The following is a 444,020-nucleotide window of genomic DNA, read 5'->3' as shown; positions in this document are numbered from 1 at the left end:
CGACAGCGAAATGGTGATCTGGTTTTCCAGCGGCCGCGGCCTGACCGACTTCATCAAGCCACTCTTCCGCTTCGCCTGGCCGGTGCTGATCCTGATCGCGGTGATGGCGCTGGTGGGCTGGCCGTGGGCCAACTCGCAGACCATCGGCATGCGCAAGCAGTACGAGCAGCGCAGCGACATCGAGCGGGTGGCGCCTGGTGAGTTCCGCGAATCCGCTGGCCGGGTGCGCGTGTTCTTCATCGACAAGGAGACGCCGGACAACTCCAAGGCTACCAACGTCTTCATCTGGTCGATCGAGCGCAACATGCAGATCACGACTTCGGCGCGCAGCGGCAGCATCGAGAACATCGGCGATTCGCGCTACCTGCTGCTCAACAGCGGCCAGCGGCTCGAGCAGCCCATGACCAACACCGGCCTGAAGATCAGCGAGTTCAAGACTTACGGCACCCGGGCAGGCGGCAACAGCGGCCTGGTCAACGACGCGACACCGCCGCGCGCGCGCAGCACGCTGTCCCTGCTGCCCGACACCAGCGCCCCCAGCCGCGGCGAACTGGCCTGGCGCATCGGCATGCTGCTGACGGCCATCAACTTCGTGCTGTTGGCACTGAATGTATCCAGCGCCAACCCGCGCGTCGGCCGAAGCGGCAACCTGCTTCTCGCGCTGTTCGCGTTCGTCGTGTACTACAACATGCTCAACCTGGGCCAAAGCTGGATCAGCTCGGGCAAATACAGCATGGGCAGTTTCATGCTGCTGTTGCATGGCGGCGTGCTGCTGATCAACCTGGCATGGCTCGGCGTTCGCCAGAACAACTGGGGCCGGCGATCAAAGCAAAGCCCGTCCGCCGCCGTGCTGCCCACACCCAAGATCGAACCCACGTGAAAACGATAAGACGCCTGATCTACGTGGAGGTGCTGAAGGCCGTTGCGTTCGTGACGCTCGGCTTCCTGAGCCTCTTTTTCTTCTTCGACTTCGTCGACGAACTGCAATCCATCGGCAAGCCGGACAGCCTCAACTACGGGCCCGCACAGGCGCTGGCCTACGTGATGCTGCTGGTGCCGAGCCACCTCTACGAACTGCTGCCGATCACGGTGCTGATCGGCTCCATCTTCGTGATGGCCCGGCTGGCGCAAAGCTCCGAATACACCATCCTGCGCACCAGCGGGCTGGGGCCCTGGCGCGCGCTGCGCACCCTGCTGCTGCTGGGCGTCGGCTTCGTCGTGCTGACCTTCGCCGTCGGCGACTATGTCGCCCCGGCCTCCGAGCGCACGGGGCAACTGCTCAAGGCCAAGTACCAGGGCATCTATTCGCTGGCGGGCAACACGGGCGCCTGGCTCAAGGAAAAACGGGGCAATGTCTCGTACGCGGTGAACGTGCTGTCCATCGACCGCAAAGGCGCGCTGAAGAGCCCGCGCATCTTCGAATTCGACGACAACGGCTACATCAGCACCCAGATCACCGCAGGCTCGGCCCGCATTGGCGACGGGCACTGGATGCTCACCGACGTGGAAGAGCAGAAGTACGACACGCGCGGCGCGGCCGACCAGGCCCGCATCGCCACGACCAAGACTCCGCAGCTGAACTGGGCCACCTCGCTGACCAGCGAAATGGTCTCGGTCGCGCTCCTGCGCCCCGACCGCATGAGCACGATCGACCTGTTCGACTACATCCGCCACCTCGACGCCAACGGCCAGACCGCGCAGCGCTACGAGATCGAGTTCTGGCGCAAGGTGTTCTACCCGCTCTCGTGCCTGGTGATGGTGGTGCTCGCCCTGCCCTTCGCCTACCTGCACTTCCGCCAGGCCGGTATCACCACCTACGTGTTCGGCGGCGTGATGATCGGCATCAGCTTCTTCCTGCTGAACAACGTGTTCGGCTATCTCGGCAACCTCAGCAACTGGTCGCCATGGCTCACGGCGGCGGCGCCGGGCATGATCTATTCGGTGATGTCGTTGACGGCCTTCAGCTGGCTGGTCTTGCGACGATGACCCAGGGCATTGTTTTGCTGGCGCACGGTTCGCGCGACGAGCGCTGGCGCGAGCCCATCGAGGCCGTGGCCGAACGCGTGTGCAAAAACGAGCCGAATGCCCGCGTGGCCTGCGCCTACATGGAGCTGGCAACGCCCGACCTGCCCACGGCGACGGCGGCGCTGATTGCCAGTGGCGCCACCGCTATCCGCGTGGTTCCGCTGTTCCTGGGCATGGGCAAGCACGCTCGCGAAGACCTGCCGCACCAACTCGAGGCACTGCGCCAGAAATGGCCCGCCATTGACTTTTCGCTCGCGCGCATCGTCGGCGAAGAGCCCGAACTGGTCGATCTCCTGGCCAGAATTGCGGTCAAATAGTGAACATCCGGCAATTTCGATAGATTCCGAAGGCATAATGAATTCCGCAATAAGACGGAATTTGATATGAATCTGCATCAGTTCAAGTTTGTTCAGGAAGCCGTGCGGCGCAACCTGAACCTCACCGAGGCGGCCAAGGCGCTCCACACCTCGCAACCCGGTGTCTCCAAGGCCATCATCGAGCTCGAGGAAGAACTGGGCGTTGAAATCTTCGCGCGTCATGGCAAGCGGCTCAAACGCGTTACCGAGCCGGGCCAGCACGTCATCGCCAGCATCGAACTCATCATGCGCGAGGTGGGCAATCTCAAGCGCATCGGCGAACAGTTCAGCGCGCAGGACAGCGGCACCCTCTCCATCGCCACCACCCATACGCAGGCGCGCTACGTGCTGCCCGTGCCCGTGGCGAACCTGCGCGAGGCCTATCCCAAGGTCAACGTGAGCCTGCACCAGGGCTCGCCCGATCAGGTGGCTCGCATGGTGATCGACGAGATCGCCGAGATCGGCATCGCCACCGAATCGCTCGACGGCTACGCCGAGCTGGTGACCCTGCCCTGCTACGAATGGCAGCACGTTCTGGTTCTGCCCAAGGACCATCCGCTGGCCGCCAAGGAGCGCATTTCGCTCGAAGACCTGGCGAGCGAGCCGATCATCACGTACCACCCCTCGTTCACCGGCCGCACGCGCATCGACCATGCGTTCGCACAGAAAAAGCTCACGCCGCGCATCGCGCTCGAAGCCATCGACTCCGACGTGATCAAGACCTACGTGCGCCTCGGGCTGGGCGTGGGCATCGTGGCCGAAATGGCCGTGCGCGACGAGTCGAACGCCGACCTCGTGGTGCGCCCGATGGGGCATGTGTTCGGCCAGAATATTGCGCGTGTCGCGTTCAAGCGCAGCGCCTATCTGCGCAACTTCGTCTTCAAGTTCGCCGAGCTGCTGTCCGACCGCCTCGACCGCAACCTGATCGCCAAGGCCCTGAGCGGCCACCAACAAGACTACGAGCTATGAGCACAGTTCAATCCCCACGCACGCCCGACATCGTCACCAAGCTGCCGGCCGTCGGCACCACCATCTTCACCGTGATGTCGGCGCTGGCCGCCGAGAAGAACGCGGTCAACCTGGGCCAGGGCTTTCCGGATTTCCACTGCGATCCGAAGCTGCTCGAAGACGTCACGGCCGCCATGGCCGCGGGCCACAACCAGTACCCGCCGATGCCCGGCATCCCGGCGCTGCGCGACGCCATCGCCGCCAAGATCTCGGCGATGTACGGCTACAGCTACAGCGCGGCCACGGAAATCACCGTCACCGCCGGCGCCACGCAAGCCATCATCACTGCCATCCTCGCCATCGTGCGCCCGGGCGACGAAGTGATCGTGCTGGAACCCTGCTACGACAGCTACGTGCCCAACATCGAGCTGGCCGGCGGCAGCGTGGTGCGCGTACCGCTCACGCCGGGCACCTTCCGCCCCGACTTCGACAAGATCGCCGCAGCGCTCACGCCGCGCACGCGCGCCATCATCATCAACACGCCGCACAACCCGAGCGCCACGGTCTGGACAGAAGCCGAGATGCGGCAGCTCGAAGAACTGCTCGCCCCCACCGACGTGTTCGTGATCAGCGATGAGGTCTACGAGCACATGGTGTTCGACAACGCCCGCCACGAAAGCGTGGCCCGCTTTCCGGGCCTGGCAGCGCGCAGCTTCATTGTCAGCAGCTTCGGCAAGACGTACCACGTCACCGGCTGGAAGGTCGGCTACGTGGCCGCGCCGGCCCCGCTGATGGCCGAATTCCGCAAGGTGCACCAGTTCAACGTGTTCACCGTGAACACACCGATGCAGCATGCGCTTGCGCAGTACATGGGCGAGCCGAAGCCGTACCTCGAACTGCCGGCCTTCTATCAGCGCAAGCGCGACTTGTTCGCGGCGGGCCTGGCCGAAAAAACCCGCTTCAAGCTGCTGCGCAGCGAAGGCAGCTACTTCCAGTGCGTCGACATCTCGGCGGTGAGCGACCTGTCCGAAGCCGAGTTCTGCCTGTGGCTCACGCGCGAGATCGGCGTGGCGGCGATCCCGCTGTCGGCTTTCTACGGCGACGGCTTCGACCAGCGCGTGGTGCGCTTCTGCTTCGCCAAGAAGGACGAGACGCTGCTCGCCGCGCTGGAGCGCCTCGCGCGGCTCTGACGCCTGCGGCAGCCGCACGTCGATGACGAAACAGCCCACCACCATCATCAGGCTCGTTTTCAGCGTGGTCGGCGCGCTGCTGTGCGGCATTGCCCTGCTGCTGTACCAGCATACGTCGGCCTTCATCGCGTCGGCCAGCCGCACGCAGGGCGAAGTCCTGCGGCTGCTCCACGTGGAAAGCTCGAAGAGCAACAGTTCGGGCACCTGGAAGCCGCTGGTGCGCTTCAAGGCGCCGGGCGGCGAGATCATCGAGTTCACGCCGTCGAGCAGCAGCAACCCGCCAGCCTACGACGTCGGCGAGAAAGTCGACGTCTTCTTCGATCCACGCAACCCGCAGGACGCCATGCTGAACGGCTTCTTCTCGCTGTGGGGCGGCGCCGTCATCACCGGTGGCATTGGCCTCGTTTTCCTGCTCGTCGTGGTGGCGATGCTGTTCCTGCCTGCGCAGGCGCCGGCAACGCGCCGACGGCCAGGGTAGGACGTTCACCGACCACCGAAGGGGCGGCTCTCCGGCGATCCGCGCGACATGTCAGGGGGAGCATGAAAGCTCGTCACAACAACCGCCCTGGAGAAAACATGTCGCTCTCGTTCATTCTGCTGATCGTCCTGATCCTGATATTGATCGGCGCGCTGCCGAGTTGGGGATACAGCCGGGCCTGGGGCTATGGTCCCAGCGGCGGTGTCGGCCTGGTCGTGCTGATCGTCGTGATCCTGGTTCTCATGGGACGCATATAGGCCCAGGCACGCCGCAAAGAAAAAGCCCGCTCAAGCGGGCTTTTTTTCGTCCACTGCGGCCAGCGGATCAGGCCTGCAACTGCGCCCAGGCCTTGTCGAGCCGCTTCACGCTCACCGGCTGCGGCGTGCGCAGCTCTTGTGCGAAGAAGCTCACGCGCAGTTCTTCGAGCAGCCAACGGAACTCGAGCATGCGGTCGTCCACCACGCCCTTGCGTTCGGCCACAAGGCGCCAGTAGCGCTGGTCCTGCGGCTTCAGCTCCGCGAGCTTGGCGGCGTCGCGCGCCGGGTCGGCGCGCAGCTTGTCGAGCCGCAGCACGATGGCCTTGAGGTAACGCGCGAAGTGCTGCAGCTGCGTCCACGGCGCATCGGCGATGAAGCGCTTGCCAACGAGGCGCTGCAGTTGCTGCGCGGCGTCCTGCACGGCGTCGGGCTGGATCTTCGTGTCCTTGATCTTGCGCGCGGCCGCCGCGTATTCAATGAGGATGGTCGACGCGAGCCGGGCCACCTCGTTGGCAATCAGCGTGAGGCGGCCACGGCCCTCCTCCAGCCGGCGCTTGAACGCGAACTCGTCGGTCGGCAGCGGCTCCTGCAGGAAGGCGCGGTCGATCGCGACATCGATGATCTGCGTGCGCAGCTCTTCGGAGGTGCCTAGCGGCATGTAGGCCACCGACATCTTCTGCAGGTCGGGAATGTTCTTCTCGAGGTACTTGAGCGCGTCTTTCAGTTGCAGCGCGAACAGGCGGCGCAGGCCGGCGCGGTGCTTGGCGGCTGCCACGGCGGGCTCGTCGAACACCTCGATGGTCACCGCGTCGCCTTCGTCGCGCAGCGCCGGAAAGCCGATCAGCGATTGCGAGCCGCGGCGCACTTCCATCAGCTCGGGCAGCTCGCCGAAGGTCCAGCCTGTGTAGCGCTGGCCGGCAGGCAATGCGGCGGGTGCGGGCTGGCTCGCGTCCTTCGCGGGCGCCCCGGACTTGCTTTCGGACACAGCCGCCGCATTCTTCTCCGGCGACGCCTTGACGTTGAGCCCAGCCAGCGCCTGGAAGGCACCACGCGCCTGCGCACCAAGCTCGGCCTTCAGCGCACCGAGGTTGCGCCCCATGCCCAATTGCCGGCCGTGCTCGTCGATCACGCGCAGGTTCATGAACAGGTGCGGCGGCAGCATGTCGAGCTTGAAGTCGGCGCGCTTGACGTCGATGCTGGTCATGTCGCGCACGCGCTTGAGCAGCACGTCGGTCAGCGAGCCGGTGCCGAACAACTCAGGCTCGGACAGTTCTGCCGCCAGCTTCGAGGCCGACTCGGGCAGCGGCACCAGCCGCGAGCGCGGACGCTGCGGCAGGCTCTTGAGCAGTGCCTGGATCTTGTCCTTGAGCATGCCCGTCACCAGCCACTCGCAGCGCTCCTCGCTCACCTGGTTGAGCACGAACAGCGGCACGCTGGCCGTGAGGCCGTCCTTCGCGTCGCCGGGCTCGTGCAGGTATGTCGCGGCGCAATCCACGCCGCCGAGCCGCAGCGTCGGCGGGAACGATTGCGTCGTGATGCCGGCCGCCTGGTGGCGCATCAGCTCGTCGCGCGTCAGGAACAGCAGGCGCGGCTGTTCCTTGGAGGCATGGCGGTACCAGTTCTCGAAAGTGATGCCGCTGGCCACGTCGACGGGCAGCTGTGCGTCGTAGAAGGCGAAGATCAGTTCGTCGTCGACCAGTACGTCCTGCCGGCGCGACTTGTGTTCCAGCCCCTCGACCTCGCGCACCAGCTTGCGGTTGGCCTGCAGGAACGGAAACTTGCTCTCCCACTGCCCGGCGACCAGCGCTTCGCGGATGAAGATCTCGCGCGCCGCGACCGGATCGACCTTGGTGAAGTCGACACGCCGTCCGCTGTAGACCACGAGGCCGTACAGCGTTGCCCGCTCCAGCGCAGACACCTGCGCGCCCTTCTTCTCCCAGTGCGGATCGAGCAACTGCTTCTTCAGCAGATGCTCCGCCACCTGTTCGAGCCACTGCGGCTCGATGTTGGCGATGCCGCGCCCGAAGAGCCGCGTGGTCTCGACCAGTTCGGCCGCGACGATCCATCGGCCCGGCTTCTTCTTCAGGTGCGCGCCGGGGTGCTTGTAGAACTTGATGCCCCGCGCGCCGAGGTAGGCCTCGTCGTCTTCGAGCTTCCAGCCGACGTTGCCCAGCAGGCCTGCGAGCATCGACAGGTGCAGCGGCTCGTAGCCGGCAGGCTCTGCGTTGAGGCGCCACTTGTGCTCGGTGACCACCGTGAGCAGCTGCGAATGGATATCTCGCCATTCGCGCACGCGACGGATGTTGATGAAGTTCTGCCGCAAAAGCTGTTCGTACTGCCGGTTGCTGAGCTTATGGGTGTCGCCATGGCCGCCGCGCGCGTCGGCGATCCATTTCCACAGGCGAAGGTAGCCGCTGAACTCGCTCTTCTCGTCGTCGAACTTCGAATGCGCCTGGTCGGCCTGCTGCTGGGCTTCCATCGGGCGGTCGCGCACGTCCTGCACGCTGAGGGCCGACGCGATGATGAGCACTTCTTCGAGCGCGCCGCGCGAGCGGGCTTCCAGGATCATGCGGCCCACGCGCGGGTCCAGCGGCAGCCTCGACAGCTCGGCGCCGGTGTGCGTGAGCTCGTTGGCATCGTCGACCGCGCCCAGCTCGTTGAGCAACTGGTAGCCGTCGGCAATCGCGCGCGGCGACGGTGCCTCCAGGAACGGGAAGCGCGCCACGTCGCCCAGGCGCAGCGACTTCATCCGCAGGATCACGCCGGCCAGCGACGAACGCAGGATTTCCGGATCGGTGAAGCGCGGGCGGCCTTCGAAATCTTTCTCGTCGTAGAGCCGGATGCAGATGCCGTTCGCCACGCGCCCGCACCGACCCGCGCGCTGGTTGGCCGCCGCCTGGCTGATCGGCTCGACCAGCAGCTGCTCGACCTTGCTGCGGAAGCTGTAGCGCTTGACGCGCGCCGTGCCGGTGTCGATCACGTAGCGGATGCCTGGCACCGTGAGCGAGGTTTCGGCCACGTTGGTGGCCAGCACGATGCGCCGTCCCGTGTGGCCGTCGAAGATGCGGTCCTGCTCGGGGCCCGAGAGCCGCGCGAACAGCGGCAGCACCTCGGCATTGCGCAGCAGCGGCTGGTGGCTCAGGTGGCGGCGCAGGTGGTCGGCCGCCTCGCGGATCTCGCGCTCGCCGGGCAGGAAGACGAGGATGTCGCCTGCGTTGTGCGGATCGCGCCAAAGTTCGTCGACGCCATCGGCAATGGCGTCGTTCAGATCATGCTCGCGCGATTCTTCGAAGGGCCGGTAGCGCTGCTCCACCGGGAAGGTGCGGCCCGACACCATGATGGTCGGCGCCGGCCCCTTGGCCGAGGCGAAATGCTGCGCGAAGCGGTCGGCATCGATGGTGGCCGAAGTGACGATCACCTTCAGGTCGGGCCGGCGCGGAAGAATCTCGCGCAGGTAGCCCAGCAGGAAGTCGATGTTCAGCGAGCGCTCGTGCGCCTCGTCGATGATGAGCGTGTCGTAGGCCTTCAGCAGCGGATCGGTCTGCGTCTCGGCCAGCAGGATGCCGTCGGTCATCAGCTTGACCGAAGCGTCCCGGCTCAGGCGGTCTTGAAAGCGCACCTTGAAGCCGACCACGTCGCCCAGCGGCGTCTTCAGCTCTTCGGCGATGCGCTTGGCCACCGAGCTCGCGGCGATGCGGCGCGGCTGCGTATGGCCGATGAGCCGGCCCTTGCCCGGCTCGGCGTTGAGCTTGCCGCGGCCCAGCGCGAGCGCGATCTTTGGCAGCTGCGTGGTCTTGCCCGAGCCCGTCTCGCCGCAAACGATCACGACCTGGTGCGCCGATATGGCGGCCATGATTTCGTCGCGCCTGCCCGAGACAGGGAGCGATTCGGGAAATTCGATGCGGAGAGGTGTCGTGGTCGTCAAGGGAAGGCAGTCGTCGGGCTGGCGCGGCGGGCAAACCATCGATTATCGGTGCGCACCGCGGCTGTTGCACGGCATCCACAGCGCGCTGCTTCGTTGCAACACGATCCGTAAATAGTCTTTACTCAACTGCAAACCGCTACTACGATCGCGTCCCATGTCCTATCGCCTTGCCCCCACCACCTTGCGCCGTCGCTGCGCAAGCCATGCGCCCGCCGCGCATGGGAGGGTCAAGTTGCCTCGCCCGGCCTGAAGCCCGCGCCCTCGCTCATGTCGGCACGCTTCGGACACTGAAGCGCCGCAACCGACACCCACAGCGTCTTGCCTGCCGACTCCTTCATTTCGAAGGAGCGGCCGCCTTTGTCGTACCTGCTCGATTCAAAAGAATCAAAAAAAGAAAAACACCATGTCCAAAGACATCCATTCCCGTCTGCACGCCGAGCTCGCAGAGCGCACGCGCCACCTGCAGACCGTTGCCGAAGCCCTGAAGACCGAGCTCTTCGGCATCGACGACATCATCGACCGCGTGATCGATTCGCTGCGCGCCTGGTATGTGCTGCCGCAGATCATCAGCCGCCCCGTCATCGTCTGCCTCTGGGGCCTCACCGGCACCGGCAAGACGCAGCTGGTGCGCAAGCTCGCGCAGCACCTGGGCTTCTACGACCGCTTCATCGAAGTGCAGATGGACGGTTTCAGCCACGGCTCGGGCTACCACAGCCGCGGCTCCATCTCGGCCATGCTGGCCGAATCGGGCATCGCCGAAGGCACGCCCGGCATCCTGGTGCTCGACGAGTTCCAGCGCTTTCGCACGGTCGACGGCAACGGCAACGACGCCAAGGTCGAGCGCTACCAGGACGTGTGGGCGCTGCTGTCCGACGGCCGCCTGCCGCCCGCGCTCTCGATGCTCGGAGAGATCGAGTCGTCGCTCGCGCATGCCGAGTTCGTGCAGGACCGCGACGGCACCGACAAGAAGAAGTTCGACAAGAAGCGCAAGCTGCACCTGTCGCCCTGGGAGGCGCGCGAAGTCAAGCGCTGCCTGAAGCTCTCCGAGACCCTGCTGCAGATCATGGCGTGGAAGCCCGCCGAGGTGCACGCGCGCCTGCGCGCCTTCCGCGACACGCAGCAGAGCTGGGAGACCGACTACAGCAAGCTGCTGGTGTTCGTCTCGGGCAACCTCGACGAGATGTACGCCGAGACGGCCCAGCGCGTCGAAGACTGCGACACCGACGCCGACATCTTCCACGCGCTGACGAAGAAACTCTCCGTCATCGACGTGAAGAAGGCGCTGGCCGAGCGCTTCCGCCCTGAGCAGATCGCCCGACTGGGCAACAACCACGTGATCTACCCCTCGTTCAACCGCGCGACCTACGTGCGCCTGATCCTGTCGATCTGCGACCGCTATGTGGGCGAGATCCAGGAAAGCTCCGGCGTGCGCTTCGTGCTCGACGCGAGCGTGTACGAGCAGATCTACGCCAACGCCGTGTTCCCGGCGCAGGGCACGCGCCCGCTGTTTTCGTCGATCCACGCGATCCTGAGCGCGACGCTGGTCAATGCCGCGCTGTGGGCGCTGGAGCAACGCGCCGACGGCAGCGAGCCGGTTTGGCTCACGCTGGACGCGGGCGCATCCTGCATCACGGCCAAGTACCGCAAGGCGCGCCGCCAGTTTCCGGTCGCGCTGGAGCTGAACCGCCTCAAGCAGCGTTCGAGCGAAGACTTCCGCGCCCTGCTCGCCGTGCACGAGGCAGGCCACGGCGTGGCCTACGGCCTGCTGTTCGCCCGCGCGCCGCAGGAGATCAAGATCAACGTGGCCTCGTTCGAGGGCGGCTACAACAGCTACGAGCAGCGCAAGGCCTGGTCGAAGGAGAACCTGCGCGACCGCATCTGCGTGAGCCTCGCGGGCCGCGCCGCCGAACAGCTGGTGTTCGGCGAGCAGGCCTGCACCTCCGGCGCCACGCAAGACTTCATGCAGGCGACTGCCTATGCCGCGCAGTACGTGCGCCACTTCGCCTTCGGCACGCGCCTGAGCCGCACCGACGTCGCGAACGACCCGGGCGACAACGTCAACACCGACATCGAGGTGACCAACCCCGAGATCGAGGCCCTGCTGGCGCAGGAGCACGCACGCGCACTGGCGCTGCTCGACGCGCATACGCCTGCGCTGATGGCGGTGGTCGACGCACTGCTGCGCGAGGGCTCCATCGCGCCGGCCGAACTGGCCGCGATGCTCGAGCTGCCGGACCCGGCGGCCGGCGCGGCTACGGACGCCTACGCGGGGCTGCTGGCGACCTTCCGCGCCCACAACGCCGGCCTGCCACTGCCGACGCCTCCCAAGAGTGCAGGAGCGGCCATTCCCGCCAGCGCAGCCCGCGTGCTGCGCGCGATCGCCTGAGTCAGGCAAATGACGCTTCATGAATGCACAATCACGCCCCATGTCCACCGTCTTCAATTTCACCTTCGTGCCCTGGTTCCGCTCGGTCGCGCCCTACATCCACACGCACCGCGGTAAGACTTTCGTGGTCGGCCTGGCGGGCGAGGCGATTGCGGCGGGCAAGCTGCAGAACATTGCGCAAGACCTGGCACTGATCCAGAGCATGGGCGTGAAGATCGTGCTGGTGCACGGCTTCCGGCCGCAGGTCAACGAACAGCTCGCGGCCAAGGGCCACGAGGCGCGCTATTCGCACGGCATCCGCATCACCGACGAAGTGGCGCTCGACTCCGCGCAGGAAGCCGCCGGCCAGTTGCGCTATGAAATCGAGGCCGCCTTCAGCCAGGGCCTGCCCAACACGCCGATGGCGGGCTCGACGGTTCGGGTGATCTCGGGCAACTTCATCACTGCGCGCCCTGTCGGCGTGGTCGACGGGGTGGACTTCAAGCATTCGGGCCTGGTGCGCAAGGTGGACGCGGCCGGCATCCGCCGCACGCTGGACTTCGGCGCGATGGTGCTGATGTCGCCCTTCGGCTTCTCGCCCACCGGCGAGGCCTTCAACCTGACGATGGAAGAGGTGGCCACCAGCGTCGCCATTTCCATCCAGGCCGACAAGCTGATCTTCCTCACGGAAATCCCCGGCATCCGTATCGACAGCGAACTGCCCGAGAGCGAAGACAACCCGATCGACACCGAGCTGCCGCTGGACGCCGCCGAAAAGCTGCTGGCCTCGCTGCCGCCGGCCCAGAAGCCGACCGACACGGGCTTCTACCTGCAACACTGCGTGAAGGCCTGCAAGGGCGGCGTGGAGCGCAACCACATCCTGCCCTTTGCGCTCGACGGCTCGCTGCTGCTGGAGGTGTACGTGCACGACGGCGTCGGCACCATGGTGATCGACGAGAAGCTCGAAAGCCTGCGCGAAGCCACGGTGGACGACATCGGAGGCATCCTGCAGCTCATCGAGCCCTTCGAGCGCGACGGCACGCTGGTCAAGCGCGACCGAAACGAGATCGAGCGCGACGTGGGCCACTACACGGTGATCGAGCACGACGGCGTGATCTTCGGCTGCGCGGCGCTCTATCCGTACCCCGAGGCGCGCACCGCCGAGATGGCCGCGCTTACGGTGTCGCCCCAATCGCAGTCGCAGGGCGACGGCGAGCGCATCCTCAAGCGCATCGAGCACCGCGCCAAGGCCATGGGCCTGGACAGCATCTTCGTGCTCACCACGCGCACCATGCACTGGTTCCTCAAGCGCGGCTTCCAGCAGGTCAACCCCGACTGGCTGCCCGAAGCGCGCAAGCGCAAGTACAACTGGGATCGCAAGAGCCAGGTGCTGGTCAAGAAGATCTGACCGCCCGCTGAAAACCCACGAAGGAGACTGCCCCGATGACGCTCGCCACCGCCCTTCTCTTCGCCATCGTGGCCTTCGCGGCCATCGCCACGCCCGGCCCCACGGTGCTGCTGGCGCTCAGCAACGGTTCGCGCCACGGCGTGCGCCGGGCGCTGCCGGGCATGCTCGGCGCGGTGCTGTCCGACTTCGTGCTGGTCGGCGCCGTGGCGCTCGGCCTGGGCGCGCTGCTGGCGGCGTCGGAGTTCTGGTTCTCGATGCTGAAGTGGGTCGGTGCGGTGTACCTGGCCTGGCTCGGGCTGCGCATGCTGCGCTCCAAGGGCGGTTTTCACCTGCCGGCGGCCGATGCCGCGCCTTCGGTCACGGCGGGCGAAAGCCGGCGCATCTTCTTCAAGTCTTTCCTGGTGGCGGTGACAAACCCCAAGGGCTACATCTTCTGCTCGGCCCTGCTGCCGCAGTTCATCGATCCCTCGGCCGCGCAGGCGCCGCAGTACATCGTCATTGCCCTGATCTTCGCGGGCCTGGACATGGCTGTGATGCTGGCCTATGCCTTCGTCGGCGCCCGCGCGATCCGGCTGCTGACGGTGTCGGCCACGCGCTGGATCGATCGCGCCTGCGGCGGCATGCTGCTGGCGCTGGCCGGCTCGCTGGCCTTCTACCGGCGCAGCGCGGCCTGACGCCTGCCAGCCGTCATGGCTGCCAGTAGCCGCTTCGGCAGGAGCGGTAACACCTGTCACCGATAATCCCGGGCATGAATCCCCTGCTTTCCCGGTTGCAACCCTATCCCTTCGAACGGCTGAAGCAACTGTTCGCGGGCGTCACGCCCAACCCCGAGTTCCCGGCCATCAGCCTGGGCATCGGCGAACCCAAGCACGCCACGCCGGGCTTCATCAAGGACGCCCTGAGCGCCAGCCTCGGCGCGCTGGCCGCCTACCCCGCCACCGCCGGCGACCTGGCGCTGCGCACCGCCTTCACCGACTGGCTGAAAACCCGCTACAGCCTCGCCCTCGACCCAGCCACGCAAGTGCTGCCCGTCAATGGTTCGCGCGAAGCCCTGTTCTCGCTGGCGCAGACCGTGGTCGACCCCACCGTTTCGCCGCAGCCGGTGGTGATGTCGCCCAATCCGTTCTATCAAATCTACGAGGGCGCGGCCCTGCTCTCGGGCGCCGAGCCGTACTACGCAGCCAGCGTGCCCGCGCGCAATTTCGCAGTCGACTGGGACAGCGTGCCCGAGGACGTCTGGGCCCGCACGCAGCTGGTGTTCGTCTGCTCGCCGGGCAACCCGACGGGCGCGGTGATGTCGCTGGACGAGTGGAAGAAGCTCTTTGCCCTGTCTGACCGCCACGGCTTCGTGATCGCCGCCGACGAGTGCTACAGCGAGATCTACTTCCGCGACGAGCCCCCGCTCAGCGGCCTCGAGGCCTCGGTGAAGCTCGGCCGGCCCGACTTCCGCAACCTGATCGCGCTGACCTCGCTGTCCAAGCGCAGCAACGTGCCCGGCCTGCGCAGCGGCTTCGTGGCGGGCGACGCGACCATCATCAAGAAGTTCTTGCTCTACCGCACCTACCACGGCAGCGCCATGAGCGGCACCGTGGCCGCGGCCAGCATCGCGGCCTGGGGCGACGAGTCGCATGTGGTCGACAACCGCGCCCAGTACCGCGCCAAGTTCGCGGCCGTCACGCCGCTGCTCGAACCCGTGCTCGACGTGCGGCTGCCCGACGCCAGTTTTTACCTCTGGGCCGGCGTGCCCGAAGTGTGGGCTGGCGACGACGAAGCCTTCGCCCGCGCGCTCTACGCTCAATACAATGTGACGGTTCTGCCGGGGAGCTATCTCGCGCGCGAGACCGCGCACAGCGCCAACCCGGGCCGCGGCCGCATCCGCATGGCACTGGTGGCCGAAACAGCCGAATGCGTGGAGGCCGCCGAGCGCATCGTCCGCTTCTGCAAGGACACCCGCCGCTGACCCGCTTTCCTGCCCCGATTTTTCACCCGAGACCTTCTCAATGACCCAGCAACTGCAACAAATCATCGACGCCGCGTGGGACGACCGCGCCAACATCTCGCCCACCGCCTCGTCGGCCGAAGTGCGCGACGCCGTCGAACACGTCATCACCGAGCTCAACAACGGCAAGCTGCGCGTGGCAACCCGCGAAGCCGTCGGCCAGTGGACCGTGCACCAGTGGATCAAGAAGGCCGTGCTGCTGTCGTTCCGCCTGAAGGACAACGAGCAGATGCAGGCCGGCTCGCTCGGCTTCTACGACAAGGTGCCCACCAAGTTCTCGCACCTGTCGGCCGGTGAGCTGAAGGAATCGGGCGTTCGCATCGTGCCGCCGGCCGTGGCCCGCCGCGGCAGCTTCATCGCCAAGGGCGCGATCCTGATGCCCTCGTACGTGAACATCGGCGCCTACGTGGGCGAAGGCACCATGGTCGACACCTGGGCCACCGTGGGTTCGTGCGCACAAATTGGCGCCAACGTGCACCTGTCGGGCGGCGTCGGCATCGGCGGCGTGCTCGAGCCGCTGCAGGCCGGCCCCACCATCATCGAAGACAACTGCTTCATCGGCGCGCGCTCGGAAGTGGTCGAAGGCGTGGTGGTCGAAGAAAACTCGGTGCTGTCGATGGGCGTGTTCATCGGCCAGAGCACCCCCATTTACGACCGCGCCACCGGCGAAACCCATTTCGGCCGCGTGCCCGCCGGCTCGGTCGTCGTGGCAGGCAGCCTGCCCAAGGACAACGGCCGCTACAGCATGTACGCAGCCATCATCGTGAAGAAGGTCGACGCCAAGACGCGTTCCACCACTTCGCTGAACGACCTGCTGCGCGACTGATCGGCTCCTTCAAGGCCGAACCCTTTTCCCCTTAGAGAAAACAACAGCACCCGAGGAGAGAGACCGATGAACATGATGGAGCGAATTCTTCGTTTGATGGCCGAGCGCAAGGCCTCCGACATCTACCTCTCGGCCCACTCCCCGGTGCTGATCCGAATCAACGGCATCTGCGTGCCCATCAACGCGCAGGTGCTGCCTGCGACCGCACCGCTTGCGCTGCTGTCCGAAGTGGTGCCCGCCGCCCGCATCCAGGAGCTGGAAAGCACGGGCGAACTCAACATGGCCGTCGCCCTCGAAGGCGCCGGCAACTACCGCGTGAGCGCCATGCGCCAGCGCGGCACCTACGCGGTGGTGGTGCGGCACATTGCCGCCGACATCCCGAGCTTTGCCGATCTGAACCTGCCCGACATCCTGAAGACGCTGATCATGGAAAAGCGCGGGCTGATCCTGATGGTCGGCGCCACCGGCGCGGGCAAGACTACCACGCTGGCCTCGATGCTCGACTACCGCAACGAGCACGCCAGCGGCCACATCCTCACGGTCGAGGAGCCGATCGAGTTCACCTACACCAACAAGAAGTCGGTGGTGAACCAACGCGACGTGGGCAGCGACACCACCTCGCTGCAGACGGCGCTGAAGAACGCGCTGCGCCAGGCGCCCGACGTGATCCAGATCGGCGAAATCCGCGACCGCGACACCATGACCGCCGCCATCGCCTACGCGCAGTCCGGCCACCTGTGCGTGGCCACGCTGCACGCCAACAACAGCTACCGCGCGCTGAACCGTATCCTGAGCTTCTTCCCGGTCGAGGTGCGGCCCACGCTGCTGGGCGACCTGGGCGGCGCGCTGCGCGCCATCGTGTCGCAGCGCCTGCTGCGCACGCCGGCCGGCGGCCGCGTGCCGGCGCTCGAAGTCATGCTCAACACCGCGCTGGTGGCCGAGCTGATCGAAAAGGGCGACTTCTCCGCGGTGAAAGAAGCGATGGAAAAGTCGATGGCCGAAGGCTCGCAGACCTTCGAGGAAGACATCGCCCGCCTCATCACCGAAGAGCGCGTCACACGCGAGGAAGGCCTGTCGCAAGCCGACTCGCCCACCAACCTGATGTGGCGCCTGCAGAACCGCGCCGCGCCCAAGCCACAGGTCGACGACCGCAACCTGACCGACCAGGTCGACGAACCCACCTTCACCGACATCACGCTCGACGTGAAGTTCTGAACCAAGCCTTTTCCCGATGTCCCGTACGCTCCAGCTCGCCGAACAACTCATCTCGCGCCCCTCCGTCACCCCCGACGATGCGGGCTGCCAACAGATCCTCGGCGAGCGGCTGGCGCAACTGGGCTTCACGCTGGAAACCATCGAAAGCGGCCCGGCCGACTTCCGCGTGACCAACCTGTGGGCGGTGCGCCGCCCCGCGAACGCGGTCGCGACCAAGACGCTTGTGTTCGCCGGCCACACCGACGTGGTGCCCACCGGCCCCGTCGAGCAATGGACCAGCCACCCCTTCACGCCCACGCACCGCGACGGCAAGCTGTACGGCCGCGGCGCCTGCGACATGAAGACCTCGGTCGCGGCCTTCGTGACTTCGATCGAGGAATTCCTTCAGGCCGTGCCCGAGCCGAAGCTCACGCTGGCGCTGCTGCTCACCAGCGATGAAGAAGGCCCCGGCGTCGACGGCACCGTCATCGTCTGCAATGCGCTGGCCGCCCGAGGCGAGGTCATCGACTACTGCATCGTCGGCGAACCCACTGCCGTGGAGCGCTGCGGCGACATGATCAAGAACGGCCGCCGCGGCACCATGAGCGGCAAGCTCACAGTGAAGGGCGTGCAGGGCCACATCGCCTATCCGCACCTGGCGAAGAACCCGGTCCATTCGGTGGCGCCCGCGCTGGCCGAACTGGTGGCCATCAACGCCGCCGGCGGCTGGGACACCGCAAGCAATCCCTATTTCCAGCCGACCAGCTGGCAGATCAGCAATTTCCATTCGGGCACGGGCGCGAGCAATGTGATTCCGGGCAGCGCGGTGATCGATTTCAACTTCCGCTTCTCGACCGAATCCACGCCCGAGTCGCTGCAGCAGCGCGTGCACGCCGTGCTCGACGCGCACAAGATCGACTACACGTTGGCCTGGACCATCGGAGGCCTGCCCTTCCTGACCACGCCGGGCGAACTGGTCACGGCCGTGCAGGGCGCCATCCGCGACGAGACCGGCATCGAGACCGAGCTGTCGACCAGCGGCGGCACCAGCGACGCTCGCTTCATCGCCAAGATCTGCAAGCAGGTGGTCGAGCTGGGCCCGGTGAACGCCAGCATCCACAAGATCGACGAGCACATCGACGTGGCCGAGATCGAGACGCTGAAGAACATCTACGTGCGTACGCTGAAGCGGCTCGACGCTGCGCTTGCTGCATGAGCACCGTCATCGAACTGATCGAGTCGGGCGCCAAGCGACTTGAAGAGGCCGGCGTGGCCTTCGGCCACGGTACTGCCAACGCCTTCGACGAAGCTGCCTGGCTCGTGCTGTGGCGCCTGAAGCTGCCGCTGGACGACATCGACAGCGTGGCCGACAGGCCCGTGTCGCCCACGGACGCCGGCAAGGTCGCCGCACTCATCGACGAGCGCATCGCCACGCGCAAGCCTGCCGCCTACCTCACCAAGGAAGCGTGGCTGCAGGGCGTGCCCTTCTATGTGGACGAGCGCGCCATCGTGCCGCGCAGCTTCATCGCCGAACTGATCGCCGACGGCAGCATCGACTACTGGCTGGGCGAACACACGCAGCGCGTGCTCGACCTGTGCACCGGCAACGGCAGCCTCGCGGTGCTCGCGGCGCTGACTTACCCGGACGTGACGGTGGACGCAGCCGACCTGTCGGTCGAGGCACTTGAAGTGGCCGCAATCAACGTCACCCGCCACCAGCTGGACGCCCGCGTCACGCTGATCGAATCGGACGGGCTGAAGAACCTGCCCGGCCCGTACGACCTCGTGCTGTGCAACCCGCCCTACGTGAACAGCGCCAGCATGGCCGCCCTGCCCGCCGAATACCGCGCCGAGCCTGAGCTTGCGCTAGCCGGCGGCGCCGACGGAATGGATTTCGTGCGCCAGCTGTTCGCCGACGCGCCCTCGCGCATGAGTGAACAGGCCGTGCTGGTGCTGGAAATCGGCAACGAGCGCGACTATTTCGAAGCCGCCTTCCCGCAGCTCGAAGTCGTCTGGCTCGAAACCTCGGCGGGCGAGGACCAGGTCTTGCTTGTCACGCGTGACGCCCTGGTGGCCGGCGCCGGCGTGCGTTAGCGGCGCCCGCCGCAAGCCCCCCTTCAGCCGCTTTCTCGCAGCCATTGGCCGCGAAACCCCATTCACCGGGCCATTCCCGCGCCTGCCGCGCCTTTCCCCTGCGCTTTTGCCCCCTTTCGCCAGGCCGCAAAGGACGGGCGGGATAATCGCCCCTACGGTTCCTCTTTCATGATCACTCTCAAAAACGTCATTCTTCGCCGCAGCGCCAAGGTTCTGCTCGACGGCGCCACCGTCACCCTCAACCCCGGCGAAAAGGTCGGCCTGGTGGGGCGCAACGGCGCCGGCAAGTCGACCCTGTTCGCCCTGCTCAACGGCACGCTGCACGAAGACGGCGGCGATTTCTCGGTGCCCAAGCACTGGCGCATGGCCCAGGTGGCGCAGAACATGCCCGAAACCGAAGAGTCGGCAACCGACTTCGTGGTGGGCGGCGACACCCGCCTGACCGAGCTGCGCGAGTCGCTGGCCGCCATCGAGGCCGCCTACACCGAGAACCCCGACGACGCCGACATCGGCATGGAGCTGGCCCACGCCTACACCGACCTGGCCGACGCCGGCGAGCACGACGCCGTGCCGCGCGCACAGGCGCTCATCCTGGGGCTGGGCTTCAAGTCGCACGAGCTCGACGAGCCCGTCAACAGCTTCTCCGGCGGCTGGCGCATGCGCCTGCAGCTGGCCCGCGCGCTGATGTGCCCGAGCGACCTGCTGCTGCTCGACGAACCCACCAACCACCTGGACCTGGACGCGCTCGTCTGGCTCGAAGCCTGGCTGCAGAAGTACCCGGGCACCATGATCGTCATCAGCCACGACCGCGAGTTTCTCGACGCCGTGACCGACGTCACCCTGCACATCGCCAACGCCCAGCTCACGCGCTACGGCGGCAACTACAGCAAGTTCGAGGACATGCGCGCGCTGCAGATGGAGCAGCAGCAGGTTGCCTTCAGCAAGCAGCAGGACAAGATCGCCCACCTGCAGAAGTTCATCGACCGCTTCAAGGCCAAGGCCAGCAAGGCCAAGCAGGCGCAAAGCCGGGTCAAGGCGCTGGAACGCATGGAGCGCGTGGCGCCGCTGCTGGCCGAGGCAGATTTCACGTTCGAGTTCAAGGAGCCGGGCAACATTCCCAACCCGATGCTGTCGATCAGCAACGCGAGCTTCGGCTACGAGATCGAGAACGAAGAGCCGAAAACCATCCTGCGCGGCGTCAGCCGCTCGGTGCTGGCGGGCCAGCGCATCGGCATCCTGGGCGCCAACGGCCAGGGCAAGTCGACGCTGGTGAAGACCATCGCGCGCGAAATGGGCGCGCTGGCCGGCCAGGTGACCGAGGGCAAGGGCCTGAACATCGGCTACTTCGCGCAGCAGGAACTCGACGTGCTGCGCCCGCAAGACACGCCGCTCGAACACATGGTGCGCATGGCGCGCGAGCTTGGCAGCAGCGTGAAGGAAGCCACCGGCGAGCAGGCGCTGCGCGGCTTCCTCGGCAGCTTCAACTTCAGCGGCGACATGGTCAAGCAAGCCGTGGGCACCATGAGCGGCGGCGAAAAAGCCCGCCTCGTGCTGGCAATGATGGTGTGGCAACGCCCCAACCTGCTGCTGCTCGACGAGCCCACCAACCACCTGGACCTCGCCACCCGCGAAGCCCTGGCCGTGGCGCTCAACGAGTTCGAGGGCACGCTGATGCTGGTGAGCCACGACCGTGCGCTGCTGCGCTCGGTGTGCGACGAGTTCTGGCTGGTCGGCCGCGGCGTGGTCGGTGACTTCGACGGCGACCTGGACGACTACCAGCGCTACCTGCTCGACGAAGCCAAGCGCCTGCGCGAAGAGGCCAAGGTGGCCGTGCGCGAGGCCGTCAGCGCGGCGGCTGCGGCCGCTGCTGCGCCGCCGGTGGCCGCGCCCGCCGCCCCGCAGCAGCGCAAGCAGGACGCGCAAGAGCGCCAGCAGCGCAGCGACCAGGCCAAGCCGATCAAGCGCGAAATCGCCCAGATCGACGAGCGCCTGGCTGCAGCCGGCACCGAGCGCACCGCGCTCGAGGCGCGCCTGGCGCAACCGCTGCCTTCCGCCGAGATCGCCGAAGCCGGCAAGCGGCTGAAGGCGCTCAACGATGAAATCGGCCGCCTCGAAGAGCGCTGGCTGGCCCTGTCGGACCAGCTGGAAGCGCTCGCGGCCTGAGCCTGGAAGCCGACAACAAGGGAGCCGCTGGATGCCGTCTGCAATCGAACTGGCCCGGGGTGACGAAAAACTCATCGCCGCCGTGCACCGCAGCCGCCGCCTCATCACCCGCAAGGCGCTGATGGCGGCCGCGGCCAGCGCCGTTCCCCTGCCCGGCATCGACTGGATGGCCGACGCCGCGCTGCTCTCGCGGCTGGTGCCGCAGATCAGCGCGGAATTCGGCCTTTCGGTTACTCAGGTCGAAAAGCTCGCGCCGCACCAGCGCGAGCGCATCCAGAAGGCCGCGACCACGGTCGGCGCCCTGCTGGTCGGGCGGCTCGTCACGCGCGACCTGCTGATCCGGCTTGCAAAGCACGCGGGCGTGCGCCTCACCGCCAAGCAGGCGACCAAGTACGTGCCCATTGCCGGGCAGATCGTGTCGGCCGCGCTCGGCTATGCGGCGCTGCGGGCGCTCGGCGAGCAGCACATCAAGGACTGCGTGCGCGTCAGCTCCACCCTCGCTCTCGCGCCGCCCGAACCGCACGCGAGCGCCTGAGCGCCTCGCGGTCGAACAGCACCTGCGCCGCCCACGCCGCGCAGACCAGCCCGAAGCAGCCGCCGCCAGCGATGGCCGGGCGCGCCGCGATCAGCCCGACAACCAGCCCCGCCAGGGACAGCAGCGCCAACAGCACGCACAGCGCGCGGTCGAGCCACAGGCCCAACGGCAATCGTCTGCGGCGCACAGCCTATTCATTCATTGATCGATGGCTGGCGAAAGCCCTGCGGCGCGGGCTTGAGCGCTTCTTCTTTCATCCGCTGCTCGTAGGCGGCCAGTAGCGCGAGGTAGTGGCGCGACATGACGTCGCCCACCCTCCCCAGGCCGATCTTGCTGACCGTTGGCTGCGGAATACCGGTTCTCTGTTCGATCTGCTTCTGCGTGAGCCCCATGGCCCTCAGCGCCAGCACCAACTCGCGTGGCTTCATGGCATTACTCCCTTTTTTTAATATTCTAGAGTTTGGGAAGAATATTCGTTTGGGCTTAAATCCCCAACCGATGGAGAGCATTGCCACACGCGCATTGGCTGCGCGCAAATTCGCCAAGATGACGCAGAAGCAGGCCGAAGCGGCTTCCGGCGTCAAACAGTCCAGCATTTCCAAGATCGAGCGGGGGGACGTCAGCCGGTCGATGAGCGTGCTCGCGCTGGCACGCGCCTACCGCGCCGACCCGCACTGGCTCGACACCGGCGACGGCCCCGCCCCCTGGGACGAAGACCAGATCCGCCAGGCCCGCGACAAGGCCAACGAGCCGCCGGGCCCGTACCGGGTGACGCACATAGCGCCGTTGATTCCGTCGTTCTCGCCCCGCACGCCCGGCACCGTGCCCCTTATTTCCTGGGCGGATGCCGCCAACTGGGACAGCCACGAAGTCTCGCAGCAGCCGCGTGCCGAGCGCTGGATTCCCTGCATCGCCCACCACAGCCTCCAGAGCTACGCCCTGCGCGTGCGCGGCGACAGCATGACGGCGTCCAGCGGCCACCTGAAGAGCTATCCCGCAGAGTCGATCGTGTTCGTCGATACGTCGCTGAGGAAGCCCGAGGACGGCGAACGCATCATCGCGAAGCTCGAGGACAGCGGCGAAGTCACGTTCAAGGTCTACAAGGAAGACGACGGCCGACGCTGGCTGCTGCCGCTGAATCCGAAGCACGAGCCAGTGCGCGAGGCCTTCACCGTGCTGGGCACCGTCGTCGGCAAATGGGAAGACGAAGACTGAGCGCAGACGGTCTAAAAATTAGCGGGGAATGAGCCTGGAACAAGATTCCAGCGAGGTCAGGTTGCGTGCAGGTTCACAGGCGATATTCATGTCTCTCCCTGTGGCCTGCATCCTCTGATCCTCCCTCCTCCAGCAGGTCACCTTCAAGCCCGCCTCGTGCGGGCTTTTTTTTGGGCTTGCTGCTCGCCCCTAGGCTGCGCGCTTCGCGTCGCGTTTGTGCATTTCGCGCCTTGTAATACCAACTTCGTCGCATCGTCCTCGCGGCGTGGGGTGGCGGCCACGACACTGCACGAAAGTCAGGTATCCCGGGCGTTCCGGGTGTACAACCGCTGCCCCATGCCAAATCAAGAAAACAATGCGTTGGAGGGTCCCCCCAGTTCTCCGCGCGCGGCTTCCGCGCGCCGGCGGATGGGGCGGCCTGCCCAGGGTGCCGTGCTCGGTGCCGTCCTGCTGCTGTTGAGCGCCTGTGCGGTCGGCCCCGACTTCAAGACGCCCGACCTGCCGTCCGCCGCCAGCGGCGCCGACTACACGCCCGCGCCTACGCCCGCGCGCACCGCACAGGCCAACGTGCCGGCCGGCCAGGCCCAGGAACTGCTGCCGGGACGTGACATTCCCGCGCAGTGGTGGGACGTGTTTCACTCGGAGCCGCTCGACCAGCTGATCCGCGCCTCGCTCGCGCAAAGCCCCACGCTGGCTTCTGCGCAGGCCGCATTGCGCCAGGCCGAAGCCACGTACGACGCCAAGTCGGGCAACCTGCTCTGGCCGCAGGTCACGGGACAGCTCGGCGTGCAGCGCGAGCGCGCATCCGAAGTCAGCACGCAGGTGCCGGGCGGCCAGTTGCTCACGCTGTACAACGCCTCGGTCAACGTCAGCTACAACCTCGACGTGTTCGGCGGCTCGCGCCGGCAGATCGAAGGCGAACGGGCCGCGGTGGAAGCGCAGCGCTACCAGGTCGAGGCGGTCTACCTCACGCTGACCTCGAACCTTGTCACCACCGCCATCCGCGAAGCCTCGCTGCGCGCGCAGCTGCAGGCCGTGCGCGAGGTGCTGCAGGCGCAGCGCGAGCAGCTGAACGTGATCGAAAAGCAGTTCGACACCGGCGCGATCGCGAAGTCGATCGTGCTGCAGCAGCGCACGCAGGTCGCACAGACCGAAGCCACGGTGCCGCCCATCGAGAAATCGCTCGCGCAGACGCGCCACCAGCTCGCGGTATTCGCGGGCCGGCTGCCGTCCGAAGCGGGCCTGCCCGAGTTCGACCTGGCTAGCCTCTCGCTGCCGCAGGCGTTGCCGCTTTCACTGCCCTCCGAACTCGCGCGCCAGCGCCCCGACGTGCGTGCCAGCGAGGCTCAACTGCACCAGGCCAGCGCGGCAGTCGGCGTGGCCACAGCCAACCTCTATCCGCAGATCCAGCTGAGCGCCAGCTACGGCAACAGCGCCTTGCGGGCGCGCGACCTGTTCACCGGCCCGACCACCCTGTGGAACATCGGCGCCGGGCTCACGCAGCCGATCTTCAACGGCGGCGCCCTTCGCGCGCAGCAGCGCGCGGCAGTCGCGGCCTACGACTCGGCGGCGGCGCAGTACCGCAACACAGTGCTCGGCGCCTTCCAGAACGTGGCCGATGCCTTGCGCGCACTGGAACTCGACGCCAACGCCCTGCAGACCCAGGCCACGGCCGAATCCCTTGCAAGGCAGTCGCTCGACCTGTCGACCGCGCAGTTCCGTGCCGGCGCGGTGAGCTACGTCACGCTGCTGACCGCGCAACAGGCCTGGCTGCAGACGCACACCGCGCTGGTGCAGGCGCAGGCCGCGCGCTATGCCGACACCGCCGCCCTCTTCCAGGCGCTCGGCGGCGGCTGGTGGAACCGTGGCGCGCTGGCCGATGCGGTGATCGCACCGGGGCAGCAACCTGCGGCGCAGGCCGCCGCACAGAACTGACCGAACACCTCCATCAAATAACACGAAGAAAAGCCTACCTATGACCCGGAGAATGATCATCATGATCGGCTGCGTGCTGCTGCTGGTCGCCGCGCTCGCGCTCGGCAAGTTCCTGCAGATCCGCGCGCTGATCGCGGCCGTGCCCAAGCCGGCGCCGCAGACGGTGTCGACGGCCCAGGTGCAGAAGCTGCAGTGGCAGACGCAGTTCACCGCGGTCGGCACGCTGAACCCGGTGCGCGGCGCCGACCTCAGCACCGAAGTGGCGGGCCTGGTGCGCACGGTGCACTTCAAGTCGGGCCAGGACGTGAAGGCCGGCGCGCTGCTGGTCGAGCTCAACGCCGACTCCGACATCGCCCTGCTGCATTCGGCCGAAGCCGCCGCCGCGCAGGCCGCCACCGTGCTCAAGCGCGACCAGGCGCAGCTGGCTGTGCAGGCCGTGAGCCAGGCGCAGATCGACGCCGACACCAACGACCTGAAAGCCAAGCGCGCACAGGTCGAGCAACAGGCGGCCGTGGTGGCGAAGAAGTCGATCCGCGCGCCCTTCTCGGGTCGCCTCGGCATCACCGCGCTGAACCCGGGCCAGTACGTGAACGCGGGCGACAAGCTCGTGACGCTGCAGACGCTGGACCCGATATACGCCGACTTCTCGCTGCCGCAGCAGCAGCTCGCGGGCCTCGCGGTAGGCCAGGTGGTAAACCTGACTGTCGACACCTTCCCGGGCCAGAGCTTCACCGGCAAGATCAACGCGATCAGCCCGAAGGTGGACTCCGCCACGCGCAACGTGCAGGTCGAGGCCACGGTGTCGAACCCCAAGCTGCTGCTGCTGCCCGGCATGTTCGCGAACGTGAAGATCGACATTGGCGGCGTGCAGGAACAGCTGACGCTGCCCTCCACCGCCGTCACCTACAACCCGTACGGCTCCACGGTGTACGTGGTGAAGGAAGCCGAGCCGCCAAAGGCTGGTTCTGCTGGTGCTGCCGGTGCTGCAGGTACGCCAGCCCCCGCGGCCAACCCGTCGGGCAAGCCGCAGCTCGTCGCCGAGCAGGTCTTCATCGAGACCGGCCCGACGCGCGGCGACCAGATCTCCATCGTCAAGGGGCTGAAAGCCGGCCAGGTGGTGGTGAGCAGCGGGCAGAACAAGCTGAAGAACGGCTCGCCCGTGACGGTGGACAACAGCGTGCAGCCCACCAACGATGCGGCGCCAACACCGCAGGAAAAGTGAGGCAGCCCGCATGAACTTCACCGACATCTTCATCCGCCGGCCCGTGCTGGCGATGGTGGTGAGCCTGCTGATCGTGGTGCTGGGGCTGCGCGCACTGGCCGGCCTGCCGGTCAACCAGTATCCGAAGACCGAGAACGGCGTGGTCACCATCAGCACCGCCTACTACGGCGCCGACGCGGCCACGGTCGCGGGCTTCATCACGCAGCCGCTCGAAGCCGCCGTGTCGCAGGCGCAGGGTATCGACTACCTGTCGTCGTCCAGCAGCCTGGGCGTGTCGACCATCACCGCCACGCTGCGGCTGAACTACGACTCGAACCGCGCGCTGACCGAGATCAACACGCAGGTGAACTCCGTGCGCAACCAGCTGCCGCCGCAGGCGCAGCAGCCGGTGCTCACGGTGGCCACGGGCCAGACCACCGATGCCATGTACATCGGCTTCTACAGCGACACGCTGCCCAACAACAACGTGACCGACTTCCTGGTGCGCGTGGTGCAGCCCAAGCTCAACGCCATTGCGGGCGTGCAGACTGCCGAAATCCTCGGTGCGCGCACCTTCGCGCTGCGGGCCTGGCTCGACGCGCAGAAGATGGCCGCCTACGGCGTGACCGCCACCGACGTGAGCACCGCGCTCGCCGCCAACAACTACCTGGCGGCCGTGGGCACCAGCAAGGGCCAGATGGTGAGCGTGCCGCTCACGGCCGGCACTTCGCTGCACAGCGTGGACGAGTTCAAGCAGCTCTCTGTGAAGAGCAGCAACGGCGCCATCGTGCGGCTGCAGGACGTGGCCAATGTCACGCTCGGCTCTGAGAACTACGACTTCAACGTGGCCTTCAACGGCGTGCGCTCGGTGTTCATCGGCATCAAGGTCGCGCCCGAGGCCAACATCCTCGAAGTGGCCAAGCAGGTTCGCACCGTGTTCCCCGACCTGCAGGCCCAGTTGCCCACGGGCCTGACCGGAAAGATCGTCTACGACTCGACCGACTTCATCAACACCTCCATCAGCGAAGTGATCAAGACGCTGGTCGAGGCGCTGATCATCGTGACGGTGGTGATCTACCTCTTCCTGGGCAGCTTCCGCGCAGTGGTGGTACCGGTGATTGCCATGCCGCTGTCGCTGATCGGCACTTTCTTCGTGATGCTGGTGCTTGGCTACTCCATCAACCTGCTCACGCTGCTGGCGCTGGTGCTGGCGATCGGGCTGGTGGTGGACGACGCGATCATCGTGGTGGAGAACGTCGACCGGCACATGCGGGAGGGCAAGTCGCCGATGCAGGCTTCGCTGCTCGCGGCACGTGAACTGGGCGGGCCCATTCTTGCCATGACGGTGGTGCTGGTTGCGGTGTACGTGCCCATCGGTTTCCAGGGCGGGCTGACCGGATCGCTGTTCACCGAATTCGCGTTCACGCTCGCGGGCTCGGTGGTGGTGTCGGGCGTGGTTGCGCTCACGCTGTCGCCGATGATGTGCTCGCGCTTCTTCAAGCCCGAGCAGGACACCGGCAAGTTCGCGACTTTCATCGAGCACACCTTCGAACGCGTGCACCGCCGCTACCAGCTGATATTGCGCGGCGTGCTGAAGACCTGGCCGGTGATGATCGTGATGGGCGCCATCCTCGTGGCGCTGCTGTTCGTGATGTTCAAGATGTCGAAGTCGGAGCTTGCGCCCGAGGAAGACCAGGGCATCGTGCTGTCGCAGGTGGTGGGCGCGCCCACGGCCACCATCAACCAGATGCAGACCTATGCGGACCAGATCTTCAAGGTTGCGCACGACACGCCCGAATACGCGCAGCTGTTCCAGCTGACCGGCGTGCCGAGCACCAACGCGGGCATTGCCGGCGTGCTGCTCAAGCCCTGGGACCAGCGCACGCGCAGTGCGCACGAGATCCAGGCCGATCTGCAGAACCGCTGGAACGGCATTGCGGGCGCGAAGGTCGTGGCCTTCCAGTTCCCGGCGCTGCCGGGTGCCTCGGGCCTGCCGGTGCAGTTCGTCATCAAGACGACCGAGCCCTTCGAGAACCTGAACACGCTCGCGCAGCAGATCATGGACAAGGCGCGCGCGGACGGAAAGTTCTACTACATCGATGCCGACCTGAAGATCGACCTGCCGCAGGCCACCGTGGTGGTCGACCGCGACAAGATCGCCACGCTGGGCATCACGCAGCAGGACGTGGGCAACGCGATGGGCGCGGCGCTGGGCGGCGGGTATGTCAACTACTTCTCGATCTCGGGCCGCTCGTACAAGGTGATCCCGCAGGTGCAGCAGGTCGACCGGCTCAACCCCTCTGACGTGCTCAACTTCTACATCAAGACCCCGAACGGCGTGGTGCCGGCAAGCACGGTCGCTAGCCTGAAGTACACGGTGCAGCCCGAGACGGTGAACCACTTCCAGCAGCTCAACTCCGTGACCATCCAGGGCGTGCCCAGCGGCACGCAGGGCGAAACGCTGGAGTACCTGCGCGGCGTGGTGCAGCAGCTGGCGCCCAGCGGCTACACGGTCGACTACTCGGGCCAGTCGCGCCAGTTCGTGCAGGAGTCGGGCAACTTCGCCATCACCTTCCTGTTCGCGCTGATCATCGTGTTCCTGGCGCTGGCGGCGCAGTTCGAGAGCTTCCGCGACCCGGTGGTGATCCTGGTGTCGGTGCCGCTGGCCCTCTTCGGCGCAATGATCTTCATCTTCTGGGGCTTTGCCTCGATGAACATCTACACGCAGGTGGGGCTGGTCACGCTGATGGGGCTGATCAGCAAGCACGGCATCCTGATCGTCGAAGTGGCGAACCGGCTGCAGAAACAGGGGCTGAGCAAGCTCGACGCCATCGTCGAGGCGGCCGGCACGCGGCTGCGCCCGATTCTGATGACGACGGCGGCAATGGTCTTCGGCGTGCTGCCTCTGGTCATTGCCTCGGGCGCTGGCGCGGCCGGGCGCAAGGCGATGGGCATCGTGATCTTCAGCGGGCTGTCGATCGGCACGCTGTTCACCTTGTTTGTCGTGCCTGCGATGTACCTGTTCATTGCGGCGCGGCATCAGAAGGAAGAAAGCGCGGAGAGCCCGCCGGAACAGCCGGCGTTGCCGGGGGCGGTGGCGCCGGAGGCCTGAGCCTTCGGGCCAGGTCGCACTGGTCGAGCCCGCTGCCGTGAAAGCAGCGGGCTTTTTCGTTTCAGAATTGCAGCAACGACTCTTGAAGGACTGAAGACGTGCCCCTCTTCCATCTCCCGGCAATGCGCGGCGGCCTGCTGGCCCTCGCGGCTGCGGCACTCTTCGGCATCAGCACGCCGTTGGTCCAGCGCGCGGGCGCGGGACTCGGCGCCTTCACCACCGCCGCCCTGCTCTACGCCGGCGCCGCGTTCATGGGCGCCTGGCTGCGCCAGCCGGTGGAACGCGAAGCAGCGCTGCGCCGCGCCGACCTGAAGCGGCTGTCGTTGATGGCACTGTTCGGCGCCGTCATCGGCCCCGTGGCGCTCGCCTGGGGCCTGCAGCACACCAGCGGCACCAGCGCCTCGCTCATGCTCGCGCTCGAAGCGCTGTTCACCGCAGTGCTGGCGCGCACGCTCTACCGCGAGGTGATGGACCGCCGGGTGTGGAGCGCGATGCTGTTGCTGCTCGCGGGCGGCATGGTGCTGGTGATCGACCGGGGCCTGAGCGGCGGCGTGCAGCTGCTGGGCCTGCTCGCGGTGCTTGCTGCCACGGCTGCCTGGGGCATCGACAACACCCTGTCGCGCGCGCTGGCCGAGCGCGATCCCGGCCAGGTGGTGCTCGGCAAGTCGCTGCTGGGCGCGGGCGCGACCGCCCTGCTCGCAATTGCGACCGGCGAACCGCTGCCTGGCTGGACCGCGGCCCTGGCTCTGCTCGCCATCGGTGCCAGCGGCTACGGGCTCAGCCTGCGGCTCTACCTGCTGGCGCAACGTGCCTTCGGCGCGGCGCGCACGGGCTCGGTGTTCGCCTTCGCGCCGTTCATCGGCGCAGTGGTCGCCATCGCGCTGGGGGACCGTGCCTTGAGCTGGGGCATGGCAACCGGCGGCTTGCTGATGCTTGCCGGCGTTGCCTTGCACCTGGCCGAATCCCACGGCCATGCGCACGACCACGAGCCGCTCGACCATGAGCACGCGCACCGGCACGACGACGGGCATCACGACCATATGCACGACCCGATGCCGGTAGGCGAGCACAGCCACCCGCACCACCACACGCCGCTGCACCACACGCATGCGCACGTGCCGGACGCGCACCACGCGCATCCGCACTGAAGAAGAACCCTCGGGCTCGATGAAGCGCATAGACCAGCCGGCCGCGCGCAGCTCCTCAGCGCAGCCCGGGCACCAGGGTCGCCAGCAGCCCGACGGCCGCGCAGGCGCCGAGCAGCGGCATCACGCCGACCTTGAAGCGAAAGAGCGCCACGGCCGCAGCCACCGCGATGAGCGCGGACAGCGCGTCGAAGCGCCCACCGAAACCCTGCGGCCACAGCACGTGGTACGCGAAGAACAGCGCGAGATTCAGGATCACGCCGACCACCGCGGCTGTAACAGCCGACAGCGGCGCGGTGAACCCGAGCCTGCCGTGCGTGGCCTCGATCAGCGGCCCGCCCGCGAGGATGAAAACGAACGACGGCAGGAAGGTGAAGAAAGTCACCACCGTGGCCGCCAACGCCCCGCCGACGAACAAGGCGCCCGGCCCCGCGATCTGCTGCAGCCAGCCGCCCACGAAGCCGACGAAGGCCACCACCATGATCAGCGGCCCGGGCGTGGTCTCGCCGAGCGCCAGGCCGTCGATCATCTGCGTGCCGTTGAGCCAGTGGTAATGCTCGACCGCCCCCTGGTACACATAAGGCAGCACGGCGTAGGCGCCGCCGAAGGTCAGCAGCGCAGCCTTGGTGAAGAACCAGCCCATCTGCGCCAGCGCGCTCTGCCAGCCCTGCGTGGCCACGAGCACGCCCATCGCCAGGGCCCACAGGCCGAGTCCCACTGCCAACACCTTGGCAAGGCGGCCGCGCGTGAAGCGGGCATGCGCGGGGGTCGGCGTGTCGTCATCGATCAGCGCCGGTCCGTAGCCCTGATTGGCGCCGCCATGGCCACCGCCCAGCGCGAACACGCCCGGCGCCCGGCGCGCCCCGAAATGGCCGATCAGCGCGGCCCCGATCACGATCGCTGGGAACGGTGTGTCGAAGGCGAAGATGGCCACGAAGGCCGCGCCCGCGATGCCCCACATCCACCAATTCTTCAGTGCCCGCGTGCCGATGCGATGGGCCGCGTGCAGCACCAGCGCAGTGACGGCCGGCTTGATGCCGTAGAAGATGCCTGCCACCGCGGGCACATTGCCGTAGGCCATGTAGATCCAGGACAGCGCGATCAGGATGAACAGCGACGGCAGCACGAACAGCGCGCCGGCGACGATGCCGCCCCAGGTGCGGTGCATCAGCCAGCCGATGTAAGTGGCCAGTTGCTGGGCCTCCGGTCCGGGCAGCAGCATGCAGTAGTTGAGCGCGTGCAGAAAGCGCTTCTCGCTGATCCAGCGCCGCCGCTCGACCAGCTCGGTATGCATGATCGCGATCTGCCCGGCAGGACCGCCGAAGCTGATGAAGCCGAGCTTGAGCCAGAAGCGGAATGCTTCGGCGAAGGATACGGGCTGGATTGGCGCGGAATGCGCGGGAGAGGAGTCAGGCAGTACGGTGTCCACGGATAGCTCCGTTATGAGTCGCCAGCGCTTGGACGGGACACCGTCTTACTTTGCAGACCGGGAGGCTGTTTCCCCGGGGCGGAAATCGTAGCAGACTCATCGGCGTGATGGTGGGGCGCGTATTGGGCGCGGTGCTCGGCAAGCGAGCGGAGATCATTGGCGGCCTGGTACTGATCGGGATCGGCATCTTGATCCTCTATGAGCACCTGAACGGTCTGGCTTGATCGCGCGCAGAAAAAATCCCCGCGCGCACAAGGCAGGCGGGGATTCTTGAAAGTTTGGTAGGACGTACTGGATTCGAACCAGTGACCAACGGATTAAAAGTCCGCTGCTCTACCAACTGAGCTAACGTCCCAAACCTTTTTTATTCTTGCTCTTGCCGACGTCGAATCCGGCAAAGCCAAAGATTATAGCGCGACGTTTGACGCGATTTTGTCGAGCACCCAACCTGCAGCACATTGACCGAAGGTTGCCGTCACGCTCACCACCGAGCCGTAGCCGTGACAGTTGAGCGAACCGTCGCCTTCGATTGCGCACGACGCATCCGGCGGCGCCACGCTTTCGCGGCTGAAGACGCAGGCAACGCCGATCTTGCGGCCTTCACGCGGGGCGCCATGCTCCTTGCGCAGGCGCTGACGCAACTGCGCAAGCAGCGGGTCGTGCGTGACGAGCGACAGGTCGTCGATGTCGACCTTGTGCGCCTGCCGCTTCCCGCCCGCCGCGCCCACCGTGATGAACGCCGTGCGCGACGATGCACGCGCCCATGCCGCCATGGCCACCTTGGCCTTCACCTGGTCGCAGGCATCGATGACGGCCGTTGCCGGCCCGTTCGCAGCCTGTGCCGTGTCGAGCAGCGAGAGCCAGTTGCCGGGCTCGACGAACTCGTCGATCGCCTGCACCTTGCACTCGGGGTTGATCTGCGCGATGCGGTCGCGCATGGCTTCGACCTTGGCCTGTCCCACGGTCGCGTCGAGCGCGTGGATCTGGCGGTTGATGTTCGACTCCGACACGTGGTCGAGGTCAATCATGGTCAGCCGCCCCACCCCGCTGCGCGCCAGCGCCTCGACCGCCCACGAGCCCACGCCGCCGATGCCAACGACCAGCACGTGCGCGTTGCGGATGTGCGCGGCACCAGCCACGCCATACAGCCGCTCGAGCCCGCCGAAGCGGCGCGCAAAGTCAGGCGCCGCAGTGTCGGTGACGACATCCGCGGCGGCAGGAGGAGTGGTGAACGCGGCAGCGATGATGGCGCTCAAGCGGAAAGCTCCGCCGGCATCAGCGCAGGCGCGAGAGGCGCTCGCGGCCGGCCTGTGCGGCTTCGGACTGCGGATAGGCCTTGGTCAGGTCTTCCAGCGTGCGGCGCGCGGCGCGCGTGTCCTTCAGCTCGATCTGGCAGTTCGCGATCGACAGCACGGCCTCGGGGGCCTTGGCATGGTCGGGCGCGAGCGAGAGCATGGAGCGGAAGTTCGCGATGGCCTCGTTGTAGTTGCGTGTGGCGTACTGCGCATTGCCGAGCCAGAACAGTGCCGAGGCGTTGTAGCCGCTTTGCGGGTAGCGCTTGACGAACTCGGCAAACGCGGTCTGCGCTTGCGCGAACTGGCCCGAGCGGAACACGCCGAGGGCGGCGTCGAAGTCGGCCTTTTCCTTGGGATCGGCGGTGAACTCGCGGCCGTCCACCGACACCTTCGAAGGCTCGCTCTGCTTGAGCTTGTCGTCGATGGTGGTCTGGCGCGACTGCATCTCGCTCACCGTGCGGGTGAGCTGCTCGTTCTGGCCGGTCATGCGCGCCAGGTCGCCACGCATCTGCTCGATCTGGTTCTGCAGGTCGAGCAGGCTGCGGCGAAGCTGGCCGTTCTCGTCGGTCAGCCGCTGGTCGGTCTGCTGGCGCATGGCCTCGACGCGCTGGCGCAAGTCGAGGATGGCGCGGCGAGCCTCGTCGTCCTCGAACAGTGCAGCCTGCGACCCCATCGAGACGCAGAGCAAGGCGGCAGCCAGCGCCGCGCCTCGCAGCATGGCGCGTGGCATCACCGGGTGTAGCGGATTTCGGCGCGGCGGTTCTGCGCCCACACTTCTTCACCCGAGCCCGTGACAGCAGGCTTTTCCTTGCCGAAGCTCACGGCTTCGATCTGGCTGTCGCTCACGCCCAGCAGGGTCAGCGCGCGGCGCACGGCTTCGGAACGCTTCTGGCCGAGTGCAAGGTTGTACTCGCGGCCGCCACGTTCGTCGGTGTGGCCTTCGATCGAGACGCGGCGTTGCGGGTTGGCCTTGAGGAACCTGGCGTGGCCGTCGATCAGCGACTGGAACTCGGGCTTGACCGTGTAGCTGTCGTAGTCGAAATACACGATGCGCTCGACGCCAATCGGACCTTGCGCGGTGCCCGCGGTCGGATCGATGGTGACAGGTGCCACGGTGCTGGCGCCTTGCTGGCCGCCGGCCGTGCCGGAACGGTCGGTCACCGGCGTTTCGTTGAGCTTGGTGCCCGACGAGCAACCGGCGATGAGAGCCACGATGGCCAGCGAATAAATCGTACGTTTCAACATATTTTCAAACTCCTCAAATAAACCTTGGTCATTGCTTTTGAAACGGACCCCAGTCCGGTTCCCTGATGTCTCCCGCCTGTCCCGCCAGTCGTGCCTTTATTTTTCCATCGAGCGTGGTCGTCATCAGGGCTTCGCGGCCCTGCAATTGCGTTGCATAGACGATCAGCTTGCTGTTCGGGGCAAAACTTGGACTTTCGTCCGCGGAGGTGTCGGTGATTGCGCTGACGTTGCCGGTTGCCAACTCCATCACATGGAGTTTGAAGGCACCGCCCACTCGGGAGATGTAGGCCAACCACCGGCCATCGCCGCTGACAGACGGAGAAATGTTGTAGGTGCCGCTGAAGGTCACCCGCGTCGGGTTGCCGCCGCCGGCGCTCATCTTGTAGATCTGGGGCGCACCGCCGCGGTCGCTCACGAAATAGATGGTGCCGCCGTCGGCCGAGTACACCGGCTCGGTGTCGATGCTGGAGCTTTGCGTCAGGCGGCGCGGTTCGCCGCCGCTGGCCGGAATGGAGAACAGCTGCGAGCCGCCATCGCGGCTGAGCGTGACGGCAAGCGAATTGCCGTCCGGCGCCCAGGCCGGCGCGCTATTGGAACCCTTGAAGTTGGCAAGCAGCCGGCGCTGGCCGGTGGCCACGTTGTGCACGTACACGACAGGCTTGCGCGACTCGAAGGACACATACGCCAACTGTTGCCCGTTGGACGACCAGCAGGGCGAGATGATGGGTTCGGGGCTGGCGAGCGCGGCCTGGGCGTTCTCGCCGTCGGCATCGGCCACCCACAGCGAGTAGCGGCTGCCGCCCTTGGTGACGTAGGCGATGCGGGTCGAGAAGATGCCCTTTTCGCCGGTCAGCTTCTCGTACACGTAGTCGGCAATGCGGTGCGAGGCAAGGCGCAGGTCACCCTGAGGAACGGTGTAGCTCAGGCCACCCAGGTCCTGCCCCTTCACCACGTCCCACAGGCGGAAGCGCACGTCGAAGCGGCCATCGGCCAGCCGGTTGACACTGCCCACCACGAGCGAATCGGCCGTGCGCTGGCGCCACAGCGACAGGTCGGGGCGCGAGGCCTCGTCCAGCGCCTGGCCCGAAGCGTCGACACCGCGGAACTGGCCACTGCGTTCCAGGTCGGCCTGGACGATGTCCGAGATCTTCTGGGGCGAGCCTTCCTGGCCCTTGAAAGGAACGAGCGCAATCGGCAGCTGCGTGAGCCCGACGCCCGACACCTCGACCCGGAACTGGGCCAGTGCAGGAAGCATGGGAGTGGCAGCGAGAGCCGCGATGAGCGTGCGGCGTGCAAATAACGATGAAGAAGGAGTTGGAATTAGAGTTGGCAACGGCTTGTTCATGCGGTTCGGAGAGGTTTCCGGGTAAAAAGTTCTCCCCGGCTGTAACGGGCCACATGTTACACACTGGCTTGAAGCCGCCGTCACAAAACGTTTATCCGGCGGCGCGGTCCTACAGAAGCACCTGCGGAAGGCCCTGAATGAGGGCCCCCGTAGAATCCGCCGCCATGCAAGCACCCCCCGGCGGCGAGAACGTACGCCCTCCCCTGATGCGCCGTATGGCGCGACTCATGACCTGGTTTGGCGGCTCCCGCCAATGGTGGGCCCTTGGACTGAGCGGAGCGATGCTGGCAGCAATCACCGAGCCGCTGATGGCCGCCCTGCTGAAGCCCCTGCTCGACCGGGGCTTCACGCGCGGCGAGATGCCCTTGTGGTTCGTGCCCGCCGCCGTGCTGCTGCTGTTTGCAGTGCGCGGCATCGCCCAGTTCATTTCCCAGTACGCGCTGTCGCGCATCGCCAACGAAGGCATGCAGAAGCTGCGGCGAGTGTTGTTCGAGCGGCTGCTCGGCGCCGAACTCGCGCTGTTCGCCCGGCAGTCGGCCAGCACCCTCTCGAACACGGTGGTCTACGAAGTGCAGACCGGCGCGATGCTGCTGGTGCAAGCGATCCTCGGACTCTCGCGCGACGGCTTCACGCTGATCGCGCTGCTGGGCTATCTGGTCTACCTGAACTGGAAGCTCACCCTCATCGTCGCCTTCCTGGTGCCCAGCATCTCCTGGATCATGAAGGTGTTCTCCAAGCGACTCTATCGCCTGACCCAGCAGGGCCAGCAGGCCACCGACGAGCTGGCCTACGTGGTCGAGGAAAACGTGCTCGCCCACCGCGTGGTGCGCCTGCACGGCGCGGAAGGCGCGCAGGGCCGCCGCTTCGAGCAACTGAGCCAGCGCCTGAACCGGCTGGCCGTGAAGTCGACCATCGCCCAAGCCGCCACCACGCCGCTCACGCAGATGATGGCGTCGCTCGCGCTGTCGATCGTGGTGATGATCGCGCTGTGGCAAAGCGGCAAGCAGGGCTTCACGGTAGGCGGCTTCGTCGCCTACATCACGGCCATGCTGATGCTGATCGCGCCGATCCGGCGCCTCGCCGAAGTGGCCGGCCCGATCACACGCGGCCTCGCCGCACTGGAGCGCGGACTGATACTGATCGACGACGTGGCCCCGGAGTCCCAAGGCACGTTCCAGGTCGAACACGCCGAAGGACGCATCGAACTGCGCAACGTGCAAGTCAGCTACCGCGGCGAAGACGAACAGCGCGCGCTCGACGGCGTGAGCCTGACCATCGAACCCGGCCAGGTGGTGGCCTTCGTCGGCCCTTCGGGCTCGGGCAAGACCACGCTGGTCAACCTGCTGCCGCGCTTCGTGCAGCCCAGCGGCGGGCAGGTGCTGCTCGACGGGCACGACACCAGCGAATGGCAATTGAAAAGCCTGCGCGCCCAGTTCGCCATGGTGAGCCAGGACGTGGTGATGCTCAACGAGACGCTGGCGGCCAACGTGGCGCTGGGCGGCGAGATCGACCGCGAGCGCGTGCTGCAGTGCATCGAGGCGGCCAACCTGAGTGCGCACGTCGAAAGCCTGCCCCAGGGCCTCGACACGGTACTCGGCCACAACGCCACGCAGCTTTCAGGCGGCCAGCGCCAGCGCCTCGCCATTGCCCGCGCGCTCTACAAGAATGCGCCCGTGCTGCTGCTCGACGAGGCTACCTCGGCGCTCGACACCGAATCCGAACGGCTGGTGCAGGACGCCCTGCAGCGGCTGATGCAGAACCGCACCACGCTGATCGTCGCCCACCGCCTGTCGACCATCCAGCATGCCGACCGGATCATCGTGATGGAGCAAGGCCGCATCGCCGAGCAAGGCAGCCACGAGCAACTCATGGCGCTGGACGGCCTCTACGCGCGGCTGCAGACACTGGCGGTGCGCAGCGCGCCGCCGGGGCAAGACCCGACGCTTTAGGCCTTAAAGCAGCACGATGTCGTACTGTCCCTGCCCGATCGCGGGCTCGGACTGCAGCGAAATCGGCTTGCCGATGAAGTCGCTCAGCCCCGCCAGGTGCTGGCTCTCCTCGTCGAGGAACAGCTCGATCACCTGCGGCGACGACACGATGCGGAACTCGCGCGGCGTGAACTGCCGCGCCTCGCGCAAAATCTCTCGCATCACATCGTAGGCCACGCTGCGCGCGGTCTTAACGATGCCCTGGCCGCCGCAGGCCGCGCAAGGCTCGCACAGCATGTGCGCCAGCGATTCGCGGGTGCGCTTGCGCGTCATCTCGACCAGCCCGAGCTGAGAGAAGCCGCCGGCCGTGGTCTTCACGCGGTCGCGCGCCAGTTGCTTGCGGAACTCCGCCAGCACCTGCTCGCGGTGGTCGTCGCGACCCATGTCGATGAAGTCGACGATGATGATCCCGCCCAGGTTGCGCAGCCGCAGCTGCCGCGCAATGGCCTGCGCCGCCTCGAGGTTGGTCTTGAAGATGGTGTCGTCGAAGTTGCGTGCACCGACGAAGCCGCCGGTGTTCACGTCCACCGTGGTCAACGCCTCGGTCTGGTCGACCACAAGGTAGCCGCCCGACTTGAGTTCGACGCGCCGGCCCAGCGCCTTCGCGATTTCCTCGTCGACCGAATACAAATCGAAGATCGGCCGCTCGCCCTTGTAGTGCTGCAGCTTGCCCGCCGCCTTGGGCATGAATTCGAGCCCGAACTTCAGCAGCACCTCGAACTGCTCTCGCGAGTCGATGCGGATGGTCTGCGTGTCTTCGCTGGTCATGTCGCGCAGCACGCGCTGCAGCAGGCTCAGGTCCTGGTGCAGCAACGACATCGGCGGCATGCGCATCGAGGCGTCACGGATGCGCGACCAGGTCTTGCGCAGATAGGCGATGTCTTCGGCCAGCTCGGGGTCGGTGGAGTCCTCGCCGTTGGTGCGCAGGATGAAGCCGCCGGTGTTGGCCGGCACCACGCCGCCACTGTCGGCCGCAGCAGCCGCCTCGATCAGCGCCAGCATGCGGTTGCGCAGCGACTCGCGCTGGTCCGACGGGATCTTCTGCGACACGCCTATGTGGTTGTCCTGCGGCAAGAACACCAGCAGCCGCCCGGCAATGCTGATCTGCGTGGACAGCCGCGCGCCCTTGGTGCCGATGGGGTCCTTGATGACCTGTACCAGCAGCGACTGGCCCTCGAACACCTGCTTCTCGATGGGCACCATCGGCCCGCCGTTGCGGTGGTCGCGCTCGGGCGCCGGCGCACTGGGCCGCGAGCCCGGAGTGAACGGCGCCACGATGTCGGCCACGTGCAGGAAAGCCGTGCGCTCCAGGCCGATGTCGATGAAGGCCGACTGCATGCCCGGCAGCACGCGCGACACCTTGCCGAGGTAGATGTTGCCGACCAAGCCTCGCTCCAGCGTTCGCTCGACGTGCAGCTCTTGCACCGCGCCGTGCTCGACCAGCGCCACACGGGTCTCCTGCGGAGACCAGTTGATCAGGATGTCTTGCATGGAATTCTCAAGTATTGAAACCGGCGTTTCGAAGCAGCCCTGCTGTCTCGAACATGGGGAGGCCCATGATGCCCGAATAGGACCCGCTGATGTGCTCGATGAACGCGGCCGCCGCGCCTTGAATGGCGTAGGCACCGGCCTTGCCCAGCGGCTCGCCGCTTTCCGCATAGCGGGCGATCTGGGCGTCTGTGATGTCGGCGAAGCGCACGCGCGACACGCTGAGCGCGGCGTGGCGTTGTGCGCCATGCTGCAGCGCAACGGCGGTCAGCACGCGGTGCGTGGCGCCTGAGAGCAATCGCAGCATGCGCGCCGCATCGGCCGCGTCTTCGGGCTTGCCGAGGATGGTGCGGCCGAGTGCGACCGTGGTGTCGGCGCAGAGCACCGGCGCGTCGGCAAGGTCTCGGCGTTGAAGCCGGGCCACGGCAGCATCGAGCTTCAGGGCCGTAACGCGCTGCACATACGTTGCAGGAGCCTCGTTGGGCAGCACGGCTTCGAGCGATTCGGCGTCTTCGTCGGCATCGGCCAGCAGCAGTTCGTGGCGCACGCCGAGTTGGCCGAGCAGTTGGGCGCGGCGTGGGCTCTGCGAAGCGAGGTAGATGAAGTCCGGCAAGGTTCAGTTCTCCTGAAGGGCCGGCTGCCCGCCGGCCACAGTACGGTTCCAGACCAGTCCGTGCGGCAGGCGCGCGGGTCCGAAAAGAAAGTGAAGGACTCGGCGACGAGCCGGTGACCGGGCGCGGGAGGACGCATGCAGCAGCAAGGGGCGCATCAGCAGGGCGTCGCCCCGTGCCGCCGTGCAGGCCGTCTCGCCGTGTTCGACGCGCAAGTCCTGCGCTTCGGCATCGCTCAGCCGTCCGGCGCGGTGGCTGCCCGATACGACGCGCAACGGCCCCGCATCCACGCCGCAATCATCCAGATGCACCCGCACGGCGAGCAGCGATCGCAACACGTCGACCGGCGGCTGCACATACGGCTCGCCCTCCTTGAGGACGGCAGGCATGCCGGCGCCCGAGGCGGGAATCGAGGTGTCCTGATGCAGCGCAACCAGCCAGTTCCTGTCGGCCGTCTTGTCGAAGAGCGTGCATTGCACGGCCACCGATGAAGCATCGAGCAGGCCCATGCCGACCAGCCGTGTTTTCAGCTGAACAGCAATCTCACTGCAGTGCGGCTGGGCCAAAAGGTTGCGGCTGCCTGCCGCCTGCCCCAGCCAATGGTCGAGCGACCGCGCGGTTGCGTCCAGCAGATCAAACGGCAACAGCGCCGGCAGCAGCGCATGGCCCTTCTCCTCGAGCAACGCGACCTGCCCGTCGGCGCTTGTCATTCGCGGTGGTAAGGATGACCCGCATTGACCGACCACGCCCGGTACAGCTGCTCGACCAGCAGCACCCGCGCCATCGCGTGCGGCAGCGTCAGGTCGGACAGGCGGATGCGTTCGTGGGCCGCGGCCTTGAAGGCCGGGTCGAGCCCGTCGGGCCCGCCGATGACCAGGGCGACGTCGTCGCCCTCGCCTTGCCAGGCCTGCAGGCGCGCGGCAAGCGCCTTGGTGGTCAGCGCCGTGCCGCGCTCGTCGAGCGCGACGACGCGCATGCCGCGCGCAATTGCGCCTTCGATGCGCTCGCGCTCCGCGGCGTACAGCGTTTCAAGCGACTTGGAGCCGCGCGGCTCGGTCTTGACTGCTCGCAGCTCGAGCTTGAGCTCGGGCGGGAAGCGCTTGGCGTAGTCGTCCCAGGCAGTCTGTGCCCAATCGGGCATGCGCTGCCCGACGGCGACCACCAGCAGCTTCATGCGCGGCGGGCTGGCGCCTTCCTGGCAGCCGTCGTCGTCTTCTTTGCAGCGGGCTTCTTGGCAGCGGGCTTGCCGACGACCTTGACCGGCACGCGCGCGGTGGTGGTCTTCCGGGCGGGCGCCTTCTTGGCAGCGGTTTTCTTGGCCGGGGTCTTCGCAGCCTTGGCTTCTTGTTCTGCCGCGCGGATCGCGGTCTTGGCAGCGCTGGAGCGGCGCAGCGTCGGCGTCTTGGTGGCCGGCTTCTTCTCTTCGGTGCCGACCTTCGATGCGGTGGCGACCGCGGGCTTCGCGCCGCCGAGCTTTGCACGCACCGGCTTGTCGCCCCAGATCTCTTCGAGGTGGTAGTACTGGCGGATGGCGGGCTGCATGATGTGCGCCACGGCCGCGCCGCAGTCCACGATGATCCACTCGCCGTTGTCCTCGCCCTCGATGCGCGGCTTGCCGAAACCGGCTTCGCGCACCGCGTCGCGCACGCTGGCGGCCAGCGCCTTCGTCTGGCGGTTGGAGGTGCCCGACGCCACGATCACGCGCTCGAAAAGCGGTGAAAGATGTTCTGTGTCGAATACCTGGATGTCCTGCGCCTTGACGTCTTCGAGACCATCGATGATGGCTCGCTGGAGTTTCTGGGTGTCTTTCTTGGCGGCGGCTTCAGTGGTCATCAGGCAGAGCGGTAGAGGTGGTGTTGGTCAATATAGCGTGCAACCGTGGGCGGAACCAGCGAGGAAATGTCCACGCCAAGCTCCGCGCGCCGCCGAATCTCGGTGGCGCTGTTGTTCATAGGTGGCAGTTCGAGCGCCTCGAAACGCGCGCCAGCCGGGAGGCCGGGAAGCATTTTCGGATCAAAACGAGCAGCGTTGCTCGTCGATAGTGCGCGATACGCTACAGAAACGATAGCAATGCCGAGTATATCCTGCCAGCCGTGCCAGGTCGGCAACGCGCTCGCCTGGTCGGCGCCCATGATCAGGACCAGCTGTGCGCCGGGCTGCTCGCGCTGCAGTTCGTGCAGGGTGTCGAGTGTGTAGGTGGGCCCGTCGCGCAGCACTTCGCGGCTGTCGATGACGACGGTGCCTTTCAGGTCAGCGAAGGCCAGCCGCGTCATCGCAAGGCGGTCTTCCTTCGGCGTGAGCGCCCTGCTCTTGTGCCATGCCTGCCCCGTGGGAATGACGTGCAGTTCGGCAAGATCGAGTTGCGCCAGCGCGGCTTCGGCTAGCGCGACATGGGCGTTGTGCGGCGGATCGAACGCGCCGCCGAAAACGCCGATGCGACGCACCGCAGTGCCGGAGCGGTTCACAACCAGTCGCGCCGCACGATGAAGTCGCTGTACAGCGCGGCTTCGGGGCTGCCCGGCTCGGGCTGCTGCTGGTAGGCCCAGCTGGCCAGCGGCGGCATCGACAGCAGGATCGATTCGGTACGCCCGCCCGACTGAAGGCCGAAGTGCGTGCCGCGGTCCCACACGAGGTTGAACTCGACGTAACGGCCGCGCCGATAGAGCTGGAAGCTGCGTTCGCGCTCCGAGTAAGGCGTGGCGCGGCGGCGCTCGACGATCGGCAGATACGCCGGCAAAAAGCCATCGCCCACCGAGCGAATCAGCGCGAAGCCGTTCTCGAAACCGCCCTCGGAAAAATCGTCGAAGAAGATGCCGCCGATGCCGCGCTGCTCGCCGCGATGCTTCAGGAAGAAATATTCGTCGCACCAGGTTTTGAAGCGCGGGTACTTGTCGTCGCCGAAAGGGGCGAGCGCGTCTCGGCACGTGGTGTGGAAATGCACCGCGTCTTCCTCGAAGCCGTAGCACGGCGTGAGGTCCATGCCGCCGCCGAACCAGCAGACCGGCTCGCCTCCTGCACCCTCTTTGGGCAGCGCAGCCAGCATGCGCACGTTCATGTGAACGATCGGCACGTAGGGGTTGCGCGGATGGAACACCAGCGACACGCCCATCGCTTCGAAAGGCGCGCCCGCCAACTCGGGCCGGTTCTGCGTGGCCGAGGGCGGCAGCTTCGGTCCGCGCACCTGCGAGAAGCCGCAGCCCGCGCGCTCGAACAGTTCACCGCCTTCAAGGATGCAGGTCAGCCCATGGCCCTGCAGCGGTTCGCCGGGCGCCTTCTGCCAGGCGTCTCGCACGCAGATGCCGCCGTCGGCCTTCTCGACCGCCGCGATGATCGACTGCTGCAGTCCGCGCAGGTACTCGCCGACCGCTGCCGGGTTGGTTTGCTGCATCAAGCGCCGTGGGTGTTGCGCGCGTGCACCGCGCGGAATCCGATGTCCTTGCGGTATTGAGCGCCGTCGAAGTTGACGCGCGCAGCAACCTCATAGGCCCGCTGCTGCGCCTGCTTCACGCTGTCGGCCAGCACGGTCACGCAGAGCACGCGCCCGCCGCTGGTCTTGAGCTCGCCGTTTTCCAGCGTCGTGCCGGCGTGGAACACCACGGCATCGGGCGCCTCGGCCGGAATGCCGGTGATGCGGTCGCCCTTGCGCGGCGACAGCGGGTAGCCGTGCGCGGCCATCACCACGCCCAGCGCCACGCGCCGGTCCCATTGCAGCTCGACCTGGTCGAGCGTGCCGTCGGTGGCGTGCCAGAACACCTCGAACAGGTCGGACTTCAGGCGCATCATGATCGGCTGCGTCTCGGGGTCGCCCATGCGGCAGTTGAATTCGAGCGTCTTGGGGTGGCCCGTGGCGTCGATCATCAGGCCGGCGTAGAGGAAGCCGGTGAACGGAATGCCGTCTTTCTCCATGCCGCGGATGGTCGGCAGGATGATCTCGCGCATGGCGCGCGCATGCACCTCGGCCGTGACCACCGGCGCGGGCGAATACGCCCCCATGCCACCGGTGTTGGGACCTTCGTCGTTGTCGAGCAGGCGCTTGTGGTCCTGGCTGGTGGCCAGTGCAGTGACGTTCTTGCCGTCGCACAGCACGATGAAGCTGGCTTCCTCGCCCTGCAGGAATTCTTCGATGACGACGCGCGCGCCGCCTTCGTTGTGCGACACGCCGAACTTGTTGTCGACCAGCATGAAGTCGACGGCCTCGTGCGCTTCCTCTGCGGTCATGGCAACCACCACGCCCTTGCCAGCCGCCAGGCCGTCGGCCTTGACGACGATGGGCGCGCCCTTGGCGTCGATGTACGCATGCGCCGCGGCGGCGTCGGTGAAAGCCTCGTACTCGGCGGTCGGGATCTTGTGGCGCTTCATGAAGGCCTTGGAGAAGGCCTTCGAGCTTTCGAGCTGGGCGGCCGCCTGCGTGGGGCCGAAGATGCGCAGGCCGTGCGCGCGGAACTCGTCCACCACGCCGGCAGCCAGCGGCGCCTCGGGGCCGACCACGGTCAGCGCGATCTTTTCTTTCATCGCCCATTCGCGCAGCGCGGCGGGCTCGGTGATGTCGACGCAGTCGTAGCGCTCGTCGGCTGCGGTGCCGCCGTTGCCCGGCGCCACGTACACACGGCTCACCCGGGCAGCCTGTGCCAGCCGCCATGCCAGAGCGTGTTCACGGCCCCCTCCCCCAATTACCAGTACCTTCATTCGCGGGCCTTCATTTCTCGCTGTGATTCAACAAACAACATTCATTCGGACAGCGAGGCGTTGTGATAAACGTCCTGCACGTCGTCCAGGTCCTCGAGCACATCGAGCAACTTCTGCATTCTTGCGGCGTCTTCGCCGGTCACGTCCACCGTGTTTTCGGCGCGCATGGTGACTTCGGCGGCGTCGGGCTTCAGGCCCGCGGCTTCGAGCGCGTTCTTCACGGCTTCGAAGTCGGCGACGGCGGTGATCACCTCGATGGCACCGTCGTCGTCGGTAACGACGTCTTCGGCGCCCGCCTCGAGCGCCACTTCCATCACCTTGTCTTCATTGGTGCCCGGCGCAAAGATGAACTGGCCGCAGTGCTTGAACTGGAAGGCCACCGAGCCCTCGGTGCCCATGTTGCCGCCGTGCTTGGAGAAGGCGTGGCGCACTTCGGCCACGGTGCGCACGCGGTTGTCGGTCATGGTGTCGACGATGATCGCCGCGCCACCGATGCCGTACCCTTCGTAACGAATTTCTTCGTAATTGACGCCTTCGAGGTTGCCCGTGGCCTTGTCGATGTTGCGCTTGATGGTGTCGATGGGCAGGTTCACCGCCTTGGCCTTTTCAACGGCCAGCCGCAGCCGGGGGTTGGAGCCCAGGTCGGCGCCACCGGCGCGGGCGGCCACTGTGATTTCGCGGATGGCGCGGGTCCAGAGCTTGCCCCGCTTCTCGTCCTGGCGGCCCTTCCGGTGCTGAATATTCGCCCACTTGCTATGTCCGGCCATGGCTTTCTATCTCGCTGTCCTGTGTTTTCTAAGCAGGCTCCGAGTTTACTGTCCGGCGCACACAACGCCCGCCCTGGGGCCCCGGAATTCGGGCCGGGGCTTTTGGTGATAATCGTTCGATGACGCCATCGCCTTCCGTCGGGCCCGGGAATCCCGACATCCTGCCGCCGCACGCCCCTTTGCCGCTGTACTACAAGACCGAGGCCGAGCATCAGGCGTTCCTGCTGCGCATCTTCGACAGCACGGCCGCGGACTACGACCGCATCGAGAGCGTGCTGGCCTTCGGCACCGGCCCCTCGTATCGCCGTGCTGCGCTGCGGGAAGCCGGCCTCTCGGCGGGCATGCAGGTGCTGGATGTGGGCATCGGCACCGGGCTCGTGGCCCGCGAGGCGCTGAAACTCATCGGCTCCACCGGCCAGCTCGTAGGCATCGACCCCAGCCCCGGCATGTTGGGCCAGGTCAAGCTGCCCGGCATCGAACTGGTGCGCGGCGTGGCCGAAGCCCTGCCCCGGCCCGATGCCAGCAGCGACTTCGTGAGCATGGGTTACGCCATGCGCCACATCAGCGACGTGGCGGCAGCCTTCAGCGAGTTCCATCGCGTGCTGCGCCCCGGCGGGCGGGTGGCGGTACTCGAAATCACCAAGCCCGAGGGCCGCTTCGCAACCGCGCTGCTCAAGGGCTACATGCGTGCCGTGGTGCCGCTGATCGCCCGCGTGGTCGGTCGCCAACGCAACACCTCGGAACTGTGGCGCTATTACTGGGACACGATCGAGGCCTGCATTCCGCCCAAGCGGGTGATGCAGGCGCTGGCCGACGCGGGTTTTCGCGACGTGCGCCGGCATGCGAGCCTCGGTGTCTTCTCTGCCTACACCGCCATCAAACCCGAACACACCGTCGAGGCCAGCTGATAGTGCGAGCTCAGGACGAAACCCCTTCTTCCCATCTGCGCGTCGAGCGCCTGTCGCTGCCGGCCAGCCTTGCGCTGGCTGTTGACGGCAAGGCGCCCTTCGCGGCGCTCGGCTACGGCACGCCGCACGGCGTGGCCTGGATGCCGACCGTCAACGCGCGCGTGCTGTCGGCAAACGGCGCCATGGCCGATGTGTGGCACGTGAGCCGTCCGCAACACGTCAAGTCGGGCACCACCGGCATCGCGCGCTGGCGCACCGACGGGCACTGGCTGCTCGGCGCCATCGACCTGGACGAAGCCACCGAAAAACAGGGCCTCGCCGAACTCGCGCACCGCGCCTACCGCGACCTCTTCAAGACGCTCGACCAGGCCGGCACGCCGCACCTGCAGCGCATCTGGAACTACCTGCCGCAGATCAACGCCGACGGCGGCGGGCTGGAGCGCTACCGCCAGTTCAATCTCGGCCGGCAGGAAGCGTTTCTCGAAGCCGGCCGCGCCGCCTTCGAGGGCGCGCCTGCGGCCTGTGCACTGGGCATCCACCAGGGCGCCCTGTCGATCCGCTTCCTGGCCGGCCAGCAGGCGCCGCTGCCGGTCGAGAACCCGCGTCAGGTTTCGGCCTACCGCTATCCCGAAACCTACGGCCCGCGCTCGCCGACCTTCTCGCGCGCCGCGCTGGCGGACATCGGCGACGGCAACATCGCCCTCTTCATCTCCGGCACTGCGAGCATCGTCGGCCACGAAACCGTGCACCACGGCGACGTGCTCGAGCAGACGCGCGAAACCCTGCGCAACTTGCAGGCGGTGATTGCCGCCGCCAACGAACGCGGCACCGCGAAGTTCTCGCTGGCCGAGCTCGATTGCGTGGTCTACGTGCGTCACCCGTCGGACACCGAAGCTGTACGCAGCATCATCGAAGGCACGCTCGGCGCCGACGCGCCGATGGCGCGCCACGCGGTGTACCTCGAAGCCGACATCTGCCGCAGCGACCTGCTGGTCGAGATCGAGGCCCACACGGTCGCAGCCGGCCTGCTACGGGCATGACCGGTCGTTGTCCGACCGCGCATTGCCCGATTGACTGATTCAATGACTCGCGTGCTGCGAATTCTCACGTCGATTCCGCTCGCGTTGATGCTCTACGCGCTGCTGCTGTTCCTGGGCCTGATCTCGCTGGTCTGGAACGTCGTCGCCATGCTGATCCACCCGATCATGCCGGCGGCGCCCGCGCGCGTGCTGGGACGCACGACCATCGCCTTCGCCTACCGCATGTTCTGGTGGCTGGCGTCGGTGACCGGCATGATGCGCATCGACGCCGCCTGCCTCGACCCGATGCGCAAGGAGCCCGGCGTGATCTTCGTGGCCAACCACCCGACCATGCTCGACGCGCTGCTGCTGGTGGCGCGGCTGCCCCGCAGTGCCTGCATCATGAAGGCCGACCTGATGGGCAACATCTTCCTGGGCGCGGGCGCCCGGCTGGCGCGCTACATCAGCAACAAGTCGGCCCGCACCATGGTGCGCCTTGCCGTGAACGACCTGCGCAACGGCGGGCAGCTGGTGATCTTTCCCGAGGGCACGCGCACGGTGACGCCGCCGCTCAATGCGTTCCGCCCCGGCACCACGCTGATCGCCAAGCTGGCGCAGGCGCCCATACAAACGGTGTTCATCGACACCGACTCGCCCTACCTCGCCAAGGGCTGGCCGCTATGGCGCGTGCCACCGCTTCCCATCGTCTTCACCCTGCGGATCGGCAAGCGCTTCTCGCCCACGCAGGACAGCGACGTGCTGCAGGCCGAGCTCGAACAATACTTCCGACAAAACCTGGAGCAGCGCGCCACCGACGCGTCCCCCGAATGCCAGACGCCTCGCGCACCCACCTTGTCCTGATCCCCAGCTACAACACCGGCGAGCGCCTGTTCTCGACCGTCACCGCGGCGCGCGCGCAGTGGAACCCGGTGTGGGTGGTGGTCGACGGCAGCGACGACGGCACGGGCGAGCGGCTGCAGCAGATGGCGGCCGGCGACCCGGGCCTGCGCGTGTGGGTGCTGCCGCAGAACCAGGGCAAGGGTTCGGCCGTGCTGCACGGCCTGCGCGCCGCGAAGGAAGCCGGTTTCACCCATGCGCTGACGATGGATTCCGACGGGCAGCATCCGGCGGACCTGATCCCCGAGTTCATGAAGGCCTCGCTGGCCCGCCCCGAGACGATGGTGCTCGGGCGACCGGTGTTCGACGCAAGCGCACCGCTGCTGCGCGTGCGCGGGCGGCGTGTGTCGAACGGGTGGACGCAGCTCGAAACGCTGTTCGCCGGCGTGGGCGATTCGCTCTACGGCTTTCGCGTGTATCCGGTGACGGACCTGATCGCCGTCATGGAGCGGCAGCCATGGATGCGGCGCTTCGACTTCGACACTGAGGCTGTCGTGCGGCTGGCATGGCGCGGCGTCAAGCCCGTGAACATCGATGCGCCGGTGAAGTACCTGACGGCGGAGGAAGGCGGGGTTTCGCACTTCCGCTATGGGCGCGACAACGTGCTGCTTACCTGGATGCACGCGCGGCTGATGGTCGAGTTCGTGTTGCGGCTGCCTGGGCTGGTGTTTCGCAAGCTGGCGAAGAAGGCGCCGTTTCAGGACTGACGACGCTTGCTCGCTGATTTGGGTAGACCCCACTCACCCTACAGCGCGATAGCTGCCCCGCCCAGCGCCTTGTACAAGGTCATCGTCGCATTGAGCTGGTTCAACCGGTTCTGGGCCAGCGACACCTCGGCCGTGCGGCGCCGGTCCTTGGCATCAAGTACCGGCTGCAACGCGGTCGCCCCAGCACGGTAGCGCACCTCCGACAACCGCTCCGCACGCTGCGCCTCGTGCAGGGCCAGCACCAGTTTTTCGCTCTCGTCGCGCAGTTGCGTGCGTGACGACAACGCGTTCTCGACCTCCGACAACGCCGTGTAGAGCGACTGCCGGAAACCCACCACCGCCTCTTCGTACTGCGTCTGCGACACGGCCACAGTCAGCCGCGCAGTGTTCCATTGCAAGAACGGCAACGCCAACCCTGCGCCAAGCGTGGCCACAGGGTTCTTCAGCAATTCGCCCAGCGCAGTGCTCGACGTGCCCAGCGACCCCGTCAGGCTCAGCGCCGGATAGAACCCGGTGCGCGTGGCGTCGACATTCGCCAGTGCACCGCGCAGCCGTTGCTCGGCCGCGCGCAGGTCCGGGCGGCGACCCAGCAGGCTCGCGGGTACGCCGGCATCGATGACCGGCAAGGCTATGTCTGGCAACCGCGCGGGCTCGACGGCCATCGACTCCGGCGGCTGGTCGAACAGAATCGCCAGCGCGTTGCGCGCCTCGACACGCTGCTGAAGCAATTGCGTATGCGCCGCCTCCTGCGTCGCGAGGTTCTGACCTGCCTGCGCCACGTCCAGCCCCGACACGGCGCCCGCCGCGTACTTCACCCGCACCAGTGCGAGGATGCGTCGGCCGTCTTCCATGCCCGCTTCGCTCAGCGCGATGCGCTGGTTCAGGTAGCCGGTCTGCCAATAGAGCCCCGCCGTAGTGCCGACGAGCGCCAGCGCAGTGGCCTGGCGGTCGGATTCGGTGGCCTTCAGCTCCCAGTCGGCGGCGCTGCGCTGCGCCGAGAGTCGGCCCCACAGGTCGAGCTCGTAGCTCAGCGTCACCAGCGAGCTCGATGCGGAACCGGCCACGCCGCCGCGCTTCAGGTCATAGCTGCGGCTGGTGCTGGCCTGCCCCACCACGCTGGGCGTGAGGTTCGTGTTCGCCAAACCAGCCTGCAATTGCGCACGCTGCACGCGAATGCCCGCCGCCGCCAGGTCGTTGTTGGTATGCAGCGCGCTGTCGATCAGCCGGTCGAGCTGCGGATCGTTGAACGCCGTCCACCAGTTGGCGGACAGCATCGCCGCCGCACTCCCCGCTCCCGGCGACTGCTGCCAGCCCTGCGGCACCTCCAGCGGCCGCTGCGCCCGCTGCTCAGGCTGGAACAGGGTGCACCCGCCGAGCACCAGCACGGCAACAGCCATCGCGGAAAGAACGCGTGCCCTACTCACGAGCCAGCGCCTCGATCGGGTCCAGCCGCGCCGCGTTGCGCGCCGGCAGATAGCCGAACAGCACGCCGATCAGCGACGCGCACAAGAACGCCGACACCACGGCGCCCATCGAAAAGATCATTTGCCATTGCTTGACGAAAAGCGAAAACAGAAAGCTGATGCCATACGACAGCGTCACGCCGATCAACCCGCCCACCAGGCACACCAGCACCGCCTCGGTCAGGAACTGTTGCAGCACGTCGCTCTGGCGCGCGCCCACCGCCATGCGAATACCGATCTCGCGGGTGCGCTCGGTCACGGACACCAGCATGATGTTCATCACACCGATGCCGCCCACCACCAGCGAGATCACGGCAATGAGCGACAGCAGCAGCGTGAGCGACTGGCTGGTGCGCTCGGCCGTCTTCACGATGCTGTCCATGTTGAAGGTGAAGAAATCCTTGCTGCCGTGGCGCAGCGTGAGCAGCTTGACCACGCTGTCTTCAGCGGCCTTGGTCGGCTGGTCGTCGCGGATGCGCACCGTGATGTTGTCGAAGTGCTGCTGCCCGAAGAGCCTGCTTGCGCCCGTGCTGTAGGGCAGCCAGATGTTGAGCGACTTGTTCTCGCCGAACATGCTCTTCTTTTCCTGCGATACGCCGATCACCGTGCACGGCAGGTTGCCCACCAGGATGATCTTGCCCACCGCCTCGGCGCCGTCAGGGAACAGCTTGCGCCGCGTGTTCTGGTCGATCACCACCACCTGCGACTGGTGGCGCACGTCGCTCGCCGTAAAGGCTGCGCCGCTGGCCATCTGGATGTCGCGCACACGAAAGAAACTGTCGCTCACGCCGTTCACCGTGCCGTTGATGTCGACGCTGCGGTAGCGCAGCCGCAGGCTGCGCGAGGTCGAGGGCGTCACGCTGTGCACATAGGGCTGCGCGGCGAGTGCGTCGAGGTCGGACGGTATCAGCGTGCGGATGCTCGAGGCCTTGTCGTCGCCGAAGTCGCGGCCCGGGTACACGTCGAGCGTGTTGGTGCCGATGGCACGGATGTCCGACAGCACGAAGCGCTTGGCACCCTCCCCGATGGCCACGATCGACACCACCGAGGTAATGCCGATGACGATGCCCAGCATGGTGAGCGCGGTGCGCATGCGGTGCGCCATCATCGAACGCCAGGCCATGCGGAAGGCTTCTGCAAAGCGGGCCCAGCTGGTGCTGAAGCGCGCAATGCCCAGCTTGGGCTTCGTCATCGCCTCGGGAATTGGCGCGTCGGGCTGCACGGCCTGCGCAGGCGCCACCACCGTGGGCACGTTGGGCCGGTCGCCCACGATCACGCCATCGGCAATCTCGATGATGCGTTCGGTGCAGCTCGCCACCTGCATGTCGTGCGTCACGATGATGATGGTGTGCCCTTGCGCATGCAGCTCGCGCAGGATGCCGATCACCTCCTGGCCGCTCCTGCTGTCGAGTGCACCGGTCGGCTCGTCGGCCAGGATCACCTGCCCGCCGTTCATCAACGCGCGCGCAATGCTCACCCGCTGCTGCTGGCCGCCGGAGAGCTGGCTTGGCCGGTGCTCGGTGCGGTCGCCAAGTCCGAGCCGCACCAGCAACTGGCGCGCACGCGTGTCGCGCGCCTCGCCGTCGGTGCCGGCATACACGGCGGGCACCTCGACGTTGCCGGTCGCCGTCAGGTGCGGCATCAGGTGGTAGCGCTGGAAGATGAAGCCGAAATGCTCGCGCCGCAACTGGGCCAGCGCATCGCTGTCGAGCGTGCCCACGTCCTGGCCCGAGACGATGTAGGTACCGGTGCTCGGCCGGTCGAGGCAACCGAGGATGTTCATCAGCGTCGACTTGCCCGAGCCCGAGGCGCCGACGATGGCCAGCATTTCGCCGTTGCCGATGTCGAGGTTGACGTCTTTCAGTACCTGCACTTCCTGTTCGCCCGAAGGAAAGCTGCGGCCGATGCCGCGCAGGGTCAGCAGCGGCTGCTTTTCCTGCGTCATGGGCGCTTGCCCCGTCCGCCGCCGCCGTCTCCGCTTTCGCCCCGCTCCAGAACAGCCGAGGCATCGCCCGTGATGACGTTGTCGCCCTCTTTCAAACCTTCGAGCACCTGGGCCTGGAAGTTGTTGGAGATGCCCACGCGCACCTGCCGTTTTTCCACGGTCTGGTCGGCCTTGAGCACGCGCACTTCCTGGCGGCCGTCCTTGTCGCGCGGACCCAATGCGGTCAGCGGCACTGTCAGCGCCTGCTTGGCCTCGCCCAGCAGGATGGCCACCTGCGCCGTCATGTCCACGCGCAGCGTGCGCTCGGGGTTGGGCACGTCGAACAGCGCGTTGAAGAACACGGCGTTGTTGATCTTCTCAGGCGAAGGCTGCACCGCGCGCAGCGTGCCGTGGTAGCGCTTGTCGGGGTCGCCGAGGATGGTGAAGTACACCGGCTGCCCTGGCTTCACACGCACCACGTCGGCTTCGGACACCTGCGCCTTCACGGTCATGGTCGACAGGTCGGCCAGTTTCATCAGCGTGGGCACCTGGAAGGCGGCGACCACGGTCTGGCCTTCGAGCGTGCTGATGGAAACCACGTCGCCGTCGATGGGCGCGATGATTCGCGTGTACGAGAGATTCGTCTGCGCCGAGGCCACGGCCAGCTTCTGCTGGCGGATCTGCGCTTCGAGCGACACCAGGTCGGCACGCAGCGCGCGCAGCTCGGCGTCGGCGCTTTCCATGTCCTGCTTGGCGGCGGCGTCCTGCGCGAGCATTTCCTGCTGCCGCGTCCAGGTGAGCTGGGCCTGCCTGATGCGCACTTCCTTCGCGAGCTTCTGCGCCTGCAGGTTGTCGAGCTTGGCCTGCTCCTGCGCGAAGGTGTTCTGCGAGATGACGGGGTCGATCTCGGCGAGCCAGTCGCCCTTCTTCACGGTCTGCCCCAGCACCACCTTCAGCGACTTGAGCTGGCCGCTGACCTGTGCACCCACCTCGACCTGCTTGAGCGCCTGCAGCACGCCTGTGGCGAGCACCGCGTTTTCGAGGTCGGTGCGTTGCACGGCGGCGGTGAGGTATTCGGCCTTCTTGCCCGGGCTGAGCCAGAAAGAGGCGACGACCGCCAGCACGACGAGAACGGCAATGCCGATGACTAGTTTGCGTGATCGCCTGGGTTGTGTAGTGGGCATGCGGGGGAAATCAGGAAGACGCTGCGCGGCGAGTCGACTGCGCGGAAGGGGCACGGAACCACGAGGTCCGGTGTCATCCTAGCCGCGTTTACTGAAGATTCTTTAAAGGCCCACGGGCGATCGACAAACCGATTCGCAGCGTTACGAGCGCGTGACTTTCGGCACTGGCACGACAGCTTTGGGCGTCCTACATTTTTTCGGATGCGTGGCGCGTTGCCACGCATAAACCGATAGTTCTAGGAAGGGAAAACGACCATGAAATTCCAACAGTCGAACACTCTGCGCCACGTGGCACTGGCCGGTGCGATCACCGCCGCGATGGCCTTCAGCTGCGCGGCCGGTGCCGCCAACACGAAGGCAGACACACCCGAGGCGCAGTCGCCGCTGACGTTCACCACGCCAGTGCGCAGCCCCGAAGCCAGCGCCCCGCTGGGCCTTGCGAGCATCAGCAGCGACGTCAAGCCGACGGCGGCTCAGCCGGTGAACATGGCGATGGTCAGCAGCTGCGCCGAACGCTGGTACTGGCGCAGCCTGCTCGAAGAAATGGGATGCGGCTTTTCGGGCCAAGGCTGGTTCAACTGACGCGAACCCGCCCTCTTGGGCACGCTGCCCGCGGTGGGGCGGCGTTGCCTCTTTCGCCACTCAGCGCGCGCGGCGCGAGCGCACGAGCAGCGTGATGAGCAGCAGCGAGAGAACCACGAACGCGATAAACGACCAGTTCGCCAGCGTCAGGCCGAACAGCGACCAGTCAATCTTCGAGCAGTCGCCGCCGCCGCGAAAGATCATCGGCAGCGCACGCTTCAGCGGAAAGGTTTCGATCATCCCGTAGAGGTCGCGCCCACAGGAAACGACTTCAGGCGGATACCACTGCAGCCAGCTCTGCGAGGCCGCCGTGTAGGCGCCGCCCACCGCGGCCACCAGCGCCAGCAATCCACCCACGACCCGGAGGCCCACGTTGCGGAACACGCCGGCCAGGCCGGTGAAGAGTGCCACCAGCACCAGCGCATACCGCTGCACGATGCACATGGGACAGGGTTCGAGCCCGACCACGTGCTGCAGGTAGAGCCCGAAGGCCAGCATGAGAACACAGGCCAGGCAGATCAGCCCGAACGCGCGGCGCGGCGCGCCGAAGTACCAATCGATCAAGGAGATACCCAATCTTCTTCTACGAACACCCTGGCCTTGCGCGGGTTGGCGACGACGGTGTCGCCTTCCTTCAAGCCCAAGTCACGGAACTGTTGCGCAGGGAGTTGCGCCTCGATGATGGTTCCGGAGCCCGGATTATCTGGATTCGATTCGGTGGGCTCAAGTTCCAGCCGCGCGATGGGTCCGACGACGATTGCCCGCGACAGCGTGGCAACGATGCCCGAAGCGCCGGCCACATAGCGTGTCACATCGATGTCATGCGGGCGCACATAAGCGCGCGCCTTGGCGTCGCGCGCGCCGCTGTGCTCGGGTGAATCGAGGCGCATGCCGTCGAGCTGCACCGCGCCGTTGTCAGCCCGGCCATGGAACAGGTTCACGTCGCCCAGGAAGCCGTAGACGAACGGGCTGGCCGGCTGGTCCCACACTTCCTGCGGCGAGCCGACCTGTTCGATCTGCCCCTTGTTGATGACCACCACGCGGTCGGCCACTTCGAGCGCTTCTTCCTGGTCGTGCGTGACGAAGATCGAGGTCACGTGCAGTTCGTCGTGCAGCCGGCGCAGCCAGCGGCGCAGTTCCTTGCGCACCTTGGCGTCGAGCGCACCGAAGGGCTCGTCGAGCAGCAGCACCTTGGGCTCCACCGCCAGTGCGCGAGCCAGCGCAATGCGCTGCCGCTGGCCGCCGGAAAGCTGCGAAGGATAGCGGTCGGCCAGCCAGTCGAGCTGCACCAGCTTGAGCAGGTCGGTCACCTTCTGCCTGATCTGCGCGTCGCTCGGGCGCTCCTTGCGCGGCTTCACGCGCAGGCCGAAGGCCACGTTCTCAAACACGGTCATGTGACGGAACAGTGCGTAGTGCTGAAACACGAAGCCCACCTGCCGCTCGCGCACGTGCACGTCGGTGGTGTCCTCGCCCGAGAACAAAATGCTGCCGGCGTCGGCCGTTTCCAGCCCCGCGATGATGCGCAGCAGCGTGGTCTTGCCGCAGCCCGAGGGGCCGAGCAGCGCGACCAGTTCGCCCGACTCCACGTCGAGGTTCACGTCGCGCAGCGCGCGGAAGTCGCCGAACTGCTTGCTGATGTTGCGGATTTCGATGCTCATGATCTTGTTCTTTCTCTCTCAGGCCGCCGCGGCTTCCGGGGGACGCTCGGGGGGCAGTTCGGCAATGGCCTTCATCTCGCGCTCGTGGCGCCATTCGATCACCGACTTGATCACCAGCGTGACCAGCGCCAGGATGGCCAGCAGCGAAGCCACGGCGAACGCGGCAACCGACTGGTATTCGTTGTAGAGCACTTCCACGTGCAGCGGCATGGTGTTGGTCTGGCCGCGGATATGGCCTGACACCACCGACACCGCGCCGAATTCGCCCATGGCGCGCGCGTTGCACAGGATCACGCCGTACAGCAGGCCCCACTTGATGTTGGGCAGTGTCACGCGCCAGAAGGTCTGCCAGCCGGTCGCGCCGAGCACGATGGCGGCCTGCTCCTCGTCGGTGCCCTGCGCCTGCATCAGCGGCACGAGTTCGCGCGCGATGAACGGGAAGGTCACGAACACGGTCGCCAGCACGATGCCGGGTACGGCGAAGATGATCTTGATGTCGTGCTCAGCCAGCCACGGACCGAGCCAGCCCTGCGCGCCGAACACCAGCACGTAGATCAGGCCCGCCACCACCGGCGACACCGCGAACGGCAGATCGACCAGCGTGGTGAGAAATGCCTTGCCGCGGAACTCGAACTTGGCAATGGCCCAGGCCGCCGCCACGCCGAACACGAGGTTCATCGGCACCGCGATGGCGGCCGTGATCAGCGTGAGGCGAATCGCGCTCCAGGCGTCGGGCTCCTTCAGCGCGTCGAGATACGCGCCCACGCCCTTGCGCAGCGCCTCCGTCGCAACAGCGGCCAGCGGCAATACGAGGAACAGGAACATGAACGCGAGCGCAATGCCGATCAGCGTCCAGCGCACCCAGGCGGATTCAGTAGTGCCGGCTTGCGCGCGGCGGATGACTTTGGAAGGTGCGCTCATGTCAGGCTCCTGCGCGGCGACGCTGCCAGGCTTGCAGGCCATTGATGACCAGCAGCAGCAGGAACGAAATGACCAGCATCACCAGTGCGACCGCCGTGGCGCCCGCATAGTCGTACTGCTCCAGCTTGCCGATGATGATGAGCGGCGTGATCTCCGAGATCATCGGCATGTTGCCAGCGATGAAGATCACCGAGCCGTACTCGCCGATGGCGCGTGCGAAGGCCATGGCAAAGCCGGTGAGCAGCGCAGGCGCAATCGACGGAAAGATCACCTTGGTGAAGGTCTGAAGCCGCGTCGCGCCGAGCGAGGTGGCTGCTTCTTCCAGCTCTTTCTCGGCGTCTTCGAGCACCGGCTGCACCGTGCGCACCACGAAGGGCAGCCCGATGAATATCAGCGCGATCACGATGCCCGCTGGCGTAAAGGCCAGCTTGATGCCGTGCGGTTCGAGCAGTTGCCCGACCCAGCCGTTGCCCGCGAGCAGCGCGGTCAGCGAAATGCCCGCCACCGCCGTCGGCAGCGCAAACGGCAGGTCGACCAGCGCATCGACGATGCGCTTGCCCGGAAACTTGTAGCGCACCAGCACCCAGGCCACCAGCAGGCCGAACACCGCGTTCACCACGGCCGCGATCAGCGAGGCGCCGAAGGTCAGCCGGTACGAAGCCATCACGCGCGGCGCAGTCACGGCCACCCAGAACTGGTCCCAAGTCAGCGTGAAGGTCCTGAAGACCAGCGCCGACAGCGGGATCAGCACGATCAGGCTGAGGTAAAGAATCGAGAAGCCGAGCGTGATGTGGAAACCCGGCAGCACGCGCTTGGCGCCCCCTGCCCGGTTGGCACGCGAAAAAGGCGCTCCCGCGGACGGGAGCGCCGAAGAAACAGCGCCGCTCATTTACTTGCCGCCGGGCGTGTAGAGCTTGTCGAACTGGCCGCCGTCGTTGAAGTGCACCTTCTGCGCTTCACCCAGGCTGCCGAACAGTTCTTGCACCGTGAAGAGCTGCAGCGGCTTGAAGGTCGAGGCGTACTTCTTGAGCACGGCCGGCGAACGCGGACGCAGCGCGTGCTTGGCCGCGATTTCCTGCGCTTCTTCGGAGTACAGCCAGTCGAGATACGCCTTGGCGAGCTCGCCCGTGCCCTTCTTGGCGACGGTGCGCTCGACCACGGCCACCGGGTTCTCGGCCACGATGCTGATCGAGGGGTACACCGAGTCGACCTTGCCGGTGCCGAATTCGCGGTCGATCGACACCACTTCCGATTCGAAGGTGATCAGCGCATCGCCGATGTTGCGTTGCAGGAAGGCGGTGGTCGCGTCGCGACCGCCGCGCGCCAGAACAGGCACGTTCTTGAACAGCTTGCCGACGAACTCGGCAGCCTGGGCGTCGGTGCCGCCCTTCTTCTTGATGTAGCCCCATGCGGCCAGGTACGCATAGCGCCCGTTGCCGCCGGTCTTGGGGTTGACGATCACGACCTGCACGCCCGGCTTGACCAGGTCGTCCCAGTCCTTGATGCCCTTGGGGTTGCCGTTGCGCACGAGAAATAGCATGGTCGACGTGGTCGGCGATGCGTTCTCGGGGAATTTCTTGTTCCAGTCCTTCGCGACCACGCCGGCATTGGCGAGGAAGTCGATGTCGGTGGAGGTGTTCATGGTCACCACGTCGGCATCGAGGCCGTCGGCCACCGCGCGGGCCTGCGCGCTGGAGCCGCCGTGCGACTGGTCGATCTTGACGTCCTTGCCTGTGGCCTTCTTGTAGTGCGCCACGAAGGCCGCGTTGTAGTCCTTGTAGAACTCGCGGGCCACGTCGTACGAGGCGTTCAGCAGCCCAGTGCCTTGGGCAAAGGCGCTGCTGCCGGCGAGTGCGGAGGACGCCAGCGCGAGCACGGCGACGAAGGTCTTTATTCTGGAAGTCATGTGGTTGCCAAGGTTTCTGAAAATTCACGGCCCGCCGGCCAGGCGGCGGGCTCGTCGGTCAAGGACTGGAGCAGGGCAAGGCCCAGCGGCCAATCCCCATGCCCCGAGTCGACGTTGATGTGGCCCGCATTCTGCATGCGCACGAACTCGCTGCCCCAGGCGCGCGAATATGCACCAGCCAGACGGATCGGGCAAAAGGGGTCGTTGCTGCTGGCCACCACGATGCTGCGGTACGGCAGCGCAGCGTAGGGCACAGGCGCGAAATCGGACAGCACGGCGCGGCGCTCAGGGTCGGCAGGCGCCACCAGCAGCGCGCCCTGGATGCGGGCCGCGGCATCGGGCGGCAGGTGCGCCGTGGCGATGCAGCCCAGGCTGTGCGCGGCGATCACCACCGGCCCGTCGCTCTCCAGCACCAGCTTCGCCAGCGTAGACACCCACGCCTCGCGCTTGGGCGAGGCCCAGTCGTCCTGCACCACCCGCGCCGCACCCGGAATGCGCTCTTCCCACAGGCTCTGCCAGTGGCCGGGCCCGGAGTCGCGCCACCCCGGCACGATGATCACTCGGGTCTGCATGACGACGCTTGCCCTGCCCGCTTACTTGTTGGGCTGCGGCGTGATGCGCAGGTAGGGGCGCACGGCCTTGAAGCCCTTGGGGAAACGCTCCGCCAGTTCGGCCGGATCCTGGATGGCCGGGATGATGACCACGTCGTCGCCGTCCTTCCAGTTCACGGGCGTGGCCACCTTGTGGCTGTCGGTGAGCTGCAGCGAGTCGATCACGCGCAGGATCTCGTCGAAGTTGCGGCCGGTGGACGCCGGGTAGGTGATGGTGGTGCGGATGACCTTCTTCGGGTCGATGATGAACACGCTGCGAACGGTGGCCGTGGCCGAGGCGTTCGGGTGGATCAGGTCGTACAGGTCGGCCACCTTGCGGTCGGCATCCGCAATGATGGGGAAGTTGACCGTGGTGTTCTGCGTGTCGTTGATGTCGCTGATCCATTCCTTGTGCTTGGTGGCCGGATCGACGCTCAACGCGATGGGCTTCACGCCGCGCTTGGCGAATTCGCCCGACAGCGCCGCGGTCTTGCCCAGTTCGGTGGTGCACACGGGCGTGAAATCGGCGGGATGCGAGAAGAACACGACCCACGAATCGCCGGCCCACTGATGGAAGTCGATGGTGCCTTCGCTGGAATCCTGGGTGAAATTGGGGGCTGTGTCGCCGAGTCGCAGAGTAGCCATGGACGCTCCTGGATGGATGGGAGCCTCGGATTGTGCGAACCCTTGCTTCAATGCCAAACGAATATCTGCTTGTTTGGATATGACGTTTTTCGCATAACGAGCCTAGAACATCCGCATATCTTCGCTCTGGAGATGCTCCATCAGGAAGTCGATGAGCTTCCGCACAGCCGGCACCAACGCCCGCCGTGCCGGAAACACCATGTGCGCAATCACCGGTGGCGGCCCCCAACCGGGTAGCAACCGCACCAATCGGCCGGCATCGATGTCGGCGCGGCACATGTAGTCAGGCAGCATGGTCGCGCCTATGCCGCCCAGCGTGCCGAACTGCAGCGTCGCGAGGTCGTCCGCCACGTAATGCGGGGTGTGGGAGTGCACGTAGCTCTCTCCCTTGGGGCCCTCCAGCCGCCAGTCGCTGCGCCCTTCCCCGTTGACCGACATGGCCGCCGTCGGCAGCTTGCCGAGGTCGGCCAGCGTTTCCACCGGCCCGTAGCGCGCCAGCAGCGCCGGGCTCGCCACCAGCACGCCGCGGCTGTGGCCGAAGGTCTTGGCTACCAGCACAGTGCTGTCCTCGATGACGAGCCGCACACGCAGCGCGATGTCGATGCCCTCCTCGATCAGGTCGACCGGCCGGTTGATCACCCGCATGTCGATGCGCACCGCCGGGTAGCGCGCCATGAACACCGGCATCAGCTGCGCCAGGCCGCTGTGCGCGATGGTGACGGGGCAGCTCAGCCGCACCAGCCCGCTGGGCTCGTTCTGCACCTGCGCCACCGCCTCGGCTGCCGCCTGCGCCGCGTCGCGCATGGCGGACGAATGCCGCAGGTAGATCTCGCCCGCCGGCGTGAGCGACAGGCGCCGGGTGCTGCGCTGCATCAGCTGCACGCCGAGCCGTTCTTCCAGGTCGGCGACGCGGCGCGAGAGGCGCGACTTGGGGATGCCGAGCGCCCGGCTGGCGGCTGCGAAGCCGCCGCGTTCGGCCACTTCGGCGAAGAAAACCATGTCGTTGAGGTCTTGCATGGTGGTGATTGTCCTGCAGGTAGAACGATCTAGGCAATTTTTGGGTACTTATCGATCACTAGATCCAAAAATAGAATTCTTCCATCCGCCGGCCACTTTGAGCGCCGACAGCCAACACAGAAAGTGATTGATTGAAATGAAGCTGCTCCACATTGACTCCAGCATCCTCGGCGCCCACTCGACCTCGCGCCTGCTCTCGGCCGAAGTCGTGACCGCATGGCGCGCCGCCCACCCCGACACCACCGTCGAATACCTCGATCTGGCCGTCGACACCCCCTCGCACTTCAGCGCCGACGCGCTGGGCATCAAGACCGGCTTGCAAGAACAGCCGACCGAAGCCCAGCAGCGTGAAAACGCCGTGTCCGAAAAGCTCGTGAGCCAGTTCCTGGCCTCGGACGTGGTCGTCATCGGCACGCCTTTCTACAACTTCTCGATCCCGACGCAACTCAAGGCCTGGATCGACCGCCTGGGACAAGTCGGCCGCACCTTCAAGTACACCGAGAAGGGCCCCGTGGGCCTGGCCGGCGGCAAGACCATCATCGTGGCCTTGTCCCGCGGCGGCATCTATTCGACCAGCGAAGGTGGCCAGGCCATGGAGCACCAGGAAAGCTACCTCAAGGCAGTCTTCGGCTTCTTCGGCATCACCGACGTGCGCGTCGTGCGCGCCGAAGGTGTGGCGATGGGCGACGAAGCCCGGAACAATGCCCTGGCAACGGCCCGCGCCGACATCCTGGTAGCGACGGCGGAAGCCGCGAACCAGCGCGACGCTGCTATCGCAGCCTGAGTTCTGCTCCGGCACCAGCAAAAAAGCCGCCCATCGGGCGGCTTTTTTTCGTCCGCGGACGCAGCGGATCGATCAGGCCGAGTGGCTCTTCACCCAGGCCACGTACTTGTCCATCCAGCCCTGCAGAAACTTCTTCGAGCCTTCGTTGCCGACGTGGCCCTTGTCGTCGAACAGGTCGTCCTTGGCCTGCAGGAACACTTCGGGCGCGCCCATCGTGGGCACGTCAAGGTAGGCCAGGATGTTGCGCAGGTGCTGCTGCGCCAGCGCGGTGCCGATGGCCCCCACCGAGATGCCGACCACGCCGGCCGGCTTGCCCGCCCAGGCGCTCTGGCCATAGGGGCGCGAGGCCTGGTCGATGGCGTTCTTCAGCACGCCGGGAATCGAGCGGTTGTATTCGGGCGTAACGAACAGCAGGCCGTCGGCCGCCGCGATCTCGGTCTTCAGGCGCTTCACCGGCGCGGACTGGTTGCCGTCGTCGTCCTGGTTGTACAGCGGCAGATCGTCGATGCGCAGGGTTTCGAAGGTGAAGTCCGAGGGCGCGAGGTGCGCCAGCGCGAGAGCCAGCTTGTGGTTGAACGAATCCTTGCGCAGGCTGCCGACAATGACAGCGATCCGGGTCTGGGCCATGGGTGAAACTCCTTGAGTGAGAGGGGTCGGAATGACGAACGCGATTATGCGAAGCGCCCAAGACCTTTTCGGGAAAAGTTCATGCAGAGCCGGACGAACGGCGGCAAGATAAACCGCATCCCCCAACCCCATCGAAGCGCAGGACGCTCCCGTGACCCAGTCTCAGTCTTCCTCTTCATCCCCTTCTTCCCATTACGACGTCATCGTCGTCGGCCTTGGCGCCCTCGGCGCCGCGACGCTCTACCAACTCTCGCAGCGCGGCGCACGCGTGCTGGGCATCGACCAGTTCGCGCCGCCGCACGACCAGGGCTCCTCGCACGGCGATTCGCGCATCACGCGGCTGGCCGTCGGCGAAGGCGACGAGTACGTGCCCTTCGTGCAGCGCTCGCATGCCATCTGGCGCGAACTCGAGGCCCGCACCGGCAAGCCGCTGATGACCACCACAGGCGGCCTGATCCTCGCGCCGCGCGATCGCGCGGCGGAGCACCACGGCAAATCCGATTTCGTGCGCCGCACCATCGCCTGCGCCGAGCGCTTCGGCATCGCGCACGAAGTGCTCGACGCAGCCGGCATCCGCGCTCGCTTTCCGCAGTTCCACCTGCAGGGCGACGAAATCGGCTATTACGAGCACGACGCCGGCTTCGTCCGCCCCGAAGACGCCATCGGCGCCCAGCTGGCCGTGGCCCGCGCCTCGGGCGCTCAAACACTCACCGGCGAGCGCGTGCAAGCCGTCGAGCCCATCGGCAACGGCGACACGGTGCGCGTGCGCACAGGCTCCGCAAGCTTCACGGCCGACCGCGTGGTCGTCGCGGCCGGCGCGTGGCTCCCCGCCTTCCTTGGCGCGCAGGCGCGAGCCGACTGGCAAGCCGACTTCTCCGTGCACCGGCAGGTGATGCACTGGTTCGACACCGGCAGCGCCACAGCCGACTTCGCACCCGGCCGCTTCCCCATCTTCATCTGGATGTTCGGCGACGGGCCGGAAGACTACATGTACGGCTTTCCGTCTTCCGACCCGTCGCAGCCCGCGCTCAAGGTGGCGACCGAGCAGTACGTGGCCGCCACCACGCCGGATACCGTCGACCGCACCGTGAGCGCGGAAGAAACCGCCGCCATGTATCGCGACCGCGTGGCCGGCCGCTTTCCGCAGATCGGCGGCCGTGCCCTCAAGGCGCGCGCCTGCATGTACACCGTGACGCCCGATCGCCGCTTCGTGATCGACGCGCTCGACGGCCTGCCCCGCGTGCTCATCGCCTCGGCCTGCTCGGGCCACGGCTTCAAGCACTCGGCCGGGCTTGGCGAAGCCATCGCCGACCACGTGCTGGACCGCCCGAGCGAGCTCGACCTGCGGCCCTTTGCCCGCCAACGCCTGCTGGAGAAAGCGCCAGCCTGAAGCAGGCCCGGGCGATCCCGGGCATCATGCCTTCGATCTTTTTTGTCTGTCTGTCTGACTCAGGAGCGAAGCGCGATGAGATTTCTGGTGGTGGGTGCCGGCGCACTCGGTGGTTACTTTGGCGGCCGTCTGCTGGAGGCGGGGCGCGACGTCACCTTCCTGCTGCGCCCGCGCCGCGCGGCGCAACTCGCGAAGACCGGGCTGGTGGTGCAGAGCCCCTTCGGCAACCTGCAGCTGCCTGCCCCGAAGCACGTGCTGGCCGACGGCATCGACGGCCCGTATGACGTGGTCGTGGTCGGCAGCAAGGCCTACGACCTCGATTCGACGATGGACTCGTTCGCGCCGGCAGTCGGCCCCGACACCGTGATCCTCCCGCTGCTCAACGGCATGAAGCACATCGACCGGCTGGCTGAACGCTTCGGCAGCGAGCGCGTGCTGGGCGGCCTTTGCATGATCTCCGCCACGCTCGACGACGACGGCCGCGTGCTGCATCTGAACGACATGCACGGCCTGAGCTATGGCGAACGCGCCGGCGGCCGCTCGGCGCGCGTCGATGCAATCGCAGCCCAGTTCGCGGGCGCGAAGTTCGACGCCACGGCCAGCGAAAACATCATGCAGGACATGTGGGAAAAGTGGGTCTTCATCGCCTCGGCGGCGGGCCTAACGAGCCTGATGCGCGCGTCCATCGGCGACATCGTGGCCGCTGGCGGACAGGACGTGGCGCTGTCGATCTTCGACGAATGCTGCGCCATCGCCACGCACAACGGCTTCGCGCCGCGGGCCGCAGCCGTGCAGCGCGGTCGCGCCATCATGACGACTGCCGGCTCGCCAATGACCGCATCGATGTACAAGGACATGGTGCGCGGCGCGGCGGTCGAGGCCGACCACATCGTCGGCGATCTGCTGGGCCGCGCGGCGCCGAGCAACCTGCCAGTGCCGTCGGTGCTGCGCACAGCGTACGTCCATCTCAAGGCCTACGAGGCACAACGCGCCCGTACGGCAGCCTGAGCGTCATGCGCGACGCGCTGGCGTTCCTGCACACGGCACAGGTGCATGTGCCGACCTTCGAGCAGCTGGTGGCCGAGATGGCGCCTGGCCTGCGTGTGCGACATCTCGTGCAAGCAGACCTGCTGGCCGACGCGCGTGTCGTGGGCACCGACGACACAGGCCTGATCGCCCGCGTTCACCGCGCCATGCACGAAGCCGCCTCCAGCGGCGCGAAAGTCGTGGCGTGCACCTGCTCGACCATCGGTGCCATCGCCGAACAAATGCCCACAGGCGATACCTTCAAGGCCCTGCGCATCGATCGCGCCATGGCAGACCGCGCGGTACGCACCGGGCCGCGCGTGCTGGTTGTGGCAGCGGTCGAAAGCACGCTCGCTCCGACGATGGAACTGGTGCGTTCCGCCGCGGCAAACGCAGGCATCGCGGTGCAGCCGAGCACGTTGCTGGTCGAAGAAGCGTGGCCCCATTTCGAAGCAGGCGACAACGCTCACTACATCGAAACCCTGGCCCGCTCGATCCGCGCTGCGGCAGGCGAAGCCGACGTCATCGTGCTGGCCCAGGCCTCGATGGCCCCCGCGGCCGCCCTGCTCGCGGACCTCGGCATCGACGTGCTCAGCAGCCCCGCGCTGGGTGCCCGACACGCCGTGGCGCTGGCGCTAGTCTGACTTGAGGATCGTCTCCCCCTTCAGCATCCCCATGTCCCGGATGTTGAAGCGGTGCCGCTTCCACCCCTCCCAGGTACGCCGCATGTGCGTGACCGAGATGAAGTAGTACAGAAACTTGAACATGCCGAGTGGCCCGCGCGTCGGCGTGCCGCGGTAGATGTCGCCGGCCAGCAGCGACATCAGCCCCTCCTTCACGCGGAACGGATTGCCCGGGTGCATGAACATGTCGCGGATGGTCGGGTTGGTCACGCGGTAGATGAACCACGAGTACTCGCGCGGGCCCTTGCGCATCATGGCCTCGAAGTCCTTGCGCGCGGCCGCCAGCTCGGTGGGCCGGTCGAGCGCCTTTGCCACCAGTTCGGCGCCGTCGAAGGCGCTGTGCATCGCGAGGTACACGCCCGACGAGAACATCGGGTCGATGAAGGTGAAGGCGTCGCCCAGCAACAGGTAGCGGTCGCCCGTGGCGTGCGTGCTGGAGTACGAGAAGTTGCCGGTGGCGTGCACCGCGTCGTCGACCAGCGTGGCGTTCTTCAGGCGTTCCACCAGCACCGGGCAGGTGGCGATGGTGTCGTAGAAGAACTCCTTCAGCGGCTTGTCGCGCGTCTTCAGGTAGTACGGCCAGCAGACCGCGCCCACGCTGGTGGTGCCGTCGGCCAGTGGAATGAACCAGAACCAGCCGTGCGGAAACCAGCAGATGCTGATGTTTCCTTCCTTCTTGCCTTCGAGCCGTTCGGCATTCGTGAAGTGGCCGAACAGCGCGGTGCTGTTGTGGTCGGGGTTCTTTTCCTTGCAACGGAATTTGTTGGCCAGCAGCGTGTCGCGGCCGGTGGCGTCGACCACGAAGCGGGCGCGCCAGCTGCGACGCGCGCCGTCGTCCATTTCGGCCTGCACCGTGGCGCCGTCGGCATCGAAGGCCACGTCGCGCACCTTGCAGCCTTCGATGGTCTGCGCGCCGCGCGTGGCCGCGTTGCGGAACAGCAGCTCGTCAAGTTCGGAGCGGCGCACCTGCCAGGCGGAGTCGAGCGACTTGTCCATGCCCTCGGCAAATTCCACATAGCTGCGGTGCTCGTGTTCGGGCGAGACGAACTCGATGCCGAACTTCGGCATGCCGATCTTGTCGACCTGGTCGCGCACGCCAAGCTTCTCGAACAATTCGACGTTCCCGGGCAACAGTGATTCGCCGATGTGAAAGCGCGGGTGATGTGCTTTTTCGAGCAGCACCACCTTGCGGCCCTGCTGGGCCAGCAGCGCGGCGATGGTCGAGCCGGCGGGGCCACCGCCCACAACCATCACGTCGCAGGATTCATCGGCCATCTGGGGGGCGGAGGAAGAAGCTTGGGGCAAGGACATGCGTGGACAAGCGACATTGTTAACAAAGGTCAAGCATAGCGCGCCAGCCGCTCGAAGAAAGATAGCAAAGTCGGCTAAGCGGCGTCCGCCGGGCAGCAGCACACTGCAGACCGACTCCCATCCTCATGCAGGACCGACTCGCCATGCCCATTCTTCGCTTCCTCTTCCTCGCCGTCTTCTGCCTTTCGGCAACGCTTGCCCAGGCCGCAGGCTTCAGCACCATCGACATACCTGCCGACCAGAAAGGCCCGGCGCTGCACGGCGCCGTGTGGACGCCCTGCGCCGCGCCAGCTGGCGAAATCAGGCTCGGCCGCTCCACCATCTCTGGCGTACGCGATTGCCCGATCGACGGCAGCCGGCTGCCGTTGATCGTGCTGTCGCATGGATATGGAGGCTCGTTCCTCGGCCACTACGACACGGCACAGGCGCTGGCCGACGCGGGCTTCGTGGTCGCCGCCATCAGCCATTCGGACGACAACTCCCAGATCCGGGGCGGCCCGGGCGACAAGATTTCGGCACTCGCAACGCGCACGACCGACATCGCACGACTGATCGACCACATGCTCCAGCAGTGGCCCGCGCATGACAGGCTTGCCGCCGGGCAGATCGGCTTCTATGGGTTTTCAAGGGGCGGCTATACGGGCCTTGTGCTCAGCGGTGCACGTCCGAACTTCGAGCGGCTCCCGCCGTTGCCGTCGTCCCCCTGCGCATTGACGCCGGAAGGCCCGGCGTGCGCGCTGATGCGGCAGAGATTCCAGGAACTGCTCGCCTCGCCGCTGACTCGTGACACCCGCATCAAGGCCGCCGTGATCGCCGACCCGCTCAGCATGGTCTTCGATGCCGACAGCCTGAAGAATGTGACGATACCGATCCAGCTCTGGGCTTCCGAGTACGGCGGCGATGGCGTCACGCCCGAGAACGTGGCCGCGGTTCGCCGCAACCTGCCTGCGCCGCCCGAATGGCATGTGGCAACCGGCGCCGCGCACTTCGCTTTCCTCGCGCCGTGCTCACCTGCCATGGCCAGCGCACTGCCCGAGATCTGCCGCGACGGGCCGGGCTTCGACCGCGTGGCGTTCCATGCCGGGCTCAACGCCGAGGTGCTTGCCTTCTTCAGGCAGCACCTGGCGTCAAAGCCCTAGCCCGCGCGCCGCTGCGACGACAGCCGCCGCACCACAGCCACCAGCCGATCAACCTCGTCGAAGGTGTTGTAGAACGCCAGCGAGGGCCGCACCGTCGTCTCGACACCGAAGCGCCGCAGGATCGGCTGCGCACAATGGTGCCCTGTGCGCACCGCAATGCCCTCGTCGTTCAGCGCATGCCCCACCTCCTCGGTGGTGTAGCCGTCGAGCACGAAGGACATCACGCTGGCCTTATCGGCCGCCGTGCCGATCAGCCGCACACCCGGAATCGCGCCGAGCTGCCGCATGCCGTACACCAGCAAGTCATGCTCGTAGCGCGCGATGTTCTCGATGCCGATCTTGTTGACGTAGTCGATGGCGGCGCCCAGCCCCACGGCGTCGGCGATGTTGCCGGTGCCGGCCTCGAACTTGTTCGGGATCGGCTGGAACACGGTCTTCTCGAAGGTCACGTCGGCAATCATGTTGCCGCCGCCCTGCCAGGGGGGCATGTCTTCGAGCACTTCGCGCTTGCCCCACACCACGCCGATGCCGGTGGGGCCGAACACCTTATGGCCGGAGAACACGAAGAAATCGGCGCCGATGTCCTGCACGTCCACCCGCATGTGCGAGACCGACTGCGCGCCGTCGACCAGCGCCTTCGCGCCCGCACGGTGCGCCAGCTCGACGATCTCCTTCACCGGCACCACGGTGCCCAGCGCGTTCGAGACCTGCGTGACTGCGACGATCTTCGTGCGGTCATTGAGCAGCTTGCGGTAGTCGTCCAGCAGCACCTGGCCCGAATCGTCCACCGGAATCACGCGCAGCTTCGCGCCCTTGGCGGCGGCGAGCTGCTGCCACGGCACGATGTTGGCGTGGTGCTCGAGGTTCGACACGATGATCTCGTCGCCCTCGCCCACGTGCTGTCCGCCCCAGCTCTTGGCCACGAGGTTGATGGCCTCGGTGGTGCCGCGCACGAAGATCACCTCTTCGACTTCCGGCGCGTTGATGAACTTGCGAACGCGTTCGCGCGCGCCTTCATAGGCGTCGGTCGCGCGCGCGGCCAGCTCGTGCGCCGCACGGTGGATGTTCGAGTTCTCGTGCTCGTAGAAGTACGCAATGCGGTCGATGACCGACTGCGGCTTGTGCGTGGTGGCCGCGTTGTCGAACCACACCAGCTGCCTGCCGTTCACCCGCTCCTGCAGGATCGGGAAGTCGCGCCGCACGGCGTTGACGTCGAACGGCGGGTGCTGGCCGCTGCCGGCCAGCGGCACGGCATCGGGGCCGCGCGGATCGGGCTTGGCCGGCGTGACGAAGCCGTTGGGCAGGCGCACCGCATCGACGAAGTAGAACTGCGCATCGCGGCCGGCCGGCGCCGATGGCGGGCTCGGTGGCGAGACGGGCGCGGCCGTTGGCGGCAACGCAAGACCCGCGAACGGATCGTGGATCGCAATGCCATCGGTCGCACCCGCCGACGGATGGCCGTAGCTGTTGCCCACGAAGTAGAACGGCGAGGCCGCGGCCTGCGGCGTCGCGGGCGCATTCACCTGTGGCACGCCTTGCACCGTGCCACCCGAGCGCGGCTCGAAAGCCGGCGCCACAGACAGCACCGTGTCCGGCACGCCATTGCCCGCCACCGCGTGCGGCAGCAAGGCCGGCGCGCGGTTCGCGAGCGAAGGCAGTTGCGTGGGCGATGCCGGCAGCACGTTGGCGCCGGGAATCTGCCCTTGCGGAATCGGCGTGCCCGGCACGCTCGGCCCGAAGCCGGCAGGGCTCGCCAGTGGCGAACCCGGCGGCGCAATGTTGGCGGGAAACTGCGCGCCCGGCACCAGCCCGCTCGCCACACCGGGCAGCGAACTTGGCGGCGTGCCCGGCAGTGCGGCGAACATGGCGCTCGCCATGCGCGCGAGGATGGCCGGATCGAACGGCGCCTCGCCCGGAATCGATGGAGTGCTGCTCACCGCGGCTTACTTGTAGGTGTCGGTGTAGTCGTGGTACTTGCCGATCTCGACGTCGTCGAGCACCGCCAGCGCATCGGTGGTCAACACCGCGAGCGAGCAGTACAGCGAGATCAGGTACGACGCGATCGCATGGTTGTTGATGCCCATGAAGCGCACCGACAGCCCCGGACCCTGCTCACCCGACAGACCTGGCTGGAACAGCCCCACCACGCCCTGGCGCTTGTCGCCCACGCGCAGCAGCAGGATCTTGCTCTTGCCGTCAGCCACCGGCACCTTGTTCGACGGAATCAGCGGAATGCCGCGCCAGGTGATGAACTGCGAGCCGAACAGGCTCACCGTCGGCGGCGGCGTGCCACGGCGCGTGGCTTCGCGGCCGAAGGCGGCAATGGCCAGCGGGTGCGTGAGGAAGAACGCGGGCTCCTTCCACACCTTGGTCAGCAACTCGTCCAGGTCGTCGGGCGTGGGTGCGCCGGTCAGCGGAAAGATGCGCTGCTCTTCCGTCACCTGGGCCAGCAGGCCGTAGTCAGGGTTGTTGATGAGCTCGCTCTCCTGGTTCTCCTTGATCGTCTCGATCGTCAGGCGCAGCTGCTCCTTGATCTGGTCGTGCGGGCTGCTGTAGAGGTCGGAGATGCGGGTGTGCACGTCGAGCACGGTGCTCACGGCATTGAGGTAGTGCTCGCGCGGGTTCTCTTCGTAGTCCACGAAGGTGCGCGGCAGCTGGTTTTCTTCTTCGCGCGAGGTGCAGGTGACCTTGATCGACTCGGGGTTCTTGACCTTGTTGACGCGGTAGATGCCCGCCTCCACCGGCACCCATTGCAGCAGGTGCGTCAGCCAGCGGGGGCTGATGGTCTCGAGCTGGGGGACTGTCTTGGTGGCATTGGCTAGCTGTCTTGCGGCGTTGTCGCCAAGGGCGGTCGTACCACCAACTGTTGCGCTCATGGATCAGGGCTCCGGGTGTTAAGGAAAAAGTGGCCGCCAGTGTCCGGCGGCCACGGGTTTTCCCTCAACAGGCTATAGCCGCCAAGTTGATCCTTCTTGCAAGGCGCGATTGCTCCAGTTGCTCGCAGCGCATGAGCAGGCCGACCATGTTGATGCCCAGCGCGGTCGCGAGTTTTTGCGCGGTGACGATCGATGGAATGACACGGCCGCGTTCGATCTCGCCTACGTAGGAGCGGTTCAGATCGGAGCGCTCTGCCAGCTCCTCCTGCGACCAGCCCTTGCCCTCGCGCAGCTGGCGAATGGTCACGCCGAAGTCTTCTACAAATGCTTTCATGCTGCCCCACCCGCTTTCGGTGCGTTCTGCAGGCTGGCCTGCGTGACGCTCGCGCCTGGCGGCACGTCGTCGGTAATCCAGACATTGCCGCCGATGACGGCGCCCTTGCCCAGCGTGACCCGTCCGAGGATGGTCGCGCCCGCGTAGATGACCACGTCGTCTTCCACCACCGGATGCCGCGGCAGGCCCTTCTGCAGGTTGCCTTCGGTGTCGGTCGGAAAGCGCTTGGCGCCGAGCGTGACGGCCTGGTAGAGCCGCACGCGCTTGCCGATGACGGCCGTCTCGCCGATCACGACGCCCGTGCCGTGGTCGATGAAGAAACCCGCGTCGATCTGCGCGCCCGGGTGGATGTCGATGCCCGTCTGCCCATGCGAGAGCTCGGCCACGATGCGCGCCAGCAGCGGCAGGCCGAGCTTGTAGAGCTCATGCGCCAAGCGGTGATGAATCATCGCGAGCACGCCGGGGTAGCACAGCAGCACCTCGTCGACGCTGCGCGCGGCGGGGTCGCCCTGGTAGGCAGCGAGCACGTCGCTGTCGAGCAGGCGGCGCAGGCCGGGCAGCGCGTTCGCGAACCGGCGCACGGCTTCGGTGGCCGTGTCGTCGATCTCGCTCGCGGGGCGCGGCTCATGGCGCGCGTTGAAGTTCAGTTCCAGCCGGGCCTGCACGAGCAGCGCCTGCAGGGCTGCGTCGAGCGTGTGGCCGACATAGAAGTCTTCGCTCTCGTGGCGCAGGTCCGGCGGGCCGAGCCGCATCGGAAAGAGCGCACCTTTCAGCGACTCGACGATCTGCGCGAGCGCGTCGCGCGACGGAAACTCGCGCGCACCGGGCTCGCGCGAGCGGCGCTGCGAATCACGCCACTCGTCGCGCACGCCATGCAGCGCACGCACGATGTCGCTTACCTCGAAATGGGCCATGTGTTTTTCTCCCGGGGAACGTCTTGTGTTGGGGATTTCAGTCCTGCACCCACGGCAGCTTGTGGAAACGCCAGCCGTCTGCACCGCCACGGTGCTGGTGCGCGTCGATCTCGCCCTCGAAACCTTCGAGCACGTTGAAGACATTCGTGAAACCGGCCTTGGCAGCCGCCTCGGCGGCCAGTGCGGAGCGCTTGCCGCTGCGGCACAGCAGCAGCACCACGGCGTCCTTGCCGCCGTCTTTCGCCAGCTTGGCCTCGAGTTCGCGCACGAAGCGCGGGTTGCGCGTGAGCGCCGTGCCCGTGGCCCAGGCCACGTGCAGGCTGTCGGGCACGTGCCCGACAAACTTGCGCTCTTCGCCCGAGCGCACGTCAACCAGCACGGCATGGCCCTTCTGCGCCAGTTCCCAGGCCACCGGTGGCGTCACGCCGCCGGCATAGGGCCAATTGCTTTCGGCGGCCTTGGCGCGCGCCTGTTCCAGTGCTTCGGGCAAGACGAGTTCTTCTTCAACTTCCACTGACATGCTGTGCGGCTCCTGTTGTGCGTTGGATACGCCTTGATGGCGATAACCACCACTGTAGGAGCCGCACGCCGAAGCTCAAACAACTGAAAAGTCGATTCCTAACAACCATCCGATCTATAGAAACAGGCTCAGGCAGCCGCTTCTGCAGCTTCGGCAGCGCGCACGGCCGGAGCCGTCCGGTCCACGCTCGTCGCGCCATCCACGCCATACGGCACGTCGCCCGCGATCGTCACCCGCCGCACCACTCGGTGCTGGTCGCCGTAGTCATTGATTGCATAGTGCTGCGTGGCGCGGTTGTCCCAGATCGCCACGTCGCCCTGCGTCCAGCGCCAGCGCACCGTGTTCTCCAGGCGGTGCACATGGCTCTGCAGCACGCTCAGCAGATGGCCCGAGTCGTGCGTCGAATGGCCGGCCAGCCTCTTCACGAAATGGCCCAGCACCAGGCTGCGCTCGCCGGTTTCGGGGTGCACGCGCACCACCGGGTGCTCGGCTTCGAGCAGGCGGCGCGTGAACACTTCTTTGTAGCGACGGGCGCCCTCGTCGTTCAGGTCGACCGGCAGGCGCGCGGCGGCGTAGTCGTAGTCGTTGCCGTGGATGGCGCGCAGGCGGTCGGCCAACGCCTTGAGGTCATCGGGCAGGCTCTCGTAGGCCGCCACCGTGTTGGCCCAGACGGTGTCGCCGCCATAGGCCGGGATCACCACCGCACGCAGGATCGACACCTGCGGATAGGCGACCTCGAAAGTCACGTCGGTGTGCCACGAATTGGCGCGACCGCCGTGGCGTGAGTCGAGCTCCAGCAGCCGCGTGCCGTCCTTCGAGGGCACGGTCGGGTGCGGCACCAGTTCGCCCCACAGGCGCCCGAAGGCTTCCTGCTGCGCATCGTCCAGGTGCTGCTGGCCGCGGAAGAACAGCACCTTGTGCTTGAGCAGCGCGGCCTTGATCGACTGGAAAACCTCCGGCTGCAATGCGCCGGAGAGCCGCACGCCGCGCACCTCCGCGCCGATGTGGCCGGCCTGCCGGACGATGTCGAGTTCGTTGTCCTGCGCAACGACCGGGGAAGAAAGAATGGCGCTCATCGAAGGTCCTCTTTGGTTGATGGAAGAAAGGAAAGGAACAAAGGCTCAATAGGCAAAGCGCAGGCCGGCAGGCAAACCACCCACCGGATACAGCGGCGCTTCGGTCGGTGGCGGCGTGCCCGCGAACTCGCGCAGCACCTCTTCCTTGACGTGGGTGAAGGCCAGGTCTACGCGATTGCGCGGATGTGCAAGCTCCACCGGCACGATGCGGCGGATGCGCCCGGGGCGCGGCTCCATCACCACCACCTTGTCGCCAAGGTACACGGCCTCCTCCACGTCGTGCGTGACGAGGATCATGGTGATGCCCTCGGCCTGCCAGATGCGGTGCAGCTCCTGCTGCAGATGCGCGCGCGTCATCGCGTCGAGCGCGCCGAAAGGCTCGTCGAGCAGCAATATCTCGGGCCGGTTCACCAGCGCCCGCGCAATCGCCACGCGCTGCGACATGCCACCCGACAGCTGATGCGGATAGGCACTCTCGAAGCCCTTGAGCCCGACCAGCTCGATGTGCGCCTGCACCTCCTTGCGCTTCTGCTGTGCACCGAGCCCGGCATTGAGCAGGCCCAGCGCGATGTTGTCCCGCACCGTGAGCCACGGGAACAGCCGGTGCTCCTGGAACACGATGCCGCGGTCGAGGCTGGTGCCGACGATGCGATTCCCGTCGATGAGTACCTCGCCGCGGTAGTCCGCTTCGAGGCCGACGATCAACCGCAGCAGCGTCGACTTGCCGCATCCGCTGGAGCCCACGATGCTGACGAACTCACCCGGCGTGATGGTCAGGCTGATGTCGTCGAGCACCTTCAGCGGTGCGCCCTCGACCTCGTATTGCTTGCTGAGCTGGCGTATTTCCAGCGTGGCGGCGTGTGCCATTGCGTTGTTCTTTCTTCTCTTGTTCAGAAGCCGGCCACGGAACGTCCGCGCCAGGCCAGCAGGCGGTTCTCGATGCGCGTAGCGATCCAGTTGAGCGTGAAGCCCACGAGCCCGACCACGATCACGCCGAAGATCACCAAGTCCATGCGGAAGTGGTCGCGCCCATCGATCATGGTGTTGCCTATGCCCTTGCCCGAGACCAGCAGGTACTCCGCCCCGAGCGTGGCAAGCCATGCGTAGATCAGCGCCAGGTGAATGCCCGCGAAGATCGACGGCGACGCGCTCGGCAGCACCACACGCGTGAACAACTGCCAGCGGTTGAAGCGCAGCACCCGCGCCACCTCGACCAGGTCGCCCGGCACGCTGCGAATGCCCTCGAAGGTGTTGAGCACCACCGGAAAGAAAGCCGCGAGCGACAGAAAGGCCACCTTGGCCGCGTCACCCAGCCCGAACCAGACAGACAGCAGCGGAATCCATGCGAACAGCGAGATCTGCTTGAGCGTGTGGAAGCCCGGCCCCACCAGGTTCTCGAACAACCGCGACAGGCCCAGCGCCGCGCCGAACAGCAGCCCCGCGCTCGCGCCGATGGCAAAACCCGCCAGGTCGCGCCACAGGCTGGCGGAGAGCCCTACCCATAGCTCCCCGCTCGTGGCCTGCTCCACCGCCTGTTGCCAGACGCTGTCGATAGACACCAGCAGCGGCGAACTCGACCAGCCGAAGCGGAAGGCTGCCCACCAGAGCGCCATCAGCAATGCAGGCAGCACCCAGCCGCGCAGGGGTTTCGGCACGCGGCGAAAGAGGTTCCCGGCACTCATCAGAACCCCGCCCGCCGCCAGCGCAGCAACCGCGTCTCGATCAGCGCGAGCATCTTGTCGAGCACGAAGCCGACCAGCCCCACCATCACTACCGCCGCCAGCACCACGTCGAGCTGGAACAGCTGCCGCCCGAACACAATCATGTAGCCCAGCCCTTCGCTCGACGCCAGCAACTCGACCACCACCAGCGCGAGCCAGGCGTGCGTGAAGCCGTAGCGCACGCCGTTCCAGATGGGTGCCGCCGCGGCCGGGAACACCACGCGCGACAGCAATTGCCAACGGCTGAACCGGAACACCCGCGCCACTTCGATGTAGCGCGTGGGCACGTTCTGGATGCCCTTGTAGGTGTTGAGCGCAATGGGCACCAGCGAGGCCTTGGCAATCAGGATGATCTTGAGCGCCTCGTCGATGCCCACCATCAGCATCAGCAACGGCAGCCAGCCGAGCACCGGCACCTGCGCGAAGGCCTTGAACAGCGGATAGACGTAGTCCTTGAAGGTCGGCGACAGCCCCATCGCAGTGCCGATCAGCAACCCGCCCACCAGCCCGACGCCGAAGCCCGCGAACACGCGCCAGAGGCTGATGCGCAGGTTGTCGAGCAGCTCGCCGCTGCGCAACGCATCGGCGAAAGTCGCTGCCACCGCTTCGGGCGACGGCAGCACCTGCGGCGCGATCCATTCGTTGCGCGCCGCGATGTGCCACAGCAGCAGCACGGCCAGCGGCACCGGCCAGGCGAGCAGCAGGCGTGTCGTGCCAGGCAGCCATCGGCGCCATGCCGCAAGGGGCGACGTTCGCCCGACGACCGGGAGCGACAGCTCCGGAGGCAGCACCGCACTCATGCGGCCGCCTTGAGATCACGCGCCAGCAGATGCCGGTTCGCGGGCCGCGCCAGCCCCAGGTTCTCGCGCAGCGTGCGGCCTTCGTACTCATGGCGGAACAGGCCGCGGCGCCGAAGCTCAGGCACCACCTGCGTCACGAAGTCATCCAGCCCGCCGGGCAAGGTCGGCGGCATGACGTTGAAGCCGTCGGCCGCCTCTTCTTCGAACCACTGCTGCAGCTGGTCGGCAATCTGCGAGGCCGTGCCGTGAATCGACCAGTGACCGCGCGCCGTGCCCACGCGCTGGTAGAGCTGGCGAATGCTCAGGCCCTCGGTGCGCGCCAGTTCGGTCACGAGCCGGAAGCGGCTCTTGGGCCCGTTCGGCTCTGGCAAGTTACCGGGCAGCGGGCCATCGACCGGATAGCCCGTGAGATCCACGCCACCGATCACCGTCGACAGCAGCGCCACGCCCACGTCGGGCGGAATCAGTGATTGCAGCTCCTCGAGCTTTTCCTTCGCATGCTGCTCGCTCTGCCCCACCACGGGGAACACGCCTGGCAAGATCTTGAGCCCCTCGGGGTCGCGGCCATGGTGCGCCAGCTGCGCCTTCAGGCCGCGATAGAAAGCCTGCGCGCCCGCCAGCGACTGCTGCGCGGTGAAGATCACCTCCGCCGTCGCTGCGGCCAGCGCCTGCCCCGCTTCCGAAGCGCCGGCCTGCACCACCACCGGGTGCCCCTGCGGCGGCCGCGCGACGTTGAGCGGGCCGCGCACGCGAAAGTGCTTTCCCTGGTGCGCCAGCACATGCAGCCGGTCGGGGTCGAAGTATTCGCCGGCCGCCTTGTCGTGCGTGAAGGCATCGTCGTCCCACGAATCCCACAGCCCTGTCACCACATCGACGAACTCCCGCGCGCGCTCGTAGCGCAGCGCGTGCTCGGGATGCCGGTCGAGGTTGAAGTTCAGCGCCTCGGCCTCGTTGGACGAGGTGACGACGTTCCAGCCCGAGCGTCCGCCGCTCAGGTGATCGAGCGAAGCAAACTTGCGCGCCACGTGATACGGCTCGTTGTAGGTGGTCGACACCGTGGCAATCAGGCCCAGCCGCTCGGTCACGGCCGCGAGCGCCGACAGCAACGTCAACGGCTCGAAGCCAGAGACCCGTGCGCTGCGATGCAGGGTGCGCGACGCCGAGGCATCTCGAATGCCCACGCTGTCGGCCAGGAACACCGCATCGAACTTCGCGCGCTCCGCCGTCTGCGCCAGTGCCTTGTAGTGCGCGAAACCGAGCCCGGCCTGCAGCGGCACATCGGGGTGGCGCCACGCCGCCACATGATGGCCGGTCGCCATCAGGAAGGCATTGAGCTTGATCTGCCGCTTGCTGCTGCTCATCGCGCCACCGCCACTTGCTTGCCGCTGACTTCGCCATTGGCCTCGTACACAGGCCAGTAGTTCTCCAGCTTCAGCTCGCGCAGCGCTGCATCGAGAAAGCTGCGATCGAACCAGTTGTCGATCTCTGCCTTGCCGCGCACCAACTTGAGCGCCAGTGCCTGTTCGGCCGAATCCTTGTAGCGCTGCACCAGGAACGGATCGAGCAGCGGCGACAGGCGCACGCGCAGCGGCTGGCCGATGAAGTCCTCGCGCCAGTATTTCTCGGCCACCTCGGCCTTGCCCCATTGCCTGAATACTTCGTCGCGCTGCGATTCGTCGGAGTAGCGCCGCGCCACCGTCACCAGCGACTTGACGATGCGCTGCGTGGCCTTGGGATAGCTCCGCGCGAAATCGTCCGAGGCCAGCAGCACGGTTTGCCGCGTGTACTTGAACGAATCCTCGGAAGCCGAATAGATCACCTTCGCCGCGCCCTTGTCGCGCAGCACGAACAGTTCGACATAGCCGAACGCGCCGTCGATGTCCCTGGTGGCCAGCGCGGCCTGTGCGCCCGGCAGGTCGAGGTTGATGAGGCGAACATCGCTTTCCTTCAGCCCGTGCGCGGCCAGCGCGCGCACGGCCGCGAGATGCAGGTTCGTGCCCTTGTAGAGCGCGATGCGCTTGCCGCGCAGGTCCTCGATGCGCTTGACCGGCGAATCCGGCGGCACCGCGAGGTAGAGGCCATTGCGCACGCCCGAGCCCGCGATGATCCGAGTCTTGACTCCGCCCGCGCGGTGCACGATGGAAGGCAGGTCACCCTGCCAGGCCAGGTCGAGCTGCTTGTTGACCAGCGCCTCGTTCACGGCCGGGCCCGCGCCCTTGAAGAACACCCATTCGATCTTCGTACCGTCAGCCTTGAACTCTTCCTCGAGCCCGCCGAAGGCATGCAGCAGCGCCGCAGACGACCCGCCGAAGCGCACCGGGTTGCCCACGCCGCCAGTGGCCACGCCGATGCGGATGGTGGCCGGCGTTTCGGTGTTGGCCGCCAGCAGGCGTGGTGCGGCGGCGATCAACGGCCACGCAGCAGCGTGACGAAGAAACGAACGTTTGAGCATGAGCGGCAACCTTGGCTTCGATGAATCCAGAAGATTCTGCGAGGCGGGTGCGCGAGGCGGAAGGAAGCTGTTCGCGCTTTCTAATGCGCCCCGCGACTAAGGGTGATTGCCGTTTGGAGATAGCCAAAAGATAACCCGCCGTAGCGGGTAATCAGCGGGAGAACGCCTTGGTTGGTATGTCAGGGCTTGTCGCGTTCAGCTCGCACCCACTTCAGCCGAAGCTCCGCTTCGCTGGCGGAGAGCTGCCCTTCCGCCACCAGCCTCTTGAGCCTTCGCTCATCCGCGCGGTTCAGTGCATCTTTCAGGAGAGCCATCTTGCGCTCCCGGCAAGGGCTGCATTCGTAGAAACTCGTGGAGCCCGCGACAACCTTCATCCTTGCGTCGAACTCCGCTGTTCCGATTCGCCCAGTGGGCTCGATGCCCATGGCAAGGACTCGTCCATTCTTGAACGTAACAAGCGCCTCCCCCTCGCATCCCGTAGCGTCCACTTTTTCTGGGTCATAGCCTTTCCACGAAACTCTCCGCATATGCCGCAAGGCATAGCGGACATCCTCCTCCGTCATAACGACGTCGTCGCAATACAGGAAGTCTTTGTTCTCCCAAGCAGCGTTTCGGCGTGAAGGCTCCGTGACCTCTATCTTTTGTACATAAGTGATGGGATATCGCCGGTCGGCGGACTGTGCTGGAAACGCTGCCGCCGCAACGAGCAACGCCCCCGCGGTGATGAGAATGCTGGTTCTGTTCATGATGTTGATCTGGATCAGCGTGCCGCAACGGGCTGTCCGTGAGAGATGCGAATTGCGGAGGCCTCAGGGCTTGTCGCGTTCGGCACGTACCCTCTTCAACCGAAGCTCCGCTTCACTGGCGGAGACCAGTCCTTCCGCCACCATCCTCTTGAGCCTTCGCTCATCCGCGCGGTTCAATGCATCTTTCAGGAGGGCCATCTTGCGCTCCCGGCAAGGGCTGCATTCGTAGAAACTCGTCGGACTCCCCGTGAGCTTCATCTTTGCGTCGTACTCAAGTGCAAGAGTTCGCCCATTGGGTTCAATACCCATGGCGAGGATTTTTCCGTTCTTGAACGTGACGAGGGCACTCCCTTCGCACCCTGTGGTATCGGTTCTTTCCGGGTCGTAGGCTCTCCATGAAACCCGACGCATGTGCCGCAAGGCATAGAGGACGTCCTCTTCTGTCAAAACGACGTCGTCGCAATTCAGAGAGTCCTTGTTCTCCCATGCCGTTCGGCCTGTGGGCTCCGTGACATCCACCTTCTGAACATAGCTGACGGGGTATCGCTTGTCGGACGCCTGTGCCGGAAATGCCGCAGCCACAACCAGCAATGCTGCCGAAGTCAGGAGAGTTGTGGCTTTACTCATGGCGTTGGTACCTGCAGATTCCAATTCGCGCCCTGGGCCTCCGTCGGGTTCTTGCGGCTGACCACAGGGTGACGAAATACTTCCTCGTGACCTATTTGGATCGATTCCTGAAGCACGCGGGCAAGCCACGAGAGCGACTGATTCTGCGCCGCAGTCGGTTCGTCATATATGCCGTGCCTGCCGCGCAATTTATCGAGAGTCAGTTTTTCTTCTTTTTCTACAGGTTTAAACCCCGTGGGCAACCTGGCCCTGCCGACAAGCTCGATCCCGATTGCCTCCATATTTCCTGGATAGCGCTCACCGGGTGGTTTCCGCATTTCGATCTGGTGCATTCCTTCTACCCCCACATTCGCAAAATCGCGTGGCTTGCATTTCATCGTCGCCAGACATCGCGCCCGCAACGGCCCCACATGATTCGTACGCTGATAAATCGCCGCCGTCTGGTAGATGGTCCCATCCTTGTCGATGAGAAAGTGCGCGCCATTCGCCTTAGGCTGCTTGTAGCTGTTCAATGAAGACGCCGAAGTATCGGCGTCGGTCTGGTGCACGACGATGCCGGTGATTGCTCCGACCCGTTTCCCTCGTTCAATCTGTGGGCTGCGAGCATGCCTGACTCGCGCGTGACTGATCATTCCGTGTTCGTCAATTTCAACGAGCATGAGGTTCCTCCCTGATGTGTTTGCTTGATTACCGACTCTTCGCGAGGTGTGTCCGCGCATCGATGAACAACACGGATCACGACCTCGCGGCGCATGCTATGGCGAGGTATTCAAAAGGGAGGAGGAGCTTTAAAAGATTCGATCGATTCCCGAAATTCAGCACAGTCGACGAATGGATGGCCTGTAAATCACTGCAAACACACGGCCCTAGAAACGAAAAAACCCGGCGCCATGACAGCGCCGGGTTGTCGCAGATGCCCGAGGGTCCGTCAGAGCTTCGCGATCGAAACCTCAGTCGACTTCACGAGCGCGACCACGTCGGAGCCCACCTTCAGTTGCAGCTCGTCGACCGAGCGCGTGGTGATGACGGAGGTGACGATGCCCCAGGCGGTCTCGACATCGACTTCGGAGACGACGTCACCGCGGATGATCTCGCGGACCTTGCCCTTGAACTGGTTGCGCACGTTGATGGCTTGGATGGACATGATGGTTTCTCTTTCAGGTTGAAGCAGGGATGGATGGATGAATGGGCCGGAGCGTCAGACGATCTCGGCCACGTCGTCGAACGCCAGCCGGGGGCCGCGCTCGAAGGTACCGGCGTGGTCGGCCACACCGAGGTTGACGAGGAAGTTGGCGCGGTAGCGCCCGTCGGGGAAGAAGGCCTTGTCGACCAGGTCGGCGTTGAAGCCCGACTGCGGCCCCGCGTCGAGCCCGAGCGAGCGCGCCGCCAGGATCAGGTAGGCGCCCTGCAGGCTGCTGTTGCGGAAGGCCGTGGCCTGTGCGGCTTCGGCGCTCTTCTCGAAGAAGGGCTTGGCGTCGTAGGCCGGGAACTGCGTGGGCAGGTGCTCGTAGAAGCGCGTGTCGTGCGCCACGATCACCGTGACGCCGGCCGCCAGCGTCTGCGCGGTGTTGCCCGCGGACACGGCTGGCTTGAGCTTCGCCTTGGCTTCTTCGCTGCGCACGAACACGTAACGCGCCGGCTGGGCGTTGTAGGCGGTCGGGCCCCACTTCAGCAGGTCGTAGAGCTTGTGGATCAGTTCGTCGGTCACGGGCACGGGCTTGAAGGCGTGCACGGTGCGGGCCTTGCGGAACAACTGGTCCAGCGCGGCTTCGGGAATGGATTGCAGTGTGGTCATTTCTTCAGAAGGTCTTTCAGTTCGATGCGGCGGCAAGAGCCTGGTCGAGGTCGGCGATCAGGTCGTCGATGTGTTCGATGCCGACCGACAGGCGCACGGTGTCTTCGGTCACGCCGGCCTTGGCCAGCTCCTCGGGTGACAGCTGCCGGTGCGTGGTTGAGGCGGGGTGCGTGGCCAGCGAGCGCACGTCGCCGATGTTCACGAGGCGCGTGAAGAGCTTCAGCGCATCGAGGAACTTCGCCCCACCCTCGCGACCCGCACCGATTCCGAAGGTCAGCACACCGCTGGAGCGGCCGCCGAAGTACTTCTTTGCCAGCGGGTAGTCGGGGTGGTCTTCGAGCGCCGCGTAGTTCACCCAGTTCACGGCCTTGCTCTGCTTCAGGTGCTGCGCCACCGCGAGTGCGTTGCTGCTGATGCGGTCCATGCGAAGTGCCAGCGTCTCGATACCCTGCAGGATCAGGAAGGCGTTGAACGGCGAGATGGCCGCACCGGTATTGCGCAGCGGCACCACGCGCGCGCGGCCGATGTAGGCGGCCGGGCCCAGCGCCTCGGTGTAGACCACGCCGTGGTAGCTCACGTCAGGCTCGTTCAGGCGCCTGAAGCGCTGCTTGTGCTCGGCCCACGGGAACTTGCCCGAATCGACGATGGCACCGCCGATGCTGGTGCCGTGGCCGCCCAGGTACTTGGTGAGCGAGTGCACCACGATGTCGGCGCCGTGTTCGATAGGTCGGCTCAGGTACGGCGAAGGCACTGTGTTGTCGACGATCAGCGGCACGCCGTGGCGATGCGCGATCTCGGCAATGGCCGCGATGTCGGTCACGTTGCCCGCCGGGTTGCCCAGCGATTCGACGAACACCGCCTTGGTCTTCTCGTCGAACAGCTTCTCGAAGCTTGTCGGATCGCGGTGGTCCGCGAAGCGCGTGGTGATACCGAACTGCGGCAGCGTGTGGGCGAACAGGTTGTAGGTGCCGCCATACAGCGCGGTGCTGCTGATGATGTTGTCGCCGGCCTCGGCGATGGTCTGGATCGCGTAGGTCACGGCCGCCTGGCCCGAGGCCAGGGCCAGCGCCGCAATGCCGCCTTCAAGCGCGGCCACGCGCTGCTCCAGCACATCCTGCGTGGGGTTGTTGATACGGGTGTAGATGTTGCCCGGCACCTTCAGGTCGAACAGATCCGCGCCGTGCTGCGCGCTGTCGAAGGCATAAGCCACCGTCTGGTAGATCGGCGGCGCAACCGCGCGGGTGGTCGGTTCGGGCGAGTAGCCGGCGTGCACCGACAGGGTTTCGAATTTCCAGTTCTGCGACATGCGACTGCCTTTCAAAAGGGGCGGATGGATGAAAGAAGCTCAGATCGCCCAGCGCAATGCATGCGCGGGGGTGCTGAGCCAGCTTGCGTCGGTGCTCTCTGGCGCGGTGTCTTCCGGCTTCTGCAGCACCCTGTCGAGGATTCGTTTTTCAATGGCCGCGAAGGCCGGGTCGCCCTGCGAGCGCGGGCGGGCCAGCGCGATGTTCTCGTCGAGCGCGATGCGGCCGTCTTCGATGAGGATCACGCGGTCGGCCAGCGCCACGGCCTCCTGCACGTCATGCGTCACCAGCAAAGCGGTGAAGCGGTGGCGCTGCCACAGGTTCTCGATGAGGCGGTGCATCTCGATGCGCGTCAGCGCATCCAGCGCCCCCAGCGGCTCGTCGAGCAGCAGCAGGCGCGGGTGATGCACCAGCGCGCGGGCCAGCGCCACGCGCTGGCGCTGGCCGCCCGACAGGCGCGCCGGCCATTCGTTCTCGCGGTCGGCCAGGCCGACTTGCGCCAGCACTTCCTTGCCGCGCGCCTTGGCATCGTTGGGCAGGCCCAGCGTCACGTTGTCGAGCACGCGGCGCCACGGCAGCAGGCGCGCCTCCTGGAACATGATGCGGGTGTCGTCGTGCAGGCCATGCACGGCCTTGCCGTCGGTGTAGAGGCCACCGGCGCTCGGCTCCTCCAGCCCCGCGATGAGCCGCAGCAGCGTGCTCTTGCCGCAGCCGCTGCGCCCGACGATGGCGATGAACTGGCCCGGCTCGATGGTCAGGCGCGTGTTGCGCAGCACTTCGCGCGCACCGTAGCGCTTGTGCAGGCCGCGCGCTTCGAGGCGCACGCCGCCGGCGATGGCCTGGGGTTGGATGTCTTTCAGGACGGCACTCATGGGCTTCAGGCTCCGGGTTTGAACAGCGCCACGTTCAGCGCATCGATTTTTCGGGGGAGCAGCTTTTCCGTGAAGAAGGCATCGGCGATGCGCTGCTGCTCGGTCAGGGCCTCGGCCACCACCGGACGCACGGCATAGCTGCGGCGGCTGTTGGCCTGCTCGATGGTTGCGGCGTCCAGGCCCCACACGGGCGACAGCAGCGCGGCCGCGTCCTTCGGGTTCTGCTTGACCCACTTGCCGGCCTTCTCGAGCTCGGCGTAGACCACGCGCAGCACGTCGGGCCGCGCCTTCGCGAACTTGGTGCTCGCAAGGTAGTAGCGCTGGTACGAGGCGATGCCCGCGCCGTCGGCCAGCACGCGTACCTTCGACTGGCGCTGCGCGGCAGCAAGGAACGGGTCCCACACCACCCATGCGTCGATGGCGCCCTTCTCGAAGGCGGCGCGGCCATCGGCGGGCGTGAGGTAGGCGGGCTCGATGTCCTTGAACGACAGGCCGGCCTTGTCGAGCGCGGCGATCAGCAGGTAGTGCGCGCCAGCGGCTTTCGCGAAGCCGATCTTCTTGCCCTTCAGATCGGCCACCGTCTTGATCGGCGAGTCTTCGCGCACCACGATGGCCTGTGCGGCCGGCGACGGTGCTTCCTGCGCAATGAAGGTCAGGTCTGCTCCGGCGGCCTGCGCGAACACCGGCACGGTGTCGGCCACGTCGGCGCTGATATCGAGGTTGTCGAGGTTCAGCGCCTCCAGCAGCGGCAGGCCGCTGGTGAACTCGTGCCAGCTCAGCGTGACGTTGAGCGGCGCGAGCTGCTTTTCGAGCGCGCCTTGTGCCTTGAGCACGGCGATCAGCGTCGACGACTTCTGGTAGCCGAGCCGCACGGTCGCGGGCCGCGCGGCCACGCCCTGTGCAAGCACCGCACCGGCGCCGAACGCGCCCAGCGTGGCGATGACGGTGCGACGGGAAACATGGAATTGCGTCATGCCCCTGCCCTCACTTCGCCTTCTTCTGGTAGCCAGGATGCCACCGCAGCCACCACTGCTCCAGCCCGCGCGCAAACAGGTCGGCCAGCTTGCCGAGCAGCGCGTACAGCAGGATGCCCACCAGCACGATGTCGGTCTGCAGGAACTCGCGGGCATTCATCGTGAGGTAGCCGATGCCGGCCTGCGCCGAGATGGTCTCCGCCACGATCAGGATCACCCACATCAGGCCCAGCGAGAAGCGCAGGCCCACGAGGATCGACGACAGCGCGCCCGGCAGGATCACCTCGCGGTACAGCTGCCAGCGCGACAGGCCGTAGGTGCGCCCCATCTCGATCAGTTGCGGATCGACGTTGCGGATGCCGTGGAAGGTGTTCAGGTAGATCGGGAAGAACACCGACACCGAAATCAAGAACAGCTTGGCCGATTCGTCGATGCCGAACCACAGGATCACCAGCGGAATCAGCGCCAGCGCCGGAATGTTGCGCACCATCTGGATGGTGGAGTCGAGCAGCGTCTCGGCGAACTTCACCGAGCCCGTGAGCAGGCCGAGCGCAAGCCCCGCCCCGCCGCCGATGGCCAGCCCCGCGAGCGCGCGGCCCGCGCTGACCTTCACGTGCGTCCACAGCTCGCCCGACACCGTGAGGTTCCACGCAGCCTTGACCACGTCGACCGGCGCCGGCAGCACGCGCGTGCTGAGCCAGCCCAGCGACGACGCGATCTGCCAGAAGACGATGAGCCCGACCGGCACGAGCCACGGCACCAGTCGCCCGGCGACGTTGGCAGCGAAGCTCCTGAATGCGTTGCCGGTGTTCTCGGTGGGTGCCACGGCCGGCAGCTCCTGAACTTGTTCGGTCATGACAGTCCTTCAGCTTTGGGAGACGAGGCGCGAAGGCGCATCGAGATTGGCGACGACCTCGCCGAACGGGCCGCTGAGCGAACCGCCTGCCAGGCGCGTCTGCGCCTTGCGCGAGAGCAGCGGGAACACCAGCTCGGCGAAGCGGTAGGCCTCTTCGAGATGCGGGTAGCCCGAGAGAATGAATTTGTCGAGCCCGAGCGCTGCGTATTCCTCGATGCGCGCAGCGACGGTCTTCGGGTCACCCACCAGCGCCGTGCCGGCACCGCCACGCACGAGGCCCACACCAGCCCAGAGGTTCGGCGCAATCTCAAGCTCGGCGCGCGAGCGCTTGGCGCCGCCAGCATGCAGCGCGGCCATGCGGCGCTGGCCTTCGGAATCCATGCGCGCAAAGGCTGCCTGCGCACGGATGACAGTCTCGTCGTCCACGCGGCTGATCAGTTCTTCGGCAGCCTTCCAGGCGGCGTCTTCGGTCTCGCGCACGATCACGTGCAGGCGAATGCCGAACTCGACCTTGCGGCCCTGCCGCTCGGCGCGGGCGCGCACGTCAGCGATCTTCTTCGCGACTTCCGCGGGCGGCTCGCCCCAGGTGAGGTACGCATCGACCTGCTCCGCGGCGAGGTCGTGCGCAGCAGCCGACGAGCCGCCGAACCACACGGGCGGATACGGCTTCTGCACCGACGGGTAAAGCAGCTTCGCACCCTTCACGCTCAGGTGCTTGCCTTCGAAGTCGAAAGCCTGCCCGTCGTGGCTGCGCGCGATGATCTCGCGCCAGATGCGGATGAACTCTGCCGACTGTTCGTAGCGCGACGCATGGTCGAGGTACACGCCGTCGCCTTCGAGCTCGGCCTGGTCACCGCCGGTCACGAGATTCACGAGCAGGCGCCCGCCGGAGAGCCGGTCGAAGGTCGCGGCCATGCGCGCGGCCAGGCTGGGCTGGTGCAGGCCGGGGCGCACCGCCACCAGGAACTTGAGCTTCTTCGTCGCACCGATCAGGCTCGACGCGATGACCCACGGGTCTTCACACGAGCGGCCCGTCGGAATGAGCACGCCTTCGTAGCCGAGGTTGTCGGCCGCGCCGGCAATCTGCTGCAGGTAAGCCAGGTCGATGGGGCGTGCGCCCTCGCTCGTGCCGAGGTAGCGGCTGTCGCCGTGCGTGGGGAGGAACCAGAAGATCTGCATCACGCAATCCCCGCGCCGGCGGCTTCGAGCAGGTTGATCTTTTTCGGGATCAGCTTCAGTGCGAAGAAGGTGTCGGCAATCTGCTGCTGCTCGGCCAGGATGGCCTTGGTGATGGGTGTAGTGCCGTAGTCCGCCCGGCCCACCGACAAATCGGCCACCGGCTTCGGCAGGCCCCAGAGCGTGGCCAGTTCGGCCGCGTAGTCGCCCTTGTTGGCTGCGCCCCAGACGTCGATCTTGTTGATCTCCTCGACCGCGATGGCCAGCACGTCGGCGTTCTTCGCCACGTAGTCGAGCGACGAGAAGTAGTAGCCACGGTTGCCGACCACGCCGGTGGCATCGGCCAGCACGCGCGCTTCGAGCGACTTTTCGGCTGCGGCGAGGAACGGGTCCCAGATGACCCAGGCGTCGACCGAGCCCTTCTCGAAGGCGGCGCGCGCATCGGCCGGCGGCAGGTAGACCAGGTTCAGGTCGGTGTACGGCAGCCCGTGCTTCTCGGCCAGCTTGACGATGAGGTAATGGACGTTCGAGCCCTTGTTGAGCGCGATCTTCTTGCCCTTCAGATCGGCCACGGTCTTGATGGCCGAACCCTTGGGCACGATCACCGCTTCCGCCCGCGGACGCGGCACCGTCGCGGCCACATAGGCCAGCGGCGCACCGGCTGCCTGCGCGAAGATGGGCGGCGCCTCGCCCACGTCGCCGAAGTCGATGGAGCCGACGTTCAGCGCCTCGAGCTGCACGGGGCCGGCGGTGAACTCGGTCCACTTCACGGTCACGCCGAGTGGTGCGAGTCGCTTCTCGAGCGTGCCGCGGCCCTTGAGGACGCTCAGCGGCCCCTTCTGGTTGCCGATGCGAAGCTGGCGTGCGGGCGCCTGTGCCAGCGCAGCAAAAGAAGGCAGCGCAATGGCGGCAGCAACGCCCTGGATCAGGCGACGTCGGGGTGCGGAAATCAATGTCATGGCAATGCTTGGGTATGGATGTGCCGCGCGGTCAGGCGGCGGCAATGAAACTCACGATCAGCGCAATGGCGCTGACGACGATGACGCTCACGGCAAGATCGCCCAGCGCGTGCCAGAGGGAGCGCGGCGAGGTGTCGAGCACGGAGTCTTCGGTGGCAACGGGGGTCATGCGTGGATTCCTTGGTCTGCAAAAACTTCAGGCAAAAGCTGTCCCGCACCGCGCGCAGGCGGCTTTCAAGAACGGGAATGAGGGATGAGGTCTGGGCAAGCACGGGCTCGCGACGAGCCCGTGCTTTCAGACGCTACATCGCACGCGAGAAAACGGCACCGGCTCGAAGCCGTGGGTTGCAGGCAGCTTCAGGCCTTCGGTGGCCAGCACCTCGACGGCCTCGTTGAGTCGCTCGGCCAGGTCGTTGTGCACCTGGTAGGCGTTCTCGGGCGTCAGCGCAATCTGCGATTCGCTGGCGTACACGCCCGGCAGGATGTGGCGCGCCGACAGCGACTGCAGCACGGGGCGCAATGCGTAGTCGAGCGCGAGCATGTGGTGCGGGCTGCCGCCGGTGGCCAGCGGCAGCACCGTCTTGCCCTTGAGCGCGTTCTGCGAGAGCAGGTCCAGAAAGACCTTGAGCAGGCCGCTGTAGGCCGCCTTGTAGACCGGCGTGGCCACCACGATCACGCGAGCCGCCGCCACCTGGGCAATGGCACGCTCGATGGCCGGGTTGTTCCACTCGGCCAGCAGCAGCGCCTGCGCCGGCAGCTCGCGGATGGCAAGCCGCTCGATCCGCGCATGGCGCTGGGCCAGCCGCTCGCCCACCGAGTCGAGCAAGGCGGTGGAGCGGGACGGGGCCGTGGGGCTGCCGGCAATCAGGAGAACGGACACGGGAGACTTTCTGTTTTCTTCGGAGATGTCGAGGCGAGCCGGGTCATGACGCTCGCGGAACGGGCGCCATGCGGGACCGGCTCGGTCGCGGGTCGAGTTACTTCTGCTTTGTCGTGTAGATCTGGTCGAAGGAGCCGCCGTCTGCGAAATGCTCCTTGTCGGCCTTCGCCCAGCCGCCGAAGGCCTGGTCGATGGTCACCAGCGTCAGCTTGGGGAACTGCTTGTCGTACTTGGCCTTTGCCTTGTCAGACGTCGGGCGGTAGAAGTTGCGGCCCGCGATGTCCTGGCCTTCATCCGAGTACAGGTACTTCAGGTATTCCTCGGCCACGGCGCGCGTGCCCTTCTTGTCGACGACCTTGTCGACCACAGCCACGCTGGGCTCGGCCAGGATGGAGATGGAGGGCACCACGATCTCGAACTTCTCGGGGCCGAACTCCTTCAGCGCCAGGAAGGCTTCGTTCTCCCAGGCCAGCAGCACGTCGCCCACGCCGCGTTGCACGAAGGTGATGGTCGAGCCGCGCGCGCCGGTGTCGAGCACGGGCACGTTCTTGAACAGGTTGCCGATGTATTCCTTGGCCTTGGCATCGCCGCCGTACTTGCGCTTGGCGAATTCCCACGCGGCCAGGTAGTTCCAGCGGGCGCCGCCCGAGGTCTTGGGGTTGGGGGTGATCACCTGCACGCCGGGCTTGATCAGGTCGTCCCAGTCCTTCAGGCCCTTGGGGTTGCCCTTCTTCACCAGGAACACGATGGTCGAGGTGTAGGGAGCGGAGTTGTGCGGCAGGCGCTTCTGCCAGTCGGCCTTGACGAGGCCACCGTGCGTGACGAGCGCATCGACGTCACCGCCCAGCGCCAGCGTGGCCACGTCGGCGTCGATGCCGTCGATGATCGAGCGGGCCTGCTTGCCCGAGCCGCCATGCGACTGCTTGACCGTCACGTCCTGGCCGGTCTTGGCCTTCCAGTACTTGGCGAAGGCCTGGTTGTAGTCCACGTACAGCTCGCGCGTCGGGTCATAGGACACGTTCAGCAGCGTCACGGGAGCCGCGCCACCTTGTGCAAACGTCGGCAACGCCGACAGGGCCATGGCACCGGCCACGCCGGCACCCAGGGAAAGCTTGATAAAGTCGCGGCGGAGGCTCATGGTGTCTTGCTCTGAAAAGGCATATCAATGAAGCTGCGTATTCTCAATACGACATATAGAAACTGGAACGACCAAGTTTTCAGTTCTAAATAGCCAAATCAACTAAGCAACCGCTTTCCCCACTTTTCCCGTTCAAAGGCAATCGAAATGGCACGCATGGTTCAGTGCATCAAGCTCGGCAAAGAGGCCGAAGGGCTCGACTTCCCGCCCTACCCAGGCGAGCTGGGCAAGCGCCTCTGGGAAAACGTCAGCAAGGAAGCCTGGGCCGCCTGGCTCAAGCAGCAGACCATGCTGGTCAATGAAAACCGGCTGAATCTGGCCGATCTGCGCGCCCGCCAGTACCTGGCGCGGCAGATGGAAAAGCACTTCTTCGGCGAAGGCGCCGACGTGGCCCAGGGCTACGTCCCCCCCTCGGCCTCCTAACGGTCGCCACCGCGATTGCCGCCTACCTCTTCTTCGGGGAACACCGCAGAACCGGCTTTGCCGGGCTGCAGGTGTTGCCCCCTCGAAGGGGGTTGGCGAAGCGACACGAAGTGCGCGAAGCCTGGGGGTGAGCCTGTTACATGGCGCGCCGACGGCGTCCCCCGCAGCGAGCGCTTCGACGACATCTATCACACCGAAACCGGAGCACTGGCGCAGTCGCGCCATGTGTTTCTGGGTGGCTGCGGGCTGCCCGAGGCCTGGATCGGACAGCCGCAATGGCTGATTCTCGAAACCGGTTTTGGCCTGGGCCTCAATTTCCTGACAACCTGGCAGGCCTGGCGCGCGGACGCCGGGCGGCCACGGATGCTGCACTTCGTCTCTATCGAGGCACACCCGGTTTCGGCTGACGATTTGCTGCGCGCGGCCGGGGCGTATCCCGAACTGGCCTCCCTCGCCCGCGAACTGGCCGCGCAGTGGCACGGGCTGCTGCCGGGCTTCCACCGGCTGGCCTTCGACGAAGGCCGCGTGCTGCTCACCCTCTGCATCGGCGACGTGCAGCCGATGCTGCGCGCCCAGCGCTTCGATGCCGACAGCATCTTTCTCGATGGCTTCAGCCCGCAGCAGAACCCTGCCATGTGGTCGGAAGACACGCTCAAGGCCGTGTCGCGCTTTGCGCGGCAAGGCACGCGCATCGCCACCTGGACGATCGCGCGGACGGTGCGCGACGCGCTCAAGCAGTTCGGGTTCTCGGTCGAAAGAGACCAGGGCCTGCCACCCAAGCGCGATTGCCTGCGCGGCGTGTTCGCGCCCGCCTGGACGGTGCGCCGCCGCGGCCCCGTACCCGAGCGCATCGACACGCCGGGCCGCTGCGCCGTCATCGGCGCCGGGCTTGCGGGCGCGGCCGTGGCAGCGAGCCTTGCGCGGCGCGGATGGCAGGTCACCGTGCTGGATGCCGCCGACTGGCCCGCCTCCGGTGCGTCGGGGCTGCCGGTGGGCATGCTCGCGCCACATGTGTCGCCCGATGATGCGCTGCTGTCGCGGCTCACGCGAGCCGGCATCCGCGCCACGTGGGCCGAACTGACACGATTGCTGGAAGAAGGCCGCGACTGGCGCGCCAGCGGCGTGCTGGAGCGCCGGCCCGATGGCGACACGCGCGTGCCGGCTTGCTGGAGCGATGGCGGCCCCAACGAATCGTGGCCCGCGAGCGCCGGGCAACTGGCGGCTCTTGGACTGCCGAGCGATGCGCCCGCCCTTTGGCACGCACGCGCCGCCTGGGTGCGGCCGCACCGGCTGATCGCCGCGTGGCTGCGGCAGCCGGGAGTCGAGTTTCGTGGTGGGTGCAAGGTGGAGCGCCTGGAGCGGCACGCGAGCGGCTGGCAACTGTTCGACCCGGCCGGCCAGTTGCTGATCGACGTCGACCGCGTGGTAATCGCCGCAGGCTTCGAATCAGACCGATTCGCCCCCAGGCTCCCTCTTCAGCCGGTGCGCGGCCAAGTCGCCTGGGGCCACATGGCCGACGGCCTCGAACTGCCCGCCACGCCCCTCAACGGCGACGGCCATCTGGTCGCTCACGTGCCCGACGCCGAGGGCACCCCGATCTGGCTGGCCGGCGCGACCTTCGACCGCGACAGCACGGACCTCGCCCCCACTGACGCGGACAGCGACGCCAACCGCGAGCGCCTTGCGCGGCTGCACCCTGCCGCGGCCTCCGCGCTGGCCCCTTCGTTCGCGCACGGCCAGGTCAATGCCTGGGTCGGCATCCGCTGCGCCTCGAGCGACCGGCGACCGCTGGTCGGCCCGCTCGACGCCGATGCTGGCGGCCTCTGGGCCTGCACCGCGCTGGGCTCGCGCGGCCTGAGCTTTGCCGCGCTGTGCGCAGAACTGCTGGCCGCGCAGTGGCACGCCGAGCCGCTGCCCCTGCCCGCCACGCTGGCCAAGGCACTCAGCACGCGGCGGCTCTGAATATCAGCCCGCGCCCGATGCCCGCCAGGCCATCAGCAGCGCCATGCAGATCACCAGCACGAAGAAGTACTTGCGCAGCGCCTGCTCCTCCAGCCGGGTCGCCAGCCGCGCCCCGGCCGCCGTGCCGATCCACAGCCCCAGCACGACAAAGCCCAGCAGCACCCAGGGCAGCCCGCTGGCGACGCTGGCGTAGACAAGCACTGCCGGCAACGCCAGCGGCAGCGCGTTGATCGCCAGGCTCACCGCTTGCGCCCGGTGCTGCGAGTAATGCAGCGCCACCGTCAGCAGCGCCGTGATGGCCAGCCCGCCGCCGATGCCCAGCAACCCCGACGATGCACCCGCGACCATGCCAACGACCACCAGCGCGACGACTGCTCCGCGTGGCTCATCGGCCTGCGCCGCATCGACGCCCGCAGTCTTCGCAGGCGACTTCAGCACGACCAGCGTCGCCAGCACCAGCAGATACCCCACGAACATCCACCGCAGCGCCGCATCGGCGACATGGCTCGCCCCACGCGCGCCCGCATAAGCCCCAGCCAGAAACCCGAGCGAGATCCAGACCACCGTGCGCCACGCGGCCCCATGCCCCGACACCCGGTAGCGCAGAAACCCCGCCAGGCTGGTCGGCACCAGCTGCGCTGCGAGCGAAATGGCCTGTGCATCATGCTGCCCCAGCCCGGGCATCAACGCCAGCGCGGGCACCAGCGCCCCGCCGGGGCTCACACCGAGCAGCCCGGCCATCGCACCCGAAAAGATGCCGATCGCCAGCCCGCCCAGCACTTGAACGAAGCCGAACGATTCGGGCATGGGCTAAGCGGCGCCCTGCCCCGAAGGCGCCAGCAGGTGATCGATACGGCTGTCCCCATAGGTGCGCAGCACCTCGGAGATCACCACCTTGTACCCGTCGAGCCAGTTCGCCTGCGCCGCCTTGGCCTGCTGGTGCACGGGGTGGCGGATCAACGCCTGCAGGCTGTCGAGCGAGTCCCAGTAGTAGACGTTCGACACTAGCCCGTTGCCCGTGTTCTCCCATGTTTCCTCGCCCAGGTAGCCGGGCAGCGACTTCGCGGCCGCGGCGACGGTCTGGTCGAGACGGTGGAACTCATCGTCGAACTGCTTCTTGGCGAAGATGAAGGTGGCGGAGTACATGACGGGCCGGAATCTCCTGGGTGAATGAACCCGAATGGACCCGGGCAGAGCCCGGACGGGCGCCGATTCTGCGGCATGTGCTCACGCCAATCCACCGTTTTGCCACGCGAACGCTGAGAATGCACCGCATGGCCATCCAGTACGACATCAAGCACACCACCGTCTATCGCTACAACAAGCCGGTCACCTTCGGCCTGCACCGCGTGATGTTCCGTCCGCGCGACAGCCACGACCTGCGCGTGCTGGCCACCGACCTGCAGGTGAGCCCGCAGGCCTTCACCCGGCTCATTCAAGACCCGCATTCCAACTCCGTGGCGCTGGTGCAGCCCATGGGCGAGGCGACAGAGCTGCGCATCGTGTGCTCTTTCACCATCGAGCACGTGCCGGCGCAGCAGGACCAACTGGCACTAGACCCCGCCGCCGAATTCTTGCCCTTCGCCTATTCGGTGCAGGAGCGCCTCGACCTCGAGCACTACCTGCGCCCGCACCACGACGACGACAACCAGGGCACGCTGATCCGCTGGGCCCACCAGTTCCTGCATACCGACAAGCCCAACAGCACGCGTGAGGTGCTCACGCGCATGAACGCGCACATCGGCCAGAGCCTCGAATACAAGGCGCGCGATGAAGAAGGCACGCAGTCGCCGCTCGTCACGCTGGCGCTCGGCAGCGGCAGCTGCCGCGACTACGCCCTGCTGATGATGGAAGCCGCGCGGCGCCTTGGCATTGCCACCCGCTTCGTCTCCGGCTATCTATACGACGCCGCGCTCGACAACGCCGCCCAGACCAAGGGCGAATCGATGACCGGCGCCGGCACCACGCACGCCTGGCTGCAGGCCTATCTGCCGGGCATCGGCTGGCTGGCCTTCGATCCGACCAACAACCTGATGGGCAGCGGCCAGTTGATCCGTGTCGGCGTCACGCGCGACCCGGCGCAGGCAGCGCCGATCTCGGGCAGTTGGTACGGCGACGCCGAGGCCTACGAGGGACTCGAAGCGACGGTGGTCGTCACCCGCCGCAAGGACTGAGCGCCAACCACCGCCTCTTGCGCGCTCCTACCTCGACCGCGCCGCCCGATACGCCTTGACCACCGGCACCGCCGTGACGGGGCTGTCGGCGAAGAGGCCGTCGATGCCGGCGTCGAGGAACGCCTTGATTTCCCCGGCGGTGTCGCCTTGCATGATCGGGTCGGCCTTCGGCGCTCTCTTGAGGCTGTCCGGCAGGAAGTTGTTCTCGGGGCGGATCGTCCAGACGTGGACCAGCAGCTTCTTGTCGTGCGCGTCCTTCACGAGCGTGGTCGGCGTGCCGAGCTTGCCGTCGACCACCGGGATCACGCGTGCCTTGGCCGTGCCGACGCCCTGCGCATAAGCTGCGATCTCGGCCAGGCCCTCGGGCTTCACAAGATCGGCATACGTGCGCTTGTCGCTCAGGGCCACGAGGTCGTAAGGCGCCCCCTGCCCGTCGATGAGCTGGACGATCTTCACCGTGCTCTTCAGGCGGATGTCCTTCAGGTTGCCGGTCTCGAAAGACTGCACGAACACCGGCGCATCAGCCTTGTTCAGGTCGTGCTTCTGCAGCGTGTCGAGCAGCTTCTTCTCGAGCGGCAGGCCGATCGAGCGGAAGTAGGTAGGGTGTTTGGTCTCGGGGTAGATGCCGATCACGCGGCCCTTGGCCACAGACTGGGCCTTGGCGAGCTGGATCACTTCGTCGAGCGTGGGCACCTGGAACTGGTCGTTGTACGACACGTTGGCCGGGCGCAGCTTCGGAATGCGCTCGCGGGCCTTCAGCTCCTTGAGTTCGGCCAGCGTGAAGTCCTCGGTGAACCAGCCTGTGATCGAGATGCCGTCGATGACTTTGGTGGCCTTGCGGCCGGCGAACTTCGGCACGTCGGCCACGTTGGTGGTGGCCTCGATCACGGTGCCGGCTGCGTCGACGATGGCAATGGCGTTCTCGTGGCGGGCGACCAGTTCGCCGTCCTTGGTGGGCACCAGGTCGGGTTCGATGAAGTCAGCTCCGTCGTCGATGGCCTGCTGGTACGAGGCCAGCGTGTGTTCAGGCCGCTGCGCCGAAGCGCCGCGATGACCGATGACGAGCACGGGTGCCGCCTCCACTGGCGCTGGAGCCGGGGCCGGCGCAGGAGGCGCCGCCGGCGGTGACGCCGGCGCATCGGGCAGCGCGGGCATGCCGCCGCCACTGCCACCACCGCATGCCGCCATGAACGCGCAGGCACAAGCCGCGAGGGCGGTCCTGGAAAAAGTTAACAACTGCATTGAAATTCCCCCTATTTGTTTCTATCGATGTAAATACGCCTGCCTTTGGCTGCCAAGCAGGTTGGCGGCAGGCGCGCCGGATCATCGAAGGGGGAGGTGTCGGTCGCGTGACATGCACCACGCGACAAAGGGCCATCGGCGCGCACCGGCGCCTGCCCGTGCCGGATCAGCCGCGCGCTGCCAGCTTCGCTTCGAGCTCGGCAATGCGTGCGCGGGCTTCGTCGCCCTCGGGAATCGGCCGGCCGCTGTCGCGCCACTGCACCGCGCTCTTGAAGCCTTCGGCCTCCGCCTGGCGCCTGAACCACATCCCCTCTGGGTTGTGCCGCGTGATGCCGTCGAACACGGTCGCGAACATCTGGCTCTGCTCCAAGCCCATCGAGTGCCAGACCTGGTTGACGACCAGCTTGTGCATCATCAGATGCGAACGCGGCACGCCCGCGATGCGCAGCGCGAGCTTCAGCGTGGCGTCGTCGAGCTGATCGGCGGGCACCGAGAAATTGGCGAGACCCCAATCGGCCGCCTGCGTGCCGGCAATGGTGTCGCCCGTGAACATGAGCTGCTTGGCGCGCATGGCACCGAGGCGATAGGTCCACATCGCGGTGGTCGGGCAGCCCCACACGCGCGTGGGCATGTAGCCGATGCGCGCATCGTCGGCCATGGTCAGCAGGTCGCAGCACAGCGCGATGTCGCTGCCGCCCGCCACCGCGTAGCCGTGCACCTTGGCGATGGTGGGCTTGCGGCTGCGCCACAGGGCCATGAAGTCGTCGGTGTTGCGCTTCATGGCGGCGTAGTCGAGCATCGGATCCCACGGCGTTTTCTCTTGCCGGCAGGGGTGGTCGCCCTCCCCCTCGCGACCATGGCCTTCGGCATAGTCGCCGAGGTCGTAGCCAGCACAGAAGGCGCGGCCTGCGCCTTCGACCACGATCACATGCACTTCGTCGTCGGCTTCGGCCCATTCGACCGCGCGTCGAATCTCCGAAGGCGTGGTCTCGCCGATGGCGTTGAGCTTGTCGGGCCGGTTGAGCACGAGGCGCGCGATGCGCGGGTGCTGCGGGTCCTTGTCGATCAGGACGGTTTCGAAGGCTGGCATCTGGCTTGTCTCCTTGCGTGAGGGTTGTGCTGCTCTTGCAGCATCGTCACCCACGCGCAGGCAAACCTGCAAGCCTTTCAGGCGCTTGCCGCACCACCCAACTGAAAGCGGAACACCGCGCCCTTGTCCGGCTGCTGCACCAGCCGTATGTCGCTGCCGTGCAGCTGAAGAATGCGCTTCACGATCACCAGGCCCAGCCCACCGCTGCTCGCGCTGTCGGTGCGCGATCCGCTCATGAACACGGGGCGCATGAACAGGGCCGGCTGCAGTTCGCCCGGAATGCCGGGGCCCGTGTCGCTCACCTGAACCGTCACGCCTGCGTTCTCGGCACGCAGCTGCACCACGATTTCGCCGCCCTCGGGCGTGTGGCGGATGGCGTTGTCGAGCAGATTGGTCAGCACGCGCTCGATCATGCCGAGGTCGGCCGACACCACCGGCAGGCCCGGCGCGATGTCGGGCTTGAGGCGTTGATGCCTCGCCTCGGCAGCCAGCTCGAACTTCTGGAACACGTCCTGCACGAGATCGGCGAGTGCGAAGTTTTCCTTCTCGGGCTTGACCACGCCATATTCGAGGCGTGCCAGTTCGAACACTTCCTGCGCGAGGCGGCCGACCTTGCGGCTCTGGCCCAGCGCGATTTCCAGATAGCGCCGGCGCTCTTCCTCGCTGAGCGAGCCGGCCTTGAGCAGCAGCGTTTCGAGATACCCGTGCAGCGAGGTGAGCGGCGTGCGCAGGTCGTGCGAGATGTTGGCGAACAGCTCGCGGCGCTGCTGGTCCTGCAGGGTCAGCTCGCGCCATTGCTCGGCGATGCGGCGCGTCATCTGCGTGAAGGCCTGGCCCAGCTGCGCGATTTCGTCGCTGCCGTGCGAGAGGCGCTCCAGCGTGGGAGCCTCGCTTTCGAGCGAAGCGATGCCTTCTGTCTCGAAGCGCTTGACGGCCGAGGTCAGCTCGCGCAGCGGCCGCGTGATGAGGCGGAAAGCCGCAAGGCCCGCGAGCAGCCCGAGCAGCGCCACCAACCCCATCGACCACAGCGTGGTGCGCAGCACGTTGTCGGTCGCCGCATTGGCGGCCAGCGCGTCGTGGTCTTCGCCCTGCAGCACCACGTAGACGTATCCCACGTCGCGCCCGTCCATGCGCAGCGGCGCGGCGCTGAACACCTTGGACGCGGCAAGACTTCGCGGATCGTCGCCGCCGATGGGCAGCGGCGCACCCGACAGCAGCTTGCGGATCGGCCCCAGCTCGACCTTGTCGCGCTTCAGGTGCCCGAGCGGTGCGGCCTGCGCCTTGATGCGGCCGTCCAGCCCCAGCAGATAGACCTCCACGCTCGGGTTGACGGCCATGAGCTTGTCGAAAAGATCCTTCACCGCCTCCTGGTTGAGTCCGCCAGGCTTCATGAGCTCGGAGTTCTCGGCGATGTGCGCCGCGAGCCCGAGCGACAAGCGCTGGATGACCTCCTGTTCGTGCATGCCGTTGGAGCGCATCTGCAGCCACGCCGAGGCCCCGCAGCACACCAGCAGCAGCACCGCGAACACGGCCGACAGCCGCCGCGACAGCGTGGCCCACGCCATCACGCAGAGTCCTCCCCGGTCGCGGTGGCCGACAGCTTGTAGCCTCGCCCCCACACCGTGAGGATGCGCCGCGGCTCCGCCGGATCGGCCTCGACCTTGGTGCGCAGCCGGTTGATGTGCGTGTTGACGGTGTGCTCGTAGCCGTCGTGCTGGTAGCCCCAGACCTGGTTGAGCAGGTCGAGCCGCGAGAACACCTTGCCGGGGTTGCGCGCGAAGAAGTAAAGCAGGTCGAACTCGCGCGGCGTGAGTTCGATGAGCTTGCCGTCCACGCGCACCTCGCGCGCCAGCGGCTCGATGTCGAGATTGCCGAGCGTGAGGCTGCCCGACTCCATGCGCGCATTGCGCGCCAGCGCATCGGTGCGCCGCAGCAGCGCCTTCACGCGCGCCACCAGTTCCAGTACCGAGAAGGGCTTGGCCAGGTAATCGTCGGCACCCAGCTCCAGCCCGAGGATGCGGTGCACCTCGCTCGAGCGGGCACTGATGATGATGATCGGCGTGTAGCGCGTCATGGCGCGGGCGCGGCGGCAGATTTCGAGGCCGTCGATGCCGGGCAGCATCAGGTCGAGCACCAGCGCGTCCCAGTTGCCGCGCTCCAGCTCGCGCAGGCCGGCGTGGCCGTCGGCGGCGTGCTCGACCGCATAGCCTTCGTCGCGCAAGTGCATGCGCAGGAGTTCGGCAATGTGGGCGTCGTCTTCGACGATCAGCACGCGCTTGGAGGTGTCCATGGGGCGCCATTGTCCTGCGATACGGCTTGCGGAGTTATCACGATTAATTGAACTTTGCGTGATGAATCGGCCATGGGGTGCGCCCAACAATCCGCCCCATGAACAGCACAGCCATCGCCCCACTCGCCGAGCCGGCCCCCGAGGTCGATCGTCGTCCCATCCATCCGCTGTGGATGCGCATCACGCACTGGCTCAACGCGCTGGCCGTGGTGATCCTGGTGACGAGCGGCTGGCGCATCTATGACGCGGCGCCGTTCTTCCCTTTCACCATCCCGACCGTCATCACGCTCGGCGGCTGGCTCGGCGGTGCGCTGCAGTGGCACTTTGCGGCCATGTGGCTGCTGGTGTTCAACGGCTTCGTGTACCTGGCCATGAACATCGCCAGCGGCCGGCTTGCCACCAAGTTCTTTCCGGTGACGCCGTCCGGCATCTGGCACGACGCGCTGGCCGCGCTGAAGGGCAAGCTCTCGCACGCCGACCCGCGCCACTACAACAGCGTGCAGAAGCTGGCCTACCTGTTCGTGATGCTCGACCTGATCGTGATCGTGCTGTCGGGCCTGGTGCTGTGGAAGTCGGTGCAGTTCGCCGTGCTTCGCGACCTGCTGGGCGGCTACGAGTTTGCGCGCCGCATCCACTTCTTTGCGATGGCGGCCATCGTCGCCTTCGTCGTCGTGCATCTGGTGATGGTGGCCCTGGTGCCCCGCACCCTCCTCACCATGATCCGCGGCCGTGCGCCAAAAGCCTGATGAAAATCTTCAAAGCCCCAACCCTGAGCGGCATTGACGGCGACGCCGTGCTGCATGAAGCCCGCACGCTGATTGCGAAGAAGCTCGACCAGCCTTCGCGTCGCGCCTTCCTGCAACGCTCGCTCACGCTCGGCGGCCTCTCGCTGCTCACGGGCTGCAGCATCAGCGACAACGCGCAGGTGGAAGCAGCGCTCACGAAGATCTCGCGCTTCAACGACAAGGTGCAGGGCCTGATCTTCAGCCCGACGCAGCTTGCCCCAACCTACACCGAAGCCGAGATCACGCGCCCCTTTCCGTTCAACGCCTACTACGGCGAAGACGAGGTGCGCGAAGTAGACGAAGCCAGCTACAAGCTCGAAGTGACCGGCATGGTCGCCGACAAGCATGCCTGGACGCTGGCCGAGTTGCGCGCCATGCCGCAGCACGACCAGATCACGCGCCACATCTGCGTGGAAGGCTGGAGCGCCATCGGCAAATGGGGCGGCGTGCGTTTTGCCGACTTCCTGCGCCACGTCGGCGCCGACCTGACGGCCAAGTATGTCGGCTTCAAGTGCGCGGACGACTACTACACCAGCATCGACATGCCCACCGCGCTGCATCCGCAGACGCTGCTGACGCTGACCTACGACGGCCAGCCGCTGCCGCCCAAGTACGGCTTTCCGATGAAGCTGCGCATGCCGACCAAGCTTGGCTACAAGAACCCGAAGCACATCAAGGCGATGTTCGTCACCAACACCTACACAGGTGGCTACTGGGAAGACCAGGGCTACAACTGGTTCGGAGGGAGCTGAGGGGCCGACACAGCCGCTCGACTGCCGAAGAAAGCGCAAGGCCCAGTTCACTGTAACCAGGCCGATCTTTGAAACGAAATCCAAACTCAACCCAGGAAGACTCCAATGAACAAGCTCACCGCAACCCTGCTCGCAACCTGCATGGCCTTCGCCGGCGCCTCGGCTTTCGCCGCGGACGAAATGGCGAAAGACGGCATGGCCAAGGACTCGATGTCCAAGGACGGCATGAAGAAAGACTCGATGGCGAAGGACTCCATGTCGAAAGACGCCATGAAGAAGGACTCGATGGCCAAAGACTCGATGTCCAAGGACGCCATGAAGAAGGACAGCATGAGCAAGGACGAGATGAAGAAGTAAGCAGAGCACCCCGCAACGCCATTGACGCCCGGCAGATTCGGCGTCAATGTCGCGCCAACCGGCTATCCAGCCACCGAAACTCGCCCTCAAGGAGCCCCCATGAAATCCCTCGCACTCACCGCCGGCACGCTGGCTGCCGCCGCGCTGGTCTGGCACGCAGTGCCTTCGTTCGCCGAAACCGCCCGCCGCGTGCCCGCGCCCACGACAGACCTCGTGGCACCGCCGGCCGCAAAGACCGAAACCGCCGTGTTCGCCGGCGGCTGCTTCTGGGGCGTTCAGGGCGTGTTCCAGCGCGTCAAGGGCGTGAGCAATGCCGTATCGGGCTACGCCGGCGGCGACGCCAAGACGGCGCGCTACGACGAAGTCGGCTCGGGCCGCACGGGCCATGCCGAATCGGTGCGCATCACCTACGACCCGCAGCAGGTCAGCTATGGCAAGCTGCTGCAGATCTACTTCTCGGTGGCGCACGACCCGACCGAACTCAACCGCCAGGGCCCGGACACCGGCACGCAATACCGCTCCACCGTGTTCGCCGAGAACGCCGAGCAGGCGCGCATCGCCACCGCCTACATCGCACAGCTGAACCAGGCCAAGACCTTCGGCAAGCAGTTGGCCACCACGGTCGAGATGTCCAAGCCCTTCTATGCGGCCGAGGACTATCACCAGGACTACCTGACACTGCACCCGAGCCAGCCCTACATCGCGATCAACGACATGCCGAAGATCGACGACCTGAAGAAGCTGTTCCCGGAGAGCTACAAGGCAACGCCTTCACTGGTGAAGGCGGCCAAGGCCGGCTGATCGCCAACCCGCAGGTCTACAGCAGCTTCAGCCGCCTGGCCTGCTCGGTCAGCTCCGCCCGGAAGGCCGGATGCGCGATGCCGATGAGTTCGCGCGCCCGCTGCTTGGCCGACTTGCCTCGCAACTGGGCCACTCCGTATTCGGTGACCACGTAGTTGATGTCGTTCTTGCTCGTGCTCACATGCGTGCCCGGCGACAGCGAGGGCACGATGCGCGAGATCGTGTCGCCCTTGGCTGTCGAGGGCAGCACGATGAAAGCCTTGCCGCCGCGCGAACGGTTGGCCGCGCGCACAAAGTCCGACTGCCCGCCCGTGCCCGAGTACGGCGCGTGGCCCAGGCTCTCAGAGCCGCACTGGCCCAGCAGGTCGATCTGCATCGTCGCGTTGATTGCGATGAGGTTGTCGTTGAGCCCTGCCAGCGCCGGGTCGTTGGTGAAGTTCACCGGGTGCATCTCCAGCGCCGGGTTGCGGTCCATGAAGCGGTAGAGCTTGCTCGACCCCAGCGCGAAGGTGGCGATCGACTTGCCCGGCAGGTAGTTCTTGCGCCGATTGGTCACGGCCCCGCTCTCCACCAGCGTGAGAATGCCGTCGCCGATCATCTCGGTGTGAATGCCCAGGTCGTGCTTGTGCGTTAGCTGCATCACCACCGCGTCGGGAATACCGCCGTAGCCGATCTGCAGCGTCGAGCCGTCGTCGATCAGGTCGGCCACGTATTTGCCGATGGCTTCCTGCACCACCCCGATCTTCGGCAGGCCGACTTCCATGACCGGCGCCTCGTTTTCCACGAGCGCGGCCACCTGCGAAATGTGCACATGGCAGGCGCCACAGGCAAAGGGCACGTTCGGGTTCACCTCGAGCACCACGGCACGCGCCCTGGCAACCGCGGCCATCGTGTAGTCGGCGCCCAGGCTCAGGGCAAAGTAGCCGTGCGCATCCATGGGCGAGGCCATGCTGAAGACCACGTCGGCCGGCATCTGCCCGCGCTCGATCTGCGCGGGAATCTCCGAGAAGTAGTTCGGCAGAAAGTCGATCCAGCCCTCCTGCCCGCCCGCGCGGGAGGCTCCACCGAAGAACAACGCGACGTGGCGCACGTGCTCGACTGTCTCGGGGTCGATGTAGGCGTACTTGCGCATCGCAAGAATCTGCGCGACCTTCACGTCGTGGAAATCGCGGCGATGCTCCGACAGCGCCGTGAGCAGCGTGGGCGGCTCGCCGACTCCCGTCGGCACGATGATCATGTCGCCGTTGCGCACCTGGCGCACGGCGTCGGCGGGAGATGCCAGCTTCTGGCGGTACAGGTCCTGAGGGGTCGTCATGCGTGGCTCTATGCCTCTTTGTAGTCGCCGCGACGCGCGGCCTGATTGGCCCGGGTGCGGAGCACCAGCGCTTGTTGGGCAACAGACACGTTGGCGGCATCGCCCTTCCATGCATCGAGCGCGGGCTGCTGCACCGCGCGGGAGAACGAGAAGGCCAGCGCCCACGGCATGCGCGACTTGAACCGGATGTTCATTTCGTTCAGCCGTGCGGAAGCCAGCTGCGCCGACTGGCCGCCCGAGAGAAACGCCACACCGGGCACTGCTGCAGGCACGGTGCGCAGCAGGCAGTTGACCGTGGCCTCCGCGACCGCCTCGACAGAATCCTGCACAGCGGCCTTCTGCCCCGGCAACACCATGTTCGGCTTCAGCAGCATGCCTTCGAGCAGCACGCCCTGCGAACGCAGTTCGGCGAAGGTCTTGTGCAGCACTTCTTCGGTAACTTCGGCGCAGCGCGCGAGCGAATGGCCACCGTCCATCAGCACCTCGGGTTCGGCGATGGGCACCAGGCCGGCTTCCTGGCACAGCGCGGCGTAGCGAGCCAACGCGTGGGCATTGACGCGAACGCAGGCGCGCGTCGGCAGGCCGTCGCCGATGGCGATCACGCCGCGCCACTTGGCAAAGCGCGCGCCCATGCCGGCGTATTCGGCAAGGCGCTCGCGCAGACCGTCCAGCCCTTCGGTGACGGTCTCGCCGGGATGTCCAGCCAGCGGCTTCGCACCCGTGTCGACCTTGATGCCGGGGATGATGCCCACGCCCTCAAGCGCCTTGGCAAAGGGCTGACCCGCGTTGGTCTTCTGGCGGATGGTCTCGTCGAACAGGATCGCGCCGCTGATGCTGTCGCCCAGCCCCGGCGCGGTGACGATCAGCTCACGCCAGTCGCGCCGCGCCGCCTCGGTCTGCGGAATGCCCAGCGTGGCGAAGCGCTTGTTGCAGGTGGCGTTGCTCTCGTCCATCGCGAGCAAGCCCTTGTCGCCTGCGACGAGTGCGCGGGCGGTATCGATCAGTGTCTGTGCGGTCATGGGTAGGTGCACCTCTCTGGCGAAGATCGTACGCCCTCCCCTTGGCCCCGCCTAGATCACGTTCTTCTCCAGCAGCGGCCTGTTCTCCAGAATGCGCGCGAAAGACACCGGCGAAAGATCGAGGCTGCGGTATTCCCCGAAGCGGATCAGCTCCGCCACTCCGCGCCCAGCCGCCGGGCACTGCTGCAGGCCGTGGCCCGAGAAGCCATTGGCGAAGTAGAGGTTGTCGCAGTCCGGGTGCAGGCCGAGGATGGCGTTGTGGTCGAACACGTTCATCTCGTAGTAGCCCGCCCATGCGCCTGTCATGCGGATGGCTTCGAAGGCCGGCACGCGCTCGGCCAGTGATGGCCAGATGAAGCTGTCGAAGGCTTCGTACTCGACCTCGAGCGGCGCATCGTCGTGGTCCTGGTCTTCGGGCGGCGCGAAGCCGCAGATGAACTGGCGGCCCTCGGGGCGCAGCCAGATGCCGGAGGTGTCTATCACCAGCGGGCATCCGGGCAGCGTGTCGGGGCACGAGAAGCTGAACACGCTGCGGCGGCGGCCGCGCACGGGCAGATCGATGCCGGCCCACTGCGCCACCTTCGCAGCCCATGCGCCCGCAGCGTTGACGACCACGTCTGCCTCCAACGTCTGGCCGCTGTCGAGCTGCACACCGGTCACGGTGCGCCCGTTGCGGCGCAAGCCCGTCACATGCGCCTGCACATAGCGCACACCCTGCGAGGTGGCCTTCTTGCGAAAGGCCTGCAGCAGGCTGTAACCGTCGTACCAGCCCTCGCCCGAGAGGCCCAGCGAGGCAAGCGCAACCCCTTCGGTCGAGATCCACGGAAAGCGCGCCTTCAGCTCATCGGGTGTCATCAGCGCAACGTCCACCGCGTGCGCCTTCTGCATCGCGTGGTTCTCGCGCAGCACATCGACACCGGCCGGCGAAGCGAGGTAGAGGTAGCCGGGCTCGACCAGGCCGATGTCGGGCACTTCGTCGCCCACGCGCAACGTCTCGCCGAGATTGCGGAAAAAGTCGATGCCGTACAGCGACATCTCGATGTTGATGGCGGTGGAGAACTGCTGGCGGATCGAGCTGGCCGACAGTGCCGACGACGCCTGCTTGTACGAGAAATCGCGCTCGACCACCGTGACCTCGAAGGGCTCCTCTTCGGGGCTGCGGGTCAGGAAGTAGGCGATGGCGGAGCCGATGGCCCCGCCGCCGATGATCACCACACGACGCATGAAATGCCCTTCTTCTTGCTGCTCGTCATCACTGCTGCTGTTGATTCACATACGCCAGCCGCGCCGCCGCCAGGTCCCACAGCGCGTGGCCTACGGTCTTGACGAGTACCAGGCGACCTTGTTGTACCGGCTGTGCGCTGCTGAAAGCCTGAACGGCGGACCAATCGACGCCCGCCCGGATCAGGTCGCCCGCCTCGCTGCGCGCCCCCTCCAGCGTATCCACAAACACGGCGCAGCGCCGCACCAGTTCGGGCGGCACCTCGGCCATGTCGGCGCGGTAGGCGCCGACGGCGATCACGGTGGCATCCGGCCGCACCCGCGACGGGACGACCGGGTCTTGCGAGTTGGTCGCGACGACGATCACGTCGGCTTCTTCCGCGGCGGCGGCTAGGTTAGCGATTGCGCTGGCATCGACGCCACGCGAGCGCATGTGCCGCGCCAGTGCTTCCGCATGGGCCTGCGTTCGCGCATGGATCTTCAGATGCCGCACGCCCCACACCTCGGCAAAGGCTTCGGCGTGCGCGCGAGCCTGCACACCCGCGCCAATCAGCAGCATGCGCTCGGCACCGCCACGCCCTGCCTTCATGGCGCCCGCCAGCGACAACGCCGCCGTGCGTCGCGCCGTGAGCACATTGCCATCCATCGCGAGCAGCCGCGTGCCGGTGGCGGCATCCATCAGCGTCACGTCGCCCTGCACCACCGGCAGGCCCTGTTCCGCATTGCTGGCGTGCACGGTCACCGTCTTCAGCGCGGCGAAGTGCTGGTCGGCCGCCGGCATCAGCAGCATGACACCGCCGGCCGCGAGCGGCACCGAGGTGCGTGGCGACGCATACGCCTCACCGAGACGTTCGCGCTCGAACATCTGCAGCAGCGCCTCGACCAGAGCGCCCCAGGGCAAGGCTGCGGCGGTTTCCTCGGCGTTCAGTGTCCGCATGCAGCCTCAGGAGCCGGCCACGCGCACGCGCTTGCCGTCCTTGTAGGTGAAGACGGTGAAATCCGGCTTCTGCAGGTTGCCCTTGGCATCGAAGCTGATGGTGCCGGTGACGCCGTCGAACTTCACCTTGCGCATTGCCGGCAGGTAAGCCTCGGGCTCGACCGAGTTGGCCGCGCGCATGCCGGCGGCCAGCGCCATCATGGCGTCGTAGAGGTACGGCGCGTAGGTCAGCACGTCGACGCCATAGCGGGCCTTGTAGCGCTGCTCGAAATCGGCGCCCTTCGATGTCTTTTCGAGTTCCTTGCCGCCGCGCGTGCAGTAGAGCAGCCCGTCGACCGCGCCGCTGCTGATCTTGGCGACCTCGTCGGTGCACAGTCCGTCGGTGCCGAGCAGCTTGGCCGTGATGCCGAGCTGCTTCATCTGCCGTGCGATGAGCCCGCCCTGCGCGTCCATGCCGCCGTAGAACACCACGTCAGGCTGCTTGCTCTTGATGGTGGTGAGGATGGCCATGAAGTCGGTGGCCTTGTCGCTGCCGTACTCCTGCGCCACCACGTTGCCGCCCAGCGCCTTCACGCCGCGCGTGAACACCTCGGCGGCGCCCTGGCCGTAGGCAGTGCGGTCGTCGATCACGGCGATGTTCTTCGCCTTCAGGTCTTTCACCGTGTAGTTGGCGATGGCCATGCCCACGTCGTCGTCGCTGGCCAGGATGCGGAAGACGTTGCTGTAGCCCTGCTTCGTGAAGGTCGGGTTGGTGGCGGTGGACACGTCGGGCAGGCCCGCGCGGCTGTAGACGGCCGAGGCCGGAATGGCTGCGCCCGAGTTGAAGTGGCCCAGCATGCCCTTCACGCCCATGTCGGCCAGCTTGTTGGCGACCACCATGGCCTGCTTGGGATCGGCCTGGTCGTCTTCGGACTGCAGCACGAACTTGATCTTCTTGCCGCCAATGACAAGGCCCTGCCTGTTCAGGTCTTCGACCGCGAGCCGCGCGCCGTTGTCGTTGTCCTTGCCCCAGTGGGCGGCGCCCCCGGTGAGCGGGCCGGCGTGGCCGATGGTGACGGTCTGCTCGGCCTGCGCGAACGCGGCGACGGGCAGGCCCAGAACGGAAACCAGTGCAATGCCCAGGGCAGTGCAACGGGTGCGCAAAACAATCATCGGAAGTCTCCTCGTATCGTTGGCATGGGGTCGGCACGCAGAATAGAGTCGTGGGCGCAAGCCGAACAAACGCTAAAAACGCACAACGTTGTGCACGCCGGGAAGGACACCGTCTCCCGGGCACGACCGGTGCTTTGGCTGAACGACTGAGACAACCGCTGGCAATCGATGAGAAAAGACATTCCCAACCTTGGCGCGCTGCAGGCCTTCGAGGCCTCGGCGCGGCTGGGCAGCTTCACCCGCGCGGCGACCGAGCTGGCGCTGACGCAAAGCGCCGTCGGCCGGCAGGTGGCCATGCTCGAACAGCGGCTCGGCGTGCCGCTGTTCTCGCGCGTGCGGCGCCGGCTCACGCTGACCGACGTGGGCCGCGAATACGCGGCGCGCATCAGGCGCCACCTCGACCAGATCCGCCGCGACACGCTGGAGATCAGCGCCGGCCACGAGATGGGCTTCGTGCTGGAACTGGCGGTCGTGCCCACCTTTGCCACGCAGTGGCTGATACCGCGGCTGCCGGAGTTCAGCCTGCTGCATCCGAACATCACGGTGAACCTGTCGGCGCGCTCGCAGCCCTTCTCTTTTCAGGAGAACGCGTACGACGCGGCCATCTACTTCGGCGACCAGTTCTGGCCGAACACGCGCGGCGGGCTGATCTTTGCCGAGGGCGAGATGGTGCCTATCTGCAGCCCCGCGTTCCGCGATGCGCACGGGCCATGGGACGAAGCCGGCTTCGAGCAATGCCGCCACGTGCACCTGAGCACACGCGCCCATGCGTGGCGCGATTGGTATGCGCAACAGGGCTGGGAGTACACGGTGCACGCATCGCGCGGGCCGCGCTATGAACTGTTCACCATGGTCGTCGCGGCCACTGCGGCAGGCATGGGCGTGGGCCTGGCGCCGCGCATCCTGATCGAACACGAGTTGCGCGCCGGCGAACTCGTGATTCCGGTGGACCGGCACCTCGACGTGCGCCAGGGCTACTACTTCGCGTACCCCGAAGGCCGGCCGGCCTCCGGGGCGCTGGAGCACTTCAAGCGGTGGGTGCTCGGGCTGACGCCCGCCTAGACAGGGTTGGGATTGCGTTCGAGAAAGCCCTGCTGATGCCAGTAGGGATAGGCCCGCGTCGTCGCGCTGGCCGCATCGAGCTCGGCAACCTGCGCGGGCGTGAGGTTCCAGCCCACCGCGCCGAGGTTCTGCCGCAGCTGTGCCTCGTCGCGCGCACCGACCACCACGCTCGACACTGTCGGTCGCTGCAGCAGCCAGTTCAACGCGACCTGCGGCACCGTCTTGCCGACTTCGGCGCCAACCTTTTCCAGCGCATCGACCACGCGGAACAGCAGTTCGTCGGACACCGGCGGGCCCATGTCGGCAGTGACGTGCAGGCGGCTATTGGCAGGCAGCGGCTGGCCACGGCGGATCTTGCCCGTGAGCCGGCCCCAGCCCAGCGGGCTCCACACCACCGCGCCCACGCCTTGATCTTGCGCCAGCGGCATCAGCTCCCATTCGTAGTCGCGGCCGACCAGCGAGTAGTAGGCCTGATTGGCGACGTAGCGCGCCAAGCCGCAGCGCTCTGAAACGGCCAGCGACTTCATCAGGTGCCAGCCCGAGAAATTCGACACACCGATGTAGCGCAGCTTGCCCGCGCGCACGAGGTCGTCGAGCGTGCCAAGCGTCTCTTCCACCGGCGTGCTCGCATCGAAGCCGTGCAGCTGGAACAGGTCGATGTAGTCGGTGCCCAGTCGCTTGAGCGCGCCATTGACGGCCTGCACGAGGTGATGGCGCGACGAGCCCACGTCGTTCGGCCCCTCGCCGCTGCGGAAGGTGGCCTTGGTCGAGATCAGCAGCCCGTCGCGCGGGCGGCCCTTGATCGCCTCGCCGAGCACCGACTCGGCTGCACCAGCCGAATAGATGTCGGCGCTGTCGAACATGTTGACGCCTGCCTCGAGGCAGATGTCGATGAGCTTGCGCGCCTCGGCCACGTCGGTGCTACCCCACGCGCTGAAGAACTCGCCCTTGCCGCCGAAGGTGCCGGTGCCAAAACTCAACACGGGGACCTTGAGGCCTGATTTGCCTAGATGACGGTATTCCAAAGTGGTACTCCTTGGTGTTTGCGGATTCGGGAAAAAGAAAACCGGCAAGCCGAACAGCCTGCCGCGCGGCCATTGTTGGACGGAGCGTTGAACCATGTGGGCGAGCGGGCTTTGTTGAAGCCGGCCACAAGTGGTTGACAAAGCCGCCACAAAACTCTCTTTATCGGTCAGTAGCATGCGCCGCGAGGTTGTGATCCATGTCGTGCACAGATGCGCGGACACGCCTCGCGAAGAGTCAGCAACCAATCAAAAAGCTTCAGGGAGAAACCACATGCTTGTCGAAGTCGACAAACACGGAATGATCAGTCACGCAAGGGTCAGGCATGCTCGCAGCCCGCAGATCGAACGTGGAAAAAGGACCGGGGCAATCACCGGCATCGTCGTGCATCAGACCGATGCCGATACGCTGGCATCCTCATTGAACAGCTACAAGAACCCCAAGGCGAACGGAGCGCACTTTCTCATCGACAAGGATGGGACGATCTATCAGACGGCGGCGATCTATCAGAGGACGAATCATGTGGGGCCGTTGAAGGCGAGGTGTCTGGCGACGGCAAGATGCGAACCACGCGATTTTGCGAAGGTGGGAGTAGAGGGAATGCACCAGATCGAAATGCGAAAACCACCGGGCGAACGTTATCCAGGGAACATGGAGGCAATCGGGATCGAGATCGTCGGAAGGGCCAGATTGCCTGCGGGATTTAGAGCTGCCGGAAAGGAAGCAGAGCTGACTCTTGATGAGTTGCGCGGCAGGCGTGGAATCTATGACGAGCCAACTGCAGCACAGAATCAGTCGCTCTCGTGGCTTGTCAGCGTGCTTCGGGAGTCGATCCGAATCGATAGCGAGGAAGTTTTTCGTCATCCTCTGGTCAGCCGCAAGAACCCGACAGAGGCCCAGGGGGCAAATTGGAAAATGCAGGTGCCAACGCCATGAAAAGAAACATCGCTCTCTTGATTCCAGTGGCATTTTTGATTGCGGCTGCGATGTTTCCGGCACAAGCGTCGGACAGGCGGTATCCCATCAGCCATGTACAGAAGGTTGAGATCACAGAACCTTCGGGCAGAACGGTATGGGAGAACAAGGATTTTCTCGATTGCGATGATGTCGTTTTGACGGAAGAGGACGTTCTTTTTGCCCTGCGGCATATGCGCCGGATTTCGCGTAGTGCCTACAACCCTGAAAAAACTGATACCACGGGCTGCGAAGGAGGTGCCAACGTCACGTTCAAGAACGGAAAAATCCTCATCATGGGTATCGAGCCCAACGGACGAACTCTTGCTCTCGAGTACGACGCAAGGATGAACCGCATGAGCAGTCCGACGAGCTTCTACGAATGCAGCCCTTGCCGGAACCGCAAGATGGCGCTGCTGAAAGATGCGCTGAATCGAGCAGATGAGCGACGGCTCAGGAAGCTCGAGGCGGAGGGAAAGATTCCTCCCGGCGAAGCCGAGCGCCGGCTGAAAGCCCTGCGCGTCAGCCGCTGACTGCCCTCACCCAACCCGCTTCGGCGGGTTTTCTTCGCCCGGCCCCTCGATGCACAGCCCTGCCGGCTCGATACCATCGCCCGATGCGAATCTCCCTCGAAAGCCCCACCCAGCCCGACGTCGTCCAGCTCATTGACGACCTCGACGCCTACCAGAAGCCTCTATATCCGCCCGAGTGCCACTACGGCATCGACATCGCGGCACTGTCTGCACCGAACGTGCTGTTCGCGGTCGCCCGCGACGGCGAAGGCACGGCCGTGGGCTGCGGCGCCATCGTGATGGAGCCCGGCTTCGGCGAACTAAAACGCATGTACGTGCGGCCGGAGAACCGCGGGCAAGGCGTCGCGGCGAAGGTGCTCGGCTTTCTCGAAGGCGAAGCGGCGACGCGCGGCTGCGCGGTCTTCAGGCTGGAGACGGGCGTGAGCCAGCCGGAGGCGCTGTCGTTCTATGCGCGTTCGGGTTATGAGCGGCGGGGGCCGTTCGGGGGCTATCCGGACGATCCGTTCAGCGTGTTCATGCAGAAGGGTGCGGACCGTCCCGAAAATCCCTAGCCGGCACGGCGATCCTGCCGGCTGCAAGCAGGAGCTTGACGATGAATGCCTCGCATCAACCGGACGACTGCACCCCACTCTTGGAAGCACTGGCAGTGCCACATCGGGCCGGTGCTGCCTACAAGGCCCTGCTGGAGCTCGGGCCACGCGCCCTGCCCTCGATTCGAGACGGGTTAAAGCACCGAAACGCGGACATACGCCTGCACTGCTGCCGATTTCTCGACCGCCACCTTCAGCCCGACACCCTCGCCAGCCTGATCGGGATTCCGCATGCTCAAGACGACACCAGCAGACGCATAGCCCGCGACGTGTGTAATGCGGAGTTTGTTGGGCAGTTCAAGCACGAGACGCGGCTTGCTAAACCAGCGCACAACAGGTGGCGCCTGCGAAAGACCAATCGCAAGTAGCGAGGAGAAAAACGCCCAGAAAGTCCAGTCTTGATAGAAGGGGGGCTCATGTTGCTCCAGAGGTTTCTTCCGACAGTTGTACACACGGCTTCAAGCAAAACGTGCAGCGCGCGCTATCTCCCTTGCTGCGCAATTTTGTTTCAAACACTGCGGCTAAACCACTACCGATTGATCACGTCGCCTCTAAAGGCATCCACCGCAGCGCTCTTCACCGAAGGGCGCCATATAGCCGACTGAGACCGAACACGGCTGTTGGCGTACTTGCACTCCGGGCTGGTCACGTCAACGGCCTCTGGAAATTGCTCATGGGTCGTCACTTATCGACCAGCTTCCGTCGGAAGCCAGCGGATTGACTCCCGACGAGCAAATCGCCCTAGGGAAATCCCTAGTTAACGGGCCACGAGGGCCTGCCCGCGCCGTTTCCAGAGGGAATAAGCCCTTGCAAAGGCACCTCCATGCCCCTTCACCCCTGGCCCGTTACTTGCGATCTCGATCAAAAATGACAGAAAATTTTCTTATCTGACTTATATTTGTAAACTGGTTTTCAAAAAACGCACACTTTCGGGCACGTTGCACCCTTCATGAGCATCCTCGTCGACACCCCAGGCACCACCGTGGCCCAGCGCATTGCGCAAGCGTTGCCGCGGCTGTCGCGCTCGCACCGGCAGGTGGCCGACTACGTGCTGGAGCACCCGCTGCAGGTTGCCACGCTGCCCATCGACGAGCTCGCCGCCGCGGTGGGGGTGTCGGTCGCCACGGCCAACCGTTTTGCGCGCGCGCTGGAGTTCGATGGCTACGCCACCTTCCGTGCGGAACTGGTGCGCGGCTTCGAGCCGCTGGTGGCGCCGGTGGAACGCATGCGAGGCAACCTGGAGCGCCCGAGCACCGTGTCCGAGGTGTTCGCCACCGCGCTCGACGAGAGCCGCCGCAACATCGAAGCCACGCGGCAGTCGCTGGACTACGCCGCCTGCGAAGCCGCGGTGGAGCGCATCGGCAAGGCGCGTTCGATCTACATCGGCGGCTTCGGCGCCAGCGCATGGCTCGCCGGCCTGCTGCAGCACGGGCTGGACGGCAGCTGCAACGACGTGCGCCTGCTCTCGGGCGTAAGCGGTGTCACCCATGCCGCGCGCACGCTGATGCACGCGGGGCCGAAGGACGTGTTCATCGGCCTGACTTTTCCGCGCTACCTGACGGACACCATTTCGCTCGCGCAGATCGCGCGCAGCCAGGGCTGCTCGGTGATCGCGCTGACCGACCGCCCCAGCTCGCCACTGGCCCCGCTGGCCGACGTGGCGCTCTATTGCCAGACCGAAACCAGCTATCGCCCGAATTGCGAGACCAGCGTGCTCGCGCTGATCGAGGCGCTGACCAGTGCAGTCGCCCTGCGCGCGCCCGACCCCGTGCAGTCGGCCGGCCGCATCCTGCAGGCAGTGCGGCCCTGGCTGCACGGTGCCAACGGCCTGCCGCGCATCAACGGCACAGGCAACGGTGCTGCCTCTCTGCCCCATACATCCGATGCCCCCGCCCCCAGCGGCGCCGGCAGCAAGAAGAAGAAAGCTTCCCGATGACCCAGACTCATGTGCCCGTGATCGCCATCCACGGCGGCGCCGGCACCATCAGCGCCGCCACGACCAGCGCCGAACAGGCGCAGGCCTACCACGACGCGCTGAAAAGCATCGTGGCCGCCGCTCAGGCAGCGCTGCTCAAGGGCGCATCCGCGCTCGACGCCGCCTGCCTCGCGGTCGAGATGCTCGAAGATTGCCCGCTCTTCAACGCGGGCCACGGCGCAGTGTTCACGCACGACGAAACCCATGAGCTCGACGCCGCCGTGATGGACGGCGCCACGCTCGCCGCCGGCGCCATTGCCGGCGTGTGCCATGTCCGCCGTCCGGTGCGCGCCGCGCGCGCCGTGCTCGAAGACGGCGCGCACGTGCTGCTGGCCGGCGCGGGCGCCGAGTCCTTTGCACGCGAACGCGGGCTGGAGATGGTCGAGCCCTCGTTCTTCTCCACCGAGGCGCGCCGCCAGCAGCTCTACCGCGTGCGCGACACCGGCCGCGTGGTGGTCGACCACGAAGGCGCGTCGATGGCGGCAGCAACGCCGCCGCTCGACGAAGACAAGAAGTTCGGCACCGTCGGTGCGGTCGCGCTCGACATGCACGGCCACCTGGCTGCCGCCACCTCCACTGGCGGCATGACCAACAAGCGCGTCGGCCGCGTCGGCGATTCGCCGCTGATCGGCGCCGGCACCTATGCCGACGACCGCACGGCCGCCGTGTCGTGCACCGGCAGCGGTGAGATGTTCATCCGCGTGGCGGCTGCGTACGACGTGTGCGCCCGCATGGCCTACAGCGGCGCCACGCTCGAAGCCGCCACGCACGCGGTGGTGCAGCAGTCGCTGCCGGCCATCGGCGGCACCGGTGGGCTGATCGCCGTCGACCGCCACGGCAATCTGAGCCTCGCCTTCAACACCGAAGGCATGTACCGCGGCCACGCGCGCGGCGACGAAGCGCCCCATACGGCCATCTTCGCCTGACAACGCATCGCCGCACGCCCCATTTTTCTTCGCACTCCCATGTCCACCCCTGCCCTCGCCCTGCCGGACGGCCGCGTTCTCGCCGTCGACGACCTCACCGTTCGCTTCTCGACTTCCGAGCGCACGGTCGATGCCGTGAAGAAGCTGTCCTTCCACGTCGACCATGGCGAAACGCTTGCAGTGGTGGGCGAATCGGGTTCGGGCAAGTCGGTGACCTCGCTCGCGCTGATGCGGCTCGTGGAGCACGGCGGTGGCCGCATCCTCGGCGGGAGCATGGCGTTCCGCCGCCGCAACGGCGAAGTGCTCGACCTCGCACAGGCACGCGACAGCGCAATGCGCAACATCCGCGGCGCGGACATCGCGATGATCTTCCAGGAGCCGATGACATCGCTGAACCCGGTGTTCACTGCCGGCGAGCAGATCTCCGAGGCCATCCGCATCCACCAGGGCAAAAGCGACTCGGCCGCGCGCGCCGAAGCGCTGCGCATGCTGGAGCTGGTGCGCATTCCTGAAGCGCGCAACGTGCTCGACCGCTTTCCGCATCAACTCTCGGGCGGCATGCGCCAGCGGGTGATGATCGCTATGGCGCTGTCGTGCAAGCCTCAGCTGCTGATTGCCGACGAGCCGACCACCGCGCTCGACGTGACCATCCAGGCGCAGATCCTCCAGCTCATCCGCGAGCTGCAGAAGGAGATGCACATGGGCGTGCTCTTCATCACGCACGACATGGGCGTGGTCGCCGAGATTGCCGACCGCGTGCTCGTGATGTACCGCGGCGACAAGGTGGAAGCAGGCAGCTCCGACACCGTGTTCGCGGCGCCGCAGCACCCCTACACCCGCGCACTGCTATCGGCCGTGCCCAAGCTGGGCGCCATGCAGGGCACCGACCTGCCGGCCAAGTTCGAGTTGCTGCGCACCGAGGCCAGCGCCGACGCCCAGCCCGTCGAAACGCCCACGCAGCAAGACACGGTGCGCCAGGACACCGGCCCCATTCTTCGCGTGCGCGACCTCGTCACGCGCTTCGACGTGCGCAGCGGCCTCTTCGGTCGCGTGAAGCGCCGCGTGCATGCGGTGGAAAAAATCAGCTTCGACCTGTACCCCGGCGAAACGCTGGCGCTGGTCGGCGAATCGGGCTGCGGCAAGTCGACTACCGGCCGCTCGCTGCTGCGCCTGGTCGAAAGCCAGAGCGGCGCCATCGAGTTCGGCGGCAAGAACATCCGCGAGCTGCCCACGCGCGAGCTGCAGGCGCTGCGCCGGAACATTCAGTTCATTTTTCAGGATCCGTTCGCCTCGCTCGATCCGCGCGTGACGGTGGGCTTCTCGATCATGGAACCGCTGCTCATCCACAACATCGCCAAGGGCGCCGAGGCGCAGCAGCGCGTTGACTGGCTGCTGCAGAAGGTCGGCCTGCCGCCCGAGGTGGCGCAGCGCTATCCGCACGAGTTCTCGGGCGGCCAGCGGCAGCGCATTGCCATTGCGCGTGCACTGGCGCTCAACCCGAAGGTTGTGGTGGCCGATGAATCGGTGTCGGCGCTCGACGTGTCCATTCAGGCGCAGATCGTCAACCTGATGCTCGATCTGCAACGTGAGCTGGGCGTGGCCTTCCTGTTCATCTCGCACGACATGGCGGTGGTCGAGCGCATCAGCCACCGCGTGGCGGTGATGTACCTGGGCCAGATCGTCGAGATCGGCCCGCGCCGCGCGGTATTCGAGGCACCGCAGCACGCCTACACCCGCAAGCTGATGGCAGCTGTGCCGGTGGCCGACCCGTCGCGCCGTCACAAGCCGCGCGCGCTGCTCGAAGGCGAGATTCCCAGCCCCATCCGCGCGGTGGGCGACGAGCCCGACGTGCCGCCGCTGGTGCAGGTTGCGCCCGGGCATTTCGTTGCACGGCACGCCATTGGCGGCGCTTTCTGATCCTTTCCGATCGATCAACCGATTTTTTCAACCCGCAGGCCCTCCTGCTTTTTTCCACGAACCGACTGGAGTTCTTCCATGACGCAATCTTCTTCCTCCCTGCGATGGGCATCCGCACTGCTGGGCTTGGCCGCGCTGGCCGCTTCGGGCACGGCACTGGCCGCGAAAGACGTGGTGCTCTCGATCGGCTACCAGCCGGAAACGCTGGACCCGTACAACACCAACACCACCATCACCACTGCAGTGACCAAGACCTTCTATGAAGGCCTGTTCCAGTTCGACAAGGACCTGAAGGTGCAGAACGTGCTCGCCGAGAGCTACGACGTGTCGAAGGACGGCCTGGTCTACACCATCAAGCTGCGCACCGGCGTGAAGTTCCACGACGGCACCGACTTCAACGCCGAGGCCGTGAAGTTCACGCTCGACCGCGTGCTGAACCAGGACAACAAGCTGCTGCGCTACAACCAGTTCAACCGCGTGGGCAAGGTCGAGGCGCTGAACCCGACGACCGTGCGCATCACGCTGAAGGAGCCCTTCGGTCCCTTCATCAACTCGCTGGCCCACGCCTCGGCCGCCATGATTTCGCCCACCGCGCTGAAGAAGTGGGGCAACAAGGACATCGCCTTCCACCCCGTGGGCACGGGCCCCTTCGAATTCGTCGAGTGGAAGCAGACCGAAGCCGTCAAGGCCAAGAAGTTCGACGGCTACTGGAAAAAGGGCTACCCGAAGATCGACACGGTCTCGTGGAAGCCTGTGCTCGAGAACAACACGCGCGCCGCGATGCTGCAGACCGGCGAAGCCGACTTCGCGTATCCCATTCCCTACGAGCAGGCCGACCTGCTGAAAAAGAGCGACAAGCTCGAAGTGGTGGCCACGCCGTCGATCATCACGCGCTTCCTGGCATTCAACATGCTGCAGAAGCCCTACGACAACGCCAAGGTGCGCGAAGCCATCGGCTACGCCATCAACAAGGAAGCGCTGGCCAAGGTCGCATTCGGCGGCTATGCCTTCCCCGCGCAGGGCATCGTGCCGCAGGGCGTGAAATACGCCGAGAAGATGGCTCCCATTCCCTACGACCTGAAGAAGGCCAAGGAACTGATGAAGGAAGCCGGCTACCCCGACGGCTTCGAGTCGGTGCTGTGGAGCGCCTACAACAACACGACCAGCCAGAAGACGATCCAGTTCGTGCAGCAGCAGCTCGCGCAGATCGGCATCAAGCTGCAGGTGCAGGCGCTCGAAGTGGGCCAGCGCACCGAGCAGGTGGATGCATGGCCCGATCCGAAGACGGCGAAGGTTCGCATGTACTACACGGGCTGGTCTTCGTCGACCGGTGAAGCCGACTGGGGCCTGCGCCCGCTGTTCGCCTCGGAAGCGTGGGCGCCCAAGCTGAACAACATGTCGTTCTACAAGAGCGAGGTGGTCGACAACGCGCTGGCCAAGGCGCTGGTGACGGTCGACGAAAAAGAACGGACCGCGCTCTACAAGACCGCGCAGGACGAGATCCGCAAGGACCTGCCGCGCGTGCCGATGGTCACGGAGCAGAACCTGTCGGCGCATGCCAAGCGCCTCTCCGGCGTGTTCGTGATGCCCGACGGCAACATCAACATCGACGCAATCTCCGTAGCGAACTAAGCCTCGCCCCCTCACCCGCCAGGGTGAGGGGTTGACCGCCTGCACCCCATGCTGAATTACTTTCTCAAACGACTGTTGGGCCTGATCCCCACGCTGCTCATCGTGGCGGTGCTGGTGTTCCTGTTCGTCCACATGCTGCCCGGCGACCCAGCGCGCCTTGCCGCCGGCCAGGAGGCCGACGAGCAGACCGTGGCCATGGTGCGCGCGGAGCTCGGGCTCGACAAGCCGCTGCCGCAGCAGTTCGTGAGCTTCTTCACCCACATGCTGCAAGGCGACTTCGGCACTTCCATTCGCACGCGGCGGCCGGTGTCGGTGGAAATCGGCGAGCGCTTCTTCCCGACGGTGATGCTGACCATCACCAGCATGGTGTGGGCGGTGATCTTCGGCATGGGCATCGGCATTGTTTCGGCCGTGTACCGCAACAAATGGCCCGACCGGCTGGGCATGACGCTCGCCGTGTCGGGCATCTCTTTTCCCGCATTTGCACTCGGCATGCTGCTGATGCAGATCTTCTCGGTCCAGCTCGGCTGGCTGCCCACGGTGGGGGCCAGCAGCTGGAAACACTACATCCTGCCCTCGATCACGCTGGGCGCGGCCGTGGCGGCCGTGATGGCGCGCTTTACGCGGGCCTCGTTCGTCGAGGTGATCCAGGAAGACTTCGTGCGCACCGCGCGCGCCAAGGGCGTGCGCGAATCCAGCGTGGTGTTCAAGCACACGCTGCGCAACGCGCTGATTCCGGTGGTGACGATGATGGGCCTGCAGTTCGGCTTCCTGCTGGGCGGCTCCATCCTCGTGGAGGCGGTGTTCAACTGGCCCGGCCTCGGCCGCCTGCTGGTCGACGCCGTGCAGATGCGCGACTACCCCGTCATCCAGACGCTGGTGCTGCTGTTCTCGCTCGAATTCATTCTGATCAACCTGGTGGTGGATGTGCTGTACGGCTACATCAACCCGACCATTCGCTACAAGTGAGCAAGCAGCCATGACGCAAGCTTCCGGCGTGCCTGCCGAAACCCTCATTCCAACGACACCTGTCGCGGCCGTCCAGATCGCTGGCAAGGTCCGCACGCCCTGGGGCGAATGCTGGCGCCGCTTCAAGAAGCAGCCGGTGGGCATCGTCGCCGCGCTCTTCGTGCTGCTGCTGGTGTTCGTCGCGGTGTTCGCGCCGTGGATCGTGCCCTTCGACGCGGAGAACTTCTTCGACTACGACATGCTGAACACCGGGCCTTCGGCCACGCACTGGTTCGGCGTCGATCCGCTGGGCCGCGACATCTTCAGCCGCATCCTGATGGGTGCGCGCATCTCGCTGATGGCGGGCTTTCTCTCGGTGCTGGTGGGCGGCTTCGTGGGCACGGCCTTCGGCCTGCTGGCGGGCTACTACGAAGGCTGGTGGGACCGCATCGTGATGCGCGTCTCGGACGTGCTGTTCGCCTTTCCCGGCATCCTGCTGGCGCTGGGCGTGGTGGCCATCCTGGGCAGCAGCATGACCAACGTGGTGGTGGCTGTGTCGGTGTTCAGCGTGCCGGCGTTCGCGCGGCTCGTGCGCGGCAACACGCTGGTGCTGAAGCAGCAGACCTACATCGAAGCGGAGCGCAGCATCGGCGCTTCAGACTGGACCATCATCGTGCGGCACATCCTGCCGGGCACCATTTCGTCGATCGTGGTGTATTTCTCGATGCGCGTGGGCACCTCGATCATCACGGCCGCCAGCCTGTCGTTCCTGGGCATGGGCGCACAGCCGCCCACGCCCGAATGGGGCGCAATGCTCAGCGAAGCCCGCGCCGACATGGTGACCTCGCCGCACGTGGCGCTGTTCCCCAGCCTGGCCATCTTCTTCACCGTGCTCGCCTTCAACCTGCTGGGCGATGCACTGCGCGACGCGCTCGATCCGAAGATCGACCGCCAGTAATTTCCGTTCTTCTTCATGTCTTCCAGCAAGCAGCAAGCCCCTCTCCCCTTCATCGGCAACCTGCTCCAGGGCGAACGCAACGCCATCACCGACGTCGCGGGCGTCACCGTGGGCCACCAGACGCTCAGCGATGGCCCCGTGCAGACGGGCGTGACGGTGATTCGCCCTCACGCCGGCGACCCGTTCCGCGACAAGGTGCCGGCCGCCGCAGTAGTGCTCAACGGCTTCGGCAAGAGCGTGGGGCTGGTGCAGGTGGCTGAGCTCGGCGTGCTCGAAACGCCGATTGCGCTGACCAACACGTTTTCGGTCGGCACCGTGGCCACGGCGCAGATCCGCCATTGCGTAGCCGACAACCCCGAGAGCGGACGCACGCTGCCCACGGTCAACCCGCTGGTGTTCGAGTGCAACGACGGTTTTCTCAACGACATCCAGCGCATGGCCGTGACCGAGGCCGACTACCTGCAGGCGCTGGCTGATGCCGGCGTCGACTTTGCGCAGGGCTCGGTCGGCGCGGGGCGCGGCATGTCGAGCTTCCAGCTCAAGGGCGGCATCGGTAGCGCATCACGGCGGGTGTCGGCGCGCGAAGGCGGCTGCCATACCGTAGGCGCGCTGGTGCTGGCGAACTACGGACGCCAGCCGCAACTGGTGCTGGCCGGGCATTCGGTGGGCGACCGGCTGGCGAAGCTGCAGGCCGCGCGCAGCCTGCCGGCGGTGGACGAGGCCGAGAAGGGTTCGATCATCATCATCGTCGCCACTGACGCACCACTCGACGCTCGCCAGTTGCGCCGCCTGGCGCTGCGCGCGGGCGCCGGACTGGCCCGCACGGGCTCGGTCTTCGGGCATGGCAGCGGCGACATCGTGCTGGCCTTTTCCACCGCCTACACCGTGCCCGACCGCGTCGAGCGGCCGATGCCGGCCGTGGCGATGCTGCACGACGGGCTGCTCGACGGGCTGTTCCAGGCCGCGGCAGACAGCACCGAGCAGGCGATCATCCATGCCCTGTGGCGCGCAACGCCCGTGACCGGTCGCGACGGCAACCACCGCGCCGCACTGGGCGACGTGCTGCCCGCCTCCGCCCTTCTTTCTACCCACGCCTGACTGCGAGCCGCTCCATGAAAGTCCTGATCTCCACAGACATCGAAGGCGTCGCCGGCGTCTATCACTCCGAGCAGGTGCGCCCGGGCAACCCCGAGTTCGAGCGCGCGCGCCTGCTGATGACGCAGGAAGCCAACGCAGCGATTGCCGGCGCCTTCGACGCAGGCGCCACCGAGGTGCTGGTGAACGACTCGCACGGCGGCTTTCGCAACATGCCGCCCGATGTGCTCGATGCGCGCGCCCGCGTCGTGCAGGGCAAGCCGCGCTACCTGAGCATGGTGGCGGGCGTGGAAGAAGGCGTGGACGCCGTCTGCATGGTCGGCTACCACTCGCGCGCGCAGGGGCGCGGCATCCTGGCGCACACGATCAACAGCTTTGCGTTTGCCGGCATCACGCTCGGCGGGCAGGAACTGGGCGAGGCCGGGCTCTATGGCGCGCTGGCCGGCGAATACGGCGCGCCCGTGGTGATGGGCAGCGGCGACGACGTGTTCATCGCCGAGAACCGCCCGCTCTTTCCGCACGCGACATTCGTCGAGACCAAGAAGGCGACGGGCTGCACCAGCGGCATTTCGCTGTCGCCCGAGCAGTCGCGCCGCGCGATTCGTGCGGGGGTGGAAGAAGCGCTGGCCGCGCGTTCGAACGCGAAACCGCTCGTTTTCAAGGGGCCGCAGACCGTGACGCTGCGCACCCAGTCAACCACGCTGGCCGACCTGTTCTGCCAGTGGCCGGCCTTCGAGCGCGTCGACGGCGTCACGCTGCGCTTCACCGCCGATACGGTGGAAGCGGCGGTGCGCATGCTGAACTGCTGTTCGGCAATGTCTTCGATGCTGCGCTGAGGCGCCAGCCCCTCTTCAGGCCTGCATGGCGAAGCGGATGGCCGCGCGGCCAGGAACCCGTTCGCCCATCCGGGCCTTGTCCGGTTCCTAGAATTCCCGGGTCCGGCAACTCTTTTCCGGCCATCTCGCCTTATCCGGAATAAGCATCAAACCGTCCCGCAACCCGCATGGATGCTGGCGAATAAGCTTATCCGCATAAAGCGCGAACCAAAAAATAGTTTGTTTCCATAAGGCCGGCTTTCAGAATCTCGGCTTCTTGCTGGGGCGCTGGACGCACCGCACTTCAAGACACACGCACGCACGATGTACCAATACACAGAATTCGATCGCCAGTTCGTCCACCAGCGGGCTGCCCAATTCCGCGACCAGCTGGAGCGCTGGCAAAAGGGCAAGCTCGCCGAAGACGAGTTCCGCCCCCTGCGGCTGCAAAACGGCTGGTACGTGCAGCGCTACGCGCCGATGCTGCGCGTGGCCGTGCCTTACGGCGAGCTCTCGAGCCGCCAGATCCGCGTGCTGGCCCGCATCGCCCGCGAATATGACGAGCCCGAAGCCGAGGTCTACAAGAAGGCCATCGAGACGCAGGGCCTGCTTGGCAGCCACAAGCTCCCGACCCACTACGCCCACTTCTCGACGCGCCAGAACGTCCAGTACAACTGGATTCCGCTCGCCAAGTCGGCCGACGTGATGGACCTGCTGGCTTCGGTCGACATGCACGGCATTCAGACCAGCGGCAATTGCATCCGCAACATCACGAGCGATGAGCGCGCCGGCATTGCCGTCGACGAAATCGCCGACCCGCGCCCCTTCGCGGAAATCATGCGCCAGTGGAGCACGCTGCACCCCGAGTTCGCGTTCTTGCCGCGCAAGTTCAAGATTGCCATTACCGGCGCCACTGAAGACCGTGCCGCCACCGGCTGGCACGACGTGGGCCTGCACGTGGTGAAGAACGAAGCGGGCGAAATCGGCTTTCGCGTGCAGGTGGGCGGCGGCATGGGCCGCACCCCCATCATCGGCACTGTGCTGCGCGAGTTCCTGCCGTGGCAGCAGATCATGAATTACCTCGAAGCGGTGATCCGGGTCTACAACCGCTATGGCCGCCGCGACAACATCTACAAGGCGCGCATCAAGATTCTGGTGAAGGCCGAAGGCCAGCGCTACATCGACGACGTCGACGCCGAGTACAAGCAGATCCTCGAGCATGACGGTGCGCCGCACACCATCACGCAGGAGGAGTACGACCGCGTGGCCGCCTCCTTCGTGCCGCCGACGCTGGCCACCCGCGTGCTGCAAAGCGCCGAGAAGACCGACGCCGAGCTGCGCGCCCACGCCGCCGACGACGTGCAGTTCGCCCGCTGGCTCGCCCGCAACGTGGCACCGCACAAGAACCCCGCGCTGCGCGCCGTCACGCTGTCGTTCAAGCGCCTGAAGCAGGCGCCCGGCGACGCATCGGCCGACCAGCTCGACACGCTCGCGCAACTGGCCGACCGCTTCTCGGCCGGCGAAGCCCGCGTGACGCACGACCAGAACGTGGTGCTGCCCTGGGTGCATGCCGAAGACCTGCACGCGCTGTGGCTCGCCGCCCGCGCCGCCGGCCTCGCCAGCGCCAACGTGCACCTGCTGACGGACATGATCGCCTGCCCCGGCGGCGACTTCTGCGCGCTGGCCAATGCGCGCTCCATTCCCATCGCCGAAGCCATCACCGAGCGTTATCAAGACCTCGACGAGCTCGACGACCTGGGCGAGATCGACCTGCACATCAGCGGCTGCATCAACTCGTGCGGCCACCACCACAGCGGCCACATCGGCATCCTGGGCGTCGACAAGGACGGCAAGGAGTGGTACCAGGTCACCCTCGGCGGCTCCGACGGCTCCGAGCTCAGCGGCACGCCGCAGGCCGGCAAGGCTGTCGGCCCCTCGTTCTCGGCGGCCGAAGTGCCGGGCGTGATCGAGGCCGTGCTCACCACCTACCGCGACACCCGCGAAAGCGGCGAGAACTTCATCGACACGCTGCGCCGCGTAGGCCCGGACCCGTTCAAGGCTGCTGCCAACGGTGCACGTTTCAAGGTGGAGGAAGCAGCATGAACAAGAAACTCAACATCCTCTCGGCAGAAGAACACATCGACGACGGCGATCCGAAGGTTCTGCAACTGGCCAACGACGCCGACCCGCTCGCCATCGAGGTGTGCCTGGCCGACATCGAGCGCATCGACCTGAACTTTCCGAAGTTCACCGACGGCCGCGCCTACAGCCAGGCCTTCCTGCTGCGCCGCCGCCTGGGCTTCCAGGGCGACATCCGCGCCACGGGCGACGTGCTGATCGACCAGCTGGTGCAGATGGAACGCACCGGCTTCTCCAGCGCCGTGCTCAAGGAAGGCGTTGACGCCTCCGACGCGCAGCGCCAGTTCGACCGCTTCGCCGCCTTCTACCAGGGTGACGCGGTGCAGACCGCGCCGCACTTCGCGGCCGGCAACTGAGAGCGAATGGGAACCTTCGACATGAGCATCGCCACGGACATCGACTTCGCACGCATCAACACCGAACTCGGCCGCAACGCCGAGGGCCTGGTGGACTGGGCGATCGGCCTGGGCCAGCCCGCGATCATCACCACCAACTTCCGCCCTTTCGAGGCGGTGATCCTGCACATGGTCACGCGCGCAAAGCGCGATGTTCCCGTGGTCTGGATGGACAACGGCTACAACACCGAGGCCACCTACCGCTTTGCCGACGAGGTGACCAAGCAGCTGGGCCTGGACCTGCACATCTACCTGCCGCGCCGCTCGCGTGCGCATCGCGAAGCGGTCGAGGGCCCGACCCCGGCGCTCGACGATCCGCGCCATGCCGCGTTCACGGAAGAAGTGAAGCTGGAGCCCTTTGCCCGCGCGCTGCGCGAGACGGCACCGAAGGTCTGGTTCACCGCACTTCGGGCCACCGACACGGCCGTGCGCGCGCAGATGGACCCGGTCAGCGTCAATCCGGACGGCCTGATCAAGGTCGCGCCGCTGCTGCACTGGTCGTCCAAGGAGTTGTACGAGTACTGCGAAGCGCATGGCCTGCCGAACAACTTCGACTACGTGGACCCGACCAAGGGCGAAGACAACCGCGAGTGCGGATTGCATCTCGCGCACTGAGAGCCAACGGCTCACCGATCCTCTGCATCCAGCACCCCATCCGATGAACGCCCGTACCGAAACCGAACTGCTGCTGTCACCAGCGCACCTCTCCAACACGCACCTCGATGCGCTGGAAGAAGAAACCATCTTCATCCTGCGCGAGGTCGCAGCCGCCTTCGAGCGCCCCACCCTGCTGTTCTCGGGCGGGAAAGATTCGCTGGTGCTGCTGAAGTGCGCGGAAAAGGCCTTCGGCGTGGGCCGCATTCCCTACCCGCTGCTGATGATCGACACCGGCCACAACTTCCCTGAAGTGACGGCCTATCGTGACCAGCGCGCGAAGGAACTGGGCGCCGAGCTGATCGTGCGCAGCGTCGAAGATTCGATGAAGCGCGGCACCGTGCGCCTGGCCCATCCGGGCGAGTCGCGCAACGCGCACCAGTCGGTGACGCTGCTCGAAGCAATCGAAGAATTCCGCTTCGACGCACTGATCGGCGGCGCCCGCCGCGACGAGGAAAAGGCCCGCGCCAAGGAACGCATCTTTTCGCACCGCGACAGCTTCGGCCAATGGCAGCCCAAGGACCAGCGCCCCGAGCTGTGGACGCTGTTCAACACCCGCCTTGCGCCGGGCGAGCACTTCCGCGTGTTCCCGATCTCGAACTGGACCGAACTCGACGTGTGGCAATACATCGAGCGCGAGCATGTCGGCCTGCCGTCGATCTACTACACGCACAAGCGCGAAGTGGTGGAGCGCCGCGGCCTGCTGGTGCCGGTGACCGAGCTCACCCCGCCGCGCGACGGCGAAACGGTACAGGTGCGCGACGTGCGCTTTCGCACCGTGGGCGACATCACGACCACCTGCCCGGTCGAGAGCCTCGCGGCCGACGCGGGCGACGTGGTGCTGGAGACGCTGTCGGTCGACGTCAGCGAGCGCGGCGCCACGCGCATGGACGACATGACGTCCGAAGCATCCATGGAAAAACGCAAGAAAGACGGTTACTTCTGATGAGCGCGACGACGACTGCTACCCCTGTGAACACCGACGTCCACGGCGACACCGGCACCGCGCTGCGCTTCATCACCTGCGGCTCGGTCGACGACGGCAAGAGCACGCTCATCGGCCGCCTGCTGGTCGACAGCAAGACCGTGCTGCAAGACCAGCTCGCCGGCGTGCAACGCGGCGGCGAAACCGACCTTGCCCTGCTGACCGACGGCCTCTCGGCCGAGCGCGAACAGGGCATCACGATCGACGTGGCCTACCGCTACTTCTCGACCGCCAAGCGCAAGTTCATCATCGGCGACGCGCCGGGCCACGAGCAGTACACGCGCAACATGGTCACGGCCGCTTCGGCCGCCGACGCCGCCGTTGTGCTGGTCGACGCGACCAAGCTGGCCTGGGCCGCCGAAGTGGAAGACGGCACCGTGGTCAAGCGCGAACTGCTCCCGCAGACGCGCCGCCACACGCTGCTGTGCCATCTGCTGCGCGTGCAGTCGATCGTGTTCGCGGTGAACAAGCTCGACGCCATCGACGACGCCGGACTGGCATTCGAACGCATCTCGACAGCGCTGCACGCCTTTGCAGAAGCGGCCGGCGTGCAGGTTGCGGGCATCGTTCCGATCTCGGCGCTCAAGGGCTGGAACGTGGCCACGCGCCATGCCGACTGGGTCGGCTACGAAGGCCCGAGCCTGCTCGAGCTGCTCGAGGAGCTGCCCGTCACGGCGCAGGACGAGGCCGTGCCCTTCGCATTCCCGGTGCAGTGGGTCGAGAAGTTCTCTTCTTCCGCCGACACCTCGCAGGGCCGCCGCGTGTTCTGGGGCCGCGTCGCCTCGGGTCATGTGGAACCCGGCCAGCGCGTGACCGTGCTGCCGAGCAATCAGACCGCCACGGTCGCGCAGGTGCTGAGCCACACGCGCCAGCCGAAGGCGGTGCATGCGGGCCACAGCGCCGGCATCGTGCTCGACCGCGAGGTCGATGTGTCGCGCGGCGACTGGCTGCTGGCGCCCGGCGCCTTCGAGCCGGTGCGCGAGATCACCGCCACCGTGGCCTGGCTCGACGACGAGCCGCTGGTCGCGGGCCGCGTGTACTGGGCGCTGCAGGGTCACCGCTGGGTCAAGGCCAAGGTGGCGCGCATCGTCGATCGCGTGAACATCACGACGCTCGAATCGGAGCCGGCAACGCAGCTGGAAGCCAATGCCATCGGCGACGTGGTGCTGGCATTGCAGCAGCCGCTGGCCGTGCTTCCCTTCACGCAATCGCGTGCTTTGGGCTCCCTGGTGCTGGTCGATACGGCCTCCCACAAGACCGCTGCTGCCGTGCTCGTGCAGCCCGCCGCCGCAAAGGCCTAAAATCTCGGGTTTCCCCCGATCTCACACTGACGTTAAAAGACAAATGACTCACGTCGTCTCCGAAGCCTGCATCCGTTGCAAATACACCGACTGCGTGGACGTTTGCCCCGTCGACTGCTTCCGCGAAGGTCCCAACATGTTGGTGATCGACCCGGACGAATGCATCGACTGCGCGGTCTGCATCCCCGAATGCCCGGTCAACGCGATCTACGCCGAGGAAGACCTGCCGGCCAACCAGATCGCCTTCATCAAGATCAACGCCGAGCTGGCCCTGGCCGACGGCTGGAAGAGCATCACCAAGCGCAAGCCCGCCCTGCCTGACGCCGAAGAGTGGAAAGACAAGACGGACAAGATCGGGGAGCTGGTGCGCTGAGCACCTTGGCTACCCCCATCGAAACCGACGCCCTGATCGTCGGTGCCGGCCCCGTGGGGCTGTTCCAGGCCTTCCAGCTGGGCCTGCTCGAAATCTCCTGTCATATCGTCGATGCACTGCCCGCCGCGGGCGGCCAGTGCGTGGCGCTGTATGGCGACAAGCCGATCTACGACATTCCCGGCACGCCGGTGACCAGCGGGCGCGGTCTGGCGCAGTCGCTGTTGCAGCAGGTGGCGCCGTTCAAGCCGCAGTTTCATTTCGGCGAGCAGGTTGCCACGCTGGAGCGCCAGGCTGACGACCGGTTGCTGCTGACGACTTCGGTCGGCACGGCCTTCCTGGCGAAGACGGTGTTCATCGCGGCCGGCGTCGGGGCCTTCGTGCCCAAGCGCATTGCCGTCGAAGGCATTGCGCAGTTCGAAGGCAGTTCGCTCTTCTATCACCCCGATTCGCTGGACCGCTTCGCCGGGCAGACAGTGGTGGTGAATGGCGGCGACGACATCGCGCTCGAAACCGCCATTGCGCTCACGGCCACAGCCAAGCAGGTCACGCTGGTGCACAGGCGCGACGGCTTCCAGGCTGACGAGGCCAACATCTCAGCTATGCGCGCCCTCGTGGCCGCGGGCAAGCTGGCCTTCAAGGTCGGCCAGCCCACTGCCTTCGACGGCAAGCGACTGCAGATCACCACGCCTGACGCAACGACTGTCGATCTGCCGCTCGACGCGCTGATCGCCTGTCTGGGCATCTCGCCGCGCCTCGGCCCCATCGCCGACTGGGGCCTGGAGTTGGAGCGCAAACAGGTGCCTGTCGACACCGAGAAATACGAAACCCGCGAGCGCGGTGTGTTCGCGGTGGGCGACATCAACACCTACCCGGGCAAGAAGAAGCTCATCGTCTGCGGCTTCCACGAGGCCACGCTGGCCGCCTGGGGCGCCACGGCCATCGTGTTCCCAGGCAAGGCCGTGCCGCTGCAGTACACGACCACCAGCACGCGTCTGCACGAGCTGCTGGGCGTTTCCGGCTCCCGTTAACGCGCGCCAGGCAGCAGCGCCCGGTATTCGCCGATGAAGCTGCCGATGGCGGCCACGTAGCGGTCGATATCCGCATCCGCCAATGGCAGCGACAGCACGACGAAGCCGCGCGGCGAGGTGTAGATGCCCTCGCTCAGCAGGTGGAAAAAAAGCAGCTGACGCAGGCGGCCATCGACTGGTGCCAGATCGGCAACGCTGCGCACCTCGCCGCCCATGAAATGCGCGTTCATCAGCGAGCCCAGCCCGGTGAACTGCATCGCAACGCCCTCTTTCACGCACAGCGCATTGAGCCTCGCCCGCATCGCCTCGCCCCGCTCTGCCAGTGCGCCGGCCGCCTCGGGCGTGAACAGCTTGGTGAGGCCTGCGTAACCGGCGGCCATCGTCAGCACGTTGTTGTTGAAGGTGCCCGAGTGGGCCAGCGACCCGGTGCGCGGGTCGAACAGCGCCATCACGTCGGCACGCCCCCCGAAAGCGCCGAAGGACATGCCGCCGCCGATGTACTTGCCCAGTGTGGTGAGGTCTGACCGAATACCCAGCTTGTTCGCCAGCCCGTGCGGCGCCAGGCGCGAGGTCATCACCTCGTCGAAAACCAGCAGCGCGCCGACGCGCGTGGCCGATTCGCGCAGCGCCTGCAGGAAGTCGAGGCTCCCCGGAATGCAGCCGCTCGCCCCCTGCATCGGCTCGACCAGAACGGCGGCGATCTCGGCGCCGTGCCTTTCGATCTGCTCGCGCGCCGTCTGCGCATCGTTGTAGGGCAGCACCAGGAAATCGAACGGCACCGTCGTCGGCAGCGGCTTTGCGCCGAAACCCAGCACGCCACCGTGGTAGCCGCCCGCAAACACCACGATCTTGCGGCGCCCCGTGAAGTGCAGCGCGGCAGTCAGCGCCATCAGGTTCGCCTCGGTGCCCGAGTTGGTGAAGCGCAACTGCTCGATCTGCGGAAAACGCTCGCAGATAAGCCTTGCCAGCCGGCCTTCGAGCAGGTTGTGGCCCGTGAGGTTGATGCCGCTTTGCATCGCCTCGGTGACGGCTTCACGGATCTCGGGTGCGGTGTGGCCGTAGACGCCGGCCGTGTACTCGGCGATGAAGTCGGCATAGCGGTGGCCGTCGGCATCCCACAGCGCGGCCCCCTCCCCCTTGGCGATGGTCAGCGGAAACGGCGCGTAGAACAGCACCGAACGGCTGTTGGCGCCGGGCATGTAGCGCGCCTGTTCCTCGAACTGATGGCGGCTGGCGGGGTTGCTCTCGGTGAAGCGCTGGTATGCGCCGGCAAGAGCCTGGTCGATGGCGGCATGGGTCATGGCGGATGTCCTTCGGGTGGTGGTGCGATCGTCGCTTGCAGAGCAGATTATTAGTCAGTGCTCAATTAATATTGTTTATACAGTCAACCCGGCTGCCGCACAATGGCCGCAACCATGACGAAGAAATCGCTTCCCAAGCCCCGTACGGCCGGCCGCCCCGCCGGCGGTGGCGGCCTGACGAAACAGCGCATCGCCGAAGTCGCACTGGCGCAGATCGACGAATTCGGCCTTGGTGCCTTCAGCATGCGCGAGGTCGCGGCGCGGCTCGACGTCTATCCGGCCACGGTGCACTGGCACGTGAGCACGCGCGAGGCACTGCTGGCCGAAGTGGCCGCCACCGTCATGGCCGAAGTCACGCCGCCGCCCGGCAAGCTCGACTGGCAGGCATGGATCGCCGAACTGTTCCGCCGCTGCCGCACCGCGGTGCGGCGCCACCCGAACGTGGCGCAGCTGCTGGGCGCGCAGCTGGTGTCGAACGGCAGCCTGCCGATCGAGCTGGTCGAGGGCGTGCTGGCGGCGCTGACCGAGGCTGGCTTCGAGGGCGAGCCGCTGCTGGAGGCCTACAACTGCGTGATCGCCGCAATGCTGGGCTTCCTGACGATGGAGTTCTCGCCCCTGCCCGTGGACAACACCCAGGCCTGGGCCGAGGAGCTGCGCGAGCGCGTGCACACGATTCGCCCACTCGACCACCCGGTGCTCACGCGCAACCTGGCGCAACTGGCCAACAAAGCCTTCATCCTGCGCTGGGACAACGGCACCACCGTGCCGCTCGACAGCAGCTTCGAGCGACACATCCAGATCACCATCGACGGGCTGGAGGCGTTCGCGCGCAGGGTCAGGGCTGCGTAGGCCCCAGCAGTTCGTAGAGCACCATGCGCGTCTGCCGGCCGCGCAACTCAGCCATCTCCTCGATGCGGCGCGTGGCGAGCCGCTCACCCAGCCCCTCGAAGGTCGTCTGCGAGATCAGCGTGCGCGTGCCCAGTTCCTTGTTGGCGCCCTCGATGCGGCTTGCCGCATTGATCGCGTCGCCGATGGCGGTGTAAGACAGCCGGTTGCTCGACCCGAGCACGCCCGCGATCACGTGGCCGGTGTGGATGCCTACGCGCGTGCGGAACTCGTGCAGGCCTTCGCCCCGCCATTTGCCGTTGAGCACGTCCATTTCGGCATGCAGTTCGAGCGCCGCGACGCAGGCCCGGTATTCCGCATCTTCCAGGTCGGACGGCGCGCCCCACAACACCATGATGCCGTCGCCCATGAACTTGTCGACCACGCCGCCATGCCGCGCAAAGATACCGGCCGCCAGGTTGAAGTACTCGGTCAGCTGCCTCACGAGTACGTCGGCTTCCATCGATTCGGAGATGGTGGTGAAGCCCTCCACGTCGGTGAACATCGCGGTGATGCGGCGCGGCGAGCCGCTGGGCGCGAGCGCGTGGCCCTCGGCGACGAGCTGGCGGATGATGTCCACCGGCACGAACTTGCGAAAGGCCTGCAGGCTGCGCGCCGATTCGTCCAGCGCCTGATTCAGATGCTGGATCTCCAGAACCCGGCTCGACTCGAGCGGCAGGTTGTCGAGTTCCAGTCGCCCGATGCGGCGCGCGACCAGCGCGAGGTTTTCGATCGGCTGGGTCACGAGCTTCGACAGCCGCAGCGAGATGAACAGCGCGATGCCGAGAAAACTCAGCGTCAGCAGCAGCGCCCAGAGCACCGAACGATGCAGGCCCCCGAGCAGCAGGTCTTCGGGCTCCCAGCTGACGAGTTGCCACCGGGTGTGCGGGATGTGCGAGGTCTGCACGAGGTATTTGCGCCCTTCATGCTCGATGGAAAAAGCCATGTCGTCGGCGCCACCCGCCTTGCCCGCGGCAAGCATGTGCGCATGCAAGGCGCCTAGCACACCGGTGTCTGGCGACTCCAGTTCGCGCACCGGGTCGGGGTGGTCGCTGCGCGCAATCACGTGATGGTCGGCGCTCAGCAAGGCGCTCTCGCCGGTCCCCAGCGCGCCGAAGATGCGCACGAGCTTCGACAGATGCCCCAGCGACACGTTGCCGTCGATCACGAGCCGGCGTGTGTGCCCCTCGTCGTCGACACGTGCGCTGGGCAATGAATGGCCGATTGCAAGCTCCTGTGAGTCGCTCATCAGGAAAGGCTGGGTCCACACGGGTCCATGCGCCTTCATGGCCTCCCGGTACCAGGTGCGCTTCTCGGGGTCGAAGTCGCTGCGATAGGCCGTGATGGCCGTCGTAGCAAAGCGCTGCTTCGCGTCGCCGCCCTCGGCGTCGGGCGAGCGCTTGTACTGCCAGGTTTCGGTGCTGAAGTCGGGGCCGCGCAACACCTGCCGGATGGCCGGGGTCGGGTAGCGCACAGCCATCAAGACGTGGCCGTCGTCGGTGGCCACGTTGATGCTGTCGAGCTCGGGGGTCTGCTCGAGCATGGTCCAGAGCATCTCGGCGGTCTGTTCGCCATCCTCGCCGGTGGCGTGCACGCTGGGAGAGTCGGCAATCGATCGGATGACTCCCTCGGTCTTGGCGAGGAAGGCGAGCACGTTGTCCTCGACCCGGTCATGGTTGATCTTGTGCGAGGCCGTGCCCACCCTGGACACCAGCTTCTCAGCGGCCCAGTAGCCGAATGCCACCAGCAGCAGCGACTGCAACAGCGCGACGGCGCAGATGATGGTGCCTACGTCGACCCTGAAGCGCCGTAGGCCGGTGCCAGCGAAATCCCTATCTGCCATGCAAGTCCTTCTTCATTTCTTGTTCCTGCTCGCTTATCGGCGCGCGCTCCCGTTTCTTTGATTGGCAGTTCTTCTTTGGACGCCGATTCTCTCGTGGCCTGTGCACGCTCTGCGGGTTTTCCCTGCCTCGCAAAGGCACGCATGCTGTTGCGGCTTCCCCGCAGGGGATAAACTCCGGCCCGCGCCGTGGGTTCCTCGCGGCGTACTTGCTAGGGGTGTTGGGCGGCTTGCCGTCCGGCTGAGAAAGTCCCTTTGAACCTGATTGAGGTAATCCTCGCGCAGGGAAGCTGGTCCGGTGGCCTCTCACGTTCTCTCGCGTGATGGCCGCGCCACTGGGGCCCCGCCCACCTGCCAAACCTTTTGCACTGGAGCAAATGGATGGCAAACGACAACAACGACGCGATCGTCTCGAACGAGGCGCTGACGCCGCTGCCCGCGTCCCAGCGCGTGTTCGGCTGGCACGACCATGCTTCGCTCTGGTTCAGCCTCGGCGTGGGCCTGCTGGTGATGCAGATCGGCGCCTACCTGGTGCCGGCCGTGGGCACGCGCGATGCGGTCATTGCCATCGTGCTCGGCTCCTGCGTCGGCGCCGGCCTGCTGGCCTGGACCGCGCGACTTGGCTGCGAGAGCGGCCTGGCGAGCGCCGGCCTGATGCACGCCACCTACGGCAGTGCCTTCGCGCGGCTGCCGGTGCTGCTCAACATCGTGCAGCTGGTGGGCTGGACCACCTTCGAGCTGGTCATCATGCGGGAAGGCACGCAGGCCATCGGCCAATCGGTGGTCGGCCCCTCGCTGGGCACCGCCTGGGGCGGCGTGCTGACCACGCTGCTGTGGGGCGCGGTGCTGCTGGCGCTGCTCGCGGGCTCGATGGTCAAGCTGGTGAGGCGCTTCGTGAGCCGCTTCGGCTTGCCGCTGGTGGTGCTGTCGCTGCTCTGGCTCACATGGCAATTCGCGACGCGGCTTCAGGCCAAGGGCCTGGACGCCTTTTGGGCGCGCCCGGGCGACGGCACGATGGGCATGTTCAGCGCGCTCGACCTCGTGATTGCGATGCCGGTGTCTTGGCTGCCGCTGGTGGCCGACTACGCGCGACATGGCAAACGTAATGCCGGAGGGCTGGGCAGCGCGTTCAGCGGCACCTGGATCGGCTATGCGCTGGCGAACATCTGGTGCTACGCATTGGGCGTGATGGTGGTGAGCGTGGCCGAGCCCGGCGTGAGCCTCGTCACCGCGCTGCTGCTGGCGCAAGGCGGACTGGTGGCGCTGGGCCTGATCCTGATCGACGAGCTCGACAACGCGTACGGCGATGTCTATTCGGGCTCGGTCTCCACGCACAGCCTGCTGCCGCGATGGAGCGTGAAGCGCTGGGGTCTGCTGCTGGCCGCGCTGTCCATCGCATTGGCGCTGGTGCTGCCGATGCACACGCTGGAGCCCTTCCTGCTGCTTCTGAGCTCGGTGTTCGTGCCGCTGTACGGCGTGATCATCGGGCGGCTGGGCAGCGGCCAGTCGGTATCACTGGCCGGTACGCGCCAGATCGACTTCGGCGCGGCGCTGATCTGGATCGCGGGCATCGCGGCGTATCACGCGCTGGCCAAGTGGGCGCCGCAGTTCGGCTCTGCCCTGCCGACGCTGGCGGCGACCTTCGTGCTGGCCTGGCTCAGCCGGCCGAAGCTGACAACGGCAGGCGGTGCGTCGGCACTGGCGCAAAGCCGTGGTTGAGGGGGCCATGACCCGCGCCGATCTTCACATCCGCACCGGCAGCCATCGCGCCGAGGATGTAGGTGCGCGCCCGTTCGACCGCCTCGGGCAGCGCCGCACCCAACGCAAGGTGCGCGGCAATGGCGGACGACAGCGTGCATCCCGTGCCGTGCAGGTTGCGGCTGGCAATGCGCCGGGAAGCCAGGCGCCTGCGCTCACCGCCGGATTGCAGCAGCACGTCGACCACCTCATCGCCCGGCAGATGGCCGCCCTTGAGCAGCACGGCCTTCGCGCCGAGCGCGAGCAACTCGCTTGCCGCGTCATCGAGCGCATCGACGCCATCGATGGCATGGCCGATCAGCAAGGCCGCCTCGTCGAGATTGGGCGTGACGACCACGGCGCGCGGGAACAGTTCGCGCACCAGCACTTGCACCGTCTCGGCGGCGATCAGGCGGTCGCCGCTGGTGGCGACCATCACGGGGTCGAGCACCACGTTCTTCAACTGGTAGCGGTCGATGGCCCAGGCCACCACCTCGACCACCTCGGGCGCATGCAGCATGCCGAGCTTGACGGCATCGACGCCGATGTCTTCCACCACGGCCTGGATCTGCGCCTTGAGGAAATCGGGCGGCACACCGTGGATGCCCGATACGCCGAGCGTGTTCTGCGCAGTGAGCGCGGTGATGGCCGTCATGCCGTAGCAGCCGAGGGCCGCGAAAGTCTTGAGATCGGCCTGGATGCCGGCGCCGCCGCCGCTGTCGGAGCCGGCGATGGAAAGCACGCGTGCGTAGCGCTGGGTGGGTCCTTGGGTCATGCCGAAAATTATCGGCGGTATCGGCAATGCGAAGGAGCACGGCTGTGAGCCTTCCTTTTCAATCGGCCGCCATCCTCGGCGCGGGCCTCATGGGCCGCCTGCTGGCGGTGACGCTCGCGCAGGCTGGCTGCAAGGTCGATCTGTTCGAAGCCGGCAGTCCCGATGCCGAAGGCGCTGCCGCGCGCGTGGCAGCGGCAATGCTTGCGCCGCTTGCCGAATCGGCCGTGGCGCCGGTGTCGGTCGTGCGCATGGGGCAGCACGCGCTCTCGCGCTGGCCCGAACTGCTGGCCCTGCTGGCGCAGCCCGTTTTTTTCCAGCGCGAAGGCACGCTGGTGCTCTGGCACCGGCAGGACAGCGCCGAAGCCGCGCGGCTTGCACGCGTGCTCGCCCGCACCGGCGCGCAGGTGCCCGAACTCGCGCCAATGCAGACGCTCGACGGCCCGGCCATCACAGCGCTGGAGCCTTCGCTGGGCCAGCGCTTCGCGCAGGGCCTGTTCCTGCCGGGCGAAGGCCAGCTCGACAACCGTGCGCTGCTGGCCTCACTGCTCGCGACGCTGCAGGCCAGCCCTCGTGTCACGCTGCACTGGCAATCACCACGCGCACCGTCTGATTTTTCACCCGGCACGACAGGCCAGCCCGACTGGGTGCTCGACTGCCGTGGCCTCGGCGCCAAGCCCCAGTGGAGCGCACTGCGCGGCGTGCGCGGCGAAGTAATCCGCGCGCATGCGCCCGAAGTGAGCCTGCAGCGCCCCACCCGCCTCGTGCACCCGCGCTACCCGCTCTACATCGCGCCCAAGCCCGGCAACCTGTTCGTGATCGGCGCGACCGAGATCGAGTCCGACGACATGTCGCCCGCCAGCGTGCGCTCAACGCTCGAACTGCTGAGCGCCGCCTATGCCGTGCACAGCGGCTTCGCCGAAGCGCGCGTCGTCGAGATCGCCACGCAGTGCCGCCCCACGCTGCCCGACAACCTGCCCGCCATCCGCCAGCCGCAGCCGCGCGTGCTGCAGATCAACGGCCTGTACCGCCACGGTTTCATGATCGCGCCCGCGCTGCTCGACGCCGCGATGGAGCTGCTCGCGCACGGCCACTCGGCCCTCGCAAGGAGCTTCGGCATGGAGACCTTCGACACATGAACATCCTGATCAACGACAAGCCTTTCGTGCTGCCCGACCACGCCACGCTCACCGATGCGCTGGCCGCACTGAACGCCACGCCGCCTTTCGCGGTGGCCGTGAACCGCGAGTTCGTGCCGCGTTCGGCGTATGCCGCGCGCGCACTGCAGTCCGACGACCGCATCGAAGTGATCCGCCCCGTGACGGGCGGTTGAATGATGGAGACAAAGAACATGACGACCACGAACGACCCACTGGTGCTCTACGGCGAAACCTTCCAGAGCCGCCTGCTGCTCGGCACTGCGCGCTACCCCTCGCCCGACTTGCTCGAAGCCGCCGTGAAGCGCGCAAGGCCAGCGATGTTGACCGCATCGCTGCGCCGCCAGACTGCCAGCCAGGGCTCGGGCAACAGCGACCTTGGCAACGGCTTCTGGGAGTTGCTGCGCAAGCTCGACGTGCCGGTGCTGCCCAACACCGCCGGCTGCCACAGCGTGCAGGAAGTGATCGCCACCGCGCAGATGGCGCGCGAGCTGTTCGACACGCCGTGGATCAAGCTCGAGCTGATCGGCGACGACTACACGCTGCAGCCCGACACGCTGAACCTCGTCGATGCGGCCTCGCAGCTGATCCGCGACGGCTTCAAGGTGCTGCCCTATTGCACCGAAGACCTGGTGCTGTGCCAGCGACTGGTCGATGTCGGCTGCCAGGCGGTGATGCCATGGGCCGCACCCATCGGCACCGGCCGCGGGCCGGTCAACCCCTATGCGCTGCAGGTGCTGCGCGATCGGCTGAAGGTGCCGATGCTGGTCGACGCGGGCCTGGGGCTGCCGTCGCATGCCTGCCAGGTGATGGAATGGGGCTACGACGGCGTGCTGCTCAACACAGCCGTTGCGCTGGCGCAAGACCCGGTCGCGATGGCGGGCGCTTTCGCCGACGCGGTGCAGGCCGGCCGCACCGCATATCGCGCCGGCGCCATGGCAGCGCAAGACGCCGCCCAGCCGAGCACGCCCGTACTCGGCACGCCCTTCTGGCATCACGCACCATGAGCACCGCAAGCGACGCCCGCGCCATCGCGCACGCCATCGTCGCGGCCCACGGGCTGCGCTTTGGTGCCATCACATCCGCGCCCATCAGTGCACCGAACTTCTCTTCGGACGATCCGGTCTACCGCGGCGCCAAGCAGGCCTGCACGGCCCTCGGCTTCATCGAGATCGATGCCGAATGCCTGGCCCATGCCTGGCACGCGAAGACACAACGCCTGAGCAGCTTCGACGCCATGCTGTGGCCCGACGCGCCCGAAGACTTCGGCATGCGGCCGTTTCCACCCACTGCGCGCGACGACGCATTTCCGCCCTGCCCCGAACGGCTCGGCCTGTACGCCGTGCTGCCCGACGCGCAATGGGTCGGCCGCATGGCGCGTGCAGGAGTACCGACGGTGCAGCTGCGCTTCAAGTCCGACGATGTCGCAGCCATCGAGCGCGAAGTGCAGGCGGCCGTTGAAGCGGTGCAAGGCACCGGTGCGCTGCTCTTCATCAACGACCACTGGCAGGTCGCCATCGCGGCCGGCGCCTACGGCATTCACCTCGGCCAGGAAGACCTCGACGCGCTCTCGCCCGACGAACTGGCGCAACTGCGTGCTTCGGGCCTGCGGCTGGGCGTCAGCACGCACGGCTATGCCGAGATGGTGCGCGCCGACAAGGTGAGCCCGAGCTACATCGCGATGGGCGCGGTGTACCCGACCACGCTCAAGAAGATGGCCACCGCGCCGCAGGGCGCGGCCCGGCTCGGCGCCTATGCACGCCTGCTGCGCGGCTATCCGCAGGTCGGCATCGGCGGCATCGATGCCGTGCGGCTGCCCGAGGTGCTGGCCACAGGCGTCGGCTCCGTCGCCGTGGTGCGCGCGCTGGTCGCGGCCGAAGACCCCGAGGCCACGGCCGCGCAATGGATGGCAGCCATGAGCGCCGCCACGGTCAGCAACTGAACAGAATGAAGCAACACACCCTCTCGCCTCTCTCGTGCGCCATCGCCGCCGCCCTTCTTGCCACGGCCTGGAGCGCCAACGCGCAACAGGCCGCGCTGCCTGAAGTCACCGTCAACGATGCGGCCGCGGCGCCGCAAGCCGACGTGAGCGGCTTCGGCGACGTGCCGCTGCGCGAGCTGCCGATCTCGGCCACGGTGATCGACAGCAAGCAGCTGCGCGACAGCGGCGCACGCCGGCTCGCCGACCTCACGCAGTTCGACGCCTCGGTCACAGACGCCTACAACTCCGCAGGCTACTGGGACTACCTCACGGTGCGCGGCTTCGTGCTCGACAACCGCTTCAACTACCGGCGCGAAGGCCTGCCGATCAGCGCCGAGACATCGATTCCGCTCGACAACAAGGAGCGCGTCGAAATCTTGCGCGGCACCAGCGGCATCCAGGCCGGCACCAGCGCGCCGGGCGGGCTGGTCAACTACGTCGTGAAGCGGCCCACCGAGCAGGACCTGCGCACGGTGCGCATCGAGACCACGAGCCGTGGCAGCGTGCTCGGCGCGCTCGACCTCGGCGGGCGCTTCGGTGAAGACCGCCAGTTCGGCTATCGGCTCAATGTGGCGAGCGAAAACCTCAAGCCGCTGACGCACAACCTCGACGGCAACCGCAACCTTTTCTCGCTCGCGGCCGACTGGCGCATCACGCGCGACTCGGTGCTGGAGTTCGAGATCGAGCGAAGCCGCAAGACGCAGCCGAGCCAGAATGGCTACAGCCTGCTGGGCAACGTGCTGCCGGCGCCGGTCGACCCGCGCATCAACCTCAACAACCAGCCGTGGTCGCAGCCCTCGGTATTCAAGGCGCTGACGGGCACCGTGCGCTTCAGCCAGGCGCTGAATGCCGACTGGCGCTGGAGCGCGCAGATCGGCCAGCAGCGGCTGAAGAGCGACGACCGGCTGGCCTACGCCTTCGGCTGCAGCGCCGAGGGCAACTACGACCGGTATTGCTCGGACGGCACCTTCGACGTCTACGACTTCCGCAGCGACAACGAGCGCCGCACGCAGACGGCGGGCAGCCTCAACCTCAAGGGCAATGTGATGACGGGCAGCGTGCGGCACGAGCTCGGCTTCGGGCTGCTGCAAAGCCGCGTGCGCAACCGCTTCGACAACCAGGCCTACAACTACGCGGGCACCGGCAACATCTGGGGCACAGCCGTGGTGCCGGCGAGCCCAGACGCCACCACGCCGCAGACCAACCGCGACGAGCGCTCGACCGAACTGTCGGTGCAGGACGCGATCCGCTGGAACGATCGCTTCACCACCTGGCTCGGCGTGCGCCACACGCGGCTCGACCGCAGCAGCATCGGCAACGACGCATCGAGCCCGACCGGGTACAAGCAGGACGTGACCACGCCGTGGATCGCGGCGAGCTACACCATCCAGCCAGGGCTGCTGGCCTATGCAAGCTGGGGCAAGGGTGTCGAGTCGCAGGTCGTGCCGAACAGGGTCTCGCAGTACAGCAACGCGGGACAGGCACTGCCCGCACTCACCTCGCGCCAATGGGAACTGGGCCTGAAGGGCGGCAGCGAGGCATTCAACTGGCAAGTGGCATGGTTCGACATCTCGCGGCCGATGACCAACATCGACCTGTGCGGCGCTTATTGCGAAGTGCGCAACGACGGGCGCGCGGTGCATCGCGGCCTGGAGGCCGGTGCGCAATGGAGCCAGGGGCCGTGGCGCATCGGCGGCAGCGTCGCGGTGATCGATGCCAAGCGGCGCGGCAGCACTGCGAATCCGGCTCTCAATGGGCAGTCGCCGACCAACGTGCCCAAGGAAGTGCTGCGTGCGCAGGCTGCGTACCGCGTCGCATCGGTGCCGGGGCTTGAAATCGCGGGGCAGCTTTCGTATGAGGGCCGGCGCAACGTGCTGCCCGATGGTTCGATCACGCTGCCTTCGTGGACGCGCGTCGATGCGGTGCTGCGCTACGACACCAAGCTGCGCGGCGTGAACACGAGCTGGACGCTGGCCGTCGACAACCTGTTCGACCGCCGCTACTGGAAGGAATCGCCCTACCAGTTCAGCCACGTGTATCTGTTCCCGGGTGCGCCGCGCACGCTGCGTCTGGGCCTGAGCGTTGCGCTTTGAACGCACTCTTGAGAAGCCGTAAAAAAGCACGCTATAATCTAAGGCTTGTTCCTCGATAGCTCAGTTGGTAGAGCGCCGGACTGTTAATCCGTAGGTCCCTGGTTCGAGCCCAGGTCGAGGAGCCACTAAAAAGCCGCAAGGCAACTGGATGCCCCGCTACTCAAAAGGTAGCGGGGCATTTTCAATTGCGCTGTAGCGAAGGTGTTGCAGGCAGTCATCGCACCGACGCAAAAAATGCAGCCAGCCAGCCAGGATCGACAAATCCATTGCATATAATTTAAGGCTTGTTCCTCGATAGCTCAGTCGGTAGAGCGCCGGACTGTTAATCCGTAGGTCCCTGGTTCGAGCCCAGGTCGAGGAGCCACTAGGCACAAGGAAGCCCGCTATCTTTTAGGTAGCGGGCTTTTTCTATGTAGGCGCCTGTGTAGGCGCGAAAGGCACGCACATGTTGTTCGATGAGAAGTTTGTTGCGGGGATCAGAAACTACCCGCTGCGTTCCGTCCTCTCTGTGTGCAAGGTCGTGCTTTCAGCGATCGACGATGAACGCATGGAGTGGAGCGAGGCAGAGTATGCGGCGTTGACCGAAGGGTACGCCCTGCTCGTCGAAGTGCAGCAGGCAGGATTGTTCGTTTTCGAGGCCTATTTGCCGGATCTGACCACAGACCGGCAACAGGACTGTTCGGCCATTGCCGGCTTCTTTCGCGAGGCTCTGAAGCAATGCGAATCCCTCGACCATCAGGCGCAAATCGAAGCGACGCGTTCCAGGTTTCGGCTTTCACTTGGCACGTCGTTTTCATACGAGTTCACCCAGGGCGACCTTGATCGGGTTCAGGAGCTACTGAACGAACTGCGTGTGCAAATTTCGACGGCGGCGTTTTTGAGCGAGGACCACAAGCACCGCCTGCTGGCGCGGCTCGAAAAAATGCAGGCCGAACTGCACAAAAAGGTGTCGAGTCTAGATCGCTTCTGGGGCTTGTTCGGCGACGCGGGTGCGGCGCTTGGCAAGTTCGGCACCGAAGCAAAGCCAATATTCGATCGCGCCAACGAAATCATGCGGATCGTCTGGCGCACTCAAGCGCGCGCTGAAGAATTGCCTAGCGACGCCAGTGCCCCAACGATCGGACACAAGCCGGCCGAGCCGCCTGTTCTCGGATCCCCTGAGATCGAAACCTAACACTCGTCAGGCACAGAGGCGGCACGTGCCATCGTCCCGCTAGGCTGTATCTCTCGCAGTCTCATAGGCCCCGGCAAATTCAACGACCTGTTGATCTGTCGCGGAGACCCATCGGTACCAAGGGCCCAACCCATCGGCGCCCCCCCGACGCGCACCCGGCCGATCATCTGCATACGCGATAACCATCGCTCCGCAGTTGTTTGCTCGAAGCCGGCGAGTGCAGCGAGTTCGCTCTCTGTGCTGCCCCCCCCGCTTCAGTTCATTCAACATCTGCACAGCGCACGCGGCGCTGACGGTTTGGGCGCGTGTTATGACTTGCTTCTTTATGTTGCTTCGGCTATTTATTGTGATTCAATAAATATGCGATTTCAAGCTATTTATTGTGACCCAACAAATAATTTATACTGCGCCGCATGGAACAAGAGAAACGCAGCCGAGGGCGCCCACCTGTAGAACCCGAGGACCGACTAGAGCAACGCTCGATTCGTCTCACTGCATCGCAATGGGCCAAGGTGGATGCCGGCGGCATCGCTTGGTTGCGCAGTCTCATTCAGAGGGCAAGATCGCCGGAGCCGAAGCCCGATGAAGACGAAGAGTAAGTCCTTCGGCCAATGAGCAGATAGGAGTCCACCAGCAAAAGGCGAGCGACAAAAAAAGCCCGCACAGAGGCGGGCTTTGTCCAACTTGTCAGAGTTGGCACCGACCGTGGCCGGGCAGTAGAGGCACCGTTCTAAAACAGGTGCATTTGTCCAGGCATCCCGCGGCAGTGCTCACACACGTTCTCAAGCCGGCCGAAGCGGAAGCGAACGTATGGGCGCACATACACACTGCGGGGATACGAGCAGGCTCGCATGGTGTCCCTCCTGTGTTGTACAGAACACCCGGCGACGTTGCACCCAACTCCAAGCAGCGCGTACACTGCGGCCGTCCCTGCAAAAGACGGGGTTTTGGCTGGTTCGCCACCGAGACCCTGACAAGGCCCCTAGCTCATACCTAGGGGCCTTTGTCGTTACTAGCATGCTCAGAGTTCACCGTCGTCCTCCTTCTCTGTTGTCGGCGATTTCTGCATGTCAGCCATTTGCGTTTTCCAGTGCTGCACGTAGGCGGTCAGCATGGTCTGAAAGAGCTCCCAGTCCGCCGCACTGAATTGGTTCGGGATGGAGATCGTCACCTTGCGGCCGATCGGAATAGGGATCTCGAAAACCTGTACATCCTTGAGCGGCGGCGAGCGGTCCACGGGCGCGACTGCCGGTGGAGTTGGCGCAGGTGGCGGAGCCGACTCCTTCTTAACCTTGCTGCTGCCGTTGCGCGCGGTCATGGAAGGAGCACGGATGTTCGGCGACACCTTGATGCCGGCCTGCTTTGCCGCGGCGAGGAAGAACATGATCGAACGGGTGAGCGTGCTACCGCTGATGCCCTGCGCTCGAAACAGTTCAACCACCTGCTGGCTGGTTGCCCGCTCGATGTCGAAGCGCTCAGTTTCGAAGAGGTATGGGTAGGAGCGGCGCAGCGTACTGGCCAGCAAGGGCAGACGCGTCTCGTCGTCTGCCAGCACGTACTGCTCATAGAGTGGGCTCGGCGTGCCCTTCTCGTCGATCATGCCGAGATATTTCATCGACGCGAGGAGCTCGCCGGCTGTGGAGCCGGCGAAATTCGACATCAGCGAGCGATCGACGACCGTGGTGATGTGGCCATCATCCCGCCGCGCTTCGAAAAACGTGTTGAACGACTTGAACGAAGCGTAGGCCGGAGTCAGCTTCGGCTTTTCAGGCATTTGGGTCATGTGCACGAACCTTCGCGCCAATTAGAACTTTGGCGCACGGATCGCAGTGTAACGACTTCAATCTGATTTGTGCGAAATCTGCAAGAAATTTCGTGAAGAACACGTTCGTCGGGACCGACTCCGTCTGGGACTCACGAAATCACGTGTTTCACGTGAAATCGTCCTTATTCGAATCTATTTTGAAAAAGTCTTCTGATATCAATAGCTTACAAGCGCTGTTGTTTCACGTGAAATTGGATGAATGTCGAAAATCAGCTGGATTCAGACATCACGTGGGAACTCTCTCGCGAGTTTGGACGATTTGGCGCACGTGTGGATAAGTGCAGAGATGAGTGGAAACGAATGGAAAGTAGTGAGCACATGTAGGCCCCCGCTTCCTGCGTCGAGTCAAGAACCGCGCATAACCCATAGCTACACGGCTTCGCGGTCAATCAGCGCAGTGCCGTCCGGGTCCCGGATGAACTCGCGCTTGTCGAGCCATTTGCCGTCGCGAATCTTCATGCGGATCGAGTTTTGCGTGCGGCCGGTTATGGCCGCGTATATGGCCACGGTCACGAAGCGGTCGGGCGCGAGGTATACCGGCGGCGGCGTGTTGGTTGCCGCCTCTCGTGCAAGGTATGCAGCAATCGTGCGCTTCAACAGTTCGTCCGGTGTCTCATTCATCATCGCCCTCGTGTGTTTGGGGCGCGATGCTAAGGTTTCGCGTGAAACCTCGGAGGTTTCACGCGAAACCGATCAGGACAAACCTCTCGAATTGGCGAGTTCCGAGAGAAACCCCGCTATCCCTGACGCATCGCTCTCGGACGCCATGTTGAATGTGCCGCGGCGCCCATTCCCGAGGTCGATGTTCACCGTGTGCGATGAGCCGCCTACCGCCGGGGCTGGCGTCTTCACTGGCGCGGCGACACTGCTGGCGGGTTTCTCCAGCCGCGCCACGGCGTTCTCGAATTGAGCTCGCGTGGCCTGCCAAGCGCGATCGTCGCGCGCGCCTTCCAGCGTCACGGCCCCCGGGTTCCAGCGCATCACATCAGCGTTCACCTGTGCGTTCTGCTTCAGCGACTGGATCACGGTCTTGAGCGCCCCCACGTCTCCCGCCTCTAGGGTGCCGGCCGTCAGCTTTTCGCGCAGTTGGGACATCAGCCGGTTGTCGACGGCGTTCTGGCCCGCCAGACGTTCCTCGCGCGTGTCCCCAAGGTTGGAATTCACCTCTTGATTAGGACCGATGATGCCTAGGCTGTCTTCATTGTGCTGATAACTGCCGTCTTCATTGCGGCCGCCCTGTTGATTGCCCTGCGGCTGTCCTTTCGGAGACGGCGCTGGCGCGCGCTGCGGTCGAAGCGGCGCGCCGTTCGGCGGCGACACACCTTGCGTCGCGATCTGCCGCGTGCGCAGCATCTCGCGTTGCGGGAATATCTCGGAGGTCTCCACGCCCTTGTTTGCCGCGATGGCGGCGGTCGCATACTTTTCGAACGCCTCGATCTTGTCGTCTAGGCTCGTGGTGACGCTGTCGCGGATGATCTTCCAGGATTCTTCGAACCAGCTAGCAGTCGCCTGCATCTCTTCCGAAGAGCGCAGGCCGAAGTCGTGCAGGGCTTCGCGCAGGCTGCCGACGCCGGGCAGCAGTCCGTCAATCTTCTCCCGTGCCTTCTCAAGCCCGGCGGCAACCTGGTCACCAGACAGGCGACCGGTTCTCCCGAGCTCTTCGTATCGTTCGATCACAGCCTTGAGCGCGCGCTCGGTGCTCGCTGCGGCCGTTGCCATGTCGAGCGATTGCGCAAGCGCCAAGCCGGTTTCCGGGCCCTTCGCGCCCAGTCGGTCGAGCGTGGCAATGAGAACGTCGACGTCATTTCTTCGCTTCACAAGGCAGACGCGAGGTGCGCAGTTGATCAAGCGCATTCGCCACGCTACCAACGCGCACGCACACCAGCAGACCCTTGCAGCGACGACTTTGCCCGCGTGTCGCCACCCAACGCGTAGAGGCGGCCGATCTCGCCGTAGACACTGGTGGCCTGCGAAAGCGACAGGGTGAAGCCACCCGCCAGTTCAGCACTGCGATAGGCGGTGGCGCTTGCGATGCGCGTGACGGCCGCCGCGTTGATGAACTGCGCGACGTCGGTGCCCGCGCTGGCGCTGTAGAGGTTCAGGCGTGCATAGGGCTGCAGCAGGCCGGCGGCCGTCGCAACTTCACCGCGCACGCGTACGCCAAGGCGGCCTAGCCAACCGCCACCGGTTTGCTGCGACACATTGGCACCGGAGAGAACTGCGTCGTCGAGCTTCAGCTTCTGATAGACGACCTGGGCCTGCGGCTCGATGCGCCAGCCCGGAGCGAGCCCGAAGGCCTGTCCGACCTCCAGCGACGCCAGCAGGCTGCGGCCCTTGCCCCAACTGGCCTGGTTGCCCGTCGCTTCAACGCCGTAGCGGTGGCTGCCGCCCTGCAGGACGGCGTCGGCATAGCGATCGTTCTCATCGTCCTTCCACGTGGCGTAGGCCGCCAGGTAGCGCGAGCGCAGGTCGTTGCTGCCCACAGTGCCCTGCACGCCACGCGCAAAGCCTTGCACGCCGACGCGGCCTTCGAGCTGGCCGACGTACACACCGGCGCGCCATGCCGAGCCCGTTGGCGCATACAGGTCCACACCGGTCTGGAAGCCGCGCAGGCGCCCGTCGCTTGAGGGCGCGACCGTGCCCTGCTGGCGCAGGTCGATGTCGGCGTACACCAGCCGGCCCCATGCGGCACGCTGGCCCTGCGGCGCACTTTCATTCGACGCGACACCATCGCCATCGCCCATGCGCCGGTGCAGGTTGCCCAGCATCCCCAGATCGGCCCGCCGAAGTTGCGACGGCAGCGCGGCGAACAGGGGAACCTCGGCGCGGTAGGTTGGCAAGGTCGCGGTGGCCGGGCCTGTCGGACTCGCGGTCGCCGGCGCGGTCGAGCGCAGGTACCAGTTCTCGCCGGCCCCTGAGGCGTCCGCGCTGTAGAGGCGGTACTCGTAGGCGCCGGCGTCCACATGGCCGCCAGCCAAGGAGAAGCCATTCTTCGTGGTCTGCGCCGTGGTCGTCGCTCCATTGATGGCGCTCACGAGCATGATGCCGTCGCCCGTCGTCAATGCGCCGAGGCCGCCTGCATTGCTCACTTGCAGCGTGGTGGTGCCACTCACGGTGCCTGCGTTGATGACGATGCGATCAGTCAGTGAGCCGGAGTCCCCGAGGGCAGTGCGCATGCCCACGATGCCGCCCTGCCCCACCCAGTTGCCGTTGACGGTGAGCGTCTGCGGCACGAAGCCTGAGCCCGCAGAGCCCGGCGGCTGGAAGTCGATTCGCCCCGCGAGCGTCACGCTGCTCAGCGACGAGCTGCCTGTCATCGTCCAGCGGCTCGTGGCATCGACGGTGAGGTCCACCGGATCGATGCTGCCCGCGAGGCTGGAACCGTTCAACAGGCGCATGTCGACGACGCTGGTGGTGTCCGTCACGACGTTGCCGCTCAGCGTGCTGCGATCGGCGGTGAAAGTGAGGCTGCTGCCGTTTAGTGCCTGCAGCAGGTTGCCGGAGCTGCTGGCGGTGGCGCTCGTGTTCTTCAATGTGAGCACCGCGCCAGTGGCTGCATCGACGCGCACGAGGTCGCCCGATGCGCTTGTGATTGCAAAGCCGTCGAAGCTTGCCGTCTGGCCCGAGCCCGAGAGAAAGCCCAGCGCACTGCCAGCGGCGGTGATGGAGCCGGTGCCGGTGGCGCTGATCGAAGGGCTGCTGGCGAGCATCGCGGCGCCGTAGCTGCTGGCGTCGGTGGTGGTGATCGCGAGCGAGCCCGTCGCGTTGATCGCGCCGCCGCCGGTGACCAGCAGGCCCGCGGCGTACGACTCCTGCGTGCCGCTTGGCGTGTTCGCCTGAGTGACGCCGGTGGCCTGGATCGTCACTGGGCCCGCCAGGTTCACCTGCGAGCCGGCATCGCGCACCGAGATGCCGATGCTGTTGATGCCGCTCGAATGGATCGTGGTGCTCGACGATGCGGCGGCCGTTGCCACGCCGCCCGTGACCGCACGGATGCCCGACCCGTTGAGGCCCGAGTTGTTCAGGCTTGCCGTGCCCGTGTAGGTGATGGTTCCGGCGCTGGTGATCTTGAGCGCCGAGGCCTGCTGGCCGCTCACGCTCAGGTTCAGGCTGCCGTTGAGTTGCGCAGTGCCGCCAAGATCGGTCGCGATCGCATCGGACCTCGAATCGCCTGCCGCGCTGATGACCATCGCACCGTTCGACACGAGGCTCGCCCCCGTAGTCATGCGAATGCCGGGAGAGTACGAAGCCCCGGCTCCCATGGTGATGCTGGTGTCGCCGTTCAGGATGACGCGGGTGTTCGCCAGCTCCGCGTAGATGCCGTAGTTGCTGGCCCCGTTGGACAGCGTGATCGACAACGGCCCGTTCACGGTGACGGTGCCCCCGCTCGCCGCGCGCAGGCCGCGAATGCCCGTGCTTGCGCCGGGGCGGTCCAGCGTCAGGCCACCGAGCAGGTTGATCTGCGAGCCGGTGCCAGTCGCGTACACGCCGTTGATGCCGCTCTGGGACATCGTCATGGTGATGAGGCCCGCGGCATTGACGATGCCGCCGCCCGATGCGCCCAGTGCTGATTGGCCTCCGGGCACGCCACTGCTGCCGTAGCTGCCGGCCGCGCTGCACACGGAGCCCGCCGTGGCCTGCAGTCTCACGCCCGAAGTGCTGGTGCAGGCCGCCGTCGCATTGCTGCCCAGCCACAGCAGCAATGCGACGGAAAGGCATGTGCGGGGAAGGACGCCAGGGGCGAAGAAGTGCGGGTGCTTCAAAGACGGCTCCAGATCCACGCCACGACTATGGCGTGACAGATTGCAACTCTAAATTAGAACCAATGTTTTCAATTGTGAACAAATCCGCGTTTGGAGCCTTTCTTCGGGTAGATCAGCAAGCCCTGGCATCTTTTTGAATATGCGCAAAGTCGGCTAAGTACCGGCCCCGCGAAGCGCGCAAACTCCCGCGCATGGAAAGCCGTCGAACCGAGCAGGACTACCGGGCCCGCGTGGCGCGCGCGGTCGCGGCCATCGTCGCGGACCCGATGGCCGATCACCGGCTCGAAGACCTCGCGCGGCTCGCGCACTTCTCGCCCTTTCACTTCCACCGCGTCTACGCAAGCGTGGCCGGCGAAACGGTGGCCGCCACGGTCCGCCGCGTGCGGCTGGCGCTCGCCACCCGCCTGCTGGAAGCCGGCACCCAGAGCGTCACGCAGGTCGCGCTGGCCGTGGGCTACGAAAGCCCGCAAGCCTTCACGCGCGCCTTCGGCCAGTTCACCGGACAGTCGCCGCGCGCATTCCAGCAGCAGATGTCGCGGGCGATCCTCGACGTCGATGCGCTGCCGCGTTCCGGTGAGAACAACGAAGGCGCTGCACCGGCCGTGCGGATCGTCGAGTGCCCGGCGCAGCGGCTGCACGCGCTGCGGCACCAGGGGTCATTCGCGACCATTCCCCATACCCATCGGCGGCTGCGCCTGCAGGCCGGTGGGCGAGTCATCTCGGACCGGTGGGGCGCCTCGTTCAACGAACCCGAAGACTCGGCCAGCTTCAGGTACTACGCCGCCGTCGCATCGCCCGACCCTTGGCCGGAAGACGCCGAGGTCCAGATGCTCGACATTCCCGGTGGCTGCTACGCCGTGCACCGCCTGGCCGGCCCGTACTCCCAGATCAACGCGGCCGTGCGCGCCCTCTATGTCCGGTGGCTGCCGGCCAGCGGCTACGAGCCGGACGACCGGCCCACGCTGGAGCACTACCTGAACTCGTCCCGCAAGGTCTCGCCGTCCGAACTGCGCACCGATCTGCTGATTCCCATCCGCCGCGCGAGCGCTTCGTGACCTTGTCGCAGGTGCTGGCTTTCCTCAGACAACACCTTGGACCACACCGCGCTTATCGGCAAGGCACGTGAGGCCATTGCTTGATGGTCTCGCAGCACGTCCCTACACTCGTCCGGATGGCCCCCTCGTCCGTGTACCGCAAACACCCTGCACGCGCAGCCCTGCCCCAGGCAGCGGCAGGCCGTCGCGCGGATGTTGTCGCCGCGGCGACTACGGCGGTCTTGCGACACACCTGCGCACTTTCCTGAGCCCGGCGGTCCGCTACCTTCCTTCTTGATGCGCGAACCATTGACCGCCGGGCACCCGCCGCGCGGCAGCGACTTCGCCCTTCTCCTGTACAGGGCAGGTCGCATTCAACTGGAGTGCTTCATGCTTGCAACCATTCACGGGGAGCGCACGCTCACCGAACTCGACTTCGTCCGTCTCGGCAAACTGCAGGACCAGCAGCTTCCGCCCGCGCTCACCGAGCTTCTCGACGCAGCGGACGTGCTGCCCTCGCGCGAGGTCCCTCCGGACATCGTGACGATGAATTCCCAGGTGGAGGTGGAAGACCCTGCCACGCACCAACGGCAGAAGATCACCCTCTGCTACCCCGGCGACGCGCAGCCGGGTGAGGGCTTCGTCTCGGTGCTGTCACCCGTAGGTATCGGCCTGCTGGGAGTGAGAACAGGCACGCTCGCACGCTGGCAGATGCCCAACGGCGCGGAAGGCGCGGCGCGCGTGGTCGCTGTGCTGTTCCAGCCCGAGGCCAACGGCGAATACACGCGTTGACGATGCCCGTGCCTCCAGGCCGGTCGATCAGTGCTTCATGACGACGCTGGTGCGGTCCTTTGCGCTGTCGATGGTCGCGCTCACAGCGCTCGTGTTGACGGCCAGGGCCACCAGGATGGAGCCGACGAAAGCCGGGTCGGCGGCTCCGGCGAAGTTCGAGGCCCCTGCGATGGCCAGGGCCTGCTGCACCTGCTGGCGGGTCAGTTCCGCTGCCGCTTCTCCAACGACGTTCTTCCTGGTTGCCATCTGAAAGCTCCTCGGAGTGAAGGCTCGACTGTAGCTGCCGGGTGGGCCACGCCCGCATGCCCATGACTTTCGGCACTGGTGCACCGGACACGCGGAATGTATGTTCGCGCGGTCGCCAGCGGCGCGTCGAATCGGGAGGTCGAACAGGCCATGGCAATTCCATCTTCGGTCTTGATCAAGCGACGTCCGCACCGGGCATCTCATTCTTTTCACCTGACAGATCGGACATGGCTTTTTCCAAACTCTCTCTCGCAAGTGCACTCGCGGGCCTGCTGGCCCTTTCAGGCTGCCAGACCATGGACATGCAAATGGGCAGCCAGTCGGCCAAGACCGTGGCCACCGGCAGCGCCGCAGGCAGCGCAACCTCCGGCGAAAGCAGCCAGCTCGAGCGCTGCGATTCGCCGCTCGGCACGGTCTCGCTGATCGAGAACGTCAATGCCGGCTGGTACACCATCCTCACCGGCGAATACAAGCTGCCTCCCACTGCCAACCTGCTGCGCCTGCTGGTGCAGCAATCGAACTGCTTCGTGGTGGTCGAGCGTGGTGCAGCCGGCATGAACGCCATGACGCGCGAGCGCGCGCTGATGCAGTCGGGCGAGATGCGCGGCGGCAGCAACTTCGGGCGCGGCCAGATGGTGGCGTCCGACTACGGCCTGTCGCCCGAGATCGTCTTCAGCAACAGCGACGCCGGCGGCCTGGGTGGCGCTCTTGGCGGCCTGGTGGGTGGCGGCCGCGGCCGCGCCATCGCCCAACTGGGCGCGAGCATGCAGACCAAGGAAGCCAGCGCGCTGCTGACCCTGATCGACAACCGCTCGGGCGTGCAGGTTGCAGCCGCCGAAGGCAGCGCCTCCAAGACCGACTTCGCGGGCTTTGCGGGCCTGGGCGGCCTTTCCGCCGCGGGCGGCATTGGCGGCTACACGCGCACGCCGCAGGGCAAGGTGATTGCCGCGGCCTTCATGGACGCGTTCAACCAGATGGTCCGCTCGCTGCGCAACTACAAGGCGCAGACGGTGCGCGGCCAGGGCCTCGGCGGTGGCGGCCGCCTGGGCGTGGACGGCGGTGCGGCGCCCTCGCAAACCTCGGCGCCGGGAGCAGCAAAGCAGCAGCGCCGCAGCAGCAAGCAGGCGCAGTAGCGCACATCGCCGGCCGGCCCGCCTCGTTCAGAGGTAGCGCGTTTCGGCCGGCGGCTCGAACCAGTTGTTGTTGCGCCCGTCCATGTACCGGACGGGTGCCGCCGACAGCTCTTGCGGCGTGACGTCGTCCAGGCAGCTCACGTTCACGCTGACATAGGCACCACCGATCTCGGGCACATTGCCACGCCCGAACGACCGGATGCCGCAGTGCCTGCAGAACAGGTGCTCGGTGCTGTGCGTGTTGAACTGGTACAGCGACAAGTCTTCTTCTCCCGACAGCAGCGTGAAGGCCTCCGGCTTCACGATCGCGCCCCATGCGCGGGCCTTGGTGCAGATCGAGCAATTGCATTTGCCCGTGCCCTCGGCGAGATCGATCAGGGCCTGGAAGCGAACCTTGCCGCAATGGCAGCTGCCGTTGTATGTCTTCTTCATGGGTCTGTGTCCCGGGGTTGAGATGAAAGCCAAGGCTACGACCCATTGCGGACAGATTCTGTCCTCGATCGCGGGCATCATGCGCACATGCTGTCTGCCTCTGCACGCCTGATCCGGCTTCTTTCGTTGTTCCAGGCACAACGCTCCTGGACGGGCGCCGAACTCGCCGCCCGGCTCGAAATCACCGAGCGCACCTTGCGCCGCGACGTGGACCGCCTGCGCAGCCTCGGCTACACGGTCGACTCCACCTCCGGCGTGGCAGGCGGCTACCGGCTGGGCGCGGGCACTGCCCTGCCCCCGCTGCTGCTGGAGGACGAAGAAGCCATCGCCGTCGCGCTCGGCCTGGGCAACCCGGTCGGCGCCGCGGGCGACATCGAGAACGCCTCGATGCGCGCGCTGGCCAAGCTCGAACAGTTGATGCCGCCGCGCCTGCGCCGCCGGCTCGACAGCGTGCGCGCGTCGGTGGTGCCGGTGCTGCGCGGCAAGTCGCCGGTGCGCCTGAAGGCCGTGTCCTTTCTTGCCGAGGCGTGCACCGACCGGCTCGAACTGCGCTTCGGCTACCGCGACCACCACGACGCCGTCACCGAACGCACGGTGGAGCCGCACCGCGTGGTGCAGACCGGGCAGCGCTGGTACCTGCTCGCCTGGGACACGACGCGGCAGGACTGGCGCACCTTCCGCCTCGACCGCATCGTCGAACCCGCGCCCACCGGCGCGCGATTCACGCCGCGCCGACTGCCCCACGGCGACGTCGCGGCCTACATGGAACACGCGCTGCAGGTGTCGCCCTATATGCACCATGCGCAGGTCGTGGTGCATGCATCTGCCAAGGCGCTCGAGCCGTACCTCGGCTGGGTCAGTGGCACGCCGCAGGCCATCGACGAAGGCTCTACGCGCATCGCCACCGGCGCCAATTCGCTCGACGCGCTGGCCGTCTGGCTTGGCTGCCTGCCGCATGACTTCGAGGTCGAGTCGCCGAAGGAACTGGTCGAGCACCTGGCGCTCGTGGCCGCCCGGCTCGGCAAGGCGGCACGCAAGCCACGGAAAGCGGTGGGCCGCCTCCCCCGTATATAGGATGGGCGGCACGTGGGCCGCCCTCTACTCTTTGCGCCATCCAGCAGCAACCCAGAGCCTTCTCCATGCGCCTCGCCCCCACGTCCTGCATGAGCGCATACAGCCTACCCGGGCCGGCGCGAGCATGACCGCAGAAACACAGGTTGCCCTCGTCGAAGACGACACCGGCATGCGCGAGCGCATCTCGCGCGTGGTCGATGCCGACCCGTCGCTGAGCCTGGCCTACAGCGCCTCCAACGCCGCCGACATCCTCGGCTGGCTGGTCGACAACCCCATCGACGTGCTGCTGGTCGACCTCGGCCTGCCCGACCGCCCCGGGCTGCAGGTGATCAGCCAGTGCCGCAATATGCAGCCGGCCTGCGCGGTGATGGTGCTGTCGATCTTCGGCGACGAGGCCAACATGGTCCAGGCCTTCGAAGCCGGCGCCAGCGGCTACCTGCTGAAGGACGGCACCGAGGCCGACCTCGCCACCCACATCCGCCACCTGCGCGCCGGCGGCTCGCCGATGTCGCCGGTGATCGCGCGCAAGCTGCTGCGGCGCTGGCAGGCTCATTCGGGCGGAGCCCCGCGGCAACAGCAACCGGCAGCCGCCAAGCCCGCCAGCACCGCGCCGAGCGCTTCGGCGATCGCTCCCGAACGCCTGTCGCCGCGCGAGTTCGAGGTGCTCGACCTGGTCTCTCGTGGTTTCACCTATGTCGAAGTCGGAACGCAGATGGGAGTCTCGGCGTCGACGGTCCAAACCCATATCCGCAATATCTACGGCAAGCTGGATGTGCACAACAAATCGGAAGCGGTGTTCGAGGCGCGCAACCTCGGTTGGCTTCCCTAGTGTGGCCGGCGGCATTCATCGCCAGCTCTTTGCGGCGCTGCTGTGCCTGTGGCTTGCGCTGGCGGGCGTCCACGCCCATGCCGCCGGGACGCCCGGCTCCACCATCGACATAAGCTCGGCCGAGGCCACGCTCGAACCTGATGGCCTGCCTGCACAGAGGCGCTGGGTGCAGCTGCCCTTTCGCTGGGACCACGAATTTCCCGGCCTCGGGGGCAAGGCGACCTACCGCATCGACCTGCCTGCCGCCGCAGTGCCGGGCGATGAACCCGCGGCCCTGCTGATGTCGGGCGCGGGCAACCAGGTGGCGATCTCGTTCAACGACGCGCTGGTGGCCAGTTTCGGCACGCTGGGCGTGCCGAAGCACGACGCGACCAAGAGCAACCTGCTGGTTCCGGTCCCGGCCGTGCTGCACCGGACGGGCCAGCCGCAGTCGCTGGTCGTGCGCACGACCATCCAGCGCCAGCGCGGCGCGGGGCTGGCCAGCGTCCAGTACGGCACCGAGGCCTCGCTCGCGGTGCTCTATCGCGACCGGCAAAGCTGGCGCAACACCTCGGCCATCGTGTATGCCGTCAGCCTGCTGCTGATGGGCGGCATTGCCGGCGGCCTGTGGCTGCGCCAGCGCGATGCGCTCTACGGCTGCTTCGCGCTGGCCGCGCTATCGGGCGTGGCGCGCAACCTCGACCGCGTGTGGCCCGACGTGCCGATTCCTTGGCCGCTGTGGGGCGCCGTGGTGGCGGTCTGCTATGCCTGCCACATCGGGCTGATCGCGCGCTTCGTGCTGCTGGTGCTCGAGCGCAATCCGCCGTGGCTGGTGCGCTCGATCCACGCCGCACTCGCGCTGTCGGTCACGCTGGCCTGCGCCTCTTTCGCCTTTGCGCGGCCTTCGCTGTGGACCGCCGGCCTGGTCGTCCTGCAGCTGACCAGCATCGTCTGCCTGCCCTACGTGGTGTACGGCGCGCTGGTGGATCGGCGGCGCATCGCGGGCGTGCTGATGGCGGCGGGCACGCTGGCCATCCTGGCCGGCGCGCACGATCTGCTGCTGGTGCGCATGGGTCTCTTCGGCGGCGCCTACTTCACGCTGACGGCGCACGCGATGTTCTTCTTCGTGATGATCCTGGCCGGCCTCGTGGTCGAGCGCTACAGCCGCACCGTGGCCGACTACCGCGCGCTCAACACCAACCTCGCGGCCCGCGTGGCGGAGCGCGAAGATCAGTTGCGCAGCGCCTTCGAAACCGTGCGCCAGCAGAATCAGGAACAGGCCGTGCTGCTGGAGCGCCAGCGCATCATGCGGGAGATCCACGACGGCGTGGGCTCGCAGCTCGTGGGCCTGCTCAACGTGGTGACGCAGGCCAAGCCGGACCGCGCCGTGATCGAGGAGCACGTGAAGCTCGCGCTCGACGAAATGCGCATGGCCGTCGATTCGCTGCAGCCCACGCACGACGACCTGCCGACCGTGCTGGCCACCCTGCGCTACCGCCTGCAGCCGCGGCTCGACGCAGCCGGCATCGAGCTGGTGTGGGACGTGGAAGTCATTCCGCCGCTGGAGCCCTTCGCCGCACGGGCGGCCCTGCAGTTGCAGCGCATCCTGCTCGAAGCCTTCACCAACGTGCTGAAGCACGCGACGGCCACGCGCATCGTGATGCATGCGAGCTGGCATGGCGACGAGACTCCGACGCTGGTGCGCATCGTGCTCACGGACAACGGACGCGGCCTGCCGACGGCGCCCCCCGGTGGTGGGCACAGGGGACACGGCATCGCGAACATGCATGCGCGAGCCCAGTCCATCGGCGCGCGGCTGCAGATCGAAACGGTGGACCCAGCAACCGGGGGAGCACGCATGCAGCTCGACTGGCCCTGCGCACGGGCCTGAGGGGCTTATTTCAGCGCAGCGCGAACGCCAGCGTCACCGCCCCCAGCGCCAGCAGGCCAAGGCCGGCGATGAAGACCATCTCGCCCCAGGCTTCGAGCCGCGCACCCGATCTGCGGGCGCGCATCGAGATGAAAGACAGCAGCGCGCTGGCCAGGAAGACCAGCGCGTCGACGGCCAGCAGGCGATCGATCAGCAGCCGCATGTCGTCGCGCGGCCCGAGGTGCCCGATCGACATCACGGTCATGCACACGCCGATCATGGTGGCCGACGTGGGCAGGATGTGCGCCGAGAGGCCGCCGGCCGGCGAGCGTTCGTGGATCACTTCCAGCTGAAGCTTGCCTGGCGGCTTCATCGGGCCGTCGTCCCTTCGATCAGCCGATGCGAACCGGCACGAAGATCTTGTCTTCGCCGCGCTGGATCAAGAGCGCCACCGACTTGTTGCTGGCCTTGGCCACCACCTCGCGCACCTGCTCCACGCTCTGTGCCGGCGTGCCGTTGATGGCCAGCAGCACGTCGCCCGCCTGCACCCCGGCCTGCGCCGAGGGACCGGCCGCGTCTTCGATCAGCAGCCCGTTCTCGACAGCGGCCTCGCGCTTTTCCTGCGGCTGCAGCGGACGCAGCGCCAGGCCCAGCTTGCCCTGCCCCACGTCGGCATCGGCCTTCGCGACCTTGGCGGGCTTCTCGCTCGCGTCGCCGAGCTTGGCCTGCAGCTCCTGGCGTTCGCCCTGGCGCCACACCTCGAGCGTGACCTTCTTGCCCGGGGCCTGCTGGCCGATCACCGCGGGCAGGTCGCCCGAGGACACGATGGCCTGGCCGTCGACCTTGCGGATCACGTCGCCCGCCTTCAGGCCCGCCTTGTCGCCGGGGCCGCCCTTCTCGATGTTCGAGACCAGCGCGCCTTCGGGCTTGTCGAGCTTGAACGAATCGGCAAAGGCCTGGTTCACTTCCTGCACCGCCACGCCGAGCCGGCCGTGCGTGGCCTTGCCGGTCGCGACGATCTGGTCCTTCACCTGGATCGCCACGTCGATCGGAATGGCGAACGACACGCCCTGGTAGCCGCCGCTGCGGCTGTAGATCTGCGAGTTGATGCCGACCACTTCGCCACGCGTGTTGAGCAGCGGCCCGCCGGAGTTGCCGGGGTTCACGGCCACGTCGGTCTGGATGAAGGGCACGTAGCTGTCGTCGGGCAGCGAGCGGCCCTTGGCGCTCACCACGCCGGCCGTCACGGTGTTCTCGAAGCCGAAGGGCGAGCCGATGGCCAGCACCCATTCGCCGACCTTCAGGTCCTTGGTGTTGCCGAGCGCGAGCACGGGCAGGTTCTTGGCGTCGATCTTGAGCACCGCAATGTCGGTCTTGGCGTCGGCGCCGAGCACCTTCGCGCGGAATTCGCGGCGGTCGGTCAGCTTGACGGTGACTTCCTTCGCGTCCTTCACGACGTGGGCATTGGTGATGATGATGCCGCTGGGGTCGACGATGAAGCCCGAGCCCTGCGCACGCACCGGCACTTCGCGCTGCTGCTGTTGCTGGCCGCGCGGATTGATCTGGCCCTGGAAGCGGCGGAAGAACTGGAACATCGGGTCATCGGGGTCGATGCCCTGGATCTCGGCGGCTGCCTCGTCGTCGGAGGCCTTCATGGTGCCGGTCACGCTGATGTTGACCACGGCCGGGCCGTCGCGCGAGGTGATGGTCGAGAAGTCGGGCAGCGTGACCATGGCCGCGGGCGCCACGGCGGTGGCATTGGTAGTCGGCGTGCCCACGGCACGGGCGCTGGTGTAGGCACCGGCACCAACGGCACCGATCACGCCCGCGCTCGCCAGTGCAATCACCAGGGCGCGGGGCGAAGTCAGACGGGAGTTCATTTGTCGGTTCCTTTCAGGGCGCTTGGGCGCCAAAACGATGAAAGGAATGTCGTCGGTCTGACTTAAGCGCCGCTTAAACGCCCCGGCCCGCGGGAAAGCGCACCAGCACGCGCAGGCCGCCGAGGCTGGGCGACTGGTCGAGCGCCACCGTCGCCCCGTGCAGGTCGGCAATCGACTTGACGATGGCCAAGCCCAGGCCGCTGCCGGGCGCCTGCGTTTCGCCCGAGCGATAGAAACGGTCGAGCACGCGCTCGCGTTCGTCGGGCGGCAGGCCCGGCCCGCTGTCGTCCACGGTGAGCTCGGCCGCGTCGCCCTGGCGGGTGATGCCGATGTCGACCCGGCCCTCGATGGGCGTGTACTTGATCGCGTTCTCGAGCAGGTTGCGCAGCAGCATTCGCAAGGCCTCTGACTGGCCGTTGACCACGGCCGCATCGGCATGGGCGATGCCGATGTCGATGCCACGCGCCTGCGCTGCCGCCACGGCATCGGACACCGCGAGCCGCGCAACCTCGGACAGATCGACCGGCTCGGGCTTGGCACCGGCCGCCATGCTGGCCTCGTGCCGGGCCAGCGCGAGCATCTGCTCGACGAGCCGCGTGGCACGGTCGATTCCCGCCACCAGACGGCTCACGGCGAGGTCTCGCGACGCATCGTCGGGCGCGCGCTGCAGGCCTTGCACCTGCAGTTTCAGCGCAGCCAGCGGTGAGCGCAGTTCGTGCGCGGCATCGGCGACGAAGTGCTTCTGCGCATCGAAGGCATGGCGCACGCGGTCGAACAGCAGGTTCAGCTCCTGCACCAGCGGACGTACTTCCTCGGGCAGGTTCTCTTCGCTCACCGGCGACAGGTCGTCTGCCTGACGCGACGCTACCTGCTTGCGCACGCGCGCCACGGGGGCGAGAGACCGGCTCACGACCCACCACACGACCAGCATCAGCAGCGGCGCCATCAGCGCCACCGGCGCAATGGTGCGCAAGGCCAGCGTGCCGGCCATGTGGCGCCGCGCCGCCATGTCCTGCGCCACCTGGATCACCAGCCCGCGCGTCTGCATCGAGAACACGCGGTAGGTGGTGCCGCGCGCGTGCACGTCGGCAAATCCCAGCACCGCTAGCTGCGGCAGCGCGGCCTCTTCGGCGGATTCGAAGATGCGCACGCCTTCGGCTGTCCACACCTGCACGACGAAATCGAAATTCTGTTCGCCGGTGCCGATGCCGCCTACCGCCGCACTCGGCGGTAGGCCTGCGCGCAACGAAAGCGCCATCTGCTGCATGTGGTAGTCGAAGATGTCGTCGGCCTCGGCGAGCACCGTGCGGTAGGCCACCAGCGCCTGCGCCCCCGCGGCGAGCACGATGGCCGCCAGCAGGAACCAAAGCAGCCGTGCACGCAGCGATCCGGTCAGCGCCCTCCTCATACCTTCGGCACCATGTAGCCGACGCCTCGCACGTTGCGGATCAATTCGGCGCCGAGCTTCTTGCGCAGGCCGTGCACATAGACCTCGACCGCGTTGCTGCTGATCTCGTCCTTCCAGCTGTAGAGCTTTTCCTCGAGCTGGGCACGCGACAGCACCATGCCGGGCCGCGCGAGCAGGGGCTCCAGCACGGCCCATTCACGCGCCGACAGCACCACCGGCTGGCCGGCCACGGTGACTTCGCGCGTGGCCGGGTTGATGCTCACGCCCATGTGCTCGTACACCGGCTCGGCGCGCCCGGCCGCGCGGCGCAACAGGGCGCGGATGCGGGCCAGCAGTTCGTCGAGGTCGTAGGGCTTGAGCACGTAGTCGTCGGCGCCTGCATCGAGGCCTTCGATGCGCTGCTGCACCGAGTCGCGCGCGGTGGCGATCAGCACCGGCATCCGCTGCTTGCGTGCGCGCAGGTTGCGCAGCACCTCGAGGCCGTCGCGCCGCGGCACGCCGAGGTCGAGCATCACGAGATCGTATTGCTGCGTGCGCAGGGCCGATTCGGCGGCTTCGCCGTCTTTTACCCAGTCCACCGCGTACTGTTCGGCGCGCAGCAGGTCGAGTACAGCCTCGCCGATCATCACGTCGTCTTCTAGAAGGAGGAGTCGCATGGTTGTGTCCGTTTCGGGGGTTCGAGGCGCGGGCCACGGCCAAAGTTCAGATCAGAGCAACGAGCGGACTTCGCGTGCGGCCTCGAAGAGCAGTGGCAGCATGTCCCGCTGCAGGGTCTCTTCCTGATAGCGCGTACCCGACAGCACCACATTGAGCGCGGCCACCGTGTGGCCCTGCATGTCGCGCAGCGGCACCGCCAGCGCCTGCACGCCGAGCTCGTGCTCCTCGCTGGCAAAACAATAGTCGTCCTTGCGCGCGCGGGCAATCAGCTGCCGCAGGCCGCGTGCCTGCGTCACTGTGTTGGGCGTGAGCCGCGCAAGGTGACGGCCCTTGAGCCATTGCGTGAACTGGGTCGGCGCCAGCGCCGCCAGCAGGACACGGCCGGTGGAGGTGGCATGCGCAGGTAGCCGTGCACCGAGGTGCAGGCCATAGGCCAGCACGCGCGTTGGCGTGCCGTAGCTGCCGCTGCGCGCGACGATGACCACCTCTTCCCCGTCGAGCACCACCGCCGAGAACGACTCGCCGGTCTGCGCAGCGAGCCGGTTCAGCGTGGGCTGCAACGCGCGCGGCAGGCGCGACGATGCGAGATAGCTGCCCGAGAAGCGCAGCACCTTCGGCGCCATCCAGAAATAGCTGCCGTCGGTTTCCAGATAGCCCAGGTGAGCCAGCGTCAGCAGATGCCGGCGGGCCGCTGCGCGCGTGAGGCCCGCACGCTCGGCGGCCAGCGTGGCGTTGAGGCGCTGGCGCTCGGTGTCGAAGCTTTCGAGCACCGCCATCCCCTTGGCGATGCCCTCGATGAAGTCGGCTTTGGCGATGGTCATGCGTCGGTGGTTCGTCGTCCGGTCGAAGTGTTGCGCGATCATCGCGCACGCGTTCGCATGATCGCACAGAGCCTCGCGAGCCACCGCCACAGACGCCCGCATGCGGCCTACGCTCCACGAAACCCTCTCGGAGACACGAACATGCGCACCCAGGTCGCGATCATCGGCGCCGGCCCCGCCGGCCTACTGCTCGGGCAGCTTCTGCACAAGGCTGGCATCGACAACGTCATCGTCGAACGCCAGAGCGGCGACTATGTGCTGGGCCGCATCCGCGCCGGCGTGCTGGAACAGGTCACGATGGACCTGCTGGCGCGTGCCGGCGTCGACGCCCGTGCCAAGGCCGAAGGGCTGCCGCACGAGGGCATCGAGCTGCTGTTCAAGGGGGCACGCCACCGCATCGACATGCACGGCCTCACGGGCGGCAAGCAGGTCACGGTGTACGGCCAGACCGAAGTGACGCGCGACCTGATGGAAGCGCGCACGGCCGAGGGGCTCACCACCATCTACAGCGCGGCGAATGTCAGCCTGCATGACTTCGATTCGGGCAAGCCGCGCGTGCGGTACGAGAAAGACGGCCAGACGCACGAGATCGAATGCGACTTCATCGCCGGCTGCGACGGCTACCACGGCGTGAGCCGCGCGAGCGTGCCGGCCGATGCGATCCACACCTACGAGAAGGTCTACCCCTTCGGCTGGCTCGGCGTGCTGGCCGACGTGCCGCCGGTGTCGCACGAGCTGATCTACGCCAATACCGAACGCGGCTTCGCGCTGTGCAGCATGCGCAGCGCCACGCGCAGCCGCTACTACGTGCAGGTGCCCACCGAAGAGCGCGTGGAGAACTGGAGCGACGAGGCCTTCTGGAACGAACTGCGCGCGCGCCTCGACCCCGAAGCGCGCGAACGGCTGGTGACGGGGGCCTCGCTCGAAAAGAGCATTGCACCGCTGCGCAGCTTCGTCGCCGAGCCGATGCGCTTCGGCTCGCTGTTCCTGGCTGGCGATGCGGCGCACATCGTGCCGCCGACGGGCGCCAAGGGGCTGAACCTGGCGACTGCCGACGTGGGCTATCTCTCGCGCGCTTTCGAGATCTTCTACAGCGAGAAATCAGCCTCGGCGCTGGACCGCTACTCCGACCTCTGCCTGCGCCGCGTCTGGAAGGCCGAGCGCTTCTCGTGGTGGTTCACCTCGCTGATGCACCAATTTCCGGAAACGGGCGCCTTCGGCCAGAAGATCCAGGAGGCCGAACTCGACTACCTGGTGCATTCGACCGCTGCCTCCACCGCGCTGGCGGAGAACTACGTCGGCCTGCCGCTGGAAGACTTCTAGGCGGCCGCCGAAACGGTACGCCCTTCGAGCGTGGCCTTCATGGCCGCACCGCCCTGCTCCATCATCGGCCCGATGTACGCCGCCATGGCGTCGGGCAGCACGTCGGTGATCCAGACGAAGCGCGAACGGCCCGCACCTTCCTCGAACACCTGCGCCGTTGCGTGGTGATGCGTGGCCTGTCCGCCGGTGACGGTGTAGGCCAACCGGCGATGAGCGTCGTCGATGCCTACCAGCACCTCGCGCGCGACAAGCCCGTTGGCGAAGGTGAGGATGCGGGCACCCTCGGCGTCGATCGTGCAGCCGGTGAGAAAGCCCGGCGCGAGCCGCGTATGCACCGCGCTGAAGTCGCGCAGCGCATCCCACACATGGGCTGCATCAGCTTCGACGATGAATTCCTTGTAGACCGTGGCCATGGCAAACCTCGCTTCAGGGGCAGACAGCTTCGACGTTGTTGCCGTCGGGATCGATGAGAAAGGCCGCGTAGTAGGTCGGGCTGTAGTCCGGCCGCGGGCCCGCGCCGCCGTTGTCGGTGCCGCCTGCTTTCAGGCCAGCCTTGTGAAAGGCGGCCACGGCCTCGTGGTTCGGCGCGCGGAAGGCGATGTGGGTGCCGGGCCCTTTCGCGCCCTTGGCCGCGTAGAGCCACAGTGCGGGCTCGTCAGCCGGGCCGATGCCCGCATAGCTGTCGTCATGCGGGCCCGGCACATGGCCGAGCGGCGCGAGCGCGGCCTCGTAGAAGCGGCGGCTCGCGGCGAGGTCTTTGACTTTCAGTTCGATGTGGTCGTACATGATGGCTTCCTGCTCGATGGATGGATCAGGCGGTCATCATGGAAGAGCGCGGCAATGCGGTCTTGGAAAATCTTGCGGTCGCCCTGTGCCGCCTTGCGGAAGCTGCCCGGCGATACACCAGCGGCGCGGTGAAAGGTGCGCACGAAATTGCTGAGGTCGGCAAAGCCCACGTCGAGCGCGACCTCGGTCACGGGCCGGCTGTCGTCGTCGGCCAGCAGGCGCGCGGCATGCCGGAGGCGCGAGCGCACGAGGTACTGGTGCGGCGTGACGCCCAGCACCTGCGAGAACAGCCGCAGGAAATGGAAGGAGCTCAGGCCAGCCTCGGCAGCCGCGCCGTCGAGGCCTATGTCGTGCTGCGAGTGGGCGTCGATCCACATCGCGGCATCGACCGCGCGGCGGCGATCACGTGCCACAGCGACGGGCGCGGTCTTGGGCTTGGTCTGATCGGACACGACTTCGACGAAACGGCTCGCGAACCACATGCCCAGTTCATCCAGGCCCACGTCGCTCTGGCCATCGGCCGCGGCCTGCGCGAGCTCGCCGATGACCACGAGCTCGGCCAAGGGTGGCAAGCCGCCGGTGCGCCAGGTCTTCCGGTCGCCGCCGATCAGGTCGACAAAACCCGGCGAAAGGTGAAAGGCCAGGCACTCGTCGCCGCACACGTGGTGATCGTGCGTGCAGACGTACTCATCGCCCGGGCAACCGACCAACACCGAACCGGCGACCAGCTCGTAGGCATGGCCGCGCGTGCGGTAGCCGAAGCTGCCCTTGCGCACATACGAGACCGAATAGCCCTCGTGCAGCTCGGTGAAGGGCTGCGCGTCGGGGCCCGCGTCGCAGCGGTAGCTGGAGACGCGGATCGGGTCGGTCTGCAGTTCGGTGGTGACGAGCATGGCCGGCGCCTTTCTGTCCCACGGAAACGATTGCTCAATCGACCGTTTGCATGGCCTGCCAGACGCGTGCAGGGCTCAGCGGCATGTGCAGGCGCGGAGCGCGCGTGGCCAGGCCGTTGCGCGCGAAGGCGTCGGCCACCGCATTCACGATGGCCGGTGTGGCGCCGATGGTGCCGAGCTCGCCCACGCCCTTCACGCCCAGCGGGTTGTTCTTGCATGGCGTCGATTCGTCCATCTCCATGTTGAACATGGTGTCGACGATGTCGGCGCGCGGGGCCGCGTAGTCCATCAGGCTGCCGGTGACGGGCTGGCCGGTTTCGTGGTCGTACACCACCTGCTCGTACAGCGCCTGCCCGATGCCCTGCACCGCACCGCCTTCGAGCTGGCCGCGCACGATCATCGGGTTGATGACGCGGCCCACGTCGTTGACCGAGCTGTAGGCCACCACGCTGATTTCGCCGGTGGGCGGATCGATCTCGATCTCGCAGATGTGGCAGCCGTTGGGCCAGGTCGGGCCGGCCACGGTGCTGGTGGAGTCGACGAAGATTTCGCGCTCGGGCTGCTTGGCGGCGAGCGCGAAGAGGTCGAGTTCGAGGTCAGTGCCAGCCACGTTGAAGACGCCGCGGCTGTACACGATGTCGTCGATGGAAGCTTCGAACTCCTGCGCGGCCAGTTCGCGCGCCTTGTCGATGGTGCGCTCGGCGCCGATGCGCACGGCCGAGCCGCCGGTGAACAGCGAGCGCGAGCCGGCGCTGCCGAAGCCGTCGCCGCGATCGGTGTCGCCAAGCACCACGCGCACCTTCTCGATGGGCACGCCGAAGGCATCGACGGCCAACTGGGCCAGCGAGGTGGCAATGCCCTGCCCCATGGCATTGACGGCGGAGAACACCTCGATCACGCCATCTGCCTGCACCGAGACCGTGACGCGCTCTTCGAACACGTTGCCGCCGGTCCATTCGAGGAACGTGGCAATGCCCAGGCCGCGGTGCTTGCCCTTGCTGGCCGACTCGGCCGCGCGGGTCTCGAAGCCCTGCCAGTCGGCGAGCGTCAGCGCCTGGTCCATCACCGACTCGAAGTTGCCGGTGTCGTAGGTCTGCGCCATCGGGTTCTTGTACGGCATCTGCTCGGGGCGGATGAAATTGCGGCGGCGCAGCACGATGCGGTCGATGCCGGTCTGGCGCGCGGCCTCGTCCATCAGCCGCTCGATGGTGAAGATGGCCTCAGGGCGGCCAGCGCCGCGGTAGGCGCCGGTGGGCGCGGTGTTGGTGAGCACCGCCTTGAAATGGAAGTCGATGGTCTGGATGTCGTAGACGCTGGTCTGCACCCAGGGGCCGATCAGCAGCTGGATCGCGACGCCGGTGCCGGTGGCGTACGCGCCCACGTTGGCAAGGGTCTTGATGCGCAGGGCCAGGATCTTGCCGCTGGCGTCGAGTGCCATTTCGGCACGCGCCTCGATGTCGCGGCCGTGTGCGCTCGAGAGAAATTCCTCGCTGCGGTCGGCCACCCACTTCACCGGCCGGCTGACTTGCAGCGCGGCGAAGGCGACGGCGATGTCTTCGGGATAAGCGCCGGTCTTCATGCCGAAGCCTCCGCCGACGTCGCCCACCACCACGCGCACCTTTTCCTTGGCAAGGCCGATGGCGGCGCAGACGGAATCGCGAACGCCGGAGGGCATCTGCGTGCTCATGCGGATCATGAGGCGGCCGGTTTCGCCGTCGCGCACCGCGAGCACGGAGCGCGGCTCGATCGTGAGGGCGACCACGCGCTGGTTGTTCACGTCGAGCGCAACCACATGGCTGGCCTTGGCGAAGGCGGCGATCGCGGCCTCGCTGCTGCCGTGGCGCATTTCGGCGGCGACGTTGCCGGAGGCTTCTTCACACAACTGCGGCGCGCCATCGGCGGTGGCGCTTGCGAGATCGACCACCATGGGCAGGTCTTCGTAGTCGACCACGATGGCTTCGGCCGCATCGCGGGCCTGCTGCACCGTGTCGGCCACCACGGCGGCCACTGCCTCGCCGACGAAGCGCGTGCGCTCATGCGCGATGGCGTAGCGCGGCGGGCTGGCGCTGTCGCTGCCGTCTGCGCGCTTGAAGCCCGCGGCGCCCGGCATGGGCTTGACGCCGGCCTGGGCCATTTCCGCGCCCGTGATCACGCGCAGCACGCCGGGCATGGCGGCGGCGGCACTGGTGTCGATCGAGACAATACGTGCGTGCGGGTAGGAGGATCGGAGGAAAACGAGATGCGCCTGATCGGGGAGCGTGACGTCGTCGGTGTAGCGGCCGGCGCCTGACAGCAGGCTTTCGTCTTCGAGGCGGCGCACCGCCTGGCCGCTGCCGAAGCGCGTGGGATTGGGTTCAGTGGTCAACGTACGTGGTCCTCTTGTGCTCATCCCCGGCGTATGTGCGGGCCTGCCTGATTTGCGTGGGTCTGCGAATGCAAGCTGCGCACTATAGGGTTTCCGGCGGGTTTTGTGGTGCCGTGGCGTGTGAGCCGAACCCTTGTGGCGGTGTCGGCTGTGTGCGATTTTCGCCCAACTGGAGTGGAATTTGCGAAGCCGTGTATACCTACGCCCATGCGACAACTGCCCTGGCTCGAACCTGGAGATGCCCTGCCCGATCCTGCATCGGCCTGGGGTATGGCCGACCCCGTACCCGGCCTGCTGGCGGCCGGTGGCGCACTCGATGTCGATACTTTGATGCAGGCTTATGGCAACTGCGTCTTTCCTTGGTTCAGCGAGGACCAGCCGATCCTCTGGTGGAGCCCGGACCCTCGCATGGTGCTGCAGGTGGCGCAGTTCAAGCTGCATCGCTCGCTTCGCAAGACCCTGACGCGCTTTGCACAGACGTCGGGTTGCGAGGTGCGCATCGACCACGATTTCGCGGCCGTCATCAAGGCTTGTTCGGGCTCTCCGCGCGTGGGCCAGTCAGGCACGTGGATCGTGCCGGACATGGTGCAGGCCTATACGAATTTGCACCGCGCCGGCCATGCCCACAGTGTCGAAACCTGGATCGACGGCGAACTCGCGGGCGGGCTTTACTGCGTTTCGCTGGGCCGCGCGGTGTTCGGCGAGTCGATGTTCACCCGCCGGCCGGACGCTTCGAAGATTGCGCTGGCCGCGCTGGTGTCACTGTGCCGGCATTCCGGCGTGCAGATGATCGACTGCCAGCAGAACACCGCCCACCTCGCAAGCCTCGGCGCCCACGAGATGGCGCGCAAACGCTTCGTCGCGCACGTGGCCAGGGCGCGACAACAAGAGGGCCCACGGTGGCGATTCGACCCCGTATACTGGTCCGAACTCCTTTCCGCGCGACCTCTTTCCCCGACGTGACGCACCTCAAGGACCTCCCGCTTCACACGCTGCAGTTCTACGCGACGGCGCCCTACCCCTGCAGCTATCTGCCGGACCGGCAGGCCCGCTCGCAAGTGGCCACGCCCAGCCACCTGATCCACAACGACGCTTATTCCGACCTGGTGCTCAGTGGGTTCCGGCGCAGCGGCATGTTCACCTACCGGCCCTATTGCGACGGCTGCCGCGCGTGCATCCCGCTGCGCGTGCTGGCCAACGACTTCCGTCCCACGCGAAGCCAGCGGCGTGCGGTGAAGCAGCATGCCGACCTGCAGGCGCGCGTGCTCAAGCTGTGCTTCATGCCCGAGCACTACCAGCTCTACCTGCGCTACCAGAACGGCCGCCACGCAGGCGGTGGCATGGACCACGACAGCATCGACCAGTACACGCAGTTCCTGCTGCAGAGCCGGGTCAACTCGCGGCTGGTGGAGTTCCGCGAAACGCTGCCCGACGGCAGTGCCGGTGCACTCAAGATGGTGTCGATCCTCGATGTACTGAACGACGGCATCTCGGCCGTCTACACCTTCTACGAACCCGAGACCAGCGCGGGCTACGGCACCTACAGCGTGCTGTGGCAGATCGAACAGGCCCGCAAGCTGGGCCTGCCGCACGTCTACCTCGGGTACTGGATCGAGCACAGCCCGAAGATGAACTACAAGGCGCGCTTCTCCCCGCACGAAGTGTTGGTAGACGGACATTGGCAGGCGCCGGGTAATTTCACAAGGTAAAATGGCGCCCGGTCATCACCGCAAAGCGCCATGAGAAAAAACCAATCCGACATTCCCGCCGTCCCCGTGATCCAGGTGATCGAGCGCATGTTCGCGCTGATCGATGTCCTGGCATCCCGCGAGGAGGCCATTTCGCTGAAGGAGATCAGCGAAAAAACCGGGCTCCATCCGTCGACCACGCACCGCATCCTGAACGACCTGGCGGTTGGTCGCTTTGTCGATCGGCCCGAAGCCGGCAGCTACCGGCTGGGCATGCGCCTGCTGGAACTGGGCAACCTGGTCAAGGGCCGGCTCAACGTGCGCGACGCTGCCCTGGGCCCGATGCGCGAGCTGCACAAGCTGACGCAGCAGCCCGTCAACCTGAGCATGCGCCAGGGCGACGAGATCGTGTACATCGAGCGCTCCTACAGCGAGCGCTCGGGCATGCAGGTGGTGCGCGCCATCGGCGGCCGCGCCGCCCTGCACCTCACCTCGACGGGCAAGCTCTTCCTGGCTGCGGACGATCCGCAGCGCGTGCGCAGCTACGCCACGCGCACAGGTCTGGCCGGCCATACGCGCAACAGCATCACCCAGTTGCCGGCACTGGAGCGCGAACTGTCGAAGGCGCGCCAGTACGGCATTGCCCGCGATAACGAAGAACTGGAGCTGGGCGTGCGCTGCATGGCCGCCGGCATCTACGACGACCAGGGCAAGCTGGTGGCGGGCCTGTCGATCTCCGCACCGGCCGACCGGCTGGACGAAGGCTGGCTACCCAAGCTGCAGGCCACGGCCAATGAAATCTCGGGGGCGCTGGGATTCAAGGACGGCACGGCTGCGACGCCGTCGCCTTCGGGCAGCACGCCGCCAGCAGGCGCCTGACCCGGGCCTATCCCCAAAAGCAAACAGGCCCTGTGAAGGGCCTGTTTTCGTTACAGCCTGCGGTTACCCGATCAGCCCGCGACCTGATACGCAGCATTGCGCGACGAAGCTGCCGGCGAACCGACGGAATGCGTAGCCTCAACCCAGCGGCGAACCCGCTCGGCATCTGCAATGCGGCTGAACTTGCCGGCCGAATCCAGGAACACCATGATCAGCTTGCGCCCGGCGACCTTCGCCTGCATCACAAGGCATTGGCCGGCCTCAGAGATGTAGCCCGTCTTCTGCACGCCGATTTCCCAATCGGGGCTCTTCACGAGGCGATTGGTGGTGTTGAACTGCAGCACGCGGTTGCCGACTTCGACCTGGTATTCCGGCGAGGTGGACAGCGAACGTACCGTGGCATCGGAATAGGCGGCATTGACCAGCAGCGCCAGATCTTGCGCGCTCGACTGGTTGCTGCTCGACAGGCCGGTGGGCTCGACGTAGCGCGTGTCCTTCATGCCGAGCATCTTGGCCTTGGCGTTCATGATGCTCACGAAGGTCGTCAGGCCACCCGGGTAGGTCCGGCCCAGCGCATGCGCGGCGCGGTTTTCGCTCGACATCAGCGCCAGGTGCAGCAGTTCGCCGCGCGACAGCGTGGTGCCGACCGTCAGGCGCGAGCTGCTGCGCTTTTCGGTGTCGACGTCGTCCTGCGTGATGGTGATGAGCTCGTCGTTCGGAAGATGGGCTTCGCTGATGAGCAGGCCGGTCATGAGCTTGGTGAGCGACGCGATCGGCAGCACGGCGTGGTCGTTCTTGCTGAACAGCACTTCGTGCGTGTCCTGGTCGATGACCAGCGCGACGCTCGACTTCAGGTCGAGTACGTCTTCGGTGCCATGCAGGCCAGCCATCTGGCCGAAGGATTGGCGCGGGGGCGCCTCGACGACGCGAACCACCGAGCGGCGCTGCACGGCCACCACGGTCTTGCCATTTCTCTTGTGGATGGTGGCTACGACATTGCGGCCACCGCGAACGACGTTCTCGGCGCGCTCACTCTTCTCGGCACGGCCGCCGCGCTTGGCGACGACAACGGGCACAGGACCGCGCGCGGTTTTGGACGAAGCGGCGTTGCGCTTTACCTCGACCGGCACCGGACCCTTCGCCTTCTTGGCGACTGTGGTCTTGGCGGCAGCGGGCTTTTCTTTCTTGGCTGCCTGGGCGCCAGGCAGCAAAAACGCCGTGGCGCACAGCGCGACGGCGATGAATTTGAACGCGGGTAGAAACCGCTGGCTGGAAACTCGGCGTAGACGGGCTTCGGGCATTAATAAATCTCCAGCGGCGACAAACGAGGACCGCAGTGTATCCAAATCAAAAAAAGCACGCAATATCAGTTACTTGCATCCTCTTCTTCAATCGAATACCAAGGATCGCCCGAAAACCTAACCTTGTGCCGCAACTCTCTCAGCTTGGCTCTGTAACTTATTGAGCGCACTCAAATAAGCCTTTGCCGAAGCAACCACGATGTCCGGGTCTGCACCCACACCGTTGACCACCCGCCCTGCGTTTTGTAACCGGACTGTAACTTCTCCTTGGCTTTCCGTCGAGCCGCTGATGGCATTTACAGAGTAAAGAACCATCTCGGCGCCGCTCTTGACATGCGACTCGATGGCCTTCAGGGAAGCATCAACCGGGCCATTCCCGTCGGATTCGCCGGTGACTTCCTTGCCCTGGACGGTGAACACGACCTTCGCCTGGGGGCGCTCGCCGGTTTCGCTGTGCTGGGAGAGAGAGACGAAAGCAAACTGCTCACCAACGTTCGACACCTCTTCCGCGCTGACGAGCGCGAGGATGTCCTCGTCGAAAATTTCGGACTTGCGGTCGGCCAACTCCTTGAAGCGCAGGAACGCGGCGTTGATGTCGCCTTCGCTGGCCATGGTCACGCCCAACTCCTGCAGGCGCTGCTTGAAGGCATTGCGGCCGCTGAGCTTGCCCAGCACGATCTTGTTGGCCGTCCAGCCCACATCCTCGGCACGCATGATCTCGTAGGTGTCGCGCGCCTTGAGCACGCCATCCTGGTGAATGCCCGAGGCGTGCGCGAAGGCATTGGCGCCCACCACCGCCTTGTTGGGCTGCACCACGAAGCCGGTGGTCTGGCTGACCATGCGGCTCGCGGCCACGATGTGCTGCGTGTCGATCCTGAGGTCGAGCCCGAAGTAGTCCTTGCGGGTCTTCACCGCCATGACGACTTCTTCGAGAGAGCAGTTGCCCGCGCGCTCGCCCAGGCCGTTGATGGTGCATTCGACCTGGCGCGCGCCGCCGATCTTCACGCCGGCCAGCGAGTTGGCCACGGCCATGCCGAGGTCGTTGTGGCAATGCACCGACCAGATCGCCTTGTCGCTGTTGGGAATGCGCTCGCGCAGCATCTTGATGAAGTTGCCGTAGAGCTCGGGAATGGCGTAGCCGACGGTGTCGGGCACGTTGATGGTGGTGGCACCCTCGTTGATCACTGTTTCGAGCACGCGGCACAGGAAGTCCGGGTCGCTGCGATAGCCGTCTTCGGGGCTGAACTCCACGTCGGCCATCTGGTTGCGCGCGAAGCGCACGGCCAGCTTGGCCTGTTCATGCACCTCGTCGGGCGACATGCGCAGCTTCTTTTCCATGTGAAGCGGCGACGTTGCGATGAAGGTGTGGATGCGCCCGCGGGCCGCGCCCTTCAGGGCTTCGGCCGCGCGCGCGATGTCGCGGTCGTTGGCACGCGAGAGGCCACACACCGTCGAGTCCTTGATGGCATTGGCAATCGCCTTCACGGCCTCGAAGTCGCCGTTCGAGCTGGCGGGAAAGCCAGCCTCGATGACGTCGACCTTCAGCCGCTCCAGCAGCTTGGCAATACGCAGTTTCTCGTCGCGCGTCATCGAGGCGCCGGGCGATTGCTCGCCGTCGCGCAGAGTGGTGTCGAAAATAATAAGTTGGTCGGTCATCGTGGGTCTCCGTTGTTCATCCCCCACGCGCACCCGACCAAGGTCGGCGCGGCAGCGTCAGGCGACTTCAACCGCTGATTGTGCTCCGTGCGCGCCCCGGGTCCGTGCACGCTGCACACCCGAAACAATCGCTTTCAGCGACGCCGTGATCACGTTCGCATCGATGCCCACGCCGAACAGCGTCTGGCTTTCGTCGACGCGCAGTTCCAGATAGGCCACCGCCTTGGCGTCGGCACCTGCGCCGATGGCGTGCTGGTGGTAGTCCATCACGCGCACCGTGTGGCCGGTGGCCTTGCTCAGGGCCTGCGTGAAGGCGTCGATGGGGCCATTGCCGCGGCCTTCGATGGCGTGGACTTCAGCATCCCACGGCAGATCGCCGCGCAGAACCACGGAAGCGTTGGCGCCCTCGCCCTCTTCCTCGATCACGCGATTCTGCAAAGACTGCGCGGTTTCGATGCCGTACTCGCGCACGAACAGCTGCCAGAGGTCAGCGGCCGTAAGCTCCTTGCCGGCGACGTCCATCACGCGCTGCACGGTCTGCATGAACTCCATCTGCAGGCGGCGCGGCATCTCGATGCCGTATTCGCTCTCGAGCAGATAAGCCATGCCGCCCTTGCCGGACTGGCTGTTCACGCGGATCACGGCTTCATAGCTGCGGCCCACGTCCTTCGGGTCGATGGGGAGGTAGGGCATGTCCCAGATGTCGCCTTCCTTGCGCGCGGCGAAGGCCTTCTTGATCGCATCCTGGTGCGAGCCCGAGAACGAGGTGTAGACGAGGTCACCTACATACGGATGGCGCGGATGTACCGGGATCTGGTTGCAATGCTCGACCGTGGCGCGGATCTCGTCGATGTTCGAAAAATCGAGCTCGGGCGAAACGCCCTGCGTGTAGAGGTTGAGCGCAACGTTCACAAGGTCGAGGTTGCCGGTGCGCTCGCCATTGCCGAACAGGCAGCCTTCGATGCGCTCGGCGCCGGCCATCAAGGCCAGTTCACCGGCGGCGGTGCCGGTGCCGCGGTCGTTGTGCGGGTGCACGCAAAGCACGATGGAGTCGCGGCGCGCGAGGTTACGGTGCATCCACTCGATCATGTCCGCAAAGATGTTCGGCGTGGAATGCTCGACCGTGGTCGGCAGGTTGACGATGCACTTGCGCTGAGGTGTCGGTGCCCAGACCTCGGTCACCGCATCGACCACGCGCTTCGAGAACACGACGTCGGTGCCCGAGAACATTTCAGGCGAGTACTGGAAGGTCCACTGCGTGTTCGGCTGCTTGGCAGCGAACTCGTTGAACATGCGCGCATGGCTGCTCGCGAGTTCGACGATCTGGTCTTCGTCCATGTTGAGCACCACGCGGCGCATCACCGGCGCGACGGCGTTGTAGAGGTGCACGATGGCGCGCGGAGCACCCTGCAGCGATTCAAAAGTGCGAGCAATGAGATGGTCGCGCGCCTGCGTCAGCACCTGGATCGTCACGTCGTCGGGAATGCGGTCTTCCTCGATGAGCTTGCGCACGAAGTCGAATTCGACCTGCGAAGCCGAGGGAAAGCCGACTTCGATTTCCTTGAAGCCGATGGCCACGAGGGTCTCGAACATGCGCATCTTGCGCGCGATGTCCATGGGCTCGACCAACGCCTGGTTGCCATCGCGCAGGTCGGTCGACAGCCAGATCGGCGCCTTGGTCAGCACGGCATCGGGCCAGGTGCGGTCCTTGAGGCCGATCGGGGCGAATGCGCGGTATTTGCTTTGAGGTTGCTTGAGCATGTCGATTTCTCTGAGATGGTTGGTGATCAACCAGCAACCCCAAAAACAAACGGCCCGTTGCTGGTGCGAACGGGCCGTGGTGAGGGATTTGCGCGTGCGCTACCGTCTCCGCCCGTGAGGGAGGGCTAGTAGGGCCAGCAGCGAAATCTTGGTCATGAGGGTTGCGAATGTAGCACAAGCCACCGGGTCAGTTGTGCAGACCCCGTTCGTCGGGTTCTTCCGTCGAGGTGCTGATCACACTGACCGGCTGACCCTTGGCCTTGCGCCACGCATAGACCACGTAGCCGCTCAGGCCGTAGATGACGAACAGGCTGAACAGCACAGTCGGCGGATGGATGTTGATGACGGCAATGCCCAGCGCGATCAGCACGATCACCGCGAAAGGCACGCTCTTCTTCATCTGGATGTCCTTGAAGCTGTAGAACGGCGCGTTGGTGACCATCGTGAGACCCGCGTACAGCGTGAAGCCGAAAGTGACCCAGGTGATCTGCGTCCACGAGAGATACAGCACCTCGCCGCCGCGCTTGCCCCACTCGTTCACAAGCCAGATGAAGCCCGCCACGAGCGCAGCGGCCGCGGGCGACGGCAGGCCCTGGAACCAGCGCTTGTCGACCACGCCGGTGTTGACGTTGAAGCGCGCGAGCCGCAGCGCCGCGCAGGCGCAGTACACGAAGGCCGCAATCCAGCCCCAACGGCCCAGGCCCTTGAGCGACCATTCGTAGGCGATGAGCGCGGGCGCCGCACCGAACGACACCATGTCGGACAGCGAATCCATCTGCTCGCCGAACGCGCTCTGTGTATTCGTCATTCGGGCCACGCGCCCATCCAGGCTGTCGAGCACCATCGCGGCGAACACACCGAGCGCCGCGAGGTCGAAGCGCGCATTCATGGCCATCACGACAGAATAGAACCCGCCGAACAGCGCCGCCAGCGTGAACAGGTTCGGCAGGATGTAGATGCCTTTGCGGCGTTTGCGCGGCTGCACATCGTCGGGGAGCGTGTCGTCATGCATTGAATTTGCCTCCGTCCCTCATGGGCACTGCGCGAGCAGCTATCCATTCGATAGCATCTTGATCTTTGAATCGCATGGCTCGCAGTGTAGTTCAGGGGCTGTGTCGCCCCCGTCAAACAAAAGGGCCACCGCAACGGGTGGCCCTTGGGAAACGGGTGCCGAAGCACCCTCGTGGTCCGCAGATCAGTTGCGGGTCTGGTCGACCAGCTTGTTCTTCTTGATCCAGGGCATCATCGCGCGCAGCTTTTCGCCGACGACTTCGATCTGGTGCTCGGAGTTCAGGCGGCGGCGGCTGATCAGCGTCGGAGCGCCGGCAGCGTTTTCCAGCACGAAGCTCTTGGCGTATTCGCCGGTCTGGATGTCCTTCAGCACTTGCTTCATGACCTTCTTGGTCTCTTCGGTCACGACGCGCGGGCCGGTGACGTACTCGCCGTATTCGGCGTTGTTCGAGATCGAGTAATTCATGTTGGCGATGCCGCCTTCATAGATCAGGTCGACGATCAGCTTCAGTTCGTGCAGGCATTCGAAGTACGCCATTTCGGGCGCGTAGCCGGCTTCCACCAGCGTTTCGAAACCAGCCTTGATCAGCTCGACCGTGCCGCCGCACAGAACCGCTTGTTCGCCGAACAGGTCGGTCTCGGTTTCTTCGCGGAAGTTGGTCTCGATGATGCCGGCCTTGCCGCCGCCGTTGGCGGTGGCGTAGCTCAGCGCGAGGTCACGCGCCTTGCCGGTCTTGTCCTGGTGCACGGCCACGAGGTGGGGCACGCCGCCACCTTGGGTGTACGTGCTGCGCACGGTGTGGCCAGGGGCCTTGGGAGCGACCATCCACACGTCGAGGTCGGCGCGGGGCTGGACGAAGCCGTAGTGCACGTTGAAGCCGTGCGCGAAGACCAGCGAAGCGCCTTCCTTGATGTTCGGCGCGACGTCGTTCTTGTAGACGTTGGCGATCTGCTCGTCGGGCAGCAGGATCATCACGACGTCGGCGGCCTTCACGGCGTCGGCGACTTCAGCGACCTTCAGGCCGGCCTTCTCGACCTTGGGCCACGAAGCACCACCCTTGCGCAGGCCGACCACGACCTTGACGCCGCTGTCGTTCAGGTTCTGCGCGTGCGCATGGCCTTGCGAGCCATAACCGATGATTGCCACCGTCTTGCCCTTGATGAGGCTCAGGTCCGCGTCTTTGTCGTAGTAAACCTTCATGTGTATCTCTCCTAAAAAATCTCGAGCATCCGTAGCGGGATGCATTTCACTCAGAGGCCGGAGGAATTCCGGTCCTTCATTTGCTGGTTGATGGACACGAGGCTGTCGTGGATGCGGAACAGCACGATGAGCAATTCACTGTAGATGCGAACGCCGATGGTGCCGAAGATCAGGACCGTGAAAGCCGGCAGGTACTGGCGCTGGTACAGCGCCGCCACCGCCAGGACGATCACACCCAGCAGGCCGAGAAAGTAGAGCCCCCGGACGATCGCCGGGGTCACCATCTTGTCGAAACCGAGCAGACCTCGCATCACTCTTGCCTCATGTGTGGATGAACGTATGAACTGAGGGCGCTTTCACCCTCCTACACGCGCAGGATGCGCTCGCCGCGCCCGATGCCGCTGGCACCGGTACGGACTGTCTCGAGGATAGCGCTACGTTCGATCGCTTCAAGAAAAGCGTCGTTCTTGCCGTGGTCGCCGGTGAGTTCAATGGTGTAGCTCTTGTCGGTCACGTCGATGATGCGGCCGCGGAAGATTTCTGCCATGCGCATCATTTCCTCGCGCTCCTTGCCGACCGCGCGCACCTTCACCATCATGAGTTCGCGTTCGGTGTAGGCGCCTTCGGTCAGGTCGACGACCTTCACCACTTCGATCAGGCGGTTCAGGTGCTTGGTGATCTGCTCGATCACGTCGTCGGAACCGGTGGTGACGATGGTCATGCGCGAGAGGCTTGCGTCCTCCGTGGGCGCCACCGTGAGCGATTCGATGTTGTAGCCGCGGGCCGAGAAAAGGCCCACCACGCGGGAAAGAGCACCCGGCTCGTTTTCCAGCAGCACTGCAATGATGTGTTTCATGTTTGCGTGACTCCTCTTTTCGCCGCCCTCCCCCGCGCACGGTAATGCGCGGGCTCGGCGAGCAATAGATTCGTCAGTAAAGAGTTGAGCGAATGTTCCGCGGATCAGAGATCTTCGGAACCCAACAGCATTTCGGTGATGCCCATGCCGGCCTTCACCATCGGGAACACGTTTTCGGTGGGGTCGGTGCGGAAGTCCATGAACACCGTGCGGTCCTTGAGCTTGCGTGCTTCGCGCAGCGCGGGCTCCACGTCTTGTGGACGCTCGATCAGCATGCCGACGTGGCCATAGGCCTCGGCGAGCTTCACGAAGTTGGGCAGTGCATCCATGTAGCTGTGGCTGTAGCGGCCGGAGTATTCGATCTCCTGCCACTGGCGCACCATGCCCAGGTAGCGGTTGTTGAGCGAGCAGATCTTGATCGGCGTGTTGTATTGCAGGCAGGTGGAGAGTTCCTGGATGCACATCTGCACCGAGCCTTCGCCGGTGATGGTGAACACTTCCGAATCGGGCTTCGCGAGCTTGATGCCCATGGCGTAGGGAATGCCCACGCCCATGGTGCCCAGGCCGCCCGAGTTGATCCAGCGGCGTGGCTCGTCGAAGCGGTAGTACTGGGCAGCCCACATCTGGTGCTGCCCCACGTCCGACGTGATATACGCGTCGGCGTCCTTGGTCATGTTCCAGAGGGTCTCGACCACGTACTGCGGCTTGATCACGTCCTTGTTGCCGCGGTCGTACTTCAGGCAGTCGCGCGAGCGCCAGGCCTCGATGGTCTTCCACCAGTCGGATAGAGCGCCGGCATCGGGCTTGGTGGTGCTCTCGCGGATCATCGAGATCAGCTCGGTGAGCACGTCCTTCACGTCGCCGACGATCGGGATGTCGACCTTCACGCGCTTGGAGATGCTCGACGGGTCGATGTCGATGTGGATGATCTTGCGTTCGTTCTGCGCGAAGTGCTTGGGATTGCCGATCACGCGGTCGTCGAAGCGCGCCCCCACGGCCAGCAGCACGTCGCAGTTCTGCATCGCGTTGTTGGCTTCGATGGTGCCGTGCATGCCCAGCATGCCCAGGAACTTGCGGTCGCTCGCCGGATAGGCGCCCAGGCCCATCAGCGTGTTGGTGACCGGGTAGCCGAGCATGTCGACCAGCGTGCGCAGTTCGTTGCAGGCGTTGCCCAGCAACACGCCGCCGCCGGTGTAGATGTACGGACGCTTGGCAGCCAACAGCAGCTGCAGCGCCTTGCGGATCTGGCCGCCGTGGCCCTTGCGCACCGGGTTGTACGAGCGCATCTCGACCTTGTCGGGATAGCCCGTGTAAGGGACTTTCTTGAACGAAACGTCCTTGGGCACGTCCACCACCACGGGGCCCGGACGGCCGCTGCGTGCGATGTGGAAGGCCTTCTTCATCGTCATGGCCAGATCCTTCGGATCCTTGACGAGGAAGTTGTGCTTGACGATGGGGCGGGTGATGCCGACCGTGTCGCATTCCTGGAAGGCGTCAAGGCCGATGGCAGCCGTTGGCACCTGGCCCGAGATGATCACCATCGGGATGGAGTCCATGTACGCCGTCGCGATGCCGGTGACCGCATTGGTCAGGCCGGGACCGGAAGTGACCAGCGCCACACCGACTTCGCCGGTGGCGCGCGCATAGCCGTCGGCCGCGTGAACGGCGGCCTGCTCGTGGCGCACCAGCACATGCTGGATGGTGTCCTGCTTGTAGAACGCGTCGTAGATGTAGAGAACCGCGCCGCCGGGGTAGCCCCAGACGTACTGGACGCCTTCGGCCTGCAGTGCCTTGACCAGCACTTCAGCGCCCATGAGTTCTTGCGTCGGGTTGCCGGCGCCTGAGGACGCGGCTGCTGCGGAAGCGATTTCCGCCTTGGAGATTTCCATGATCAACCTTTGTTTATTTCGGGAACGAAATACCTTGGGTGCCCCTTGCCAACCCTTGTGAGGTCGCGCCAGGACTTGAGGCCAAAGCCATGAGCGGACTGATGTTCCGCCGGACCGTGACCCGTTTGCCTTTTGACTTGCAGGGCGGATTATGACATTTCCGGGCGTTCAGATTCGCTTCAGCTGCCTTGTAAAGCTACAAAGGCATAATCCGCGGCGGTAAACATACGCGATCGCTAGACCCTCTTCCCCACGCGGCGTGCTCTGCGCGCCCCCTCTCGCTTGGCCACTGAACAAGAACTCTCCGACTTCCTGAAAAGCGTTGAACGACGCGCTTTCAAGCGCTCGGTCTACCACGTGCGGGATGAAGAAGCGGCCCTCGATATCGTGCAGGACAGCATGATGAAGCTGGCGCAGCACTACGGCGACAAGCCCGCGGCCGAACTGCCGATGCTGTTCCAGCGCATCCTGTCGAACTGCACGCTCGACTGGTTCCGCCGCCAGAAAACCCGGCGCGCCCTTTTCTCCAACCTCAGCGATTTCGACTCGGTCGACGACGACGGAGATTTCGACCTGCTGGAGAACTTCGTCTCGCCGACCGACTCTAGGGAATCGGAGAGCGCCGAAGACACGACCCGCCGCGCCCAGGTCTTCCACGAGATCGAGGAACAGATCGCAGCACTGCCGGGCCGTCAACGCGAGGCTTTCCTGATGCGTTACTGGGAGGAAATGGACGTCGCAGAGACGGCCGCTGCGATGGGCTGCTCCGAGGGCAGCGTCAAAACCCATTGCTCGCGAGCCGTTCACGCTCTGAGCAAGGCGCTCAAGGCCAAGGGAATATCGCTATGAACACTAAGGTTCCAACCTCAACATCCACCACCGCCGAAGACCAGTTCGGCCAGCGTCTGGTTGCCCGCCTTTCGGCCGGCAATCGAGAGCTGCCGCACGACATCGGCGAGCGGCTGCGCGTGGCGCGAGCGCAAGCTGTGGCCGCGCGCAAGCAGCCTCCGCAGTTGCGGACTGCGCCTGTGGTGGTGCAGTCGGGCCACACGCTCACACTGGGTGGAAGCTGGTGGACCCGCATCGGCTCCGTGGTGCCGTTGATTGCGCTCGTGGCCGGCCTGATCACCATCAGCGTGATGCAGGACGACGATCGCGCCAGCGAGCTGGCCGAAGTGGATTCCGCGCTGCTGACGGGCGACCTGCCGCCCGCTGCCTACACCGACCCCGGCTTTGCCCAATTCCTGAAGGCCGACAGCGCCTCCGACTGATTTTTCATCGACCGAATGCGACGCCGCTCCACCTCCAGCGCAAACACCCCCCGCCCGTTGCGCCCGCTCCCGGCGGGCGCAGTCGTTTGGGCAGGTGCGCTTGCAGTCGCAGCCTTCAGCCTGACGCTCGCCTGCGCCCAGCCGCCCTCCGAAGCAGCTGCCAAGGCTGCGGCGGGCCCGGCTTCGGCGAGCTCCGCGTCAGCCACCAGCCCCAAGGCCATCTCAACGACCAAGCCGCTCTGGAGCGAACTCACGGCCGAGCAGCAGCAAGCCCTGAAGCCGCTGAACGCTCACTGGAACGCGCTGAACGTCGGGCAAAAGAAAAAGTGGCTGGCGCTGTCGCGCAACTTCGCGAGCATGTCGGCGGACGAACAGACCACCCTTCACAGCCGCATGATCGAATGGACCGCCCTGAGCAATCAGCAGCGCGCCCAAGCCCGCTTGAACTTTGCCGAGGTCAAGCGCATTCCGCCTGACGAGCGCAAGGTCAAATGGGAGCAGTACCAGGCCTTGAGCGAGGAAGAAAAGCGCAAGCTCGCGGAACGCGCCCCACCCAAGCCACGCGGTGCCGCCATTCCCGTGCGGCCGGTTTCGTCCCAGAAGCTCGTGCCGGTGCCGGCCGTCACCCCCGGCGTACAGCACACGCCCAGGATTTTGCTGGCCCCGCCGCCCGCCCCCGCTGCCACGCCGGCCACGATCATGGTGGCATCGCCGCCGGAGCGCGTGCCTGCAGCGGCGACACCGGCGGTTTCCATCCTCCCCGCCGCGCCAGCCCCGTCCAGCATCGCTTCTCCACCGGTTCCGGCCGAAGCCCAGGTGCCCGCGCCGTCGTCGGCAGCCGAGCCATCCTCCCCCGCCCCCTGATCCCAAGGCTTCGATGGTTTCCAGCTCTCCCGAGGCTTCGGGCCCCGATCAGCCCGCCTCGCCGATCTCTCCTGCAGCCAGCGCTCCTGTTTCGATAGTGCCCGGCCTCTGGCGCCGCATGGCCTGCTGGCTCTACGAGGGCATGCTGCTGTTTGCGGTGGTGTTCGTTTCGGGCTGGCTCTTCAGCACGCTTGGTCAGATGCGCGACGCCATGGATTCGCGCCGCCATCTATTTCAGGCTTTTCTTTTCGTGGTGTTCGGCGTGTACTTCGTCTGGTTCTGGACCAAAGGCCAGACCCTCGCCATGAAAACCTGGAACATCCGCATCGTCGACGCGCACGGCCAGCCCATCAGCCAACGCCGCGCGCTGGCGCGCTACCTGCTGAGCTGGGTCTGGTTCCTGCCGCCGCTGGCCGCCATTGCGCCCTTCAAGCTGTCGGGCGGCGAATCGACCGTCCTGATCTTCGGCTGGGTCGCTGTCTGGGCCCTGCTGGCGCGTTTTCACCCCGAACGCCAGTTCTGGCACGACGCCTGGGCCGGTACACGGCTCATCACCTCCAAACCGATGAGTCGCCAATGAGTGCCTTGCCCAAGCTTCCCGATCCCGCCGTCAATCCGCAAAAAGCCCGCAAGGGCTTCGAACGCGTCTGGCACGCCACGCTGATCTCGCTACACGGCCTGCACGCCGGCTGGAGCGAGCCCGCCTTCCGCCAGGAAGCCATCATATCGATCGTGATGATTCCGGCCTCCTTCTGGCTCGGGCGCAGCTGGGTCGAGGTGGCGCTGCTCGCGGGCAGCGCCATCCTGGTGATGATCGTCGAGTTACTCAACACCGCGGTGGAAGCCGCCATCGACCGCATCGGCCCTGAGTGGCACGACCTCTCCAAGCGCGCCAAGGACATGGGTAGCGCCGCCGTGCTGCTGTCGCTCACGCTGTGCGGCGGCATCTGGGCGGCAGCGTTGTGGCAACGCTTCGTGTCATGAGAAGGCCCACGGGCTGCGGCATGATGGCAGGATGAATCCTGAATTTTCGATCTGTGTGTATTGCGGCTCGCGCCCCGGCGAGCGCCCCGAGTTTTCCCAGGCCGCGCAAGCCGTCGGCCAATGGATCGGCCAGCACGGCGGCCAGCTTGTCTACGGCGGAGGTCGCACCGGCCTGATGGGCACGGTGGCCGAGGCCACCCGCCTTGCCGGCGGCCGAGTGGTCGGCATCATCCCCAAGGCATTGGTCGACAAGGAACTGGCCAACCCGCTGTGCGACGAACTGCACGTGGTCGACACCATGCACGAACGCAAGGCCATGATGGGTGAGCGCGCCGATGCCTTCGTCGCCCTGGCGGGCGGCATCGGCACCTTCGAGGAACTGTTCGAGATCTGGACCTGGCGCCAACTCGGCTACCACGACAAGCCCACCGGCATCCTCAACACCGCCGGCTACTACGACGGCCTGCTTGGCTTCCTGGCGCACAGCGTGCGCGAGGGCTTCATGGGCGAATGGCAGATGAGCCTGATCCGCACCGGCACCGATGTGCCCGAGCTGCTCACGGCATTGCGCGCCGAAGTGCCGCTCCATCCACGCGAAGACAGGCTGTCGGAAAACCTCTGACGACCATGTCGAAAGCCCCGTCGCCGGGGCTTTCTTGCTTCAAACAGCGTTTTCGTTTTCCTCACCCGTACGGATACGCACGATGCGCTCCACGCCGGTGACAAAAATCTTCCCGTCGCCGATCTTCCCGGTGCGCGCGGAACTGACGATGGCTTCGATGCAGCGCTCCACATCGGCCTCGTTGACGACCACTTCGACCTTCATCTTGGGCAGGAAGTCGACCACGTATTCGGCGCCGCGGTAGAGCTCTGTGTGCCCCTTCTGGCGGCCGAAGCCCTTGACTTCGGTGACGGTCAGGCCGGTGACGCCCACTTCGGCCAAGGCCTCGCGCACGTCCTCGAGCTTGAAGGGTTTGACGATGGCGGTGATCTGCTTCATGGTTTTCGTGCTCCGGCGGTTTCGTTGAATTTGCTGGTGATAGGGTAACGCCAATCCTTGCCGAAGCTTCGATGGGTGACCCGGATGCCTACCGGCGCCTGGCGCCGCTTGTATTCGTTGATCCTGATGAGCCGCGCAACCCGCTCGACCACCGCACGGTCGTAACCCGCGGCAATGATCTCGTCGATGCCCTCGTCGTCCTGCATGTAGCGTGCCAGGATTCCGTCGAGGATGTCGTAGGGCGGGAGGCTGTCTTGATCGGTCTGATCGGGCCGAAGTTCGGCGCTGGGAGGCCGCGTGATGATCCGCTCGGGAATCGGCTCGGTGCCCGTGCCGTACGGATCGTGGGCATTTCGCCAGCGCGCCAGCGCGAACACGGTTGTCTTGAGCAGGTCCTTGATGACCGCGAAGCCGCCCGCCATGTCGCCGTACAGCGTGCAGTAGCCGGTGGCCATTTCGCTCTTGTTGCCCGTGGTGAGCACGATGGCGCCGAACTTGTTCGAAAGCCCCATCAGCAGCGTGCCGCGGATGCGGGCCTGAATGTTTTCCTCGGCCGTGTCCTCGGGCCGCCCCTTGAATTCTTCGGCCAGCGCGCCCTTGAAGGACTCGAAGGTGTGCTTGATGGAAATCTCGTCATAGCGCACGTCCAGGCGGGCGGCCATGTCGCGCGCATCGATCCAGCTGATGTCGGCGGTGTAAGGCGAAGGCATCATCACCGCACGGACCTTGTCCTTGCCCAGTGCATCGACCGCGATGGCAAGCACCAATGCGGAGTCGATACCGCCCGAAAGCCCCAGGATGGCGCCCGGAAAACCGTTCTTGCCGACGTAGTCGCGCACTCCGAGCACCAGGGCGTCCCAGAGTTGGGCCTCGGCGTCTCGCGGGGGCGCGATGGCTGCCGACTCCGCCACGAAGCCCACGCCGCCTTGAGGCGTGCGCTCCAGTTGGGCGAAAACCAGCTTCTCCTTGAAGCTTTCGGCCTGCATGGCAGCCACGCCATCGGCCTGCAACGCGAACGAAGCGCCGTCGAACACCACCTCGTCCTGCCCGCCGACCAGGTGCGCGTACACCAGCGGCAGCCCCACCGCGCGCGCCCGGTCGGCCATGCGCGCGACGCGCTCGCCTTCCTTGCCCACGTGGTACGGCGACGCATTGATCACCGCCAGCACCTCGGCACCACCTTCGCGTGCCAGTTCGGCCGGCTGGTCGAACCAGGCGTCCTCGCAGATCAGCAGGCCGACCGAGACACCGCCCGCCTCGAACACGCAGGTGCCCTGCCCCGGCGTGAAGTAGCGGCGCTCGTCGAACACCTGGTAGTTGGGCAGTTCGCGCTTGGCATACGTTTCGAGGATGCGGCCTTCCTTGATGACGCTTGCCGCGTTGTGACGCATCTGCACGGCCACCGAGCGGCTGCGCAGGCTGCCGCCGGTCGGATGCCCCACCACCACCACCATGTCTTTGAGATCGGCCAGAGCAGCGGCAATGCCTTTCACGGCATCATCACAGGCTTCGGTGAAGGCGGGACGGAGGAACAGGTCCTCCGCCGCATAGCCGGCAATCGAGAGTTCGGGCGTCAACAAGAGGCGCGCGCCCTGTGCATGGGCATCGCGCGCGGCGTCGACGATCTTTTTCGCGTTGCCGGCGAGGTCGCCCACCACAAAATTGAGTTGCGCGATGGCGAGCTTGAGCGTCATACAGAAGGAAGAAAAAGGCTTGAACGATTATGTCATTCGGGTTCTGTCGTCGCCGGCTGACGTGAGCCCGGACGCATGGAACGCGCTGCTGGCCGCCGAGGCCGAGCCATCGCCCTTCATGCGCCATGAATACCTCGCGGCGCTGAACGACAGCCGCAGCGCCACGCCGGAGAGCGGATGGATGCCGCAGTTCGTCACGCTGTGGCAAGGCGAGCAGTTGCAGGCCGCGTGCCCGTTCTACATCAAGGACCATTCCTACGGCGAGTACGTCTTCGACTGGGCCTGGGCCAATGCCTACGAGCAGCACGGGCTCGCGTACTACCCGAAGGCCGTGGTCGCGGTGCCCTTCACGCCCGTACCCGGCACGCGGCTGCTGGCGCGCGACGCTCAAAGCCGCACGTTGCTGGTGCAAGGACTCGTCGCGCTGTGCAAGCAGGAAGAGCTGTCGTCGCTGCACCTGCTGTTCGGCGCCGATGCCGACATCGCCGCCTGCACCGAAGCGGGCCTGATGCTGCGCAACACGGTGCAGTTCCACTGGACCAACGCCCAGTACCCCGACTTCGACGCCTTCCTCGCCAGCCTCTCGCACGACAAGCGCAAGAAGATCCGCCAGGAGCGCCGCAAGGTGGCCGACGCCGGCGTGAGCTTCCGCTGGTCGCGCGGCACCGACATCTCGAAGGCCGACTGGGACTTCTTCTACCGCTGCTACCAGCGCACCTACCGCGAGCACGGCAACCCGCCCTACCTCACGCGCGACTTCTTCCGGCGCATGGCCGACACGATGCCCGAAGCCTGGCTGCTGTTCGTCGCCGAGCGCAATGGCAAACCGATGGCCACCAGCCTGATCGCCCTTTCGACGCAGCGCGATGCACCGCTCGTTGCCTACGGCCGCTACTGGGGCGCGCTGGAGCGCGTCGACTGCCTGCACTTCGAGGCTTGCTACTACCAGCCGCTGGCCTGGTGCATCGAACACGGCGCCCAGCGCTTCGAGGGCGGCGCCCAGGGCGAGCACAAGATGGCGCGCGCGCTGATGCCAGTGAAAACCACCAGCGCCCACTGGCTGGCGCATCCGGCGTTTGCCGATGCGGTCGAGCGCTTCCTGGAGCGCGAGGGCGCGGGCATCGAGAACTACATGGACCACCTGGGCGAGCGCAGCCCGTTCAAGGCCGCTTGACCAGCCTTTCTTGCCATGCGGGGCTGCTATAAAAGCGCCCGATATCCACAACAACTCAGAGAGAACTCGATGCCATTCGTCGGACTGGGGCTGCACGTCCTCATCGCGCTGTTCTTCGCCGTGCACGCAATGCGCCACGGCAAGCAGATGTACTGGCTCCTCATTCTTTTCAGCTTCCCGCTGCTGGGAAGCATCGTGTACTTCGTGGTCGAGTACCTGCCCGCCTCGCGCATGCAGCGCACCGCCGGCAAGGTGGCCAGCGCGGCCATCGGTTTCATCGACCCCGAGCGCGAATACCGCGCGGCCACCGAGGCCTACGACCTCGCCCCCACGGCCCAGAACAAGCTGCGCCTTGCCAAGGCAGCGCTCGACAAGGGGCAGGCCGCCGATGCCGTCGGCCATTACCGCGACGCACTGAAGGGCCCGCTGGCCTCCGATCCCGAACTGCAGTTCGGCCTGGCCAGCGCCCTGTTGGCTGCGGGTGGAGCGACTGCCGGCCGCGAGGCATTGCAGGCGCTCCAGGCCCTGCGCGCCACGCGCGACGACTACCGCAAGGACGAAGTCGCCGTGCTCACCGCCCGCGCCCTCGCCGCCGACGGACGCCAGCCGGAAGCGCGCGAAGCCTTCGAGGCCGCGCTGAGCCAGTACAACACCGTCGAGGCCCGCGCCCGTTACATCGCATGGCTTGCCCAGCAAGGCGATGCCACCGGTGCACAGCGCCAGTGGGACGAACTCCAGCAGGCCGCTCGCCACTGGAACTCGCATGCGCGTTCGGTCAATCGCGAATGGATGCGGCTGGCCAGCGACGCGGTCCGCGCCTGAAGCGTCTCCTCTGTCCAAGGGCATAGTGCCCTTGACCATTCGGCACATCGACGGCGCGCGGCGCCTCTCCTAGCATCCGCATCGAGGAGAGAGAACCGCATGCCGCCCTTCACACGCCCTGCCCTCGTGGCACTCTGCTTCATGGCGGCCAGCCAGTTGGCCACGGCCGCCAGCTTCGACTGCGCCAAGGCCGGCAACGCCACCGAGAAAGCCATCTGCGCCGACCCCGGCCTGTCACGGCAGGACGAAGCCATGGCCGCCCTCTACAAGCGGCAAGTCGAAATGCCCGGCACGGGCCAGTGGGCGACGTTCCTGAAACGCGACCAGCGTGACTGGATAGCTGTGCGCAACCGCGAATGCCGCGGCAAGACCGAATGCCTCAAGCAGGACTACGAGCGGCGCATCACCTACCTGAGTCACCCGCTGCTGCATTGGATGGGACGCTATGTGGAAGGCCAATGCCCGAAGGACGGGCGCTTCCTCGACGTGACGCCCGAACTGGGCGGCACGCTGGACATCCAGATCTACGTTTGCCCCGACCCGCGCGGCAACATGCTGCTGCAGGGCAAGAATGTGCTCGACGGGCAGCGGCGCCTCGTGGTGCAGGAAGGCGGGCGTTGCACCCGCACACTCCAGTTCGACACCGACCGCGTCACCGTCTCGGACACGCCGGGCTGCGCGCCATCGCTGGCCGGCAGCTTCACGCGCGACCCGCGCCGCTCGCCCTTCGAGAACGAATAAATTACTTCTTGTAGCTGGCGATGCCGTCCAGGATTTCCTTCTTGGCCGCGTCGATGCCTTCCCAGCCCAGCACCTTGACCCACTTGCCTTCTTCCAGGTCCTTGTAGTGCTCGAAGAAGTGGCTGATGGCCTTCAGGCGCATCGGGTTCACGTCGTCGACCGACTTCCAGTGGCTGTAGATGGGCAGCACCTTGTCGGTGGGCACGGCCAGCACCTTGCCGTCGACGCCAGCTTCGTCTTCCATCATCAGGATGCCCAGGGGGCGGCACGGCACCACCACGCCCGGCAGCAGCGGATACGGAGCGATCACCAGCACGTCGACCGGGTCACCGTCGCCCGACAGGGTCTGCGGCACATAGCCGTAGTTGGCCGGGTAGTACATGGCCGTCGTCATGAAGCGGTCGACAAAAATCGCGCCCGATTCCTTGTCGACTTCGTACTTGATCGGGTCGGCGTTCATCGGGATTTCGATCACGACGTTGAAGGAATCGGGGACGTTCTTGCCGGGGGAAACTTTGTCGAAGGACATGACGTTTTTCGAGTAGTGGAAAAGTATGAGAGAGATGGGGACAAACCCGGAGTTTACTTTCCGTGTCACCGACCGGTCGCACGCGCACTCGTATTTGCCTGTAAATTGCAACCGTTGGCCAATCGGCTCCTCACCCTTGGTGCAGTGAGCTTCGAGGAAGCAACGCGGCGGAAAACATGGTCCCGTACGCGTTGCACGCAGGGCCCATGCTGTCCGTCTCCACAAGTCGCAACGAACGAATGGAGAAGCAAAGCATGATCGGCAACACCCCCCTGATACTGGCTATCGTCTGCGGCCTCGTAGCCGTGGCCTACGGTTTCTGGGCTCGAAGTTGGATTCTCGCGAAGGACGCAGGCAATGCCCGCATGCAGGAAATTGCAGCGGCCATCCAGGCCGGCGCCTCCGCCTACCTCGCCAAGCAGTACAGCACCATCGCCATCGTCGGCGTGGTGCTCGCCATCCTCATCGCCATCTTCCTGGACCTGACCACGGCAGTCGGCTTCATCGTGGGCGCGGTGCTCTCGGGCGCCTGCGGCTTCATCGGCATGAACGTGTCGGTGCGCGCCAACGTGCGCACGGCGCAGGCGGCCACGCAAGGCATCGGCCCGGCACTCGACGTCGCGTTCCGCGGCGGCGCCATCACCGGCATGCTGGTGGTGGGCCTGGGCCTGCTGGGCGTGTCGGCCTTCTACTGGGTCTTGATCGGCAGCAGCACGCCGGCGGCGGGCCACAGCCTCGCGGCCACCCTCAACCCGCTGATCGGCTTTGCCTTCGGCTCTTCGCTGATCTCGATCTTCGCGCGGCTGGGCGGCGGCATCTTCACCAAGGGCGCCGACGTCGGCGCCGACCTGGTGGGCAAGGTCGAGGCCGGCATCCCTGAAGACGACCCGCGCAATCCGGCCGTGATTGCCGACAACGTGGGCGACAACGTCGGCGACTGCGCCGGCATGGCGGCCGACCTGTTCGAAACCTACGCCGTGACGCTGATCGCCACCATGGTGCTGGGCGCGCTGATGGTTACCGCGGCGCCGACCAACGCGGTGCTGTACCCGCTCGCGCTGGGCGGCGTGTCGATCATCGCGTCGATCATCGGCTGCTTCTTCGTGAAGGCCTCGCCGGGCATGGTCAACGTGATGCCGGCGCTCTACAAGGGCCTGGCAGTGGCGGGCATCCTGTCGCTGATCGCGTTCTGGTTCGTCACCAGCTGGCTGATTCCCGACAACGCGATCGCCCCGAGCGGCAGCCAGCTCAAGCTGTTCGGCGCCTGCTTCGTCGGCCTGGCGCTGACGGCCGCGCTGGTATGGATCACCGAGTACTACACCGGCACGCAGTACAAGCCCGTGCAGCACATCGCGCAGGCCTCGACCACGGGCCACGGCACCAACATCATCGCGGGCCTGGGCGTGTCGATGCGCTCCACGGCGTGGCCGGTGATCTTCGTGTGCATCGCCATCCTGGCTTCGTACTCGCTGGCAGGCCTCTTCGGCATTGCGGTGGCTGCCACGTCGATGCTGAGCATGGCCGGCATCGTGGTGGCGCTGGACGCCTACGGCCCCATCACCGACAACGCCGGCGGCATCGCCGAGATGAGCGACCTGCCCGCCAGCGTGCGCGCCGTGACCGACCCGCTCGACGCGGTCGGCAACACCACCAAGGCCGTGACCAAGGGCTACGCCATCGGCTCTGCGGGCCTGGCCTCGCTGGTGCTCTTCGCCGACTACACGCACAAGCTGGAGAGCTTCGGGCTGAACATCAGCTTCAACCTGAGCGACCCGATGGTGATCGTCGGCCTCTTCATCGGCGGGTTGATTCCCTACCTGTTCGGCGCGATGGCCATGGAGGCCGTGGGCCGCGCGGCGGGCGCGGTGGTGGAAGAAGTGCGGCGCCAGTTCCGCGACATCCCCGGCATCATGGAAGGCACCGGCAAGCCCGAGTACGGCAAGGCCGTGAGCATGCTGACCGGCGCGGCCATCAAGGAAATGATGATCCCCTCGCTGCTGCCGGTGCTGGTGCCTATCGTCGTCGGCCTGGTGCTGGGGCCGAAGGCGCTGGGCGGGCTGCTGATGGGCACCATCGTCACGGGCCTGTTCGTCGCCATCAGCATGTGCACCGGCGGCGGCGCCTGGGACAACGCCAAGAAGTACATCGAGGACGGCCACTTCGGCGGCAAGGGCAGCGAGACGCACAAGGCAGCCGTCACCGGCGACACCGTGGGCGACCCCTACAAGGACACGGCCGGCCCGGCCGTGAACCCGCTGATCAAGATCATCAACATCGTGGCGCTGCTCATCGTGCCGCTGGTGGTGAAGTTCCATGCCGGCGATGCGGCGGCGGCCGTGCCGGCGAAGATCGAGATGCCGCCGGCCGCGACCGCGCCCGCTGCGATGGCTCCGTCGACGCCTGCCGCGGTGGTTGCTTCGGGCGCTGTGTCGGCCGCAGAAGCCGCAGCGGTGAAGGTCGAGAACGGCGTCGTGAAGTTCTACTTCGCGAGCGCCAGTTCCGAGGTAGCGCCCAACGCCAAGGAAGCCCTGGCCGACGTCATCAAGGCCGTGCAAACCGGTAGCACCGTGCTCGTGAGCGGCTACCACGATGCCAGCGGCGACCCGGCCAAGAATGCCGAGCTTGCCAAGCAGCGCGCGATGGCCGTGAGCGATGCGCTCAAGGCCGCTGGTGCGCCAGAAGACAAGATCGAGCTGGCCAAGCCCGAGCAATCGCAAGCCGACGGGCCGCCCGCCGAGGCGCGCCGCGTTGAAGTCAAAGTAAAGTCCTGAAATGCCCACGCCCGAACGACTCGAATCATTCATCGCCGCCGTCGAAGGCGGCGCGCATGCCAAGGCCATCGAGGACTACTACACCGAAGATGCCACCATGCGCGAGAACCAGGCCGAGCCGCGGCGCGGCCGCAGCACGCTGGTGGCGCAGGAAAGCGCCGTGCTCGACCGCACCGAGTCGGTGGTTTCCACCTGCGTGCGGCCGGTGCTGGTGAACGGCGACCACGTGGCGATCCACTGGATCTTCGAGTTCACGTTCAAGGGCGGCAGCAAGATGCGAATGGAAGAAATCGCTTGGCAGCGCTGGGAAGGCGAGCGCATCGCGGAAGAACAATTCTTCTACGACCCCGCCCAGAAAAAGCCGGGCTGACCGCTTCTGCACGCAAACCCCACCGCCATGGCGCTGCTGCAGACCTCCTAGCCCCATGCGATACCTTCACGCACTGTTCGCCGGTACCTGGGCCATCGCCCGGGCCGAGCTGGCGATCGTGCGGCGCTTTCCGCGCATCCTGCTGGCCGTGGTGGCGGTCGGCGTGGTGCCGGCGCTCTATGCGCTGATCTACCTCACGAGCGTGTGGGACCCGGCCGGGCACACGGCCGACCTGCCCGCCGCCATCGTCAACCAGGACCAGGGCGTGACCTACATGTCGCGCACCGTCAACGTCGGCGACGAACTCACGCACACCCTGCTCGACAAGCGCGCCTTCGGCTTCCGCGCGATGACCGACGCCGAAGCCGCGCGCGCCGAGGTTCGGCGCGGCACGCTGGCCTTTGCGCTGCTGATTCCGGCGGACTTCAGTGCCAACGCGGTACCGGGTGCGCAGCGCGGCGCCGGGCAACTGGTGGTCTACACCTCCGAAGGCAACAACTACAGCTCGGCCGGCCTGGCGCGGCGCTTCGCGGGCGAGCTGGGGCACCAGGTCAACGAGATGCTCAACGAGCAGCGCTGGGGGCTGGTGCTGAACGCGGCCTCCGGTTCGCAGCAGCGGCTCGACAAGCTCAAGCAGGCCCTGCTGGAGCTGCGCGACGGCAGCCAGACGCTGGCCAACGGCGCGGCCCAATACAGCGCCGCCGCGCAGCAGGTGAGCAGCGGGTTCAAGCAGGTGAACGGCGGCATCCGAACCATCGAATCGAAGCTGCCGGCGGACGCTGACCTGCGTGCACTGAAGGCCGGCTCGCAGCAACTCGCGGCAGGCCAGCGCGAACTCGGCAGCGGGCTCGCGCAGATCGGCGACGGACTCGGCCAGCTCGAAGCCGGTGCCGGCCAGCTCGGCGACGGCGCGCGCAAGATGCAGAAGGATTCCGCCGACATTCCCTTCGTAGGCGAGCGCATCGCCAAGGGCGCGGGCGAACTCGCGGCCGGCGCTGACAAGCTGCGCGGCGGCATCGATCAGGCGCAGGGGGCCATGGCCAAGGCACAAGACGGCAATCACAAGCTCGCGGCCGGCGCCACTGCGCTCGACGGCGGCGTGGGCAAGCTCACCGACGGCATGGGGGCGCTGTCCGGCGGCATCCGCACCATGGCCGGCAAGCTGCCGGCGGACAAGAAGCTCGACGAGTTCGTGCAGGGTGGCGCTCAGCTTGCGCAAGGCGCGCAGCGCCTGCTGACCGGCGTGCGCACCATCGAAGCCGCCCTGCCCGCCTCGATCACCCGCATCCAGGGCAGCGCGTCGGGGCTGGCCGATTCGGTCGAGCCCAAGGTCGAGGTGGTAGCACCGGTGGACAACAACGGCAGCGCCTTCGTGCCCAACATGGTGTCGGTGGCGCTGTGGATCGGCGCGGTGATGGCCGGCTACCTGTTCAACATCCGCATCGTGCTGGCGGACCACACCCACTACCCGAAGCTCGCCAAGACGCTCGGCAAAATCACCATGCCGGCGCTGATCGTGCTGCTGCAGGTGGCGCTGGTGCTGGCCACGCTGCTGGGCGTGCTGCAGGTGCAGGCGCCGCACGTGGCCGCCCTGGCGCTCACGATGGCGCTGGCCTCGCTGGTCTTCCTGGTGGTGCTGTTCGCGATCCTGCATGTGTTCGGCGACTTCGGCCGCATCCTTACGGTGCTGCTGCTCACGCTGCAGCTGTCGGCCGGTGGCGGGGTGCTGCCGGTGGAGCTTTCGGCCGGCTTCTTCCGCACGGTGCACAGCTGGCTGCCGTTCAGTTGGGTAGTGCAGGCCTTTCGCGCGGTGATGTTCGGTGCCTTCGACGACGGATGGGCGCATGCATGCTGGGTAGTGGTGCTGTCGGGCGCAGTGGCCGTCGGGCTGATGGCCCTGTTCGGCAAATGGAAGGAAGTGCTGCTGGCGGACTACCGGCCAACGGTGCAGATCTGAACAGCCCCTTGAAACGATGACACGCTGCCGCCAAGCCCTTTCTCCTTCTCTGTGCCTGCTGCCGGCACTGCTGGTGCTGGGCACCGCGGCCTTCGCGCAAGCCCAGGCCCGCAACGACGACACCCTGTCGCTGAGCTTCGAAGCGGCCCGCGCCCGCATGCTCGATCGCTCCGACAAGCTGGCCGCGGCCCGCGCGGCGGTCGAGTCGAAGGAACTGCAGGGCCAGGGCCTGAAGGGGCTCGGCGGCCCGACGATCAGCGTCTCGGGGCTGGCCTATGCCTACAACGCGAACCTGAATCTCGACCTCGATCCGCTCAACCAGAAATTCGGGCAGATCGGCTCGGCGCTGCCGTCGTCCATCCAGAGCGTGATCGCGCGCGTGCCGATTCCGCAGCTGCCCAACAGCTACACGCTCAACCGCCACGACACCGGCGCCAACACATCGATCTCGGCCGTGTGGCCGCTCTACGTCGGCGGCGCGACCGATGCTGTGCGCGGCTTCGTCTCGGCCCAGACGCGCGAAGCGCAGGCCGATGCCGAACAAGCCGGCCACGAGGTCGACACGCTGCTGGTGCAGCGCTACTTCGGCGCCCAGCTCGCGCAGCGCGCGGCCACGCTGCGTGCGCAGGCCGAGCGAACGATCGCACAGCATGATTCGGCGGCGCAGAAGATGCTCGCGGCCGGTGTGATCTCGCGCGTCGAGCGGCTGCAGGCCAGCGCCGCGTATGAGGAAGCACGGCGCAATGCGCGCAAGGCCGAGAACGACGCGGCGCTCGCCGCCGTAGCCCTGGCCCGCACGGTGCGTGCCGATGGCAGCGTGACGCCGCAGACGCCGCTCTTTCTCATCAGCACGCCGATCGAACCGCTCGGCTATTTCATCGACTCGGCGCTCACGCGGCACCCGGGCCTGGGCAAGGTCGCGGCCAAGAAGTCGCAGGCCGAGCAATTGCACGAAGGCGAAGAGGCGTTGCGCCGCCCGCAAGTCATTGCCTTCGGCACGCGCGAACTCAAGGGCGGCAACGCAGATTGGGTGGCCGGCCTCGGCGTGCGCTGGACGCTGTACGACTCGGTCGACCGCGACGCCCTGTCGGCTGCTTCACTCAAGCAGGTCGAGCAGGCCGAGCGCACCGACGCTCAGGCGCGCAGCGACATCTCGCTGCTGGTCGAACGCAACTGGCGCGCATTGGAGAACGCGCGCCGCCAATACCTCGAGATGAAGGCCTCGGTGGAGTTGGCGCAAGAGGTCGTGAAGCTGCGCACCTCGGGCTTGCGCGAAGGCACGAGCACCACGCTCGACCTGATCGACGCCGAGACCAACCAGGCCAAGGTGCTGACCGAACGCGCGCAAGCCGCCAACGACTACGTGCAGGCGCTTGCGCAACTGCTCGAAAGCGCGGGCCTTTCCGAAAGGTTTTCCGACTACATCGCGCGTGCCGACGTGAAGGTGAATTGATGATGAGTGCCAAGACCCGAAAACTGATCGCGATACTCGCCGCCCTGCTCGTGCTGGCGGTGCTCGTCTGGGGTTTCTGGCGCGCCTCGCAGCCCGCGCCCGAGGTGTTCCAGGGCCAGATGGAGGCGCGCGAGACCGATGTTGCCGGCAAGGTGACGGCGCGTATCGCCGAAGTGCCGGTGAAGGAAGGGGACCGCATACAGGCCGGCGCGGTGCTGGTGCGCATGGACAGCCCCGAAGTGCGCGCCAAGCTCGCGCAGGCCACTGCCGCCGAACAGGCCGCGCAGGCCGTCGCCGACAAGGCGCAGAACGGCGCCCGCCCGCAGGAGGTCGAGATGGCGCGCATGCAGTGGCAGCGCGCCGAAACCGCGGCCCAGCTGGCGCAGACCTCGTACCGCCGTGTCGACGGACTGGCGCGCGAGGGCCTGGTTGCCGACCAGAAACGCGACGAGGCCGAAGCCAACTGGAAGGCCTCGCGCGACGCCGCCATTGCCGCCAAGGCGCAGTACGACATGGCACGCATCGGCGCCCGCCCCGAGGACAAGACCGCCGCCAGCGCGCAAGCGCGTCAGGTCGCCGGCGTGGTAGCCGAGGCCGAAGCCGCCAAGGCCGAGACCGAGCTGCGCAGCCCCGTCGGGGGCGAGGTGGCCAAGGTGCTGGCCAAGGTCGGCGAGCTGTCGCCGCAGGGCGTGGCCGTGGTCACGGTGGTCGACCTGAGCGACCAGTGGGTGGTGCTCAACGTGCGCGAAGACCGGCTCGCCCGCTTCGCGCTCGGCAACGAATTCGATGCGCGCCTGCCCGCGCTGCCGGAAGACAGGCGCACGGCCCGCTTCAAGGTCTACTACAGCGCAGTGCTGCCCGACTTCGCGACGTGGCGCGCCACGCGCGGCGGCACCGGCTTCGACGTGCGCACCTTCGAGGTCCGCGCGCGGCCGCTCAAGCCCATCGACGGCGCTCGGCCCGGCATGAGCGTGCTGGTCGACTGAGTTAGCGATGAGCCTGCGCGGCTTTTCCGCAGCCAGCGCACGGCGCGAGTTCGCGCTGCTGCGCACGCGCCCCTGGGACCTGGCGATGGTCTCGTGGGTGCCGCTGCTCGCGGTGTTCCTGATCTGGTGGATCTTCTCGGCCGGCCTCCCCGAGCGGCTGCCGATCGGCGTGCTCGACCAGGACCACTCGTCGCTCTCGCGCCAGCTGGTGCGCTTTCTGGACGCCACGCCCGGCCTGCGCGTGGTGCAGCGGTACGGAGACGAAGGCGAGATGGCACGGGCCTTGACCAGCGGCGCGGTCGACGCAGCGGTGCAGTTGCCGCGCGACCTGAGCCGTGACGTCAAGCAGGGCCGCGTCGGGCAGGTCGTGCTGCTGCACAACGCGCAGCTCGGCACGCATTCGAGCCTGATCCAGCGCGACGTGCGCACTGCCGTGGCCACGGTTTCGGGCGGGGTCGAACTCACGGTGCGCAACAAGCGCGGCGAGTCGATGACGGCGGCGCACGTGAGCATGGAGCCGATCAAGGCGAGCATGGTGGCGCTGTTCAACACCTCGACCGACTACGAGCAGTTTCTCGGCGCAGCGCTGATTCCGGCGCTGCTGCACATCCTTGCGATGACGGCCGGCGCCTGGGCCGTGGGGCGCGAGCTGCGCGACCGCAGCATCGGCGAGTGGCTGGGTGCCGCGCCACGATGGCACGAGGCGCTGGCAGCGCTGGCGGGCAAGCTGGTGCTGCCGTTCGCGAGCCTTTCGGCGGTAGCCATCGCGGCGATGCTGTGGATCACCGCGGGTCGCGGGTGGCATCCGGTCGGTTCACTCGGGTGGACGCTGTTTGCGCTGGTTGTGTTCCTGGCGCTGTCGATCGCGCTCGGGGCTTTCGTGGCGGCACTCACGCGTTCACTGCGTACCGCGCTATCGGCCACCGGCTTCATCACTGCGCCGGCCTTCGCGTTCGGTGGCGTGGGCTTTCCGCTGGTCGCGATGCCCTTCTTAGCGCAGATATGGGCCGGCCTGCTGCCCTACACGCACTACATCCGCGTGCAGATGGAGCAGTTGCAGATGGGCGCGCCGGTGGTGTATTCGGTCGCCACGCCGCTGTGGATGGTGCTGGGCGCGGGCGTGCTGCTTGCCGCGTCCGCCGGTGCGCTAGTGCGCGCGGCCGGAGCGCCCGGCAGTTGGGGTGGACGGTGATGACTGACGAACAGCTCCACCTCGGCGCCGCATGGCGCGACACCGCGCTCGCCGTGCTGCGCGACAAGGGCGTGCTGCTGATCATGCTGCTCGCGCCCATCATCTACGGCTTCTTCTACCCGTGGCCCTATGGCACGCAGGCCGTGACGCGCGTGCCGGTGGCAGTGGTCGACCAGGACCACACAGCGCTGTCGCGGCAGATCGCGCGCTTCGCGCTGGCCAATCCGCGGCTCGACGTGCGCATGGTCACGGGAGATGTGCACGAGGCGCAGCAGGCGCTGTGGCGCGGCGACATCGAAGGCTATGCGCTGCTGCCGGCCGACCTCAAGCGCGACGTGCTGCGCGGCACCTCGGCCGTCGTCACCATCGAAGGAAACGGCGCCTATGCGCTGCTGAACAAAGCGGTGCTGTATGGCTTCTCGGAGGCCGTGGGTACGGTGTCGGCCGGGGTCGAGATCCGCAAGCTGCAGGCTGGCGGCCAGAGCGCGATTCAAGCCGCTCGCAGCCGCAGTCCGCTCAACACGCAGCTGGTCGCGCTGTTCAACCCGACCGAAGGCTATGGCAGCTACGTGGTGCCGGCGGTGGCACTGCTGATCCTGCAGCAGACGCTGCTGATGGGCGTGGCGATGCTGGCTGGCACCTGGGCCGAGGCGGGGCGGCTGCGGGCGTCGATGGGAGCCTGGCTGGGCCGGCTGGGGGCGCTCTCGGCGTTCGGCTTTCTGAGCGGGCTCTTTTATTTCGGCTGGGTGTTCTTCTTGCAGGACTACCCGCACGGTGGCAATCCGCTCGGCGCGCTGGTGTTGCTCGCGTTCTACGTGCCGGCGATCTGCACGGTGGGCTTGGTGCTCGGCTGCTGGTTCCGAGACCGCGAGCGGGCCTTGCAGGTGCTGCTGTTCACCGCCCTGCCGATGGCCTTTCTCTCGGGCTTCTCGTGGCCAGTGGAGGCCTTGCCGGGGCCGCTGCAGGCACTGCGCTGGCTCTTCCCGAGCACGGCGGGCATACAGGCCTCGCTGCGGCTCAACCAGATGGGCGCGCCGCTGCATGACGTGCTGCCCTACCTCGGCATGCTGCTGTCGCTGACTCTTGCGGGGCTGCTGGCGCTGTGGCTCGCGGCCACCCAGCGCACCGCCGGGTCGAAGCGCGTCTAGCGCTGGCTCTCGGCCGCCACGGCGCGCACCAGCCGCGTGGCGGGCGCCACCAGTTCGCGCAGGTCGCCCGCGCGGTCCTGCTCGATGGCCTGCAGCACCAGTTCGTTGATGCCGCCGACCACGGTCATTGCCATCTCGCTCGTCAGGTGTACGGCGGGGCCATCCGCGCTGTCGCTGCTGTTGATCGCCACCTGGATGAAGTTGGCGATCTCGTCGTTCACCCGGCGCCGCACCACCAGGCCCGGCATGCCGAGCCCCAGGATCTCGACGAAGAGCGTGCGCAGCAGCACCGGGTCTTGCGCGAGGTAATCGAAGTACGCGGTCATGGCCTGCTCGACCTGCGCATGCCAGGGCTGCACCGGGTCGAAGGCCTCGCTCACCGCCTGCAGCGCGAGCCGGCTGGCGGTTTCGTAGAGTGCGATCAGGCACTCGGTCTTGGTGCTGAAGTGTTCGTAGAAAGTGCGGCGCGACACGGCGGCCTCGCGCACGATGTCGGCAATGGTTGTCTCGGCGTAGCCCTTGGCTGCCACGGCGTGCGCCATGCCCTGCAGCAGACGCTTGTAGTGCTCGCTCCCTGGGCCCTCGGCGGACTTGGAAGGGGCTGCTTTTTCGATGGTTTCGCTCATGAACGGCACATTTTCCTACGTCTCGGTACTTGACAGTACCAATTCACAATTGCAACATGGCGGCATGCGGTACTGATTTGTACCAACCATCCATCCACGCAACCCGTGCTTTTTCCAAGGCTTGCTTCATGACCGATCTCGTTGTCCGCCGCCTTCTGATCGACCTGCAACCGCCCTTTGCCCGCAACTGGTGCGGCGGCGATGCATTCTCGACCGCTTTCTTCAACGCCCTGTCGATGAGTTTCCCTTTCGGCGAGCAGTTCTTCATCGACGCGGTGCGCGACGCCGTCGCCACGCTGCCGGCCGAGGTACAGGAAAAACACAAGGCCGACGTGCGCGGCTTCATCGGGCAGGAAGCCACGCACCGGCGCATTCATTCGCTCTTCAACAACCATCTGGAAAGCCAGGGCCTGGTCGACGGCTGGACGGCGCGCGCCAGCAAGCGCATGGCCCTGATGGAAGAAGCCGACCCACGCCACGCGCTGGCTGTGACGGCGGCCACCGAGCATTTCACGGCGATGTTCGCGGAGTGGCTGCTGGCGCACCCGCAGGTCCTCGACGGCGCCGAGCCCCGGCTGCGCACCATGTGGCTGTGGCACAGCGCGGAAGAGCTGGAGCACAAGAGCGTGGCCTTCGACGTCTACCAGGCCGCGGGTGGCTCCGACGAATGGCGCACGCGCTGGTTCCGCCGCGTGACGATGATGTTCCTGGGCGACCTGATGCACCAGACCATCGACAACCTGCGCCACGAAAAGCAGCTGTGGAAATGGTCGACCTGGAAGAGCGCCGCGCGCATCCTGCTGAGCCGCGACGGCCTGCTGCGCGGCAACCTGGCCGGCTGGCGCAGCTACCTGCGGGCAGACTTCCATCCGATGCAGCAGGACAGCAGCCTGTCGGAGCGCTGGCTGGCGGACAACCGTGCGCAGTACACACCGGTGGGCGCGGCGCCTGAGGCGGCCGCTGCCAGCTGACGGGCAAGAAACTCAGTAGAAATTGGCGCGGTGCGGCGCGCCGCTGCCGGCCTGCTGTTGCTGCTCAGGGCGCAGCGTCAGGTCGTGCAGGGTGTCGAAATCGGACGGAGCATCCGGCACGCGCATCACCACTTCGAGCTCGTGCATCGACGCAACCCAACGGCCGGCTGGCGATTCGGCCGGCTCGTCATTGGCAAACACGCCGTCGCGGATGTAGAAGGTCTCGCCCTCCGGGCGCTCGGCATGCAGCTCGATCAGGCGCGCGATCGAGAAGTTGTACGTCACGAGCTTCTCGCGCGTCTTGCGGTCCTTGCCACCGCAGTTGAACGAGCCTTCGGCGGCGATGACGATGCAGGAGCCGTCTACCCCGCCGTCCATCTCGATCTCGTTGCCCGAGCGCCAGATGGCGTTGGGCAGGCGCACGCGCACCTTGTCGATCACGAGGTCGCGCTGCTTGTTGAGGCTGCCCAGGGGAGGCACCAGCGAACGCAGTTGTCGCAGGCGCTCGGCGAAGTTGTCGTCCATCAGGAATTCGACGTGGTGCGTAGCGCTGCCGGACGAGCGCTTGACCACCTGCATGACCACGTGGCGCGACTTAGCCATGGCAGGGCCCCTTTGCAAGCGTTGAATTCCATGTCCCGCGAGGGGCGTCGACGGTGTGGCTGCAATTCATTGGAAATCGGCTACTAGTAGAACTTTAGATTACATGCAATTACATGCATCATTTGTGTCCAACTGTATAACGATTGCCGACAATGCGGAAGGCCATTCCGTGACTTATGCACGAGGAAATGTCTCCAAAATGCCTCCCCAATGTGCTAGCAGGCGCACTGCCAGCAGCTGGGGTCAATCCCCTATTCGAGGGATTCGTCGAGCGCCTTGCAGGAAGGCGCGCACACGGTCTGGGACTTGCCCAGCACCTGACGAGTACGCAGCTGCGAGCGCACGCGGTGCTTGCCGCACATGAAGCACGACATGGTCGCGCCGCTGAACGACGCCGAGGCGCGGAACGGCGAACCCGGCGTCTTGGACTTGTAACGCAGCCCATCCGCCACCACTGCCGTCTTCACTTCACCCTTCGCCATGCGTCTTGTCCTTGCTGTTCAGTTATGCACTGCGCATTGCGCGTGCAATGGCTTCCCGTGCGCTGATTTCAGCGGCCAGGGAAGCGTCCAACGCCGAGCGGCAAAGCCCGGCATGCTTGTAATTGAGGTTCTCGTAAACCTCGGCCGCGGCCGGATAGGCATCGAGCAGGCGGCCTAGTTCGGCGCCCTGCTCGACGTCCTCGAACTCATGCACGAGGTGCTCGACCACGGAGCGGTACTGCTCTGCGCCTACGGGCACAGGGCTGTGCTCAAGCTTTTCCAGCAGTTGCGCCAGCACGTGGGTCACTGCCAGATCGGTCTTGGGAGACGGATTATCGGTCGTGTTCATGGTTTCCATCTGGGGGCAGCATACGCCTATGCAAGTGGCTGCTCGTATAGGGATGTCTCCGGCTCCCCCGCCTTTTGCGCCGCCTGCATCCGCTGGAGCAGGCTGTGCAGCATCTCGGTCGAGAGCCCGTGGATCACCAGCCGGTGCCCCGCCCGCAGGGTCGACAGGGGCACCAGCGGATGCTTGTTGTTGACCAGGATCAGGTGTTCGGGCGCGTTCAGGAGCGTCGCCGTATAGATGCCGATGGTTTCGTCCAGCTGCAAGGAATTGGCCGCGCGCCAGAAATCGTTGTCCGTGAGCATCAGCTGGTAGAGCGGCGTGAACAGCTCGATGGCGCTCTGCAGGTCGAGAAAATTGAGCTTGCCCTGGGGCATGTCCTCCAGCCGCAGCCCTGGCTCCCTGATCATCGAAAAATCGACCTTCTCCGCCTTGCACAGCGCCACGCCCTTGTCGCGCAGCGCCTTGTTCAGCCGGATCACGAAGTTGAAGAGGTTCAGGTCGTGCTTCAGGAACATCTCGTCCTTCAGCGCGTCGATGTCGGCCGGCTCCAGCGGATTGGTGGCCACCGGAGCCGGCGAATTCCGCCCGATGAAGGCCAGCACCTGCGAGCCCAGGTGAAAGTGCCGCAGGATGAGCCAGTTGGCCTCCGGCGACACGAAGCGCTTCAGCCCCCAGGCCAGAAACCGGTGCAGCAGCATCGAATGCGACCAGTTGCGCGGCACGAACACCTTCACGATCTGGATCAGGATGATCGTCAGCCGCGCGATCGGCCGCAGGAACGGCAGCAGATACTGCCGCGAGCCCGAACTCGAATCGGCCAGCCACGCCGCCTTGACGTTGTCGGGCAGCGGCGTGCTCTGGTCGAGGTACAGCGCGAGCCAGGGGCTGGGGTCGCGCTCGTCGTGCGCCTGCGTCAGGAAATCAGGTGTTCGATCCATGGGGCATACGCTCCGTGATGTGCTGGAACTGCATCAGGTACAGCGCGGCCGTGTGGCGCGCGGTGTCTGTGATCTGGCGGGCGGCGCGCGCCTGCCCTTCCACGGCCATCACCATTTCGACCGCCGTGAGCCAGCGGCTCAGGTGGTGCTCGTCGTTGTGGCCGTGGTACTCGAGAAAACGGAAGGCATCGGGCGGCAGCTTCAGGCTGGCCTTCAGCAGCGGCAACAGCGCCGGCACGATGCGCTGGCCCGTGCCCTCGATGATGTAGATCGCGCCCAGCAGGCCGATCGGGTCGCGCGTGGCGGCCAGGCCGTGCAGATAGGCGTTGAGCGCCTCGCCGCCCGGGTTGCGGCGCAGGTCCTCGATGCGCTCGACCGTGCCGCCCGCCTTGCGGTAATCGCTGAAGAGGATGTTGAAGTCGTTCTGCTCCTCGCCCGCGTGCACGCCGATCAGCGAGGCCAGCACCTGGTACGGCTCGCTCAGCGAGGCCGCGCCTTCGCGCATCCACAGGCTGCCCTCGCGCACCTGCGGCACCCATTGCTCCATCCAGTTCAGGTAGTCGGGCACGGCAAAGCGACGCTCGCGGATCTGGCGGACCAGCGGCGTGCGCCAGACGCGCGAGCGGTAGTCGTGCCAGATGGCGGCCAGCTCGGTGAGCAAGGCGCCGAGTCCTTCGGGTGCGGCGGCCGGGTCATGCGGAGGCGCAATGACGAGGTCGTCGTCGGGCACCGCTGCCGCGCGGGGCGCAACCACCACGGGCGCCGCATCGGCTGCCTCCACTTCGAGCAGCATGTACGCCGCCATGAAGCGCCCCGATTCCGGCACGTAGCAGAAGATCTGCTCGCCGGGCTTCAACGCCTTGGTGTGCAGGAACTCAGCCAGCATCACGAGGATTGACGCCGCCCCGGTGTTGCCGCGCCATGCGAGGTTGCTCCACCAGCGCTCGCGCGGAATCGACAGGTCGGCCTTCGCCATCAGGTCCTCGACCACCGGGATGAATTTCTCCGACGAGTAATGGCACAGGAAGTGATCGACCCGCTTCGGATCGACCCAGCCGTCCCGCACCAGCCCCGCGTATTCGTGGATGCCGATGTCGAACAGATGCGGCAGCAGGCGTATGTCCTGCCGCAGCGACAAGGCGCCCGCCGCTTCGGCCTCGGCCCAGGAGCCGAAGTCGAGGTGGCCACGCGCGCGGTCTTCGGTCAGGCCCAGCTGCATGCAGACCGGGTAGTCGCCCGAGAACGCACGTTGATGCACCCACTTCAGCTTCAGGCGCAACCCAGGCGCGCCGGCCAGTGCGGGCGTGCCGTCGGACAGCAGCAAGGCGCCCGCGCCATCCGACAGCATCCAGCGTAGAAAGTGCGAGTCGAAGTCGGTTTCATAGCCGCGCGCCGCGAAGCGCGAGCGCTTGAAGAGGCGCGACGGCATCTCGCTCGCCACCGCCATCGCCGAGCGGTGCGCGCCCAGCTCGATGCCCTGCGCGGCAGTCTGGATCGCCGACACGCCTGCCGCGCAGATGCCGTGCACCGAATGCGTTTCCATCGGCTGCGCCGCCAGTTCGCCCTGGATCATGTTGGCGAATCCCGGCATCAGCGTGTCTCCGCCCGACGAGCCGCTGGCCAACAGCGACACGCGCGACAGCTCCGCACCGCCCCGCCGCAGGCAGTCGCGGATCGCGCCGGCCGCCAGCTGCGCGTTGGTGTGCTGCGTCACGCCTTCCGCATCGATGGCGTAGTGCCGCGTGAGGATGCCGTTCTCCGCCAGGATGCGCCGCTTGATGCGCTCCGACATGCGGTTCAGCGGCGCGATGTACGCGTCCATGCGGTCGTTGGGAATGGGCTCGCCCGGCATGAAGTAACCGGCGCTTTCGAGATAGACGCGTTGGAATGAGACAGGCATGGTTCAGGTGATGGATGAATCGGGAGGCATCAGCGAGCGGCTGCGAAAACGCGGCCACACGGTCCCCAGCACGAACACGCGCACCATGTACGGCACCAGCCCGCCCTCGTTGAGCACAGGATCCACCCGCGCGCGGTAACGCGTGCGATGCAGATGCGTGAGCTCGGACCAATGGGCATGCGGGTTCTCGTGGTGTGCGGTGTGCAGGCCGATGTTGAACAGCAAGGGGTTCACCAGCCCCTCGAAATTGCGGGCGTAGTTCAGCTGGCTACCCGAGGTATCGCCCGGCGCCTCCTTGCGCACGGGTTTTCGGCCGTCGGCGTGCGCGTGCTGCAGGTAGTTGGTCGCCAGCAGCCAGTGCAGGCCATGCAGCTGCGGCACGATCACAAACAGCAGAGCCTTGCGCCAATCGAGCGCCAGCAGCACCGTCCAGCTGACCAGCCACAGCACGTACTGCGCCATGCAGTAGCGCCATGCGCCGCGCCGATGCTTCCGCAGCCGCGCCAGCCACGCGAAGAACACCGGCATCAGCACCCACACGGCCTGGAACGGATGCAGCAGATAGCCCCGCAGATGATTGGTGTCGCCACCGAAGCGGTAAGTGCGCGCCACGTCCCTCGGCCCGTGCCGGTGGCGATGATGGTTGGCCACGTGCGCGGGCCAGAACACGAAGGTCGGGTGGCCCTGCAGCAGCGTGATCCAGAAATCCGTCAGCCGGTTCATGCGCCGCCCGCGCCACATGCGCAGGTGCACGTGGTTGTGATGGATCACGCCGACGCCGAGCGTCAGGAACAGCATCAGCCCATACAGCAGCGCGTTGAAGCCGTGGAGCCATTGCCACGCCGCCAGCGCAGGCAAGGCGGCGAGGTAGGCAAGGCTCTGCCAGTCGCGCCAGTGGCGCAGCCCCGGCAGGCGACGGCTCGCGTCAGGCCGCGGTCGCGCCATGCTTCTTTCGGAAAGCCTGCAGCACCGGCTCTGCCGCATCGGCCGCAATGCGCGTCCTGAAGAGCCGATCCATGAACGTGAACTGGAAACCGTAGTTGCCGTTGTGCACGGCATGGTGCAGATGGTGCCGGCGGCTTGCCGCGAACCAGTGGCTGTACGACACGCCCGTGAAGAAGTCGTAGTTCGAATGCCCGATGCAGTTGAAGAACAGGCTGAACACCGGCACCGCAGCCAGCGACCAGAAGCTGAAGTCGTGCACCACCATCGGCAGCAGGATCACGTTGCCGAGCATCAGCGCCTCGACGGGATGGAAGCTGTAGGTCGCCCAGGGCGTAGTCACGAACGAGCGGTGATGCGGCCCGTGAAAGCGCCGCAGCCAGCGCGTGTGCAGCAATCGGTGGTTGATCCAGAAATGCACGTCGTTCCAGAACGCGAGCCCGAGGATCTCGACCGCGATCTGCCGCCACCCCGCATCGCCGTCGAGCCGCGCCCAGCCAAGCTGAAGCAGCCCCCACGGAAACACCATGCCCAGCCCGAAGATCAGCACCGACACGCCCGACTGCCCCAGCTCGCGCCGCAGTTGCCCCGGCTGCAGCGGCCGCGGATCGAGTTCGCGCCCGATGCCCAGCGCCGGCAACACGCGCTTCGTCAGCAGCCACGTGATGCCGCCGAAGCCGAGATAGATACCGCCGAAAAAAAGCACGCCCCACAGCATGACCTGCGGGGCGGACAACGAAGTGAAGGTCTGCGCCATCCCCCGAGGCTACAACAGCATCTCGGGAACGATCGGCGCTATGAGCATGTTGTAGAAGCGCTGGAAGAAGCTCGACTCCGGCTCCGAGGTCAGGATCACTTCTTTCTCGCCGTCGTTCGTCAGCCATTGCAGCGTGCCGGTGTCCTTGGCCAGCCGCAGCCGGTAGGAGTTCTGCAGCTTGCTGATGTTGATGACGCGCATCATCTCGCGCGCCAGCTGCGGGCTGTCGACCACCAGCCCCATCTCGGTGTTCTGGCTGGCCGAGCGCGGGTCGAGGTTCATCGAGCCGATGAAGATGCGTGTCTTGTCGATGGCCGCGGTCTTGGCATGCAGCCGCCCGAGCGACTTGCCGAACATGCCGAAGCGCTCGCCTGCGCTGGTGCGCTGCGGGCTCAGCTCGTACAGGTCGGCCCCGCCTTGCAACAGCCGCTCGCGATAGCGCGCGTAACCGGTGTGCACCAGCGGCTCGTCGTTGGCAGCCAGCGAATTGGTCAGCAGCGTGAGCTTGACCTTGCGCCGGGTCAGGTCCTCGAAGGCCTCCATGCCGCGCTCGCCTGGCACCAGGTACGGCGAGGTCATGTCGACCTCGGTCTTGGCGTCGAGCAGCAGCGCCCAGACCTTCATCGTCACGCTGGTGGAGATGGCCTCGTCGGCTGTCATGGTCGCGGGCTTGGTGGGCGGGTCGGCGATGGCACGGGCCTCGCCCCACAGCAGGCCCATGCGGCCGCCGTCGAGCTCTTCGGCGATGGGGCCGTAGCCGAGGATGTCGGACGGCGGCAGCACGATCTTCGGCGGCGGCGCGGCCATGCCCACCCAGCTGTCGAAGTCGGTGCCGGTCGGCTTGCGGCCGCCCTCGCCCGTCACGATGTCGGCAATGGGCCAGACCTGTTCGCTGTTCCAGTAGGCGTCGAAGATCGATTCGAGCTGCGGCACCACCTTGCCGACCACCAGCGCGTCCATGTCGATGAAGTTCTGCGCCTCGCTCAGCACGAAATACTCGTCGGCGATGTTGCGCCCGCCCACCACCGCCATCACGCCGTCGGCAATGAAGAGCTTGTTGTGCATGCGGTGGTTGAGTCGCGGAATCTCCCACGGCGACGCCGCAAAGCGCGAGAGGAAACCGTTGCGCCCGCAGCAGAACGGGTTGAACAGGCGCACGTCGACATTGGGCGTCTCGGACAGCGCCAGCAGCAACTGCTGACTCTTCACTGTGTACAGGTCGTCCACCAGCACCCTCACCTTCACGCCCCGGCCCGCGGCCTCGCGCAGCGTGCGCAATAGCAGGCGGCCAACGGCATCGTTCTCGAGCTGGTAGTACTGCACCACCAGCGAGCGCTGGGCCCGCTGGGCCAGCTGGATGCGCGCATCGAGCGAGTACACGCCCAGGGGCATCAGCCGGAAGCCCGAGTGCTCGTCGGGCGGCGTGGAGGCGGCGACGATCTTCGCCAGCGTGGTCGATGGGTCGGCCGAGGCGGCGAACTCGGCGGGCCGCTCCCGCGCCGGCGGCAGCGAGCCGCAGGCGCCGAGTGCCGCTATCAGGACGCCCGCGAGCGCGATGCGCAGAAACGAGAGCCAGGTGTTCATGATGGTTCGCCCATTGCTTGGTGCTTCCCGCCGTTTTTCGGTTGTTGTGTTCAATACGCCGGCCAGCCCGCGCCGGTTTCAAAGGCCCATTCAGGGGATGCTCAAGCCTAGAATTCGCTCCACATCGCTCGGAGTTACATCATGGCTCGTTCGCACCTCCATCGCATCGCATGGATGACGATTTTTGCAGCCCTTGCCCACCCCGCCTGGGCCGCCCTGGACATCGGCGACCCCGTGCCCAAGTTCACCGCCAACGCCGCCCTGGGCGGCAAGACCTTCCGCTACTCGCTGGCCGACGCGCTCGCCAAGGGACCGGTGGTGTTGTACTTCTTTCCTGCGGCAGATTCCAACGACTGCTCGATCGAGGCCCACGCCTTCGCCGAAGCCGTCGACCAGTTCGCCGCGCTGGGCGCCACCGTGATCGGCGTCTCGGCGGACGACATAGGTACCCTGTCGAAGTTCTCGGTCAAGTCCTGCCAGAGCCGATTTCCGGTGGCGTCGGACGAGAACAAGACCGTGATCCAGGGTTTCGACGCGCTGATGCAGACACGGCCGGACTTCGCCAACCGCCTGTCGTACGTGATTTCGCCGGACGGCAAGGTCGCCTACTACTACCAGAACCTGAATCCGGACAAGCACGTGGAGCGCATGTTGAATGCCGTGAAGGCGCTGCCGAAGGCCACCGCCGCCAAGTAGACACGAGCAGAGGGACGCCGGGCCGCCCGGCCACGGATTGCGCGTGCTTCGCGCAAAATCCAGCCCCATGCAGCTCAACTACATCGCCAACGCGGACGTCCCGTCCTCCTCCGGCCGCACCCTGCCGGTCATCGATCCTTCCGACGGCCAGGCCTTCGACGAAATCCAGCGCAGCAATGCCGCCGACATCGACTCCGCCGTGCGCGCCGCGCGCGACTGCTTCGAGGGTGTGTGGCACAAGGTCAGCGCCGCCGACCGCAGCCGCCTGCTCTACAAGCTCTCGCAAAAGATCGCCGAGCACGTCGACGAACTGGCGCTCATCGAGCAGCGCGACTGCGGCAAGCCTGTCAAGCAGGCGCGTGCCGACGCGGTGGCGCTGGTGCGCTACTTCGAGTTCTATGCCGGCGCCTGCGACAAGCTGCACGGCGAGACCATCCCCTACCAGGACGGCTACAGCGTCTTCACCTGGCGCGAGCCGCACGGCGTTACCGGCCACATCATTCCGTGGAACTACCCGATGCAGATCTTCGGGCGCAGCGTGGGCGGCGCCCTGGCGGCGGGCAACGTGTGCGTGGTGAAGCCGGCCGAAGACGCCTGCCTCTCGTTGATCCGCGTGGCGCAGCTGGCGGCTGAAGTCGGCTTTCCGGCCGGCGCGCTCAACATCGTGACGGGCTACGGCCATGAAGTGGGCGACGCGCTCGCGCGGCACGAAGGCATCGACCACATCAGCTTCACCGGCAGCCCGAAGATCGGCACGCTGATCCAGCAGGTGGCAGCCGAGCGGCATTGCCCTGTCACGCTGGAGCTGGGCGGCAAGAGCCCGCAGATCATCTTTGCGGACGCCGACCTCGACGCGGCCATTCCCGTTGTCATCAACGCGATCGTGCAGAACGCCGGCCAGACCTGCTCGGCCGGCTCGCGGGTGCTGATCCAGCGCGGCATCTACGAGCCGCTGCTCGAGCGCCTGGGCCACGCCTTCGAAGCCCTGCGCGTCGGCCCCGCGGCCATGGACCTCGACGTGGGCCCGCTGATCCGCCAGACGCAGCAGCAGCGCGTGTGGGACTTCCTGAGCGACGCGCAGCATGCCGGCATCCCGATGGTGGCGCAGGGCATCGTGGTCGAGGAAGCGCCCGAGACCGGCTTCTACCAGGCGCCCACCCTGCTGCGCGACGTGCCGGTCGGGCATCGACTGGCGCAGGAAGAAGTGTTCGGCCCGGTGCTGGCCGCGATGTCCTTCACCGACGAAGACGAAGCGGTCGCGCTCGCCAATGCCACGCAGTTCGGCCTGGTGGCGGGCGTGTGGACCGCCGACGGTTCGCGCCAGTTCCGCATGGCCAAGCGCGTGCGCAGCGGCCAGGTGTTCATCAACAACTACGGCGCGGGCGGAGGCGTCGAGCTGCCCTTCGGCGGCGTGAAGTCCTCAGGCTACGGACGTGAGAAGGGCTTCGAGGCGCTGTACGGTTTCACCACGCTGAAAACCGTCGCCGTCAAGCACGGCTGACCGCGCGGGGCTGGTCAGGCCAGCGCGGTGTCCAGCAGCATCATCAGCACGAAGCCGATCATCAGCCCGCTCGTGGCAAAGGCTTCGTGCCCCTTGCGGTGCGACTCGGGAATGATCTCGTGGCTGATCACGAACAGCATCGCGCCTGCCGCAAAGCCAAGTCCCCAGGGCAGCAGCATCGCCGAATGGCCGACCACGGCCGCGCCCAGCACCGCACCCAGCGGCTCCACCAGCCCCGAGGCCATGCCGATCAGCACCGCGAACATGCGGCTGTAGCCGGCGGCCAGCAGCGCCACCGCGACCACCAGGCCCTCGGGCACGTCCTGGATTGCGATGCCGGTGGCCAGCGCGTCGGCGCGCAGCCCGTTGTTGGCCGCATAGCCCACGCCAATGGCCAGGCCTTCGGGCACGTTGTGCAGCGCGATCGCAAACACGAAGAGCCAGGTGCGGCGCAACTGCCTGGCGGCCTGGCCTTCGCGGCCCTTGATGAAGTGTTCGTGCGGCAGCACGCGGTCCATCAGCATCAGCACGATGCCGCCGAGCAGGATGGCGGAGCCGATCACCCCGCCCGCCGCCCAGTTGCCGCCGCCGAACACGCCCACATTCTTTGCGGCCTCCAGGCCCGGGATGATCAGCGAGAAGGCGCTGGCCGCCAGCATCACGCCGGCGCCGAAGCCGAACAGCGTGTCCTGCAGCCGCTCCGGGAGCTTCTGCGAGAACAGCACCGGCAGCGTGCCGAGCGCGGTCGCCAGCGCGGCGACCGAGCCGCCTAGCAAGGCATTCCATACCAGCGGGTCGCCGCGAACGAACTGCCAGAACTGCAACACGCCCACCAACACGCCGGCCGCGACGATGGCGAAGCCGACCCACTCGCGCATCGGGCGGGCCTGCCTGGGTTGCCGTCCTGCCATCGTGCCCTGCTGCGGCTCGTTCATGGGCCTGCTCCTCAGCCGCCGGTCGCGGCGGCGTGACGCCGGGCCACCTCGGCCCAGTTCACGACGTTGTAGAAGGCCGCGATGTATTCGGGACGGCGGTTCTGGTACTTGAGATAGTAGGCGTGCTCCCATACGTCGAGTCCGAGGATCGGCGTGTTGCCAGAGCCGATACCGCGCATCAGCGGGCTGTCCTGGTTGCCGCTGCTCTCCACGGCGAGCTTGCCGCCGGGGCCTGCCGACAGCCACGCCCAGCCACTGCCGAAGCGCGTGAGGGCGGCCTTGGTGAAGGCCTCCTTGAAGGCGTCGAAACCGCCCAGGCCGGTGTCGATGGCTTTCGCGAGCGCCCCAGTAGGCGTGCCGCCACCGCCCTGCCCGACTGGCGCCATCACGGTCCAGAACAGGCTGTGGTTGGCGTGCCCGCCGCCGTTGTTGCGCACCGGCGCGCGCAGCGCCTCGGGCAGCTGCTCGACGTTGGCGATCAGTTCTTCGACCGGCGTTCCCTCGTGCGGCGTGTCTTTCAGGGCCGCATTGAGGTTGTTCACATAGGTCTGGTGGTGCTTGCCGTGGTGGATTTCCATCGTCTGCGCGTCGATGTGCGGTTCGAGCGCATCGAAGGCATAGGGCAAGGCTGGCAGGGTGTACGGCACGGTCGAAAAAGCTCCTTGGTTGGAAGAGCCCTTTGCGTTGTCGACGTGTTGCGTACTCAGGCGCCTAAATGATAGGAATTCTCATTGTCCATGTCAAGACATCTGCGGCAGAGATGGCGCAAACCGGCCATTTCAGGAAGCTTTCGGCAACGATAGATACACTGCGCTGCGGCACGTTTCCTGGGAGATTTCCAACGATGAAGCTCAAGAGCATCCTTCCCTTCGCCCTGCTCGCCTGCGCCGGCCTCGCCGCCGCGCAGACCGCCACGCCGCCGGCCGGCGACTACATCTACGAACGGGGCAGCGGCTCGCTGCGCGTCAAGCCCGACGGGCACTTCGACATCACCACCATCGGCGCCAACGCACACACCTGCGCACTCGACGGCACCATCGTGCGCGGCAAGGCCAAGCTCGACGACTCGGCGTGTGTGGTGAACTTCGCGGTCAACGCCGACAAGGTGCAGGTCACGACCAACGGCGCGGATCAATGCCGCGACAACTGCGGCGCGCGCGCCGGCTTCGAGGGCACCTACACCCGCCCCATCCCCGCCTGCACCGACAAGGCCGTGGCCAACTCGCGCAAGACCTTCAAGCGCCAGTACGACGCGAAGGACTACGCTGCCGCGCAGACCACCCTCGCGCCCGTGCTCTCGGACTGCGACAAGACCCTCGACTGGATCACCAAGGCCTGGCTGCGCAACGACCTCGCGCTCACGCAGTTCAAGCTCAACGACCGCGCCGCCTGCCTCAAGACCCTGCAGCCGCTGGCCGAGGACGCCGACCGCACCGACGACGGCATCAAGGACAACTACCCGCCGGCCGACGCCGAGATCTTCCTGCCCGTGGTCCGCGCCACCCGCACGAACCTGAAGCTCTGCCGCGGATAGCCCGCAGCCGCCCACGAGAGGCGGCACAGGTTTTCCATTCACAACAAGACGGAGACAACACCATGAGATTCCTGAAGCGCGGCCTGCGCGCGGCCGTGCTCGGCCTGGCCCTTCCCCTGCTGGCGGCGGCGCAATCGCTGCCGACAGCCAGGCCCGAACAGGTCGGTCTCTCGACCGGGCGCCTGCAGATGCTCACCGACGTGCTCAAGGCCGACGTGGCCGCCGGCAAGATTCCGGGCGCGGTGCTGCTGGTGGCGCGCCAGGGCAAGGTCGCGTGGTTCGAGCCGGTCGGCAAGCTCGACCCTGTGGCCGGCACTCCAATGCCGCGCGACGGCATCTTCCGCATCTACTCGATGAGCAAGCCCATCACCACGGTGGCCGCGATGATGCTGGTGGAAGACGGCCGCCTGAAGCTCGACGACCCGATCTCGACGTACCTGCCCGAGTTCGCCACCATGACGGTGGGCGTCGAGAAGCCCGGCGCCGACGGCAAGCCGGTGCTCGACACCGTGCCCGCGCGTCGCCCGATCACCGTGCAGGACCTGATGCGCCACACATCGGGCCTGACCTACGGCTTCTTCGGCCCGGGCCTCGTGAAGCAGGCCTACAACGCCGCCGACCTGGGCGCCGGCGACCCGACGCTGGCCGAGTTCTCCCAGCGCCTTGCCAAGCTGCCGCTGGCCTACCAGCCCGGCACGACCTGGGAGTACAGCCAGTCGACCGACATCCTCGGCCGCGTGATCGAGGTGGTGTCGGGCCAGTCGCTCTACCAGTTCGAGAAAACCCGGCTGCTCGACCCGCTGGGCATGAAGGACACCAGCTACTACGTGCCAGAACCGGCGCGCCAGCCGCGCATTGCCGAGCCGCTGGCCAGCGACCGCAGCTTCGGCGTGGGCGCCGAGTTCAACGACCCGCGCGTCGTGCGCAAGTACGAATCGGGCGGCGGCGGACTGGTGTCGACAGCGAACGACTACGCGCGCTTCCTGCAGATGCTGCTCAACGGCGGCTCGCTCGACGGCAAGCGCTACCTCGGCCCGCGCACCATCGCGCTGATGACCGCCGACCATTCCAATGCGGGCGCCGGCATCGTGCCCGGCCCGCTCTACCTGCCGGGCCCGGGCTACGGCTTCGGCCTGGGCTTTGCCGTGCGCCGCAACGACGGCGAGGCGCCCTACCCGTCGGCCGGCGGTGAATACAACTGGGGCGGCGCGGGCGGCACCTACATGTGGGTCGACCCGAAGAACGAGATGTTCGTCGTGCTCATGCTGCAGTCGCCAAAGTACAGAACACATTACAGAACATTGACCCGGGACATGATTTATGCGGCGGTGATCAAGTAGCCTCCGATTCACAGGCCCTTGGGGCCTGGCGCAAAATCGGAGCCCCCTTCCACGAAGCCATGAAGAACAGCAGCAGCACCGTCATCCCGATCTCCGCGGTCGGCCGCGCACGCCCCGTCGTGGCTGTACCAGAGATTGCCGTGCCCGCCACGGGGTTGCTGCTCGACCGCCTGGGCCGGCCCATGACCGACCTGCGCATCAGCGTGACCGACCGCTGCAACTTCCGCTGCAGCTACTGCATGCCGAAGGATGTGTTCGACAAGGACTACAAGTACCTGCCGCACAGCGCGCTGCTGAGCTTCGAGGAAATGACGCGGCTGGCCCGCCTGTTCGCCGCCCACGGCGTGCGCAAGATCCGACTGACCGGCGGCGAGCCGCTGCTGCGCAAGAACATCGAAGGGCTCATCGAACAACTCGCCGAGATCCGCACACCCGCTGGCGAACCGCTGGCGCTGACGCTCACCACCAACGGCTCGCTGCTCGCGCGCAAGGCCGGCGCACTCAAGGCTGCCGGCCTGCAGCGCGTGACGGTGAGCCTCGACAGCCTCGACGACGCCGTCTTCCGCCACATGAACGACGTCGACTTTCCGGTGGCCGACGTGCTCGCCGGCATCGACGCGGCAATCGCCGCTGGCCTCGGCCCCATCAAGGTCAACATGGTGGTCAAGCGCGGCGCCAACGATCAAGAAATCTTGCCGATGGCCCGCTACTTCCGCACGCACCACGGCGGCAAGGTGGTGCTGCGCTTCATCGAGTACATGGACGTGGGCGCCACCAACGGCTGGCGCATGGACGAAGTGCTGCCCTCGGCCGACGTCATCGCGCGCATCCATGCCGAATTTCCGCTGGTGCCGCTCGAAGCCGCCACGCCCGGCGAAACCGCCCAGCGCTGGGCCTATGCCGACGGCACCGGCGAAATCGGCGTGATCAGCAGCGTCACCCAGGCCTTCTGCCACGACTGCAGCCGCGCGCGCCTGTCGACCGAAGGCAAGCTCTACCTCTGCCTCTTCGCAAGCGCCGGCCACGACCTGCGCCCACTGCTGCGCGGCACCGCCAGCGACGACGACATCTCCTCGACCATCGGCCACATCTGGCAGGGCCGCGCCGACCGCTATTCGGAGCTGCGCGCCCTGCACGGTCCGGACGACGACAGCGGCGATGCCGGCGACAAGGCCCCGCGCCGCGTCGAGATGAGCTACATCGGCGGATGACGCAGGCGGCCGCCATGCCCGCGCACGCCACCATCGCAACCGCCGACATCACGGGGCTGCTGCTGGCCGGCGGACGCGGCTCGCGCATGGGCGGTGTCGACAAGGGGCTGCAGCCTTTCAACGGCGAACCGCTGGCGCTGCATGCAATACGGCGGCTGGGGCTGCAGGTCGGCCGGCTGATGGTCAATGCCAATCGCAACCTCGCCGACTACGAAGCCTTCGGCGTGCCGGTGTGGCCCGACAGCCTCGCGGACTATGCGGGGCCGCTCGCGGGCTTTCTGACCGGGCTGGAGCACTGCACCACGCCCTGGCTGCTGACCGTGCCTTGCGACACCCCCCTGTTCCCGACCGACCTGGCCGCCCGGCTCGCCGAAGCGGTCGTTGCCGGCAATGCGGAGATCGCCATCGCCACCGCGCCCGAAGCCGCCGAGGGCGACGTGGTGCTGCGCCCTCAACCCGTCTTCTGCCTGCTGCGCGCCGACCTGCGCGGCAGCCTGCAGCGCTACACCGAAGCCGGCGGCCGCAAGGTCCACGCATGGACCGCGCAGCACCGCACGGTGCACGTGCCCTTCGACCGCCCCGGCGACGCGCCCGACGCCTTTTTCAACGCCAACACCCTGGCCGAACTGCACGCACTCGAAAACCGATGAGCCGCATCGCAGACATCGCTTCCACCCTCACGGGCTATGACGACGCCGCTGACCTGAGCGTCGAGGCCGTCCACGCCTTCCTTTCGCAACTGACGGCCACGGCCGTCGTCACGCAGCGCGAAAGCGTTTCGTTGCTCGACGCCCTCGGCCGCGTGCTGGCCGAAGACATCGTCTCGCCCATCAGCGTGCCGCCGCACGACAACTCCGCCATGGACGGCTACGCCTTCGACGGCTCGGTGCTGCCCAAGGACGCCCCCATCGACGCCTCCATCACGCTGCGCGTGGCGGGCACGGCACTGGCCGGCGCGGCCTGGCGCGGCGCGCTGGGCGCGGGAGATGCGGTGCGCATCATGACCGGCGCGATGATGCCGGCGGGCCTCGACACCGTCATTCCGCAGGAGTTCTGCAAAGTCGACGGCGACCGCGTGTGCTTCCCGGCCAAGGTGCTGCGCCGCGGCGACAACCGCCGCTTCGCGGGCGAAGACCTGATGAAGGGCCAGCCCGCGCTGCGCAAGGGCGAACGCCTCTCGCCCGCCGCACTCGGCATGGTCGCGAGCCTCGGCCTGCCGGGCGTGCCCGCGCTGCGGCGGCTGCGGGTGGCCTGTTTTTCGACCGGCGACGAGATCCTGAGCCTCGGCGACGCGCCGCGCGAAGGCGCCGTGTACGACAGCAACCGCTACACCGTGATCGGCCTGCTCACGCGGCTGGGCTGCGAGGTGATCGACCTCGGCCTGGTACGCGACGACCCGGCCACGCTCGCCGCCACGCTGCAGCGCGCCGCGCGCGAGGCCGATGCCATCGTCACCAGCGGCGGCGTCAGCGCGGGCGCGGCTGACCACACACGCGACGTGATGCAGCAGTTGGGCGACATGGCGTTCTGGCGCGTGGCCATGCGCCCGGGCCGTCCACTCGCTGTGGGGTTGATTCCGCGCGAGGCGTCACCGCAGCCGGCCGTGCTGTTCGGCCTGCCGGGCAATCCGGTGGCGGTGATGGTCACCTTCCTGGCCTTCGTGCGGCCGGCGCTGCTGCGCATGATGGGCTGCCATGAAGCAGCCGCCGCGCCGCCACCGCTGCTGCGCGCGCGCAGCACGAGCCCGATCCGCAAGAAGCCGGGCCGCACCGAATACCAGCGCGGCTTCGTGAAGAACGTGCGGGGCGCGTTGCCCGAAGTGTGCGTTGCGAGCCACCAGGGCTCCGGGGTGCTCAGCTCGATGGTCGAGGCCAACGGGCTCGTGGTGCTGCACCACGACCAGGGCAGCGTGGCAGCGGGCGACGAGGTGGACGTGATGATGTTCGACGGCGTGATCTAGCCGCCGGGAAAAGAAAGAGCGGCCAGCGGCCGCCCGACTCAGAGGCGCCCCAGCGCCTTGTCCACGCCCTTGTTGGCCAGCATGTCGGCGCGCTCGTTGCCCGGATCGCCCGAGTGGCCCTTGACCCAGCGCCATTCGATCTGGTGGCCGCCTTCACTCACCAGCTTGTCGAGCCGCTGCCAGAGCTCGACGTTCTTTACCGGCTGCTTGCTCGCAGTGAGCCAGCCCTTGGCCTTCCAGCCACGGATCCATTCGGTGATGCCCTTGCGCACGTACTGGCTGTCGAGATACAGCAGCACCTTGCAGGGCCGCTTGAGCGCGGCCAGGCCCTCGATGACGGCGGTCAACTCCATGCGGTTGTTGGTGGTGTTGAGTTCACCGCCGAACAGGTCCTTCTCGGTGGCGCCCGACTTGAGCCATGCGCCCCAGCCACCGGGGCCGGGATTGCCCTTGCACGCACCATCGGTGTAGATCACGACTTCGTTCAAACTGACTTTTCCTTCTCTTTCATTCGATCCTCTTCATTCGATTTCGATCATTTCAATTCTTGTTCGGCTCGCTGCGATGCACCTTGCCGGCAATGGGCACGGGCGCGGTGGCGCGGGCGCCTGAGCGCCGCCAGTCGGCGCTCAGCAGGCGCATGCCGCGCACCCGCTTCACCGCGACCAGAAAGTAGGCCGCACCGAAGATCGGCCACCAGCGCTCGCCGGCGGCGTCCATCCAGCGCGAGCGCTCCAGCCAGGCCTCGCTGCGCACCGCCGGCCGGTAGATGCCGAAGCGGCCCGACTCCACCTCGAAGCTCAGCAGGCGCAGCCAGTCACGCATGCGCCAGTAGCCGATGAACTCCCCGCCTTCGGGCAGGTAAAGATCGCCGATGCCCAGCCGGCGGTAGATGTGCGCGCGGCGCTGCCGCATGCCCCAGAGGCTGGCCGGGTTGAGCCCGCAGATCACCACGCGGCCTTCGGGCACCAGCACCCGCTCGACCTCGCGCAGGGTGGCGTGCGGGTCAGGGCTCAGTTCGAGCGCGTGCGGCATCACCACCAGGTCGAGGCTGTTGGCTGCAAAAGGCAGCGCCGCGAAGTCGGTCAGGAGCGTTGCCTTGCTGGCTCGGGCGGGGTCGTCCAGTGCCAGCCAGCGGTGCGGCATGCGGTTGGCGCGCAGCCCGTCGACCTCTGCCGCGCCCAGCTGCAGCGCGTGATAGCCGAACACATCGGCCACCGCCTGATCGAACTGGGCCTGCTCCCAAGCCAGAAGGTAGCGCCCCGGGGGGGTCGCGAACCAATCCTGCAAACCTATAATTTGACCGCTCATGACCCTTGTTCCGCTGCCCGCCTTCGCTGACAACTACATCTGGATGCTGCACGACGGGTCCCACGCCATCGTGGTGGATCCGGGCGATGCCCAACCGGTGTTCGACGCGCTGGCGCGCCACAAGCTGCAGCTGGCCGCGATTCTAGTCACGCACCACCACCCCGATCACACGGGGGGCGTGGCCGCGCTGCATACAGCCACCGGCGCCCCGGTCTGGGGGCCCGCACGCGAGCGCATTCCCGAGCCGTACACGCCGCTGGCGCAGGGCGACATCGCGGAAGTGCTCGGCCTGCGCTTCGAGGTCATCGACGTGCCGGGCCATACCGCCGGCCATATCGCCTACTTCCTCCCCGCCGCGCAAACCGCGCTCAACGACGCACCGCTGCTGTTCTGTGGCGACACGCTGTTCTCCGGTGGCTGCGGACGGCTGTTCGAGGGCACGCCTGCGCAAATGCTGGCCTCGCTCGATGCACTCGCCGCTTTGCCCGGCGACACGCGTATCTGCTGCGCTCACGAGTACACACTTTCTAACCTGCGTTTCGCCCAGGCGGTGGAACCGGCCAACGCCGAACTGAGTCACTACAACGCGCGCTGCGAAAGCCTGCGCGCGAAGGGGCAGCCCACGCTGCCGTCACAACTGGCGATCGAACGCCAGGTCAACCCCTTTCTTCGCAGCCGCGAAGCCACTGTCCTTAGAGCGGTGCGTGCCCACGCCGAGCTGGCTGCCGATGCAGCCGAAGCCGACGTGTTTGCCGCACTGCGCCAATGGAAAAACGACTTCCGATGAAATTTATCGCTGCCACCTGCCTTGCAGGTTCACTGGTGCTCGCGGGCTGCGCGGGCACGAACAACAACAGCTCTTCCCCCTCTTCTTCATCGTCACCCCAGGCCGGCGGCACCGGCTCCAAGGTCGCCGGCAGCGCGGCCCCCATCTACCCGCGCGACTCGCTCTCCCCCCTCCCCAGCGGCCAGGCCCATTCGCAGAGCGTGGTCACGCTCGCGCCGCCGGTCGACATGTGGGACCGCATCCGCCGCGGCTTCAAGATGCCCAACCTCGACAGCGACCTGGTGCGCGACCGCGAGCAGTGGTACGCCAGCCGGCCCGACTACATCCAGCGCATGACGGAGCGCTCGAACAAGTACATCTTCCACATCGTCGAGGAACTCGAGCGGCGCAACATGCCGACCGAACTCGCGCTGCTGCCCTACATCGAGAGCGCGTTCAACCCTCAGGCTATCTCCAGCGCGCGCGCCGCGGGCATGTGGCAGTTCATGCCGGCCACCGGTACCGATTTCGACCTGAAGCAGAACATCTTCCGTGACGACCGCCGCGACGTGGTGGCCTCCACCCGCGCCGCGCTCGACTACCTGCAGAAGCTCTACGGCATGTTCGGCGACTGGCAACTGGCCCTGGCCGCCTACAACTGGGGTGAAGGCAGCGTGAGCCGCGCCATCGCCAAGAACCAGCGCCTGGGCCTGCCCACCACCTACAGCGACCTCACCATGCCCGCCGAAACGCGCATGTACGTGCCCAAGCTGCAGGCCGTGAAGAACATCGTGGCGAACCCGCAGGCCTTCAACACCGAACTGCCGCTGATCGCCAACCACCCGTACTTCCAGACCGTCACGCTCACGCGCGACCTCGACGTGGAGCTCGCCGCCAAGCTGGCCGACGTGCGGCTCGACGACTTCCGCGCGCTCAACCCCGCAGCGCACAAGCCGGTGCTGATCGCCGCCGGCACGCCGCAGATCCTGCTGCCGTGGGACAACGCGGCCGTGTTCCAGCGCAACTTCGACGCCTATTCACAGGGCCAGTACGCGAGTTGGACGGCCTGGGTCGTGCCCAACACCATGACGGTGGCCGACGCAGCCCAGCGCTCGGGCATGAGCGAAGCCGACCTGCGCGCCATGAACAACGTGCCGCCGCGCATGCTCATCAAGGCCGGCTCGACGCTGATCGTGCCGCGCGGCGCCCGCGTGAAGGAAGACGTGGCGGCCGTGGTGGCCGACGGCGGCCACCTGAGCTTCCAGCCCGAGATCGTCACCCGCCGCACGACCGTCAAGGCCGGCCGCGCTGACAGCGTTGCCAGCATCGCGCGCCGCTACAACCTCAAGCCGGCCAACGTCGCCGAGTGGAACGACGTGAAGCCCAATCACGCGTTCAAGCGCGGCTATAGCGTGGTGGTGTATCTGCCGGTTCGCGCGACGGTTGCGACCCGCGCTGGCACCGGCATCCGGCCCGTGCAGACGTCGCATGTCACGGCCGCTCCCGCACGCCGTGGCGGTGCGTCCTCGAAGGCTGCCGCGCCGCGGGGCTCCAATGTGGCCAAGGTGCCTGCCAGCAGCAAGCAGCAGGTCGTGCGCGAGAAGCGCGGCGGCACGCCGGTGAAGAAGAAGCGCTAAGGCTGGTCGCGCTTCAGTGGGCCTTGGCGGCCCACGCCCTGCGGCGTACCACGGCCTCCAGCGCGGCCACGGCGATCATGATGACCGTGGTGAGCGTGCCCACCACCATCACCGTCATGTGCGACGCGAAGACCGCAAGCACCGCCAGCAGGCCCAGCCCATAGAGATGCGATTGCGGCAGGAAGCCGCGCACCACGCGCTTGAACAGCGCATTGCCGAACAGATAGAGCGCCGGTCCGCCGATCAGCGCACCGAGGTACTTGAGCTCGGCATGGTGCGAGCCCTCTCCGATCGTCAGCTCGTCCGCCACCGCGCAGACGATGATGCCCGCCACCAGAATGACGTGCGTGTAGTGGAACTTGGCGCCGACGCCGCCCGGGTCCGCGGCATGCTCGATGACATGGGTCGCTTCCTTGGCGCTGGTGTCGAAGTACATCCACCACATCGCCAGGCTGCCCGCGAAGCCCACGAGCAGCGCGAACAGATCGCTCCCATGCCATTCGGGGTGGTGCCCGAAGGCGATGCCGGTCGCCAGCACCGACTCGCCCAGCGCAACAATCACGAACAGCTGGCAGCGCTCGGCGAGATGGCCGCCGTCGATGGTCCAGTCGCTGGTCAGCGAACGGCCCAGGCCCGGAAAGCGCAAGCCGATCATCGGTGCGATGTACTCGCACAAAACGCCGCCGAACCAGAGCGCGAGGCGCGCCGGCCCATCGGCCAGGCCACCGGCAACCCAGAACACCCCGGCCACGCAGTTCCAGGCCAGCAGGCGGCGGAAGTTGGGCGTGAGCGGATCGTTGGGGCCGATGGCGATCAGCATGCAGAGCGTGCGCCCCGCCTGGATGCCCACAAAGCACAGCGCGAACGCCAGCCCGCGCTCCGCAAAGGCCCCGGGCAGCGCCGAGGCCATCACCATCGCCAACAGCATGATTGCGAACAGTACGCCGCGGATGCGCAGCGCGCTGGGGTTGAACCAGTTGGTGGTCCAGGCCGTGTACTGCCAACCCAGCCAGACGGCAAACCACATGACCAGCGTCTGCAGCGCCCCCAATAGCGTGAGGTGGTCCAGCAGGTAGTGGGAAAGCTGCGTGACTGAAAACGCGTAGACCAGGTCGAAGAACAGCTCTTCGTTCGAAACCTTGGCGGCCTGGTCGCGCGAGCGCAAGGTCGTGGCCCGCTTGTGGTCGTGGCTCATTGTTCGTTTACCCCCGTGGATCGTTGCGGCACTCCTCAGCGCCGCGCAGGATCATCGCATGAGGGCTCTAGAGCTTTTCGGTCTCGCCGGTCTTCGGCTGCCACTTCATCAGGCGCTTTTCGATGAGCCCTACGATCCCGTCGAGCGCCAGCGCAAAGGCCGTGAGCACCACAATGCCGGCGAACACCGTGTTGACATCGAAAGTGCCCTCAGCCTGCAGGATCAGATAGCCCACGCCCCGCGCCGAGCCCAGGTACTCGCCCACCACCGCACCAACAAAGGCCAGACCGACCGAAGTGTGCAGGCTGGAAAACACCCAGCTGGTCGCGCTCGGCAGGTACACCGTGCGCAGCAGCTGCCGCTGGTTGGCACCCAGCATCTTCGCGTTGGCCAGCACCACCGGGCTCACCTCGCGCACGCCCTGGTAGACGTTGAAGAACACGATGAAGAACACCAGCGTGACCGCCAGCGCCACCTTGCTCCAGATGCCCAGCCCGAACCACAGCGCGAAGATGGGCGCGAGGATCACGCGCGGCATCGAATTGGCGGCCTTGATGTAGGGGTCGAGGATCAGGCTCGCCGTGGGCGCGAGCGCCAGCCACAGCCCGCAGGCCAGGCCCAGCACTGTGCCGATGACGAAGGCCAGCACTGTCTCCAGCAGCGTGGTGCCCAGGTGCTGGTAGATGTCGGCGTTGCCCTTCAGCCCTTCGGGAAAGAGCGCATTAGCCGGCAGTTCGAACGGCAGGAACCAGCTCCAGATGCGGCCCGCCACCTGGATCGGCTCGCCGAGGAAGAAGGCGAACTGCTGGTTGCGCGAGGCGATGTGCCACGCCACCAGGATCACCACCAGCAGTGCCAGCTGCCAGAAGCGCGCGTTGCGTTCATTGAGTCCGAGGCGAGGCATCAGGCGGCCTTCCTCAGCTGCTGCGCATAGCCCTTGAGCACCTCGTCGCGCAGCACCTCCCAGATCTGGGTGTGCAGCTCGACGAAGCGCGGCTGCGTGCGCACCTCGGCCACGTCGCGCGGCCTTGCAAGGTCGATGGCGAACTCGCCGATGGGGTGCGTCGCAGGGCCGGCCGACAGCACCACCACGCGGTCGCTCATCGCAATGGCCTCGTCGAGGTCGTGCGTGATGAACAGCACCGCCTTCTTCTTCGCGCTCCAGAGGTCGAGCACCTCGTTCTCCATCAACTGGCGCGTCTGGACGTCGAGCGCACTGAAGGGTTCGTCCATGAGGATGATGTCGGGGTCGAGCACCAGCGTCTGCGCCAGCGCCACGCGCTTTCGCATGCCACCGGAAAGCTGGTGCGGATAGCGGTCGCCGAAGCCCGAGAGCCCCACGCGCGAGAGCCAGGCCTCGGCCTGCTCGCGCGCCTCGGCATCGGGCACACCGCGGTATTGCAGGCCCACCATCACGTTGTCGACGGCACTGCGCCAGGGCATCAGTGCCTCGGTCTGGAACATGTAGCCGGCGCGCGTGTTGATGCCCTCGAGCGTCTGGCCGAAGACCTTCACGGTGCCCGAAGAGGGCTCGAGCAGGCCCGCGCCCACGTTCAGCAGCGTCGACTTGCCGCAGCCTGTGGGTCCGACCACCGAGACGAACTCCCCTGCCCTGATGCGCAGCGTGGTGTCGGCCACCGCCGTGTAGCGCTGGCCCGGATCGTCCTTCGAATGGAAGGTGCAGCTGATGGAGAGAAGTTCGAGTGCGTAGTCGGACATGGCGTAAAAAACCCGGCCGAGGCCGGGTCGCGGGGACGTTCGGAATCAGGCTTTGAACCTGTCTTTCGCGCGCCTAGCAAAATCGTTGGTGTAGGTTTTCGCGAGGTCGATCTTGTCGGCCTTCACGGTGGTATCGAAGCTTGCGATCGCAGTGAGCGCCGTCTTGGGGCCGTCGACCGGCACGAGGCCGTCGGTGGCGATCGATTCGCGCACCTTGTCGAACGACGCGAGATACAGCGCGCGGTCGCCGAGCAGATAAGTCTCGGGCACCGTCTTGATGATGTCGCCGGGCCCCGCCGTCTGCAGCCACTTCAGGCCGTGCACGATGGCATTCGCCAGCGCCTGGCAGGTGTTGGGATTCTTCTGGATGAACTCGCTCGACGCATACAGGCAGGCGGCCGGCATCGTGCCGCCGAACACCTGCAGCGTGCCCTTGAGCGTGCGCGTGTCGCTGATGATCTTCACGTCACCCTTCTGCTCCAGCATCGTCATCACCGGGTCGGTGTTGCTGATGGCGTCGATCTGGCCCGAGCGCAGCGCGGTGAGCGCACCGGCCGCCACGCCCACGCCGATGAAGCTCACGTCACTGGCCTTGAGCCCGCCGCGCGAGAGCACGAGGTTGGCCACCATGTTGGTCGACGAGCCCGGCGCGGAGACGCCGATCTTCTTCCCCTTGAGATCCTGGATGCCGGTGTAGCCGGCCATGTTCTTGGTCGACACGCCCACCGCGATCTGCGGTGCACGGCCCTGCAGCACGAAGGCCTGGAAGAACTGGTTCTTGGCCTGCAGGTTGATGGTGTGTTCGTAGGCGCCCGAGCAGACATCGGCCGAGCCGCCGACCACCGCCTGCAGCGCACGTGCGCCGCCGGCGAAATCGGAAATCTCCACATCGAGCCCTTCGGCCTTGAAGTAGCCGAGCTGCTCCGAGATGGTGAGCGGCAGGTAGTAGAACGCCGCCTTGCCGCCGACCGCGATGGAGATCTTCGTCTTCTCCAGCTTCGCCTGCTGCGCAAAGACGCGCGGCAACGCGATGGTTGCAGCGGCGATGGCGGCAGTAGCTGAAATGAGAGTGCGGCGATGAAGCATGAAACGTTGCCCGTTGGCTCTGTGACTCGTAAGAACTGAATCGAGCTTAGGGGCCGCACCACACGGCTGCATCGGGGTGATCCCGTGCGGGTTTTCACGTAAGCACGAAGGCCTCTCCGAGAAGCCTTCGCCAAGGCATCATCGCGCCGGAAAAAGTATTGCGATATCGAGCGGAAACGCGAGTGCACAGACAACGCTGTGCGCGCTACCTGCGATCTACCAGGGCATGGGCGATGGTGCCGAGATCGACGTACTCGAGCTCGCTGCCTGCCGGCACGCCGCGTGCAAGGCGCGTCACGGTCAGGCCGTGCTGTTTCAGCGCTTCGCCGATCACGTGCGCGGTGGCCTCGCCCTCAGCGGTGAAGTTCGTGGCGAGGATGACCTCGCTCACCGTGCCGTCGCGCGCGCGGTCGAAGAGCTTCTGCAGGCCGATGTCCTTCGGCCCTATGCCGTCGAGCGGACTGAGCTTGCCCATCAGCACGAAGTAATAGCCGCGGAACGCACCGGTGCGTTCGAGCGCGGCCTGGTCGGCCGGCGTCTCGACCACGCAGAGCTTGCTCGCATCGCGCCGCGTGTCGAGGCAGACGTTGCAGACCGGCGCCTCGGTAAAGGTGTTGCAGCGCTCGCAATGCCGCACGTGGCCTGCGGCCTGCTGCAGTGCGCGTGCGAGCAGCTGTGCGCCCTCGCGGTCGTGCTGCAGCAGGTGGAATGCCATGCGCGAGGCCGACTTGACGCCGACACCGGGCAGGCGGCGCAGCGCATCGACCAAGGCGTCGAGCGAACTGGCGTCTGCCATTTATTGCGACCGCTCGCTCAGAACGGCAGCTTCATGCCGGGCGGGAGACCTGGCATGCCGGCCGTCAGCTTGCCCATCTTCTGCTCGCTGGTTTCCTCGGCCTTGCGCACGGCAGCGTTGAAGGCGGCAGCCACGAGGTCTTCGAGCATGTCCTTGTCGTCCGCCAGCAGGCTGGGGTCGATGGTGATGCGCTTGACGTCGTGCTTGCAAGTCATGACGACCTTGACGAGGCCGGCGCCGGATTCGCCTTCGACCTCGATGTGGGCCAGCTCTTCCTGGGCCTTCTTGAGGTTGTCCTGCATTGCCTGCGCCTGCTTCATGAGGCCGGCCAGTTGTCCTTTGTTGAACATCGTTGGTCCTGTGTCTGGTTGGAAAGTGGGTGAAGGATAAGAGAGACGGAAGCTCAGGCTGGTTTCAGCGTGCCAGGGACGATCTTCGCATCGAAGTCGCGCATCAGTGCCTGCACTTCAGGGTCGCTGAGGATGGCCTCTTCGGCCACGCGCTGTCGCTCGTCCGCGGCCTGTTTGTTGCGGCGCGCGGGGCTGTCGACCACGCTGCCGATCTCGATGGCGAGCTTGACGTCGTGGCCCAGGCTGCCCAGCGCAGCCGTCAGCTTTTCGCGGCTGGACGGCTGGTTGAGCGTTTCGCGCTCGATGCGCAGCAGCCACTGGTCAGTGTCGCGGCCCACCAGCTGCGACTGCAGCGCCAGTTCACGCGCCAAGGCGGCGATGGCCTCGGCCGCGATCAGTTGGGAGACCGTGGCGTACCAGAAATCGCCGTCTTCGCTGGTCGGAATGGGGGTGAAGGTGCTGCGCGGCTCGTCGGCGCGTGGCGTGTCGCGGGCACTGGGCGGAGGCTGCACGCGGATGGGCACGCCGACAACCCGGGCGGGTGCTTCGGCGGCAGCGCCGGGGCGGGGTTCGGCCTGCCGGGGTTCGTCGACCACGGCGAGGCGATGGCCGGCGGGAACCGAGGCAGCGTAGGCAGGCGCTGGCGCGGGTGCAGCAGGCGATTCGACCGGGGGGCGAACCACCGGCGCGGGGGCCGGAGCAGGTGGCACGGTGCGCGCCGGAGCTACCGGCGCCACGGCCGCAGCTTCATTCAGAGTTTTTTTTTCCGGGGAGGCCGTCGAAGCAGCCGCGCTGGAAGGTTTGAAGGCCAATAGCCGCAACAGCACCATGGTCAGGGCAGCGTACTCGTCGGGGGCCAGGCCCAGCTCGCCGCGGCCATGCAGGCACAGGCTGTACAGCAGTTGCGTCTCGTCGGCCGGCATCAGCGCGGCGAGGCGAGCGGTGTCGGCCGCGTCGGGGTCGGTGGCGGAATCGGCCGACTCCGCCCGAGAAGGCACGGCCTGCAGCACTGCCATGGCCTGCAGCACTGCTGTCATTTCCTCGAGCGTGGAGGCGGCGGACATGCCGTCTACGCGCAGCGCCTCCGATGTCTCGACCACCGTCCTGCCATCGCCCTGCGCCAGCGCCTCGATCAGGCGGAACACATGGCCGCGATCGACGCTGCCGAGCATCTGACGCACGCCGGCCTCGACCAGCTCGCCGTTGCCGAATGCGATGGCCTGGTCGGTGAGCGAGAGCGCGTCGCGCATCGAGCCGCGCGCCGCGCGCGCCAGCAGGCGCAGCGCCTGCGGCTCGGCCGGGACGTTCTCGGTCTGCAGCACGCTGGTGAGGTGCTCGAGCACCGTCTCGGGCGCCATCGGCCGCAGGTTGAACTGCAGGCAGCGCGACAGCACCGTGACCGGCACCTTCTGCGGATCGGTCGTGGCCAGCACGAACTTGAGGTACTCGGGCGGCTCCTCGAGCGTCTTCAGCATCGCGTTGAACGCGGTGTTCGTGAGCATGTGCACTTCGTCGATCATGAAGACCTTGAAGCGCCCCTGCACCGGCTTGTAGACGGCCTGTTCGAGCAGCGACTGCACCTCGTCCACGCCGCGGTTCGAGGCCGCGTCGAGCTCGGTGTAGTCCACGAAGCGGCCCGAGTCGATGTCGCGGCAGGCCTGGCACACGCCACACGGCGTGGCCGTGATGCCGCCCTGCCCGTCCGGCCCCTGGCAGTTGAGTGACTTCGCCAGAATCCGCGAGACCGTGGTCTTGCCGACACCCCGGGTGCCGGTGAAAAGATAGGCGTGATGCAGGCGCTGCGTGGTCAACGCGTTCTCGAGCGCCTGAACCACATGCCCCTGACCGACCATCTCACCGAAGGTTTTCGGACGGAACTTGCGAGCGAGCACGAGATAAGACATTGCGGGCATTCTAAAAGGCACGGCGCCGGCCCTCAGCCCTACCCCGCAATCAAAAAGGCCTGCCTTTTCGTGGGACACCGAGGAACCGGCTTCACCGGGGCCTCAGGTATCGCCCCCCGGCAGGGGGAAGGAGAAGCGACACGAAGTGCGCGCATCCTGGGGGTTACAATGCGTGCTGACGGGCCTCCCTGCATGGTGAAGTGGCCAACCGGGTCAGGTGGGGAACCAAGCAGCCCTAACTGCGTAGTCAGTGCCAGGGGTAAGGCTCGTCAACCTCTTCAGCGGCTTCGTTTCATTCCGTGCGAAATGAAACGAGGCTTGCAAAAACTCTCAGCAGCAGAAACTCCAACGGCGCGAGGCCCTCACAGGCCCAGCCGCTGGATCGCGCCGCGTGCTGCCGCAGCGCCACTGGCCATCGACGCCGTCAGCAGGTAGCCACCAGTCGGCGCTTCCCAATCGAGCATCTCCCCTGCCGCGAACACGCCGGGCAGTGCGTTCGCCATCAACTGCGCATCCAGCGCATCAAAGCGCACGCCGCCAGCCGTGCTGATCGCCTCGTCGATCGGGCGCGTTGCGACGAGCTTCAAAGGCACGGCCTTGATCGTCGCCGCCAGTTGCGCCGCATCCTGCATCGCTTCGCGGCTCAATGCTTCGTGCAACACGCCGGCCTTGATGCCTTCTAGCCCGAGCCGGCTCTTGAGGTGGCTGCTGAGCGAGCGAGCGCCGCGCGGATGCGTGACCGCGGCCAGGACCTGCTCGGCGCTGCGGTCGGGCAGCAGGTCCAGCAGCAGCGTCGCACTTCCTTTTGCAGCGATCTCGTCGCGCAGCAGCGCCGATGCCGCATAGATCAAGCTGCCTTCGATCCCCGTGGCCGTCGCAACGAACTCGCCCTTGCGTGCAAAGTGCCGTCCCTGGCTGTCAGTGAAGGAAATCGCGACCGACTTGAAGGGCTGCCCCGCGAAGCGGCTGGAGAAATGCTCGCTCCAGCCCGCACCGTCGAAGCCGGAGTTGGCGGGCAGCAGCGGCGCCACCTCCACGCCCTGCGCCTGCAGCCATGGTACCCACGCGCCGTCAGAGCCGAGGTGCGCCCAGCTTGCGCCGCCCAGTGCCAGCACCACGGCATCGGCCTTTGCAGTGACGTCGCCAGCGGGTGTCGAGAATCGCAATGCCGCCGCATCGAATGATCCGTCGCCCACCCAGCGATGCCGCATATGAAACTGCACACCCGCCGCACGCAGCCGATGCAGCCACGCACGCAGCAACGGCGCTGCCTTCATGTCGGTCGGAAACACACGCCCCGACGTGCCGACAAAGGTCTCGATTCCAAGGCCGTTCGCCCATTCGCGCACCTGCTGCGGCCCGAACTGCGCAAGCATCGGCTCCAGCTGCGCGCGGCGCTCGCCGAAGCGGCTCATGAACACATCGAAGGGCTCCGAATGCGTGAGATTCAGCCCGCCGCGGCCGGCCAGCAAAAACTTGCGGCCCACCGAAGGCATCGCGTCATAGACGTGCACTTGCGCACCGGAGGCGCTCAAGACTTCAGCCGCCATCAGGCCGGCAGGTCCGCCGCCGATGACGGCGACGGTAGGGGAAACAGTCATTCGAGATTTACCAGTTCGCCCTGCCCGGTGAGGAACGCGACGCGCACCGTGGCACCGGGATAGGCATGTTGCACTGCCGCGCGGTAGCGCTGCATCTGTGCGATCAGCGCGGCGTCCCGTTCGGGGCGCGCCGCGGATTTGTAGTCGAGGATCCACCAGGCGCCGCCGTCGCGCTCGCGCACCAGACGGTCGATGCGCAAGGTTTCGCCTTCATGCACCAGCGTGACTTCGTTGCCATGCCAGTCGACCCTGCGATCGTCCCACACCCACGCCCCTTCGCCCGCGCGGATGCGCTGGGCCAGCGCGGCGGCACCGCGTGCCTGCTGGGCATCGAGCATGAATTCGCGGGCTGCGGCGCGCACGTGGGCCGCTGGCAGAGGCTCGCCCGGCACCGCCCATTCGAGCAGCCGGTGCATGGCCTGGCCGAAAGCGGCGGCTCGTACATCGATCGTGGTGTTGGCAGCCTTCTTTGCAGACGGTTGTTCGGTAGGTGCAGGCGCTACCGGCATGTGCTTCATCGAGAAGCTGGCCGCGCCGGTCTCGGTTGGAAGCGCGACCAGCGGCTCGTCAGCCTCTGTGGGCTCGCACAGGGGCTCCAGGCGCGTCCACCAGCTGCCTTCGTTGGCACGCGCCGGACGCACCGACGACAGCACCAGCCGCTCGCGCGCCCGCGTGGTGGCTACATAAAGGCCATTGAGTTCTTCGCGGTGGCGCGCGCGTTGCTCTTCTTCGAGCAGCGTTGCGGCGCAGGCCGGCGGCGTCTTCTCGCTTGCGAGGAACACGAAGCGCGTCGGCGCGCTGTCGCTGCCCTTCCATTCGACCAGCACGCCCATGGTCTGGGCGCGCGGTGGCGGTGCGTCGCAATCGAGCATGAGGACGGTGTCGGCTTCCAGCCCCTTCGCGCCGTGCACGGTCAGCAATTGCACCGCATCGGGCGCAGCCACGGTCGGGGCGCGAACGCCGCCCGCACGCAGCGCGCGCACCAGTGCATACGGCGTGGCGAAACGCGCGCCATCGATGTCGAGCGACGCGGACAGCACGCCGCGCAGATTGGCCAGCGCGCTCTGGCGCATCGCCGCCGGAACCGCAGCGCCGAATTTCGCGAGCAAATCGCCGTCGTGAAAGATCGCGTCGAGCGCATCGTGGGGCGGCAGCGTCATCAGCCAGCGCTGCCATTTCTTGAGCTTCGGGCCCACTTCGATCAACGCTGGAGGCAAGCTCTCGTCCTTCTGGATCAACGCGAACCAGCTCACTGCACCGCGCTCGCGCTGGCGCAGCGCGAGTTGCACCAGCGCCTCGTCGTCGATGCCGAACACCGGCGACTTCAGCGCCCGCGCCAGCGAAAGATCGTGCGCGGGCGACACCAGCGCGTCGATCAGCGCAACCACGTCCTGCACTTCGGGCGCGTCGTGCAGGTCGTTTTTCTCGGGCTGCTGCACGGGGATGTGGCGCTGGCGCAGCGCGTCCTGCATGGCCGAGAGCCGGCTGCGCCTGCGCGCCAGCACCATGATCTGCCGCGGGGGCGTGCCGTCGGCGATGCGCTGCGCGACCCATTGCGCGGCCTGTTCGCATTCTTTCTGCAGCAGTTGCTCTTCGGGCAGCACGCGCGGCGTGACGAGACTGTCGCGCCAGTGGAGCATGCCGTCGTCGGCCGGCGCTGCTTCGGCCGTATCGCCGAGCGCATCACGGTCGATGGCCGGCAGCTTGAGCAGTTCGCCTTCGTCGCCGCGCTCGGTGGTGTGGGCGCGGTAGCCGTCGAACTCGGCGGCCTCCTGTGCGGCCAGCATCGCTGCGTTGACCAGCCCGACCACAGCTCGCGCATTGCGGTGGGTGTGGTCACAGTTCAGCAGCTCGCCGTCGAGCCCTTCGCGCACGAACTTCTTGGCGGCGATAAACACCTGCGGCTCGGCCCGACGGAAGCGGTAGATGCTCTGCTTCGGGTCGCCCACGATGAACACGCGCGGCGCGCGGCCCTGCGCGCCCGTGTACGCGCTGAGCCAGCCGTAGAGCGCCTGCCATTGCAGGGGGTTGGTGTCCTGGAACTCGTCGATCAGCAGGTGCGCGATGCGCGCATCGAGCCGCTCCTGCACCCATCCCGACAGGGCCGACTGGCCGAGCAGCAACTGCGCAGCCTGCTCGACGTCGTTCATGTCGACCCAGCCGTGGGCACGCTTCACATCGGCAAAGGCCGAGATCAGGATGCGTGTGAGCCGCGTCATGCGCTGCTGGTAGAGCCATGCGGCGTGCTGGGCCTGTGCGCCGCACAGCACCTGCAGCTCGGCCTCGGCCTCTTGCGCGGCAGGGAATTTCTGCAGATTCTTGTTGAGGCGGTCCTCGGTCGCCACGAAGAAGTTCTTGCGCAGGTGCGCGAGCGCGGCAGCCAGCGAATCGCCGGAGGGTTCGCCCGTGCCGAACACGTCGATGATGGCTTCGGCCGCCTTCTGCGGCGTCTTGTTGCTCTCGCGGCCGAGCGCGGCGGCGCGGTCGAGCCAGCGGCGGCGGACCTGCTCGCCGCGCAAGGCCTCGGTCGGGTCAGCCAGGCCCTCGAGCGATGGATAGAACACGCTGAAATGCAGCACGGCGTTCTCCGCATCGGCCAGAGAGAATTCGACACGCTTCGACAGCGCCTCGCTCAAAGCCTTGGCCGTCTGCGAGCGGCCGTGCGTGGCGACGACGGCGTAGTAGTCGGCCAGCGCGTTCTTGTCGGCGGTCACGGCCTCGAAGAACGGCCGCCACGTGTGCCCGCGCGCCTCGGCGTCGTCTTCGAGCAGTTCGTAGTTCGAGGGCAGGCCCAGTTCACGCAGCACCGCGAGCGGCGCATTGCGCAGCAGGCCCGCGAACCAAGCGTGGAAGGTGCGGAACTGCACCGGCCGGCCGCCTTCGAGCAGGCGTCGGTAGAGGCCCTTCAGACGCGGCACGGCCGCCAGCGCGGCTGCAGGCTTGACGCCGCGCATCACGAGCTGGCCGACCAGTTCTTCCGGCGTTCGCTCGGCGAAGTCTTCGAGCCACTGGTCGAGCCGCTCGCGCATTTCGCCGGCCGCCTTCTTCGTGAAGGTGATGGCCAGGATCTCGTGCGGCTCGCAGGCGGATTCGCCCTCTTCGAGCAGCGCACGCAGGATGCGCGACACCAGCATCCAGGTCTTGCCGGCGCCAGCACAGGCCTCGACGGCAACCGAGCGGCGCGGGTCGCATGCGACGGTGTAGAAGGCCTCGCGCGTGACGTGCCGGCCGTTGTGCTCGTAGGCTGCGCCGTTCATTTCGACGCCTCCCAGAAGTCCTTGCGGCAGAGGCCTCTTGCGGCGCAGTAATCGCAGACGGCGCCCTCCCCCAGTGGCGGTAGCGCTGCACCCTGCGCGATGCGCGTGAAGTCATGGATGATGCCGGCCACCAGTGCGTCCCTGGCTTCCACGACGGCAGGCTGCTCGACGGTCTGCGTGCCGGAGGATTTTTCGCCCACGTTGACGTAGGCCGCGCGCAAGGTGTCGTCGGCCACCAGCGCGGCGTAGAAGGCCAGCTGTGTGTCTTCGGTCGGGTCTTTCACGCGCTCCTTGCTGACGGCTGCCGACTCGGTCTTGTAGTCGATCACGAAGGCTTGGCCGTCGGGCATGCGGTCGATGCGGTCGAGCCGGCCGATCAACCGCAGGTTGCCCAGCGGCTGGTCTTTCCACGGCTCGGCTTCGGCGAAGACGGCTCCGGCCGCCTCGTGCCCGGTGAGCCAGCCGAGATAGCCGTCGCGCACCGCGGGCCATGCCGCAGCGAAAGGCAGGAACTCCGCCTCGGAGAGGCTGAGCTCGTGCATCGACCGCCGGGCCGCCTCTTCGATGAGGGCGGTGCGTTCCTGCGCATCCTGCGTCGGGGTTGCGGCCAGCGCCTCGTGGAAGTGGCCGAGCACGGCATGCAACCAGTTGCCGAAGTCGCGCTTGTCGATCTCGGCGTCGAGTTCGTCTGCGCTGCGCAGGCCCAGTTGCCGCAGCGCGAAAAAACGGTAGGGGCAGCGCCGCAGGTCTTCGTACACGCTGGTGGAGATGTTCTCCAGCGGCAGGAGCGCGCCCGAGGGGGTCGGATACTTTGTTGGCTGCACTGCCACCTCGCGCGGTGTGCGCGGGTCGGCCGAGGGCTGCAGCGCGTGGTCGAGCTGCAGCGCCTGTACGAGCGGGCTGGGCCGCACCGGCTCGCCGCTGGCATCAGATTGGCGCCAGATCAACTCGCACGACGGGTTGTGCAAGGCCGCAGCCCAGGCCGCACGCTGTGCAGCTTCGAGCGTTTCGCGCGACGGCAGGCCCAGTTCGAGGCGCTGCGCCGCGCTCCAGTTGCCGGGCGGCTCGGGCGATGCGGGCAGGCGACGGTCGTCGCAACCGGGAATGACCACCGCGCCGAACGCGCGGCCCAGCAGTTGGTATAGCGGCAGCACCACGACCTTCGGGGCCTGGTCGCCAGCGGGGGGCACGAAGCTCGCGTCTTCCAGCACGTCGCGGACCCAGGCGGTGAATTCGGCCAGCGTGTGACGGCCACCGGGGAATTCGTCGTCGTCGCCGTGCGCGCCGGCATCGAGCCACAGGGCGCCGATCACTTTGCCGCCGGCGAGGTCTTCGTCGAGCAACGCCCATTGGCCGCTGGCCTCCAGCAGTTCGCGCAGCGCGTGCAGCCATTCGGCCAAGGGGCGCGAGCGGGTCATGGGCGCTCGGCGTTCTTCGATGGCCTCGGTGAAGGACAGCAGCGTGGCGTCTTGTGGGTTCTCGCTGCGTGCCATGAATGCACACCACGCCGACCAGTCGCGCTGGCCTTCACGGCGCAGACGTGCTTCGAGCAGCTGTACGGTCGGTGCGTCACCGTCGGCGCCGCTCTTGAGCCATTCGAGCACCTGGTCGCTGGCGGCGTCGTGGGCGCAGGCGCGCAACGCGCTCATCAGCGTGGCGGCGGCGCGCGTGGTCGAAAGCTTCCAGCCGGTTTCGTCGTGCGTGACGACGCCTTGCGCGCTCAACTGGGCGCTGATACGGCGCGTGAGGGCACGGTCGGTCGCGACCAGGGCGACCGGTGCGCGGTCTTCGGCGAGGTGGCGCAGCACGCAGGCGGCGGCGAGTTCTGCCTCGTCTTCGGGGTCGAGGGCGATATGCGAGGCACAGGGTTGCGCCAGCACACCGGAGGGCACGAGCGAGAGATGAAGGGCATGGTCGCCCCACAGCTTGCAGAGAGATTGCGTGAGCGGATCGGTCTGGAAGCCCTCGAGCACGATCAGCGCATCGACCTGCGCGCGGGTGCTGTCGCGCTGGAGCACGTCGGTTGCGTAGCCCGAGGTCGAGGTCCACGCGACGGCGATGCGGATCAGCGCGCTTTCTATGCGGAACCACTCCGATTCGCTGCCCGCCTCGGCCACGCTCGCCGCGTGCTGCGCCCATTCGCCGCCCCGCTCCTCGGGCGTCACGGCAGCGGCGAGGGGCGCCAGTTGATACGCCAGCTCGACGACGCGGCCGGCCAAGGCGAAGCGCTCGGCGTTGAAACCGGCCTGCGACAGCAGCGCCTGGGCCGTGACAAGGTCGCGCGCCATGTCGTGCGCGATGTCGTAGCCGGTCGGCACGAAACCGCCCGCACTGCGGGCCCAGTTGTAGGTGGTTTCGAAGCGCGGCACGAAGCCGGGGCTGCCGCATCGCGCCCACATGGCGCGCGCCACGCCCATCAGCTGCGCATAGGGCACCAGCACCACGGTACGGGCGGCATGCAGCTGGCGCTCGGCGAGCGCGCGGACGATCCGCGCGACGACGCCGTCGGCGGGATCGCACCACAGGGCCTGGACAGGGTGGCCTTCGTTCATGTTCTATCGAGGGGTTGGAGAGCGCGTGGACGTGACACGCAAGGGCTTTGGCTATCGCCGCCATAGCGGCCCTGCAAGGCACGCCACCCCTTGGTTTCTGTCACAATGACCAGCACTTTAGCTGCACCGAAACTCTCTGCGCACAAGGATCCATCACATGGCCAGCGAACTCATCAAACACATCTCCGATTCCTCCTTCGAGGCCGACGTGCTCAAGTCCAGCCAGCCCGTGCTGGTCGACTACTGGGCCGAATGGTGCGGCCCCTGCAAGATGATCGCCCCCATCCTGGACGAAGTGTCGGCCACCTACGAGGGCAAGCTGCAGATCGCCAAGCTGAACGTGGACGAGAACCGCGACATCCCCGCCAAGTTCGGCATTCGCGGCATCCCCACGCTGATGCTGTTCAAGGACGGCCAGCTGGCCGCCACCAAGGTCGGCGCCATGAGCAAGGCGCAACTCACGGCCTTCATCGACCAGCAACTCGCTTAAGCGACATTTCAACCGGCCAGCGCGCAATGCGTTGGTCGGCGCGTTTTTCCTGTCATAATCTCCCACAGATCACCGGCCCTTTCATTCAGGCAACCGGTTCGAGTTCCCCGGTTGGTGAGGCAGTTCTCGCTTCACACCCAACCTCCCCCCGTTTTCCGTTCGATTACCCCGCGAGGGGTCATTCCATGCACTTAAACGAACTCAAGGCACTCCACGTGTCTGAAGTCCTCAAGCAGGCTGAAGCGCTTGAGATCGAAAACGTCGGCCGCATGCGCAAGCAGGAGTTGATGTTCGCGATCATCAAGAAGCGCGCAAAAGCCGGCGAGCAGGTCTTCGCCGACGGTGTGCTCGAAATACTGCCCGACGGCTTCGGCTTCCTGCGCAGCCCCGACACCAGCTTCACGGCCAGCACGGACGACATCTACATCTCGCCCAGCCAGGTGCGTCGCTTCAACCTGCACACCGGCGACATGATCGAAGGCGAAGTGCGCACGCCCAAGGACGGCGAGCGCTACTTCGCACTGACCAAGCTCGACAAGGTCAACGACGGTCCGCCGGAGCAGAACAAGCACAAGGTGATGTTCGAAAACCTGACGCCGCTGTTCCCCAAGGAACAGATGAAGCTTGAGCGCGACGGCGTCAAGGGCGAAGAGAACATCACGGGCCGCATCATCGACATCATCGCGCCCATCGGCAAAGGCCAGCGCGCCCTACTCGTGGCGCCGCCCAAGAGCGGCAAGACGGTGATGATGCAGCACATCGCCCACGCGATCAGTGCCAACTACCCCGACGTTCACATGATGGTGCTGCTCGTCGACGAGCGCCCTGAAGAAGTGACCGAAATGCAGCGCACGGTGAAGGGTGAAGTCATTGCTTCGACCTTCGACGAGCCCGCTGCGCGCCACGTGCACGTCGCCGAAATGGTGATCGAGCGCGCCAAGCGCCTGGTCGAACTCAAGAAGGACGTGGTGATCCTGCTCGACTCGATCACCCGCCTGGCCCGCGCCTACAACAACGTCGTGCCCTCGTCGGGCAAGGTGCTGACGGGCGGTGTCGATTCCAACGCCCTGCAGCGCCCCAAGCGCTTCCTGGGCGCCGCGCGGAACGTGGAAGAAGGCGGCTCGCTGACCATCATCGGCACCGCGCTGATCGATACCGGCAGCCGCATGGACGAAGTGATCTTCGAAGAGTTCAAGGGCACCGGCAACTCCGAAATCCACCTCGACCGCCGCCTGTACGAAAAGCGCGTGTTCCCCTCGATCCAGCTCAATCGCAGCGGCACCCGCCGCGAAGAACTGCTGCTGGCACCCGAGATCCTGCAGAAGACCCGCATCCTGCGTCAGCTCATGTACAACATGGACGAGATCGAGTCGATGGAGCTGATGCTCAAGAACATGAAGGCGACCAAGACCAATGTCGAGTTCTTCGACATGATGCGTCGCGGCGGCTGAGCACCACGCTCTCCCGCAAAAGCGCGTTGGCCCTACCGGGTCAACGCGCTTTTTTCATGGGCGCCCTGTATGCAGGGCGCGGCCTTCGAGGGCACTCTGGCGGCCGAGGTCGAGCAGCTCCATCAGTGCGACAGCCTGCTCGGGCGGCACGGGGTTCGAGCCACGGCCGAGGATGGCATCGCGCACTGCGACGTAGTAGTCGACATAGTTGCCGGCGCGGGTGGGAATGTTGCGCTTGCTGGATGCCCCATCACTGCCAATCAGCGTGAGCTCGCCATCGAGCGGATCTGCGCCCCACCCTTCGGCCGGCGGTCGCTGCCCGGCGCGCAGCGCATCTTCCTGCGTATCGACGCCGTACTTGACGTAGCTGCCGCGCGTGCCGTGGACGATATAGCGCGGTGCCGCATGCGCTGCCAACGTCGTCGAATGCAGCACCACGCGCAGCGGCGCGTGCGGCCCACTGTCGTACCGCAGCACGGCGTGAAAGTAGTCCTCGACCACGGCGCCATCGCGCAGGACCGCAGTGTCGAGTTGAACCGTGTCAGGCCGGCCGAACAGTTGCACCACCTGATCGACCAGATGAGCACCAAGGTCCACCCAAAGGCCCGAACCCGGCACGGCCTGCTCGCGCCAGCGCTCCTTTACCTCGGGCCGGAAGCGGTCGAAATGCGACTCCAGGTACACCGGGCGGCCCAGCTCACCGGACGCCAGAACATCCTTGAGGGTCAGGAAATCGGCATCGAAACGCCGGTTCTGGTAGACCGCCAGGACACGATTGTTGCGCTTAGACAACAATTCAAGCGCCCTCGCCTCGGCCACATCGAGCGTGAAAGGCTTGTCCACTACCACGTGCTTGCCGGCCTCCAGCGCCGCTCTGGCGACCGGATAGTGCTGGGCGTTGGGCGTGGCCACCACAACCAGGTCGATGTCGGAGCGGGCCACGAGCGTCGCTACGTCCGGCACCACGGCAACACCGGGCCAGTCGGCGTGCACCCTGTGCGGCTGCGAACTAGCCACAGCCGCCAATTCGAGCCCCGGAACGGCCGAAAGCACGGGCGCGTGGAAGGTCTGGCCGGCAAAACCATAGCCAACGAGGCCGACACGAAGAGGTGCAGAGGTCATGGGGGAGGCCCGGTTTGCTCGGAAATGGGGCAGTATGCGATAATCATGGGCTCCGCGAAAAGTGCGGCTGGGCAGCTTCGTCCGGCACGTGGCTCTCGCATCGACCGCGCATTGATTCCAACAGCGCAAAAGGAAAGACCATGGCAAAAGAAGGCATCCACCCGAATTACCGCGAAGTTCTGTTCGTCGACATGTCGAACGGCTTCAAGTTCGTGACCCGTTCGTGCGCGAACACCAAGGAAATGGGCAAGACCGACGACGGTCGCGAACTGCCGCTGTTCAAGCTCGACACCACGAGCGAATCGCACCCGTTCTACACCGGCACTCAGAAGTCGGTCGACAACATGGGCGGCCGCGTCGAGAAGTTCCGCAACCGCTTCGGCAAGACCACCGGCGCTGCTTCGAAGTAAGGCACGCGCTTTTGCGTCGAGGGCAGCCCGGTTTACCGCGCTGCCCTTTTTCTTTCTGAATCCTGCCTTTTTCCGCCACTTGAACCTGCCCACTCCCGCGATCGTTGCCCAGAGCGCCGTGCGCCGGCTGCCGCGCATCGCATTGCTTCTGCTGTGCGCGGCCTACCTGCTGCCGGGCCTGGTTGGCCGGGGTCCCTGGAAGAGCGCCGACATCACGGCCTTCGGCTACATGTCCGAACTGGCTCGCAGCACCGAAGGCATCGCACGCTGGTTCGATCCCATGCTGCTGGGCCTGCGCCCCGAAACCCCCGCCTTGATCCCGTACTGGATCGGCGCACTGGCCATCAAGATCGCCCCGTCGTGGCTGAACCCCGACCTGGCCGTGCGCGTTGCGTTCGCGTTCCTGCTCTGGGGCGCCTTCACCGCCACCTGGTACGCCGTGTACTACCTGGCCCGCACGGCGCGCGCCCAGCCCGTGGCTTTTGCCTTCGGCGGCGAGGCCCGGCCGACCGACTACGCACGCGCCATCGCCGACGGCGGCCTGCTGGCGCTGATCGCCTGCCTCGGCCTGGCCCAGCTCGGCCACGAGACCACCCCCGCACTGGCGCAGCTGTTCTTCGCCTCGCACCTGTTCTATGGCGTGGCCGCACTGCCCTACCGCCGCACCGGCCCGGTGATCGCGCTGACCGTGGGCACCATCGGCATTACGCTGAGCGGCGCGCCCACCGTCGGGCTCGCGCTGGCCATCGGCAGCGCGCTGTACATCGCGTACGAACGCCGGCTTGCCGCGCAGTCCGAACGCGAAAACGCCGACAACAACGAAGACAACGGCCCCGGCTACACACGAGGTGCCCTCCTCACGATGATCGGCATCACGGTGCTGGCGGCGGTGCTGGTGTTCAGCCTGAAGCTGCCGACATGGAAGATCACCGTGGTCGGTGGTTCGCTGCTCGGTGACGTGCGCAGCCAGGCCAAGCTGCTGCTGTGGTTCACCTGGCCGGTCTGGCCGCTCGCCATCTGGACGCTGTGGCGCTGGCGGCGCCAGCTCACGTCGCGCCACGTCGCGCTGCCCTTCTGGTTCGCGCTGGTGCCGCTGGCCGCCACCTGGACCACCGACTACTCCGACCGTTCGCTGCTGCTGGCTCTGCCTGCCTTCGCCACGCTAGCCGCATTCGCCCTGCCCACCTTCCGGCGCAGCGCCGCGGCGCTGATCGACTGGTTCAACGTACTGTTCTTCAGCGGCCTCGCCGTGCTGGGCTGGATCTACTGGATCGCCATGCAGACCGGCGTTCCACCCAAACCGGCCGCCAGCGTCACGCGACTGGTGCCCGGCTTCGTGCCCGAGCTCTCTCCCATTGCCGTGGCGCTCGCCGTGGCTGCAACCATCGCCTGGTGCTGGCTGGTGCGCTGGCGCACGGGGCGGCACCGCGCTGCGCTCTGGAAGACGCTGGTGCTGCCAGCCGGCGGCACGGCGCTGTGCTGGATGCTGCTGATGACGCTATGGCTGCCGCCCATCGACTACGCACGCAGCTTCGCGCCGCAAGTGCGCGCCGTGGCTGAACGCGTCGGCCAGCCGCGCTGCATCGCCGAGCTCGCGCTCAGCCGTCCGCACATTGCGGCGCTGCGCCACCACGGCAACTTCAACGTGCAGCCGCTGCTGCTTGGCACCGACTGCCCGTGGCTGCTCGCTAGCCCCGAAACCATCGAGCGCCTGCACACCATCATTCCCTTCGACCAGTGGCGCTTTGCCGGCACGCTGCGCCGCCCCAGCAGCGCGGCCGACGACCTCTTGCTTTACCAGAAGATCACGCCGCAGTGAGGAGCGAACGGGCTCTGATCGCGCGGCACGCGGGCACGGTGCTCGTGGGCCAGCTGGCCGTGATGGCTTTCGGCGTGACTGACACCATCATCGCGGGCCGCTACTCCGAGCACGCGCTGGCCGCCCTCTCGGTCGGCGCCGCCATCTTCGTCAGCGTATACGTCTCGCTGATGGGCGTGCTGCAAGCTCTGCTGCCGGTCTGGGCCGAACTACATGGCGGCGGCCGCGGCGGTGAAGTGGGCCGCTCGGTGCGGCAATCGCTATACCTCGCCGCGATTGCCGTTGTGGTCGGCATGACGATCCTGCTGCTGCCGGGCGCAGCCCTGCGATGGACCCAGGTGCCGCCGGAAATGCGCGGCGAAGTCGAAGCCTATCTCGCAGTGCTGGCCTTTGCGCTGGCGCCGGCTCTGCTCTTCCGCCTGTTCAGCACGCTCAACCAGAGCCTGGGCAGGCCTCAACTCGTGACCTGGCTGCAGCTCGGTTCGCTAGTCGTGAAGCTGCCCTTGTCGATCTGGTTCACTTTCGGCGGCGCGGGCCTGCCGGCCATGGGCCTCGTGGGCTGCGGCTGGGCCACGCTGTGCGTGAACTGGGCGATGCTCGGCTGCGCCATCTGGCTGCTGCGCAACCGTCCGTTCTACCGCGACTACGGGCTCTGGAAGCGCCTTGAGGCGCCCGACTGGCAGCAGATCCGCAAGTTCGCGCGGCTCGGCGTGCCAGGCGGCCTGGCGGTACTGGTCGAAGTGACCTCGTTCACGCTGATGGCCCTGTTCATCGCTCGCCTCGGCGCCACAGCCGCAGCGGCGCACCAGATCGCGTCGAACCTGCTGGCCGTGGCCTACATGACCCCACTGTCGCTGGCCATCGCGACCAGCGCGCGCGTGAGCTTCTGGCTCGGCGCCGGGGACGCAGCCAAGGCTCGCCACGCTTGCCGGCTGGGCTTCGAACTGACGGCGCTGTGCGCACTGTTCTATGCCACCGCCATGGCCGTGCTGCGCTACGAGCTCGCCAACGTGTATTCCGACAACCCGGCCGTGATCGCGATGGCGGGCGCGCTGTTGCTGGCCGTGGCCCTGTATCACTTCGCGGATGCGGTGCAGACCTTCTGCGTGTTCGTGCTGCGGTGCTACCGGGTCACGCTGGCGCCGCTGGTGATCTATTGCGCGATGCTGTGGGGACTGGGTTTGGGCGGGAGCTATCTGCTGGCGTACCACGGTCTGGGCCCCTGGGCGGCCATGCAGTCACCGCTGGCGTTCTGGATCATGAGCGCCGCCGCGCTGGCCCTGACGGCCCTGCTGTTCGGTGCACTGCTGCGCTGGACGATGCGCCAGCGCGCGAGATAAGCCGCGCCTACTTGGCCAGCACTCGCGCTTCCCGCACGCGCGCTGCCGGAAACAACAGAGCAAAGCGGGAGCCCTTGCCCACCGTGCTTTCGATACGCAGTTCGGCACCGTGCCGCTGGGCGATGTGCTTGACGATCGCCAGTCCCAGTCCCGTGCCGCCAGTCTCGCGCGAGCGGCTGCGATCGATGCGGTAGAAGCGCTCGGTCAGCCGCGGAATGTGCTCGGCGGCGATGCCGGGGCCGGTGTCCTTCACGGCGTATTCGCCGCGCCCGTCAGGCAGTGTCCGCCAGCTCACGGCCACCTCGCCGCCGCCGGGCGTGTAGCGGATGGCGTTGCTCAGCAGGTTCGACATCGCGCTCTGCAGCTCGGTTGGCGCGCCCGACAGTTCCGACTCCGCGTCGACCGTGAACGACAGTCGATGCCCCTGCGGCGTCAGACGCCCCGACAGCCCTCGCCCCTCGTCTTCGCACTGTGCGAGCAGCGCACGAGTGCGGATCCACTGGTTGCCCGAAGGTGCCGCGCTGCCCTCCAGCCGCGACAGCGTCAGCAGGTCGTTCACCAGCGTCTCCATGCGGTGCGATTGCTGCCCCATCAGCGACAGATAGCGCGTGCGCTCTTCCGCATCGAGCGGCAGGTTCTGCAGCGTCTCGACGAAGCCCGCCAGCACCGTAAGCGGCGTGCGGATTTCATGCGACACGTTGGCCACGAAATCGCGCCGCATCGCCTCGGCCTGCTCCAGCGCCGTGATGTCACGCGTCAGCAGCATGCGGCGATTGCCGGCATAGGGATGCACCTGCACCGACAACCGCACCGGATGACCGCGCTGATGCCCATGGCCGAGTCCGGAGGCGTCGATGACCACGTCGCGGCTGTAATTCCAGGACGCGAGGTAGGCAACGAAAGCCGGATCGCGCACGAGGTTGGCGAGGTGCTGTGCCAGATCGCGTTCGGCGTCGATACCGAACTGGCTGGCCGCCGTCTGGTTGCACCATTCGATGCGGCCCTGCTCGTCGAGCAACACCACGCCATTGGGCGACGCCTGGATGGCGGCCAGGAATTCCTGCAGCCGGTCTTCGGCCTGCCGGGTCTGCTGCTCGCGGTCGCGCAGCAGCTTGCGGATGCGCTCGGACAACTCACCCCACACGCCGGACCCGCGCGACGGCAGGCCGGCGGCATCGTTACGCAACACCCGCATCAGCCGCTCGGCGCGCCAGGCGTCAAGCCCCAGCCAGAGTACCGCACCCAGCCAGGCGCCCAGCCACCCGAACTTCCATCCAAAAATGACGATAGCGCCCGCTCCTATTAAGAGGGACGCTATTAAAAATGTAGCAATTCGGAAAGGCATGGCGGGCGATTATCCGCGCCCGCGGCCAAAGGGTGCCACGGCGGTCAAACCGTGACTTGGGCGGTCAGGCGGTAGCCCGCTCCGCGGACGGTTTCGACCATCGGCGCAGCCGCACCCAGCGATTCGCGCAGGCGCTTGACGTGCACGTCGACCGTGCGCTCTTCGATGTAGACGTGGTCGCCCCATACCTTGTCGAGCAGCTGAGCACGGCTGTGCACACGCTCGGCATGCTGCATCAGATAGGCCAGCAGCTTGAACTCGGTCGGCCCGACCTTCAGGGCACCGCCCTGCCAGGTCACGCGGTGCGTGGAGGTGTCGAGTGCGAGCTCGCCGATCTCGACGCGCTCCGTGACCACTTCCGGTGCCCGGCGGCGCAGCACCGCACGGATGCGGGCCAGCATTTCCTGGGTCGAGAACGGCTTGGTGATGTAGTCGTCGGCACCAGCATCAAGGCCGGCGACCTTGTCGGGTTCGTCGCCGCGCGCGGTCAGCATCAGGATCGGGATGGCCTTGGTGCGCGGGTCCTTGCGCCACTGGCGCGCGAGCTGCAGGCCACTTTGACCGGGCAGCATCCAGTCGAGCAGGATCAGATCCGGCAGGAAGGCGTCGATCTCACGCTGGGCCGCAGCACCATCTTCCGACCAGATCGGCTCGAAGCCGTTGTGGCGCAGGTTGACGGCGATCAGCTCGGCGATCGAGGACTCGTCTTCGACGATAAGGACACGGGGTTTCTTCATGCTTTCTTGGGAGTCTTGCCGCTGTTGTTACTGCAGCGCGGACTCGATTTCCTGCATCGAAGTGTGCCGCACATCGGCGCCCTTGACGATGTAGATGATGAATTCGGCGATGTTCTTGGCGTGGTCGCCAATGCGTTCGATGGCCTTTGCCAGGAACAGCAGGTCCAGGCTGGCGGAGATCGTGCGCGGGTCTTCCATCATGTAGGTGACCAGCTTGCGCACGAAACCATCGAACTCCTTGTCGATCAGGTCGTCGTCCTTGAGGATGGACAACGCTGCGGAGGTGTCGAGCCGCGCGAATGCGTCGAGCGCCTTGCGCAGCAGGCCCGAGGCCAGGTCCGCCGCGATACGCAGCTCGGTCGTCGGCAATTGCCGGGCCGAACCGCTCTCGATGATCGACTTGACCATGCGCGCAATCTTGTTGGCCTCGTCACCCACGCGCTCGAGGTTGGCGGTGGTCTTGCTGATGGCGATCAGCAGGCGCAGGTCGCGTGCCGTGGGCTGGCGGCGCGCAATGATCGAAGACAGCTCGCGGTCGATGTCGATTTCCATCGCGTTGACGCGCTGCTCGGTCTCCATCACGCGGTCGGCCGCTTCGACGTCGAACTGCAGCAGCGCGTACACGGCCTGGTGAATCTGCGACTCGACCATGCCGCCGAGCTCCATCACGCGCGACGAGACGCCGTTGAGTTCGCTGTCGAACTGGCTGGAAAGGTGTTTCTCGGTCATGTTGTCTCCTTTGACTTCAACCGAAGCGGCCGGTGATGTAGTCCTCGGTCTCCTTGCGCTGCGGCTTGAAGAACATCTGCTCGGTGGCGCCGAACTCGATCAGATCGCCGAGGTACATGTAGGCGGTGTAGTCGCTGCAGCGGGCGGCCTGCTGCATGTTATGCGTCACGATGACCACCGTGTACTCATTCTTGAGTTCGGCGATCAGTTCCTCGATCTTCGCGGTCGAGATCGGGTCGAGCGCCGAGCAGGGTTCGTCGAGCAGCAGCACTTCGGGCTTGATCGCGATGCCGCGCGCAATGCACAGGCGCTGCTGCTGGCCGCCGGAGAGGCCCGAGCCGCTTTGCTGCAGCTTGTCGCGCACTTCGGTCCACAGCGCGGCCTTCTTCAGGGCCCATTCAACGCGGTCGTCCATTTCACTGGCCGAGAGGTTCTCGAACAGCTTCACGCCAAAGGCGATGTTGTCGTAGATCGACATCGGGAACGGCGTGGGCTTCTGGAACACCATGCCGACCTTGGCGCGAATCAGTGCCACGTCTTGCTTCGAGGTGAGCAGGTTCTCGCCATCGAGGGCGATGGTGCCTTCGGCGCGCTGCTCCGGATAAAGCTCGAACATGCGGTTGAAGGTGCGCAGCAGGGTCGATTTGCCGCAGCCCGACGGGCCGATGAAGGCCGTGACCTTGTTCTCGGGAATCTCGAGGTTGATGCCCTTGAGCGCGTGGAACTTGCCGTAGTAGAAATTCAGGTCCTTGACCGAGATCTTCGAGCGCGACGGTTGTGCAACGGTATTTGGCATGTTGTCTTCTTCTGCTGGGTTCAGTGTTTGTTGCGCGTCAGGACCCGCGCCAGGATGTTGAGGGCGAGCACGGCGACAGTGATCAGGAACACGCCGGCCCATGCCAGCTGTTGCCAGTTCTCGTACGGGCTCATCGCGAACTTGAAGATCGTGACCGGCAGGCTGGCCATTGGCTGGCTCACGTCAGCGGTCCAGAACTGATTGTTCAGTGCGGTGAAGAGCAGTGGTGCGGTTTCGCCGGCGATGCGAGCCACGGCCAGCAGCACACCGGTGACCACGCCGGCGCGGGCAGCGCGCAGCGTGATGCTGAGGATGACCTTCCACTTCGGCGTGCCGAGCGCGTAGGCCGCTTCGCGCAGGCCAGGCGGCACCAGCTGCAGCATGTTCTCGGTGGTGCGGATCACGACCGGAATCACGATCAGCGCCAGTGCAATCGCACCGGCCAGACCCGAGAAGGTCTTGAAATAGGCCACCACCACGGCATACACGAACAGGCCGATCACGATCGACGGCGCCGACAACAGGATGTCGTTGACGAAGCGCGTGACCGAGGCGAGCCAGCCCTTGGGGTTGTATTCGGCCAGATAGATGCCGGCCATGATGCCGATGGGCGTACCCACGCAGGTGGCCAGCATCACCATCACGAACGAGCCGAAGATCGCATTCGCGATACCGCCCGCCTCGTTTGGCGGCGGCGTCATTTCGGTGAAGGTGGCGAGGGCGAGGCCGCCCACGCCCTGACGCAACGTTTCCCAAAGGATCCAGACCAGCCAGAACACGCCGAAGGCCATCGCGGCGAGCGACAGCGTGAGCGCGATCTTGTTGACGCGGTTGCGCGAGGCAAACTTGGCCTGGCGCGTTTCGGCCAATGCCTTGGCCGCGAGAAGATTCTGGGCGGTGCTCACGATTTGGTTCCTTCGCTCTTCTTCATCTTGGCCAGCAGCATCTTGGAGAGCGACAGCACGACGAAGGTGATGAAGAACAGCACGAGGCCGAGGTACATCAGCGCGGCCTGATGCAGGCCCGCGCCGGCTTCGGCGAATTCGTTGGCGAGTGCCGAGGTGATGCTGTTGGCAGCCTCGAACACGGAAAGGGAGTTGAGCTGGTTCATGTTGCCGATCACGAACGTGACCGCCATCGTTTCACCCAGCGCCCGGCCGAGGCCGAGCATGATGCCGCCGATCACGCCGGCCTTGGTGTAAGGCAGCACGACCTTGGAAACGACTTCCCAGGTGGTGGAGCCGAGGCCGTAGGCCGACTCTTTCAGCAGCGGCGGCGTCACTTCGAACACGTCGCGCATCACCGAAGCGATGAACGGAATGATCATGATCGCGAGGATGATGCCGGCCGACAGGATACCGATGCCCACGGGCGGGCCAGACACCAGCGCGCCGAGGTACGGCACGCCGCTGAGCAGCTTCTGCAGCGGCTGCTGCACCCAGGTGGAAAGGATCGGGCCGAACACCAGCAGGCCCCACATGCCGTAGACGATGGAAGGCACCGCCGCCAGCAGTTCAATGGCCGTGCCCAGCGGGCGCTTGAGCCAGTTGGGCGAGAGTTCCGTCAGGAAGAGCGCAATGCCGAAGCTCACCGGCACCGCGATCACCAGCGCGATGATCGAAGTGGCCAGCGTGCCGTAGATCATGACCAGGCCGCCGTACTCCTCCTTGACCGGATCCCACACGCTGCTCGTGAGAAAGCCGAGGCCGTACTTCGAAATGGCGGGCCAGGCGCCGACAACCAGCGACAACAGGATGCCGATGAGCATCGCGAGCGTCAGCAGCGCGGCGCCCTTGGCGGCCCAGCCGAACAGCCGGTCAGCCATCGGGCCGGAGCGCGGAGCCTTCACGGGCGGCGGGGGTGCAGTAGCACGACCGCGCTCGGCCGCGAGGTCGAGAGAGGTGGTGGCAGCGGGAAAGGTGGATGACACTGGTCGCTCCGGCAAAGACGAAAGCGGCGCGTCCTGGAGCGAAGAATTGCTCATGGGCGCGCCGTCCTGGACTGATAGGTAGATTTACTTGAACGCGACGGCCTTGCCCGACGCATCCTTCACATCACCCCATGCCTTGGCGATGGTGGCCTTCACGGCGTCAGGCATCGGCACGTAGTCGAGATCGTCGGCCGTCTTGTCGCCGCTCTTGTAGGCCCAGTCGAAGAACTTGAGCACGGTGGTCGCGTTGGCGGGCTTGTCCTGCACCTTGTGCATCAGGATGAACGTGGCGCCGGTGATGGGCCATGCGTCCTTGCCAGCCTGGTTGGTCAGCACCTGGTAGAAGCTCTTGCTCCATTCAGCACCAGCGGCGGCGGCCTTGAATGCCGAGTCGTCGGGCGACACGAAGGTGCCGGCGGCGTTCTGCAGCTGGGCGTACGTCATCTTGTTTTGCTTCACGTAGGCGTACTCGACGTAGCCGATCGAGTTGGGCAGGCGGTTCACGAAAGCGGCGACGCCTTCGTTGCCCTTGCCACCCGCGCCGGTGGGCCAGTTCACGGCCGTGCCTTCGCCGACCTTGGTCTTCCACTCGGCGTTGACCTTGCTCAGGTAGTTGGTGAACAGGAAGCTGGTGCCCGAACCGTCGGCGCGGCGAACCGGGGCGATGGCGGCGTCAGGCAGGGCCAGCGAACCGTTCAGTGCCTTGATGGCGGGGTCGTTCCACTTGGTGATCTTGCCGAGGTAGATGTCGCCCAGAACCTGACCGTTGAGCTTCAGCTCGCCGGGCTTGATGCCCTGAATGTTGACCACGGGAATCACGCCACCGATGACGGTGGGGAACTGCATCAGGCCCTTGGCCTGCAGTTCGTCGTCCTTCAGGGGGGCGTCCGACGCGCCGAAGTCGACGGTCTTGGCTTCGATCTGCTTGATGCCGGCGCCCGAGCCGACCGACTGGTAGTTGATCTTGACGCCGGTGGCCTTGTTGAAGTCAGAGGCCCACTTGGCGTACAGCGGTGCCGGGAAGCTGGCGCCAGCGCCGGTCACGTCTTGTGCGAAGGCGGGAATGGAGAACACCGCGGCCACCAGGCCGGCTGTTGCAAATTTGAACGTCGTTTTCATGAAGCTTCCTTTAGAAGTAAGAAGTAGTCCCTTTTTCGGGCTTGGACGGACTCTAGAAAGCTTGTGTGACATCGGTGTGACACCCCTCTGTCGAGGGAAAATGCCTTTATTCCCCCGGCGGTTCGTGTGACGCTGTCACATAACCGTCATGCACCGCGCCTAGCCTTCCAAACCTCGCCATTGCGCGATCCGAGAGGTGGCGCGCCCTGTCACGGCGCTACGATCAAACACAAAGACACCGCCTTCTTCTTCAGAACCACATGCAAAACGGCACCCGCCTCGCAGCAGTCGACCTGGGCTCGAACAGCTTCAGGCTCGAAATCGGACAGGTCGACCACGGCCAGATCCACCGCACCGAATATCTCAAGGAGACGGTTCGCCAGGGCAACGGCCTGGACAGCGCGCGCAACCTCACGGCCGAGGCAATGCAGCGAGGCTGGGACGCGCTCGCGCGTTTCGGCGAACGCCTGGCCGGCTTCAAGCGTTCGCAGGTTCGGGCCGTGGCCACGCAAACGCTGCGCGAAGCGCGCAACCGCGAAGAATTCCTGTTGCGCGCACGCACCATTCTGGGCTTCGGCATCGACGTGATCCCGGGCCGGGAGGAGGCCCGCCTCATATATCAGGGCGTGGCGCACATGCTGCCGCACACCGACGCCTCCGACAGCGAGCGCCGGCTGGTGGTCGACATCGGCGGGCGCTCAACCGAAATGATCATCGGCCACGCCCTCGAGGCCGACCGCATGGAGTCGTACCGGGTCGGCAGCGTCGCCTGGTCGATGAAACACTTCGGCGAAGGCCTGTTTACCGCCAGCGCCTTTCGCGCGGCCGAAGTGGCTGCCAAGGCCGTGCTCGACGACGCCCTCGCCACTTACACCCGCGACCAGTGGGACGTGGCCTACGGCGCGTCCGGCACCATCGGCGCCGTCGGCGACGTGCTGGCCGCGGCGGGTGGCAAACCCGGCCTCGTCACGCGCGAAGGCCTCGACTGGCTGCTCGACCGCCTGCTCAAGGCCGGCAGCGCCGACAAGCTGCGCATCGACGGCATGCGGGAAGACCGCAAGGCCGTCATCGGCGGCGGAGTGAGCGTGCTGCGCGCGGTGTTCGACCTGCTCGGCATCCAGGAAATGAAAGTCGCCCAGGGCGCCCTGCGCCACGGCGTGCTCTATGAATTGCTGGAACGCGACGAAAGCGTGGCCGACATGCGCACCGCCACGGTGGCGCGGCTGGCCAATCGCTTCACCGTCGACACGACCCAGGCCAAGCGAGTGGGCGAAACGGCCGCCGCACTGTTCGTGCAGCTCTCCCCCGCCGCGCGCGGCGGCAGTACATCAAGCCGGGCTGGCCGGGCCTTGCGCAAGCTGGGCTGGGCGGCGCAGTTGCACGAGATCGGCACGCTGATCTCACACAGCGACTATCACAAGCACGGCGCCTACATCCTCGACAACACCGACGCGCCCGGCTTTGCGGTGAACGAGATGCACGCGCTCGGCCAGTTGGTGCTGGGCCAGCGCGGCAAGCTGCGCAAGCTCGAAGCATCGCTGGACGATGAGACCTTCGTGATGCAGTTGCTGTCACTTCGGCTCGCGGTGATCCTGTGCCACGCGCGCCGCGACCCTGATCCGCAAGCGCTGCACCTCGCGGCGCTGGGCGTACGGGCCTTCACCATTGTTTGTGCCCCGGACTGGGCCGAGGCGTTTCCGCAATCGGCGCACCTCCTGCGCGAAGAAGTGCTGGCCTGGCAGAAGATCAGCAGTTGGCGCGTCGAGCTCAGCGGCTGCTGAGCCAGCCGCCCCATTAGTTAGTTAGAGCAGTTCCGGCGACTGCACCGTCACAACGACGGTCTGCACATCGCCGTCGCGCTCGCGCGTGCGAATCCACCACAGTGCTCCCTTGCGAACCGGGCAGCTGTCCTGCTTGAGGCCCAGCAGCAGGGAGATAGCCTGCCCCACCGATGGCTGGTGGCCGATCATCAGCACCACCGACTTGCCGTTGGGCCAACCGGCCGCGCCAAGCAGCGCCTCTGCCGTCGTGTCGGGCGCGAGCTCTGAGCGCAGCTTGTACTTGCGACCCAGCGCCAGCGCAGTCTGTTCGCAGCGCCGCGCGGGGCTGCAGATGATGCGCGTGCCGTCCGGCAACTGACGGTCCAGCCAAGTGGCCATCCGCTTGGCCTGCTTTTCGCCGCGCGCGGTGAGGGAGCGCTGCATGTCGTCGCAACCCTCGGTCCAGTCCTCGGCTTCGGCGTGACGCCAGAAGATCAAGTCCATGGTCATCGTCTTTCGATCTTCAGTTGCTGGATGCATCTCTGAGATGCCCTCTGGATGCGTAGCGGTTCATGAGCGCGGCCTGCGCACCGTGGGCCTCGACGACGGGCGATGCGCCTGCCTCGCCCGAATGCGTATCGTGATCGACGCGCGTGTAGATGCCGTCCGCGCCCAGATCCCAGGCGTCGCGCCCGTCGTGCAGGTAGGCCACCAGGCATTCGTCGATCAGCCGCTGGCGCAGTCCCGGGTCCGTTACAGGCCACGCCAGCTCGATGCGCCGCATCATGTTCCGGTTCATCCAGTCGGCGCTCGACAGGTACAGCGATTCATCCTCGCCATTGCGGAAATAGAAGACCCGCGAATGCTCCAGGAAGCGACCGATCACCGAGCGCACGCGGATGTTGTCGGTGAGCCCCGGCACCTGCGCGGGCAGCGTGCATGCGCCGCGCACGATCAGATCGATCTTCACGCCCTTCTGCCCCGCACGGACCAGCGAGGCGATGATCTCGTCGTCGGTCAGCGCGTTCATCTTGGCGACGATGCGCGTCGACTGGCCGGCCGCTGCGGCCAGGCCCAGCGCATCGATCTGCGCCACGATGTTCTTGTGCAGGTCGAACGGCGCCAGCCACATGCGGTTGAGCTTGGGCAAGCGGCTCTGGCTCGCCAGATGCACGAACACGGCTTCCATGTCGGCCGTCAGCATCGGATCGGCCGTGAGGTGGCTGATGTCGGTGTAGAGCCTGGCAGTGCGCGGGTTGTAGTTGCCCGTGGACAGATGGCCGTAGCGGCGCAATTGCTTGCCCTCGCGCCGCGTCACCAGCAGCATCTTGGCGTGGGTCTTCAGGCCGACCACGCCGTACACCACCTGCGCGCCGATCGATTCGAGCATTTCAGCCCAGTTGATGTTGGCCTCTTCGTCGAAGCGAGCCTTCAGCTCCACCACTACCGTGACTTCCTTGCCGCGGCGCACGGCTTCGCGCAGCAGATCCATCATTTCCGAATCGGCGCCCGTGCGGTAGATGGTCTGCTTGATCGCCAGCACCTGCGGGTCGAGCACCGCTTCGCGCAGGAAGGCCAGCACGCCCTCGAAGCTTTCGAAGGGCTGGTGAATCAGCACATCGCCGCGCTGCAGCCGCTCGAAGAACGACTGCCCGGGCGACAGCGCAACGGGGTAGGAAGCCGGATACGGCGGAAAGCGCAGTTGCGGCTCGTCGAGCAGGTCGGCCAGTTGCGTGAGCCGGGCCAGGTTGACCGGGCCATGCACGCGGTACAGCGCCTCGGGCGGCAGGTTGAACTGCGCCAGCAGGAAACTCGCGAGAGACTCGGCGCAGCTCGCCGACACTTCCAGCCGCACGGCCTGGCCATAGTGCCTGTGCTGCAGCCCCTGGCGCAACGCGGTGCGCAGGTTCTTGACGTCTTCCTCGTCCACGGCAAGGTCGGAATGCCGGGTAACGCGGAACTGCGAGAAATCGCCCACCTCGCGCCCCGGAAACATGCTCGCCAGATGCGCGCGCACCACGCTAGACAGTGCCACGAACAGCGTCTTGCCATCCGACACCTTGGCCGGCATCTTGATCAGACGTGGCAGAACTCGCGGCAGCTTGACGATCTGGATCGGGTTTTCGCGCCCGAAAGCATCCTTGCCACCCAGCCTCACGATGAAGTTGAGCGACTTGTTGGCCACCTGCGGGAACGGGTGCGCCGGGTCGAGGCCGACTGGAATCAGCAACGGGCGCACTTCGCGCTCGAAATACTCGCTGACCCACTTGCGCTGCGCCGGGTTGCGCTCGCCATGCGAAATGATGTGGATGCCGTGCGTCGCGAACGTCGGCATCAGCTCGTCGTTGTACAGCGCGTACTGGCGCGCCACGAGCTTGTGAGCCGCCTCGGCCAGCCGTTCGAACGACTCGACCGTGTAAGTGCCCTTGTGGTCCCCAGCGCTGCCCGCGATCAGGTGCGGTGCGGCGCGGACCTCGAAGAATTCATCGAGATTCGACGAAACAATGCACAGGTAGCGCAGCCGCTCGATCAGCGGCACCTCTTTGCGATGCGCCCAGTCGAGCACACGCTCGTTGAACGAAAGAATGCTGTGGTCGCGGTCCAGCAATGTGAACGTGGGTGCCGCAACGTCAAGCGACGGATCTGCGGAGGCGGGTGACATGGGCACTGATTCTGGAGCAAGCGGCACAGGAGAACACGTAGGCTGAAATATGACAGTGTCAACCCCTCTTGTGACAGTTCCATGACTATCCCGTGACGCCTCTGAGCCAGCCGCGTGCTGGCTGGCAGCGCCAAGCGTAGAAGCGGGCGGCCCGGTTTCGGGCCGGTCGGCCGCCGGCTTCATGCGCCCAGGAAGTGCTTGCGGTAGCGCGCCGGCAGATCGTCGATGCGCATCAGCATCGGCAGGTCGGCGGCGTTGAAATCCGGATCCCAGGCGGGTGCGCCGAGCACCTTCGCACCCAGGCGCAGGTAGCCCTTGATGAGCGCCGGCGGCTCCACGTCGAGCGTGCTGTCGAGCCGCTCGACCGGCAACGGCAGGCGGGGCTGCACCTGATACTGGATCGGTGCCATGTGCTTGGCCGACACCTGGCGCCAGATGCTGGCTGCGGCGTCGCCGTTCGTGACACCGTTGTGTGACATCGGAATGCTCGCGCAACCAATCATCGTGTCCAGTTTGTTGCGGTGCATGAAGCCAGCCAGCGCACCCCAGAGTGCGAGGATGACGCCGCCCTGGCGGTGGTCGGGATGCACGCAGCTGCGGCCCAGCTCGACCATGCGCTCGCGCAGGTCGCGCAGGCGGGTGAGGTCGAATTCAGTATCGCTGTAGGTGCTGCCGACGCGGCGGGCCTGGGCAGGCGTGAGTACGCGATAGGTGCCGATGACCTGCTGGGTCAGTTCGTCGCGCACGAGCAGGTGCTCGCAGAAGTCGTCGAACAGGTCGATGTCGTGGCCGGCCAGCGGTGACGAAACCCGGGCGCCCATTTCGCCGACGAACACGTCGTAGCGAAGGCGTTGGGCAGCGCGCACGTCATCAAGGTGGCGGGCCCAGCCCACGGTGATGCCTTGCTTGGACTCGACGGCCGGCGGCAGGATGACAGCGGGCGCCTGGGGCACCGATGTGCGGGCAGCAGCAACAGCGGTAGACACACCGGTTGCAGGAGCGGGCCACAAGGCCGCGCGCAGCCCGATCTGCGAAAGCGGAAACGTCGGGTTGGGCAGTTCTTTCATGGGGAACCCTTTCTGCCGAGGGAGTCTCCGCACCTGCGATGAAGCGGGCATGTCAGGAACATTGCAGGCACGTGACGTTGTTACAGCCCAAAGCCGCCTGTGAAACGCCTGCAAACCGCTTGGCGCCGCTTCGTCGTCTAATGCGGTGGATTCGCGAAATGGAGCTCCACCTATGGCCACCACCAACGCAACCGGCACCGACAGCAGCCGCCTTCACCAGACTTTCCCCGTCCTCAGTGACACTGAGATTGCGCGCATTGCACGCTTTGGCAGTGTTCAGCAATTCGCACGCGGCACCAGACTATTTACGGCAGGCGAAACCGGCCCCGGCATGTTCGTGCTGCTGAAAGGCGTTGTGGCCGTCACGCAACGCGACGGCCTTGGTCATGTAGTGCCGATCGTGCGGCAAGGGCCAGGTGAATTCCTGGCCGAAGTCGGCCAGCTGAGCGGCCGCCCTGCCCTGGTCGACGGCCATGCCGACGAAGACGTCGAAGCGCTGCTCGTATCGCCCGCGCAACTGCGTGCGCTGCTGGTGGCCGAAGCCGACTTGGGCGAGCGCATCACCCGCGCGCTGATCCTGCGGCGCGTGGCGCTGATCGAGTCCGGCGCCAGCGGCCCGGTGCTGATCGGCCAGCCCCAGTCACCCGACATGGCACGACTGGAAAACTTCCTTCGCCGCAACGGCTATCCATATCACCTGGTCGACGCCGCCGAAGACCCCGACGCGGCCGCGCTGCTCGCGCAGTACGGCGCCAGCAAACTGCTGGCCGTGTGCCCTGACGGTTCGGTGCTGGTCAACCCGGCCGACGAGGCGCTGGCGCGCTGCCTCGGCATGGTCGACACCGCCGAGCGCAACGAGTTGTTCGACGTGGCCGTTGTCGGCGCCGGGCCGGCCGGCCTGGCGACCGCTGTTTACGCGGCCTCGGAAGGCCTGCGCGTGATCGTGCTCGACTGCCGCGCCTTCGGCGGCCAGGCCGGCGCCAGCGCGCGCATCGAGAACTACCTGGGCTTTCCGACCGGCATCTCGGGACAGGCGCTGGCGGGGCGCGCTTTCGTGCAGGCGCAGAAGTTCGGCGTCGAGATGCTGATTCCGGCCAAGGTCGTGTCGCTCGACTGCTCGCGCGACAACCCGCTCGAAAGCCTTGCCATTGCACTGGCAGACGGCCGTACGATCCACGCGCGCACGGTGGTCATCGCCAGCGGCGCACGCTACCGCCGCCCCGATGTTCCTCGCCTCGCCGAATTCGAAGGCCGCGGCGTCTGGTACTGGGCCTCGGCCATCGAGGCAAAGATCTGCTCGCAGCAAGAAGTGGCGCTGGTCGGCGGCGGCAACTCGGCCGGCCAGGCCGCCGTGTTCCTGTCGCGCCACGCGGCCAAGGTCAACGTGCTGGTGCGCGGGCCGTCGCTGGCGGCCAGCATGTCGCGCTACCTCATCGACCGCATCGAGGCCACGCCGAACATCTCGCTGCAGCCGCACACCGAGCTCGTACGCCTGCATGGCGGCTCCGACGAAGGCCTCACTGGCGCGACATGGCGTTGTCACACCTCAGGCAACGAACATGACTGCGCGGCGCGCAACATCTTCCTGTTCGTCGGCGCAGAGCCTGAGACTTCGTGGCTCGACGGCTGCGGCGTGGCGGTTGACAAGCACGGCTTCGTGTTGACGGGCACCGCCGCCAGCAGCGGCTTTCCGGCGCGGCCGTCCACGGCGCTCGAATCGAGCGTATCGGGCGTGTTCGCCGTGGGCGACGTGCGCTCGGGCTCGGTCAAGCGTGTGGGCGGCGCCATCGGTGAGGGCGCGGCCGCGGTCGCGCTGATTCATCAGCACCTGTCGCAGGCCTCGGCCGTCGCCTGAAGCGCGCCCCTAATCAATCCATCGTCAAGACAAAGGAGCCCGACGTTGCCCATCAAACCCTGTGACCACGTGCCCGCCGAGATCGCGCAGCCTCATATCCAGCACGGCCAACGCGGCTGCGAAGACTGCCTGAAGACCGGCGACACCTGGGTCCACCTTCGCCTGTGCGTGCACTGCGGCCATGTGGGCTGCTGCGATTCGTCGAAGAACCGTCACGCAACAAGGCATTCGCACGCCGAAGGCCATCCCGTCATCCAGTCGCTCGAACCCGGCGAAGACTGGATGTGGTGCAACGCACACGAGAAGCAGGTCGGCTGAGATCCCGTCTGGCAGATTGCGAATGAATTCCCGCGCCTGCACGCGTTTGAACTCGCACGTATAAGCTGCCGGGCTCGCATCAAATCCACCGGAGTGCCAGACAACATGCCTGCATCGCCCATCGAGGTCTATTCGTGGCCCACGCCGAACGGCCACAAGATTCACATCATGCTGGAGGAGTGCGGCCTGCCCTACCACGCGCACCCCGTGAATATCGGCAAGGGCGACCAGTTCGCGCCCGACTTCCTGCAGATCAGCCCGAACAACAAGATCCCCGCCATCACCGACCCCGACGGTCCGGACGGCAAGCCGATCTCGCTCTTCGAATCAGGCGCCATCCTCGTCTACCTCGCGGGCAAGACCGGCAAATTTCTGCCTACCGGCGACCGTGAACGCTACGACGTGCTGCAGTGGCTCATGTTCCAGATGGGGGGCGTCGGCCCGATGCTCGGCCAGGCGCACCACTTCCGGCTGTACGCGCCCGAGAAGGTCGCCTATGCGATCGACCGCTACAGCAACGAGGCCAAGCGCCTCTACGGCGTGATCGACAAGCAGTTGTCGAAGAACAAGTTCATCGCGGGCAAGAGCTATTCGATTGCCGACATCGCCATCTTCCCGTGGCTGCGCAGTTGGGAAAACCAGGGCATCACCCTCACCGACTTCCCGCACCTGAAGGAATGGTTCGATGGCATCGCAGCGCGTCCAGCCGTGCAGCGCGGCGTGAAGGTGCTGGCTGACCTGCGCAAGCCGATCACCGGCGATAAAGAACGCGAGATTCTCTTCGGCAAGACGCAGTACGAGAAACGCTGACTGAGAAACTTCGGGGATCGGCCAATATCCGGGCTAGAATAGAAGGCTTGTCGGGGTGTAGCGCAGCCTGGTAGCGCATCTGGTTTGGGACCAGAGGGTCGAAGGTTCGAATCCTTTCGCCCCGACCAAAAAAACGTAATGCGGACAATCACTTAGGTGGTTGTCCGCATTTTCGTTTCTGGGGCCTTCTTCTAACCGTTTGCCATCTTTCTAACGGCAGCCACGACCTATTCCGTCGCAGGCTCGGCACTGAACCTCAACAGGTGGCGTTTCAGCGTCTCCACCTCGTCCGCCCAGGTCAACCAGCAGTCGAAGCCGCGGGGAGTTGAGGGAGGGAGCCAAAGCCTCAGAGTTCATGCGGGTTGTAGAACCATCTTTCCCAAAATGCCTACAAGAATGCCTACACTTTGAGCATGCATAGCGCCGTGAAGAAGCCACAAGCCTGTGTATGGCGATAGCGAGAACTCTAGTCGCTCACAGCGCCCAACTCACCTTTTGCGGTTGGAATTGGGATTAAGTTGACAGTGTCTGGCAGCGCTCGCGTGAGCTGACTCACCAGTCGGCCGAGGGGCCCAAACTTATCTGCCTTAGTGAGATACAGACTTTCATAGTCTAGGCCTGAGGCAATCTTGTGCGAATCTGCCGCGCGCTTCCGATAGCTCATCTCAACAGACTTCAGCACTTTATCTATCAACGAGGCAGGATGCTCCAGCTGCTCAACATCATATTCTTCGAGATCAAATCCAACAATTTTATTGACCGCAGGAATATCGAGCTTTTCGCTATATTTCAAAAAAAATTGTGGCACCGACAGAAACCACGCCTCAACCTCTTCAATTGCAACCGTTATTTCAACGACCAGGTCGTGGCTCTTGCTCTCACCTTCAGTCCACGCATCGATCTTGGCAGGATTAACCTTGGCCCTCGTACTACTACCCGTATATCTATCACGAAGCCCAAACACCAAATCAATTCCACGTTTTTTTATAGCAGCAAGATTATCGCGGATATAGGAATTCACAGACTCATCACCTTGCATATTCATAATCTGAATACGGTGCGTTGCGTCCTCTTCGGGCACACCCTTTTTAGCGATGCTCAAAATCTGACCCGCATGATATTTTTCAAGGAAAACGACATATTTTCCAAGCGCACACATTTCTTCAATAAATTTGAAAAGAAATATTTGCTCCGTTTGACCTTCCACCAAAAAAAGCGTGCGCTTCATTTCATTTATCGCTTGCTCGCCCGTGTCTAAGATATCCTTTTCTTGAAAAGAAATCGAAATTGCTAAATCCTAGCTCTTCGAACTCCTCAAATGCTTCCGGCGAGTTTCGCTCATTAAAGACAACGACCTTTCCACCATCTCTTTGTATAATTGACCAGTTTTCGAGAGGCACAGAATTCATAACGAAACGATCGTTCGTCGTCATGACTAACTGCAGAAATCCTTTTTGAGCTTCTTCGATGAAGATTTTTATTAGCTTGGTTGAGCGATCAAAATCAAGGCCCTCGCCAATATCGTCTATTATCAAGCAATCTCTTTTCTTCAACAGACGACTTACGTGCAAAAAGACTAGAGACGCCAACGCACGAATCATTCCTGACGACATCGCAAATTGAGGTATTTCGGTTTGCACGCCTTTTTCTCTGACAACTAAGGTTTGAGCCGCACCCTTAGGTGCAAAAGACGTCGGAATTGGCAGCGACACGCCTGCTAAGGGTTTCAGTGCGAAGCTCTCCAAATCGTAACCAAGCCGCCTCATATCTTGTAAAACGGATGAAGTGAAGGCGTGCGCAAAACGGTCTTTTCCGAGCTTCATGAGCACATGAAAATTTTCATGCGGCGGCACTGCCCCCATCATTTCAAAATTAATCTTACCCTCAAACGCGGTAAATTGAGACTGTTCTATAAGAGTAAATGAAAACAGTTTTACCGTTGCAGCCCAATCATGCAATGGTTCGAAAAAAGAGTGCTGCACAGCATCACGCCTAGCAGTTACCGCCAATAAAATTGCGGGAATCTGAACATCAATGGACGTCTTTTCTTTCTCAAAGCGCAGGCGACTTGTTCCATTTTCTTTTCGATCCAATTTAATTGCAGCATCGACAAGCAATCGCTCCGAAACAATTTTGTTCTTTACGATAGTAAATTCGTAGACGATTACGTCATCTAAAGACGGCGCACTAAACGTAGCCTTATAGCTACCCGTCGTGAGCTTTACAGGGCTCACCGAACCGTCAATCATTCGCGCTAGTCCGTGGATGACCCGAAGCAAGCGAGACTTGCCCGTGGCGTTTAGTCCAACTACAAGATTGATAGGCTGCAGTTCAAACTTATCCAACTGCCACGTTCGAGTCGTGTCCTCCTCAAACTCAGAGTAGGAAATGCTTAGTAGACGCGGGACGCTAGTAGCGTCGGATGTGTTGGCCATGGCTTAGTGTAGGCTCTCGCCCAGTCAATTCGATGGCACGGTTCGTCAACCTCCTCCAAGGCTGACGCCAGGCGCTCACGTTGACCGAAAAACTCTCCGCGCACTGGAGAGCCAACAACAACGCTTATCCGCAGAAGTTCGTGCTGAGCCCAGCACTGCGCGACCAGTATCTGCACTCCATGAGCCTCGTCACGAGCAACCATGGCAAGACGATCACCATGCCCAAGAAGCATATGGGCGTGCGCATCGAGATCGATGAGCATTCACCAGGCGTGATGGTGGCCGCCGATGGCACCGAGGTCGCGTTGCAGTAAAAGTGTGACGCCCTCCCCCGCTGGGGCCCCCGGGGCAACACAGGAACGTCATGGCCATCGCCAGCAGCCCGCTTCAGCGGGCTTTTTTTCGCCCAAAGCTTGCGCACCAGATCCGGCCGTCGCACTGCCGTCCATTTAGTCGCCCCAGAATTCCGGGGAGGGGTCGGGAAAAGCCTGATCTTCCTAACCGACCACCCCAAACACCCAGCAGAGCCTTTATCCATGCGGATTTCCGCACTTCTGACAAACCTGATTTTTCCCTAACCTAAACCTAACCAGATCAGGGTGCCGCGCTCTGACTTTTGAAAAACCAAAACTCCATACAAATCAACAACTTAGAAAAAAATCAGGGTTGTAGTTAGGTCAAATTAGGGTGAGGCCTAACCTGTCCGGCGCTAGGCGCCATGCGGGTTCGCGGCCGATTTCGCCACCCAGATTAGGAAATCAGGCTTTCCCCGAACCCATACTGGAATTGCCCCTCGGCGTTGCGCCCCCTCGACACCTGTCAATCGGCCCACGTTGCATCCTCAAAGCCCGTCATTTCCCGCCGCCGCCGAAGCAGCGGCGGCGGGCCGCCACGCGGCACGGCGCTTGGCCGCAAGCTGCTTCGACCGACCCGACGAAAGAGACCCATTTAGCGGGCAGGCGTGGCGGGGTCAAGACCGCGCGCCACGGGGGCAGGTCGCCTACGGGCCTCCGAGCCCCCTGAATGACACAAAGGGTGCAAGCCGGGCCTTGGCAGGCCCATGGTCGATCCAAATCGCGAAGGGGAAGGGGTCAAGGTGGGTGTGGAATCAATGCGGCACGGCGTAGCTCGCGTCGCCGCCTACATCCAGTGGGCATCGTGGCGTCGGCCATACTGCATCCCATGGTCGAGCTAATGCATCACTTCAAGACAACGGCCGAAGTCCATTTCGTCACCTTGTCGTGCGTGCAGACGCCTCCAAGTGGGAGCGAGAAGCAGTTGGTCTTCTCGGGCTTCGTTGCCGAACTTTCAGACGGGTGGTTCTACGTGACCGCAGGCCACGTTCTTCGACGCCTGGATGAAGCCTTGCGCTCCGGTTCGAACTTCACCACCTGGCGCCTAGGTGATCAAAGAGCTGCGCGGGGTCGATTCAATGACAAAGCCATCCCGTTCGAATTCACGCGCGACGAGTGGCTAGTCATCGAGAACGACGCTTCGGGTCTCGACTATGCGGTGATCTACCTGCATGGTCATATCCAACGCCTGCTCGAGGTTGGCGGAGTGTCCGCGTTGGGCCGATCAGCATGGGCCTACCCTGTGCCTTCACCTGACATTCAGTGGGCAGTCATGGGCGTTCCTTCGGAATCGGTCACCTTCGACGGCATCACAACGCTCAGCGCGAAGTTTGTGATCATTCGTCTCATGCCCGCACCGGCGCCGCCGGATGTCGACGCTCGCGCTGAAAATCAAATCTACGCGCGATTGATCGATGGCTCCGAAGAGATCATGGCAAACGCAGACGGCCTGAGCGGTGGGCCGGTCTTCCAAGTCAGAGAGGTCGATGGCGTCTGTAAATATGCGTTGATCGGCATACAGAGTTGCTGGTACCCACAGCAGCGAGTTGTAGCCTTCTGTCCGTGGATCACCTTCGCCGATGAGCTCGAGAAGGAAATCGAATTGGCTCGCCGAACTTTGCAAGACGGGTGCGGTGTAGGCACAGCTCTAGACGGGGAGCAGTGACTCCCCGCCGAAAAAACATCAGAAGTTCGTGATCAGAAGTTCACGCGACGGCGAGCGGCGGTCAGCCGAGCCGACTGAGTAGGTTATCGACAGCGGACGCTGCTTCAGTCCGGCGAAGGCTTGACGTATCTCGGGCAAGTCATTGACGCTGACCACCGCCCTCCCCTTCATTGACTTGATCAGCGCAGACAGACGGTCGTACTGCTCGAGCCCGAACGGCACGTCATAGCCAGTGGTCCCCCAGTACGGCGGATCGAGGTAGAACAAGGTGTGGCTACGGTCATAGCGTTCGACGCACGCGGCCCAGTCGAGCCGCTCGATGGTGACCTGGTGCAGCCGCAGGTGCACCGCACTTAGATCCTCTTCCATGCGCAACAGGTTCATCCGGCCGGGCGACGCGGTCGCGGTGCTGAACGTGCGGCCCTCGACCTTGCCTCCGAATGAATGCTTCTGCAGGTAGAAGAAGCGCGCCGCGCGCTGGATGTCGGTCAGCGTTGCCGGCGGCGTCTCCTTGAGCCAACCGAAGATCTCGCGGCTTGTGAGCGCCCAGGAGCGCCAGCAGAGCCTCGAACTCGACAACGTGGTGCCCATGCCCTTGCGAGGCACGAAATGACGGTGCTCGCCCTCGTAGAGGTAGGCGCCAAGCCCGCGGCCAAGGTGGTGTTCGTCTCACCGTCCTGCGTCGGGCACAGCAAGTTTCCCGTGCCCGCGCTGGTCACGCCTTTCCGCGCCTGTGTGCTGTGCACGCACTCTACGACGCGGGCCGGCCGCCTGCTGTGCGACAGCCCGGCCGTGCGGCTGGCCGGCCAGCCCGAAGCGCTGGACGTGGCGCGCGCCGCCACTGGCAGTTGCGGCCCGAATGCCCGGCATCTCGACATGCAAGCCTGGTACTGACCACGGCGAAGCGACATGGCCCACGCGATTGAACCCAACGACCAGCAGTTGCGCGAGGCATGCGCGCGTATGGCGCGGCGCTTCTGCTGGGCCGACAGCTTCGACGTGGTGATGCAGGACGCGCGCCGCAGCCGGCTCGTGCGCATCGCAGCCAAGCACCCGACCGCCGCCGGCTTCACGCCGGCATGCACACCCGCCAGCCGGCTCGCCGGCCGCAGTTGCCGCCCGCTGGCGGCCTCCCCCTCTTCGACCGCAAGCGCGCCGCCTCGGGCGAGCGCGACGACGACTGAGCCACTCCAACAGAACTTTCAACATGAAACGCGTCTACATTGAATCTCCCGGCCTCCTGGACAAGACCACCCAGCGCAGCATCACGGTGATCGCCTTCACCGGAGAAACCGGAGCAGGCAAGGACAGCGCCGCCGCTGTCCTGCACAACCACTGCCGCTTCGAGACCATCGCATTTGCCGATGCGCTGCGACGCGAAATCGCCGCAGCATGGCGCATCGACGAACGGATGCTGAACCACCGGCCGACGAAGGAATGGTCGATCCCCGCGCTTGCCGTGGGCATGTGCAGCGAGCCAGCCTTCATCAACTGGTGCTTTGATGCCGGCGAGAGTCGGCACGAGCCGCGAAGCCCACGCTGGGCAATGCAGCATTGGGCAGACTTTCAGCGGCGCTACCGTCCGACCTACTACGCCGACATCGTCACCCACTGGATCGGCCGGAAAGCCGCTGTAGGCTTTCGTCGGATTGCAATCACGGATTTGCGCGACCCGGTCGAGGAGGCCGCACTGCACGCGCTCGGCGTCCAACTCAGCAAGGTGCGCATTCACAGCCCGCGCGCTACAACGCTGTGTTCTGATACGGCGCATCACAGCAGCGAGCGGCATCGAATCGCCGCCGACTTCGACGTGCTGAACGACGGAAGCTTCGAGGCGCTGCGCGACGGCGTCATGTTGCTACCGCCTGTTCTACGTTTGGCTGCAACTGGAGAAAAGGGCCAGGCATGAGCTCTGCACCCTCCACGCGACATTTCCGCGATCGATCAGCACGGCACCACGCAGTCCCAACTGCTCAGCATGAAGGAGTCTTCTTGAGACTCATCCACGTCCACACGCCTACTCGTCCCCCAGCAGGCCGAACTTGGGGACTAGTCCTTGGCCTTCAGCGCTCGGAAGTTGATGGCGAGATTCGTAAGCACCGCAGCCGCAAATGCAGAGTCCGTGATCTTGTGTTTCACGATCAATTGTTGGGCCAATTGGATTTGAGTTTCGGTGAGGTCCTTCGTCGCCTGGTTCAGAGGGCCGGTAATGTTGGCAATCGGTGCGGTCATATCTTTTCCTTTGGAACGTGGTTGATCGGCACTTCGCTCGAGCATCGCTGCCGCGAAGTTGCACCGCCAAAGCGTAGCCAGCACAACCTCCTTCTCCAATTACGAGGCATTACGGGGCACAGGCTCGATCACCGAGAATGGAAGGTGCCATGAAGATGCAGCCGACCGCTGACACGAGGAGCGCAGTTCTGACAAAGACCGAACTCAGAGAACTCACCGGCTACAAGCGGGCCGCTGAGCAAATGACCGAACTGCTGCTACAAGGGTTCTACCGTGCGCGCCGGTCGCGGGTTGACGGCAGTGTCATCCTTGAGCGACCCCACTACGATGCGATCTGCGCCGGCGCGAGCAAGCCAGCCAACGAACCCAAACTTCGCCCGATCACGAGGAAGAGAGCATGAAACGCGACCTACCGCCGAGGGTGTACGAGAAGAGCGGCAGCTACTACCACGTCGCCGCGGATGGCGAGACGCGGAAGTGGACGAAGCTGTGCCGGGTCAAGGAAGGTCTGTCGGCCATGTACCTGGCGCTGGCCAAGATCGAGACCGACAAGTCACTCGACGACATGCTTCCGAAGCTGTGCGCGGCCTGGATGAAAGAGATCGGGAGCAAGCACACCGAGAAGACCCAGGCCGACGACAGGACGCACAACAAGGCGATCGCGGAGGCCTTCGCAGAGTTCCGAGCCCGCGACATCACACCGCCTGTCGTGATCGACTTCCTGGAGACCTGGGACGCACAGCCGCGCAGCTACAACGCCTACCGCGCTGCACTGCGCGAGCGCCTGCGGTTCGCCGAGGTAAAGGGGTTCCGACCGGCTGGCAGTAACCCGGTCGACCCGGTCAAAACGAAGAAGGTGAAGGCGCGCACGCGCTACATCACGGACAGCGAGCTGCGGCGCATCAAGGTGGCGGCTTGCTACGGCGACGACGGTCACCGCACGCGCTCGGGCCACACCATCTGCTGCCTGATCGACATGGCCTACCTGACAGGCCAGCGCATCAGCGACTTGTTGACCTTGGAGTGGTCGCAGATCCGGAAGGAAGGGATCCTCTTCGAACCAGCCAAGACCGAGGACTCGACGGCCGTGCGCATCCTGATCGAATGGACGCCGAAGCTGAAAGCGGTCATTGAGCGGCTGAAACACCCGCCGCCGGTGCCCGGGCAGAAGGGCAAGCTCGGCAAAGCCAAGCCGGTCAGCATGCGCTACGTGTTCTCCACGCTGAAAGGCAAGCCCTACACCTACGACGGTGCCTCGACGGCTTGGACGCGCGCGCGGGAGCGGGCCAAGGTCGAGAACGCCCACTTTCACGACCTGCGCGCGAAGGCGCTCACGGACATTGACGGTGTCAGCGACCGCGGAATCGGCCAGGCGCAGACGATGGGAGGCCACAGCACGCAGACCCAGACGGCCGACTACGTGCGCCACAAGCGGGCAAAAAAGACGAGCGCGACGCGCTGAAATCCTTCTAACGGCGTTTTTCGCTCAGAGGGAAAAGAGGTCTCGAAGGTCGATTCGTCCGTTGGACAAAATCGCGCTAAGTTGTTGATTTTTAAGAAAACTCGGTCTGTTTTGGGACCAGAGGGTCGAAGGTTCGAATCCTTTCGCCCCGACCATAAAAATGAAATGCACACAGTCACCAGCGGGCTGTGTGCATTTTTCGTTTTGGATCGTGGAGTGCAGCGAGCCAAGGTGTGGAACTCGGTAGAATCTGCCGCTGCTGCTTAAGAGAAAAAGCTCCTAAGTCATTGATTTTCTTGGCTTCTCTCCAGCCTGAAATCTGCCCGTAGCTCAGTTGGATAGAGCACCTGCCTTCTAAGCAGGTTGTCGGGGGTTCGATCCCCTCCGGGCAGGCCAGTTTCCAGTCCCAAACCTCTCCAAATCGTCCTGTGACTTGAGGCAACCCGCGACACGCAATGCGCGTTTTCGCTCCCTCTCTTCAACCCGCCTGTCCACCTGCTCTTGCTCTACAAGGGTTCGGTACGTTCCTCGAGGACGTACCCCTCGCCTCGCACCGTATGCAGCAACTTCGACTCGAACGGGGCGTCAAGCTTGCTGCGCAGGCGAAGGATGGCTACGTCGACCACGTTGGTCTTGGCATTGAATTCCATATCCCAGACGCGCCTGGCGAGCTGGGACCGTGAAAGTACCTTGCCCTGGTTGCGAAGCAACACCACCAGCAACGTGAACTCCATCCTGGTCAGTTCGAGTTCGGTCCCATCGCGGGAGAACTTTGCGCGCCGCTCGTCGAGCTCCAGATCGGCCAGGCGCAGCACTGGTTGCGGGCGTACACCGGTGCTGCGGGCCAGCGCCTTGACGCGGGCAAGCAGTTCGGAAAACTGGAACGGCTTGACCAGATAGTCGTTCGCTCCAAGCTCCAGGCCCGCTATGCGAGCGGCAACGCTGTCGCGTTCGGTCAGAACCAGGAGAGGTGCATCCGTCTTGCGCCGGATCGTTCGAACGGCATGGGCTCCGTCCTGGCCAGGTCGCATCGAGTTCAGGAGGATGAGCGCGTAGTCCTGTGCGATGGCCGGGTTCACGGTTGCGTTTTCGCTGTTCACGATGTCCACGGTGAAACCGTTTCTCTCCAGTCCTTCGTTGAAGGTCTTGCACTGGGTCGATTGATGGTCGATGAGCAAGACCCGCATGGGGTCCATGTCCTCGTCGAGCTCTGCGCTGCGTGCATGGCTGGTGCCGAGAAACGAGCCGCTCAGTGCGGTTTCAAAAGGAAGCGGGGAAACATACAGTCGCACAAGTTCTCCTGTTCCAGCGCCCAGGTGGAGCCGTTGCACTTTTATATGCATCGAGGAGTTATTGATCTAATTCATCATTTCTGCCGATGAGGCGGCGTTGCCTCTCTGCGTTCGCAAAGACGGTGTTCGAATGCCCGACCTGGGCTTACGTGGTCTGTGCGTAGATTTCCAGGCTCGCTTGCCCACCTCTGTTACCCAAGTACATCAGGGTGTTCGACGGCAGCGTCTCGTCCAGCAGCTTGCGCGCCGTCTCGACACCCGCCACCGGCAGCAGCTTCGCATCGAGCAGGCCCACCTGCACCAGCACGCTGGCCTGGTCCCAGTAGATATGCTCGTGATAGAGCTTGTCGCCGCGGAACTTGATGACCGCGAGCAGTGGCACTTCGACGCGCTTGCCCGTGGGCGCGACGCCCGGGAGCATCCACGGGATTTCGGTGGTGTGCGTGAAGCAGAACAGCATCTCGTCGACCACCTGCGTGGCGCCCACCGTGCGCGAGATCGGCACCAGCGAGGTGTCGGGCGGATTGCTGTTGACGAAGTGGTTCGTATAGAACGCGTGCAGCGCCTTGTAGCCCACGCCGCCGGTCATGGTCGGGATGTGGTTGACGTACGGCTCGGCCACCATGGTCGACATGGTGTCGTCGACGTTGCGGGTGGCGAACTCGTATTCGCAGTGCTTATCCCACAGCGCCGAGAGGTCGTAGTGCGGGCCGATGGCGTCCTTCAGCGTGGCGATGCTGCGCTCGTGCGCCATCAGCGCCGAGGGCTTGTGGAAGTGCTCGCCGCCGGCGCGTGCGAAGGCGTGGTCCATGCCTGGATACACGTACAGCGAAACGCCGGGCCGGCCCTGGAGCGTGGCGACGATGCGGTCGCGCGCCTCGGGCGGGCAGAACTTGTCGAGCTCGGCGATGTGCAGCGTGAGCGGGCGCTTGATCTTGTCGGCTTCGTCGAGTGCGGCGTCGATGCCCACGCCGTAGTAGCCGACGGCGACGTCCGCATCGGTGCGGCAGGCCGCCAGGTAGGCCAGCTTGCCGCCGAGGCAGAAGCCGAGTACGCCGACTTCCTTCGAAGGCACCTCGGCGCGGCCGCGCAGCGCATCGATGGCGGTCTGCATGTCTTCCATGCCCTTGGCCTCGTCGAAGCCGCCGTAGAGCGCGAAGGCGCGTTGCCAGTCGGCTTCGCTGTAGCCGAGCTCCACGTTCGGCTCCTGCCGCCAGAACAGGTCGGGCACGAGCACCACGTAGCCCTCCTCGGCGTAGTAGTCGGCCACCTCGCGCATCGTGTGGTTGATGCCGAAGATTTCCTGTGCGAGTACCAAGCCGGGGCCGCTGCCCGAGCTCGGCACGGCGAGGTAGCCGCTGAAACTGCCGCTGCCGTCGGTGGCCTGGATGCGGATGTGGTGCGTGGCGTCGGGCGATTTTTCCTGCATGTGAACTGCTCCGTTCAAGGGTTGGATGATGGTGCGGGCCATGCGCTCATTGCACGCATTCCGGATGTCGCGTGGTCACCTGGTAGTAGCCCGAATGAAAGACCAGCGGCTCGCCGTCGAAGCGGTCGTAGCGCTCGACTTCGCCGATGAAGATCAGGTGGTCGCCGCCGTCGTATTGCTTCACGTTGCGGCAGATGAACCGGGCGATGACGCCACTCAGCAACGGCACGCCGGCCGTGCCTTCGCAGCAGTCCACCCCGCCGAACTTGTCCGCCTGCGGCGTGGAGAACTGCCGCGACAGGTGGTGCTGGTGCGCCGCCAGTACATTGATCGCGAAGTGGCTGGCGCCGGTGAAGTCGGCCACGCTCGGCGCCTGCCGGGCCAGGCTCCACAACACCAGCGGCGGGTCCAGCGAGACCGAAGAGAACGAATTGGCGGTCATGCCCACGCGACGGCCGTCGAGGGCCCGGGTCGTGATGACGGTCACGCCGGTGGTGAACTGTCCGAGGGCCTTGCGGAAGTCGCGTCGGTCGAAGCGGTCGACAACCGCCTCGCGCGCCCGGGTTTCCAGAAAACGGTCTGCCTCGACGCCATCGAACCACCAGGGCGCGAAGATGCGCGGATCATCGAAGCCGTTGACGATGGTGCTCGCAACCGCGGGCATATGGGTGGCGCTTTGCAGCAGCTTCAGCAGGTGCGGCTTCGGCGGCGCGAGCAGGCTGTTCGTCCAGTCGGTGGCCCAGCGGGCATAGCCTTCCCAGTAACGGTCGAAGGTTTCCTGCATCCACGCGGCGTCGAACGGTGCGTCGCCGTGCTCGAGGATCCGCTTCAGGTAGATGTCGGCGCACTTGGCCGCGTTGTTGGCGCCCTGGCCGGTGATCGGATCGTTGAGCACCACAGCGTCGGCCAGCCCCAGCACCTTGCGCCCCGAAGGCAGCGTCGCCACTGGCTTGCGCACCGTCGGCGCGAAGCGGCCCGCGAGAATGCCGTTGTCGTCGGTCAACTCGATGTTCGTGCAGCGCTCGGCTTCCCACGGCAGGAAGGTGTCGAGAATCCACTTGCTGCGCGCGAGGTGTTCCTGCGGCGTATTCACGTCCGCCCAGCAGTCCATCGGGCCACCGGGCACGCCTTCGAACACCATGATCTCGCAGGGCCCCGTCGTGGTCAGCGCCGGGAACACGAAGTACTCGCCCACGCCGGGAATGAGGTTGAAGCACACGGCCGAGTGCGGCTCGCGCGGCTTCATCCCCTTCACATAAGTCAGCGCCAGTGCACGCTGAGGTCGATCGAATGGCGAGCGCTCCGTGTCGCGCTCGAACAATTGCGAGATCTCGCCCTTGCCGCTTGCAACGACCACAAGATCGTGCGTTGCGGCGCAAGCCTCCAACGCATCGAGCCCCACCTCCTGCAGCACGAGCCGGCCACCGCGCTTTTCGAACTCCGCCATCCAGGCGGGTATCTTGAGCCGCTGGTCGATCGACTGCGCAGGCCCGTCGAGCCTCGCGCTCCATTCGAGGGCCTTGCCGCCTTCCGGGTTGCGCACCGTCATTCCGATGCCTTCCACCGGTGGGCATTTGTCCGTCCACCAGTCCAGCGCCAGCTCGCGCTCGGTCTGCAGCGCGGTCTCGAACATGCACTGGCTGGACATCACCGGCCCTTCGAAAATCTCCCTCGCTGTGCGGTTCGAAAGAACCGTCACCTCGTGCCCCGCGCGCTGCAGGCCGAGCGCGAGCTGCAGGCCGGACTGTCCGGCGCCGACGATGGCCACACGTCGCTTCATGCGTTCGCTCCAGGCTACGCGATGTTCGCGCAGGTTTCGATGTAGCGATCCGCCTCCGCGGGGTCCGCGAACCACGGGAAGAAGGTGCGCGGATCGTCGAACCCGTTGGCAAAAGCACTGGCCAGCGGCGACATCGCGCCGGCGGTGCCGAGCAGCTTGAGCACATGGGGCGGCGGCGGTGCGAGCAGCATGTTGGTCCACTGCGTGACCCATTGCGCGTAGCCGAACCAGTAGCGGTCGAAGGTCTGCTGCATCCACGCGGCATCGGCCGCGCCATCTCCGCGCGCGAGGATGCTCTTGAGGTACGTGTCGGCGCACTTGGCCGCGTTGTTGGAACCTTGCCCCGTGATCGGGTCGTTGAGCACCACCACGTCGGCCAGACCCAGCACCTTGCGCCCCGAGGGCAATGTCGCGATCGGCTTACGGACCGTCGGCGCGAAGCGGCCCGCGAGGATGCCGTTGTCGTCGGTCAACTCGATGTTCGTGCAGCGTTCCGCTTCCCACGGCGTGAAAGTGTCGAGGATCCACTTGCTGCGCGCGAGGTGTTCCTGCGGCGTATTCACGTCCGCCCAGCAGTCCATCGGGCCACCGGGCACGCCTTCGAACACCATGATCTCGCAGGGCCCCGTCGTGGTCAGCGCCGGGAACACGAAGTACTCGCCCACGCCGGGAATGAGGTTGAAGCACACGGCCGAGTACGGCTCGCGCGGCTTCATCCCTTTCACGTAGGTCAGGGCCAATGCACGCTGCGGCTTGTCGAAGCTCGACTTGTGGGCGTCGCGCTCGAAGAGCTTCGAGATCTCGCCCTTGCCGCTGGCCACCAGCGTGAGGTCATGGCTTTGCGTACAGGCCTCGAGCTCGTCGATGCCCGCGTCCTTGAAGACGAGTTCGCCGCCCTTCTTCTGGAACACGTCCATCCAGGCCGGGATCTTCACGCGCTGGTCGACCGACTGGGCGCTCGAATTCAGCCGCGCGACCCAGTCGATGGCCTTGGCCCCCTTCTGCTCGGGATGCGGCACGGCCAGCCCGATGCCGTCCACCGTGGGACAGTCGTGCGCCCAGAAGTCCAGGCCCAGGTCGCGCTCGATCTGCAGCGAGGTGTGGAACATGCACTGGCTCGACATGACCTTGCCACGGCGGATGTCTTCGCCCGTGCGGTTGCTGAACATCGTGACCTCGTAGCCTGCCGCGAGCAGTCCGAGACCCAGTTGCAGGCCCGACTGGCCCGCGCCGACGATGGCGATTCGCTTCATTGCTTGCTCCTTGATACTCCGTTCGGAGCTAGTCCATCAACTTGGGAATGGCGGGCACGGCCTGCTCGGGGCCCATGGCGGCATAGCCGCCGTCCACCGCGTAGTCGGCGCCGGTCACGAAGCTCGCGTGGTCCGAGCAGAGGAACAGCACCACCTGCGCCACCTCGTCCGGGTCGCCGACACGCCCGAGCAGATGGAAAGGCGCGGCCACGCGGTCGGTCTTGGCGCGGTCACCGCCGCTGAGGCGGTCCATCACCGCCGACCATGTCCAGCCCGGCGACACGCTGTTCACGCGGATGCCATCCGGCGCAAGGTCCATCGCCATGTTGCGGGTGAGCTGCGCCATCGCGGCCTTGCTCACCGGATAGAGCCAGCGCCCCGTCTGCGCCACGCGCGACGAGATGCTCGTGAAATTGACCACTGCCCCGCCGCCGGCCGCCACCATGTGCGGGTGCACGGCCTGCAGCATCGCCACCGCGCTCGCAACATTCACGTTGAACGACGTGAGCCAGTCGGCGCGCGGCGACTTGAAGCCGTCGTCCACATACGAGCACGCAAGGTTCACGAGAAAGTGCACGCCGCCATGCTGCGCGGCCGCCTGCGCCACGCAGGCCTGCACTTGCGCGTCGTCGGTGATGTCGGTGCGCACGAAGCGCACGCCGGAGCCGAGTGAATCGGCCAGTGCCTGACCGTTGACGGCATCGATATCGGCGACAACGACCTTCACGCCGGCCGAGTGCAGCGCGCGCACCACGCCGGCGCCTATCAGTGTGGAGCCACCGGTGACGATGGCGCTCCTGCCTTCGAGTCCCTTGAACATGACGCTTGCTCTCCTCGGTTGATCGGGCAGGCCGGTTGGCCTGTGGAGCGAACGTTATGAGCAAGCAGGCGGTCGGCGAATCCCGCAAACGCAGGCCCTGTCCCTGGCGCGCAGGTTTTTTGTCGAGGGGTGATCCGAATTGTGGGTGGGGATGGTTTTTGCTAGGGTGACTGCGCCCCATGGAAACCGTCACGACCCCACCGCTGCCGCTGCAGCGCTACCGGCTTTTCGAGAGCCACGACATGGACGAGGCCCGTGAAAGCGTGGCCCGCGTGTTCTGTCCGCACGGCCTGGTCATGCTGCGACCCCGCACCGAACTCGACGCCTGCCACCACAGCGCGCGGCTGCATCGGGACGTGAGCCTCAATTACGTGCAGTACGGCCCCGGCGTGCAGATCGACCCCGGCTACCTGCAGGATTTCTTCCTGTTGCAGATCCCGTTGCGCGGCGGCGCCGAGATTCACTGCGGCGCGCAGCACGTGGAAGCGACGCCCCGTCTCGCATCGCTGCCCTCGCCCACCGAACCGCTGTCGATGCGCTGGGCCGACGACAGCCCGCACCTGATCGTCCGGCTGGCGCGCTCGGCGCTGCTCTCGCGGCTCGAGTCGCTGCTGCAGGCCCCCGTCAGGCAGGCCCTGGTGTTCGATCTGGGCGTGCCGCTGGACAACCCCGCACTGGCGCCGGTGGTGCATTTCATCGACTATCTGCGGCTCACGCTCGACGCCGGCAACACGCTGCAGGCCGGCGGCCCTTTGGCCGAGCATGCCGAGGCGTACCTGATGGCGAGCCTGCTGATGTCGGCAGGGCACAACCATTCGCGCGCCCTGGCCGGCGAAGCGCAGCGCAGCCTGCTGCCGCGCGTGGTCCGCAGGGCGCAGGAATACATGGCAGCCCATGCCGATGAACCGCTGTCGCTGGCCGACGTCTGCAGCGAAGTCGGCTGCAGTGCGCGCGCGCTGCAGCTGGCGTTTCGCCAGCACGCGGGCCAGGGGCCGATGGAGTTTCTGCGCGAGATCAGGCTCGACCGGGTGCGGGCCGAGTTGCTGGCATCGGCCGGCGTCGCCGCAGTCGGCGTGCGAGAGGTGGCGCAGAAGTACGGCTTTCTTCATTTGGGCCACTTCGCGGCGCAATACCGCGCCCGCTTCGGCGAGCGGCCGTCCGAGACTCGGGCATCGCGCGCCTTCTGATGCGCCTCCCCCCCCCTGTTCGATGCCCCCCCGCTTCGTCGAGGGTCTGAAACGCCGCATCGACGGTGCGCGATTCCACCAGTCTGGCCCGAGACCCCTCTCGATCTCAAATGTCCCATTGACAGAACATTGAAACTGCAAAAACATCAAAGGCATGTCGCAAATGCCTTTGCCCAAATATCACCAGATCTACTTGGTCCTGCGTGAACAGTTGCACGAAGGGCGTTTCGCGGAGGGCCTGCCCGGCGAGCTCGCGCTCATGGCGCAATTCGGTGTGGCGCGCGTCACGGTGCGCCGCGCACTCGAACAGCTGTCTTCCGAAGGCCTGATCGCGCGCAACCCCGGCCGCCGCACGCGTGCCCTGCCACCGCCGGTCAGCGTTGAGAGCCCCGGCACCAAAAGCATGGAACGCGCCAATCTGCGCGGCCTGCTCGAGAACCTGGTCACCATGGGCCTGCACACCTCGGTCAAGGTCATCGAGGTCGCGACCATCACCGCCTCCACCCAGGTGGCCGAGGCGCTGCAGCTGCAGCTCGGCGACCCGGTGCAGAAAGCCGTACGCGTGCGCTCCACCAAGGAGGGCCCGCTCTCGCACATCACCACCTACGTGCCCGACACGATCGCGCGCCGCTTCGGCCGCCGCGAGCTGTCGAAGAAGCCCATCCTCGTGCTGCTCGAGGAGTCGGGCGTCAAGGTGGGCCGCGCGCACCAGACCATCTCCGCGCGCCTGGCCGACAACGTTCTCGCACAGCACCTTGATGTCTCGGTCGGCTCGGCCCTGCTCGCAGTGCGCCGCCTGATCTACGACGAAGACGAGCGGCCCGTGCAATGGCTGCATGGCCTCTACCGCCCTGATCGCTACACCTACGAGATGCAGCTCTCCCGCGTGGGCAGCATCGACGCGAAGGTGTGGGTCAGCAAAGACGTGTCAGCCCAGTTCAACTGAAGAGAAAAGGAAAGCCCCACCATGCAGAACCGCCGCCGTTTCGTGTCGCAGTCCGCCGCCCTGGCGACTGCCGTTGCCTTCCCGCTCGTGGCAGGGGCGCAGCCCAGGACCGTAAAGGTCGGCGTGCTGCATCCGGTCACCGGGGCACTGGCCTATTCGGGCCAGCAATGCCGCCTCGGCGCGCTGATGGCCATCGAGGACATCAACGCCGCGGGCGGCATCAAGTCGCTCGGCGGCGCGAAGCTGGAGGCCCTGCTGGGCGATGCGCAATCGCAGCCGCAGGCCGGCTCGGCCGAGGTCGAGAAGATGAACGAGGCCGGCGTCTCGGCCATCGTCGGCGCCTATGCCTCGGCCATCTGCCTCGCAACCACGCAGGCCGCGGCCAAGTACAACCTGCCGCACGTGGTGGACGTGGGCGTGGCCGACCAGATCGTGGAGCGCGGCCTGAAGAACACCTTCCGCTTCGGCCCGGGCTACAAGAAGTCGACCGAGGTGGCCATGGCCAACCTGCTGGTGCTCAACAAGGCCGCGGGCAACCCGGCCAGGACCGTGATGATCATCCACGAAGAGTCGCTGTTCGGCGCCGGCACCGCACAGCTGCTCTCGCGCGAGCTGCCGGGCTACGGCTTCGAGGTGAAGGAGGTGGTGAAGCACGCCAACCCCACGCGCGACTTCAACAACATCGTGCTGCGCATGAAGTCGATCAACCCCGACATCGTGATCCCGGCCAACTACTACAACGAATACGCGCTGCTGGTGCGTACCATGCAGCAGCAGAAGGTGGTGCCCAAGGCGATCTTCTCGGTGCTGGGCGGCGCGGCATCGAGCTACAAGTTCGTGAAGGAATTTCCGGATGCGGCCAACGGCATCATCGACTGCAACCACTGGTTCAACCCGAAGGACAAGCGCGCGCAGGACCTGCGCAAGCGCGTCGAGGCCAAGGGCCAGTTCTTCAGCTACGAGGTCTTCATGACCTACACCGCGATGTGGCTGCTGGCCGATGCGCTGGAGCGCGCCAAGTCGACGGAGCGTGCCGCAATCGTCGACGCGCTCGAGAAGAGCACCTTCGGCAACCACTTCATGCCCTATGGCCCCACGAAGTTCGTCAACGGCCAGAACGAAGGCGCGCAGCCGCTCATGACGCAGGTGGTGAAGAACGACATCAAGGTCATCATTCCGCGCGACTATCGCGAGGTCGAGCCGGTGTTCCCGCTGCGCGCTGCCTGATCGGAAGGCGGGATGTTCGATTTCGGCATTCTTTTCCCGTCGGTCCTGAACGGGCTGACGACGGGCGCGGTGTACGCACTGATCGCGCTGGGGCTTACGCTGATCTACGGCGTCCTGCACATCATCAACTTCGCGCACGGCGCCAGCCTGATGCTGGCGCTGTACGCGGTGTACTTCCTCAAGGAGCGCCTGGGCGTCGACCCCTACCTTGCGTTGCCCATCGTGGTGCTCGGCATGTTCGCGCTCGGCTACGCGCTGCAGCGCGTGGTCATCAACCGCGCGGGTCACGGCAAGGACGAGAACATCCTGCTCGCCACGCTCGGCATCGCCATCGTCATGGAGAACCTCGCGCTGCTGTTCTTCAAGTCCGACACGCGCAACATCGACACCGCCTACTCGCTGAGCACCGTCGCCATCGGCCCCGCGATGATCGCCGTGCCCAAGCTCGTCGCCTTCGCGGGTGCGCTGGTCGTCTCGGGCATCCTGTTCTGGATCATGGGCCGCACCGACCTCGGCCGCGCGATCCGCGCCGTCGCCAAGGAGAAAGAGGGCGCCAAGCTCATGGGCATCGACGTCGACCATGTCTACGCGATGAGCTTCGGAATCGGCCTCGCGTGCCTCGGCGCGGCCGCGTGCTTCCTGCTGCCGGCCTACTACGTCAACCCACAGGTCGGCGGCGGCTTCGTGCTCGTGGCCTTCACCATCGTCGTGCTCGGCGGCATGGGCAGTTTCGTCGGGGCGCTGATCGGCGGCTTCCTCGTCGGCGTGGTCGAGTCGCTCGGCGGGCTGTACCTCGGGGAATCGCTCGGCCAGATCGGCATCTTCGCGATCTTCATCGGCGTGGTGCTCTTCAGGCCACAGGGCATGTTCGGAGCCAAGGCATGAGCGCGGGCCTGAAGCAGCTCGCGGGCATTGCGCTCTTTGCCGTGCTGGTCGGCTGCGTGCCGTTCGTCACCACCTCGGGCGTCACGCTCAACTTCGTGATGATGGCGCTCTACGCCACGCTCATCGCACAGGCCTGGAACATCCTCGGCGGCTTCGGCGGGCAGTTCTCGTTCGGGCATGCGCTGTTCTTCGGCACCGGTGCGTACATCCAGGCGATCGCGCAGCTGCAGGGCGGCATCAACGCCTGGGTCGCGCTGCCGCTCGCGGTGATCGGTGCCGCACTCGTCGGCCTCTTCATGGGCGCCCTCACCTTCCGCTACGGCCTCAAGGGCTCGTATTTCGCGCTCGTCACACTGGCCTTTGCCGAGGTGTTTCGCATCCTTGCACTGTCGGTCGACTTCACCGGTGGCGGCGTCGGGCTCATGGTGCCGCTGCGCGAGTCAGTGGCCAACCTGCAGTTCTCGACGCGCGCTGGCTATCTCTGGGTGGTGCTCGCGATGGTCGTCGCCGCGCTGCTCGTGACCTGGTGGCTGCGCAACGGCCGCTTCGGCGCCTACCTGCAGGCGGTGCGCGACAACGAGGATGCGGCGCGCGCCGTCGGCGTCAATCCGTTCCGCGTCAAGCTGGCGGCCATCGGTCTGTCGGCAGCCTTCATGGGCGCGGCCGGTGCGTTCTACGTGCAGGTGTTCCAGTACATCGATGCCGGGATTGCCTACGGCCCGGCCGTGTCGATCGAGGCGCTGGTCGCGGCCATCGTGGGCGGCATGGGCACGATGTGGGGGCCGGTGCTCGGCGCCGTCGTGCTGCACCTGCTGTCGGACTTCACGCGCAACCTCTTCGGCGAACTGCCCGGCATCAACATGGTGATCTACGGCACGGTGCTGGTGCTCATCGTCATCTTCGTGCCACGCGGCATCGCGGGCATCGGGCTGTCGGTGCGGCAGCTGTGGAAGGCGAAGGGAGGCCGCAATGACTGAAGCCCTGCTGGCCATCGATGGCCTCTCGCGCTCCTTCGGCGGCCTGAAGGCCGTGCAGAACGTGAGCCTCTCGGTGCGCGAGGGCAGCCTGAGCGCGCTGATCGGCCCGAACGGCGCGGGCAAGACCACGCTGTTCGCGCTGATGTCCGGCTTCCTCAAGCCCGACACCGGCACCGTGCGCTTCGCGGGGCAGGACATCACCGGCCGCGAGCCGCACCGCAACGCCGCGCTCGGCATGACCCGCACCTTCCAGATCGTGAAGCCCTTCGCCGCGCAGACCGTGCGCGAGAACATCGCCGTCGGCGCGCACCTGCATGTGCGCGGCCGCGCCGAGGCGCTGCAGAACGCCGAAGCTGTTGCGCTGCGCGTGGGCCTCGCGCCGCAGCTCGACAAGCCCGCCTCGGACCTCACCGTCGCCGGCCGCAAGCGCCTCGAACTGGCCCGCGCGCTCGCAACACGGCCGCGCCTGCTGCTGCTCGACGAAGTGCTCGCCGGTCTCAACCCGCAGGAGATCGCCGAGATGATGCCGGTGGTGCGCGGCATCGCCGACAGCGGCGTCACCGTGCTGATGATCGAGCACGTCATGCAGGCCGTGATGCACCTGGCCGAGCATGTGTGGGTGCTGGCGCAGGGCCGGTTGATCGCAGAGGGCACCCCGGCGCAGGTGACTTCCGACGACAAGGTCGTCGAAGCCTATCTGGGCCACGGCACCGCGGCGCGGCTGCGCAAGGCCGCATCGGGAGTTGCAGCATGAGCGCACTGCTCGATATTCAGGGACTGCGCGGCGGCTACGGTCGCGTCGAGGTGCTGCGCGGCGTCGACTTGCACGTGAACGCGGGCGAGATGGTCGCGCTGCTCGGCAGCAACGGCGCGGGCAAGTCCACGCTCAACAAGATGGTCTGCGGCCTCTGCCCGGCCTCGGGCGGCACGGTGCGTTTCGACGGCAAGGACCTGAGCGGCGCGCACTACCGCGACGTCGTCAAGGCCGGCCTGATCCAGGTGCCCGAAGGCCGCAAGGTGTTCCCCAACCTCAGCGTGCGCGAGAACCTGGAGCTCGGCTCCTTCACGCGGGCACGCGAGCGCCGTGCGGCTAACCTGGAGAAGTCGTTCCACATCTTCCCGCGGCTGCGCGAGCGCATGGACCAGCACGCCGGCACCATGAGCGGCGGCGAGCAGCAGATGCTGGCGATCGCGCGCGGCCTCATGGCCGAGCCGGTGCTGCTGATCCTCGACGAGCCCTCGCTCGGCCTTTCGCCGCTGCTGGTCGAAGAGATGTTCTCGCTGATCCGGGAACTGCGCGACGGCGGCCTCGCGGTGATGCTGGTCGAGCAGAACGTCGGCCAGTCGCTCGAAATCGCCGACCGCGCCTACGTGCTGGAAAACGGCAGCGTGCGCTTCTCGGGCCTGCCTGGCGAGTTGCTCGGCAGCGACGAACTGCGGCGCGCGTACCTGGGGCTCTGAGCCCTCAAAAAAAGCACCCCATCTCCCTGGAGACACAACACATGAAAAGACGCGACATCCTCCTCTCGTCGCTGGCCGCGGCATGGGCCGGCAGTGCCTTTGCACAGATCGGCAATGCGCCGGTGCGCATCCTCGTCGGCGCGCCCGCGGGCGGCTCGACCGACACGCTGGCACGCTCGCTCGCCGTCAGCATGGGCCCGGCACTCGGCCGCACGGTCATCGTCGAGAACCGGCCGGGCGCGGGCGGCAACATCGCCGCCGATGCGGTGGCCAAGGCTGCGCCCGACGGCAACACACTGCTGATGAGCTTCACCAGCCACGCGATCAACGCCACGCTCTACCCGACGCTGCCCTTCGACCCGGTGAAGGACTTCACCGCGCTCACCTGCGTGGCGACCTCGCCCTCGATCCTCGTCGCGCACCCGTCGGTGCCTGCGAAGGACGTGCGTGAGCTCATCGCGCTCGCCAAGGCAAAGCCGGGCCAGCTCAACTTCGCGATCGGCGCGGTGGGCTCGTCGCTGCACATGGCGGGCGAGGCTTTCAAGATGCAATCGGGCGTGAACATCGTGAACATCCCCTACAAGGGCACCGCGCCCGCCGTGCAGGACGTGCTCGCCGGCCAGGTGCAGCTGATGTTCGCGGCCGTGGGCAACGTCAAGGCGCACATCCAGGCCGGCAAGCTCAAGGCGCTGGGCGTGACCACGGCGAAACGGCTGCCGGCCTTTCCGAATGTTCCGGCGATTGCCGAGGCGCTGCCCGGCTACGAATCGAGCGCATGGTTCGGCCTCTTCGGCCCGGCCCGCATGCCTGCCGACCGCGTCAAGCAGATCGGCGACGCGGCGCGCCATGCACTGCAGCAGGCCGACATGCGCCAGCGCCTCGATACCGAGGGCGCGATTCCGGTCGGCAACTCGTCCGAACAGTTCTCGGCCTTCGTGCAGAGCGAGATCGTGCGCTGGGCCGAGGTCGTCAAGTTCTCGGGAGCCAAGCCGGAATGACATCGATGGCTCCAACCCGCGCGCCAGCCCTGACCCTGGCGCAGAAGCTCATCGCACGCGCGAGCGGACGCGAGCGGGTGTCCGTGGGCGAGATCGTGACCTGCGGCGTCGACATGGCGATGTTCCACGACTCCTCGGGCCCGCGGCGGCTGCAGCCGATGCTGGAAGAGCTCGGCGCGCAGATCTGGGACCGCTCGCGCGTGGTGCTCGTCATGGACCATTACGTGCCCGAGCGCGACGACGATTCGCGCCGCATCGTGCGCATCGCACGCGACTGGGCGCGCGACCAGAAGCTGCCGTACGTGTACGACAGCCAGGGCATCTGCCACGTGGTGGTGCCGCAGCACGGCCACATCCGACCCGGCATGCTGTGCGTGGGCGGCGACTCGCACTCGCCCACGGGCGGCGCTTTCGGCGCCTACATGTTCGGCATCGGCAGCACCGAGATGCTGGGCGTGATGGTCACCGGCGAGATCTGGCTGCGCGTGCCCGAGACCATCCGCATGTGGTGGGACGGCGCGCTGCCCGCGGGCGTGACCGCCAAGGACATGATGCTGCACATGATCGGCCGCTTCGGCATGAACGGCGGGCGCTACCAGGCGGTCGAGTTCGCCGGGCCTGCGGTCGCTGCGCTGTCGATGCAGGAGCGCATGACGCTCTCCAACATGAGCGCCGAACTCGGCGCGCAGGCCGGATTGATCGCGCCCGATGCGACCACGGCGCAATTCCTGGCCGAGGCCGGCGCGCCGCCGGTGGACATGGCGCCCTGGTTCACCGACGACGATGCCGCGCTCACGGACCACCGCTTCGATGCGTCCACGCTCGAACCGTACATCGCCGCACCGCACAGCCCGGCCAACGCCCACGGCGTGAGCCGGTACGCGGGCACGCGCGTCGACGTGGCCTACATCGGCGCCTGCACCGGCGCCAAGCTCGACGACCTGCGCGCCGCCGCGCAGGTGCTGCGCGGCCACAAGGTGGCGAGCGGTATCCGTCTCATCGTGGCGCCCGCCAGCCTGCGCGACCAGGAGCAGGCGCGCGAGGAAGGCGTGCTGCAGGTGCTGATGGATGCCGGCGGCGAACTTTTCCCGACGGCCTGCGGCGCTTGCTCGGGCTACGGCGACCCGATGGGCGACGACATCACCGTCATCTCGACCACGGCGCGCAACTTCAAGGGCCGCATGGGCTCGCCGACTGCACAGGTCTACCTGGGCTCGCCCTACACGGTGGCGGCGGCCGCATTGCGCGGCTGCGTGACCGATCCGCGCGAGGTGCTTGCATGAGCGCAACCAAAGCGATGCACCGCGTCTGGCGCCTGGGCGCCGACATCGACACCGACCTGCTCGCGCCGGGCCATGCCATGAAGCACGGCATCGACATCATCGCGAAGCACTGCCTCGAAGCCATCCGCCCCGACTTCGCCGCCGGCGTGCAGCGCGGCGACGTGCTGGTGGCCGGGCCCAACTTCGGCATCGGCTCCTCGCGCGAGCAGGCCGCCGCCGTGCTGGTGCACCTGGGTGTGACGGCAATCGTCGCGCCCTCGTACAGCGGCCTGTATTTCCGCAATGCCTTCAACGTGGGCCTGCTGCTGCTGACCTGCGCCGAGGCCGAGACCTTGAGCGAAGGCGAGCAGATCGCCCTCGACACCACGGTTCCCGAGATCGTCGCAACCGGCCGCGGGCGCCTGGCCTGCGAGCCGGTGCCCGGATTCCTCATGGACATGGTCCGCGCCGGCGGATTGATGAACCAGTTGCGCCAGCGCTCTGGCCGCCCCGCCTTCAAGAAAGCCCCCGATGCATGATCCTTCTTCCGCCACAACCCTCGACCCCGTCACGCTCGCCGTCCTGCGCGGCCGCCTCGAACAGGTGGCCGACGAGATGGACGCCACGCTCTACCGCAGCGCCTTCAATCCCATCATTGCCGAGGCGCACGACGCCTGCCACGGCCTGTACGACGCGGCGAGCGGCGACACGCTGGTGCAGGGCAAGTCGGGCCTGCCGGTGTTCGTCGGCGCCATGGCCTTCGCGGTGCGCGCCACCGCCAAGGCAGCCGAGCCGCGCGGCGGCATGAAGGACGGCGACATCTGGATCAGCAACGACGCCTACGACGGCGGCACGCACGCCAACGACTTCAAGCTGGTGAAGCCGTTCTTTCGCAACGGCAAGCTCTACTGCTACATGGCCTCGGCTGCGCACTGGCACGACGTGGGCGGCGCGGTGCCCGGCAACTACAACCCGGCCGCCACCGAGTGCTGGCAGGAGGCCGTGCAGATTCCGCCGGTGCGCATCGTGCAGGGCGGCGTGCTCGATGCGGACGTACTCGCGATCCTGCAGGCCAACACGCGCCTGCCCGACAGCCTCTGGGGCGACCTGAACGGACAGCTCGCCGCGCTGGAGCTCGGCGAGAAGCGGCTGAACGGTTTGCTCGACGAGTATGGCGACGACCTGGTGCTCAACGCGCTCGGCGAACTGCGCAGCCGCGCGCTGCGCCTGATGCGCTCGCACATCGCCTCGCTGCCCGATGGCCGCTACAGCTTCCAGGACGTGCTCGACAACGACGGTATCGTGAACGAGCCGCTGACCATCGCGCTCGACATGACGGTGGCCGGCGACCGGCTGCTGCTCGACTTCTCGCGCACCTCGCCGCAATGCGCGGGGCCTGTGAACATCTCGCGCGCCACGGCGGTGGCCGCCTGCTACGTCGCGCTCAAGCACCTGTTCCCCGATGTACCTGCCAATGCCGGCGTGCTCGATGCGGTGGACTTCAACATCCCCGACAAGCTCGTGATCAGCTGCGAGCGCCCGCGTCCGGTCGGCGGCTACACCGAAACCATCTTGCGCATGATCGACGTGATCTTCAGCGCGGCGGCGCAGGCCGACCCGACGCGCGCGGTGGCGCAGGCCTACGGCACGATCAATGCGCTGTCGATCGCGGGCCACCGCAGCGACAAGGGTCGCGAAGGCCAGCGCTGGGTGATGTTCAGCTTCTTCGGCGGCGGCCATGGCGGCCACTCGGGCGGCGATGGGCTCTCGCACGGCAATGCGCCAATCTCGACCGCGACGATTCCGCCGCTCGAAATTCTCGAAGCCGCCTACCCGGTGCGCTTCACCGAATGGTCGCTGCGCGCCGATTCGGGCGGCGATGGCCGGCATCGCGGCGGCCTCGGCGCCGTCTACGAAATCGAGCTGCTGGAAAAAGACGCCGAAGTGTTCGTCTTCGGCGAGCGCGGCACCTCACCGCCCAAGGGCATCGCGGGCGGCGGCGAAGGCGCGGTCAACAAGTTCAGCTACGAGAACGCGGGCGAGTGGCACACGCCGCCAATGGTGTCGAAGATGCGCGGCATCCAGCTCACGCGCGGCGAGCGCGTGCGGCTCGAAACGCCCGGCGGCGGCGGCTGGGGCAGCGCCGCCGAGCGGCCTGCGCAACAGCGCGAGGCCGACAGCGCGATGGGCTATGTGACAACCGGCAGCCCCACCGGCGGCAGCAAGAAGAAGGCGTCCGAATGACTTCCAATGGTAAATCCCTTGTCGTCGGCGTCGATGTCGGCGGCACCTTCACCGACCTCTTCGTGCTCGACGAAGCGAACGGCACGGCGCGCATCGTCAAGGTGCCCTCCACGCGCGGCGAAGAAGCGCGCGGCTTCATGAACGGCGTGGCGCGCGTGGCCGACTCGGCCGCGGCCATCGCCACCATCGTGCACGGCACCACGGTGGGCACCAACGCGCTGCTCGAACGCAAGGTGGCGCGCACCGGCATCATCACCACGCGCGGTTTTCGCGACGTGCTGGAGATGCGCCGCCGCGACCGGCCCGAGACCTGGGGCCTGCGCGGCAGCTTCACGCCGGTGGTGCCGCGCGACCTGCGCCGCGAAGTCGACGAGCGCGTGCTCGCCGACGGCACGCTGCACACCGCAGTCGATCTGGACCAGGTGCGCGCCGAAGCACACTCTCTGCTCGACGCCGGCTGCGAGGCCGTGTGCGTGTTCTTCATCAACACCTACGCGAACCCCGAGAACGAGCGCCTGGCCGTCGCGGCAGTGCGCGCGCTCTGGCCCAACCCGCACGTCACCTCGGCCAGCGAAGTGCTGCCCGAGATCCGCGAGTTCGAGCGCTGCTCGACCGCCACGCTCAATGCGGCGCTGCAGCCCGTGGTGGGCGGCTACCTCGCGCGGCTCGAATCCGACCTGCGTGGCCAGGGCTTTGCCGGCGAGCTGCTGGTGGTGCAGAGCAACGGCGGCGTGATGTCGCGGCAGACCGCGAGCGACCTGCCGGTGCGCACGGCGCTGTCGGGCCCGGCGGCCGGCGTGATCGCCTGCGCGGCCATTGCGCGCGCGGCGGGCTTTCCGAACGCGATCACCGGCGACATGGGCGGCACCTCGTTCGACGTGTCGCTGGTGGCGAACGGCGAAGCCGCATTGGCCGCGCAGACCGCGATCGAGTTTGGCATGGTGATCCGCTCGCCGATGATCCAGATCGAGACCATCGGCGCCGGCGGCGGTTCCATCGCCTCGGTGGATGCGAGCGGCATGCTGCAGGTCGGCCCCGAGTCGGCCGGCAGCGTGCCGGGGCCGGCCTGCTACGGGCGAGGCAACATGCGCCCGACGGTGACCGATGCGAACGTGCTGCTGGGCCGCATCGCCGCCGATCGCCCGCTGGGTGGAGGACTGCTCGCGGCGCTGGATGCGCAGAAGTCGCGCCAGGCGATCGAGGAGCACGTCGCCCGGCCACTCGGCCTGGACGTGCATGCGGCCGCGGAAGCCATCCTCACCGTGGCCAATGCGCGCATGGCGGGCGCGATCCGCCTCGTGTCCATCGAACGCGGCCACGACCCGCGTCGCTTCGCCTACATGCCTTTCGGCGGTGGCGGTGCGCTGCATGTGTGCGCGATGATGCGCGAGGTGGGCGTCGCGACCGGCATCGTGCCGCGCTATCCCGGCGTGACCTCGGCCCTCGGCTGCGTGATCGCCGACATGCGCCACGACGCGGTGCAGACCCTCAACAAGCCTTTGACCGAGCTCGATGTGGGTGACCTGCAGCGTCGCATCGACGAACTGGCCGCGAGCTGCCAGCAACGCCTGGATTCATCGGGCGTGCGCTTCGACGAGGTGCGCGAGGTCATCGCACTCGACATGCTCTACGCGGGCCAGACGCACACGCTGCCCGTGGTGCTCGCCGACGCGGGCAAGGCGCCGATCACGGCCGCATCGATCCGCGCCGCGTTCGAGGCCAGCTACACCGCCGCATTCGGCCGGGTGCTCGAAGGTATCCCGATCCGCGTGATGAACCTGCGCTATGCACGCATCGGCGTGCGACCGAAGTTCGACCTGAAGGTGCTGGCACCCGAAGGGCGAGGCAGCATCGTGCCGCTGGGCACGCAGCGCGTGTTCCACCACGGCCAGTGGCATGAGGCCGTGCGCTACGCGCGGCTCGAACTGCCAGTGGCTGCGCGCATCGAAGGCCCTGCAATCCTCGAACAGGCCGACACCACCGTGTGGCTCGAACCCGGATTCCACGCCGAGGTCGACGCGCACGGCAACCTTCTGGTGAGGCTGTCATGAGCACAGGCAAGACATCCGTTGCAGCGAAGACCGCGCTGGTCGTCATCGACCTGCAGAACGACTTTCTCGATGCCAACGGTGCCTATGCGCGCGGCGGCGACACCAATCCGCCGGCGCTGCTGCTGCCGGTGCGCGTGGCCGAGATGGCGCGCGCACTCAAGGCGGCGGGTGGCCTCGTGGCCGCAAGCCAGTTCACGCTGTGGCCGGACGCGGCCGGCGAGCCGATGGTGTCGCCGCACCTCAAGGCGATGCGCCCTTATCTGAAAAAGGGCGACTTCGCGCCCGGCAGCTGGGGCCAGGCGAACGTCGACGCGTTGACCGGGCTGGTCGACGTGACGGTGAGCAAGGTCGCGTACTCGGCCTTCTTCAACACACAGCTCGACTGGGTGCTGCGCCACGCCGGCATCGACACGGTGGCGGTCTGCGGCATCGTCACCAATGGCGGTGTCGCGAGCACCGTGCGCGATGCGCACATGCGCGACTACCGCACGCTGGTGCTGTCCGATGGGTGCGCGGCCTTCGGCGAAGAACGCCACCAGACCTCGCTGGCCGACATGCGCAACGTGGCCGAGCTGACGGACTGCTCGGCATTCATCGCATCGCTCGCATGACGACAAAGCCTCCGCGCCACATCCGTCGCGCCGCGCAGGTCGAGGCCGAAGTGCACGTGCCGGTGGCCATCGTCGGCGGCGGTGCCTGCGGGCTCACGACCGCACTGATGCTGAGCGATGCGGGTGTGGCCTCCGTGGTGCTGGAGCGCGACACGCTGCCGAGCGGATCGACCGCGCTGTCCTCCGGCTTCATCCCCGCGCCCGGCACTCGCGCGCAGCGAGCGCATGGCGTGCATGACGACAGCGCCGGGCGCTTCGCCGCCGACATCCAGGCCAAGGCCCATGGCCAGGCCGCGCCTGCACTGGTCGAGGCCTATGCGGCGTCCATCGGTCCGGCACTCGATGCGCTGCAGGAACGGCACGGCCTGCAGTGGATGCTGCTCGACGGCTTTCTCTATCCGGGTCACAGCGTACATCGCATGCATTCGCTGCCGCAGAAAACCGGTGCGTCGCTGATGGCGGCCTTGCAAGCGGCCGTCGAAGCGGCGGGCATTCCCGTGCTGACGCAAGCGTTGGTCGATACATTGGTACTCGATGCCGAGGACCGCGTGATCGGCGCCGACTACTTGCGCCCCGATGGCAGCCGCGAAACGCTGGCCTGCGATGCGCTGCTGCTCGCCTGCAATGGCTTCGGCGGCAACGCGGAAATGGTCCGCACGCTGCTGCCCGAGATGGCCGAAGCCACCTTCGGCGGTCACGCCGGCAACGACGGCAGCGCGATCCTGTGGGGCCAATCGCTGGGCGCACGTCTGCGCGACCTCGGAGGCTACCAGGGCCATGGCTCGTGGGTCACGCCGCAAGGGGCCCTGATGTCGTGGGCCGTGATGATGGAAGGCGGCGTACAGCTCAACTGCGAAGGCCGGCGCTTTCACGACGAGACGCTGGGCTACTCGGAGGCCGCGGTGCACGTGCTCGCACAACCGGGCGGCATTGCCTGGAACGTGTTCGACACGCCGCTGCTCGCACTGGCGCGGGGCTTCCCCGACTTCTGCGAGGCTGAAGCGGCGGGCGCGTTGCGCCGCTGCGAATCGGTGGCTGCGCTGGCGGATTGCATCGGCTGCGAGCCTTCCGCGTTGCAAGGCACGTTCGACGCCATGCGCGCCAGCACGCCACCGCCCGATGGCCGCGTGTTCGCGCGCGCGCTCGAAGCGCCGTACTTCGCAGTGAAGGTCACGGGCGCGCTGTTCCACACCCAGGGCGGCCTCGACACCGCGCCCGACATGCGCGTGCTGCGGCACGACGGCACGCCCTTCGCCAACCTGTTCGCCGCCGGTGGCGCGGCGGGCGGTGTTTCTGGCGATGAGGTGTGGGGTTATCTCTCCGGCAACGGCCTGCTGAGCGCGGTGGCCGGAGGCTACATCGCGGCGCGCACCGCCGCTGCATTGATCCATTCGACGAAAGCGTCTCCATGACGAACCCTTCCTTCAAGACCCGGCTCGCGCGCCACGACATCGTGCTTGCGCCCGGCGTGTACGACGCGCTCAGCGCCCTCGTGGCCGAGCGGGCCGGTTTCGAGGCGCTCTACCTCTCGGGCGCCTCCATCGCCTACACGCGCCTGGGCCGCTCCGACGTCGGCCTCACCACCTACACCGAGGTGGCCGATACCCTGGCCCGCATCACCGAGCGCGTGAGCCTGCCGGTGATCGTCGATGCCGACACCGGTTTCGGCAACGCGCTCAACACCCAGCGCACCGTGCGCGGCTTCGAGCGCGCGGGCGCGGCGATGGTGCAGATCGAAGACCAGACCTTTCCCAAGCGCTGCGGCCACCTCGACGGCAAGGCCGTGGTGCCCGAGCGCGAGATGGTCGGCAAGCTCAAAGCCGCGCTGGACGCGCGCACCTCGAGCGACACGCTGATCCTCGCGCGCACCGATGCGGTGGCGGTCGAAGGCCTGGAGGCCGCGCTCGACCGCGCCGAGGCCTACCTCGCCTGCGGCGTGGACGCGCTCTTCATCGAGGCGCTGCGCTCGCCCGAGCAAATGGACGCGGCCTGCCGGCGCTTCGGCGACCGGGTGCCGCTCCTGGCCAACATGGTCGAAGGCGGCAAGACGCCGATCCAGGACGCGGACGCGCTGCAGAAGCACGGCTTTCGCATCGCGATCTTTCCGGGCGGCACGGCGCGCGCGGTGGTGCACACGCTGCAGGGCTACTACGCGAGCCTGCACCAGCACCGCACCACGCAGCCGTGGCGCTCGCAGATGCTGGACTTCGATGAACTCAACGAAGTGGTCGGTACACCAGATTTGATACGCAACGGGCAGAAGTACGAATGAGCTAAGCCGCTGTCATGCATTTCTGAACGTAGCGCGCAATGGCTTCCACGCTACGAAACTCGTCTACGGAGCGTGCTGGCGTATCGGCGTACCGGCCGTTCCACATGCGCGCCAGTGCCCGCCCTGGACCAATCTCGATCACGCATGCCACTCGTCGCCCGGCGATGCTTTCCATGCATTCGTCCCACCGCACAGCGTGATCGATCTGCCTGGCCAACGCGTGCTTGAGTTGAGGCGGCTCGGCAACGCGGCCCGCCACATCGCTGAAGAGAGGAATTCCGGCAGCATGAAACGCCAGCGGCGCAATGTGCGCAGCAAAGCCCTGCGCCGCCGCAGCCATCCATCGCGTATGGGATGCCACCTGCACATTGAGAAGCAAAGCGTGCGCGCCCTGGCGTTGCGCCGCTTCGACTGCGAGCGGCAGCACGACTTGCAGGCCCCCGAGCACAACGCTGTCGATGCCGTTTCTTATGGCGACGGCCAGATCGAATTCCTCGCACAGCCGTCCAAGCAGCGATTCGGTCACCCCGCTGACACCCATCAGGCCTGTGGAATTCGATTCACCAGCACAGTCCATCAGCGCTGCGCGGCGATGCGCCAGCTCAAGGGCCGTGTTCGCATCGAAAACGCCAGCGGCCGAGAACGCCGCCAGTTCGCCAACACTGTAGCCAGCCGCCGCCGCTGGCGCTGGAAGACATGGGGCAAGCTGGGCCCACGCAGCCAACGCCAGGCCTGTCAGCAGAACCTGGGCATTCGCATTGCACCCTGCCCAGACGGGATCTTTTACGCATGCTCTCCAGTCGTCGATGCCGAGCAACTGCTGCATGGCGTGCACCGTTTCATCATTCGCGAGCCAGGGCAGCATGTCGGGGTGCTGCATGCCCTGGCCCGAAAAGACGATGGCGTAGCTCATTCCGCCACGCCGCAGATGCGCTGCATCCAGCACGCTGCGGCCAGGGTATCAGCAGCGCCACCAGGCGACAGACGGAGCGCGACGAAGTCACGGTGAACCGTGTGTGCGGCTTCCATGCCCCCCTGCCCTGCTGCACCGCCCTTCGCAAGAAAATCGCGCGCTGCCTGCTGTGCGTTGCGCAGGCCCTGAATTCCGCCGCGGTGCGCCAGGTTGCTGTCGTCCAGTACAGCCATGACGGCGAACAATGTATCGACACGCGCCTGCTCCGGGCTCAGACCGCGCCGCACTGAACGAAAAAGTGTCGGAACGGCTGTGTCGAACAACACCGGAAATCCAAGCGCGGCCTCTTGCGATGCGCTTCGCAATCCATGGCGGCGGGCCGCGATGCCGCCTGGCAAAGTGGAAATGCGGTGGCTGCGGGCCTGCAACGCATCGCCCCAATGCCGACGCAATGCAGCCCGCAATGTGGCTGGACGCGCCGGCTCGCCGTCGCGCCGCGCCGCGCCGGCGGCGGCACAGAGCAGGCCCAAGGTAAAGACGGCGCCACGGTGTGTGTTCACGCCACCCGTCGCCTCCAACATCCGCGCCTCAGCGGCAATTCCACAAGCTTCCAGTGCCTTGAAAGGCGCATGCGCCTGGCCCAACTCAGCGATCTGCACGAAGTAGTGCCGCAGCGCGATGAGGCTTCGCATGAAGGTGTGTGCGTCCATGTCGTCATGACTGCCGTTGTCGACGAAGGACACCAGTCCTGGCTTCGGTGCCAACGCCAGCTCGTCGTACAGCGCCAGCGTTGCCGCGCAGCCGATTGCATGCGATGAAGGCGAGGAAGAGAACGCTGTCGAGACGCGGGCGAGAGGTAGCACGGTGCTCATGCCGCAAGACCCATCTCTTGATTGTCTTCGGGCACGAAGGCGTTTGTCTCCAGCCGGGCGCCGCACACGTGCTTCACCAGCACGCTGCGCGAATGGCCGGCCCGCCAGGCGCTCCACTCGCGCCAATTGACCGCGCTGCCGTCGCGAAAGACAAGTTCGCCATCAAGCCGCAACCGCCCGGGTGCCTGGGCCTGCAGACAGGCAGCCACGAAGTCCGCGTGGCGTGCATCGTCGACTGCAATCCACAAGTCCAGATCGGATCCCGGATGCACGTACCGCAAGCCCGTGAGTTGTTGCCAACCATAGCTGCCGTAGGCGCGCACCTGCACGCGCTCCATTTCGAACGCTGTCGCCAACCTGTGCCAGGCCGCGCGCGCATCGCGCGGCAGCAAATGCAGCACCTCGTTTGCGCGCGGAAATTCACCGAAGCACAGGATGGCCGAACGCGGCACCTGCAAGCCGAGCCGGCGGCGTCCCCAGTGAGTTGGCGCGGGAAGGCCGAGCGAGACAGTCTCCTCCTGCGCAGTTGCAAGCTCGTGCTGGCGTGTCACCACGAGCGGAAGGCCTCGCTCTGCCCAGTGCGCGATGCACGCCTTGCCCTCGCTGTCCCATGGGCGGGCCAGCACTTGCGTCCAGCCCTGGGCGGACAGGTGAGCGAGCCGATGGCGGCGCAGCAGCTTCATGCCAACACCTCAGGCAGCATCGAGCACACGTTGCGCCACGTCGGCGGCGAGCTTGCGGCCGCCGCGCAAGGCGCCATCCTTGGCACGTCGGTCCTCGCCTGTCGCTTCGGACAACGCAGCACGCAACGCCACCTGCAGATTGCCCTCCCAGAGGGCGCGCACTCCGCCCATGGCCACGTAGTTGCCGACACCGGGGGCAAACACAGGATTCGATTCGGAAAGCTCAGTGAGCATGGCCTCCGGCAACTTGGTCACGCGTGCCATCGCAGGGATGCGCATGACACGGATTTCCGCCTCAGGCAGCGCATCGCAGGCATCGGCGATCAGTCCCGAGGTGATGAAGCCACCCGACAACGCCTGGTCGTACACCAGTCCAATCACTCGATGCCCATTCCGCCGCGCAAGGTCAATGCACATACCGAGGTGCGCCATGGCGCGATTGATACCGAGCAATTCGTCGCGTCGGCGCAGCTGCTGGCCCTGGGTATCGATAAGCAGCAGGATCGGTCGACCCGGATGCTGCGAGATCGTGTCAAGCACCACGCGGGCTTGCGCCAACGCGAGCCGAACGCCGATCGAAGCATGATTCGTTGTCCCGATGACCGTGAGCAACTCGCCCTCGAACAAGACCTCCCCCTGGAGAAAATCCCCGACCTCACGCATGCCGTGGAAAGGGCCGAAAAGTTGCGTGACCAACGTGTTCCATTTCATCTTTGTGCCTCCGTGACCACGCGCAAGGCATGCATGGCGGCCACGTCAATGTCGGGAATGCGCTGCGCATCGGCCACGCCCAGACGCTGCCAGAGCGCCATTGCGTCGTCCAGGTCATCGCTGGGTGGCGGCATATCGCGCAAGCGCGCGCTCAACAGCGCGTGTTCGGTCTCCAGCAATGCCGACGTGACCGGCTTCGCGGCCGAGAGCGCGCAGATGGCCGCCTCGCGGAAGGCCTGCACATCGTCTTCGACGAGCTCGTCGCAATCGCCTGTCAGCCAACGGTGTTTGCCGCCGGTGGTACGCCACACCAGGGCGCGGTCGCGCGAATCGAACTCCTCCACACCGTAGGAAGCCTCGATCACCTCGGGGCCGGACATGGCCAGCCGGCCGCTGTCGCTCATCACGATGTAGTCGGTGCAGCGCGCGACGATGCCCATGCCGCCGAAGCAGCCGTTCGCGCCGCCGATCAGCGTGATCACAGGGATGCCCGCCGCACGCACGTCGAGCACCGAACGCATCACCTCCGACACTGCAATCAGGCCGGCATTGGCTTCGTGCAGCCGCACTCCACCGGACTCGGCCAGCAGCAGCACGGCCGTTGGCCGATCGCGCAGTGCGCGCTGCAGCAGGCCCACGAGCTTGGCGCCATGCACCTCGCCAACGCCGCCGCCCATGAAGGCGCCCTCCTGCGCGGCAACGAAGACCGTGCGACCGGCCAATGTGGCGCGGCCGATCGCAACGCCATCGTCGAAAGCACAGGGCACACCCAGTTGGGCAAGGTGCGGGCTGGTCAGCCGCTCGGACGGCGGCAGCCACTCGTGGAAGCTGCCCGCATCCAGCAGAAGGGCCAGGCGCTCACGCGCCGTGCATTCGGCATAGCTGAGGCTCATGACGATGCTCCCGGCAGTTCGGCCACGGCCTGGCCGAGCCGCAGGCCCACCACTGCGGGGGTGGCGCCCATGTCATTGATCGAGATGCGGATGCCTCCGAGCGGATGCCGTTCGTGAAAGTCCGCCAGCACGGCCCGCCAGATGGGTTCGAAGCCGCGCGCCGAGGTCTCGATGCGCACGGTGCAGTCATCGCCGGCAGCGCTCTCGAGCATCACCTCGAGGTTGCCCGAGCCGACCACGCCGACCAGGACTGGCGCAAAGGTGTCCGCGATGCGCTGCCCGGGGAAGGAAAAGTCCAGGATTTCGAGTCCTGCTGGAATGCTCATGATGGTTGTTTCCTACCAGTTCCTGAATCGTTGGGGCGGCTGGTACAGCCCACCCGAGGCGCGCACGATGTCGCGCATGCTGCGTGCGGCCAGAAGGTTGCGCGTGGCGTCGCGCGGGTCGATGCCCAGATCCTCCGGCCGGCGAATCACGCCGCGGTCGCGCAGGTTCTCCACCGCGCGCTTGTCGCGCCCCAGCCCGACCGCCGTGTAGCCCGCTACGCCTCGGATCGCCTGCTCGCGCTCTGCATCGTTGCGGCACAACAGCAGGTTGGCGATGCCTTCCTCGGTAAGGATGTGACTCACGTCGTCGCCGTAGATCATGATCGGCGGCAGTTCCATGCCCGACTGTTCCGCCAACTGCCATGCGTCCAGCCGGTCGACGAAGGCGGGCTGCATGTGCTCGCGGAAGGTTTCGACCATCTGCACCACCAGCTTCTGGCCACGCGGCGTGCCGGCCGCGCCGCCGCGGCCCGCGCGCGCTTCCTGGCCCGCCTTGAGCCAGGCCGGGCTCGTGTGGCGGCGACCGCGCGCGTCGGCGCCCATGTTGGGCGCACCGCCGAAGCCCGCAATGCGTCCCAGCGTGGCGGTCGAGCTGTTGCCGTCGAGGTCGATCTGCAGCGTCGACCCGATGAAGAGGTCGCAGGCGTAGTGCCCTGCGGCCTGGCAGAACGCGCGGTTGCTGCGCAGCGACCCGTCCGGGCCGGTGAAGAACACGTCGGAGCGCGCGCGGATGTAGTCCTCCATGCCCAGCTCGGAGCCGAAGGAATGCACCGATTCGACCCAGCCTGCCTCGATCGCCGGAATCAGCGCGGGATGCGGGTTGAGCGCCCAGTGCTTGCAGATCTTGCCCTTGAGGCCGAGCGACTCGGCATAGGTCGGCAGCAGCAGCTCGATCGCTGCCGTGTCGAAGCCGATGCCGTGGTTCAGGCGCTGCACGCCGTATTCGGCGTAGATGCCCTTGATCGCCATCATGGCCATCAGCACCTGAATCTCGCTGATCTGCGCCGGGTCGCGCGTGAACAAAGGCTCGATGAAATTGGGGCGCGGCGCTTTCACCACGAAGCTCACCCAGTCCGCCGGTATGTCGATGCGCGGCAGCGTGGTGGTGCGGCCATCCACCAGCTCGTTGACCTGCGCGATCACGATGCCGCCGGAAAAAGCGGTGGCTTCGACAATGGCGGGAGTGTCCTCGGTGTTGGGGCCGGTGTAGAGGTTCCCCTCCGCGTCCGCGGCATGGGCCGCCACCAACGCCACGCGTGGCGTGAGGTCGACGAAGTAGCGCGCGAAAAGCTCCAGGTAGGTGTGGATCGCGCCGATCTCGATGCGCCCGGCCGACACCAGCTTGGCCAGGCGCGCGCCCTGCGGCCCCGAGAAGCTGAAGTCCAACCGGCTCGCCACGCCGTTTTCGAACAAGTCCAGGTGTTCGGGCAGCGCGAGCACCGACTGCACCATGTGCAGGCCGTGCACCCGCGCCGTGTCGACCTGCACCAGCGCTCGGGCCAGAAAGTCGGCCTGCTTCTGGTTGTTGCCTTCCAGGCAGACCCGGTCGCCCGGCTCCAGCACGGCCTCCAGCAGCGTGCCGATCGCTTCGGTGGCCACCAGCTTGTCCTGGCGCTGCGTGCCAAGCGCCTGCGCGGCGCGGGCCAACCGGCCCGCGCGGTTTTCGGTCCTGGTGTTCCAGTTCATGCGATCCATTCGTCCATTCCTCAACCCATCACCGCCTTGACGGCAAAAAACAGCACGGACGGGCCCAGAAGGCAACCCAGTCCGGTATGGAAAGTAGCGACCAGCGCACCGTAGGGCACCAGCTTGCGATCGGTGGCCGCGAGGCCGGCCGACACGCCGCTCACAGTGCCGGCAAGGCCGCCGAAGACCATCGCCGAGCGCGGCGTCTTCAGGCGCAGGAAGCGTGCGGCCATCGGGGTGCCGACCATCACGAGGATGGCCTTGACCAGGCCGGTCGCGATGCTCAGCGCCATCACGTCGGGGCTGGCACCGATGGCCGCCCCCGTGACGGGGCCCACGATGTAGGTGACGGCTCCGGCGCCGATCGTTGTCATGCTGACCGCGTCGGAGTAGCCGAAGCTCCAGGCGATCGCCGCGCCCACTACAAAAGGCAGCAGCGTCCCGAGCAACAGCGAGATCACTCCGATGAGCCCCGCCTGGCGAGCTTCGGTCACCTGCACTTCAAAGGCCGTGGCAACAATCGCGAAATCGCGCAGCATGGCCCCGCCCATCAGGCCGATGCCTCCAAACAGCGACATATCGGCCAGGCCTTTGTGGCCCCCGGTCCGGGTGCCGCCCCAATAGGCGAGGATGAGTCCGATCACGATGGCGATGGCCGATCCGTGCACGCGCCCGAAGGTCAGGCGGCGCGAGATCTGGCCGGAAAGCAGCACGATCAGCCCCACGACCATGAAGGCGCTGACCAGGCCGTTCTGCAAGGCCGCTTTTTCGAGGATTTCAAGCATGGCGCTCATTCCGCCTCGTTGAGAAGAGGGTTGTCGTTGCGCACCGGCTCGGCCTGCGAGCTGGCGACCGGATGCTCCATGCGATTGATCAGCGAGATCACCACCGCGCAGACGGCAACGGCCGCCAGCGCCGAAAGTAGTGCGACAGGTCCACCGCGCAACGCGGAAACCATGTCCTGCTGCGCCGCCATGGCGACCACCACCGGGATGTACATGGCGCCCCAGTACTCCACGCCCAGTTCGGTCAGCTTGGGCAGGATGCCCTTCCTGTGCATGTAGATGCGCGCCGTGATGAGCAGCAGCATCGCGATGCCCACGCCGCCGACGTTGGTCTTTACGCCCAGCGCCTGACCCAGCAGGTCGCCTAGAAAAATGCCCAGCAGATGGCACAAGGCCAGCAGCGCGGTGCCGTAGATGATCATGGGTTATGTCTCCGGAGTGACGGCGCGCGAGGGGCGCTGTTCCTGGAGACGTACGGTATCGGCTTGCCCGGCCGCAATCAATTAACGGCAGTCGACGACAGTTACTCTCAGCGAAACGATCGAGGGTGCCAATGCGATGGCGCGCTCAGGCCAGTTCGGCTCTGGCGCTCCTGCATACCGCGAGCAGCGCAAGCAGGTTCGGGTCGCGCTCGCGTGTACGCAGGAAGCTGACTCCCAAGGTCTGGCGCATCAGGTACTTGGGCGCCAGCGGAATCAGTTGGACCTTCTGCGAGAACAGGTCGCGCACGCGCCCTGGCAGCAGCGTGTAGCCAATGCCGCCGCTGACCAGGTTCATCAGCGAGAAGATGTCGCCGGTCTTCATCACCACGTTGGGAGTGAAGTTCGCCACGCGAAAGGCCTCCACGAATCCGTTGTAGGTAGCGAACCCCTCCTTGAGGCTGACGAATTTCTCGTCGGAACATTCGCTCAGATCGACGCAATCGAGCGTGGCGAAGCGCGATCCCATAGGGGCCGCGAAGTAGATGTCGTCTTCGAACAGCGGCTCCGAAACGATGTCGCCAGCCTCTTCCGGGACCGCCATCAGCGCCGCATCGACGGCGCCGTCGCGAATTTTCTGCAGCAGATCCGCGTTGGAGCCGAGTACGAGCTCGGTCTCAAGGCTGGGCTTGCGCACCTTCATGTGGACGAGGACCGCGGGCACAGTGCGGATGGTCAGCGAGTAGAGCGACCCGATACGGATGCGATCGGCCGAGTAGCCGGCGACCTCGCGCGTGGAGCGGATGCCCGCGGACATGGTGTGCAGCACCTCACGCGCCACTTCGGCCAGCGCATGCGCGGCTTCGGTGGGATGAAGGTTGCGACCCTCATGACGAAACAGTGCGCAGCGCACGCCGACTTCCAGAGAGTGCAAGGCACGGTGAACGCTCACCGTGCTGACCTCGAGCCGCTCGGCCGCGCGCGCGAGATTGCCGGTTTCCATGAACGCGATCAGCGTCTCAAGCTTGCGGAAAGTGATTTCTTCGTCGACACGGGCGTGCATGATGGTCTCGCAGATCAGTCCACATCCTAGCCCTTTGGTGCGCTCGGCCGGCCTGGCGCTCCAAGGACGCGGGCGTGCAGTGAACTTTCTGGCCCCCTCGGAGTACGCACCGGAGGCAAAGTTGATGGCATGGCCGCGCCGGGCGTTCGTTCGAAGGATCGGCATTCACGCTGGAGAGGTCGGGATGTTCATCAAACCGCTGCCTGCTTGCGCCATGCCGTCCGAACCAAAGTACAGGACGCATCGATGCACAGGGCCAGGTGACTGCCGACATTAATTTCTCGCACCTACATCGCATCGCGGCTAGCGGGCCGCATTTCGATCGGTAATCATCTTCGGGGTGATGAAGATCAGCAATTCGCTCTTCTTGACCTCGCGGGTGCGCGATCGGAACAGCACCCCGACATAAGGCAATTCGCCGAGTACCGGTATCCGTGACTCGTCGTTCGTTTCCGACAGTTCGAAGATCCCGCCGATCACGACAGTCCCTCCGTTTTCTACGAGCACTTCGGTCTGAACGTGCTTCGTGTTGATGGCATAGCCGGCGGTGGTCGACTGGCCGACGGAATCCTTGTTCACATCCAGCGTCAGGATGATGTTTCCTTCTGGCGTGATCTGCGGTGTGACCTCGAGCCTGAGATTCGCCTTCCTGAAGGAGACCGAGGTCGCACCGCTCGACGTGGCAGACTGGTAAGGAAGTTCCGTCCCCTGTTCGATCAGGGCCTTGGTTTGGTCGGCCGTGACGACCCGAGGGCTCGCCACGACCTTGCCCTTGCCGTCTTCTTCCAGCGCGGATATTTCCAGATTCAGGATCTTCGACATGCTGGAGTTGTAGAGCGAAACCGCGAAGGTCCCCGTGGAAGTGCCACTGGAACTGCTGGCCGGCAGGTTGACGAAGTTGCTGCTGGAGGTCGACGAGTACGACACGGTGCCGTCGCTGCTCGTCGTCGCCTGGGTGCCGATCGAACTGTTGCTGCCCTTGGACGATCCACCCAGCTTGACGCCCAGCGATTTGCTGAAAGTGTCCGATGCCTCGACGATGCGCGCCTCGATCAGTACCTGTCGCACCGGCACATCGAGCTTCTGGATCAGCTCGGCGACCTGCTGAAGCCGCGAGGGGATGTCCGAGACAAAGAGCTGGTTGGTGCGCGCCTCGGCGATCACACTGCCGCGCGGACTCAGGATGCGTGTGGGCGTACCTGAGCCGCCCCCCCCACCGCCACCGCCACCGCTACCCGTCAGGCCTTGCACGAGGGTCGCGGCCTTGGTGTAGTTCAGCTGAAACGACTGGGTACGAATCGGCTCCAGGCTCTGTATGGTGGCCTGCGCTTCGAATTCGAGCTTTTCCTTGGCATTGATTTCATCCTTGGGCGCGATCCAAAGCACGCCGCCGTTCTTGCGCACGCCCAGGTTCTTCGCCTGCAAGATGATGTCCAGGGCCTGGTCCCAGGGCACGTCCTTCAGCCGCAGCGTCAGTGCGCCGCTCACCGAGTCCGAGGTCACGATGTTGAAGTTCGTGAAGTCGGCGATCACCTGCAGCAGCGAGCGGATATCGATGTTCTGGAAGTTCAGCGAGAGCTTCTCGCCGCTGTAGCTCACGCCCTGCGTGAGCTTGGTCGGATCGACCTTGCGCGGGCGCACTTCCACGACGAACCGGTTCTCGCTCTGGTAGGCGCTGTGCTCCCAGTCGCCCTTGGGCTCGATGGTCATGCGCACGCGATCATCCGATTGCTGCACCGTCACCCACTGGACGGGGGTGCCGAAATCCGCCACGTCCATGCGGCGGCGCAAACCTTCGGGCAGCGTGGACTTGGTGAATTCGACGACCAGGTTCTTGCCTTGCTGCCGAATGTCGACGCCCACCTGGCTGTTGGCCAGATCGACGATCACGCGGCCGGCGCCGTCCGAGCCCAGGCGGAAGTCAACGTCGCGCAGCGGCAAGGTGTCCCTGCTGCGGTTCTCCGCAAAGGTGGAAGACATGGGCGCGTTGAGCGCCGCACCGGCGACAGGACCGAGTGACACGAGCAGCGAGTTGCCCTGAACCTGGGTCGTGTAGGTCGTTGCCTGTTTGAGATTCAGCACCAGGCGCGTGCGCTCGCCGGCCTGCGCCACGTTGACGGAGCGCAGATTGCCCTGGTTGATTTCGATGGGCGCGCGGCCAACGCCGTTCGTGACGCCGGGAAAGTCAAGGGCGATGCGTGCAGGCGACTGGATGGTGAAACCCGTCGGCGCCGTGGCAAGCGGCTGGGAAAAATCGATGCGGATGACCTCTGCACCGGATTGCACCGAAGACGTGACCGATTCGATCACGTTTTGCGCCTGGGCTGCTGCTGCGCCTCCCCACACGCAGAGCAGCAGACATGCGGTACGCAGCCATCGCGCGATGGCAGATTGTTGTTCGTTCACGTTGGGCCTTTTGTTACTGCAGCGATCGGGAAAAAATTGATCAGCGGACCTGCGCGGTCTTCATTCGGCCGCCTGCAGGGCCTGCTCGGGCGCAGCGCGTGTGGCGCTCCTGCGTGACACGAGGCCGCGCCCCCACTGCAAGAGGTCGTCGACGTAAGTGAAGATCACCGGCACGACCAGCAAGCTCAGCGCGGTGGACGTCAGCAGACCTCCAATCACGACGATCGCCATCGGCTGGCGAAAACTGGGCTCCGCACCCAGCCCCAGTGCGTTGGGCAGCATGCCGGCGCCCATTGCGATGGTCGTCATCACGATCGGGCGAGCGCGCTTGTGACAGGCATCGATCAGCGCGTCGAACCGGCCCATGCCTCGGTCGCGGCGCGCCACGATGGCGTACTCGACGAGCAGGATCGAATTCTTCGTGACGATGCCCATCAGCATCAGAACGCCGATGACCACCGACATCGAAAATGCCTGGTGCGTGAGCCATAGCGCGAACATGGCGCCGCCCATCGCCAGCGGCAAGGCACTGAGGATGGTGCCGGGTTGCAGGAAGTCATGGAACAGCAGCACCAGCACCGCATAGATGCAAAAGATCCCGATTGCCATCGCAACGCCGAAGCTCTGGAACAGTTCGGACATGCGCTGCAATTCGCCTTGTTCCACCTGGTGCACGCCAGCCGGCAAAGACTTCAGTGCGGGCAACGCCATGGCTTCGCGCTGCACCTCGCCGATCGCGCGTCCGTTCAACTCGACACTGAGCGTCACGTTGCGCGAGCGATCCAATCGGTCGATCTGCGACGGGCCGCTGCCCATCACGATCTCGGCCACCGAGCCCAGGTCCACGTTGCCGCTGCTGCCCTTGACTCGCAGCTGCGCGATGGCATCGAGGTTGCCGCGCACCGACGGATCCATGAGCACGCGGATCGCGATCTGGCGCTCCGGCAGGTTGAGTTTGGGCAGCGAGTTGGAATAGTCGCCGTAGGTGGCCAGGCGCACTGCGTCGGCCAGCGCTTCCGACGTGACACCCAACGCAGCGGCACGAGCGGTGTCGGGGTGCACCTGGATCTCCGGGCGCTGCAACGAAGCGCTGGAGGTCACGTTGCCAATGCCCTTGAGCGTGCGCAGCTGCGACTCTGCCTGCGCCGCCGCGCTGGCAAGGATCTGCGGATCGTCACTCGCCAGCGTGATGTCCAGCGACTCTCCGTTGGCGCCGGCCCCGACTGTGATGCGGGCGCCGGGAAGCGCTCGCAGCATCTCGCGCATCTTGGCCTCGACACCCGATTGCTTGAGTTTTCGCTCGCTACGCGGCACCAGGTCGACGGTGAGCGTGGCACTGGTCACGTCGGTCGAAGAGCTGACGCTCATGCCGCCACCGCTCGTGGCCGTGCCGACCGAGACAAATACGCCTTTCACCTCGGGCAGTGTGCGCAGCATCTGAGACGCACGTTGGCTGGTCGCCGCGGTGTCCTGCAAGGTGCTGCCCGGCGCCAGCTTGATCGTCAGGGTGCTCTGCGCCTTGTCCTGCGCCGGGATGAAGGCGGTCGGAATGAAGGGGATGATGAGCAGTGCCAGGCCAAAGAAGGCCGTGGCCGCCAGCACCGTGGCCTTGCGCCGTGACAGGCTCGCCCGGACCCAGCCGAGATAGCGGGTCATGGTCGGGCCGTCGGTCGATATCTCGTGATGTCCCGGCGTCTTCGGCTTGAGCAGATAGGCCGCCATCATCGGGGTCAAAAGCCGCGCCACCAGCAGCGAGGCCAGAACCGCCACCGAGGCGGTCACACCGAACTGCCGGAAGAACTTGCCGGGAATGCCGCCCATGAAAGCCGTGGGCAGGAAGACCGCGACAAGTGCGAAGGTGGTGGCGATCACGGCCAATCCGATCTCGTCGGCCGCCTCCATTGCCGCTTGATACGGCGTCTTTCCCATCAACAGATGGCGTTCGATGTTCTCGATCTCGACAATCGCGTCATCCACCAGGATGCCGACCACCAGCGACAGCGACAGCAGCGTGATGACGTTGAGCGAATAGCCCGCCAGCGCCATGAAGCCGAAGGCCGGAATGATGGACAGCGGCAGCGCGGTGGCCGAGATGAGCGTGGCGCGCCAGTCGCGCAGGAACCACCACACCACCAGGATCGCCAGGAATGCGCCTTCGTACAGCAGGTGCATCGAGCCTGTGTAGTTGTCCTCGATCGGCGTCACCGTGTTCGAGGCCTCGGTGATGCTCGCCTCGGGATGCGCCGTGGAGAAGCGCTCGATCGCGCTGCGCGTGGCCTCGGCCACGCCCACGTCCGAATAGCCGCGCGAACGCGTGACCTGGAAGCCGATCACCGGCCGGCCATCACGAAAGGCCATGGTCGTGCGGTCGGCATGGATGTCGCTGACCCGCGCGATCTGGTCCAGCCGCACGTAGAGTCCATTCGAGATCGGCACGGTGATCGCGGCAATCTCCTCGGCCGTGCCAGCGGTGACGATGGTGCGCGTGGACTGCTTCTGCCCGCCCACGGCCCCCTCACCGCCCGAGCTTTCTTTCTGCACCGCCTTGAGCTGCGTGGAAACGTCGGACGGCGTCACGCCCAGGCCCGCCATCAGCGTGGGATCGAGGTCCACGTGAACCTCCCGGTCGATGCCGCCAACGCGCTCGACCTTGGCGACGCCCTTAACGGCGAGCAGCGCCTTGGTCACCGTGTTGTCGACGAGCCAGGACAGATCCTGATCGTCGAGCTTGGTCGATTCGACGGTATAGGTCAGCAACGCCGAGCTCGCCGAGGTCTGCTTCGAGACCGTGGGCGAAGCCATGCTGGAAGGCAGATCGGCGCGCGCGCTGTCCACCGCGTTGCGGACCTCGCTCAGCGCTTCTTCGCTGTTCTTGTCGATCTCGAAGCTGACGCTGATGCTCACCGTGCCGTCGGTGATCTTGGTGGTGATGTGGTCCAGTCGCGTCAGGGAGGCCAGCTTGTCCTCGATCTTGCGCGCCACCTCGGTCTCCAGCTGCGAGGGCGCGGTGCCTTCGAGCGTGGCCGAGACCTGGATGGTCGGCAAATCCGTGTCGGGAAAATCCTGGATCTGCAGGCTCTTGAAGCCGATCAGACCCAAGGCCGTGAGGAGGATGAACAGCAGAACCGCGGGAACCGGATTGCGGATCGACCAGGAGGAAAAATTCACTGCGAGCCCCCCGCCTGCGCTTTGGCTGCGCCGGCTACCGTGACCTGTACGCCCTCCGACAGGAAAGCGCCTCCGCCGGCAACGACGCGCGCATCGCCGGCGAGCCCGGACAGCACCTCGATGCGGTCGCCCTGGCGACGTCCTGTGGCGACCGGATGGCTGCTGACCTTGTCACCGCTGCCGACTACGTACACATACGAGCGGCCGTCGCGCATCACGATCGCCGACTGCGGCAGCGTGAGCGCGGATTTGGCGTCGAGTTCCAGCGTGCCGTTGGCGAACATGCCCGAGCGCGACGCGCTGGCCGCGGGCAGGCTCGCGTAGACCGTGCCACGGCCGGTGGTGGTGCTCAGCGTCGGGCCCACCAGCCGGACCTTGCCCTCCACCTGCTCACCGCCGGGCAATGTGACCCGTGCAACCTGCCCCACGCGAACGAGAGCAACCTGCCGGGCATCGAGCTCCGGGCGCCATTCGACCTTGGCCTGCCGCACCAGGCGAAACAGCTCCGCGCCCGCACTGACCACATTGCCCAGCACCGCCGACTTCGAGGACACGATGCCGTCGTCGGCAGCGACGATGCGCGTCTGGATGAGCTTGAGCTTGCTGCTGTCGAGCTCGGCCTGGGCGGAAGCGAGCGAAGCGCGCGAGGTGGCCTCGGTGATCCGGTACTCCTCGATCTTCTGCGCCGACAGCGCGCCGCTGCTTTCGGCGATCTTCGCGCGCCGCGTGTTGGAGACCGCCTGGTCGAGCGAGGCGCGGGCCTGTGCGACAGCGGCTTCCTGCTTGCGCACCTCGGCTTTCACGGTCGCGTCCGCCAGCCGCGCAAGAAGCTGGCCGCGCTTGACGCTCGCGCCCACATCCACCAGCAGTTCAGCGATGCGCAGGCCACCGGTCTCGGGGCTGACGATGACCTCCTGCCAGGCCGTTACCGGTCCACTCGCCTGCAGTGTCTGCGGCCAATTCTGCGTCTGGGGCACGACCACCTCGACTGTCAGCACGCTGGGGGCCCGGGCGTCGGCATCGGGCACGCGGGCGTCCCCGGCCGAGCGGGCCAGCCAGGCGACGAGCCCCAGCCCGAGCGCCACGGCGAGTGCCGCGGTCCCGATAAAGAACTTTCGATTCACGGTAAACCTCATTGATTGTTTGTCTGCTGCGCCGCCACCGCCTGCGGCGGCAATGCGGGCGAATCGGGCTGCCAGCCGCCGCCCAATGCCTTGTAGAGAGCGATCCAGTACTGGACGCGGTTGCGCTGCAGCGCGATCTCGTCGATCTGGGCGGACAGCGCCGAGCGCCGCGCCTCTTCCAACGTGAGCAGGCTTGCGCCGCCGGCACGCCAGTTCACTTCCGTCGCTTCGAAGTAGCGGCGATATTCCTGCGCCGCCTGCCCGGCCTGGTCCGCGCGTCGGGCGGTACTGTCCAGGCGGACCAGCGCCTGCTCGATCTCCTTCACGGCGTCGCGCACACTTTGCCGGTAGTCGGCCAGCGCCGACCTGTAGCTCGCTTGCGCGCTGTCCACTGCCGCGCGGCGCTTGCCGGCGTCGAAGATCGGAATCGACAGCGACGGGCCCAGGGACCAAGTGGTGACCGACGAAGAGAGATTGGAGGCCGAGACCGTGATCGATCCGGTCAGTGAAAGGCTCGGGTACAGATCCGCCACCGCGGCGCCGATCTCGGCGCTCGAAGCCGCGAGTTCCCGCTCGCTCGCGGCCAGGTCGGGGCGTTGGCGCAGAGCCTGAGCGGGCACGCTCGGAACTGCCAGCGCGGCTGGCTGCGGCACCTGTGCGCCAGCGTGCGCCATCAGGGCTCGCAGCGCGGCCTCATCGAAGCCGGTGAGATTGACGAGCGACTTCACCAGCAGTTCGCATTCGGCACGCTGCGACAACAGCGTGGACGTGGTGCTCGCCAGGCTGGCTCGCGCGAGCGCCCCATCGGAAGGCGCAGTGAACCCGGCACGCACCGCAACGGCGGTGGCCTTTTCGGTCTCGGTCATCGAGGCCAGTTCACGCTCATAGGCCTGGGCCAGCAGGCCGCAGGCGCGGTATTGCACATAGGTGTCGGCCACCTCGGCCGCCAGCGAGACCCGTGCGTCGTGCCAATCGTCCACGCGCGCATCGATGCGCGCCTGCGCCGCCTGCGCATTGCGGCGCACCTTGCCGAACAGATCCAGTTCCCAGGAGGCATCGAGGTCGGCGCTGCGGCTGGTGGCAAGCACCGGCGCGCTGCCTTCGGTCGTCTGCTGCCTGGCGCGCGATAGCGAACCGCTGCCGCTCAGGCTGGGCAGACCGCCCGCTCGCGTCGTGGTCAGCGTTGCGCGCGCCTTCTCGATCTTCGTCCAGGCTTTGTCCAGACTCGGACTGTCGGCTTCCGCCTGCACGATCAGCCGGCCAAGGACCGGGTCGTCGAACTGGCGCCACCAGTCGACCATCGCACTGACACTGCCATCGTGCGGCACCACCGCCTGCCAGGTTGCGGCCACCGATGGCGTCGGCGGGTGATATTCCGGACCGGCCGCACAGCCGGCCAGCATGACGCCAAGAGCGAGCAGCGCCATCGCGCGCACCCGCCTTCCGGGGGAGAGAATTTGAGAGGCATGCATAGGGTTCTTCGTTCGAACCCATCGTAGGAAGAGCCTCTGTTGGATGCGGTTCGGGAGAGTTAAGCTGGGTAAAAGATGGCCGTGGTTCGCCATCGACGCAGCATCTGATGCCAAACTGTCGGCTCTCGCCCAGAACCAAGCCATGCACCGAGTCCTGCTGATCGACGACGACGTCGAACTCACCACCATGCTGTCCCAGTACCTGGGGTACGAGGGCTTCGATGTCCGCGCCGTGCACGATGGCGGCACCGGTGCTGGCGAGGCAGCCACCAACCTCTATTCCATCGTGGTGCTGGACATCATGATGCCGCGCCTGTCCGGCATCGAGGTGCTTCGGCGCATCCGGGAGCGCAGCGCAGTGCCTGTCCTCATGCTGACTGCCCGCGGAGACAATGTCGACAAGATCGTCGGGCTGAACATGGGCGCCGACGACTACGTGTCAAAGCCATGCACGCCGGCCGAGCTGGTTGCACGCATACGCGCAATTTTGCGACGCACGGAAACAAGGGCTGCAGCCGAGCCATCGTCCGCGCCGCGCGTACTCAAGGCGGGAGAACTTGTGTTGTGGCCCGGCAGCCGCCGGGCGACGTGGCACGGAGAGCCACTCGAACTCACGGGTACGGAATTCAGCCTGCTGGAGGTGCTTGCAAGCCATGTGGGCAAGCTCGTCAGCAAGCAGGACATTTCGCTGCAAGCCTTCGACCGTTCGCTCGTACGTTTTGACCGTCGTATCGATGTGCACATCAGTGCCATCAGGCAGAAGCTGGGGACCCGCCCGGACGGCCAATCCTGGATTCAGAGCGTGCGCGGCTTGGGCTACCAGTTGCTGGAGGGCTGATGCCACTCAGGCCAACAGTCGGAAGGCTGTTCTGGAAGCTCTTGCTTGCCTTGTCGCTGAGCATGATCTTGTCGATGGTCGGCACCGCCGCCTACCTGATGCTCACCAACCACCCCTTCCCTCCGCCGCAGCCGGACGGCATGCCGTCCCTTGGCTACACGCCGATCGTCCCGCTGCTTTCCGGGCTCATTGCCATACTGGTGATCGGCCTCGCACTCTCCTGGTACCTGTCTCGCCCGCTGCGCCATTTGCGTTGGGCGCTTCACCGTGTTGCTCAGGGCCATCTCGATACCCGCATATCGCCGCTGATGGGGCGCCGGCGCGACGAGATCGCCGATCTGGCGCGGGACGTCGACCGGATGGCCGAACAGTTGCAACTGGTCGTGGAATCGCGACGTGTTCTGCTGCACGACATCTCTCATGAACTGCGCTCCCCACTGACTCGAATTCAAGCCGCCATCGGTCTGTCACGACAAGATCCCGAGCTGACCGAGGCCATGCTTCTTCGCATCAAGAACGAAAGCGAGCGACTGGATGGCCTGATCGAGGAGTTGCTCACACTGCATCGCCTGGAGGCTGGTGCATCCGTCGCGCCACTTGAGCGGGTGGATCTGATCGAGCTGCTGGACGACATCACGGAAGACGCCGACTTCGAAGCCCGCGCCACGGGTCGCCGCGTGAGCACCGATGCTCACGGAAGTTTTGTCGTTGAAGTGCATGGCGAGTTGATCTATCGCGCTTTCGAGAACGTCATCCGCAACGCCGTCAAGTACAGCCCGCCATGCGGCATCGTGGAAGTCAATGTGCAGGTCGATTCGCAGACAGGTGCTCTCGTCATCGCGGTGGCTGATCGAGGCCCGGGCGTGTCGCCCTCGTTGCTGGAAAAGATTTTTGAGCCCTTCTTCCGTGCCGAAGAAGGCGAGCAGGTACACGGCGTGGGCCTCGGCCTGGCCATTGCTCGTCGCGCAATGCAGATGCACAACGGAAGCGTCACGGCATCGCCGCGCGAAGGCGGAGGCCTTTTGGTGAAGCTGATCTTGCCCTCTCCCCAAGGAGCGTCCGGCCCCTTCGAGTGAGGCAGGTGTCACGCGACTCTGCGGTGCCCGCATGGCCATGCGGCTTCGCCGGATGGATGGCACCTTTACATAACTTGCGTCGGCCAAACGGCGGCACGCGGCCCCGGCGGTCAGGTCAGGTTGCCCTGGCCGTCAGCCACTTGTCGGAAGTCAGGGGGACGCCAACGATGCGGATTTCACCAATGCTTCCCAAGAAGCCGGTCGACATGTTCCCGGCCCACTGACCGCAGCCGATGGCAATTTGCTGGGTGGGGCTCACGTATTGAATGCCCTGCATGTTCGTGTTGTTCCGCAGGACGGGCGCTCCTTCCACGTACATGGTGGTCGCATACGACGCGGAGGGGTCGTTCACGATGGCAATGTGCAGCCACTGGCCGGCCGACACGCCTCCGGACCAGCAGGTCAGATTGGTCGCCTGGTTCACCGGGACAATTTCCCACTGGAATTCCATCAGGTTTGAAAAGGCGAACATCAGTGCGCAATCGCCCTCGCCCGATCCGAAACCAGGCAGCTGCGATCGCGCGCCCAGGCGGTACAGGATGCCCATCCATCCATTCGTCGTCGCATCGAAACCCGGATCGATATTGACGAATGCCTCGATGGTGTAGCCCGAGGGGAAGGTTTCCACGTTCAGCGTCGAATTCTGGTCGGTGGTGAAGTAGGAAGACTTGGTCTTCGTGGCATTCAGGAAACGCAGGCTTCCGGGCGCGGCCGACAGCGGATGATGGCTTGTCGACCAGACCAGATCACCGGGCGAGCCCATCCACGTGTTCACCGAAATCGGGTTCTTTCCTCCAGCCGAACTGTCCTGGATTTGCTGCCCGGGCTGATAGGGAAAAAGATCCCCGTCGGCTGCCGACGCATTGAAGAAACGCCAGTGCGCCAGCGTGCTGCCGACCTTCGGGTAATCCTCGGTGCTCGTCGGAAGCCTTGCGGCCTTCTGTGGAGGCTGGCTGTAGTTTGTCAGGATGATTTTCCTGGCCGCGTCTGTCAGGCCGCTGTCCGATGAACCGTCCGGAACGGTGAAGTTCGGATTGAAGGAAGCAAACCTCTGGACAAAATCCAGGTCCAGCGCGAAGGACTGGTTCGAGTCGGACAGCCAGGCGGCGTCGAACTCGTTGAGCGTGGCGGCCGGCTTCAAGGGAACCCATGGAGAGAACGAGCTGGCAATGATCTTCTTGTTGGTGAGATCGAACTCGAACATCCGCATGAGACCGTTGCCGCCCATGTAGGCCATCTGGTAGTCCACCACCATCAGGTAGACATCGTTGCCACGGGAATTCTTCTTCGTGCTCGTGCAGGAGCCGTGGTAGTGGCCGCTGACCGCCATGAAGATCTGGTCGTTGTCCTTGATGAGCTTGTCCCACATGTAGTTCGAATAGGCGGTATCGGCTGCGGTCTTCCCGTCGCTGCCGATTCCGACCAACTGGTGATTCACCAGGATGACGGGGAGCGTCTTGTTCGCCCGGATGACCTGGTTGGCCCAGCCGATCGCATCGTCAGATGCTCGCCACGACATCGACAGCACAAGGAATTTGTTTCCTTCGGCTTCGAAGACGTGATATTCGTGGAACCCGGAAACGTGCCTTCCGCCGAATGTCGCCTGCCTCTTCGCGCGCTCCGCGGGGAACACCTGCAAGTAGGGCTCGAACAGGCCCACCCGATGACTGCCGCCGTCCTGGTAGCCGTCGTTGTTGGCGAAGCCGGTGACTCCGACGCCCCAGTCCGGGCCCCATTGCATATCGGAGTCGATGGCCCCTACGTCATGATTTCCCGCGCAGATTGAGTAAGGGCATTGGGCCGCCTCGAGCACCTGCATTGCCTGGCTTGCAAGCTCCCATTCCTTCGTGACCTGGCCATTGCCGATCTGGCCATTGCCAACGAGATCGGTCGAGGCGCTCCAGGGGGTCGATTTTTCCGATGTGTAGTACCAGGACTGGTCAACGATATCGCCAAGATGGATGGTGAATGGCATTTTCAGCAGCTTGGCGTTTTGCGCGATCCATTGCGTTTGGGTTTTGAATGGATTGTCGTATTTCGGATCTATTCCCGAATACAGTTTTTGATAGAGCCCGCCCATCTTTTCCGATGCATACCTGGGATAGAACTGGGTATCAGGAAGTACGGAAATGGTGAAGCTGGATATCTTTTGAGCGGGGGCGCCAGAACTGGCTGGGGGCGACGAATTGCCCGGCGACGCACCTGCCGATGTCCCGCTCCCTCCTGTTGCCGGAAAGGCCGTGGCGCCCACGCCATTGTTGCCGCCGCCGCACCCGGGCAGCGCGATTGCCATGCCGGTGACCGAGCCGGCCAACATGAGCTTCAGCAGTTCCCGGCGCCTGTTTTCCGGAACGGAAGCCAATTGATCGAGGCCGGCATTTTCTTCAGGAGAGTAATTTTCAGTCATGGCATAAAAGTCAGGAACGCATCGAAGCTCTTTCGCGGAATTGCGAACGACTTCGAAAAGCGGAACTTTATTTGCCAAATATGATGTTTTCGTGAATTAATTACCGCGCAAAACGCACGAATTCACAAGTCATTCACTCAATATTCCGGGAAATCGACTCAGGCAATTAACCCGCCAATTGGCGGCAGGAATTAATCCTGACCCAGGCCTGACTCGCTTACCGAACATTCATGGTCGATGCATCACTCAAACAGGTGCAGCTCCCGCAGGGTGCGGGGACCGGTCGCAATACTCGATCAGGAGTTCGGTGAGGACCCGTATCTTCCGTGCGGGATGCTGACCTGGCGGTCGGATGACATATGCACCTGCCGGGGGTGGTGGGTGACGTGTCATGACCGGCACGAGTGCCCCGGAGGCCACATGTTCATGGGTGAGCCAATCGGGCAGGTAAGCGATCCCGAGTCCTGCTGTAGCAGCGGCGACCAAAGCAGTGCCGTTGTCGGCCTTGAAGCGCCCCTGCGGACGAACCGTGATGATCTTGTCGCCATCCGTGAGCTGCCAGGCCTCGGTTCCCTGCATGAGGGCCTGATGGGCGACGAGTTCCTCCGGCGTCTCGGGCGACCCATGCGCCTTGACATAGTCCGGACTCGCGACGAGCTTCCCGTGGACCGGGCCGATGCGTCTTGCAATCAGGTTGGAGTCCTGAAGATAGCCAACCCGTATCGCACAGTCGTAACCCTCCGCGATGAGATCAACGAAGCGATCGCTGTAGCAGGTCTGGATGTGAAGCCTAGGGTGGCGTCGTGCCATTTCCGCGAGGATGGGCGCGAAGTGAGTCGGGCCCAGGGAAAACGGCACAGCGACACGCAAGCGGCCGCGAAGGTCACCGGCGGGCAGGATCGCTTCCCTGGCCACGTCGATCTCGGCGCAGACCCTGGCTGCATAGTCCCGGAACGTGGCCCCGGCTTCAGTGAGAGCAGCCCCGCGGGTGGATCGCGCAAGCAGCTGGACACCAAGTTCTTCTTCAAGCCGGACGAGACGACGACTGACGATCGACTTGGACACCCCAAGCCGCAGCGCAGCAGACGAAACGCCCCCGGCATCGGCAACTTCCACGAATGTCTGCAGCTCTTCGATATCCAATTTGGCGTTCCCCATTTCGCGACACAGCTCGCCGCGAAATGCTACTACCGCATCAAAAGGGGGAACAACAAAATCCTGCTTCGGGCAACGTCGCCGCCGGCGAATGTTTCCCGAAAACCAATCCCGCTCACAACGGCAACAAAGGATCCATCAATGACTTTTCGCAACGGCCTGGCTTCGCTTCTTCGTCCCGAGGACTCGGTACTCGTCCTTATCGACCACCAGCCCTACCAGCTCGCCAATCTGAACAGCCACGACCCGCAGGCCGTGGTGAACAACACGACCGCCCTGGCGAAGTCCGCCAAGGCCTTCGGCGTCCCTACCATCCTGACGAGCGTGATCGCGGCGCGAGGCGGTCTGCTCTTCCCGCACATCACTGACGTGTTCCCCGGCCAGGAGGTGATCGACCGGACCTTCATCAATACCTGGGAGGATCGGAAGGTCGTCGATGCGGTCAAGGCGACGGGCCGCAAGCAACTGATCATCGCCGGCCTGTGGACCGAGATCTGCGTCGCCATGCCGGCGATCCAGGCGCTGGGCGAGGGCTGGGATGTGACGGTGGTCACGGATGCGTCGGGCGGCACTTCGGTCGAGGCCCACGAGGTCGCGATCCAGCGCATGATCCGCGCGGGCGCAAACATGATGACCTGGTTGGCGGTGGCCTCGGAGTGGCAACGCGACTGGGCGCGCACCGAGCACGCCGCAGAGCTGACGGAAGTTCTCAAGCAGCACGCCGGTGGCAGCGGCATAGCCTATCTGTGGGAGCAGCAGCTGCTCAACACGCCGGTGCCGAGCACCGCGGGCTGATCTGGGCGGGGATGAAGAGGACTCCTGAGCGACGCGTCGCGAGAAGGCGGATTGCTTTTCGCAGCCTCGTCATCCCTCTTTCCATGCGCGGCATCTACGGAAGATTCTCCCGAAAGATCACCTGGCTGCGCGTGGTCTCCACGCCGCTCAGCGCCTCGCGCTTGTCGCGCAGGTTGGTGAAGATGCGCACGCAGCTCATCAGCGTGGTGTGCGGGCTTTGCGTGATCACCGCGTCCATGCTGCCGTCGATCAGCAGTGAGCGCGTATCGGGCGTGAGCCCATGGCCGATGAAGACCACCTTCTGCTCGCGCCCTGCCTCCTTCAGCGCGCGCGCCACGCCGTCCGACGCGCCACCGATGTTGTAGATGCCGCCCATGTCCGGGTACTGCTCCAGCAGCGCACGCGTCTGCCGGTAGTTCTTGCCCGCGTCGTCCTGCCCTTCGCGCAGGCCCACCACTTCGAGCCGCGGGAACATCTCGTCGATGACGTGCAGGAAGCCGGCCTCGCGCTCTTCGTGCGCCTTGTAGCTCAGGCTGCCCGCAATGAGCGCGACCTTCGCGGCCCGTGCACCGATGAATCGGCCGATGAGATAGCCCGCCGTGCGGCCCGCGGCCCGGTTGTCGAGCCCCACGAACGCGGCGCGCTCGGAGTTCGACAGGTCCGAGATCAGCGTCACCACCGGTAGCCCGCGTGCAGCGAGCGCGGCCACCGCCTCGCGCACCGCCGGATGCTCCAGCGCCATCATCGCAATGCCGTCGCAGCGCTGGCCGTGCCGGCGCAACGCGTCGGCCAGCTCGTGCGGATTGAAGCTCTCGATGAACACCGTACGGCACTGCACGTTGAACGGCGCCCAATGTTCCTGCGAGTAGCCCACCATATCGCCCAGCATGCGAATGAAGCGGTTGGTGCCGGCCGGCAGCAGGAACACCAGCCGCAGCGGCGGCGGCGTGAGCGCCGCATACAGCTCGGGGCCGGGCAGGTAGTCGAGTTCGCCCGCGGCCTTGAGCACGCGCTGCACCGTGGCGTCGCGCACGCCGGGGCGGCGGTTGAGCACGCGGTCGACCGTGGCGGTCGAGACCTGCGCCGCGCGGGCGATGTCGACCACGCGGGCACGCCGCACGTCGCGTGGCGAATCCGTGGACTCGGAAATGAGTGAAGGGTTTTCCCGCATACATCAAAAACCATCAGGCAGAAGTTTGACCCGAATCATGCATCCTTCTATCTTCACTGGGCCTTGAAGCCCATGGTGCATCAGATTGCATCAATCGCATAACGGAGACAGACATGACCTCGCTGACCCGCAGGAGTGCCCTGCGCACCCTTTCCGCCCTCCCCGCCGCCGGCATCGTGTCGGCGCTGCCGCGCATCGCACGCGCCGCCGAGTTCTCGTACAAGTACGGCAACAACCTGCCGCTGACGCATCCGCTGAACATCCGCGCACAGGAAGCGGCCGACCGCATCGCAAAAGAAACCAAGGGCCGCGTCGAGATCAAGATCTTCCCGAACAACCAGCTTGGCGGCGACACCGACATGCTTGCGCAGGTGCGCTCGGGCGGCATCGAGTTCTTCACGCCCTCGGCACTCGTCATCGCCACGCTGGTGCCGGTGGCTGCCATCAATGCAGTGGGCTTCGCGTTCAGCGACTACAGCCAGGTGTGGGCCGCCATGGACGGCAAGCTCGGCGCGCACGTGCGCGGCGCCATTGCCAAGTCACGCCTCTATGCCTTCGAGAAGATGTGGGACAACGGCTTTCGCCAGACCACCAGCAGCAAGGCCGCGGTGGCGAACGCCAAGGACATGGACGGCCTGAAGATCCGCGTGCCCGTGAGCCCCCTGTCGATCTCGATGTTCAAGGGCCTGGGCGCCGCACCGGCAAGCCTGCAGTTCAGCGAGGTGTATTCGGCGCTGCAGACGAAGATCGTCGACGCGCAGGAAAACCCGTTGCCCATCATCCAGGTGGCCAAGCTGTTCGAGGTACAGAAGTTCTGCTCGCTCACCAACCACATCTGGGACGGCTACTGGTTCGTTGCCAACGGCCGCGCCTGGGACGCCCTGCCCGACGACCTGAAGACCATCGTGGCGCGCGCAATCAACGACGCCGGCACGCAGCAGCGCGACGACATCAGGAAGCTCAACGAGTCGGTGGTCGGCGACCTGCAGGCCAAGGGCCTCACCATCAACCGGCCGGCTGCCGACAGCTTCCGCGCCAAGCTGCGAGAGTCGGGTTTCTACGGCGAATGGAAGGGCCGCTTCGGCCCGGAGGCCTGGGCGCTGCTCGAAGGCGCGGTCGGCAAGCTGGCCTGACGCTCCATGGTGCATGAATCGACTTTCGAGGCGGCCGCCTTTGCTGGCGCCGGCGCTTCGGCCAACCCGCTGAGCGGCATGGCGTCGCGCTGCGACCGCGTGCTCGGCGCAGCGGTCGAGGCCGTGGCCGCGCTGCTGGTGCTGGCCGAGATCTGCGTGCTGTTCGCGGGCGTGGTGTCGCGCTACGTGTTCCATGCGCCACTGGTGTGGTCGGACGAGCTCGCATCCATCCTCTTTCTGTGGCTGTCGATGCTCGGCGCCGTGGTGGCGCTGCGGCGCGGCGAGCACATGCGCATGACTGCGCTGGTGCAGAAAGTGCAGCCACAGACGCGCGCCATGCTCGACGCCTTCGCCATCGCCGCGTCGGTCACGTTCCTGGTGCTGATCATCTGGCCCTCGATCGACTACGCGCACGAAGAGTCGTTCATCGTCACGCCCGCACTCGAGATCAGCAACGCATGGCGCGCTGCGGCCATTCCGGCGGGCATCGGCATCATGCTGGTGATGGCGCTGCTGCGCCTGTTGCGCGTGTGCACCGGCCGGCAGATTGCGGTCGCACTCGTCGGCATGGCCGCGCTGGTGGGCGCCTTCTGGCTTGCCGCACCGGTGTTCGCGACGCTCGGCAAATTCAACCTGGTGATCTTCTTCGTGGTCATCGTGGCGGCCACGGTGCTCTCGGGCGTGCCCATTGCCTTCTCGTTCGCGCTGGCCACCTTCGGCTACCTGGCGCTCACCACGCGCACGCCGCTGCTGGTGATGGTCGGGCGGCTCGACGAAGGCATGTCGCACCTCATCCTGCTGGCAGTGCCGCTGTTCATCTTCCTGGGCGCGCTCATCGAGATGACCGGCATGGCGCGCGCCATGATCCAGTTCTTGGCCAGCCTGCTGGGCCACGTGCGTGGCGGCCTCTCCTACGTACTGATCGGCGCCATGTACCTGGTGTCGGGCATTTCGGGTTCGAAGATTGCCGACATGGCGGCCATCGCGCCCGTTCTCTTCCCCGAGATGACCAAGCGTGGCGCCAAGCCCGGCGACCTGGTGGCGCTGCTGGCGGCCACCGGCGCGCAGACCGAGACCATTCCGCCGTCGATCGTGCTGATCACCATCGGCTCGGTCACCGGCATCTCGATTGCGGCGCTGTTCACGGGCGGCCTGTTGCCGGCCGTGGTGCTGGGCGCCGCGCTGTGCGTGGTGGTCTGGTGGCGCTATCGCCGCGAAGACCTGAGCGCCGTGCAGCGCTACAGCAAACGAGAAATCGGCAAGCTGCTGCTGGTCGCGCTGCCCGCCGTGCTGTTGCCCTTCGTGATCCGCGCCGCCGTGGTCGAGGGTGTGGCCACGGCCACCGAAGTGTCGACCATCGGCATCGTCTACTCGGCCATCGTCGGCCTGGTTGTGTACCGCCAGTTCGACTGGAAGCGGCTCAAGCCGATGCTGATCGACACCGCCTCGCTGTCGGGCGCCATCATCTTCATCGTCGGCTGCGCCACGGCCATGGCCTGGGGCCTCACGCAGTCGGGCTTCTCGCAGGACCTGGCGCGACTCATGGGCACGCTGCCCGGCGGAGCCTACGGTTTCCTGGCCGTGTCGATCGTCGCCTTCATCGTGCTGGGCAGCGTGCTCGAGGGCATTCCGGCCATCGTGCTGTTCGGGCCGCTGCTGTTCCCCATCGCCAAGGCCGCTGGGGTGCACGAGGTGCACTACGCGATGGTCGTGATCTTCTCCATGGGCATCGGCCTGTTCGCGCCGCCCTTCGGCGTCGGCTACTACGGCGCCTGCGCCGTGAGCAAGGTCAATCCCGACGAAGGCATCAGGCACATCTGGGGCTACATCGGCGCAATGCTGGTCGGCCTGGTGATCGTGGCCGCGTTCCCGTGGTTCTCGACCGGCTTCCTCAAATTCTGATCACAACAACACACTCACATCACCGGAGCCAACCGCAATGAGTCGATTCCTCGGCGAGATCCGCCAGCTGGGCTATGTCGTGCACGACATCGAAGCCGCCATGGACTACTGGAGCACCAGGCTGGGCGTGGGCCCCTGGTTCTACAACCCGCGCGTGCCCATCAAGAACTACCGCTACAACGGCGAAGCGCACGAGCCGCACAATTCGGTGGCACTCGCCAACTCGGGCTATGTACAGGTCGAACTCATCCAGACGCGCAACGACGTGCCTTCGATGTACCGAGACTTCCTGCAGGCCGGCCGCACCGGGCTGCAGCACGTCGCCTACTGGACGGCCGACTACGACGCCGACCTCGCGCGCCTCACCAAGCAGGGCTTCAAGCCGGTGATGAGTGGCGAAGTGGGCGATCGCGGGCGCTTCATCTACTTCGACACCGAGTACCACCCGGGCACCGTCATCGAGCTGTCGGAAGTCGCGGGCCCGAAGGGCAGGATGTTCGACCTGATCCGCAGCGCGTCGGAAGGCTGGGACGGCAGCGAGCCGGTGCGGCCCTTTCCCGACCTGAGCAAGCTGTGAGCGTGATGGCGCCTGAACGCATCCGCGCTCGCTATCTCATCGAGACGCCGCTGGACCCGGCCGCCGTGGCCGAGGTGATGGCCGGAGAGCAATCGTGCGGCACCTTCACGCGTGTCGAAGGCGAGACCGATGCGCTGCGCGAACGCGCACGCGCCACGGTCGAGGCAATCACCGAACTGGCACCAGCTGCGACGCCATCGCTGCCCAATGCCCTGCTCGAACGCAAAGGCACGCGCGGCCCGTGGCGGCGTGCGCATGTCGACATCGCGTTTCCGGTAGCGAACATCGGCGCCAACCTGCCGACCCTGGCCGCAACGGTGTCGGGCAACCTGTATGACCTGGGCGAAGTGACGGGGCTGCGGCTGGAATCGCTGCAGGTGCCCGCGAGCTATCGCGCTCAGTTCGAGATGCCGCGCGCCGGCATCGCCGGCACACGGCGCGCGACCGGCGTGGCGAGCGGCGCGCTGGTCGGCACCATCATCAAGCCGAACGTCGGCCTTTCCGCCGCGCAGACCGCCGACCTCGTCGGCCGGCTCTGTGCGGCAGGCGTCGACTTCATCAAGGACGACGAGGTGTGCGCCGACCCCGCACACGCCCCGCTGGCCGAGCGCGTGCCCGCCGTGATGGCTGTCGTGCGCGCGCACCAGCAGCGCACCGGCAAGCACGTGATGGTGGCCTTCAACATCACCGACGAGACCGACGCGATGAAGCGGCATGCCGATCTCGTCGAACGCGAAGGCGGCTCGTGCGTCATGGCCAGTCTCAACTGGTGCGGGCACTCGGGTATCCAGACGCTGCGTCGGCACACCGGCCTTGCGCTGCACGGCCACCGCAATGGCTACGGTGCGCTATCGCGGCATCCGCTGCTGGGCATTTCGTTCCAGGCGTACCAGACGCTGTGGCGCCTGGCGGGTGTGGACCACATGCACGTTCACGGGCTGCAGGGCAAGTTCTCGCAGCCTGACAGCGAAGTGATCGAGTCGGCGCAGGACTGCTTCACACCGCTGACCGATGCGGCGGACGATCGCGTGATGCCGGCGTTTTCTTCGGGCCAATGGGCCGGTACCGTGCCTGCGACTTGGAAAGCCATCGGCAGCGACGACCTGCTCTTCATGGCCGGCGGCGGCATCCTCGCGCACCCCGGCGGCGCGGCGGCAGGCGTGACGAGCATCCGGCAAGCATGGTCGGCCGCGCGGGCGGGCGTGTCGCTGGCGGATGCCGCCAAGGATCAGCCCGAGCTGGCCCACGCCCTCGCCTTCTTCGGCAAGCCATGAGGCCCTGCCCGCCGATCGTCTACTACGGCGACGATTTCACCGGCGCAACCGACACCCTCGGCACCGCGGCGCGCGCGGGACTGCGTGCACTGCTGTTCCTGAAGACGCCCGATGCCGCGCGGCTGGAGCGCACGGGGCCGCTCGACGTGCTGGGCATCGCGGGCGCGGCGCGCGCCATGACGCCCGAGGAAATGCAGGCCGAACTCCGCCCCGTGGCCACGCTGTTCCGCTCGCTCGGCGCGCGCGTGCTGCACTACAAGACCTGTTCGACCTTCGACAGCGCCCCGCACATCGGTTCGATCGGCGCGGCAGTGCGCGTGCTGCGCGCGGCGGTGCAGCAGCCATGGACCGCCATCGTCGGCGGGCAGCCCAACCTGGGCCGCTACTGCCTCTTCGGCAACCTGTTCGCTGCGGCGGGGAGCGGCGGCGAGGTCTTTCGCATCGACCGGCATCCAACGATGAGCCGGCATCCCGTAACGCCGATGGACGAGGCGGATCTGCGGCTGCACCTGGCAAAGCAGGGGCTGGCAGATGTGCGCTCCATGCCGTTCACCGCCGCATCGCGCGGCAGCGATTCGCTCGACACCGCGTTGCGGCAGGCACTGCACTCGCCGCCGGCGGATGCAGTGCTGTTCGACGTGGCCGATACGACGCAGCTGCGGGCCATCGGCGAAGTGCTGTGGGCCAGGGCGCAAAGCGCCACACTGCTGGCTGCGGGGCCGAGCAGCGTGGTGGATGCGCTGGCAATGGCGATGCCCTCGTCGCACAAGGAAGGCGGCAGTGCCCCGACGGCGCGGACCGGCGTGCCTCCGGCGAAGGGGCCGGTGCTGGTGCTTGCGGGAAGCCTGTCGCCTGTCACGGCGCGGCAGGTGGCGGCGGCGAAATCGTTCGATACCGTGTGGCTCGATGCGTCAGGAATCGCGCAGCGGGACGCAGCCACGCTGGAACGTCATGCTCGAGACATCGCGAACGGGCTCGTCAGCGGCCGCAACGTGCTGGCCTGCACCCGTCCCCCCAAGCCGCTGCCGCTCGAAAGAGGCATCGATCCCCAAGCCTTGGCGCGCGCTGGCGGCGATCTGCTCGCCAGAGTGCTGGCAATGGTGCCATTGCAGCGCGTGGGCATTGCCGGGGGCGACACCTCGAGTCATGCAGTGCAGGCGCTCAATGCCTGGGGGCTTTCCTACGTGGCGGACATGGGCGCCGGCACCTCGTTGTGTCGCGTGCACAGCGACGACGACGCGCTCGACGGGTTGGAAATCATGCTCAAGGGTGGCCAGATGGGCTCGGACGACGTGTTCGAGCGTCTGGTGCGCGGCTCAGCCTAGGCCTGGCTCCCGGCGTCCAATAGGCTGTCGCTTTGCGCATCCTATAAATGCGGGATCCCGAAAAAGCTCTCTTCAGGTCAACTGCGCCTTCGGGAAGTTTGACGGAAGCGAAGCAATGCCTAGACCCCCCATTCACAACGCAACGATCACCTTGAAGCTGCCATCCGACATGGAAACCAACGCCGAGATCAGGGCCTTGCGCGCCGCCGGCATACCGGTCGACGCGCTCGGCAACGCGGAGCGGGGTTTTCTTTTCGTGCGCTTCAGCGACGGATGGAGAAACCACGCCAACATCTTCCGATGGTTCGCCGGTGACATCGGACAAGACCCTCGCAGCAGCGGCATCAAGCCGGGTCCCCGGCGGCGCAGAGCGGCATTCTCAAGCTGCATGCCCAATCATCGCTAGACGCCCACCCGCCGATTGCCGCGGGCGCGCCTCAGACGGCGCCGTGGGCTTCGACGTAGAGCGCATAGAGCGAATGGCTGCTCGCCATGTAGAGGCGATTGCGCTTCGGGCCTCCGAATTCGAGATTCGGGCAGCGCTCGGGCAGGCGGATGAAGCCGATGGGCTTACCCTGCGAATTGAAGATCTTCACGCCGTCCATCTCTTCCGACTTGCCTGTCGGCAGGTAAGCCTTCATGCCACCACCGATGTCGGTGGGTTCGGATGCAATCGCGCCCGAGTAACCCCAGCCGCACCAGAGATTGCCGTCGCGGTCAACGCGAAAGCCGTCGAGGGAACCCGGCCCGTCGGCGTCGATCAGCTTGGTCTTGTTCGAAACGCCTGTGCCGTCCGGTGATACGTCGTAGCTCCAGATGCTGCGGTTTGGCGTTCCCTTCCACTCGACGACATAGAGCTTCTTCTCGTCGGGCGAGAACGCCAGGCCGTTCGGATTGACGAGATCGGTGATCACCGCACTCAGCTTGCCGTCCTTCGCGATGCGGTACACGTTGGTCGTCGCCTGCTCCGGCACGGCCTTGAAACCTTCCCACTCGCCGTTGATGCCGAAGGTGGGGTCGGTGAACCAGACGGTGTCGTCCGACTTGACGACGACGTCATTCGGCGCGTTGAGGCGTCTGCCTTCGTAGTTGTCGGCCAGCACCGTCATGCGCCCGTCCTTCTCGGTGCGAACCACGCGCCGCGTCACCGAGTGCTCGCAGGTGATCAACCGCCCCTGCCGATCGCGCGTGTTGCCATTGGCATAGTTCACGTTGGTCTTGTGCACGGAGAACTTGCCGGTCTTCTCGTCGTACTTCATCAGCCGGTTGTTCGGAATGTCGCTCAGGAGCAGGTAGCCATGCTCGGGAAAGTAGACCGGGCCCTCGGCCCAACGCATGCCCGTGCCGAGTTGTTCCACCGTGCTGCTGTAGATCCGGTACTTGGCGAAGCTCGGATCGAGGATCATCACGGAGGGATCGGGGTAGCGCTGGTTGGGTTTGAAATCGAAGGCTTGCGCGCCGGCCAGACCGCTGAGCGCCGCGGCTCCTGCGCCCGCAGCCGCCCTGAGCAACTGGCGTCGTCGATGGTTGATTTCGTTCTGCATCGGAGGTCTCCTCATGTGGTTGCGAAAACTCAATCGGCCACCGCGCCCGACTTCTTCACCAGCTCGGCCCAGCGCGGAATTTCCTTGGCCATGAAGTCACGCAGTTCTTCCGGCGTGCTGCCCACGATCTCCATCGCCAGCTGGTCCGAGAGCTTGGCCTGCACGTCGGGCTGCCTGAGCGCCTTCACGATCTCTGCATTGAGGCGCTGCACGATCGGCCTGGGCGTGCCCTTGGGCGCGTACACCGCCTGCCACGACGACATCTCGAAGCCGGGAATGCCCGACTCGATCATGGTCGGCAGCTCGGGCACCAGCGCGATGCGCTTGCCGGTGGTCACGGCCAGCAGCTTGAGCTTGCCGCTCTTGACCAGTGGCAGCGCGGCCGTCACCTGGTCGAACATGAAGGGCACCTGCCCTGCGGCCACGTCGGTCAGGGCCGGCGGCGTGCCCTTGTACGGCACGTGGGTGAGCTTCACGCCGATGAGGTCGGCGAACATCTCGCCGGCCAGGTGGGTCGAGGTGCCGGCACCGGAAGAGGCAAAGGTGCGCTTGCTCTCGTCCTTCTTCAGCAGGGCCACCAGTTCGGCCACCGAGTTCACGCCGAGTTGGCTGTTGACGATCAGCACGTTGGGCAGGCGCGCGACCAGCGAGACGGGCTCGAAGTCCTTCATCGGGTCGTAGGTCAGCTTCTTGTACAGGCTGGCGTTGATCGCGTGCGTGCTGATGGTCCCGCCGAAGAGCGTGTAGCCGTCGGGTGCGGCCCTGGCCACGTAGGCGGCGCCGATGCCGCCGGCCTGGCCGGGCTTGTTGTCGACCACCACCGATTGCTTGAGGCTCTCGCCCAGCTTCTGGGCCAGCGTGCGGCCCACGATGTCGGTGGAGCCGCCGGGGGTGAACGGCACAACGTAGACGATGGGCTTGGCAGCCGGCCATTCGGGGGTCTGGGCCAGTGCGGCCACAGGGGCGAGCGCAGCCGAAAGCAGCGCCGCGGCGAGGCGGATGAAACGCATGTCTTGTCTCCTTTGTTTTCTTGTCGATGGGCTCAGCGGCCCTTGGCCTGGCGCCAGGTTGCGAAGTCAGTGCGGCTTTGCTCGTCAGTGGGCGGATAGAGGCCGAGGATGGAACGACCTTCGAGCACCTTTTCCTGCACGAAGTCTTCGAAGACGGTCATCTCGGTTGCTTCGGCCGCGACCTCGTCGGCCATGTGGGCCGGTATGACGATCACCCCTTCGGCATCGCCCACGATCACGTCGCCCGGAAACACCGGCGCATCGCCGCAGCCGATGGGCACGTTGATGTCGATGGCCTGGTGCAGCGTGAGGTTGGTCGGCGCGCTGGGGCGATGGTGATAGGCCGCAAAGCCGAGCTTCGCGATGTCGGGACTGTCGCGAAAGCCGCCGTCGGTCACCACGCCGGCCACGCCGCGCTTCATCAGCCGCGTGACCAGGATGCCGCCAGCCGAGGCGGCGCGCGCATCCTTGCGGCTGTCGATGACCAGCACGGCGCCTTCGGGGCACTGCTCCACCGCCTTGCGCTGCGGATGGTGACGGTCGAGGAAGACGCTGATCGGGTTCAGGTCTTCGCGCGCCGGCATGTAGCGCAGCGTGAAGGCCTCGCCCACCATGTTGGGCAGGCCCGCGTTGAGCGGCCGCACGTCCTGGATGAACTGGTTGCGCAGGCCGCGCTTGAACAAGGCCGTGCACAGGGTGGCGGTGCTCACCTTCATGAGCAGCTCGCGGGTGGCTGGATTCACGTGTTGTCTCCGTTCCTGAAATGAAATGGGAAATGAATTGGCGTTGAAAGGCGAATCAGAAGATGTCGGGCTCTGGCACAGGCTTGCCGAAGCTGGTCTCCAGGAAGTCGAAGTCGCAGCCTTCGTTGGCCTGCTTGATGTGGCGGCCGAACATCCATCCGTAGCCGCGCTCGTAGCGCGGCGGCAGCGGCGTCCACCGGGCCTTGCGCAGGGCGAGTTCCTCGTCACTGATGTCGAGGTGGATGCGCCGTGCGGGCACGTCCACGGTGATGCGGTCACCTGTCTGCACCAGTGCGAGCGGCCCGCCGATGGCCGCCTCGGGCGAACAGTGCAGCAGGCAGCCGCCGTAGCTGGTACCGCTCATGCGCGCATCGGACAGGCGCAGCATGTCTTTCACGCCCTGCTTCAGGAGCTTGGTCGGAATCGGCAACATGCCCCACTCCGGCATGCCGGCGCCGCGCGGGCCGGCGTTGCGCAGCACGAGGATGTCGTCGCCCGTCACGTCCAGGTCAGGGTCTTCCACCGCCTTCTTGAGCGCGGGGTAGTCGTCGAACACCAGCGCACGGCCGCTGTGCTGCAGCAGGTGCGGCGCGCAGGCGCTGGGCTTGATCACCACGCCGTCGGGGGCCAGGTTGCCGCGCAAGACGGCCAGCGCGCCTTCGGCATAGATGGGGTTGGCGAGCGGCCGGATGACGTCGTCGTCGTAGACCTCGGCGCCTTCGATGTTCTCGCCGAGCGTGCGGCCATTGACGGTGCGCGCGTCGGTCCGCAGGTGGCCGCGGATGCGCTCCAGCATCGCAGGCAGGCCGCCGGCATAGAAGAAGTCTTCCATCAGGTAGGTGTCGCCGCTGGGCCGGATGTTGGCGATGACGGGCACGCGGCGGCTGAAGGCATCGAAGTCGTCCAGGCTCACCGCATGGCCGGCGCGGCGTGACATCGCGATCAGGTGCACGACAGCATTGGTGCTGCAGCCCATGGCCATCGCGCAGGCGATGCCGTTCTCGAAGTTGGCGCGCGTGAGCATCTTCGCGGGCGTGAGGTCTTCCCACACCATCTCGACAATGCGGCGGCCGCAGTCGGCGCTCATGCGGATGTGGTTGGCGTCCGCTGCGGGAATGCTGGAGGCGCCCGGCAAGCTCAGGCCCACCGCTTCGGCAATGCCCATCATGGTGGCGGCCGTGCCCATGGTCATGCAGGTGCCGTGGCTGCGGGCGATGCCGGCCTCCATCTCTGCCCAGGCCTGCTCGCCCAGCCGGCCGGCGCGGCGCTCGTCCCAGTACTTGAAGGCATCGGAACCGGAGCCCAGCACCTTGCCCTTCCAGTTGCCGCGCAGCATGGGGCCGGCCGGCAGGTAGATGAAGGGAATGTCCATGCTGAGTGCGCCCATCACGAGGCCGGGCGTGGTCTTGTCGCAGCCTCCCATCAGCACCGCACCGTCTATCGGGTGGCTGCGCAGCAGCTCTTCCGTTTCCATCGCGAGGAAGTTGCGGTAGAGCATGGTGGTGGGCTTGACCATGCTTTCCGAAAGGGAAATGGCCGGAAGCTCGAGCGGGAATCCGCCCGCCTGCAGCACGCCGCGCTTGACGTCTTCCACGCGTTGCTTGAAGTGCGCGTGGCACTGGTTGGCGTCGCTCCAGGTGTTGACGATGGCGATGACCGGCTTGCCCATCCAGTCCGCATAGCTGTAGCCCATCTGCAGCACGCGCGAGCGGTGGCCGAAGGAGCGGAAGTCGTCGGGCGCGAACCAGCGGGCGCTGCGAAGGGATTCGTAGGGGCGTTTCATCAGGGTTGTCTCCAGGGCGCGCTGCACCATGAGTGCCGCCTCGCCGATCGCAATTCGGAAATTAAAACACTAATATATCAGTCGGGTCAATGACACAATCGGCAGCGATGAGCGCCCCTTCCAAGATCCGACTTGACCGTACCCGCCTGGCCGCGCCCCAGGTGCTGGAAAAACTGCGCGAGGCCATCCTCTCGCTGGAACTGGCGCCCGGTACCGTGCTGGTGCGGCAGGAGCTGGCCGACCGTTTTGGCGTGAGCCAGACACCGGTGCGCGAAGCGCTGCTGCGCCTGAGCGAAGAAGCACTGGTGGACGTGTTTCCGCAGCATGCGACGCTGGTCAGCCGCATCGACATCGCGGCGGCGCGCGAAGCGCATTTCCTGCGCCGCTCCATCGAGCTGGAACTGGTGCACCAGCTGGCACAGCAGGAGTCAGCCGGGCTGGTCGCGCAGCTGAAAGCCATCATCGCCCAGCAGGCAGCGCTGTCGGCGGGGCAGCGCTACGGCGACTTCGTCGACGCCGATCGCGCGTTCCATCGCCTGATGTACGAAGCCGGCAACGTCCTCGGCCTGTGGGATCTTGTGGGCCGCGTATCCGGGCACGTCGACCGGCTGCGTCGCCTGCACCTGCCTACCGCCGGCAAGACCGAGGCGATCCTGCGCGACCACCGCGCCATCGTGCGCGCCATCGAGGCACAAGACCCGGCCGCCGCCCAGGCCGCGCTTCGCAAGCATCTGTCAGGCACGCTCAGTGCGGTGAACGAGATCTGCCGGCAGTACCCCGACTACGTGCTCGCCTGAATCTTTGGATGCTCGACTTCAGCGAGCCCCTCCCCCGTTCAGAAATCGAACCGCAACGCGCTGGCTGCGACAACTGCGCCGCCCCCGTCTCCGCCAGTACTCACCAAGGTAGTTCGTCGCCAACACCTGCCCAATGTTCAGGACCGCCGCGATCTGGTCATCACCATGCGACATTGCCGGACCAGCCGATGGGACATCGTATGCTGTGGCATTCTTCGATTGCACACAGTTTGTAGACAAATCATATGAAACCCAAAGCCGCGATCAAGCCAACGCCGCATGCGAAGCCCGGAAAGACGGCTTCGCCCGGCAAGGTCTCGCGCGCTCGCAAGCCCGCGCAGGCACCCGTGAAGCGCGCGAAGACCGCTCCGGACGCTTCCGGCGAAGCCTCGACGAACCTGACCGACCGGGCCTACGCCGTCGTGCGGCGGCTCATTCTGCAGCGCGAGCTGACCGGCGGCGAGGTGCTGGTGGAGGGGCGCCTGGCCGAACGGCTCCAGATGTCGCGCACGCCTCTGCGCGAAGCCTTGCTTCGACTCGAGGGCGAAGGCTTGCTTGTGCGGGCCAACGCGCGCTCCTATGCGGTGCGACGCATCACGGCGTCGCACTACTTCCAGTGCCTGCAGGTGCGCGAACGGCTCGAGTCGCAGGCCGTGTCGCTCTCCATAGGGCATGTGCCCGCAGACCTGGTGCAGCGCCTGCGCGACGACATCCTGTCCCTGGATTCGAGCCAGCAGGGCTCGAGCCACTGGCACGCCGATGACGAGATCCACGGCATGTTCGCGCGTGCATCCGGCAACGCGATGCTGGCCGAGACCATCGCTCATCTGCGCGTGCTGTGCCGCCTCTTCGAGGTGGTCGACCCTTTCAATCGCATCGAGGACGACAGGGCCGAGCACCTGGCGATCCTGGACGCCTACATCGCAGGCAACGAGAAGGCAGCCGAACAGGCGGTCGTCGCCCACCTGCGCAACCTTGCGCGCTATACGCTCTCAAGGCTCAGCAACGGGCTGGTGACCGAACTCCCGCAGTAGGCCGGGCCGGCAGCGGCGCACGAGCCGATCAGTGCCGCAGTATCTTGCCGACGAACTCGCGGGTGCGTGCCTCGCGGGGTTCGTCGAAGATCTGCCGCGGCGCGCCGATCTCGACCACATGCCCGTCGGCCATGAAAACGACCTTGCTCGATACCTCGCGCACGAAGCCCATCTCGTGCGAGACGATGAACATCGTCATGCCCTCGGCCGCCAGGAGACGCACCGTGTCCAGCACTTCGTTGACGAGTTCGGGGTCGAGGGCGGCCGTGACTTCGTCGAGCAGCAGGATGCCCGGCTGCAGCGCCAGTGCCCGCGCGATTGCCACGCGCTGCTGCTGGCCGCCCGACAGCTGGTCGGGGTACGCCTTCAGCTTGGCGCCCATGCCCACCTTCTCGAGCAGCTGGATCGCATAGTCCTCGACCTGCTTGCGCGGCCTTCCCTTGACCTTGATCGGTGCGACGGTCACGTTGTCGAGCACCGTCATGTTCTGGAACAGGTTGTACTGCTGGAACACGATGGCCATCTGCGAACGCAGGCGGCGCAGCTGCTCGCGGTCGTTGTAGTCGAGCGCCTGGCCGTCGATGCGCACCTGGCCCTCGATCGGCGGCAGCAGGCCCATCAGCACGCGCAGCAAGGTGCTCTTGCCCGAGCCCGACGGGCCGATGAGGCTGACGATCTCGCCCTTGTCGACCGACAGGTTGATGCGCTCGAGTACGGTGTGTGAGCCGTAGTTGGCCTTCAGGTCAACGATTTCGAGTTGGGGCAAGCTTTTTCTCCAGGTGTTTTCCGAACCGGGCAAGCGGATAGGACAGCATGAAATAAAGGGCCAGCACCGTGCCGTAGACAAGCGTGGCCGAGAAGCCCTTGTTGTTCATCGTCTTGCCGGCAAAGGCCAGTTCGACGACACCGATCTGCGAGGCCAGCGCGGTGTCCTTGATGAACAGGACGAAGAAGCCGAAGACCGGCGGAAGAATGATCTTCCAGGCCTGCGGGACGATCACGAGGCGCAGCGTCTGCAGGTAGCTGAAGTTCATCGCCGCCGCAGCGTCCCACTGGTTGCGGTGCACCGATTCGAGCCCGCTTCGCACGATCTCGGCGATGAATGCGGTGGCGATCAAGCAGACGCTGATCAACGCCACGGTGAACATGGCGAGGTCGGCGTTGAGCCCCTGGAAGATGAAGAACACCAGCATCAGGGTAACGAGGAAGGGGATGCGCCTGAACAGCTCGACGAAGACCGTCGAAGCAACGCGCAGGGGCCGGCCTGCCGGCCGGGTGTCCAGCCTCACGGCCGCGAGCAGAAAGCCCAGCGAGAACCCGACGACGCAGCCGATGGCCGACAAGGCAAAGGTCACGCCCAGCGCCTTCGCGAAGAAGAGCAGGTTGTAGTAGCTGAAGAAACGAGGCAGCTCCTGGAGGATCTGGTCGAGCATCAGAACCACCTCATCTTGGCGCGGAAGAATCGCTTTCCGACGAAAGCGAGCGACAGCGTGGCGATCAGCGTGATCACGATGTAGAGCACCGCGGCAACCGAGAACACCTCGATCGAACGGAAGGTCTCGGAGTTGATGTTGTAGGCCCTTCCGGTGAGTTCCTCGACACCAAATACGGCCGCCATCGACGTGCCGAGGGTCATCAGGATGTACTGGTTGGACAGCGGCGGAAACAGCACGCGCACGATGTGCGGCAGGATCACGTAGCGGATGGTCTGGATGCGCGAGAAGCCCAGCGTCTCGGCGGCCTCCAGTTCAGGCAGGCGCACCGATTCGAAGCCCGCGCGCTGGATCTCTGTGAGGTAGGCACCGGCATTGAGCGTCATGCCGATCAGCACGGCCTGGTACGGCGACAGCAGGATGCCGGCATCGGGCAGCGCGAAGAAGATGAAGAAGATCTGAACCAGCTGCGGCGTATTGGTGAAGAACACCACGTAGGCGCCGACGATGCGACGCGCCCAGCGCGGGCCGTAGGCGCGCACCGAGGCACCGCCAAGGCCGAGCAGCATTCCGAGGGCAAACGCGAGGAACGCGATCTGCAGGCTCAGCCAGGCGCCGCCGATCAGATAGGGCAGGCGCTCCAGCACCGGTGTGTAGTCGAATTGCATGCCCTCCCCTCGCGGCCTTATTTATAGGTCGGTGCGGTGCGCGGATCGTGCAGCATCGGGCCGCCGAACCACTTCTTCCAGCGTTCGTCCACGTAGCCGCTCTTGTGCATTTCCTTGACGGCCGCGCTGAGTTTCTCGCGCAAGGCGTCATTGCCCTTCTGCACGCCGATGCCGCAGAAGTAGACCTCGATCGGTGCGTCCACGATGCGCCAGTCGACCTTGTGCTTGGCCGTGTGCTCGGTCATGAAGTCCATCACGTCAATCATTGCATCGGCCCGGCCCTGGGCAATGGCGCGCACCGCATCGGGGTAGTTGTCGAGCAGCAGCAGTTGCGCCTTGGGCAGCTTTTCCTGTACCAGCTTCACGGGCGTGGCGCCGCGCACCTCGACCAGTCTCACTGCCGGGTCGTTGAGCTCCATCCAGTCCTTGTAGGGTTTGGCCTTGGTGGTCAGCACGCCCAGCACCTCGGTGTGCAGCGGCACGGTGAAGTCGATCACCTTCTGGCGCTCGGCCGTGATCGTCATGGCGCCGAGCACCGCATCGATCTTGCCGCTGCTCACGAAGGGAATGCGGTCGGGCGAGCCGACCTGCACGATCTCGGTCTTGACGCCCAGCAGTTCGCCGAGCTTGCGCGCGATGTCCACATCGAAGCCGTCGATTTCATTCTTGTCATTGAAGATGCCCAGCGGAGGCAAGGTCGGATTGACGCCGATCACGAGCTTCTTGCTGGCCACGATTTCATCGAGCGTGCGTGCCGAGCCCGTGGCCGGCAGGCCCATCAGCGCCGAACCCAGCGCGAGCGATCCGGCAACCAGGAGGGTGCGGCGGATGGTGTTCCTTATCTGCTTCATCGAGAAAAACTCCTAGAGGGTGAAGGTTGAACCAGTCGCCGAAGCGGCCCGGATGTCGGGAAAAACGGATGCAAGACGAATGCCAGATCGCATTTTGTCTTCAAAAAATATAAGATATATATATTGAATGTATACAATAAACTTCGAGCGGTCCAGTCCAGGCTTCCAGTTCGCGTTTACCCGTTCATTCCGTCACTTCCTCTCATGACGAAAAGCTCAACTTCTGCGATGCCATCGCTGCGCGCCGACCAGGCGGTGCAGCGCGGACCTGCGGTGCGTTTCATGGCCGACGGCTGTACGGTCGACGCGTTCGAGGGCGAGAGCGTCGCGGCGGCGCTGTTTGCCGCAGGACAGCGCGAACTCCGGCGCAGTCCGCGCGACAACGCACCGCGCGGAATGTTCTGCCTCATGGGCTCCTGCCAGGAATGCCTCGTATGGGTCGGCGGGCGCAAGCTGCCGGCCTGCCAGGTGCCGGCGGCGGCGGGCCTGGAGATCGAATCGCTCGACTACCGGGAGCAGCGTCTTGGCTGAAGCGCCCCCTTCCCCCATCGATCTGCTGGTGATCGGCGCCGGACCGGCCGGCGCACGCGCCGCGCTACGCGCGCAGGCCTGCGGCCTCGACGTCCTGCTGGTCGATGAGAACTCCGACGCGGGAGGACAGGTGTGGCGTCCCCTGCCCCCGGGCTTCACGCGGGCGGCGGGCATTCGGCCCTCGGCCGAAGCCGTACAGGGCGACGCCCTGCGTGCCGAACTGAGCCGATCCGGCGTCCGATGCCTGTTCGGTCACAAGGTGTGGAACGTGGGCAGCAGCCTTCGCACCGACCTGATCGGCCCCAAGGGCGTGACAAGCTGGCAGCCGCGCGCATTGCTCGTGGCAACGGGCACAACCGAGCGGGTCGTTCCCTTCGCCGGCTGGACCCTGCCCGGCGTCATCGGGCTGGCCGCCGCCACGATCCTCCTCAAGTCGCAGAACATGCTGCCCGGGCGCCGCACGGTGGTGGCAGGCAGCGGCCCCCTGCTGCTGGCTGTGGCGAGCGGCATCCTCAAGGCCGGCGGCGAGGTCGCTGCCGTGCTGGACCTGTCCAGCCGGGCCGATTGGCTGCAGACCTTGCCTTCGCTGGCAGGCCGGCCCGATCTGCTGTGGCAAGGCGTGCAATGGAAGGCGCTCCTGCGCAACGCGCGTGTGCCACTGCTCTATCGCCACGGCATCGCGTCAGTCGAAGCGCTCGGCGACGGATTCCTCGTTCACGCGCGGCAGGTCGACATGACCGGTGCGCCCGTTGCGCATGCCGCGCCTGTGGCTTTCGAGGCGGACGCTGTTGCGGTAGGGCACGGCCTTGTGCCGGGCACCGACGTCACCAGGCTGCTGCGTGCGCGCCACCGCTACGAAGCGGCGCGTGGCGGCTGGATTGCCGAGACCGATGCGCAGGGCCGCACCTCCGTCTCCGGTCTGTACGTCGCGGGCGACGGGGCTGGCATTGCCGGTGCCGCCGCAGCCGGCGCCCACGGCGAGCTTGCTGCCGTGGCCTGCGCCCACGATCTGGGCCGATTGACGGCCGAGGCCCACTCGCGCGAACGCGATCGACTGCTCGCGCAATGGCACAAGCCCGCCCGCTTCGGGCGCGCGATGGCGGGTCTGATGGCACTGCGCGAAGGCGCCGTCGCGAGCATTGCGCCCGACACGGTGGTTTGCCGCTGCGAAGACGTGACCCGAGCCGAGATCGATGCCGCCGCGCGCGACGGCGCCCGCGACATGAACCAGCTCAAGGCCTGGACACGCTGCGGCATGGGCCCCTGCCAGGGCCGTACCTGCGGGGACATTGCGGGCGCCCTGCTCGCTGCTCACGCGGGCAGCCGCGAAGCCGTGGGGTGCTTCACGGGCCGGGCCCCGCTGCGTCCGGTCTCGCTCGCCGAGGTGGCCGGCAACTACACCTATGCCGACATCCCGATCCCGAAGGCGGCGCCGCTGTGAGCGGCAAGGTGCGCTCCTCGGCCGCATACGACGCGGTCGTGATCGGTGGCGGTGTCATGGGCTGCTCGACCGCGCTGCATCTCGCGCAAGGCGGCATGCGGGTCGCACTGGTCGATCGCGGGCCCCTGTGCCGCGAGGCATCCGGCGTCAACGCCGGCACGCTGACGCTGCACATGACACGCGCCGCGCTGGTGCCCTATGCGATGCGCGCCTGGCAAATGTGGATGGACGCCGAGAAATGGCTGGGCATGGGCGTGCTCGCAACCCATGTGCCGGGCCTCACGCTGGCCTTTACCGAGGCCGAGTGCGAACTGGTCGAACTGCGCGCCAAGGCGCGCCGCGAATACGGCGCGCCGATCGAAGTCATTTCGCCGGCGCGCGCGAGGGAGATCGAGCCCGGCGTGCACCCCGGCCTGCTGAAGGCGGGCTATTGCGACATCGATGGCTTCGCGAGCGCCTATCTCACGGGCCGCGCCTTCCGCCATGCGCTCACGGCTGCCGGCGTCGACGTGCTCGAGAACGCGCCCGTCGAGGGCGTCGACTCCGGGGACGCGGGCCACGTGATCCGCTTTGGCGGCGCGGCGAGCCGGCCGCCCTTGCAGGCGACGCGCGTGGTCCTCGCAGGCGGGGTGTGGATCGAGAACATGCTCGCCTGGCTCGGCGTGCAGATCCCGATCAAGGTGCTGATCAACCAGCTCATCATCACCGAGCGCATGCGACCGGTGATGCGCACCGTGCTCAGCGTCGCCAACGGGTTGTTGTCTCTCAAGCAGTTCGCCAACGGCACCGTGCTGATCGGCGGCGGCTGGCAGGGCGAAGGCGACCGCGAGCGCGGTGGCGTCGAGGCCCGTCCGCAGAATCTCGTGGGCAACATGCGCCTGGCGGCCTATGCCCTTCCCGCCCTGGCCGAGGCCCGCATCGCGCGCATCTGGCTCGGCCTTGAGGCCGAGACTGCCGACGCCATGCCGATCATCGGCGACGTGCCCGGCGTGCCGCGGGCCTACGTGGTCGGCAGCGCCCACTCGGGCTACACCAGCGGCCCGTTCATGGGCCGGATCATGGCCCAGCACATCCTCGGGCAGCAGCCCGAACTGCCTCTTTTCGATCCCGCCCGCCTGTTGGGCATGCCGATGCCCGGCACTTGATAACCCGCTCCATGATTCCCCAACAACCCGACGCTTTCCACGGCATCTATGCCGCCACCCTGTGCCCGCTGCTCGACGACGGCCGCATCGACGAAGCAACGCTGGCGCGCCATCTCGAGGCCAACGCCTTTGTGCCGGGCATGAAGGGCCTGCTGATCAACGGCCATGCCGGCGAGAACTTCTCGCTCTCGCGCGAGGAAAAGCGCCGGGTGACCGAGATCGCATTCGAGGTTTGCGGCGAACGATCGCTGCTGGTGTGCGGCATCAATGCCGAAGACAGCTTCGAGGCCCAGCGCCATGTCGACGACGCCAAGGCGGCCCGGGCCGATGCCGCGCTGGTCTTCCCGCCGTTCTCGTGGGCACTCTCGCAGGACTCGCGCATGGCGGTAACGCACCACCGGATTGCCAATGCCAACGCGCAGATGCCCCTGATGCTCTACCAGGCCGGCGTCAACGCAGGCACCCTCGCCTATCGTCCCGAGGTGCTGGCAGAGCTCGCCCAGATGCCGCATGTGGTCGGTATCAAGGAAGGAAGCTGGGAGGCGGCGGCCTATGAGGCCAACCGCCGCTTGGTGAAGCGGGTGGCGCCGCACGTCGCGATGATGGCCTCGGGTGACGAGCATCTGCTGACCTGTTTCGCGATCGGCAGCGAAGGCAGCCTGGTGAGCCTGGCCGCGGTCGTTCCCGAACTGGTGATCGACCTCGACCTTGCGATCAAGCGTGGTGACCTCGCGCAGGCCCGCAATCTCAACGACCGCATCTACCCGCTCGCCAAGGCGATCTACGGCACCGCGCCCGGCGGATATGCCACGGCGCGCCTGAAGACCTGCCTCAAGCTGCTGGGCCGCTTTCCGAGCGACGCCATGCGCCCCCCGATAGGACCGCTGCCGCGCGATGAAGTCGCGGCACTGGAACGTGCGCTGGCCGAGGCCGGCGTGCACGCCTGAACCGAGCCGACCAAGGAGAGCCCCGCCCATGACCCGCAAGATCATCCGCAACGGCCGCATCGTCACGGCCGTGGACGACTACACCGCCGACCTGCTGATCGACGATGGCTGCATCGTCGCCATTGGCCGCGCACTCGATGTCGGAGCCGACGTCGAGGTCATCGACGCCGCCGGCATGCTGGTGCTGCCCGGCGGGGTGGATTGCCACACCCACATGGACAACACCTTCGGCGACTCGACCACCTGCGACAGCTTCGAGTCGGGCACGCGTTCGGCCGCTTTCGGGGGCACCACGACGATCGTGGACTTCGCCTTCCAGCGCAAGGGCGTGAGCGTGCTCGAGGCCATCGAGCGGGCCCGGGTGAAGGGCGCCGACGGGGCCTGCATCGACTACGGCTTCCATGTCATCGTGACCGGCGTGGACGACCAGGCGCTGGCCGACATGCAGCACGCGATCCGGCATGAGGGGGTTTCGAGCTTCAAGATGTTCATGGCCTACCCGGGTTCGGTGATGGTCGACGACGCGGCCATCTTCCAGGCCATGCGCATGGTCGGGCAGCACGGCGGCATGATCGCCCTGCACGCCGAGAACGGGACCATCATCGAACTCCTCATCAAGGAGGCGCTCGCGCAGGGGCACACCGCACCCAAGTACCACGCGCTCACACGGCCGGCGATCATGGAAGGCGAAGCCACGCACCGCGGCATCAAGCTCGCCGAGCTCGCCGACGCACCCGTGTACTTCGTCCATCTCTCGGCCAGGGAGGCGCTCAAGCATGTGGTCGAGGCCCGGGACATGGGGGTGCCGGTGTTTGCCGAAACCTGTCCGCACTACCTGTTCTTCGACGACAGCGCCTACGACAGCGAAGACTTCGATCTGGCGCGCTACGTGATGAGTCCGCCGCTTCGCTCCAAGGAGTCGCAGCAGGCCTTGTGGACCGCACTGCGCACCGACGACCTGCAGCTGGTTTCGACCGACCATTGCCCCTTCTGCATGAAGGAAGGGCACCTGGGGCGCGTGAACCAGAAGCCGTACGGCCGCAATGATTTCTCGAAGATCCCCAACGGCGTACCCGGCGTGGAAACACGCATGGCGACGCTCTACGACGGCGGCGTGCGCGCCGGCCGCATCTCGCTCAACCGCTTCGTCGAGCTGGTGTCCACGGCGCCCTCGAAGCTGTTCGGACTGTTTCCGCAAAAGGGCACGATCGCCGTCGGCAGCGATGCCGACCTGGTGATCTTCGACCCCGATGCGCCGCACGTCATCTCGGCGAAGACACAGCACGGCAACTGCGATTTCACGCTGTTCGAAGGCCGGGGCGTGACTGGGCAGGTTAAGAAAGTGCTGTTGCGCGGCAAACTCATCGTCGACGGCGATCGATGGCTCGGCAAGACCGGCAGCGGCCGCTATGTGGCGCGTGGTGAATCGGGCGGCTGGTAGCTCCATGCCCACCTACGACTACGCCTGCCCACGCTGCGGACCATTCGTCGAACGGCGGCCGATGGCCCTGTTCGATCGGCCAGCGCCCTGCCCCGCATGCGGGTCGGAGTCCGGCCGCGTGCTGAGCGTGCCCGCTTCACTGGGTGGGCAGCGAAGCGGCGAAAAGTTGAGGCATGCTGCGGCGCAGAGCGACGGTTCGAGCTATCGGCGACTCCAGCAGAGTGGCGTTTGCGCCTGCTGTCCGCGAGCCGGTGCCTGAACCTCCAGGCGGGACCAGGCAGGCCGCGCCGATCGCAGCAAGGGTGTGCAGTGGAAAACGCTCAGGTCCGCGCGATGGCAATGCCGTCGGCCAGCAACGCCTCGCGGATTCGCCGGGCAAACACGACGGCGCCGGGCTGGTCGCCGTGAAGGCAAAGGGTGTCGGCGGTCACCGGCACGTCCACGCCGTTCACGGAGCGAACGACACCCTCGAGCACCATGCGCCGCACCTGTGCGATGGCCTGCTCGACGTCCTCGATCATGGCGCCCGGCTGCGAGCGCGGCGTCAACGTGCCGTCGTCCTGGTAGCTGCGGTCTGCGAAGACCTCGGAGCACACCGCCAGGCCCTTGTCGCGCGCGGCCTGGGCCATATTCCTGTTCGCCACGAAGAGCTGCAGCGTCGGATCGAAATCGAACACCGCCTGCGCCACCGCTTCGGCGAGCGCCGGCTGCCGCACGGTCATGTTGTAGAGAGCGCCATGGGTCTTCACGTGGTGCAGCGATGCGCCCTGGGACCGTGCAAAGCCCTGCAGCGCGCCGACCTGGTAGATCACCAGCGCATAGACCTCGGCCGGCGACATGTCCATCGCGCGTCGCCCGAAGCCCTGGCGGTCCGGCAGGCCGGGATGGGCGCCCAGCGCCACGCCGCTGGCAATGGCCGCACGCACGGTCTTCATCATGGTGTCGGGGTCGCTCGCATGAAAGCCGCAGGCGATGTTCGCGGAGGTCACGTGCGGGAGGATCTCGAGGTCTTGCCCCATGACCCAGGGGCCGAAGCTCTCGCCCATGTCGCAGTTGATGTCGATCGATGGCATGGCAGTGTTTCCTTGTACCTTGTGAGTGGGCGCGTGCGGCTCGATGCGGGCTCAGGCGAGCGCGTGCGCGGCCATCTCCCGCACCAGCGCCAGCCGGTCTTCGAGATCGAGCCATGCCTGCTCGGCCGCATGCTGGGCCACCGGAGTGAAGCGGATGGACGCGCCCGGAAGCGCCTGGGCCAGGCGCGGGAGGTCGGCGCTCGCGACATAGGCGATCTTGGGATAGCCGCCCGCGCTTTGACGGTCGGCCATCAGCACGATCGGCTGACCGTCGGGTGGCACTTGCACCGTGCCGAAACTCGTGGCCTCCGAAATCATCTCCAGCGGCTGCGTGAGCTGCAGGCCGGGGCCTTCGAGCCGGTAGCCCATGCGGTTGGAGCGCGACGAGATCGCGAAGGGCTGGCTGACAAAACGCTCTCTCGCCTCGGCAGAGAAGGCGTTCCACTGCGGCCCCGGTATGAAGCGAACGCCTTCGGGCGATCCGTCCGGCAGTTCGGTGCCGATGCGCGCTGCCGCCACGAACGGCAAGCCGCTCTGCACCAAGATGCGCTCGAGCGCCAGCGTGGGCGCATCCGGGTCCGACGCAGCGAGGGGCACCCGGTCGCTCTTGCGTAACGCCCGCCCCTCGTGACCACCGAAGTTTCCGGGCAGATACGTGCTGCGACTGCCGAGCACGGGCGTCGTCGCGAAGCCGCCGCGCACCGCCAGGTACATCCGGGCGCCGCTGCTGCGCTCGCCGAAAGCCAGCGTCACGCCGCGGCGCAACAGCACGGCACAACCCATGGGAACGGGCCGGTCCCCTGCGGTGATGCGGACCTGCGCGCCGCAGACGGCCAGCAGCGTGTCCCGGGTGAATTGAACGGCGGGGCCGGTCAGCGTGCATTCGAGCACGGCCGCATCGTCGGCATTGCCGACCAGCATGTTGGCAGTCCGGTGCGACCACTCGTCCATGGCACCGGTCACCGGAACGCCATGATGCTGATGGCCCAGGCGCCCCAGGTCCTGCACCACCGAGAACATGCCCGGCTGCAGAACCTGCATGTGCGCGAACGAGCTCCTGGTCATGACCTGGGCTCCTGCATCTGCGCGAATTGCGAAGGCGAGATCGGATGGAAGCGCACCCGGGCGCCGGGCTGCATCCGCGTTGGCGGGGTCTTCGTCACATCGAACATGCTCCACGGGGTACGGGCGATCACGTTCCAGCCGCCGGGCAGCGCCGTCTGGTAGATGGACGTGATGCCGTTGGCGATGGCGACCGACCCTGCCTCCACCAGCAGGCGCGGCGTCGCGCGGCGCGGGACCTTCAGCCGGGGATCGACCGGACCGAAGAACGGGTTGCCCGGAGAGAAGAAATAGACGTAGAGCGACATCGGCGCCGCGGAATGCAGACCGACGACTTCCTCGGCCGTCAGGCCGCAGCGCCGGGCCACATCCTCCAGGTCGGGGCCGTATTCGCCGCCATAGCAGGCGGGGATGTCGATCACCTGGTCGTTCACTGGCAGCGTGGGAATGTCACGGCCCAGCAGCCGCTCGATGCGCCGTGCCAACTGAAGGGACGCCGCCCCCTGGCGTCGCGCGAATGCGAGCGGTTGATAGTGCAAGGCCACGGTCGTGAATGCGGGCACCACATCGAACACGCCAGGCAGGTTTGCCGATGACAGATATGCAGCGACGTTCTGCACGGTGCGACTGGTCTCTGCACCGACCTGATCGCCCAGACGCACCAGGAGGCATCGATCGCCCACCGGTTCGATTTGCCAGCCCGTGAGACGGTGCGCTGAGCCGCTGGCCCGACCGGGAGGAATCGTCGGCATCGCATCTTGCATGTTGGTTGAAGGTATTTTCAAGTTTGGTATGCCAGTCAGCCGAGGTGCTGCACCCACTGGGTGCCGCAACGCCTGCAATACGCCTTGCACGCCTGTCGCGCGATGTCGGCGGTGCGCAGCACGATGGGCGTCGCATTGGACTGGTGCGAGAGCGCCACGCCGAGTGAGGGTGGCGCGGGCAACGGCAGCACCACGAGCTCGCCGCGTTCGATGTGTTCCCTGACCAGCAAGCCGGGGATGATGCCGACACCGACGCCTTCCCGCACCAGCGACACCAATGCCGCCAGCGACGGTGAACCGGAGATGCGCAGATCGCCCTGCGCCATGCCCTGGCGCGCCGCGAGCTGCTGCGCGAGATTGACCGCGGCGATGTGCGGTGTCGTACCGCGCACCTGCGTCAGCAACTGGTGCGAGAGTGTCTTGCGCAGTGCGTCGCGCTTGGGGATGAGCCCGCGCCTGGCGACCCAGTGGATCGGCAACGACATCAGGTCTTCCATGACCGAATAACTGCTGCCGACCTCGTTGCTCACCCGCAGGATGAAGTCCAGGGTGCCCCGCATCAACTGGTCGGCCAGATCCACGGTGAGGTCGACCGTGAGATCGACTTCGACCTGCGGCAGTTGGGTCCGCATCGCTTTCATGAAGTCGGGCAACCAGGTATGCACGGCCGTCTCGAGCACGCCGACGCGGATGCGGCCGCCGATCGCGCTGCCGCTTGCCGCAGCAGCCTGGATGGCGCGCGTTGCCTCCAGCACACCTTCGGCATGGCGCAGCAGGCGCGCGCCATCCGGCGTGATGCGCATGGTCTTGTGGTCGTAGTCGAACAGCGTGACGCCCAGTTCCTCCTCGAGACTGCGCACACGCATCGAGATGGTCCCGGGCGTGGCATTGAGGTGCTCCGCCACGCGGCGCACGCTGCAGATGCGGGCCAGCATCACGAAGGTCTCGATGAATTTGGTGTTCACTTGCTCCTGATCCAGTGCGCGAGCGCACTACGTTGCAGCCTCATTCCCCGGTGTGGGGCGTGCGCTGTTCAATTTCTCTGAACAGTGCCCGCGCAAATTCCTCGATGGACGCGGTGCACTGCGATTTCTACAGTAAGCAAATTCCTTGCTCACTTCCTTCGAGAACCCGATGAACTCCACGATCTGGATGAATCCTGACGATCTGCGCCGCGAGATTCGGGAAGGCCGCTTCAGGGGCCCGACCGCAGGCCACAGCCCCGGCTATACACAGGGCAACCTGGCGATCCTGCCGCGCGAATTCTCCGAAGAGTTCCTGCGCTTTTGCCGCCTCAATCCGAAGGCCTGCCCGGTGATCGGCGTCAGCGAGCCCGGCGACTGGCGCGTGCCCGAACTCGGCGAGGTAGACCTGCGCACCGATGCACCGGCCTACTGCGTGTTCCGCGACGGCGAGCCGGCCGGCGAAGCGCTCGACCTGCGCGAACTGTGGACCGACGACATGGTCGGCTTCGTCATCGGATGCTCGATGTCCTTCGAAGAAGCCTTGCTGGAGGCCGGACTGCCGATACGCCACATCGAGCAGGCCACCACGGTGCCGATGTACGACACCAGCATCGCCAACATCCCGAGCGGCCGCTTCGGCGGCACGATGGTCGTGAGCATGCGGCCGATGACGCCGCAGCAGGCCATCCGGGCGATCCAGATCACATCGCGTTTTCCTGGCGTGCACGGCGCGCCGGTGCATTTCGGCGACCCGGCGGCCATCGGCATCCGGGACATCGAGCAGCCCGACTACGGCGAGCGCTCCGAGATCCGGCCCGGCGAAGTGCCGGTGTTCTGGGCCTGCGGCGTGACACCGCAACGCGCAATTCGCACAGCGCGCCCGAAACTTGCAATCACCCACAAGCCTGGGCAGATGCTGGTCTCGGACGTCCGCAACAGCCACCTCGCGGTGTTCTGACTTTTCATCGCCTTCACGCTTCCTCCCCGATTCACCCCTGCAGTACCGGAGATTCATTCATGAAACGCAGACAAGCCCTCATTGGCATTGCCGGCACCGTGGCATTGAACGGCGCCTTCACCCAGGCCCTGGCCCAGAAAGGCGAGGTCGTCATCGGTGTGATCTACCCGTTGACGGGGTCCAGCGCGCAGGTCGGCGTGGACAGCAAGCACGCGATCGACACCGCACTTGAAATCATCAACACCGCCAGCACGCTCGACCTGCCGGGTGCCCGGAATGCCGGCCTTGCAGGCCTGGGGAACGCAAAGGTGCGGGTGGTCTACGCCGACCACCAGGGCGACCCGCAAAAGGGCCGCTCCGAGGCTGAACGCCTGATCACGCAGGAGAACGTCTGCACCATCGTGGGTGCATTCCACTCGGCCGTCTCCGCCACGGTGAGCGCCACTTGCGAACGCTACGAGGTGCCCTATCTCTGCGCCGACTCGTCTTCCCCGAGCCTGAGCCGGCGCGGCCTGAAGTACTTCTTTCGCACCTCCGCGCATGACGAGATGTTCAGCGAGGCCATGTTCGACTTCATGGACGCGATGAAGGGCAAGGGCAAGCCGATCGGCAGCGTCGGCATCTTCTACGAAGACACCATCTTCGGCACGGACTCGTCCGCCGTGCAGCGCAAGCTGGCCAACGAGCGGGGCTACAAGATCGCCTGCGACATCAAGTACCGCGCCAACTCGCCCTCGCTGAGCGCCGAGGCACAGCAGATCAAGACGGCCAACCCCGACGTCCTGCTGCCCTCCAGCTACACCAGCGATGCGATCCTGCTGACCAATGCGATGGCGTCGATCGGCTACAAGCCGAAGAACCTCGTGACGCAAGCGGCCGGCTATATCGAGAAGCCCACGCTCGAATCGGTGGGCGACAAGCTCCAGGGCATGATCTCGCGCGCCAGCTTCTCCGCTGACATGGGCGACAAGCGGCCGTCGGCCAAGGCCGTGAACGACATGTTCAAGGCGCGCGCCGGACGCGACCTCAACGACCAGACCTCGCGGGTGTTCACCGCGATGATGGTGCTGGCGGAGGCCATAGACCGCGCCAGATCGGTCGAGCCGAAGAAAATCCGCGAGGCACTGGTTGCCACCGACATTCCCGGCGAGAAAACCATCATGCCGTGGAAGCGCGTGAAGTTCGACGCCACGGGCCAGAACACATTTGCCAGCCCCGTGCTGATCCAGTTCAAGGCAGGCAAGTTCTCGACGGTGTTTCCGTTCGAAGTCGCAACCGCGACGCCGGTCTGGCCGATGAACCCATGACCGCCTCCGCCCTACCGCAGATCCTGGCCACCGGCTTGCTGATGGGGCTGATCTACGCCCTCATCGCCGCCGGCCTCTCGCTCATCTTCGGGCTGATGGACGTGGTGAACTTCGCCCATGGCGAGTTCCTCATGCTCGCCATGTACGCGACGTTCGGCTTCGCGGTGTTCGCACATCTCGATCCGGTGCTCTCGCTGCCGCTGGTGGCGGCCGTCATGTTCATTGTCGGCGCGAGCGTCTATGCGGGCGTGGTGCGGCATGCGATGCGCTCCAAGGTCAACACGGGCATGGTCCAGATCTTCTCCACCTTCGGCCTGGCGACGCTGATCCAGGGCGGTGCGCAGTTCTTCTTCACGCCGGACTTCCGCAATGTCGACCACACCTGGCTCAGCGCGAAGACGCTCGACCTCGGCGGCATCTTCCTGCCCTGGTCGCAGATCTTCGGTGGCCTCATCTCACTGGTCGCCTTCGGCGGCCTGTACCTGATGATGACGCGCACCGACTTCGGCCGGGCGCTGGAGGCCACGCGCGAGGACAAGGGCGCGGTCGCGCTGGTCGGCATCGACAGCAACCGCGTGTTCGCGCTCGGCTGGGGCCTGGGTGCGGCGCTGGTCGGCGTGGCAGGCGCGGTGCTCGCGACCTCTTATGCCATTCATCCCCAGGTGGGAGCCGGCTTTGCGACCATCGCCTACATCACCGTCGCGCTCGGCGGCTTCGGCAGCGTGTTCGGCGCGCTCGTCGCGGGCATCGTCGTCGGGCTGGTCGAAGCCCTCACTGCCAACATCCTGCCGCCGGCCATGAAATCGATGGGCATCTACGCGCTCTACCTGGTCGTCATCTTTCTTCGCCCGCAGGGGCTGTTCGGGAAGCTTTGATGTCCATCCCATCTTCCCCTGCGGCTGTGCCGTCTTCTTCGTCTTCGTCGTCTTCTTTGCTGGGCGGCGTCACCCGGCATCGGCGCCGCCAGCTCATCGAGGCGGTGGTGGTGTTCGCACTCATCGCCCTGCTGCCCCTGCTGGTGAAGAACGCCTACCTGCGCAACGTGATCGTGCTGACGCTGATGTACGCCGCCCTTGCGCAGAGCTGGAACATCCTCGGCGGCTACTGCGGCCAGATCTCGCTCGGCCACGCGCTGTACTTCGGCGTTGGTGCGTATGCGGTCAGCAAGCTCTATGTGAGCTACGGCGTGCTGCCTTGGTTCGGCATGCTCGCCGGTGGCGGGCTGGCGGTGTTGCTGGCCCTGGCGCTCGGCTACGGCACCTTCCGGCTGAAGGGCCACTACTTCTCGATCGCGACCCTGGTGATCGCCGAGATGGGCCTGCTGATCGTCCACAACTGGGACTGGCTCGGCGGCGCCACGGGCATCCAATGGCCCTTCGGCCCTGACAGCTGGGCCACGCTGCAGTTTGCGCGAGACAAGACGCCCTACATCTTCTTCGCGCTCGGGCTGCTCGTCGTGACCTGGCTGCTGACCTTCTTCATCGAAGGCTCGAAATGGGGCTACTGGTGGCGCGCCGTGAAGGACCACCCCGAAGCTGCCGAAAGCCTCGGCGTGACCGTGTTCCGGTCCAAGATGGCGGCCGCCGCGCTGTCGGCCTTCTTCACCGCGATTGGCGGCGGCTTCTATGCGGCGTTCGTGTCCTACGTCGATCCCGACAGCGTGATGCACTTCAGGTTCTCGCTGCTGATGGTGCTGCCCGTGGTACTCGGCGGCATCGGCACGCTGTGGGGGCCGATCCTCGGCGCTGCGATCCTCGTGCCGCTGTCGGAGTTCACGCGCAGCTACGTCGGCGGCTCCGGCGGCGGCCTCGACCTGATGCTGTACGGCGGCCTCGTCATGGCGGTTGCGCTGCTCAAGCCCGAAGGGCTGATCAAGCTGTTCGCAAAGAAGACCCGGATCCGGGAGGCTGCACGATGAGCATCGACATTCTGCTGGAGACGATCGACGTCACGCGCCGCTTCGGCGGCCTCGTCGCGAACCGTGACGTGAGCATCCGCGTGCACCGGGGCGAGATCCTCGGGCTGATCGGGCCCAACGGCGCGGGCAAGTCGACCCTGTTCAACCTGATCGCCGGCGCCTATCTGCCGACCTCGGGCAGCATCCGCTTCGACGGCCGCGACATCACCGAACTGCCGGCCACGCGCCGCTGCGCGCTCGGCATTGCGCGCACCTACCAGGTCCCGCGCTCCTTCGATTCCATGACGGTGCTGGAGAACGTGATGGTCGGCGGCTTCGTGCGCCACGCCTCGTCGAAGGCGGCTCGCCTGGCCGCACTGCAGGTGCTCGACTTCACCGGCCTCTCGCGCACGGCCGGCACCCTCACCGGCGAACTCACGCCACCCGAGAAGCGCCGCCTGGAGGTTGCACGGGCGCTGGCCACCGAACCCAAGCTGCTGCTGCTCGACGAAGTGCTCACGGGCCTCACGCCGAGCGAAGCGCAAATGGGCGTCGAGCTGATCCGGCGCGTGCGCGACGCGGGCATCACCGTCGTCATGGTCGAGCACGTGATGCAGATCGTGATGCCGCTGGTCGACCGCGCCATCGTCCTCAACCTCGGCACCGTCCTTGCCAGCGGCAGCCCCGCCGACGTCGTGCGCGACCCGGCGGTGATCTCCGCCTACCTTGGAACACGCCATGCTGCTTGAAGTCAATGGCCTGACCACGGCTTATGCCGGCATGGTCGCCATCGCCGATATTTCGGTGTCCGTGAACGAAGGCGAGATCGTCGTCGTCGCCGGTGCCAACGGTGCCGGCAAGTCGACCCTGCTCCAGTCGATTGCCGGGCTGGTCAAGACGCAGTCGGGCCAGGTCCGCTTCGCCGGCGAGGCCATCGATGCCCTGCCCGGCCACCAGATCGCCGCGCGCGGGCTGGCGTTCGTTCCCGAGAGCCGGCGGCTGTTTCCGCGCCTGTCGGTGGAAGACAACCTGCGCCTGGGCAGCTACCTGCACCGCAAGAAGGCAGACCGCGACGCACCGCTGGCCCAGGTGTTCACGCTGTTTCCGCGCTTGAAGGAGCGCCTGAAGCAACGGGCGGAGACGCTGTCGGGTGGCGAGCAGCAGATGCTGGCCATCGGCCGCGCCTTGATGACGCGGCCGCGTCTTCTGATGCTGGATGAACCCTCACAAGGAATCATGCCCAAGCTGGTCGACGAAATCTTCGAGGCGGTCCTGACGATTCGCAAGGCTGGCGTGACTGTGCTTCTGGTCGAGCAGCGCCTGGCTGAAAGCCTGGAGATCGCGGAGCGTGCCTACGTGCTGCAGACAGGCCGACTGATGCTGTCAGGCAAGGCAGCCGAGGTGCGCGACAACCCCGAAGTACGTCGCGTGTATCTGGGCATGTGACCCTTCTTCGCAGCATCAACTGAGGCCGTAAATGAACCATCGAGTCACTCGTCGTACCTTTACCCTGTTGGCGTGCGGCGCGGGGGCTCTCTCCACCGCACGCGGTGCAACTGTTTGGCGGATTGCAACGGGATACCCGCTGGAGAACTTTCACACGGCCAATCTCATCGCAATGGCCAAGGATGTTGAGCTCGCGACGCAGGGGCAGCTTCATATCGACGTCTATCCCAAGAACTCCCTGTATGCGCTGAACGCCATTCAGTCCGCCGTGCAGGACGGAAAAGTCGAAGCTGGCGAAGTCATCATGAGCAGTCTTGTCGCCGACCTTCCGATCGCGGGCGCAGATTCGGTTCCATTCATCACCGACAGCTATGCCGATGCACTTCGGCTCTGGCGAATTCAGCGCCCCCTGATCGAGAAAGCCTTCGCAAGTCGGGGACTGGAGGTTCTGTATGCCGTGCCGTGGCCACCGCAAGGCTTGTACTCGACCCGACCGCTTGGCGGATTGGGGGACATGCGTGGCATGCGAATGCGCACATTCAACGCAAACACCGCAAAGATCGCAACGCTCATGGGCACCGAAGCCGTCGATGTTCCAGCTACCGAACTCAACAAGGCACTCGCTGATGGACGCATCGACTGCATGATGACGTCGGCCGTGACTGGAGTGGAAAGCCGTGCATGGCAGTCCATGCACTACTTCTACGAAATCAATGCGTTCTTTCCCAAGAACATTGTGTTTGCCAACAAGAAGGCATGGGACGCCATTGGCGCCCCATTGCGCGAGGCATTGAAGAACGCGAGCGCAGCGGCAGAACTTCGCGGATGGTCCAACAGCGCATCGGTTGCCGCTCAGTCCCTGGAGGAATTGAAGCGAAGCGGCATGAAGATCGAATCACCTTCCTATTTGTTCGGTCGAGACGTCAAGCGTCTCGGGGAACGTTTTTCGCTGGATTGGGTTAAGCAAGTAGGCGTATCCGCCAACGATGTCTTCATTCCCTATTTCGACAAGCGATAGATATCTCCCAGATCCGTCTCGCGACGCCGGAAATCCAGCTCCTGAAGAACTTCTGCCGTGCCGCGGACAAGACTGGTGGCCGGACGCGCGGTCGGTGTCGCAAGCACCAATGCATTCCAGATGCTGGGCGGCCCGATCGGCGCCCGCGGCAATGCCTCGCCGCCGGGTGCGCCGAGGGCGCTCTCCGGAAGAATCGTGCACCCGACCCCGGTTGCAACGAGCGCAAGCACGGTGTGGACGGCTCCCACCTCCGCAAGCACCTGGAGCTCGATGCGACGCGGGCCAAGGACGGAGTCGAGCAGGTGCCGGATTGCGTTTGGCGCGCTGGGCAACACCATCGGGTAGTTCGCGAGTGCCGCCAGTCCGACACGAGCCGGCAGCTTGCTCTTGGGCGGTGCGACCAGCAATAGTTTTTCGCGCATCAAGGGCTGAAAGCTCAGCTGGGGCGAAGCGGCGGGATCGAACAGCAGCGCCAGATCCAGCCGCCCCGCGATCAGGGATTCGCGCAGCGAGACGCTCAGGCCTTCGAGGATGGTGATGACTGCGCGCGGAAACCTCTCCCGGAACTGCTGGATCAGGGGCGTGCTCAAGCCCAGGGCCACCCGCGGCGGCATGCCTACCACGATACGGCCGCCGGGACTCTCATCCAGTTCCTGCAATTCGTCGCGGGCACGGCGGGAGATGTCCAGCATCGCGCGTGCGTGAACGAGCAGCGCAGCGCCTGCATCCGTCGTGGTCACGCCGCGTCCGGTTCTCACCAGCAAGCGTTGCCCGAGATCTGCCTCCAGCAAGGCGATCTGCCTGCTCAAGCTGGGCTGCGCCAGGTTGAGCGCCACCGCGCCGCGGCTGAAGCTCCCGGCATCGACCACGGTGACGAAATACAGAAGCTGGCGCAACTCCATAGGAATTCAGCATAGCTGATATAGGCATGTTGTCCTTACGCCGGTGGCTATCGGTGGGGAAACTGCCTGCATGACCTTCCCCCTTCCCCCAGGCGCCTGCAACGCCCACTGTCATGTGTTCGGGCCCGGCGCGCGCTTTCCTTACGCCCCGGACGCCGCCTTCGTTCCCGAAACAGATGCGCCCAAGGAAGCCCTGTATGCGCTGAACGACCGTCTCGGCCTGCAACGCTGCGTGGTCGTGCAGTCGACCTGCCACGGCTTCGACAACCGCGCCGCCGAGGACGCCGTTGCGTCGCGGCCCTCGAGCTACCGCGCGATCGCCCTGCTGCCGACCGACGTCGACGACTCAGAACTCGAGCGGCTCCACGCCGCAGGCTTTCGTGGCGTCCGCTTCAACTTCATGGGCCACCTCGGCCGGCACGCGGACATGGAGGAAGTGCTGTCGTTGGCGGGCCGCTTCGCGCCGCTTGGCTGGCATCTGCAGATTCACGGCGATCCCGCGCTGCTCACGAACCTGGCGCCCGCACTGCGTCGCTCGCCCACGCCGGTGGTGATCGACCACATCGGGCGCATCGATGCGGCGCTGGGTCTTGACCAGTCGGACTTCCAGGCACTGTTGCGGCTGATGGCGGATGAGCGCTTCTGGGTCAAGGTGAGCGGCATGGACCGCATCACGCGGCTGGGCCCACCCTACGTCGACGCCCAGCCCTTTGCCCGAACGCTGGTCGCCGAGTTCGGCGACCGGGTCGTATGGGGCAACGATTGGCCGCACCCGAACCACGCCGGCCCCATTCCCGACGAGCAGCAACTCGTCGACCTCATTGCCGAGATCGCCCCCACGGAATCTGCGCGCCATGCGCTGCTGGTCGGCAATCCGGAACGCCTTTATCAGTTTGGAGACAGGCCATGAGCCTCCGATTCGAGAACAAGATCGCCATCGTGACCGGCGCCGGTTGCGTCGGCGCCGGCTGGGGCAATGGCCGTGCCATCGCCGTGCGCCTCGCCCAGGAGGGCGCCAAGGTCTTGGCGGTCGATCGCGACCGTGCCCGGCTCGACGAGACGCTCGAGCTGGCCGGCGACGTCCGCGCGTCGATCACGCCATGGGTCTGCGACGTCACGAACAGCGAGAGCGTGGCAGCCATGGCGGCCGCGTGTCTGGACGCGTACGGGACCATCGACGTCCTCGTCAACAACGTGGGAGGGTCCGCAGCGGGCGGGCCGGTGGAGTTGCCTGAAGAGACATGGGATCTGCAGGTCGACACCAACCTCAAGAGCGTGTTCCTGACCTGCAAGCATGTGCTTCCCACGATGCTGGCGAAAGGCGCGGGTTCGATCGTCAACATCTCTTCGACTTCCGGTCTGCGCTGGACCGGCAGCGCGCAGGTGGCGTACGCCGCGACCAAGGCCGGCGTCATCCAGATGTCGCGCGTGATCGCGGTCCAGCACGCGGCCAAGGGTGTCCGGGTCAACAGCGTCGTGCCGGGGCAGCTGCACACGCCGATGGTCGAAACACGCCTGGCGAAGCAGCGCGCGGGCGGTGATGTCGACGCACTGCTGGCCCAGCGCCAGAAACGCATTCCACTCGGCTTCATGGGCGACGGCCGGGACACGGCGAGCGCGGTACTGTTCCTGGCCAGCGACGAGGCTCGATTCATCACCGGCACAGAACTGATCGTCGACGGCGGCATGACCGCGCGCTGCGACTGAGATTCGAGTTACCAGAAAAAAGACGGAGACATTCATGACCATCCAACGCATCCTGCTCGCGGCAGCATTTGCCATGGCGCTGGCGCCCGCTGTCCATGCACAGCCGAAGACGACGCGGATCGTCGTTTCCTTCACCTCCGGGGGACCTGTCGACTCGGTCGCCCGCATCCTCTCCGAACAGCTCGGCAAGGAGCTGGGCCGCACGGTCATCGTCGACAACAAACCCGGCGCCAACGGCGCGATCGGCGCCGTCGATGTCATGAAGTCGGCCCCGGACGGCGGCACGCTGTGGTTCACCAGCGTCGGCGCGGCTGCCATCAATTCTTCGCTGTACGAGAAGCTCCCCTATGACATGCAGCGCGACTTCGCGCCAGTCTCGCTGGTCGTCAACAACGTCGAACTGCTGGTGACCCAGCAGAGCAACCCGGCCAAGGACGCGGCCGATTTCGTGGCAGCAACGAAGAAGCGCGCCGAAGCAACACCGATGGGCTCCTCCGGCACGGGCAGCATTCCGCATCTGGCAATCGAGCAGTTGGCCGATTCGAGCGGCGCCAGGCTGCTTCATGTCCCCTACAAGGGTGCAGCGCCGGCCATCACGGACCTGATGGGAGGCCAGATCGGCGGATTCTTCGGCGACGTGCCCGGGCTGCTTGGACATCTGCAAGGCGGACGGCTCAAGGCGCTGGGTGTGGCTTCAAGCAAGCGGCACCCTTCGTTGCCGGACGTGAAGACTCTGGAAGAGCAAGGCATCAGGGGCGTCGACACCAACAACTGGTATGCGCTGTTTGCGCCTGCGAAGACGCCGCCCGAAATCGTCGAGGCGCTCAGCAAGGCGGTGCGCAACACACTGGCCAACCCGGGCGTGCGCGAGAAGCTGCTGAAGACGGGCACGGAGCCTGCCGGGTCCACGCCCCAGGAACTGGCGACCATCCAGAAGCGGGACACCGAGAAGTGGGCGAAGCTGATCCACACCAAGAACATCAAGGCCGAGTGATGACGACCACCCCTGTCCGCGTACCCCTCGTGCAGCCCGGCACACGCCCCGAGCTGGCCGAGATCGAGTCCCGCATCATGGCGCAGCGCGGTCGCGTGTCGCTGCTCTATCAGGTGCTCCTCAACAGCGAACCGATCGCCTCGGGCTGGGAGCGCATGCTCACGGCGGTTCGCAACCAGACTGGCGTACCCGCCGATCTTCGCGAGCTGATGATCCTTCGGGTCGCCGTTCTCAACGCCGCCAGCTTCGAGTACGACGCGCACGTGCCGCATGCACAGAAGGCAGGCGTCAGCGCGGAGAAGATCGACGCCGTCCGGCAGGAGGTGCTGCCCGGCGTGTTCGCGCCGCTGGAGCGCCTGGTGCTCGAACTCACGGATGCCATGACCCGCCAGGTCGTGGTTCCGGAAGAGCTCATGGGCCGGATCCAGCAGCACTTCGACCCCAAGGGCGTGGTGGAAGTCGTGGCGACAGTGGCGGCCTACAACATGGTGTCGCGCCTGCTGGTTGCCCTGAACGTCGCGCATTGAACGAGGAGCCCGGAATGCAGGATCTATGGCTTCTCAAGTCCGACACATCCATGGCCGAACAGCCACTCGCGCCGGTCCGAACGCTGCTGCCTGGAGTTCAGCCATGGCAGGCAATGAATGGCACTTTGGTCTATTTCTACGCGGCAGGGAACACGCCGCCGGTGCTCACGCCCCAGGGTGTTGCCGGCGAGTGGAAACGGCTTGCCTGCTTGCAGGAGGTGCAGGGCGCGTCGGCCGGTCAGGTTGCTTCGCACCACTATGTTGTGGAAACGGACGTGCTTCCCGAGTTCGAGGACGACCTCAACGCCTGGTACGCGCAGGAACACCTGCCCGGACTGGCCGCCGTGCCGGGGACCATCCGAGCGGCCCGGTACATCGACACCGCAGGCTCGCCGCGCTACTACGCCTGCTACGACCTCGCGGGCGCCGAGACCCTGGGCAGCCCCGAGTGGCTGGCCGTGCGTGCAACGCCTTGGAGCTCGCGGATTCGCCCCGCTTTCCGGAACACGGGGCGAACCATGTTTCGTCGGCTGTCGGCCGCACGCTGAGCACGGCTCGCATCGCCGAAGCCTATCGCGCGGATGGTCTGGCCAGCGTAGCGAGCTTCTTCCTGGCCGCCTGCAAAAGACTGCCCCGTTCGACAGGCAGTGCCGCCTTGGTATCTCCGAGCGCGACGACCTCATGCACGGTGGTCGCGGAGAGCTTCGAAGACAACGGGTCGCGCGGCGACATGCCATTGAGCCTGGTGATCGGGATGACATGCACCTTGAGGTGGCGGCCCATGGTCTTCGACAACTTCTGACAAGCTGTCGTCATGGTGGCTTCGTCAGGGACCAGCCGGCCATGCACGACCAGCAGTTCCACAGTGCCTTGCGCGTCCTCTCCCAGCACGAACGCGCGCACGACCGAGTCCTTGAACTTGGAACGCAGCATGGCGCGGATCGGCTCTGCCGCGGCGAACGATTTCAACGCGATGTTCCGCAGCTCGTTGTGAAGGACGAACGAGCGATCGACCTGAACGGTATCGCCCTGGTCTGCCTGCGCCGCCAGCCGCTTCACGATGCCGCTGCGGACGAGATGCTCCACGGTGAGGGCGGTCTCGGCCTCCTCCAGCTTCGCCCGCCGTGCAAGCTCACTCGTCGAGAACTGTTGATCGGGCGCCGCGTACAGGACCATGAGGAGCTTCTGTACTTCGGGAGAGAAAAGGAAATCCGCGGCACTCATTCTTGCTTTGCTGCTGACACAAAGACCGCATTATCCAAGCGGTATGGAAGAGGTCGGCCTCGGCGCTTCATCTATCGCTGGGGCAGCGCCTGAGTATGAGAAGAAAAGTGACAGCGGTCGGCATCGAGGCGGTTTCCCTGAGCGGCTTTTTTCTCCCTGGCCTCTACCAGCGCCGAACCACTGTCGAGAGGCAGTGTGCGCGCCCCCATCGAAACCAACGTGGAGTCTGTGCGGGAGTTCTGTAAAACGATACCTGCCGTCCTGTGAGGTGCGACCTCGAGGCCTTCGACAAGGTCTCAAGGAGGCCAAAGTAATCCTTTCGATGAGCAATCACAGAAACCCCAAAAGGACTTTTGATTGCCTCATTGAGCATGTCGTTACGCTTGTTCCGGTCATTGCGGCACGATCTGTGTGCCCGACAAAGTCGGCCAATGCATCTGCAGATGCCGGCCGTAGAACTGTTTGCGGACCGGTTGCCGAAGCGACTCGATGAGATGAATCTGAAACGGTCGACTGCGATTTTCTTGATGACTCTCGTCCTGTTGTCCGCGACGGCCGAATGGTATGGCTGGGAGCGAGGCAAGCAGCCGCGGCAAACGGCGGAAGAGGCGTGCAAAAAGCAGTGCTATTCGCTGCCCTGGCAAATCAAGGGCGAGAGACAAATACCGAATGCGTCTGAAGGGTGGCGCAACTACCCGACGCATCCACGATGTGTGTGCGGATAGCGAAAGCGTGGCTTCTGACCCGTGATTTGTAGATAGTGGCTTTGAGGTTCGCCGCGTCGGGGTTGGGAACAGACACCGGGGCTTTGTTGCGGCCTGCAACTCGACCTTCAATCCCCTCCGGGAGACCGGTCAACCGGCACCTCTCATCCCATCTCCAAATTTCGACCCAAGTGGTGGCATAGGCTGAGCCTTCGTTGTTCAAAGGAGCTCAAGCAACATGCGATACATCACCCAGAAACTCACTACGGTCTCCATGGCCGCCGTCGTTGCCGCATCCACTCTCGGCGGCTGCGTGGTCGCACCAACGCCCGTTGCCACCAATGTGGTCCTGGCGCCTGGCTCGCCTCTGCCGCCCGGGTATCAAGGCGAGGTGTATGTCGTGAGCGACTGGCAGTCCAGGGGTCTCTACGCGCCTCCGCAGGGCTACGCCTGGCGCTATGTCGACGGGCAATATGTGCTCGTGGCCGTAGCCACCGGAATCATCGCTGCGACTTTCCTGGCTGCATTTTTTGGACATGGCGGCCATGGCGGGCCCGGGCCAGGTTTTGGTCCTCGCTGAAACAGCACATCTGTTGAATTGCAGGGCGGTGAACTTGCTGGACGCACTCCGGGCTTTATGGGCGGCAATGGTCGCCATCGGTCAATTCTTCAACTGGCTCCTGAGCTTGTTGGCGTGACTCAATCTCCTCCACGCTCCTGCGGCTCGCCCAGCGACAGCATCAGCCGGTTGGCCCAGTTGAAGAACGCCGCGCCGTGGATGACGTCGGCAATCGCGAGGTCGTCCAGGCCTTGCGCACGCAGCTGCTCGATGTGCTCCGCCCCGAACGCAGATGGCGTAGCCGACAGCGCGACCGAGGCCGCCACGATCGCATTCCAGCGCTCGCCCAGGTCGGCCTTCACGCCTTCGTCCAGCAGGCGTTGCACATCGTCCGTGCGCTGCGAGAAATGCGAGGCGAAGCGCGCATGCACCGAGGCGCAGTAGATGCAGCCGTTGTAGCGCGAGGCCGCGGCGGCCGAGAGTTCACGTTCGGCGCGCGGCAGGCCGGCTTCGGGGTTGTAGAAGATGTCCTTGTCGGTGCGCGTGCGCGCGCCCAATATGTCCGGGTCGCGCGCCAGCAGGCGGAAGTACGGCGACTTGGCGCGCGATGCGTCCACCAGCCCGGCGAAATGCCGCTCGGTCAGCTCGGTCTCGGGCAGCGGTTCGAGCCAGGGCAGCCATTCGAGCTGCGCCTGCGTGAAGGCATTCGGGTGCGTGTTGTGGGGATGGCTCAGGGCCGATTCGGCAGTCATGGTGTTCCTCGGGTCAATCGACAAGGGTGACGGGGCGTTGCGCCAGCGCCCTGAGGCCGGTGACGACACGGATCTGGAATGCAAGGAAGGCGACGAGCTGCGACAGGGTCACGATCTCGGTGCTCGACCACCCCGCATCGAGCAGCGACTGCAGCGCGGTCGGGCTCGCATCGCGTGGGTGAAAGACCAGCAGGTGCGCATGCGCGAGGCCGGCCGAAAGCCGCTCGCCAAGCACCGGGCGCTGCGCGGCGCCCACCGCATACGAAGGGCCAGGGGCATCTTCGGCGCTGAGCGGGCCTGCGGGATAGCGCCCGTACGGCCCTTGCGTGGAACCTCGCTTCGTTTCGATGGCGATGGCCTCCGCCACCCCGGCGCGAGCGCCCTGCCCCGCCAGCGCATCGACATAGAAGCGCGCCACATCGGCCTGCCCGTGCAGTCCGGCGACGAAGGCCGCAACGGCGAACCGGTCTGCGATTTCGAAATGCCCGAACACAGGCGGCGTCGGCGCGAACAGCGAGAGATAACTCTGCTGCGCATGGGTACGCGCCTGCTCGCGCTGCACGCGGATCTGGTCGAGGTGGCTGCCCGGCTCGATGCCGACGAGCCGGTCGATGACATCAGGCACAGCAGACGCAGAAGAAGAAACGGTGGCGTTCATGAAATCCAGCCTAGAGAAGTGCAAGGGATTGGAGGTCCGACACGCTCGCATCGCGCGCCCAGCCGAGGGCCGGCGCGACCACGGTGGCGGTCAGTTCGATGGAGCGCAGGATCGCCTCGTGCGGAGGATCGACGGAGTGCACCTGGCAGACCAGGTCGGTCACGCGTGCGAGCGTTCTGTCGGCGCGCAGAGAGGCGATCACGTCGTCGGGCGATCCAACGTGCACGTCGTACGCGGCAATCAGCTGTTCGAGCGGTGCATCAGGGCCGGCGCGGTCAGCGAGGCCGAGCTGTCCCGAAGCAGCGAAGCGGGCCGCCGAGCGGCGCAGACCGATGTCGGCCAGGCGCAGCGCCTCCTTGCGGGTTTCCGCGACGAAGACACTGCGCGAACCCACGATGCGCGGCGTGCTGCCGGGCGGCAATGCAGCCAGGTAGGCATCGACGATCGGGTTCTGGATGTCGGCAAGCGACGCGCCGGGCGCGTGCTCGGGGCGCGGCTGCGTGCGCGAGAGCATCAGGCCGTCGCCGGCCTCCGCCGCACGCGTGCCGCCGCTCACCGAGAACGTGGCCTGCCAGATGCGGTCCAGCAGCGGCGAGCCCGCGGGGTACAGCGTGTCGCCGCCCTGCAGCGGCTTGCCGGCCCACGCTGCGCGCACCGCGGCAAGCTGTCTCGCGAAGATGGCCGAACGGTCGTTGCCATCCAGCCCGAAGGCCGCGAAAGATTCGGGCGTGCCGCCGGTTCCCACGCCCACTTCGAGCCGGCCTTGCGAGAGCAGATCCAGCACGACCGCATCCTCCGCCACGCGCACGGCGTTTTCCAGCGGCAGCGTGACGATGCCCGTGCCCAGGCGAATGCGTTTCGTGCGCGAGGCCACATAGGCCAGGAAGACGAACGGCGACGGCAGCCCTCCCTCGTGTTCGTGAAAGTGATGCTGCGCCACCCAGGCCGAATCGAAGCCGAAGGCCTCGGCGTGGGCGATCTGCGCAGCGGCGAGACGGTAGCGCTCGGCGGCTGTCGCGTCGTCGAGCAGGCGGCTGAAGAAGCCGAGGCGAAGCTGGCGCGGGGAGTGAGAAGTGCCGGGCATCCGAAGAGAAGAAGGCTGGGTTGTCGAAAGCCTTCGAGTCTTGCCCGTGATGCGGTCCGCAGGGAAATCCGGATTTCGCGCTTGTTTATGCGGTTTGCGTGTATCGCCGCCTGTCCTCGCAGCGGGAGCGCGGAAAGCCGTTCACGCCGTCGTCGGGCGTATCTCCGCTGTGCAAACGCGATTCCGGCCTCCCATCTTGGCCGCGTACAAGGCCTTGTCGGCCGACTGAATCAACTCCTTCGGCGGTCCGTGGGTGACCGAGGGGCTGAGCGCATCCACGCCGGCGCTCAGCGTCACGAAGCCGTCGGGAGCACCGGCGTGCACGATTGCCAGGTCGCGCACCGCGCTGCGGATTCTTTCCGCAAGCACGGCCGCGCCAGCCACATCGGTGTTCGGCAGCAGCACGGCCAGTTCCTCCCCGCCGTAGCGGGCCGCGAGGTCTCCCGGGCGGCGGGATGCGAGGCCCGAGATAGTGCGGCCGATCGTCTGCAGGCACTCGTCCCCGGCCGTATGGCCGTAGATGTCGTTGAACTGCTTGAAGCAATCGACGTCGATCAGGATGAGCGCCAGGGTGCTCGCGTCTCGCATGGCCCGGCTGAACTCGTTGTCGAGCGTCACGTCGAACTGCCGGCGATTTGCCAAACCCGTAAGGCCGTCCTCCATCGCGAGGGTGTTCAGGGTCTTGTTGAGCGTCTCCAGCGCGTCGCGTGCGCGCCGCAGCTCGGCCTCGGTCTTGCTGCGTAGCTCCATCTGCTTCACCAGCCGCCATCCCACGAAACCGACGATCAACGCCAGGAGAATGACGCCTCCCGTATGCCAAAGCGTTTCCCGCCACCAGGCGGCCAGGATCTCGTCCTTGGAGAGGGCCGCCGCAACGAACAGCGGGTAGTTGGTGAGGCGCCGGAAGCTGTTCAGCCGCGTGATGCCGTCCTGAGCCGACAGGATTTCGGCCGTCCCCACCGGGCCCTGGGTCACGTACGAACGGTAGAGGCCGGTGTCCAGCATGTTTCTTCCGACCATGTCGGTGCTGTACGGCCGGCGAGTCATCATCGTCCCGCTCTCGAGAACCAGCGCGACTGCGCCTGCCTGGCCTATGTCGAGGCTGTCGTAGAACTTCGTGAAGAAGCTGATGTCGATCGTCGCGAGCGCCACCCCGCCGAAGCTGCCGTCCGCGCGATTGATGCGCCGTGACACGGGAATGAGCAGTTTGCCGTTGACGCGGCTCTTCACCGGCACACCGATGTGCGGTCCGCGCTCCTCGTGTTCGCGGTGATAAAGAAAGTACTCCCGGCTCGCGTTGTTCAGGTTTTGCGGCGGTGTCTGCCGGGAGTTTGCGACCCAGTTTCCATCCTTGTCGTAGATGTGAAGCCCGTCGAGCTGCGGGAGCTCGGCCACCCGCATCGCGAGCACCTTGCGAAGCCGTTCGATGGCGGCCGGCCCCGTGCCGTCGTATTCCATGCGTTCGACCATGCCGACCAACGCGGTGTCGGCCTGCTTGATCGTGTCGTCCGCCTGCTGTGCCATTGCACGTGCGAGATTCGACGTCGCAACGCTCATCTGCTGAAGCTGGACCCTTCGCGAGTGCCAGCTGTTCAAGCCGTCGAGCGCCACGAGGGCGAGGCAAACCACGGCCACGAAGGCCGTCGTCCGGAAGGTGATGGATCGTCGACGAAACACGATGCGCTTTCGAAGCAGTGATGTCTGAAGCCTTGCCCGACTTTGACACAGCTGCGGCCGAATCGTCACCCTCCGCGCAATCTGCAGGCGCGGTCGTCAGCGCGGCTCAGATCGGCCGCACGTCGAAAAATGCCTCGTCGGTGTCTCCCAGGTCGCGAAAGCCCGCGGTGCGCGCCGCGTCGTAGGCCTTGGCCCAGCGCTTGGCCATCGTGATCTCCGCCTTCGACAGATCGCTTTCGCTCGATTCGCTCGCGTTCTGGAATGCGCGCAGCGCCTCGACCACATCGGCGCCCAGTTGCCGGTCGATCTCGCGCCGGAAGCGCTGCTCGGCGACCTTCACGGCATCGGCTGCCGGGTGCGGATAGTCGGCTAGCCGCACGGCGTACGTGACACGCGCCTCGACCTCGACGTCTTCGAACTGGAACGGCTCCTCGCGATCTTCTTGCGGCAATGGCGGCGGCGGCGCTTGTTGCGACAGTGCGATGGGCAATGCCGTTGCTGCGACCCGCGGGAAGAAAAGCTCAAACTGGTTCATGGTTCATCGCCCCCAAGCGCGTACCGCGCTGAACAAGGCTTGTGGCCAAAATACTGTACGAATATACAGTTTTTTGCCATTGTTAACCAGTCTGCGGCTGCTTGGGCAGTCGATTCAGCGACCGTCGGCGACCAAATGGGGGCGATCAGTCGGGCTTCGCAGGCAGGTCGCCCTCACGCAGCTTGCGGCCCACCCACATCATTCCCGTCGCGTAGTCGGCAGCCCCGACCTGAATGCCGCCCACAGTTCGCAGCGCACCCGTGCCGTCGTCAGTGGCCGGGCCTTCACCGGTGTATTCGCCGGGCACCAGCACCCGTCCGTCCTTCAGGAAATCGGCGATGCGCAGTTCGCGCATGGCGCGGCCCCAGTGCCATTGCTTCTTGATGTCGTAGCTGCTGGTTTTCTTCGGTGGGTTGGTTTTCTTCATTTCATTCGGCTGCATCAAACACTGCCGCCGAGCATAGCCGCGCCCTACTCGGCGCAAGGCCTGGCCGCGCCCCCCGGCACCGACGGCTGAAGCTTCACCGGCTCTGTTGCCTCCCCTGCCTCCACATAGTTGAGGTCAACAGGATGAACAATTGCCGCGGCGAACTCGCCGTCGAACTTGACGAGGACGTGTTCCCCGCTGGCACCGGTGATGACACCGAATCTGCCGTTGAGCTCGACACGGCTTCCGCGTCGCGCGGGCACTTTGAAACGCACACGGATGTAGGGCAGTCCTACCCGGAAATACTCGACCATTTGATTCCCCGACTTTCTTGTGGCTCGCATCGGCGGCTGTCTTGACAGGACACGCCCACCGGCCGCGACACCTGCGACATGCAGTGATGCACTGTCTGCGCATGGCCACGGGGATACGTGTCGGTCAGAGCCTACGCTTGCTGACAGCCATTGGACATCCGCCAATTGGCTAACACCACCCATGTTTGTGGGTTCCGTCAATCGGTATAGGCGCGCAGGCGGGCACAAATTTCGGCGCGACCAACTTCTGCGCGCCGACAGCGAAAGATTGGGGGGATGCGCCGCTAGTCGAGCTCGCCGACAGCGTCGTCTTCTTCAGCGAACACCGATTCGTCGACCTCTTCGCGCGGGCCGACGTTCAGGTCTTCCGACAGGCCGCGCAGCACGGTGTAGCCCGCTTGCAATGCCTCGGCGTAGGTATGAAAGCCCTTGGCCGCCTCCATCAGCGGTTCGAACTCCATCGAGTTGTCGAAGGATTCCAGCAGCACCCAGAAATAGTCGCCCTCGTCGTGTTGATCCACTGTCAGGGCGATGGAGATAAGTTGACCAGCCATCCGCGCATGGTGGCGCGCCCAAATGACAATCCGAAGAAGCGGGTGTGAACGTTCGGCTTCTACGTTGCCTTCTCCGCCGGCCACCGCTCACCGGTCAGCCGGCGGCCTCCAGAAACTCGAAGCCCATCGTCCGCGCGTGGTAGTGCAGCCCGCCGTCCTGCACGATGAGGAAGAGCGCGCCGCGCGGGCCCGCGTTGTGATGCGAGTGCGGCGCACCGGGTGGCGTGACCAGCGTGGACCACGGCGCCCACGGGCACACCGCACCACCCACCACCGAATGGCAGCCCTCGCCCTGCACCACCAGCGTGATGGCGGCGGAGTTGTGGCGGTGCGTGCGCTGGTGCGTGTTCGGCTCGAGCGTGTTGAAGCTCAATGTCAGCGTGGGCGTGAGGTTGCGTGCGGCGGCCTGCCGGTCGGACGAGAAGATCAGCGCGCGGCCCGAGGTCTCCTCGCTCGTGCCGCTCGAAAAAATCAGCGCGAACTGGCGCTCGATCTCCGCGGCCGAATAGTGCACGGCGTCGATGGTCGCCTTGGCCACGGGCGCCGGCTGCGCGCGTTCAAAAGCCAGCTGCGGCTCGTTGCCGACAGTCCACAGCAGCACGCCCTCGGCGCCCGCTTCGAGCCGGTAACCCGGCGCGCCAGGCAGCAGGAACACGTCGCCCTTGCCAAAGGTCAACCTGTCGACCGCGCCCGTCAGGCTGCCGCTGCCGAAAATCACGTACCAGACCGACCCGGTGGCGCACACGTCCAGCGGCAGCAGCGCATCGCGGGCGGCAATGCGAACGTAGCGCGCGAGCATCAGCGGCGTGGTGGCCGGGAAGCCACAGCCCAGGGCCCGCGACTGGTCGCAGTCGAACATGCCATAGCGTCCTTCCGGCGGCGGCGCGAAGAGCCGCGCTGGCACCTCGGGCAGCTTCACGTTGAAGGCATTGCCGGAATTGAAGAAGCGCGCCCTGGCCTGCGCGACGCTGGCCGGCGCGCGCGGATGCTGCATCGGCAGATCGGCCATGTCGACGACGGTGGCGATGTCTGCGGCAGTCATGCCCCGGCCCCTACATAGGGCAACAGCACGCACAGCAACACGTTCGCGCCGGCCGCCACGTGCACCGGCTCCGCCCACTCGTGTTCCGCATGGCTCACGCCGTCGCGGCAGGGAATGAAGATCATCGCGCTCGGGCACAGCGGCGCCATATGGCGCGCGTCGTGGCCGGCAGCCGAAAGAATCGGCATATGCGGCTGTCCGATGCGCTCGGCGGCTTGCGCAATCGCCTGCTGCAAGGCGGGATCGAAGCCGTTGGACGGCGCATCGACCAAGGGGGTCACGCTCGCCTGGCACGGCGCGGCAAGTGAATCGCACAGCGCGGCCAGCCGCTGACCCAGATGTTCGAGCGCCGTGTTGTCGGGATGCCGCAGGTCGATGCGCAGCGTCACCCGCTCGGGCACCACCGAGGGTGCGTTCGGCTCGACCTGCAGCCGGCCGATGGTGAATTTCACCGCGTCGTCGTGGCCGCCGATCTCGGCATAGAGCGCCGTCGCGATGCGCGTGAAGGCTGCGAGCGCATCGCGCCGCTCGACCATCGCGAGCGTGCCGGCGTGACCACGCTCACCCTCGATCACGACATCGAATGTCTTCTTGCCCTGGATGCCGGTGACGACACCGATCACGCACTCCTGCGCTTCCAGTATCGGCCCCTGCTCGATGTGCGCCTCTACATACGCCGTCACCGGAAAGCCCAGCGACCGCCGCCGCAGCGACGGGAACGCAGCGTGCAAGGCATCGAGCGCATCGGCGACAGAGATGCCGCTGGCATCGCGCACCGCACGCACGGCCTCGAGGCTGCGCACGCCGGCAAAGGCCTCCGAGCCCATCATGCCGGGCGCGAAGCGCGAACCCTCTTCGTTCATCCACGCCACGCAGACGACGTCCACCGGCGGGCGCACGCCACGCCCGGCCAGCGTGGTCAGCACCTCCAGCGCAGCCACCACGCCGTACACGCCGTCGAAGCGGCCGCCGCCGGGCTGGCTGTCGAGATGGCTGCCGGCAAGCACGGGCGGTGCATCACGGTCGGCGCCCGGCAGCGCGATGAAGAGATTGCCGGCCGCGTCGGTCGAAGGCTCCAGCCCCGCCGACAGGGCCCAGTCGATCATCGTGCGCCACGACGCGATCTCTTCCGCGCTCAGCGCCTGCCGGTCTACGCCGCCGCCCGGCGTGGCGCCGATGCAGGCGAGCGTCATGAGCCGGTCCCACAGGCGATCGGCATCGATGCGCCAGATGCCTTGCTCTCCGGCGACTTCTTCGGTGGCGGTTTCGGCGGTCATCAGTCGGTCTTCATGATCTGGCTGGGCAGCGCACGCGGATCACGCGGCTTCCACTGGCCGGCCTCGACCTGCGCGAAGAACTCGGCCAGCAAGGCGTTGAACGCGGCTGGCTCTTCCAGGTTGAGCGTGTGGCCGGTCTTGGGCATCACGGCCAAACCGCAGGCCGGCACGGTCTTCTTCAGGAAGATGCCGGGCTGCAGGCAGTGGTCGTCCTCGTCGCCGACCACAACGAGCGAGGGCACGTTCATCACGCGCAGATCGCTCTCCAGGTCGTAGATCGACGGGCGCCGTGCCTGCACGCCGCGCATGGTGTTGGCCGCGCCGACGGCGTCGTGCTCGCCGAGCCAGGTCGCAAACTCCTGCCAGCCGCGCGGGTCCTTGTTCTGGAATTGCACGCGGCTCGCGCCCAGCGAATAGGTGCGGGCGAATTTCTCGGAGCCCTGCGCTTCGAACTGCTTGGCCACTTCGAGCGAGACGCCGCGGAAATATTCCTCGTGCTCTTTCTCCGCGCCGTAGCCCGCGCCGGCAATCACCAGCGACGAGGCCCGCTTCGCATGGCGAAGGCCAAAGTGCAGCGTAGCGAAGCCGCCCATCGACAGGCCCACGATGTGCGCGCGCTCCAGTTCCAGCGCGTCCATCACGGCGGCGATGTCGTCGGCCGCTGTGGTTTGCGAATAACGCTCCATATCGGCCGGCACGTCCGACGGCGGATAGCCGCGCGCACCGAAGGTCACGCACTGGTGGCGCCGCGCGAAGTAGCGCATCTGCGGCTCCCAGCTGCGGTGGTCGCCGCCGAACTCGTGCACGAACACGATGGGCGTGCCGCTGCCGGCAGTCTCGTAGTAGAGGCGAACGCCGTCGGGGGTGGTGGCAAAACTCATCGTCGGCCTTTCTTCTTCAGAACGCTCAGAACAGCGCTGCCGTGGCCGGCAGGCTGCGCGCACGCTCGACCGCCTGCGGCAGCACGTCGCACAGCGCCTGCGCCCAGGCCTTCGGTACGGTGGTGGAGATCTTCACGAAGCGATGTCCGAAGCGCGGCGTGTGATACGTGCCCTGCCGCACCATGATGTCGTGCTCGCCCAGCGCGCTGACCAGCGCCTCGGGCGTCACGCCAGCCTTGCTGCACTCGACCACGATGAAGTTGGCCTGCGACGGGAACACCGGCACCTCGAAGCCCGGCAGCTTGGCGAAGGCGTCGACGATCATTTGCTGGTTCTCGCGCTGCTGCGCGATCACTTCGGCCATCCATTCGTCCTTCACGCCCAGGCCCGCGATGGCCGCGCGCTGCGCCAGCACGCTCGCGCCCAGCGGCGCCTGCGAATGCGGCAGGATGCGCGCGAGCAGTTCGGGCGAAGCCACCAGTGCTCCGAGGCGCAGGCCCGCGAGGCCGAGCCATTTGGAGAAGCTCACGATGGTCACCGTGCCTTCCGGGTAGAAGCGCGAAGCCAGCGTGTGGCTGTCGGCAAAGTCGCGGTAGGTGCAGTCGTGAATGAGGATGGCGCCGATCTCGCGCGCGCGGTCCGCGAAGGCACGGATCTCGTCTTCGGTGTAGGTGGTGCCCAGCGGGTTGTTCGGGTCCACGAGGTAGATAACCGCGGTGTTCCCGTCGGTCGACGCGGCCAGCGCCTCGGCCGACAGCTTGAAGCCGTACTCCGGCCCGTAGATCGGAATCTCGGTGATCGCCGAGCCGGCCTTGGCGGCGAACTGCAGCGGCCATTTCCAGCCCGGGTCAGTGGTCACGAAGCCCTTGCCCGCCCCGCAGAAAGCACGGCAGGCCAGCGCCAGCGCCGACACCGCGCCGTCGGTCACCACGGCCGACTGGTCCGGCACGCCCAGGTCTTCCACGATGGCCGAGCGCAGCGCTTCCATGCCCAGCGGCGGCGCATAGGCGTGAAAGCTCTCGTCGTCGATGGCGTCGTGCAGCGCCTTTCGCACGGCGGGGTGCAGCGGAAAGTGATTGGTGTTCTGGCCCAGCCACATCAGGTCGGGATTGGTGAACAGCCGGTCGAAATACTGGTTGCGGGTTTCGGCGTCGCTCGTCACGGCCGGCACTGCAGCGGCGGGGTTCAGCGCTGCATTCATGCCGCGAGCCTCCGGGCCTGTTCGGCCTCGACCACCTTCTTGCTGGTCTTGATGATCGAGCCACGCGCCGCGATGCCGCCGTCGATGGTCACCACCGTGCCGGTGATGTAGCCGGCGCGCGGTGAAGCCAGGAACACCATCAGCTCGGCCACCTCTTCCGGCGTGGCCGGGCGGCCGCCGGGGTAGTTGTCGAACAGCTCTTCCCAGCGGCCTTCGTCGCCATGGGTGTCGAAGGCGCGACGCTTCATGAGCTTGACCATGCGGTCGGTCGCCACGGGGCCGGGGTTCACGCCCACCACGCGGATGCCGTCGTCCAGGCTCACGCCGCCCAGGGCACGCGTGAAGGCCATCACTGCGGCGTTGCCGGTGGAGCCGGCGATGTAGTTGGCGTCCCAGTTCTCGCCGGAGTTGCCGATGTCGTTCACGATCACGCCGCCGCCCGCGGCCTTCATGCGCGCGTAGTAGATCTGGCTGAGCTCCATGTAGCCCAGCACCTTGAGCTGGAAGCCCCGGCGCACCACGGCGAAGTCGAGCGATTCGATGGGGCCGGCCGGAATGTCGCCCGCGTTGTTCACGAGGATGTCGACGTGCCCGGCCGCTTCGGCCAGCTGCGCCATCGCGCCGGGCGCGGCCAGGTCCATCGGATGGATGCGCACGTTGATCGGGTAGATCTTCTCGATCTCTTCCTTGGCGGCCGCCAGGGCGGCGCCGTCGCGTGCGGCCAGTTGCAGGTGGCAGCCTTCGGCCGCGAACGAATGGGCGGCCGCAAGGCCGATGCCCTTGGAGGCGCCGGTGATGAGTACGGTCTTGCCTTCGAGTTCGAGTTTCATGGAGTGATGTCCTGGGATGCGATCGAAAAAGGGTGGCGTTGAGTGCGTTGAAAGAAGAGGCTCAGGCAGCCCCGTTGTCCTGCTCGGACAGCGCGGCGATCAGGTCGACGATGTCGTCCTCGAGCAGGCTCACGTGGTCGATGGCGGCGTTGAACGCTGCCCCCGGGTCGTTGCGCCGGATGGCGTCGAGGATGGCGCCGTGCTCGCCGATGGTGGCGGTCATGCGGCCGGGCTGGAAGGTCACGTAGCGGCGGTACACGCGCACGCGCTTGCGCAGCGCGCGCGTCTGCTCGGCGAGGTAATGCGTGTTGGAGGCTTCGTAGAGCGCGTCGTGGAAGTCCTGGTTCACGTCGTAGAAGCGCGAGTGGTCGCCCGAGGCAAGGATGCTCGTCAGCTCGTCGTGCAGCTGGCTCATGCGCTGCTTCTGCGCCTCGGTGGCGCGGCGCGCGGCGAACTTGGCGCACAGGCCTTCCATCACCGCCATCATCTGGAACATCTCGATGAGCATGGGCAGCGAGATGCGCGCCACGCACACGCCCCCCTGGCGGCTGCGCAGGTCGACGAGGCCGGTGGCGGCCAGCGCCTTGAGCGCCTCGCGCACCGGCGTGCGCGACACCTTGAAGCGTTCGGCCAGCTCGGCTTCGTCGAGCCGCGCGCCGGGCTTCATGACGCCGCTGACGATCAGGTCCTCGAGCGTGTCCTTCAGTTCGTCAGACAGCGTGGCACCCTTGCCGCGCTGACGCTCGCGTCCGCGCAGCGCCGGAGGTTCCGCTGCCATCTCTGGTTCGTTCGGTTCCATGTTCTTGCCTTCCTTGTTGTGCTTGTCTTTGTCGGTTTTCTTCAAACGCGGGGCCTGCCTGGCAGGTGGGGAAAGTGTCAGAAGGGGCGGTCGCCAGCCACGGTGGTGCGATGCATCACGCGGCGGTACACGTTGTCGTCGTAAGGCGTGGCGCGGTGCATGGTGCAGCGGTTGTCCCACACCAGCAGGTCGCCCGCGAGCCACTTGTGGCGGTAGCTGAACTCCGGCGAGATGGCGTGCGCGTTCAGCTCGGCCAGCAGCGCGGTGCTCTCATGGGCGGGCAGGCCATCGATGTGCTTGACCACGTCTTCGCCCACGTAGAGCGAGAGGCGACCGGTTTCGGGATGCGTGCGCACCAGCGGATGCACCACGTCGGGCGTGGCCGCCAGTTGCTCGGGCGTGAGCGGGTTGCGGTCGGCAAAAGCCTTGCCGTAGTAGTTGGCGTAGCTGTGCGTGGCCGTCATGTGGCGGATGCGCGCCTTCATGTCGTCGTCAAGCGCTTCGTAGGCGGCGTGCATCGAGGCGAAGAAGGTGTCGCCTTCCACCGGCGGCACTTCGAGCGCGTAGAGCAGCGCGCCCATCGAGGGCTCGGCCTTGTACGAGAGGTCGGAGTGCCAGTTCCAGCCCTCCTTGTGGTTGCCGATGGGCTTGCCGTTTTCCGACACGTTCGACAGCACGTAGACCTCCGGGTGCTCCTTCTTCAGGAACTGCGTGAGCACGTGGCCCAGCAGCGGGCCGAAGCGGCGCGAGAAGGCCACGTGCTGCGATTCGTTGATGCTCTGGCCGCGAAACAGCAGCACCGAGCGCTGGTTGAGCGTGTCGCGCAGCACCGCGAAGTCGGCGTCGCTCACGGGCTCGCGCAGGTCGATGCCTTTGACTTCGGTGCCGATGAAAGAGGTGAGGTTCTCTAGTTGCATGGTCGAAATGTGTCTCTGGGAATGAAGAGGAAAGTGCCGACACTCAAAGCCGGTAGTCGGGTTGGGTGCGCTCCAGCATGCGCAGGAACGCAGGCCATTCGCGCGTGCCGGGCGGCAGGATGTCGCCGGCGAATTCGGTGAACTGGCGCGCGGCCAGATCGCTCACTTCGGGCTGCGGGTACACCAGCGATTCGCCGGGCGCCACACCGCCCTGCGCGAGCAGTTGCACCTTGGCAGCCTTCTCGAAGTAGTACATGAGGATGAAGGCCTCGGGAATCGTGCGGCCCACCGTCAGGATGCCGTGGTTGCGCAGCACCAGCGTGTGGTGCGGGCCCAGGTCGCGCACCAGCCGCTCGCGCTCGCCGGTTTCCAGCGCCACGCCTTCGTAGTCGTGGAAGGCGGTATGGCCCTGGTAGCGCATCGCGAACTGGCTCAGCGGCGCCAGGCCGTTGGGCATGGCGGCAATGGCGGTGCCGGCCTCGGAGTGGGTGTGCAGCACGCACAGCGCGTCGGGCCGGCCTGCGTGAATGGCACTGTGGATCACGAAGCCGGCCTGGTTCACTTCGGCGTCCGTGTCGTCCACCTTGTTGCCGTCCAGGTTGATCTTCACCAGCGACGAAGCCGTCACTTCAGAGAACAGCAGCCCGTAGGGGTTGATGAGAAAGTGATGTTCCGGCCCCGGCACGCGTGCCGAGATGTGGTTGTAGATCAGGTCGTCCATGCCGAAGTGCGCCACCAGCCGATAGCAGGCGGCGAGCTGCACGCGCAGCTCGGCTTCGGTGTCGGGGTATGCCGCGGGATTCGTCTTTGCCATCAGCGCCACCACACGAGTTTCTGATCGATCCATACCAGCAGGCCGTAGAAGACCATGCTCGCAATCGATGCAACAAGCACTGCCGACCACACGCTCAGCAAGTCGACCTGCTGGGTCGATTCATAGATCATTCGCCCGAGCCCCGCATAGGCGCCCAGCATCTCGCCGACGATCGCGACGATCATGCTGCGCGGCACGCCGATGCGCAGGGCAGTGACCACCGAGGGCATTGCCACCGGCAGGCGCAGGCGCCACACGATCTTCAGCTGCCCTGCCCCGAAGCTGCGCATCAGGTTCACGGCCGCAATGTCGGCCTGCTTCAGGCCGTGCAGCGCATTCACCAGCATGGTGAAGCCGACAGCCAGCGCCACCAGCGCGATCTTCGAAGCGGCACCGAGGCCGAACCAGATCAGGAACAGCGGCGCATAGGCCACGGTCGGCACGGCGTTCACCGCCACCGCAAGCGGCATCACGATGCGCTCCAGCGGTGGAGCCAGCAGCAACACCACGGCCAGCAACAGCCCGAGCACGCTGCCCAGTGCATAGCCGCCGAGCGCCTCGCCCAGCGTGGCCAGCAATGCGCTCATCAAGCGCCCCGTGTCGGTGAACGCATGCTGCACGATCGTGCCCAGGCTCGGCAGCACGAACGGCGGAATCTTGAAGAGCAATATCGCGCCCTCCCACACCGCGAGCAGCACGACGATGCCCAGCACCACCGGCACGACGGGCGATTCCATCAGCTTTCGCTGCGCCACCATACGAGCCTCCTTTCCACGAAGGTGAGCAGCCCGTAGAGCAGCGCACCCATCAGCCCGCAGGCAAACATCACCACCCACAGGCGCACCACGAGGTCGGCGTTCATCGCCTCCATGAGCATCACGCCCAGGCCCACGGTTTCGCCGAACCATTCGCCCACCACCGAGCCGATCAGGCTGAGGCCAATGGCCACGCGCAGCCCGACCATGATCTGCGGCAGCGCCGAAGGCACGGCCAGCTTGAAGAACATCACCAGGCGGTTGGCGCCGAAGCTCTTCATCAGCGCAATGCGCTGCGGGTCGCACGACTTCAGGCCGCGCAGCGTGTTCACCGTGACGGGGAAGAAGGTCAGGAAGAACGCCGTCATCACCTTGGCCAGCAGCGAATTGCCGAACCAGATGACGATGAGCGCGCCGAAGGCCACCACCGGCACCGTCTGCGACACCACGAACAGCGGGAACACCGAGCGCTCCATCCAGCGCGAATAGGTGAACACCGTGCCGCAGGCGCAGCCGAACACCGCGCCCATCGCGAAGCCGAGCACGGTTTCGAGCAGCGTGCGGCCGAAGCCACGCATGAGCTGCGGCCACACCGACCACGCGTCCTGCGCGATGGCGCTCAGCGCCGGCAGGTAGCGCGGCGACGGCGCGAAGGCGTGCACGCAGATCTCCCACACCAGCGCCAGGCCCACGAAGGCCAGCGCGGGCGAGCGCACTGCGCGCTGCAAGAGGGCGTTCACGAAGCGGTGCCCTCCTGCGCGAAGGTCTTCTGGCTTTCTTCCTCGATCTCGGCCAGCAGGCGCTGCTTGATGCGGATGAACTCAGGCGACAGCACCACCGACGGGTCGCGCGGGCGCGGCAGGTCGATCACGGTCTCGCTCTTCACCGTGCCGGGGCGCGCCGTCATCACCAGCACCTTGTCGCCGAGCAGGATCGCTTCGTCGATGTCGTGCGTGATGAACAGCACCGTGCGGCGGTGCCTGGCCCAGAGCTCCAGCAGCCAGTGCTGCATGCGGGTGCGCGTGAGCGCGTCGAGTGCGCCGAAGGGTTCGTCGAGCAGCATCAGGTCGCGCTCGAACAGGAAGGTGCGCATCAGCGCGACACGCTGGCGCATGCCGCCCGAGAGCTGGTGCGGATAGTGGTTGGCGAAACCCGCCAGGCCGAACTCGGGCAGCATGGCGCGGGCCCGTTCGCGCGCTTCCTTGCGCGGCACGCCTTCCACCTCGAGCGCGAGGATGGCGTTGTCGAGCACGGTGCGCCATGGAAACAGCAAGTCGCGCTGCGGCATGAACGACACCTTGCCGAGCAGCTGGCCGTCGCGCTGCGGTGCGCCGCCGAACAGCAGCGAGCCGTCGTCGTCGGGCGGCAGCAGGCCCGCGATCATGTTGAAGAGGGTCGACTTGCCGCAACCCGAGGGGCCCACGAGCGTGACGAACTCGCTCTTCGCGATCCGCAGGTTGACGCCCGACACCGCGACGGTCCTGGCCTGCGCTTCACCGAAGCGCTTCCATACGTTGACCAACTCGAGCATGGGCGGCGCCGTGTCGCTCACGGCGGGCGGCATCACTTCGTGAGGCATGAATTTCATGGCTGCGGCGATGCGGCTCAGAACTTCTTGTCGGCCGCGGGCACCTGCGTCCAGAAGCTGGCGTCGTAGGCCTTCGACAGATCGGCCGGCGCCTTCAGCGCCTTGTAGCCGACGAGCTGCGCCTGCATCTTCTCCACCGTGGGCAGGTCGATGGCGAGGATGCCGTCGGTGGTGCCCTTGCCGGCCTTCACGAGCTTCTCGAATTCATCGAGCATGGCTTCCTGGTGCGCGCGGTTCAGGCTGGGGGCGGCGGCCATGACGATGTCGATGGCTTCCTTCTTGTTCTGCAGCGCGTACTTCCAGCCCTTGATGGTGGCGGTCAGGAAGGCCTGCACCTGCTGCGGCTTCTCGTTGCGGTACTTCTCCGACACGAGCACGGTGTCCTGCTGCACGACCACGCCGTAGTCGTCGGGCTTGATGAGCGTGAGCTTGTCGCCCAGGCCCTGCTCCTTCAGCGTGTTGAGCTCGTTGTAGTAGGTGGCCGCGGCCACGTCGAACTGCTTCTCGACGAAGGGCGCCATGGAGCCCGACTGGGGAACGATGGTGAGGTCGCTCTGCTTCACGCCGGCCGAGGCGAGCATCGAGTACAGCGTGTACTGCGTGCCGGTGAACCAGGTCGCGACCTTCTTGCCCGCGAAGTCCTTCACCTTGGTGATGCCGGAGTCCTTGTAGGTCACGTATGTGAAGGGCGTGTTCTGCACGGTCACGCCGATGCAGACCAGCGGCAGGCCCTTTTCGCGGGCGAGCAGCACGGTCTCGGTGCCGCCGGCCAGGCCGAAGGTGTCGTTGCCCGAGGCGACCAGCGTCTCGACGTTCAGGTTGGGACCGCCCGGGTTGATCGTCAGGTCGAGGCCGCCCTGGTCATAGAAGCCCTTGGCCTTGGCTACATAGAAGCCGGCGAACTGCGCCTGCGCCAGCCACTTGAGGCGCAACGAGACCTTCTCGGCGGCAGACGCGGGCATGCCCGCCAGAAGAGCCATCGACGTTGCGACGGCGGCCAGGATACGCAAGGACTTGAAAGACATTGGATGGCCTCATGGATACAAAAAACTCTTTAAGCAGTATCCATGCCATGCAATTTCAGCCTGTTTTCTGGCGTCAGAAGCGCGAATTGGCCCGAAACATGCACCGGAGTGCAGCTTCCGCCCCACTTCGAGCCTTCATGAACCGAATCCATGCGCTGACCGATCTTTCCGCCCGCGAGGCCGCCGGGCAGATGGCGCGCGGCGAACTGCGCGCCACCGACTACGCGCAGGCGCTGCTGGAACGCGCCAGCGCAATCGCACCCTTCGGCGCCCTGCTCCACCAGGACCCCGCGGCGCTTCGCGCAGCCGCCGCCGCGCTCGATGCAGCGCCGCGCCCCGCGCCGGGAACGCTGCCTCTATATGGCGTGCCGCTCGCCTTCAAGGACAACATCGACGTCGCCGGCATGCCGACCACGGCCGGCAGCCCGTGGATGGCGGACCACCGGCCGCGTATGCACGCCGGCGTGACGCAGCGGTTGATCGACGCAGGCGCGCTGGTGCTCGGCAAGACGAATCTGCACGAGTGGTCGCAGGGCGTTACCGGCAACAACCACGGCTTCGGGCCGTCGCGCAATCCGTTCGACGCTGCACGCGTCACGGGCGGCTCCAGCGGCGGCAACGCTGCGCTGCTGGGTATGCGCGCCGCGCCGGCAGCCATCGGCACCGACACGGGCGGCTCGGTGCGCGTGCCGGCCGCGCTGTGCGGGCTGGTGGGCTTCAGGCCGACGGTGCACCGCTGGCCGGACGAAGGGCTGGTGCCGATATCGCCGACCTTCGACACCGCCGGCGTCATGGCGCGCTGCGTGGACGACTGCGTGCTGGTCGACCACGCGGTGGCCGGCGGGCCGCTGCAGATTGCCTCGACACCGCTCACAGGCGTGCGCCTTGGCGTGCCCGAAGCCTACTTCTGGGAAGAGGTCGATCCGCCCGTGGCCGAACTGGCCCGCGAGCGCCTCGAACTATTGCGCGCAGCCGGCGCCGTGCTGGTGCCTTGCGACCTGGCCGAAGCCGGCGCACTGTTCCAGGAAGGATCGATGACGATCTCGCTGCACGAGATCCTGCCCGCGCTGGCCGCCTACTTCGCGCGGCACGACCGCCCCTTCGACGCTCGCACGCTCACCGACGCGGTGGTCAGCCCCGACGTGCGCCCGCTGTTCGAACGCCTCTTCGGCGCGACGGCCATCACGCCCGAGGCCTACGCCCACGCGCTGCACACCCTGCGCCCGCGCATGCAGGCGGCGTACCGCAATTGCTTCGCGCGGCACGACCTGGCCGCCCTCGTCTTCCCGACCAGCCCGCTGACCGCCGCGCGTCTCGGCGAAGACGTGGAAGTAACGCTGTGCGGCCGCCCCACCTCGGCTTTTTCGGCCTACATCCGCAACACCGGCCCGGCCGGCATGGCGGGCTTGCCGGCGGTGAGCCTGCCGATGGGCCTCGCCTCCAACGGCCTGCCTGCCGGGCTGGAATTAACCGGCGCGCAAGGCACCGACACGGCGCTGCTGGCACTGGCGCTCGGCATCGAAGCCGCGCTGCCTGAAGCACCAATCGCCCCAAGCGTGCAGAAGTTGGCAAGCCACTGAACACGGCGTCGCCAAAACACTACGCCCCTTCGCGTAACAGGCCTTCACGGCTTGATGCGGGATCGGCGATGCTCAAGGCATGCCCGCAAATTCACGACCGCCCCAACGCCCCGGATGGCGCGCCGCCGCACTGATCTACACGATCACCGGCGCCGTCTGCATCCTGGCCTGTGCTGTCGTGCCCGACAGCGAGGCCGGCATGCTGGTCGCCATCGCGGGCGGGTTGCCGTGGTCGCTGAGCCTGCTGACGCTCGACCTCTCGCCCGGCGTCGCGAACACGGCGCTGATGATGCTGGCCGGCAGCTGGGCGATCAATGCCGCGCTGCTGTGGTGGCTGGCGCTGCGGCGGCCCGGGCACCATGGGCCGTCGCACCCGGCATAGCGTCACCCTCTGCGGCATCGGCATCCAGCCCCAGGTAGGCGCGCCGCAGCTCCGGCCGCGCCATCAGTTCTTCCGGCCGGCCCAGCGCGACGATGCGCCCTTCTTCCAGCACCGCGGCGCGCTCGGCCACGTCGAGCGCCATGCCCACGTTCTGCTCCACCAGCAGCACCGCGATGCCGTCGGCATGGATGCGCCGGATGGCGGTGAACATGTCGAGCACGATGCTCGGCGCCAGCCCCAGCGAGGGCTCGTCGAGCAGCAGCAGCTTGGGGCGCGCCATGAGCGCGCGGCCGATGGCCACCATCTGCTGCTGGCCGCCCGATAGCGAACCGGCCGGCTGCTCCAGCTTCTCCGTCAGCGCCGGGAACAGCGTGCAGACGTGCTCCATCGAGCGAGCGCGCTCCAGCCGCGCCGCGCGCAGGTAGCTGCCGAGCTCCAGGTTCTCGCGCACCGTCATCTCGGTGAACAGGCGCCGCCCCTCCGGCACCAGCGCGATGCCCTGGGCGCAGAAGCGATGCGGCGCCAGGCGCGAGATGTCCTGTCCCTCGAAGCGCATGCGCCCTGCGCCGATGCGGTGCAGCCCCGCCACCGCATTGATGAGCGTGCTCTTGCCCGCGCTGTTCGGCCCGACGATGCACAGCAGTTCGCCCTTGCCGATGGACAGCGACACATCCCACAGCGCGGTGGCCTGCCCGTAGGCAACGCGGATGGATTCGAGTTCAAGCATGTGCCAGCTCCCTTTCGACACCCGCCGCGGACGACGCGGCGGCTGGCGCGGCGGGCGCCTCCGGCTCCATGGCCTGGCCCAGGTAGGCCGACACCACCTCGGGCCGCTGCATCACGTCATGCGGCGCGCCTTCGGCCAGCACCTCGCCGCGGTTGAAGACCACGATGCGGTCGCACAGCGCCATCACCGCGCGCATCACGTGCTCGACGAAGACGATGGTCGCGCCCTGGTCGCGGATGCGGCGGATCAGCGCCACGGCCTCGTCGATTTCTGACGGCGTGAGGCCCGACAGCACCTCGTCGAGCATCAGCACCTGCGGCCGCGAGGCCAGTGCGCGCGCGAACTCCAGGAACTTGCGCTGGTGCAGGTTCAGTTCCGCCGGCAAGGCGTGCGCGCGCTCGGTCAGGCCTGTGAAGGCCAGCCATTGCCAGGCTTCGGCCTCGGCCGTCCTGCGGTCGAGCGCGGCTGCGCCGAACATCGCAGGCAGCGCCACGTTCTCCAGCACCGTCAGGTGCGCGAAGGGACGTGGGATCTGGTACGTGCGCGCAATGCCGCCCTGCGCGATGCGGTGCGCCGGCACGCCCGAGATGCGTCGCCCCTCGAACTCGATGACCCCGGCTGTCACCGCATAGTGGCCACTCACGACATTGATGAAGGTCGACTTGCCAGAGCCGTTGGGCCCGAGCAGGCCGAGGATCTCGCCGCGCCGCACTTCGAGGCTCACGCCGCGCAGCGCGTGCACGCCCTTGAAGGACTTGCGCACGCCCTCGGCACGCAGCAGCACTTCGCCGGTGATGGCAGCGGGCTTTTTCGCTTCATCAGCCACGGCCACATGGACCGGCGCGGACGAGGCCGCGGGCGCACCGCGCCGAGCGTTCCACCACTTCAGCGCCTGCCCCAGCAGGCCTTCGGGCATGAAGAGGATCACCACGATCAGCACCAGCCCCGTCATGCCCTTGCCGATGATCGCGCTGTCGCCGCCCGTGAAGGCATACAGCAGCAGCGTGATCGCAGTCGCGCCGACGATCGGCCCGGCCCAGTGGCGCGTGCCACCGAGCACCGACATCAGCACCACCGTGAGCGGCATCGCGATGGTGAAGGTATCGCCCGTGGTCACGTACGACACGAAGAGCGCATGCACGCCGCCCACCACGCCCGCCAGCCCGCACGAGAGCGCGAAGGCGCCGAGCTTGAAGCGGTACGTCGGCACGCCCATCACCTCGGCCACGTCTTCGTCGTCATGAATGGCGAACAGCCCGGTGCCGAAGCGCGAGTGGTACACGGCCAGCGACGCCAGCACCGTCAGCACCGCCACGCCCAAGGCCAGCAGGTAGAAGGTGCCAGAAGCTGTCGGTCCGATCTGCGGCACCGCCACCGCGCTCATGTACACGCCGGGTCCGCCGTCGATGGGCGTGTTGAGGATGATGGTCGCCACCACGAAGGTGGCGGCCAGCGTGAGCAACGAGAACAGCTCGGCGCGCACCGCCTGCACGCGGAACGCCACGGCGCCCAGCAGCGTGCCGAACAGCGCGGCCACCGCGGCGGCGGCCGGCAGCGTCCAGAGAAACGGAATGTCGAAGCGCGTTGCCAGCGTGGCCGTCGTGTACATGCCGATGCCGAAGAACGCACCGTGCCCGAACGAGAAATACCCCGAGTAGCCCGACAGCAGGTTCCACGAGGTGGCCAGCGCGACCCAGTGCAGCACCAGGTACAGGATCGACTCGTAGAACGCCGGCAGCCCGAGCCACGGCACCACGGCAAGCCCCGCGCCGGCCGCAAGAATCAGCAGGAACGAGCGCTTCATGCCACCCTCCCCGGCCGCACCAGCAGCACGAACATCAGCAGCGAGAACGACACCAGCGGCGCCCACGATGGCGCGGTGACGGTCATGGTGACGGCCTCGGTCACGCCGATGATGCAACCCGCGATCAGCGGCCCGAGCGGGCGGCCGAGCCCGCCCAGCATCACGGCCGCGAACACCACGCCGATCCACGCATAGATCTGCGAGGGCGACAGCGTGTACGCCAGCGCAATGCACACGCCCGCCACGCCGGCCAGCGCCGCGTTGAGGCCCGAGAGCATCAGCGCCAGCGCGTTCTGGTTCACACCGAAGGCGGCGGCGATGGGTGCGTCTTCAGCGGCGGCGCGCATCGCCTTGCCCAGGTCGGTGCGGCGCAGCGCGAACCACACCGCAAGCGAGATGCCCACGCCCAGCGCCAGCGTGATGAGCTCGGGCACCGGCAGGTAGAGCGGGCCGATCTGCAGCTTGTGCTCCGCGTAGCTCGATTCGAGCTTGCGGTAGTCGGCCGTCCAGGTCCACTGCAAGAGCGCCTCGATGATCACGGTGATGCCGAAGGTGACGAGCAGCGAGTTGAAGGGGCTCACGCGAAAACGCGTCAGCACCCAGTGCAGCGCCACGCCCAGCACGAAGAACAGCGGCACGATCACCACCAGCGTGAGCAGCGGATCGACACCATGGTGGCTCGACAGTTCGTAAGTGAGATAGGCGCCAAGAAAGGCGAGCGCGAAGTGCGCGAGGTTGATCTGCCGCAGCATCCCCCACGACAGGCTGAGGCCGAGCCCCAGCAGGCCGTAGAGCGCCCCGGTGAACAGGCCCGCCAGGATCGACTGGGCCAGCAGCGTGGCACTGGGGAAGCTCATCAGCTGGTCACCCCGCGCGTCTGCAGCTTTGCGCCGGGGGCGGCCCAATCCTTCGGCCACACCACCACCCACTTGCCGTTCTGCACCTGCTTCACCTTGCCCAGGTCGTCGCCGAAGTTGCCGCGCTCGTTGAAGCGCAGCTTGCCCTGGATGGTGTCGACCTTGTTGGCGCGCAGCCAGGTGGCCATGGCCTTGTCGTCGATGCCCTTGGTGGCGACCACGGCGGCCTCGATGATCTGCCAGGCCGAGAACGACGCGGCGGCTTGTGTCTCCACCGCCGTGTCGGGCATGCCGGCCTTCGCCGCGCGCTCGCGGTAGACCTTCACGAACTCGGCGGCCGTCGGGTTGTCGGTAAACGGCGGATGGTCTTCGAAGATGGTGGTGGCCAATGCGCCGTTGGCCTCGGGCGCCTTGAGCATCGGCGCGGGCGCAGGCACGTGATAGAAGTGATGCAGCGGCGCGTAGTCGATCTTCTTCATCGCATCGAGCAGCTGATTGCCCTCGAGGCCGATGGCGCCGTTCCAGATGAAGTCGGGGTTGGCCTCCTTCAGCCGGCCTGCGATGGGGCCGAAGTCGCGGTTGCCGAAGTCCCATTCGAGGAACAACACCTCCTTCAGGCCGCGCTGCTTCGCCACCTCGCGCGCGCCCAGCGCCACGAAGTGCACCGAGGGGAACTTGCTGGTGACGATGGCGATGGTCTTCGGCGGCTTGGGCGAGGTGGCCAGCGCGTCCATGACCATGGCGGGCATCGTCTTCTCGGGGTCGGGGCCGAGCGACCACGCCGGAAACTGCTGGTCGTACTTGGCCAGGCTCGGAATGCCGAAGGTGTGGTGCACCAGCGTCTTGTTGTAGCGCTGGGCCACGCCCATGGCCGAAAGAATCGCGCCCGTGGCATACGGGCCGATGAGCAGGTCGACCTTGTCGGCCGTCACGAGCTGCTCGTACAGCGTGCGCGCGAGGTCGGGCTTGGACTGGTCGTCCTTCAGCACCCACTCCACCGGCCGGCCGAGCAGGCCGCCGCGCTGGTTGAGCGACTCCACGTAGATCTCGCCCGTGAGCTTGTGCACGAGCCCCGTGGCCGAGAGCGGCCCGGTGAGCGCCAGCGTGCCGCCCACGCGGATGGGCTTGCCCGAAGGCTGCTGTGCGGCGGCGGTGCCGCTGAACAGCGCGCCAGTGCCGAGGGCACCGAAAGCGCTGGCGGCCGCGACGAAGGAACGACGATCGATGCTCATTTTTTGTCTCCGTAATTGTTTTGGTCAGCGCGGCCTTGGTGCTGCTGCCGCTGCTCAGTCTCCGTCGACGACGGGGTTCGAAAGAAGGCCCACGCCTTCGATCTCCACTTCGCACGCGTCGCCGGCCTTCATGAAGATCTGCGGCTTGCGCGCCAGGCCCACGCCCGAGGGCGTGCCGGCGATGATGATGTCGCCCGGCTGCAGCGCGAAGGGCTCGGAGCACACCGACACCAGCGTGGCGACGTCGAAGATCATGTCGCGCGTGTTCGCGTCCTGCAGCACGGTGCCGTTCAGGCGCGTCTGCAGCTTCAGGCCGGTGGCCCCCGCAGGCAGCTCGTCGGCGGTGACGAACTCGGGGCCGAAGGAGCCCGAGCGGTCGAAGTTCTTGCCCATCATCCATTGCGCCGACTTGAACTGGTAGTCGCGGATGGAGCCGTCGTTGAACACCGAGTAGCCCGCCACGTGGTTCAGCGCATCGCCTTTCTTGATGTAGCGCCCGGCCTTGCCGATGACCACCAGCAGCTCGCCTTCGTAGTCGAACTGCGTCGACACGTGCGGACGCACGATCGGCTGCTTGTGGCCGACCCAAGACGACGGAAAGCGATGGAACAGCACCGGATAGGTCGGCGGGTCGAATTTGCTTTCGGCCGCGTGGTCGATGTAGTTGAGACCCACGGCAATGGCCTTGGAGGGCGACTGCACCGGCGGCAGCCAGTCGATGCCTGCGAGCGGCAGGCGCGCGCGGGCCGCGTCGCCGGCCTTCTTCGCGGCGGCCATGGCTTCGGGGCCGGCGCGCAGCAGTTCATCGAGCGTGGCGGGCAGGCCTTCGGCGGTGAGGTCGACGACCTCCTGGCCGAGGCGCAGGCCGAGGGCCGGCTTGCCGTTATGGTTGAAGGCGAGGAGACGCATGGGATTCCTTTGTGATTCGGATGCAGAGAAGAAACGGTCTCAGGCCTTGGCGGCCTCGACCTCGAAATTGGTGACGAAGTCCTCGGGCACTTTCGGGCCCCAGGCGTAGAAGGAGTCTTCGGGCGGGTGGTCGGCGGCGCGCCAGTCGAAGTCGCCGGGCACGAAGTCCATGTCGCAGGAGTACTCCGAGTAGCTGCCCCACGGGTCGCGCACGTAGTGGAAGTAGTTCGAGCCCAGCACGTGGCGCCCCACGCCCCAGCCGCGCACGTGGCCGGCCGCATACATCTGCTCCATGCCCCGGCCGACTTCGTCGATGTTCGCGACGTCCCAGCTCAGGTGGTGCAGCCCCGGGCCGTTCGAATGCGCCATCGCAATCAGGTGGTGGTCGCTGCCGTGCACGCCGTGCATGAACACGATGAGATCGCCCGAGCGGTCGGTAACGCGCAAGCCCAGCGCGTCTTCGTAAAAGCGCAAAGCCTCTGGCACCTTGGCGCAGAACATCAGGATGTGCGAGAGCCGGCGCGGATGCACCTTCGGAATGCGCGCGCGGTTCGGCGAGGCGCCAGTGCCCACGGGCGGGCGCGGCGCGACGACGGGCTCGCTGCCCGCGTCCGGCGCGCTCTTCGCGGCCACGACGACCTGCACCGGAAAACCCTCCGGGTGCAGCACCCACAGGCCGCGGTCGTCGCCCAGCGGGTGCGGCGAGCAGCGCGGCACGCCCAGGCGCTCGATGCGCGCCGCGATGGCGTCGAAGTCTTCCGCGAAGCAGGCGAAGCGCAGGTACTGCAGCTTCTTCACCCCGGGCGCCTGGTACAGCGAACCCCAGGCGTGCGGGTGGCCTGCGGTGTACAGGTCGAGCCGGTCGCCCTCACGTTTCGGCTCCAGCCCGAAGGCGTCGTAGAAGCGCGCGGCCTCGTCGAGGTCGGGCACGGTGAAGACGAAGGCATCGAGCGAATGAACACTGTGCAACGCCGCGCGCTCGGGGCTTTTGTGGGTGCGAAGCTGGATATCGGCCATGTCGTATGTCTCCAATCGGCTATCCATGTTGGAACAAATAATATATTCTTTCAACGTTAGTCTATTGTTTAGCCATCCATGGATCATTAGGGTTAACAAGTAACATCAGGCCGTTTTTCGCGGTGACGGGAGTGCAATGAACGAAAAAACGAAAGGCATGAGCCAGACACGACAGGTGTTCACCGAGCTGCGCACGGCCATCGTGGGCGGGCGGCTACTGCCGGGCTCGAAGCTCAACATCGCCGCGCTGGCAGAAGAGCTGGACGTGAGCGCAGGCGCGGTGCGCGAAGGCCTCGCCATGCTGGAAGCCGAGGCGCTGGTGGTGTCGGAGCCGGCGCGCGGCTACCGCGTGAGCCCCATTTCGGCGACCGATCTCGAAGAGCTGGTGAAGGCGCGCATCGAGATCGAAAAGCTGTGCCTCGCTGAAGCCATCCGCCACGGCGACCTCGCCTGGGAAGGCAGCGTGGTCTCGGCGCACCACCGCCTCTCGCGGCTGGCCGAGCGCGACGCGGCCATGCCCACGATGCTGAGCGCCGAATGGACGGCGAGCCACGCGGAGTTCCACAACGCGCTGGTGGCGGGTTGCCCGAACGGCTGGCTGCTGCGCATGCACCAGATGCTCTACCAGCAGAGCGAACGCTACCGGCAGCTGTCGGCGCCGCTGTCGAAGCAGGCGCGGGACGTGGGGGCCGAACACCAGGCGCTGCTCGATGCGGTGCTCAACCGAGACATCCAGGCGGCGCAGACGCTGATTGCCGAGCACCTGCAGACCACCGGCCGCCTGCTGATGACGGCGCTGAAGGCGAACCCGCCGGCCGACAGATAGGAGGCAGGCATTTCGGTGCGATCATCTCGCCCCGATCTCCTCCACAAAGCGCCTCCACGAAGGCTTTTCCCCGATGCCCCAAGACCTGCTGCAAGTCAACGCGCCGCTGATCGGCGTTCCCGGCGGACGCCATCTTCTGGACACCCCCGCCCTGCTGATCGAGCTGCCCGCGATGACGCGCAACATCGAACGAATGGCCGCCTTTGCCAAGGCCCGCGGCGTCAACCTGCGCCCGCACGTGAAGACGCACAAGTCGGTCGAGATCGCACGGCGCCAGGTGGCGGCCGGCGCCGTCGGCGTGAGCTGCGTCACGCTGGGCGAGGCGGAGGTGATGGTCCAGGGCGGCATTCCGGGCGTGCTCATCACCTCGCCCGCAGTCACGCCGAGCAAGATCGCGCGGCTCATCAAGCTGGCGCAGCGCGCGCGCCCAGGCGACGTGATGGTGGTGGTCGACAACCCGCAGAACCTGGCCGACCTGGCGCGCGCCGCGAGCGAACTCACGCACCCGCTCGACGTGCTGGTGGACTACGGCGCGGGCTACAACCGCACCGGCGCCGCCACGCAGGCGAAGGTGCTCGAGCTGGCGGCGCTGGCAGCTGCCGAGCCACGCCTGCGACTGCGCGGACTGCAGTCGTATGCGGGCAACCTGCAGCACATCGTGTCGCGCGACGAGCGCAGCGCGGCGGCGGCCGGCCTGCGCGAAACCGTGGCGGGCATCGTCGCGGCGGCAAAGCGGCAGGGCCTGAACTTCGACATCGTGACGGGCGCGGGCACCGGCACGCACGACCTCGATTCGCAGGAAAACGCGTTCACCGAACTGCAGGCGGGCTCGTATGTGTTCATGGACGCCGAATACACGAGCGTGCTGGCCAGCGGCGAACAGCCCTCGCCCTTCGACGTCTCGCTGTTCGTGCAGACGGCGGTGGTCAGCACGAATGCGCCCGACTGGGTGACGGTGGACGGCGGCACCAAGTGCTTCTCGACCGACAGCGGCGTGCCGCTGGTGGCGAAAGGCGCCGACGCGTCGAGCTGCTACGCCTTCTTCGGCGACGAGCACGGCAAGCTGATGCTGCCCCCGGGCTCGCAGGCGCAGCGGCCCGCGCTGGGCGCTCGCGTGGAGTTCATCACCCCGCACTGCGACCCCACGGTCAATCTGCATGACGCATACCACGTGGTCGAAGGCGGCACGCTGGTTGCCATCTGGCCGGTGGACGCGCGCGGCAGGCGGTAAGGGATAGGAACGGGCGGCATAAGAAAACTCGAAAAGCGTATTTCACAAGGACCCCGCCGCGGGGGACAGTCGGGCGCCTGTCTCTCTCTCTTTCCGGGCGCCCTTCCGGGGCCGCCCAGCCTCCATGGAATCCATCCAAGCAACGACGCGACCCGCAACGCATGCCCCGGGCGTGCAAGCGCCTTCCTCGCAGCAGCTCGCAGCCCGCTTCCGCCCCGTGTTCCAGCGCATCGCCGAGCATGCGGCGCAGCGCGAGAACGAACGCGAGCTCGCCTACGAGCCCGTGGCCTGGCTCAACGCAGAGCGCTTCGGCGCGCTGCGTGTGCCGCTCGAACATGGCGGCCTGGGCGGCTCGGTCGAACAGCTCTACGACCTGCTCATCGAACTCGGCGAAGCCGACTCCAACCTGCCGCAGATACTGCGCGCGCACTTCGGCTTCATCGAGCGGCTGTTCGCGGAGATCGACCCCGCCCTGCACGGCCCATGGATGCGCCTCGCGGCCGAGGGTGTGATCTTCGGCAACGCCACCACCGAGCTTGGCGAAGGCCCGCTCGGGGCACTGCAGACCACGCTGAAGCGCGACGGCGACGCGTGGCGGCTCGATGGCGACAAGTACTACAGCACCGGCACGCTGTACGCCGACTGGATCTCGGTTTCGGCCCAGCGCCTGAACGACGACGGCAGCGGCGATCGCGTGATTGCGCTCGTGCCGGCCGAAGCACAGGGCGTGGAGCGCGTGGACGACTGGCGCGGTTTCGGCCAGCGGCTGAGCGCATCGGGCACCACGCGCTTTCGCAACGTGCGGGTGAAAGCCGAGAACGTGCTGCTGTACGTGCGCGACCAGCCCACTCCGCTGACCGCGCATTTCCAGCTCACGCACCTCGCCACGCTGGCCGGCATTGCCCGCGCCATCGTGCGCGACGCCGTGGCCTTCGTGCAGCCACGCAAGCGCGTCTACAGCCACGGCAGCGGCGACACGCCGCGCGAAGATCCGCTGGTGCAGCAGGTCATCGGCCAGCTTGCGAGCACGGCGTTCATCGCGACCTCGACCGTGCAGGCCGTGGCGCGCGGGCTGGGCGAAGTCGACCGCTTCCGCCAACGCGGCGAAGCCGTGCCCGAAAGCCTGCTGTTCGAGGTAGAGCTGAACACCGCCAAGGCACAGGCCGGCATCGTTGATGCGGTGCTGCAGGCGGGCACGCGGCTGTTCGACATCGGCGGCGCCTCGGCGCTGCAGGAAGACCGACGGCTAGACCGGCACTGGCGCAATGCGCGCACGCTGGCGTCGCACAACCCGACCATCTACAAGGGGCGCGTGGTGGGCGACCATCTGCTCAACGGGGCAAGGCCGACTTTCTATTGGGCGGTGGGAAGCAGCAGCGCTTAAAGTCGCGGGTCTTTCACCGGACCCGTCTTCTTTCATGCGCCGATTGCTGCCCGCCCTTCTTCCCCTCGCCACCGTCATTGCCGGCTGTGCCACTCCCGTGACCGGCGTGGTGCGTCTCTACGACGGGATCCTTCGGGCGGCGAGTCCGCAGGAAGCGGAGGCCTACTGCCGCAAGGACGGAAATCCGATCCGCTTCCTGGAGCAGGCCGATGCGCCGAACACACCGGGCAGCGGCGTGCTCTTCAGGTGCGACTGAAGGGAGTGCGTCAGACGCGCGGAAGCGCCGCCAGGAAGGTGGACACGACAATCGCGGCGGCGCGGTCGAGCTGCAGGATGTCTCCCACTTCGAAAGCGTGCGGCGCTGTGCGTCCACTCGAACCGAGTGGTTTGCGGATCTCGACAAGAACTTCGGCCGCCAGCTCGCGGTCACTGCGCGGCTGGCCGTCGGGGTGCATCACCCATTCATCGACTTGATCGAATGGAATGCTGCGAAAGACCCCCACGATGGGGATGTACTTGTAGCGATCCTCGCCCACCAGAATGGGCACGCTGAGGTTGCAAAAAAACGTGGTCGTCGACATGCAGGATCGCCGTCGCTAAGCAAAGCTTTCAATTGTTAATGAGTGCGCTGTCAGGAGCCATCCTCCGCGGAAGCCATCAGAGAGGAAGACGTGACCTTCTGCACACAAATTGCCTCCATTCCCGTTCATTCTCCCTTTAAAACAACTACTTAATTCTTACACAAAGACACTTGAAAAGCACTTTGCATTCTTTTCGGCTGTTTGGGCGCGAGATTGAAGGGCCCGCCCACAGGCAAACGCGGGCTCGACTGCACCCGTAGAAGATGGGGTGCGAGGGTGCGCGAAGTTCGGCCCCGGCGGGCTGGGGGATTACCCGGCTGCCCGGGCACAAATGATGAGTCGCACGGGCCCGGGAGCCCGGCGGATCAGGCCGGAGCGCTGAAACGCGGCGCGCGCCGCTCGATGTTGGCCTTCACGGCTTCGACCTGGTTCGGGCTGCCGATCAGGGCCTTCTGCTCTACCGACTCGGCCAGCAGCATCTCGGCTGCGCTGTGCGATGCCGACGCGTTGAGCAGCCGCTTGCCGGCGCGGATCGCGTCGGGGCTCTTGCCGGCGATCTCGTGTGCCATCTGCAGCGCCTCGGCCAGCGGATCGGCTGTGACGCGGGTAGCGAAGCCGATGCGCAGGGCTTCCTCGCCCGAGAAGATGCGGCCCGTGAAGGTGAGTTCGCGCACCACGTCGCTGCGGGCGAGTTCGCGCATCAGCACCATGCCGGCCATGTCGGGCACCAGGCCCCACTTGATTTCCATCACCGAAAGCTTGGTGTCGGGCGCGACGATGCGGATGTCCGCACCCAGCGCTACCTGCAAGCCGCCGCCGAAGGCCACGCCATGCACGGCGGCAATGACCGGCACCGGCACCTCGCGCCAGACCATCGCCACCTGCTGCGCGGCGTTCGAGATACCGTGCGTGCGCACCAGCAGGTCGGCGCCGGCAGCGCCCTCGCCCAGCACTCCGGAGCCCGCGCCTTGCTGCTGCATGCGCTCGAAAGACGCCATGTCGAGCCCCGCGCAGAAAGCCTTGCCGCGGCCCGAGATCACCACGGCCCGCACCGCCTTGTCGTCGCGCAGCGCCTCGCCGGCTTCGATCAGCGCGTCGAACATCGCGGGGTCGAGCGCGTTCATCTTGTCGGCGCGTGCGAGCTGCAGTTCCACCACGCCGTCGGCGTGGCGGGTCCATTCGATGCGGTCGGTCATTCGATGTCTCCTGGGCGGTTGCCGCGCCAGTATCGCCGGGTGCGGCGCCCGGCGATGATCGTGGCTGTCGCCTACACAACAACACCCACTGCCATGCCCCTGGATCGTCGTCACTTTCTTCTGCAATCGGGCTCCGCCGCTGCCGTGGTGGCGCTCTTCGGCCAGGGTTGCGCCGTGCCTTCCTCGCACACGGGCCGCGGCAACGTGCTGGGTTTCACGGGCGTGCCGGCCTCGTTGCGCGACGGCATCGTCGTGCCGCCCGAATACGAGTGGCAATTGCTCTATCCCTGGGGCACACCCGCCGGCGTCGCGGGCAGCATGCCGGCCTTCGCGCCCGATGCCGGCAACAGCGCCGACGACCAGGCCGTGCAGGCCGGCATGCATCACGACGGCATGCACTTCTTCGCGCTCGACGCAAGCGGCGACCGCGGCCTGCTCGTGATGAACCACGAATACACCGACGAGCAACTGCTGCACACCGACGGCGTCAAGGCGTGGACTGCCGAGAAGGTGCGCAAGTCGCTGCACGCCATGGGTGTCTCGGTGATCGAGATCCGGTGCACCGGCCAGGGGTGGCAGCAGGTGCGGCCCTCGCCCTTTGCGCGTCGCGTGCACGGCAACACGCCGATGCGCATCACCGGCCCCGCCGCGGGCACGCCGCTGATGCGCACTGCCGCCAACCCGGCGGGCGACGCGGTGTTCGGCACCTTCGCCAACTGCGCAATGGGCGTCACGCCCTGGGGCACCTACCTCACCTGCGAGGAAAACTTCCATGGCTATTTCGGCGGCCCGAAGGAAGCGGCTCAGGGCGCGACGGCGGCGCAGCGCCGCTACGGCACGGTGGCCGGCTCGCAGTGGGTCGAGTACTGGCGCTTCGACGAGCGCTTCGACCTGAGCCGGCATCCGAACGAGCCGCACCGCTTCGGCTGGGTGGTCGAAATCGACCCCTTCGATCCGACCGCCGCGCCCATCAAGCGCACCGCACTCGGCCGCAAGCGGCAAGAGAGCGCCACCTGCACCGTCGCCAGGGACGGCCGGCTGGTGGTCTACATGGGCGACGACTCGCGCTTCGAATACATCTACAAGTTCATCAGCCGCGAGAAGGTGCGTCCCGGCACCGATGCCGCCGCTCGTGCCGCCAACCGCCACCTGCTGGACGACGGCACCCTCCACGTGGCGCGCTACGACGCCGGCGGCCGCGGCCGATGGCTCGAGCTCGTGCACGGCCGCGACGGCCTCGACGCGGCGCACGGCTTCGCCGACCAGGCCGAGGTGCTGATCCATGCGCGGCTGGCGGGCGACGTCGTAGGCGGCACGAAGATGGACCGCCCCGAGTGGATTGCCATCCACCCGCAAAGCGGCGAGGTCTACGTCACCCTCACCAACAACAGCCAGCGCGGCGACGCCGGCAAGCCCGCCCCCGACGCGGCCAACCCGCGTGCCAACAACCTCTTCGGCGGCATCCTGCGCTGGCGCGAGGACGGCGGCGACGCCGCCAGCACCGGCTTCGCCTGGGACCACTTCGCGCTCGCTGGCGATCCGGCACAGCCCGGCAGCGGCGCACGCTATCCGTCGGGCGATGCCGACATGTTCGGTGCTCCCGACGGCCTGCACTTCGACCGGGGTGGCCTGCTCTGGATCCAGACCGACCTGAGCGGCCAGGTGCTCGGCAAGCCGCCCTACACCTCGCTGGGCAACAACCAGATGCTGTGCGCCGACCCGGCTTCGGGCCGCATCAAGCGCTTTCTTACCGGGCCCAACGGCTGCGAGATCACGGGCTGCGTGGTCACGCCCGACCGGCACACGCTGTTCGTCAACATCCAGCATCCGGGCGAGGCGCGCGACGACGGCGACACCAGGCACAACAGCGCCTGGCCCGATGGCACCGAGCCGGGCAGCGCGCGGCCGCGCTCGGCAACGCTGGCAATACGCCGGCGCGACGGCGGTATCGTCGGCACCTGAGACATCGACTCAAAGCCCAAGGGAAAAGGAAGAACACCATGAGCATCCGCATCGTCCGCCTGGGCACCCCGCGTGCGCCCGGCGAAGGCCTGCGCGTCGGCACCGTGCGCCGTCCGCCGCGTGGCGTTCCGAAGACCGAGTTCGCCTCGCAGGACTGGTACGACGTGTGGTACCCGAACCTCGCGCCCTCCGTCGAGACGATGAAGCAGGCGCAGGAGGCCCAGAAAGCCGACTCGCCCGCGCAATGGAACGCCTTCGTGCGCAAGTTCAAGGCCGAGATGGCCGAGTCCGACGCGAGCCGCAGCCTCGACCTGCTGGCCGCGCTGTCTCACGGCACGGCCCTGTCGGTAGGCTGCTACTGCGAGGACGAAGCGCACTGCCACCGCTCCGTGCTGCGCAGCCTGCTGGCCGAGCGCGGCGCAGACATTGCGGACTGAGCAAGGGCAAAGCGAACCTCGCATGAACATCGACAGGAAAGACCGGCAGATCCTCGAAGCGCTGCAGGCCGACGCGCGCCAGAGCCTGGCCGCGCTGGGCAAGCGCATCGGCCTCTCGCAGCCGGCCATGAGCGAGCGCGTGCGCAAGCTCGAAGAGGCCGGCGTGATCGAGGGCTACGGCGCGCGCGTCAACCTGCGCGCGCTGGGTGTGGGCCTGCAGGCCATCATCCGCATCGACACCACGCACGCGGGCATCGCCAAGTACCTGAAGCTGTTCGACGCCATGCCCGAGGTGCTGAGCGCCGACCGCGTGACCGGCGAAAGCTGCTTCATCGTGCGCTGCGCGATCGCCGAGCCGGCCGACCTGGAGCGCGTGGTGGACGCGCTGGCAGTCGACGGCTCGGTAACAACGTCGCTGGTGCTGTCGAGCCCGGTGAACAAGCACGTCACCGTGCAGGCGGCCAGGACGCCAAAGAAGTAGTCAGCGCTGCGCCTTGTCCTTCTGGTTCTGCGCCTCGATGCGTTCGCGCGCGGCCAGCCAGTCGGCGTCGCTCCACTGGCGCAGTTCGTAGAAGTTGCCGCCGGTGGCCAGCGCATTGCCGCCGTCCATCATGATGCTCTGGCCCGTGAGCCAGTCGCACTGCCCCGGCGCCATCAGGAAGGAAGCGAGGTTCTGCAGCTCGCTCATGCGGCCGGTGCGCGCCATCGGGTTGCTCTGCTTGCTGCGCGCGCCGGGCTCCTCGCCAGGGTTCAGGCGCTTGCTCATGCCCTCGGTCGGAATCTCGCCGGGGCCGACGGCATTCAGGCGGATGCCGTGGCGCGCCCACTCCACCGCGAGCGACTTGGTCATCACCTCGATGCCGGCCTTGCTCATGGCCGAGGGCACGACGTAGGGGCTGCCGTTGTCGACCCAGGTGACGATGATGCTCATCACGCTGCGGAAGGCATCGCCCTGCTTCCACTGGCCCGACTTGGCCTGGGCCACCCAGCGCTTGCCCACGGCCTGCGTCACGTAGAAGCTGCCGTGGAACACGATGTTGGCGATGGCGTCGAAGGCGCGCGGCGAGAGGTTTTCGGTCGGAGAGACGAAGTTGCCCGCCGCGTTGTTGACGAGCCCCGTGAGGCCGCCGCTCTGGAACAGGCTCTCGACCATCTCGTCGACCTGCTGCGCGATGCGGATGTCCACGCCGAAGGTGTCGATGCGCCGGCCCGGGAACTGCTGCCGCCATTCGGCCGCGGTTTCTTCGCAGACCGACTGGCGCCGGCCGCAGATGGCCACGTCGGCGCCAAGGCTCAGGAAGCGCTCGGCCATCGCGCGGCCGAGGCCCGTGCCGCCGCCGGTCACGAGGATGCGCTGGCCGTTCATCAGGGAAGCTTCGAACATGTTTCGTCTCCTTGGTCGTTGCGGCAGCGGCAAGGACGAGCGCTGCCATGGCGCATGCTACGCGCGCCGCCTCGATGGCGGCTTGCGGAATCTGGCTTCCCACTCCGCACGGGTGAGAATGGCTGCTGGCCTGTTTTCCGGATCGACGCCCCATGTCCAGCCCCACCCAAGACTCCTTCCAGCCGCTAGAAGGCGTGCGCGTGCTGAGCCTTGCGCTCAACCTGCCCGGGCCGGCCGCGTTGCTGCGCTGCCGCGGAATGGGCGCCACCTGCCTGAAGCTCGAGCCGCCGGGCGGCGACCCGATGGCGCTCTACAACAAGCCCGCGTATGCCGCACTGCACGAAGGCATCGCCATCGAAACGGCCGACCTGAAGACGGACGCGGGCCAGCAGCAACTGCACGCCGAACTCGCGAAGACGGACGTGCTGCTCACCTCGTTCCGCCCTTCCGCGCTGCGCAAGCTCGGCCTCGATTGGCCTGCGCTGCAGGCGCGCCATCCGTCGCTGTCGCAAGTGGCCATCGTCGGCGCGCCGGGCGAACGCGCCGAGGAGCCGGGCCATGACCTGACCTATCTCGCCGAAAGCGGACTGGTCACCGGCACCGAACTGCCGCCAACGCTCTACGCCGACATGGGCGGCGCACTGCTCGCAAGCGAAGCGGTGTTGAAGGCCATGCTGCTGCAGTCGCGCAAGGCGGGCGGCGTGTACCTCGAAGTGGCGCTGAACGCCTCGGCCGACTGGCTCGCCCTGCCCCGCACCTGGGGGCTGACGCAACCCTCGGGCACGGTCGGCGGCGCGCATGCCGGCTACCGCGTCTACCCCTGCGCCGATGGCCGCGTGGCCGTTGCCGCGCTGGAGCCGCATTTCGCCAGCCGGCTCTGCGAGGCGGCGCAGATCGACTCGCGCGACATGCTGGCGCCGGCCACGCACGAAGCGCTGGCCGCATGGCTGGCGACGCGCACGCGCGCCGAACTCGAAGCCATGAGTCGCGAGCGCGACGTGCCGCTGCTCACGCTGGCCAGCTGATTCATCAGCGACTGGCGCCGTCGCGCTGCCGGTCTTCGCGCTTGAGCGCGAGGTAAGTGTCGAGATCGACTTCGTGCAGCTGGCGCGGGTACTGCTCGGCCGCCGCGAACCAGCGACGCTGCCGACGGTCGGCCTGCTCCGGCCCCGGCGCCGAGAGGTAGGCGTCCAGCGTCAGGAAGTAGCGCATCGCATTGCGCTCCACCAGCCCGCGCAGGCCGCGGATGTAGTCGGGCTGGCCTTCCGGCGTCTTGCCCAGCACGGTAAAGCCCACCTTGTCGCTGCCGAAGGTCGCCAGGTAGGCCATGGTGCCCAGCCGCACCATGGTGTTGTGGTCATAGCTGTAGCTGAAGTGCAGGAAGCTCTTGCGCTCGTCGAGCGCCACGGCCTCCAGCGTGACGCGATAGTTGCTGGTGCCCAGCGGCCCGCTCTCGGCCGACAACTCGACCATCAGGTGCTCGGGCGTGGCACTGGCGACCCGGTAGACGAACGGCAGCTCGAAGGCCTGGTCGATGGGCTTGTCATAGCGCCGCACCACGTAGAGCGTCAGCATCTCGCGTCCCTGCGGGCCGCTGGCCGTGCTGCAGCGCCGGTTGTTGATGTGCAGGGTCAGCACCTCGCACCAGTGGGCCGACCCCTTCAGCGCGGTGCCGATTTCCGCGAGCGGATGCTCGACCACGGCGTAGACGTCGCCCTGCAGGCCATCGGCCGTCTCCATGGAATCGAGCTGCACGGGCCGCCCGAAGCTGCTCTTGTCGAGCTTGTCGCTCAAGCGCTGGTGCGTGGCGCGCAGCGCCTGGGCGGAAGAATTCTCCGGTGCGGCGGCAAGCGCCTGTTGCGCCGAGGCTGCGAGCAGTAGCAGCAGCGCTCCCGCCAGGGTGCGCATCGTCCATGAAGCCGACGGGTAGTACGAACTGCTCATGGACCACACCATACAGCGGACCGCCCCACCCTCGCCTTCAGTCGGACTGCGTGGGCTTGCTGCGCCGCACCAACAGCGGCATTGCGCCCGCCATGGCCGATCGATACGGGATGTACCTTAGGCTTCCACTCTTTTTCGAGGAACCACAGATGCCACTCGTCCGGATCGATCTTTCCAATGACAGCCCCGAGACCCTGGGTCCGGCCATCGGGGATCTCATTTATCAGGCCATGCGGGACACCATCAACGTGCCGGAAGACGACAAGTTCCAGGTCATCACGCGGCACGAGGCACGCGAGCTGGTCCATCCGGCAAGCTACCTCGGCGTTGTCTACTCGCCGGGCTTCGTGCTGATCCAGATCACGCTGAATCACGGAAGAACGACGGAGATGAAGAAAGCCTTCTACAAGCGCGTGGCCGACGATCTGCACGCCCGGCTGGGCATCCGGCGCGAGGATGTCTTCATCAACCTCGTCGAGGTGGCGAAGGAGAACTGGTCGTTCGGAAATGGCGAGATGCAGTACGCATAGCGGCGAGAATCCCGCCGATGAAACGCCAGGGCACGCTAGTTCGATGGGAGAAAGACCGGGGCTTCGGCTTCATCCGCTGCCCCGAAATCTCCGCCGATGTGTTCGTGCACCTGCGCGACTTCACCGACCGGGGCACCACGCCGCAGGTCGGCATGAGGGTGAACTTCGAGGAGATCCATGTGGGCGGCAAGGGGCCGCGTGCGATGTCGGTGCAGGCAGCCGGTGCGGCGCGGCAGCGGCAGCCGCAATCACAACCGCAGCGGAGGTCCGCGCCGCCTCGCCGGCAACCTGATCGCTCGGTGCGTTCCTCGGCCTCTTCTTCGTCCCCTTTGCCGATGGTTCTTCTGCTCGTGGCGTACGGCGCGCTGCTCGGCTATGGCGTGTGGGCAGCACGCCTTCCACCAATCGCGCTTGGCGTATTGGCGCTGCTCAGCCTGCTGACTTTCTTCATCTACGGCTTCGACAAGAACGCAGCCGAAACAGGCCGCTGGCGCACCGCGGAGAAAACGCTGCACCTGCTCTCGCTGATCGGGGGTTGGCCGGGCGCCTGGGTCGCGCAGCGGCTGTTTCGCCACAAGGTGCGCAAGGCGAGCTTCATGGCGGGCTACTGGGCCACGGTGCTGGCACACATGGCGGCCGTGGGCGCCTGGGTCGGCAAGCTGCTGCCAGCGGGACTGCTGGCGTTCTGAAACTCAGCGCGGCTTGCGGATGCTGCCGCGTACCGGGCCGGCAGCCTTGCGCGGCGCCGCGGCCGAGCCGTTGTCGCGTGGCGGCAGGCCGGTGTGCTGCGTGAGGATGCGGCCCTTCGAGGGCTTCACCGGCGTCAGCTTGACCGGCGCGGACTTGTTGACCGCCGGTGCGACGGTCGAATTCTTGCGACGCGCGCTCGTGTAGCCGCCATCGGTCAGCGGCTGCCACGTCGGGATGAGGTGGTGCTTGCCGTTGCCGATCAGGTCGGCGCGGCCCATGCTCTTGAGCGCCTCGCGCAGCAGCGGCCAGTTGTTGGCGTCGTGGTAGCGCAGGAAGGCCTTGTGCAGGCGGCGGCGCTTGTCGCCGCGCACGATGTCCACCGTCTCGCTCTCGCGCGTGATCTTGCGCAGCGGGTTCTTGTTGGTGTGGTACATCGTCGTGGCCGTGGCCATCGGGCTCGGGTAGAACGTTTGCACCTGGTCGGCGCGAAAGCCGTTCTTCTTGAGCCAGATCGCGAGGTTCATCATGTCCTCGTCGCTGGTGCCCGGATGCGCGGCAATGAAGTACGGAATCAGGTACTGCTTCTTGCCCGCCTCGGCCGAGTACTTCTCGAACATCTGCTTGAACTTGTCATAGCTGCCGATGCCGGGCTTCATCATCTTCGTGAGCGGGCCCTGCTCGGTGTGCTCGGGCGCGATCTTCAGGTAGCCGCCAACGTGGTGCTGCACCAGCTCCTTCACGTACTCCGGCGACTGCACGGCCAGGTCGTAGCGAAGGCCCGAGCCGATGAGAATTTTCTTGATGCCCTTCAATGCACGCGCCCGACGGTAGATCTTGATCAGCGGGTCGTGATTGGTGTTGAGGTTCGGGCAGATGCCCGGGTACACGCAGCTGGGCTTGCGGCAGGCCGATTCGATCTCGGGCGACTTGCAGCCGATGCGGTACATGTTGGCCGTGGGGCCGCCGAGGTCGGAGATGGTGCCGGTGAAGCCCTTCACCGAATCGCGGATGGCCTCGACCTCCTTGATGATCGAATCTTCCGAGCGGCTCTGGATGATGCGGCCCTCATGCTCGGTGATCGAGCAGAAGGTGCAGCCGCCGAAGCAGCCGCGCATGATGTTCACGCTGAAGCGGATCATTTCCCACGCGGGGATCTTGGTCGCGCCGTCGTGGCTGCCGTTTTCGTCGGCGTAGCTCGGATGCGGGCTGCGCGCATACGGCAGGTCGAACACGTGGTCCATCTCGGCCGTGGTGAGCGGAATGGGCGGCGGGTTGATCCACACGTCGCGCGCAGTGGCGCCTTCGCCGTGCGCCTGCACCAGCGCGCGGGCGTTGCCCGGGTTGGTTTCGAGATGCAGCACGCGGTTGGCGTGCGCGTAGAGCACCGGGTCGCTGCGCACCTGTTCGTAGGCCGGCAGGCGGATCACCGAACGGTCGCGCGGCGGAACGGCGATCTTGCCGCGGGGCTGCAGCGCCGGGTTGGGCACGAAGTTCAGCGGCTTGATGGCCGGGTTGACCACCGAGCCGGCGGCTTCGGCCGCCTTGGCAACGGCGTCAGCCTCGTCTTCCTTCGCGCAGGTGGCGCCGTTGGCCTTGGCCTGGTCGGACACCATCAGGTAGGGGTTGACGTGCGCTTCGACGCGGCCGGGTTCGTCGACGCTGGTGGAGTTGATCTCGAACCAGCCCTCGGGCGTTTCGCGCCGCACATAGGCGGTGCCGCGCACGTCGGTGATCTGCTGCACCGGCTCCTTGGCGGCCAGGCGGTGCGCGATCTCGACGATGGCGCGCTCGGCGTTGCCGTACAGCAGCAGGTCGCACTTCGAGTCGACGACGATGGAGCGGCGCACCTTGTCCGACCAGTAGTCGTAGTGGGCGATGCGGCGCAGGCTGCCTTCGATGCCGCCGAGGATGATCGGCACGTCGTTCCAGGCTTCCTTGCAGCGCTGCGAATACACGATGGCCGCGCGGTCGGGGCGCGAGCCGCCGACGTCGCCGGGGGTGTAGGCGTCGTCGCTGCGGATCTTCCGGTCGGCCGTGTAGCGGTTGATCATCGAATCCATGTTGCCGGCAGTCACGCCGAAGAACAGGTTCGGCTTGCCCAGTGCCTTGAAGGGCTCGGCGCTCTGCCAGTCGGGCTGCGCGATGATGCCGACGCGGAAACCTTGCGCCTCCAGCATGCGGCCGATGACCGACATGCCGAAGCTGGGGTGGTCGACGTAGGCGTCGCCCGTGACCACGATGATGTCGCAGCTGTCCCAGCCGAGCGCTTCCATTTCCTTGCGCGAAGTCGGCAGGAACTTGGCCGTGCCGAAACGGGCCGCCCAGTACTTGCGGTAGCTGGTCAGCGGCTTGGCGGCGCGCGCGAAAAAGGAGACGTCGACGGGGGCGTTCATCGGTGAGAGTAGACAGCGCCGTGGGAGCGCCGTTGTGGGCAACCCTCGATTTTAGGGTTTTCCATCATGTCTGTCGCGGCAAACATCCTGTGACCGGGCCCCTTCGGGGCCTCAATTAATTGCCAAAGTCAACCTTCTGAATGACAATGGCAACCATGTCAGCCACTTTACCCTCCATCGACCCCGCCGCCGTCAAGGCGATCCGTCAATTCAACCGCTTCTACACCCGCCGCATCGGCGCCCTCGACCCCTACCTAGGCAGCGCCATGTCGTTGACCGACGTGCGCGTGCTGTACGAGCTGGCGCACCGCGAAGTGGCGGTCGCGAGCGAAATCGGGCGCGACCTCGGGCTCGACGCGGGCTACATGAGCCGCATCCTGCGCCGCTTCGAAAACGAAGGCTGGCTCACGCGCGAGCCGCATCCGCGCGATGCGCGCCAGAGCGTCCTGCGCCTGACCGAGGCCGGCCACGCCGCATTCGCGCCGCTGCAACAGAAATCGCGCGAAGAGGCCACCGCCCTGCTCGCCTCGCTCGCGCCGCCGCAGCGCCAGCAGCTGGTGCAGGCCATGGGCACGGTGCAGTCGCTGCTCGACCCCGAAGCCGCCCCGGCCAAGACCCAGGCCGCCATCCTGCGCGACCCGGCACCCGGCGACATCGGCTGGGTGGTGCAGCAGCACGGCGAGATCTATGCGCGCGAGTACGGCTGGAACAGCACCTTCGAGGCGCTGGTGGCCGGCATCGCGGGTGAGTTTTTGCTCAAGTTCCAGCCCGAGTGGGAGCGCTGCTGGATCGCCGAGCTCAACGGCGAGCGGGTGGGCGCGATCTTCGTGGTGCGCAAGTCGGCCGCGGTGGCGCAGCTGCGCCTGCTGATCCTCGCGCCCGCCGCGCGCGGGCTCGGCCTGGGCGGCAAGCTGGTGGACGAATGCATCGCCTTCGCGCGCCTCAAGGGCTACAAGAAGATGGTGCTGTGGACCAACAGCTGCCTGGTGGCCGCACGCGGCATTTACGCCAAGCGCGGCTTCCAGCTCACCAAGTCGGAGCCGCACGAGGGCTACGGCTCGCCACAGGTCGGTGAAACCTGGGAGTTGAAGCTGTAGCGTCTGCTTATTGCATGAACCAGCCGTGGCTCACCACCAGCGACTGGCCGGTGAGTGCATTGGTAGGGAAGCCCGCGAACAGCAGCGCGACGCGCGCCACGTCTTCCGTGGTCGTGAATTCGCCGTCGACCGTTTCCTTCAGCATCACGTTCTTGATGACTTCCTGCTCGCTGATGCCCAGGGTCTTGGCCTGCTCGGGAATCTGCTTTTCGACGAGCGGCGTGCGAACGAAGCCCGGGCAGATCACGTTGGCGCGCACGCCGTGCTTGGCGCCTTCCTTCGCGACCGTCTTGGCCAGGCCGATGAGACCGTGCTTGGCGGTGACGTAAGGAGCCTTCAGCAGCGAGGCTTCCTTCGAGTGCACCGAGCCCATGTAGATCACGCTGCCGCCGCGACCTTGTGCATACATGTGCTTCAGGCAAGCTTTCGTGGTGAGGAAGGCGCCGTCGAGGTGAATGGCGAGCATCTTCTTCCAGTCGGCGAAGCTGAACTCTTCCACCGGGTGAACGATCTGGATGCCGGCGTTGCTGATGAGGATGTCGATGCCGCCGAAGGCCGCAGCGCCCTCTTCGACCGAGGCGTTGACCTGGTCTTCGTTCGTCACGTCGACACCTACGCCGATGGCCTGTGCGCCCGTGGCCTTGAGCTCGGCCGCGGTGGCGTCGGCCGCTTCCTTGTTGAGGTCGGCAATGATGATCTTGGCGCCCTCCTGCGCGAACAGGATGGCGATTTCCTTGCCGATGCCGCTGGCCGAGCCAGTGATGTAGGCGACCTTGTCCTTGAGTTGCATGGTGATGTTCCTTGGTAAGAGTCGGGTTTGAAAAGGGCAGCAAGAATCAGGCGAGATAGTCGTGCTCGACCGTGCCGAGTGCGAGCGTCATGTCCGCGATGTAGTGCACGGCCGATTCGACCTTGAGCACCGGCAGGTCGGCCACGGGCGCCAGCGCATGCGGGTGCAGTTCGAGCGAGCCGGGCCCGCCCCATGCGCCGTGCAGCGTGACGTCGACCATGTGATAGCGCACCAGTTCGCAGATGCGCGCCGTGCCGTCGACGTGCGGAATGATCTTGAGCAGAAAGTTGGGTTGCGCAATGCCCGCGAGGATGGGCTCGGGGTCGAGCGCGCGGTGCTTGAAGCCCATCGTGGCCTTGGCGACGCGCACCTTGCCGTAGTCGAGCGTGCCGACCACCACGTCGGTCTCGTAGTCGAGCACCGGCGAGGCGAGCTTCTTCGGAAAGCCCCAGAGCTCGCGGCCGCCGGCAATGGGCGGATGGTCGTTGAGGTACATCGCGTGCACGTACGCGCCCTTCTCCACTCCCCTGGCGGTGCGCAGCTGCACCGGAATGACCTGGCCCGACTCGGTGTAGTCGCCGAAGCCGGTGGAGTCGGGCATGCGGATGAATTCGTACTTGACCAGCGGCTCGACCACTTCGAGCGGCTCGGGCACCACGGCGCGCAGGGCGTCCATGTCGGTGCGGTACGTGAGGATGAGAAATTCGCGCCGCACGAAGCGGTACGGGCCGGGCGGAAAGGCGGGATTGGTCAGCGGCATCGCGAATGCCGTTCGTCGCACATCTTCAATGTTCATGAAAACATTTCCTCCTGTTGAAGTGAAGTGACGGCCCAGTCTCGCGCTGGTTTCTTAGTTGAGGCTGAATCGTCCGTGTCAGCGCGACAGGCCCGGCCGCTTGACGCGCCCCGAGCCGTGCTCGCCAAGGTCGAAGGTGGTCACGCCGTTGACGGTTGCGTCGGCACGCAGCGTCTCGGGGTGGGCCAGCGTGTTGCGCATGTCGCGCGCGCCCGAATCCCAGTGCTCTTCAACGGCGGCGCGCGAGAACTCGTAGTCCTTGGACTCCAACTCGTAGGGCTTGTCGCGGTAGATCAGGTGGAAGATGTCTATGGGCTCGTGCGTGAGCTGCGACTGCACCGCGAGCACGCTCGGGTCGTTGCGCAGGCCTGCCGGCAGCTTGGAGATCAGGTCGGCAATCGCCTGCTGCAGGTTCATGTTGGCGGCCAGCGCATCGGTGTTCATGCGGGTGCGGCTGGAGTAGGTGATGTCCTTCTGCCGCTCCATCACGCCCGCCATGGTGCGCGGCATCTCGCCGCGCGCATTGAACAGGTCGACCTGCAGCACCACCAGCGGCTCGCTGCGCGGATGCGTGTCGAGCACGTACTGCAGCGGCGTGTTCGACACGATGCCGCCGTCCCAGTAGTCGTCGCCATCGATGCTGATTGGCGCGAAGCCCGGCGGCAGCGCGCCGCTGGCCATGATGTGCTCGGGCCCGATGAGCTGGCGCGTGTTGTCGAAGTACACCGAATTGCCGGTGCGCACATTGACCGCGCCCACGCTGAAGCGTGCCTCGCAGGCATTGATGCGGTCGAAGTCGACGAGGCGCTCCAGAGTGGACTTGAGGGCAGAGGTGTCGTAATAGCTCAGCAGCGGCGCCGCCCCGCCCATCAGGAAGGCCGGCGAGTACCGCGGCTCGAAGAAGCCCGGAATGCCCACCAGTGAGGCCATGGTGGCGCTGTACTGGTTCTGCAGGGCCCGGTCGCCCAGCCAAGAGGGCAGGCGCTGCGAGGGGCCCGAAGACACAAGGTGCCAGAACTCGCGCAGCCGGTCGACGCGCGTTTCCGGTGCATTGCCCGCAATCAGTGCCGCGTTGATGGCGCCGATGGAGACGCCGGCAATCCAGTGCGGCTGCAGCTCGGTTTCGCTGAGCGCCGCATACACGCCGGCCTGGTAGGCGCCGAGCGCGCCCCCACCCTGCAGCACCAGCGCCTTGCGGGCGGTGCGCATGTCTTCGCGGCGCGAAGCAAAAGGGTTGAGGGGCTTGGAGGAGGCGGCACGGGGTTTCTTCTTCGGTGGTGTCGTCGTCATGCGTTCATTTGACACCAGCCCCGCGACACCAACCTGACCAGGGGTTGTTGCCCCCGGGACGATGTCACATCTTCGGCAGCATCTGTCCGCGGATCTCGCCGCCCGGGTTGGCGGCGGTGTGCACGTTGGCGTACCACTTGCCCGCGGACAGGTCGGCGGCCTGTGCCGGCGTGAGCGTGGCCTGGCCTTCGATCGGGCTCGCCGGGTTGGCAAAGGGCAGCACCACGCCCGCATTGGCGCCCGCGGCGGCCGGGCCGTGGAAGTGCGCCATGGTGGCCGGACCGCTCAGGCCGGTGTAGGTGATCTTGTACTTGAGCACGTTGGTGTCGCGGTCGAGCCAGGCCTCGGCCATGCCGCTGCCGCGCGTCATGTTGGGCGGGACTTCGCTGGCTGCGTTCATCGCGCCGCTGAAGCTCGCGACGTTCGACTTCGACATCATTCCGCAGCCGACCAGCGCGGCACTGGCCACCCCGGTGATGAGGGCTGCGCGCAAAAGGGTGCCATATTTGGTCATGAGCTTGATCTCCTGAGTTATGAAAGCCTCCACAGCATAGGCAGCACGGCGGGCTTGGCTTGTCGGCCACCACCCCGACTTTGACGGCCGCCTAACGGCTGATAAAGGGCTGAAAGGCTGAAAGAAAATGCAACGATGACTTTCAACGCCCTCCCCACCGCCCGCGACGTGGTCGATTTCTGGCGCGAAGCCGGCCCGGACCGCTGGTTTGCCAAGAACGACGCCTTCGACGCCGACTTCGCCGCCCGCTTCTCGCACGCCCATCAGGCCGCAGCCCGCGGCGAGCTCGACCACTGGACATCCGATGCCGAAGGCGCCCTGGCCTTGCTGGTGCTGTTCGACCAGTTTCCCCGCAACACATGGCGCGGCAGCCCGCACATGCTGGCCACCGACGGCAAGGCGCTGACCGTGGCGAAGCAGGCAGTCGAATCAGGCTTCGACCTGCAGTGCGAGCCGGTGCTGCGACGTTTCTTCTACCTGCCCTTCATGCATTCCGAAGTGCTGGCCGAGCAGGAGCGCTCGGTCGAACTCAACGCGGCGCTCGACGCCAATACGCAGCGCTACGCGGTGCTGCACCGGGACATCATTGCGCGCTTCGGCCGCTTTCCGCACCGCAACAGGATGATGGGGCGCAGCACCACGGCGGAAGAGCAGAAGTACCTCGACGAAGGCGGCTTCGCCGGCTGAAGCGAGGCTCAGGTGTCGTTGTGCGGCAGCGGCACGTTGCGCGTCGGCGACGGGTTCAGGTCGGCGATGCCATTCGTGTCCTTCATCGAGCCGTAGGTACGCGCATAGACCCAGGTGAACTCGGCCCCCAGCAGGAATATCTGCGCCGAGTAGTAGACCCACACCAGCACCACCACCAGCGAGCCCGCCGCCCCGTAGCCCGAGGCCACGCTGCTCTTGCCGATGTACAGCCCGATCAGGTGCTTGCCCACGGTGAAGAGCAGCGCCGTGACTGCCGCCCCCACCCACACGTCGCGCCACTGCACCTTGGCGCGCGGCATGATCTTGTAGATCATCGCGAAGATCGCCGTCACCATCGCGAAGCTGAAGACGAAGTTGACGGCCTGCGCCGTTGTCTCCCACGCTCCGAACACCGGCGACCACCACTTGCCCAGGGCCGCGAGCGCCGCACTCGCCACCAGCGACACCATCAGCAAAAAGCCGATGCCCATGATCATGCTGAACGACAGCATCCGCACGCGCAGCATGTTGAACAGCCCCTTGTTCTTGGCGCGGGCCGGCGCGCGCCAGATGCGGTCGAGCGCGTCCTGCAGTTCGCCGAAGACGGTGGTGGCGCCCAGCACCAGCAGCCCGATGCCGATCACCGTGGCGACGATGCCTTCGGCCGGCTTGTTGACGGCCTTCAGCATGCCCTGCACCGCCGCCGCACCCTGCTCGCCCATCAGGCCCGAGAGCTGCGCGAAGATCTCGCCGCGCGCGGCCTCCTGCCCGAAGACCAGGCCGGCCACCGCAATCACGATCAGCAGCAGCGGTGCAATGGAGAACACAGTGTAGTAGGCCAGCGCGGCGCCCATGCTCGGGGCGTAATCGTTCGACCAGGAGTTGAAGGCCCGCTGGCAGAGATCGAAGAGTGCGCGCAGTTGCTTGACCATGCTGAAGTGTCCCTGTGGAATCGCCCGGCGCCATGTCGATCCGGCGCCCGGCATGTTGAAAGCGTGCCTACGATAATCGCTCCACATGCACCCGTCTCCCCCCGCTGCCCAGCCCCAGTCGCCACGCGACCTTTTTGTTTCATTCACCTGGCTCGCGTTGCAGGGCTTCGGCGGTGTGCTCGCCATCGTCCAGCGCGAGATGGTCGAGAAGAAGAAATGGCTCACGCCCGAGCAGTTCCTCGAAGACTGGGCAGTGGCGCAGGTGATGCCGGGTCCCAACGTGATCAACCTCGCGCTGATGATCGGCGACCGCTACTTCGGCTTGCGCGGCGCGCTCGCCGCCCTGGCGGGCATGTTGACCATCCCTCTGGTCGTCATCCTTGCGCTGGCCGTGCTGTATGCGCACTTCGCCGGCAACCCGCAGGTGGCGGCCGCGCTGCGCGGCATGGGCGCGGTGTCGGGCGGACTGATTGCCGCGACCGGCATCAAGCTGGTGCCGCAGCTGCGCAAGCATCCGCTGGGCTTTGCAACCTGCCTCTCCTTCATGGCGCTGGTGTTCGTGGCCATTGCGGTGTTCAAGATTCCGCTCGGATGGGTGCTGCTGGTGGTCGGCGGCGTCGCCTGCGTGTGGACCTGGAAGAAGATCGCGCCATGACCATCACGATGCAATGGCACGACTGGCTGGCCCTGTTCGGTCAATACGCGCTGCTGTCGCTGCTGTCGATCAGCGGCGCCATCACCACGGTGCCCGACATGCACCGCTACCTCGTGGTCCAGCACAGCTGGCTCACCGACGCGCAGTTCAGCTCCTCGATTGCCATCGCGCAGGCCGCGCCCGGCCCCAACGTGCTGTTCGTGGCGCTGATGGGCTGGAACGTCGGGCTCAACGCGGGCGGCGGCATCGGCGCCGGGCCCTCGGCCTGGCTGCTCGGCTTCTTCGGGCTGATGCTCACCATGGTCGGCATCATGCTGCCGAGCACCACCCTCACCTACTTCGCCACGCGCTGGGGCCACCGCAACCGCACGCGCCGAGAGGTGCGCGCCTTCAAGCAGGGCATGGCGCCCGTGGTGGTGGGCCTGCTGATTGCCACCGGCTGGGTGCTGGCTGCGGGAAACCATGCCGGCAATGCGCCTGCCTGGCACCTGTGGCTGCTGACCGGCGTTTCCGCCCTTATTGTCTGGCGCACGCGCATTCATCTGCTCTGGCTGCTCGGCGCCGGGGCGGCGCTGGGCGCCGTGGGCTTCGTCTGATCCTTCGTCTCATCCCTTTCTTCTTCAGGAACACTCGACATGTCGCAACTCCGCCCGCTCGGCCGCTCCGGCCTCCTGGTTTCCCCGCTCGCCTTCGGCGGCAACGTGTTCGGCTGGACCGTCGACGAAGCTGCGTCGTTCAAGCTGCTCGATGCCTGGCTTGATGCGGGCTTCAACTTCGTGGACACCGCGGACGTGTATTCGGCATGGGTGCCGGGCCACACCGGCGGCGAGTCGGAGACGATCATCGGCAAGTGGCTCAAGCACAGCGGCAAGCGCAACCGCGTGGTGCTGGCCACCAAGGTCGGCAAGCCGATGGGCGAAGGCAAGGTGGGCCTGGCACCAAAGTACATCCGCGAAGCCGTCGAGGCCTCGCTCAAGCGCCTGCAGACGGACTACATCGACCTCTACCAGTCGCACGACGACGATGCCAGCACGCCTCTCGAAGAATCGCTCGGCGCCTTCGACGACCTGATCAAGGAAGGCAAGGTGCGCGCCATCGGCGCCTCGAACTACAGCGCGCCGCGGCTGGCCGAAGCGCTCGACGTGTCGGAACGCCTGGGCATCGCCCGCTATGAAAGCCTGCAGCCGCTGTACAACCTGTACGACCGCGCCGTGTTCGAAGATGCGCTGGAGCCGCTGTGCATCAAGCGCGAAGTGGGCGTGATCAACTTCTACGCTCTGGCCGCCGGCTTCCTCACGGGCAAGTACCGCACCGAGGCCGATGCCGCCAAGAGCGCGCGCGGCGCCAACACCACGAAGAAGTACCTCAACGAGCGCGGCCTGCGCATCCTCGACGCACTCGACAAGGTGGCCCAGCAGTACAACGCCAAGCCGGGCCAGGTCGCCATCGCCTGGCAGATCGCTCGGCCGGGCGTGACGGCGCCCATTGCCAGCGCCACCTCCATCGCGCAGCTCGAAGAGCTCGTGGTCGCGACGCAGCTGAAGCTCGACGCGGGCACCATCGAGATGCTGGACCGCGCCAGCGCCGAAGCAAAACCCGCTGCCTGAGCGGCTCCCGGCGATGAGCGTGTTCGACACCATTGCAGCGCCCGCACTCGAGCACTTCGTCGACCTGCGCGTCGAGGTGGGCGTGCCGCAGGTGCTGGGCAACAGCCCGCGCGGACTGCGCCGCGTGGTGCCGATCACGGGCGGCGAAGCCATCGGCCACGGCTGGCGGGCGCGCGTGCTGCCGGGCGGCAGCGACTTTCAGCTGATAGTGAGCGACACGCTCTCCGAGCTCGATGCGCGCTATGGACTGGAGACCGATGCCGGCGATATGGTCTACGTGCAGAACCATGCAGTGCGTTCGGCCTCGCCCGAGGTGATGGGCAAGCTGCTGCGCGGCGAGCCGGTCGATCCGTCGCAGGTGTACTTTCGCTGCAGCCCGCGCTTCGAGACCGCCTCGCCTTCGCTGAAGTGGATCAACGAGCGCATGTTCGTCGGCGCCGGTGTGCGCCACCCGGCCGAGGTGGTGATGCGCTTCTTCGCGCTGGTCTAGCTGCTAACCGTCGACCGGATTCATCGGCGTCGCAAGAATGCGCTGGTAGAAGGCCACGTCGAGCCAGCGGCCGAACTTGAAACCGGCCTGCCGCACCGTGCCCGAATGCTCGAAGCCCAGGCGCTCGTGCAGCGCGATGCTGCCGGCGTTGGCTGCATCGATGGCACCGACCATCACGTGCACGTCGCGCGCGATGGCCTCGGCAATGATCGCCTCCATCAGCGTGCGGCCCAGGCCCTCGCCGCGGTGCGCGCTGTCGACATAGACCGAGTGTTCCACCGTGTACTTGTAGGCGGGAAAGGCACGGAACGTGCCGTAGCTGGCGAAACCCAGCAGCTTGCCGGCATCGTCCACGGCACCTATCACGGGAAAGCCGTTGGCGCGCTTGGTGGCAAACCACGCGACCATGTTCTCTGGCGTGCGCGGCTTGTAGTCGTACAGCGCGGTAGAAGTGACGATGGCCTCGTTGAGGATGGCCAGGATCGCGGCGGAGTGCGCTTCTTCTGTGCAGGGGATGAGACGCATGGTGTCCTCGTTGAAATTTCGTTCAATATAGGAGAATAATAATCTCATATGAGAAACGATTCATCTCCTGCCGACACGCCCGGCCAGAACATCGACATGCTCATCGCCACCCGGCTGCTGGCGCTGAGGCAGGCGCAAGCACTGAGCCTCGCGGAGCTGGCTGAGCGTTCGGGCGTGAGCAAGGCCATGATTTCCAAGGTGGAGCGTGCGCAGAGCAGCCCCACGGCCGTGCTGCTGGGCCGGCTGGCCGCCGGGCTCGGGGTGCCGCTGGCGCAGCTCCTGACGGAAGAGAAAGAGCAGCCACAGCGCCTGCGCACGCGCGCCGAGCAAGAAATCTGGCGCGACCCGAAAGCCGGCTACCTGCGGCGCCAGGTCGCCGAGCGTCATGCGGGCAGCGGCGTCGAGTTGGTCGAGGTCGAGCTGCCGCGCTCGGCACAGGTCGACTACCCGCGCTGGAGCGGCAAGCCCCACCGGCAATGCCTGTGGATGCTCGAAGGCGCGCTGCGGGTGGACTATGGCGACGAGCGCTTCGAACTCGCACCGGGCGACTGCCTCGACTTCGGCGTGGACCGGCCGCTGGTCTTCAGGGCGCTGGGGCGCACCGCCTGCCGCTATCTGCTGGCGGCAAGCCCGGAGTAGCCGCACGCGCAGGGTAGGCAAGCTCCGACACGCACTGGCGGTCGACGCCTGTGCGGCACCTGCCACCCCTCGGGATACTGCAAGGCATCTCAGCTTCCAGAGGAACGACGATGTCATTCGCGCTCTACATGATCGGTTTCGTGATCTTCCTGGGCGGCCTCATCTGGGGCGCCTCCGTCGCCGGCGTGCCGACGCTCTACATCGGCATCGGGGCGGTGATCCTGCTGGGGATCGGCATCTTCAGCGCGGTGAGCCGCACGCGTGGCAAGGATCCGTCCTGACCGGCCGGGTGCATCCAGCAGGTTCACACAGGCTTCACGCCGCACGCACATGGCGTAGCTAACTTCGCATGCGCACCGCAGACCGCGGTGCGCATCGAATCCAGTTGGCTGTCCCATGCACACTTCTTCCAGCTTCTTTTCTCCCCTCGCCTCCTCATCCTGCGCAGCGCCCCAGCCGGCCCCGGCTCCGGCAGCAAGCCCCGGCAACATCAAGGTCGACCTTCTCGTCGTGGGCGCGAGCTTTGCGGGCCTGGCCTGTGCCCGGGCCGCGGCCCTTGCAGGCCTCAGCGTGATGGTGCTGGAGAAGAAGACCACCGCCGGCGCCAAGCTGCACACCACCGGCATCATCGTCAAGGACGCGGTCGACAGCGTGCCGTGGCTGGCCGAAGTGCCACTCGCGCTAGTGCGCCGCATCGAAGGCGTGCGGCTCTATGCGCCCAACATGCGCCATGTCGACCTGCATGCGCCGGGCTACTGGTTCTGGGCCACCGACGCGCCCGCCCTGCTCGACTGGATGGTCGGCTCGGCCCGCGCCAGCGGCGTCGACGTGCGGCTGGGCACGCTGTTCGAGCAGGCGCTGTGGCTCAACGGCCGGTGGGAAGTGCCGGTGACGCAAGGGCCCTGCATCACGGCCACCTACCTCGTGGGCGCTGACGGCCCCCACTCGCGCGTTGCCAAGGCCCTGGGCCTGTCGCGCAACACGCGCTTCCTCTACGGCATCGAGCACGAGTACCAGGGCGCGCGTATGGCGCCCGGCCTGCTGCATTGCTTCATCGACCGCAAGCTCGCGCCCGGCTATATCGGCTGGGCGCTCGACGGGGTCGGCGTGAGCCAGATCGGGCTGGCGCGCCGCATGGTGCACGACAGCGCGGGCGCACTGAAGCTCGATCCGCTGCTGCGCAAGATTGCCTCGGTGGTCACGCCCGGCGACGCCCCGCCGGTCGCGGTGCGCGCGGGAATGATCCCGTGCGGCGGCGTGCTGCCGGTGGTGGCGCGCGAGCGGGCCCTGCTGGTGGGCGATGCGGCGGGCATGGTGTCGCCAGTGACTGCCGGCGGTATCCACACAGCGCTGCTGCACGGGGAGCGCGCGGGCGAGGCCGTAGCGCGCTTCGTGCGCGGCGAGGCCGGCGACCCGGCCACGTGGTTCGTTCGTGGCTACCCGGGCTTCCGGCTCAAGCGCGCGCTGCGCTGGGCCTTCGACCATTTCCAGAGCGACTGGATGTTCAACCACCTGCTGGGCACGCCGCAGATGCGACGGGTGGCGGAGCTCATCTACTTCCACCGCAAGGGTGGATCGCTGCCCAAAAGCTAAAAGAGACGGCGCTCAGGCGCCGCGCTGGCGCATCGCCTCGTAGAGGCACACGCCACTGGCCACCGAGACATTCAGGCTCTCGACCGCACCGGCCATCGGAATGCTCACCAGCTCGTCGCAGGTCTTGCGCGTGAGCTGCCGCATGCCTTCGCCTTCGGCGCCCAGCACCAGCGCCAGCGGGCGCTTGAAGTCGCTCTGGTAGATGGTGCCCGGCGCGTCGTCGCTGGTGCCCACGCACCAGATATTGCGTTCCTTGAGTTCGTTCAGGGTGCGCGCGAGGTTGGTGACCATGAAGTAAGGCACCGTCTCGGCCGCGCCGCTCGCCACCTTGGCCACGGTGGCGTTGATGCCGGCCGCGTGGTCCTTGGGCGCGATGACCGCATGCGCGCCGGCGCCATCGGCCACGCGCAGGCAGGCGCCGAGGTTGTGCGGGTCGGTCACGCCATCGAGCACCAGCAGCAGGGGCACGGTGCCGGCCTCTTCGAGGCCCTCGAGCAGTTCGTCGAGCGAGCGGACCTGGGCCACGGGTTCAACCCGTGCCACCACGCCCTGGTGGCCGTGGCTGCCGCTGAGCTTGGACAGCCGCAGGCCGTCGGCCTCGACCAGCCGCACACCGGCTTCCTGCGCACGCGCGATGAACTGTTTCATGCGCGCATCGCGCCGGCTGGCGTCGAACATCACTTCGAGCACCGATTTAGGCGCGGTCTTGATGCGCACGCCCACGGCATGGAAGCCGAAGATCACTTTGGGGGAAGACATCCCTGGATTATCCCTACCCCCGGGACCTGGCCATTTCGCGTGGTCAGGCGATCGGCAAACCACTGAGCGCGCGGGTGCGCTCGTCGTGCAGTTCCTGCACCGCCAGCGCGCTCGGATGCACCTTCGCACCGTTGCCCACGCTCTCCAGGTACTGGCAGGCCGCATGGCCCTCGGCTGCCTTTTCGTAGCGCGCGATCCAGGCGTCGCGCGCAGGCAGCTTCTCGGGCGACACCGGCCATATGCCCGGCTGGGGCCGCATGTGTTCGCCGATGCCGATGCGCCAGGGCTTGGCGCTCACCCGGGCACGAAAGCATTTCTGGTTGCGGCACATGCGTGCGTAGACCTTGTCGACACCCATTGCATGAAAGCAGTCGGCCACCGCGGTGTCGGCCGGATCGAAGACGTCGTGCATCGCCAGCACCCGGAAGCCCGCGGGCGTGCGGTAGATGCGCAGGTGCCAGTCGGGGTGCTGCTGCATGAAGCGCCCGATGCGCTCGGCCGCCCGCTTCTCAGGCGCGGGGTTGCCGCTGTGCTCGCCGCGCTTCTTGCGCTGGCCGATGACCCATGCCACGACGAAAACCACGATGCCCGCGATCAGCCCGCCCAGCCAGGTCTTGGCGGCCCAGCCGCCGACCACCCCGGCGATCAGCGCCGGCACCAGCGCAAAGCCGAACACGCTGCCGCGCAAGGGCTCCTCGAAGTCAATGTCGACGAACAGCACGTCGGGCGTGTTGAGGCAGCGCGCGCCGTAGGTGTTGCGCGTGATGACGGTGTCGCCCTGGCGCTCGACGATTTCCTCGCGGATCGGCATGCCGTCGGCGCCGTTGTAGGGCATCTTGCGTTCGCGGCGCTCGAGCTTCTCGCCCTTGTGGACGATGCGATCGAAGGCATCGCGCGTGCGCTGGTCGGCGTGCGCCTGCGCGGCCAGCGGGCTCTCGTCGGACCAGCCGAAGCGGCGCACGGTGAACTGCTTGCCGGCCACGCTCTCCTGGATACGGCCTTCGGCCCAGAACTGGGGAACGATCATCGACTCAAGCCTTTCCGGCAATCAACAACCAGGCCATGACCGCCGCCAGCACGATGATCAACGCCGGCAGCCATTTGTAGCCGTCGCCATGCACGCGGCCCGGTTCCTCCATCTGGCGGCGGGGCATGTGCTGGGTCAGGGGGCTGAAACTTCCGAGCGCCGGATCGTCATGGTTGTCGACCAGCCGCTTGGCCGCAGACAGGCTCAGGCCCGTGGCTTCGCGCGTGAGGCGGATGGCCTCGATCTTGTTGCCCTGGGCCAGGGCTGCGAGTGCGATGGAGGGCATGGAGGCGAAGCCGCGGTCCTGCATGGCGGCGGCAGGCGCACCGCGTCCGCTGGCTTCGCCTTCTCCCCGCTCCAGCCTGTCGGCGTAGCGATCGACAGCGTCCTTGGCCGACTTGAGGTCCACGCCCGTGCGGGCGCGCACGATCTTGATGGCCTCGATCATCCTGCCGCGCTGCAGCGCCAGGACGGCGTCGGGCGGAAGCTCCTCCATGAATATCTCCTGTGTGGCTGGCTATTTACTTATGTTTAATAGCTTATTGCGCTTGTCAGGCGGGCGCCAGAGCCACTTTTTCATTAAGTGCGACACGACCGGCCTCGATGGTGATGCGTCGCTCGCATCGGGCCGCGATGCCCCGGTCGTGGGTGACGAGCACGAGCGTGGTGCCGAGTTCGCGATTGAGGTCGAACATCAGCCGCATCACCTGCTCGCCGGTGGCGAAGTCGAGGCTGCCGGTGGGCTCGTCGGCCAGCAGCAGCGCCGGCTGCACCACGAAGGCGCGGGCCAGCGCCACGCGCTGCTGCTCGCCGCCCGAAAGCACCTTGGGGTAGTGCCCGAGCCGCTGGCCAAGGCCGACGCGGCCGAGCATTTCGGTGGCGGCCTTGCGCGCATCCTTGCGGTTGGCCAGCTCCAGCGGCAGCATCACGTTTTCGAGCGCGCTCAGGTTGCCCAGCAGCTGGAAGCTCTGGAACACGAAGCCCACGCGCTGCGCGCGCACGGCGGCGCGCTCGTCCTCGTCGATGGCGAAGATGTCTTCGCCGGCGATGCGCACCGTACCGCGCGTGGGCGTGTCCAGCCCCGCGATGATCGACAGCAGAGTGCTCTTGCCGGAGCCCGAGGCGCCGACGATGGCTGCGGTTTCCCGCGCGCCGAGGGTGAAATCGATGTCCTGCAGAATGTCCAGCGTGCCGGCCGAATCGGTGACGGACTTGAAGACATGCTCGACGGCGACAATTGCATCAGACGGGGGTTGGGACATGGAAAGGCTTTGGTTTTGAATCGACGTGACTTTATCTTGACCACCGCCGCGCTCGGCAGCGCGGGGCTATGGACGACCGCGGCGCAGGCCCAGGCTCAGGCCCAAGTACCGATGGCTGGCAAGCCGGTGATCCTGGTGCTCGGCGATTCGCTGAGCGCAGAGTACGGCCTCAAGCGCGGCGAAGGCTGGGTACCCTTGCTGGAAAAAAGGCTTGCGCAGCAGAAGATCGCGGCCACCGTGGTCAACGCCAGCATCAGCGGCGACACCAGCTCCGGCGGGCGCTCGCGCCTTGCTTCGCTGCTGGCGCAGCACAAGCCCAGCCACGTGGTGCTGGAGCTCGGCGCCAACGACGCGCTGCGCGGCCTGCCGCTCTCCGACACCGAAAGCAACCTGATGCAGATCACCAAGGCCGCGCAGGCCGCGGGCGCGAAGGTGCTGATCGTCGGCATCCAGGTGCCGCCGAACTATGGCGGCGACTACACGCGGCGCTTCGAGGCGGTGTTCTCCAAGGTGGCGGGCGCGACCAAGTCCGCGCTCGTGCCCTTCCTGCTCAAGGGCGTGGCCGATGCGCCTGACGCGCTCTCGCTGTTCCAGGCCGACCGCATCCACCCGACGGCCGCGGCGCAGCCGCAACTGCTGGACAACGTCTGGCCCGAGCTGCGCAAGCTGCTGCCGAAATAATCAAGAAAAAAGCCGCCGCAGGCGCAGGCCTGCGGCGGCTTCTTGATGGGTACGCCAGGAGCGGATCAACCGTTCTTGGTGGGCAACTCGGGCACCGTGGGTGGATCGCGTTCGAGCGAGGCCACGTCGGTTTCCGGATCTCCGGGGGCCAAGCCGTCGCTGCTCGGATTGAGTTTGCGGTTCGCCTTTTCCCGGAGCTTTTCTTCCTTCTTCTTCTTCTTGGCCAGCTCTTTCTGGCGCTTCTCGTAGCCGTAATTGGGTGTTGCCACTGCTTCTCCTTGGGCGAGGCAGTCAGGGTGACTGCGCGTGGCCTACTGTAAGCGATAACGGTGCAGTCCCAAGACGGTACCCACTGACGCTCCCAGAGAGCGAGAAGCGATTTTTTACATCCGCGCCAGCGCCTGCTGCAAGTCGGCGCGCAGGTCCTCCACATCTTCGAGGCCGATCGAAAAACGAACGAGCGTGCCCTTGTAAGGCCAGCGTGCCACGGAGGCATCGCGCATCAGGCCGATGTCGTACGGCACCACCAGGCTGATGGGACCGCCCCACGAATAGCCGAGGCGGAACAGCTGCAGGCTGTCGCAGAAACGGTCGACCTGCTCGGTGCTGTAGCGCTCGTCGAACACCACCGAGAACAGGCCTGCGGCCAGGTCGGTCGCGCCACACAGCGCGCGCCAGTGCACGTGCCCGGGCGAGTCTTCGAGCGCGGGGTGCAGCACCTGCGCGATCTCGTCGCAGCCGTTGAGCCAGCCGGCCAACTCGCGCGCCGCGCGGTCGTGAGCGGCATAGCGCAACGCGATGCTGGGCAGCGAGCGCAGCAACGTCTCTACGTCGCCCACACCAATGCCGAAGCCCATGCGCATGTGCGTGAGCTTGAGCGCGCGGTGCAGCCGCTCGTCGCGCGTGATCACGCTGCCCATGAGCACGTCGCCGCCGCCGCTCGGGTACTTGGTGAGCGCGTGCACCGAGATGTCGACGCCCTGCCCGCTGTCGTTGAAATCGAAAGGCGCAAAGGCCAGGCCCGCGCCCCAGGTGTTGTCGAGCGCGGTCATCACGCCGCGCGCGCGGCAAACGTTCACGAGCGCAGGCAAGTCGGGAAACTCCATCGTCACCGAACCCGCCGCCTCGACCCAGACCAGCCGCGTGCGGTCCGACAGCTTGGCCGCGAGGTCGGCCGGATTCATCGCGTCGTACATGCGATGGGTAATGCCGAAATTCGCCAGTTCGCCGGTGGCCAGCGCCTTGTTGGGACCGTAGGCGTTGTCGGGGATCAGCACCTCGTCGCCGGTCTTGAGGAAGGCGAACGACACCAGCGAGATGGCCGCCAGCCCGCTGGGCACGAGCAGGCATTCGGTGCCGCCTTCGAGCGTGGCCAGGCGCTCTTCGAGCGTGAAGGTGGTGGGCGTGCCGTGCAGGCCGTAGGTGTAGCCAGCCTTGGTGCGCCAGTCGCGCGCGCGCATGGCGGCCACGTCGGCGAAGAACACGGTCGATGCCTTGAACACGCCGGGCTGCGGCGCGGCGAAGGTGGCTGGCGGAACGTAGGGGTGGTGGATCAGGGTCGTGGAAGGCTTGCTCATGGAGCGATGCTAGCGCGAGCGCCGCATCCGGGGATTTAGCGGGCGGGGTGATTGCGCCGCGTGGCGGCTCGGCAGACACTTCCCGCGTCATGCAGCTGACCCGACCACCCTCCCCCCATCTGCGGCCCTTTGTGCGGCTCCTGTGGGCCTCCGCGCCCGATGAGCAGCACGAGGGACAGCCGGGCGCGCGCGAACACGTGCTGCCCACGGGCGGCATGCACCTCGTGTTCCGGCTTTCGGGGCCGCCCTTGCGCCTGTTCCAGGACGATGCCGATGCGCGGGGCTTCACGGTGGGCCATGCCATGGTGGGCGGAGCCCGCTCGGCGTTTTTCGTGCGCGACGTGTCGGTGCAAACGCACTCGGTCGGCGCCATGCTGCAGCCGGGCGCGGCCAAGGCGCTGCTCGGTGTACCCGAGGACGCGCTGGCCGACCGCCACACATCGCTGGACGCGCTCTGGGGCGCGGACGCTGACTTCGCGTTAGAGCAGTTCCACGGCACCGACTCGCTGGCGCGGCAACTAGCGATCGCCGATGCCCTGCTGGGCGCACGCCTCGCCGCCTCCGCCATGCACGGACTGCATCCTGCGGTGGCGCAGGCACTGGCCAGCATGGCAAGCGCGAGCGCCCGTGACGACGATGCGCAGGCCGGCGCCATCCGCGAACTGGTGAAGCAAAGCGGCTACAGCCACCGGCGCTTCATCGCTCTGTTCCGCGGCATGACCGGCCTGGCGCCCAAGCAGTACGCGCGCATGCTGCGCTTCGACCGCGTGATCGGGCAGTTCGCCATGGACCCCACCCAGCCCTGGGTCGATCTGGCGCTGCAGGCCGGCTACAGCGACCAGGCGCACTTCAACCGCGACTTCCTGGCCATCGCCGGTATGTCGCCGCAGGCGTACCGGCGAGCAGCGCCAGCATCGTCCCGGCATGTGCGAATCTGACTACGAGCCCGCAGGTCAAATTTGTTCAAGACCTGAAAAGCAACGGTCGCCAGAATCGCAGCCGTCTCATCAACCCGACTGGACAAGAGCATGGCCATCCACGAACTGTTTCCGTACCTCTGCGTCCACGATGCCGGCGCAGCCATCGAGTTCTATTGCAAGGTCTTCGAAGTGAAGGAAATCTTTCGCCTGACCGAGCCGAGCGGCCGCATCGGCCATGCGGAGCTGGACTTCAACAATGGCGCGATCCTGATGATCTCGGACGAATTCGCCGAATTCAACATCCACAGCGCAAAGACGCTGGGCGGCACGGCCGTCACGTTGCACCTGCACGTGGACGATGCCGACGCGGTGGTGGCGCGCGCGGTCGCCGCGGGCGCCACGTTGAACATGGCGCCGCAGGATCAGTTTTATGGGGAACGTTCCGGCGTCTTTCACGACCCCTTCGGCCATCGCTGGAACGTGGGGCACAGCATCGAGAAGCTGACGCCGGAAGAAATGCAGCGGCGCTATACCGCGATGCTCAGCGACGCCGGGTGAGCCGGCAGCGCCGCTTATTGCCGAAGGGTCGGCCGATAGATCAGACCGACCACTTCTCGATCAGCTTCTCGGCGCCCATGGAGTCGTAGCCTTCGAAGGGCTGGTGGATCCACGGGTTCGTGGCAAGGAATTCCACCTGGTAGTCGGGCGTGAAGGTCGACAGCGCCTTGGTCCAGATCACCGCGCTGCGCAGCTCGGTGATGGGCGGGTAGTTGTTGCGCAGCATGTCCATCACGGCATGCAGCGTGTGCCCCGAGTCGGCCAGGTCGTCCACCAGCAGCACGCGGCCGGCAATCTCGCCCTTGGGCGTGGTGATGAAGCGGGCGATGTCGAGGTGACCCTGCACCGTGCCAGCGTCGGCGCGGTACGAGCTGGTCGACATGATCGCCAGCGGCTTGTCGAAGATGCGCGAGAGCACGTCGCCAGGGCGCATGCCGCCGCGCGCCAGGCACAGGATAGTGTCGAACTGCCAGCCCGACTGGTGCACCTTGATCGCGAGCTTTTCGATCAGGTTGTGGTACTCGTCGTAGCTGACGTAGAGATGCTTGCCGTCTTCGGTCAACATGGTTCTTCTTTTCCTCTTCAGTCGGCCAGGTAGGGGTGGCGCATCATGATCGTGTGGTCGCGGTCGGGGCTGGTCGACACCATGTGGATCGGCACGCCAGTGACCTGCTCGATGCGCTGCAGGTACAGGCGCGCATTGATCGGCAGCTTGTCGTACTGCGTGACGCCAACGGTGCTTTCACTCCAGCCTTCGAGGGTCTCGTAGATTGGCGTGCAGCGCTCGATCTCGTCAGCGCCCATCGGCAGGATGTCGGTGATTTCGCCGTCGAGTTCGTAGCCGGTGCACAGCTCGAGCTTTTCGAGGCCGTCCAGCACGTCGAGCTTGGTGATGCACAGGCCCGACAGGCCGTTGACCTGCGCCGAGCGCTTGAGCAGCGCGGCGTCGAACCAGCCGCAACGGCGGCTGCGGCCGGTGGTCACGCCCTTTTCGGCGCCCACGGTGCTCATGTGGTAGCCCGGGGTGCCGGGCGTGGCCCAGTCGAGTTCGGTGGGGAACGGACCGCCGCCCACGCGCGTGCAGTAGGCCTTGGTGATGCCGAGGATGTAATGCAGCATGCCCGGGCCCACGCCCGAACCGGCAGCGGCATTGCCGGCCACGCAGTTGCTGGAGGTGACGTACGGGTAGGTGCCGTGGTCGACGTCGAGCAGCGTGCCCTGTGCGCCTTCGAACAGCAGGTTGGCGCCGTTCCTGTGCGCGTCGTTCAGCTCGCGCGAAACGTCGGCCATCATGGGCTTGAGCAGCTCGGCGTGCCTCATGGCCTCGTTGAAGACTTCGTCGAAGTCGATGGCCGGGGCGCTCAGCACCTGCGTCAGCACGTGGTTGTGCAGGTCGAGCAACACGCGCAGCTTGGCCGCGAAACGCTCAGGGTGCTTCAGGTCCTGCACGCGCAGCGCGCGGCGGGCGATCTTGTCTTCGTAGGCCGGGCCGATGCCGCGGCCGGTGGTGCCGATCTTCTCGATGCCGCCCTTTTCGCGGTAGGCCTCGCGCGCGATGTCCAGCGCGGCATGGAACGGCAAGATCAGCGGGCAGGCCTCGCTGATGCGCAGGCGCGAACGCACCTCGACGCCGGCTTTCTCCAGCCCTTCGATTTCCTCGAACAGCTTGGCGGCCGACAGCACCACGCCGTTGCCGATGTAGCACTTGACGCCGGGCCGCATGATGCCGCTCGGGATCAGGTGCAACGCGGTTTTCACACCGTTGATGACCAGCGTGTGGCCCGCGTTGTGGCCGCCCTGGAAACGGACCACGCCCTGGGCGCTTTCCGTCAGCCAGTCGACCAGCTTGCCTTTGCCCTCGTCGCCCCATTGGGTGCCGACGACGACCACGTTTCTTCCGGTGGTTACGCTCATGCTCGTTCCATTACTTCAAAAATTCAGATCGCTCGGACATTCCACTGGCCAGCTTGCTCGACGAGCTCGCGGTCGCAGTGGAATTCATCGATTTCGCTGCCATGGCCCGGCAGCACGCAGACTACCGTTTCGCCGGCCTTGCGCAATTGGGCAATTGCCTGACGCAGCCCGGCCGCGTCGCTCCAGGGTGCACGGATGGCGGCGCGCAGCGGGCGGGCCGGCAGCACGCCAACCAGTTCGCGCACGTCGAGGCTGAAGCCGACCGCCGGACGGTTGCGGCCGAACACGGCCCCCACTTCGTCATAGCGGCCGCCACGCACCAGCGAATCGGCCGCGCCGGGCACGTAGATGCCGAAGCGCATGCCGCTGTAATACGCATAGCCGCGCAGGTCGGCCAGGTCGAAGCTGATCTGGCGACCGGCCACGCCCTGCAGACCGGCGGCGAGCTGCTTCAGGTCGGCCAGAGCAGCACCCACTGCGGGCGTGCCTTTCAGGGCCTTGGCGGCCTCGTCGAGCACCGACGCGTCGCCGTACAGCTGGATGAGGGCACGCAGCCCCTCGCGCGAGGCGGCGGGGAAATCCTTGGTGAGCGATTCGAGTTCGCTCGCGTCCTTGGCGGCCAGCGCTGCATGCACCCGGGCCAGCGCGGCCGCATCGACCGGCACGCCAGCGAACAAGGCGCGCACGATGCGAGCATCGGCCAGGTCGACGATCACGCCGTCGCGCAGGCCGGCGGCATCGAGGCAGTCGAGCGCCAGCAGCAAGGTTTCGATGTCCGCTTCGAGACCGGCATGGCCGTAGATCTCGGCGCCGAACTGCAGGGGCTCACGGGTGGCGTGCGGGCGATCTGGCCGGGTGTGGAGCACCGGACCGCAGTAGCACAGGCGGGCAACACCGTCACGGTTCAGCAGGTGGGCATCGATGCGCGCCACCTGGGGGGTGGTGTCGGCACGCAGGCCCATGCTGCGGCCGGAAAGCTGGTCGACAAGCTTGAAGGTTTGGAGATCGAGTGCCTCGCCGGTGCCCGAGAGCAGCGATTCGAGATGCTCGAGCAGCGGCGGCATCACCAGCTCGTAGCCATAGCCACGGGCGGTATCGAGCAGCTGGCGTCGAAGTTCTTCGATGTGGCGCGCCTCGGAGGGCAGCACATCGGCAATGTGATCCGGGAGGACCCAGGCGGACATGGGGATCGGGGGCGTGGTTAAACCGGGATTCTACCGGGACCGCGACCAGCCCAAGACTAGGCCAGGATCCAGAGCAGTATCAAACCCAGCAGGATGCTGCAAAGTCCGAAGAAACGAAGCTGGCCGTCGCGCAGCTGCATGAGCTGCCCGAAGCCGCGCCGCCACCCTCCCGGCGAGACGAAAGGCAGGATGCCTTCGATCACCAGGACGAGCGCCAATGCGCTCCAGAAAGTGTCGGCGCTCACGGCTCCTGGCGAAGAATCAACGACGAGGCGCGTTGGTGGTCGAGCCCGAGCCTTGCATGGCGCGGAAGAAGTCCGACGATGGGTCGAGCACCATCACGTCGCTCTTCTTGTTGAAGCTCTGCTTGTAGGCATCGAGGCTTCGGTAGAACTGCGCAAACTGCGGATCGCGACCGAAGGCTTCGCTGTAAGCGGAAGCGGCCTGGGCATCGCCCTCGCCCTTGATCTTCTGGGCGTCGCGGTAGGCGTTCGCCACGATCACCTCGCGTTGGCGATCAGCATCGGCGCGAATCTTTTCGCCTTCAGCCGTACCGGTCGAACGCAGCTCGTTGGCCACGCGCTTGCGTTCGGCTTCCATGCGGCGATAGACCGATTCGGTGATGGCTTCTACATAGTCGACACGCGTGATGCGCACGTCGACCACGTCCACACCCCAGGGCTTGGCGCCCTTCACCACCGACAGCACTTCGCGCTGCACGTCGGCCATGAGGGCCTCGCGGCGCACCGAGATCAGGTCGCGCACGGTGCGCTTGTTGATGTTCTCCTGGAACGCATTGCGCACCACGCGGTTGAGCTGCATTGCACCGGCGTTCTCGTCGAGGCCGACGTTACGGATGTAGGCCTGCGGGTCGGAGATGCGCCAGCGCACGTACCAGTCGATCACCACGCGCTGCTTCTCGGCGGTGAGCATGGGCTCGGTGTCCACGCTCGACAGCGTCAGCAGGCGCTTGTCGATGTACGACACGTTCTGGAACGGCGGCGGCAGCTTGAAGTTCAGGCCTGGCTCGGTAATGACCTGCTTGATCTGGCCGAGGGCATAGACCACGCCGAACTGGCGCTGGTCGACCACGAAGAGGGTCGAGCTTGCCAGCACGAGCAGCACGAGGATCGACGTGGCGATGAATCCGATTCTGTTCATATTCTTTCGGGCCTTTCTCAACGCACGTCGCGGTCACGCGAGCGGCCATCGCGGCCACGCACGTCGGTCGTCGCAGGGGCCACCGGGATCACCGAGGACTGGGCCGGCGCGGTGCCGGCAACGTTGGGACTGGCCGCATCGACCGGGGTGGCCGCGGCGGCGCCGCTGTTGCCACTCATCTGCATGAGCTTGTCGAGCGGCAGGTACAGCAGGTTCGAGCCCTGCTTGCTGTCGACCAGCACCTTGGTCGTGCTGGCGTAGATCTGCTGCATGGCGTCGGTGTACATGCGGTCGCGCGTCACCTGCGGGGCTTTCTGGTATTCAGCCAGCACCGCGCTGAAGCGGCCTGCATCACCCTGGGCCTGCGCCACGATCCGCGCCTTGTAGGCCTCGGACTCCTCCTTCAGGCGCGAAGCCGTACCGGTGGCGAGCGGCACCACGTTGTTGGCGTAGGCCTGTGCATCGTTCTTGGTGCGCTCGCGCTCCTGGCCGGCCTTGAGCACGTCGTCGAACGCGGCCTGCACCTGCTCGGGCGGACGCACGCCGCCCTGCTGCAGGTTGATGCCGACGACTTCGACGCCGATCTTGTAGCGGTCGAGGATGGTCTGCATCAGCGCGCGCACGCGTGGTGCGATCTGGTCGCGCTCTTCGGCCAGAGCGGCATCCATCTTCATCTTGCCTACCACCTCGCGCACGGAGGTTTCGGCCACCTGCACGACGGTGTCGGCAGGCGACTTGCTCTCGTAGAGCCATGCGCGCGGGTCGCTCAGGCGGTACTGCACGGCGAACTTGATCTCGACGATGTTCTCGTCTTCGGTCAGCATCGCCGATTCGCGCAGGCCGGTGGAGCGCACGATGGCATCGCGGCCCACGTCGGCGGAGCGGATCTGCGTGGTCACCACCACTTCGTGGCGCTGAATGGGATACGGCAGGCGCCAGTTGAAGCCTGCACCCACGGTGCTCTTGTAGCTGCCGAACTGCGTGACGACGGCCTGCTGGCCTTCGTTCACGATGAAGAAGCCGGTGCCGAGCCAGATCAGGACGGCCACTGCGGCCACGAGGCCGAGGCCGAATCCTGCATTTTTCATGTCGGGCCTGTAGCCGTTGCCACCACCGCCGCTGCTGCCGCCGTTGGGACGGTTGCCGCCACCCTTGCCGCCGAAGAAGCCACCGAGCTTGCGATTGAGGTCGCGCCAGAGTTCGTCGAGGTCAGGCGGGCCCTGGTTGGGGCCTTGTCCGCGGGGACGGTTGTCGTTGCTGTTGTTGTTGCCCGGAGGCGGGGGCGTCGGTGCGCCCGGGGGATTGGCATCGGGGGGGCGGTTGCCGGCCGGGCGGTCGCCGTTGGAGGACGACGGCTCGTCGCCGCGCCCCCATCGGCCATCGTTCAGGTTGAACATGCCCAGAAACCCTCTCCGCGCTGGCTTTGAATTCATTCGCTTCGTTCTCTTGTCAGTGGCGGGATTGTGCCCAATCAATCGGCTGCATCGTGCAATTCAGCGTTTGCCCCAGGGGTCATCGTATCGGCTACGGAACCCGACTGCCGGGCGAGCTCGGCGCGCAGCAGCGACACGCCCTCGCCGCTCTTGGCGCTGAGGAAGATGCGGGGGACCTGCACGCCGTCGATTTCCATCTCGTCCTGCAGATGCAGCGGATGTTGCGCGCTTTCAAGGGCGTCGAGCTTGTTGAATACCAAAAGCTGCGGAACGGTGTCGGCACCGATCTCGCGCAGCACCGCCTGCACCTCGGCCATCTGCTCGGGGTAATGCGGGTTGGAGGCGTCGATCACGTGCAGCAGCAGGTCGGCGTCGACCGCCTCCTGCAGCGTGGCCTTGAAGGCATCGACCAGGCCGTGCGGCAGGTCACGGATGAAGCCCACGGTGTCGGAGATCGATACCTGCCGCCTCCGTCCATCTTCGGTATTGCCCAGGTAGAGGTTGCGCGTGGTGGTATCGAGCGTGGCGAACAGCTGGTCGGCCGCATAGGCGCGGGCCTTGACCAGCGCATTGAACAGCGACGACTTGCCCGCGTTGGTGTAGCCCACCAGGGAGATGTTGAAGGTCTCGCGGCGCTCGCGCTGGCGGCGCTGCGTGCCGCGCTGCTTCTGCACCTTGGCGAGACGCTCGCGTGTGCGCTTGATCGACTCGCTGATCATCCGGCGGTCGAGCTCGATCTGCTTTTCACCCGGGCCGCCGCGCACCCCGGCGCCGCCGGTCTGGCGCTCCAGGTGGGACCAGCGACGGACCAGCCGCGTGCTGAGGTACTGCAGGCGAGCCAGCTCGACCTGCAGCTTGCCTTCGTGCGAACGCGCGCGCTGGGCGAAGATCTCGAGGATGAGGAAGGTCCGGTCGTAAACGGCGACGTCGAGCTGGCGCTCGAGGTTGCGCTGCTGCGCGGGGCTCAGGGCCTGGTCGAAGATGACCTCGCTCGCCCTGTACAGGGCAGCCAGCTCCTTGATTTCTTCGGCCTTGCCGCTGCCAACGAACAATGCCGCATCGGGCGCCTTGCGCTTGCACGCAAGACGGGCGACGGGCGTCAGGCCCGCGGTCTGCGCAAGCAGACCGAGTTCCTCTAGTTCGCTGTCGAAATGGGGCAGCCCGAAATCGACGCCGACGAGAACGGCGGCGCCTTCCTGGCGGGGGATCAGTTCAGACAAGCGGGATCAGAAATTGGGAAAAAGCGCGGCAGCAGAGCTGCCGCGCTCCGCGCGATCAGGCTGCGGCGTCGTCGTTCTCGGCAGCCGAGAAGTTGACGGCACGACCCGGCACGATGGTGGAAATGGCGTGCTTGTAGACCATTTGCGTCACCGTATTGCGAAGCAACACGACGTACTGGTCAAAAGACTCGATCTGGCCCTGCAGCTTGATACCGTTCACCAAATAAATGGAAACCGGCACGTGCTCACGACGCAGGGTGTTCAGAAACGGGTCTTGCAGAAGTTGCCCTTTATTGCTCACGATATTCTCCGTGTTCAAGAGTAGTTGTTGGAGAGATGACCTTAACACAGGGTTTCTGCGCTGCAGCAATCGGGGTCAAAAGCCTTGAGAAAATAACGGTTCTCAAAAAGCGGAACTTCCACTCCTGCTGCAACTCATTGGCCGCCATCGGCGGCCAAGCTCCCTCAATCGTCCTTGTCGGCAAATGGATTGTGCGAGCTCTTGAACTCGATGCGCAAGGGGGTACCCACAAGGTCGAATTCCTTGCGGAAGCGCCCCTCGAGGAAGCGCTTGTAAGCGTCGGTGACATGCTCCAGCGAATTCCCGTGGATCACGATCACCGGCGGGTTCATACCCCCCTGATGCGCATAGCGCAGCTTGGGGCGGTACATGCCGCCACGCTTGGGCGCCTGGAACTGCACCGCCTCCAGCAGCAGGCGTGTCAGCACCGGGGTCGACATCTTGCGCGTGGCCGACTTGTGGGCCTGCGCAATCGCCTGCCACACCGGGCCCAGGCCCTGGCGCTTGATGGCCGAGATGAAATGCAGCGCCGCGAACTTCAGGAACGGCAGCCGGGTCTCGATCTGCCGCTGGATCTGCTCGCGCTGGTAGCTGTCGACCGCGTCCCACTTGTTGATGGCGATCACCACCGCGCGGCCACTCTCGAGGATGTAGCCGGCAATGTGCGCATCCTGGTCGGTCACGCCCTGCGTGGCGTCGAGCAGCAGCAGCACGACATTGGCCGACTCGATGGCCTGCAGCGTCTTGACCACCGAGAACTTCTCGATCGCCTCGAACACCCTGCCCTTGCGGCGCAGGCCGGCCGTGTCGATCAGCTCGAAGCGCTGGCCGTTTCGCTCGAAAGGCACGGAGATGGCGTCGCGCGTGGTGCCCGGCATGTCGAAGGCCACCAGGCGCTCTTCACCCAGCCAGGTGTTGATCAACGTGGACTTGCCCACATTGGGCCGGCCGGCCACGGCCAGCTTGATCGGCTTGTTGACCTCGTCCTCGTCCGTCTCGTCGTCGGGATCAGGCAGGTTCAGCGGCTCCAGCGCAAGCTCGACAAGGTCGCGCATGCCCTGCCCGTGCGCAGCCGACACGCCATGCACGTCGCCGAAGCCGAGTTCGTAGAAGTCGACCAGCTTGGTGCCGTCGTGCATGCCCTCGGCCTTGTTGGCCGCCAGCACGCAGGGCTTGCCGAGACGGCGCAGCTCGTTGGCGATGTCATGGTCTTGCGCGGAAAGGCCCTCACGGGCGTCGACCACAAAGATCACCACGTCGGCCTCGGCCACGGCCTGCCGAGTCTGCTTGGCCATTTCCTTGTAGATGCCGCTGCCCGCGTCAGGCTCGAAGCCGCCAGTGTCGATCACGATGAACTCGTGCTTGCCCAGGCGGCCGTTGCCGTAGTGACGGTCGCGCGTGAGTCCGGCGAAGTCGGCGACGATGGCGTCGCGCGTCTGGGTCAGGCGGTTGAAGAGGGTCGACTTGCCAACGTTGGGCCGCCCGACCAGGGCCACGACCGGCTTCATGGCCGGCCTTTCGATGGCTCGGTATTCATGGTCGGGCCTTGGAAAAAGAAAGAAAAGTTATTCAGGGCGATAGCCAAAAACGCCACCCTTGGCAGTCACCACCACGACCGTGTTGCCGGCCAGTACCGGCGTGACGGTGATGGCCGAGCCATCGGGCGTGATGCGATTGAGCAGCGCACCGTCTTCGCGCGAGACGAAATGCAGCATGCCAGTGTCTTCGCCGACGATCAGCGAACGGCCCACGGCCAACGGTGCGGTGAGGTTGCGATTCTTGAAGCGGCTCATCTGCCAGGCGCGTTCACCATCGGCACGGCGCCAGGCCACGACGCTGCCGTCGGACTCGGTGCCATAGACAAAACCGCTGTCGCCGCTGACGCCGTCCGCGCCCGAAGCCGGCTTGCTCCAGACCAGCGAACCGCGTACGGTCTCGACGCAGCCGACGCTGGCGTAGTAAGCGCGGGCGCAAACCGTGTCTCCAAAGCGGCTCACGCTGCCGGTCAGGTCGACCAGGCGCTCCACGTCGTTGGTGCCGCGCGGAGCCGCAATGGGCGACTCCCAGCGCGAGGTGCCGTTGGCGGGGTTGATGCCGACCAGACGGCCGCCGATGCCGGCCACCAGCGTGTCGCCCACGGCGATGAGCACGCCCGACTTGCGCAGCACCAGGTTTTCTCCGGCGCGCTGCTGGATCCAGAGGCGACGGCCGCTCTGGCCGTCCCAAGCGCTGATGCTGCGGTCGGCGGTCTGCACGAACACGCGGCGGCCTGCCACCAGCGGTGCGGTGAAAGCCTGGGCCGAGAGCTTCTGCTTCCACAGGACCTTGCCGTTCTCGATGGCGACCAGCTCGTTGCTGGTGGTGACGACCGCGGCCATCGACCCGTCGCTGCCAACACCTGCAGCCAGCGGAGCACCGGCGCTGACGCGCCAGGTTTCGCGGCCGGCGCGAGCATCGATGGCGACCACCGTGCCGTCGCTGCCAGCCACGGTAACCGTGTCGCCGCTGACGTCGGTGCTGAGCGGGAACTGGACATCGGGGATGCGCACAGTCCAGGCCTGGCGCACGCCCATCAGGGCCGGGTTGGCAGGCAGCTCGGCCGGCTTCGGCTTGCTGGTACCAGAACAGGCGGCGAGAAACGCTACCAAAACAAGAGCTGATCCCGCACGCAAGGCGGTCGATTCAGGCATGAAACGCTTGAAATTCATGATGCGGTCAGGGAGTTTTGGGGGCTGCGGGTGTGACGGTGACGACGGGTGCCAGGCTCTTCGGATCGACACCGACCGCGTTGAGCTTGATTTCAACCAGACGGCGATAGTCCGAGGTGGCGCCAAGGCCGGTCCACGCCTTGCGGTATTCGGTCTGTGCTTCAGCGCGCTTGCCTTGAGCCAGGTAGATGTCGCCCTTGCGGTCGGCCACCAACGGTTCGAATTCCTTGGGCACGCTGCCGTCGAGCTGCTTGAGGGCATCGTCGTAAGACTTGCTGTCGAGCAGTTCGGCCGCCAGCCGCAGCCGGGCGATGGCCTTGTAGCCAGGGTCGATGGCGTTCTGCGCGACCCATTCGAGCTCGGCGCGCGAGCCTGCGGCATTGCCCTTCTCGTACAGCGTCTTGGCGACCAGCAGGCCGGCCTGTTGCGCGTAGGCGGTGCCGGCGAAGCGCTTCTTCATGTCGTCGAGCACGAGAGCGATGCGTGCCGGGTCGCCCGCCTGCGCCGTCTTCTCGACCTCGTCGTAGAGCGACGAGGCCTGCGCCGCCTTGTTGCGGCCATACCATTGCCAGCCGTTCCAGGCCACGAAGGCGCCAGCGACGAGCAGCACGACCGAAGTGATCAGGGTGCCGTAGGTATTCCAGAAATGCTTGAGCTGGTCGAGCTGTTCCTGTTCTTCGAGGTCGAGATGGGTTGCCATGCGCTGTCAGTTGTTGGGAGCCGGCGATTGTAGGGTGGCGGCCCAGGCGGCCACTTCAGCAAGTGGCCGGGAGGTTTGCGCGCCGCTTCCGTCGCGCAGCGCCTTGAGAGTCACTTCGCCGCGTGCAAGTTCATCGGCGCCGAAGATCAGGGCGTAGGTAGCGCCGCTGTTGTCGGCCCGCTTGAACTGCGACTTGAAGCTGCCGAGGCCATCCGCCGTGGCGGCGTGCATCTGCACACGCACGCCGGCGTCACGCAATTGCTGCAGCGTGCGCAGCACCACCGGCATGGCGGAGGCATCGGGCACGACGGCATAGACATCGGGGGCCCGTACCGGGATCTGGGTGCCCTGCTCCTTCATGAGGTCGAGCACGCGCTCCACGCCGATCGCCCATCCCACTGCAGGCGCCGGCTTGCCGCCGAGTTGCTCGAACAGGCCGTCATAGCGGCCGCCGGCACACACCGTGCCCTGCGAGCCGAGCCGGTCGGTCACGAACTCGAACACGCTGAGGTTGTAGTAGTCGAGGCCGCGCACGAGGCGCGGGTTGATGGTGTAGGCAACGCCGTTGGCATCGAGGATGGCCTTCAACCCCTCGAAGTGCGCCAGCGATTCGGCACCGAGGAAATCCATCAGTCTCGGCGCCGACTCGACCACATCCTTCATCGCCGGATTCTTGGTGTCGAGGATGCGCAGCGGGTTGCTGTGCAGGCGGCGCTGGCCGTCCTCGTCGAGCTTGTCGGCATGTGCCTCGAAATGCGCGATGAGCTGGGCGCGGTGCTGCGCCCGCTCTGCCGGTTGGCCAAGGCTGTTGAGTTCCAGCCGCACGTCGGTCAGGCCGATCGCCTTCCAGAGCGCGCTCGCGAGCAGGATCAATTCAGCGTCGACGTCGGGACCAGCAAAGCCCAGCGCCTCGACGTCGATCTGGTGGAACTGCCGGAAACGCCCGCGCTGCGGCTTCTCGCGCCGGAACATCGGCCCGATGGCCCACAGGCGCTTGCCGCCGTCGTAGAGCATGTTGTGCTCGATCGCGGCCCGCACGATACCGGCGGTGTTCTCGGGCCGCAGCGTCAGGTGGTCGTTGTCGCCGTACTTGTCCGAACGGTCGTGGAAGGAGTACATCTCCTTCTCGACGATGTCCGTCACTTCGCCGATGCCGCGCACGAACAGCGCTGTGTGCTCGAGGATCGGCGTGCGGACGTTACGGTACGCATAGCGCCCCATCAGGTCGCGCACGGTGGCCTCGAGCCACTCCCAGCGCGCCGATTCGGGCGGCAATATGTCGTTCATGCCTTTGACGGCATTCAATTTTTCAGCCATGAGTCTGCGGAGGTGTCAGGCCGCGACAGCGTGTTCGCCGCCGAAGCGCTTTTCGATGTAGGTTTCGACGAGCTGGTGAAACTCGTTGGCGATATTGTCGCCGCGCAGCGTGAGTGCCTTTTCGCCGTCGATGAAGACCGGCGCGGCGGGCGCCTCGCCGGTGCCGGGCAGGCTGATGCCGATGTCGGCATGCTTGCTCTCGCCAGGGCCGTTGACGATGCAGCCCATGACGGCCACCTTCATCGTCTCGACGCCCGGATATTTCTTGCGCCAGACCGGCATCTGCATGCGCAGATAGTCGTCGATCTGCTTGGCCAACTCTTGGAAAGTAGTGCTGGTGGTGCGGCCGCAGCCCGGGCAGGCCGTAACGCTGGGCACGAACACGCGCAGCCCCAATGCCTGGAGGATTTCGGAGGCGATCACCACCTCCTGTGTGCGCGACTCGCCCGGCTGCGGCGTAAGCGACACGCGAATGGTGTCGCCGATGCCCTCCTGCAGCAGGATCGACAGCGCCGTGGCCGATGCCACCGTGCCCTTGGTGCCCATGCCGGCCTCGGTGAGGCCCAGGTGCAGCGCATAGCCGCAGCGGCGGGCCAGCTCGCGGTAAACCGAGATCAGGTCCTGCACGCCGCTCACCTTGCACGACAGGATGACCTGGTTGCCAGCCATGCCCATCGATTCGGCGAGCTTCGCGGACTCGATGGCCGAGGTGATCAGCGCCTCGTACATCACCTGCTTGGCGTCCCACGGCTCGGCGCGCTGGCTGTTGGTGTCCATCAGGCTGGCGAGCAGTTCCTGGTCGAGGCTGCCCCAGTTGACACCGATGCGCACGGGCTTGTTCCAGCGCATGGCCGCGTCGATCATCTGGCCGAACTGGCGGTCGCGCTTGTCGCCCTTGCCCACGTTGCCGGGGTTGATGCGGTACTTGCTCAGCGCTTCGGCGCAGGCCGGATAGTCGGTGAGCAGGCGGTGACCGTTGTAGTGGAAGTCGCCGATCAGCGGCACGTCGATGCCCATGCGATCGAGCTGCTCGCGGATGTAGGGCACCTGCGCCGCGGCTTCGGGCGTGTTGACTGTGATACGGACCATTTCCGAGCCGGCGATGGCCAGCTCCTTCACCTGGATCGCGGTGCCGATGGCATCCACGGTGTCGGTGTTGGTCATGGACTGCACGCGCACGGGGGCGTCGCCGCCCACCGTAACCACACGCGAGCCCCAGGTCACGCTGGACTGGCGCGAGCGGCGCGCCTTGGGCGCCGCCGATGGAATGGGATCGGGATAGCAGTCGGTCACGATTTCACCTCGAAACGCGCCACGCCACCGCCGCGCGTGACAGGCGTCAGATCGTAAGGCTTGCCGCTTACCTGCACATCGACCGCCGACGCACGGCCCACCACCACCGACAGTGGCAGCGCGCCCGACAGGCCGACCGTTTCGCCGGCCTGCAGGCTGCGACGCAGCAACTGCTTGCCGCCGGCTTCAGTTACGGTGATCCAGCACTCTTCACGTGCCACGAAAACGAGTTGCTGACTGCTTGCGCTTGCGGCAGTCGCCACGGGCGCGGTGGGGGCAACCGCAACCGCTGCGGGGGCAGATGGCGCATTGGCAGCGATTGCGGCGGGCGCTTGGCCCACCGGAGCGCTCGGTGCCACAGCCTGCGAGGGCACCGTTTCGGCCACGGCGCCAGTTGCGCTGGCCGAAGCCGGTCCGTTCGCTGGCGCCGATTCCGTATCGGCCTCGCTACGCGCCGTCAGGCGCGACACGGAAGCACTGATCTGGTCGAACACCGATTGCGGCAACCAGAACAACGCAGCCGCGCCAACCAGCAGCACCAGCACCACGATCAGCAATCCGCGCGAAGGCAGTCCGCTGGAGCGTCCGCTGCTGTTCCAGCGCGGCGTGCCCGAAGTGATGTTCGTCCGAAGGGTTCGGTCGGCCTCGGCCAGCGACACCCTTTGCGTGCTGGGCAGCTTCGCAAGCACGGGCGCCGGGTCGATGCGCAAAGCACGGCAGACACTGCTCGCCAGGGCGCGAGCGAAGACCGGGTCCGGCAACGAGGCAATGTCGTCTGCTTCAAGCGCCATGAGCTTCTGCGGCGGCACCTTGAGGGCGGCCGCCACCATCTCGATGTGCAGGCCATGGGCCTCGCGCGCTTCGCGCAGCAGGTCGCCGGCGGTCTTGTGCGTGATGTCGCCTTCTTCCAGCGGCAGCGCTGCGGAAGTGCCGAACTCCGAAACCCGATCAGTCATTGAAATTCCCGCGCTCGTACGCTGTTGCCTCCCGCGACTGGGGGAAGCGTCGTTGCAGTTGGCCTCCCAACTGCGCGACTGCCTCGCGGTTGTTCAGCTTTCGTTCGATCTTGATGCCGAGCCAGAGCGTCTCGGCGCTGGCCGAGGCACTGTTGTTGACGCGGCGAATGTAGAACTGCGCGCGCGACCATTCTTCGCGCTGCGCCAACACCGAAGCAAGGTTGAAGCCAACCACCGGATTGCCGGCGTCGATCTCGTAGGCCTGCATGAGGCTGCGCTCGGCTTGCACGCGCTGCCCAGCCTTGAGCTCGCACACGCCCTGCGTCATGAGCGTCTTGGCGCGGTCGGCATAGCTCGGCACTGCCAGCGCCTCGGTGAACTGCGCAGCCGCATCGCCATAGCGGTTCTGCTGGCACAGCAGCCAGCCGTAGTTGTGGCGCGCGTTGGGGTCGCGCGGATTGATGGCGATGGCGCGGCGGAAGCTGTCTTCAGCCATGCCGGCATCGTCGAGCCGCATGTAGACCAGGCCACGCAGGTTGTAGGCGTCGGCGTTATTGGGGTCGGCGACCAGCGCCTGCTTGATCTCGTCGAGCGCGACAGTGGTCTGGCCATGCTCGAAATAGCCGGCCGCCAGTTCCATGCGCAGGCGCGCGCGGCGCTGTCGGCTGGACTCGTCGGATTCGGTGACCACCTCGGTCCCCTTGCCCGAACTGGTGTCGGCCAGGCTGGTGGTGGTGGTGCGCGTGTTCACGCAGCCCGCAAGCAGCAATGCCACGGCGACACCCGCGAAACCTGTAGTCAGCATCCGCTGCACGTTCGCGGTCGTCGTCGGAATGACCATGCTCATCAGTTCAATGCTCCTGGGGGGCGGCCTTGCGGACCGGATGCAAAACAACGGGACGCTCGGTTGCACGGCGCTGGGCCATGCGCTCGGCCGCGCGGGTGCGGTCCTTGACGTCGCCGGCGAGCTGGCCGCAGGCGGCATCGATGTCATCACCGCGCGTCTTGCGCACGGTGGTCACGAGACCAGCTTCGCTCAGCGTCCTGGCGAATGCCAGCACGCGCGGCTGCGGCGAGCGCAACAGACCCGAGGCCGGAAACGGGTTGAAAGGAATCAGGTTGAACTTGCACGAGATGCCGTGCGTGCGAACCAATTCGACGAGCTGCCGCGCATGCTCGGGCTGGTCGTTCACGCCATCCAGCATGCAATATTCGAAGGTGATGAAATCGCGCGGCGCGTGCGCCAGATAGCGCTTGCAGGCCTCGATCAGTTCGGCGATCGGGTATTTGCGATTGAGCGGCACGAGGTCGTCGCGTAGCGCGTCGTTCGGCGCATGCAGCGAAACGGCCATGGCCACCGGGCAATCGGCACCCAGGCGGTCGATCATCGGCACCACGCCGGAAGTCGACACCGTCACGCGGCGGCGCGACAGCCCGTAGGCGTTGTCGTCGAGCATGGTGCGCAGCGCGGGCACCAGCGCCGAGTAGTTCTGAAGCGGCTCGCCCATGCCCATCATCACCACGTTGGAGATGACGCGCTCGTCGCGCTTCAGGTGCTTGCGCAGGAAGTGTTCGGCAAACCAGAGCTGGGCGACGATTTCGCCCGTGTTCAGGTTGCGGCTGAAGCCCTGATGCCCAGTCGAGCAAAAGCGGCAACCGACCGCACAGCCGGCCTGGGACGACACGCACAAGGTGCCGCGGTCGTCCTCGGGAATGAATACGGCTTCGACGGCATTGCCGTCACCGACGTCGAACAGCCACTTGATTGTGCCGTCCTTGGATTCGTGCTGCGTGATGACCGGCAAGGCCTCCACGCGCGCAGTGGTCGCGAGTTTCTCGCGCAGCGACTTCGCCAGATCGGTCATCTGGGTGAAGTCGCTGGCGCCACGCTGGTGAATCCAGCGGAACAGCTGCGTGGCGCGGAATTTTTTCTCGCCGAGTTTTTCGCAGAACGCAGCCAACCCCTCGAGATCGAAGTCGAGCAGATTGGCCGTGGTCATGGAATCGGTCGAGATGCGGCTTCAGCGTGCGTAGACGTTGAGGCCGGCGAAGAAGAAAGCGACTTCGTTCGCTGCGGTTTCGGCAGCGTCCGAACCGTGCACGGCGTTGGCGTCGATGCTGTCAGCGAAGTCGGCGCGGATGGTGCCGGCGGCTGCCTTCTTGGGGTCGGTGGCGCCCATCAGATCGCGGTTCTTGGCGATGGCGTTTTCGCCTTCGAGCACCTGCACGAACACGGGGCCCGAGATCATGAACTCGACCAGGTCCTTGAAGAAGGGACGCTCCTTGTGCACGGCGTAGAACTGTTCGGCTTCGTTGCGCGACAGGTGCACCAGCTTGGCGGCGACGATCTTGAGGCCAGCAGCTTCAAAACGGGAAACGATCTTGCCGATGACGTTCTTGGCAACTGCGTCGGGCTTGATGATGGAGAGGGTACGTTCGATAGCCATTGAAATGCTTCCTGGAGCTTTGATTTTGAAGTGTTTTGTCACAACTGCAACGAATTTGTTGCGTCACGTGTCGACAAAGCCTCTGATTTTAACCGGCGCAGCCTTGCTGATTGGTGAAAACCCCGCGAAAGGCCGCGCTCCGACGGCTGGCTTTCAGCGCCCGCGACGGCGTCCGCCGCCTTGGCCGCCCTGACCGCCGAAGCCGCCACCACCGCCCCCGCCTCCACCACGACGCGGGCCTCCGCGCTGCTCCTTGCGCTGGCGCGAGAAGCTGTCGGCACCGATGTACCCCAACGAGGTCTTCATCGGATCGGGCTGGTTGGCGCCGCTCGGTTGACGGTCGTCGCCCTGCTGGCGATTGCCGCCGCCCTGGCGGTTGCCGCTGTTGCCACGGCGTCCCTGCCCCTGGGGCGGGCCGCCATTGCCACCGCCACGATTGGGACGGGCACCCCGGTCGCCGCGCGGCGGACGGCCATCTCCAAGCGGATTCGGAATCGGCGCTTCGCGTCCGCCCTCGTCGCGTGCATCGCGCATGTCGCGCGGCGGCTGGCCACCACCGCCACCATTGCGGTTGCCCCGTCGCTTCTTGTTGCGCCCGTTGCGGCCATTGCCGCCACCGCCCTCCTGCCCCGGGCCGCGCTGCTGCTGCTGCGGACCGGGCCGGGCAGCCGCGCCACCGGAGGCCTGGAACAGCGCTCGGATGTCGCGCTCGTCGAGCTCCATCCAGGCACCGCGCTTCAGGCCGCGCGGCAGCACCATGGCACCGTAGCGGATGCGGATCAGCCGGCTGACCGCATGGCCCACCGACTCGAACAGGCGGCGCACTTCGCGGTTGCGGCCTTCGGAAATGGTCACGCGATACCAGCAATTCGAGCCCTCGCCACCACCGTCTTCGATGGTGCCGAACTGCGCCATACCGTCGTCGAGGCGCACGCCGTCGAGCAGCTTCTGCTTTTCTTCGCTGGTGAGCGCACCCAGCACGCGCACCGCGTACTCGCGCTCCAGGCCGAAGCGCGGGTGCATGAGCTGATTGGCCAGGTCGCCGGAGCTGCTGAACAGCAGCAGGCCTTCGGTGTTCAGGTCGAGACGGCCGACCGACTGCCACTTGCCCTGCTGCAGGCGCGGCAGCTTGCGGAACACGGTCGGGCGGTTCTGCGGATCGTCATGCGTAACCACCTCGCCCACGGGCTTGTGATACGCGATCACGCGGGGCGGCGGAGGCGCGATGCGGTAGCGGATCGGCTTGCCGTTGATCTTGACCTGATCGCCGAACTGGATGCGCTGGCCGATGTGGGCCGGCTCGTTGTTGACGGAAATGCGGCCCTGGAGAATCAGCTGCTCCATTTCGAGCCGCGAGCCGAGGCCGGCCTGCGCCAGCACCTTGTGCAGTTTGGGCGAATCGGCCTCGGGCAGCAGCACGCGCTTGAGCGGCGGGACTTCGGGGCTTTCTTCGTCGGCATCGAACTGGCCGGAGATGACGTCCGCGAAGCGGATCGGCTCGGGCGGCAACGCATTGCGCTGCTCGCGCTCGGCGGCGCGGCGGGCACGGTCGAGGTCGTCTTCTTCCTCGTCGGGCTCTTCTTCGTCTTCGTCCCGCTCTTCGTCGTCCTGGTCGTGGATGCGATCGACTTGTTCGGGCTGAGGTGCCTGGGAGGCGGCCTCTACCGGCGCAGGCTCACGAACTTCTTCTGCGGCAGCGGTGACGGCAATCGGGGCTTCCTCGGCGACAACAGCAGCAGCGGCTTTTGGCTCAGCCACTTCGGGCGGCTCCGCACCAGGCGACACCAAAGCCTCGTCCTGCTCCACTGGCTTCTTCTTGCGGGGCGCGCGCGGCTTCTTGGGTGCTTCAGCCTCTGCCGGTGCGGCGACTTCCTGCGCCGCGACCTCTGGCGCTACCGATTCAATAGCATCAACCGCAGCCTTCTTGGGCGTGGTCGCCCTCTTCTTCTTTTTGACTTCGGGCTCGGCCGGCAGCATCGCCGCGTCTTCGGTGTCGGTTGTGCTCATGAGGTTTTTCCGGGAGAGGGAGCGTGAGGGTCGGCCTCGTCCTGGGACGGGGCATCGGGTTCTGGCGACGGCGCCTGGGCGGGCTCGGCGGGGGATTCGGTGTCTGCCGCGTTCTCGGCAAACTGCGCTTCGGCGGCTTCGGCGGCTTCTTCGGCGACTTCTGGCGCCATGTCGATGACGGCGGGCTCTTCTGCCGGCACTGCTTCGTCTTGCTGCGAGGCAGCGACTTCCTGCTCCGCCTCAGTAACTTCGGCGTCGGCTTCGGCTGCGGCGGGCTCCAGCTCTGCCATCGCCGATGCATCCGCATCGCCCTCGGCCAATGCTTCAGCCTCCGGCACGGCATCGATAGGCAGCCCCTGCTGCTCACCCGACGCCCGTTCGAGCGCATCGACCAGCGCGGCCTGCTGCGCGGGCGTCTCGATCAATGGCAGCTGATCGAGCGAGGCCAGGCCCAGGTCGTCAAGAAACTGGCGCGTGGTTGCATACAGCGCCGGTCGGCCGACCGTTTCGCGGTGGCCGATGACTTCGACCCAGCCGCGATCTTCCAGTTGCTTAAGGATCAACGAATTGATCGTCACGCCGCGGATGTCTTCCATGTCGCCGCGCGTGGCCGGCTGCCGATAGGCAATGATGGCCAGCGTCTCGAGTGCGGCGCGCGTGTAGCGCGGCGGCTTCTCGGGGTGCAGGCGGTCGAGGTGATCGCGCATCTCCGGCCGGCTCTGGAAGCGCCAGCCGCTGCCGACGCTCACAAGCTCCAGGCCGCGTTGCGCCCAGTCTTCCTGCAGTTCAAGCAACAGCACCTTGATGGTGTCCACGCCCAGTTCGTCGTCGAACAGCACGCGCATATCGCGCACCGGCAACGGCTGGCTCGAACAGATCAAGGCGGTTTCGAGAATGCGCTTGGCATCCGCCGTATTCATGGTTCGCGTTATCCGGGAAAAGGCGCCTCAGGGACGCTTGTTCAGAAGGATGAAAGGAGTAGGCGCTGCAGGCACACGGCAAATGCAACGCAAGGCCGGCCTTGGGTGACCGGCGCGGCCCTCGGGCCGTCAGGCGCGATTGTAATCCAGCCCCCAGGACTGCAAAGCCTGGACGAGATCTGGCGGTGGCGGCGAACGGAACTCCATCGCCTCTTGCGTGACGGGATGCACGAAGGCCAGCCTGAATGCATGCAGCGCCTGGCGAGACAGCCCGGCAGCCGGCGCGCCGCCATAAAGCGCGTCTCCCACCAGCGGATGACCGATCGACGCCATGTGCACGCGGATCTGGTGGGTGCGCCCGGTTTCGAGCGTGCAGCGCACAGCGCAGCCTTCGGCGTTGCTGTCGAGCCGCTCGATCAGCGTGCGTGCCGTCTTGCCCGCATGCCGCTCGAGATCGACCACGGCCATGCGTAGCCGGTTGCGCGGGTCGCGGCCGATGGGGGCGTCGACCTGGCGGGCCGCCGCGCCCTCCCACGGCTTGTGGCCGATGGCCAAGTACTGCCGCTTGACCTCGCGGGCGGCGATCAACGCCACCATCGCGTCCATGGCGGCGCGGGTGCGCGCCACCACCATCAGTCCACTGGTGTCGCGGTCGAGCCGGTGCACGATGCCGGCGCGCGGCAGCAGCACCGCCTTCGGGTCCAGCGCCAGCAGGCCATTCAGGAGCGTGCCGCTCCAGTGCCCGGGTGCCGGATGCACCACGAGGCCGGCCGGCTTGTCGACGATGCGCAGGTGCTCGTCCTCGTACACGGTGACGATGTCCATCACCTCGGGCCGGAAGGCCTGGCTCTGGGGCGTGGGGCGCAATTCGATGCGACCGGCCTGCCCCGCCTTCACTGTGGCCGAGACCTTGGTGAGTGTGCGGCCCTGCAGCTCCACCGCGCCAGCCTCGATCAATTGCTGCAGATAGCTGCGGGAAAACTCGGGTACCAGCGCGGCAAGCGCGCGGTCCAGCCGCTGGCCGTGCTGGGCCGGATCGATGACGAAAGGCCGCTGCTCGCTGGGCTCGATCGGATCGGCGCCCTCTTCGAGCTCGGCCACCTCGGCGGTCTCGGGGATATTGCCCAAAGGGTCGGTCGATATAATTGAGGGCAACTGTTTCACGAAAGCCGTATGTGATGTTTCGCGCCAAATTATCGGTCCCCAGCTGGATCGCGCTCAGCGCGGCGGCTCTGCTGGCAGCTGGCTGCTCGTCGACCTCCGTCGACAAGACTGCCAACTGGAGCCCCAACCGCATCTACTCTGAAGCCAAGGAAGAGGCCGGATCGGGCGCCTACGACAAGGCCGTTCCGCTCTACGAGAAGCTCGAAGGCCGCGCTGCCGGCACACCGCTCGCGCAGCAGGCGCAGCTGGAAAAGGCCTACGCCCAGTACAAGTCGGGCGAAAAGGCGAGCGCCATCGCCACCATCGACCGCTTCATGAAGTTGCATCCGGCGAGCACGGCTCTCGACTATGCGCTGTACCTCAAGGGCGTGATCAACTTCAACGACGACCTCGGCATGTTCGCGTTCATGACGCGCCAGGACCTGTCCGAGCGCGACCAGAAGGCCGCCAAGGAATCGTTCGAATCGTTCAAGGACCTCGTCACGCGCTTCCCCGATTCGCGCTACGCCCCTGACGCGCGCCAGCGCATGAACTACATCGTGAACTCGCTCGCGCAGTACGAAGTTCACGTGGCACGCTACTACTACTCGCGCGGCGCCTACCTGGCAGCCATCAACCGGGCCCAGATCGCACTGGCCGACTACCGCGAAGTGCCGGCGCTCGAAGAAGCCCTGTTCATCATGGTGAAGTCGTACGACGCCCTCGGCATGAAGGACCTGCGCGACGACGCCCAGCGCGTGCTGACCACCAACTATCCGCAGAGCACCTACCTCGCGAACGGTTTCAAGGGCAAGGACGACCCTTGGTGGAAGCTCTGGTAAAGCCACCAGAGCACGCGCTCTTCCTGGTCAGAAACTAGGTCTTGAGCGCGTCCAGCGCGGCCTCGAAATCCGATTCGTTTTCGAGCCGCCGCATCGGCGGCAGCGCCGACAGCAACCGGCGGCCATAGCCCATGGCCACCAGCCGCGTATCGCAGATCGCCAGCACGCCACTGTCGGTTTCCCGCCGAATCAACCGCCCCGCCCCCTGCTTGAGCGCCACGGCCGCCTCGGGCAGCGAATAGTCGGCAAACGAACTGCGCCCCTGTGATTCCAGGCGCTGCGAGCGCGCCTCGACCAGCGGATCGTTCGGCGGCGGGAACGGCAGCTTGTCGATCACCACCAGCTGCAGCGCATCGCCCGGCGCATCGAAGCCCTCCCAGAACGAAGCCGATGCCACCAGCACGCAGCCAGCGCGCCCGGCGCTCGCGCCTTCGCGAAAGCGGTCCATCAGCACGCGCTTGGGCAACTCGCCCTGCACCAGCACTTCGGGCCGCACCTGTGCGTCGAGCAGTTCGAACTGCTGCTTCATCGCATCGCCGATGGTGCGCAGCGCTCGCAGCGTGGTCGTCAGCACCAGCGTGCGACCGCCAAGCTCCGTCGCGCCGCGCGCAGCCAATTCCGCGACGCGCTGGCTGTGCGACGGATCGTTGGGCTTGGGAAACGCACGCGGCACATAGAGCGCGGCCTGCGAGGCATAGTCGAACGGGCTCTGCACGCGCAGCACTTCCGCGTCCTGCAGGCCGCAGGGCTCGGTGAACCAGCGCAGCGTGGGCTCGTCGCCCAGCGTGGCGGAGGTGAAGACCCAGGCGCGGCCGCTGTCTTCCTGCACCGCGGCTGCTGCCTCGCGCGCCGGCCGCTCGCCATAGCCATCGAGATCATCGTCGTCGCCATCGTCGCCAACATCAGCGTCTGCCTCGACGATCTTGAGCACCCGCTTGCGCATGGCATCGGCGATGTCCAGCGGCGATTCGATGAGCCGCAACTGCGTGCCCACGTCGACCCAACGCACCGAATCGACCTCGCATGGCAAGGCGAAGCGCGCCGTGCGTTTCGCGAGTTGGCGAGCCCGCTCGTGCAGCCGCACGAAGTCGGGCGAGATTTCGCTGACGGTGGCAAGTCCCTCTGCCGTCAGCTCGAACGCGTGCAGCAGATCGTCCAATGCGCGCTGCCATGCGTCGGGATCGATGCCCTCAGGCGACGCACCCAGCCAGCGCAGCTTGGCGCCCGGCCATTGCTTGCCGACCACCAGCCGCAGTTCGCGCGCGGCCCGTTCGAGCGCGCCGACCAGTTGCTGCCAGTCGACGAGGCCGCGCGCATGCTGCAAGCCGGCCGCCAGCATGTCGCGCGCGAAGTCGAGCGCCTGGCCGCTGCCGAGCTGCGCGCCGAGAAACTGCACGCCGGTTTCGTTGAGCTGGTGGGCTTCGTCGAACACCACCACGCTCACGGTCGGCAGCAGCTCGGCCATGCCGGTCTCGCGCACTGCGAGGTCGGCAAAGAAAAGGTGATGGTTGATGACCACGATGTCGGCCGCCAGCGCCTCGCGCCGCGCCAGGTTGACATGGCAGGGCTTGAACTGCGGGCATTGCGCGCCCAGGCAGTTCTCTCGCGTGGAGGTGATCAGCGGAATCAGCGGCGAGCGCTCGTCGAGCCCCGGCAGCTCGGCCAGGTCGCCCGTGCGCGTAGCCTTCGACCACTGCTCGATCTTGGCGAGCGTGCGCAGGCTGCCGCGCTCCGGCAATGAAGCGTCATGGCGCGCCTGGTCGAGCCGGTGCAGGCACAGGTAGCTGGCGCGCCCCTTCAGCAGCGCCGTGCGCACCGGCAGGCCGAAGGCTTCGACAAGACGCGGCAGGTCACGGCCGAACAGCTGGTCCTGTAGCGTCTTGGTGGCGGTCGACAGCAGCACGCGCTCGCCGCTCAGCAGGGCCGGCACGAGGTACGAAAAGGTCTTGCCCACCCCGGTGCCAGCCTCGACCACCAGCACGCCGCCCTGGTCGATGGTGCGGGCCACGGCCATTGCCATTTCAGTTTGTCCCGAGCGTTCGCGGAACTGGTCGGCGGCACGCGACAGCGCGCCGTCCTGCGCGAAGGCGTCGCGCACCTTGTCTTCGAGCACACCTGTCACGCCGGCTCTTTCGGATCGAGGTCGTTTTCGAGGCGCGTGATCTGGTCACGCAGCGCGAGGCGGCGCTTTTTCAGGCGCCGCAGCAGCAGCTCGTCTTGCGGCGAGCCCTCGGCCAGCCGGTCGATGGTGGCGTCGAGGTCGGCGTGCTCGATACGCAGTTCGATCAGCTGACGGGAAAGGGAGTGAAGATTGGAGTCCAACGGTGGGGAGCACGCGCGAGGTTTTTGCGGCACATGTTCATTCGATAATACGTCCTGACACGAATCTCCGAGCAGACAGAAACACGCGCTTCAGGCGCATATGCCTCATGACCCAAGGCTTTCGACTCGCCGCGGCCACCGGACTCCACAAGGGAGACCGCCCGTACCAACAAGACCAGGTGCTGCTGATGAGCCATCCGCGCGTGCCTGGCTGCGTGCTGGGCATCGTGGCCGACGGCATGGGCGGCCGCAGCGGCGGGCGCAAGGCCTCCGACCAGGTGCTGATGACGGCACGCCAGCTCTTCACCCGCTACCAGCCCGGCCGCGACGACCCGGAAGCCGTGCTGAAGCAGATCCTCGAAGATTCGCACACGGTCATCAAGCTCACCGCCGTCTCCAGCGAGCAGGAGCCGCACAGCACGCTGGCGGCCTTCCTCATGACCCCCAAGGGCGACTGCGCCTGGATCCACGCCGGCGACTCGCGCATCTATCACTTCCACGACGGCCAGCTCATCAGGCGCACGCGCGACCATTCGTACGTGCAGGTGCTGATCGACCGCGGCCAGATCACCGAGGCCGAGGCCAACATCCATCCGCAGGGCAACATCCTGCTCGGCTGCCTGGGCATGACGACCACGCCGCCACCCATCGACCCCTACTACATCCCGAAGCTGGCGCCGGGCGACCTGTTGATGGCTTGCAGCGACGGGCTCTGGCACTACTTCAGCCCGGAAGAACTGGCGAGCGTGCTGTATGCACAGCCGCCGCGCGATGCGGTCGAAATCCTGGTGGGTGAAGCGCGCCGCCGCGCCCGGGGCACGGGCGACAACATCTCGATTGCCGTTCTGAAGCTCGATCCGCTGCCAGTCGCCGCCTGAGCGGTGCCCGGTCAGGGTCAGGGCGTGGGCGACGAAGCTGCCGGCGCCGGCAGTGGTGCCCCGCGCGGCTTGCTGCGGTTGGCGTTCTGCCGCTCGCGGCTGGCCCTGTGCTCTTCGGCGCGTTTCTGCTTGTCCTCGAAACGCTTGGCGGCCGTGGGCGCCTCGGCCTGACGCTGGGCCGCCTTGGCCTGCTCGTCGGCATGCGCCTGCTGCTTGGACTGGAATTGGCGCTCGCGCTCGGCCGCCTCGGCCGCTGTAGCCGCGCGGCTGGTCGCGTGGTCGGCAGCGCGCTGCTCGCGTTCCTTCTGGCCCTGGATTGACTGTTCCTGCTTCTCGCGAGAGTCCTGCGGGCGCTGGGTGCCAGCCTTCTGGTCGAGCTTCTGCAACTCGGCCGCGCCGCTGCGCTGGCGCAGGATGTCGTTGATCGCGGTTTCCTGCCGCTTGATGTTGTCGGTTTCCGTGCGGCGACGGCTGCGGCTCTCGCGCAGGCAGTCTTCCACCGCGAACTTCTTGTAGCAGGCAGCCCGCTCTTCGACGAAGCGCTTCTCGATGGCCTCGCGCTCGGTGGAAAGCCGGCGCTTTTCGCCCTCGAGGTCGGCATTGCCCGCGGCGGCGTTGGACTGCGCCCACAGCGGCAGGCTGGCCAACGTCATGAGCAGGGCAAGAGCGAATTTTTTCATGTGAGTCGGGTGTCGACGATGCGGCGTTCCAGGGCGAGAAACTCGCTCGATTGCATTTCGGTGAGCCGGGAAACCGTGCGCGGAAACTCGTGCGACAGCGGCCCCTCGGTGTACAACGCCTCGGGCGGAACCTCAGCCGACATGATGAGCTTGCAGCGCCGGTCGTACAAGACGTCGACCAGCCAAGTGAAACGACGCGCTTCCGAAGCCATGCGCACCGGCATGTGCGGCACGTCGGACAGCAGCACGGTGTGGAACTGGCTCGCGATTTCGAGATAGTCGTTCTGCGAACGCGGACCACCGCACAGCGTCTTGAAATCGAACCAGACCACGCCGCCGGCCTTGCGCCGCGCACGGATCTCGCGCTGCTCGATGTGCAGCACCGGGTTTTCGTCGGCCGTCTCGGCCAGCTTGTCGAAGGCCTTGCGCATTTCCTTCTCGGCCACCGCGTCATTCGGCGTGAGGTACATGCGCAGTTGCTCGAGCGTGCGGCGCCGGTAGTCGGTGCCGTTGTCGACGCTCAGCACTTCGAGCTTTTCGTTCAGCAGTGCAATGGCCGGCAGGATGCGGTCGCGGTGCAAGCCACCGGGATACAGATCGTCCGGCTTGAAATTCGAGGTGGTGACGAAACCCACGCCGTTCTCGAACAGCGACACCAGCAGCCGATGAAGAATCATCGCGTCAGTGATGTCCGCCACATGGAACTCGTCGAAGCAGATCAGCTTGTAGCGCTTGGAAATGCGAAGCCCAAGCTCGTCGAGCGGATTGACCGTGCCCTGCAGCTCGCGCAGTTCGCGGTGCACCTCGCGCATGAATTCGTGAAAGTGCAGCCGCGTCTTGCGCCGCAGCGGTACGGCGTTGAAGAACAGGTCCATCAGGAAGCTCTTGCCCCGCCCGACGCCACCGTACATGTAGACGCCGCGCGGAAGCTCTGGCCGGTTGATGAACTTCTTCAGCGCATTCGAGCGCTGGGCCTTGTACTCGGCCCATTCGTTGGCGCAGCGATCCAGCGCCTCCACGGCGTGCAGTTGCGCTGGATCGCTGTGGAACCCGCGCGCTGCGAGTTCCGCCTCATAGGCCTGTTTGACGCTGGTCAAAAGAAAGATCGCGAGATCAGAAGTTCAGCGTGCGCTTGTCCACGGCGAGTGCCGCTTCCTTCGTTGCTTCCGACAGCGACGGGTGAGCGTGGCAGATGCGCGCGATGTCTTCGGCGCTGGCCTTGAACTCCATCGCCACGACGGCTTCGGAGATCAGCTCGCTGGCCTGCGGGCCCACGATGTGCACGCCCAGAATCTCGTCGGTAGCAGCGTCGGCCAGGAACTTGACCATGCCGGTCGTGTCGCCCAGCGCACGAGCGCGGCCGTTCGCGAGGAACGGGAAGGTGCCGGCCTTGTAGGCACGGCCCGCGGCCTTGAGCTGCTGCTCGGTCTGGCCGACCCACGCGATCTCGGGGTTGGTGTAGATCACCCACGGGATCGTGTTGAAGTTGACGTGACCGTGCTGGCCCGCAATGCGCTCCGCCACGGCAACGCCCTCTTCCTCGGCCTTGTGCGCCAGCATCGGGCCGCGCACCACGTCGCCGATGGCCCAGACGTTGGGCAGGCTCGTCTTGCACTCGTCGTCCACGGCAATGGCGCCGCGCTCGTCGAGCTTCAGGCCCACGGCTTCGGCGTTCAGGCCGATGGTGTTGGGCACGCGGCCGATCGACACGATCAGCTTGTCGACTTCCAGCGTCTGGGCTTCGCCCTTGGCATTGGTCCACGCAACGCTCACGCCCTTCTTCGACGACTTGATCTCGCCGACCTTCACGCCGAGTTCGATCTTGAGCTTCTGCTTGTCGAAGGCCTTCTTGGCTTCCTTGGCGATCTGCTCGTCCACCGCGCCAAGGAAGGTCGGCAGTGCTTCGAGCACCGTGACTTCCGCGCCGAGGCGACGCCACACCGAACCCATTTCGAGGCCGATGACGCCCGAGCCGATCAGGCCCAGCTTCTTCGGCACCGCGCCGATGCGCAGCGCGCCGTCGTTCGAGAGGATGTTCTCCTCGTCGAACGGCGCACCGGGCAGTGCGCGGGCGTTGGAGCCCGTGGCCACGATGATGTGCTTGCCGCTGATCGACTCTTCGGCGGCGCCCGCCACCTTGATCTCGTAGCCGGCTTCGTCGGTCTTCACGAACGAGCCGCGGCCATGGAAGAAGGTGATCTTGTTCTTCTTGAACAGGTACAGGATGCCGTCGTTGTTCTGCTTCACGACCTGGTCCTTGCGGGCCAGCATCTTGTCGAGGTCGAGGCCCAGGCCTTCGACCTTGATACCGTGGTCGGCAAAGTGATGGCCGGCCTGGTCGAAATGCTCCGACGATTGCAGCAGCGCCTTCGATGGGATGCAGCCGACGTTGGTGCAGGTGCCGCCCGGTGCGGGGCCGCCCTTGCCGTTCTTCCACTCGTCGATGCAGGCCACGTTGAAGCCGAGTTGCGCGGCGCGAATGGCCGCGATGTAGCCGCCGGGGCCGCCGCCGATGACGACGACGTCGAATTGCTTGTTTGCCATCTGGTTCTTTCTCCTCAGATGTCGAACAGCAGGCGCGACGGGTCTTCCAGCGCTTCCTTCATGGCAACCAGGCCCAGCACGGCTTCGCGGCCGTCGATGATGCGGTGGTCATAGCTCATGGCGAGGTAGTTCATCGGACGGATCACGATCTGGCCGTTTTCAACCACGGCGCGGTCCTTGGTGGCGTGCACGCCGAGGATGGCCGACTGGGGCGGGTTGATGATCGGGGTCGAGAGCATCGAGCCGAAGGTGCCGCCGTTCGAGATGGAGAACGTGCCACCGGTCATGTCTTCGATGCCCAGCTTGCCGTCTTGCGCCTTCTTGCCGAACTCGGCGATCTTCTTCTCGATGTCGGCAAAGCTCATCTGGTCGGCGTTGCGCAGGATCGGCACCACCAGGCCGCGCGGCGAACCGACGGCAATGCCGATGTCGAAGTAGCCGTGGTACAGGATGTCGTTGCCGTCGACCGAGGCGTTGATCACCGGGTACTTCTTCAGCGCATGCACCGCAGCCTTCACGAAGAAGCTCATGAAGCCGAGCTTCACGCCGTGTTCCTTGGTGAAGTTGTCCTGGAAGCGCTTGCGCAGCTCCATGACGGGCGCCATGTTGACTTCGTTGAACGTGGTCAGGATGGCGTTGGTCGACTGCGATTGCAGCAGGCGCTCGGCGATGCGGGCGCGCAGGCGGCTCATCGGCACGCGCTGTTCCGGACGCTCGCCCAGGTCGGGCGCGCCGGCCGGTGCAGCGACTTGCGGCAGAGCAGGCTTGGCGGCCGGTGCCGCGATGGTGGCGGCAGCCGCGGCAGGCTTGGCGCCCGAGGCAACCGCGCCGAGCACGTCGCCCTTGGTGACGCGACCGTCCTTGCCGGTGCCGGCCACGTCGCTGGTCTTCAGGTTGTTGTCGGCCAGCAGCTTGGCCGCGGCGGGCATGGCAACGTCGGACTTCGAACCGCCGGCGGCGGCTGCAGCTGCTGGGGCAGGCGCGGCGGCAGCCGGAGCTGCTGCTGCGGGCGCTGCCGCCGGGGCGCCAGCCGAAGCCTTGCCTTCGGTGTCGATCTTGGCGATCAGCTGATCGGCCACCACGGTGGCGCCATCGGGCTGCACGATTTCGGCCAGCACGCCAGCCGAAGGGGCGGGCACTTCGAGCACGACCTTGTCGGTCTCGATCTCGATCAGGATTTCATCGACGGCGACGGCTTCGCCGGCCTTCTTCTTCCACGTGAGCATGGTGGCTTCGGCCACGGATTCGGAAAGCTGGGGGACTTTGACTTCTACGATAGACATTTGGAGTGAGCTCCGTTTTGTTCTTCAGGGTATTCGTGTGAAAAGAAACTGGTTTTACTTGGTCAGCACGAAGCCCTTGAGCTTGCCAAACGCGCCATCGACGAGCGCCTTCTGCTGTTCCTGGTGCAGGTGCGAGTAGCCCACCGCCGGCGATGCCGAAGCGGCACGGCCGGAGTAGCCGAGCTTCTGGCCGTCCTGCATGTTTTCGTGGATGTAGTGCTGCACGAAGAACCAGGCGCCCTGGTTCTGCGGCTCGTCCTGGCACCAGACCACGTCGACGAGGTTGGGGTACTTCTTGATCTCGGCGGCGAAAGCCTTGTGCGGGAACGGATAGAGCTGCTCGACGCGGATGATCGCCACGTCTTCGTCGCCACGTTCTTCGCGCTTCTTGGCCAGGTCGTAGTACACCTTGCCCGAGCAGGCGATCAGGCGCTTGACCTTCTCGGCCTTCAGGCCCTTGCTGTCGGGAATGACGGTCTGGAAGCTGCCCTTGGTGAACTCGGACAGCGGCGAGGTCGCGTCCTTGTTACGCAGCAGCGACTTCGGCGTCATGATGATCAGCGGCTTGCGCAGGTTGCGCACCATCTGGCGGCGCAGCACGTGGAAGATCTGGCTGGCCGTGGTCGGCTGCACCACCTGCATGTTGGTGTCGGCGCTCAGCTGCATGAAGCGCTCCAGGCGTGCCGAGCTGTGCTCGGGGCCCTGGCCTTCGTAGCCGTGCGGCAGCATCATCGTGATGCCGTTGACGCGGCCCCACTTCACTTCGCCCGAGGCGATGAACTGGTCGATCACCACTTGCGCGCCGTTCACGAAGTCGCCGAACTGGGCTTCCCAGATGACGAGCGTGTTCGGGTCGTTCGAGGCGTAGCCGTATTCGAACGCGAGCACGGCTTCTTCCGACAGGATCGAGTCGATCACGACGAACGGAGCCTGGTTGTCGGCCACGTTCTGCAGCGGCGTGTAGGTGCCGGTGTCGAACTTCTCGCGGTTCTGGTCGTGCAGCACGGCGTGGCGGTGCGTGAACGTGCCGCGGCCCGAGTCTTCACCCGACAGGCGCACCGGGTAGCCGCTGGCCACCAGCGAGGCGAAGGCCATGTGCTCGCCCATGCCCCAGTCGACGTTGACGTCGCCGCGGCCCATGGCTGCGCGGTCGTCCAGCACCTTCTTCACGAGCGGATGCACCGTGAAGCCTTGCGGCACGGTGGTGATCTTCTCGGCCAGGCGCTTCCATTCGGTGGACGGGATTGCGGTATCGCCGGCGTCGGTCCACTTCTTGTTGAGGTACGGGCTCCAGTCGACGGCGTACTTGCTCTTGAAGTTGGTGAGCACGGGGTCGACGGTGTTCTTGCCTTCGTCGAAGGCGGCGCGCTGCGCCTTGACCATGTCGTCGCCGAGCGTGTCGCCCAGGCCTTGAGCAGCCAGCTTGTCGGCGTACAGCTTGCGCGTGCCGGGGTGCTGGGCGATCTTCTTGTACATCAGCGGCTGGGTGAGCGAAGGCGTGTCCTGCTCGTTGTGGCCCAGCTTGCGGAAGCAGATGATGTCGACGACCACGTCCTTCTGGAATTCCATGCGGAAGTCCAGCGCGATCTGGGTGGCGAGCACCACGGCTTCGGGATCGTCGCCGTTCACGTGCAGCACCGGCGCTTCGATCATCTTGACGATGTCCGAGCAGTACAGCGTCGAGCGGCTGTCGCGCGGGTCGCTGGTGGTGAAGCCGATCTGGTTGTTGATGACGATGTGCACCGTGCCGCCGGTGGAGTAGCCACGGGTTTCGGCCAGCGCCAGCGTTTCCATCACGACGCCCTGGCCTGCGAAGGCAGCGTCGCCGTGCACGATCACGGGCAGCACCTGCTTGCCCAGCGGGTCGCCGCGGCGGTCCATGCGGGCGCGCACCGAGCCTTCGACCACGGGGTTCACGATTTCAAGGTGCGAGGGGTTGAACGCGAGGCTCAGGTGCACCGGGCCGCCGGGGGTGGTCACGTCCGAGCTGAAGCCCTGGTGGTACTTGACGTCGCCGCTGGGCAGGTCTTCGGGGGCGGTGTGGTCGAACTCGGCGAACAGGTCGGCCGGCATCTTGCCGAGCGAGTTGACCAGCACGTTCAGGCGGCCGCGGTGGGCCATGCCGATCACGATCTCCTGCACGCCCTTGACGCCGGCCTGGTTGATCAGCTCGTCCATCGCGACGATGAAGCTCTCGCCGCCTTCGAGCGAGAAGCGCTTCTGGCCGACGTACTTGGTGTGCAGGAAGCGCTCGAGGCCTTCTGCCGCGGTCAGGCGGTTGAGCACGTGCTTCTTCTGCTCGGCGCTCAGCTTGGGGTTGGTGCGGGCGCTTTCGAGCCGCTGCTGCCACCAGCGCTTGTGATTCTGGTCGGTGGTGTACATGTACTCGGCACCCATCGTGCCGCAGTACGTTTCGCGCAAGGCGTTGAGCAGGTCGCGCAGCGACATGGTCTCCTTGCCGAAGAAGGTGTTGCTGGTGTTGAACACCGTCTCGAGGTCGGCGTCGGTGAAGCCGTAGAACGAGGGCTCGAGTTCCGGAATGGCGGGACGCTCGGCGCGCTTGAGCGGGTCGAGGTCGGCCCAGCGGGCGCCGACGTTGCGGTAGGCGGCAATCAGCTGCTGGACGGAGGTGCGCTTGCGGCCGAGTTCGGAATCGGCGCCGCTGGCCTGCACGACCTTGGTCGTGCCCTGCTTCGCGCGTTCGGCGAAAGCGTTGATGACCGGCAGGTGCGGGACATCGCGGGTGTTGGTGCCGTCGGCAGCGGGAACGTTCTGCAACGCGTCGAAATACGAACGCCAGTTGTCAGGCACGCTGCCGGGGTTGGAGAGGTAGTTCTCGTACATCTCCTCGACATAGGGCGCATTGCCGCCGAAGAGGTACGTGTTGCCTTGATAGGCGGTATACGCCGATGGCGTCGATGAATCGCTCATGATCCGCTGACCTTCGCTTCCCTGAAGGAAGCACTAGCTGGTTAAGAAACCTTCCGCGACACGGCTGAACCGATTGGCGGATGCGACTGTGGCTGGGGAAGGGCCTGAGTACCTTGGCATTGTGCCACGTCAACCATATGACGGTTCGACGGGGCTTCACAACCCCCTGACCCGCTCACTCAGCCCGAAGAAAGTAACTGTTTGATCTGCTGCAGCGTGGCGGGGTCGTCGATGGTGGTGAGGTCGCCGGGGTCGCGCTGCTCGCACACGGCCTGGATGGCGCGGCGCAGCAACTTGCCGCTACGGGTCTTGGGCAGGCCGCTGACGAAGCGCACGCGGGCCGGCCGCGCCAGGGCGCCGAGCTGGTCGGCGACTACTTTCATGATCTCGCCTTCGAGCTTGAGTGCCACGTCGGCGTCACTCACGGCCTTGCCGTCCCTGGGGACCACGAAGGCCATCGCGACCTGCCCCTTCAGGGCATCGGCCACGCCGACCACCGCCACTTCGGCCACGTTGGAATGGCCCGAAATGCTTTCCTCGATCTCGCGCGTGCCAAGGCGATGGCCCGCCACGTTGATCACGTCGTCGGTGCGCCCGAGGATGTAGAAATAGCCATCCTCGTCGCGAATGCCCCAGTCGAAGGTCGAATAAACCATCTTGCCGGGCACGCTTTTCCAGTACGTATTGACGAAGCGCGCGTCGTCCTTCCACACGGTCTGCATGAAGCCCGGCGGGGTCGGCCCCTCGACCACGACCACGCCCTTCTCGTTCGCGCCGGTCAGCTCTTCGCCGGTCGACTCGTGCAGGATCTTGATGCTGTAGCCGTACATCGGCACGCCTGGGCTGCCGAACTTGCTGGCCTTGGCCTCCACCCCGTTGGCGATCGTGATCATCGGCCAGCCCGATTCGGTCTGCCAGTAGTTGTCGATGATCGGCACGCCCAGGCCTTCGCTGATCCAGCGGGCGGTCGGCTCGTCGAGCGGCTCGCCGGCCAGGAACAACGCGCGCAATGTCGACAGGTCGTATTTTTTCAGCAGTGCCGGATCCTGCTTCTTGAGCACGCGCACGGCCGTGGGCGCGCTGAACATCACCGTGACCTTGTACTTCTCGACAAGGCGCCACCAGATGCCGCCATCGGGCTGCCGGTCGATGCCCTGCGTGGGCAGGCCCTCGTACATGATCGTCGCCATGCTGGCGATCAGCGGGCCGTAGACGATGTAGCTATGGCCCACCACCCAGCCGATGTCGCTGGTGGAGAAGTAGGTTTCCCCGGGCCGGCCATCGAAGATGTGCTTCATGCTCGCAGCCAGCGCGACCGCATAGCCGCCCACGTCGCGCTGCACGCCCTTGGGCTTGCCGGTCGTGCCGCTCGTGTAGATGGTGTAGCTGATGTCGGTCGAGGCGAGCCACGTGCAAGGCACCTTGGCATCGATGTGCTTCTGCCGCAGTTCGGCGGCGAGATGGTCGCGTCCCGCCGTCAGCTCCATCGGTGCGAGCCCGCGGTCGGTCAGCAGCACCGCCGAAGGCTTGTGCTTCGACAGCCGGATCGCCTCGTCGAGCAGCGGCTTGTATGCGATGACCTTGCCGCCGCGCGAGCCGGCATCGGCGCTCACGATCACCTTGGGCTCGGCGTCTTCGATGCGCGTGGCCAGCGAGCCGCTCGCGAAGCCGCCGAACACCACGCAGTGGATCGCGCCGATGCGCGCGCAGGCCAGCATGGCAAAGGCGGCTTCCGGAATCATCGGCATGTAGATGAGCACGCGGTCGCCCTTGCCCACACCCAGCTCGACAAGGCTGGCGGCAGTGCGCTGCACCTCGGCGTGCAGCTCAGTAAAGCTGTAGCTCTTCTCGACGCCGGTTTCGGTGGAAACGAAGATCAGCGCGGGCTGGTCGCCTCGTGCCGCCAGATGACGGTCGACGGCGTTGTGGCAAAGATTGGTCGTGCCGCCCACGAACCAGCGCGCGAACGGCGGCTGGCTGGCGTCGAGGATCTGTTGCGCGGGCGCCTGCCAGTCGATCAGCTTCGCCTGCTCGGCCCAGAAGGCCTCGGGCGCATCGACGGATTGGCGATAGAACTCTTCGTAGCGGCTCATCTTGATTTGTCTCCTGTTATTCGTTCCGTTCCGGCGGCAGCGCCAAAACTGAATTCATAATTATGGAGACCGATCTTGCAGCAAGCTGACGCCCGGAACAATCCGGCCGAGCCCTGCCGCGCAGGCTGCAGGGCCTGCGGTGCGATTACCGGACGAGAGAAAGCAATTCAGGAAATGCGGGGTGCTCCGCCGTGCGCAGCCACTCGAAGCCGACCATCTCGGTCGTCACGAGCTCGGCGCCGGCGCCGGCCAGCCGGTCGAAGGCGGCGTCACGGTTGCGCTCGGTGCGCGAACTGCAGGCATCAGTAACGACCCAGACTTCGAATTCGTCTTCCAGCAGGTCGAGCGCGGTCTGCAGCAGGCAGACATGGGCTTCGCAGCCGGCGATCACGATGCTGTTGCGCTCCTCGGCCGCGGCAGCGGGCTTCTGCAGATGCTTGGGCAGGCTGCGTGCGTTGCCCTGCGGCGCCTTGGCCGGCACGCGCAGCCACTCGCCCAGGCCCTCTTCCACGCCACTGAAGTGCATCTTCGACAGGGTGCGCTGGCACAGTGCGCGGATGTCGGGCAGGTTTTCACCCAGGCTGGAGGGGTTGTGCTCGGTGCCGAACACCGGCACCTGGAACAGCCGCGCCATCTTGCCGAGCCGCACTGCGTTCTGCGCGACCGCCTCCCCCTCGAAGATCGCCGGCATCAGCCGCGCCTGGTAGTCGACCAGAACGAGTTGGGATTGCGAGGCGTCGAGCAGCATGAACAGTTTCTTTCAGGTATCGGTTGAATTGGGCTGAACCGTACCACCGAAAAGACCGGCTTGGCGCGGGCCGCCATCGACGCGTTGCACGAGTTGCGCCACGTAGGCTTTGAACAGCGCATCGGCCGACTGCCTGAACATGCGGATGCGCCCGGTGTGCTGCATCAGCAGCAGGCCGACGCCGTGCGCGAACAGCGAAGTGTTTTCCTGCAGGGCGTTGTCCGCATCGAGCCCCATCGCCTGCAGCGCTTCTTCGCACGGGCGCAAGGCCTGGTAGAGGTGGTCGTTCAGTTCGTGGTCTAGCTCGCTGGTCAGGCCGCGCGGGCGCATGCCCTGCACCAGATAGAAGCCCAGGTCGAGTTCGCGCGGGTTCGCGGCGTAGAAGTCGAACCACGCCTGGGCCTTGGCGGCGAGCGTCTGGTCGGGGCTGTCCGGCGCCACGGGGGCATCGGCCACCGCCGCCTGCAAGCGCTGGATCGACTCGCCGAGCAAGGCCGCGTAGATCGCCTCCTTGCTCTCGAAGTACGAATAGATCGCGCCCGGCGTGTAGCCGGCCTTGCGGGCAATTTCGCGAATGCTCGCGCCTTCGATGCCGGCCTCCAGGAAGACCGCGCGAGCGGCGTCGAGCACGAGCGTGCGGCGGGCGTCGGTGAGCGCCTGGCGGCGTTGGAGCTTGGCGTGCATGGGCGGGACTATAGCCCCTGGATTGATCGCTGCTCCATTTTTTTAATCGTTGATTGAAAAATTGAACGATGTTTAAATTTGGACAAAATCCAGGAGACAAACACGATGAACGCCCCGCTCCCCAGCGCCACCCTCATGTCCGGCACCGACTACCGCGAGTCGCTGCGCCGCTACAGCCCCAACGTCTTCGTCGATGGCCGCCGCGTCGACAGCGTGGCCGACGAACCGGCGTTCCAGCCCGGCATCAATGCCATCGCCCTCACCTACGACTACGCCCTGAAGAAGGAATACGAGCCACTGATGACCGCCGTGCAGCACACCAGCGGCAAGCGAGTCAACCGGCTGTCCCACATCAACACGGGCGCTGGCGACCTGCTCAACAAGCTCGAAGCCGTGCGGCTGGTCTGCCAGGAAACAGGCTGCGCCCAGCGCTACCTGACGCACGATGCGCTCAACGCCATCGCCCAGGTGTCGGCCCGCATCGACGACGCCCGCGGCAGCACCGAGCACACCGCCCGCTTCCACGACTACCTGCACCGCGTGCAGGACCAGGACCTGACGCTGGGCGTTGCCATGACCGACGCCAAGGGCGACCGCAGCCGCCGGCCGCACGAGCAGGCCAACGTCGACAGCTACCTGCACGTGGTGGAGCGCAACGCACGCGGCATCGTCATCTCGGGCACCAAGGCCATCGTGACTGGCGCGCCCTATGTGCACGAACTGTTGGTCATGCCCTGCCGCAACATGGGCAAGGAGGATGCCGATTTCGCCGTCTGCTGCGCCGTGCCGCTGGACGCGCCCGGCCTCACCATCGTCGCCCGGCCAGCCGGCCGGCCCGGTGAAAAGCTCGAGCACGGCGATGCGCTTTTCAGCCGCAAGTACGGTCAGAGCACCGGCGTGTGCATGTTCGACAGGGTCTTCGTGCCGTGGGAGCGCGTGTTCTACGCCGGCGAATGGGAGCACTCCGGCCACCTGACCTACAGCTACGCCACGCACCACCGCCACAGCTGCATCGGCGCGCGCGCCGGCTTCGGCGACCTGCTGATCGGCGCCGGCGCACTGATGTGCGAGGCCAACGGCTTCGACCCGGGCAAGGAAAGCCACCTGCGCGAACAGATGGTCGAGCTCATCACCATCACCGAGAGTTTCTTCGCCTGCGGCGTGGCAGCCAGCGTCTACGGCAAGGCCTACGAGCACTGCGACGTCTTCATGCCCGACCCGGTATTCAGCAACATCGGCAAGCTGCTGCTGGCCACGAAGATCT

434 protein-coding genes, 5 tRNA genes, 1 other RNA gene, 3 pseudogenes and 1 riboswitch (2 of these 444 cut by a window edge) are annotated in these 444,020 nt (G+C 66.1%); of the genes and pseudogenes, 198 read left to right on the top strand and 245 right to left on the bottom strand.

Annotated elements, in window-relative coordinates; genetic code table 11:
• From lptF to AC07O3_RS03175, 7 genes are all read left to right on the top strand, one after another.
• On the top strand, window positions 1-880 hold the 3' portion of the coding sequence (gene lptF, locus AC07O3_RS03205; RefSeq protein WP_495338550.1) for an LPS export ABC transporter permease LptF. Its footprint begins 242 nt before the window's first position; 880 of the gene's 1,122 nt are visible here — the last part of the coding sequence; its start codon lies off the left edge, out of view; it ends in the stop codon at window positions 878-880.
• Window positions 877-1,986 (top strand): LPS export ABC transporter permease LptG, encoded by a 1,110-nt coding sequence (lptG, locus tag AC07O3_RS03200; protein WP_093054722.1) that lies wholly within the window; start codon window positions 877-879, stop codon window positions 1,984-1,986. Before lptF ends, lptG begins: the two co-directional genes overlap by 4 nt.
• Window positions 1,983-2,342, top strand: a complete 360-nt coding sequence (locus tag AC07O3_RS03195) for a sirohydrochlorin chelatase (protein WP_093173883.1) — start codon at window positions 1,983-1,985, stop codon at window positions 2,340-2,342. Before lptG ends, AC07O3_RS03195 begins: the two co-directional genes overlap by 4 nt.
• Window positions 2,343-2,408: 66 nt before the next feature.
• Window positions 2,409-3,350 carry a CysB family HTH-type transcriptional regulator gene (locus AC07O3_RS03190; RefSeq protein WP_007832298.1) on the top strand — a complete coding sequence of 314 codons (942 nt, stop codon included), beginning with the start codon at window positions 2,409-2,411 and terminating at the stop codon, window positions 3,348-3,350.
• Window positions 3,347-4,519, top strand: a complete 1,173-nt coding sequence (locus tag AC07O3_RS03185; RefSeq protein WP_426392976.1) for a pyridoxal phosphate-dependent aminotransferase — start codon at window positions 3,347-3,349, stop codon at window positions 4,517-4,519. The genes AC07O3_RS03190 and AC07O3_RS03185 overlap by 4 nt, the downstream gene beginning before the upstream one ends.
• 22 nt (window positions 4,520-4,541) lie before the next feature.
• Window positions 4,542-4,997, top strand: coding sequence for a DUF3592 domain-containing protein (locus tag AC07O3_RS03180; protein WP_495338549.1), 456 nt, complete (start codon window positions 4,542-4,544; stop codon window positions 4,995-4,997).
• 98 nt (window positions 4,998-5,095) lie between these two features.
• Window positions 5,096-5,254 (top strand): DUF3309 family protein, encoded by a 159-nt coding sequence (locus AC07O3_RS03175; protein ID WP_093054714.1) that lies wholly within the window; start codon window positions 5,096-5,098, stop codon window positions 5,252-5,254.
• A 67-nt stretch (window positions 5,255-5,321) separates the two neighbouring features.
• On the opposite strand, the gene hrpA is transcribed toward AC07O3_RS03175, so the two are convergent.
• Window positions 5,322-9,107, bottom strand: a complete 3,786-nt coding sequence (gene hrpA, locus AC07O3_RS03170; protein WP_495338548.1) for an ATP-dependent RNA helicase HrpA — start codon at window positions 9,105-9,107, stop codon at window positions 5,322-5,324.
• Window positions 9,108-9,582: 475 nt separating this feature from the next.
• Here hrpA and AC07O3_RS03165 point away from each other — a divergent pair, with 475 nt between their 5' ends.
• The 10 genes from AC07O3_RS03165 to AC07O3_RS03120 all read left to right on the top strand — a co-directional run bounded on the left by AC07O3_RS03165 (window position 9,583) and on the right by AC07O3_RS03120 (window position 21,763).
• A complete protein-coding gene (locus AC07O3_RS03165; RefSeq protein WP_495338547.1) occupies window positions 9,583-11,565 on the top strand; it encodes an AAA family ATPase in 1,983 nt (660 codons plus the stop codon).
• A 40-nt stretch (window positions 11,566-11,605) separates the two neighbouring features.
• A complete protein-coding gene (gene argA / locus AC07O3_RS03160) occupies window positions 11,606-12,952 on the top strand; it encodes an amino-acid N-acetyltransferase (protein WP_093054709.1) in 1,347 nt (448 codons plus the stop codon).
• 35 nt (window positions 12,953-12,987) lie between these two features.
• Complete coding sequence (locus AC07O3_RS03155) at window positions 12,988-13,626, top strand: LysE family translocator (RefSeq protein WP_093173888.1); 639 nt, start codon at window positions 12,988-12,990, stop codon at window positions 13,624-13,626.
• Between the two features lie 74 nt (window positions 13,627-13,700).
• Complete coding sequence (gene dapC / locus AC07O3_RS03150; RefSeq protein ID WP_495338546.1) at window positions 13,701-14,912, top strand: succinyldiaminopimelate transaminase; 1,212 nt, start codon at window positions 13,701-13,703, stop codon at window positions 14,910-14,912.
• 40 nt (window positions 14,913-14,952) lie between these two features.
• Window positions 14,953-15,777, top strand: coding sequence for a 2,3,4,5-tetrahydropyridine-2,6-dicarboxylate N-succinyltransferase (gene dapD, locus AC07O3_RS03145; protein WP_093054703.1), 825 nt, complete (start codon window positions 14,953-14,955; stop codon window positions 15,775-15,777).
• Window positions 15,778-15,843: 66 nt separating this feature from the next.
• Complete coding sequence (locus AC07O3_RS03140) at window positions 15,844-16,992, top strand: PilT/PilU family type 4a pilus ATPase (protein ID WP_093054701.1); 1,149 nt, start codon at window positions 15,844-15,846, stop codon at window positions 16,990-16,992.
• A gap of 16 nt (window positions 16,993-17,008) precedes the next feature.
• Window positions 17,009-18,187, top strand: a complete 1,179-nt coding sequence (gene dapE, locus AC07O3_RS03135; RefSeq protein WP_495338545.1) for a succinyl-diaminopimelate desuccinylase — start codon at window positions 17,009-17,011, stop codon at window positions 18,185-18,187.
• Window positions 18,184-19,065, top strand: a complete 882-nt coding sequence (gene prmB / locus AC07O3_RS03130) for a 50S ribosomal protein L3 N(5)-glutamine methyltransferase (RefSeq protein WP_495338544.1) — start codon at window positions 18,184-18,186, stop codon at window positions 19,063-19,065. The genes dapE and prmB overlap by 4 nt, the downstream gene beginning before the upstream one ends.
• Window positions 19,066-19,233: 168 nt before the next feature.
• The gene (locus AC07O3_RS03125) at window positions 19,234-21,228 is read left to right on the top strand and encodes an ABC-F family ATP-binding cassette domain-containing protein (RefSeq protein ID WP_093054695.1); all 1,995 of its coding nucleotides are present in this window, start codon (window positions 19,234-19,236) and stop codon (window positions 21,226-21,228) included.
• A gap of 31 nt (window positions 21,229-21,259) precedes the next feature.
• The gene (locus AC07O3_RS03120) at window positions 21,260-21,763 is read left to right on the top strand and encodes a hypothetical protein (RefSeq protein ID WP_093054693.1); all 504 of its coding nucleotides are present in this window, start codon (window positions 21,260-21,262) and stop codon (window positions 21,761-21,763) included.
• Here AC07O3_RS03120 and AC07O3_RS03115 read toward each other — a convergent pair.
• Both AC07O3_RS03115 and AC07O3_RS03110 read right to left on the bottom strand, forming a co-directional pair.
• Entirely contained in the window at window positions 21,714-21,950 is a 237-nt protein-coding gene (locus AC07O3_RS03115) for a hypothetical protein (RefSeq protein ID WP_495338543.1), read from the bottom strand. The two genes, AC07O3_RS03120 and AC07O3_RS03115, sit on opposite strands and share 50 nt — an antisense overlap.
• Window positions 21,951-21,957: 7 nt before the next feature.
• Entirely contained in the window at window positions 21,958-22,191 is a 234-nt protein-coding gene (locus tag AC07O3_RS03110) for a helix-turn-helix domain-containing protein (protein WP_093054689.1), read from the bottom strand.
• Between the two features lie 70 nt (window positions 22,192-22,261).
• Here AC07O3_RS03110 and AC07O3_RS03105 point away from each other — a divergent pair, with 70 nt between their 5' ends.
• The 5 genes from AC07O3_RS03105 (at window position 22,262) to AC07O3_RS03085 (ending at window position 30,374) form a co-directional block, all read left to right on the top strand.
• Window positions 22,262-22,978: a helix-turn-helix domain-containing protein gene (locus AC07O3_RS03105; RefSeq protein WP_093054687.1), complete on the top strand. Its 717-nt coding sequence runs from the start codon at window positions 22,262-22,264 to the stop codon at window positions 22,976-22,978.
• A 432-nt stretch (window positions 22,979-23,410) separates the two neighbouring features.
• A complete protein-coding gene (locus AC07O3_RS03100) occupies window positions 23,411-24,913 on the top strand; it encodes an efflux transporter outer membrane subunit (protein WP_495338542.1) in 1,503 nt (500 codons plus the stop codon).
• 52 nt (window positions 24,914-24,965) lie between these two features.
• A complete protein-coding gene (locus AC07O3_RS03095; protein WP_440534347.1) occupies window positions 24,966-26,135 on the top strand; it encodes an efflux RND transporter periplasmic adaptor subunit in 1,170 nt (389 codons plus the stop codon).
• A gap of 10 nt (window positions 26,136-26,145) precedes the next feature.
• Complete coding sequence (locus tag AC07O3_RS03090) at window positions 26,146-29,226, top strand: efflux RND transporter permease subunit (RefSeq protein WP_093173904.1); 3,081 nt, start codon at window positions 26,146-26,148, stop codon at window positions 29,224-29,226.
• A gap of 122 nt (window positions 29,227-29,348) precedes the next feature.
• Complete coding sequence (locus tag AC07O3_RS03085; protein ID WP_495338688.1) at window positions 29,349-30,374, top strand: DMT family transporter; 1,026 nt, start codon at window positions 29,349-29,351, stop codon at window positions 30,372-30,374.
• Between the two features lie 55 nt (window positions 30,375-30,429).
• Here AC07O3_RS03085 and chrA read toward each other — a convergent pair whose 3' ends face one another.
• Window positions 30,430-31,800, bottom strand: a complete 1,371-nt coding sequence (gene chrA / locus AC07O3_RS03080) for a chromate efflux transporter (protein ID WP_495338541.1) — start codon at window positions 31,798-31,800, stop codon at window positions 30,430-30,432.
• A 98-nt stretch (window positions 31,801-31,898) separates the two neighbouring features.
• Here chrA and AC07O3_RS03075 point away from each other — a divergent pair.
• Window positions 31,899-32,024: pseudogene (locus AC07O3_RS03075) on the top strand (manganese efflux pump); the annotation flags it as partial.
• Window positions 32,025-32,079: 55 nt separating this feature from the next.
• On the opposite strand, the gene AC07O3_RS03070 reads toward AC07O3_RS03075, so the two are convergent.
• The 5 genes from AC07O3_RS03070 to tolB all read right to left on the bottom strand — a co-directional run bounded on the left by AC07O3_RS03070 (window position 32,080) and on the right by tolB (window position 35,685).
• Window positions 32,080-32,155, bottom strand: a tRNA-Lys gene (locus AC07O3_RS03070).
• A 52-nt stretch (window positions 32,156-32,207) separates the two neighbouring features.
• The gene (locus AC07O3_RS03065) at window positions 32,208-33,056 is read right to left on the bottom strand and encodes a tRNA threonylcarbamoyladenosine dehydratase (RefSeq protein WP_495338540.1); all 849 of its coding nucleotides are present in this window, start codon (window positions 33,054-33,056) and stop codon (window positions 32,208-32,210) included.
• A gap of 19 nt (window positions 33,057-33,075) precedes the next feature.
• Window positions 33,076-33,825, bottom strand: a complete 750-nt coding sequence (gene ybgF, locus AC07O3_RS03060) for a tol-pal system protein YbgF (protein ID WP_093054675.1) — start codon at window positions 33,823-33,825, stop codon at window positions 33,076-33,078.
• On the bottom strand, window positions 33,825-34,340 hold the full coding sequence (gene pal / locus AC07O3_RS03055) for a peptidoglycan-associated lipoprotein Pal (RefSeq protein WP_093054673.1): 516 nt from the start codon (window positions 34,338-34,340) through the stop codon (window positions 33,825-33,827). The genes ybgF and pal overlap by 1 nt, the downstream gene beginning before the upstream one ends.
• 28 nt (window positions 34,341-34,368) lie before the next feature.
• Window positions 34,369-35,685, bottom strand: coding sequence for a Tol-Pal system beta propeller repeat protein TolB (gene tolB, locus AC07O3_RS03050; RefSeq protein WP_093054671.1), 1,317 nt, complete (start codon window positions 35,683-35,685; stop codon window positions 34,369-34,371).
• A gap of 164 nt (window positions 35,686-35,849) precedes the next feature.
• Here tolB and msbA point away from each other — a divergent pair, with 164 nt between their 5' ends.
• Complete coding sequence (gene msbA / locus AC07O3_RS03045; protein ID WP_093074645.1) at window positions 35,850-37,634, top strand: lipid A export permease/ATP-binding protein MsbA; 1,785 nt, start codon at window positions 35,850-35,852, stop codon at window positions 37,632-37,634.
• A 3-nt stretch (window positions 37,635-37,637) separates the two neighbouring features.
• Here the strand turns inward: msbA and rng are convergent, their stop codons facing one another.
• Genes rng through AC07O3_RS03000 form a run of 9 tightly spaced genes read right to left on the bottom strand, consistent with a single transcriptional unit; the run spans window position 37,638 to window position 45,225 of the window.
• A complete protein-coding gene (gene rng / locus AC07O3_RS03040; RefSeq protein ID WP_093054667.1) occupies window positions 37,638-39,164 on the bottom strand; it encodes a ribonuclease G in 1,527 nt (508 codons plus the stop codon).
• A 7-nt stretch (window positions 39,165-39,171) separates the two neighbouring features.
• Complete coding sequence (locus AC07O3_RS03035; RefSeq protein WP_426392960.1) at window positions 39,172-39,774, bottom strand: Maf family protein; 603 nt, start codon at window positions 39,772-39,774, stop codon at window positions 39,172-39,174.
• A 3-nt stretch (window positions 39,775-39,777) separates the two neighbouring features.
• The gene (locus tag AC07O3_RS03030) at window positions 39,778-40,482 is read right to left on the bottom strand and encodes a phytanoyl-CoA dioxygenase family protein (protein WP_426392959.1); all 705 of its coding nucleotides are present in this window, start codon (window positions 40,480-40,482) and stop codon (window positions 39,778-39,780) included.
• Complete coding sequence (gene rlmH, locus AC07O3_RS03025) at window positions 40,479-40,946, bottom strand: 23S rRNA (pseudouridine(1915)-N(3))-methyltransferase RlmH (RefSeq protein WP_426392957.1); 468 nt, start codon at window positions 40,944-40,946, stop codon at window positions 40,479-40,481. Before rlmH ends, AC07O3_RS03030 begins: the two co-directional genes overlap by 4 nt.
• Window positions 40,943-41,605 carry a ribosome silencing factor gene (rsfS, locus tag AC07O3_RS03020; RefSeq protein ID WP_426392955.1) on the bottom strand — a complete coding sequence of 221 codons (663 nt, stop codon included), beginning with the start codon at window positions 41,603-41,605 and terminating at the stop codon, window positions 40,943-40,945. Before rsfS ends, rlmH begins: the two co-directional genes overlap by 4 nt.
• Complete coding sequence (nadD, locus tag AC07O3_RS03015; protein WP_426392953.1) at window positions 41,605-42,237, bottom strand: nicotinate (nicotinamide) nucleotide adenylyltransferase; 633 nt, start codon at window positions 42,235-42,237, stop codon at window positions 41,605-41,607. Before nadD ends, rsfS begins: the two co-directional genes overlap by 1 nt.
• Entirely contained in the window at window positions 42,234-43,160 is a 927-nt protein-coding gene (gene hemF, locus AC07O3_RS03010) for an oxygen-dependent coproporphyrinogen oxidase (RefSeq protein ID WP_495338539.1), read from the bottom strand. The genes nadD and hemF overlap by 4 nt, the downstream gene beginning before the upstream one ends.
• Window positions 43,160-44,458 carry a phosphoribosylamine--glycine ligase gene (purD, locus tag AC07O3_RS03005; protein WP_093054657.1) on the bottom strand — a complete coding sequence of 433 codons (1,299 nt, stop codon included), beginning with the start codon at window positions 44,456-44,458 and terminating at the stop codon, window positions 43,160-43,162. The genes hemF and purD overlap by 1 nt, the downstream gene beginning before the upstream one ends.
• 41 nt (window positions 44,459-44,499) lie before the next feature.
• Window positions 44,500-45,225: a YebC/PmpR family DNA-binding transcriptional regulator gene (locus tag AC07O3_RS03000; protein ID WP_056518292.1), complete on the bottom strand. Its 726-nt coding sequence runs from the start codon at window positions 45,223-45,225 to the stop codon at window positions 44,500-44,502.
• A 119-nt stretch (window positions 45,226-45,344) separates the two neighbouring features.
• Here AC07O3_RS03000 and AC07O3_RS02995 point away from each other — a divergent pair, with 119 nt between their 5' ends.
• The 4 genes from AC07O3_RS02995 to AC07O3_RS02980 are packed head-to-tail and all read left to right on the top strand — an operon-like array spanning window position 45,345 to window position 48,756.
• Window positions 45,345-46,133: a class I SAM-dependent methyltransferase gene (locus tag AC07O3_RS02995; RefSeq protein ID WP_495338538.1), complete on the top strand. Its 789-nt coding sequence runs from the start codon at window positions 45,345-45,347 to the stop codon at window positions 46,131-46,133.
• A 2-nt stretch (window positions 46,134-46,135) separates the two neighbouring features.
• On the top strand, window positions 46,136-47,173 hold the full coding sequence (locus AC07O3_RS02990; protein WP_093054651.1) for a chorismate transformation FkbO/Hyg5 family protein: 1,038 nt from the start codon (window positions 46,136-46,138) through the stop codon (window positions 47,171-47,173).
• A gap of 42 nt (window positions 47,174-47,215) precedes the next feature.
• The gene (locus AC07O3_RS02985; RefSeq protein ID WP_093054649.1) at window positions 47,216-48,013 is read left to right on the top strand and encodes a lysophospholipid acyltransferase family protein; all 798 of its coding nucleotides are present in this window, start codon (window positions 47,216-47,218) and stop codon (window positions 48,011-48,013) included.
• The gene (locus AC07O3_RS02980) at window positions 47,980-48,756 is read left to right on the top strand and encodes a glycosyltransferase family 2 protein (protein WP_495338537.1); all 777 of its coding nucleotides are present in this window, start codon (window positions 47,980-47,982) and stop codon (window positions 48,754-48,756) included. Before AC07O3_RS02985 ends, AC07O3_RS02980 begins: the two co-directional genes overlap by 34 nt.
• A 38-nt stretch (window positions 48,757-48,794) precedes the next feature.
• On the opposite strand, the gene AC07O3_RS02975 is transcribed toward AC07O3_RS02980, so the two are convergent.
• Genes AC07O3_RS02975 through macA form a run of 3 tightly spaced genes read right to left on the bottom strand, consistent with a single transcriptional unit; the run spans window position 48,795 to window position 53,327 of the window.
• A complete protein-coding gene (locus tag AC07O3_RS02975) occupies window positions 48,795-50,153 on the bottom strand; it encodes an efflux transporter outer membrane subunit (protein ID WP_495338687.1) in 1,359 nt (452 codons plus the stop codon).
• Between the two features lie 19 nt (window positions 50,154-50,172).
• The gene (gene macB, locus AC07O3_RS02970; RefSeq protein WP_495338536.1) at window positions 50,173-52,164 is read right to left on the bottom strand and encodes a macrolide ABC transporter ATP-binding protein/permease MacB; all 1,992 of its coding nucleotides are present in this window, start codon (window positions 52,162-52,164) and stop codon (window positions 50,173-50,175) included.
• A complete protein-coding gene (gene macA, locus AC07O3_RS02965) occupies window positions 52,161-53,327 on the bottom strand; it encodes a macrolide transporter subunit MacA (protein WP_426392946.1) in 1,167 nt (388 codons plus the stop codon). The genes macB and macA overlap by 4 nt, the downstream gene beginning before the upstream one ends.
• Window positions 53,328-53,582: 255 nt before the next feature.
• On the opposite strand from macA, the gene AC07O3_RS02960 reads away from it, so the two are divergent.
• On the top strand, window positions 53,583-53,909 hold the full coding sequence (locus AC07O3_RS02960; protein ID WP_426392944.1) for a hypothetical protein: 327 nt from the start codon (window positions 53,583-53,585) through the stop codon (window positions 53,907-53,909).
• 60 nt (window positions 53,910-53,969) lie between these two features.
• Here AC07O3_RS02960 and AC07O3_RS02955 read toward each other — a convergent pair whose 3' ends face one another.
• From AC07O3_RS02955 to AC07O3_RS02920, 8 genes are all read right to left on the bottom strand, one after another.
• The gene (locus AC07O3_RS02955) at window positions 53,970-54,473 is read right to left on the bottom strand and encodes a disulfide bond formation protein B (RefSeq protein ID WP_093054637.1); all 504 of its coding nucleotides are present in this window, start codon (window positions 54,471-54,473) and stop codon (window positions 53,970-53,972) included.
• Window positions 54,470-55,567 (bottom strand): sulfate/molybdate ABC transporter ATP-binding protein, encoded by a 1,098-nt coding sequence (locus AC07O3_RS02950; RefSeq protein ID WP_093173932.1) that lies wholly within the window; start codon window positions 55,565-55,567, stop codon window positions 54,470-54,472. Before AC07O3_RS02950 ends, AC07O3_RS02955 begins: the two co-directional genes overlap by 4 nt.
• Window positions 55,568-55,585: 18 nt before the next feature.
• Window positions 55,586-56,488 (bottom strand): sulfate ABC transporter permease subunit CysW, encoded by a 903-nt coding sequence (gene cysW, locus AC07O3_RS02945; protein ID WP_093054633.1) that lies wholly within the window; start codon window positions 56,486-56,488, stop codon window positions 55,586-55,588.
• Between the two features lies 1 nt (window position 56,489).
• Window positions 56,490-57,377, bottom strand: a complete 888-nt coding sequence (cysT, locus tag AC07O3_RS02940) for a sulfate ABC transporter permease subunit CysT (RefSeq protein ID WP_258355121.1) — start codon at window positions 57,375-57,377, stop codon at window positions 56,490-56,492.
• Complete coding sequence (locus tag AC07O3_RS02935) at window positions 57,378-58,394, bottom strand: sulfate ABC transporter substrate-binding protein (protein ID WP_093054629.1); 1,017 nt, start codon at window positions 58,392-58,394, stop codon at window positions 57,378-57,380. It lies immediately after the preceding gene.
• Window positions 58,391-58,966, bottom strand: coding sequence for an RBBP9/YdeN family alpha/beta hydrolase (locus AC07O3_RS02930; protein ID WP_093074679.1), 576 nt, complete (start codon window positions 58,964-58,966; stop codon window positions 58,391-58,393). Before AC07O3_RS02930 ends, AC07O3_RS02935 begins: the two co-directional genes overlap by 4 nt.
• Window positions 58,967-58,987: 21 nt before the next feature.
• Window positions 58,988-59,629, bottom strand: a complete 642-nt coding sequence (locus AC07O3_RS02925) for a peroxiredoxin (RefSeq protein ID WP_093054625.1) — start codon at window positions 59,627-59,629, stop codon at window positions 58,988-58,990.
• 102 nt (window positions 59,630-59,731) lie between these two features.
• Window positions 59,732-60,646 carry a LysR family transcriptional regulator gene (locus AC07O3_RS02920; RefSeq protein WP_093074682.1) on the bottom strand — a complete coding sequence of 305 codons (915 nt, stop codon included), beginning with the start codon at window positions 60,644-60,646 and terminating at the stop codon, window positions 59,732-59,734.
• Window positions 60,647-60,782: 136 nt separating this feature from the next.
• Between AC07O3_RS02920 and AC07O3_RS02915 the strand changes: the two genes are divergently transcribed.
• Window positions 60,783-61,430 carry an FMN-dependent NADH-azoreductase gene (locus tag AC07O3_RS02915; protein ID WP_093173938.1) on the top strand — a complete coding sequence of 216 codons (648 nt, stop codon included), beginning with the start codon at window positions 60,783-60,785 and terminating at the stop codon, window positions 61,428-61,430.
• Window positions 61,431-61,502: 72 nt separating this feature from the next.
• Here the strand turns inward: AC07O3_RS02915 and AC07O3_RS02910 are convergent, their stop codons facing one another.
• Complete coding sequence (locus tag AC07O3_RS02910; protein ID WP_093054619.1) at window positions 61,503-62,057, bottom strand: NADPH-dependent FMN reductase; 555 nt, start codon at window positions 62,055-62,057, stop codon at window positions 61,503-61,505.
• Between the two features lie 151 nt (window positions 62,058-62,208).
• Between AC07O3_RS02910 and solA the strand changes: the two genes are divergently transcribed.
• The 3 genes from solA (at window position 62,209) to AC07O3_RS02895 (ending at window position 65,117) form a co-directional block, all read left to right on the top strand.
• A complete protein-coding gene (gene solA / locus AC07O3_RS02905; protein ID WP_495338535.1) occupies window positions 62,209-63,447 on the top strand; it encodes an N-methyl-L-tryptophan oxidase in 1,239 nt (412 codons plus the stop codon).
• A 75-nt stretch (window positions 63,448-63,522) separates the two neighbouring features.
• Window positions 63,523-64,455, top strand: a complete 933-nt coding sequence (gene panE, locus AC07O3_RS02900) for a 2-dehydropantoate 2-reductase (protein ID WP_495338534.1) — start codon at window positions 63,523-63,525, stop codon at window positions 64,453-64,455.
• Window positions 64,456-64,460: 5 nt separating this feature from the next.
• Complete coding sequence (locus AC07O3_RS02895) at window positions 64,461-65,117, top strand: Asp/Glu/hydantoin racemase (RefSeq protein WP_495338533.1); 657 nt, start codon at window positions 64,461-64,463, stop codon at window positions 65,115-65,117.
• Here the strand turns inward: AC07O3_RS02895 and AC07O3_RS02890 are convergent.
• The gene (locus AC07O3_RS02890) at window positions 65,109-66,467 is read right to left on the bottom strand and encodes an NAD(P)/FAD-dependent oxidoreductase (protein WP_093054611.1); all 1,359 of its coding nucleotides are present in this window, start codon (window positions 66,465-66,467) and stop codon (window positions 65,109-65,111) included. The two genes, AC07O3_RS02895 and AC07O3_RS02890, sit on opposite strands and share 9 nt — an antisense overlap.
• Window positions 66,468-66,610: 143 nt before the next feature.
• Here AC07O3_RS02890 and AC07O3_RS02885 point away from each other — a divergent pair, with 143 nt between their 5' ends.
• Window positions 66,611-67,606, top strand: coding sequence for an alpha/beta hydrolase family protein (locus AC07O3_RS02885; RefSeq protein ID WP_495338532.1), 996 nt, complete (start codon window positions 66,611-66,613; stop codon window positions 67,604-67,606).
• On the opposite strand, the gene AC07O3_RS02880 is transcribed toward AC07O3_RS02885, so the two are convergent.
• The 25 genes from AC07O3_RS02880 to AC07O3_RS02760 all read right to left on the bottom strand — a co-directional run bounded on the left by AC07O3_RS02880 (window position 67,603) and on the right by AC07O3_RS02760 (window position 89,626).
• Window positions 67,603-69,483, bottom strand: coding sequence for a family 2A encapsulin nanocompartment cargo protein cysteine desulfurase (locus AC07O3_RS02880; protein WP_257015084.1), 1,881 nt, complete (start codon window positions 69,481-69,483; stop codon window positions 67,603-67,605). The two genes, AC07O3_RS02885 and AC07O3_RS02880, sit on opposite strands and share 4 nt — an antisense overlap.
• Before the next feature lie 66 nt (window positions 69,484-69,549).
• Window positions 69,550-70,482, bottom strand: coding sequence for a family 2A encapsulin nanocompartment shell protein (locus AC07O3_RS02875; RefSeq protein ID WP_093054609.1), 933 nt, complete (start codon window positions 70,480-70,482; stop codon window positions 69,550-69,552).
• Between the two features lie 64 nt (window positions 70,483-70,546).
• The gene (locus AC07O3_RS02870; protein ID WP_081269389.1) at window positions 70,547-70,816 is read right to left on the bottom strand and encodes a helix-turn-helix domain-containing protein; all 270 of its coding nucleotides are present in this window, start codon (window positions 70,814-70,816) and stop codon (window positions 70,547-70,549) included.
• Entirely contained in the window at window positions 70,813-71,730 is a 918-nt protein-coding gene (gene epsC / locus AC07O3_RS02865; protein ID WP_093054607.1) for a serine O-acetyltransferase EpsC, read from the bottom strand. The genes AC07O3_RS02870 and epsC overlap by 4 nt, the downstream gene beginning before the upstream one ends.
• 37 nt (window positions 71,731-71,767) lie before the next feature.
• Complete coding sequence (locus AC07O3_RS02860; protein WP_495338531.1) at window positions 71,768-72,250, bottom strand: rhodanese-like domain-containing protein; 483 nt, start codon at window positions 72,248-72,250, stop codon at window positions 71,768-71,770.
• A 128-nt stretch (window positions 72,251-72,378) separates the two neighbouring features.
• A complete protein-coding gene (locus AC07O3_RS02855; RefSeq protein WP_093074700.1) occupies window positions 72,379-73,326 on the bottom strand; it encodes a TauD/TfdA dioxygenase family protein in 948 nt (315 codons plus the stop codon).
• 45 nt (window positions 73,327-73,371) lie between these two features.
• Window positions 73,372-74,193 (bottom strand): ABC transporter ATP-binding protein, encoded by an 822-nt coding sequence (locus AC07O3_RS02850; protein WP_093074703.1) that lies wholly within the window; start codon window positions 74,191-74,193, stop codon window positions 73,372-73,374.
• A gap of 23 nt (window positions 74,194-74,216) precedes the next feature.
• Window positions 74,217-75,008, bottom strand: coding sequence for an ABC transporter permease (locus AC07O3_RS02845; protein WP_093074706.1), 792 nt, complete (start codon window positions 75,006-75,008; stop codon window positions 74,217-74,219).
• Window positions 75,008-75,847: an ABC transporter permease gene (locus AC07O3_RS02840; protein WP_093074709.1), complete on the bottom strand. Its 840-nt coding sequence runs from the start codon at window positions 75,845-75,847 to the stop codon at window positions 75,008-75,010. The genes AC07O3_RS02845 and AC07O3_RS02840 overlap by 1 nt, the downstream gene beginning before the upstream one ends.
• Window positions 75,844-77,208: an LLM class flavin-dependent oxidoreductase gene (locus AC07O3_RS02835; RefSeq protein ID WP_093074712.1), complete on the bottom strand. Its 1,365-nt coding sequence runs from the start codon at window positions 77,206-77,208 to the stop codon at window positions 75,844-75,846. Before AC07O3_RS02835 ends, AC07O3_RS02840 begins: the two co-directional genes overlap by 4 nt.
• On the bottom strand, window positions 77,205-78,299 hold the full coding sequence (locus tag AC07O3_RS02830) for an ABC transporter substrate-binding protein (RefSeq protein WP_093174173.1): 1,095 nt from the start codon (window positions 78,297-78,299) through the stop codon (window positions 77,205-77,207). Before AC07O3_RS02830 ends, AC07O3_RS02835 begins: the two co-directional genes overlap by 4 nt.
• A 179-nt stretch (window positions 78,300-78,478) precedes the next feature.
• Window positions 78,479-79,045 (bottom strand): hypothetical protein, encoded by a 567-nt coding sequence (locus AC07O3_RS02825; protein WP_495338530.1) that lies wholly within the window; start codon window positions 79,043-79,045, stop codon window positions 78,479-78,481.
• Between the two features lie 63 nt (window positions 79,046-79,108).
• Complete coding sequence (locus AC07O3_RS02820) at window positions 79,109-79,672, bottom strand: hypothetical protein (protein WP_495338529.1); 564 nt, start codon at window positions 79,670-79,672, stop codon at window positions 79,109-79,111.
• On the bottom strand, window positions 79,669-80,331 hold the full coding sequence (locus AC07O3_RS02815; RefSeq protein WP_495338528.1) for a peptidoglycan recognition protein family protein: 663 nt from the start codon (window positions 80,329-80,331) through the stop codon (window positions 79,669-79,671). Before AC07O3_RS02815 ends, AC07O3_RS02820 begins: the two co-directional genes overlap by 4 nt.
• Before the next feature lie 269 nt (window positions 80,332-80,600).
• Window positions 80,601-80,816, bottom strand: coding sequence for a TOBE domain-containing protein (locus AC07O3_RS02810; protein ID WP_007829250.1), 216 nt, complete (start codon window positions 80,814-80,816; stop codon window positions 80,601-80,603).
• A 54-nt stretch (window positions 80,817-80,870) separates the two neighbouring features.
• Entirely contained in the window at window positions 80,871-81,467 is a 597-nt protein-coding gene (locus tag AC07O3_RS02805) for a malonic semialdehyde reductase (RefSeq protein ID WP_093054585.1), read from the bottom strand.
• 16 nt (window positions 81,468-81,483) lie between these two features.
• Window positions 81,484-82,773, bottom strand: coding sequence for an O-acetylhomoserine aminocarboxypropyltransferase/cysteine synthase family protein (locus tag AC07O3_RS02800; RefSeq protein WP_093054584.1), 1,290 nt, complete (start codon window positions 82,771-82,773; stop codon window positions 81,484-81,486).
• A 39-nt stretch (window positions 82,774-82,812) separates the two neighbouring features.
• Window positions 82,813-83,643, bottom strand: a complete 831-nt coding sequence (locus AC07O3_RS02795) for an ATP-binding cassette domain-containing protein (protein ID WP_093074723.1) — start codon at window positions 83,641-83,643, stop codon at window positions 82,813-82,815.
• A gap of 5 nt (window positions 83,644-83,648) precedes the next feature.
• The gene (locus AC07O3_RS02790) at window positions 83,649-84,617 is read right to left on the bottom strand and encodes an aliphatic sulfonate ABC transporter substrate-binding protein (protein ID WP_495338527.1); all 969 of its coding nucleotides are present in this window, start codon (window positions 84,615-84,617) and stop codon (window positions 83,649-83,651) included.
• Between the two features lie 10 nt (window positions 84,618-84,627).
• Window positions 84,628-85,473, bottom strand: coding sequence for an aliphatic sulfonate ABC transporter permease SsuC (gene ssuC, locus AC07O3_RS02785; RefSeq protein ID WP_093054578.1), 846 nt, complete (start codon window positions 85,471-85,473; stop codon window positions 84,628-84,630).
• Between the two features lie 9 nt (window positions 85,474-85,482).
• On the bottom strand, window positions 85,483-86,652 hold the full coding sequence (gene ssuD, locus AC07O3_RS02780; protein WP_093173965.1) for an FMNH2-dependent alkanesulfonate monooxygenase: 1,170 nt from the start codon (window positions 86,650-86,652) through the stop codon (window positions 85,483-85,485).
• Complete coding sequence (locus AC07O3_RS02775) at window positions 86,652-87,608, bottom strand: sulfonate ABC transporter substrate-binding protein (protein WP_495338526.1); 957 nt, start codon at window positions 87,606-87,608, stop codon at window positions 86,652-86,654. The genes ssuD and AC07O3_RS02775 overlap by 1 nt, the downstream gene beginning before the upstream one ends.
• 31 nt (window positions 87,609-87,639) lie before the next feature.
• Window positions 87,640-87,777 carry a hypothetical protein gene (locus AC07O3_RS02770; protein WP_177142297.1) on the bottom strand — a complete coding sequence of 46 codons (138 nt, stop codon included), beginning with the start codon at window positions 87,775-87,777 and terminating at the stop codon, window positions 87,640-87,642.
• 126 nt (window positions 87,778-87,903) lie between these two features.
• Entirely contained in the window at window positions 87,904-88,488 is a 585-nt protein-coding gene (gene ssuE / locus AC07O3_RS02765) for an NADPH-dependent FMN reductase (protein WP_093054572.1), read from the bottom strand.
• A gap of 97 nt (window positions 88,489-88,585) precedes the next feature.
• A complete protein-coding gene (locus AC07O3_RS02760) occupies window positions 88,586-89,626 on the bottom strand; it encodes a sulfate ABC transporter substrate-binding protein (RefSeq protein ID WP_093173969.1) in 1,041 nt (346 codons plus the stop codon).
• A 147-nt stretch (window positions 89,627-89,773) separates the two neighbouring features.
• Between AC07O3_RS02760 and AC07O3_RS02755 the strand changes: the two genes are divergently transcribed.
• On the top strand, window positions 89,774-90,049 hold the full coding sequence (locus tag AC07O3_RS02755; protein WP_093173971.1) for an oxidative damage protection protein: 276 nt from the start codon (window positions 89,774-89,776) through the stop codon (window positions 90,047-90,049).
• Window positions 90,050-90,064: 15 nt separating this feature from the next.
• Window positions 90,065-92,011, top strand: coding sequence for a bifunctional tRNA (5-methylaminomethyl-2-thiouridine)(34)-methyltransferase MnmC2/FAD-dependent 5-carboxymethylaminomethyl-2-thiouridine(34) oxidoreductase MnmC1 (gene mnmC / locus AC07O3_RS02750; protein WP_495338525.1), 1,947 nt, complete (start codon window positions 90,065-90,067; stop codon window positions 92,009-92,011).
• 3 nt (window positions 92,012-92,014) lie between these two features.
• Here mnmC and AC07O3_RS02745 read toward each other — a convergent pair whose 3' ends face one another.
• Both AC07O3_RS02745 and AC07O3_RS02740 read right to left on the bottom strand, forming a co-directional pair.
• Entirely contained in the window at window positions 92,015-92,818 is an 804-nt protein-coding gene (locus AC07O3_RS02745; RefSeq protein ID WP_495338524.1) for a sulfite exporter TauE/SafE family protein, read from the bottom strand.
• A gap of 3 nt (window positions 92,819-92,821) precedes the next feature.
• Window positions 92,822-93,157 carry an antibiotic biosynthesis monooxygenase family protein gene (locus tag AC07O3_RS02740; protein WP_495338523.1) on the bottom strand — a complete coding sequence of 112 codons (336 nt, stop codon included), beginning with the start codon at window positions 93,155-93,157 and terminating at the stop codon, window positions 92,822-92,824.
• Window positions 93,158-93,285: 128 nt separating this feature from the next.
• Between AC07O3_RS02740 and AC07O3_RS02735 the strand changes: the two genes are divergently transcribed.
• The gene (locus tag AC07O3_RS02735) at window positions 93,286-94,185 is read left to right on the top strand and encodes a transglutaminase family protein (RefSeq protein WP_495338522.1); all 900 of its coding nucleotides are present in this window, start codon (window positions 93,286-93,288) and stop codon (window positions 94,183-94,185) included.
• A 27-nt stretch (window positions 94,186-94,212) separates the two neighbouring features.
• On the opposite strand, the gene AC07O3_RS02730 is transcribed toward AC07O3_RS02735, so the two are convergent.
• The 4 genes from AC07O3_RS02730 to AC07O3_RS02715 all read right to left on the bottom strand — a co-directional run bounded on the left by AC07O3_RS02730 (window position 94,213) and on the right by AC07O3_RS02715 (window position 98,807).
• Complete coding sequence (locus AC07O3_RS02730) at window positions 94,213-95,427, bottom strand: glycerophosphodiester phosphodiesterase (RefSeq protein ID WP_495338521.1); 1,215 nt, start codon at window positions 95,425-95,427, stop codon at window positions 94,213-94,215.
• Between the two features lie 166 nt (window positions 95,428-95,593).
• Complete coding sequence (locus AC07O3_RS02725; RefSeq protein ID WP_495338520.1) at window positions 95,594-96,517, bottom strand: crotonase/enoyl-CoA hydratase family protein; 924 nt, start codon at window positions 96,515-96,517, stop codon at window positions 95,594-95,596.
• 77 nt (window positions 96,518-96,594) lie between these two features.
• Window positions 96,595-98,082 carry a sensor histidine kinase gene (locus tag AC07O3_RS02720; RefSeq protein WP_495338519.1) on the bottom strand — a complete coding sequence of 496 codons (1,488 nt, stop codon included), beginning with the start codon at window positions 98,080-98,082 and terminating at the stop codon, window positions 96,595-96,597.
• Window positions 98,082-98,807 carry a response regulator transcription factor gene (locus AC07O3_RS02715; RefSeq protein ID WP_093074754.1) on the bottom strand — a complete coding sequence of 242 codons (726 nt, stop codon included), beginning with the start codon at window positions 98,805-98,807 and terminating at the stop codon, window positions 98,082-98,084. The genes AC07O3_RS02720 and AC07O3_RS02715 overlap by 1 nt, the downstream gene beginning before the upstream one ends.
• A 98-nt stretch (window positions 98,808-98,905) precedes the next feature.
• Here AC07O3_RS02715 and AC07O3_RS02710 point away from each other — a divergent pair, with 98 nt between their 5' ends.
• The 4 genes from AC07O3_RS02710 (at window position 98,906) to msrA (ending at window position 101,502) form a co-directional block, all read left to right on the top strand.
• The gene (locus AC07O3_RS02710; protein ID WP_495338518.1) at window positions 98,906-99,553 is read left to right on the top strand and encodes a cytochrome b/b6 domain-containing protein; all 648 of its coding nucleotides are present in this window, start codon (window positions 98,906-98,908) and stop codon (window positions 99,551-99,553) included.
• Window positions 99,553-100,344: a molybdopterin-binding protein gene (locus AC07O3_RS02705; protein ID WP_495338517.1), complete on the top strand. Its 792-nt coding sequence runs from the start codon at window positions 99,553-99,555 to the stop codon at window positions 100,342-100,344. The genes AC07O3_RS02710 and AC07O3_RS02705 overlap by 1 nt, the downstream gene beginning before the upstream one ends.
• A gap of 105 nt (window positions 100,345-100,449) precedes the next feature.
• Window positions 100,450-100,701: a pentapeptide MXKDX repeat protein gene (locus AC07O3_RS02700; RefSeq protein WP_097199389.1), complete on the top strand. Its 252-nt coding sequence runs from the start codon at window positions 100,450-100,452 to the stop codon at window positions 100,699-100,701.
• A gap of 99 nt (window positions 100,702-100,800) precedes the next feature.
• Complete coding sequence (gene msrA / locus AC07O3_RS02695; RefSeq protein ID WP_093074763.1) at window positions 100,801-101,502, top strand: peptide-methionine (S)-S-oxide reductase MsrA; 702 nt, start codon at window positions 100,801-100,803, stop codon at window positions 101,500-101,502.
• 16 nt (window positions 101,503-101,518) lie between these two features.
• On the opposite strand, the gene AC07O3_RS02690 is transcribed toward msrA, so the two are convergent.
• From AC07O3_RS02690 to AC07O3_RS02670, 5 genes are read right to left on the bottom strand one after another with little or no spacing between them, the layout of a single operon-like run.
• Window positions 101,519-102,817, bottom strand: a complete 1,299-nt coding sequence (locus AC07O3_RS02690; protein ID WP_440534314.1) for an acetyl-CoA hydrolase/transferase family protein — start codon at window positions 102,815-102,817, stop codon at window positions 101,519-101,521.
• A gap of 8 nt (window positions 102,818-102,825) precedes the next feature.
• Entirely contained in the window at window positions 102,826-103,836 is a 1,011-nt protein-coding gene (locus tag AC07O3_RS02685) for a class I fructose-bisphosphate aldolase (RefSeq protein WP_495338516.1), read from the bottom strand.
• A gap of 51 nt (window positions 103,837-103,887) precedes the next feature.
• Window positions 103,888-105,060: an NAD(P)/FAD-dependent oxidoreductase gene (locus AC07O3_RS02680; protein WP_495338515.1), complete on the bottom strand. Its 1,173-nt coding sequence runs from the start codon at window positions 105,058-105,060 to the stop codon at window positions 103,888-103,890.
• Between the two features lie 28 nt (window positions 105,061-105,088).
• A complete protein-coding gene (locus tag AC07O3_RS02675) occupies window positions 105,089-105,994 on the bottom strand; it encodes a delta(1)-pyrroline-2-carboxylate reductase family protein (RefSeq protein ID WP_495338514.1) in 906 nt (301 codons plus the stop codon).
• Window positions 105,995-106,000: 6 nt separating this feature from the next.
• Window positions 106,001-107,146 carry a branched-chain amino acid ABC transporter substrate-binding protein gene (locus tag AC07O3_RS02670; protein ID WP_093054535.1) on the bottom strand — a complete coding sequence of 382 codons (1,146 nt, stop codon included), beginning with the start codon at window positions 107,144-107,146 and terminating at the stop codon, window positions 106,001-106,003.
• Window positions 107,147-107,314: 168 nt separating this feature from the next.
• Here AC07O3_RS02670 and AC07O3_RS02665 point away from each other — a divergent pair, with 168 nt between their 5' ends.
• On the top strand, window positions 107,315-108,208 hold the full coding sequence (locus AC07O3_RS02665; protein WP_093054533.1) for a LysR substrate-binding domain-containing protein: 894 nt from the start codon (window positions 107,315-107,317) through the stop codon (window positions 108,206-108,208).
• Here the strand turns inward: AC07O3_RS02665 and AC07O3_RS02660 are convergent.
• The gene (locus AC07O3_RS02660) at window positions 108,205-109,233 is read right to left on the bottom strand and encodes an aldo/keto reductase (protein WP_495338513.1); all 1,029 of its coding nucleotides are present in this window, start codon (window positions 109,231-109,233) and stop codon (window positions 108,205-108,207) included. The genes AC07O3_RS02665 and AC07O3_RS02660 overlap by 4 nt on opposite strands.
• Window positions 109,234-109,504: 271 nt before the next feature.
• Here AC07O3_RS02660 and AC07O3_RS02655 point away from each other — a divergent pair, with 271 nt between their 5' ends.
• The 19 genes from AC07O3_RS02655 to AC07O3_RS02565 all read left to right on the top strand — a co-directional run bounded on the left by AC07O3_RS02655 (window position 109,505) and on the right by AC07O3_RS02565 (window position 128,449).
• Window positions 109,505-110,167, top strand: coding sequence for a peptidoglycan recognition protein family protein (locus AC07O3_RS02655; protein WP_093054529.1), 663 nt, complete (start codon window positions 109,505-109,507; stop codon window positions 110,165-110,167).
• Entirely contained in the window at window positions 110,164-110,718 is a 555-nt protein-coding gene (locus tag AC07O3_RS02650; RefSeq protein ID WP_093054527.1) for a hypothetical protein, read from the top strand. The genes AC07O3_RS02655 and AC07O3_RS02650 overlap by 4 nt, the downstream gene beginning before the upstream one ends.
• A gap of 83 nt (window positions 110,719-110,801) precedes the next feature.
• Window positions 110,802-111,269: a GNAT family N-acetyltransferase gene (locus AC07O3_RS02645; RefSeq protein WP_495338512.1), complete on the top strand. Its 468-nt coding sequence runs from the start codon at window positions 110,802-110,804 to the stop codon at window positions 111,267-111,269.
• Window positions 111,270-111,310: 41 nt separating this feature from the next.
• The gene (locus AC07O3_RS02640; protein ID WP_143042580.1) at window positions 111,311-111,676 is read left to right on the top strand and encodes a hypothetical protein; all 366 of its coding nucleotides are present in this window, start codon (window positions 111,311-111,313) and stop codon (window positions 111,674-111,676) included.
• 581 nt (window positions 111,677-112,257) lie between these two features.
• Complete coding sequence (locus AC07O3_RS02635) at window positions 112,258-113,244, top strand: MurR/RpiR family transcriptional regulator (protein ID WP_495338511.1); 987 nt, start codon at window positions 112,258-112,260, stop codon at window positions 113,242-113,244.
• Window positions 113,241-114,209: an isoaspartyl peptidase/L-asparaginase family protein gene (locus AC07O3_RS02630; protein WP_495338510.1), complete on the top strand. Its 969-nt coding sequence runs from the start codon at window positions 113,241-113,243 to the stop codon at window positions 114,207-114,209. The genes AC07O3_RS02635 and AC07O3_RS02630 overlap by 4 nt, the downstream gene beginning before the upstream one ends.
• Window positions 114,210-114,248: 39 nt before the next feature.
• The gene (locus tag AC07O3_RS02625; protein ID WP_426392893.1) at window positions 114,249-116,126 is read left to right on the top strand and encodes a dipeptide ABC transporter ATP-binding protein; all 1,878 of its coding nucleotides are present in this window, start codon (window positions 114,249-114,251) and stop codon (window positions 116,124-116,126) included.
• Between the two features lie 78 nt (window positions 116,127-116,204).
• Window positions 116,205-117,758 carry a glutathione ABC transporter substrate-binding protein GsiB gene (gsiB, locus tag AC07O3_RS02620; RefSeq protein ID WP_093054515.1) on the top strand — a complete coding sequence of 518 codons (1,554 nt, stop codon included), beginning with the start codon at window positions 116,205-116,207 and terminating at the stop codon, window positions 117,756-117,758.
• Between the two features lie 48 nt (window positions 117,759-117,806).
• Window positions 117,807-118,727, top strand: a complete 921-nt coding sequence (gene gsiC / locus AC07O3_RS02615; protein ID WP_093054513.1) for a glutathione ABC transporter permease GsiC — start codon at window positions 117,807-117,809, stop codon at window positions 118,725-118,727.
• 10 nt (window positions 118,728-118,737) lie between these two features.
• Window positions 118,738-119,664 (top strand): glutathione ABC transporter permease GsiD, encoded by a 927-nt coding sequence (gene gsiD / locus AC07O3_RS02610; RefSeq protein ID WP_093054511.1) that lies wholly within the window; start codon window positions 118,738-118,740, stop codon window positions 119,662-119,664.
• Window positions 119,665-119,679: 15 nt separating this feature from the next.
• Window positions 119,680-120,762 carry a P1 family peptidase gene (locus AC07O3_RS02605; RefSeq protein ID WP_354336042.1) on the top strand — a complete coding sequence of 361 codons (1,083 nt, stop codon included), beginning with the start codon at window positions 119,680-119,682 and terminating at the stop codon, window positions 120,760-120,762.
• A gap of 14 nt (window positions 120,763-120,776) precedes the next feature.
• Window positions 120,777-121,595, top strand: a complete 819-nt coding sequence (locus tag AC07O3_RS02600; protein WP_495338509.1) for a M55 family metallopeptidase — start codon at window positions 120,777-120,779, stop codon at window positions 121,593-121,595.
• A gap of 303 nt (window positions 121,596-121,898) precedes the next feature.
• A complete protein-coding gene (locus AC07O3_RS02595; protein ID WP_354336039.1) occupies window positions 121,899-123,677 on the top strand; it encodes a nitrite/sulfite reductase in 1,779 nt (592 codons plus the stop codon).
• Window positions 123,674-124,069 carry a DUF934 domain-containing protein gene (locus tag AC07O3_RS02590; protein WP_093054503.1) on the top strand — a complete coding sequence of 132 codons (396 nt, stop codon included), beginning with the start codon at window positions 123,674-123,676 and terminating at the stop codon, window positions 124,067-124,069. The genes AC07O3_RS02595 and AC07O3_RS02590 overlap by 4 nt, the downstream gene beginning before the upstream one ends.
• Before the next feature lie 21 nt (window positions 124,070-124,090).
• The gene (locus AC07O3_RS02585; protein ID WP_093174176.1) at window positions 124,091-124,723 is read left to right on the top strand and encodes a phosphoadenosine phosphosulfate reductase domain-containing protein; all 633 of its coding nucleotides are present in this window, start codon (window positions 124,091-124,093) and stop codon (window positions 124,721-124,723) included.
• A 43-nt stretch (window positions 124,724-124,766) separates the two neighbouring features.
• Complete coding sequence (cysD, locus tag AC07O3_RS02580; RefSeq protein ID WP_093054501.1) at window positions 124,767-125,708, top strand: sulfate adenylyltransferase subunit CysD; 942 nt, start codon at window positions 124,767-124,769, stop codon at window positions 125,706-125,708.
• Window positions 125,708-127,048, top strand: a complete 1,341-nt coding sequence (locus AC07O3_RS02575; protein ID WP_495338508.1) for a sulfate adenylyltransferase subunit 1 — start codon at window positions 125,708-125,710, stop codon at window positions 127,046-127,048. Before cysD ends, AC07O3_RS02575 begins: the two co-directional genes overlap by 1 nt.
• A 43-nt stretch (window positions 127,049-127,091) precedes the next feature.
• Window positions 127,092-127,421: a ferredoxin FdxA gene (gene fdxA / locus AC07O3_RS02570; RefSeq protein WP_056599092.1), complete on the top strand. Its 330-nt coding sequence runs from the start codon at window positions 127,092-127,094 to the stop codon at window positions 127,419-127,421.
• On the top strand, window positions 127,379-128,449 hold the full coding sequence (locus AC07O3_RS02565; protein WP_495338507.1) for an NAD(P)/FAD-dependent oxidoreductase: 1,071 nt from the start codon (window positions 127,379-127,381) through the stop codon (window positions 128,447-128,449). Before fdxA ends, AC07O3_RS02565 begins: the two co-directional genes overlap by 43 nt.
• Here the strand turns inward: AC07O3_RS02565 and AC07O3_RS02560 are convergent.
• Window positions 128,446-129,750, bottom strand: coding sequence for an aspartate aminotransferase family protein (locus AC07O3_RS02560; protein ID WP_495338506.1), 1,305 nt, complete (start codon window positions 129,748-129,750; stop codon window positions 128,446-128,448). The genes AC07O3_RS02565 and AC07O3_RS02560 overlap by 4 nt on opposite strands.
• Window positions 129,751-129,864: 114 nt before the next feature.
• Between AC07O3_RS02560 and AC07O3_RS02555 the strand changes: the two genes are divergently transcribed.
• A complete protein-coding gene (locus AC07O3_RS02555; protein ID WP_495338505.1) occupies window positions 129,865-130,599 on the top strand; it encodes a TetR/AcrR family transcriptional regulator in 735 nt (244 codons plus the stop codon).
• Here AC07O3_RS02555 and AC07O3_RS02550 read toward each other — a convergent pair.
• Window positions 130,586-132,478, bottom strand: coding sequence for an adenylate/guanylate cyclase domain-containing protein (locus tag AC07O3_RS02550; RefSeq protein ID WP_495338504.1), 1,893 nt, complete (start codon window positions 132,476-132,478; stop codon window positions 130,586-130,588). The two genes, AC07O3_RS02555 and AC07O3_RS02550, sit on opposite strands and share 14 nt — an antisense overlap.
• Before the next feature lie 201 nt (window positions 132,479-132,679).
• Window positions 132,680-132,780: riboswitch (TPP riboswitch) on the top strand.
• A gap of 76 nt (window positions 132,781-132,856) precedes the next feature.
• Here AC07O3_RS02550 and AC07O3_RS02545 point away from each other — a divergent pair.
• The gene (locus AC07O3_RS02545) at window positions 132,857-134,194 is read left to right on the top strand and encodes a purine-cytosine permease family protein (protein WP_495338503.1); all 1,338 of its coding nucleotides are present in this window, start codon (window positions 132,857-132,859) and stop codon (window positions 134,192-134,194) included.
• On the opposite strand, the gene thiD is transcribed toward AC07O3_RS02545, so the two are convergent.
• Window positions 134,133-134,987 (bottom strand): bifunctional hydroxymethylpyrimidine kinase/phosphomethylpyrimidine kinase, encoded by an 855-nt coding sequence (gene thiD, locus AC07O3_RS02540; RefSeq protein ID WP_495338502.1) that lies wholly within the window; start codon window positions 134,985-134,987, stop codon window positions 134,133-134,135. The two genes, AC07O3_RS02545 and thiD, sit on opposite strands and share 62 nt — an antisense overlap.
• A 44-nt stretch (window positions 134,988-135,031) precedes the next feature.
• On the opposite strand from thiD, the gene AC07O3_RS02535 reads away from it, so the two are divergent.
• The 8 genes from AC07O3_RS02535 to AC07O3_RS02500 all read left to right on the top strand — a co-directional run bounded on the left by AC07O3_RS02535 (window position 135,032) and on the right by AC07O3_RS02500 (window position 141,389).
• Window positions 135,032-136,123 (top strand): FAD-dependent oxidoreductase, encoded by a 1,092-nt coding sequence (locus AC07O3_RS02535; protein ID WP_495338501.1) that lies wholly within the window; start codon window positions 135,032-135,034, stop codon window positions 136,121-136,123.
• Window positions 136,120-136,317 carry a sulfur carrier protein ThiS gene (gene thiS, locus AC07O3_RS02530; RefSeq protein WP_093074833.1) on the top strand — a complete coding sequence of 66 codons (198 nt, stop codon included), beginning with the start codon at window positions 136,120-136,122 and terminating at the stop codon, window positions 136,315-136,317. Before AC07O3_RS02535 ends, thiS begins: the two co-directional genes overlap by 4 nt.
• A gap of 18 nt (window positions 136,318-136,335) precedes the next feature.
• Entirely contained in the window at window positions 136,336-137,148 is an 813-nt protein-coding gene (locus tag AC07O3_RS02525) for a thiazole synthase (protein ID WP_093075251.1), read from the top strand.
• A complete protein-coding gene (locus tag AC07O3_RS02520) occupies window positions 137,145-138,083 on the top strand; it encodes a thiamine phosphate synthase (RefSeq protein WP_495338500.1) in 939 nt (312 codons plus the stop codon). The genes AC07O3_RS02525 and AC07O3_RS02520 overlap by 4 nt, the downstream gene beginning before the upstream one ends.
• Window positions 138,084-138,088: 5 nt before the next feature.
• A complete protein-coding gene (locus AC07O3_RS02515; RefSeq protein WP_495338499.1) occupies window positions 138,089-140,215 on the top strand; it encodes a TonB-dependent siderophore receptor in 2,127 nt (708 codons plus the stop codon).
• Window positions 140,216-140,264: 49 nt separating this feature from the next.
• Window positions 140,265-140,340 (top strand) — tRNA-Asn (locus AC07O3_RS02510).
• 163 nt (window positions 140,341-140,503) lie between these two features.
• Window positions 140,504-140,579, top strand: a tRNA-Asn gene (locus AC07O3_RS02505).
• Window positions 140,580-140,660: 81 nt separating this feature from the next.
• A complete protein-coding gene (locus AC07O3_RS02500; RefSeq protein WP_495338498.1) occupies window positions 140,661-141,389 on the top strand; it encodes a hypothetical protein in 729 nt (242 codons plus the stop codon).
• A gap of 1,021 nt (window positions 141,390-142,410) precedes the next feature.
• Here the strand turns inward: AC07O3_RS02500 and AC07O3_RS02495 are convergent.
• From AC07O3_RS02495 to AC07O3_RS02480, 4 genes are all read right to left on the bottom strand, one after another.
• Window positions 142,411-143,172 carry a DUF5343 domain-containing protein gene (locus tag AC07O3_RS02495; RefSeq protein WP_495338497.1) on the bottom strand — a complete coding sequence of 254 codons (762 nt, stop codon included), beginning with the start codon at window positions 143,170-143,172 and terminating at the stop codon, window positions 142,411-142,413.
• 411 nt (window positions 143,173-143,583) lie between these two features.
• Window positions 143,584-143,835, bottom strand: coding sequence for an excisionase family protein (xisR, locus tag AC07O3_RS02490; protein ID WP_495338496.1), 252 nt, complete (start codon window positions 143,833-143,835; stop codon window positions 143,584-143,586).
• A gap of 72 nt (window positions 143,836-143,907) precedes the next feature.
• The gene (locus AC07O3_RS02485; RefSeq protein ID WP_495338495.1) at window positions 143,908-145,068 is read right to left on the bottom strand and encodes a hypothetical protein; all 1,161 of its coding nucleotides are present in this window, start codon (window positions 145,066-145,068) and stop codon (window positions 143,908-143,910) included.
• A gap of 8 nt (window positions 145,069-145,076) precedes the next feature.
• Window positions 145,077-147,977, bottom strand: a complete 2,901-nt coding sequence (locus tag AC07O3_RS02480) for an autotransporter family protein (RefSeq protein WP_495338494.1) — start codon at window positions 147,975-147,977, stop codon at window positions 145,077-145,079.
• Window positions 147,978-148,168: 191 nt separating this feature from the next.
• Between AC07O3_RS02480 and AC07O3_RS02475 the strand changes: the two genes are divergently transcribed.
• Window positions 148,169-149,032: an AraC family transcriptional regulator gene (locus tag AC07O3_RS02475; RefSeq protein ID WP_495338493.1), complete on the top strand. Its 864-nt coding sequence runs from the start codon at window positions 148,169-148,171 to the stop codon at window positions 149,030-149,032.
• A gap of 369 nt (window positions 149,033-149,401) precedes the next feature.
• A complete protein-coding gene (locus AC07O3_RS02470; protein ID WP_093074847.1) occupies window positions 149,402-149,803 on the top strand; it encodes a GreA/GreB family elongation factor in 402 nt (133 codons plus the stop codon).
• 27 nt (window positions 149,804-149,830) lie between these two features.
• Here the strand turns inward: AC07O3_RS02470 and AC07O3_RS02465 are convergent, their stop codons facing one another.
• Window positions 149,831-150,049, bottom strand: coding sequence for a hypothetical protein (locus AC07O3_RS02465; RefSeq protein ID WP_093074850.1), 219 nt, complete (start codon window positions 150,047-150,049; stop codon window positions 149,831-149,833).
• 227 nt (window positions 150,050-150,276) lie between these two features.
• Between AC07O3_RS02465 and AC07O3_RS02460 the strand changes: the two genes are divergently transcribed.
• Entirely contained in the window at window positions 150,277-151,182 is a 906-nt protein-coding gene (locus tag AC07O3_RS02460) for a CsgG/HfaB family protein (RefSeq protein ID WP_093054475.1), read from the top strand.
• Between the two features lie 27 nt (window positions 151,183-151,209).
• Here AC07O3_RS02460 and AC07O3_RS02455 read toward each other — a convergent pair whose 3' ends face one another.
• The gene (locus tag AC07O3_RS02455; RefSeq protein ID WP_093054473.1) at window positions 151,210-151,614 is read right to left on the bottom strand and encodes a GFA family protein; all 405 of its coding nucleotides are present in this window, start codon (window positions 151,612-151,614) and stop codon (window positions 151,210-151,212) included.
• 87 nt (window positions 151,615-151,701) lie between these two features.
• On the opposite strand from AC07O3_RS02455, the gene AC07O3_RS02450 reads away from it, so the two are divergent.
• The 3 genes from AC07O3_RS02450 to AC07O3_RS02440 all read left to right on the top strand — a co-directional run bounded on the left by AC07O3_RS02450 (window position 151,702) and on the right by AC07O3_RS02440 (window position 155,387).
• Window positions 151,702-152,688, top strand: coding sequence for a helix-turn-helix transcriptional regulator (locus tag AC07O3_RS02450; protein WP_495338492.1), 987 nt, complete (start codon window positions 151,702-151,704; stop codon window positions 152,686-152,688).
• Window positions 152,689-152,812: 124 nt separating this feature from the next.
• Window positions 152,813-153,517: a response regulator transcription factor gene (locus AC07O3_RS02445; RefSeq protein WP_093074856.1), complete on the top strand. Its 705-nt coding sequence runs from the start codon at window positions 152,813-152,815 to the stop codon at window positions 153,515-153,517.
• A gap of 1 nt (window position 153,518) precedes the next feature.
• Window positions 153,519-155,387, top strand: a complete 1,869-nt coding sequence (locus AC07O3_RS02440) for a sensor histidine kinase (RefSeq protein WP_495338491.1) — start codon at window positions 153,519-153,521, stop codon at window positions 155,385-155,387.
• Between the two features lie 10 nt (window positions 155,388-155,397).
• On the opposite strand, the gene AC07O3_RS02435 is transcribed toward AC07O3_RS02440, so the two are convergent.
• From AC07O3_RS02435 to AC07O3_RS02415, 5 genes are all read right to left on the bottom strand, one after another.
• The gene (locus AC07O3_RS02435; RefSeq protein ID WP_093054465.1) at window positions 155,398-155,739 is read right to left on the bottom strand and encodes a hypothetical protein; all 342 of its coding nucleotides are present in this window, start codon (window positions 155,737-155,739) and stop codon (window positions 155,398-155,400) included.
• A gap of 19 nt (window positions 155,740-155,758) precedes the next feature.
• Complete coding sequence (locus AC07O3_RS02430) at window positions 155,759-157,246, bottom strand: DegQ family serine endoprotease (RefSeq protein WP_093074861.1); 1,488 nt, start codon at window positions 157,244-157,246, stop codon at window positions 155,759-155,761.
• Window positions 157,247-157,319: 73 nt separating this feature from the next.
• On the bottom strand, window positions 157,320-158,654 hold the full coding sequence (locus tag AC07O3_RS02425) for an ATP-binding protein (RefSeq protein ID WP_354336019.1): 1,335 nt from the start codon (window positions 158,652-158,654) through the stop codon (window positions 157,320-157,322).
• Window positions 158,651-159,310 (bottom strand): response regulator, encoded by a 660-nt coding sequence (locus AC07O3_RS02420; RefSeq protein ID WP_093054459.1) that lies wholly within the window; start codon window positions 159,308-159,310, stop codon window positions 158,651-158,653. The genes AC07O3_RS02425 and AC07O3_RS02420 overlap by 4 nt, the downstream gene beginning before the upstream one ends.
• Before the next feature lie 51 nt (window positions 159,311-159,361).
• Window positions 159,362-160,132 (bottom strand): IclR family transcriptional regulator domain-containing protein, encoded by a 771-nt coding sequence (locus tag AC07O3_RS02415; RefSeq protein ID WP_093054457.1) that lies wholly within the window; start codon window positions 160,130-160,132, stop codon window positions 159,362-159,364.
• A gap of 141 nt (window positions 160,133-160,273) precedes the next feature.
• Between AC07O3_RS02415 and pobA the strand changes: the two genes are divergently transcribed.
• Complete coding sequence (gene pobA, locus AC07O3_RS02410; protein WP_495338490.1) at window positions 160,274-161,455, top strand: 4-hydroxybenzoate 3-monooxygenase; 1,182 nt, start codon at window positions 160,274-160,276, stop codon at window positions 161,453-161,455.
• Here pobA and AC07O3_RS02405 read toward each other — a convergent pair.
• From AC07O3_RS02405 to AC07O3_RS02390, 4 genes are read right to left on the bottom strand one after another with little or no spacing between them, the layout of a single operon-like run.
• Window positions 161,452-161,868, bottom strand: coding sequence for an SRPBCC family protein (locus AC07O3_RS02405; RefSeq protein WP_495338489.1), 417 nt, complete (start codon window positions 161,866-161,868; stop codon window positions 161,452-161,454). The genes pobA and AC07O3_RS02405 overlap by 4 nt on opposite strands.
• A gap of 13 nt (window positions 161,869-161,881) precedes the next feature.
• Window positions 161,882-162,241 (bottom strand): VOC family protein, encoded by a 360-nt coding sequence (locus AC07O3_RS02400; RefSeq protein WP_495338488.1) that lies wholly within the window; start codon window positions 162,239-162,241, stop codon window positions 161,882-161,884.
• Window positions 162,220-163,134 (bottom strand): AraC family transcriptional regulator, encoded by a 915-nt coding sequence (locus AC07O3_RS02395; protein ID WP_495338487.1) that lies wholly within the window; start codon window positions 163,132-163,134, stop codon window positions 162,220-162,222. The genes AC07O3_RS02400 and AC07O3_RS02395 overlap by 22 nt, the downstream gene beginning before the upstream one ends.
• A 34-nt stretch (window positions 163,135-163,168) precedes the next feature.
• Entirely contained in the window at window positions 163,169-165,499 is a 2,331-nt protein-coding gene (locus AC07O3_RS02390; RefSeq protein ID WP_093054442.1) for a xanthine dehydrogenase family protein molybdopterin-binding subunit, read from the bottom strand.
• Between the two features lie 207 nt (window positions 165,500-165,706).
• Between AC07O3_RS02390 and aat the strand changes: the two genes are divergently transcribed.
• The 3 genes from aat to AC07O3_RS02375 are packed head-to-tail and all read left to right on the top strand — an operon-like array spanning window position 165,707 to window position 168,066.
• Complete coding sequence (gene aat / locus AC07O3_RS02385; protein ID WP_495338486.1) at window positions 165,707-166,462, top strand: leucyl/phenylalanyl-tRNA--protein transferase; 756 nt, start codon at window positions 165,707-165,709, stop codon at window positions 166,460-166,462.
• A complete protein-coding gene (locus AC07O3_RS02380; RefSeq protein WP_093074879.1) occupies window positions 166,459-167,208 on the top strand; it encodes an arginyltransferase in 750 nt (249 codons plus the stop codon). Before aat ends, AC07O3_RS02380 begins: the two co-directional genes overlap by 4 nt.
• Window positions 167,209-167,238: 30 nt before the next feature.
• Window positions 167,239-168,066 (top strand): IclR family transcriptional regulator, encoded by an 828-nt coding sequence (locus tag AC07O3_RS02375; RefSeq protein WP_093054436.1) that lies wholly within the window; start codon window positions 167,239-167,241, stop codon window positions 168,064-168,066.
• Between the two features lie 71 nt (window positions 168,067-168,137).
• Here the strand turns inward: AC07O3_RS02375 and AC07O3_RS02370 are convergent, their stop codons facing one another.
• The 8 genes from AC07O3_RS02370 to AC07O3_RS02335 form a co-directional block, all read right to left on the bottom strand.
• Window positions 168,138-169,367 carry a serine hydrolase gene (locus tag AC07O3_RS02370; protein ID WP_495338485.1) on the bottom strand — a complete coding sequence of 410 codons (1,230 nt, stop codon included), beginning with the start codon at window positions 169,365-169,367 and terminating at the stop codon, window positions 168,138-168,140.
• 117 nt (window positions 169,368-169,484) lie between these two features.
• Entirely contained in the window at window positions 169,485-171,023 is a 1,539-nt protein-coding gene (locus AC07O3_RS02365) for a 2-isopropylmalate synthase (protein WP_093054432.1), read from the bottom strand.
• 57 nt (window positions 171,024-171,080) lie between these two features.
• Window positions 171,081-172,784: a 2-isopropylmalate synthase gene (gene leuA, locus AC07O3_RS02360; RefSeq protein ID WP_093054924.1), complete on the bottom strand. Its 1,704-nt coding sequence runs from the start codon at window positions 172,782-172,784 to the stop codon at window positions 171,081-171,083.
• 187 nt (window positions 172,785-172,971) lie between these two features.
• Complete coding sequence (gene pssA, locus AC07O3_RS02355; protein WP_093054430.1) at window positions 172,972-173,796, bottom strand: CDP-diacylglycerol--serine O-phosphatidyltransferase; 825 nt, start codon at window positions 173,794-173,796, stop codon at window positions 172,972-172,974.
• 183 nt (window positions 173,797-173,979) lie between these two features.
• Window positions 173,980-174,996 (bottom strand): ketol-acid reductoisomerase, encoded by a 1,017-nt coding sequence (gene ilvC / locus AC07O3_RS02350; RefSeq protein ID WP_093054428.1) that lies wholly within the window; start codon window positions 174,994-174,996, stop codon window positions 173,980-173,982.
• Between the two features lie 50 nt (window positions 174,997-175,046).
• Window positions 175,047-175,307, bottom strand: coding sequence for a DUF4282 domain-containing protein (locus AC07O3_RS02345; protein ID WP_093054426.1), 261 nt, complete (start codon window positions 175,305-175,307; stop codon window positions 175,047-175,049).
• Window positions 175,308-175,360: 53 nt separating this feature from the next.
• Window positions 175,361-175,852 carry an acetolactate synthase small subunit gene (ilvN, locus tag AC07O3_RS02340; protein ID WP_007834236.1) on the bottom strand — a complete coding sequence of 164 codons (492 nt, stop codon included), beginning with the start codon at window positions 175,850-175,852 and terminating at the stop codon, window positions 175,361-175,363.
• 104 nt (window positions 175,853-175,956) lie between these two features.
• Entirely contained in the window at window positions 175,957-177,741 is a 1,785-nt protein-coding gene (locus AC07O3_RS02335; RefSeq protein ID WP_440534277.1) for an acetolactate synthase 3 catalytic subunit, read from the bottom strand.
• A gap of 282 nt (window positions 177,742-178,023) precedes the next feature.
• Between AC07O3_RS02335 and AC07O3_RS02330 the strand changes: the two genes are divergently transcribed.
• Genes AC07O3_RS02330 through AC07O3_RS02305 form a run of 6 tightly spaced genes read left to right on the top strand, consistent with a single transcriptional unit; the run spans window position 178,024 to window position 181,482 of the window.
• The gene (locus tag AC07O3_RS02330; RefSeq protein ID WP_093054421.1) at window positions 178,024-178,590 is read left to right on the top strand and encodes an RNA polymerase sigma factor; all 567 of its coding nucleotides are present in this window, start codon (window positions 178,024-178,026) and stop codon (window positions 178,588-178,590) included.
• On the top strand, window positions 178,587-179,012 hold the full coding sequence (locus AC07O3_RS02325; RefSeq protein WP_440534276.1) for a DUF3619 family protein: 426 nt from the start codon (window positions 178,587-178,589) through the stop codon (window positions 179,010-179,012). Before AC07O3_RS02330 ends, AC07O3_RS02325 begins: the two co-directional genes overlap by 4 nt.
• 57 nt (window positions 179,013-179,069) lie before the next feature.
• Window positions 179,070-179,876, top strand: a complete 807-nt coding sequence (locus AC07O3_RS02320; protein ID WP_495338484.1) for a DUF3106 domain-containing protein — start codon at window positions 179,070-179,072, stop codon at window positions 179,874-179,876.
• A gap of 13 nt (window positions 179,877-179,889) precedes the next feature.
• Window positions 179,890-180,456: an RDD family protein gene (locus tag AC07O3_RS02315; protein WP_093074888.1), complete on the top strand. Its 567-nt coding sequence runs from the start codon at window positions 179,890-179,892 to the stop codon at window positions 180,454-180,456.
• On the top strand, window positions 180,453-180,860 hold the full coding sequence (locus tag AC07O3_RS02310) for a diacylglycerol kinase (RefSeq protein ID WP_495338483.1): 408 nt from the start codon (window positions 180,453-180,455) through the stop codon (window positions 180,858-180,860). Before AC07O3_RS02315 ends, AC07O3_RS02310 begins: the two co-directional genes overlap by 4 nt.
• Before the next feature lie 31 nt (window positions 180,861-180,891).
• Window positions 180,892-181,482 (top strand): LOG family protein, encoded by a 591-nt coding sequence (locus tag AC07O3_RS02305; protein WP_093054411.1) that lies wholly within the window; start codon window positions 180,892-180,894, stop codon window positions 181,480-181,482.
• A 39-nt stretch (window positions 181,483-181,521) separates the two neighbouring features.
• On the opposite strand, the gene AC07O3_RS02300 is transcribed toward AC07O3_RS02305, so the two are convergent.
• Together AC07O3_RS02300 and AC07O3_RS02295 are read right to left on the bottom strand one after the other, a co-directional pair.
• On the bottom strand, window positions 181,522-181,860 hold the full coding sequence (locus tag AC07O3_RS02300) for a P-II family nitrogen regulator (RefSeq protein ID WP_093054409.1): 339 nt from the start codon (window positions 181,858-181,860) through the stop codon (window positions 181,522-181,524).
• Window positions 181,857-183,554 (bottom strand): NAD+ synthase, encoded by a 1,698-nt coding sequence (locus tag AC07O3_RS02295; protein WP_307614010.1) that lies wholly within the window; start codon window positions 183,552-183,554, stop codon window positions 181,857-181,859. Before AC07O3_RS02295 ends, AC07O3_RS02300 begins: the two co-directional genes overlap by 4 nt.
• Window positions 183,555-183,573: 19 nt before the next feature.
• Here AC07O3_RS02295 and AC07O3_RS02290 point away from each other — a divergent pair, with 19 nt between their 5' ends.
• The 3 genes from AC07O3_RS02290 to AC07O3_RS02280 all read left to right on the top strand — a co-directional run bounded on the left by AC07O3_RS02290 (window position 183,574) and on the right by AC07O3_RS02280 (window position 186,291).
• Entirely contained in the window at window positions 183,574-184,728 is a 1,155-nt protein-coding gene (locus AC07O3_RS02290; protein ID WP_495338482.1) for a GNAT family N-acetyltransferase, read from the top strand.
• A gap of 69 nt (window positions 184,729-184,797) precedes the next feature.
• Window positions 184,798-185,550 (top strand): hypothetical protein, encoded by a 753-nt coding sequence (locus AC07O3_RS02285; protein ID WP_093174068.1) that lies wholly within the window; start codon window positions 184,798-184,800, stop codon window positions 185,548-185,550.
• Window positions 185,551-185,649: 99 nt separating this feature from the next.
• On the top strand, window positions 185,650-186,291 hold the full coding sequence (locus AC07O3_RS02280; protein ID WP_093054401.1) for a lysozyme inhibitor LprI family protein: 642 nt from the start codon (window positions 185,650-185,652) through the stop codon (window positions 186,289-186,291).
• Window position 186,292: 1 nt separating this feature from the next.
• Here AC07O3_RS02280 and ppa read toward each other — a convergent pair whose 3' ends face one another.
• A complete protein-coding gene (gene ppa / locus AC07O3_RS02275) occupies window positions 186,293-186,820 on the bottom strand; it encodes an inorganic diphosphatase (protein WP_093054399.1) in 528 nt (175 codons plus the stop codon).
• Between the two features lie 254 nt (window positions 186,821-187,074).
• Here ppa and AC07O3_RS02270 point away from each other — a divergent pair, with 254 nt between their 5' ends.
• From AC07O3_RS02270 to AC07O3_RS02240, 7 genes are read left to right on the top strand one after another with little or no spacing between them, the layout of a single operon-like run.
• Window positions 187,075-189,591, top strand: coding sequence for a sodium-translocating pyrophosphatase (locus AC07O3_RS02270; RefSeq protein WP_495338481.1), 2,517 nt, complete (start codon window positions 187,075-187,077; stop codon window positions 189,589-189,591).
• A gap of 1 nt (window position 189,592) precedes the next feature.
• Entirely contained in the window at window positions 189,593-189,961 is a 369-nt protein-coding gene (locus AC07O3_RS02265) for a nuclear transport factor 2 family protein (RefSeq protein ID WP_093054397.1), read from the top strand.
• 55 nt (window positions 189,962-190,016) lie between these two features.
• On the top strand, window positions 190,017-191,918 hold the full coding sequence (locus AC07O3_RS02260; RefSeq protein ID WP_093074906.1) for a YhgE/Pip domain-containing protein: 1,902 nt from the start codon (window positions 190,017-190,019) through the stop codon (window positions 191,916-191,918).
• A 16-nt stretch (window positions 191,919-191,934) separates the two neighbouring features.
• Entirely contained in the window at window positions 191,935-193,371 is a 1,437-nt protein-coding gene (locus AC07O3_RS02255; RefSeq protein WP_495338480.1) for a TolC family protein, read from the top strand.
• A complete protein-coding gene (locus tag AC07O3_RS02250; RefSeq protein WP_093074912.1) occupies window positions 193,371-194,357 on the top strand; it encodes an HlyD family secretion protein in 987 nt (328 codons plus the stop codon). The genes AC07O3_RS02255 and AC07O3_RS02250 overlap by 1 nt, the downstream gene beginning before the upstream one ends.
• Window positions 194,358-194,364: 7 nt before the next feature.
• Complete coding sequence (locus tag AC07O3_RS02245; protein ID WP_495338479.1) at window positions 194,365-195,549, top strand: ABC transporter permease; 1,185 nt, start codon at window positions 194,365-194,367, stop codon at window positions 195,547-195,549.
• The gene (locus AC07O3_RS02240; protein ID WP_495338478.1) at window positions 195,549-196,697 is read left to right on the top strand and encodes an ABC transporter permease; all 1,149 of its coding nucleotides are present in this window, start codon (window positions 195,549-195,551) and stop codon (window positions 196,695-196,697) included. The genes AC07O3_RS02245 and AC07O3_RS02240 overlap by 1 nt, the downstream gene beginning before the upstream one ends.
• On the opposite strand, the gene AC07O3_RS02235 is transcribed toward AC07O3_RS02240, so the two are convergent.
• On the bottom strand, window positions 196,694-197,323 hold the full coding sequence (locus AC07O3_RS02235; protein WP_093074921.1) for a TetR/AcrR family transcriptional regulator: 630 nt from the start codon (window positions 197,321-197,323) through the stop codon (window positions 196,694-196,696). The two genes, AC07O3_RS02240 and AC07O3_RS02235, sit on opposite strands and share 4 nt — an antisense overlap.
• Before the next feature lie 128 nt (window positions 197,324-197,451).
• Between AC07O3_RS02235 and AC07O3_RS02230 the strand changes: the two genes are divergently transcribed.
• Window positions 197,452-198,294, top strand: a complete 843-nt coding sequence (locus AC07O3_RS02230; protein WP_354336002.1) for a metal-dependent hydrolase — start codon at window positions 197,452-197,454, stop codon at window positions 198,292-198,294.
• 12 nt (window positions 198,295-198,306) lie between these two features.
• Here the strand turns inward: AC07O3_RS02230 and AC07O3_RS02225 are convergent, their stop codons facing one another.
• The 8 genes from AC07O3_RS02225 to AC07O3_RS02190 all read right to left on the bottom strand — a co-directional run bounded on the left by AC07O3_RS02225 (window position 198,307) and on the right by AC07O3_RS02190 (window position 205,849).
• Window positions 198,307-198,897 carry a hypothetical protein gene (locus AC07O3_RS02225; RefSeq protein ID WP_093054383.1) on the bottom strand — a complete coding sequence of 197 codons (591 nt, stop codon included), beginning with the start codon at window positions 198,895-198,897 and terminating at the stop codon, window positions 198,307-198,309.
• Between the two features lie 251 nt (window positions 198,898-199,148).
• Window positions 199,149-199,379 carry a hypothetical protein gene (locus tag AC07O3_RS02220; protein ID WP_007836713.1) on the bottom strand — a complete coding sequence of 77 codons (231 nt, stop codon included), beginning with the start codon at window positions 199,377-199,379 and terminating at the stop codon, window positions 199,149-199,151.
• 22 nt (window positions 199,380-199,401) lie between these two features.
• Entirely contained in the window at window positions 199,402-199,737 is a 336-nt protein-coding gene (locus AC07O3_RS02215; protein ID WP_093054381.1) for a hypothetical protein, read from the bottom strand.
• A gap of 17 nt (window positions 199,738-199,754) precedes the next feature.
• Entirely contained in the window at window positions 199,755-200,666 is a 912-nt protein-coding gene (locus AC07O3_RS02210; RefSeq protein WP_093054379.1) for a DUF6999 family protein, read from the bottom strand.
• Window positions 200,650-202,566, bottom strand: coding sequence for an iron-containing redox enzyme family protein (locus AC07O3_RS02205; protein WP_495338477.1), 1,917 nt, complete (start codon window positions 202,564-202,566; stop codon window positions 200,650-200,652). Before AC07O3_RS02205 ends, AC07O3_RS02210 begins: the two co-directional genes overlap by 17 nt.
• A 3-nt stretch (window positions 202,567-202,569) precedes the next feature.
• Entirely contained in the window at window positions 202,570-203,511 is a 942-nt protein-coding gene (locus tag AC07O3_RS02200; RefSeq protein WP_495338476.1) for a fatty acid desaturase, read from the bottom strand.
• The gene (locus AC07O3_RS02195; protein WP_093054373.1) at window positions 203,492-204,265 is read right to left on the bottom strand and encodes a sterol desaturase family protein; all 774 of its coding nucleotides are present in this window, start codon (window positions 204,263-204,265) and stop codon (window positions 203,492-203,494) included. The genes AC07O3_RS02200 and AC07O3_RS02195 overlap by 20 nt, the downstream gene beginning before the upstream one ends.
• 9 nt (window positions 204,266-204,274) lie before the next feature.
• Window positions 204,275-205,849 (bottom strand): phospholipase D family protein, encoded by a 1,575-nt coding sequence (locus AC07O3_RS02190; protein WP_495338475.1) that lies wholly within the window; start codon window positions 205,847-205,849, stop codon window positions 204,275-204,277.
• A 141-nt stretch (window positions 205,850-205,990) separates the two neighbouring features.
• On the opposite strand from AC07O3_RS02190, the gene AC07O3_RS02185 reads away from it, so the two are divergent.
• Entirely contained in the window at window positions 205,991-206,545 is a 555-nt protein-coding gene (locus AC07O3_RS02185; RefSeq protein ID WP_093054369.1) for a peroxiredoxin, read from the top strand.
• A 67-nt stretch (window positions 206,546-206,612) separates the two neighbouring features.
• Window positions 206,613-208,046, top strand: coding sequence for an aldehyde dehydrogenase family protein (locus AC07O3_RS02180; protein WP_093074954.1), 1,434 nt, complete (start codon window positions 206,613-206,615; stop codon window positions 208,044-208,046).
• A gap of 14 nt (window positions 208,047-208,060) precedes the next feature.
• Here AC07O3_RS02180 and AC07O3_RS02175 read toward each other — a convergent pair whose 3' ends face one another.
• A complete protein-coding gene (locus AC07O3_RS02175) occupies window positions 208,061-208,981 on the bottom strand; it encodes a ZIP family metal transporter (RefSeq protein WP_495338474.1) in 921 nt (306 codons plus the stop codon).
• A gap of 11 nt (window positions 208,982-208,992) precedes the next feature.
• Window positions 208,993-209,628, bottom strand: coding sequence for a superoxide dismutase (locus tag AC07O3_RS02170; protein ID WP_495338473.1), 636 nt, complete (start codon window positions 209,626-209,628; stop codon window positions 208,993-208,995).
• A gap of 197 nt (window positions 209,629-209,825) precedes the next feature.
• Between AC07O3_RS02170 and AC07O3_RS02165 the strand changes: the two genes are divergently transcribed.
• From AC07O3_RS02165 to moeA, 5 genes are all read left to right on the top strand, one after another.
• Window positions 209,826-210,515: a hypothetical protein gene (locus AC07O3_RS02165; RefSeq protein ID WP_093054363.1), complete on the top strand. Its 690-nt coding sequence runs from the start codon at window positions 209,826-209,828 to the stop codon at window positions 210,513-210,515.
• Window positions 210,516-210,577: 62 nt separating this feature from the next.
• Window positions 210,578-211,855 carry a serine hydrolase domain-containing protein gene (locus AC07O3_RS02160; protein ID WP_495338472.1) on the top strand — a complete coding sequence of 426 codons (1,278 nt, stop codon included), beginning with the start codon at window positions 210,578-210,580 and terminating at the stop codon, window positions 211,853-211,855.
• Between the two features lie 59 nt (window positions 211,856-211,914).
• Complete coding sequence (gene moaA, locus AC07O3_RS02155) at window positions 211,915-213,066, top strand: GTP 3',8-cyclase MoaA (RefSeq protein ID WP_495338471.1); 1,152 nt, start codon at window positions 211,915-211,917, stop codon at window positions 213,064-213,066.
• Between the two features lie 14 nt (window positions 213,067-213,080).
• Window positions 213,081-213,716 carry a molybdenum cofactor guanylyltransferase MobA gene (mobA, locus tag AC07O3_RS02150; RefSeq protein ID WP_495338470.1) on the top strand — a complete coding sequence of 212 codons (636 nt, stop codon included), beginning with the start codon at window positions 213,081-213,083 and terminating at the stop codon, window positions 213,714-213,716.
• A complete protein-coding gene (gene moeA / locus AC07O3_RS02145) occupies window positions 213,713-215,026 on the top strand; it encodes a molybdopterin molybdotransferase MoeA (RefSeq protein WP_440534260.1) in 1,314 nt (437 codons plus the stop codon). The genes mobA and moeA overlap by 4 nt, the downstream gene beginning before the upstream one ends.
• A 38-nt stretch (window positions 215,027-215,064) precedes the next feature.
• Here moeA and rnhA read toward each other — a convergent pair whose 3' ends face one another.
• Both rnhA and AC07O3_RS02135 read right to left on the bottom strand, forming a co-directional pair.
• On the bottom strand, window positions 215,065-215,514 hold the full coding sequence (gene rnhA / locus AC07O3_RS02140; protein WP_093054353.1) for a ribonuclease HI: 450 nt from the start codon (window positions 215,512-215,514) through the stop codon (window positions 215,065-215,067).
• Window positions 215,515-215,566: 52 nt separating this feature from the next.
• Window positions 215,567-216,337, bottom strand: coding sequence for a class I SAM-dependent methyltransferase (locus AC07O3_RS02135; RefSeq protein WP_375338383.1), 771 nt, complete (start codon window positions 216,335-216,337; stop codon window positions 215,567-215,569).
• On the opposite strand from AC07O3_RS02135, the gene gloB reads away from it, so the two are divergent.
• Together gloB and AC07O3_RS02125 are read left to right on the top strand one after the other, a co-directional pair.
• Window positions 216,336-217,124, top strand: coding sequence for a hydroxyacylglutathione hydrolase (gene gloB, locus AC07O3_RS02130; protein WP_495338469.1), 789 nt, complete (start codon window positions 216,336-216,338; stop codon window positions 217,122-217,124). The two genes, AC07O3_RS02135 and gloB, sit on opposite strands and share 2 nt — an antisense overlap.
• On the top strand, window positions 217,121-218,740 hold the full coding sequence (locus AC07O3_RS02125; RefSeq protein WP_495338468.1) for a transglycosylase SLT domain-containing protein: 1,620 nt from the start codon (window positions 217,121-217,123) through the stop codon (window positions 218,738-218,740). The genes gloB and AC07O3_RS02125 overlap by 4 nt, the downstream gene beginning before the upstream one ends.
• Window positions 218,741-218,753: 13 nt before the next feature.
• Here the strand turns inward: AC07O3_RS02125 and AC07O3_RS02120 are convergent, their stop codons facing one another.
• The 7 genes from AC07O3_RS02120 to dnaX all read right to left on the bottom strand — a co-directional run bounded on the left by AC07O3_RS02120 (window position 218,754) and on the right by dnaX (window position 225,790).
• Window positions 218,754-219,935: a low temperature requirement protein A gene (locus tag AC07O3_RS02120; protein ID WP_495338467.1), complete on the bottom strand. Its 1,182-nt coding sequence runs from the start codon at window positions 219,933-219,935 to the stop codon at window positions 218,754-218,756.
• Between the two features lie 67 nt (window positions 219,936-220,002).
• On the bottom strand, window positions 220,003-220,839 hold the full coding sequence (locus AC07O3_RS02115) for an ABC transporter permease (protein WP_093054343.1): 837 nt from the start codon (window positions 220,837-220,839) through the stop codon (window positions 220,003-220,005).
• Window positions 220,839-221,654 (bottom strand): ABC transporter ATP-binding protein, encoded by an 816-nt coding sequence (locus AC07O3_RS02110; RefSeq protein ID WP_093054341.1) that lies wholly within the window; start codon window positions 221,652-221,654, stop codon window positions 220,839-220,841. Before AC07O3_RS02110 ends, AC07O3_RS02115 begins: the two co-directional genes overlap by 1 nt.
• Window positions 221,655-221,699: 45 nt before the next feature.
• Window positions 221,700-222,740 (bottom strand): ABC transporter substrate-binding protein, encoded by a 1,041-nt coding sequence (locus AC07O3_RS02105; protein ID WP_093054339.1) that lies wholly within the window; start codon window positions 222,738-222,740, stop codon window positions 221,700-221,702.
• A 205-nt stretch (window positions 222,741-222,945) separates the two neighbouring features.
• Complete coding sequence (gene recR / locus AC07O3_RS02100) at window positions 222,946-223,536, bottom strand: recombination mediator RecR (protein ID WP_093054337.1); 591 nt, start codon at window positions 223,534-223,536, stop codon at window positions 222,946-222,948.
• Between the two features lie 17 nt (window positions 223,537-223,553).
• Window positions 223,554-223,886, bottom strand: coding sequence for a YbaB/EbfC family nucleoid-associated protein (locus tag AC07O3_RS02095; RefSeq protein ID WP_007836669.1), 333 nt, complete (start codon window positions 223,884-223,886; stop codon window positions 223,554-223,556).
• A gap of 53 nt (window positions 223,887-223,939) precedes the next feature.
• A complete protein-coding gene (gene dnaX, locus AC07O3_RS02090; RefSeq protein ID WP_495338466.1) occupies window positions 223,940-225,790 on the bottom strand; it encodes a DNA polymerase III subunit gamma/tau in 1,851 nt (616 codons plus the stop codon).
• 177 nt (window positions 225,791-225,967) lie between these two features.
• Between dnaX and ffs the strand changes: the two genes are divergently transcribed.
• An RNA gene (gene ffs, locus AC07O3_RS02085) (signal recognition particle sRNA small type) lies at window positions 225,968-226,064 on the top strand.
• 88 nt (window positions 226,065-226,152) lie between these two features.
• Here ffs and AC07O3_RS02080 read toward each other — a convergent pair.
• From AC07O3_RS02080 to AC07O3_RS02070, 3 genes are read right to left on the bottom strand one after another with little or no spacing between them, the layout of a single operon-like run.
• Entirely contained in the window at window positions 226,153-227,391 is a 1,239-nt protein-coding gene (locus tag AC07O3_RS02080) for a TIGR03862 family flavoprotein (protein ID WP_495338465.1), read from the bottom strand.
• Window positions 227,388-230,648 (bottom strand): UvrD-helicase domain-containing protein, encoded by a 3,261-nt coding sequence (locus AC07O3_RS02075; RefSeq protein ID WP_495338464.1) that lies wholly within the window; start codon window positions 230,646-230,648, stop codon window positions 227,388-227,390. Before AC07O3_RS02075 ends, AC07O3_RS02080 begins: the two co-directional genes overlap by 4 nt.
• Window positions 230,645-233,200, bottom strand: a complete 2,556-nt coding sequence (locus AC07O3_RS02070; RefSeq protein WP_495338463.1) for a PD-(D/E)XK nuclease family protein — start codon at window positions 233,198-233,200, stop codon at window positions 230,645-230,647. The genes AC07O3_RS02075 and AC07O3_RS02070 overlap by 4 nt, the downstream gene beginning before the upstream one ends.
• Window positions 233,201-233,357: 157 nt before the next feature.
• Here AC07O3_RS02070 and trxA point away from each other — a divergent pair, with 157 nt between their 5' ends.
• Together trxA and rho are read left to right on the top strand one after the other, a co-directional pair.
• A complete protein-coding gene (gene trxA, locus AC07O3_RS02065) occupies window positions 233,358-233,690 on the top strand; it encodes a thioredoxin TrxA (protein ID WP_042578306.1) in 333 nt (110 codons plus the stop codon).
• Between the two features lie 185 nt (window positions 233,691-233,875).
• A complete protein-coding gene (gene rho / locus AC07O3_RS02060) occupies window positions 233,876-235,141 on the top strand; it encodes a transcription termination factor Rho (protein ID WP_013540932.1) in 1,266 nt (421 codons plus the stop codon).
• A gap of 54 nt (window positions 235,142-235,195) precedes the next feature.
• On the opposite strand, the gene AC07O3_RS02055 is transcribed toward rho, so the two are convergent.
• Window positions 235,196-236,263 carry an oxidoreductase gene (locus tag AC07O3_RS02055; RefSeq protein ID WP_495338462.1) on the bottom strand — a complete coding sequence of 356 codons (1,068 nt, stop codon included), beginning with the start codon at window positions 236,261-236,263 and terminating at the stop codon, window positions 235,196-235,198.
• 140 nt (window positions 236,264-236,403) lie between these two features.
• On the opposite strand from AC07O3_RS02055, the gene AC07O3_RS02050 reads away from it, so the two are divergent.
• The 3 genes from AC07O3_RS02050 to AC07O3_RS02040 all read left to right on the top strand — a co-directional run bounded on the left by AC07O3_RS02050 (window position 236,404) and on the right by AC07O3_RS02040 (window position 239,832).
• Complete coding sequence (locus tag AC07O3_RS02050; RefSeq protein ID WP_019653042.1) at window positions 236,404-236,673, top strand: type B 50S ribosomal protein L31; 270 nt, start codon at window positions 236,404-236,406, stop codon at window positions 236,671-236,673.
• A gap of 79 nt (window positions 236,674-236,752) precedes the next feature.
• A complete protein-coding gene (locus tag AC07O3_RS02045; RefSeq protein ID WP_495338461.1) occupies window positions 236,753-238,492 on the top strand; it encodes a hypothetical protein in 1,740 nt (579 codons plus the stop codon).
• Window positions 238,489-239,832, top strand: coding sequence for an MATE family efflux transporter (locus tag AC07O3_RS02040; protein ID WP_495338460.1), 1,344 nt, complete (start codon window positions 238,489-238,491; stop codon window positions 239,830-239,832). Before AC07O3_RS02045 ends, AC07O3_RS02040 begins: the two co-directional genes overlap by 4 nt.
• 7 nt (window positions 239,833-239,839) lie before the next feature.
• Here the strand turns inward: AC07O3_RS02040 and phoR are convergent, their stop codons facing one another.
• Genes phoR through pstS form a run of 7 tightly spaced genes read right to left on the bottom strand, consistent with a single transcriptional unit; the run spans window position 239,840 to window position 246,488 of the window.
• Window positions 239,840-241,177: a phosphate regulon sensor histidine kinase PhoR gene (phoR, locus tag AC07O3_RS02035; protein ID WP_176928775.1), complete on the bottom strand. Its 1,338-nt coding sequence runs from the start codon at window positions 241,175-241,177 to the stop codon at window positions 239,840-239,842.
• Between the two features lie 44 nt (window positions 241,178-241,221).
• Complete coding sequence (phoB, locus tag AC07O3_RS02030; protein ID WP_007836652.1) at window positions 241,222-241,914, bottom strand: phosphate regulon transcriptional regulator PhoB; 693 nt, start codon at window positions 241,912-241,914, stop codon at window positions 241,222-241,224.
• Window positions 241,915-241,941: 27 nt separating this feature from the next.
• On the bottom strand, window positions 241,942-242,643 hold the full coding sequence (gene phoU, locus AC07O3_RS02025; RefSeq protein WP_093054321.1) for a phosphate signaling complex protein PhoU: 702 nt from the start codon (window positions 242,641-242,643) through the stop codon (window positions 241,942-241,944).
• A gap of 16 nt (window positions 242,644-242,659) precedes the next feature.
• Entirely contained in the window at window positions 242,660-243,439 is a 780-nt protein-coding gene (gene pstB / locus AC07O3_RS02020) for a phosphate ABC transporter ATP-binding protein PstB (RefSeq protein WP_021007056.1), read from the bottom strand.
• A 20-nt stretch (window positions 243,440-243,459) separates the two neighbouring features.
• Entirely contained in the window at window positions 243,460-244,344 is an 885-nt protein-coding gene (pstA, locus tag AC07O3_RS02015; protein ID WP_093075052.1) for a phosphate ABC transporter permease PstA, read from the bottom strand.
• Window positions 244,341-245,423, bottom strand: a complete 1,083-nt coding sequence (gene pstC, locus AC07O3_RS02010; protein ID WP_093054317.1) for a phosphate ABC transporter permease subunit PstC — start codon at window positions 245,421-245,423, stop codon at window positions 244,341-244,343. Before pstC ends, pstA begins: the two co-directional genes overlap by 4 nt.
• A gap of 30 nt (window positions 245,424-245,453) precedes the next feature.
• Window positions 245,454-246,488, bottom strand: a complete 1,035-nt coding sequence (gene pstS / locus AC07O3_RS02005) for a phosphate ABC transporter substrate-binding protein PstS (RefSeq protein ID WP_093054315.1) — start codon at window positions 246,486-246,488, stop codon at window positions 245,454-245,456.
• A 260-nt stretch (window positions 246,489-246,748) separates the two neighbouring features.
• Here pstS and AC07O3_RS02000 point away from each other — a divergent pair, with 260 nt between their 5' ends.
• Complete coding sequence (locus AC07O3_RS02000; protein ID WP_495338459.1) at window positions 246,749-248,269, top strand: Ppx/GppA phosphatase family protein; 1,521 nt, start codon at window positions 246,749-246,751, stop codon at window positions 248,267-248,269.
• A 21-nt stretch (window positions 248,270-248,290) separates the two neighbouring features.
• Here AC07O3_RS02000 and AC07O3_RS01995 read toward each other — a convergent pair whose 3' ends face one another.
• Genes AC07O3_RS01995 through AC07O3_RS01985 form a run of 3 tightly spaced genes read right to left on the bottom strand, consistent with a single transcriptional unit; the run spans window position 248,291 to window position 251,977 of the window.
• Window positions 248,291-248,752 carry a SixA phosphatase family protein gene (locus AC07O3_RS01995; protein WP_176928784.1) on the bottom strand — a complete coding sequence of 154 codons (462 nt, stop codon included), beginning with the start codon at window positions 248,750-248,752 and terminating at the stop codon, window positions 248,291-248,293.
• 19 nt (window positions 248,753-248,771) lie between these two features.
• A complete protein-coding gene (gene ppk1, locus AC07O3_RS01990) occupies window positions 248,772-251,093 on the bottom strand; it encodes a polyphosphate kinase 1 (RefSeq protein WP_495338458.1) in 2,322 nt (773 codons plus the stop codon).
• A complete protein-coding gene (locus AC07O3_RS01985) occupies window positions 251,090-251,977 on the bottom strand; it encodes a GNAT family N-acetyltransferase (RefSeq protein ID WP_495338457.1) in 888 nt (295 codons plus the stop codon). Before AC07O3_RS01985 ends, ppk1 begins: the two co-directional genes overlap by 4 nt.
• Before the next feature lie 172 nt (window positions 251,978-252,149).
• Between AC07O3_RS01985 and AC07O3_RS01980 the strand changes: the two genes are divergently transcribed.
• The 4 genes from AC07O3_RS01980 (at window position 252,150) to AC07O3_RS01965 (ending at window position 255,088) form a co-directional block, all read left to right on the top strand.
• Window positions 252,150-253,832, top strand: coding sequence for an FAD-dependent oxidoreductase (locus AC07O3_RS01980; RefSeq protein WP_426392783.1), 1,683 nt, complete (start codon window positions 252,150-252,152; stop codon window positions 253,830-253,832).
• A gap of 45 nt (window positions 253,833-253,877) precedes the next feature.
• Entirely contained in the window at window positions 253,878-254,150 is a 273-nt protein-coding gene (locus AC07O3_RS01975; RefSeq protein WP_307613974.1) for a UBP-type zinc finger domain-containing protein, read from the top strand.
• 105 nt (window positions 254,151-254,255) lie between these two features.
• Complete coding sequence (locus AC07O3_RS01970) at window positions 254,256-254,960, top strand: glutathione binding-like protein (protein WP_093054305.1); 705 nt, start codon at window positions 254,256-254,258, stop codon at window positions 254,958-254,960.
• Window positions 254,961-255,011: 51 nt separating this feature from the next.
• Window positions 255,012-255,088: transfer RNA gene (locus tag AC07O3_RS01965), tRNA-Pro, on the top strand.
• 338 nt (window positions 255,089-255,426) lie between these two features.
• Here AC07O3_RS01965 and AC07O3_RS01960 read toward each other — a convergent pair.
• Window positions 255,427-256,188: a hypothetical protein gene (locus tag AC07O3_RS01960; protein WP_495338456.1), complete on the bottom strand. Its 762-nt coding sequence runs from the start codon at window positions 256,186-256,188 to the stop codon at window positions 255,427-255,429.
• Between the two features lies 1 nt (window position 256,189).
• Window positions 256,190-257,395, bottom strand: a complete 1,206-nt coding sequence (locus tag AC07O3_RS01955; protein WP_495338455.1) for an AAA family ATPase — start codon at window positions 257,393-257,395, stop codon at window positions 256,190-256,192.
• A gap of 80 nt (window positions 257,396-257,475) precedes the next feature.
• On the opposite strand from AC07O3_RS01955, the gene AC07O3_RS01950 reads away from it, so the two are divergent.
• Window positions 257,476-257,709: a hypothetical protein gene (locus AC07O3_RS01950; protein WP_495338454.1), complete on the top strand. Its 234-nt coding sequence runs from the start codon at window positions 257,476-257,478 to the stop codon at window positions 257,707-257,709.
• Window positions 257,710-258,577: 868 nt separating this feature from the next.
• Complete coding sequence (locus tag AC07O3_RS01945; protein WP_495338453.1) at window positions 258,578-259,414, top strand: hypothetical protein; 837 nt, start codon at window positions 258,578-258,580, stop codon at window positions 259,412-259,414.
• Between the two features lie 18 nt (window positions 259,415-259,432).
• Here AC07O3_RS01945 and AC07O3_RS01940 read toward each other — a convergent pair.
• Window positions 259,433-259,963 (bottom strand): annotated as a pseudogene (locus AC07O3_RS01940) (DNA adenine methylase); the annotation flags it as partial.
• A gap of 60 nt (window positions 259,964-260,023) precedes the next feature.
• Here AC07O3_RS01940 and AC07O3_RS01935 point away from each other — a divergent pair.
• Genes AC07O3_RS01935 through AC07O3_RS01925 form a run of 3 tightly spaced genes read left to right on the top strand, consistent with a single transcriptional unit; the run spans window position 260,024 to window position 261,323 of the window.
• Window positions 260,024-260,308: a hypothetical protein gene (locus AC07O3_RS01935; protein WP_495338452.1), complete on the top strand. Its 285-nt coding sequence runs from the start codon at window positions 260,024-260,026 to the stop codon at window positions 260,306-260,308.
• A 15-nt stretch (window positions 260,309-260,323) separates the two neighbouring features.
• Window positions 260,324-260,641, top strand: a complete 318-nt coding sequence (locus tag AC07O3_RS01930) for a hypothetical protein (protein WP_495338451.1) — start codon at window positions 260,324-260,326, stop codon at window positions 260,639-260,641.
• The gene (locus tag AC07O3_RS01925; RefSeq protein ID WP_495338450.1) at window positions 260,622-261,323 is read left to right on the top strand and encodes a hypothetical protein; all 702 of its coding nucleotides are present in this window, start codon (window positions 260,622-260,624) and stop codon (window positions 261,321-261,323) included. Before AC07O3_RS01930 ends, AC07O3_RS01925 begins: the two co-directional genes overlap by 20 nt.
• A gap of 140 nt (window positions 261,324-261,463) precedes the next feature.
• Here the strand turns inward: AC07O3_RS01925 and AC07O3_RS01920 are convergent, their stop codons facing one another.
• On the bottom strand, window positions 261,464-261,646 hold the full coding sequence (locus AC07O3_RS01920) for a hypothetical protein (protein ID WP_495338449.1): 183 nt from the start codon (window positions 261,644-261,646) through the stop codon (window positions 261,464-261,466).
• Window positions 261,647-261,795: 149 nt separating this feature from the next.
• On the opposite strand from AC07O3_RS01920, the gene AC07O3_RS01915 reads away from it, so the two are divergent.
• From AC07O3_RS01915 to AC07O3_RS01905, 3 genes are all read left to right on the top strand, one after another.
• A complete protein-coding gene (locus AC07O3_RS01915) occupies window positions 261,796-262,047 on the top strand; it encodes a DUF4224 domain-containing protein (RefSeq protein ID WP_495338448.1) in 252 nt (83 codons plus the stop codon).
• A 20-nt stretch (window positions 262,048-262,067) separates the two neighbouring features.
• Entirely contained in the window at window positions 262,068-263,108 is a 1,041-nt protein-coding gene (locus AC07O3_RS01910; RefSeq protein ID WP_495338447.1) for a tyrosine-type recombinase/integrase, read from the top strand.
• Between the two features lie 319 nt (window positions 263,109-263,427).
• A tRNA-Arg gene (locus tag AC07O3_RS01905) sits at window positions 263,428-263,504 on the top strand.
• Window positions 263,505-263,614: 110 nt separating this feature from the next.
• Here AC07O3_RS01905 and AC07O3_RS01900 read toward each other — a convergent pair.
• The 6 genes and pseudogenes from AC07O3_RS01900 to AC07O3_RS01875 form a co-directional block, all read right to left on the bottom strand.
• Window positions 263,615-264,451, bottom strand: coding sequence for a winged helix-turn-helix domain-containing protein (locus tag AC07O3_RS01900; RefSeq protein ID WP_495338446.1), 837 nt, complete (start codon window positions 264,449-264,451; stop codon window positions 263,615-263,617).
• A 94-nt stretch (window positions 264,452-264,545) separates the two neighbouring features.
• Window positions 264,546-265,829 (bottom strand): dienelactone hydrolase family protein, encoded by a 1,284-nt coding sequence (locus tag AC07O3_RS01895; protein ID WP_495338445.1) that lies wholly within the window; start codon window positions 265,827-265,829, stop codon window positions 264,546-264,548.
• A 46-nt stretch (window positions 265,830-265,875) separates the two neighbouring features.
• A complete protein-coding gene (locus tag AC07O3_RS01890; protein WP_256330825.1) occupies window positions 265,876-266,400 on the bottom strand; it encodes a flavin reductase family protein in 525 nt (174 codons plus the stop codon).
• Window positions 266,377-267,609: pseudogene (locus AC07O3_RS01885) on the bottom strand (styrene monooxygenase/indole monooxygenase family protein); the annotation flags it as partial. The pseudogene AC07O3_RS01885 and the gene AC07O3_RS01890, both read right to left, overlap by 24 nt.
• A 14-nt stretch (window positions 267,610-267,623) precedes the next feature.
• Window positions 267,624-268,862, bottom strand: a complete 1,239-nt coding sequence (locus AC07O3_RS01880; protein WP_495338444.1) for a styrene monooxygenase/indole monooxygenase family protein — start codon at window positions 268,860-268,862, stop codon at window positions 267,624-267,626.
• A gap of 28 nt (window positions 268,863-268,890) precedes the next feature.
• Window positions 268,891-269,682, bottom strand: a complete 792-nt coding sequence (locus AC07O3_RS01875) for an SDR family oxidoreductase (RefSeq protein ID WP_495338443.1) — start codon at window positions 269,680-269,682, stop codon at window positions 268,891-268,893.
• 179 nt (window positions 269,683-269,861) lie between these two features.
• On the opposite strand from AC07O3_RS01875, the gene AC07O3_RS01870 reads away from it, so the two are divergent.
• The 15 genes from AC07O3_RS01870 (at window position 269,862) to AC07O3_RS01800 (ending at window position 285,803) form a co-directional block, all read left to right on the top strand.
• Window positions 269,862-270,869, top strand: coding sequence for an AraC family transcriptional regulator (locus AC07O3_RS01870; RefSeq protein WP_495338442.1), 1,008 nt, complete (start codon window positions 269,862-269,864; stop codon window positions 270,867-270,869).
• 163 nt (window positions 270,870-271,032) lie between these two features.
• Window positions 271,033-271,815: a GntR family transcriptional regulator gene (locus AC07O3_RS01865; protein WP_495338441.1), complete on the top strand. Its 783-nt coding sequence runs from the start codon at window positions 271,033-271,035 to the stop codon at window positions 271,813-271,815.
• A gap of 21 nt (window positions 271,816-271,836) precedes the next feature.
• Window positions 271,837-273,042, top strand: a complete 1,206-nt coding sequence (locus AC07O3_RS01860; protein ID WP_307614618.1) for an ABC transporter substrate-binding protein — start codon at window positions 271,837-271,839, stop codon at window positions 273,040-273,042.
• Between the two features lie 12 nt (window positions 273,043-273,054).
• Window positions 273,055-273,927 (top strand): branched-chain amino acid ABC transporter permease, encoded by an 873-nt coding sequence (locus AC07O3_RS01855; protein WP_093058989.1) that lies wholly within the window; start codon window positions 273,055-273,057, stop codon window positions 273,925-273,927.
• Entirely contained in the window at window positions 273,924-274,904 is a 981-nt protein-coding gene (locus AC07O3_RS01850) for a branched-chain amino acid ABC transporter permease (RefSeq protein WP_495338440.1), read from the top strand. The genes AC07O3_RS01855 and AC07O3_RS01850 overlap by 4 nt, the downstream gene beginning before the upstream one ends.
• Window positions 274,897-275,658, top strand: a complete 762-nt coding sequence (locus tag AC07O3_RS01845; protein ID WP_093176799.1) for an ABC transporter ATP-binding protein — start codon at window positions 274,897-274,899, stop codon at window positions 275,656-275,658. Before AC07O3_RS01850 ends, AC07O3_RS01845 begins: the two co-directional genes overlap by 8 nt.
• Entirely contained in the window at window positions 275,655-276,365 is a 711-nt protein-coding gene (locus tag AC07O3_RS01840) for an ABC transporter ATP-binding protein (protein WP_495338439.1), read from the top strand. Before AC07O3_RS01845 ends, AC07O3_RS01840 begins: the two co-directional genes overlap by 4 nt.
• A gap of 41 nt (window positions 276,366-276,406) precedes the next feature.
• Entirely contained in the window at window positions 276,407-277,363 is a 957-nt protein-coding gene (locus AC07O3_RS01835) for a tripartite tricarboxylate transporter substrate binding protein (protein WP_093058993.1), read from the top strand.
• On the top strand, window positions 277,360-278,646 hold the full coding sequence (locus AC07O3_RS01830; protein WP_495338438.1) for a 3-isopropylmalate dehydratase large subunit: 1,287 nt from the start codon (window positions 277,360-277,362) through the stop codon (window positions 278,644-278,646). Before AC07O3_RS01835 ends, AC07O3_RS01830 begins: the two co-directional genes overlap by 4 nt.
• Window positions 278,643-279,164 (top strand): LeuD/DmdB family oxidoreductase small subunit, encoded by a 522-nt coding sequence (locus AC07O3_RS01825; RefSeq protein WP_495338437.1) that lies wholly within the window; start codon window positions 278,643-278,645, stop codon window positions 279,162-279,164. The genes AC07O3_RS01830 and AC07O3_RS01825 overlap by 4 nt, the downstream gene beginning before the upstream one ends.
• The gene (locus tag AC07O3_RS01820) at window positions 279,157-280,869 is read left to right on the top strand and encodes a hydantoinase B/oxoprolinase family protein (protein ID WP_426392770.1); all 1,713 of its coding nucleotides are present in this window, start codon (window positions 279,157-279,159) and stop codon (window positions 280,867-280,869) included. Before AC07O3_RS01825 ends, AC07O3_RS01820 begins: the two co-directional genes overlap by 8 nt.
• Window positions 280,866-282,920 carry a hydantoinase/oxoprolinase family protein gene (locus tag AC07O3_RS01815; RefSeq protein WP_495338436.1) on the top strand — a complete coding sequence of 685 codons (2,055 nt, stop codon included), beginning with the start codon at window positions 280,866-280,868 and terminating at the stop codon, window positions 282,918-282,920. The genes AC07O3_RS01820 and AC07O3_RS01815 overlap by 4 nt, the downstream gene beginning before the upstream one ends.
• The gene (locus AC07O3_RS01810) at window positions 282,917-283,531 is read left to right on the top strand and encodes a cysteine hydrolase family protein (RefSeq protein ID WP_495338435.1); all 615 of its coding nucleotides are present in this window, start codon (window positions 282,917-282,919) and stop codon (window positions 283,529-283,531) included. The genes AC07O3_RS01815 and AC07O3_RS01810 overlap by 4 nt, the downstream gene beginning before the upstream one ends.
• A complete protein-coding gene (locus AC07O3_RS01805) occupies window positions 283,528-284,943 on the top strand; it encodes an FAD-dependent oxidoreductase (protein WP_495338434.1) in 1,416 nt (471 codons plus the stop codon). Before AC07O3_RS01810 ends, AC07O3_RS01805 begins: the two co-directional genes overlap by 4 nt.
• Window positions 284,940-285,803, top strand: coding sequence for an isocitrate lyase/PEP mutase family protein (locus AC07O3_RS01800; RefSeq protein WP_093176785.1), 864 nt, complete (start codon window positions 284,940-284,942; stop codon window positions 285,801-285,803). The genes AC07O3_RS01805 and AC07O3_RS01800 overlap by 4 nt, the downstream gene beginning before the upstream one ends.
• A 1-nt stretch (window position 285,804) precedes the next feature.
• On the opposite strand, the gene AC07O3_RS01795 is transcribed toward AC07O3_RS01800, so the two are convergent.
• The 14 genes from AC07O3_RS01795 to AC07O3_RS01730 form a co-directional block, all read right to left on the bottom strand.
• Window positions 285,805-286,716 (bottom strand): acyltransferase domain-containing protein, encoded by a 912-nt coding sequence (locus tag AC07O3_RS01795; protein ID WP_495338433.1) that lies wholly within the window; start codon window positions 286,714-286,716, stop codon window positions 285,805-285,807.
• The gene (mdcB, locus tag AC07O3_RS01790) at window positions 286,713-287,588 is read right to left on the bottom strand and encodes a triphosphoribosyl-dephospho-CoA synthase MdcB (protein ID WP_495338432.1); all 876 of its coding nucleotides are present in this window, start codon (window positions 287,586-287,588) and stop codon (window positions 286,713-286,715) included. The genes AC07O3_RS01795 and mdcB overlap by 4 nt, the downstream gene beginning before the upstream one ends.
• Complete coding sequence (gene mdcG, locus AC07O3_RS01785; protein ID WP_495338431.1) at window positions 287,585-288,271, bottom strand: malonate decarboxylase holo-[acyl-carrier-protein] synthase; 687 nt, start codon at window positions 288,269-288,271, stop codon at window positions 287,585-287,587. Before mdcG ends, mdcB begins: the two co-directional genes overlap by 4 nt.
• Window positions 288,272-288,280: 9 nt before the next feature.
• Window positions 288,281-288,982: a biotin-independent malonate decarboxylase subunit gamma gene (locus tag AC07O3_RS01780; RefSeq protein ID WP_495338430.1), complete on the bottom strand. Its 702-nt coding sequence runs from the start codon at window positions 288,980-288,982 to the stop codon at window positions 288,281-288,283.
• Window positions 288,979-289,875, bottom strand: coding sequence for a biotin-independent malonate decarboxylase subunit beta (locus tag AC07O3_RS01775; protein ID WP_495338429.1), 897 nt, complete (start codon window positions 289,873-289,875; stop codon window positions 288,979-288,981). The genes AC07O3_RS01780 and AC07O3_RS01775 overlap by 4 nt, the downstream gene beginning before the upstream one ends.
• The gene (gene mdcC, locus AC07O3_RS01770) at window positions 289,872-290,201 is read right to left on the bottom strand and encodes a malonate decarboxylase acyl carrier protein (protein ID WP_371127418.1); all 330 of its coding nucleotides are present in this window, start codon (window positions 290,199-290,201) and stop codon (window positions 289,872-289,874) included. Before mdcC ends, AC07O3_RS01775 begins: the two co-directional genes overlap by 4 nt.
• A 12-nt stretch (window positions 290,202-290,213) precedes the next feature.
• The gene (gene mdcA, locus AC07O3_RS01765; RefSeq protein ID WP_093078234.1) at window positions 290,214-291,896 is read right to left on the bottom strand and encodes a malonate decarboxylase subunit alpha; all 1,683 of its coding nucleotides are present in this window, start codon (window positions 291,894-291,896) and stop codon (window positions 290,214-290,216) included.
• A gap of 11 nt (window positions 291,897-291,907) precedes the next feature.
• Window positions 291,908-292,672, bottom strand: a complete 765-nt coding sequence (gene madM, locus AC07O3_RS01760; protein ID WP_093059033.1) for a malonate transporter subunit MadM — start codon at window positions 292,670-292,672, stop codon at window positions 291,908-291,910.
• A 5-nt stretch (window positions 292,673-292,677) separates the two neighbouring features.
• Window positions 292,678-293,094 carry a malonate transporter subunit MadL gene (gene madL, locus AC07O3_RS01755; RefSeq protein WP_093059008.1) on the bottom strand — a complete coding sequence of 139 codons (417 nt, stop codon included), beginning with the start codon at window positions 293,092-293,094 and terminating at the stop codon, window positions 292,678-292,680.
• Between the two features lie 145 nt (window positions 293,095-293,239).
• Complete coding sequence (locus tag AC07O3_RS01750) at window positions 293,240-294,154, bottom strand: LysR family transcriptional regulator (protein WP_093078231.1); 915 nt, start codon at window positions 294,152-294,154, stop codon at window positions 293,240-293,242.
• Window positions 294,155-294,457: 303 nt separating this feature from the next.
• Entirely contained in the window at window positions 294,458-296,560 is a 2,103-nt protein-coding gene (locus AC07O3_RS01745; RefSeq protein ID WP_495338428.1) for a type IV pilus secretin PilQ, read from the bottom strand.
• 60 nt (window positions 296,561-296,620) lie between these two features.
• On the bottom strand, window positions 296,621-299,728 hold the full coding sequence (locus AC07O3_RS01740; protein ID WP_495338427.1) for an efflux RND transporter permease subunit: 3,108 nt from the start codon (window positions 299,726-299,728) through the stop codon (window positions 296,621-296,623).
• Entirely contained in the window at window positions 299,725-300,852 is a 1,128-nt protein-coding gene (locus AC07O3_RS01735) for an efflux RND transporter periplasmic adaptor subunit (protein WP_495338426.1), read from the bottom strand. The genes AC07O3_RS01740 and AC07O3_RS01735 overlap by 4 nt, the downstream gene beginning before the upstream one ends.
• An 8-nt stretch (window positions 300,853-300,860) precedes the next feature.
• On the bottom strand, window positions 300,861-302,279 hold the full coding sequence (locus AC07O3_RS01730; protein WP_495338425.1) for an efflux transporter outer membrane subunit: 1,419 nt from the start codon (window positions 302,277-302,279) through the stop codon (window positions 300,861-300,863).
• A 187-nt stretch (window positions 302,280-302,466) separates the two neighbouring features.
• Between AC07O3_RS01730 and AC07O3_RS01725 the strand changes: the two genes are divergently transcribed.
• Window positions 302,467-303,162, top strand: a complete 696-nt coding sequence (locus tag AC07O3_RS01725) for a response regulator (RefSeq protein WP_495338424.1) — start codon at window positions 302,467-302,469, stop codon at window positions 303,160-303,162.
• A complete protein-coding gene (locus AC07O3_RS01720; protein ID WP_093176765.1) occupies window positions 303,162-304,238 on the top strand; it encodes a HAMP domain-containing sensor histidine kinase in 1,077 nt (358 codons plus the stop codon). Before AC07O3_RS01725 ends, AC07O3_RS01720 begins: the two co-directional genes overlap by 1 nt.
• Before the next feature lie 115 nt (window positions 304,239-304,353).
• Here the strand turns inward: AC07O3_RS01720 and AC07O3_RS01715 are convergent, their stop codons facing one another.
• Together AC07O3_RS01715 and AC07O3_RS01710 are read right to left on the bottom strand one after the other, a co-directional pair.
• Entirely contained in the window at window positions 304,354-306,645 is a 2,292-nt protein-coding gene (locus AC07O3_RS01715) for a LamG-like jellyroll fold domain-containing protein (protein ID WP_495338423.1), read from the bottom strand.
• Window positions 306,646-306,891: 246 nt separating this feature from the next.
• Window positions 306,892-307,788: a LysR family transcriptional regulator gene (locus AC07O3_RS01710; RefSeq protein WP_093059016.1), complete on the bottom strand. Its 897-nt coding sequence runs from the start codon at window positions 307,786-307,788 to the stop codon at window positions 306,892-306,894.
• A gap of 153 nt (window positions 307,789-307,941) precedes the next feature.
• On the opposite strand from AC07O3_RS01710, the gene AC07O3_RS01705 reads away from it, so the two are divergent.
• Window positions 307,942-308,595 carry a hydrolase gene (locus AC07O3_RS01705; RefSeq protein WP_093059017.1) on the top strand — a complete coding sequence of 218 codons (654 nt, stop codon included), beginning with the start codon at window positions 307,942-307,944 and terminating at the stop codon, window positions 308,593-308,595.
• A gap of 94 nt (window positions 308,596-308,689) precedes the next feature.
• Here AC07O3_RS01705 and AC07O3_RS01700 read toward each other — a convergent pair whose 3' ends face one another.
• A complete protein-coding gene (locus AC07O3_RS01700) occupies window positions 308,690-309,766 on the bottom strand; it encodes a LacI family DNA-binding transcriptional regulator (RefSeq protein WP_093059018.1) in 1,077 nt (358 codons plus the stop codon).
• Between the two features lie 113 nt (window positions 309,767-309,879).
• On the opposite strand from AC07O3_RS01700, the gene AC07O3_RS01695 reads away from it, so the two are divergent.
• The 6 genes from AC07O3_RS01695 to AC07O3_RS01670 all read left to right on the top strand — a co-directional run bounded on the left by AC07O3_RS01695 (window position 309,880) and on the right by AC07O3_RS01670 (window position 316,383).
• Window positions 309,880-310,899 (top strand): TRAP transporter substrate-binding protein, encoded by a 1,020-nt coding sequence (locus tag AC07O3_RS01695; protein ID WP_495338422.1) that lies wholly within the window; start codon window positions 309,880-309,882, stop codon window positions 310,897-310,899.
• A gap of 6 nt (window positions 310,900-310,905) precedes the next feature.
• Window positions 310,906-312,801, top strand: a complete 1,896-nt coding sequence (locus AC07O3_RS01690; protein WP_495338421.1) for a TRAP transporter large permease — start codon at window positions 310,906-310,908, stop codon at window positions 312,799-312,801.
• Between the two features lie 37 nt (window positions 312,802-312,838).
• Window positions 312,839-313,378, top strand: coding sequence for a VOC family protein (locus AC07O3_RS01685; protein ID WP_495338420.1), 540 nt, complete (start codon window positions 312,839-312,841; stop codon window positions 313,376-313,378).
• Between the two features lie 5 nt (window positions 313,379-313,383).
• Window positions 313,384-314,652, top strand: coding sequence for a ribulose-bisphosphate carboxylase large subunit family protein (locus AC07O3_RS01680; protein ID WP_440534226.1), 1,269 nt, complete (start codon window positions 313,384-313,386; stop codon window positions 314,650-314,652).
• The gene (locus tag AC07O3_RS01675) at window positions 314,649-315,977 is read left to right on the top strand and encodes a four-carbon acid sugar kinase family protein (RefSeq protein WP_495338419.1); all 1,329 of its coding nucleotides are present in this window, start codon (window positions 314,649-314,651) and stop codon (window positions 315,975-315,977) included. Before AC07O3_RS01680 ends, AC07O3_RS01675 begins: the two co-directional genes overlap by 4 nt.
• A 169-nt stretch (window positions 315,978-316,146) precedes the next feature.
• The gene (locus AC07O3_RS01670) at window positions 316,147-316,383 is read left to right on the top strand and encodes a hypothetical protein (RefSeq protein WP_495338418.1); all 237 of its coding nucleotides are present in this window, start codon (window positions 316,147-316,149) and stop codon (window positions 316,381-316,383) included.
• 31 nt (window positions 316,384-316,414) lie between these two features.
• Here AC07O3_RS01670 and AC07O3_RS01665 read toward each other — a convergent pair whose 3' ends face one another.
• From AC07O3_RS01665 to araD, 4 genes are read right to left on the bottom strand one after another with little or no spacing between them, the layout of a single operon-like run.
• Window positions 316,415-317,521 carry an SMP-30/gluconolactonase/LRE family protein gene (locus tag AC07O3_RS01665; RefSeq protein WP_495338417.1) on the bottom strand — a complete coding sequence of 369 codons (1,107 nt, stop codon included), beginning with the start codon at window positions 317,519-317,521 and terminating at the stop codon, window positions 316,415-316,417.
• Window positions 317,522-317,550: 29 nt separating this feature from the next.
• Window positions 317,551-318,531 (bottom strand): Bug family tripartite tricarboxylate transporter substrate binding protein, encoded by a 981-nt coding sequence (locus AC07O3_RS01660; protein WP_093078211.1) that lies wholly within the window; start codon window positions 318,529-318,531, stop codon window positions 317,551-317,553.
• A gap of 32 nt (window positions 318,532-318,563) precedes the next feature.
• On the bottom strand, window positions 318,564-319,274 hold the full coding sequence (locus AC07O3_RS01655) for a ribonuclease activity regulator RraA (protein ID WP_307614589.1): 711 nt from the start codon (window positions 319,272-319,274) through the stop codon (window positions 318,564-318,566).
• Window positions 319,275-319,329: 55 nt separating this feature from the next.
• Entirely contained in the window at window positions 319,330-321,057 is a 1,728-nt protein-coding gene (gene araD / locus AC07O3_RS01650) for an L-arabinonate dehydratase (protein WP_495338416.1), read from the bottom strand.
• Window positions 321,058-321,164: 107 nt separating this feature from the next.
• Here araD and AC07O3_RS01645 point away from each other — a divergent pair, with 107 nt between their 5' ends.
• Complete coding sequence (locus AC07O3_RS01645; RefSeq protein ID WP_495338415.1) at window positions 321,165-321,854, top strand: GntR family transcriptional regulator; 690 nt, start codon at window positions 321,165-321,167, stop codon at window positions 321,852-321,854.
• 245 nt (window positions 321,855-322,099) lie between these two features.
• Window positions 322,100-322,888, top strand: a complete 789-nt coding sequence (locus tag AC07O3_RS01640; protein WP_495338414.1) for a GntR family transcriptional regulator — start codon at window positions 322,100-322,102, stop codon at window positions 322,886-322,888.
• Between the two features lie 28 nt (window positions 322,889-322,916).
• Here AC07O3_RS01640 and AC07O3_RS01635 read toward each other — a convergent pair whose 3' ends face one another.
• The 4 genes from AC07O3_RS01635 to AC07O3_RS01620 are packed head-to-tail and all read right to left on the bottom strand — an operon-like array spanning window position 322,917 to window position 325,840.
• Entirely contained in the window at window positions 322,917-323,654 is a 738-nt protein-coding gene (locus tag AC07O3_RS01635; RefSeq protein WP_309148836.1) for an amino acid ABC transporter ATP-binding protein, read from the bottom strand.
• Window positions 323,632-324,321, bottom strand: a complete 690-nt coding sequence (locus tag AC07O3_RS01630) for an amino acid ABC transporter permease (protein WP_093078204.1) — start codon at window positions 324,319-324,321, stop codon at window positions 323,632-323,634. The genes AC07O3_RS01635 and AC07O3_RS01630 overlap by 23 nt, the downstream gene beginning before the upstream one ends.
• A complete protein-coding gene (locus tag AC07O3_RS01625; RefSeq protein WP_093078203.1) occupies window positions 324,321-324,989 on the bottom strand; it encodes an amino acid ABC transporter permease in 669 nt (222 codons plus the stop codon). Before AC07O3_RS01625 ends, AC07O3_RS01630 begins: the two co-directional genes overlap by 1 nt.
• A gap of 17 nt (window positions 324,990-325,006) precedes the next feature.
• Window positions 325,007-325,840 carry a transporter substrate-binding domain-containing protein gene (locus AC07O3_RS01620; protein ID WP_093176751.1) on the bottom strand — a complete coding sequence of 278 codons (834 nt, stop codon included), beginning with the start codon at window positions 325,838-325,840 and terminating at the stop codon, window positions 325,007-325,009.
• A 228-nt stretch (window positions 325,841-326,068) separates the two neighbouring features.
• Here AC07O3_RS01620 and AC07O3_RS01615 point away from each other — a divergent pair, with 228 nt between their 5' ends.
• Genes AC07O3_RS01615 through AC07O3_RS01590 form a run of 6 tightly spaced genes read left to right on the top strand, consistent with a single transcriptional unit; the run spans window position 326,069 to window position 331,604 of the window.
• A complete protein-coding gene (locus AC07O3_RS01615) occupies window positions 326,069-326,371 on the top strand; it encodes a (2Fe-2S)-binding protein (RefSeq protein ID WP_177192816.1) in 303 nt (100 codons plus the stop codon).
• A complete protein-coding gene (locus AC07O3_RS01610) occupies window positions 326,364-327,812 on the top strand; it encodes an FAD-dependent oxidoreductase (protein ID WP_495338413.1) in 1,449 nt (482 codons plus the stop codon). The genes AC07O3_RS01615 and AC07O3_RS01610 overlap by 8 nt, the downstream gene beginning before the upstream one ends.
• On the top strand, window positions 327,809-328,957 hold the full coding sequence (locus AC07O3_RS01605; RefSeq protein ID WP_495338412.1) for an NAD(P)/FAD-dependent oxidoreductase: 1,149 nt from the start codon (window positions 327,809-327,811) through the stop codon (window positions 328,955-328,957). The genes AC07O3_RS01610 and AC07O3_RS01605 overlap by 4 nt, the downstream gene beginning before the upstream one ends.
• A gap of 11 nt (window positions 328,958-328,968) precedes the next feature.
• Window positions 328,969-329,904 (top strand): dihydrodipicolinate synthase family protein, encoded by a 936-nt coding sequence (locus tag AC07O3_RS01600; RefSeq protein WP_093051945.1) that lies wholly within the window; start codon window positions 328,969-328,971, stop codon window positions 329,902-329,904.
• 28 nt (window positions 329,905-329,932) lie between these two features.
• Window positions 329,933-331,345 (top strand): dihydropyrimidinase, encoded by a 1,413-nt coding sequence (gene hydA / locus AC07O3_RS01595; RefSeq protein ID WP_495338411.1) that lies wholly within the window; start codon window positions 329,933-329,935, stop codon window positions 331,343-331,345.
• A complete protein-coding gene (locus AC07O3_RS01590; RefSeq protein ID WP_495338410.1) occupies window positions 331,314-331,604 on the top strand; it encodes an FmdB family zinc ribbon protein in 291 nt (96 codons plus the stop codon). The genes hydA and AC07O3_RS01590 overlap by 32 nt, the downstream gene beginning before the upstream one ends.
• 61 nt (window positions 331,605-331,665) lie before the next feature.
• Here AC07O3_RS01590 and AC07O3_RS01585 read toward each other — a convergent pair whose 3' ends face one another.
• From AC07O3_RS01585 to AC07O3_RS01570, 4 genes are read right to left on the bottom strand one after another with little or no spacing between them, the layout of a single operon-like run.
• On the bottom strand, window positions 331,666-332,418 hold the full coding sequence (locus AC07O3_RS01585; protein WP_495338409.1) for a LamB/YcsF family protein: 753 nt from the start codon (window positions 332,416-332,418) through the stop codon (window positions 331,666-331,668).
• 51 nt (window positions 332,419-332,469) lie between these two features.
• Complete coding sequence (locus AC07O3_RS01580; RefSeq protein WP_495338408.1) at window positions 332,470-333,483, bottom strand: 5-oxoprolinase subunit C family protein; 1,014 nt, start codon at window positions 333,481-333,483, stop codon at window positions 332,470-332,472.
• Window positions 333,480-334,244 (bottom strand): 5-oxoprolinase subunit PxpB, encoded by a 765-nt coding sequence (gene pxpB / locus AC07O3_RS01575; RefSeq protein WP_495338407.1) that lies wholly within the window; start codon window positions 334,242-334,244, stop codon window positions 333,480-333,482. The genes AC07O3_RS01580 and pxpB overlap by 4 nt, the downstream gene beginning before the upstream one ends.
• A 35-nt stretch (window positions 334,245-334,279) precedes the next feature.
• The gene (locus AC07O3_RS01570; protein WP_093051958.1) at window positions 334,280-335,209 is read right to left on the bottom strand and encodes a LysR family transcriptional regulator; all 930 of its coding nucleotides are present in this window, start codon (window positions 335,207-335,209) and stop codon (window positions 334,280-334,282) included.
• Window positions 335,210-335,378: 169 nt separating this feature from the next.
• On the opposite strand from AC07O3_RS01570, the gene AC07O3_RS01565 reads away from it, so the two are divergent.
• From AC07O3_RS01565 to AC07O3_RS01535, 7 genes are read left to right on the top strand one after another with little or no spacing between them, the layout of a single operon-like run.
• The gene (locus tag AC07O3_RS01565; protein ID WP_495338406.1) at window positions 335,379-336,167 is read left to right on the top strand and encodes a putative hydro-lyase; all 789 of its coding nucleotides are present in this window, start codon (window positions 335,379-335,381) and stop codon (window positions 336,165-336,167) included.
• 59 nt (window positions 336,168-336,226) lie between these two features.
• Window positions 336,227-337,474 carry an ABC transporter substrate-binding protein gene (locus tag AC07O3_RS01560; RefSeq protein ID WP_093051963.1) on the top strand — a complete coding sequence of 416 codons (1,248 nt, stop codon included), beginning with the start codon at window positions 336,227-336,229 and terminating at the stop codon, window positions 337,472-337,474.
• Window positions 337,471-338,349 carry a branched-chain amino acid ABC transporter permease gene (locus tag AC07O3_RS01555; RefSeq protein WP_093051966.1) on the top strand — a complete coding sequence of 293 codons (879 nt, stop codon included), beginning with the start codon at window positions 337,471-337,473 and terminating at the stop codon, window positions 338,347-338,349. Before AC07O3_RS01560 ends, AC07O3_RS01555 begins: the two co-directional genes overlap by 4 nt.
• Window positions 338,349-339,392, top strand: coding sequence for a branched-chain amino acid ABC transporter permease (locus AC07O3_RS01550; protein ID WP_495338405.1), 1,044 nt, complete (start codon window positions 338,349-338,351; stop codon window positions 339,390-339,392). Before AC07O3_RS01555 ends, AC07O3_RS01550 begins: the two co-directional genes overlap by 1 nt.
• Window positions 339,389-340,120 (top strand): ABC transporter ATP-binding protein, encoded by a 732-nt coding sequence (locus AC07O3_RS01545; protein WP_093078184.1) that lies wholly within the window; start codon window positions 339,389-339,391, stop codon window positions 340,118-340,120. The genes AC07O3_RS01550 and AC07O3_RS01545 overlap by 4 nt, the downstream gene beginning before the upstream one ends.
• Entirely contained in the window at window positions 340,110-340,817 is a 708-nt protein-coding gene (locus AC07O3_RS01540) for an ABC transporter ATP-binding protein (RefSeq protein ID WP_093051974.1), read from the top strand. The genes AC07O3_RS01545 and AC07O3_RS01540 overlap by 11 nt, the downstream gene beginning before the upstream one ends.
• Before the next feature lie 31 nt (window positions 340,818-340,848).
• On the top strand, window positions 340,849-341,835 hold the full coding sequence (locus tag AC07O3_RS01535) for a TRAP transporter substrate-binding protein (RefSeq protein ID WP_093176737.1): 987 nt from the start codon (window positions 340,849-340,851) through the stop codon (window positions 341,833-341,835).
• On the opposite strand, the gene AC07O3_RS01530 is transcribed toward AC07O3_RS01535, so the two are convergent.
• Complete coding sequence (locus tag AC07O3_RS01530) at window positions 341,817-342,737, bottom strand: LysR substrate-binding domain-containing protein (RefSeq protein ID WP_495338404.1); 921 nt, start codon at window positions 342,735-342,737, stop codon at window positions 341,817-341,819. The two genes, AC07O3_RS01535 and AC07O3_RS01530, sit on opposite strands and share 19 nt — an antisense overlap.
• Before the next feature lie 70 nt (window positions 342,738-342,807).
• Here AC07O3_RS01530 and AC07O3_RS01525 point away from each other — a divergent pair, with 70 nt between their 5' ends.
• The 5 genes from AC07O3_RS01525 to AC07O3_RS01505 are packed head-to-tail and all read left to right on the top strand — an operon-like array spanning window position 342,808 to window position 346,513.
• A complete protein-coding gene (locus AC07O3_RS01525; RefSeq protein WP_495338403.1) occupies window positions 342,808-343,647 on the top strand; it encodes an amidohydrolase family protein in 840 nt (279 codons plus the stop codon).
• On the top strand, window positions 343,644-344,444 hold the full coding sequence (locus AC07O3_RS01520) for an SDR family NAD(P)-dependent oxidoreductase (protein WP_495338402.1): 801 nt from the start codon (window positions 343,644-343,646) through the stop codon (window positions 344,442-344,444). The genes AC07O3_RS01525 and AC07O3_RS01520 overlap by 4 nt, the downstream gene beginning before the upstream one ends.
• Window positions 344,445-344,478: 34 nt before the next feature.
• On the top strand, window positions 344,479-345,438 hold the full coding sequence (locus AC07O3_RS01515) for a Bug family tripartite tricarboxylate transporter substrate binding protein (RefSeq protein WP_426392708.1): 960 nt from the start codon (window positions 344,479-344,481) through the stop codon (window positions 345,436-345,438).
• The gene (locus AC07O3_RS01510) at window positions 345,438-345,965 is read left to right on the top strand and encodes a carboxymuconolactone decarboxylase family protein (RefSeq protein ID WP_354337886.1); all 528 of its coding nucleotides are present in this window, start codon (window positions 345,438-345,440) and stop codon (window positions 345,963-345,965) included. Before AC07O3_RS01515 ends, AC07O3_RS01510 begins: the two co-directional genes overlap by 1 nt.
• Before the next feature lie 50 nt (window positions 345,966-346,015).
• Complete coding sequence (locus tag AC07O3_RS01505) at window positions 346,016-346,513, top strand: hypothetical protein (RefSeq protein ID WP_495338401.1); 498 nt, start codon at window positions 346,016-346,018, stop codon at window positions 346,511-346,513.
• Between the two features lie 22 nt (window positions 346,514-346,535).
• Here AC07O3_RS01505 and AC07O3_RS01500 read toward each other — a convergent pair whose 3' ends face one another.
• Window positions 346,536-347,189, bottom strand: coding sequence for a hypothetical protein (locus tag AC07O3_RS01500; protein WP_495338400.1), 654 nt, complete (start codon window positions 347,187-347,189; stop codon window positions 346,536-346,538).
• A gap of 942 nt (window positions 347,190-348,131) precedes the next feature.
• Between AC07O3_RS01500 and AC07O3_RS01495 the strand changes: the two genes are divergently transcribed.
• Entirely contained in the window at window positions 348,132-348,473 is a 342-nt protein-coding gene (locus tag AC07O3_RS01495; RefSeq protein WP_093052003.1) for an RcnB family protein, read from the top strand.
• 119 nt (window positions 348,474-348,592) lie between these two features.
• On the opposite strand, the gene AC07O3_RS01490 is transcribed toward AC07O3_RS01495, so the two are convergent.
• From AC07O3_RS01490 to AC07O3_RS01395, 20 genes are all read right to left on the bottom strand, one after another.
• The gene (locus tag AC07O3_RS01490; RefSeq protein ID WP_093176725.1) at window positions 348,593-349,204 is read right to left on the bottom strand and encodes an alkylhydroperoxidase domain protein; all 612 of its coding nucleotides are present in this window, start codon (window positions 349,202-349,204) and stop codon (window positions 348,593-348,595) included.
• A gap of 13 nt (window positions 349,205-349,217) precedes the next feature.
• The gene (locus AC07O3_RS01485) at window positions 349,218-349,862 is read right to left on the bottom strand and encodes a CMD domain protein (protein ID WP_495338399.1); all 645 of its coding nucleotides are present in this window, start codon (window positions 349,860-349,862) and stop codon (window positions 349,218-349,220) included.
• Window positions 349,863-349,872: 10 nt separating this feature from the next.
• Window positions 349,873-350,946, bottom strand: a complete 1,074-nt coding sequence (locus AC07O3_RS01480; protein ID WP_495338398.1) for a putative FMN-dependent luciferase-like monooxygenase — start codon at window positions 350,944-350,946, stop codon at window positions 349,873-349,875.
• 141 nt (window positions 350,947-351,087) lie between these two features.
• Window positions 351,088-352,623 (bottom strand): GGDEF domain-containing protein, encoded by a 1,536-nt coding sequence (locus tag AC07O3_RS01475; protein ID WP_495338397.1) that lies wholly within the window; start codon window positions 352,621-352,623, stop codon window positions 351,088-351,090.
• 106 nt (window positions 352,624-352,729) lie between these two features.
• A complete protein-coding gene (locus AC07O3_RS01470) occupies window positions 352,730-353,158 on the bottom strand; it encodes a hypothetical protein (RefSeq protein WP_495338396.1) in 429 nt (142 codons plus the stop codon).
• 145 nt (window positions 353,159-353,303) lie between these two features.
• Window positions 353,304-353,585 carry a hypothetical protein gene (locus AC07O3_RS01465; protein ID WP_093176717.1) on the bottom strand — a complete coding sequence of 94 codons (282 nt, stop codon included), beginning with the start codon at window positions 353,583-353,585 and terminating at the stop codon, window positions 353,304-353,306.
• A 44-nt stretch (window positions 353,586-353,629) separates the two neighbouring features.
• A complete protein-coding gene (locus AC07O3_RS01460) occupies window positions 353,630-353,899 on the bottom strand; it encodes a hypothetical protein (RefSeq protein WP_093052025.1) in 270 nt (89 codons plus the stop codon).
• Between the two features lie 284 nt (window positions 353,900-354,183).
• Window positions 354,184-354,453 carry a hypothetical protein gene (locus AC07O3_RS01455; RefSeq protein WP_093052028.1) on the bottom strand — a complete coding sequence of 90 codons (270 nt, stop codon included), beginning with the start codon at window positions 354,451-354,453 and terminating at the stop codon, window positions 354,184-354,186.
• Window positions 354,454-354,547: 94 nt separating this feature from the next.
• Window positions 354,548-355,495 carry a cupin domain-containing protein gene (locus tag AC07O3_RS01450; RefSeq protein WP_495338395.1) on the bottom strand — a complete coding sequence of 316 codons (948 nt, stop codon included), beginning with the start codon at window positions 355,493-355,495 and terminating at the stop codon, window positions 354,548-354,550.
• Window positions 355,492-356,772: a hydantoinase/carbamoylase family amidase gene (locus AC07O3_RS01445; protein ID WP_495338394.1), complete on the bottom strand. Its 1,281-nt coding sequence runs from the start codon at window positions 356,770-356,772 to the stop codon at window positions 355,492-355,494. Before AC07O3_RS01445 ends, AC07O3_RS01450 begins: the two co-directional genes overlap by 4 nt.
• Window positions 356,772-357,653, bottom strand: a complete 882-nt coding sequence (locus AC07O3_RS01440) for an alpha/beta fold hydrolase (protein ID WP_495338393.1) — start codon at window positions 357,651-357,653, stop codon at window positions 356,772-356,774. The genes AC07O3_RS01445 and AC07O3_RS01440 overlap by 1 nt, the downstream gene beginning before the upstream one ends.
• A gap of 25 nt (window positions 357,654-357,678) precedes the next feature.
• The gene (locus tag AC07O3_RS01435) at window positions 357,679-358,854 is read right to left on the bottom strand and encodes a pyridoxal phosphate-dependent aminotransferase (protein WP_495338392.1); all 1,176 of its coding nucleotides are present in this window, start codon (window positions 358,852-358,854) and stop codon (window positions 357,679-357,681) included.
• Complete coding sequence (locus AC07O3_RS01430; RefSeq protein WP_258349796.1) at window positions 358,851-359,684, bottom strand: SDR family oxidoreductase; 834 nt, start codon at window positions 359,682-359,684, stop codon at window positions 358,851-358,853. The genes AC07O3_RS01435 and AC07O3_RS01430 overlap by 4 nt, the downstream gene beginning before the upstream one ends.
• A gap of 61 nt (window positions 359,685-359,745) precedes the next feature.
• Window positions 359,746-360,483 (bottom strand): GntR family transcriptional regulator, encoded by a 738-nt coding sequence (locus AC07O3_RS01425; protein ID WP_093053149.1) that lies wholly within the window; start codon window positions 360,481-360,483, stop codon window positions 359,746-359,748.
• A gap of 77 nt (window positions 360,484-360,560) precedes the next feature.
• Complete coding sequence (locus AC07O3_RS01420) at window positions 360,561-361,400, bottom strand: TauD/TfdA dioxygenase family protein (RefSeq protein WP_495338391.1); 840 nt, start codon at window positions 361,398-361,400, stop codon at window positions 360,561-360,563.
• 43 nt (window positions 361,401-361,443) lie between these two features.
• Entirely contained in the window at window positions 361,444-362,247 is an 804-nt protein-coding gene (locus AC07O3_RS01415) for a class II aldolase/adducin family protein (protein ID WP_495338390.1), read from the bottom strand.
• Window positions 362,214-362,972, bottom strand: a complete 759-nt coding sequence (locus AC07O3_RS01410) for an ABC transporter permease (protein ID WP_495338389.1) — start codon at window positions 362,970-362,972, stop codon at window positions 362,214-362,216. Before AC07O3_RS01410 ends, AC07O3_RS01415 begins: the two co-directional genes overlap by 34 nt.
• Window positions 362,951-363,709, bottom strand: coding sequence for an ABC transporter permease (locus tag AC07O3_RS01405; RefSeq protein WP_093052050.1), 759 nt, complete (start codon window positions 363,707-363,709; stop codon window positions 362,951-362,953). Before AC07O3_RS01405 ends, AC07O3_RS01410 begins: the two co-directional genes overlap by 22 nt.
• The gene (locus AC07O3_RS01400; RefSeq protein ID WP_093078147.1) at window positions 363,706-364,557 is read right to left on the bottom strand and encodes an ABC transporter ATP-binding protein; all 852 of its coding nucleotides are present in this window, start codon (window positions 364,555-364,557) and stop codon (window positions 363,706-363,708) included. The genes AC07O3_RS01405 and AC07O3_RS01400 overlap by 4 nt, the downstream gene beginning before the upstream one ends.
• 17 nt (window positions 364,558-364,574) lie before the next feature.
• Window positions 364,575-365,582, bottom strand: coding sequence for an ABC transporter substrate-binding protein (locus tag AC07O3_RS01395; protein ID WP_093052056.1), 1,008 nt, complete (start codon window positions 365,580-365,582; stop codon window positions 364,575-364,577).
• Between the two features lie 137 nt (window positions 365,583-365,719).
• Between AC07O3_RS01395 and AC07O3_RS01390 the strand changes: the two genes are divergently transcribed.
• Together AC07O3_RS01390 and AC07O3_RS01385 are read left to right on the top strand one after the other, a co-directional pair.
• A complete protein-coding gene (locus AC07O3_RS01390) occupies window positions 365,720-367,162 on the top strand; it encodes an amidase family protein (protein WP_495338388.1) in 1,443 nt (480 codons plus the stop codon).
• Window positions 367,163-367,241: 79 nt separating this feature from the next.
• Window positions 367,242-367,544, top strand: a complete 303-nt coding sequence (locus AC07O3_RS01385; RefSeq protein WP_093052060.1) for a hypothetical protein — start codon at window positions 367,242-367,244, stop codon at window positions 367,542-367,544.
• Here AC07O3_RS01385 and AC07O3_RS01380 read toward each other — a convergent pair.
• The 6 genes from AC07O3_RS01380 to AC07O3_RS01355 are packed head-to-tail and all read right to left on the bottom strand — an operon-like array spanning window position 367,474 to window position 374,090.
• Entirely contained in the window at window positions 367,474-368,271 is a 798-nt protein-coding gene (locus tag AC07O3_RS01380) for an ABC transporter ATP-binding protein (protein ID WP_495338387.1), read from the bottom strand. The genes AC07O3_RS01385 and AC07O3_RS01380 overlap by 71 nt on opposite strands.
• Complete coding sequence (locus AC07O3_RS01375; RefSeq protein ID WP_495338386.1) at window positions 368,264-370,075, bottom strand: branched-chain amino acid ABC transporter ATP-binding protein/permease; 1,812 nt, start codon at window positions 370,073-370,075, stop codon at window positions 368,264-368,266. Before AC07O3_RS01375 ends, AC07O3_RS01380 begins: the two co-directional genes overlap by 8 nt.
• A complete protein-coding gene (locus AC07O3_RS01370) occupies window positions 370,072-370,932 on the bottom strand; it encodes a branched-chain amino acid ABC transporter permease (protein WP_176928731.1) in 861 nt (286 codons plus the stop codon). Before AC07O3_RS01370 ends, AC07O3_RS01375 begins: the two co-directional genes overlap by 4 nt.
• Window positions 370,932-372,164 (bottom strand): amino acid ABC transporter substrate-binding protein, encoded by a 1,233-nt coding sequence (locus AC07O3_RS01365; RefSeq protein WP_426392677.1) that lies wholly within the window; start codon window positions 372,162-372,164, stop codon window positions 370,932-370,934. The genes AC07O3_RS01370 and AC07O3_RS01365 overlap by 1 nt, the downstream gene beginning before the upstream one ends.
• 54 nt (window positions 372,165-372,218) lie before the next feature.
• Complete coding sequence (locus AC07O3_RS01360) at window positions 372,219-373,073, bottom strand: fumarylacetoacetate hydrolase family protein (RefSeq protein ID WP_495338385.1); 855 nt, start codon at window positions 373,071-373,073, stop codon at window positions 372,219-372,221.
• Window positions 373,074-373,112: 39 nt separating this feature from the next.
• Window positions 373,113-374,090 carry a VOC family protein gene (locus AC07O3_RS01355; protein ID WP_495338384.1) on the bottom strand — a complete coding sequence of 326 codons (978 nt, stop codon included), beginning with the start codon at window positions 374,088-374,090 and terminating at the stop codon, window positions 373,113-373,115.
• A gap of 157 nt (window positions 374,091-374,247) precedes the next feature.
• Here AC07O3_RS01355 and AC07O3_RS01350 point away from each other — a divergent pair, with 157 nt between their 5' ends.
• The 4 genes from AC07O3_RS01350 to AC07O3_RS01335 all read left to right on the top strand — a co-directional run bounded on the left by AC07O3_RS01350 (window position 374,248) and on the right by AC07O3_RS01335 (window position 377,787).
• Window positions 374,248-374,916 (top strand): GntR family transcriptional regulator, encoded by a 669-nt coding sequence (locus AC07O3_RS01350; RefSeq protein ID WP_176928732.1) that lies wholly within the window; start codon window positions 374,248-374,250, stop codon window positions 374,914-374,916.
• A 73-nt stretch (window positions 374,917-374,989) separates the two neighbouring features.
• Window positions 374,990-376,147 (top strand): DSD1 family PLP-dependent enzyme, encoded by a 1,158-nt coding sequence (locus AC07O3_RS01345; RefSeq protein ID WP_495338383.1) that lies wholly within the window; start codon window positions 374,990-374,992, stop codon window positions 376,145-376,147.
• A gap of 124 nt (window positions 376,148-376,271) precedes the next feature.
• A complete protein-coding gene (locus tag AC07O3_RS01340; protein WP_495338382.1) occupies window positions 376,272-377,531 on the top strand; it encodes an acyl-CoA dehydrogenase family protein in 1,260 nt (419 codons plus the stop codon).
• Window positions 377,532-377,565: 34 nt separating this feature from the next.
• Complete coding sequence (locus tag AC07O3_RS01335) at window positions 377,566-377,787, top strand: hypothetical protein (protein WP_495338381.1); 222 nt, start codon at window positions 377,566-377,568, stop codon at window positions 377,785-377,787.
• A 10-nt stretch (window positions 377,788-377,797) separates the two neighbouring features.
• Here AC07O3_RS01335 and AC07O3_RS01330 read toward each other — a convergent pair whose 3' ends face one another.
• Window positions 377,798-378,112, bottom strand: coding sequence for a hypothetical protein (locus tag AC07O3_RS01330; RefSeq protein WP_093052086.1), 315 nt, complete (start codon window positions 378,110-378,112; stop codon window positions 377,798-377,800).
• Between the two features lie 365 nt (window positions 378,113-378,477).
• Window positions 378,478-379,308: a crotonase/enoyl-CoA hydratase family protein gene (locus tag AC07O3_RS01325; RefSeq protein WP_354337864.1), complete on the bottom strand. Its 831-nt coding sequence runs from the start codon at window positions 379,306-379,308 to the stop codon at window positions 378,478-378,480.
• 93 nt (window positions 379,309-379,401) lie between these two features.
• Between AC07O3_RS01325 and AC07O3_RS01320 the strand changes: the two genes are divergently transcribed.
• The 3 genes from AC07O3_RS01320 to AC07O3_RS01310 are packed head-to-tail and all read left to right on the top strand — an operon-like array spanning window position 379,402 to window position 382,188.
• The gene (locus AC07O3_RS01320) at window positions 379,402-381,270 is read left to right on the top strand and encodes a PhoX family protein (protein ID WP_495338380.1); all 1,869 of its coding nucleotides are present in this window, start codon (window positions 379,402-379,404) and stop codon (window positions 381,268-381,270) included.
• Between the two features lie 38 nt (window positions 381,271-381,308).
• Entirely contained in the window at window positions 381,309-381,707 is a 399-nt protein-coding gene (locus tag AC07O3_RS01315) for a DUF488 domain-containing protein (RefSeq protein WP_495338379.1), read from the top strand.
• 22 nt (window positions 381,708-381,729) lie between these two features.
• Entirely contained in the window at window positions 381,730-382,188 is a 459-nt protein-coding gene (locus AC07O3_RS01310; RefSeq protein ID WP_307614549.1) for an Lrp/AsnC family transcriptional regulator, read from the top strand.
• Here the strand turns inward: AC07O3_RS01310 and AC07O3_RS01305 are convergent, their stop codons facing one another.
• The gene (locus tag AC07O3_RS01305) at window positions 382,189-383,091 is read right to left on the bottom strand and encodes an SDR family oxidoreductase (RefSeq protein WP_093052098.1); all 903 of its coding nucleotides are present in this window, start codon (window positions 383,089-383,091) and stop codon (window positions 382,189-382,191) included.
• A gap of 152 nt (window positions 383,092-383,243) precedes the next feature.
• Here AC07O3_RS01305 and AC07O3_RS01300 point away from each other — a divergent pair, with 152 nt between their 5' ends.
• Window positions 383,244-384,116 carry a CoA transferase gene (locus tag AC07O3_RS01300; protein WP_495338378.1) on the top strand — a complete coding sequence of 291 codons (873 nt, stop codon included), beginning with the start codon at window positions 383,244-383,246 and terminating at the stop codon, window positions 384,114-384,116.
• A 4-nt stretch (window positions 384,117-384,120) separates the two neighbouring features.
• Here the strand turns inward: AC07O3_RS01300 and AC07O3_RS01295 are convergent, their stop codons facing one another.
• On the bottom strand, window positions 384,121-385,035 hold the full coding sequence (locus AC07O3_RS01295) for a hypothetical protein (RefSeq protein WP_495338377.1): 915 nt from the start codon (window positions 385,033-385,035) through the stop codon (window positions 384,121-384,123).
• Window positions 385,036-385,184: 149 nt separating this feature from the next.
• On the opposite strand from AC07O3_RS01295, the gene AC07O3_RS01290 reads away from it, so the two are divergent.
• Entirely contained in the window at window positions 385,185-385,565 is a 381-nt protein-coding gene (locus tag AC07O3_RS01290; protein ID WP_093052106.1) for a tautomerase family protein, read from the top strand.
• A 17-nt stretch (window positions 385,566-385,582) separates the two neighbouring features.
• Window positions 385,583-386,254 carry a DUF1294 domain-containing protein gene (locus tag AC07O3_RS01285; protein WP_495338376.1) on the top strand — a complete coding sequence of 224 codons (672 nt, stop codon included), beginning with the start codon at window positions 385,583-385,585 and terminating at the stop codon, window positions 386,252-386,254.
• Window positions 386,255-386,257: 3 nt separating this feature from the next.
• Here the strand turns inward: AC07O3_RS01285 and AC07O3_RS01280 are convergent, their stop codons facing one another.
• Entirely contained in the window at window positions 386,258-388,648 is a 2,391-nt protein-coding gene (locus AC07O3_RS01280) for a YgiQ family radical SAM protein (RefSeq protein WP_495338375.1), read from the bottom strand.
• A gap of 146 nt (window positions 388,649-388,794) precedes the next feature.
• Here AC07O3_RS01280 and AC07O3_RS01275 point away from each other — a divergent pair, with 146 nt between their 5' ends.
• The gene (locus AC07O3_RS01275; protein WP_256328887.1) at window positions 388,795-389,745 is read left to right on the top strand and encodes a bifunctional helix-turn-helix transcriptional regulator/GNAT family N-acetyltransferase; all 951 of its coding nucleotides are present in this window, start codon (window positions 388,795-388,797) and stop codon (window positions 389,743-389,745) included.
• Between the two features lie 7 nt (window positions 389,746-389,752).
• Here the strand turns inward: AC07O3_RS01275 and AC07O3_RS01270 are convergent, their stop codons facing one another.
• The 4 genes from AC07O3_RS01270 to AC07O3_RS01255 form a co-directional block, all read right to left on the bottom strand.
• Window positions 389,753-390,535, bottom strand: coding sequence for a 3-hydroxybutyrate dehydrogenase (locus tag AC07O3_RS01270; protein WP_093052117.1), 783 nt, complete (start codon window positions 390,533-390,535; stop codon window positions 389,753-389,755).
• Between the two features lie 46 nt (window positions 390,536-390,581).
• Window positions 390,582-391,331 (bottom strand): acetoacetate decarboxylase, encoded by a 750-nt coding sequence (locus AC07O3_RS01265; protein ID WP_093052120.1) that lies wholly within the window; start codon window positions 391,329-391,331, stop codon window positions 390,582-390,584.
• 78 nt (window positions 391,332-391,409) lie between these two features.
• A complete protein-coding gene (locus tag AC07O3_RS01260; RefSeq protein ID WP_093052123.1) occupies window positions 391,410-392,621 on the bottom strand; it encodes a patatin-like phospholipase family protein in 1,212 nt (403 codons plus the stop codon).
• 64 nt (window positions 392,622-392,685) lie between these two features.
• The gene (locus AC07O3_RS01255) at window positions 392,686-393,135 is read right to left on the bottom strand and encodes a CHRD domain-containing protein (protein WP_093052127.1); all 450 of its coding nucleotides are present in this window, start codon (window positions 393,133-393,135) and stop codon (window positions 392,686-392,688) included.
• Between the two features lie 135 nt (window positions 393,136-393,270).
• On the opposite strand from AC07O3_RS01255, the gene AC07O3_RS01250 reads away from it, so the two are divergent.
• Window positions 393,271-393,822, top strand: coding sequence for a DUF924 family protein (locus AC07O3_RS01250; protein WP_495338374.1), 552 nt, complete (start codon window positions 393,271-393,273; stop codon window positions 393,820-393,822).
• Window positions 393,823-393,830: 8 nt separating this feature from the next.
• Here AC07O3_RS01250 and AC07O3_RS01245 read toward each other — a convergent pair whose 3' ends face one another.
• A complete protein-coding gene (locus AC07O3_RS01245; RefSeq protein WP_426392653.1) occupies window positions 393,831-394,754 on the bottom strand; it encodes a YihY/virulence factor BrkB family protein in 924 nt (307 codons plus the stop codon).
• Window positions 394,755-394,839: 85 nt separating this feature from the next.
• Here AC07O3_RS01245 and AC07O3_RS01240 point away from each other — a divergent pair, with 85 nt between their 5' ends.
• The 4 genes from AC07O3_RS01240 to AC07O3_RS01225 are packed head-to-tail and all read left to right on the top strand — an operon-like array spanning window position 394,840 to window position 397,506.
• Entirely contained in the window at window positions 394,840-395,409 is a 570-nt protein-coding gene (locus tag AC07O3_RS01240; protein ID WP_093078117.1) for a chromate transporter, read from the top strand.
• Window positions 395,406-396,005 carry a chromate transporter gene (locus AC07O3_RS01235; protein ID WP_093053164.1) on the top strand — a complete coding sequence of 200 codons (600 nt, stop codon included), beginning with the start codon at window positions 395,406-395,408 and terminating at the stop codon, window positions 396,003-396,005. The genes AC07O3_RS01240 and AC07O3_RS01235 overlap by 4 nt, the downstream gene beginning before the upstream one ends.
• Window positions 396,006-396,044: 39 nt before the next feature.
• Window positions 396,045-397,016 (top strand): aldo/keto reductase, encoded by a 972-nt coding sequence (locus AC07O3_RS01230; protein WP_354337857.1) that lies wholly within the window; start codon window positions 396,045-396,047, stop codon window positions 397,014-397,016.
• Window positions 397,017-397,029: 13 nt separating this feature from the next.
• Window positions 397,030-397,506 carry a DUF3237 domain-containing protein gene (locus AC07O3_RS01225; protein WP_307614539.1) on the top strand — a complete coding sequence of 159 codons (477 nt, stop codon included), beginning with the start codon at window positions 397,030-397,032 and terminating at the stop codon, window positions 397,504-397,506.
• 3 nt (window positions 397,507-397,509) lie between these two features.
• Here the strand turns inward: AC07O3_RS01225 and AC07O3_RS01220 are convergent, their stop codons facing one another.
• Window positions 397,510-398,031 carry a GNAT family N-acetyltransferase gene (locus AC07O3_RS01220; protein WP_093078113.1) on the bottom strand — a complete coding sequence of 174 codons (522 nt, stop codon included), beginning with the start codon at window positions 398,029-398,031 and terminating at the stop codon, window positions 397,510-397,512.
• Window positions 398,032-398,079: 48 nt separating this feature from the next.
• Between AC07O3_RS01220 and AC07O3_RS01215 the strand changes: the two genes are divergently transcribed.
• The 3 genes from AC07O3_RS01215 (at window position 398,080) to AC07O3_RS01205 (ending at window position 400,263) form a co-directional block, all read left to right on the top strand.
• Window positions 398,080-398,670 (top strand): helix-turn-helix domain-containing protein, encoded by a 591-nt coding sequence (locus AC07O3_RS01215; protein WP_495338373.1) that lies wholly within the window; start codon window positions 398,080-398,082, stop codon window positions 398,668-398,670.
• A 110-nt stretch (window positions 398,671-398,780) separates the two neighbouring features.
• Window positions 398,781-398,951 carry a hypothetical protein gene (locus AC07O3_RS01210; protein WP_176928733.1) on the top strand — a complete coding sequence of 57 codons (171 nt, stop codon included), beginning with the start codon at window positions 398,781-398,783 and terminating at the stop codon, window positions 398,949-398,951.
• A gap of 115 nt (window positions 398,952-399,066) precedes the next feature.
• Complete coding sequence (locus AC07O3_RS01205; RefSeq protein WP_495338372.1) at window positions 399,067-400,263, top strand: NAD(P)/FAD-dependent oxidoreductase; 1,197 nt, start codon at window positions 399,067-399,069, stop codon at window positions 400,261-400,263.
• A gap of 12 nt (window positions 400,264-400,275) precedes the next feature.
• Here the strand turns inward: AC07O3_RS01205 and rlmB are convergent, their stop codons facing one another.
• From rlmB to AC07O3_RS01185, 4 genes are read right to left on the bottom strand one after another with little or no spacing between them, the layout of a single operon-like run.
• Window positions 400,276-401,022: a 23S rRNA (guanosine(2251)-2'-O)-methyltransferase RlmB gene (gene rlmB, locus AC07O3_RS01200; protein ID WP_007828317.1), complete on the bottom strand. Its 747-nt coding sequence runs from the start codon at window positions 401,020-401,022 to the stop codon at window positions 400,276-400,278.
• A gap of 43 nt (window positions 401,023-401,065) precedes the next feature.
• A complete protein-coding gene (locus AC07O3_RS01195; RefSeq protein WP_307614536.1) occupies window positions 401,066-402,049 on the bottom strand; it encodes an inorganic phosphate transporter in 984 nt (327 codons plus the stop codon).
• A 4-nt stretch (window positions 402,050-402,053) separates the two neighbouring features.
• Window positions 402,054-402,545, bottom strand: a complete 492-nt coding sequence (locus tag AC07O3_RS01190) for a hypothetical protein (protein ID WP_093078108.1) — start codon at window positions 402,543-402,545, stop codon at window positions 402,054-402,056.
• Window positions 402,546-402,600: 55 nt separating this feature from the next.
• A complete protein-coding gene (locus tag AC07O3_RS01185; protein WP_093052161.1) occupies window positions 402,601-403,311 on the bottom strand; it encodes an ABC transporter ATP-binding protein in 711 nt (236 codons plus the stop codon).
• Between the two features lie 36 nt (window positions 403,312-403,347).
• On the opposite strand from AC07O3_RS01185, the gene AC07O3_RS01180 reads away from it, so the two are divergent.
• Complete coding sequence (locus AC07O3_RS01180; protein WP_176928734.1) at window positions 403,348-403,992, top strand: arylesterase; 645 nt, start codon at window positions 403,348-403,350, stop codon at window positions 403,990-403,992.
• 65 nt (window positions 403,993-404,057) lie between these two features.
• Here AC07O3_RS01180 and AC07O3_RS01175 read toward each other — a convergent pair whose 3' ends face one another.
• Together AC07O3_RS01175 and AC07O3_RS01170 are read right to left on the bottom strand one after the other, a co-directional pair.
• Window positions 404,058-404,261, bottom strand: coding sequence for a hypothetical protein (locus AC07O3_RS01175; protein WP_093052173.1), 204 nt, complete (start codon window positions 404,259-404,261; stop codon window positions 404,058-404,060).
• A gap of 114 nt (window positions 404,262-404,375) precedes the next feature.
• Window positions 404,376-405,569 carry a PLP-dependent transferase gene (locus AC07O3_RS01170; protein WP_093052176.1) on the bottom strand — a complete coding sequence of 398 codons (1,194 nt, stop codon included), beginning with the start codon at window positions 405,567-405,569 and terminating at the stop codon, window positions 404,376-404,378.
• An 89-nt stretch (window positions 405,570-405,658) separates the two neighbouring features.
• Between AC07O3_RS01170 and AC07O3_RS01165 the strand changes: the two genes are divergently transcribed.
• Together AC07O3_RS01165 and AC07O3_RS01160 are read left to right on the top strand one after the other, a co-directional pair.
• The gene (locus AC07O3_RS01165; protein ID WP_426392640.1) at window positions 405,659-406,507 is read left to right on the top strand and encodes a helix-turn-helix domain-containing protein; all 849 of its coding nucleotides are present in this window, start codon (window positions 405,659-405,661) and stop codon (window positions 406,505-406,507) included.
• A gap of 90 nt (window positions 406,508-406,597) precedes the next feature.
• Entirely contained in the window at window positions 406,598-407,047 is a 450-nt protein-coding gene (locus tag AC07O3_RS01160) for a VOC family protein (protein ID WP_093052182.1), read from the top strand.
• 40 nt (window positions 407,048-407,087) lie between these two features.
• Here the strand turns inward: AC07O3_RS01160 and AC07O3_RS01155 are convergent, their stop codons facing one another.
• The 20 genes from AC07O3_RS01155 to AC07O3_RS01060 form a co-directional block, all read right to left on the bottom strand.
• On the bottom strand, window positions 407,088-407,612 hold the full coding sequence (locus AC07O3_RS01155) for a phosphoribosyltransferase (protein ID WP_081269111.1): 525 nt from the start codon (window positions 407,610-407,612) through the stop codon (window positions 407,088-407,090).
• A 17-nt stretch (window positions 407,613-407,629) separates the two neighbouring features.
• The gene (locus AC07O3_RS01150; protein ID WP_093078104.1) at window positions 407,630-408,961 is read right to left on the bottom strand and encodes an adenylosuccinate synthase; all 1,332 of its coding nucleotides are present in this window, start codon (window positions 408,959-408,961) and stop codon (window positions 407,630-407,632) included.
• A gap of 23 nt (window positions 408,962-408,984) precedes the next feature.
• Window positions 408,985-410,145, bottom strand: a complete 1,161-nt coding sequence (locus tag AC07O3_RS01145; protein ID WP_097199416.1) for an ATP phosphoribosyltransferase regulatory subunit — start codon at window positions 410,143-410,145, stop codon at window positions 408,985-408,987.
• A 56-nt stretch (window positions 410,146-410,201) separates the two neighbouring features.
• Window positions 410,202-410,390 (bottom strand): DUF2065 domain-containing protein, encoded by a 189-nt coding sequence (locus AC07O3_RS01140; protein WP_081269108.1) that lies wholly within the window; start codon window positions 410,388-410,390, stop codon window positions 410,202-410,204.
• A 16-nt stretch (window positions 410,391-410,406) separates the two neighbouring features.
• Window positions 410,407-411,306: a protease modulator HflC gene (gene hflC / locus AC07O3_RS01135; protein WP_093176659.1), complete on the bottom strand. Its 900-nt coding sequence runs from the start codon at window positions 411,304-411,306 to the stop codon at window positions 410,407-410,409.
• A 17-nt stretch (window positions 411,307-411,323) separates the two neighbouring features.
• Window positions 411,324-412,703 (bottom strand): FtsH protease activity modulator HflK, encoded by a 1,380-nt coding sequence (gene hflK / locus AC07O3_RS01130; RefSeq protein ID WP_093052194.1) that lies wholly within the window; start codon window positions 412,701-412,703, stop codon window positions 411,324-411,326.
• A 74-nt stretch (window positions 412,704-412,777) separates the two neighbouring features.
• Window positions 412,778-413,959 carry a GTPase HflX gene (hflX, locus tag AC07O3_RS01125; RefSeq protein ID WP_495338371.1) on the bottom strand — a complete coding sequence of 394 codons (1,182 nt, stop codon included), beginning with the start codon at window positions 413,957-413,959 and terminating at the stop codon, window positions 412,778-412,780.
• Window positions 413,960-414,014: 55 nt separating this feature from the next.
• Entirely contained in the window at window positions 414,015-414,260 is a 246-nt protein-coding gene (gene hfq / locus AC07O3_RS01120) for an RNA chaperone Hfq (RefSeq protein ID WP_012747311.1), read from the bottom strand.
• A gap of 164 nt (window positions 414,261-414,424) precedes the next feature.
• Window positions 414,425-415,768 (bottom strand): ribosome biogenesis GTPase Der, encoded by a 1,344-nt coding sequence (der, locus tag AC07O3_RS01115; RefSeq protein ID WP_056598124.1) that lies wholly within the window; start codon window positions 415,766-415,768, stop codon window positions 414,425-414,427.
• 57 nt (window positions 415,769-415,825) lie between these two features.
• Window positions 415,826-416,968, bottom strand: coding sequence for an outer membrane protein assembly factor BamB (gene bamB, locus AC07O3_RS01110; protein ID WP_307614530.1), 1,143 nt, complete (start codon window positions 416,966-416,968; stop codon window positions 415,826-415,828).
• A gap of 7 nt (window positions 416,969-416,975) precedes the next feature.
• A complete protein-coding gene (locus AC07O3_RS01105; RefSeq protein ID WP_093052203.1) occupies window positions 416,976-417,668 on the bottom strand; it encodes a YfgM family protein in 693 nt (230 codons plus the stop codon).
• Window positions 417,669-417,674: 6 nt separating this feature from the next.
• The gene (hisS, locus tag AC07O3_RS01100) at window positions 417,675-418,985 is read right to left on the bottom strand and encodes a histidine--tRNA ligase (RefSeq protein WP_495338370.1); all 1,311 of its coding nucleotides are present in this window, start codon (window positions 418,983-418,985) and stop codon (window positions 417,675-417,677) included.
• Window positions 418,986-419,000: 15 nt separating this feature from the next.
• Window positions 419,001-420,278: a flavodoxin-dependent (E)-4-hydroxy-3-methylbut-2-enyl-diphosphate synthase gene (gene ispG / locus AC07O3_RS01095; protein WP_495338369.1), complete on the bottom strand. Its 1,278-nt coding sequence runs from the start codon at window positions 420,276-420,278 to the stop codon at window positions 419,001-419,003.
• Window positions 420,275-421,234, bottom strand: a complete 960-nt coding sequence (locus AC07O3_RS01090) for a helix-turn-helix domain-containing protein (RefSeq protein ID WP_489015396.1) — start codon at window positions 421,232-421,234, stop codon at window positions 420,275-420,277. Before AC07O3_RS01090 ends, ispG begins: the two co-directional genes overlap by 4 nt.
• Complete coding sequence (gene pilW / locus AC07O3_RS01085; protein WP_093052215.1) at window positions 421,227-422,081, bottom strand: type IV pilus biogenesis/stability protein PilW; 855 nt, start codon at window positions 422,079-422,081, stop codon at window positions 421,227-421,229. The genes AC07O3_RS01090 and pilW overlap by 8 nt, the downstream gene beginning before the upstream one ends.
• A gap of 4 nt (window positions 422,082-422,085) precedes the next feature.
• The gene (gene rlmN / locus AC07O3_RS01080) at window positions 422,086-423,234 is read right to left on the bottom strand and encodes a dual-specificity RNA methyltransferase RlmN (RefSeq protein WP_495338368.1); all 1,149 of its coding nucleotides are present in this window, start codon (window positions 423,232-423,234) and stop codon (window positions 422,086-422,088) included.
• A 21-nt stretch (window positions 423,235-423,255) separates the two neighbouring features.
• The gene (gene ndk / locus AC07O3_RS01075; protein ID WP_093052220.1) at window positions 423,256-423,681 is read right to left on the bottom strand and encodes a nucleoside-diphosphate kinase; all 426 of its coding nucleotides are present in this window, start codon (window positions 423,679-423,681) and stop codon (window positions 423,256-423,258) included.
• 153 nt (window positions 423,682-423,834) lie between these two features.
• Window positions 423,835-425,688 (bottom strand): pseudouridine synthase, encoded by a 1,854-nt coding sequence (locus AC07O3_RS01070; protein ID WP_495338367.1) that lies wholly within the window; start codon window positions 425,686-425,688, stop codon window positions 423,835-423,837.
• Window positions 425,685-426,608 (bottom strand): SMC-Scp complex subunit ScpB, encoded by a 924-nt coding sequence (gene scpB / locus AC07O3_RS01065; RefSeq protein WP_495338366.1) that lies wholly within the window; start codon window positions 426,606-426,608, stop codon window positions 425,685-425,687. The genes AC07O3_RS01070 and scpB overlap by 4 nt, the downstream gene beginning before the upstream one ends.
• Before the next feature lie 129 nt (window positions 426,609-426,737).
• A complete protein-coding gene (locus tag AC07O3_RS01060; protein WP_495338686.1) occupies window positions 426,738-427,763 on the bottom strand; it encodes an RluA family pseudouridine synthase in 1,026 nt (341 codons plus the stop codon).
• A 23-nt stretch (window positions 427,764-427,786) separates the two neighbouring features.
• Between AC07O3_RS01060 and AC07O3_RS01055 the strand changes: the two genes are divergently transcribed.
• Complete coding sequence (locus AC07O3_RS01055; protein WP_093052233.1) at window positions 427,787-428,593, top strand: outer membrane protein assembly factor BamD; 807 nt, start codon at window positions 427,787-427,789, stop codon at window positions 428,591-428,593.
• A 34-nt stretch (window positions 428,594-428,627) separates the two neighbouring features.
• Here AC07O3_RS01055 and AC07O3_RS01050 read toward each other — a convergent pair whose 3' ends face one another.
• The gene (locus AC07O3_RS01050; protein WP_495338365.1) at window positions 428,628-430,715 is read right to left on the bottom strand and encodes an ATP-dependent DNA helicase; all 2,088 of its coding nucleotides are present in this window, start codon (window positions 430,713-430,715) and stop codon (window positions 428,628-428,630) included.
• Window positions 430,712-430,915, bottom strand: a complete 204-nt coding sequence (locus tag AC07O3_RS01045) for a YdcH family protein (RefSeq protein WP_093052238.1) — start codon at window positions 430,913-430,915, stop codon at window positions 430,712-430,714. Before AC07O3_RS01045 ends, AC07O3_RS01050 begins: the two co-directional genes overlap by 4 nt.
• A 107-nt stretch (window positions 430,916-431,022) precedes the next feature.
• Here AC07O3_RS01045 and AC07O3_RS01040 point away from each other — a divergent pair, with 107 nt between their 5' ends.
• Window positions 431,023-431,793, top strand: a complete 771-nt coding sequence (locus tag AC07O3_RS01040; protein WP_093052241.1) for a PP2C family protein-serine/threonine phosphatase — start codon at window positions 431,023-431,025, stop codon at window positions 431,791-431,793.
• Window positions 431,794-431,810: 17 nt separating this feature from the next.
• Here AC07O3_RS01040 and AC07O3_RS01035 read toward each other — a convergent pair whose 3' ends face one another.
• The 8 genes from AC07O3_RS01035 to AC07O3_RS01000 form a co-directional block, all read right to left on the bottom strand.
• On the bottom strand, window positions 431,811-432,473 hold the full coding sequence (locus AC07O3_RS01035; RefSeq protein WP_093052244.1) for a hypothetical protein: 663 nt from the start codon (window positions 432,471-432,473) through the stop codon (window positions 431,811-431,813).
• The gene (gene zapE / locus AC07O3_RS01030) at window positions 432,470-433,570 is read right to left on the bottom strand and encodes a cell division protein ZapE (RefSeq protein ID WP_093078086.1); all 1,101 of its coding nucleotides are present in this window, start codon (window positions 433,568-433,570) and stop codon (window positions 432,470-432,472) included. Before zapE ends, AC07O3_RS01035 begins: the two co-directional genes overlap by 4 nt.
• 16 nt (window positions 433,571-433,586) lie before the next feature.
• Window positions 433,587-435,017 (bottom strand): dihydrolipoyl dehydrogenase, encoded by a 1,431-nt coding sequence (gene lpdA, locus AC07O3_RS01025; protein ID WP_093052249.1) that lies wholly within the window; start codon window positions 435,015-435,017, stop codon window positions 433,587-433,589.
• Window positions 435,018-435,031: 14 nt separating this feature from the next.
• Complete coding sequence (gene odhB, locus AC07O3_RS01020; protein WP_495338364.1) at window positions 435,032-436,300, bottom strand: 2-oxoglutarate dehydrogenase complex dihydrolipoyllysine-residue succinyltransferase; 1,269 nt, start codon at window positions 436,298-436,300, stop codon at window positions 435,032-435,034.
• 54 nt (window positions 436,301-436,354) lie between these two features.
• A complete protein-coding gene (locus tag AC07O3_RS01015) occupies window positions 436,355-439,231 on the bottom strand; it encodes a 2-oxoglutarate dehydrogenase E1 component (RefSeq protein ID WP_093052255.1) in 2,877 nt (958 codons plus the stop codon).
• A gap of 179 nt (window positions 439,232-439,410) precedes the next feature.
• Window positions 439,411-441,378 (bottom strand): propionate--CoA ligase, encoded by a 1,968-nt coding sequence (locus AC07O3_RS01010; protein ID WP_495338685.1) that lies wholly within the window; start codon window positions 441,376-441,378, stop codon window positions 439,411-439,413.
• Between the two features lie 91 nt (window positions 441,379-441,469).
• Window positions 441,470-442,072 (bottom strand): isochorismatase family protein, encoded by a 603-nt coding sequence (locus AC07O3_RS01005; RefSeq protein ID WP_093052261.1) that lies wholly within the window; start codon window positions 442,070-442,072, stop codon window positions 441,470-441,472.
• 12 nt (window positions 442,073-442,084) lie between these two features.
• Window positions 442,085-442,756 carry a TetR/AcrR family transcriptional regulator gene (locus tag AC07O3_RS01000; protein ID WP_354337844.1) on the bottom strand — a complete coding sequence of 224 codons (672 nt, stop codon included), beginning with the start codon at window positions 442,754-442,756 and terminating at the stop codon, window positions 442,085-442,087.
• A 105-nt stretch (window positions 442,757-442,861) separates the two neighbouring features.
• Between AC07O3_RS01000 and AC07O3_RS00995 the strand changes: the two genes are divergently transcribed.
• A protein-coding gene (locus AC07O3_RS00995; protein WP_495338363.1) for a 4-hydroxyphenylacetate 3-hydroxylase family protein crosses the window boundary here: on the top strand, window positions 442,862-444,020 show its 5' portion. 464 nt of this gene lie beyond the right edge of the window; the window shows 1,159 of its 1,623 coding nt (coding positions 1-1,159); it begins with the start codon at window positions 442,862-442,864; its stop codon lies beyond the right edge, outside the window.

The sequence above is a fragment of the Variovorax sp. GW821-FHT09D05 genome (assembly GCF_059416325.1).
Note: the sequence above shows the minus strand (reverse complement) of the source record. Positions and strands in the feature narration are given on the sequence as shown.

What these genes read in the sequence shown, in the direction of transcription:
- AC07O3_RS03195 (WP_093173883.1), top strand. Translation starts at nt 1,983, where the DNA reads ATGACCCAGGGCATTGTTTTGCTGGCGCACGGTTCGCGCGACGAGCGC.
- AC07O3_RS03190 (WP_007832298.1), top strand. Translation starts at nt 2,409, where the DNA reads ATGAATCTGCATCAGTTCAAGTTTGTTCAGGAAGCCGTGCGGCGCAAC.
- AC07O3_RS03185 (WP_426392976.1), top strand. Translation starts at nt 3,347, where the DNA reads ATGAGCACAGTTCAATCCCCACGCACGCCCGACATCGTCACCAAGCTG.
- AC07O3_RS03180 (WP_495338549.1), top strand. Translation starts at nt 4,542, where the DNA reads ATGACGAAACAGCCCACCACCATCATCAGGCTCGTTTTCAGCGTGGTC.
- AC07O3_RS03175 (WP_093054714.1), top strand. Translation starts at nt 5,096, where the DNA reads ATGTCGCTCTCGTTCATTCTGCTGATCGTCCTGATCCTGATATTGATC.
- hrpA (WP_495338548.1), bottom strand. Translation starts at nt 9,107, where the DNA reads ATGGCCGCCATATCGGCGCACCAGGTCGTGATCGTTTGCGGCGAGACG.
- AC07O3_RS03165 (WP_495338547.1), top strand. Translation starts at nt 9,583, where the DNA reads ATGTCCAAAGACATCCATTCCCGTCTGCACGCCGAGCTCGCAGAGCGC.
- argA (WP_093054709.1), top strand. Translation starts at nt 11,606, where the DNA reads ATGTCCACCGTCTTCAATTTCACCTTCGTGCCCTGGTTCCGCTCGGTC.
- AC07O3_RS03155 (WP_093173888.1), top strand. Translation starts at nt 12,988, where the DNA reads ATGACGCTCGCCACCGCCCTTCTCTTCGCCATCGTGGCCTTCGCGGCC.
- dapC (WP_495338546.1), top strand. Translation starts at nt 13,701, where the DNA reads ATGAATCCCCTGCTTTCCCGGTTGCAACCCTATCCCTTCGAACGGCTG.
- dapD (WP_093054703.1), top strand. Translation starts at nt 14,953, where the DNA reads ATGACCCAGCAACTGCAACAAATCATCGACGCCGCGTGGGACGACCGC.
- AC07O3_RS03140 (WP_093054701.1), top strand. Translation starts at nt 15,844, where the DNA reads ATGAACATGATGGAGCGAATTCTTCGTTTGATGGCCGAGCGCAAGGCC.
- dapE (WP_495338545.1), top strand. Translation starts at nt 17,009, where the DNA reads ATGTCCCGTACGCTCCAGCTCGCCGAACAACTCATCTCGCGCCCCTCC.
- prmB (WP_495338544.1), top strand. Translation starts at nt 18,184, where the DNA reads ATGAGCACCGTCATCGAACTGATCGAGTCGGGCGCCAAGCGACTTGAA.
- AC07O3_RS03125 (WP_093054695.1), top strand. Translation starts at nt 19,234, where the DNA reads ATGATCACTCTCAAAAACGTCATTCTTCGCCGCAGCGCCAAGGTTCTG.
- AC07O3_RS03120 (WP_093054693.1), top strand. Translation starts at nt 21,260, where the DNA reads ATGCCGTCTGCAATCGAACTGGCCCGGGGTGACGAAAAACTCATCGCC.
- AC07O3_RS03110 (WP_093054689.1), bottom strand. Translation starts at nt 22,191, where the DNA reads ATGAAGCCACGCGAGTTGGTGCTGGCGCTGAGGGCCATGGGGCTCACG.
- AC07O3_RS03105 (WP_093054687.1), top strand. Translation starts at nt 22,262, where the DNA reads ATGGAGAGCATTGCCACACGCGCATTGGCTGCGCGCAAATTCGCCAAG.
- AC07O3_RS03095 (WP_440534347.1), top strand. Translation starts at nt 24,966, where the DNA reads ATGATCATCATGATCGGCTGCGTGCTGCTGCTGGTCGCCGCGCTCGCG.
- AC07O3_RS03090 (WP_093173904.1), top strand. Translation starts at nt 26,146, where the DNA reads ATGAACTTCACCGACATCTTCATCCGCCGGCCCGTGCTGGCGATGGTG.
- AC07O3_RS03085 (WP_495338688.1), top strand. Translation starts at nt 29,349, where the DNA reads ATGCGCGGCGGCCTGCTGGCCCTCGCGGCTGCGGCACTCTTCGGCATC.
- ybgF (WP_093054675.1), bottom strand. Translation starts at nt 33,825, where the DNA reads ATGCCACGCGCCATGCTGCGAGGCGCGGCGCTGGCTGCCGCCTTGCTC.
- pal (WP_093054673.1), bottom strand. Translation starts at nt 34,340, where the DNA reads ATGTTGAAACGTACGATTTATTCGCTGGCCATCGTGGCTCTCATCGCC.
- tolB (WP_093054671.1), bottom strand. Translation starts at nt 35,685, where the DNA reads ATGAACAAGCCGTTGCCAACTCTAATTCCAACTCCTTCTTCATCGTTA.
- msbA (WP_093074645.1), top strand. Translation starts at nt 35,850, where the DNA reads ATGCAAGCACCCCCCGGCGGCGAGAACGTACGCCCTCCCCTGATGCGC.
- rng (WP_093054667.1), bottom strand. Translation starts at nt 39,164, where the DNA reads ATGCAAGACATCCTGATCAACTGGTCTCCGCAGGAGACCCGTGTGGCG.
- AC07O3_RS03030 (WP_426392959.1), bottom strand. Translation starts at nt 40,482, where the DNA reads ATGACAAGCGCCGACGGGCAGGTCGCGTTGCTCGAGGAGAAGGGCCAT.
- rlmH (WP_426392957.1), bottom strand. Translation starts at nt 40,946, where the DNA reads ATGAAGCTGCTGGTGGTCGCCGTCGGGCAGCGCATGCCCGATTGGGCA.
- rsfS (WP_426392955.1), bottom strand. Translation starts at nt 41,605, where the DNA reads ATGACCACTGAAGCCGCCGCCAAGAAAGACACCCAGAAACTCCAGCGA.
- hemF (WP_495338539.1), bottom strand. Translation starts at nt 43,160, where the DNA reads ATGCAGCAAACCAACCCGGCAGCGGTCGGCGAGTACCTGCGCGGACTG.
- purD (WP_093054657.1), bottom strand. Translation starts at nt 44,458, where the DNA reads ATGAAGGTACTGGTAATTGGGGGAGGGGGCCGTGAACACGCTCTGGCA.
- AC07O3_RS03000 (WP_056518292.1), bottom strand. Translation starts at nt 45,225, where the DNA reads ATGGCCGGACATAGCAAGTGGGCGAATATTCAGCACCGGAAGGGCCGC.
- AC07O3_RS02995 (WP_495338538.1), top strand. Translation starts at nt 45,345, where the DNA reads ATGACGCCATCGCCTTCCGTCGGGCCCGGGAATCCCGACATCCTGCCG.
- AC07O3_RS02985 (WP_093054649.1), top strand. Translation starts at nt 47,216, where the DNA reads ATGACTCGCGTGCTGCGAATTCTCACGTCGATTCCGCTCGCGTTGATG.
- AC07O3_RS02980 (WP_495338537.1), top strand. Translation starts at nt 47,980, where the DNA reads ATGCCAGACGCCTCGCGCACCCACCTTGTCCTGATCCCCAGCTACAAC.
- AC07O3_RS02975 (WP_495338687.1), bottom strand. Translation starts at nt 50,153, where the DNA reads ATGGCTGTTGCCGTGCTGGTGCTCGGCGGGTGCACCCTGTTCCAGCCT.
- macB (WP_495338536.1), bottom strand. Translation starts at nt 52,164, where the DNA reads ATGACGCAGGAAAAGCAGCCGCTGCTGACCCTGCGCGGCATCGGCCGC.
- macA (WP_426392946.1), bottom strand. Translation starts at nt 53,327, where the DNA reads ATGCCCACTACACAACCCAGGCGATCACGCAAACTAGTCATCGGCATT.
- AC07O3_RS02960 (WP_426392944.1), top strand. Translation starts at nt 53,583, where the DNA reads ATGAAATTCCAACAGTCGAACACTCTGCGCCACGTGGCACTGGCCGGT.
- AC07O3_RS02950 (WP_093173932.1), bottom strand. Translation starts at nt 55,567, where the DNA reads ATGAGCATCGAAATCCGCAACATCAGCAAGCAGTTCGGCGACTTCCGC.
- cysW (WP_093054633.1), bottom strand. Translation starts at nt 56,488, where the DNA reads ATGAGCGCACCTTCCAAAGTCATCCGCCGCGCGCAAGCCGGCACTACT.
- cysT (WP_258355121.1), bottom strand. Translation starts at nt 57,377, where the DNA reads ATGAGCGGCGCTGTTTCTTCGGCGCTCCCGTCCGCGGGAGCGCCTTTT.
- AC07O3_RS02935 (WP_093054629.1), bottom strand. Translation starts at nt 58,394, where the DNA reads ATGACTTCCAGAATAAAGACCTTCGTCGCCGTGCTCGCGCTGGCGTCC.
- AC07O3_RS02930 (WP_093074679.1), bottom strand. Translation starts at nt 58,966, where the DNA reads ATGCAGACCCGAGTGATCATCGTGCCGGGGTGGCGCGACTCCGGGCCC.
- AC07O3_RS02925 (WP_093054625.1), bottom strand. Translation starts at nt 59,629, where the DNA reads ATGGCTACTCTGCGACTCGGCGACACAGCCCCCAATTTCACCCAGGAT.
- AC07O3_RS02920 (WP_093074682.1), bottom strand. Translation starts at nt 60,646, where the DNA reads ATGCAAGACCTCAACGACATGGTTTTCTTCGCCGAAGTGGCCGAACGC.
- AC07O3_RS02915 (WP_093173938.1), top strand. Translation starts at nt 60,783, where the DNA reads ATGAAGCTGCTCCACATTGACTCCAGCATCCTCGGCGCCCACTCGACC.
- AC07O3_RS02910 (WP_093054619.1), bottom strand. Translation starts at nt 62,057, where the DNA reads ATGGCCCAGACCCGGATCGCTGTCATTGTCGGCAGCCTGCGCAAGGAT.
- panE (WP_495338534.1), top strand. Translation starts at nt 63,523, where the DNA reads ATGAGATTTCTGGTGGTGGGTGCCGGCGCACTCGGTGGTTACTTTGGC.
- AC07O3_RS02895 (WP_495338533.1), top strand. Translation starts at nt 64,461, where the DNA reads ATGCGCGACGCGCTGGCGTTCCTGCACACGGCACAGGTGCATGTGCCG.
- AC07O3_RS02890 (WP_093054611.1), bottom strand. Translation starts at nt 66,467, where the DNA reads ATGTCCTTGCCCCAAGCTTCTTCCTCCGCCCCCCAGATGGCCGATGAA.
- AC07O3_RS02885 (WP_495338532.1), top strand. Translation starts at nt 66,611, where the DNA reads ATGCCCATTCTTCGCTTCCTCTTCCTCGCCGTCTTCTGCCTTTCGGCA.
- AC07O3_RS02880 (WP_257015084.1), bottom strand. Translation starts at nt 69,483, where the DNA reads ATGGCGAGCGCCATGTTCGCCGCACTGCCGGGCACGCCGCCAAGTTCG.
- AC07O3_RS02875 (WP_093054609.1), bottom strand. Translation starts at nt 70,482, where the DNA reads ATGAGCGCAACAGTTGGTGGTACGACCGCCCTTGGCGACAACGCCGCA.
- AC07O3_RS02870 (WP_081269389.1), bottom strand. Translation starts at nt 70,816, where the DNA reads ATGAAAGCATTTGTAGAAGACTTCGGCGTGACCATTCGCCAGCTGCGC.
- epsC (WP_093054607.1), bottom strand. Translation starts at nt 71,730, where the DNA reads ATGGCCCATTTCGAGGTAAGCGACATCGTGCGTGCGCTGCATGGCGTG.
- AC07O3_RS02860 (WP_495338531.1), bottom strand. Translation starts at nt 72,250, where the DNA reads ATGTCAGTGGAAGTTGAAGAAGAACTCGTCTTGCCCGAAGCACTGGAA.
- AC07O3_RS02855 (WP_093074700.1), bottom strand. Translation starts at nt 73,326, where the DNA reads ATGAGCGCCATTCTTTCTTCCCCGGTCGTTGCGCAGGACAACGAACTC.
- AC07O3_RS02850 (WP_093074703.1), bottom strand. Translation starts at nt 74,193, where the DNA reads ATGGCACACGCCGCCACGCTGGAAATACGCCAGCTCAGCAAGCAATAC.
- AC07O3_RS02845 (WP_093074706.1), bottom strand. Translation starts at nt 75,008, where the DNA reads ATGAGTGCCGGGAACCTCTTTCGCCGCGTGCCGAAACCCCTGCGCGGC.
- AC07O3_RS02840 (WP_093074709.1), bottom strand. Translation starts at nt 75,847, where the DNA reads ATGAGTGCGGTGCTGCCTCCGGAGCTGTCGCTCCCGGTCGTCGGGCGA.
- AC07O3_RS02835 (WP_093074712.1), bottom strand. Translation starts at nt 77,208, where the DNA reads ATGAGCAGCAGCAAGCGGCAGATCAAGCTCAATGCCTTCCTGATGGCG.
- AC07O3_RS02830 (WP_093174173.1), bottom strand. Translation starts at nt 78,299, where the DNA reads ATGCTCAAACGTTCGTTTCTTCGTCACGCTGCTGCGTGGCCGTTGATC.
- AC07O3_RS02825 (WP_495338530.1), bottom strand. Translation starts at nt 79,045, where the DNA reads ATGAACAGAACCAGCATTCTCATCACCGCGGGGGCGTTGCTCGTTGCG.
- AC07O3_RS02820 (WP_495338529.1), bottom strand. Translation starts at nt 79,672, where the DNA reads ATGAGTAAAGCCACAACTCTCCTGACTTCGGCAGCATTGCTGGTTGTG.
- AC07O3_RS02815 (WP_495338528.1), bottom strand. Translation starts at nt 80,331, where the DNA reads ATGCTCGTTGAAATTGACGAACACGGAATGATCAGTCACGCGCGAGTC.
- AC07O3_RS02810 (WP_007829250.1), bottom strand. Translation starts at nt 80,816, where the DNA reads ATGTCCATCCAAGCCATCAACGTGCGCAACCAGTTCAAGGGCAAGGTC.
- AC07O3_RS02805 (WP_093054585.1), bottom strand. Translation starts at nt 81,467, where the DNA reads ATGACCACACTGCAATCCATTCCCGAAGCCGCGCTGGACCAGTTGTTC.
- AC07O3_RS02800 (WP_093054584.1), bottom strand. Translation starts at nt 82,773, where the DNA reads ATGTCGCAGAACTGGAAATTCGAAACCCTGTCGGTGCACGCCGGCTAC.
- AC07O3_RS02795 (WP_093074723.1), bottom strand. Translation starts at nt 83,643, where the DNA reads ATGAGTGCCGTCCTGAAAGACATCCAACCCCAGGCCATCGCCGGCGGC.
- AC07O3_RS02790 (WP_495338527.1), bottom strand. Translation starts at nt 84,617, where the DNA reads ATGACGCAATTCCATGTTTCCCGTCGCACCGTCATCGCCACGCTGGGC.
- ssuC (WP_093054578.1), bottom strand. Translation starts at nt 85,473, where the DNA reads ATGACCGAACAAGTTCAGGAGCTGCCGGCCGTGGCACCCACCGAGAAC.
- ssuD (WP_093173965.1), bottom strand. Translation starts at nt 86,652, where the DNA reads ATGCAGATCTTCTGGTTCCTCCCCACGCACGGCGACAGCCGCTACCTC.
- AC07O3_RS02775 (WP_495338526.1), bottom strand. Translation starts at nt 87,608, where the DNA reads ATGACATTGATTTCCGCACCCCGACGTCGCCTGATCCAGGGCGTTGCT.
- AC07O3_RS02770 (WP_177142297.1), bottom strand. Translation starts at nt 87,777, where the DNA reads ATGACCCCCGTTGCCACCGAAGACTCCGTGCTCGACACCTCGCCGCGC.
- AC07O3_RS02760 (WP_093173969.1), bottom strand. Translation starts at nt 89,626, where the DNA reads ATGAGCCTCCGCCGCGACTTTATCAAGCTTTCCCTGGGTGCCGGCGTG.
- AC07O3_RS02755 (WP_093173971.1), top strand. Translation starts at nt 89,774, where the DNA reads ATGGCACGCATGGTTCAGTGCATCAAGCTCGGCAAAGAGGCCGAAGGG.
- AC07O3_RS02745 (WP_495338524.1), bottom strand. Translation starts at nt 92,818, where the DNA reads ATGCCCGAATCGTTCGGCTTCGTTCAAGTGCTGGGCGGGCTGGCGATC.
- AC07O3_RS02740 (WP_495338523.1), bottom strand. Translation starts at nt 93,157, where the DNA reads ATGTACTCCGCCACCTTCATCTTCGCCAAGAAGCAGTTCGACGATGAG.
- AC07O3_RS02735 (WP_495338522.1), top strand. Translation starts at nt 93,286, where the DNA reads ATGGCCATCCAGTACGACATCAAGCACACCACCGTCTATCGCTACAAC.
- AC07O3_RS02730 (WP_495338521.1), bottom strand. Translation starts at nt 95,427, where the DNA reads ATGCAGTTGTTAACTTTTTCCAGGACCGCCCTCGCGGCTTGTGCCTGC.
- AC07O3_RS02725 (WP_495338520.1), bottom strand. Translation starts at nt 96,517, where the DNA reads ATGCCAGCCTTCGAAACCGTCCTGATCGACAAGGACCCGCAGCACCCG.
- AC07O3_RS02720 (WP_495338519.1), bottom strand. Translation starts at nt 98,082, where the DNA reads ATGGCGTGGGCCACGCTGTCGCGGCGGCTGTCGGCCGTGTTCGCGGTG.
- AC07O3_RS02715 (WP_093074754.1), bottom strand. Translation starts at nt 98,807, where the DNA reads ATGGACACCTCCAAGCGCGTGCTGATCGTCGAAGACGACGCCCACATT.
- AC07O3_RS02710 (WP_495338518.1), top strand. Translation starts at nt 98,906, where the DNA reads ATGAACAGCACAGCCATCGCCCCACTCGCCGAGCCGGCCCCCGAGGTC.
- AC07O3_RS02705 (WP_495338517.1), top strand. Translation starts at nt 99,553, where the DNA reads ATGAAAATCTTCAAAGCCCCAACCCTGAGCGGCATTGACGGCGACGCC.
- AC07O3_RS02700 (WP_097199389.1), top strand. Translation starts at nt 100,450, where the DNA reads ATGAACAAGCTCACCGCAACCCTGCTCGCAACCTGCATGGCCTTCGCC.
- msrA (WP_093074763.1), top strand. Translation starts at nt 100,801, where the DNA reads ATGAAATCCCTCGCACTCACCGCCGGCACGCTGGCTGCCGCCGCGCTG.
- AC07O3_RS02690 (WP_440534314.1), bottom strand. Translation starts at nt 102,817, where the DNA reads ATGACGACCCCTCAGGACCTGTACCGCCAGAAGCTGGCATCTCCCGCC.
- AC07O3_RS02685 (WP_495338516.1), bottom strand. Translation starts at nt 103,836, where the DNA reads ATGACCGCACAGACACTGATCGATACCGCCCGCGCACTCGTCGCAGGC.
- AC07O3_RS02680 (WP_495338515.1), bottom strand. Translation starts at nt 105,060, where the DNA reads ATGCGTCGTGTGGTGATCATCGGCGGCGGGGCCATCGGCTCCGCCATC.
- AC07O3_RS02675 (WP_495338514.1), bottom strand. Translation starts at nt 105,994, where the DNA reads ATGCGGACACTGAACGCCGAGGAAACCGCCGCAGCCTTGCCCTGGGGC.
- AC07O3_RS02670 (WP_093054535.1), bottom strand. Translation starts at nt 107,146, where the DNA reads ATGATTGTTTTGCGCACCCGTTGCACTGCCCTGGGCATTGCACTGGTT.
- AC07O3_RS02665 (WP_093054533.1), top strand. Translation starts at nt 107,315, where the DNA reads ATGAGAAAAGACATTCCCAACCTTGGCGCGCTGCAGGCCTTCGAGGCC.
- AC07O3_RS02655 (WP_093054529.1), top strand. Translation starts at nt 109,505, where the DNA reads ATGCTTGTCGAAGTCGACAAACACGGAATGATCAGTCACGCAAGGGTC.
- AC07O3_RS02650 (WP_093054527.1), top strand. Translation starts at nt 110,164, where the DNA reads ATGAAAAGAAACATCGCTCTCTTGATTCCAGTGGCATTTTTGATTGCG.
- AC07O3_RS02645 (WP_495338512.1), top strand. Translation starts at nt 110,802, where the DNA reads ATGCGAATCTCCCTCGAAAGCCCCACCCAGCCCGACGTCGTCCAGCTC.
- AC07O3_RS02640 (WP_143042580.1), top strand. Translation starts at nt 111,311, where the DNA reads ATGAATGCCTCGCATCAACCGGACGACTGCACCCCACTCTTGGAAGCA.
- AC07O3_RS02635 (WP_495338511.1), top strand. Translation starts at nt 112,258, where the DNA reads ATGAGCATCCTCGTCGACACCCCAGGCACCACCGTGGCCCAGCGCATT.
- AC07O3_RS02630 (WP_495338510.1), top strand. Translation starts at nt 113,241, where the DNA reads ATGACCCAGACTCATGTGCCCGTGATCGCCATCCACGGCGGCGCCGGC.
- AC07O3_RS02625 (WP_426392893.1), top strand. Translation starts at nt 114,249, where the DNA reads ATGTCCACCCCTGCCCTCGCCCTGCCGGACGGCCGCGTTCTCGCCGTC.
- gsiB (WP_093054515.1), top strand. Translation starts at nt 116,205, where the DNA reads ATGACGCAATCTTCTTCCTCCCTGCGATGGGCATCCGCACTGCTGGGC.
- gsiC (WP_093054513.1), top strand. Translation starts at nt 117,807, where the DNA reads ATGCTGAATTACTTTCTCAAACGACTGTTGGGCCTGATCCCCACGCTG.
- gsiD (WP_093054511.1), top strand. Translation starts at nt 118,738, where the DNA reads ATGACGCAAGCTTCCGGCGTGCCTGCCGAAACCCTCATTCCAACGACA.
- AC07O3_RS02605 (WP_354336042.1), top strand. Translation starts at nt 119,680, where the DNA reads ATGTCTTCCAGCAAGCAGCAAGCCCCTCTCCCCTTCATCGGCAACCTG.
- AC07O3_RS02600 (WP_495338509.1), top strand. Translation starts at nt 120,777, where the DNA reads ATGAAAGTCCTGATCTCCACAGACATCGAAGGCGTCGCCGGCGTCTAT.
- AC07O3_RS02595 (WP_354336039.1), top strand. Translation starts at nt 121,899, where the DNA reads ATGTACCAATACACAGAATTCGATCGCCAGTTCGTCCACCAGCGGGCT.
- AC07O3_RS02590 (WP_093054503.1), top strand. Translation starts at nt 123,674, where the DNA reads ATGAACAAGAAACTCAACATCCTCTCGGCAGAAGAACACATCGACGAC.
- AC07O3_RS02585 (WP_093174176.1), top strand. Translation starts at nt 124,091, where the DNA reads ATGAGCATCGCCACGGACATCGACTTCGCACGCATCAACACCGAACTC.
- cysD (WP_093054501.1), top strand. Translation starts at nt 124,767, where the DNA reads ATGAACGCCCGTACCGAAACCGAACTGCTGCTGTCACCAGCGCACCTC.
- AC07O3_RS02575 (WP_495338508.1), top strand. Translation starts at nt 125,708, where the DNA reads ATGAGCGCGACGACGACTGCTACCCCTGTGAACACCGACGTCCACGGC.
- fdxA (WP_056599092.1), top strand. Translation starts at nt 127,092, where the DNA reads ATGACTCACGTCGTCTCCGAAGCCTGCATCCGTTGCAAATACACCGAC.
- AC07O3_RS02560 (WP_495338506.1), bottom strand. Translation starts at nt 129,750, where the DNA reads ATGACCCATGCCGCCATCGACCAGGCTCTTGCCGGCGCATACCAGCGC.
- AC07O3_RS02555 (WP_495338505.1), top strand. Translation starts at nt 129,865, where the DNA reads ATGACGAAGAAATCGCTTCCCAAGCCCCGTACGGCCGGCCGCCCCGCC.
- AC07O3_RS02550 (WP_495338504.1), bottom strand. Translation starts at nt 132,478, where the DNA reads ATGGCAGATAGGGATTTCGCTGGCACCGGCCTACGGCGCTTCAGGGTC.
- AC07O3_RS02545 (WP_495338503.1), top strand. Translation starts at nt 132,857, where the DNA reads ATGGCAAACGACAACAACGACGCGATCGTCTCGAACGAGGCGCTGACG.
- thiD (WP_495338502.1), bottom strand. Translation starts at nt 134,987, where the DNA reads ATGACCCAAGGACCCACCCAGCGCTACGCACGCGTGCTTTCCATCGCC.
- thiS (WP_093074833.1), top strand. Translation starts at nt 136,120, where the DNA reads ATGAACATCCTGATCAACGACAAGCCTTTCGTGCTGCCCGACCACGCC.
- AC07O3_RS02525 (WP_093075251.1), top strand. Translation starts at nt 136,336, where the DNA reads ATGACGACCACGAACGACCCACTGGTGCTCTACGGCGAAACCTTCCAG.
- AC07O3_RS02520 (WP_495338500.1), top strand. Translation starts at nt 137,145, where the DNA reads ATGAGCACCGCAAGCGACGCCCGCGCCATCGCGCACGCCATCGTCGCG.
- AC07O3_RS02515 (WP_495338499.1), top strand. Translation starts at nt 138,089, where the DNA reads ATGAAGCAACACACCCTCTCGCCTCTCTCGTGCGCCATCGCCGCCGCC.
- AC07O3_RS02500 (WP_495338498.1), top strand. Translation starts at nt 140,661, where the DNA reads ATGTTGTTCGATGAGAAGTTTGTTGCGGGGATCAGAAACTACCCGCTG.
- AC07O3_RS02495 (WP_495338497.1), bottom strand. Translation starts at nt 143,172, where the DNA reads ATGACCCAAATGCCTGAAAAGCCGAAGCTGACTCCGGCCTACGCTTCG.
- xisR (WP_495338496.1), bottom strand. Translation starts at nt 143,835, where the DNA reads ATGAATGAGACACCGGACGAACTGTTGAAGCGCACGATTGCTGCATAC.
- AC07O3_RS02485 (WP_495338495.1), bottom strand. Translation starts at nt 145,068, where the DNA reads ATGCGCTTGATCAACTGCGCACCTCGCGTCTGCCTTGTGAAGCGAAGA.
- AC07O3_RS02475 (WP_495338493.1), top strand. Translation starts at nt 148,169, where the DNA reads ATGGAAAGCCGTCGAACCGAGCAGGACTACCGGGCCCGCGTGGCGCGC.
- AC07O3_RS02470 (WP_093074847.1), top strand. Translation starts at nt 149,402, where the DNA reads ATGCTTGCAACCATTCACGGGGAGCGCACGCTCACCGAACTCGACTTC.
- AC07O3_RS02465 (WP_093074850.1), bottom strand. Translation starts at nt 150,049, where the DNA reads ATGGCAACCAGGAAGAACGTCGTTGGAGAAGCGGCAGCGGAACTGACC.
- AC07O3_RS02460 (WP_093054475.1), top strand. Translation starts at nt 150,277, where the DNA reads ATGGCTTTTTCCAAACTCTCTCTCGCAAGTGCACTCGCGGGCCTGCTG.
- AC07O3_RS02455 (WP_093054473.1), bottom strand. Translation starts at nt 151,614, where the DNA reads ATGAAGAAGACATACAACGGCAGCTGCCATTGCGGCAAGGTTCGCTTC.
- AC07O3_RS02450 (WP_495338492.1), top strand. Translation starts at nt 151,702, where the DNA reads ATGCTGTCTGCCTCTGCACGCCTGATCCGGCTTCTTTCGTTGTTCCAG.
- AC07O3_RS02445 (WP_093074856.1), top strand. Translation starts at nt 152,813, where the DNA reads ATGACCGCAGAAACACAGGTTGCCCTCGTCGAAGACGACACCGGCATG.
- AC07O3_RS02435 (WP_093054465.1), bottom strand. Translation starts at nt 155,739, where the DNA reads ATGAAGCCGCCAGGCAAGCTTCAGCTGGAAGTGATCCACGAACGCTCG.
- AC07O3_RS02430 (WP_093074861.1), bottom strand. Translation starts at nt 157,246, where the DNA reads ATGAACTCCCGTCTGACTTCGCCCCGCGCCCTGGTGATTGCACTGGCG.
- AC07O3_RS02425 (WP_354336019.1), bottom strand. Translation starts at nt 158,654, where the DNA reads ATGAGGAGGGCGCTGACCGGATCGCTGCGTGCACGGCTGCTTTGGTTC.
- AC07O3_RS02420 (WP_093054459.1), bottom strand. Translation starts at nt 159,310, where the DNA reads ATGCGACTCCTCCTTCTAGAAGACGACGTGATGATCGGCGAGGCTGTA.
- AC07O3_RS02415 (WP_093054457.1), bottom strand. Translation starts at nt 160,132, where the DNA reads ATGACCATCGCCAAAGCCGACTTCATCGAGGGCATCGCCAAGGGGATG.
- pobA (WP_495338490.1), top strand. Translation starts at nt 160,274, where the DNA reads ATGCGCACCCAGGTCGCGATCATCGGCGCCGGCCCCGCCGGCCTACTG.
- AC07O3_RS02405 (WP_495338489.1), bottom strand. Translation starts at nt 161,868, where the DNA reads ATGGCCACGGTCTACAAGGAATTCATCGTCGAAGCTGATGCAGCCCAT.
- AC07O3_RS02400 (WP_495338488.1), bottom strand. Translation starts at nt 162,241, where the DNA reads ATGTACGACCACATCGAACTGAAAGTCAAAGACCTCGCCGCGAGCCGC.
- AC07O3_RS02395 (WP_495338487.1), bottom strand. Translation starts at nt 163,134, where the DNA reads ATGCTCGTCACCACCGAACTGCAGACCGACCCGATCCGCGTCTCCAGC.
- aat (WP_495338486.1), top strand. Translation starts at nt 165,707, where the DNA reads ATGCGACAACTGCCCTGGCTCGAACCTGGAGATGCCCTGCCCGATCCT.
- AC07O3_RS02375 (WP_093054436.1), top strand. Translation starts at nt 167,239, where the DNA reads ATGAGAAAAAACCAATCCGACATTCCCGCCGTCCCCGTGATCCAGGTG.
- AC07O3_RS02370 (WP_495338485.1), bottom strand. Translation starts at nt 169,367, where the DNA reads ATGCCCGAAGCCCGTCTACGCCGAGTTTCCAGCCAGCGGTTTCTACCC.
- AC07O3_RS02365 (WP_093054432.1), bottom strand. Translation starts at nt 171,023, where the DNA reads ATGACCGACCAACTTATTATTTTCGACACCACTCTGCGCGACGGCGAG.
- leuA (WP_093054924.1), bottom strand. Translation starts at nt 172,784, where the DNA reads ATGCTCAAGCAACCTCAAAGCAAATACCGCGCATTCGCCCCGATCGGC.
- pssA (WP_093054430.1), bottom strand. Translation starts at nt 173,796, where the DNA reads ATGCATGACGACACGCTCCCCGACGATGTGCAGCCGCGCAAACGCCGC.
- ilvC (WP_093054428.1), bottom strand. Translation starts at nt 174,996, where the DNA reads ATGAAGGTTTACTACGACAAAGACGCGGACCTGAGCCTCATCAAGGGC.
- AC07O3_RS02345 (WP_093054426.1), bottom strand. Translation starts at nt 175,307, where the DNA reads ATGCGAGGTCTGCTCGGTTTCGACAAGATGGTGACCCCGGCGATCGTC.
- ilvN (WP_007834236.1), bottom strand. Translation starts at nt 175,852, where the DNA reads ATGAAACACATCATTGCAGTGCTGCTGGAAAACGAGCCGGGTGCTCTT.
- AC07O3_RS02335 (WP_440534277.1), bottom strand. Translation starts at nt 177,741, where the DNA reads ATGGAAATCTCCAAGGCGGAAATCGCTTCCGCAGCAGCCGCGTCCTCA.
- AC07O3_RS02325 (WP_440534276.1), top strand. Translation starts at nt 178,587, where the DNA reads ATGAACACTAAGGTTCCAACCTCAACATCCACCACCGCCGAAGACCAG.
- AC07O3_RS02315 (WP_093074888.1), top strand. Translation starts at nt 179,890, where the DNA reads ATGGTTTCCAGCTCTCCCGAGGCTTCGGGCCCCGATCAGCCCGCCTCG.
- AC07O3_RS02310 (WP_495338483.1), top strand. Translation starts at nt 180,453, where the DNA reads ATGAGTGCCTTGCCCAAGCTTCCCGATCCCGCCGTCAATCCGCAAAAA.
- AC07O3_RS02305 (WP_093054411.1), top strand. Translation starts at nt 180,892, where the DNA reads ATGAATCCTGAATTTTCGATCTGTGTGTATTGCGGCTCGCGCCCCGGC.
- AC07O3_RS02300 (WP_093054409.1), bottom strand. Translation starts at nt 181,860, where the DNA reads ATGAAGCAGATCACCGCCATCGTCAAACCCTTCAAGCTCGAGGACGTG.
- AC07O3_RS02295 (WP_307614010.1), bottom strand. Translation starts at nt 183,554, where the DNA reads ATGACGCTCAAGCTCGCCATCGCGCAACTCAATTTTGTGGTGGGCGAC.
- AC07O3_RS02285 (WP_093174068.1), top strand. Translation starts at nt 184,798, where the DNA reads ATGCCATTCGTCGGACTGGGGCTGCACGTCCTCATCGCGCTGTTCTTC.
- AC07O3_RS02280 (WP_093054401.1), top strand. Translation starts at nt 185,650, where the DNA reads ATGCCGCCCTTCACACGCCCTGCCCTCGTGGCACTCTGCTTCATGGCG.
- ppa (WP_093054399.1), bottom strand. Translation starts at nt 186,820, where the DNA reads ATGTCCTTCGACAAAGTTTCCCCCGGCAAGAACGTCCCCGATTCCTTC.
- AC07O3_RS02270 (WP_495338481.1), top strand. Translation starts at nt 187,075, where the DNA reads ATGATCGGCAACACCCCCCTGATACTGGCTATCGTCTGCGGCCTCGTA.
- AC07O3_RS02265 (WP_093054397.1), top strand. Translation starts at nt 189,593, where the DNA reads ATGCCCACGCCCGAACGACTCGAATCATTCATCGCCGCCGTCGAAGGC.
- AC07O3_RS02260 (WP_093074906.1), top strand. Translation starts at nt 190,017, where the DNA reads ATGCGATACCTTCACGCACTGTTCGCCGGTACCTGGGCCATCGCCCGG.
- AC07O3_RS02255 (WP_495338480.1), top strand. Translation starts at nt 191,935, where the DNA reads ATGACACGCTGCCGCCAAGCCCTTTCTCCTTCTCTGTGCCTGCTGCCG.
- AC07O3_RS02250 (WP_093074912.1), top strand. Translation starts at nt 193,371, where the DNA reads ATGATGAGTGCCAAGACCCGAAAACTGATCGCGATACTCGCCGCCCTG.
- AC07O3_RS02245 (WP_495338479.1), top strand. Translation starts at nt 194,365, where the DNA reads ATGAGCCTGCGCGGCTTTTCCGCAGCCAGCGCACGGCGCGAGTTCGCG.
- AC07O3_RS02240 (WP_495338478.1), top strand. Translation starts at nt 195,549, where the DNA reads ATGACTGACGAACAGCTCCACCTCGGCGCCGCATGGCGCGACACCGCG.
- AC07O3_RS02235 (WP_093074921.1), bottom strand. Translation starts at nt 197,323, where the DNA reads ATGAGCGAAACCATCGAAAAAGCAGCCCCTTCCAAGTCCGCCGAGGGC.
- AC07O3_RS02230 (WP_354336002.1), top strand. Translation starts at nt 197,452, where the DNA reads ATGACCGATCTCGTTGTCCGCCGCCTTCTGATCGACCTGCAACCGCCC.
- AC07O3_RS02225 (WP_093054383.1), bottom strand. Translation starts at nt 198,897, where the DNA reads ATGGCTAAGTCGCGCCACGTGGTCATGCAGGTGGTCAAGCGCTCGTCC.
- AC07O3_RS02220 (WP_007836713.1), bottom strand. Translation starts at nt 199,379, where the DNA reads ATGGCGAAGGGTGAAGTGAAGACGGCAGTGGTGGCGGATGGGCTGCGT.
- AC07O3_RS02215 (WP_093054381.1), bottom strand. Translation starts at nt 199,737, where the DNA reads ATGGAAACCATGAACACGACCGATAATCCGTCTCCCAAGACCGATCTG.
- AC07O3_RS02210 (WP_093054379.1), bottom strand. Translation starts at nt 200,666, where the DNA reads ATGGATCGAACACCTGATTTCCTGACGCAGGCGCACGACGAGCGCGAC.
- AC07O3_RS02205 (WP_495338477.1), bottom strand. Translation starts at nt 202,566, where the DNA reads ATGCCTGTCTCATTCCAACGCGTCTATCTCGAAAGCGCCGGTTACTTC.
- AC07O3_RS02200 (WP_495338476.1), bottom strand. Translation starts at nt 203,511, where the DNA reads ATGGCGCGACCGCGGCCTGACGCGAGCCGTCGCCTGCCGGGGCTGCGC.
- AC07O3_RS02195 (WP_093054373.1), bottom strand. Translation starts at nt 204,265, where the DNA reads ATGGCGCAGACCTTCACTTCGTTGTCCGCCCCGCAGGTCATGCTGTGG.
- AC07O3_RS02190 (WP_495338475.1), bottom strand. Translation starts at nt 205,849, where the DNA reads ATGAACACCTGGCTCTCGTTTCTGCGCATCGCGCTCGCGGGCGTCCTG.
- AC07O3_RS02185 (WP_093054369.1), top strand. Translation starts at nt 205,991, where the DNA reads ATGGCTCGTTCGCACCTCCATCGCATCGCATGGATGACGATTTTTGCA.
- AC07O3_RS02180 (WP_093074954.1), top strand. Translation starts at nt 206,613, where the DNA reads ATGCAGCTCAACTACATCGCCAACGCGGACGTCCCGTCCTCCTCCGGC.
- AC07O3_RS02175 (WP_495338474.1), bottom strand. Translation starts at nt 208,981, where the DNA reads ATGAACGAGCCGCAGCAGGGCACGATGGCAGGACGGCAACCCAGGCAG.
- AC07O3_RS02165 (WP_093054363.1), top strand. Translation starts at nt 209,826, where the DNA reads ATGAAGCTCAAGAGCATCCTTCCCTTCGCCCTGCTCGCCTGCGCCGGC.
- AC07O3_RS02160 (WP_495338472.1), top strand. Translation starts at nt 210,578, where the DNA reads ATGAGATTCCTGAAGCGCGGCCTGCGCGCGGCCGTGCTCGGCCTGGCC.
- moaA (WP_495338471.1), top strand. Translation starts at nt 211,915, where the DNA reads ATGAAGAACAGCAGCAGCACCGTCATCCCGATCTCCGCGGTCGGCCGC.
- mobA (WP_495338470.1), top strand. Translation starts at nt 213,081, where the DNA reads ATGCCCGCGCACGCCACCATCGCAACCGCCGACATCACGGGGCTGCTG.
- moeA (WP_440534260.1), top strand. Translation starts at nt 213,713, where the DNA reads ATGAGCCGCATCGCAGACATCGCTTCCACCCTCACGGGCTATGACGAC.
- gloB (WP_495338469.1), top strand. Translation starts at nt 216,336, where the DNA reads ATGACCCTTGTTCCGCTGCCCGCCTTCGCTGACAACTACATCTGGATG.
- AC07O3_RS02135 (WP_375338383.1), bottom strand. Translation starts at nt 216,337, where the DNA reads ATGAGCGGTCAAATTATAGGTTTGCAGGATTGGTTCGCGACCCCCCCG.
- AC07O3_RS02125 (WP_495338468.1), top strand. Translation starts at nt 217,121, where the DNA reads ATGAAATTTATCGCTGCCACCTGCCTTGCAGGTTCACTGGTGCTCGCG.
- AC07O3_RS02120 (WP_495338467.1), bottom strand. Translation starts at nt 219,935, where the DNA reads ATGAGCCACGACCACAAGCGGGCCACGACCTTGCGCTCGCGCGACCAG.
- AC07O3_RS02115 (WP_093054343.1), bottom strand. Translation starts at nt 220,839, where the DNA reads ATGCCTCGCCTCGGACTCAATGAACGCAACGCGCGCTTCTGGCAGCTG.
- AC07O3_RS02110 (WP_093054341.1), bottom strand. Translation starts at nt 221,654, where the DNA reads ATGTCCGACTACGCACTCGAACTTCTCTCCATCAGCTGCACCTTCCAT.
- AC07O3_RS02105 (WP_093054339.1), bottom strand. Translation starts at nt 222,740, where the DNA reads ATGCTTCATCGCCGCACTCTCATTTCAGCTACTGCCGCCATCGCCGCT.
- recR (WP_093054337.1), bottom strand. Translation starts at nt 223,536, where the DNA reads ATGGCAGACGCCAGTTCGCTCGACGCCTTGGTCGATGCGCTGCGCCGC.
- AC07O3_RS02095 (WP_007836669.1), bottom strand. Translation starts at nt 223,886, where the DNA reads ATGTTCAACAAAGGACAACTGGCCGGCCTCATGAAGCAGGCGCAGGCA.
- dnaX (WP_495338466.1), bottom strand. Translation starts at nt 225,790, where the DNA reads ATGTCTTATCTCGTGCTCGCTCGCAAGTTCCGTCCGAAAACCTTCGGT.
- AC07O3_RS02080 (WP_495338465.1), bottom strand. Translation starts at nt 227,391, where the DNA reads ATGACTGTTTCCCCTACCGTCGCCGTCATCGGCGGCGGACCTGCCGGC.
- AC07O3_RS02075 (WP_495338464.1), bottom strand. Translation starts at nt 230,648, where the DNA reads ATGAACGGCGCAGCCTACGAGCACAACGGCCGGCACGTCACGCGCGAG.
- AC07O3_RS02070 (WP_495338463.1), bottom strand. Translation starts at nt 233,200, where the DNA reads ATGAACGAAGGCCACCCTGTCCAGGCCCTGTGGTGCGATCCCGCCGAC.
- trxA (WP_042578306.1), top strand. Translation starts at nt 233,358, where the DNA reads ATGGCCAGCGAACTCATCAAACACATCTCCGATTCCTCCTTCGAGGCC.
- rho (WP_013540932.1), top strand. Translation starts at nt 233,876, where the DNA reads ATGCACTTAAACGAACTCAAGGCACTCCACGTGTCTGAAGTCCTCAAG.
- AC07O3_RS02055 (WP_495338462.1), bottom strand. Translation starts at nt 236,263, where the DNA reads ATGACCTCTGCACCTCTTCGTGTCGGCCTCGTTGGCTATGGTTTTGCC.
- AC07O3_RS02050 (WP_019653042.1), top strand. Translation starts at nt 236,404, where the DNA reads ATGGCAAAAGAAGGCATCCACCCGAATTACCGCGAAGTTCTGTTCGTC.
- phoR (WP_176928775.1), bottom strand. Translation starts at nt 241,177, where the DNA reads ATGCCTTTCCGAATTGCTACATTTTTAATAGCGTCCCTCTTAATAGGA.
- phoB (WP_007836652.1), bottom strand. Translation starts at nt 241,914, where the DNA reads ATGAAGAAACCCCGTGTCCTTATCGTCGAAGACGAGTCCTCGATCGCC.
- phoU (WP_093054321.1), bottom strand. Translation starts at nt 242,643, where the DNA reads ATGACCGAGAAACACCTTTCCAGCCAGTTCGACAGCGAACTCAACGGC.
- pstB (WP_021007056.1), bottom strand. Translation starts at nt 243,439, where the DNA reads ATGCCAAATACCGTTGCACAACCGTCGCGCTCGAAGATCTCGGTCAAG.
- pstC (WP_093054317.1), bottom strand. Translation starts at nt 245,423, where the DNA reads ATGAGCAATTCTTCGCTCCAGGACGCGCCGCTTTCGTCTTTGCCGGAG.
- pstS (WP_093054315.1), bottom strand. Translation starts at nt 246,488, where the DNA reads ATGAAAACGACGTTCAAATTTGCAACAGCCGGCCTGGTGGCCGCGGTG.
- AC07O3_RS02000 (WP_495338459.1), top strand. Translation starts at nt 246,749, where the DNA reads ATGCAAAACGGCACCCGCCTCGCAGCAGTCGACCTGGGCTCGAACAGC.
- AC07O3_RS01995 (WP_176928784.1), bottom strand. Translation starts at nt 248,752, where the DNA reads ATGGACTTGATCTTCTGGCGTCACGCCGAAGCCGAGGACTGGACCGAG.
- ppk1 (WP_495338458.1), bottom strand. Translation starts at nt 251,093, where the DNA reads ATGAAGCCGGCGGCCGACCGGCCCGAAACCGGGCCGCCCGCTTCTACG.
- AC07O3_RS01985 (WP_495338457.1), bottom strand. Translation starts at nt 251,977, where the DNA reads ATGAAAGAACTGCCCAACCCGACGTTTCCGCTTTCGCAGATCGGGCTG.
- AC07O3_RS01980 (WP_426392783.1), top strand. Translation starts at nt 252,150, where the DNA reads ATGGCCACCACCAACGCAACCGGCACCGACAGCAGCCGCCTTCACCAG.
- AC07O3_RS01970 (WP_093054305.1), top strand. Translation starts at nt 254,256, where the DNA reads ATGCCTGCATCGCCCATCGAGGTCTATTCGTGGCCCACGCCGAACGGC.
- AC07O3_RS01960 (WP_495338456.1), bottom strand. Translation starts at nt 256,188, where the DNA reads ATGAAGCGCACGCTTTTTTTGGTGGAAGGTCAAACGGAGCAAATATTT.
- AC07O3_RS01955 (WP_495338455.1), bottom strand. Translation starts at nt 257,395, where the DNA reads ATGGCCAACACATCCGACGCTACTAGCGTCCCGCGTCTACTAAGCATT.
- AC07O3_RS01945 (WP_495338453.1), top strand. Translation starts at nt 258,578, where the DNA reads ATGGTCGAGCTAATGCATCACTTCAAGACAACGGCCGAAGTCCATTTC.
- AC07O3_RS01935 (WP_495338452.1), top strand. Translation starts at nt 260,024, where the DNA reads ATGACGGTGCTCGCCCTCGTAGAGGTAGGCGCCAAGCCCGCGGCCAAG.
- AC07O3_RS01930 (WP_495338451.1), top strand. Translation starts at nt 260,324, where the DNA reads ATGGCCCACGCGATTGAACCCAACGACCAGCAGTTGCGCGAGGCATGC.
- AC07O3_RS01925 (WP_495338450.1), top strand. Translation starts at nt 260,622, where the DNA reads ATGAAACGCGTCTACATTGAATCTCCCGGCCTCCTGGACAAGACCACC.
- AC07O3_RS01920 (WP_495338449.1), bottom strand. Translation starts at nt 261,646, where the DNA reads ATGACCGCACCGATTGCCAACATTACCGGCCCTCTGAACCAGGCGACG.
- AC07O3_RS01915 (WP_495338448.1), top strand. Translation starts at nt 261,796, where the DNA reads ATGAAGATGCAGCCGACCGCTGACACGAGGAGCGCAGTTCTGACAAAG.
- AC07O3_RS01900 (WP_495338446.1), bottom strand. Translation starts at nt 264,451, where the DNA reads ATGCATATAAAAGTGCAACGGCTCCACCTGGGCGCTGGAACAGGAGAA.
- AC07O3_RS01895 (WP_495338445.1), bottom strand. Translation starts at nt 265,829, where the DNA reads ATGCAGGAAAAATCGCCCGACGCCACGCACCACATCCGCATCCAGGCC.
- AC07O3_RS01880 (WP_495338444.1), bottom strand. Translation starts at nt 268,862, where the DNA reads ATGAAGCGAATCGCCATCGTCGGCGCGGGCCAGTCGGGCCTGCAACTG.
- AC07O3_RS01875 (WP_495338443.1), bottom strand. Translation starts at nt 269,682, where the DNA reads ATGTTCAAGGGACTCGAAGGCAGGAGCGCCATCGTCACCGGTGGCTCC.
- AC07O3_RS01870 (WP_495338442.1), top strand. Translation starts at nt 269,862, where the DNA reads ATGGAAACCGTCACGACCCCACCGCTGCCGCTGCAGCGCTACCGGCTT.
- AC07O3_RS01865 (WP_495338441.1), top strand. Translation starts at nt 271,033, where the DNA reads ATGCCTTTGCCCAAATATCACCAGATCTACTTGGTCCTGCGTGAACAG.
- AC07O3_RS01860 (WP_307614618.1), top strand. Translation starts at nt 271,837, where the DNA reads ATGCAGAACCGCCGCCGTTTCGTGTCGCAGTCCGCCGCCCTGGCGACT.
- AC07O3_RS01855 (WP_093058989.1), top strand. Translation starts at nt 273,055, where the DNA reads ATGTTCGATTTCGGCATTCTTTTCCCGTCGGTCCTGAACGGGCTGACG.
- AC07O3_RS01850 (WP_495338440.1), top strand. Translation starts at nt 273,924, where the DNA reads ATGAGCGCGGGCCTGAAGCAGCTCGCGGGCATTGCGCTCTTTGCCGTG.
- AC07O3_RS01845 (WP_093176799.1), top strand. Translation starts at nt 274,897, where the DNA reads ATGACTGAAGCCCTGCTGGCCATCGATGGCCTCTCGCGCTCCTTCGGC.
- AC07O3_RS01840 (WP_495338439.1), top strand. Translation starts at nt 275,655, where the DNA reads ATGAGCGCACTGCTCGATATTCAGGGACTGCGCGGCGGCTACGGTCGC.
- AC07O3_RS01835 (WP_093058993.1), top strand. Translation starts at nt 276,407, where the DNA reads ATGAAAAGACGCGACATCCTCCTCTCGTCGCTGGCCGCGGCATGGGCC.
- AC07O3_RS01830 (WP_495338438.1), top strand. Translation starts at nt 277,360, where the DNA reads ATGACATCGATGGCTCCAACCCGCGCGCCAGCCCTGACCCTGGCGCAG.
- AC07O3_RS01825 (WP_495338437.1), top strand. Translation starts at nt 278,643, where the DNA reads ATGAGCGCAACCAAAGCGATGCACCGCGTCTGGCGCCTGGGCGCCGAC.
- AC07O3_RS01820 (WP_426392770.1), top strand. Translation starts at nt 279,157, where the DNA reads ATGCATGATCCTTCTTCCGCCACAACCCTCGACCCCGTCACGCTCGCC.
- AC07O3_RS01815 (WP_495338436.1), top strand. Translation starts at nt 280,866, where the DNA reads ATGACTTCCAATGGTAAATCCCTTGTCGTCGGCGTCGATGTCGGCGGC.
- AC07O3_RS01810 (WP_495338435.1), top strand. Translation starts at nt 282,917, where the DNA reads ATGAGCACAGGCAAGACATCCGTTGCAGCGAAGACCGCGCTGGTCGTC.
- AC07O3_RS01805 (WP_495338434.1), top strand. Translation starts at nt 283,528, where the DNA reads ATGACGACAAAGCCTCCGCGCCACATCCGTCGCGCCGCGCAGGTCGAG.
- AC07O3_RS01800 (WP_093176785.1), top strand. Translation starts at nt 284,940, where the DNA reads ATGACGAACCCTTCCTTCAAGACCCGGCTCGCGCGCCACGACATCGTG.
- AC07O3_RS01795 (WP_495338433.1), bottom strand. Translation starts at nt 286,716, where the DNA reads ATGAGCTACGCCATCGTCTTTTCGGGCCAGGGCATGCAGCACCCCGAC.
- mdcB (WP_495338432.1), bottom strand. Translation starts at nt 287,588, where the DNA reads ATGAGCACCGTGCTACCTCTCGCCCGCGTCTCGACAGCGTTCTCTTCC.
- mdcG (WP_495338431.1), bottom strand. Translation starts at nt 288,271, where the DNA reads ATGAAGCTGCTGCGCCGCCATCGGCTCGCTCACCTGTCCGCCCAGGGC.
- AC07O3_RS01780 (WP_495338430.1), bottom strand. Translation starts at nt 288,982, where the DNA reads ATGAAATGGAACACGTTGGTCACGCAACTTTTCGGCCCTTTCCACGGC.
- AC07O3_RS01775 (WP_495338429.1), bottom strand. Translation starts at nt 289,875, where the DNA reads ATGAGCCTCAGCTATGCCGAATGCACGGCGCGTGAGCGCCTGGCCCTT.
- mdcC (WP_371127418.1), bottom strand. Translation starts at nt 290,201, where the DNA reads ATGAGCATTCCAGCAGGACTCGAAATCCTGGACTTTTCCTTCCCCGGG.
- mdcA (WP_093078234.1), bottom strand. Translation starts at nt 291,896, where the DNA reads ATGGATCGCATGAACTGGAACACCAGGACCGAAAACCGCGCGGGCCGG.
- madM (WP_093059033.1), bottom strand. Translation starts at nt 292,672, where the DNA reads ATGCTTGAAATCCTCGAAAAAGCGGCCTTGCAGAACGGCCTGGTCAGC.
- madL (WP_093059008.1), bottom strand. Translation starts at nt 293,094, where the DNA reads ATGATCATCTACGGCACCGCGCTGCTGGCCTTGTGCCATCTGCTGGGC.
- AC07O3_RS01750 (WP_093078231.1), bottom strand. Translation starts at nt 294,154, where the DNA reads ATGCACGCCCGTGTCGACGAAGAAATCACTTTCCGCAAGCTTGAGACG.
- AC07O3_RS01730 (WP_495338425.1), bottom strand. Translation starts at nt 302,279, where the DNA reads ATGGCGCTGCTCGCTCTTGGCGTCATGCTGGCCGGCTGTGCGGCCGGT.
- AC07O3_RS01725 (WP_495338424.1), top strand. Translation starts at nt 302,467, where the DNA reads ATGCACCGAGTCCTGCTGATCGACGACGACGTCGAACTCACCACCATG.
- AC07O3_RS01720 (WP_093176765.1), top strand. Translation starts at nt 303,162, where the DNA reads ATGCCACTCAGGCCAACAGTCGGAAGGCTGTTCTGGAAGCTCTTGCTT.
- AC07O3_RS01715 (WP_495338423.1), bottom strand. Translation starts at nt 306,645, where the DNA reads ATGACTGAAAATTACTCTCCTGAAGAAAATGCCGGCCTCGATCAATTG.
- AC07O3_RS01705 (WP_093059017.1), top strand. Translation starts at nt 307,942, where the DNA reads ATGACTTTTCGCAACGGCCTGGCTTCGCTTCTTCGTCCCGAGGACTCG.
- AC07O3_RS01700 (WP_093059018.1), bottom strand. Translation starts at nt 309,766, where the DNA reads ATGCGGGAAAACCCTTCACTCATTTCCGAGTCCACGGATTCGCCACGC.
- AC07O3_RS01695 (WP_495338422.1), top strand. Translation starts at nt 309,880, where the DNA reads ATGACCTCGCTGACCCGCAGGAGTGCCCTGCGCACCCTTTCCGCCCTC.
- AC07O3_RS01690 (WP_495338421.1), top strand. Translation starts at nt 310,906, where the DNA reads ATGGTGCATGAATCGACTTTCGAGGCGGCCGCCTTTGCTGGCGCCGGC.
- AC07O3_RS01685 (WP_495338420.1), top strand. Translation starts at nt 312,839, where the DNA reads ATGAGTCGATTCCTCGGCGAGATCCGCCAGCTGGGCTATGTCGTGCAC.
- AC07O3_RS01680 (WP_440534226.1), top strand. Translation starts at nt 313,384, where the DNA reads ATGGCGCCTGAACGCATCCGCGCTCGCTATCTCATCGAGACGCCGCTG.
- AC07O3_RS01675 (WP_495338419.1), top strand. Translation starts at nt 314,649, where the DNA reads ATGAGGCCCTGCCCGCCGATCGTCTACTACGGCGACGATTTCACCGGC.
- AC07O3_RS01670 (WP_495338418.1), top strand. Translation starts at nt 316,147, where the DNA reads ATGGAAACCAACGCCGAGATCAGGGCCTTGCGCGCCGCCGGCATACCG.
- AC07O3_RS01665 (WP_495338417.1), bottom strand. Translation starts at nt 317,521, where the DNA reads ATGCAGAACGAAATCAACCATCGACGACGCCAGTTGCTCAGGGCGGCT.
- AC07O3_RS01660 (WP_093078211.1), bottom strand. Translation starts at nt 318,531, where the DNA reads ATGCGTTTCATCCGCCTCGCCGCGGCGCTGCTTTCGGCTGCGCTCGCC.
- araD (WP_495338416.1), bottom strand. Translation starts at nt 321,057, where the DNA reads ATGAAACGCCCCTACGAATCCCTTCGCAGCGCCCGCTGGTTCGCGCCC.
- AC07O3_RS01645 (WP_495338415.1), top strand. Translation starts at nt 321,165, where the DNA reads ATGAGCGCCCCTTCCAAGATCCGACTTGACCGTACCCGCCTGGCCGCG.
- AC07O3_RS01640 (WP_495338414.1), top strand. Translation starts at nt 322,100, where the DNA reads ATGAAACCCAAAGCCGCGATCAAGCCAACGCCGCATGCGAAGCCCGGA.
- AC07O3_RS01630 (WP_093078204.1), bottom strand. Translation starts at nt 324,321, where the DNA reads ATGCTCGACCAGATCCTCCAGGAGCTGCCTCGTTTCTTCAGCTACTAC.
- AC07O3_RS01625 (WP_093078203.1), bottom strand. Translation starts at nt 324,989, where the DNA reads ATGCAATTCGACTACACACCGGTGCTGGAGCGCCTGCCCTATCTGATC.
- AC07O3_RS01620 (WP_093176751.1), bottom strand. Translation starts at nt 325,840, where the DNA reads ATGAAGCAGATAAGGAACACCATCCGCCGCACCCTCCTGGTTGCCGGA.
- AC07O3_RS01615 (WP_177192816.1), top strand. Translation starts at nt 326,069, where the DNA reads ATGCCATCGCTGCGCGCCGACCAGGCGGTGCAGCGCGGACCTGCGGTG.
- AC07O3_RS01600 (WP_093051945.1), top strand. Translation starts at nt 328,969, where the DNA reads ATGATTCCCCAACAACCCGACGCTTTCCACGGCATCTATGCCGCCACC.
- hydA (WP_495338411.1), top strand. Translation starts at nt 329,933, where the DNA reads ATGACCCGCAAGATCATCCGCAACGGCCGCATCGTCACGGCCGTGGAC.
- AC07O3_RS01590 (WP_495338410.1), top strand. Translation starts at nt 331,314, where the DNA reads ATGTGGCGCGTGGTGAATCGGGCGGCTGGTAGCTCCATGCCCACCTAC.
- AC07O3_RS01585 (WP_495338409.1), bottom strand. Translation starts at nt 332,418, where the DNA reads ATGCCATCGATCGACATCAACTGCGACATGGGCGAGAGCTTCGGCCCC.
- AC07O3_RS01580 (WP_495338408.1), bottom strand. Translation starts at nt 333,483, where the DNA reads ATGACCAGGAGCTCGTTCGCGCACATGCAGGTTCTGCAGCCGGGCATG.
- pxpB (WP_495338407.1), bottom strand. Translation starts at nt 334,244, where the DNA reads ATGCAAGATGCGATGCCGACGATTCCTCCCGGTCGGGCCAGCGGCTCA.
- AC07O3_RS01565 (WP_495338406.1), top strand. Translation starts at nt 335,379, where the DNA reads ATGAACTCCACGATCTGGATGAATCCTGACGATCTGCGCCGCGAGATT.
- AC07O3_RS01560 (WP_093051963.1), top strand. Translation starts at nt 336,227, where the DNA reads ATGAAACGCAGACAAGCCCTCATTGGCATTGCCGGCACCGTGGCATTG.
- AC07O3_RS01555 (WP_093051966.1), top strand. Translation starts at nt 337,471, where the DNA reads ATGACCGCCTCCGCCCTACCGCAGATCCTGGCCACCGGCTTGCTGATG.
- AC07O3_RS01550 (WP_495338405.1), top strand. Translation starts at nt 338,349, where the DNA reads ATGTCCATCCCATCTTCCCCTGCGGCTGTGCCGTCTTCTTCGTCTTCG.
- AC07O3_RS01545 (WP_093078184.1), top strand. Translation starts at nt 339,389, where the DNA reads ATGAGCATCGACATTCTGCTGGAGACGATCGACGTCACGCGCCGCTTC.
- AC07O3_RS01540 (WP_093051974.1), top strand. Translation starts at nt 340,110, where the DNA reads ATGCTGCTTGAAGTCAATGGCCTGACCACGGCTTATGCCGGCATGGTC.
- AC07O3_RS01535 (WP_093176737.1), top strand. Translation starts at nt 340,849, where the DNA reads ATGAACCATCGAGTCACTCGTCGTACCTTTACCCTGTTGGCGTGCGGC.
- AC07O3_RS01530 (WP_495338404.1), bottom strand. Translation starts at nt 342,737, where the DNA reads ATGGAGTTGCGCCAGCTTCTGTATTTCGTCACCGTGGTCGATGCCGGG.
- AC07O3_RS01525 (WP_495338403.1), top strand. Translation starts at nt 342,808, where the DNA reads ATGACCTTCCCCCTTCCCCCAGGCGCCTGCAACGCCCACTGTCATGTG.
- AC07O3_RS01520 (WP_495338402.1), top strand. Translation starts at nt 343,644, where the DNA reads ATGAGCCTCCGATTCGAGAACAAGATCGCCATCGTGACCGGCGCCGGT.
- AC07O3_RS01515 (WP_426392708.1), top strand. Translation starts at nt 344,479, where the DNA reads ATGACCATCCAACGCATCCTGCTCGCGGCAGCATTTGCCATGGCGCTG.
- AC07O3_RS01510 (WP_354337886.1), top strand. Translation starts at nt 345,438, where the DNA reads ATGACGACCACCCCTGTCCGCGTACCCCTCGTGCAGCCCGGCACACGC.
- AC07O3_RS01505 (WP_495338401.1), top strand. Translation starts at nt 346,016, where the DNA reads ATGGCCGAACAGCCACTCGCGCCGGTCCGAACGCTGCTGCCTGGAGTT.
- AC07O3_RS01500 (WP_495338400.1), bottom strand. Translation starts at nt 347,189, where the DNA reads ATGAGTGCCGCGGATTTCCTTTTCTCTCCCGAAGTACAGAAGCTCCTC.
- AC07O3_RS01495 (WP_093052003.1), top strand. Translation starts at nt 348,132, where the DNA reads ATGCGATACATCACCCAGAAACTCACTACGGTCTCCATGGCCGCCGTC.
- AC07O3_RS01490 (WP_093176725.1), bottom strand. Translation starts at nt 349,204, where the DNA reads ATGACTGCCGAATCGGCCCTGAGCCATCCCCACAACACGCACCCGAAT.
- AC07O3_RS01485 (WP_495338399.1), bottom strand. Translation starts at nt 349,862, where the DNA reads ATGAACGCCACCGTTTCTTCTTCTGCGTCTGCTGTGCCTGATGTCATC.
- AC07O3_RS01480 (WP_495338398.1), bottom strand. Translation starts at nt 350,946, where the DNA reads ATGCCCGGCACTTCTCACTCCCCGCGCCAGCTTCGCCTCGGCTTCTTC.
- AC07O3_RS01470 (WP_495338396.1), bottom strand. Translation starts at nt 353,158, where the DNA reads ATGAACCAGTTTGAGCTTTTCTTCCCGCGGGTCGCAGCAACGGCATTG.
- AC07O3_RS01465 (WP_093176717.1), bottom strand. Translation starts at nt 353,585, where the DNA reads ATGAAGAAAACCAACCCACCGAAGAAAACCAGCAGCTACGACATCAAG.
- AC07O3_RS01460 (WP_093052025.1), bottom strand. Translation starts at nt 353,899, where the DNA reads ATGGTCGAGTATTTCCGGGTAGGACTGCCCTACATCCGTGTGCGTTTC.
- AC07O3_RS01455 (WP_093052028.1), bottom strand. Translation starts at nt 354,453, where the DNA reads ATGGCTGGTCAACTTATCTCCATCGCCCTGACAGTGGATCAACACGAC.
- AC07O3_RS01450 (WP_495338395.1), bottom strand. Translation starts at nt 355,495, where the DNA reads ATGACTGCCGCAGACATCGCCACCGTCGTCGACATGGCCGATCTGCCG.
- AC07O3_RS01445 (WP_495338394.1), bottom strand. Translation starts at nt 356,772, where the DNA reads ATGACCGCCGAAACCGCCACCGAAGAAGTCGCCGGAGAGCAAGGCATC.
- AC07O3_RS01440 (WP_495338393.1), bottom strand. Translation starts at nt 357,653, where the DNA reads ATGAGTTTTGCCACCACCCCCGACGGCGTTCGCCTCTACTACGAGACT.
- AC07O3_RS01435 (WP_495338392.1), bottom strand. Translation starts at nt 358,854, where the DNA reads ATGAATGCAGCGCTGAACCCCGCCGCTGCAGTGCCGGCCGTGACGAGC.
- AC07O3_RS01430 (WP_258349796.1), bottom strand. Translation starts at nt 359,684, where the DNA reads ATGAAACTCGAACTCGAAGGCAAGACCGTACTCATCACCGGCGCCTCC.
- AC07O3_RS01425 (WP_093053149.1), bottom strand. Translation starts at nt 360,483, where the DNA reads ATGGAACCGAACGAACCAGAGATGGCAGCGGAACCTCCGGCGCTGCGC.
- AC07O3_RS01420 (WP_495338391.1), bottom strand. Translation starts at nt 361,400, where the DNA reads ATGCAACTAGAGAACCTCACCTCTTTCATCGGCACCGAAGTCAAAGGC.
- AC07O3_RS01415 (WP_495338390.1), bottom strand. Translation starts at nt 362,247, where the DNA reads ATGGATCGATCAGAAACTCGTGTGGTGGCGCTGATGGCAAAGACGAAT.
- AC07O3_RS01410 (WP_495338389.1), bottom strand. Translation starts at nt 362,972, where the DNA reads ATGGTGGCGCAGCGAAAGCTGATGGAATCGCCCGTCGTGCCGGTGGTG.
- AC07O3_RS01400 (WP_093078147.1), bottom strand. Translation starts at nt 364,557, where the DNA reads ATGAAATTCATGCCTCACGAAGTGATGCCGCCCGCCGTGAGCGACACG.
- AC07O3_RS01395 (WP_093052056.1), bottom strand. Translation starts at nt 365,582, where the DNA reads ATGTCTTTCAAGTCCTTGCGTATCCTGGCCGCCGTCGCAACGTCGATG.
- AC07O3_RS01390 (WP_495338388.1), top strand. Translation starts at nt 365,720, where the DNA reads ATGAACCGAATCCATGCGCTGACCGATCTTTCCGCCCGCGAGGCCGCC.
- AC07O3_RS01385 (WP_093052060.1), top strand. Translation starts at nt 367,242, where the DNA reads ATGCCCGCAAATTCACGACCGCCCCAACGCCCCGGATGGCGCGCCGCC.
- AC07O3_RS01380 (WP_495338387.1), bottom strand. Translation starts at nt 368,271, where the DNA reads ATGCTTGAACTCGAATCCATCCGCGTTGCCTACGGGCAGGCCACCGCG.
- AC07O3_RS01375 (WP_495338386.1), bottom strand. Translation starts at nt 370,075, where the DNA reads ATGAAGCGCTCGTTCCTGCTGATTCTTGCGGCCGGCGCGGGGCTTGCC.
- AC07O3_RS01370 (WP_176928731.1), bottom strand. Translation starts at nt 370,932, where the DNA reads ATGAGCTTCCCCAGTGCCACGCTGCTGGCCCAGTCGATCCTGGCGGGC.
- AC07O3_RS01365 (WP_426392677.1), bottom strand. Translation starts at nt 372,164, where the DNA reads ATGAGCATCGATCGTCGTTCCTTCGTCGCGGCCGCCAGCGCTTTCGGT.
- AC07O3_RS01360 (WP_495338385.1), bottom strand. Translation starts at nt 373,073, where the DNA reads ATGCGTCTCCTCGCCTTCAACCATAACGGCAAGCCGGCCCTCGGCCTG.
- AC07O3_RS01355 (WP_495338384.1), bottom strand. Translation starts at nt 374,090, where the DNA reads ATGGCCGATATCCAGCTTCGCACCCACAAAAGCCCCGAGCGCGCGGCG.
- AC07O3_RS01350 (WP_176928732.1), top strand. Translation starts at nt 374,248, where the DNA reads ATGAGCCAGACACGACAGGTGTTCACCGAGCTGCGCACGGCCATCGTG.
- AC07O3_RS01345 (WP_495338383.1), top strand. Translation starts at nt 374,990, where the DNA reads ATGCCCCAAGACCTGCTGCAAGTCAACGCGCCGCTGATCGGCGTTCCC.
- AC07O3_RS01340 (WP_495338382.1), top strand. Translation starts at nt 376,272, where the DNA reads ATGGAATCCATCCAAGCAACGACGCGACCCGCAACGCATGCCCCGGGC.
- AC07O3_RS01335 (WP_495338381.1), top strand. Translation starts at nt 377,566, where the DNA reads ATGCGCCGATTGCTGCCCGCCCTTCTTCCCCTCGCCACCGTCATTGCC.
- AC07O3_RS01330 (WP_093052086.1), bottom strand. Translation starts at nt 378,112, where the DNA reads ATGTCGACGACCACGTTTTTTTGCAACCTCAGCGTGCCCATTCTGGTG.
- AC07O3_RS01325 (WP_354337864.1), bottom strand. Translation starts at nt 379,308, where the DNA reads ATGACCGACCGCATCGAATGGACCCGCCACGCCGACGGCGTGGTGGAA.
- AC07O3_RS01320 (WP_495338380.1), top strand. Translation starts at nt 379,402, where the DNA reads ATGCCCCTGGATCGTCGTCACTTTCTTCTGCAATCGGGCTCCGCCGCT.
- AC07O3_RS01315 (WP_495338379.1), top strand. Translation starts at nt 381,309, where the DNA reads ATGAGCATCCGCATCGTCCGCCTGGGCACCCCGCGTGCGCCCGGCGAA.
- AC07O3_RS01310 (WP_307614549.1), top strand. Translation starts at nt 381,730, where the DNA reads ATGAACATCGACAGGAAAGACCGGCAGATCCTCGAAGCGCTGCAGGCC.
- AC07O3_RS01305 (WP_093052098.1), bottom strand. Translation starts at nt 383,091, where the DNA reads ATGTTCGAAGCTTCCCTGATGAACGGCCAGCGCATCCTCGTGACCGGC.
- AC07O3_RS01300 (WP_495338378.1), top strand. Translation starts at nt 383,244, where the DNA reads ATGTCCAGCCCCACCCAAGACTCCTTCCAGCCGCTAGAAGGCGTGCGC.
- AC07O3_RS01295 (WP_495338377.1), bottom strand. Translation starts at nt 385,035, where the DNA reads ATGAGCAGTTCGTACTACCCGTCGGCTTCATGGACGATGCGCACCCTG.
- AC07O3_RS01290 (WP_093052106.1), top strand. Translation starts at nt 385,185, where the DNA reads ATGCCACTCGTCCGGATCGATCTTTCCAATGACAGCCCCGAGACCCTG.
- AC07O3_RS01285 (WP_495338376.1), top strand. Translation starts at nt 385,583, where the DNA reads ATGAAACGCCAGGGCACGCTAGTTCGATGGGAGAAAGACCGGGGCTTC.
- AC07O3_RS01280 (WP_495338375.1), bottom strand. Translation starts at nt 388,648, where the DNA reads ATGAACGCCCCCGTCGACGTCTCCTTTTTCGCGCGCGCCGCCAAGCCG.
- AC07O3_RS01275 (WP_256328887.1), top strand. Translation starts at nt 388,795, where the DNA reads ATGGCAACCATGTCAGCCACTTTACCCTCCATCGACCCCGCCGCCGTC.
- AC07O3_RS01270 (WP_093052117.1), bottom strand. Translation starts at nt 390,535, where the DNA reads ATGCAACTCAAGGACAAGGTCGCCTACATCACTGGCTCGGCCAGCGGC.
- AC07O3_RS01265 (WP_093052120.1), bottom strand. Translation starts at nt 391,331, where the DNA reads ATGAACATTGAAGATGTGCGACGAACGGCATTCGCGATGCCGCTGACC.
- AC07O3_RS01260 (WP_093052123.1), bottom strand. Translation starts at nt 392,621, where the DNA reads ATGACGACGACACCACCGAAGAAGAAACCCCGTGCCGCCTCCTCCAAG.
- AC07O3_RS01255 (WP_093052127.1), bottom strand. Translation starts at nt 393,135, where the DNA reads ATGACCAAATATGGCACCCTTTTGCGCGCAGCCCTCATCACCGGGGTG.
- AC07O3_RS01250 (WP_495338374.1), top strand. Translation starts at nt 393,271, where the DNA reads ATGACTTTCAACGCCCTCCCCACCGCCCGCGACGTGGTCGATTTCTGG.
- AC07O3_RS01245 (WP_426392653.1), bottom strand. Translation starts at nt 394,754, where the DNA reads ATGGTCAAGCAACTGCGCGCACTCTTCGATCTCTGCCAGCGGGCCTTC.
- AC07O3_RS01240 (WP_093078117.1), top strand. Translation starts at nt 394,840, where the DNA reads ATGCACCCGTCTCCCCCCGCTGCCCAGCCCCAGTCGCCACGCGACCTT.
- AC07O3_RS01235 (WP_093053164.1), top strand. Translation starts at nt 395,406, where the DNA reads ATGACCATCACGATGCAATGGCACGACTGGCTGGCCCTGTTCGGTCAA.
- AC07O3_RS01230 (WP_354337857.1), top strand. Translation starts at nt 396,045, where the DNA reads ATGTCGCAACTCCGCCCGCTCGGCCGCTCCGGCCTCCTGGTTTCCCCG.
- AC07O3_RS01225 (WP_307614539.1), top strand. Translation starts at nt 397,030, where the DNA reads ATGAGCGTGTTCGACACCATTGCAGCGCCCGCACTCGAGCACTTCGTC.
- AC07O3_RS01220 (WP_093078113.1), bottom strand. Translation starts at nt 398,031, where the DNA reads ATGCGTCTCATCCCCTGCACAGAAGAAGCGCACTCCGCCGCGATCCTG.
- AC07O3_RS01215 (WP_495338373.1), top strand. Translation starts at nt 398,080, where the DNA reads ATGAGAAACGATTCATCTCCTGCCGACACGCCCGGCCAGAACATCGAC.
- AC07O3_RS01210 (WP_176928733.1), top strand. Translation starts at nt 398,781, where the DNA reads ATGTCATTCGCGCTCTACATGATCGGTTTCGTGATCTTCCTGGGCGGC.
- AC07O3_RS01205 (WP_495338372.1), top strand. Translation starts at nt 399,067, where the DNA reads ATGCACACTTCTTCCAGCTTCTTTTCTCCCCTCGCCTCCTCATCCTGC.
- rlmB (WP_007828317.1), bottom strand. Translation starts at nt 401,022, where the DNA reads ATGTCTTCCCCCAAAGTGATCTTCGGCTTCCATGCCGTGGGCGTGCGC.
- AC07O3_RS01195 (WP_307614536.1), bottom strand. Translation starts at nt 402,049, where the DNA reads ATGATCGTTCCCCAGTTCTGGGCCGAAGGCCGTATCCAGGAGAGCGTG.
- AC07O3_RS01190 (WP_093078108.1), bottom strand. Translation starts at nt 402,545, where the DNA reads ATGGAGGAGCTTCCGCCCGACGCCGTCCTGGCGCTGCAGCGCGGCAGG.
- AC07O3_RS01185 (WP_093052161.1), bottom strand. Translation starts at nt 403,311, where the DNA reads ATGTCCCAACCCCCGTCTGATGCAATTGTCGCCGTCGAGCATGTCTTC.
- AC07O3_RS01170 (WP_093052176.1), bottom strand. Translation starts at nt 405,569, where the DNA reads ATGAGCAAGCCTTCCACGACCCTGATCCACCACCCCTACGTTCCGCCA.
- AC07O3_RS01165 (WP_426392640.1), top strand. Translation starts at nt 405,659, where the DNA reads ATGCAGCTGACCCGACCACCCTCCCCCCATCTGCGGCCCTTTGTGCGG.
- AC07O3_RS01160 (WP_093052182.1), top strand. Translation starts at nt 406,598, where the DNA reads ATGGCCATCCACGAACTGTTTCCGTACCTCTGCGTCCACGATGCCGGC.
- AC07O3_RS01155 (WP_081269111.1), bottom strand. Translation starts at nt 407,612, where the DNA reads ATGTTGACCGAAGACGGCAAGCATCTCTACGTCAGCTACGACGAGTAC.
- AC07O3_RS01150 (WP_093078104.1), bottom strand. Translation starts at nt 408,961, where the DNA reads ATGAGCGTAACCACCGGAAGAAACGTGGTCGTCGTCGGCACCCAATGG.
- AC07O3_RS01145 (WP_097199416.1), bottom strand. Translation starts at nt 410,145, where the DNA reads ATGTCCGCCTGGGTCCTCCCGGATCACATTGCCGATGTGCTGCCCTCC.
- hflC (WP_093176659.1), bottom strand. Translation starts at nt 411,306, where the DNA reads ATGAACAGAATCGGATTCATCGCCACGTCGATCCTCGTGCTGCTCGTG.
- hflK (WP_093052194.1), bottom strand. Translation starts at nt 412,703, where the DNA reads ATGTTCAACCTGAACGATGGCCGATGGGGGCGCGGCGACGAGCCGTCG.
- der (WP_056598124.1), bottom strand. Translation starts at nt 415,768, where the DNA reads ATGAAGCCGGTCGTGGCCCTGGTCGGGCGGCCCAACGTTGGCAAGTCG.
- bamB (WP_307614530.1), bottom strand. Translation starts at nt 416,968, where the DNA reads ATGAATTTCAAGCGTTTCATGCCTGAATCGACCGCCTTGCGTGCGGGA.
- AC07O3_RS01105 (WP_093052203.1), bottom strand. Translation starts at nt 417,668, where the DNA reads ATGGCAACCCATCTCGACCTCGAAGAACAGGAACAGCTCGACCAGCTC.
- hisS (WP_495338370.1), bottom strand. Translation starts at nt 418,985, where the DNA reads ATGGCTGAAAAATTGAATGCCGTCAAAGGCATGAACGACATATTGCCG.
- AC07O3_RS01090 (WP_489015396.1), bottom strand. Translation starts at nt 421,234, where the DNA reads ATGACTGATCGGGTTTCGGAGTTCGGCACTTCCGCAGCGCTGCCGCTG.
- pilW (WP_093052215.1), bottom strand. Translation starts at nt 422,081, where the DNA reads ATGAGCATGGTCATTCCGACGACGACCGCGAACGTGCAGCGGATGCTG.
- rlmN (WP_495338368.1), bottom strand. Translation starts at nt 423,234, where the DNA reads ATGACCACGGCCAATCTGCTCGACTTCGATCTCGAGGGGTTGGCTGCG.
- ndk (WP_093052220.1), bottom strand. Translation starts at nt 423,681, where the DNA reads ATGGCTATCGAACGTACCCTCTCCATCATCAAGCCCGACGCAGTTGCC.
- AC07O3_RS01070 (WP_495338367.1), bottom strand. Translation starts at nt 425,688, where the DNA reads ATGAGCACAACCGACACCGAAGACGCGGCGATGCTGCCGGCCGAGCCC.
- scpB (WP_495338366.1), bottom strand. Translation starts at nt 426,608, where the DNA reads ATGAATACGGCGGATGCCAAGCGCATTCTCGAAACCGCCTTGATCTGT.
- AC07O3_RS01055 (WP_093052233.1), top strand. Translation starts at nt 427,787, where the DNA reads ATGTTTCGCGCCAAATTATCGGTCCCCAGCTGGATCGCGCTCAGCGCG.
- AC07O3_RS01040 (WP_093052241.1), top strand. Translation starts at nt 431,023, where the DNA reads ATGACCCAAGGCTTTCGACTCGCCGCGGCCACCGGACTCCACAAGGGA.
- AC07O3_RS01035 (WP_093052244.1), bottom strand. Translation starts at nt 432,473, where the DNA reads ATGAAAAAATTCGCTCTTGCCCTGCTCATGACGTTGGCCAGCCTGCCG.
- lpdA (WP_093052249.1), bottom strand. Translation starts at nt 435,017, where the DNA reads ATGGCAAACAAGCAATTCGACGTCGTCGTCATCGGCGGCGGCCCCGGC.
- odhB (WP_495338364.1), bottom strand. Translation starts at nt 436,300, where the DNA reads ATGTCTATCGTAGAAGTCAAAGTCCCCCAGCTTTCCGAATCCGTGGCC.
- AC07O3_RS01015 (WP_093052255.1), bottom strand. Translation starts at nt 439,231, where the DNA reads ATGAGCGATTCATCGACGCCATCGGCGTATACCGCCTATCAAGGCAAC.
- AC07O3_RS01005 (WP_093052261.1), bottom strand. Translation starts at nt 442,072, where the DNA reads ATGCTGCTCGACGCCTCGCAATCCCAACTCGTTCTGGTCGACTACCAG.
- AC07O3_RS01000 (WP_354337844.1), bottom strand. Translation starts at nt 442,756, where the DNA reads ATGCACGCCAAGCTCCAACGCCGCCAGGCGCTCACCGACGCCCGCCGC.